Raw genomic sequence first — 461,373 nt, forward strand, 5'->3', positions numbered from 1 at the left:
GTGCGGCGGCAGCTACAACTGAAAAGTTGATGGCTGAAAAGGACAGTCCTATCCTCGGATTACATTTGGAAGGCCATTATTTCAATATGAAGATGGCTGGTGGTCAGATTCCTGAAAATATCAAGAATCCGGACCCTGAAGAATATATCCCGTTGCTGGAAGAGACGAATTGTATCAAGCGTTGGGACGCTGCGCCTGAATTGCCCGGAGCCATGCAGTTCGGCAAGTATATCACTTCGAAAGGCGTGTTGGCGGCTGTCGGCCATACACAGGCTGAGTATGAAGATATCCAGACGGCTTATGAAGCGGGTTATACACATGCCACCCATTTTTACAATGCTATGCCCGGTTTCCATAAACGTCGTGAGTATAAGTATGAAGGAACTGTCGAAAGTATCTATCTGATCGATGACATGACAGTGGAAGTGGTAGCTGACGGTATTCATGTCCCGCCGACAATCCTTCGTCTGGTATATAAAGTGAAAGGTGTTGAACGGACTTGTCTGATCACGGATGCTTTGGCTTGTGCGGCCAGCGATAGCCAGGTGGCTTTCGACCCGCGTGTGATCATTGAAGACGGGGTTTGTAAACTTGCCGACCGCTCAGCGTTGGCCGGTAGTGTTGCAACGATGGACCGCTTGATTCGTACGGTGGTACAGAAAGCTGAGATACCTTTGGAAGATGCGGTTCGTATGGCTTCTGAAACACCGGCCCGTATCATGGGTGTTTACGACCGCAAAGGTTCTTTGCAACGTGGTAAAGATGCCGACCTGATGGTCTTGGACAAAGATTTGAATGTACGTGCTGTCTGGGCTATGGGTAAATTGGTGGAAGGTACTAATAAGTTGTTTTAACGGGATCGAACAAGAATAAAATAGAGAAGAAGTTATGTTAACTCAAATAATAAACGGACAGATCCTGACGCCGCAAGGTTGGTTAAAAGACGGTTCTGTTCTGATCAGTGATGGTAAAATACTGGAAGTAACAAATAGTGACCTGGCTGTGATAGGGGCTACGGTGGTAGATGCCAAAGGAATGTATATTATTCCTGGTTTCGTTGCTATGAATATACACGGTGGCGGTGGATATGATTTTAAGGAATGTACAGAAGAAGCTTTCCACGGGGCAGTGAACGCACACATGAAATATGGGGCGACTTGTATTTTCCCGACATTGGGCCCGCTTCCCATGACTGAAATCAGGAAAGGGGTTGCCTTATGTGAAAGTGCGATGGCAGAGAAAAACAGTCCTGTGTTGGGATTACAGTTGGAAGGACCCTATCTGAATCCAAAGATGGCAGGCAGTTTACTGACGGACGCTTTGAAAGATCCTGATCCGGACGAATATAAATCGTTACTGGAAAGTACGAATTGTATTAAACGTTGGGATGCAAGTCCGGAATTACCGGGGGCATTGGATTTTGCCTGTTATGTCCGTTCGAAAGGTCTTTTGGCAGCCGTTTCTCATACGGAGGCAGAATTTGAAGATATTAAAGCTGCTTATGAAGCCGGTTTTACGCATGCGGCTCATTTCTATAATGCTATGCCCGGATTCCATAAGCGTCGTGAATATAAATATGAAGGAACGGTAGAGAGTGTGTTCCTGGAAGATGATATGACAGTGGAGGTGATTGCCGATGGTCGTCACTTGCCTTCAACAATCCTGCGTTTGGTTTACAAGCTGAAAGGCGTGGAACGTACTTGTCTGACAACGGATGCATTGGCCTATGCCGCCAATGAAGGAAAGCCCGTTGATGATCCCCGGATTATCATAGAAGATGGCGTTTGTAAACTGGCAGACCATTCTTCATTGGTAGGTAGTATCGCTACAATGGATGTATTGGTTCGTACGATGGCCCAAAATGCCGGAGTTCCTTTGGCAGACGCTGTTCGCATGGCTTCTGAAACGCCGGCCCGCCTGATGGGAGTAGACGATCGCAAGGGTTCTCTGCAACGTGGTAAAGATGCCGATATCGTTATTCTGGACCGTAAGTTGAATGTCCGTTCTGTCTGGTCGATGGGACATTTGGTGGAAGGAACGAATACATTGGCTTAGTACCAACTTATAGGTAAATAGATATTTTTGATAGCTTTCCTTAATCATTAATTGACGGAGAATTGTTATATTTGTAGTTCAAGTAAAAAAGTTCTACTAAATCGTAATTAAACATGAAGACGAACCTTAGTTCTCAGATTACCCTGACGCGTATACCGCTCAGGTATTACCGTCCGGAAAACGCTTACGAGCAATCAGTTTTAACTCGTATGGAGAAGATTCCGACAAACATCTACGAATCAGCTGAAGAAGGATCTTTCGTGATCGCGAAAGAATTGGCCTCACAAATACGTAAAAAACAGGCAGCCGGAGAACCTTTCGTTCTCGCTTTGTCAGGCGGACGTTCCCCTCAGAGTGTATTTAAGGAATTGGTCCGTATGCATAAGGAAGAACAACTGAGCTTCCGCAACGTAATTGTATTTAATGTATACGAGTTCTATCCGCTGAGCGCATCGACAAACAGTAATCTGGCTTATTTGAAGGAGTCATTCCTCGACCAGGTGGATATTGATCCGAAGAATATCTATTCACCCGACGGTTCTATGCCGAAAGACGATATCTTTGAATTTTGCAGACAGTATGAACAGCAAATCCAGAATTTCGGCGGAATCGACTATATCCTGTTGGGAGTAGGGCATGCTAGTAATATCGGCTTTAACGGTCCGGGATCATCTGCCAATGTCGGAACCCGTCTGGTTTTGTTGGATAACGATGCACGCAAAGAAGCTGCCCGTACATTCAAATCGATTGAAAATGTTCCGGCAAGTGTAATCACAATGGGTATTTCAACCATTCTGAGAGCCAAGAATGTGATTCTGATGGCCTGGGGTGAAGATAAATCACGTATCATCGCCAATACGGTTGAAGGCAAGGTCAGTGAAACAGTTCCTTCTACTTATTTGCAGACTCATATGAATGCAAAGGTGGTGATCGATCTGTCTGCCGCTTACGAACTGACAAGAATCAGCCATCCCTGGTTGGTTACCAACTGTGATTGGGATAATAAACTGATCCGTCGTGCTATCGTTTGGCTGTGCCAGTTGACCGGCAAACCGATCCTGAAACTGACAAACAAGGATTACAGCGAACACGGACTGGGCGAACTCTTAGCGTTGTATGGTTCCGCTTATAACGTAAATATCAAGATTTTCAATGATATTCAGCATACAATCACCGGATGGCCGGGTGGTAAGCCGAACGCAGACGATTCCAATCGTCCGGAACGCGCTACTCCGTATCCGAAGAAAGTGATCGTATTCAGTCCGCACCCGGATGACGACGTGATCTCTATGGGGGGTACTTTGCGCCGTTTGTGCGACCAGCACCATGATGTGCATGTGGCTTATGAAACTTCCGGCAATATTGCTGTGGGGGATGATGAAGTAATCCGTTACTGCGAGTATCTGCGTGATGTTTGCGACAAATATTCTCCGAATGACAGTACTGTTAAAGACAAAGCGGAAGAGATTATCAAATACCTGCGTTTCGAAAAGGTAGAAAACGGGGAACCGGAAAAGAAAGATGTCCTGTTCATGAAAGGTACTATCCGTCGTGAAGAAGCTCGTCACGGTTGCCGTTATTCAGGTGTGAAGGATGAAAACGTTCACTTCCTGGATCTTCCGTTCTATGAAACAGGTCTTGTCAAGAAGAATGATCTGGGTGAAGCCGATGTCGCTATCGTAAAGAAACTGTTGCAGGATATCAAACCGGACCAGATGTTCGTGGCCGGTGACCTGGCTGACCCGCACGGAACACATAAGGTTTGTCTGGATGCCGTACTGGCTGCCATTGATGAACTGAAAGACGAAGAATGGCTGAAACATTGCCGTGTTTGGATGTATCGCGGAGCATGGGCAGAATGGGAAATGGACCACATCGAAATGGCAGTTCCTATCAGTCCGGAAGAATTGCGCTTCAAACGTAATGCTATCCTGAAACATCAGTCGCAGGCAGAAAGCGCACCGTTCCTGGGTGACGACGAACGTCTGTTCTGGCAGCGTGCCGAAGACCGTAACCGTGCTACAGCCGAACTGTATAAGGAGCTGGGTCTGGCTTCCTATGAAGCAATCGAAGCATTCGTTCAGTATATGATCCCGTTTGATAAATAAGACTTAATTGTTTCTATAAAAAAAGAGCGCTTACCTGATGGCAAGCGCTCTTCATGTTTAATGTTGATGCTAAATTAATAGGTCGTTCCCTGGAAAATGTTTGACTGGGCATATGAAACTAATGTTCCTGTCATTGTCAGGTCTCTTCCTGAGAAGTTCGGGTCTACGGTAACTGTTGCTTTGTTGCTTCCGTTCATCAATACCAGGTTTACAGTGGCAGAGATGAAAACACCCTGGACACTCATTGACAGGTAAACGTTACCGTTTTTGTCCTGTTTGGTTTGGATGTTGGATGCGCTTCCTTGTACGGTAACACCACCTAATCCGTTAGGACCTGGGTACGGAGAGTTGGATGCGATCTGTACCATTGCCTGGCCATCATTCAAAGAGACGAAGTTTGTGTTTGAGTTTACATAGTAAACCTGTCCGTTCATTGGTTGTACGGAGTTGGCTTCCAATACAAAAGACTGGTTGGTGATAGCTTGCATGGCAGTGTTGAATTCCTGTTCGTCCATGATAGCATCCTTCGCTTCTCTTGCTTCTTTCTTAGCTTCTCTTTCTAACTTTTTCTCTGCTTTTTCTACGGCTTTACTCTGAGCCTGTACATGTGTCATTCCCCCCATTACAAGAGTGAAAACGACGATAAAAGATACAATTCTTTTCATACGATTTAGTTTAAAACGTTTTCAAAATGTAGTAAAAGAACAAGCATGAGTAAAAAAGGTTCCTAACAAATAGATGATTGTAGATACTATAACATTTTATCATGCTAATTTGGTTAATCCTCATTTTTATTATAGAATCTTTTATATAATAGATAGTTGCGAGGTAACCAGACTAGGTATTCAGCGAATTATCCTGTACATTTGCGGGTAATATCAGATGATTAAAACGAGAAGATATGAAGATTGATGTATGTTTTTCGCCGGCCCTGTATCCGGTATATCATAACCCGGAAGCGATTGTCGTAGTAGTGGATGTGTTCCGGGCAACGACAACGATGGCGGCTGCTTTCAAGCATGGCGTTCGCAGTATCCGTCCGGTAGCGACGGTGGAGGAAGCTCAGGAATATAAGGCAAAAGGCTGGCTGGTCGGTGCCGAACGTAATGTGAAACGATGTGATTTTGCCGACTTCGGAAATTCACCGTTCGACTATACGCCGGAGAAAGTAGCCGGCAAGGATGTGATCTTTACGACGACCAATGGCACCCGTGCTATCACCATAGCGAAGTCTGCTTATCGTGTTATTACAGGGGCCTTTGTTAATTTACAGGCGGTTGCGGACTATTGTCTGTTTCATGGACGCGATGTCGTTGTTTTATGTTCCGGCTGGCAGGATAAGGTGAATATAGAAGATACCTTGTTCGGCGGGGCTTTGGTAGAGGTACTTGCCAAAACCGGTAAATACCGACCGGCTACGGATGCCGCAGTCATTGCCCGCGACATGTGGACGAATAATAAAAGGAACCTGATCGCTTATCTCGCTCCGACCGACCATATGGCTCGCCTGAAAGCTAATCATCTGGAAGATGCCGTGCCTTTTTGCCTGACACCGGACAGTGTCGTCGTTGTACCGGAGTTGGCGATAGAAGGGGAGACTTTGGTATTGAAGAAAGTGATGACGATTTGATAATAAAGGAAAGATAACATAGAAATGGCTATAACAAATAAAATACGTTTCGGGGTAGTAGGAACGAACTTTATAACAGATTGGGTGATTGCCGGGGCACGGCAGGACGAACGTTTTGAACTGGTTGCCGTCTATTCGCGGACACAGGAGACGGCAGATGCATTTGCTGCCAGGCATCAGATTCCCTATACATTCACATCTTTGGAGGAGATGGCGCAAAGTTCGTTGATAGATGCGGTGTATATTGCTTCTCCTAATTTCTTGCATGCTCCGCAGAGTATTCTTTGCATGAAGCATGGCAAGCATGTGTTATGTGAGAAGCCGTTTGCTTCGAATGTACGGGAGGCGGGGGAGATGATCGAGGCTTCCCGGAAATACAATGTGACGCTGATGGAGGCGATGAAACCGACGCTGACTCCGAACTTCCGTGCCGTACGTGAGAATCTGCACCGGCTGGGGACGATACGGCGTTATTTCTCCTGCTATTGCCAGTATTCGTCGCGATATGACAAGTTTAAGGAAGGGATTGTGCTGAATGCTTTTAAGCCGGAACTCTCGAACGGGGCAATGATGGATATCGGTATCTATACGCTTTATCCGATGGTAGTCTTGTTCGGGCGGCCGGAGAAAGTGGAGGCGACAGGTGTCGTGCTTTCTTCGGGGGCGGACGGACAAGGGGCTGTGAACTTTCAGTATAAAGGAATGAATGCGACTATCCTTTATTCGAAGATAGCTAACTCGTCATTGCCGACAGAGATACAAGGGGAAGAAGGAAACATCATTCTGGACCGGGTGAATATTATCAGCAAGGTGACTTATCTGCCCCGGATTGCCGCAGCAGCGGGCAAGAGTGCCATTCCCGAGCCGCAGGATATCAGCGCAGTGACGGACAAGGACGAATACTACTATGAGGTGGCTGAATTTATAGACCTGGTTCTTGCCGGTAAACGCGAGTCGGCTATTAACAGCCATGATAATTCATTGATAACATTGGAGATTATTGACGAGATACGGAGGCAGTTGGGGGTTGTTTATCCGGCTGACAGGTGATTTGGTTTTTATCAGGTTTGAGCTATCTTTTATAGCAACTGGTTGTAACTGGCTCCCCTCTGGAGAGGGGGAAGGGGGTGTGTTAAAGCCAGTTACAACCAGTCACTAAACAGATAGTTCAATTATTCTATAATTGAACCTATCCTTTTAAACCTCTCTGATAAAATACTTCGCCAGGAATTCCCAATTCCCATGAATGATATCTTTTCCGCGTTCGGGGCTGAGTAGGCTCTTGGTTTGGGCATCGGCGAGCATGCCGCGTTCTTCGAGGGCTTTCAGCAGGTCTTTGCTGCAATGTTTGACGATGAAGAAAGATAATCCCTGGTCGGAAGCCTTTTTCTCGTCATAGAACGGGTTTTGTTCGTCTTTGATGAATTCGATGCCGTCTACCAGTAATTGAAGGCCTTCACGGGGAGAAGCATATACGGCAAACTTGTTGAATTCGATGCAGTCGGCCAGCGGAGTATATTCGCTTTCCTCCAGTTTCAGTTGCTGGGTGGCGAAGTCGATAAATTCCTGCTTGCTCTTCATATAGAATAATAACTTGCCGTCCGCGATTTCTGTGAATTTATCGTAGACAGCCTTGTTGCTTTCTTCCCGTTCCTTGATGGCGGGGTCGACAAAAGATTCTGCTTTTTCCGCTTTATCGGCGAAGGCGGCATAGTCCGGATGCGTTTCCGGCATGATAAGCGAGAGCCATTTCGGTGACGTGTAGGCCAGGAGAGGCGTCCGGCTGATATGAGCCAGCGAGTCGTAGATAACCATGACAGCCTGTGTGTTCTGCCGATCGTTCGGGTTCTGGCGCCAGTATTCTTTTACCGTTTCGCTCAGGTCGACGTTAGAGTCGGTCAGCAGGTAAGAGTTGTAGTGGAACCAGTGGAGCAGTTCGGCCTGTTTCTCTGGGTCCTCGTAAGAAGTTTCCGGGGCGAAAAGAGCCTGCATCTTTGTGTTTTCGGGAGCGGTAGTCCATTCCTTGCAAAACAGTTGGTAGATGAGGCGGGCCGTCTCTTCGTTGGCTGGGTTGTCGGGGTTGACGAAAGTGCCTTTCTTGGCGCCGTGGTACTGCTGGGTATAGTGCCAGAGCAGGAAACGGACGTCTTCGTAGTTTGCCTCGTCGTCGTAATAATGGTCGCTGACGGTATAGAAAGGGAGATAGTTGCCCGTCTGTTTCTTATATTCCGTGATGAATGCACGCCATATGTTCAGGCCGGATATCACGTCCTCGAAATAAGCCGCCATACGCATACTGATCTGGATGACATCTTCCTTTTCGAACGAGTTCGCCAGGTCGGTCTGTTCCATCATTTCATGTATCTGATTGGCAATACGGGTATAATAAAGGTCGGTCGGACCTGATTGTTTATAGGGATGCAGTTGCAGCCAGTCTTTGGGGAAAATCTTAGTGTTCTTCATCTTATAATCGTCATTTACGCTTTTGATTAATAAAGATGCAAATGTACGAAAAATAAGTATACATGGACATACCGGATTTATGGTGTATATTATGCGTAAGACAGTTAAAAGATATTTTAAGGGGGATAAGAGTTGAGGAAAGGAGTTTTCTTGTATCTTTGTTTTCATAATTAAAAGAAGAAAGGAGAGTACTATGTCCCGGACTGAAAAGAGTAAGTTGGATTTTACTGTTGCTTTGATAGCCGAGTTTGCATCTGCTTATAAGTTGAAGCAGAAACAGGCGTTCAACTATTTGAACCGTTTTAAAGGGATACAGTTCCTTCATAAGCATTACGAAGTATTGCATACGCAATCGTTTGAAGATGTAATCGAAAGTCTGGTGATGGTATGTCGTAATAACGGAGGGCAGTTGGCATGAAACTTTATCATGGTTCAAATATGGAGATTGATTGTCCTGACTTGTCCCGATCGAAACCCTTCAAAGACTTTGGACAAGGTTTTTATTTGTCTCCCGGGTACGAACAGGCACTAGCTTTGGCTAAGCAGAAAACAGAGCAATTACTAACAGGTGTTCCCTTCGTGACGACTTTTGAGTTTGATGAGGAGGCCTTGAATACTTTAGAGTTGACGGTGAAGTTTTTTGATGATTATTGTCAGGAATGGGCGGAGTTTGTTTTTGTAAATCGTGACCGTGACCGTGTGCATCCTGCTCATTCATATGATATCGTTATTGGGCCGATAGCAGATGACGGTGTTACTTACCAGTTACGTCGGTTTCGTATGGGGGTTATTCCTATGGATAAGTTGATTGAGGAACTGAAGTATGCTAAAGGTTTGACTATACAATATTATTTTGGCACCGAGCGTGCTCTTTCTTATCTGAAGAAATTATGAAACTGACAGTCGGACAAATAGAATTTATGATTGAGGAGTTGAGTAGCGAAATTATACAGATGCTCATGGAAGAGTGGGGTTGTGATATGACACAGGCTATGGATATATATTATAACTCTGATACTTTTGATCGATTGAGTAATCCTGCTACCGGCTTGTACTATCAGAGTGCAGGGTATGTATACGACTTCCTTAAAAAAGAGATAACTACAGGGCGGATAGCCTAAGCTACGTTTCCCCTATGTAAAAGCCCCCTCTTCGCTATCACAAGAAGAGGGGGCTTTTTGATAGATTATATTCAAGGTTGTACTGACAAGAGTAACTAATTCCCCTCTCGAGAGGGGAATTAGTTACTCTTGTCACTTCAAAGCGATCACTTTCATCACTTCCGTACAACCACCTTCTGCACCGTACCGTCGCTGAGGCGGACGATGTAGATGCCGTCGGTCAGCGGGTCGACGTGGGTTGTGCCGGCGGGGAGGGAGAGGCTACGGATCAGTTGGCCGGTGAGGGCAAAGACCTGCGCACGTGCCGGGCGGTCGGTGGTGATGAAGAGGCTGCCGTCGCGGGTAAAGATGCGGGTGCCGGACTGGATTTCGGCGTTGGCAACGGGAGGCGGGTTCTTCACGATGCCGCCGATCGAGATGACGAGGTCGCTACGGACGTACTTCACGATGTAGGCTCCGTCGCTGGTACGTGGGGTGATGGTCTCGCCACGGTCGGTCGTCACGACGGGGACAGACTGGTTGTAGTCCGCATCGAGTGTGAGGTAGAAGCGGAAGTTATCCCACGACTCGACATCGTAACTGCCGGCTACCGGGTCGGTTGTGGCTCCTTCCACCGACGGGAGGGTGACGGTGTAGTAGGTTGGCTCGGGCTCGGGATCGGGTGTCGAATTGACCGTAGCCGTGGCGGGTAGGGTAAGCAGGGTAGTGGAGACACTGCCCTTTTCGACCGTGATCCGGCAACGGTATGTACCCGATATGTTTGTCGTAAAGTCCGGACTGCCCGTAACGGTGGCACGGGTGTACGGGTTGCTGACGTCCGTCCAGCTTCCGTTCTCCTGCTTTTGCCATTGATAGGATACGTCTGCGTCTTCGGCAACGGCAGGTTTCGCGGTCAGTGTCACCTGGCCTGTGGCTGTATGGTCGGACGGCATGGCATCGTCGGCGGAGAGGTCGAGGGACGCGTCGCCGGTTACCACTGTCACGCTACCGGTGTTGTCGATGAAGGTGCCGCTGTTGTCTACGGAGGCGACTGTGATGGTCGTTCCTTCATCGGCATTCAGTGTAAGAGTGCCTGCGTTGGTGATGGCGCCCAGGTCATTGCCTGCGCCGGTCAGGGTGATAATGGAGGTTGTGCCGACGGCTATTTCCGTTTCCTTCGTTTTCACATTCTCAAGGGTGGCATCGCCTTGGGGGGTGACTTTGGTGGCTTCGGTCGTGCCGTCGCCTGTCAGAGTGCCGTCGGCGGGTACTGTATTGTTTCCGGTAGTTTGTGTTTGTCCTTGTGCTTGTCCTGAATTTATATACGTTGCCCATGCTTTCCAGTTATCGCTGGCACCATCTCCGGTATAGCCTGTTGCGTTTGCCGGTACAAGGATGCTGGTCAGGTTGTCGCAAAAGGCGAAGATGCCCTTTCCGATAGTCGGAGCCGACTCCCCTTCGAAGGTGACGGTTGTCAGAGCGCTGCTCTGACTGAAGGCCGCATCCCCGATGGTTTCTACTGATTTCGGGATCACAATGGAGGTGAGAGCACTCAGAGTGAAGGCCGCTTCCCCGATGGTTTTTACCGATTCCGGGATCACAATGGAAGTGAGAGCACTCGAAAAGAAGGCCATTGCCTCGATGGTTTCTACCGCTTCCCCGATCTCAATGGAGGTGAGAGCACTCAAATAGAAGGCGCTTTCCCCGATGGTTTTTACCGAGCTTGGGATTACAAGGGAGGTGAGAGCACTGGTTTCGAAGCTATAGGGGCTGATTGTTTCCACCCCGCCGGGGATCGTATAGCTGCCGGTCGCCTTTGGGCAAAGACAACCAATGTTTTGCCGTCGGAAGTCAGCAGGGCTTTGCAGTCGGCGTCCGCTTTAAAGGAGCTGCTGCCTTCGGCTACTGTAAATGTGCTGATGCCCGACCCTGCAAAGGCAGCATTTCCGATCGTAGTAACCGAAGCCGGTATTTCGATCGTGGTCAGACTCTTGGTGTTTTGAAAGGCACTCGCTCCGATACTGGTTATCCCGGTTGCTGTAATAGTTACCTGGGTTAAGTTGGAACAGAATGTAAAAGCACTCCCTACGATCTCCGTGACATCACCGGTGATCGTGACGCTCTTTACGTCTTTGCCGTTGCTGCTCTGTCCGTTTTGCTTCCAGTTCGCCATTCCGGTCTGGCTGCTGATGGTCAGTGCGCCGTTTTCCAACAATTCCCAGCCTTTGTTCAGAACCGGCTTGGCGAACTTGCTGGTGCTCTTGTCCCAGGTATAGGCTCCTTCGGTGAGGCTGGTGGTGGAGGGTTCGGCATTTTCTGCACCTACGGTAACTTCTCCGTTCTCGCTTAAATTTTCTCCCCGGTCAACGAGCTTGCCGCTCATGCCTTTGACTTTGGCGTTTTGCTGCAGGTAGATGTTACCTCCCTTATCGTTTCCGGTGCCTTCCAATGTGCCGCCATTGAGAACGATAGACGCGCCTTTCGAGATAGTAATCCCTCGGTTATCGCCTGTCCCATTTCCAACCTTGACTGTGCCGCCGTTGTTGATGGTCAGGGTAAAGTTTATATTGAGCCCGACTCTTTCGAATGTATTGATGTTGATAGTGCCGCCGTCGTTGACGGTCAGTTGGGAGCTTTGCAGTGGGGTGTCCTGGTTTGCTGCATCCACGTTGATGGTTGCGCCGGAGCCAACGTTCAGGTAAAATGGGTTGATGATCCCCGAGGTTATATCGACGGTGATGTTCTCCAATGTAAGGGTGCCGCCTGTGATGGCAGTCCCGCCGCCGGCTACATTAATTTCAAGCTTGCTGCCTGTACCTCCCTGGATGGTCAGGGTGAGGTTGGACCCCGCCTTGAACGCGATCCCCTGTTGGACGGTGCATGTGAGGGTTTTGCCTTCGGCGATGGAGAGGGTATGGTCGGCGCCTACGGTTATCTTTACCTCTTCCGCCAGGGTGATGCTCTCCTTCATGCTGATGGTGGAAGCGGTTGTACTTTCCAGTGCGTTTTTCAGGGCGGTGGTATCGGAAACGCTTACCTCTGTCGGTGGACCTCCTTCATCCTCTGCCCATGTCCCTACGGACGTTAGCATCATGATGCTAAGAAGCAGCAAGCCCCGGAGGAGACTTGCTGCTTTAGTCTTGTTGGTAAAAAATCTGTTCATGTTATATATGTATTAATGGGTTATTAGTCTGTTTTTGCAAGTTCTTTTTTCAAGGCACGCTTGAACGAGGCTTCAAGGGGTGCTTGAACGAGGCTTCAACGGTGCCTTGAAGCCTGCTTCAAGGATCGCTTGAAAGGGGCTTCAAGGCAGGCTTGAATTATTCGATCTCCGGACGGTCGCCGCCACCGCTTTCTTTCGGTCCGACACGCAGGGTGACGGGGAAAGTGCAGGAACGCGGTGTTTTCACCGTACGGTTGGTCGAACCCGCCTGGGTTGTGATACTCATCGTATACGTTCCGTTGCTGAGCGCGGGTACCACGCAGATGATCTTCGACGGGTCGTTTTGAACGAAGAGGGACACTTTCTTTGCTTCGCCGCCTGCGGTGGGGGTGAAGAAAAGTCCTACGGAAGCGTCTTCACCGATCACGCGCATGTTCTTGCCTTCGATGGTGATGGGGGCGCCGGGAGTGATCTCGTCGTTTTCGCTGAGTGTTGTCGAGTCGGTAACCTTATTAATTACCGGGCCGAGCGATGCCAGACCGCGATTTTCAACTTTGATTTTCTTCAATAAAGCAGCAAGTGTCTTACCTATCGTATAGGTTACACCTAGTGAGTGGATTTGGGGATTGAAAGCGGCCGAGGGGCCGTCGAACGAACCGCGCGTGTTGACCAGGTACTGGCCGACGCCGTCGTTTACACTTATCCCTTGGGCAATGGCTTCGGCTTTCGCCTGGTCGGCCATGTCGAGGATGTAGAGGATTGTTTCTTCGCGGACTTCCAGCCCGCCCTTCATGATCCGTTTGGCGATCTGGGGGTTGCCAACCGAACCGGTCACTATCGGTTTCGCGGTGTAGTCGCCCTCCTTCTCCGTCAGGATGTTGTCGTACGTTTCGATACGAAGGATGATTTGTTCTTCTTTGTTTTCAGCCATGTTGTTCTGTTTTAGAATTAGACAATGGGCAAATGAAGAAAAGAATGGAGGAAAGGACCGGACAAATACCGAAAAATTATGGACAAAAACCGAAATTATGCTTTGTTTGCATGTTCTTTCCTGTATTTGTGGGGTGTCATGCCGAACACTTCGGAGAAGTTGCGGTTGAAACTGCGTACAGACGAGAAACCGGAGGCGAGCGCAATCTCTTCGATCGAGCGCGCGTCGGGAATGAGCAGGCAGGTATGGGCATAGTCGATGCGGTAATGGACGATGTAGTCCTGGATACTCATACCGGTATAGTATTTCAAGGCGCGGGTCAGGTAATGCTCGTTGGTGTAGAGGGCCTGTACAAATTCTTTGCGGTTGAAATCGGGATTGGTGAAAAGCAGGTCTTCGCGCATCATCTTTTCCGCCCGGTTGTACAGGTCCTTATCCTGTGCCTGTGCGAGTTCGTTGACCAATGTGTCGAGACCCGCTTTTTCCTCTTTCTCTTCCGGCAAAACGGCGTTCGTCTTGAAAAGCTCCTCCCGCATGAAGTCGTAGGTGAAATGGTAATTCACGTAATAGGCACCGACCATCAGATAAAAGACGGTAAAGATACAGACGACTGTTAGTTCATACGTAACAGAAAAGCAGAAACAAAGCGTGAGAGCGAGTACCCCGATCCCCAGTGCATAGAGGAATACACGGGTTACCCAACGCAGTTCCAGTCGTTCGGGTATCTTCTGAAGGTGGCTGAGGCTCTTATCGTAGATGGCTCGTTCGCGGAAGAATATATGGGTGTAAATGCCCATTTGCACCAGATAGACCAGAGCGAAAACCGTACGGATCATCAGTACCGGATTACCTGTCTGTGCAGCCCATTCGCTGAACGTATAAACAGCCGGATCTTCGAAGAAACAGCGTGCTGCCAGATAGAAAACCGTCAGGAGGATGGCCGGTGAGGCATGCAGCAGAATATTCTTCCGTGTGACATATTCTTCCCGGAACAACAGGATCAACAGGAAGGTGAACAGCAGCGATTGTGAAGCCCCGATCACGATGACGGGAAAAGACAGCAGCCCGAGATCGGTCTGTGTGCTATCTCCCACCAGCAAGGTGAGCAGATGCCCGCTTCCGACGATGGCGGAAGCAAAAGCGAGGATACGGCAGGCATTACGGTATTTCCGGTTTCTGACGTTTCGGAGCGGCTTAAGGAACAGTAGTCCGGCTGTTACGAGGAGGCAGACCACTGTGTTCAGTGAATAGGTTATTATAAATAAGTTTTCTTCCGTCATTCGGTATCTAAGGTGTAAGGATTGTTTGTGATCGCAAAGTAAACTAAAAAAGTGGACATGGTTGTCCTGTTCGCTTAGAAAAACAAGCGTTGTGTACAATCTTTAGCTATCTTCCCCTCCGGTTAGGACAGGCGGAGCGCATGTATGTACTTTTTCTGTCAACGAATTGTAATAACTGTTATCGTATTGTCATCTCTTTTAAATTTAGCTGAAACATTGCGCCTCTACTTTTGCGGCAAATAAATGTAACAACAAGTAAAGGAATGAGAAATAAGCGTGAAAAGAGAGGACTGTTGATGTTGGTTCTCCTACTGTTTGGAAGTTTTCTTGCGCTGACGGCCCGGGCACAAACGGGTGTTATCTGCGGAACCGTGACAGATGCTAAATTCAAGGAACCACTGATCGGTGCCACTGTCTCTATCGAAGGAACGACAATCGGAGCTATAACGGATATAGACGGAAATTTCCGTATCGAAAAGGTACAACCGGGAAAATATACACTGGTCGCTTCTTATGTATCTTATAAAACGCAAACCATAAAAGATGTGGTTGTGATAGCTCATCAGGAAGCAGTCGTGCGTATCGAACTATCGGACGCCGACCTCCAACTGCAAAACGTTGTGGTTGTGGCCCAACGAAAACTGGGGACAGAAACAGCCGTATTGAATACCGTCCGCAAAAGCCTTCCCGTAGTGAGCGGAATATCCGCCCAGCAGATTAGCAAGACGCAGGACAGCGATGCTGCCGAGGTGCTTCGCCGTATACCCGGTATTACGATCGTAGACGACCGCTTCATTGTTGTTCGTGGCCTGGCACAACGTTATAATAACGTGTGGCTGAACAATGCCACGACACCGTCGAGTGAGACGGATAGCCGGGCTTTCTCTTTTGACGTGCTGCCTTCTTCGCTGATCGACAATATGATGGTTTATAAAAGTCCGTCGGCAGAGGTGCCTGCCGATTTTTCAGGAGGCTTCGTGCAGGTGATGACGAAGAATATTCCGGAGGGGAATACCTTTGCAGTCTCTTATCAAATGGGTTTCAATACGAATGCGACCTTCCGCGACTTCCGGCTGACAGAAGGTAGCTGGAAAGATTATCTCGGATTCGGAGCCGGTGCCCGAAGCCTGCCTGCTTTTTTTCCTGCCCATCTGGGAGATCATTCGACGGAAGAGGCGGCCGCTTTCACCCGGCAGATCAACCAGCGCTGGGGGATCAATACATTCAAGGCCATTCCCGACCAGAAGATTTCGCTTACCTCTCACCGCTCGTTCGACATCGGCGACTGGAAGATCGGAAATATCACCAATGTGAACTGGAGTACGGAATATGACTATTCGGAAACGGTGAACAACAACTATATCACCTATGATGTGGCGAACGACGTCTCCCGTCCCCGTTTCGAATACAATGATATTCGCTACCGGAATACGTCCAAGCTGGGTGCCCTCTTCAACTGGTCGTTCATGAAGGGCGGCAATAAGTACGAATTTCGTAACTTCTTCAGCCAGCGCGGTGTTTCCGCCCTGACGCAACGGGAGGGGACCAACTACTATTCCGATAAGGATATCCGCAAATGGGAATCGCTTTATACCGGACGTACGACCTATTCCGGCCAGTTGAGCGGTACGCATACCTTGCGGGAGAATATCGACAAGGTGGATTGGACGGCCGGCTATGCCTTCGCCTCTTACCGGGAGCCCGACCGCAAGATCGTGAACTCTATCCTGGATGAGAATAAGACGGAGCAGCCGAACTATTATGTGTCCGATCCGATGCGTTACTATCAGGACCTGAAAGATCACAGTGCCTCGCTGGCGGCAAACTACGAGCATAAGTTCGCCGTGTCTGATATGTTTGCCCCCGTGTTCAACGGTGGTATCTACGGAGAATATAAAGACCGTACGTTCGATGCCCGCCGCTTCGGTTACAACCTGTTGGGCACGGGCTATGACCGTTATGCCGATTGGGATTATACCGGGATATTCTCGGACGATAACATCTCTGCCGACCGTATCTGGATGCGTGAGGTAACGAAGAATAACGATTCTTACACTTCGAACAGTAAATTGGGTGCCGCCTACGTTTCGGCAAAGCTGAACTATGGCGAGAAGCTGAATGCCGTGGTCGGGGTTCGCATGGAATATTACAACCTGGTGATGGACGGCTATTCTTCCGACGGTACCGAGCCGGTACATCTGGATAACGATGCGACCGATTTCTTTCCTTCGGTCAATGTCTCTTATAATCTGACGGAGAAACATTTGATACGCGCCGCTTACGGGCGGTCCGTCAACCGGCCGGAGTTCCGGGAGGTAGTGCCTTACGTTTACTTCAATCTGGAGCGCGATGCCAATATCGTAGGTAACGTCGACCTGAAGAACGCCTATGCCGACAATCTGGATTTACGGTATGAGTTTTATCCGGCCACCGGCGAGATGATTACGCTGGGCGGTTTCTACAAACGTTTCAAAGACCCGATCGAAGAGACATACAACGAAGCCGGTTCGGGCCTGCAATATACCTATCATAATGCGAAGAACGCCGAAGCTTTCGGTGTGGAACTGGATATCCGGAAAAACCTCGACTTTATCGGGTTAAGAGGACTGAGCCTGGTTTGTAATGCCGCTTATATCTATAGCCGGGTACGTTTCGAGGATGGCGCTCCTGAGCGTGACCGTCCGCTGGCCGGACAATCTCCTTACCTGGTGAACGCCGGATTGTTCTATCAGCATGACGACAAGGGAATCTCTGCCTCACTGCTTTACAACCGGATCGGGAAACGTATCGAGTCGGTCGGTGTCCCGATGCAGAACGAAAGTGAAGATATCCCCGATATATACGAGATGCCCCGCAACTCGCTGGACCTGACATTCTCGAAGAAGATCGGCAAGTTCGTGGAGATCAAGGCGGGTGTACAGGACCTGCTTAATTCGAAAGTGGAATACAAACAATTCGTGAAGCTGACGGATGAAAACGGGGGGAAGCGCGAACGTGAACAGCTGATCCGCAGCTATCGTCCGGGAGTGGATATCAATGTGGGTGTCTCCTTAAAGTTCTAATGATTAATTGACTATAATTCTTATTACAAACAAAATGTTTTTATTATGAACAGATTTCTATTAAAAGGTTTGGCCTCTGTGTTTGCACTGGCCGTGATGTTTGGAACTGTATCTTGTAGTGATGATGACGAAAAAGAGGGTACTATAGCTGTTTCTGCTGTTGCTGTAAATCCTACGACAGCCGCAGTTAAACCGGGTGCGACAGTCACATTGTCTGCCACTGTCACTCCGGAGGATGCGACAGATAAAACAATTACATGGAGCTCTTCCGATGAAAAGGTGGCTACCGTGGATGGCGGTAAGGTAACCGGTGTAGCTGAAGGTACTGCGACTATTACTGCAACGACGAAGAGTGGAGATAAGACGGCAACTTGCACCGTAACCGTATCTGAAGATGCTCCGGCTGTGATAGAAGATACGCTGGAAGGTAATATTACTGCCGATCGTACCATTTCTGCTGCCAACAAAAACTTCCTGAAAGGTTTCGTTTATGTCAAGAGCGGCGCAACGTTGACTATCGAGGCAGGTTCCGTTATCAAAGGTATTTCCGTTGCTTCGGGTGAGAGAGCGGCTTCCCTGATTATCGAGCCGGGTGCCAAGATCATCGCTGAAGGTACGGTAGATAAACCGATCGTCTTTACTTCCGACAAGGAACCGGGCAAACGTGTAACCGGTGACTGGGGCGGTTTGATTATCTGTGGTAATGCCCGCGTAAACCGGACCAACCAGCCGACTATTGAAGGAGGCCCCGGCACACACTATGGCAATACGACTTCTGATGAATTTAACGGCGAAAGTTCCGGTAAGCTGAAATATGTACGTATCGAATTTGCCGGTTATCCATTGGAGCCGGATAAGGAAATCAACGGTTTGACATTCGGAGGCGTAGGCAGCGGTACGGAAGTGGAATTTGTTCAGGTATCTTATTCGAATGACGACTCTTACGAATGGTTCGGTGGTACGGTGAATGCGAAACACCTGATTGCTTATAAGGGTTGGGATGATGATTTCGATACTGACTACGGCTATACGGGTAAACTACAGTTCCTGTTGAGCGTACGTGACAAGGATATTGCCGATACGTCCGACTCCAACGGTTTTGAGTCTGATAATGACGGTGACGGTTCTACCAATACACCGTTTACCAAGCCGGTATTCTCCAACGTAACCCTGATCGGCCCGTTCTATGGTAAGGTTTCTGATAGGACACAGGCAGAAGTGGAAGCCAAGACTGCCGATGCAGCCAACGGAGCCAAGGGCGGAAAATACCAGGCTGCCATGCACCTGCGTCGTAATTCAAGCTTGAATATATATAACTCAGTCTTTACGGGATGGCCTTATGGTCTGCGTGCAACAGACAAGAAAGGGCAGGCTAACGATGGTATCGCTATCGAAAATGTGATCTTCGCCGGTATGTGGAAGAACTTCTACGAAGACGAAAAGGTGAGCGAGAACTTCTTCAACCGTGCCGGTAATAATACGGTTCTGGAAAATACCCGGCAAATCATTGCGAAAGATGGTGACTATTCTTCTGTCGTAGCGGATGCTGTGAAAGGTGCTGACTTTTCTAAATTGGCCGATAGCTTCTTCGAAAAGGTAACTTACAAAGGTGCTTTCGACGGAACAAACGACTGGACGGAAGGTTGGACAAACTGGGATCCGCAGAATACTGTGTATTGATTCTACAATAGCGACAATAAATGAATAGGAAATTATTATTGGCATCTGCATTAATCGCCGGAAGTTCTCTGGCTATACAGGCACAGGACCTGGTTCTCAGCGAGGGACAGTATTATACGGATGAAACACAGACAACCCCGTATACCGGCCGTTATACCGAATTCTACGATGACGGCATGTTGAAGATGGAGCTTTACCTCAAAGACGGACGCCCCGAAGGTACCTATGTGATCTATTATCCGGACGGGAAAATTGCCGAGGTCCGCTCTTATTATCATGGCATCTTTCATGGTGAGTGGCGTACTTACAACGAAGCCGGACAACTGATCGGCCTGGCCACTTATAAAGATGGCGAGAAAGACGGTCCCTGGCGCATCTGGAACGACAAAGGCATCATGCGCTTTGAAATGTTCTATACCCGTGGCAAGAAAAGCGGCATTTGGCGGACATGGAATGATGAAGGTGTTTTGTTGACGGAAGAGAAGCACAGTTAGGAATAATTGAGCTATCCCGTCCCCGTGCTTGACACGGGGACAAGATAGCTCAATTTTGATAATAACAGAACATCATTCATCATCACCTTCCGATCCGAAATCGAAATCGAAGTCAAACCCATCTCCGGCCATGCCCGGATCGGTGAACTGTTCCAGTTCGCGGCGATCTTTTTTGGTGGGACGGCCCAGACCGCGTGCACGGTCTACGAAACCGGAGATACGGTTCATTTCAAGGATTTCGTATTGATCCGGAGTCGTTACATTTTCCATATAATCGGGAACCAGTTTGGCTCCCATGCGGCGTTCCGTTAATGCCAGCACCTTAAAGGAAAAGGTGATAGGCGGTTTACGGACCTGTATAACATCACCGACCTTTATCATGCGCGATGCTTTTACATTTACGCCTCCGATCATCACCCGGTTCTTCTTGCAGGCTTCGACTGCGATGGTCCGGGATTTGAAGATGCGGACTGCCCACATCCATTTATCTATTCGTACTTCGTTCATACTTATTTGTTATTAAACTGGTTCATGGTGATCTGTACACCTGCCAGACAAAAACTCTTGATAATCTCTACCGCGCGTTTCAGCTTTTCGGGCATCAACTCCAACTCTTCGGAAGGAAATTTACCCAGCACATAGTCGATCTGTCCGCCACGGGGAAAGTCGCTTCCTATGCCGAACCGCAAACGGCAATATTCCTGTGTGCCCAGGAGTTGCTGTATATTCTTCAGGCCGTTATGCCCTGCATCGCTGCCTTTGGGTTTCAGACGCAAGGTGCCGAAGGGGAGAGCGAGGTCATCTACTACGACTAACAGATTTTCCACGGGAATGTTTTCTTTCTGTAGCCAATAACGGACAGCGTTTCCGCTCAGATTCATAAAAGTGTTCGGTTTGAGCAGGATCAATTCACAGTTCTTTACCCGCATCCGTGCAACCGCCCCGTAACGTTCTTCCGTGAACGGTGCTCCGGCATCTTCGGCCAATGCGTTTACGACGCGAAAACCGATATTGTGACGTGTTCCCCAATATTCAGGGCCTATATTACCAAGTCCGGTTATCAGATATTTCATTGTCATTCTATTTTTACAGGGATACGTTCGGACGTATCCGTAAATTGTATAATATAAGAAAGGGAAGAACATTCTCCTGAACATTCCTCCCTCACGTTATTTGGTATTCTCTTTATCAGATTACTTACCAGCAGTAGCCTGAGCACCACGAGCGGCACGAGTCAACTGAACGGCGCAAACAACAGCGTTCTTTGCATTCATCAGTTCCAGACCTTCGAAGTGTAAAGCACCCACCTGCATAGATTTACCTAAGCCCAGGTGATCAACGTTGATAGTCAGTTTTTCAGGGATCTGAGTGTAGATAGCTTTCACTTTCAGCTTTCTCATACGCAATGTCAGCTTACCACCGGCTTTAACACCTTCGGCGTGACCTGTCAGTACAACAGGAACTTCTATTGTTACCGGTTTGCTGTCTGATACTTCCATGAAGTCCATGTGCATGATAGCGTCGGTTACCGGCTGGAACTGGATATCTTTAACGATAGCCATTGTCTTTTTGCCGTCGATGTTCAGTTCTACAGCGAAAATTTCCGGAGTATAAACCAGCTTGCGTACACCTTCAACATTTACTGTGAAGTGAGTTACTTTTTCACCACCGTATAATACAGCAGGGATTTCCTGATTTTTACGCATAGCTTTCAAAGCTCTTTTCTGATCGGCTGAAGTAGCTGCTACTTCTCTGCCTTTTCCTTCTAATTGAAATGTCTTCATTTTCTTAATTTTTGTGTTACTCAAAATTAGTTTTTATGCTTCCTAATTTCCCATCACACGTACGGGGGTTAAAAGCGGTGCAAAGGTAATTTTTTTATCAATACGTTCCAACTGTCTCCGGGATATTTTTTCTGTTCAGCAGGTTACGGGAGAGAAGCAGGGCTTCCGTATCGTCCCAAAGCCGGCGTTGCAGAGGGTGGTGGAGTATACGTTCCGGGAGCTTTTTCTCTTTGCAGTTGGCGTAGCAGCCTCCGCTTTTACCGTCTATTTCTGGCGATTGCGCCAGGTAGATGGCAGTAGCTGCTCCCTGTGCCGCTGTTTTGATGAACGGGCGGAACAGGATGTCCGTCAGCGGGTCGAACCAGGCATGCATCGTGATCATATTGGTACTGACAATTCCCGGGTCAGCAGCATTGACGGTGATACCTTTTTCTTTTACTCTTTCTGCCAACTCACGTGTAAAGAGTAAAAGGGCCAGTTTTGTATTTCCATATACCGGTATCCGTGCGAAGCGTCCGTTTTTCCCTTTGCTGAAAAAGTCGGATTCTATCCGTCCGATGGCATATGTGCACGATACGGTATTAACGATACGGCTTCCCCGCTGCATCAGGGGGAGAAGCAGGCGGGTAAGGAGGTAAGGACCTACGTAATTAACACTTACGATCGTTTCCAGGCCGTCCGCTGTCTGGCGGATATTTGTCGTCAGGACTCCAGCGTTGTTCATGAGCCGGCTGACGGGGCGACCTTCCGCTAATAGTTTATCGGCAAATAAGCGTACCGAAGCCAGTGAGGATAAGTCTATCTGTCGTATTTCGATCCGCTCGTTCCCGCTTTCTTTTTTGATCTTATCGCAGACAGTACGGGCTTTATCCGGCTCTTTACAGGCCATGATGATCTGAAAGCCCTCTTTTGCGAGTGCCAGCGTTATTTCCCGCCCCATTCCGCCGTCTGCACCGGTGATAATGGCTATTCCTTTTTCCATTATTTATATTCCAGTTCTTCTATTTCTTTGATAATACTTTTCGGTAGATTCTGCATATGTTTGTGGCAAGCCATTTCAAGCGAATACATGCGGGCGATGCAGTAATTGCTGTGTCCGCAGTCGCAGCGTGTCTGTTCGTTCTCTTTCATATGGTTGACAAAAGCCGGATCGTTCAGCAGGGCGCGTGCCATACTGACAAATTCGAAACCGTGACCGAGTACTTCGTCGATCTTTTCGCGGGAGATGAGACCACCCACATAGACAAGGGGCATTTTCAGGGCGGCACGGAACTTCAGTGCGTCTTCGAGGAAATAGGCCTCTTTGAACGGTTCGGTCGGTATCATCATACGGCCGGCCATCCTGACTCCTATAGGCAACCATCCGAAAGGCATATAATGGGTCATCGTGCGGATAGGCATAGCTCCGCGCATCACGTACATGGGAGCACGGCTGACAAATCCGCCACTGAGGATGAGTGCATGTACTCCGCATTCGTCTTGCAGTGTGCGGGCGACTTCCAGTGTTTCATCCAGTTCCATACCGCCTTTAAAACCGTCGCGCATATTCATTTTAACCAGGACTGCCATATCCGAACCGGCTGCTTTCATAACTTCTTCCATGCACATTTTCATGAAACGCATACGGTTTTCGAGGCTTCCGCCATATTCGTCTTTCCGGTGGTTGGTGTAAGGGGAAAGGAACTGGCTGATCAGGTAACCGTGTCCGGCATGTACTTCTACGGCATCCATTCCGGCTTCGCGTGCCAGGTGGACAGCCTGTCCGAAGGCTTTCGACATGGCCACGATTTCGGATTGTTTCATCCCCCTGACAAAAGTGGGCGAGTAGAGGTTGAATCCGGTTGAAGCGGATATCGGTGTGCATCCGCAAATGTTTTTATGGGACATATTCCCGCAATGTCCGATCTGTATGGAGGCTGCTGCTCCTTCTTTATGGATGGCATCTGTTATCTTTTTGATGCCGGGAATGATCTCCGGACGAAGCCATAGCTGGCGCTCAAAGGAAAGTCCGCTTTGTGTAACGGCTGCATAAGCAAGGGTTGTCATACCTATACCTCCGGCAGCAACGGAGGTATGGTAGTTGTAAAGCATTTCCGACGGGGCGTTGCCAGGGCACATGCTTTCGAATGCTGCCGCCCGTATCGTACGGTTTCTGAGTGTTAGCGGGCCGATGGTGGCCGGAGTAAATAGTACAGATTCTTTGTTCATAATGTTTAGTCTGTTTTCAATGATCTGTTCGTTGTATAGTTATATAATCAGTATGCAAAGATAATCAGTAAATGAATGGGATGATCCGTTTCCGGCTGCCGACTTCTTTCCCGAACATGGCTTTATATTTATGCCAGATCGTATTGGCACGGGGTACGAGGTTGGCGAATGTCCACCAGGCAAACAGGGCGCCGCTGGCACTCCAGGTCAGGATGGCGAAACCACACCATTCCACCAGTTCGCCGAAATAGTTGGCGGAAGTAACGTAGTTGAACATACCTCCTTTGGGCAGGTAGTGGTTGGTATCACCCGGTTTACGGAGATGGCGGACGATGTAATCCGATTGCCAGTTGATCCACATGCCGGCAAAGAACAGGATTGTTCCGGTGATGAACTGCGGTGTAGTCAGCCATTGGATAGAATACATATTTTCGGGGGAGAGGTAGAATATCCACATACCTTGTATATAGCCATTCAGCAGGTTGAATACGATCCCCATCGTCATAATACCGGCGGGCATCTTGCTTTTCCCCTTGATAAGCAATGGAAAGATGAAGGCCCGTTGGAAATAATGCAGTTCAAAGAACAGGAAAAAGAGTAGGGGGACTGTTTCGAATTGTCGTTCCGATCCTGCCCACAGGACGAGCATTACGATGAAGACAGGGGCTTCCATACATACCCAGGCTATTTTGTTGGGGATGGGCACGCCCCATTTTTGGTTGAATAACATGCCGTAGCCGGCTTCTACGAAATAAAGGGTAACAAAAACAATGGCGGCGATGACCGCCATTATGATAAGTAATATTAAAAAATCTTCTTGTGTCATTTCTTCTTGATATACTATGCCTCTTTGTGTGAGGCTTTATAGAGGTCGTATCTGTCGAATACGGCCTGTTTTAATTCCTCAAAAGTGCAATCCAGCGCACGGCTGGAAATACAAATAGGTGATCCGTAGTATTGAAGCCGTAGTTCCAGCGAGCGCTTCTTACTACGTGTGGGCTCCCTGTCAATATATTCGTTCGGGTTCCTGACCTTCAGTACGATATATTTACGTTTCAGGTTGCTAATATCGTCCATTATTTTGATACTTTCAACATCTTTCCATAAAATTGTTCCGATCCGGTTACCGGTCGAAATGTCGTTAATCCCTTCTTCAGAGATATAGATGGCTTTGAAACTTTCCCGGGTCAGAAAGGAATAACTGATGAAACAGAAGAAAGTGGTGAGCAACGCGAATACTCCGATAGCGATGAAAACAAAACGGCCTTCACCGTATTGGAGTCCGTTGGCTGCGTACAAGGCTCCGGTACCGATCAGGGCAGAGAGGATTGTTGTCAGAAACAGTCCTCTCTTTTTATGCCTGCTCAATTTGAATGTGGTTACAGAAGGTGTTTCCATACCTTATCAAATTGATTTCTCGATATTCCATACGAATGCACGTAATCCCTGGGCTTCTGTCTGTAAATCCATCTTATGCAGCAGGTCAAGGAAAGGGTCTACCTTTTCGTCCGGGACCATTGCCAGTATGGCAGAATTGAGGGTAGGCCAGGCGTGGCTGCCGTAATGGGGCTCGCCGTTCTTGCTGCCACGTCCCTGCACTTCTTCCCAGTAGGTGAAACCGCGGATATTATTACGGTCCATGATACTGAGGATCATTTCGTAATAGGCCTGATTGAATGATATGAATATAGCTTTCATTGTTCTTTATATTTTAATGTTATATCCGGAAGCGGGTGGTTCCCGGTACTGGGAAGAGATCGTTCCCAATGCTGGAAATACCTTCTTCCTGGTACTGGGAAGTCCCACTTCCCGGTTTGTCTGTTTTATAATTGTTCCAGCTGGTTCAGTTTAGCGATTTTGCGGCGGCGGCGTTTCACCCCGTTCCCGGCAAATGTACAATAGACAACCGGCACGATAACCAGCGTGATCAGGGTCGAAACGGCAAGCCCCCAGGCAACCGTCATACCCATCGAACGCCACATTTCGGAACCTTCACCTGTACCGACCGCCATCGGGATCATACCCAGCACAGTGGTCAGTGTGGTCATCAATACCGGACGGAGACGGGATTTACCGGCTGTAACAGCAGCTGTCAGGATACTCATTCCACGTTCGCGACAAAGGATGGTGTAGTCGATCAGCACGATACCGTTCTTTACCACGATACCCATCAACATGATCACACCGATCAATGCCATTACACCCAGCGGCGTTTGTGTGATAGACAATCCCAGGACAACCCCGGTAAAGGCGAACGGGATAGAGAACATAATCACAAACGGGTCGGTCAGCGACTCGAACTGGGCGGCCATCACGATGAATACGAGGATGATAATCAATACCATCAATATACCCAGATCGGCGAATGTATCCTGCTGGTCTTCGAAAGTACCACCCAACTGCCAGCTAATTTCAGACGGAATATCCATCTTTTTCAGTTCGGCACGGGTTTGTTCTACCAGGTCACTCAATGCGGCACCCTGGGCTACAACGGCCGAAACGGTAATGATACGTTCGCGGTTCTTACGCTCGATAGTCGGCGGGGTCATACGTTCTACAACTTTACCCACGTCGCGGATACGAACGCCTTGTCCGGCACTGTTGTAGATGATGATATTTTCGATGTCTTCTACCGACTGGCGGAATTCCGGGGCATAACGTACCTTTATATCATATTCGTCGCCATCTTCACGATATTTTGAAGCGGTGGAGCCGTTGATACGGTTACGAAGATACGTGGAGGCCGTAGTTACATTCAGGCCGTTCATCGCCAGCTTTTCGCGGTCGAAGTCTACCTGATATTCCGGGATATAATCTTTACGACTGATGTTCACCTGCGAACAACCTTTCAGGGTTTCGAGGCGGCGGGCCAGTTCGGCAGCTACGATATCGGTCTTTTCGAAGTCGAAACCATAGATTTCCACATCGACGGTCGTTTCGCCACCTGCACCGCCGGAAGAACCACCGGCCAGTACTTTATATTCCTTGATTTCCGAATATTGAGCCAGGTCTTTACGCATCAGGTCGCAAATCTCGATCAATCCGCGTTCGCGGTCTCCCACGCTGCTTAACCCGACATTCATTTCGATGATGTGCGAACCGTTGTCGCTAAGTTGTGCGAAGGTATTGTCGGTGTCAGCCTGTCCTTCGCTGAAGTTCAATACATCTATTTCCGGATACTTTTCGCGGAACTGTTTGTCGATGCGCAAAGCCAGATCGCGGGTGATTTCCTGACGGGTACCGATCGGCAGTTCGATCGTGATACCGACGCGGCCGTTGTCCTGTGTCGGGAAAAACTCCGTTTTGACGGTCGGAACCAGCATCATGCTCCCTGCGAATATCAGCATGGCACCGAAGATGACTGTTTTACGATGGCGTACGGCCCAACTCAGAAAGCGTGCGTAAGCTACATCGAGCGCATTCAATGCTTTCTCGATCGGAGTGAAGAATAGCACGTACAAACGACCTTTCTTCGGATCGAGGCGCAGCAACTGTGAACAAAGCATCGGAGTCAGCGTCAAAGCGCCTACTGTCGATACGATCATAATGATACTAACGATCCAACCCAACTGTTTGAACAGGATACCCGCCATACCGGTTACCATCGTCAACGGCAGGAACACGGCCAGCATGGTCAGCGTAGAAGCGATAACGGAGATGGCTACCTCATTGGTCGCATGTACGGCGGCCTGCTTCGGCTTGCTACCCCGCTCGATATGGGTCGTTACGTTTTCTAATACAACGATCGCATCATCCACCACCATACCGATGGCGATAGAAAGCGAACTCAGTGAGATAATATTCAGCGTATTTCCTGAAGCCAGCAGATAAGCGAAGGCGGCTATCAGAGAAATCGGGATTGTCAGGATAATGATGAACGTCGCTCTCCAGCGTCCGAGGAAGATGAATACCACGAACATTACGACAATGAAGGTGATCATGATCGTTTCTTTCAAACTGTCGATCGTGTTCAAAATGTTGGTGGATGTATCCACGATCACACCTAATTTTACATCGGAAGGCAGGCTGGCCTGTATTTCGGGTAACTTATCGTGTACCTTTTTGGCGATGTTCACCGAATTGGCGCCCGACTGTTTCTGGATAACGATCATACCGCCGCGGCCGCCGTTGTTGAAGGTTTCCTGTGCACGTTCTTCCACGTAGTCTTTTACGTCCGCTACGTCGCGCAGATAAACATTCCTGCCGTTGCTGCTTCCTACTACGAGGTCGAGCATCTGGCGGGCATCGGTGAATTCACCTTGTACACGCAGTGTGTAGGTATTCGAACCGATATCGATGCTACCGCCCGGGGTATTCCGGTTTTCCTGTGCGATGATATTTGAAATCCCTTCGATTGTCAGGCCATAGGCTTCCAACTTGTAAGGATCGCAATACACTTGCACTTCACGGACAGGGGCTCCTGAGATGGATACGGCACCTACGCCGCTGATACGGGCCAACGGGTTGGATACTTTATCATCCAGAATCTTGTAAAGGGCGTTGGTACTTTCCTCTGCTGTCACGGATAGCAACAGGATAGGAATGTCGTCGGTACCGAACTTGAAGATGATAGGATTTTCCACATCATCGGGAAGGGACGACTCCACGACGTCCAACTTGTCGCGAACGTCGTTGGTTGCCACGTCTATATCGGTCCCGTATTCGAATTCGAGAGTTACGATAGAGATGTTTTCTCTGGATTGCGAAGTGATATGTTTCAGGTCACTCACACTATTCAGTACGTTCTCCAACGGTTTGGAGACGTTCATTTCAATATCACTGGCACTGGCACCGGGATAGGCCGTCATGACCATGATCATGTTGGTTTCAATCTCCGGGAACAGGTCGACTGATAATCGGGTTAAGGAAAAAAGACCCATGATCACCACAGCCACGAACACGAGGGCGGTGGTCACCGGTTTTTTTACCGCTGTTGCATATAAGCTCATATACTTTTATTTCTTACTTGTCAATTTCAACTTCCATTCCATTAGTCAAACGGTTCTGACCGGTAATTACCACGTGGTCTCCGTTTTCTACGCCTGATACGATTTCGTATTTGTTACCCATACGACGTCCCAATTCTACCTTTTGATAGGATACTTTTCCGTTTTTGTACACATAGATGTAGCGGTCGCCTGATCCGGATTGTTTAACAATCGCCTGATCCGGAGCAACAACGTGGTTGAGTGTACCGAAGTTCATGGTTGCACGGGCGAACATTCCCGGGCGGACGCGCTCATCAGTGTTGACAATCTTGATCTCAACAGGGAAGGTGCGGGTTGAAGCGTCGATGGTCGGATAGACCAGGCTTACTTTGCCTTTGAATACTTCGTCACCGTATACATCGAGTTTGATGTCCACTTCGTTTCCTTTTTTTACATCTGTAAAATAGCTTTCGGATACGTTTACAAATAGTTTGACCGGACGGATTTGTTCAACCGTATAGATCGGTTCTCCACCGCTGTACATATCGCCGCTGTCATAATTACGGGCAGTGATGATACCGCTTATCGGGCTTAACAGCTGTGTGTTCTCCTGCAAGTTCTTATAGCTGGCACGGCTTACGTCCAACTGAGTTTTCTGGGCATCCCAGGCCGATTTGGAGGCACCGCCTACTTTATAAAGTTCGTCGATACGGTTGAACTCGATTTCCTGGTTGTCCAGTTGGATCTTTGCCTGTTGCAGGTTTGTTTCGTCCATTTTGACAAGTACCTGACCCTCTTTTACATGATCGCCAACTTCGGCAAACAGCTTCGCAATACGAACCGGCGACTGAGGTGCGATATTATTCTTTATATTGGCCTCTACTGTTGCAGTAAAATCTGCTATCTGGTCTACATCCTGAGAGGATACCTGCTCTATCTTCACTTTTACTTTTTCATCATGGGTATCTGTCGCTGCGTCCTTCTTTTCACCCGAACATGACATCAGCAGGGCTAATGTAATAAGTGGGATAACTTTCAGCATTTCACGTGTTTTCATATTGTAAACTGTTTTTATTTTTGTACTCATACTTGTTTCTTAATACGTTTCTTGACCTAAGACTTTTTCCATATCCGATTTGGCAACCATATAATTGTAGATGGACTGGTTAAGATTCAATTTCGCTTGTGTCAGCGCCAGTTCTGCATCATTCATTTCAAGCAATGTACCGCCGCCGGTGTCGTAACGTTTCTGGGCAATCTTATAGCCTCTGTTGGCTTGTTCGACTCCCTTTTGGGCGGCATCGAATTGTTTTACACAGGTTTTCATGTTATCCAGATACTGTTTTACAGCCAATTGCAGATTGCGTTTCGTGTCTTCTCGTTGCAGATCCATTTGGTGGATAGATACTTGCGTCTGTTTGATAGTATGATATTTACTACCTCCGGAGAAGATCGGAATTGAAAGCGATACCCCTATGATCGAATAGGGAGTCCAGTTGTAATTCTTAAATTTGAAATCGTTGTTCATGGCATTCCACTGATACATGCCTGTCAGTGATAACGTCGGCAGATAATCGAATTTCTGCATGAGCAATGTTTTCTTCAATTGTTGTGCCTGCAGATCGATCTGTTTCAAATCAGAGTTGGCAGTCAGTGTCGTGTCTGTTGCTATATAATCGGCAAAAAGGACCGATTCGAAATCGGCTAATTGCCCTGTACAATCGATCTCCTGCTCCAGGTCCATTCCCATAAGAGCTTTCAACTGCCACTTGGCCAGTACCAGCGAGTTTTCAGCCTGAAGCATATTCGGTTCGCTGTTCTTGACTGTAACGTCTGCACGGATCAGGTCATATTCGGCCACTGTTCCCTGTTCATACTTCTTCTTAATATCCAGGTAGTTTTCCATGGCATTATCGTAGCTTTCCTTGAAAACCCGGTAAGAATCGTTTGCCAGTAACACGGCATAGAAGCTCTTCTTAACCTGATTTACCATAGATATTTTGGAAGATCGTGCCTGTTCGATAGATAATTCCACATCTAATGCTGAGATGCTGAGGCTTTTCCATAATGTTGCGTTCACAAGCGGCATGGATGCGTTGAAACCGGTAGTCCAGTTGTTATCACGGCCCACTTCGATACCTTTGCTCATATCGATACTTTCCATACCGGCTGATCCTCCGGCTCCTCCTGTTTCTCCTGAACCTTCACCACTGCCCATATCGAAACCGTCCATATACATTACCTGTTTTTTCAATGTCCTGGTGTAGTCAGCTGTAAAACTGACCTGAGGGAACAGAGCAGCATAGGAACCTTTCTGTGCATACTTTTTCTTTTCGATTTCCTTGTCTGCGACTTTCACGGTCGGGTTTTCACTCAGCGCAATCTCCAGTGCTTTTTCCAGGTCGAGCGTCAGGACTTCCTGTGCTTTGACGGTGGAAAAGAATAGAGAAGGTAGCAACATCACAACCATCCACATCCTCTTTTTGCTAATAAATACTCGTTCCATTTAAATAGATTTGATTTGAATATAATTCTGTATTATTCCTTTCTTGACAACATATCGTACGAATGTTTCAAGGCGTAACGCTCTAAAATCACCATACCTTTCTCTGTGCAGATACCCCGGAGAAAAGTAAACAGTACCGTCTGGAATACTTCTGTCACCGAATGGTTTACAAACGCTTTTGACGGTTGGATCATTTTCAGTTGTTCTTTTGCCAGCAAAGCCAATATCTCGATATTCAGGTCTTTCTGGAAAACACCCTCTTTTCCGCCGCGGTTCAGGAGCTTGATGCATCTTGTTGTAAAATCGGCTTTGTCTTTTTCTGCCTGTTCCACTGCTTTGGGATAGCGTTTCAGATCATCGTAATATCTTTTGATATACCAGCGGGGATGTTTCATGAATTCTTCGTAAAAAAGGACGAAAACGTCAAGAGCCGTAAACGGTCCTTTTTCCAGTTCACTAAGTATTTTCCGCATAGTGTTGTTGTGGTACTTTATCGCTTCCTGCAATAAAGTCTCCTTATCTTCGAAGAATTCATAAATCGTTCGCTTTGAAATACCTGTATTCCGGGCAATATCGTCCATGCTCACACTTTTTATTCCGTATTGTGAGAACATATCCAATGCCGTCGTCATTACTTGTTCCTTTGTCATATATATTTTTTTGAATCATCTGTACTATGCTCGGTGACAAAGGTCTGTCTATTTTAGAAAACTCAAAAGGTTTATTCTGTTACAGGATTGGTCTGAAACGAAAGATGCTTTTAAAAAACAAAGTCTTTTAGGTGGAGAAGATGTCTATATTGGTAAAAAATGAAACATATCTCTTGTGAAATTATAAACAATACTTATCTTTGTGGTGACTATAATGATGAGTAAAATATAAAATTATGGAGAATCTTCCTTTAATAAAGTTTGCGGAATTGAATAAAGGTATCATCATCCGCGACAGCTTCCAGGATATTTTTTTGATCGCAGATATTGACGGACACAGTGAATTGGACGATCAGGATGTACAAGATCATACGATGCCGATGCGGTTGGATGCATTGTTGATGGTATTGGTGTTGGAAGGCTCTTCGGAAATAGCCCTCGACTATGTTCCTTATACTATTGGAGCGAATAGTTTTACTATCATTATGCCGACGCATACGATACAGCTTAACAAGGTCAGCAAAGGATTTAAAGGAAAGTTACTGGTTATTTCACGTGAGTTTCTGGATGAATGCAACACGGCCAAGCGCAGTCCTTCGATGGCTAATTATATGCAGCTAAGGAAGAATCCATGTACGACTTTTGAAGCCCAGGAGACAGAGCTGGTAGATAATTACATAGAATTGTTGAGAAGTAAAATAAAGAACCGGACGCATTTTTTTCAGAAAGAGGTAATGCAGAATGCGTTTGTCGGGTTTCTGCTGGAAATAGCTAATATTTTCATGGGAAAGAAGGATGGTTTGCTGATGCCTGCCCTTTCCCGAAAGGAGGAACTGTTTGAGCAGTTCCTTCAATTGTTGTTCGAACATTGCAAAGAGCAGCATGTAGTTACATTCTATGCGGAAAAACTGTTTATAACTCCGCAATATTTGTCCTTGATATTAAAGGAACTGACCGGAAAATCTGCTAATAAGTGGATTGACGATGCGTTGATCGTCGAAGCAAAGATCCTGCTGAAAGCCCCGCAGGCGACCGTGCAACAGGTAGCCGATATGCTGCATTTTTCCGATCAGTCTACATTTGGAAAATTCTTTAAGAAGCATATGGGTATTTCCCCGATGGAATACCGCAAATCCTGATTCTTTTCATCTTTGGCGGAATTTATACCAGTTGATTAATTCTATTATACCATAGAAAATGCTGGCAACGCCAAAGATCACAAATGTATTAGCGGCGGCCCCGAACGGATAGGCAATGATCATGATGCCTGTCAGTAAGATCAGGGCCGGCATTACATAGAAGCCGAACGGCACCATACTCCATTTGCGGGCTGAAACAAGCATCGCGATTTGCTGGACTCCGGCAATTACTAATAAGGCTCCCAGGATATACATTAATATATTAACAAAAAATTCCGGCATGATAACAAGCCATGCCCCAAACAAAATGCTTCCGGCTCCGTCTATCGGAAACATGGGGGAGGGTTCCCCTTCTACCTTTTCCCGGGTGAAATAATTCAGTAGAGAAAATATACCAGGTATAATAAAGCAGATACCGATAGTAATAACCAGATAGGTGACAGCTGCTTCCGGCCATAAGACCAGTACGAATCCTAAAATCATGGCAAACGCACTGCGTAAGACTGAGTTGTTAATTCTTTTCATATGGATATTCTTTTGTCTTTCTTTATATATAACAACGAAGATACGTTATTTTCTTTATTATATGGAAAAATCCTGTATTTATAATGCTAAAAAACGGGAGTAAAGGGTTCCGTACAGTTTGTTCCTTATTTATAAAAGTATCATATATTATGATATTATAATCGCATATATTATGAGAATGTTATATCATAATATATGAGAAAGTTGTATTGTTATATATGATATTGTCATAATGTTGTAATGAAAATCTATAGGGATGTAAGTGTTTGAGTAATGTAATATGTAGTAAAATATAGTTAAATGATAATTTATGTTTGTTTGTTAAATAAATAATACATTAATTTGTCAGACAAATAGGATTAATAGTATTATAAACCTCAAATTAATATATATGGACAAACTAAAAATATACAATCAATCTGTAACTCTGGTGGATCAGGTAGAAGATAAGTTGCTTAATTACTTTAAGAACAATGATTTGCGTACAGGTGATCCGATCCCTAACGAATTAGAGTTGGCGGCTACTTTAGGTGTAGCCCGTAATGTGTTGAGAGAGGCACTCAGTCGTCTGAAAATGATGGGTATGATTGAATCACGCACACGGCGTGGGATGATTTTAACAGAACCTTCCATATTGGGAGGAATGAAACGGGTCGTCGATCCTCGTATTTTAAGTGAAGAATCTTTGTTTGATATATTGGGTTTTAGAATAGCTTTGGAAATAGGTATTTGTAGTGACCTTTTCAGAAATATAACTTCTGAAGATATAGCCGAGCTTGAAGAGATCGTGAAGATGGGAGTAATGTTTGAAAATAATGAATATGCACCGGTCAGCGAATTTACTTTTCATGCAAAACTTTATGAGATAACAGGAAATAGAACTATTTCTGAATTTCAGGGAATTATTCACCCTGTGATGGTCTTTGTAAAAGATAAATTCAAAGACCTGTTAGAGCCGATCAATATAGAGATGAAGGAAAAAGGAGAGATTGTGACTCATGAAGATCTGCTTGAGTTTATAAAGAAAAAAGATGAAGAAGGTTTCCGTAGGGCGTTGGAGAAACATTTTGCCGTGTATAAAATATTTATGAATAATAGAGTATAGCATTTGAAAAACAACCTTGGAATGATCTACGATACTATAAAAAAACTCATTTTCTTTTTATTTTGCTTGTCTGTTTCTCATCAGGTTTTGGCATTATCCCCTCTATCCCGTGATAAGATAGAATGGAGTAACTCTTTGTGCCTTCCTGCTGTCGATAATGAACCCAATATCGGAGTGGCAGGTGCTTTTTCCGGCTTTATTGGAAATACGTTAGTCATTGCAGGCGGTGCTAATTTTCCGGAAGCGATGCCCTGGGAGGGAGGAACGAAGGAATGGTGGAATACCATCTATTATATTGATGCAAAAGATTCATCTGCTACATGGGAAATAGCAGAAGAGGTCTTACCAGACTCCCGGGCTTATGGTGTGTCTGTCGAGTTACCGGGAGGTTTGCTGTGCATCGGTGGATGTGATTCCATTCAGTGTTATAAGGATGTTTTTCTTATCCGGAAAAAGAACCGGCAAATAGAATTGTCATTATCCTGGCCTGCGTTGCCTGTCCCTTTGGCAAATGCGACCGGTGCCCTTTTAAATAACTGTATCTATGTGGCAGGGGGACAAGTCAGTATGAAAGAACAGGCTGCAACCGGCCATTTTTATAAATTAGATCTTTCAGACCTGAAAAAAGGATGGCAGGAACTTGCTACATGGCCGGGAGAGCCTAGAGGTTACGCTGTATCTGCCGTACAGAGTGATGGGTTTGATAAATGTTTTTATCTGTTCAGCGGCAGAAACTACCAGGCAGACGGAACAGTGAAAGTGCTGACTGACGGATTCGTTTATAATCCGCGGATGAAAAGCTGGAAGAAATTAGACCGGCAGTTTCCTGTGATGGCTGGGACCGCTTTGCCAACCGGGATTAATCATATCCTATTGTTTGGCGGTGTTCCGCAATTGATTCCCGGTTCTGCCGATCATCCCGGTTTTGATAACACGGTAAGGCTGTATCATACGATCACAAATACATTGGTAGAAAGAGAAATATCTCCTTATATTCTTCCGGTAACGACCAGTATTGCAAAAAAAGATAACGCTTTTTATATTACAAGCGGTGAAGTGAAACCGGGAATTCGTACACCTGAAATAGTACAAGGGGAAATTATCCCGTTTGAGAAAAAGCTGGGATTTTTGAATATTGCAGTGATCGGTATCTATTTTGCATTGTTGGCATGGATCGGTTACTATTTTTCAAAGAGGCAGAAAAATACGGAAGATTATTTTAAAGGAGGGGGACGATTGCCTTGGTGGGCGGTGGGATTGAGTATTTTCGGTACTAGTCTGAGTGCGATAACATTTATGTCGATACCGGCAAAAGCCTATGCTTCCGATTGGAGTTATATGCTGGTTAATGTCGGTATATTAATGGTCGTACCGGTGATACTCTATTTGTTCATTCCCTTTTATCGTAAACTGAATGTTACGACAGCGTATGAATATTTGGAATTACGTTTTAATTCGTTGATCCGGGTAATTTGTAGCCTTGCTTTCATTTTGTTTCAGGTCGGTCGAATGGGGATTGTCATGTATCTTCCTGCAATAGCATTGAATGTGATAACCGGTTTCAATATATTTTTATGTATTGGTTTGATGGGTGTTTTAAGTCTGATTTATACGATGATAGGCGGCATCGAAGCGGTGGTCTGGACAGACGCTTTGCAGGTGGTGATCCTGTTGGGAGGGGCGATATTGGTTGTGATTGTGGCGGTATTTAATATCCCGGAAGGATTTTCCGGTATTGTCCGTGAAGCCGCTGTCGATAGCAAATTCTCTCTGGGTAGTTTTGATTTCAATTTGAAACAATCTACATTATGGACGGTTTTGATTGCTACATTTTTTACAAACCTGACGACTTATGGTACCGATCAAACGATGGTTCAGCGTTATATGACAACCGGAACGGAAAAGCAGGCCCGGAAAAGTGTATTGACAAATGCCGTATTGACTATTCCTGCCACATTGCTGTTTTTCTTTGTCGGGACGGTATTATATGTTTATTATAAACACAACCCGCTAGAACTCAGCATAACTGTTTCTGACGGAGATGCGATTCTCCCCTGGTATATTTATTCCGAGTTACCGCAGGGAGTGGTCGGTCTGTTGATTTCCGGGATTTTAGCTGCTGCCATGTCAACATTGAGCAGTAGCATGAATTCAGCAGCGACAGCCTATGTGACCGACATTCATTCAAAAATAAATCACCACAAGGTCGATTTGAAGGTGGCTAAGATTGCTACGATGTTATTGGGAGCGGCCGGAATTTTTTTCGCTTACCTGATGGCTACCTGGGATATTAACTCGTTATGGGATGAATTCAATAAAATACTGGGAATCATTTTGGGCAGTCTGGGAGGATTGTTCTTGCTCGGAATGATTACACGAAGAGCTAATGCGACAGGGGCTTTGTGTGGTATCATTGGAAGTATTATGGTGCAGTTGACAATGATACATTTTCAGACCGTTCATCTCTTATTATATACAACAACCGGTTTTGTCTCCTGTTTCGTTATAGGCTATCTGGTCAGTTGTTTGTTCCCGGGTGATAGGAAAAATATAGATCATCTGACAATCTATAAAGTATTATCCAAATAAAAAACAAAAGCAAATGAAAAATTATCAACGTCTGAAAGGACTGATTGCCGCATCTTTTACTCCGATGGATGCGGAAGGAAAGGTTAATCTGCCTGTGATCGGTAAGTATGCCGATCTGATGGCAAAGTCAGGAATGACTGGAGTGTTTGTTTGCGGTACGACCGGTGAATCGCTGTCGTTGACCGTGGAAGAGCGGAAAAATATCCTGGAACAATGGGTGAAATCTGCCGATGGCCGGTTTAAGGTTATAGCCCATGTCGGGAGCGATTCCCTCTTTGAATCGATGGATTTGGCGAAACATGCTTATGGATCGGGAGCAGATGCGATTGCGGCAATGGCACCTTGTTTCTTCAAACCGGCTACGGTTAAAGAGCTGATCGCCTTTTTTGCCCCGATAGCAAAAAGTGCCGGAGAGCTTCCTTTTTACTATTACAATATGCCTTCGATGACGGGAGTATCGTTGCCGGTGGCAGAGTTTTTGGTAGAAGGAAAAAAGAGTATACCCAATTTAGCCGGAACAAAATTTACCCATAACAACCTGATGGAAATGGGTGAATGCCTGGCATTAAATAATGGAGAGTTTGAAGTTCTGCACGGATATGACGAAATTCTGATTTCCGGACTGGTGTTCGGTGCTGAAGCAGGGGTAGGCAGTACCTACAACTATTTGTCGGATGTGTATCTTGGAATTATGAAAGCAATGGAGTCTGGCGATCTGGAGACTGCCAGAAAATTGCAGATGAGATCGATAGAAGTAGTAAAAATAATTATTAAATACGGAGGAGGTGTAAGAGGAGGAAAAGCTATTATGAATTTGATCGGCATTGACTGTGGAAGCTGCCGGTTACCCATCGCCCCATTCAGCGATGAGGAATATAAAACACTAAAAGAAGACTTGATGAAAATCAGCTTCTTTGACAAAAAATAAAAAAAAGAAAAGGGGCAGATAAACTTTGGCCGGCTTATAACCCCTGATCTTACTTTAAAATATTCTTTAAAAGCAATACAAAGATGAGAAAATTAGATGGATTTAAATGCCTTTTTATTGTTTTGTTGACAATTTTTGGGACGATTAGTTCTGTAGTTGCACAACAAAGCAGTTTACAGACAGAAATGGAAATCAGTGGCATAGTGAAAGATGCAACAGGTGAGCCTGTTTTAGGAGCGGCTATTATTGTCAAAAATACTACAATTGGTACGACAACAGACCTGAATGGTAAATTCACACTCAGAGTGCCGAAAAAATCACAACTGGACGTTTCTTTTATTGGTATGACAACCGCGGAGGTGAAAGTAACGGATAAAACTTTTTACGAAATTATATTGAAAGACGAGTCTTTTGCACTGGATGAAGTCGTCGCTATTGGTTATGGAACCCAATCCAGAGCCACAGTAACTTCCGGCGTCGTTTCCGTAAAGAAAGGAGAGTTGCTGAGTTCCGTCTCTGCATCTCCACTAAATAATTTGCAAGGGAAAGTGGCAGGTCTGGATATCCGTCAGACGACCGGTCAGCCGGGGGCGCAACCTGTTGTCCTGATCCGTGGCGGTTCGACAGATCCTTCCAAGGATACTCCGCTGTTCGTTATAGACGGTGTCTTACGCGACAATATGAACGGTATCAACCAGGAAGATATCGAGTCAATGGAGGTTCTTAAAGATGCGGCGTCAGCAGCAATCTACGGAGCAAAGGCGGCGAATGGTATTATTCTGATAACTACAAAACAAGGCTCTTCAAAAGATGGAAAAGCGACAATTAACGCCTCTTATCGGTTGGGAATAGAACGTATTCGTACACATTATCCGTTTTCAAACGCAGAGGATTATTTATATGCTTCCCGTCTGGCAGGAGCGAGGGGAATAAACGATGCAAACGTGACCGGCCGCCTGGAAGGTGGAGCCTATCCGTATTCAACAGGGAATATAAATTATAAAAATGGTTCGTTGACCGGTTACGGATATTCCCGCTTTACGACAGAATACATGGATGACCTGGTCAATAATATGGGACAATCTTATGTCGATGACCTGCTAGGTAATCAGGGATATCAGACAATGAAAGACCCTTATTCAGGTAAAACCCTTATTTTTAAAGATAATAACTATCAGAAAGATGTACTTTTCCAAACGGGACTGACGCATAATTATGATGTGAATGCTTCCGGAGGGAATGATCGTGCGAACTATTACGTCAGTTTAGGTTACATCGATGCCGAGGGTATGGTTCTGGGAACAGGATATGACCGGTTTAGCCTGACCGCTAACGGTAATTATAAGTTGCAGGATCATATAAGCCTGTCGGTCGGCCTCAAACATTCAACAATAGCCAATAAATCGACAGACCCTGAAAATTCAGGGACCAGCACTCTGGACCGTTCTTCCCGCTATCCGACAACTTTCCGTTTGTATTATGATGACGGGACACCGGGTATCGGCGAATCCGGCGGTTCTCCGCGAAACCGTTTGCATGAACTGTATTATCAGGATATTACAGATAAAGCCTATCGTAATACATTCCAGCTGGGATTGGATTGGGAAATCATTGAGGGACTGCATTTCAAACCGTCGGCATCTTATTATATGCAGGAAAACATTTATCGTTTTTTTGAAAAATACAATGATTTCAACAAAGGGCGCAAAACCTTGGAGAGACATGACCAACGCAAACAAATCATGGCAGATGCCGTATTCACTTATGACAAGAAATTTAAGAAGAATACGATTAACGCACTGTTGGGTATGAATTACACGAAGAATGATAATTATTTTCTGAAAGGAACAGGCTCGGAAGCTCCGACCGATTATATCCCGACACTTGCCCCGACGAAACCGACAGAACAACGGACAACATCTACGCTGGAAAAAGAAATACTTGTCGGTTTCTTTACCCGTGTGAATTATGATTACGACCGCCGTTATCTGCTGACTGCCTCTTTACGTTACGACGGAGCCTCTCAGTTTGCTGAAGATCATAAGTTTGCTTTGTTCCCCGCATTCTCCGGCGGCTGGAATATGCATTATGAAGAGTGGTTCCCGAAACAAATTGCCAGCCGTTTAAAACTGAGAGCCAGTTGGGGCCAGACCGGTAATAACAAACTGTCATATTCAAATACACAGGGTGAATATGCCTCTTATTTGTATGGCGGGAATCCGGGTGTCCTGAATAGTGTTCTGGCGAATAACAGCCTGGTTTGGGAAACTACCTCGAATGTGGATTATGGTTTCGATACCGGATTTCTGAACAATCGTATCGAGTTTTCTTTTACCGGCTATAACAAGCTGACTTCCGACCGGTTGTATGATAAATCGCTCCCTGCCCAGACCGGATTTAGTTCTATAAAGGCTAATTTGGGTGTTGTACAGAACAAGGGTATTGAACTGTCATTGACTGCCCGTCCATTGTCCGGAGGTCCTGTCAGTTGGGATATTACAGCTACTTTTGCCATGAACCGTACTTATATGAAAGAACTTCCTGATAACGGACGCGATAAGAATCGTGTACAGGGTGGTCTGATCTGGGATACGAAGAGCGGAACATATATTGAAGCCGGAGGCCTGGCTGAAGGAGAACGGATCGGCGGACGTTGGGGATATAAATACCTGGGTGTTTATGATACCGATGAGGCGGCTGCACTGGCTCCTGAAGATACAAAAGTCTCCGGTTCTAAAATAGGCAAAAACAAAGTAGCCGGTGATGCCATATGGGCCGATATGGATGGAAACGGAGTTATCGACGATAAGGATATCGTGTTTATCGGTTGGGCTAACCCGGACAAAAAGGGAGCATTGATAAACACATTGGGTTATAAAGGGTTTACGTTCCGTTTTGTGGTCGATTATGCCTTGGGCCATTCGATAGCAAATGTGTGGAGATGCCGTGCCAACGCCAATGCCCGTAATGCGATTGTTACGACAACCGACGTAACGAACGGTAATATCTGGTGGAGTCAGGGAGATGCCGCCACTGCTAAATATCCTCGTTACGATGTGGCTTCTGACTGGGATAACGGATATCGTAACCACATGCGTACCATCGCTTATGCCGGTATGAACAGTAATGGAAACGCAGATAATACGGCGTATTACTCTAAAGGTGATTACCTCTGTTTCCGTGAAATCTCATTAAGCTACGACCTGCCTCGTTCTATTTGCTCCAAATTGAAAATGCAGGGGATATCCCTGACTGCCGGTGCAAATAACCTGGGTTATATCACTGCTTTTGACGGTTTGAACCCGGAACAGTATGACGGACAGGAAACAGGTGAGTATTTTATTCCGATACAATTCAATTTCGGTGCAAGATTAACTTTTTAAATTGGTATGAAAATGAAAAAGATATGGATATTTTTATGGATTGTGTGTTGTGCTTTATATAGTAGTTGCAGTTTGCTGGAAGTGGAACCTGTCTCTACAATTACATCACAGTCATTCTGGAAAAACTCCGGAGATGCGAAAGCATATCTGACAGGTATATATAATAAAGTACGCGCGTTAAATAATACTTCTTTATATGGAGAAGACAGGGGAGATGCCTTTAAAGTGGGAGAGATCGGACCTTCCACAAATGCATGGGCTCAAAATCTGCTTGAAAACAATGCCCCTTCTTACCGGGATGCCTATAACATTATACATCATACCAATCTTCTGTTGTACAAGATTGACGGTTTGAGTTTTACAAATGAAGCGGATAAAAACAGAATCAAAGCGGAAACTTATTATTTGCGTGCCCAGACATATTTCTTTTTAGTACGTATATGGGGAGATGTGCCTATTCTGCTGGATCCTGTTCTTTCTGATAAGATCGAACTGAAACCCCGTTCCCCGAAGGAAGAGGTGATGAAACAAATCTTGTCGGATATCGAACAGTCATTATCTTTGTTTCCGGAGGAAGGTTTTGTAAACAAGAACTATTCATCCAAGCCCGCCGCTTATGCTTTGAAAGCGGATGCACTGCTATGGAAAGCTAAAGTGTTGAGTGGAGGGGACTCCGATCTGAATGAAGCGGTTAATGCAATTAACGAAGTGGAGAAGAGTGGTGTGGAACTTCTTCCTGAGTATGCCTCTGTCTTTAATAATGCAAATAAAAGAAATGCGGAGATTATTTTCTCCCTGTATTTTGAACGTTATGAAACGGGCAATCTTTCCATTGCGACGAATACGACATCGAGAACCGATAACTTGTCGATGGCTGTTAATCTGGATGAGGCGGCAACGTCTCCGAATCAGAGTCGCCATGTGTATGCTCCAAGTGAGAAGACCAGGGTGCTTTATCTGAAGTATCCGGGAGATAAACGTTACCAATCAGCCATGATCGATCTTGTTGATAAGGATGGCAACCTGATTTTGACACAGACCAATAAGTTCAGAGGAAAAGTTTATACGGATGACCGTTATTTTGATGATGATTTGATTGTGTATCGTTGGGGTGATTTACTTTTGTTACGTGCAGAAGCAAATGCCGCGTTGAATAAGATACAGGATGCTTTATCTGACCTGAATGCCGTCAGACAGCGTGCCGGCTTGGATAATTATGCTGGTCCGGCCGACAAGGCGAGTGTGGAGAAGGAACTTTGTGATGAACGTCTGAGAGAGCTCTTTATCGAGCAGAAAAGATGGTTCGATCTGGTTCGTTTCCATTCAGGAGGAGCGATTAATATTTATAATGAAGTACCAAATCTGAATGATAAGCCGGACTTTCCGTTATACTGGCCGATCAATTATAATGATATGGTATTGAATGATCAGTTGAAACAAACTGACGGATATGAATCGGATGTACAAAGATAATTCGCAGGAATAATATCTATTGAATTCTAAAATATATGAAGATGAAAAAGGGTTTATTATTGTTTCAGACGTTATTGCTTGGTTCTGTATTGCCTGTAATGGCACAGCAGGTAAAACCAAATTTACCCTGGGTGGATATCTCTTCTGACAGGGGACGCCAGATCGTCCTCTCAGAAGGAACACCTGAGTTGTATAACGGGCATCCTACCACTGTGATGCTCGATGACAATAAAACGATTTATTGTACATGGAGCTTCGATCACGGAGGTGATGCCGGATTACTGGCAGTCAGTAAAGATTCGGGCTTGACCTGGACCAAACAGGCGGTTCCCGAGGACTGGTCGACTATGCGGAACTGTCCGAGTATATACAACCTGAAGGATAAGAAAGGTAAAGAACGCTTATTTGTCTTTTGCGGCCAGCCGGATATGCCTATGACTTACAGTGAAGACGGCGGAAAAAGCTGGAGTCCGGTCAAGAGGTTGGGTAAACCCTGTGTGATGGCTTTTTCCAGTATTATCCAATTGAAAAATGGAGATTATCTGGGGTTATACCATCGTGGACTGAATGACCAGGACCGTCCCCCGTTGACTTTGTGGCAATCGATATCCCATGATGGCGGTCTGACCTGGGAGGAATCGACTTTAGTAGGAGAGATGGAAGGCCGTGCTCCCTGCGAACCTTGCGTGATCCGTTCGGAAGACGGTAAACGTCTGATTTGCATTGCTCGTGAAAATAAGCGTGTCGGAAACTCTTTAATGATGGTATCGACGGATGAAGGACAAACCTGGAGCGCCTTGCAGGAAACGCCCTGGGGACTGACGGGAGACCGGCATGTCATCAAATATGCTCCCGATGGGCGGTTGGTTGCCGTCTTCCGCGATATGGCGCCCGGCAGTCCGACCAAAGGTCATTTTGTAGCCTGGGTAGGACATGAAAAAGACTTGCGTGAAGGAACTTCCGGCCAATATAAGATCAAACTGCTGCATAGTTATGCCGGTTCGGACTGTGGTTATCCGGGGTTAGAAATATTACCGGACGGGACTATTATAGCAATTACTTATATTAAGATGAGTCCGGGAAAAGCGAAACATTCCATTGTGGAAGTCCGTTTCAAATTGGATGAAACAGACGTGAAACTGTAATAAAAGTGGATGTAAGAAAGAGGAGGTGTCAAAATTTTGAACCCTCCCCTTTCCTGACTCTATCACTCAAAAGGCATCAAAACAGCAGATGTAATCTGATAATCATGTTTTTTTATTCAGTGTTAGGGATGAATTTCAATTTACCATATAACGATCTTTAATGATTTTCAGATACTCTTTTGTTAGCTCAGGGCTTGTTGTATCAGTAATAAATAATAATTTAACACATAAGTCTTTATCAAGGATAAAAAAGTATGGCGTTGTTTCTATTTCATACAAAGGATAATCTTCTTTTTGATGAAAGCTTACTACTTTTTTGCCATAATAATCGTCTTTGAATCGTTGTTCAATATCGGCAATGCATATAATATCCGGATTTGATTCAAAATCAGGAAAAACTTCTTTAATGTGAGCAAATACTCCTTCAACACATGGTCGACACATATTCTGATTCAAGCCTATCACCAATTTGGGCCGATCGGTGATGGATAGGGCAGGGATGAGGGTTTTGTTATCAGAGCCTAAATAGATAGTTGAATTACCTATGTTGCATTGTTCGTATTTGAATCTTGTGACAGTTGTTTCTTTGGATACTTCAAACATGATTTCAATGTTTTCCAAGTGTTCTAATTTCTGTTTTGTGCTATTTAATTTATTTTTATACTGTTGATTCAAAAATAACAAACCGATATTGAATAGCAGAAAACCTGCTAGAGTACATTTTAAAACTATTTGTGTTGATTTATTTTTCATTTGAACCAGTATTTAATTAATATCGGATTTTGTTCCATGTCAGCCTGCAATAATTTTTCAAGAATTTCTTTTTGCTTGTCATCCAGCATTTCTTTTGTAATGCGTTTTTCTAAATCAACCCATTGGATAGGCATCAAGGCATATTCGTCTGTAACTATTATTTCTTCCCCACGATAGGAGTTAAACCATACTTTTTCTTTAAAATCAAGGATATATTTTGTTTTTCCGGTAGATTTGTCATGTATTATATTTGCCCTATGATTTTGATCTTTCCAGAAAAGTGATGCGAATATATATTTATTGTTATGTCTCACAGACTGTATCATATAAGAAAATTGATCAAACATTTCTTTTTTGTTTTTAGCGAAATCTCTTTCTGCTTCTTTTGAAAGAACAGCAGTTCTACCACCATTAGTATATTTCCCAAAATTGAATTGAAAAGCGACTTCAAGCCGTTTCTTTCCCAATTTATAAACAACAGGATGGACAGGTCGGAAAAAGAACCAGTTATCCTGATACTGATAAGGAATATTTGAGTAACTACCAAGAGACATATCCTCTTCAAATTCTTCATGTAACAACTTTTGCTTATCAAGATTAAAATAAATAATCTTTTTAGGTTCAAACATCGAATGAGATACATAGATGGTACTATCTAAAGCAGCCAGCGAGTGTGCGACCTTAAAACCTGGATAATCAATTCGTTTTGTTTCGATAAATTTGCCGGATAAATCGTAAACATGTATTCTTCCATAAGGTTCGAGTATTTCCAGATTACCTGAAAAGGAATTTAAAGTGAAATCCTGGATAAATGAATATTCTCCGGCACCTTGTCCCTTTGTGCCTATTTTAAAAAGAAATTTCCCAGTTTTGTCAAATACAAAAATAAGGCATAGAGGTTTGTCCAATGCATAATAACGATCTTGGTGGACAATTATTTTCGTAATGCCCTTAATAAGAACCTCCGAAGATGTTTCCAATGGAATTAATTCTATAGAACGAAAGTAATTGAATAAAGAGGCTTCCTCCGGTTGATCCAAATCAACGAAAATAGCATCACTAGTTTGTGGCTTAGGGGTACACATAGTAAAGCATATCAAAAAAGACAGTATAAATAGTTTCTTCATTTTTTCAATCTGATTAAAAAGTCCAAAAAGAGAAGTCCGGAAAAAATAGCCGGACTTCTTTTGTGTATTATATACAAAAAGAATATGGATTCCCATTTGCCGCACATCGACAAGACCAATTATCCGTGTTTTTATGACATACTTTTCCGTCACAACTACCATGGTCACATGTGATACCATAATCATCGCAATTACAAGTATTAACATCATTACCGCAAATCGAACAAATATCAGTCTCTCCCCTTGCCAGAGCCATTATACTTGTCAAAGACAAATCAATGACAGATTCTTCACTATTGAATGCAAGATTCACATTTATAGCAGCCAAGGCTGCTATTACTACCTCATAATATTCATCTTCGGCTAATGCTTCGATGTTTTTAATGACCAAATTATTGAGGTCGTTGTCTTTTTGTAAATAGAGGTAGCAACTTGCTGTAATTAGGCAAATCACCAGGGGTAGTTTTAGAATAGTTTTTTTCATGACTGATCGTTTTGTTGTTCAACGATGCAAATATAGTCAACCGTTTAAATAATGAATTGGAGGGTTCCGGACTGTACGTGGAAAAGTTGACTAAGAAAGGACTTAGAATTTGTGTCTGTAGTTATAATTGAACTTGATTATATTCGAAAACGGAGCGTACTGCTAAAAAACTTTTGGCAAATAGATGCTTAATCCTGTGTTTTTGTATTAAATGGATTTGAAATACTCAAAACAGCTTACGTATATATTGCTCTGGATAGGTGTTTTAGAGATATGTTTAATACATTATTTAACAATTTCCTTTTTTGTTCTCGAATTTCTTACCAAATTCAATTTGGTTTAAACAAAAATTCATCTCATTTAAAACGAATTTTTTTTCGTTTTAAATGAGATTTAAGTTTATTGCAGTAAAAAAATATGTTAAATATGCTTTCTCCTTGATAGGATTGCTCATCTTTTAGTTCCAAATCTTATGTTTTTAGGCATGTTTTTTCTACAGAAGGCCTCTGATGGTTGGATGAAATGGTTTTTAATAAGTCTTGTGAAATCGGAGATCTGGGAATAAATAGTTACAATATATAGGTGTATTATTTAAAATTGACCTTTTTTCTTCTTTTCTTGGGTCAATATGGTAAAATCGAATGTCCGGAGAATTGCATAAAAATCTCCTTGTAAGATCCTGGGGCGTTATATCCGGGTAATTAAGTACTTAAATTATCATTTTGATATTTTGATATGATAATCTTAACAACCGTGGCAGATAATTTGTTTTATATACAAATGACCGGAGGTCATGACTGTAAACAGGATGTTGAATGTTATATTATAAACAAATATGAGCTTGAAAGAGTCGTACTGGAAATATTCCCTGATCACTATCATTCTGGTAATGGGAATCATACTTTTTATCGAATTTACTCCGTTTCTGGGAGGAATACTCGGTGCATGTACCATTTATATATTATTGCGAAAGCAACTGCAGTACCTGACAGAGAAGAGACATTGGAACCGTAGCCTGGTTGCCATATTGCTATTACTTGAAACCATCTTGTGTTTTCTGATACCATTGTCTCTGGCTGTCTGGTTGTTCGTTAATAAACTTCAGAATATAAACCTGAACCCATCCGAACTGATCAGTTCTTTTGAGCATATCGCTGACCTGGTCAGGGAGAAGACCGGCTTTGATGTATTGGAAAAAGATAATATCTCATCTATTGTCTCTGTCCTGCCTAAGATCGGACAGGCCCTGATGGGAGGTATCAGCGGTTTTGCAGTGAATGTGGCAGTTCTGGTTCTTATCCTTTATTTTATGCTGATCGGAGGGAGTAAGATGGAAACATACATTTATGAAATCCTGCCCTTCAGCAAAGAAAATAAACGCGAAGTACTGAAAGAGATCAATATGATCGTTACCTCCAATGCGATCGGTATCCCTCTGCTGGCAATCATCCAGGGTGTTATCGCGATGATCGGATATTGGGTGTTTAATGCGCCTAGCCCGTTTTTATTCGGTTTTCTGACCTGTTTTGCGACTATTATTCCAGTTGTGGGAACTGCTTTGGTGTGGCTGCCTCTTGCCGTTTACATGGCTTTGACCGGCGATTGGGTAAATGCGCTGGCTTTGACAGCCTATGCACTGATCGTTATCACTAACGTGGATAACCTGATTCGTTTTATCTTACAGAAAAAAATGGCGGATACCCATCCGCTGATCACGATTTTCGGAGTAATAATCGGTTTGTCCCTGTTTGGTTTTATGGGAATTATATTCGGTCCGCTCCTGATCTCTGTCTTTATACTTTGCTTTTCGATGTTCAAAAAAGAGTATTTGGATAAATAAAGGGGAATGACCCCGTTCAATAACTGAACGGAGTCATTTTTGCATATGCTTTATAGTCTTTGATCATTCCGGGATAGCCCTCTTCGGCACGCGGCAGGTAACGGAAGCCGGAGACTGTTACATTTTCGCGCAAATCAATGACTACCTGATGCGGGTATTTGGCTCCTCTGGCCGTACTCCAGTAAGTGGATTCCTGCAAGTCGAATATTTTATCGGCGGTAAAATTACCTCCGTAAGTTTCTTCGCTGTCTGCATAAGCGATCTTCCAATGCTGGCGGCTGAGCGGTTTGCCGTTCTCATCCAGCAGATAAAACTCGGCGATGGCAGCGTTGTCTTTTCCATCCTGGGCGTTGAGAGCTTCCAGACAGAAATGACTGGCCTGTACAGGAGCATCGAATTTTACCTCCTGCCAACCGTTTCCTGCCTTTAAAGAACCTTGTCCCACAGGCTTTTCGTTTTTCAGGTTCAGGTTTTGCCCTTCTTTGCGGTTGGTAAGCGGTGCTTCCGGACGCAACATGTCGAGTATCGGTGTTTTCAGGCCTTTGACAGATGCTTTTTCCGGTCCTTTCAGGTCGAGAACGATAATTTCGTTTTCTCCCTTTTTAAGCCAGCAACCCGGCATAAATAATGTTTGCTGAGGGCCGATTTCCCAGAAACGTCCCATGGCTTTTCCGTTTACCCATATCATACCTTTTCCCCAGGTCTGCATATCCAGGAATACATCGCCGGGAGTTTCGAGATTGAAAGTAGCACGGTAATAAGCAGGCGCTTCAACCTTTTTACCCGGTGTATATTTCTTATCTTTTACAAATGAATAGTCTACAGGGAGATTATATACCTGCCAGTCCTTCAGTTCGTCGGATGAGGATTCGGTGATCAGTGCCACTTTGTTCGTGATACCTTTCCGGTCGTGTATCGCCTTGTCGAAATTGACACGTCCCATTGCTTCGATCAGGATATCCAGTCGGGCGCCGGCAGCTGTAGCCGGTAATTTAATCGTGAATTCTCCGCGGCGGCGGTCCAGGCGGCCAATCAGTTTACCGTCGATGAAAACTTGTGCCCAATCATGCACTTCGTCTATTAATAAGGTGGTACCTGCTTTGACTGCCGGCAAGGTGGTACGATACAAGATGCTGCCCCAGCCCTGGTCGAACTGCTCCATCGGTTTGATGTCGCGGCTGGTTTTAGGTTCCGGCAGGTTCTCGAATAACAGAGCCGTCTCTTTCAGTTCAAACTCGGGTATCTCGATCACCGGGAATGCGTCGGGAATTTCGGGTTGTACTTCACCCGGAGCCATATAGTTTGCCATGAATTCGCGTAGTTTGTGATATTTGGGTGTTGCCCAACCTGCTTCGCTGATCGGGGCATCGTAATCGTATGAACTGCACATGGCTGAATAGGCCGGACTGTTTGCGCCTCCCCAATGTCCGAAGGTCGTACCTCCGTGGGTCATATAGAGGGAGAAAGAAATATTGCGGTCCAGCATGTCCCTGAGTCCGGCAATCATTGTTTCCGCATCACGTGTTTCATGTTTCCGTCCCCAATGGTCGAACCAGCCGCTCCAGAACTCGCTACACATTAGCGGGGTGTTCGGACGTACTTCCTTCAGTTTCTTGAATTGTTCGTCGATATTGGCTCCGGTACCGAAATTAACGGTCCATACCAGATCGTCGAGTGCATTGTTCAGGAAGTTGGAACTCCAGTCACACTGGAACAGGGGAACGTCGGTAAACCCGGCATCGCGCAGGATATCCCGGTTTTTGGCAATATACGATTTATCGGTCGCATAAGAACCATATTCGTTTTCAACCTGTACCATAATAATATTACCGCCCCGTGTAATCTGCCTGTCGGCCAGTTGTTTGCCGATCTCATTCATATAGATACGTGTACGTTCTATGAAATACGGGTCGTTTGTACGCAGCTGTATATCTTCTTTTTTCAATAACCACCAAGGCAGGCCTCCCATTTCCCATTCGGAACAAACGTACGGGCCGGGACGGAGCATGATATACATACCGTTTTTCTGAGCCAGACGGCAGAATGCAGCAATGTCGTTTTGTCCGCTGAAATCGAACTCGCCCGGTTTCTGTTCATGGATATTCCAAAACGCATAGATGCAAATCGTATTCATGCCCAACGCTTTGCACATCTGGATACGATGTTCCCAATATTCTACGGGGATTCGGGTGTAATGGATTTCGGCGGCCTTTATAATGAAAGGCTTGCCGTTTAGCAGAAATGTTTTGTCACCGATTTCAAAAGTGCCGTTGCTGCCGGACTGATTTTTACATCCGCTCAGTACGCAAATCAACATGACCATCAGGAGTGATACGGTCTTCATAAAGTGATTCATGATAAAAATTAAGTTTATAAATATTTTCCGATGGTAAAAGTAGATAAAAGAAAAGAAAATACAGGTATAATAATCAGTCATATTGGATAAAAATCGGCTCTGTTTTACTGAAATTATGTACCTTTGCGGCATAATTCAAGTAAACGTTGAACAAAAATGAAAAAGTTAATGATGATTCCGTTGGTTGCTGTCGGTATGATAACAATGTCGGGATGCAGTCAGTCACCTGTGAAGGAAACTGCAAAAAATGATGCCATCAACCTGGCAAATCTGGACACTACAGTGGCTCCTGGTACAGATTTCTATCAGTACGCTTGCGGAGGCTGGATAAAGAACAATCCTCTGAAGCCGGAATATTCCCGCTTCGGCACATTCGATCAGTTGATTGAGAATAATCAGGAACAATTGCGTACGCTTATCACAGAGCTGGATTCCAAACCCCAGGAAGCCGGAAGCGTTGCTCAGAAGATCAGCATGCTCTATGAAATGGGATTGGATAGTGTAAAACTGAATACGGAAGGGTTGGCTCCCGTCAAGGAACAATTGGATGCAATTAACCGTCTGGGAACGAAAGCGGATGTTGCCAAAATGGTGGCAACCTTGCATAAAGAAGGAATGGCTCCTTTCTTCGCTTTGTTCGTCGATGCCGATGAGAAGAACAGTTCTATGAATATCGTACAGATGTATCAGGCAGGTCTCGGTATGGGTGATCGCGATTATTATCTGGTGGAAGACGATGCCTCCGTAAAAATGCGCGATGCGTATAAACAATTCATCAACCAGTTGTTCACATTGACCGGTGCTTCTCCTGAGCAGGCCGAAGCTGCTGTCAATGCCGTAATGAAAATAGAAACAGGCATCGCCAAAAGTTCTTTCAGTCGTGAAGACCTGCGCGACAGCCAGAAGAACTATAATAAGATCAAGTTGCAGGAGTTCAAGGCAAACAACAACCCGCTCGACTGGGACGTTTATTTTGAAAGCTTGGGCTTGATGGAAATTGAATATCTCGATGCCAAACAACTTCCGTTCTATGAAGCGTTGGGCGAATTCATGAAAAATGTTTCTATCGACGAACAGAAATACTACTTGGCTTTTAACCTCTTGAATGCGGCTGCTCCTTACCTGAGTGATGATTTTGTGGCAGCCGAATTTGACTTCTACGGAAAAGTGATGTCCGGAAAGCTGGAACAGAAACCGCGTTGGAAACGTTCGCTGTCTACAGTGAACAGTGCCTTGGGCGAAGCTGTCGGCCAGATGTATGTGGCTAAATACTTTCCGGCTTCTTCCAAGGAAAAGATGCTTGAGCTGGTAGGAAACCTGCAGAAAGCATTGTCGGAACGTATCGCAGGTCTGGAATGGATGAGCGATGAGACAAAAGCGAAAGCGCAGGAAAAACTGTCTGCTTTTATCGTAAAGATCGGTTACCCTGATAAATGGCGTGACTACAGCGCTTTGGAGATCAAGGATGATTCTTACTGGGCAAATGTGTGCCGTTCGAATATCTTCGATATGGAGTACCAGCTGGAACAAGCAGGTAAACCGGTCGACAAAGCCCGCTGGGGAATGACACCGCAGACTGTAAATGCCTACTACAACCCGACAACAAACGAAATCTGCTTCCCGGCAGCTATCCTTCAGCCTCCTTTCTTTAACCCGGAAGCTGACGATGCCGTTAACTATGGTGCTATCGGTGTGGTGATCGGTCATGAAATGACACACGGATTCGACGACCAGGGACGTAATTACGATAAAAACGGTAACCTGGCCGATTGGTGGACTCCCGAAGACGCAGCCCTCTTTACGGAACGTGCCGACCGTCTGGTTCAGCAGTACGACTATATTATCGTTGCAGACAGTGTTCATGCGAACGGACGTTATACATTGGGAGAAAACATCGCTGACCAGGGCGGTTTGCTGGTTTCTCACCTGGCTTACCTGAATTCCCTGAAAGGTAAAACTCCGGCTCCGATCGACGGATTCACAAACGAACAACGTTTCTACCTGGGATATGCAACCTTGTGGGGACAAAATATCCGTCCTGAAGAAATCCTGTTGCTGACAAAGATCGACCCGCACTCATTAGGTAAATGGCGTGTAAATGCCGCTTTGCGTAATATCGACACTTTCTATTCGGCATTCGATATTAAAGAAGGCGACCCGATGTACATGCTGCCTGCCGAACGGGTAGTTATCTGGTAATACATAGAATATATAATGTGAAGGAGGTGTAGCAAAACAGGCTTTTGCTACACCTCCTTTTTATATCTCTGAATATCGCTTTTACGTAAAGATGAACTTCAGTATAAACAAGGCTGCCAGTATATACATGGTAATGCTGATATCCTTATGCTTGCCGCAGAACAGTTTTACCAATACATAGCAGAGCAGTCCCAACACCATCCCGTCGGCAATGGAGTAGGTGAGGATCATCATAATGATGGTGATAAAAGCCGGTAGTGCTTCCGACATATCCTCCATGTCGATTTTGGAGATCGAATCCATCATAAACACGCCGACAAGCACCAGCGCCCCGCTTGTGGCTGCACTGGGAATCAGCAGGAACAACGGCGCAAAAAACAAAGCCAGGATAAACAGCAGTCCGGTTATCAGTGAAGTGAAACCCGAACGTCCTCCTTCCGCAATACCCGAGGCACTCTCCACATACGTCGTTATGGTGGAACTTCCCATCATCGCCCCGATCGTAGTACCTATCGCGTCGGACATCATCGCCTCTTTCACATGCGGGATATGCCCGTCTTCTCCCATGATCCCGGTCTTCGAAGCCAGGCCGACCAATGTCCCTACCGTATCGAATATATTCATAAACAATAAGGTAAAGATCACTACTGCCATATCCAGTGTAAAGAACTCGGAAAAATCGAACTTACAGAATGTCGGTTCCATCGAGTGGGGCATGGAGACAGGAAGAAATCCTTCCGGTATTTCCGTCACCCCCAGCGGGATGCCGATCAGGGTACAGATCAGGATACTGTAGAACAATGCGCCTTTCACCTTTTTGACAATCAGTATGCCGCTTAACAATATCCCGACCATCGCCAGGACCGAAGACGGCGTAAAGGCCCCGAACATCACATAGGTGACAGGGTTGGATTCAATGATCCCCGCATTCTTCAACCCTATGAATGCAATGAACATGCCGATCCCAGCCGATATGGCATACCGCAGGTTCATGGGAATGCTGTTAAGTATGATCTCCCGGATATTCAGAAAAGTAATAAGGATGAATATCACCCCTTCGACAAACATCGCCGTTATCGCCGTCTGCCAGGAATATCCCATGCCCTGTACCAGCGTGAAAGCAAAAAATGCGTTCAGCGCCATGCTAGGTGCCTGTGCGAACGGCAGTTTGGCCATAAAGGCGAGGAGCAGGGTGGCAATTGCGGAAGCCAGAGCCGTGGCCGTAAAAACTGCTCCTTTGTCCATACCGGTAGTTCCCAGGATGGATGGGTTCACAGCCAGGATATAACTCATTGTCAGGAATGTGGTTATACCTGCGATAACTTCCGTACGGATTCTCATGGTTTGTTTATCAAACCCTAAAAGTTTTTGTATCATGCCGGTTTATTTAATCGAATGTCCATTTTACAGCAAGTGTCGGAATAGTATAGAAGCCGTTCCGTCCTCCGAAGTTATGGCTTAACTCCACTTCACTGCCCACACTCAGTTTAAATTTCTCGTCTACGCCTTTTATCTTGTTCAGGTTTACCCATATCTGCGGTTCGGAGAAAAAAATAAAGTTCCCGTGGTCGTTCTTTTCCCGCCACCAGTCGGCAAAGCCACTGAAAGTACACAGGCCGTTCTTGGCAAAATGAAGATACCAGGTGGTTGTCAGCTGGAAATTATTGGGTGTTTTATGCTTCTGGATATATTTGTACATGGCGGTGAAAGTGATTCCCCTGCTGAAATCCTTGCTGTTATAAGTATAGGTGGCACCGCCCAGGTAAGCATTGTTGTAGGAGGCTCCCTTCATCAGCCCGCCGTTATACTCTACGTGGATGGAAAAAGGCGGTTGCCAGAAACTCAGTTCGCGGGCAATCTCCCAGTAAGCCGAAGCGACCCCGCTGCTCTTGTAGTCCATATCCACGAAAAAATAGGTGCTTCCCCATTTATCCGGTTTGAACATTTCCACGGTGGAGGTCAGTGCCGGACGCCCGTCCAGGTCCTTGTCGTACAAGGCGCCTCCAAAATCATAATGTAACTGAACATTTTGCGCTTTCCCACAGAAAACGGCAAGTAATAGGACTGCTAGGGTAAAAAACTTTCTCATTCTGATCGTTTAAAATATGTATGGAAGCCACAAAGGTATAAAAAAAGCAAGACCTTCAAAAAAGCCCTGCTTTTACACGATCAGATCAGATCCCTGAGCAGCCATGCCAGGTAGCATAAATACACAAGTATAAGCGCCCACCCTTCGGCACGTGAAATCTTTTGTCCGCTTTTCACCAGTGGAAGCAGGAGCAGGGTTAATCCCAGCATAACCAGCAGGTCGACGTAATTGACGTTTTTGGCAGCGATCGGACTTACTACAGAACTGGTTCCCGCTATAGCCAGGATATTGAACAGGTTGGAACCGACAATATTCCCGATCGCAATATCCGGATTCTTTTTGAGGGCCGACACGACCGAGGTGGCCAGTTCCGGCATGCTTGTTCCGGCGGCAACGATAGTCAGTCCGATGACCGCTTCGCTGACACCCAGTTCCTGGGCGATGGATACGGCATTGTTGACCAGCAGGTTGGAGGCGAAGATCAGGATCACCAGGCCGCCCACGATATACAGGACATCTTTATACCAGGGTTCAGGTTGTTTCTCCAACTCCCCGATCTGTTCTTCCACTTTCTTTTCATGTTTGCGTGAATAGTACAGGCTGAAAACCGTATAAATAATGATGCCCGCTAAAAAGAAACAACCTTCCAGCCTTCCGAGTACCCCGTTCCAGAACAGGAGCGTGAAGACGGCGGTGGCGACGATCAGTATGGGAATATCCAGGCGGGTAAGCTGGCGTTTGGCCTGTAGCGGTTGGATGGCGGCGGATATACCGAGAATGGCGGCGATATTGAAAATATTGGAACCGATAATGTTCCCCACGGCTATATCACCCTGCCCGGATAAGGACGCATTCAGGCTGACCACCAATTCCGGGGCACTGGTACCGAATGCAACGATCGTAAGACCGATCACCAGGTTTGATATCTTTGCTTTCAGGGCTATCTCCGTACTACCCTTTACCAGCCAGCCTGCTCCGATGTAGAGAGCAAACAGCGAAAGAACTAATAATGTTACGCTTGTTATCATGGTCGCAAATTTACTAATCTTTTTATTACAATGTCCGGCTTCCTGTTGTCCGGTGGATGTTGCCACCGTAACCAAGTAAACAGCAAGTTATTTTTTAGGCAGAAAAACGCACCTCGGATAACCCCGGATCGCTCCGGAATAACAGCAGGAAGCAACTAGACATTTCAGTTAGGGTTGTTAGGAATATTCGTATTAGTGATTTAATATTCGTATTCTTCCTTAGGCTCTTTGGCTGCCTGTCTCAGTTGTATGCCACGGAGTATGACCATGGCGACTGTTACCAGCCCTAATGCTCCCATTGTTACATCTTTTGTGATAGCGTTTTCAAAATCGGTTGTACCGATCAACACCAAAATGATAAACGACACCATCATGACGGCATCTACCAAATCTTTATTTATCTTCATTTTATTAAACTTTTTAATGGTTACTTTTGTTCAAACATGCTTATTCTTTTTCTTCGATAGCAGTTTCTTCAGCAGAGCCGGTATTGCTCAAACCTTTCATGATGCCATATAATCCATATCCCAGAGCACCCATTACCACCAATAACTTCAGGTAATCGTTAGGAATGATAGAACTACAAGCTAGTACGCAACCAACAACAGTTATAATAACAGAAACATAAATACGTGTTTTATTTGATTTTTTAGTAGACATAATATTTCATTTTTAGTAATTAATAATTAATGACCGGATTGTTTCGAAGCCTTACTTATCAATGTGACAGGCAGTGTCGGCAATCCGAAGAGAACGCATGGCGTTCTTGACAAGGCCTCAGCGAAGCCGGTGTAGCCTTGATCTTTTGATTACTTTTGGATCAAGCCAAAAGTAATTATCAATTACTAAATAATGAGTTTCCGCAGAGCAAACACATGTTCCCCCATGCGGCAAAGAAGGGTAGACAGATTTATGGTTTGACATTCTGATACATTTTCCAGCACTTTCCGTTGTGCATTCATCTCCTTCAGGCGGATATCCTGAAGTACTTTTTCCGCTATTTTCAGCGTGCGCAAATGAAATGTATTATTAGTCGATTGAACCGTTCTGCGTGCAGTCAGACCTTTGCTTTCTTTCAGGTCGGTACTTAATACGTTCAGGTAATATTGTACATCCGCAGAACCTTTTTCCTTCATGACTGCCTCTTTTTGAGCCACAGCGATGTTGTCGCTTTCAACCTCCTCCTGGGGAGAAAAAAGCAACATGCCGAAAAGCAGAGTCAATATGAACAGAAAATTTTTCATGCTGCAAAGATATACGAATTCCTATTAAAAAAACAAATCATTGTGGTTTTTGTTTATACTTTTGTCCGTTAAAAGTGAACGAGGAAAGATGGAAAGAGAGAAGAGCCTTTTTAAATCATGGGTGGAGGCCGCGCGCCCGAAAACGCTGCCGGCATCGTTAAGTCCTGTGCTGCTGGCATGTGTTTTAGCCTGGTGCGAGGGAGTATTCCGGTTGATACCGGCCCTTTTGTGTTTTGGAGTAGCTTTGCTGGCACAGATAGCCAGTAACTTTGCCAACGATTATTTTGATTTTAAAAAGGGAGCCGACCGGGAAGACCGCTTAGGGCCCGAGCGTGCCGTCGCTCAGGGATGGATCACTCCGAAAGCCATGCTGAAAGCCACTTTTCTCACCTTGGGCTTGTCGTGTTTCTGCGGATGTATGCTGCTGTTTTATGCCGGGTGGGAGTTGATACCCGTCGGTATTGCCATCGCCCTTTGTGTGTTGGCATACTCCGCTGGGCCTTTTCCGCTGGCCTATAACGGTCTGGGCGATGTCTGCGTGGTGCTGTTTTACGGGATCATCCCGGTATGCTTCACCTATTATATACAGGCGCTGTCCTTTTCCCTGTTATCATTTCTGCTGTCCGTATCGGTCGGATTGTTTTCCACAAATATCCTTGTCGTGAACAATTATCGTGATTATGTGCAGGACAAGGCATCGCATAAGCGGACCACCATCGTCCTTTTCGGGCGCGGTTTCGGCCGGATATTCTACCTGTTGAACGGGGTAGTGGCGCTTTTGCTGGCTATGCCCCTGATGCTGGACGCACCTTGGTGGATACAGTTCCTGTTCGCCGCCTTTTTTGCCCTCTTTTATGCGACCTGGCGGCAACTTTACCGTTTTGAAGGACGCGAACTCAATAAGACCCTGGGTCATACCGCCCGCAATGTCTTTCTCTTCACCCTGCTGTTATCGCTTCTGTTAATCTCGTTAACGACAGGATTATAGCGAAAACACTGCTAATCCCCATATCAGCGACTTGTCTAATTGCTCTCCGCATAAGCCTCAAATTCAAAGTCGGCAAAAACCTGGTGATTAATTCGTAGAATATGATGGATGTCATATCTTTTCATTATCTTTGGCAGCATACAAAAACAATATCATCATGAAAGAAACCAAACCATATGATCTTCCTAAAGAAGGACCGAAAAATATAGTATCGGAACCAATGGCAGAATATCAAAGTATGTCTTCTTTGCAACTGGAGGCAGATAAAGCTCGTTTAATACGGGCTATAGTAAATATTGATAGTAAATTGGTATTTGATAAAGTGAAACAACGGCTTAGAGATATATTGAATCTCAGAGAAGAAGTTGTAGTAGAACCGGAACCAGATAGTAAAGAGTACATTATGACTGGCTTAAAAGAGGCATTCCTGGAAATGAAAGAGGTAAAAGCCGGAAGAAGTCAATCAAGACCAGCCGAAGAACTATTGAAAGAACTTATGGAAGAAAGGGACGGAGAGGATGATTGAGATGAGAACTGATCTGGGAGATGGTATTCATAAAGTTCGCGTAGCTATTAGTAGTAAAAATAAAGGAAAAAGTGGAGGTGCCCGAATAATAACTGATATTACTGCTATTCTCAGTTTGGAAAAAGGAGTAATAACATTACTTTATATCTATGATAAAAGTGAACGAGGTAATATTTCAGATAAAGAGATAGATGAGTTAAAAAAAATTCTGAAAGAAATCCCATCGAATAATTCTTATAAATGAAACAAAGCCCTGCGGAGTCCCCGTAGGGCTTTTTGTATGCTTTTGGAGAGGATGATCATGGTGACGGCGATGATAATAAGGAGGATGCCGATGGCCAGATTGAATGTGAACGGTTCGCCGAAGACGAGTACACCTACGAAGACAGCGGTAACGGGCTCCATAGCTCCCAATACGGCAGTCAGCGTACCACCGATATTATGGACGGCCAGTACCAGGGTGATATTTGAAATGACTGTCGGGACAATAGCCAGAAGTATCAGGTTGATTAGCGACATCATGTCGGGGATCGGTTGTATCCCTTCGTTGGTGCTTGCTTTAATGGAAAACAGGATGGTGCTGACAATGAATACATAGAATGTCAGTTTTCTGCCTGTCATCGTATGCACTCTCGATTTGTTGACGGTAGTAATATAAAGCGCATATCCGACAGCAGACAGGAGTACGATAAATACGCCCAACACACTTAGCTTCATCTCTCCTTCAATGATCGACAGACGAGCAACCCCGCAGATTGCCAACCCAATAGCCAACAACGTTACCCACGATGTTTTTTCGCGGAAGAACAATAACATGATAAGTGTAACGAATATCGGATAAGTGAAATGTAACGTAGTGGCGATCCCAACGGACATAAAGTTGTATCCCCAGAAAAGAAACATGGCCGAAGCCGTGTAAAAGAACCCCAGCAGGACCAACACCGGTATATCTTTTTTGTCGATGCGCAGGGATTCCTTTTTACTAGCCATAATACACACCAGTACTATCGAGGCAAACAGAAAACGGTAGAAAAGGATCGAATCAAACTGCATCCCCTTTGCCATCAGCGGCAGGGTGAATAACGGGATCAAACCGAAAGTCGCGGAAGTGGCAATGCCGTATACAAATCCTTTTATGTTACTGTTCATCTTTTTACCTTTTGCTAAAACGGCTGCAAACATACAAAAAAGCCGTGATATTTTCAGGTTATATCACGGCTCTTAAATATTATTTCAGATGATTAAACAAGCAATCCAGCTGCCACTTCTTCTGCCACCGCTTCATTTTTGATGGCGGCTACCAGGGCAAGACCGAAGTTTATGACCAGTCCCGGACCTTTTCCGGTTATTACGTTGTCGGATACTTCTACTGCTTCGCCGGTAACGTTGGCACCGATCAGTTTCGGTTCGAAGCCAGGATAACAGGTCGCGTTGCGACCTTTCAGCAAGCCTAGTCCGCCTAAGACCATCGGAGCAGCACAGATAGCGGCAACGATTTTACTGTCGCGGTATTGTTGCAGCAAGGCTTCCTTTACCGCTTCTGAATCGTTCAGGTTGGCTGCACCGGGCATGCCACCGGGGAGGACCAAAGCATCGGCATCTGCCAGGTTTACCTTCTCCAGAGTAGTATCGGCAGTAACCGGAACATTATGTGCTCCCGTTACGACAGGGTTAGCTGTGATGGAAACAGTTGTCACTTCAATACCTCCGCGGCGCAGGATATCGACTGTACCCAAGGCTTCCATTTCTTCGAAGCCGTTGGCTAAAAATACAATTGCTTTCTTCATATTACTTCCTTTATTTTAGTTTATACACATAGGTGATCGTACCGCTCTGGTTGTTCGCCCCGCTGATGCTATTGAACTTAGCACGTTTGGCGGCATCCAGTGCGCTTTTACGCATGGAGGCGTTGTCGATGTTGGTACCTCTTCCTATTTCTGCAAATATCACATTCCCTTTCGGGTCTACCGTGATGTTGATCACGATCTTGCCTTCTTCCTGGATGGTGTAAGCGGGACGGGGCAGGCCTCCGGCTCCGATGGAACGACCGTTCAGGTTGAACGAACCGTAACCGCCTACGCCTTCGTTTGCTCCGTGGTCGGAGTTGCCGAACGGACTACCCTGGTTACCTGTTCCGGTTTCTGCATCGCCTTGGCTGTTACCTTCTGCACCACCGATACCGAATGCTCCGGCAACGCGGTTACTGATGGCCTGTTCCTTCTTGCGACGTTCTTCTTCCAGACGTTTCTTTTCAGCCTCTTCACGTTTGCGACGGTCTTCTTCCTCTTTCCGTTTACGCTCTTCTTCTTTCTTTTTTTGCTCTTCCTTCTTCTTGGCATCAGCCATGGCAACACTTTCTTCGATGTCCTGCGTAATGACTTCCTCCTTCGGTGTCTCTACCGGCGGAGTAGGTGGAGGGGGAGGCGTGGTCGTTTCCTGTGGCAATTCCTGTCCCGTATATTTGGGTTCGAAGGTACCGGCTGCGGAATTGACGTTTCCGAAATTGACAAGGACGCCCCCGTCTTCTTCCGGAATCTCCGTCCGTAGTACCGTGAACAACAGGATCAGAAAGATCGCCAGGTGGAAAGCGACTGAACCGGCTATACTGTATATGTCATCTTTGTTGAATTTCATATCTATTATTTCTGCGCACGGGTGGCGAGCACCATCTTGAATTTGTTTTCGTTCGCTATGTTCAGGATCTTTACGATTTCTTTATAAGGAACTGTTTCGTCAGCATAAAGGGCGACGAACATTTCGGGCTCTTTTGCATAACTGTCTTGCAGGAACGGGGTGATCTCGTCAAACGTGACCTGCGTTTCCCGCTGGTTACCGAAGGCTACGTAGTAGTTCAGGTTGGCATCGATGGTAACCCGTGTAAGCGGTTTGGCTGCCGTCTGCTTCTTGGCTTGCGGCAATGTTACCTTGATGGCATTCGGAATGACTACCGTAGAGGTGACCATAAAGAAGATCAACAGCAGGAATATGACGTCGGTCATAGAGGCCATGCTGAAGGCTTCGTTTACTTTTGTTCTTCGTTTTAGTGCCATTCGCTTTGTTAATTTGCCGGTTCGTTCAATAAGTCCATAAATTCCATGGTGCGGGCTTCCATTTTGTTCACCACGTTATCCACCTGCGATACGAGGTAGTTGTAAGCAAACAAAGTGATGATACCGACAACCAGACCGCCTACGGTTGTTACAAGAGCTTCGTAGATACCGCCTGAAAGCAGGGATACGTCTACGTTTGTTCCGGCATTAGCCATATCGAAGAAGGCACGTACCATACCGGTTACTGTTCCGAGGAAACCGAGCATGGGGGCTCCGGCGGCTGTCGTAGCGATCAGCGGGAATCCTTTTTCAAGTTTTGCAATTTCCAGGTTACCTACGTTCTCGATAGCCACAAGCACGTCGTTCATCGGACGGCCCAGGCGGGTGATACCCTTTTCGATCATACGGGCGGAAGGAGTGTTGGTGCTGCGGCACAGGTTGAGGGCCGAGTCTACTTTTCCTTCGTGGATATAGTCTTTGATACGGTTCATGAAATTCTGGTCTTCTTTACCGGCGCGACGGATAACCAGTAAACGCTGGATAAAGATATAACCTGCCATTAGTGATAACAGCAATAGTACAACCATGATCCACCCTCCTTTGAATGCAAGGTCTATCACATTGATCTCTGCTTCAGTGGGGACTGTTACTGCCGTCAGATCCGGCATCTGCTCTGCTGTCTGTGCCCCTACTGCCTGTAGGGAAAGTAAAATACTCATAGGTTTGTATACTTATTCGTTAATATTAATTCGTTATTTCTGTTGTAAACACGCTTTGTATAGGGAGATTGTTTCCTGTAATCCGTGATATAAAGCATCGCAGATCAGGGCATGGCCGATGGATACTTCTTCCAGCCAGGGGATATTCTGACTGAACCAGGCCAGGTTTTCCAGACTCAGGTCGTGACCCGCATTGACACCCATGCCCAGGTTCTTAGCCAGTTGGGCGGCGGCAACGAACGGTGCGACAGCCTCTTCCTTGTTAGCCGGATAATTGGTTGCATAGGGTTCTGTGTAAAGTTCGATACGGTCTGTTCCTGTTTTCGCAGCCAGTTCGATATTGGCAAGGTCTGTTCCTACAAAAATAGAGGTACGGATCCCCTGTGCAGTGAACGTATCCACTAATTCACTCAACTGGTCGAAATGTGTTTTCACATCCCATCCGGCATTCGAAGTGATGGCATCGGGAGCATCCGGTACGAGTGTGACCTGTGTCGGCTTAACCTTCAGAACCAGGTCTATAAAATTGTTACAGGGATATCCTTCAATGTTAAATTCTGTCCTGATCAGAGGTTTCAATCCATACACATCACTGTATTTGATATGTCTTTCATCCGGACGGGGATGAACTGTAATTCCTTGTGCGCCGAAATTTTCGCAATCCTGGGCGACTTTTAAAATGTCAGGCATATTACCACCGCGTGCGTTACGAATGGTTGCTACCTTGTTAATGTTTACACTTAAATTTGTCATCGTATATCGTTATATCTTTTTTCTTTCATTACATTTGCACAAAAGTATCGGCAAATTTAGCAGAATTAAGGGAATTAACAGAATAATGTTGGTGAAAGATTTCATAACGAAGGAACTTCCTGTGTTAAAAAGTTTTGACACAGGGGAATATGCTTTAGCGCTAATGGATGATTTTAAGTTAAAACATCTACCGTTATTGAGCGAAGGGATATATCGTTGCCTGATCTCGGAAAAGGATCTTCTGGCTATGCCTGATCCTGCGGCAACGATTGGCGAACCGATTCTGTTTGCTCCCAGTGTAATGGAAAATACACATATTCACGAGGCGCTGGCATTGATTGCCCGCTATCAGTTGAGCCTGCTTCCGGTTGTTACTCCGGAAGGGGAATACCAGGGGGCGATCACGCGGGATAAGCTGATCGATATCCTTTCGGAATTGTGTAATGCCGAGACTTCGGGCAGCGTGTTCGTCCTGGAGGTGATGCCGCAGGATTATTCGCTGACGGATATAGCCCGGTTGGTCGAGTCGAACAATGCGCATGTCCTGAACCTGCTTTCATACACGGATAAGGATACCGGACGCTTACATCTTATTATAAAGATAGACCTGGAGGATGCCTCACCGGTGATCCGCAGTTTCGAGCGCTTTAACTATACTGTCCTTTATTATTTCATGGAAAAAGGGATGGTAGATGATCTGTTGCAGCAGCGGATGAACGAATTGTTGCATTATATGAATATCTAATTGATTGAAAGTTATGAGAGTTGGCATATTTGGTAGTAAATATCAGGTAGAAAAACAGAGCCAGATAAAACGTTTGTTTGAAAAACTGATATCCCAGGAAGCGGAGATCTACGTAGATGTACGTTTCTATAATTTTCTTACTGATATACTCAATTATGAACCTCCGGTGGCAGGACTGCTGACCGATGATAATTTTGATCTCGATGTCGCCCTGAGTGTGGGTGGAGACGGAACGTTCCTGCGTACGGCTGCCCGTGTGAACCGGCAGGATATTCCTATTCTCGGAATTAATACCGGGCGTCTTGGCTTTCTGGCCGATGTCGGAGGTAATGATATAGAAGACACGTTGGAGGAGCTGTTTAAGAACTATTATAAGATAGAAGAGCGTACCCTGTTGCGGCTTCATACCGAAGAACGGGCCTTTCATGGGTATAACTATGCCTTGAATGAGATCGCTATCCTGAAACGCGATACTTCTTCCATGATCACGATTCACACTTCTTTGAATGATGAATACCTGGCTTCTTATCAGGCGGATGGTCTGCTGATCGCAACACCGACAGGTTCTACCGCTTATTCCATGAGCGTAAACGGACCGATCATCATCCCGCAAAGTAAGAATATCGTATTAAGTCCGGTTGCACCTCATTCCCTGAATGTGCGCCCGCTGATCATACCGGACACCTATACGATCACGTTGGGAGTGGAAAGCCGGAATAAATCCTTTCTGATCTCTCTCGACGGCCGTTCGGAAATCTTTCCGGCAGGTATCCAGCTGACAGTGACGAAAGCAGACTATACGACGAAAGTAATAAAAAGATATAATCATACCTTTTATCAGACTCTCCGTGAGAAGCTGATGTGGGGGCCGATGCAAGAATGAAGTAGGGATAAGGTAGTGTAAAACTGCTCTAAAAAGATGTTTTATAGCATGTATTTGTTAAATCATATTAAACAAATGAGATTTCCAAGCGAAATATTATGCTACATAACATAAAGTCTCTATATTTGCACTGTGTTTTTCATGGTATTAGATTTAAGGTTAACAATGAAGATTGGCTGTCCGTGATGGATGGCCTTTTTTGCGTTTATAAGGTTCCTGTTTAAAATGCTTCTATAAAGTAAACGACAAAGCCTCCTGTATTGCTGAGTATGGGTGAAAAGTAGCCCGACTCAAAAGTCATTATCCAAACTGATAGGAGTAAGCCCTTCCCGTCTCAGTGATCTGCCTACTCGATAAGTAAATTGACAGCTACTTATCGAGTAGGCGGTATGGTTACTTAGTAAGTAGGTAGCGGTCTGCTTATTAAGTAGATTTAGCCTTACTTAATAAGTAGGCTTAGCCCTTGTTTGGTAGCAGGTTTGTGTTTAGATGGAACGGCATTTTTTTATTGAAATATCATCGAAAATATTTTGTTATATCAGATAAAGAATACTATCTTTGCATTGTCAACAAAGATTGACTTCATCGATTTTTATAAATGCTAATAGTTGCATTTTTTTTGGCTTAAATCTAAATTAAGCCGGTCGGCTAGTAGTTCTGCCGATAACAATATGCCCATTCTTACAAAAGTAAGTCTGTTGCAAGAAGTGGGAGGGAAACTTTTCTTCTAGAAGGGGGAAGAAAAGGGGTAGAGTATCTCTTCGATCCTTATTATAATCACTTTTTTATACTTAAAGAATATGGCACTAAAATTTAGACGTGTCAAAAAGTCGTTCGGTTTCGATAAATCGAAAACCGAAAAGTATTTGGTAGTTCCTGAAAGGGCAACTCCAGTGGGATTTGGATATCTTTGCGAAGAAATCGCGATGGTATCGGGTGTTAACAAAGGAATGGTTAGAGCAACTCTGTATGGGTTGGTTTCTTCCATGAAAACCTTCATTCAACAGGGACATACTGTACAGGTGGAAGGGTTCGGGAGCTTTATCCCATCTTTTAATGCCAAGAGTAGCCTTGTGGAAAGTGAGGCCAATGCGGATTCCATCCGAAAGATGAAGTTGCGTTTTGTTCCGTGCGCGGAGCTGCGTGAAATGATGGAGCGGATGCGAATGGATTTTAATGATAAAGACAGTACCAACGACACCAAAGTTCCTTCCGGAGGAGGAAGTGAAGGTGGAGGGGACAGACCGGAGATAGAATAGTTTACGGTATGTTGTAAGATTGTTCCCCGGATCGAGATTTTCTTGGTCCGGGGAATTTTATTTTGAGAAGTATCTTTGGGGGATATGGAAAAAATCCATATATATTGCGAATAAACCAGTAAATTTATAATGGATGGAGGTCGTTCTCAACGAATATCACAAAAAAGCAAACGCCAGGAAACTTCGGACTGTAGCCTCTTGGAACAAGCTGAAGCTTTCGCACAAAGAGTGCTTGAATCAGTTCAAGCGCTTGCGGGAACAGCGAATTGCAAGGGAGTCCTGACTGTAGTTATACGCTTATAGGATTTTCATCCAATAAAAATGGTAAAGTGTGTGCTGTATTAACTCAGCAATATATTATTTCAGAACGTGAAGCAACAGAAGAAGAAATACATGACGAACTTTTGAAGAGTGGATTTCATTCATTCGGAAATGAATGGTGAGTATCATACAAATGGGTTGTATGATATTTTTGATGCGTCTCCTAATAATGTTCTCGTAGGTATTGATGGTTGTTTATATTTTATAGATACTATTATTTACCAGTCTGATGAAGATAATTTTTCTATTTATAAGAGTCAATCCCCTAAATATTTTAATCGATAGCATTTTACTTTATTTCTAAATAATCCTTTGGTATAAAGAAAAAGTCTATATCTTTGTCTTGTTCTCACGCCGATTTTACGGGTGGGAGCAGACATATATTTGAAAGGCGTTTATTGACGTCTTGTCTTCGGTTTCTCAAACTTCGCAACTTTGAACTACATTAGAAGACAGGGCAGCGGTAGATGTCTACGTGATTTGTTATATAGTATACTTCATGCGTCTTTTGGCGCATGAATGTATATTTTGTACATATCGGCGTGGGCTTCAACGTTGCTTATCCTAGTGTAGTGGGCATGCGAAGGCCTGAGAAACGGGATAAGTGACAGGCGAATCCCGCGCTTTTTTTGTATATGCTGATTTATAAGAACTAGACACTAGTTATTAATATTTTAAATGTAAATCAGATGAATACAAAAAGTATTTTTCTTTTATGTATGTGGCTCTTTGCCGCATGTTTCTTGCAGGCACAAGATAAGATGCCGCAAGCTATCAGTTACCAGGCTGTAGCCCGTGATGCGCAGGGTAGAGTAATTGCCGAAAAGACAATCGGTATCCAAGTAGAAATCTTGAAAGGTTCAACAACCGGCACTGTCGTTTTCTCTGAAACGCATTCTCCGACAAGTAGTCAAACCGGGACGGTCAATCTCCTGATCGGTCAGGGTACACGTAAAACCGGTACATTTTCTTCTGTTGATTGGGGAGTAGATACCTACTTTCTGCAATTAAGCATGGATTTGAACGGTGGAAGTAATTACGAAAAAGTTTCGGCGATACAGATGTTGCCGGTGCCGTATGCGTTGTATGCGGCAAAGGCAGGAGTCGCAGAGAATGGTGGGAGTGGAAATACAGATAACATGAATACAATCAAATTTACTTTTGTGGTAAATGATGATAATGTAGAAGAAGATCTTTATCCCTTATTTTCAGGTGAATTGATGAAAAATAGTAATGACATACTCCTTAGATTTACTTTATTATATTTGGACGGGGTCGATCAAGAACTTACAGTTTCAATAGATGGTTTATCCCCTCAAGAAAACGAAATAGGAAAATCGAGTTGTGTAGGACGCATGTTTTATCTGACTTATGAGAATGTTTCTGACGGAAATTACACATTGGCCGTCCGTGATAAAAAGAACAATGTGGTAAAAGAATATCCTTTTACTTTTAAGACATTAAATAAATAATATGAAAAGCATGAGAACATTATTTTTATTATCAGTTAATCTTTTATTTACTACTGTCATGATTTTGCATGCACAGGATAAGATGCCGCAAGCAGTTAGTTACCAAGCTGTAGCCCGTGATGCACAAGGTAAAGTTGTTGCTCAAAAGGCGATTGGCATCCAAGTAGAAATCTTGAAAGGTTCGACAACAGGTGCTGTCGTTTTCTCTGAAACTCATTTTCCGACGAGTAGTCAAACCGGAACGGTTAATCTCCTGATCGGTCAGGGTACACGTAAGATCGGTACATTCTCTTCCGTTGATTGGGGAGCAGATACCTATTATTTGCAATTAAGCATGGATTTGAGCGGTGGAAGTAATTACGAAAAAGTTTCGACGACACAGATGTTGCCGGTGCCCTATGCGTTGTATGCCCGTTATGCAGAGAGAGCAGGTGTAGCTGAGGATGCTGGAAGTAGTGGGAGTTCTTCTGAAAATGTAAAATTTGTTTTGATAAAGGATGATGATAATGACGATGATAATTGGTTGCATAATATTTTGCTGGGAAATGAAGTAGAAGGTGATACTTCTAATGATTATCCATTTGAGTTAGATTTTAGTATTGTTTATTTGAATGGAATAAATCAAGAACTGAATGCTGTTATTGAAGAATGGCCGGAAGGAACAGTTTTATCAGAAAGTTCTAAAGAGAAAACTACGCCTTCTTCTCCAATGGGGCGATTTTGTGCAATCAGAGCTAATATGCCTAAAGGTAGATATAATCTCAAATTATTGATAAAGAATAAAACTGGAATCACAGTAAAGGAGTATCCTTTTGTTTTGAATATGAAAGATAGAGAATATTAGATGTAAATTAAAATTTAATGATATGAAATACATATACTTATTTGTATGTTTTTTTTGTACAACCCTTCAAGCCCAGACTCTTGAAGGAGCCTTTTCTTTTCAAGGAGAAGAAATTGCAACATCAAACATCCTGTTGACTGCTATCGGAGGTCAACCCTTTGAAGGAACAACTGTTGAAATGCCATTATATTTTGGTTTTATCGAAGTGGTTTCCACTGCCAACGAATATACGAACGTCTCGGCTCTTACCTTGGAAAAAGATCATGTTTCGGCAGTAGTAGGAGAACAGTTACAGTTGACGGCTGCCTTTTCTCCGGTAGAGGTGGATAACCCGATGGTTAGTTGGTACTCGTCAGACCCTTCGGTGGTGGCAGTAAAGGATGGTGTTGTTTCCGCATTGCAAGAGGGAAAGGCAACGGTGACGGTGGTTTCTGCTAGTGGTCTTTTTGCGGATCAGTGCGAGGTGACAGTGAAATCTGATCCTACCTCAATAGAAGAGGTGAGTAGTGGTAACCGCATTTATCCTACTGTTACAGAGGATTATCTTTATGCCGATTTGCAACAAGCGCAAACGATTTATATCATAAATGTGTCAGGTAAAGTATGCGAAAAAGTCCAGTGTCAGGCTGGGCAGAATACTATATCGATGCAGGCATATCCTATCGGAGTCTATTTTATCCGTATGGATAGTAAAGTCGTTAAGGTGATAAAACGGTAGAATCGTATTATTCTACCAACCCAAACTTTTCTCTGGTAGTAATAGGATTTCTTTCCGATTACTACCGGAGTTTTTTATAATAGAAATATGCCGTAGAAACATGTTGTGTAGCATATGTTTGTTAAATCATATTAAACAAATGAGGAAAATAAGCAAAATATTATGCTGAATAACATAAAACCTCTATATTTGCACTGTGTTTTTCATGGTATTAGATTTAAGGTTAACAATGAAGATTGGCTGTCCGTGATGGATGGCTTTTCTGTTTTATAGACGTATCGGTCTTTATTTCCGTGGAAAAAGACTTATCTTTGTACTTCTTAAAACGTAAAAGCTTCAAATAAAGATATGAAAAGAATATTCTGCCCCAAATGTGATAATCAGTTATCATTCGATGAAACAAAGTATCCCGATGGGAAAATCCTGGCTTTTGTATGTCCTCAGTGTGGTTCCCAGTTTAAGATAAAACTGGGTAGAAAGACTGTGCGTACAGAGTCCGGACAGGAAAAAGAAGTGAAGGAACCTGATTTTTCCTGTGGTTATATCACTGTGATCGAGAATACTTTTGGCTTTAAACAGGAATTGCCGCTTGTGATGGGGGATAATATGATAGGACGAAGGAATAAGGACACGGAAGGTGTGGATGTTCCTATTATTACCAGTGACCCGAGTGTGGGGCGTAAACATTGTATTATTAATGTGAAACAGGACAGGGATGGAAAATTCGTTTATACCTTGCGCGATAACCAGAGTATGACCGGCACATTCCTCCGCAGTGTACTGCTGGGAAAAAAAGAACAGGTACGGATCGGTGAAGGAGCTATCGTGACTATGGGGGCTACTACTTTTATTTTACATGTTCCGGGAGGGGAAGAAGAGGAAGATTTTTAAATTAAACTTAGATACTGCTCCGGAGTGAACGATCTCTTACATCAGGGCGATAAGGGAGATAGGGGGAATTGGCGTAGGTTTCGGGAGAGATGGATACAAGATTACCTTTCATCTCCGGTGCAGCTCTAAAGTTTAAATCTCATTATTCATGCTTTTTGTTTAGTTGTTCAACGATAAAACAACTATAAGTCTATTTGGCTCACGGCAATTTACGTAAAGAATCAAAAAGAACTGAAAGAAAAGTTTTGTTAAAGCCCTGTGTTAATGCAGGTGTCGCTTTATGAATCAAAGCGAGTTGTCTGTATATTACAATAATTATAAATGTTAATTGAGGAATTTTTATAATTGAACTCTGTCTGTTTTTAACACTTTGGATCATCCGTTTTACCTGATTATAATGAAAGGATGGTTCCTTGTCCGTTATTTTATATGTACTTTTGCAGCTCAATAGGCAATAAGGTTCACAAATGGGACAAAATAAGGTTGAATCGGCAAGTGGGATTACCTTCCGTATTTTAGTGGCATTGAGCATATCTCATTGTATAAATGACTCACTGCAATCTGTAATTACAGCTGTTTATCCGTTATTTAAAGATGATCTGGCATTGAATTTTGCGCAGATCGGGTTGATTACACTGGTTTACCAATCGGCGGCATCGGTCTTTCAGCCGGTTGTTGGATTATACTTCGATAAACGCCCTTCTCCGTGGTCGTTACCGATCGGGATGAGTTTTACGTTGATCGGCTTGCTCAGTTTGGCGTTTGCAAACTCTTTGCATTGGGTTTTGTGTTCTGTGGCTTTGATTGGAGTGGGATCGTCGATATTCCATCCGGAGGCTTCGCGGCTGACGTCGTTGGCATCGGGAGGCAAAAGAGGACTGGCTCAGTCATTATTTCAGGTGGGGGGAAACCTGGGGGGATCGCTGGGGCCGCTATTGGTCGCTATCCTGGTGGCACCTTACGGACGGAGCCATATTGCCTTGTTCTCTATTCTGGCTTTCATCGCTATCCTGATCATGACTTCGGTAGGACGTTGGTACAAGGGGTTGCTTTTGCGGTTTAAACGTGAAGATGTCGGGACTTCGAAACGTCATATCGAAATGCCGTTGCCGTTGGGGAAAACGATATTCTCCATATCCATCCTGTTGATCCTTATCTTTTCCAAATATATTTATATGGCGAGCCTGAACAGTTACTATACTTTCTATCTGATAGAGAAGTTCGATGTGAGCGTTCAGTCATCGCAGTTGTTCCTGTTTCTTTTTCTGATAGCGACTGCCCTGGGAACTCTGATGGGCGGTCCGATCGGTGATAAGGTAGGACGTAAATATGTTATCTGGGCATCCATTCTCGGTGCGGCTCCTTTTTCTCTGTTAATGCCGCATGTACATAGTTTATATCTGACGGCAGTTCTGAGTTTTTGCGTCGGACTGACATTATCGTCTGCTTTCCCGGCAATTCTGGTATATGCACAGGAGTTATTGCCTTATAAATTAGGACTGATCTCCGGTTTGTTCTTTGGTTTTGCTTTTGGGGTGGCGGGGATCGCTTCGGCTGTGCTGGGGAATCTGGCCGACCAGTATGGTATCGAGACGGTTTATAATGTGTGTGGCTATATGCCGCTGATCGGACTGGTGACCTGGTTTTTACCGGACTTGAAGAAAGCCTCGGAAAAAGGAAGTTAGTTCCCGCTGAACAATCCCCGAGAGGGTGTTGTTATTAATCATAAATTTCGCTCAAACTAAATTTAAACGTATTTATGATTAATAACTTAACGCATTTCAGTATTGGCTTGCTGTTCCTTTTTCCTGCCATTACTTCTGCCCAGACAGAGACGATAGACCTGACGCTGGAACAGTCGCTGGAACTGCTTCAGAAAGGAAACCGTAGTATCCGGATAGCAGGGAAGGAGGTTGAACTGGCAAAGAATGAGCATCAGAAACTGAACTCATTCTGGTATCCTTCGGTTGGAGCGGCCGGCGCTTTTGTGCATATGTCGAATCCTATCGAGGTCAAACAGCCGCTTAACCAGTTCACCGACCCGGCAAAAGACTTTGTCCATTCCATCATCCCCGATGATCAGTTTATCTCTTCCATCCTGGATAAGATCGGTCAGAACTCGTTGACGCTGCCGCTTATTTCGCAGAATATCACTTCTATCGACGCTAATGTAACCTGGCCCCTGTTTACCGGCGGTAAACGTATTTTCGCCAGTAAGATCGGGAAAACAATGGTCGGTATCGCTGAGGTAAACCGTGAACAGATCAATGCCGACCAGCAATCGAAGTTGGTTGAATGTTATTTCGGTTTGCGTCTCGGGCAACGTGTTGTCGCCGTGAAAGAAGCTACGTATAATTCCCTGAAAACCCATTATGACCAGGCTCTCAAACTGGAACAGAACGGGATGATCAACCGTGCGGAACGTCTTTTTGCCCAGGTGAGCATGGATGAGGCTAAGCGTGAACTGGATTCCGCCCGCAAAGATTTGGAAGTGGCCGGGCAAGCGCTGAAAAGCCTGATCGATCTGGATGCCGATAAGGAGATCAGCACGACAACTTCCCTTTTCATCAATGAGAATATTCCTTCGGCCGATTATTTCAAAGAACTGGTACCGGTCAACAACTATATGGTGAACCAGTTGAAACTACAGCAAAATATAGCCGGCAACGAATTGAAGATAGGCCGTACCGGATACCTTCCCACTATTGCCTTATTCGGAAAACAGACGCTTTATTCAAATGGGGTGGATAAATACCTGATGCCCCGCACAATGATCGGTGTCGGTTTTACCTGGAATATCTTCGACGGTTTGAACCGGGAGAAAAAGATACGCCAGGCCCGTCTGACCAGCCAGACGCTGGCGATAGGAAAGGACAAAGCGGTCACCGAACTGAAGGTCGGCGTAGATAAATATTATACTCAGTTGCAGAATGCCCTCGACAATGTAAAGGCTCTGAATACAACTTTGGAAATGAGCGAGGAACTGGTCCGTATCCGTCAGAAATCCTTCCAGGAGGGAATGGCAACTTCAACCGAGGTGGTCGATGCCGAGGTAATGTTGTCAAAGGTAAAGACCGCTTTCCTGCTGGCTTATTACCAGTATGATGTGGCATTGATCAACTTACTTTCTATCTGTGGCATTCCGGAAGCATTCCAGCAATACAGGGTGGAAGGGGTAACGGAGATAATTTAATCTACTTTATATCAATAATTGAATTAACAAAAAACACAAATAATTATGGACAAGACTAAGAAATATCTGACGATCTCTTTTATAGTGGTACTGATCGCCGTTATAATCATATCCGCTGTAGGGACGCTGTTGCTGAAGAAAAAGCCGGTTATCCTTCAGGGGCAGATTGAATCTACCGAAATACGTATCTCCGGAAAACTCCCTGGGCGTATCGATACGTTCCTTGTGAAAGAGGGACAGCATGTAAAAGCCGGCGATACGCTTGTCGTCATCAACAGTCCGGAAGCAATGGCTAAATACCAACAAGTAAATGCCCTGGAAGATATTGCCAAGTACCAGCACCAGAAAATCGACGAAGGAACCCGTAAACAAATCGTTGCCTCCGTCCTTCAATTATGGAACAAGTCAAAATCGGATTTACAACTGGCAAAAACGACTTACGACCGTATTCAGGCCCTTTATAAAGATAGCGTGGTCACCTCCCAGCGAAAAGATGAAGTGGAAGCGCTTTATAACGCAGCCGTGGCTAACGAACGCGCTTGTTATGAACAATACCAGATGGCTCGCGACGGTGCCCGGATACAAGATAAGGAAAGCGCCCGTTCACTGGTGGCAGCCGCCCAGGGTACAGTCAACGAGGTAGAAGCCCTTTTACAGGATGCCCGCCTGGTTGCTCCCGAATCAGGTCAGATATCGACTATTTTCCCGAAACGTGGAGAGTTGGTCGGTGCCGGGATGCCGATCATGAACCTGGTGGTACTGGATGATGCACATGTCGTGCTGAATGTCCGTGAAGACCGTCTGCCATTATTTAAGATGGGCGGAACATTTCTTGCCGACGTGCCGGCTATTGCCGCAAAAGATATTGAGTTCAAGATCAACTATGTCAGTCCGCTGGGTAGTTTCGCTACCTGGAAATCCACAAAGCAGACCGGAAGTTATGATTTAAGGACGTTCGAGATACATGCCCTTCCGGTAAAGCCGGTCGACGGACTGCGTCCCGGCATGTCGGTCCTGGTTGATCTGGGAAAACAATAATGGGCATGATCTATGAGTAATAATAAACAACATAGTCCTTTTTACAATGTGCTCCGCCGCGAACTGCAACGGATGGTTTCACGCAGGCTCTATTTCGGGGTTTGCATCGTGTTGCCGCTGTTCTGTATCTTCTTTATGTCCACGATCTTCGGTAACGGGCAGATGGAGAATATCCCGGTAGGTATTGTCGATCAGGACCAGTCTGCTTTATCCCGCGAATTGACCCGCCAGGTCGAAGCTGTTCCGACTTTCCGTGTCACGCATCATTATGCGGATGCCGAAACCGCACGGAAAGCGACACAAGCCAAAGAAATATATGGCTATCTGGTTATCCCGAACCGTTTTGAGGAAGACGTGACGGGTGGGAGGCAGGCTACTTTATCCTATTATTATCATTATGCTTTGCTGAGTGTCGGCGGAGAGGTCAGAGGGGCTTTCGAAAGTCTGTTGCGCACCTTTTCGATGGCTCCGATCGTGGTACAGGCTACAGCGATGGGAATCAGCCAGAAAGAAGTGTCAACCTTCCTGGTTCCTATCCGGGCACAGAATCATCCGTTATTCAATCCGGACCTGGATTATTCCGTTTATCTGAGCAATCCGTTCTTCTTTATCTTCTTTCAGGTGCTGATTTTGCTTACGACGGTTTATGCGGTGGGAAGTGAGATAAAGTTCCGTACCGGTGACGATTGGCTGGCAACGGCGAAGATGAATATGGTAACCGCTCTTTTCGGAAAATTATTACCTTACACCATCATCTTTTCCCTGATGAGCATCCTGGCTAATTATGTTATGTTCGGTCTGATGAATATACCTTTTTCCTGTGGATTCTGGCCGTTGAACCTGACCTCTGTCCTGTTCGTGATCGCATCCCAGGCTCTGGCGGTGTTCCTTTTCTCCCTTTTTCCGGCAATCAGCATCATTATCAGTATCGTGTCGATGGTCGGTTCGCTGGGGGCGACCTTGTCGGGTGTTACGTTTCCGGCTCCGGCCATGTATGCGCCGGTCTATTATACTTCTTTCCTGTTTCCGGTACGTCATTTCGTGGAGATCAATCAGAACCTGTTGTACGGCGATTATGGGTTTGCCTATACCTGGTGGAACTTCAGCACGTTGTTCTGTTTTATATTGGTTGCGTTTCTGATGGTACCGCATTTAAAAAGTGCAATATTAAGTCATAAGTATGAAAATATCAAATAACATAAAAGCTGGTCTGAACAATATATCGTCCATTATCTTGAATGAGTTCAAAACCATCTCAGGCAGTTTCGCCATCGTGTTGGTGCTGATGGGGGGGATATTTATGTACGGTCTGCTATATAATTATATGTACGCCCCTGATGTGGTCCGTAATGTCCCGGTTGTTGTGGTGGATAATTCGAAAACGGAGTTGAGCCGCGAGTATATCCGTTTGCTGAATGCCACTCCGCAGGTCGACGTGATTGCTACCGGTGAGGATTATCCGCAGGCACAGGAGTTGATGAAAATGGATGAAGTCGCCGGCATTTTATACTTGCCGTACGACTTTACCGACCGGGTTTCCCGTGGTGACGAGTCGGTCTTTATCATGTATGAAACGACCAATGCATTCCTCAACTACCTGGCGATGCAGGAAGCGTCGGCCGGTTCGATGCTAGCGCTGAACGACCGCTACCGGCCTGAAATGGTGGTATTTCTCCCCAGCCAGGCTGCTGCACAGTTATCTGTGGCGAAACCGATCAATGTGGCTGGAACCGCCTTGTATAATTATACGGAAGGATATGGAACGTATCTGATCCCGGCTGTGCTGATCGTTATCATGTTTCAGACCTTATTGATGGTGATCGGGATGGTCAGCGGGGAGGAGCGGCAGTTCAAACTGTTGCAGGTGTATCGCCCGACCTTCGGACAAGCCGGACGCCTTGTGATCGGAAAGACATTTGTATATATGATGTTGTATGCCGTCTTTTCGCTTTTCCTGCTGGGATTGATCCCGCTGATATTCGACTTGCCGGATATCGGTAATGTATGGAATATAATCATGCTACTGATTCCTTTCCTGATGGCGACGAGTTTCTTTGGCCTGACTGCTTCCATTATCTTTACCGATTCGGATGCCCCTTTGCTGATGATCGCTTTCTTTTCGGTCGGGTTGATCTTCCTGTCCGGTGTCTCTTATCCGTTGGAACTGATGCCTTGGTACTGGAAGTTATCGCATTTCCTGATTCCGGCAGCACCGGCAACCCTGGCCTACGTTAAATTAAATTCGATGGGAGCCTCGATGGCAGAGATCCATACGGAATATGTCACCTTATGGGTTCAATGTGCGGTGTATTTCGTATTGGCTTGTTGGGCGTATCGGTATAATATACGGAAGACGAAGCTGTAGCCGGTATAGTCTTGATCTTTTGTTTATTCTATTCTTCCGTTATCCATTCGCCTATGTTACGTGTTTCGTTGTTGAATGAGACACCGACTTTGACCAGTTTTCGATGATCGGCGGTGTAAGGAATGAGGTAGCCTTTACTGTTTATCTGATGGAGTGCCTCTTCGGCTGAACCGTCCAGTTTAAATTCGAATACGTAAATATAGTCCGGTGTCTGTACAACGGCATCGGCACGTCCTTGGGCACTTTGTACTTCTGCTTGTGTGAACTGTCCCATTAACTTAAATACCAGATAGAATACCACTTGGTAATGGCGTTCTGTTTTTGTATTCAATTCGTAAGGGAAATCAGCAAAAAAAGCACGCAGGCGATTCAGGAAACTTTCGGTCTGCCCGGCCCATAATTCATTTGTGAACTGTCCGATATAAAACGGTGCATTTGCAGATGATACCGGCGTATATAAAGGTGTCACGAAATTAAGAAAGCCATACTTTACTTCTTCATTCGGAAAACCGAGGGTGTAAAGCATGAACCGTTCGTCGTACCCCTTTATTGTCAAGTAACCGCTTTGATAGATAACAGGAACGGGTTCCTGAAAGTCTACCCGGTAGTCGGTCAGCGAAGCGGCACTTACTTGTATTCCATCCAGATCACGCAGGTCGTAATTGGTTTTACGAAGCATGTAGATCAGGAAGGAGGGGGTACCGGTGGCAAACCAGTAGTTTTTGAAATCCAGATCCTTGAATGTCTTCAAAACGCTGAAAGGATTGAATACACCTTCTTTGGCTTTTTCCATAAAGCGATAACCGTCGTATTGCCGGGTGAGCTTTGCCATTGTTTCTGAATATGTCAGGCCGGAAGCCTCTCCCAAAGCATTCAGTTCGGGGCCGAAGGTCGACTCTATCTCTTCACGTGTCAGTCCGCAGAGATAGGTTGAACGCCAGCTGATACTGATATCGTCCAGGTGATTCAGCGTACTGAATACGCCCACTTGCGCAAACTTGGTAACACCGGTGATAAAGACGAATTTCAGATATGGATCAGCATCTTTCAGAACAGTATAAAAGGCCGTTAATGTGCTACGAAAACTATTTTGCAAAGCTTCATCGTGATAGGTTTGCAATAGAGGCTTATCGTATTCATCGATCAGAACGACGGCTCCGTGCCCTGTTTTTTTGCGGGCATTCTCCAGAACTGCCATAAAACGAGTGGCGAAGGTCGAGGTTCCGGGATTGGTCCCGTACATTTCTTCCCACTTTTGCAGGTGCGCTTCGAGAATGCCTTCCAGATGTTCGGCAGACTCATACTTCTCTGCATTCAGGCTGAGCTGTAATACCGGATGGACATTCCATTCGGTTTCAAGGCTATCAATTGCCAACCCTTTGAACAACTCTTTTTTTCCTTCGAAATACGCTTTGAATGTAGAAAGCAGCAAGCTTTTGCCGAAGCGTCGCGGACGGCTCAGAAAATAGGCAGCACCAGTGGAGACCAGTTCATATACGAAAGCTGTTTTATCGACATAGAGATAACCTTCTGTACGAAGCTTCTCAAATTCCTGTATCCCGATAGGGAGCTTTCTGAATGGATTTATCGGTGTCATAACGAATGTCTTTTAGTTGTTGCGAACACAAATATAGCTAATCTTTTGCATTCACAGATAAGGAATGTTTATTCATTTCCTCGTAAAAATCCCATCATGCCGAAGATCACAGGAATTTATTATTGCATCTCTCTGATGTGTACGTCTATATTGCTGTTTTTCAGTTTTTCTTTGATCTCTTCCACCTTTGTGTCGCCGTAATGGTATGGGTAAACGACACATAAGAAATAACATTTTAAGTTTCATAAGCGGATAATTTTATACTCAGACAATATGTACAAAGATAATAAAGTATTACATTTGTCGGCATATCTGATAACATGAGAAAAGAAATGAAACGAATACTACTACTAATTTTGATTTGTTGCCACTTATTGCCGGCAACTGCGCAGAAGAACGCCCCTAAATGGATGGACAAAAGTAAAAAAGCGGTTGTTTTAATCACTACATACGGGAAAGACGGAGCTAAGCTGACCTCGGGTATCGGTATTTTTGTCTCTGAAACGGGAGATGTCCTTTCTGCTTACGAGTTATTCAAAGGGGCGGAAAAAGCAACCGTGACGGATACGGAAGGAAAAACTTATCCGGTTACAAGAGTGATCGGTGCCGATGAATTGTATGATGTCATCAAGGTAAAAGCGGAAACACCGAAGAAAGTACAGTTTTTCCCGATTGCAGCCGATCCGTTGGCGGTAGGCACTGTCGCTTATTTGTTACCCTATTCGACTGAAAAGAAAGCAGATTTCGAACAGGGCACGATCACGGAAGTCAGCAAACTGAAAGATCCGTATAGTTACTATAAATTATCCGTTCCGCTGGAAGATGGCCGGGTGAATTCACCGATATTGAATGCCGAAGGTGAAGTGTTCGGACTGGCACAGGCCGATGCTTCCGGAAAGAAGGATGTATCATATGCTGTCTCAGCCTCTTATGTGAACAACCTCGCCGTTTCGTCGACCGATTTCCTGAATTCCGTTTATAATAATATCGGTATCAAGAAAGCCTGGCCGGCTGATGTGGAGCAGGCTCAGGTGGTTCTGTTCCTGAAAGGAAGTACGCAGGATGCAAAAACATATCTGGAAACACTGAATGATTTTATTGCAACTTTCCCGAATTCGGCCGACGGTTATCTGAACCGTGCCAACCATTATGCCGGACGTCGTGCCGAGCTGGCAGCTACTCCGGGCGAACAGGCTAATTATCTGAAACTGGCATTGGATGATATTGAAACAGCTTCCAAATACAGTGATAAGAAAGGGGATGTATATTATAATAAAGCGAAACTGATCTATGGAGTGTCTGCCGGTGATACCACGCTGACCGATCCGGCATGGAGTGTACAAGCTGCACAACAGACTATCCAAAAGGCTATTGAAGAGGATGACGCTCCTGTTTACCATCAGTTGGCGGGTGATATTCATTTCTACCTGAAAGAATTCGACCAGGCTTATAACGAATATATGGTCGTGAATAACAGTGACCTGGCATCGCCTAACTCTTTTTACTGGGCAGCCAAGGCGAAAGAAAATACTCCCGGATTCAATATCGGCGATGTGATTGCTTTGCTGGACGGTGCAGTAGACAAATGCGGCCTGCCTCTTACTTCCGAAGCCGGCCAGTATATTTTGGAACGAATAGACTGGAAACTTCGTTTGTCTCAATATGCGGAAGCGATAGCCGATTATGACCTGTATTATAAGGCAATGAAAGGCGATGTCGGCAGTAGTTTTTATTTCTACCGTGAACAGGCAAAATTCCGTGCCGGTGATATGGAAGGTGCTTTGGCTGATATCAAGGAAGCGGTTCGTCTGAGTCCTGATGTACCCGATTATCGGGCGGAAGAGGCATCTGTATATGTCCGCATGAAAAATTATACCGACGCATTGGCTAGCATCGAGGAAACATTGAAAGTGGCTCCCGATTTTGCGGCTTGCTACCGTTTGAAAGGTATCTGTTATGTGCGTATGGAAAAGAAAGCGGAAGCCTGTGAAGCGCTGAACAAAGCGAAAGAACTGGGTGACCCGTTGGCTGAAAGACTGATAAAGGAACATTGTAAATAAGATCTGGATATGAATAGTGTAAAAAGTATTTTCATTGTGGTTGCCTTGGGCTTGTGTCTGATCGGTACAAGTAGTTGTAAAGGTAAGTCAGGACAAAAAGACAGTAAGGAGTCGGAGACTCGTACAACGGTTCAAACAACCCTTTTCGATAAGTCATTGCCCGAAATCAAAGAGTTGGTCGAGGGAAAATGGGAGTTGGTAAGCGGACAGAATACCACTCAGCTTTGTGAGTTTGAAAATACTTTCATCCAGTTCAACGGCGATAAATACGTCTGGACAGAAGAAGGCAAAGACGAACCGGGCGACCTGAACTGGCGGAAAGCCGATACGGGAGCGGGTTACGAAGCCTATCTGATGGATGTGTTTTTAGAAACGAGTCCTTCTTATCCGTTAGCTATCAAAGGCGATACACTATTTATCCAGGATTGTACAGAGACAGCCTATAAATATACGTTGGTGAGACGTTGAATTAATTGACCTTACTTTTCTCTTGATAGAAAAGTAACATTCAAATCTGATAATAACTGAACTATAAAGCAATTACATCTATTGTTTTTGAAATCAACTATCATACTATCATAGTCTAATGTAATATGCATATAATTAGTGTATTAGTCTATGATAGTTGTTATTGTTAACTGTCATTTATCTATCATTCAACTATCATATTAACATTGTTTTAACCAAACTATCGTTCCTGTATCTATTAAAAATCCTCTATCCTAAAGTCTTTTTTACCGGAATATACAGACCTATTTCATTAAAACACCTATTTATTGTTGTCAGGATGCCCGTTTTATCCTGTTTTACACCCGGATGTTGACGATGCTCAGACCCGGGTGTCGGCAATCTTGAGACCCGGGTCTCAAACAACAAAAGTAATTACTTCCTTGAAAATAAGTCATATACTTCAGCAAAATAAGAAGCTTGCCTTGGGTTTCCGGATAGGACTATGATAGTTGCATGATAGATAAATGACAGTTAATAATAACAACTATCATAAGGTAATGCTTTTATAATTAGAGTGTTACTCTTTAAAATGATAGTATGACAGTAGATTCGATGAAGTTGTTTTTAAGACACATTCAAATCCAGTCAATAATTGAATTGCTAATCCCACAAACTTAACTGTATACCGCCTTTACCTTTATCCTTATCCTCTTTCTTTTGCGGCTTTTTAGCATTGCCGAAAACGGTTTTACCACCATATTTATAAGACGTGTCCCGTTCATGTTGAACCCAGTCGTCGAAATAGTTACTCGGAGTATAACTTTTCTCCATCTCCTGGGATATTTTGGACAGGTTCTTTAAGGCATTTGATTTGTCCTTTTCTCCAAGCCGTGCCTGACGGATTGCCTTGTCAAAGACTTCGATAGTCTCATCATAAACGCTTGTCGGAACCGGGAACGGATGTCCGTCTTTCCCTCCATGGGCAAAAGAGAAACGTGCCGGATCGGAGAAGCGGGAAGGGGTTCCGTGTATTACTTCGCTGACCAATGTAAGAGATTGCAACGTGCGCGGTCCGACTCCTTCCTGCAAGAGCAACGATTCCATATCGGATACATTGGTTTCATGTGCCAGGATGAGGGCGGCTCCGAGCCGTTTGAGGTTTACGTCTTCGGCTTTTACTTCGTGATGGTTGGGCAGGATGATGGATACTTCACGCATTAGTTTGTCCGGCGATTCCTTTGTCAATTTCACGATGCCTTCTTTGGTCGGGGCCGCAAGTTTATCGGTCAGGTTGAGGATCAATCCCTGATTTCTTCCGCAGACAGACGTATGCGGTTCCTCCATAAAAGAACGTAAAGAGGAAGAAAGCCAGTGGTAGCGCCGTGCCATACGTTCATTCGGGTTCATCCCTTGTTGGATGACAGACCAGTCACCTTCCTTTGTGACAATAAATGTATGCAGGTAAAGTTGAAAACCATCCTGTACAGCAGTATTATCGACTTTGGCAGCCAGTTTGCTGTGTCTTACCAATTCATTCCCGTTTAATCCGGTTTTGTTGGCCACCTCCAGCAATTGATTAGGTGTTTCTCTCGAAAATTTACCTCTCCCTCCGCAAATATACACGCCAAGTTCTTCCGAACGGCAATTGATCGCTTTTCTCAGGGCGTTCATAACAGACGTTGTAATACCAGACGAATGCCAGTCCATCCCCAGCACGCAGCCTAACGATTGGAACCAGAACGGATCACTCAGGCGTTGCAACAAAGCCGGACGTCCGTATTCGATGATGATGGCTTCTGCAATAGCTCCGCCAAGCCGGCTCATTCGTTCGGCCAACCAGGGTGGGACAGTCCCGTAATGTAATGGTAAATCAGCTGTACCTCTTTTCATAGATGCGAAGATAGCTAAAAAACAGGATCGGTTCAGTTAATGAAATGCTAATATAAACAACAAAAGAAAAGTCTGTGATGTTATTAATTAGAAATCAAATAGTAACAGCTATGTATTTGGAAGTAAATAAGAACGACCACGTTCAAGGTCCGGTCAATGCGCCGATAGAATTGATAGAGTATGCTGATTATCAGTGTCCTTATTGTAAAAAGGCTTATCATATAGTAAAGGATATACAGAAGAAACTCGGGGACAAGGTTAAATTTGTTTTTCGTAATTTCCCGTTGACAGAGTTGCATCCCCACGCTTTGCACGCAGCTATTGCTGCTGAGATCGCTGCTTCTCATGGGAAGTTCTGGGAAATGCACGACTTTCTTTTCGAGAATCAGAATGCTTTGGACGATTATTACCTGTTGGAATATGCCAGGAAGCTGGGAATAAATGCAGCGGAGTTTGAAACGGATTTCGGCAAAGACCGTTTCTATCAGAAAGTAAAAGATGACTACGATTCCGGATTGGAAAATGATGTACAGGGAACCCCGACTTTCTTCGTCAATGGCGAACAGTTTGACGGGAACTGGATGAATTCAGAGTTTCTGGAATATCTGGAGTCTTTAATCGTTAAGTAATTATGAAGAAAATAAGTTTGTTCATACTGGCCTCTTTCTTGTTGGTAGCTTGCGGAGCATATAAATACCTGGATTTGGGAATGTTGACTACAGGCATGACCGTTGCCGAGGTGGAGAACCTGATGGGGCCTCCCAACCGGGTATTGGCTGTAAACAAGAAAGATGGTTATGTGCAGGAGGTTCTGGAATACCGGACAGCCCGTGATGAAGTGTATGCGTTGGAGTTCTGGGATAACTATCTGACAGGATATGAATATTTGTATGACGATGTAACCTATATTCCACCGGTAGCTCCTCCGATGATATTCCCGGATTATGGTCGTCCTATTTATATTTACCCTCCGGACCATCATCACCCGAACCGTCCGAACAAGCCTAACCGTCCCGGTTCGAATCGCCCGGAGTCCAATCGACCAAGTCGTCCGGAGTCCAACAGACCCGGCTCGAATCGTCCCGAATCGAATAGGCCAAGCCGTCCGGAAACCAATCGTCCGCAGACAAAACCTTCGGAAGTTACCCGTCCGTCGAATAGCGGAACGAGTAACCGTACGGAACAGTATAGAAATCCAACGAATAGTCAGTCAAAAACGAATGACAGATCAAATACAAACGGAAGGAATGGGGGACGAAGATAGTTATTAATTGCGTATATTTGTTCATGAAAATATATCTCACTGAATATGAGATCAAATAAGGAGAACGGAAGTAATAGTGAATATATCAAATAAGTAAGTATATTACGAATTATATTTAGATTATGCTTTTAGAAAAACTACTTAAAGAATTTAATTTTAGCACTAATACATTTAATTTGGAGGAATCTAAGTTATTTGACCAATATTTTGAACGAATATTGGTTAGTAAAGGTACATTTTTGATTAAAGAAGGAGAAACAGAAAGGTATAGTTATTTCGTTTTTGATGGAATATTGCGTTGTTGGCTTTTAAATCATAAAGGGGAAGAACAAATTTTTTGGTTTTGTAAAGAGGGTACGTTTTCAATGTCGAATATATCTTTTACATTACAAACAAGGTCTGCATTTAATGTGCAAACAGTTGTAGATAGCGTTATTTACCGAATAGGCAAGAAACAAGTAAATGAACTATATACTGCTATCCCTAAGGTAAAAACTGTATTTGAAGATTTGAATGCTATATTGTTGAATAAACTTTTGGAAAGAAATATCGATTTGATTAAATATTCTCCTGAACAGTATTATCTACAGATGATTGAAGAATATGGCATTACATTAAACTATATACCACTAAAAGATATAGCTTCTTTTTTGGGTATCACACCGCAAGCACTAAGCAGAATCCGTAAACGTATTTTTTAACTTGGGTTCAGTGCTTTGAGTATATAGGTTCCGAACTTTGCGGCTTTAAATAGCAATTACAATTATGATTAGAAAAGTTAAAGCTACGGATTATCCACGTTTGATGGAAATTTGGGAAAGTGCAGTATCGAGTACACATGATTTTCTTAAAGAGGAAGATTTTCTATACTATAAGGAACAACTTCCGGTATATTTTCAGCATGTCACTCTATTCGGATTTGAACAAGAGGGAATCTTAATCGGATTTATGGGAATTGCAGAAGGAAATCTTGAAATGTTATTTGTTGACGATAATTATCGAGGCATAGGAATAGGAAAAAGGTTAATTACTTATGCTATAGGTAATTTGCAAGTAACTAAAGTCGATGTGAATGAGCAAAATATTCAAGCTGTCGGTTTTTATAAGTATATGGGTTTTAGCATATATAAAAGGTCGAATTTAGACGGAGAAGGTAAAGAATATCCTATTTTACATATGCAGTTGTAGTTTCATGTACATAAACAAAAAAACTCCTGCAACCATAACAATTACAGGAGTTTATATGTCAGTAATAATCTAATTACTTCTTCATAGCTTCCTCGATAGCAACAGCTACAGCAACAGTAGCACCTACCATCGGGTTGTTACCCATACCCAGGAATCCCATCATTTCTACGTGAGCAGGAACAGATGAAGAACCAGCGAACTGAGCGTCACCGTGCATACGGCCCATAGTGTCCGTCATACTATGGGTAGCTTGCTATAAACTCTTTTAAAAAACATCGTCTTGTTTATAAAGCGTTATTTTACAACAATATACAAATATATTAAAGAACTTCGTTTTATTATTGTTTTTGTTTTATTCTAAAATGGCTGTGAATAAGCCACAAATATGATCTTTTCAAATTAGAAAAGATTAAATGAAACAGGATTAAAGTTGTTTCATTTGATTGCTAAGTTAACACATTTTATTTCATTTGAATAGTGTTTAAAATTATTTTATGTGAAATCACCCAAGTAAGTAAGAATACTTTTCGTTTGCTTGGGAGATCTTGGCTTATATCCTCTTACTGGAAGGGTACTCTAAATAAGAAAATTTCATTTCCATCTTTCTTGTAAGATAACTCTTGGGCGTTTAGTATTCAATAGTTCCTCATAGCTACAACTATCTGTTAATAATAATTTCTGATATTCTGCACCTGTTACTCCATATTCTCCATATTCATTTTTTAATTCAACTAAATGTTGTTTCTGTAAATGATATGTAGCATTATTATATACATATTTTGCATTTCCTGTAAGATGCTTAGATATCTTATTTCTGATATTCATTAGGTTATTCCACATTTCCTGTTCTTGTAGTAAAATATATCTTTGTTCTTCTAGGCTATATTCATCATTGAAATAAAAATCTGTATCAAGCAAAGCCTTTAAAAAGAAGTTATATTCTTTCTCAAAGATTCTGTTTTCTAATGGTTTATATGTTTGTTTAGGAGTGTATTTTTCATTTATTAAGGCAAAATATAATTCAAGTATTATATTTAAACGTCTATTATACAGGACTTTTCTGAAAATTAATATAATAGAATTACATATAGAACCAGAACCTATACGAGAACAGATAAAAGCATCTAATGTTTTTATCTGTCTATTACAGTAATCATTCCAGATTTTATTTTCATGGTTAAGAAGTTGTTCTAAAGCTTTACTCTTTGGTAGGTGATTTAATAATACCCAATAATGATAACATAGATAATGTTCTAATATACAATCAATATCATTTAATTGAAAATCTTCGATATCTATCTTTTTTGGTTTAATAGAATCTATGATTTCTCTTAGCCTCTGATATTCAACTATTACATCGTTGAAATTTCCAAAACCTTTTAATTGAGCATATTCCTTTATTCTCCAAGTAATAGTTAAATCGCAGGTGTCTTCATTTTCAGTTAACATTCTTAACCCATAGATGCCATTTATTACTACAAATTCATCTGGATTGCTATTCTTGAATTTAGGGAAATAGATATAATCCTTTAAAGATAGCTCTTGAAACAGTTTTTTATAATCATCTGTTATCTTTATTTGCTCTATTGTATCTTGCTTCTGGATTACAGCCCTATTTCCTAAATCAAATGTAGTATCTTGCTTACTTGGTTGATTCTTACAACCAAGTAGAAACAATCCTAGTAAAAGAATATAGTATCTCATTTCTTATCAATTCAAATTATTGATAATCTCTTTAATCACATTCACAGCCATTATCCCACCAGACGGATAACCCTTTTTAGGATTGGATATAATAATCAAGCAAGTATATACAGAATCATTTACCTTAAAGTAACCACAGAAAGAAACTTCATGTGTTCCATCTTCTTTAATAACTGATCCTGTTTTCCCAGCAATCTTTATATCATCTGAAAACAATGGTTTTCCCGTACCCTCACATACAACCTTTTCTAATGTGTGTTGTATTTCACCCATTGTTTTTGTAGAACAGAGCGAAGTATCTGATATAGCAATAGCATGATAGAATTTTAATATATCCATAGGTGAATATGTAGTTTCAACAGTTGTATATGGGATAAGTGATTTAATCATACCAACTCTGGAATCAAACATTACTGCTTGCTGTAATGTGATCTCACCATATCCACCCATATCAGCATTATGATCTCTGATCTCTTTCCCGTTATACATATATATCCCATTGCCAACATCTACCGTATCAGACAATGAGACATTACCAATATCCATAGCAGGAATCAGAGATACGGGAACTGCGAGTGTACCCATATCTCTAACATTAGTATATTGTTGTGACTTTTCATTTTTATATGGTTTCCCATTTAAAAGAGAAATACAACTTTGTACTATCGCTTCTTCCTTTGCATCCATAATCATCACTAAACCTGAATCTGCATCAACATTTTGCAAGGTGGATTGAAGGGATGTTTCAACAGTTGGTTGTAATTGCCCCTTCACGGTTATGCATGAGAAACAAATTAATGATATAAAGAAATATATTTTATTATTTATCATAATATTGTGTGATTTAAAAATTTAGAATAATATTTTAGATCTCCAAAAATAACAACCATTAACTTTTATTTTCTCTATAATAGGTCTTTGACCATCTTCAAAGTAATATTCAGTTTCTAACATCATATTTTCTTCCAATGTTTTAGTACAGAATCTTTCCCATTCTTGTTTTAGTAATATATAGAACCAATCGAATATTTCATCGTCAAAATATCCATTTTTTGAAAACTCTTTTTGAACGAAAGGAGATGTCTTATACTTTTCATTAGAAAGAAGTTGAGTATTATTAGGGTTTAAACCTAGTTGCCTGAATTGAACAGCACCAAAAGTCGGATTATTGATCTTTGCAACCAAATAATCATTTTCTTTCATTTGAGAAAGTATATTACTTATTGTTACAAAAAGCAAGAAGGCTATCAAAAATATTTTATTCATATTGTCAATCTTCTCTTTTTTTGTTTGTGACTGTGATAAGTAAAGTATCAACTCTTAGATACATAGTGTTATTTTTGTTTATGACTGTAAAAGTTGCAGATTTCCCTTCAACTGTACCAGACATAACAGATTTTTCTTTTGAAGCTTCAATAGCATTATCTATCTTAAAAACTATTTCAGTTTCAATACTTGGCATTTGAATTGATATTTCCATTGTGGGTTTATCCATCTTTACATAAGCATTTTCTGCAATAAGTTCAGTCTTCCCACCTTTAGTCGCATAGACATAGGGGATTTTTGCAACTTGAGCATTCAATACAAAAGAAGAAAATAAAATTATTAAAATCAGAATCACTCTCATATTCTTATTATGGTTTAATTGAATAATTATCATATCTATCCCATTCTCCATGTTTGGTTGTCGTACAGGAATATACTCCCCCTATTAAACAACAAACCAACATTACTACCCATAAAAATAGTTTTGCTTCAAATTTCTTTATGTACTTTCCGAATCCAAATAAGGTAACTCCAGCAATAAAGCCAATTAAATATATTATTATCATATTAGTATTGTATTAGAAATAAATAAAATAGTGATCATATTCCAAAGGATCTTTCTCGATCTTTTTGTAAGACATACCATAAAATTGACCTAATTTTTCCATCATTTCAAACATTTTTGTTGTAGGTTTGACTATACGAACTGCAATAAGTTTGTAATCAGTTTCTTTATCCAAGTAGAAATGTAAGTCTTTATGTCCTAATTGTGTGTTTTGAAAATAAAAGATTTTCATATATGAACAGGTAAATGGCAATGTACTACAATCTGTTACATTACTTTCCATTGGCATATATGGAATTTTGAATCGGTTACAGATACTTACGATCTGACTAAGTAAAGCATTTGTTTGTGCATTCATAACAAATTAAATTTTCTCCTCCCTGTTCCCTCTGGAAAGATTATAAAATAAAAGGTGTGGGAACTGTATTTGCTTTATCCTATTGACTGGCTTCTCGCATTGCCTGTAGTATGGATAAAGCAACAGCAACCCACACCAGTTTCGTATATAGTTACCCTCACGGGTAAGTTTAATACAAATGATGCGGGTGCTATTGCTATCACCTTCATACTACTTTCAAATTTTGCGAGAATTTGTCAATAGAAGATAATTTCAATAACACCTTTCGTTAAACATATGTCCTCTCATACTATGTCCTATCGCTTTAGGTGCATGAGATTGCCACAAATGTACGAAAAGCGTTTTGCTTTTTTATAGTTGAGACAGAAATATTTTCCATTTAAAAGGATAGACTATCATAAGCCTGCAATATTTCTTCCTGTCTCAATCCTAAATACCGCTTTGTGATCGCTACACTGGAATGATTAAACAATTCCATCAACTTAACTAAAGCCAATTCAGCATTCTCTGAATTTTGATTGTACACCTGCCTACCAAATGTTTTCCGTAGGCTGTGACAACTGAAATTCTGAACTTTCAATTTGTATTTGGCTTTAATCTCCTTTAGAATTACATTTATTCTCTGTACTGTGTAGATAGTTCCTTTCTGTGATACAAATACAGGAGCATTAATATTAATTGGAACGATACCTTTAAAACAGTCTGTAATATGACGTTTCAATTGTGCGTTAATCCTTATCGTTCTCAACTTATCTGTTTTCTTCTCTTTTATGGTAAACTCGTCTACATTCAGAATTTGTGACCATCTAAGAGATAGAATATCAGAAATTCGTAATCCCCAGAAACAGCCAATTGCTATTAACAAAGACATTTTATAATCCTTATCATGAAGTAACCTTCTAACTAGATTTGTCATTTCATCCCATTGCATATAATCCGCTGTAGTAATACTATACTTTAAACTCATAATATTCAGTTTTAATTGATTATCAATAAAAGTGATTGTTTTTGCTTCTCTCTTTTTCTTATTAAATGGTAACTAATTGAAAATCAAAAGAACATTCACTTCTATAATAAGTGAACATTCTTTTTGATCTTAATCGTGTCTAAATCTTTTCATGGATTCATAAATTACCAATAGAATCAGGAACGCAGGAACTAAAGGAGTAAAAACAACGGCAGCTAAGTATATACTTAATGCCATTAGGATAAGATACACCATTGACATATACCCTCCCTTTTAAATAATGTGTCCTTCATCTGCATAACTGTAATATGATTCATCTGTTATGATAAGATGGTCATGTAGATGAATATCCAGAAGTTTTGTGACTTCTTTCACTCTTTGCGTCAATTGGTCATCCGCTAGACTTGGTTTTAAATGACCAGACGGATGATTATGAGCAAGTATAATACCAAAAGCGTTTCCTAATATCGCAGCTTGCATAATAAGATGTAAGTCAGCAGATGTTTCGTTTATTCCACCTTCTGAAATAGAACAAATACCTAAGACCTTCTTCGCTCTGTTCAATAAAAGCATTTTTAAACTCTCTCTATACTGTATCGTTTCTGTATCGAATACTGATAATAGTAGTTTGTATGCTTTTTCAGATGATTGTACTTGCTCTCTTTCAGAGGCTTTAATCTTTGATTTGTAAGTAAGTTTCACCTCACAGACTTTTAATTTTTCTTCCATTGTAGTATGATTTTTGAATTTGTATTTGCGTGATAGTGTTTTTCTTCAATTTTATATAGCCTGTATATCAAGTATCAAACCATGTAAATGAAGAAAGCCAGATAAATAGCTAACTGTATCAAAAAGGATTAGGCTAGAAATCTCTTTCTCCTAAAAGATAATTTCAATACCAATTAACACTGGTGATACCAGAGAGATAGAAATCGTTTTTGTGTACTGCATTGTGCGAAACAATTTAGTTTTCTTTTAGTGATGGGTAGGGGGAATAAGTTATACAGCACTCTAGCGCGTATAACATATATGAGTTAAGGGTTGAGGCTAATTTTAAAGCTGTAAGTATCTCTTACATTCATAATCCAGATTGAAGAGGATTCATTTTTTTACCATCTGCAAATTTTGTACTTTTGTATATCCTACAATAGAAACAGATACCGATTCTCTATAATTTCAAGAAATATCCCCAGATATAACATTTCTCACTAAACAGTTATCTCAAAAATGGTATTGTATATACGGACTAATCATCTATACCCTAATAGATTGGCTTGCAAAAAATCATTGAATTTAAGTAGCTCTCAATATGAAAAAATGATGGAGTTGGGTATTTTGATCCCAATAAATAAAGAAGATTTAAACTTGAAGTATGATAAAAAGGCGGTTTAATTTTTTCCATAGGGTAGTTTACTTTTTTCACTCCCTTACTAATTACTTACAAACTAAATACTTAATAAAAGATTTCCCGCTTTCTGACGAAAGTGGAAATATCTATCTCGCAGATACGATTTATTTTTATTTTATTCATGTTCCTGATGAATTATCGCATAATCTCAAAGGATTCACTTTTAAAATTGACTCATAAAGAGGCTTTTGTATTCTGTTGTATTGTCCTGAATACGGATTTGGAAAACGACGGAAAGATATACATCTCCCATATAAAAGAAGAAACATTGGCAAAGATGGCTGAATGCACTTCAAGAACAATTGTTACTTATATCAAGAAGTTTAAACAATTGGGATTGCTAGATATAAAAACAGAAAAGATAAAAGGGGAATTGGGTGTTTTTGATAGAAATACCTATTCAATCAAAATACCAGATTCAAATCTAGGTGAAAATTGGTTTCGTTTGAACTATGATTTTTTGAAAGAAGAAATTTCTAGTGACATGAAAGGATTCTTGCTTTTGCTAAAATGTTTGGGAATCAATGGTAGCAATACGGTTTTGTATAGTTTGGACAAAATAGGAAAGCAAAAATTGCTCCATGTGGGTTTGAATAAAATCAAGGAATTAACTCGCTTAGGTATCTCTTTACAGGTAATAAGCAAAGCTAAAACGGGATATGTCATAACGGATAAGTTTATTTATGAAGATCTCCCAGAGCAAAAAGCGGATTCTCCAACAGAACAACTTCTGGTTGATTATTACAACAGGATTGTATCTTACTGTAAGAGACAGGAAATGAAACCACCAAAGTATGATAAAGAGTTGATGAAAATTATTTTTAATAACTGTCCCAATTTTGAATTTTTCGTTGATAAAATGAATAATCGTAATTATCCAAAGGAAAAAATAAGCAATCTCATGTACTTCATAAAGACTTTAAATTTTGATATACCAGAATCAAATGAAAAAGCTAAAGACGATTGTATTATAATGACTTAAATCTCTTTGTATTAAATATTTCAACTTAATTGCAAATTGTGTGTGTAATGGATGTTTTGAGAGATCAAGGCATCCATTTTGTGTTTATAGAAGGTTATATCTTTTAAGATAAATCTACATATAATAATGTATAAAGTATTACAAATCGGATATCATTTTATCAATAACTTCTTTTACGGCTGGCAGGTTATTTTTCATTACATCAAAAACAACTTCCGCATCAATGTCAAAATAATGGTGAGCAATAATATCTCTCATCCCCATTACACCTTTCCAATCTATCTCTGAGTAGTTGGATAATAGCTGTTTATTGGTTTCTTTATCAATTCGCTTAACGCTTTCACCTATGGCTATCAGTAACATACAAATACTTTCCATTCTTTCAACACCGCTAGGGGTATTTAAAAAATCATCTGGAGAGAGTATCGTTTGTGATCTTTCCAATATTCTACCAACAGCTATTTCTATCTTTTGTAAAGACGAACGAAGCAATTCCTTATCACACATAAATACCCTCCTTCTCAATCCTGTTTCTCAAAAAGGAATCCATGTGATCACGTAATCGGACAATATCAACATTACAGCCAAATAAAGCTTGCAAATCTTCTTTTATATGCACTAAAGCGAACATATTGGGCTTTGAGGTTTCCAAATAAACATCCACATCGCTGTCTTCCGTTTGCTCGCCTCTGGCAACAGAACCGAATATTCCCATACGGATAATGCTGTATTTGGAAGCATTCTTCGTCATATAATCCCGTAATAGATTTATGTATTCAGTTGTTGATTTCATCTTTTTTTATTTGTTTGCAACAAAGATACACATTCATGTGGCAAAATCAAACGACAGAAGGTTAAACCATTTAAAGAGAATACACCAGATTAAAGTTGGCATTTCTTCTTTAAATGGTTAACATTAAGCACACATGAAAAAAGGAAACCAGCTATCACTTGATAACGAGTGTCCTTTTTCTCCTGAAAGAGCAATTTATTCTCATTTTCTGGTAGTGGTACTTTTTTGCATGATTCTAGTATTTATATAGGGAGCATCCAGTTTTGTACCAACTCTAAACGAAAATATTTCAGCGTGTATTTATACGGTTTTGTAGAGTTGGTAGACGTGGCATGATAGTATTTCTCAATTGTATTGAGGTTTACTGTTGTTCCAATATCTAGCCTGTTGTAGATAAGTTGAACTTTATCCCGTATTTCTTCTTTTGAAGTTGGAATATTAAGGATTGGATCAAACTCTATCCATATATCGTTTACAACAGGTTGAGAGAATTGATATTGTTCATCATAGTGTTTGATTGCAGATTCAATTTTGCTTTTCGTATAACCAATCTCATCAAGCCTCTGTTTACCTAGTTTGTGATAAGCACGTATCATTAACTCTGAATCTTTTTGTGCTTTTATCATTTCTATTGCTGGGGTACAATCAAAATTAGGATTTTCTTGTTTCTCTTTATTCAGGTTATCTAGTAGCTGAATGATTAAACGACGTTTGTTGATCTCGCTTTGAGGTTGTTTGAGTAATAACAAATCGTCTTTCTTAAAAGCCTCAATTCTGAGGGCATAGTTTACATTAAAATACCGTGTCTCTTCATAAGCCTGTTTCAGTGATTCAGCAGATTGATAATAGCCTTTTACTCTTTCCTCATTATAAAAGTTATCAACAGACATGTAATTGACATTTCCATCCTCATCCAGAAGTTCTGCATATTTGACAGCATTTTTATCTTTATTGATTGATTGCTTTACAAATTTATTTGTAGCTTGTTCCTCTTGGTGTTTTAATGAATTATAGGTTTTTTCATGTTGAACTAATACCTGTTTTGCTGTATCTTCATCCATCGCTTGAATCTCACTATTAATGGTAGTAATATGGGTGAAGGATTTATATCTGTGACCATCTTCAAACTCATTGCGGAAACGTCCTTGTATCTGGATTGCTTCTGTGAATGGATCAATCATTGTATAATAAGCCTCTTTCAGATTTGTTAATAACAGAATATCAGCTTTTATTGATAACATGATGTCTATTGCAGAATAAAAGCGGCAAGTAAAGAAGTTGTATTTTGCGAAAGGATAAATCATATTCTCACTCATGTTGGAAAAATTACACTCTTTTAATTTGTTGACACTTTGTTGAGAACAAAAGACTTTTGATTCATTTTCAATCCCCAATGTATTAATGATACGATTGATACCATTTGTAGAGTTAAGGAATATACAAACACATTCACTTGTCTGATATTGCTCAAATTGTTCATGAATAATTTTGTCGTAATTATTAGTTACAATCAAATTCAGATCGACTTTGTAGTCAAAATTTGGTGTGATTTTTATTATCTTGAAATTTTGACGCTCCAACTCTGGATGTCGCATTTTTAATGGGGTCGCTGATACCATTGCTTTGTTGTTGAATTGGAAAAAGTCATTGACTGGCTGTGAAATACGTTTTCTGTAATCAACATCTTGAATAAACTTCTCACATTCATCCATTAAGCAGAAGAAGTCTGTATACAGATTTACACCAACATGTTCTGCTGCCTTCTTGATCTTTTTGTAACTTTCTGGTGTACAAAGTAATTTTTTATATTGAACATTTGAACTCAGATATTTTTTGATTCTTGCTTCTGTGCATTTGGCATAAACAGCCAAAGGTTGTAAGTTCTTATGTTCATCCGTCTTTTGCTGGATAACAGGAACATTTGGTTCTATAATGATTGAATGTCTATGTGAGTGTAACTCTCCGTATGTTGCACCAATACCCGTCAATGTCTTATCTAATACCACATTTGAAGGGATATTATTGTATTGGATTCTTTTTAATGCAGAGAATAGTTTTTCTCCTTTCTTTATTATCGCTCTGATGATCTTCATAGAATGATTTTATTTTAAGTACCTTTTATGCTTTTATTAGATAGATGGTGCATTTTATGCTCTTTTGAGGTTATATATAGGGAGCACTAAAAAACGTACCAAAGTCGAAAAAACAGAGCTTATCTGTCACCTAAGCTCTATATTGAGGTATTTGGTTAAGCAACCTTTTTTAAGAGTTCAATAAACTGATTGCCTGTATTTACACTCTTGATTTTTTTCTGAAAATCATTCAATTTCCCAATTTCTTTCAGTGCGCCAAAAGCTCTATCTTCATTCGTTGAAATCGCGTATGAGTTGAAGCCTTCAATGTAGTAGCGTTTCGTGATTTGTGCAACTTCCATTCCTGCAGCCTTGCAGAGGGTAATAAATTTATCTCCACGATCTTTGTTAAATTCTGTTCCCTTAGGAAATTCGATATCTTCACCCCTCAACGCTTTGTTCAGTAGAGTTGTAGAAAGTTTCTTCCCTAAATAAATCAAAGCTGCTGTTGATGGGTTGAAGCCTTCCCCTACCTTTTCAGAAATGGTAATGAGTGCTTCTTCTTTCGAAGTCAATCCTACAACTGCTATTTTATCTTTGTAGTCCCAGCTTTTAGCAGCGTCATTTATCTCTATCAGATATTCTCCAATATTCTCTTTATCACGAATATGGACATTCGGTATTTCATATTCTTCACCAGCCTGAATCAATTTGGCGAATGCTGTACTTCTGTGCTGTCCATCCAGAATAACATAATAATTAGCTGCTTCCGTTTTGTTAATTACATTTCCATTCGCATCGACAACTGTGTATTCATTTTCAAGAATCTTTTCAGCTTCTGCTACAATGATTGGATAAGCATATTCATATTTGTTCTGTGCAATAATGTAGATAAACTTATCAACTCGCTTTGTATCTATTGGTCTGTTGTGTTTTACGAAAGCAATTTTCTTAGACTCTTTTTGGGTTTCTCCAGCTTTTACGACACAGAAAGTAACATAATCTTCTGTTGCTTTAGATTGGATCGCTTTTTCCGTTGGTGTATTTAATGCTGCCTCAAGTTCTGCTTTCATTTTATTAACGGATTGTTGTTGCGCTTCAATTACTGTTGCATCTGCATTTCTTTTTACCAACTGGTTCAATACGCTTTCTTCTTTCTTCACTAAGTTTCTAATTTCTGCTAAAGTTGCCATAATCTTTAATTTTTTATTTGTTAAACAATTACTGCAATCGTAAACTTGAGGCCTCTCATTCTTGATTACGCTGCAAAGAAACTGTTTTTACAGGTGAAAATTATATGGTTTTACCTATACAAATAGAGGTATTTGGGGATAGATTCTTTAGGTCGCTGAAATAGATTTGGTTAAATATTTTGATGATTATATGGTTACCAGTAATAATTTGTATTATTGTTTGACGATTTCTTGAAAGTTGTATTGAGAAGGGTACCCCATTTGGGGTAAATCCTTTTTTTCTCATAATAGATATAGATGTACGTAAGCTGTCTACATTGTTTCTTGTATCAAATTTACTAAACATCCCTAATATATCCAGATAGTTTTTGATGAACTCACACTGCTGATTTGTGATTGTTCCTGTTTTCGTTGAGGCGATACTGGAATGTTGCAGTATATTGAATGTGCCCATCGTCATAATGTTGAAAGCAGGATCATCAAACTTTCTACCAGACTTTTTACCATAGGTGAATTTAAGTTCATTTTGTGCTTCTTCCAGATCGTTTACTCCTAAGTATATATCCAGATAGTCCTCTAACAGAGTTGTCAACCATGCTTCCGAATTGGGTATTGTAACAGAACTGTTGGGGCTTTTGATCTGCAAATTGGTTAATTTGCTTGTTTTCAGAAATTCATACAGTTGTAACATTTCTGGACGCACGTATTTGGCATAAGCCAAAGAATCATAGCTATTTTCAATATCATCAGACTGCATAAAATGATTGTGAGTATATTTATCATAGATAGCAGCCATCTAAAGAAGTATATTCACCACGTCATTATCAATATCTTGTATTAAACCGAAATCATCAGCAAGTGTCAATATACTGTCTACTAGCTTGTCATTTGAAAGGGATATGTATAATGTGGAATCAGAATCAAATATAACATCTTGGTGGCTGATATATTCATCTTTCTTTTTAGGGGTATACCGTTCAATGTCGAATGCAGTTACTCCAATAGGCTCATACATGATAGAGCTTTCTCTTTTATATGGTGATAAGTCTTTACCTTCTGTGAAATCATCAAGTTTATATTTATGTACTTGATATAATGCTTCTACTTCATGACGCAACATATATCGGTTGAAACCATAGTATTTTATCATTAACGGTTCAACTCGTCTAAAGTCTGGTAGAATTATTGGAATGAGTGTTGTATTAGTAGCCATTGTTATTCAGTTTATGTATGTAAAAGTAAAAAATAATCTCACTTGCATTACTGCAAATGAGATTATTTTTATTTAAAGTAGGTTCTTCATCGCATCATCCATCTGATCATTGCCAAAGCTATCCAGATAAATTTGTATTACTCTCTCTGCGCTGTCTTATTCGTTGAAAATATTAGTAAGTTGATCCATTTGTTTAGCGATACTTTCATCCACAAGTTTTGCATAATGAGCAGTCATACGGGTATTTGTATGTCCTAACATTTTAGAAACAACTTCCAAAGAAATGTTATTTGCAAGAGTTACCGTACTTGCAAAGGTATGACGGCTTGTGTGATAGGTTATCCGCTTATTGATATTGCAAAGTATTGCAATGTCTTTCAGATACTTATTTATATCTGCTGGATCTTGGATAGGTAATAGTTTGTCACTGCCTTTATATTTCTCTAAAATCATTTTAGCCATTGGCAATAATGGGATTCTGGAAAGAACGCCTGTTTTGATCCTTCGTTTCTTAATCCAAATTCTTCCATTCTGATCTTTTTCAAAATGTGCGGTGGTGAGAGTTTTCACATCTATATAACTCAATCCAGTGAGACAGCCAAACAAAAACATATCTCTGGCTTTCTCCAATCGGGGTAAAGGGGTATCGAAATTGATAATTCTCCTGAGTTCTTCTTCGTCCAAAAAGTCAATTTCAACTGCTTCTCGTTCCACTTTGTATGTGGCAAAGGGATTGAAAGATATGTACGAATTTGCAACAGCCAGATTGATTATCTTCTTTAGTAGCTTCAAATGTTTTGTAGATGAGTTTTGGCACATGCCCTTATCTATCTTCAAAAATGAATGAAACGACTGTATGAAGTTTAAATTGAGTTCACGTAAATACATATCTTCTCTTTTGTATTTTTGTAGCATGAACTCTTTGAGCAATCTTACTGTATATTCAGAAATCCAATAAGTTGCTTTGGAAACTCCGTTATCGATTAATTTTTCTTGTTCCTTATTATGTTCTATAAAGACCTCAAATAAACTTTTCTCTTTCAGAGATTCGATCTTTTCTTGAAATGCCTCACATAGAAGTTTGGCGGTAATGATAAAACCTCTATCCAACAATTCCGCTTCTTTCTGATACAGTTTGGCTTTTACGGCTTTCAGATAGTTGTTGAGGCTTTTGGCTTCCTCATCTTTACCTTTTATTTGTTGTTTGGTCTTATCCCAAGATGTAGCTTTTACCTTTTTGCCAGTAGAAAAGCCACATCTTTCACCATTTACGGTAATCAATACTTCAATAATTGTAGTACCGTCTTTTCTAACTCTGTTTTCTCTTATAAAAAAGAGAACGGAAAATGAACTTCTAACCATTTGTTTAATCTTTAAAATTAGACATTTAGAAGTCTTTTGAATAATCTGTATAATGCTATGTGTTAGATTGTTATGTTAAAATTTGCAGCCATTTTTGGAAAAATGGAAAATGGCTGTGATTTGGCTGCAAAATATCTTCAATTTTACTCGTTTCAGAAAGGAAAAACGGTGAGTCTTTCTTATGGAAGAAAGAAGGTGATAGAAGAGATTTTGAGTATTTCCTATATACCAATCCCAATGCTTTGCAAAGAAGATTTGTTGTTTAAAGGAGTATTTGATTAGCAAGAAAGAAGAAGTGTATAAGATATTCCCATAAACAAAAAACTCCTGCAACCATAACGATTACAGGAGTTTATATATCAGTAATAATCTAATTACTTCTTCATAGCTTCCTCGATAGCAACAGCTACAGCAACAGTAGCACCTACCATCGGGTTGTTACCCATACCCAGGAATCCCATCATTTCTACGTGAGCAGGAACAGATGAAGAACCAGCGAACTGAGCGTCACCGTGCATACGGCCCATAGTGTCTGTCATGCCATAAGAAGCAGGACCGGCAGCCATATTATCCGGGTGCAGAGTACGGCCTGTACCACCACCTGAAGCAACAGAGAAATAGTTGTGACCGTTTTCCATACATTCTTTCTTGTATGTACCAGCTACCGGGTGCTGGAAACGAGTCGGGTTAGTTGAGTTACCTGTGATAGATACGTCAACACCTTCTGCACGCATTACAGCAACACCTTCACGAACGTCGTCGCAACCGTAGCATTTTACTTTTGAGCGGAGACCTGTAGAATACGGAGTTTCTTTGATCACGTTCAAAGCACCTGTAGCATAGTCGAACTGAGTCTGAACATAAGTAAAGCCGTTGATACGAGAAATGATCATAGCAGCATCTTTACCCAGACCGTTCAGGATAACGCGAAGCGGTTCTTTACGTACTTTGTTTGCCATTTCAGCGATCTTGATAGCACCTTCAGCAGCAGCAAAAGATTCGTGACCAGCTAAAAAAGCGAAACATTTTGTTTCTTCGCGAAGCAGACGTGCACCCAGATTACCGTGGCCGATACCTACTTTACGGTCGTCAGCAACAGAACCTTTGATACAGAATGCCTGCAGACCGATACCGATAGCTTCGGCAGCGTCAGCAGCGCTTGTGCAACCTTTCTTGATAGCGATGGCAGCACCTACAACGTAAGCCCAACATGCATTTTCGAAACAGATAGGTTGAGTTTCCTTACACATTGTATAAGGATCGATACCTTTAGCGTCGCAGATAGCTTTTGCATCTTCGATACCGTTGATACCATATTCTTTTAAAACCGCGTTGATAGTATCAATACGACGGTCATAACTTTCAAATAAAGCCATATTATTTTTACTTTTTTAAATTCTTATTTACCAGGAATAAAGATATTAGAAAGTTGAAAACAAGCACACCGCCGCAACAGGCCATATAGAATGCCATCCAAGGACGGTCCGGCTTCATGACGAAGTAGGTGATTACCGTCGCGATAACAGTCAGAATGATCAGCCCGGTCAGGGCGCGTGTCAGTGTTTTCTTATTCATTACGAGGATCGATATATTTTACAGCTTCTTTGAAACGACCGTAAGAACCTTTAGCTTTTTCCAGAGCTTCGTTAGCATCGATGCCTTTCTTTACCATTTCCATGAATTTACCCAGGTGGATGAATTCATATCCGATTACCTGATCGTCAGCATCCAATGCCATACGAGTACAGTAACCTTCAGCCATTTCCAGGTAACGGGTACCTTTGGCTAATGTACCGAACATGGTACCAACCTGGCTACGCAGACCTTTACCTAAGTCTTCCAGACCGGCTCCGACAGGCAGACCGCCTTCAGAGAAAGCAGACTGTGTACGTCCGTAAACAATCTGCAGGAATAATTCGCGCATAGCTGTGTTGATAGCGTCGCAAACAAGGTCAGTGTTCAATGCTTCCAGAAGTGTTTTGCCCGGAAGGATTTCTGATGCCATCGCAGCAGAGTGAGTCATACCAGAACAACCGATAGTTTCTACCAGCGCTTCCTGAATGATTCCTTCCTTTACGTTCAGTGTCAGTTTACATGCACCTTGCTGAGGAGCACACCAACCCACACCATGAGTCAAACCTGAGATGTCAGTGATCTGAGTAGATCTAACCCATTTTCCTTCTTCAGGAATCGGAGCACAAGGATGGTTGGCTCCCTTCTTTACAACACACATGTGTTGAACTTCATGTGAATAAATCATAATCGCTAATTTATTATATTAAAGTGATAATAAAACTTTATGCTAATTTCTATGTAATATCGCTTTCTTTAAAAACCGCACAAAGATAAAATTTTTAATCCAGCCATGCAAGACGCTAAGTTCGTTATTTATCGGTTGGCTGAATATTCAGTTCGGAGCCATTCAGCAAGATGCGGTGAGTGACAGGTCCTATCTTTTTCATCATTGCCGAAACACCGCAGTACTCTTGCGACAATCGGATTGCTTTTTCAATCCGGGCACTTTCCTCTGCCTTACCGGTTACGTGGAAAGTGATGAAGAATGCTGAATAAAGCATCGGCACGGTATCGGTTGTTTCTGCTTTGACGTCGATAGATAGTTTTTCAAAACCGATTCGCATCTTCTTGAATAGAGAGATCACATTGACCCCGCTGCATCCGGCCAGGGCGACCAGCATCAAGGCTTTCGGGCGGACACCGGAACCGGTGCCGCCGTCTTCTTTGCTGGTATCGATTGTCACCGTATGACCATCCATCTGGGTTTCAAAGGTCGAATCCTTTTTCCAGTCGAGAGTGATTTGGGCAGACATATCGTTCTCTTTTATTTTTTAAGTGCTTCCTGTAGTTTGGCATCTATCTCTTCACCATGGATATTCTTGGCGATGATCGTGCCGTCTTTATCGACCAGTACGGTATGAGGAATGCTGTTGACACCATATAAAGCAGCACCGGCATTCTGCCATCCTTTCAGGTCGGAAAGCTGTGTCCAGATAATATTCAGGTCTTTTACGCCTTTTGCCCAGGCTTCGGGTTTGCTGTCCAAAGAGATACCGACGATTTCGAATCCTTTATTCTTATATTGTTTATATAATTCGACCAGATGCGGCATTTCTTTGCGGCAAGGAGGACACCAGGAAGCCCAGAAGTCGATAAGGACAACTTTACCGTTACCGACGAACTCAGACAATTGATGTACTTCGCCTTTCGGATCAGCCATTTCGAAATCAGTAAACTTTTTGCCGACGGCTACGTTTTTCAGAACTTCCAGGTGGCTGATCATTTTGTCGATATTCGGCTGTGCCTTAAAGGTTGAGTCGGCTTTCGACAGTATTTCGTTCTGCTGCTCTTCACTCAGGTTGTAACGGTTTTCGTATAAATATTTGGCAGACATTTTCTGGTCCATATGAGCCAAAATATAATTGCATACGGCTTTGGTTATTTTGTCGCTGATTTCATCATATTTCTTTTCAGCCGCAGCCGCAATTGCTTTGTCTTCGGAACGGATCTCATCCCCGAGTTTTCCCATTTCGTCAATGAAAGGCTTGAGACTATCTTTCATTGCTTTTTCTGCATCGTTGGCCGGGGTACCGGTTACGATTGACAAGGTATCCAGGTTGATAGTGAGTTTGCCGTTTTCAAGTGTAAACGTTGTCTTGAACGGAGTTGCCATACCGCGTTCAGTCTTGACAACGTCGGGCGAAAACTGAATGATCGTAATTTGCGATTCATTCTGGGTACCTTTGAATTTGAATGCATTGTTTTCTACCAGCGCACTGTCGAAAGGTAAAACGTCCGGTTTTCCGTATTCATAAAGATATACGTAGTTTCCGTTCAGATCGGCGTTTGAAACTGTACCGGTTATTTCGTAACCCGGTTTTTCGCTGCAAGCTGCAAGAAGCAGGGCGGAGGCAGCCAATGGAAGATACTTTTTCATATATTATATGTGTTAAAACGATGTCATCACCTTGTGATTCGCGAAGTTATCGCTTTATTAATTATAGTTTATTTCTTTAGGCTTAAAAAGTTCTAATATTACCGAAAAGATGGATTATATTTGTTGCCTGATCGATATACCGGGGGTTACCGGCAGTTATCGGGAGATTATTCTACAAATATTAATACTATGATTCGGACCAATAATAACAAACGGACAATGCTACGGCTTTTATGTATGAAATTGATGATACTCTGCTTGTTTTTGCTTTGTGCTTTACCTGGCGGGGAGGCGTCGGTTTCGCTGCATAAAGCAAATATCGACCTGTCGAATAATGCAATTATCGATATATATCAGGATGATCGCGGTTATATGTGGATCGGAACTTACGATGGCCTGAACCTGTTCAACGGGAGAAATACCTATGTCTATCGTTTTGAACCGGATAATAAGAATACCCTTTGCAGTAACATTATCAATAAAATTTCAGACGGTGGTCCCGGGTATCTCTGGGTGTCTACTTCGATGGGACTGAACCGGTTTTCGCTGAAAGACCGTAAAGTGACCGAATCATATCCTGAATATCCTGAATGTCTTCTTATAGCAACGGATTCTTTAGAAAATACCCTGGTTGTCAGCCGGAAGAATTTTATATCCTGCCATACTTCCCGTACAGCTTCCTTTCAGGACATTTATACGCGGGACATAACACCGGAAACAGCAAGGCTGTTATTTGCAGGCGAGCAAGGATGTTTTTATCTTCTCTCGTCAGACGGGGTTTTGAAGCAACTCATTCCGGATTATTCGAAACTGCCTTTTACGATAAAGACAAAGGAAAACAAGATACATGATAAACCGATAGAACAGGCTTTTTATGAAGAGGGCGTTCTTTATTATGTCGATGCCGATAATAAACTGTACCGGTACCGGACGGAGGAGAACAAAGAAACATACTTGTCTGATCTTTCCGGATGGATGGAAAAATATGGTAAGGTAGCCCGTGTAGTCTCTTTTCAGTCGAAACTGTATCTGGTGTTCAGGAACGGCCTGTTGCTTGATCCTGATAAACCGGAAGAAGCTATCGATCTGAATATCGGTGTCTTTAGTATGTTTAAAGACAAGAAACAACAAATACTCTGGATTGGTACGGATGGACAGGGACTCAGAATGTTGTACGATAAATATGAACGTTTTGACGGATTGGCGTTGGAAGATTTACCTTTTGTAATGCTCAATCCGGTTCGTTCCGTTTATACGGATGAAGATAAGACACTATGGTTCGGAACGAAAGGGGATGGCTTTGTTCGTATAAAAGAGTATGATTCCTATGCAAAAGGGGAGATCCCGCTAGACCGGATCGCCCGTTATACAACGGCAGACGGCCTGTCTAACAACCGGGTCTATTGCTTTTTCAAAAGCCTGTATCATCCCCTGGTGTGGATTGGTACAGACGGCCCCGGCCTTTCTTATTATTCTTATGAGGATGAGAAAGTCCATACGCTTCCCAGCAAGATAGATACCCGGATAAGATATGTTCATTCTATCTGTGAGATAAACGATTCGACGCTTTGGATGGCAACGACGGGCGACGGGTTGATCGAGGTTGTTCTGGAACGGGATAAATCTGGTCTGACGGTTAAGTATCTTCAGTCTTACCTGCTGGAAAAGGACGGAAAGATATGTAACGAATTTTATTCTATGTATTATGACGGAAAATCCACCCTGTATCTGGGAAGCCGCGGAGGATATGGGATGGCACGTTTCGACCTGCTCACGAGGCAGTATGATTTTATGTCGATGAACAATTCGGCTAACCAGGCGATCGGTGATGTCCTTAGTCTGTGTTATAGCAGCGATTCGACCTTTTACCTGGGAGCCAGTTCCGGTATGACGCGGATGAAATGCGATCAGGCGGGGACGTGTGAATTTTGGCAGTACGACAGGAGTGACGGCATCAGCAACGATATGATTCATGGCATATTGGAGGATAAAGATAAATGTATCTGGTTGAGCTCCAATAAGGGACTAACCAAATATAACCCGCATAATAACTTTTTCCATAATTATGGGAGCCAGGAACTGATGGTTACGGAGTTTTCCGACGACGCTTACTGGAAATGCCCTTATACCGGACGTCTGTTTTTCGGGGGCGTCGATGGGCTGGTATGGATCGACCCGCAAAACGACCGGCAGGAAAGCTATAGTCCCGACCTGCATTTCTTTGAGTTGAAGATGGGAGACGAAACTATCAGTCTTTACGATTATGCGGATGCGAATCCCGGCCCTGTAACAATTCCTCCGGACGTTTCGACTTTTACCATTTCATTTGTTGCCACCGACTATATTCATGGTGACAATTATGAGTATTCTTATCTGTTGCAAGATTATAATACGGCCTGGACGGAATTACAAAAGAGCAATGAAATATCGTTTACTAAGCTGCCTTACGGAAACTATACCCTGAAAGTCCGTTATAAAAACGATGTTTACGATTCCAATGCGCGGGAATATCTTTTACCGTTGAAAATACTTCCTCCCTGGTATCTCAGTACCTGGGCGATAGCGGTCTATATTTTTCTGGCCATCCTCTTTGCAGGCGTGCTGGTTTATTGGATCAACCGGCGTATCGCTGAAAAACAACAACAGGTGGCCCGTAAAATCCATGAAGAACAGAAAGAAAAGCTGTACGAAGCCAAACTGAACTTCTTTGCCAATATCACCCACGAACTTTGTACCCCGCTGACTTTAATCAACGGAGTAGGGGACTATATTCAAACCTATGCCGAAAATACTTCCGACAACAAACTGAAAAGGTATATCCGCATATTGAGGGATAACGTAGCGAGCCTGAATGAACTGATTCAGGAAATCCTGGATTTCCGTAAGATAGAAGAGGCCGGGCTGAATTATTTCAGTATCAGGCGCATCTCTGTTCCGGATATTATCCGCAGGCAATACGAGTCATTTACCCCTATAGCCGAGCAGAATGGGATAAAATTCGTGTTGTCTCTTCCGGATCAGCTTTACTGGAATACAGACCCTACCGGATTAAAGAAGATATTGGTCAATCTGATTTCCAACGCTTTTAAATACTCGGATGAAGCCGGAGAAATACGTATTTCGGCTACTACGGAAAATGAGTCCTTGATAATCCGTGTCTATAATTCGGGCAAAGGAATATCCGAAACAGACCTGAAGACTATTTTTGACCGTTACCGTATATTGGGCGACCTGGAGGGAAACAATTATACGCAAACAACGTCGAGGAACGGACTGGGATTGTTTATCTGTCATAGTATCGTACAATCTCTGCATGGCACGATAGAGGTGAAAAGTGAAGAAGGCCGGTTTGCCGAATTTATTGTCCGCTTGCCACACCTGGAAGCCGAGGAGGAGGAAGCCGAACCGGAAAATGAGGAACCGGAAACGGTGCCTGTCCTTTCGTCTCCCATCGATGAAACCGGATTGCCGGGAATTGTCTCTCCGGAGAATAAACCCTGTGTCCTGGTGGTGGACGATCATAAGGATATTGTCTGGTTGATTAAGGAATCTTTATCTGAGGCTTATACGATAGTGGAGGCTTACGGTGTGGAAGAGGCGATCCGTTTGATGGAAAAACAAACGCCGGCCCTGATTATTACGGATATTATGATGCCGGAGATCGACGGGATGGAATTGATCAGCCGTGTGAAATCGGATAAGTTTACCCGCCATATTCCGTTGATAGTCGTTTCTGCCAGAATATCGGAACACGACCAGGCGGAAGGGCTCGACCTGGGGGCAGATGCCTACCTGACCAAGCCGTTTTCTGCGGTGGTGCTCCGCTCCGTAGTCAACCGGCTGATGACGAGTAAAAAAGAACTGAAAGATTATTACTATTCACCGGAGAGCGCCTACGAACAATCCGGCGGACAGCTGATTCATCAGGAAGATAAAGAATTTATGGATGCCGTAACTGCCATTATCCGGGAAAATCTCGATAAGGAAACCCTGCGTCTGGAGCTGATAGCCGAAAAGATGGGCATGAATACCCGGTCGCTTTACCGCCGTTTCAAGAAGATATCTCCGCTCACTCCTTCCGATTTTATCAAGGATTACCGGTTTAATTATGCTGCGCAGTTATTGGTGACGACTAATCTGAGCGTACAGGAAATTATCTATAAAGTCGGCATTTCGAACAGGTCTTATTTCTACCGGGAATTTGCTGCCAAATATAATCAGACGCCTACCGAGTACCGCAATAAGCAAAAAGTAAAACTTCCGGGGAGATAAAAGCGATTCCGCCAGGAATATGTAAAACTTCCGGTGGAAAGTACTGATTTCAACCATTATCCCGTGAGTGTTCTGATTTGCCAAAAGAGTGTCATAATGTGCCGGGTGCATATTGTGACACTCTTTTGGTATTCCAGTAGTAATGCGGGAAAAGAACAATCCGGTAATATTGCATTCAGATTTGTGAAACCCGATAATGCTTTTTAATATGAATACAGAATGATTTGAGCAATGAATAGAAACACTTCGCTTGATTGGCATTTGAGGCGGGAGTGTATCAGGGAGTTGTTTTATACTTTGGATAGTGAATACTTTATTGTTTTAATTTTATGAAGTTGTGTTGCATTAATATATTTGTAATTGTAGTTGGTAGTTTTTTGCTTTCAGCATGTCGGGAAAATATTTCGGTGAATGTACCTGAATTGTCGGATGGGGACCCGACAACTTGTTATACAGGAACCCGGAAACTGAATCGGATTGTTTTTGATCCTCAATACAGTATTCCTATCCAAAGTTATAAAATCTATTCATCAGGCGAATCACCTGTACATGACCCGGCAAGCTGGGTACTGAAAGGCTCCTACGACGGAAAGAACTGGGTGGTGGTAGACGAACGGAATGACCAGCGCTTCTGTTCACGTTACCAGGAAATCCTTTGTCCGATAACCAATCCTTCCAATTATAAACAATATATGCTGGAAGCCGAAACGGCAGGCAGTGATACGCTGGTGATCGGCGATGTCTTGTTTTCCGAAAAGAACCTGGTTACGGACTGGGAAGATTTCAGATATCCCGCAGTAGACTTTGAAGTACTGGCTCCGGAAACAAAAGGTGCAGCGATCTATGCAGATCTTGTACAAGATCCGGATACCTACCTGAAATATCATGCCCGCAAAGTGGCGGAAATCCTTTTCTATACGGCAAAAGATACTATGAATGATGTTCAGACCATTCATTATACATTGAAGGATTATGATGGCGTTTCTGCCAAATCCGGGAATCCTCCGGCTATTTATATCGAATACAGTACCCGCCATATCGAGAAGTCGGCGAACGAATCGCTTTACAAGCTCGACTTTGAAACACGCGGTGTCTTATATCATGAGCTGGTCCATGCGTACCAGTTCGAACCGAAAGGGATTGGTTCATACTCGACGAATAAAGAATTTTGGGCCTGTATAGAAGGAATGGCGGATGCCGTGCGGGCAGAGTCCGGGTTTTTCGATATGAGTACCCGTAAGCCGGGTGGTAACTGGATGGATGGTTACCGTACGACCGGTTTCTTTATCCAGTGGTTGAAAACAAAAGACCCGGATGCCATACGTAAATTCCATTTGACCGTCCGCGATCTGGATGTGTGGAGTTTCGACAAGGCGATCAAGTGTATTTTCGGCGAAGAATCCGGTATTGAAAGCATGTGGAATGAATACCAGGCGTTTCTGACAAAAGAATAAATAAATACTACATACCTATGAAATCTGTAAGATGTTTAGCCTTATTTCTGTCTGCTGCGCTGGCAGGTGGAACGCTGTGGGCACAGGAGAAAGTATCCTTTGTCAATCCGATCATCGGAACAAACGGGATGGGGCATACGTTTCCGGGTGCTTGCGTGCCGTTCGGACTGGTGCAGCTAAGTCCGGATACCGACACGATCCCGCATAATGTCGATGGCAAGTATCAACCCCGTTCCTATGAATATTGTGCCGGATACCAGCATAAGGACAGCAGTATCGTCGGTTTCAGTCATACGCATTTCAGCGGAACCGGTCATTCCGACCTGGGGGACATACTGATCATGCCGGCCACCGGCTGCCTGAAACTGAATCCCGGAACAGCGACCGATCCGGACGGCGGTTACCGTTCCCGTTTCTCGCACGACACGGAGATATCCCGTCCCGGCTATTACGAAGTCATGTTGTCCGATTATGGCGTAAAAGCGCAACTGACGACCACCAAACGGGTGGGAGTTCATAAATATACTTTTTCCGGCGATGGCGGAAACCAGCGTATTATTCTTGATATGATTCATGGTATTTACAATTACGACGGGAAAGTCCTGTGGACGAATATCCGCGTAGAGAATGATACGTTGGTTACCGGTTATCGCATAACAAACGGATGGGCACGGACCAATTACACCTATTTTGCGATGTCTTTCTCCAAACCTGTCATTCATTATGGTTGCGAGGAAAAGGCGAAAGTGAATTACCGTGGTGGTTACGGCAAATTCAATATGAAAGAGAATTTCCCGGATATCGGCGGACGGAAGATCGTAGCCTATTTCGATTTCGATCCGGCAACCTCCAAAGAATTGGAAGTCAAGGTAGCCCTTTCCGGTGTGAGTACCGACGGTGCCCTGAAGAATCTTCGTGCGGAAGCATCCGGTTACAGCTTTGACCAATTGGCGGCAAAGGCTTCGGATACCTGGAACAAGGAACTTTCCTGTATAGAGGCAAAAGGTAACAACGACCAACTGTCTATGCTTTATACCTCTTTGTATCATACCATGATTAATCCGTGTGTCTATACCGATGTCGACGGGCAGTACCGTGGTTTGGACGGAAATATTCACAAGGCCGACGATTTTACAAACTATACGGTCTTCTCTGTCTGGGATACTTACCGTGCCTTGCATCCGTTATTCAATATCATTAACCGCCAGGTAAATACCGATATTGCCCGCTCCATGCTGAAACACTGCGAACAAAGCGTACATAAAGCGTTACCGGTATGGAGCCATATGGCAAATGAAAACTGGTGTATGATCGGTTATCATTCCGTATCCGTACTGGCGGATGCCGTGGCAAAAGGATTACCACTGGATAAGGAGGAAGTCCTGCAAGCGATGGTCAGCAGTTCTACCATTCCTTATTATGACGGAACGAAGGAATATATGGAAAAAGGATATGTTGCACTCGATCATAACGGAAGTGCCGGTTCCTTAACGCTGGAATATGCTTACGATGACTGGACGATTTATAATACCGCCCGTCTGGCAGGAAACGACCGGGTGGCAAACCAATATAAAAAACGGGCGGCCAACTATATCAATGTGTTCGACACAAGTATCGGTTACGCCCGTCCCCGTTATTCGGACGGACGCTGGAAAGAAAACTTCAGTCTGTTGAGTACGCATGGTGAAGGGTTTATCGAAGGAAATGCCCTGAACTATTCTTTCTATGTCCCTCAGGACGTAAACAATATGATTCAATTGATGGGAGGCGACAAGTCTTTCGTGTCCAAACTCGACTCGCTGTTCACGATGCATCTGCCGGACGAGTTCTTTGCCGAAACGGAAGATGTTACCAAAGAAGGACTTTTAGGCGGCTATGTGCATGGCAACGAACCGAGCCACCATATCCCGTTCCTGTATGTCTGGACTACCCAACCCTGGAAAACCCAATACTGGCAACGTGAAATCATGAACAAGATGTACCGAAATAATATCGACGGCCTGTGCGGTAACGACGATTGCGGCCAGATGTCGGCCTGGTATATCCTGTCGGCTATGGGATTCTATCCCGTTTGTCCGGGAACCGACCAATATGTGTTGGGTGCTCCCTACCTGCCTTATATGAAGGTATCGCTTGAAAACGGGAAGACTTTTGAAGTCAGGGCGGATAAGGTCAGCGACAAGAACCGCTATGTCAAATCTGTCCGTCTGAACGGCAAACCGTATACAAAAGCCTATATCACGCAACAAGATATTATGAATGGGGGAGAGCTGACTTTTGAAATGACCTCTTCACCGAATAAGAAGCGTGTATTTACCGGGGACGACAAACCCTATTCGTTATCTGCTAACTAATCATTATTCTATATTCCATGAAGAAGTTATTTATTCTGGCTATTGCCTTTTGCAGCAGTCTTTTCACGATGAAGGCTGCGGATAAGACCGAACTGGTGGATTACGTGAATCCCCTGGTCGGCTCCCAGTCGAAAATATCCTTGTCCACAGGAAATACCTATCCGGCGATTGCAATGCCGTGGGGTATGAATTTCTGGATGCCTCAAACCGGAAAGATGGGAGACGGCTGGGCCTATACCTATGATGCCGACAAGATACGGGGTTTCAAGCAGACACACCAGCCCAGTCCCTGGATAAACGATTACGGTCAGTTTGCCATCATGCCGATAACCGGTAAGGTGGTGTTCGATCAGGATAAGCGTGCCAGCTGGTTTTCCCATAAGGCGGAAGTGGCCAAACCGAATTATTACCGTGTTTACCTGGCCGATCATGATGTGGTAACGGAAATCACGCCGACAGAACGTGCCGCCATGTTCCGTTTTACTTTTCCCGAAACGGATAAGTCGTATGTGATTGTCGATGCTTTCGACCGTGGCTCTTATATCAAGATTATTCCCGAAGAAAATAAGATCATCGGTTATACCACCCGTAACAGCGGAGGTGTTCCCGAGAATTTCAAGAACTACTTTGTTGTCGTGTTCGATAAGCCTTTTACTTATAAGGCAACGGTCGGTGACAGCGAAATCCGCAAGGGTGAAACGGAAGCACAGGAAAACCATACCGGTGCCATCATCGGTTTCTCAACTCGTCGCGGGGAAGTTGTGCATGCCCGTGTCGCTTCTTCTTTTATCAGTCCCGAACAGGCTGAGTTGAATCTGAAAGAGTTGGGCGGACGGTCTTTTGATGAAATAGCGGATGCCGGTCGTAAGACGTGGAACGAAGTGTTGGGACGTATCCGGGTGAATGACGATAATGTAGACAAACTGCGTACTTTCTATTCCTGCCTGTATCGTTCCGTCCTTTTCCCGCGTAGCTTCTACGAAGTGGATGCCAATGGGAATATCGTGCACTATAGTCCGTACAACGGGGAAGTATTGCCGGGTTATATGTTTACCGATACCGGTTTCTGGGATACTTTCCGTTGCCTGTTCCCGTTCCTGAACCTGGTGTATCCGTCGATGAATGTGAAGATGCAGGAAGGTTTGGTGAATACGTATAAGGAAAGCGGATTCCTGCCGGAATGGGCGAGCCCCGGCCATCGTGGCTGTATGGTAGGGAATAATTCGGCTTCGGTTGTTGCCGATGCTTATCTGAAAGGTTTGCGCGGTTACGATATAGAAACCCTTTGGGAGGCTGTCGTACACGGAGCGAACAATGTTCATCCGAAGGTGAAATCGACCGGCCGTCTGGGTTACGACTATTATAATAAGTTGGGGTACGTGCCTTATGATCTGAAGATCAACGAAAGTGCCGCCCGTACATTAGAATATGCTTACGATGACTGGGCCATCTATAAACTGGGAAAAGCATTGGGTAAATCGGAATCGGAAATAGCAGTCTTTGCCAAACATGCCATGAATTATAAGAACCTGTTCGATAAGGAAACCAAGCTGATGCGTGGTCGTAATGAAGACGGTACATTCCAGTCTCCGTTCAACCCGCTGAAATGGGGGGATGCCTTTACGGAAGGAAATAGCTGGCATTATACCTGGTCTGTCTTCCATGACCCGCAGGGATTGATCGACCTGATGGGAGGAAAGTCCGGTTTCAACGCAATGATGGATTCCGTATTCAATGTGCCGCCTTTGTTCGATGACAGTTATTATGGTGGTGTCATCCATGAGATACGTGAGATGCAGATCATGAATATGGGTAATTATGCTCACGGTAACCAACCGATTCAGCATATGATCTATCTCTATAACTACTCCGGTGAACCCTGGAAAGCGCAGTATTGGGTACGCGAAGTGATGGACAAGCTGTACTTCGCCACTCCCGACGGCTATTGCGGTGACGAGGATAACGGACAGACTTCTGCCTGGTATGTGTTCTCTGCACTCGGCTTCTATCCGGTCTGCCCGGGAACTGACCAGTATATCCTAGGCTCTCCATTATTCAAAAGCGTGACGCTGAATCTGGAAAACGGCAAGAAGGTAGTGATCAATGCCAATAACAATGATGCAGCGAACCGTTACATCTCGACCATGAAGGTAAACGGCAAGAATTACACCCGCAACTACCTGACACATGAAGACCTGTTGCGTGGCATGACGATCAACTGCACCATGTCCGCCACCCCCAACAAAACCCGTGGCACAGAGGAAAAGGATGCACCTTATTCATTCTCTAAAGAGATAAAAAACTAGAAATATTTGAACTATCCCGTTCCCGTGCTCGACACGGGATCGCAAAAGCACAAACCGTATCCTATATGTATCTTTTGATACTGCCTGTTCTTCTGCGGCCCCGTGTCAAGCACGGGGACAAGATAGCTCATATCTGATAAAATATGAAACTACGAGTTTATACATTATTAGCCATGTCTTGTTTTGCCCTGACAGGCATGGCCCAAAACGAGAAACTGACCGACTACGTCAGACCCCTGGTCGGAACAGACGGATACGGGAATGTCTATCCCGGTGCACAAATCCCGTTCGGTGGTATCCAGATCAGTCCGGATACAGACTCCAAATACTACGATGCGGCAGCCGGTTATAAATACAACCATACTTCCATCCTCGGATTCAGTCTGACGCACCTGAGCGGAACAGGCATCCCCGACCTGGGTGATTTCCTGTTTATCCCCGGTACCGGCGAAATGAAACTCGATCCGGGAACCCGCGAAAATCCCGATGAAGGTTACCGTTCACGCTATACCCATGACCAGGAGTGGACTTCTCCCAATTACTATGCCGTCCTGTTGCAGGATTATGGTGTCAAAGCCGAAATGACGGCCGGACTGCGTAGTGGAATGTTCCGCTTCACCTATCCCAAATCGGATAAGTCTTTCATTATGATCGACCTGAATCATACCTTATGGCAATCCTGTGAATGGTCGAATCTCCGTATGGAGAACGATTCGACCTTGACCGGCTATAAGTTGGTGAAAGGGTGGGGACCGGAACGCCATGTCTATTTCACCACCGTCTTCTCCAAAAAGCTGAAAGATTTCCGCATCATGCAGGATAAGAAGCCGGTCATTTACAACACTTCCCGTTTCAGAAGCACGAACGAAGCCTGGGGAAAGAACCTGATGGCTTGCCTTTTCTTTGCTACGGAAGAGGGGGAAGAAGTGATTGTAAAAACTTCCGTATCGGCAGTCAGTACAGCCGGGGCACAACTGAATATGCAGGAACTGGACGGCATGACCTTCGACGGCCTGAAAGAAAAAGGTATCGACTTATGGGAACAGGAACTGGAAAAGTACCGCGTGACAGCCGACCGGAAGACAAAAGAGACCTTTTATACGTCTGCTTATCATGCCGCTTTGCATCCGTTCATCTTCCAGGATGCCGACGGTCGTTTCAGAGGCTTGGACAAGAATATCGAACAGGCCAAAGGCTTTACGAATTATACTACTTTCTCTTTGTGGGACACCTATCGCGCCCTGCATCCCTGGTTTAACCTGGTGCATCAGGACGTGAACGCCGATATCGCCAATTCCATGCTTGCCCATTACGATAAGAGCACGGAGCGAATGCTTCCGATCTGGTCGTTCTATGGCAACGAAACCTGGTGTATGATCGGTTACCATGCCGTATCCGTCCTGGCCGATATGATCGTTAAAGGTGTCAAAGGATTTGATTACGAACGGGCATACGCAGCCATGAAGACAACCGCAATGAATAAGCATTACGATTGTCTGCCGGATTACGATCGTAACGGTTACGTTCCCTTCGACAAAGAAGCCGAGTCGGTTTCCAAAACTTTGGAGTATGCCTACGACGATTATTGCATTGCCCGTGCTGCCCAGACTTTGGGAAAGACGGACGATTATACCTATTTCCTGAACCGTTCCCTCTCTTACCAGACCTTGATTGATCCGGAAACCAAATACATGCGTGGTCGAGACAGCCAGGGAAACTGGCGCACCCCGTTTGCCCCGATCGCTTACCAGGGACCGGGTTCGGTAAATGGCTGGGGAGATATCACCGAGGGCTTTACGATGCAGTATACCTGGACCGTTCCGCACGACGTACAGGGATATATCAACCTGGCGGGAAAGAAACTGTTCGAGAAACGGCTGGACGAACTCTTTACTGTCGAGTTGCCGGACGATATTCCGGGCGCCCACGATATCCAGGGACGTATCGGGGGGTACTGGCACGGCAACGAGCCTTGCCATCATGTCGCTTATCTGTATAATTACCTGGGCAAGCCGTGGAAATGCCAGAAATGGATACGTGAGATTGTAGATCGTTTTTACGGCAACGAACCCGGTTCGTTGAGTGGTAATGACGACTGCGGACAGATGTCGGCCTGGTACATGTTCAACTGTGCCGGTTTCTATCCTGTCGCTCCTTCCAGTAATATATATAATGTAGGTTCCCCTTGTGTCGAGGCGTTATCTATCACGATGAGCAACGGTAAAGAGATAAAGATGACGACCGAGAACTGGTCGAAGGAGAATGTCTACATTAAAGAAATGTATGTAAACGGCAAGAAATACAACAAATCTTACCTGACATACGATGACGTGAAATCCGGTATATCCCTGCATTTTGTGATGAGTGACAAGCCAGCCTTCAAACGTGCAGTGTCGGCAGATGCCTGTCCGGCTTCCCTGTCATTGCCCGGTAAGACAATGCTTTACCAAAAGCCTGCCGACAACTAAGCAGATGGTTTTTCAATATACACATATTATTTCAATTAACGATGAGAGAGTTTTTTCCCCTTTAGGTGAGGGACTGGGGCGTGTGATATGGGAATACCACACGCCTCTTTATTATGACCTTCCTTCCTATACGGGAAAGAGATGGTAATCAGGCTACTTTTCCTGTAGCCAATTCTCTTTCAAGATACTCATATACATAAGCCGTACTTTGGCTGTAGAGTCCCGTGTTAAGGTTGATAAGCCGTGCGTATGTATCTGAAGTATAGAGTGCGCGGAGTGCCTCATCCATATCCATCTGGTGTTCTTGTATCAGCAGCCAGACGATTTCCTTAGAAATCTCCTCTATCATAAATGTCTCTTTGGTCATAATGTATTTGTTTTTGTCAGATACTTAATAGCTCTCTCCGTGCCGAAGAAATACTGTATGGTCACACCTTTCATATATTTCAGTTCGTCCAGGAATTTATTCATATCTATCAGTCCGGAAGTAAAGCGGCGTATCTGATAACCCACCGCATCATTGGCTATGGGACCGATTACAATATCATAACAGTGCGATGACACACGTGTACGGTTACGGCGGTTCATCAATACAAACTCAGCCCATTCCTTGCTATATTCCTGAAACTCCAGTACTGATAAGCTGGAGTTCTGAAGGCAACTCTCATCAAATCTATATGTATTTAGTGTTGGGGTACCTACTCCTAACTGCTCGGTCTTTCTTTCGGCCAATTCCAGAGCCTGCGCTTTGTCCGCCGAAAGGTAAAAACCGCAACCGAAGTCTTTTCCCACCTTAGATATCCCAAGGTCTATTTCTGTTATATTAATATTAGAACCGTGATATAGTATCATACCAACGCCCCTCCTTTCCTGTGGCAATAGGCCGTAAGGTCTTCTACTACGTCTTCAAACGAAAGCGTATGTTCCACATTGTAGAAACGGTTTACAAAGTCAATGCCTTTAAACCTTTCCAGATAGCGATAAGCCTGCGATGTATTGAGCGAATGGGCTGCGGCAAACTCGCTTATTACGGCGATAATGTATTCTATCTTGTTTTTAAGCTCCGAATCTGTATTTTTCATCTTCCTTGCTGTTTTTAAGTTACATCAAGTACAAAGATATATCTTTTTTTCGGAAGTTTCCCAATGCTCACACGTAGTCTGGATACTCTTATTATTCTTCCTCTTCTTTGGGTGGCAGCGAATAAACCCTGTGCGTCCTGTATCCCATCTTGATCACTATGCCGTCTTTTACAAACAGTTTCATGTCTTCAGTTGCCCGGTAGCGGCTGCAATGGTTTATTCCTGCATAATCCGTCAGATTGATATACGGATTGTTTTGCAGGAATTTAAGCATCTTATTTTTCCTGTCCGTCAGTTCATTAGAGGTGACATTCTCTCTTTTTATTTTCAGTGGGCGGTCCTTGTTGACCAGTTCCCTCAATCGTTTGGCGCAGCGGAAGTTTACTCCGTCCGCCCTGGCAAAGAAGACGGTTTTGCCCTTCTCATCCGTTTTCTGTAACGTCTTGAGGGCAGGGGAGAAGTGCCCTAATCCCTCCAGTTCCACACAATAGCCGTTCGATAAGTTCCGTCCGATATAGGTGGTCAGCGCCTCTATCGCCCCTTTCACATCGGCCGAAGTTAGCGAACACGAATCCGAGAGGTATTCGCAAATATCTTCCATCCGCATCGTGCCTTTGGATATAAGGCGGGCACAAGACTGTTGCTCCTTGCCGCTGGTGTTTGGTGCCTTGTATACTCCGAATTTAATTCTTCCCATGGTAGTTTAATTTTAATACTGGTATAATTATTATTACCTCGGATGTATCTTTGACAAGGTGCGTCCGAATCTTACTTTTCTGCTTATGTAAGTTGTTGTCGACGTTGTCGGCAATATTGTTGACACTGTCGAAAACTTTGCCGACACTGTCATTTATTTTGCCGACTGCGTCGGCAACAACTTACCTGCCTTCCAAAGATAATACATCTCCGAGGTAAAAGCAAGTAATATAAGGGATAAATGAAACTATTCCGGTGATAATTTTATCTTTTGCACGTGAACATTACCGTTTCTTCCTGGAATCATGTACTTTTGTATTCTTGCAAAACGAGCATCATGATAACACTATCGAATTTTGAAAATTATGCGCTTCCTCAGATATGGGAGCGCGGTATATCTTATTATAGGCAGGGAGCAATGAGAAATCTGGAAGAAGATTCTCCCGAGGAATGGGTTGCAACTGTTCTGGGTACTGAGGATTATACAGTGGAAGTAACCCTTGAAGATGATAAGGTCATGGATTATATCTGTGATTGTCCTTATGAAGGAGATATGTGTAAGCATGTGGTTGCCACATTGTTAACGATCAGAGAAAGGAAAAAGACGGAAAAATATTTTATCCAGGCAGAAGAGACGGAGAGTAAGAACAGTGGCTTTTCTTCTGAGACAGTCAAAGCTGAAATCGACGAGATACTTGCTATCGCAGACAAGAAGCAATTAATGTCGTTTTTATCGGAATACGCTGTTCATCATGTTGATTTCAGGAATGCTTTGAAACAACAATTTATTCCTGATCGGAATACAGAGAGCCTTGATACGGATTATTGTCAGGAAGTGGAAAGGTGTTTTCTATCCTCACCGTCCGGCAGTGGATATGGGAGAACCGGAAGATTTGTTGGAGCGTTTTAGTTCACATGTTCAGGTTTATGCCGAAAAGAATACAGACCGATCGCATTATGAATACGTGGCAAAAGCACTGAAAGAAATGCTGAAGCTGAAAGGAGGAGAGCTGGAAGTCCGCCTCCTTGTGGATGTTTTCCGTCAGGCGTATAAACGGAGAACAGCTATGATGGGGATATTGAAAGATTTCTAGGCGGTTTTTCAATAAATCTCAATATCTTTGCATGAGACATTTATCAAGTGGTCTTAAATAGCTAGAGCAGGCAATAATAAGGACTGACTTATATAATCCGACCAATTTATAATTGAAGAAAATAATGAAGAAAATGATTTTGGGAGCACTGGCTTTCCTGTCGATACAAATGACGTCTGCACAGACGTTGGAAAAGATGCAATGGTTCAATGAACCGGCAAAGTGGGAGATAAATGATAAGGCATTATCCATGTTTGTCACTCCGCAAAGCGATTACTGGCGTATCTCCCATTATGGGTTTACGGTCGATGACGCTCCTTTTTATTATGCCACTTATGGCGGCGAGTTTGAAGTAAAAGTGAAGGTGACAGGCGAGTATAAAGCACGTTTCGACCAGGCCGGACTGATGCTCCGTATCGACCATGAGAATTATATCAAGGCGGGTATCGAATTTGTAGACGGTAAATTCAATCTGAGCACTGTCGTTACCCATAAAACGAGCGACTGGAGTGTGATCTCGTTGGATAAGCCTGTCCCGTATATCTGGATCAAAGCAGTCAGACGCCTGGATGCGGTAGAAATATTCTATTCGTTCGACGATAAAACATACACGATGATGCGTAACGCCTGGTTGCAGGATAATATTCCGGTGAAGGTCGGTTTTATGGCTGCCAGCCCCGACGGGAACGGCTTCAATGCGAAGTTTGAACACTTTGAAGTAAAGCACCTGCCCGATATGCGCAGACTCGAGTGGCTGAAGAAAAATGCGGAATAAAGATCTAATCGGTTATTCTTATCTTTCATGATTGGAGAAATATTTCTATATTTGCACCGCTTTAGATAAGAATCAGATAATATCTATATAAATCAGATTAAGAAATGACAAAGAGCGCATTACAAATTGCAAGAGCAGCTTACCAACCTAAGGTACCCGCTGCATTGAAAGGTGCTGTAAAAGCCGTAGATGGTGAATACACAGAATCAGTAGCCGATCAGGAAGACATCAAAAAATTATTCCCTAACACGTACGGAATGCCGATCGTTACTTTTGAAAAGAGCAACGAAAAGAAAGAAATGCCTGCTATCAATGTAGGTGTAATCCTTTCCGGTGGTCAGGCTCCTGGTGGTCATAATGTGATTGCCGGTATCTTTGACGGTGTGAAGGCTACAAACAAGGATTCCCGCCTGTATGGCTTTATCCTGGGTCCCGGTGGTCTGATCGATCACAAATATATGGAACTGACTGCTGATATTATCGACGAATATCGTAATACAGGCGGTTTCGATATGATCGGTTCAGGTCGTACTAAACTGGAAACAAAAGAACAGTTCGACAAGGGTCTGGAAATCCTGAAAGAACTGGACATCAAGGCACTTGTTATTATCGGTGGTGACGACTCTAATACAAATGCTTGCGTACTGGCTGAATATTACAAAGCTATCAACGCTGGTGTACAGGTTATCGGTTGTCCGAAGACTATCGACGGTGACCTGAAGAACGAACAGATTGAAACATCTTTCGGTTTCGATACGGCTTGTAAAGTTTACTCGGAAGTTATCGGTAACATTCAACGTGACTGTAACTCAGCTCAGAAATACTGGCACTTCATCAAACTGATGGGCCGTTCAGCATCTCACATCGCACTGGAATGTGCTTTGCAGACTCAGCCGAACATCGCTATCGTTTCAGAAGAAGTGGAAGCTAAAAATATGTCTTTGGACGATATCGTGACTTATGTTGCTGAAATCGTTGCAAAACGTGCAGAAAACGGTCAAAACTTCGGTACCGTACTGATCCCTGAAGGTCTGATCGAATTCGTTCCGGCTATGAAACGTCTGATCGCCGAACTGAACGACTTCCTGGCTAAACACGATGCTGAATTCAAGATGATCAAGAAGAGCGAACAGCGTGCTTATATCATCAGCAAGCTGACTAAAGAAAACTCTGACCTGTATGCTTCTCTTCCGGAAGGCGTTGCCCGTCAGTTGTCTTTGGACCGCGACCCGCACGGAAACGTTCAGGTTTCTCTGATCGAAACAGAAAAATTGCTGTCTGAAATGGTTGGCAAGAAATTGGACGAATGGAAGAAAGCCGGTAAATACAACGGTAAATTCTCTGCATTGCACCACTTCTTCGGTTATGAAGGACGTTGCGCTGCTCCGTCTAACTACGATGCAGACTATTGCTATTCATTAGGTTACACTGCTTCTTGCCTGATCGCAGCAGGTAAGACCGGTTATATGTCATCTGTACGTAATACGACTGCTCCTGCTGAAAAGTGGATTGCCGGTGGTATTCCTGTAACAATGATGATGAACATGGAAAAACGTCATGGCGAAATGAAGCCGGTTATCCAGAAAGCGTTGGTTAAACTGGATGGTGCTCCTTTCAAGAAATTCGCTGCTAACCGCGACGAATGGGCATTGACTACCAGCTACGTTTATCCGGGTCCGATCCAGTACTTCGGTCCGACAGAAGTTTGCGACGAACCGACTAAGACATTGCAGTTGGAACAGGCAAAATAAGATAGAGAGATCATATCTTTATATAATAGAGGTAAGGCTTAGGCTTTACCTCTATTTTTTTACGGTAGTGTCTTATATGCTGACATCTATTGTATACTTGCTCAGTGGGGCTTCGCCTGCCTGTTTCAGTATCCTGTTTGCTTTCTTGAGGCAGATGTCGTTGAAGTCTTTTTCCATGCAGACGAAATTGTGACGTACATACATAGAGTCTACTTTGATAGTTTTTTGATTGAGAATATCGAAGTTGATAATCTGTTTTTTTAATTCCTTTTTATTGATATTTCCGGATACATATTTCAGAAATGCAGACAAAGCAATTTCTAAACTCAGGATTACTTCATGGGGCAATTTGCGATAATAAAACAAAAACTGGTAAAACGCTATAACCATGGAGCGCGTATTCTCGTCGTAGTTTGCCAGTAAAGACTGATATTCCTGATAATCGTCAAGCAATTCGTCGGCCAGCTGGTTTTTATCGTGCAGAAATTTTTCAGGAGCAATATCTATACCTGTTATTTCTCCGAACCGGTCAGAGATGAACTCTGCGTCTTTATACGTGATGTTGCATTTCGTATAATTCTTTTTAGTCTGGATAGAGTCGAAAAGCGAGTACCCGGTCAGTAGCGTATATATTAATATTGCTCTGCGGCATATCGAATGGTCCATCATTGATTGAGAAAGCCGATCTATCGGATCTTGTGTAGTTTTCATATATAATTGTTTTTATTAATATTAATACAGTGGCAATATACAAAATATTGGGTTGACTTATGATAGGATCGTTATCAACTTATTCATATTATATCGCTTGGTCGCCCCGGTGATCAGGAACCAATCGACAATATACCATATCCCGAGGCCGCCGCCGGTCAGAAGTTTGCCAAAGCCTTTGCCTATGTTCCCGATCAGGAAACGGTCCAAACCGGTCACACCGAGGAAAATGGAGAGAAGTAGTATTTTTCCCGGACTTCTGAAATGGGTGTCTTCTAAAAGAGTCTCTTTCTCCGGGGGGAGATTGAGCAGCTTATGGATGGGAATTTCGTAATCCGGAAATTTACTCTCATTAGCCAGAAGGAATTTATCGACTTTATCAGCTTCCATATTTTTAGTCAGTAGATTTATAATGTGTAAATATAAGTATTTTCTGGTTCTTTTACAATCTTTTGTGGGTATTCCATATCCAGTTCAGTATTGTTAATAGAATAATGAATGCAAGAATATACTTATTTGCCAGCTTGCGCTCCGCTTTTTTCAGCCAATCCCGGAACGTATGCCTTTTTTGTACGAAGTCAAAAACGATACCTGTAATAAAGAAGACAGCCAGCAAAACAAAGAGTAACCCATAAGGATTGATGAGGATTGAATCGCCTATATCTCCGTTCAGTAGGGCATGAATTGCACGACGCATTCCGCAGGCCGGACACGGATATCCTGTCATTGTGTGGAAAATGCAAGGAAATGATAATAATGCATATCCCGCTATAATGGCTACAGCAAGATATGCATATTTATTTCTCTTTCCCACAAGTAGCAGGGATTAGAACATTAAAATATTCTGCAACTGTTCCAGGTTCTTCTTTTTCGTCGCATCCATGATCAGAAACCAGTCGATAATCATCCAGATCCCGCAACCGCCTAAAGTGACCAGCTTGCCGACACCCAAGGCTACATCGCCGATCAGAAAACGGTCGATACCCAATGAGCCGAGGAAAACGGAAATAATAAGTATGATAGTCGGGTCTTTGAAATCGCAGGTTTGTAAATAAATCAGCTTGGATTCGTCCATCTCCAACAGACGATCCCTGATGATAGGTATATGACTGGCAGGTAGTTTGCTACTGTTTGTCATGAGGAACATATCCACTTTTTGTGCGTCCATAATTTTTATAGATTAAGTTACTAACGACAAATATAGTGTTTTTTCGTATCTTTGAACCTGATAATATTAATTTAAACAACACAATACTATGTTCTCAGGAATTGTAGAAGAAGCTGCTCAGGTAGTTGCGTTGAATGCAGATCAGGGAAACCTGCATATCACGATGAAGTGTTCATTTGTAAATGAGCTGAAAATCGATCAGAGTGTGGCACATAACGGCGTTTGTCTGACAGTGGTGAACCTGACCGACGAAACTTATACGGTGACGGCTATCCAGGAAACACTGGACCGTTCCAATCTGGGACTGCTGAAAGTCGGTGATCTGGTAAATCTTGAACGAAGCATGATGATGAACGGTCGTCTGGACGGACATATCGTTCAGGGACATGTGGATCAGACGGCTGTTTGTACGAATGTACGTGAAGCGGACGGAAGCTGGTATTATACATTTGAATATACTTTCGACAAGGCGATGGCGCAACAGGGATATATGACCGTGGAAAAGGGATCTGTTTGTGTAAATGGCGTCAGCCTGACTGTCTGCAACTCGCAGCAGAATAGTTTCGAGGTGGCTATCATCCCTTACACACACGATAATACAAACTTCTGCCGGATCGAAAAAGGAACTGTAGTAAATCTGGAGTTTGATATCGTCGGTAAATACATCAGTAAAATGATGCAGTTCAAATGAAAGATTCCTCTTTTAGTAAAGAAATAACGGCAGAGCGACCGGGTGTTTATCCCGAAGCGTTCTGCCGTTTATTTTACAACGCATCTTTTCTTCCAGATATCTGTCTTATAATATATGTACGTAATAACCAATCCTATGCCGATACTGATCCCGATAGCCCACCATATTCCCTGACGGCCGTACCAGGCACTTAGCTGGTAAGCCAGCGGAATGCGGATCAGCCACAGGCAAAGCAGGCTGGTCACCATTGTGAAAATCGTATCTCCGGCTCCCCGAAGTGCACCATTATAGATATTCAAAGCTCCGTGCACAATAAAGAATCCTCCGATGATCAGTAAATATTCTTTTCCGATCGCAATTACTGCCTGGTCGTTGGTGAAGGCGCGCATCATTTCTTCCCCGAAGAAGTAAATAGCTGTGAAGGTGACCACGCTGAATATGACATTGACCAGCATGGTGAACCGTAGTCCTTTGCGTACGCGGTCGAAGCGGCCGGCTCCGATGTTTTGTCCGCAGAATGCAGCCAGTGCGCCGGATAGTGTCAGGACAGCTTGTGTAATGATCGTGTCAATTTTCCCGGCGGCACCGTAAGCGGTCAGGGTATCGGTGCCGAAGCCGTTCACTATTCCGAGAAGAGCAATCAGTCCCAAAGCGATCGCGCACTGTTGTACGCTGGTGGGGAGTCCTATTTTCAATCCTTCTTTGAATAGCTTCATGTCGAACAGTAAATCTTGTTTTTTGATGGATAGGAGCGGGTGGGTGTTATTGACATAACCTAAAGCCACACACATTCCGATTCCCTGTGCTATGACGGTTGCGCGTGCCGCTCCTTCGATTCCCCAGCCGAAGCCAACGATAAATAGTAAATCGAGGACGATATTCAATACGGTGGTGATGAAAATAAAGATCATAGGTCGTACGGATTCCCCCACGCCTCTTAATATGGAAATAATACTATTGAATGTGACGAACAGGAATGTTCCTCCTATATAAATCCTGAAATAAGCGACGGCATCGGGTATGACTTCCTCCGGCGTGTTGGTCAGGCGGAAGATAGGTTCGGCGAATATGATCCCGGCAATTGAAAGAGCAATGCCTGCTACCAGCATAAAAATGAAAAAGGAGGAGAAAGCACGTTGCACTTTGTCATATTGTTTGGCTCCGAAGAATTGCGAAACGACTACGGAGGTTCCGCTTCCGACACCGATAACGAGTGATATAATAAAGTAATATATAAAGAATGAGGCGGAAACGGCAGCTAATGCTTCTTTCCCTAAAAATTGTCCGACGATAATACTGTCGGTAATATTATAGAGTTGCTGCAATAAGTTTCCGATAAGTAATGGTAAAGCAAAGCGTACGATCACTTTCCAAACCGGGCCGTGCGTCAGGTCTGAGGTGTTCATAAATCTTTGAGTAAGATATTATCGTTTGCTTTAATCATATCTTCCCGGGTTTTCAGCAAGGCATGCCATTCTTTGGTAAAAAGTTTGGAAGTGTCTATCTTGAAATTTTCAGAACCATATTCATCCATCTTGGCAAACAGATAGCCTACCGTTATTTGGTTTATGTCGATGGCCGGCTGATAATAGGCGACACGTTCATCATCTCCATAATTTACCTCTATAATGATTCCCAGCTCGGTAAGCAGATAAAGTATGTCTGTCGTGAGGCGGATGGGGATACGGTAGGCATCCGACAGTTCGTCTGCCGTATAGGGTTTCTCTCCTTTGACAAACCTTTTTATGATAAGGGAAGATATAAGCAGCGTAAGAAAATCCTTGTATCTGCGGCTGATGTTCTTGCTGTCACGTTCAAAACTGAACTTTTTTACGTTTTGTGAAGCATAAGATAATTCAGCCCCGAAAAGGCAGATCAGCCAGGATAATTGTAACCATAGTAATAATAAAGGTAAGGCGGCAAAACTACCATAGATAGCATTGTATTTACTAACCCAGATCTGTCCGCTGATATAAATAAATTGGAAGAACTGAAAGGCGCAACCGGCAATTATACCTGCCATCAGGCCGTTGATGAACCTGACTTTTGTGTTAGGTAATGATACATAAAGACCTGTAAAAGCCATTATGGTAATAATATAAGGTACGACATTCAGGGCAAGTTCGACCAGTGGCGTGAAAAAAAGGTAATTGCTCAGAAATGAATTTTGCAGGGTGGAGGCAAAGATAGAAAGCCCGCTGGAGGCAGTCATCAGTATCGGCAATATGAGGAACAGCGCCAGATAGTCTGATATTTTCCTGTACCATGGACGTGACTTTTTTATTTGCCATATATCGTTGAAGGTATCTTCGATGGAAGAGATCAGGTTGATGACCGTATAGAACAGCAGAACAAGACCGATCCCGATGATAACACCGCCTTGTGCCTGTGCCAGATAATTCTCTACGTACTGGAATGCTTTATTCAGTTCGTTCTCATGTCCGGGGAAATAATAGAGCAGTTCTTTCCGGACAGTAGCCTGAAAGCCGAAACCTTTGGCGATGCCGACCAATACTGCCAATAAAGGAACAATAGCCAGAAAGGTGCTGTAAGTAAGAGCGGATGCCTTTGTTTGCAGATTCTCGCTGTTGAAACCGCGTACGGCAAGTATGACTGTTTTGATCGTGTTGATATAAAGTTCTTTCAGGCCGCTTACTTCATTTTCTGTAATTCTCCAGATGTCGTAAGTTACAAAACGAATGGTTCTTGTCAGCAAGGCGTTGATCCGTTCTATCAGAGGCTTTTTATCAGCAGTCTTTTTATCCGTCTTCTTCTTCATGCTGTGATTTGTAGGGGCAAAAGGTGTTTGCCGGATGAATAAAAAAATGCAGCCTGCCTGTAAGCCGGGTCCTGTGCTTCAACCGAAGTTGGAGTGTCTGCCATTTATCTTGTCTTACCGTCACCGGCAAGCTTTAGCGGTCTACCCCCCGGCATCGGACGAGCAATCCTACATACGCCGGTATACATGACCTTACAACCCATAAGGCGTACGGCATCCCGTATTACTACGGGACCCGGTGAGCTCTTACCTCACCTTTTCACCCTTACCGGACGAGTCCGGCGGTTATTTTCTGTTACACTACTTTGCCCTTGCGGACAACTTCCCGTTAAGAAGTATGGTGCTCTGTGTTGCCCGGACTTTCCTCACATCCGAAGATGAGCGACAGACCGGCAGGCTGCAATGCGACAAAGATAACTATTTTAGTTGACAGTTAGCGGTTGACAGTTGACAATTTTGAGGAAAGACAGGAACGGGCTGTCTTTCGGGTTGCTTTTGAGTTACTTACTAAGTAGACGTTGGCTTACTTAGTAAGTAGCAGGGTAGGCTACTTATCGAGTAAGCGAAGAGTTACTTAATAAGTAGGTTTAGAACTACTTAATAAGCAAAGGATGTCCCTTTTTTACCTGCCAATTGTCACCTGTCATCTGTCAACAGGTATGAACATTCTGCCGTTTCTGCTGTTATATTACTGAAAGCATGACCATTTGACAGGCGGATGATTGTTAAAAAGGTACTTTGCAATACACAGTACTGTTAAGTGCCGTTAACCCCGTATAATTCGTCGTTAAAAGTGATAAAAAATCATAGGTAAATGGAATAATCGCACGTTTTTTGAACTTTCTTTGTCGAAAGAAAAGTGTTAAATTTAAATGTTTGATAAAATAGAAAAAGTATGAAAACAATGTGGAAAAATGTGCTGGGAGTTGTTCTTGTTGCTGCGATCAGTACGGGGGCAGCCGTTGGAACAAGTGCTTATTTAATGAATAAGAATCAACCGGTTTATGTCACCGATTTTACGAACACATTCAATCAGCCTGTTCGATATGCCGGATTGAATGCAGTGGCAGCGGAAAATACCGATTTTACCCAGGCGGCAGAAAGCACCGTGCATGGGGTTGTGCACATCAAAGCTACAACCAATGCCAAGCAGTATGCCGATGATGGCAGAGGACAGCAATATGTCGATCCTTTTGAGTACTTCTTCGGATTTGGAGGAAGAGGCGGAGGAGGTTTTCAGCGTCCGCAACCGCAGCCTCGTGTCGGATCTGGTTCAGGTGTTATTATTTCCACAGATGGATATATTATCACAAATAACCATGTGATTGACGGGGCGGATGAATTGGAAGTGACATTGAATGATAACCGTAAGTTTTCGGCTAAACTGATTGGAACGGATCCTACGACAGATATTGCATTGATAAAAGTAGATGCAAAAGATCTTCCGACTATTCCGTTCGGTGATTCTGAAAAATTGAAGGTAGGAGAGTGGGTGCTGGCTGTTGGTAACCCGTTCAACCTGACATCGACAGTTACTGCCGGTATTGTTAGTGCCAAAGGCCGTGGAATCTCTATGGGAGGTGACAGAAGTAAAATCGAATCATTTATCCAGACGGATGCTGCCGTAAACCCAGGTAATAGTGGGGGTGCTTTGGTGAATACAAAAGGTGAACTGATTGGTATCAACACGGCTATTTATTCTGAAACAGGAAACTTTGCCGGATATTCATTTGCTGTTCCTATCAGCATTGCCGGTAAGGTGGCAAGCGACTTGAAACAGTATGGTACTGTACAGCGTGCAATCCTTGGTGTTTTGATGATGAGTGTAGGTGATATTGCTGATCAGTTGAGTTATCCGAACCTGGATAGTAAGTTGAAAGAAGAGTTGACTGAACTGAAGTCGAAGATAAAAGTCTCTGAAGGTGCTTGCGTGTCGGATTTCGCAGAAAGAAGTTCAGCTAAAGAAGCCGGTATCGAAAAAGGTGATGTGATTATTGCTGTAAATGGTGCGAAAGTAAAGAATGCTAATGCTTTGCAGGAACAAATCAGCAAATATCGTCCCGGAGATAAAGTGGAAATTACTGTAGATCGTAATGGAAGCAATAAGAAATTTACTGTGGAACTTCGTAATGCACAAGGAAGCACATCTGTTGTGAAGAGCGCAGGTGACAGCAGTGCAGATGTTCTTGGAGCCGCTTTTAAAGCGTTGACGGATAAACAAAAACGTGAACTTGGTGTAAGCTATGGTATTGAAGTAACAGGATTGTTGAAAGGTAAGTTAAGAGATGCCGGAATCCAGAAAGGCTTCGTTATCATGATTGTCAATGACCAGAAGATCTCTACACCCGAACAACTCGAAAAGTTGGTAGACAAGGTCTTGAAAGGAAATGCAGACGATCGTTACATCGTTGTAAAAGGTTTTTATCCGAACGGACGTACAAAAGTATATGCTATTGATCTAGCCGAATAATAAAATAAAGTTATATTCGTCTTATTTGGCGGGAAGATTGTTAAAGGTTTATAATTGGTCGGGTGTAGGGTGCACTCGACCAATTTTGTCAATAAAAATAATATTATCTTTGCACCCTGATATTTCTCAATTAAAAACATTGGATGAGACAGTTAAAGATCACAAAGTCCATTACCAATCGCGAAAGTGCTTCGCTTGATAAGTATCTTCAGGAAATAGGCCGTGAAGATCTTATTACAGTGGAAGAGGAAGTAGAATTGGCACAGGCAATTAAAAGAGGCGACCGGAGAGCATTGGAGAAATTAACCAGAGCTAACCTGCGTTTCGTCGTTTCTGTAGCTAAGCAATATCAAAACCAGGGATTAAGTTTACCTGACCTTATTAACGAAGGTAACCTGGGATTGATTAAAGCGGCTGAGAAATTTGATGAAACCAGAGGGTTTAAGTTCATTTCTTATGCTGTATGGTGGATTCGTCAGTCTATTTTGCAGGCTTTGGCAGAGCAGTCTAGAATTGTTCGTCTTCCGTTGAATCAGGTTGGTTCGCTGAACAAGATCAGCAAAGCCTTCTCTAAATTCGAACAGGAAAATGAACGTAGACCTTCTCCCGAAGAACTGGCAGATGAACTGGATATTCCTGTAGATAAGATTTCAGATACTCTAAAGGTGTCCGGAAGACATATCTCTGTGGATGCACCGTTCGTGGAAGGCGAAGATAACAGTCTTTTGGATGTGCTTGTGAACGACGACGCTCCTATCGCTGACCGATCGTTGATGAACGAGTCATTGGCAAAAGAAATTGATCGAGCACTTGCTACACTAACCGAAAGAGAATGTGAGATAATCAAAATGTTTTTCGGTATAGGCTGTCAGGAAATGACATTGGAAGAGATTGGCGACAAATTTGGCCTCACTAGAGAGCGCGTCCGCCAGATCAAGGAAAAAGCAATCAGAAGATTAAGACAAGGAACACGTAGCAAGCTCCTCAAATCGTATTTAGGTTGACCTCGGGTAAAACCAAAGAGGTAAACAAAGCTCCATATCCAGAAGGATACGGGGCTTTTGTCTTTTTTATACCGACCTGGCTGTTAGGAATTGTATTTTTCGCGTACATTATATAAGTAATAATAATAGCTGCGAAACCGTGACGAGGATTGTTGTAATTTTTTTTTCTTTTGTAATTGTCAGTCGTTCAGAATTATAGTCTGTCAGTAACGATTTAGTTGAAAAAATAATCTCATAAAAGTTTGGAGCGTATGTTGTAAAGCACTACTTTTGCATCCGCATTCGAGAGAGAACGGCACTGCAAAACATGATGAAAAAAACTTTTAGAAAAAACTTCCTAAAACATTTGGAAGTATGAAATAAAAGTTCTTATCTTTGCATCCACGTTCGCTAAAATAAAGCGAGTGTAACAACAAGAGTTCTTTGAAAGATTTACATATCAACAAGTAGTACAAGTATTAGAAATTAATACCGTCAAAAACTTGAAAATAAATACGAATTCTGAGCATAGAGATAAAAAACAATTTAAACAACGAAGAGTTTGATCCTGGCTCAGGATGAACGCTAGCGACAGGCTTAACACATGCAAGTCGAGGGGCAGCACGATGTAGCAATACATTGGTGGCGACCGGCGCACGGGTGAGTAACGCGTATGCAACCTACCTATCAGAGGGGAATAACCCGGCGAAAGTCGGACTAATACCGCATAAAACAGGGGTTCCACATGGAAATATTTGTTAAAGAATTATCGCTGATAGATGGGCATGCGTTCCATTAGATAGTTGGTGAGGTAACGGCTCACCAAGTCCACGATGGATAGGGGTTCTGAGAGGAAGGTCCCCCACACTGGTACTGAGACACGGACCAGACTCCTACGGGAGGCAGCAGTGAGGAATATTGGTCAATGGGCGAGAGCCTGAACCAGCCAAGTCGCGTGAAGGATGAAGGATCTATGGTTTGTAAACTTCTTTTATATGGGAATAAAGTGAGGAACGTGTTCCTTTTTGTATGTACCATATGAATAAGCATCGGCTAACTCCGTGCCAGCAGCCGCGGTAATACGGAGGATGCGAGCGTTATCCGGATTTATTGGGTTTAAAGGGTGCGTAGGTGGTTAATTAAGTCAGCGGTGAAAGTTTGTGGCTCAACCATAAAATTGCCGTTGAAACTGGTTGACTTGAGTATATTTGAGGTAGGCGGAATGCGTGGTGTAGCGGTGAAATGCATAGATATCACGCAGAACTCCGATTGCGAAGGCAGCTTACTAAACTATAACTGACACTGAAGCACGAAAGCGTGGGGATCAAACAGGATTAGATACCCTGGTAGTCCACGCAGTAAACGATGATTACTAGCTGTTTGCGATACACAGTAAGCGGCACAGCGAAAGCGTTAAGTAATCCACCTGGGGAGTACGCCGGCAACGGTGAAACTCAAAGGAATTGACGGGGCCCGCACAAGCGGAGGAACATGTGGTTTAATTCGATGATACGCGAGGAACCTTACCCGGGTTTGAACGCATATTGACAGCTCTGGAAACAGAGTCTCTAGTAATAGCAATTTGCGAGGTGCTGCATGGTTGTCGTCAGCTCGTGCCGTGAGGTGTCGGCTTAAGTGCCATAACGAGCGCAACCCTTATCACTAGTTACTAACAGGTCATGCTGAGGACTCTAGTGAGACTGCCAGCGTAAGCTGTGAGGAAGGTGGGGATGACGTCAAATCAGCACGGCCCTTACATCCGGGCGACACACGTGTTACAATGGTGGGGACAAAGGGCAGCTACCGTGTGAGCGGATGCTAATCTCCAAACCCCATCTCAGTTCGGATCGAAGTCTGCAACCCGACTTCGTGAAGCTGGATTCGCTAGTAATCGCGCATCAGCCATGGCGCGGTGAATACGTTCCCGGGCCTTGTACACACCGCCCGTCAAGCCATGGGAGTTGGGGGTACCTAAAGTCCGTAACCGCAAGGATCGGCCTAGGGTAAAACCGATGACTGGGGCTAAGTCGTAACAAGGTAGCCGTACCGGAAGGTGCGGCTGGAACACCTCCTTTCTGGAGCGCAGAGTTCGTTATCAAGTTGACTCAGAGGTATTAGTTAACTTGTACTACGGTTGAATATGTATAAAATATAGATCTACCGGCAATAAAGTGTCGGCAAGAGAGAAAAATGATGCTGAGGGAAACCAAGGCAAAGTTGACAGTCCTATAGCTCAGTTGGTTAGAGCGCTACACTGATAATGTAGAGGTCGGCAGTTCAACTCTGCCTGGGACTACAGAATCTCTGAGAGAGAATTTTGGGGGATTAGCTCAGCTGGCTAGAGCATCTGCCTTGCACGCAGAGGGTCAACGGTTCGAATCCGTTATTCTCCACAAAAAGTTACCGAGACATCAGAAACGTAAAGTAACGACAAGATCTTTGACATGATGGACAACGTAAAATAAAGTAACAAGAGCAAGCTGAAGATATATCAATCCGATTTACCCCTGTGGTAACCGGAAATAAGAAAGTAAGCAAGGGCAGACGGTGGATGCCTTGGCTCTCGGAGGCGACGAAGGACGTGATAAGCTGCGATAAGCTGGGGGGAGATGCAAATAATCTTTGATCCTCAGATTTCCGAATGGGGCAACCCGGCAGGTTGAAGGCCTGTCATCCCGTAAGGGAGGCGAACGTGGGGAACTGAAACATCTAAGTACCCATAGGAGGAGAAAATAAGAATGATTCCGCAAGTAGTGGCGAGCGAACGCGGAAGAGCCCAAACCGGTATTGTTTAGGCAATACCGGGGTTGTAGGACCACGCTGTGGCAAGAACTTAGGAAAGTGGAACACTTTGGAAAAAGTGATCGTAGAGGGTGAAAATCCCGTACACGACTTTCTAACGAAGCCTAGTGGTATCCTGAGTAGCGCGGAGCACGAGAAATTCTGTGTGAATTAGCGGGGCCCATCCCGTAAGGCTAAATACTCCCGAGAGACCGATAGCGAACCAGTACCGTGAGGGAAAGGTGAAAAGAACCTCGAACAGAGGAGTGAAATAGACCCTGAACCCGTCTGCCTACAAGCGGTCGGAGCAACGTAAGTTGTGACGGCGTGCCTTTTGCATAATGAACCTACGAGTTACTTTCTCCGGCAAGGTTAAGTATTTCAGATACGGAGCCGAAGCGAAAGCGAGTCTGAACAGGGCGACATAGTCGGAGGGAGTAGACGCGAAACCAAGTGATCTACCCATGGTCAGGTTGAAGGTTAGGTAACACTAACTGGAGGACCGAACCGGTAAGCGTTGAAAAGCTTTCGGATGAACTGTGGGTAGGGGTGAAAGGCTAATCAAACTTGGAGATAGCTCGTACTCCCCGAAATGCATTTAGGTGCAGCCTTTATTTAGTATAGCATGAGGTAGAGCGACTGATTGGATGCGAGGGCTTCACCGCCTATCAAGTCCAGATAAACTCCGAATGCGTGCTATATATTGATAAGGAGTGAGGGCGCGGGTGCTAAGGTCCGCGTCCGAGAGGAGAAGAATCCAGACCATCAGCTAAGGTCCCCAAATAACAGTTAAGTTGAACTAACGAAGTCAGACTGCAGAGACAGCTAGGATGTTGGCTTGGAAGCAGCCATTCATTTAAAGAGTGCGTAACAGCTCACTAGTCGAGGAGTTTGGCGTGGATAATACTCGGGCATAAACTGTTTACCGAAGCTATGGATCCAGAGTAATGGATGGTAGGGGAGCATTCCAGTGGCGTTGAAGGTGAGGGATAACCCTTGCTGGAGTAGCTGGAAAAGCAAATGTAGGTATAAGTAACGATAAAGGAAGTGAGAAACTTCCTCGCCGAAAGACTAAGGTTTCCTGATCAACGTTAATCGGATCAGGGTAAGTCGGGACCTAAGGATAAGCCGAACGGCGATTCCGATGGAAGAATGGTTTAATATTCCCATACTACTTTATAGAGCGATGTGGAGACGGAGAAGTGACAGTCCTGCCAACTGACGGAATAGTTGGTTAAAGGGTGTAGACGTTGATCGCGGTAGGCAAATCCGCCGTGAGAGTCGAACCTGAGAGTATGCCGAGTACTTGTACAAGGCAATATGGATGTAAACAGGCTCCCTAGAAAATCCGCTAAGCATATCTATAGAGTACCCGTACCGTAAACGGACACACGTAGTTGGGTTGAGAATACTGAGGCGCTCGAGTGATTCACGGTTAAGGAACTAGGCAAATTGACCCTGTAACTTCGGGATAAAGGGTCCCTGTCAGCGATGGCGGGGCGCAGAGAATAGGTCCAGGCAACTGTTTAACAAAAACACATGGCTGTGCGAAATAGAAATATGAAGTATACAGCCTGACACCTGCCCGGTGCTGGAAGGTTAAGAGGAGAGCTCATCGCAAGAGAAGGTTTGAATTGAAGCCCCAGTAAACGGCGGCCGTAACTATAACGGTCCTAAGGTAGCGAAATTCCTTGTCGGGTAAGTTCCGACCTGCACGAATGGTGTAATGATCTGGACACTGTCTCAACCGTGAGCTCGGTGAAATTGTAGTATCGGTGAAGATGCCGATTACCCGCGATGGGACGAAAAGACCCCGTGAACCTTTACTATAGCTTTACATTGAATTTGGGCAACTAATGTGTAGGATAGGCCGGAGACTGCGAAGCAGGCACGCCAGTGTCGGTGGAGTCGCCGTTGAAATACGGCCCTTTGGTTGTTTGAGTTCTAACTCGTGGAAACGAGGACACTGTATGGTGGGTAGTTTGACTGGGGTGGTCGCCTCCAAAAGAGTAACGGAGGCTTCTAAAGGTACCCTCAGACCGATTGGTAACCGGTCGTAGAGTGTAATGGCATAAGGGTGCTTGACTGGGAGAGATACAACTCGATCAGGTAGGAAACTAGAGCATAGTGATCCGGTGGTTCCGCATGGAAGGGCCATCGCTCAAAGGATAAAAGGTACTCCGGGGATAACAGGCTGATCGCTCCCAAGAGCTCATATCGACGGAGCGGTTTGGCACCTCGATGTCGGCTCGTCACATCCTGGGGCTGGAGAAGGTCCCAAGGGTTGGGCTGTTCGCCCATTAAAGTGGCACGCGAGCTGGGTTCAGAACGTCGTGAGACAGTTCGGTCTCTATCTATCGTGGGCGTAGGAGATTTGAGTGGCTCTGACACTAGTACGAGAGGACCGTGTTGGACAGACCTCTGGTTTACCGGTTGTACCGCCAGGTGCACCGCCGGGTATCTAAGTCTGGATTGGATAAGTGCTGAAAGCATCTAAGTACGAAGCCAGCCTCAAGATAAGATCTCCCTGAGGGTCGTTGTAGACTACGACGTTGATAGGCTACAGGTGTAAGGGCAGTAATGTCGAAGCCGAGTAGTACTAATAGCCCGAGACTTTCTATTTCCGGAAGGAAGGATTGATATATCAGCAGGGTTAGTAGAGATACTAACAAAGCGAAGGTTACTGAAAGAGTAGCGTTGTCCAGGTCAAACATCTTAAAAGGTATTAAGGTGGTTATAGCGTTGGGGATCCACCTCTTCCCATTCCGAACAGAGAAGTTAAGCCCAACCACGTCGATGGTACTGCGTAAAAGTGGGAGAGTAGATAGCCGCCGTTTTAGAGTCAAGAACTCCAAACAAATGAAAGGAATCAATCGTAAGGTTGGTTCCTTTTTGTGTTTATGAAGAGCTCCTTTTTATATATGAATACCAATTCCTATATTTGTACCTCATTCAAATATACATATAAACGTGGCGAATACAACATTACAAGATCATACAAAACAAATCAACCGGGTTATTGATTATATTAATTCAAATCTGAACAGGCAGATATCGATAGATGAGTTATCGTCGTTAGTTGATATTTCTACTTATCATTTTCATCGGATATTTACTGCCTCCATGGCTGAACCTGTAGGAAAGTATATTCTTCGGAGAAGATTGGAGCGGGCGGCCAATGTTTTGCTGAGTGATCCTGCTGCGATCAAGGATGTGGCTTATGATTGGGGTTTTTCTTCCGCCTCTTCTTTTTGTCGTAGTTTCAAACGTCATTTTGGTATTTCTGCCGAAGAGTATCGTCGCAAGAACGGATATCCGGATAGCAAGAAATGTCAATTCAAGAGCATAAACGAGCAACATACCTCGCTTTATTCACGCTATTTTTGTCGTGATAAAACAATCAAAGTAAATGGTATGGATATGAATTGCACTTTTGAAATTAAGCAGATGCCTGAGAGGGCTATTATTTATTGTCGTCATCAGGGAGCATTGGACCAGATGCAGGAGGCTTTCGCCAATCTTATGAAGTGGGCACTGCCCAGAGGGTTTGTTTCACAACCGGATATGAGGTTATTGTCCGTCTATCATGATGATCCTCGTGTTACCCCGGTCGATAAATTAACAGCCGATGCGGCCATGTTTGTTCCGGAAGAAATGAAGCCGGAAGGAATTATTGGAAGCTATAAGCTCTCCGGTGGGTTGTATGCGGTTGGACGTTTTGAATTATCTATGTCTGAGTTTCCGGCTGCCTGGATGGCAATGTTCGATTTATTGGAAGAAAATGGCTGTAAGTGTGGTTATGGACATCATTATGAGATTTATCAGAATAACCATGACGAACATCCGGAAAAAAAGTTTATTGTGGATATTTGTATACCTGTTGAACCGGTATAACAGGGAAGGTGGTTGCATCATTTGCTTATGGCACATGAATAATACAGATCAGGCAGATTTACATGGTAAAGAATCCATGTAAATCTGCCTGATCTGTATTATCTGTATGTTGTTTATAGTCTATTTTATAAAGAATCATTTAGTACATACCTCAACTGATCCATCATCAGAGATATTTCTGAATCTTCTATACCGGCCACGATTAAATCCGGGATGTCCTGATTGAATTCTTCCTGGAACTTATAGAAATTCCCGTTTTCTTTTTCTATAGCCTGCCTGTAGAATTCTATAGCCCCTTTTATATTTTGCAGAGCCCATTCCGTATGGCCGGCATTTAGCAGGTCCTGCGTATTGGGTTGATCAGCCAATATCTTTTTGTAATAATTGCGTGCCTGGTCATATTTACCGGTCAGGAACGAACACCAGGCTATAGGACGCCATGCCTTGCTATTGCTATCCATATAATCAACCTTGAAGAAACATTTCAATGCTTCACTGTAGTTTTTGAGTTCCAGGTAACAATGTCCGATACTGATTGTAATAGATAAATTATCTGGGTTCAGCTTCTCGTACCGGCGATAGTACTTTAATGCTTCTTCCGGTTCTTTCAGCGAACGGTAGCAACCGGCAATTCGGCGGATCACCCATTTGCTTTGCGGATTTAAAAGGTCTGCCCTCAGATAAGCATCGAGAGCTCCTTGTAAATCATCATTCATTTGCTTACAGTAGCCTATTTTCTGGAAAAGTATATCACTCTCCTGATTCGTCTCAGCCAATTGGTTGAAGATGGTCAGAGCATCACTGAAATAGTTTTTGCGCAGGTAGTATTCTGCAATCGTACTCAGACTTTCTTCATCGGAGATATAAGGACGCAAAATATCCAGGTTATGAAAGTCAAGAGGCAATGTGAAAATGTCGTTGAAATCCAGGTGTCCCGGATATATTTTAAAGAAGCGGTACAGGTCTTGTATATATTGTCCTGTAATCGTCTCCAGTTTGCCCCGTTTACTGATCAGTTCTTCTTTATTCTGTTGGATCATTTCAGTAGCCTGGCTGTCAAACTGATTCATCATCATTTTTTTAGCTTCTTCAGGCAACTGCATCATACTGAAGTATAATGAATATTTATCGGAATTGCACATGAATGCTGCCAGCGTCATGGAGTCCAGCATCTGTTTTTCACCATTGTTCTGGTTAAAACGATCCCCGAACGATGAATGTTCTGTCGTAAATGGCAAAAGCCAGTTACTCAGTTCGCGGAAGAAGGGGAAACTCTTCAAATGAACGAAGGTAGAATGCATGACATCGGCACCTTCCTGTTGCAGTTCACTGAATTCTTCCATCTTTTTACCCAGCGAACTGTCGGCAAATATATTTTCCCATTCCGGATTCATTTCCTCTCCAAGCTGTTCCGGGGTAATGTCTTTCAGATTTATTTTATTGCTGATCTTAGGACTCAGTTTCATCATTTCGGGAATGATCTCATTCTGTAGTTTCCGAGTAATCTTTTCTGTTTCACGGGCCAGGATAAAACGCAGTGTGATGGTCCGTATAGCTTTCGTGAAGCCGGGAACCTCGGAAAGAGCATCCAGCCTGTTTATTATTTGCGGATAAAGAGCCGTTCTTTTTCTATAAGTATATAATGTAAGCAGGATGGAGATCAGCGCACGTACTTTGATCTCTTCGTTCCCATGATTTGCCGCATCAAACAATAACATCATTTTTTCCGGGTCGAAAGCTGCCTGTAATCCGAGCGTCAGCGATGAAACAATCTGACAGCCTGCCGTAAACGGAAGTTCGTTATCGAAAAGAATATTCTTTATAACAGCTGCATCTTCAACCGTGAAAGGATCGGAGACCCATATCTTATTGAACAGGACAATGAGCATGGCGTCATATTCGGCCCTGTTTCCTGTCGCATAATGCTTGCTTAGCTGGAGGTGGAGGTTCTCGAAAGTCACGTTAGGCTGGACTTGCAAACTCCTGCGCCGGCTATAGAAGGCCAAAGGCGATTCAACTGCCATTGCTTTATGCTTGATCCGGTCGGCCAACTCGTATGAGGAGGTCTGGATCTTGTTATATATCTGTTCCTGCATCGGATCTTTGGCCCCTTCGATGCGATAACGCAACATATATTTATATGTATCCTGCAACTCATTCAATTTGTCCTGGAATGATATTTCACGGCTTCCGGAAATGAGTGCCTGAATGGAATCAAAAGCATTCTTTAATTCCTTGCTATCTAATGAACCGATAATACGGTTGTAAGCTTTATTTATTTCTTGTAGTGTCATATAATATTAACAACAAATGGTATGCCAAAAGTATAGTTTTTGACCTAAAATTCCTATCTTTGCACACCTAAAATAAATTAGCACATGAAGAATATCCGCAATTTCTGTATTATTGCTCATATTGACCATGGTAAGAGTACTTTGGCTGACCGTTTGCTTGAATATACCAAGACAGTCGAAGGCAAAGACTTACAAGCGCAGGTCCTCGATGATATGGATCTGGAGCGCGAACGAGGCATTACGATCAAGAGTCATGCCATTCAGATGAAATATAATTATAAAGGTGAAGAATATATCCTGAATTTGATCGATACGCCGGGACACGTCGACTTTTCGTACGAAGTTTCCCGCTCTATTGCTGCATGTGAAGGGGCTTTGCTGATTATCGATGCCGCCCAGGGAATCCAGGCACAGACTATATCCAATCTGTATATGGCGATCGAAAATGATCTGGAGATCATCCCGGTCATGAATAAGATCGATCTTCCTAGTGCCATGCCGGATGAAGTGGAAGATCAGATCGTTGAACTGTTGGGCTGTCCACGTGAAGATATTATCCGGGCAAGCGGTAAGACCGGTGAAGGTGTTTTTCAGATCCTCGATGCGATCATTGAAAAGGTGCCGGCTCCCCAAGGAGATCCGGAAGCACCGCTTCAGTGTCTTATCTTTGATTCCGTATTTAATTCATTCCGTGGCATTATTGCCTATTTCAAGGTGGTGAACGGCGTGATCCGAAAAGGAGACCATGTCAAGTTTATCGCGACAGGAAAGGAATATGATGCAGACGAAGTCGGTGTATTAAAGCTGGAAATGTCACCACGCAGTGAAATCAGAACCGGTGATGTTGGTTATATCATTTCCGGTATTAAAACATCAAAAGAAGTAAAGGTCGGCGATACTATAACTCATGTAGCCCGTTCGGCAAAGGCTGGTATAGCCGGTTTCGAGGAAGTGAAGCCGATGGTGTTTGCCGGTGTGTATCCGATCGACAGCGAAGATTTTGAAAATCTGCGTGCGTCATTGGAGAAACTGCAATTGAATGATGCCTCCCTGACATTCCAGCCGGAAAGTTCTGCCGCTCTGGGTTTTGGTTTCCGTTGCGGATTCCTGGGATTGTTGCATATGGAGATTGTCCAGGAACGTCTGGACCGTGAATTCAATATGGATGTGATCACGACAGTACCTAACGTATCCTACAAAGTATATGATAAAAAAGGTAATTGTATAGAAGTTCATAACCCTAGCGGACTGCCGGAACCGACATTGATCGATCATATCGATGAGCCGTATATTCGTGCTTCTGTCATAACGAACACGACTTTTATCGGTCCGATCATGACACTTTGTCTGGGTAAGCGTGGTATTTTGCTGAAACAGGAATATATTTCAGGCGATCGTGTGGAGATTCATTATGATATGCCTTTAGGGGAAATTGTGATCGACTTCTATGATAAACTGAAGAGTATCTCTAAAGGATATGCCTCTTTTGATTACCATATCCATGATTTCCGCCCGAGTAAACTGGTGAAGCTGGATATCCTGTTGAACGGTGAGCCGGTGGATGCCCTGTCTACATTGACACATGTGGATAATAGTGTGGCATTCGGCCGTCGTATGTGTGAAAAACTGAAGGAGTTGATACCTCGCCAGCAGTTTGATATTGCCATCCAGGCAGCTATCGGAGCGAAGATCATTGCCCGTGAGACGATCAAGGCAGTACGTAAGGATGTAACAGCCAAATGTTATGGTGGTGATATTTCACGTAAACGTAAATTGCTGGAAAAACAGAAAGAAGGTAAGAAACGAATGAAGCAGATCGGATCGGTAGAAGTTCCGCAGAAGGCATTCCTTGCTGTATTAAAGTTAGACTAAAAATAGCTTCAAAAAAGAATTGTAAGTACGAAGCTATTAATTATCAATATGTAGAAGGTGACGCTGGCTATTTAGGACGGTGTCACTTTTTGTTTGGTATCATTGCCTCTATTTTTTAGCGATCATACTATTTACCTTAACCCCTTTACTAGTATATAATTAGATGTAAAGTTATAACTTCTTAATCATTCGACCCAGGTAAAATACGTAGTTGACCCAGGTCGAATTTATAGTTGACCTAGGTCAAATTTGAAGTTGCCCATGGTCGAAAGATTAAAAACATATAGGTTTGAATCTAAAAAACAAGTTAGTATTCAATAAGAAACATCTTGTAAAGTATTAGGCTCTTTCGGGAGGGTATCGGACTTTATCAGAAATGACTTGTGCCGGAAAAAGTTAATAATAAAACGAGTGACGCTGCATGTATAAGGCGGCGTCACTCGTAAATGTTTGATATTTAGTTAAATGTAGTGCTATTCGTCTGTTTGATCCTGCTTTTTTGCTAAACTTATGCCGCCGTTTTCTAACGTGATAAGATGCTGTTTGTAAAGGGCACCGATCGCTTGTTTGAAGCTTTTCTTGCTGCATTGGAAAAGTGATTGAATGACTTCCGGGTCACTTTTGTCGTGTACAGCGATAAATCCTCCCTGACTTTTTAACGATTCGAGAATGGTTCCGGCCAGTCCTTCTATTTTCTGATAGCCCAGCGGAACGAGGCTTACGTCTATTTTTTCATCTTCGCGGACTTCTTTGATGTAGCCTTTAATCTCTTCTCCTTTTTCCAGGCGACGAAAGACTTCATTATAGTATACCAATCCCCAATGCAGGTTATTAATGATAACTTTATAACCGATCTCCGTTTCATCCGCCACCAGTAAGTTTACTTCCTGATTGAAGGTATATTCGGGCATTACATTGTCCAGATACTTGTCGATACGTGCAGAAGCCACGATACGTCCGGTGATATGATCGAGATGGACATATACCAGATACCACCTGCCTTCGCGCATCGGCATCTTTTGTTCTTTGAAAGGGACGAGCAGATCCTTCATCAGCCCCCATTCCAGAAAAGCCCCCGTGTTATTAACCGATTTGACTTCCATGAATTTGAATTCGCCGACAGTAGCCAGCGGTCGTGCTGTCGTAGCGATCAGCCTTCCTTCATTATCGTGATAAATAAAGACTTCCACTTCATCCCCCGGCTTTACGTTCTTTGGAACATAACGGGCCGGCAGAAGTATCTCTTTCCCGTTACCCCCGTCCAGGTAGACCCCGAAATCCAGGTCTTTTACTATTTTTAGCGTGTTATATTTTCCTACTTCAAGCATAATCTGTTTCTTTTGGGACAAAAGTACATGATAATTCAAGAAAGAGAGATAAAATCTCCTATATTTTTACTTCATCATGCAGCAATATATTAACAAATGCATCGTTATAGATGTAACTCGGACTAGAAGAACACACTTATATGGTCCGGGGTTGAACTAAAAGTCGTATATTTGCAACTTATTTGAAGAAAAACAAAATTATGAGATTGAAATTAGCTTCGGCAGTGTTGTTTATTATCTTAATGGGATCTTGCGCTGTCCCTAAAGATATTACTTATTTTCAAAAGGGGAACGATATAACAGCAGAGCAAATAGCTCAAATGAAGAATTATATTGATCCGATGATTAAGGTGGGAGATGTGTTAACTATTTCAGTATCTTCGACAGACCCTTTAGCTGTTGCTCCTTTTAATTTACCATTGGTATCTTTTGTTAAGGAAGGAGGGGTCATTTCTAATTCGACTGTGGGAGGTTCTGCTTCTGGTTCCAAAGATATTGCATCATCTCAGGCAATGCAAACATATACGGTAAATGCTTCTGGAATGATCAATTTTCCAGTGCTCGGTGAGCTGAAGATTTCTGATATGCGGAAGCAAGATGTTATAAATTTAATTCAGGATAAAATTCGGCAATATGTAAAAGATCCTATTGTAAACCTGAATATTATTAACTATAAGGTAACTGTACTGGGTGAAGTGAATAGACCCGGTAGTTATTCGATTGGAACAGATCGTGTTTCAATTCTGGATGCTTTAGGGTATGCTGGTGATATGACTATATTTGGGGACCGTAAAAATGTAAAAGTTATTCGGGATATTAATGGGGTAAAGCAAATTATAGTTTATGATGTGACAAGCAGTGATTTTTTGATTGACCCTGATTTCTATTTACAGCAAAATGATGTAGTATATGTGGAACCAAATGATAAGAGAAAGAAGAACTCCCGCTATAGTCAAACAGATCAATTCTCTCTTTCTATTGTTACCGCAATAGTGAGTGTATGTTCTACCGTGACAAGTATCGTTTTAGCAATAAGTAGAAGATAAATAACGTAATATTTATGGAAAATACAGAAGTAAAAGATACTCCTTTAAATTTGTTTAAAGGAATAAAGGAAGCTTTTCATTATTGGAAATGGTTCTTGATATCAGTAGTTGTTTGTGTAACATTGTCTGTTTTATATGTTTGGATAACACAGCCTGTATATCAAGTAGATGCAAATGTATTAATAAAAACAGAGTCAGAGAAGGGGGGAGCCAGTGCTGCAATGTCTTCTATGCTACAAGGATTTTCTTTCGGAAGTTCTTTAGGTGTAGGTGGAGCATCTGTTGATGATGAATTATTGTTAATCAACTCATATACGCTACTTCGTCAATCAGTTGCAGAATTGGGACTTAATACCCGTTATACTTCAGGAGGTCTCTTTTCCAAGGTTGATTATTTTGGAGATTCTCCTTTTACTGTAACGTCTAAAGATAGCTTAGCTGAAACATTTACTAGCCAAATCACTTTTAAATTGAAGGTCGAATCTAATGGCTCTGTAAAAGTTAAAGCAAAGAAAGGGTGGTCAACGATAGGTGAAGTTACTTCAGCTACTTTTCCTACTGTTCTTAAAACGGATGGCTATGGTGATTTTCTAATAGAAAAAACATCTTACTTCGAGAAGAATCCAGTGAAGTCTATGAAAATTGTTTTCAGTGGGTATGATGTTGCTACGGAATCGTTAATGAAGGATTTGCTTGTCTCTATCAAAGAGAAAAAAGCAAATGGTATTAATTTGAGTATTGAAGAGACAAATGTTCGTAGAGGAAAAGCTCTTTTGAATACAATTATTCGTAAGTATAATGAAGAAGGCTTGAAAGATAAAAATATATCGGCAGAACGTTCGAGTGTTTTTTATGATCAACGCATTGCTATTAATGAAAGGGAACTGGATCAGATAGAAAGACGGTTGGAAGCGTATAAGATAGATAATAACTTAACGGATCTGGAAACAGAGGCTGAGATTTTATTGACAAAGAACGGTGATTTTAAGGAAAAGCTGATCGATTCAGAAATTCAGTTTGCTACAGTAAGTTTGATTGAAGATTTTCTTAAGGATCCTGCAAATAAATATGCTTTGGCTCCATTTAACTTGGGGGTAACGGAAAAAACAGCGTCTGAAGGTTTGCAGCAATATAATGATTATTTATTGGCACGTATCAGATTGTTGAATACGACAACTGAAGATAACCCGAATGTCCAACTTTTAAATGAACAGATAGAGATTATGCGTAATAACGTGTTGGAAACATTTAAGAGTATTAAGGCAGGTTTTAATTTTGCACGTCAAGATCTGGTAAAGCAGGAACGGGAGTTTCTCACTCGTATTAAAAAGATGCCAACTCAGGAAAGAGAGTTCTTGGATATTAAACGTCAGCAAATGATAAAATCAGAATTGTATTTATATTTGTTACAACAGAAAGAAGAGTCTGCTTTAAAATTAGCAACAACTATGGATAAAGCTAAGATCATTGATGAAGCTTATAGTTTAAGTGAGCCGGTAAAGCCTAATAAATTATTTATTTTTTCAATAGCATTGATATTGTCATTAGCTATTCCTATTATTATCTTGACAGGTAAGAGTCTAATGAAAGATCTGTAATATTTCCTCAGAAGTTTAATTAATGGAAAGTACTGGAGTTTTTTCAACAAGTAGAAATATAGATTATTGGATACTGATTCTATGTCTTTTTTTACTGGCGGCAGTAGGATATGGATTTCAGATAGCCCGTTTTGTTTTATTAGACTTAGTAGCTTGTTATTTTTTATGTAAAAATATAAGGGAAGTAAGAAATTTTAAAATTCTTATTCCCTTAGCCGTTTTGTTGATACTGGGGACAAGAGTAGCAACAGGATATCAAATAACGCATATCGTACGTGATGTTGCATATTTTTTGTGCCCTATTTCGGCTTTTATTGTTGGACATTTTACATATAAATATATATCATTAAAAAAGTTCTTACTTGTTACTGTTTTATTCGGGACTATTTATTCCTTGATTTATTTTATGCAAATAACATTGGAGTTTAATACGTTATTTGTTGCGGATGCAGAGGATACACGTTATTCAATTGGGACAGGAACTCCTTCGCCAGTATTAGCTATAGTCATTGTTATTTTGGGTAAGCAATATTTGAAAGATTTTAAAATAAGTAATTTATATTGGTTTTTGTTTATTGGAATAAACTGTTTAACAATTTATTATTTTGCGTCACGTGTATATTATTTTACATTGCTTTTATTCCTGGTGCCATTACTTTATTATAACTTTATACAAAAATACAGGCGAATTGGGAATTATTTGTTTGTGATTATTTTGGCAGGATTGGTGAGTATTATTGCCGTTTTGCTGAACGGCAATAATTTCCTAGCAGAGAAGATGCGTAATTCTATAACAGAAATGTTTGTTCAATCATTTGATGATTATGATTCGGTTTTATACAATTGGCGAGCCTATGAACTGTTTGAAGCAATTAAAGCTTTTATGAGTGCAGATACATTTCATAAGATTATAGGTTTTGGCTTTGGAAAAACTATCTATTTGGAATATGGATTAATTATGCCTGGATTGACAATTAATGATATTCCAATATTTCATAATGGTTTTGCCTATTTATTGATAAAGACTGGTTTGATAGGGCTTACCCTCGTTTTATTGTTTTCTTGTATGTTGCTTTATAAGGGATATGTTTATTCAAAAGGGAATCCGGACTTGAAATTCGTCTTCTTTCTATTGTTTTCTGCCTTATTATCTTTTAACTTCTCAATGTTAGTCGTAAATGGCTTTTTCTCAGGTGAATCTTGTTATCTAATAGTATTGGCAGGCTATACATATTCTATGCTGAAAAATGAATATAAAAAGACGCAAAATGAAACAGTTTAGTATTATAATAGCTACATATAATGCTGCTGAGACATTGAATGCATGTCTGAACAGTATACGATCGCAAAAGGCAGAGGAGGTCGAGTTGATAGTCGTTGATGGAAATTCAGCGGATGCAACTCGTGAGATAGTTCAGGAAAATATGGATATAATAGATATTTATATACATGAAAAAGACAAAGGAATTTATGATGCTTGGAATAAAGGTGTTAAGGCTTCCTGTGGAGAATGGATCTTGTTTATAGGAGCTGATGATATTTTGTGCCCGGATACTATTTCTTTTTACAAGGATGCATTAGCTAAAACGGATTGTACGAAAATTGATTATGTATCTGCCTGGGTAAATTATGTAGATTCTTCAGGACGTGTGTTCTGCCGATTGGGATCGGCATGGAATTGGAAAGATTTTTCAAAGGCAATGAATGTAGCTCATGTAGCTTCTTTGCATAATAGGCAATTGTTTGATGAAACAGGTCTTTTTAACCTTGAGTATAAAATATGTGCTGATTATGAATTTCTTGCGAGAAAGGAAAATCGTTTGAAAACTCTTTTTTTTGAGAAAGTAGTTGCACATATGAGAATGGGAGGTATAAGTTTAAGTGGAAAGGCTATTAAAGAAACTTGTAAAATTGCGAATGTTCATACAAAAAGAAGCTTATTCGGTCGAATAGCCTTAGCTTCAGAAAAGTATATGTACTATTATTTGTTTTTAATCAAAATAAGAATATGGAGGGTTTTTAAACATGCGTATATCTTTTTGGTTTGAAAAAATGATGAGGTTAAGAAATGCTCAGTTTTCATTATCAGAGAATATTACGGATTATACTTTGATATTGTTTATTATGCATTTATTTTTATGCAAAATAAGGGGGGTGTTTTATTCTTTATTTAGGGGAAGAGTATGTTTGAGCTTGTTTGTTGAAAGAGGTGTTTCCATGTCCTATTTTAGGAATATGGATTTAGGGAAAATGTTGTTAGTTGAAAAGGGAGCAGTTATATCTGCATTGGCTCCAAAATCACTTCGTATAGGAAATAATGTCAAAATTTCAGCCTATTCTAGTATTCATGTTTCTAAAAATTATCAGAATATTACAGGCTTTATCCATATCGGCAATAATGTTGGCATTGGAGAGTATGCTAATCTGGGAGGTGCTGGCGGTTTGGAGATAGGCGATAATTGTATTATAGGTGCTTATTTTTCTTGTCATCCAGAGAACCATAACTTTGAGGATAAATCAGTGTTGATTAAAAATCAGGGTGTTTCTCATAAAGGAATAGTAATAGGTAATAACTGTTGGATAGGGGCAAAAGTTACTATATTAGACGGAACAAAAGTCGGTAATTCGTGTGTTATAGCGGCAGGAGCTGTTGTAAAAGGCGAATTTCCAGATCATTGTGTAATAGGAGGAGTTCCTGCTAGAATACTTCGAAAATATTAAGTGGTCAATGAAGAAAGTTATATGTTTTCATTTGTATAATGATTATAGTGGAAGTCCACGAGTTTTATCTCTAGTTATTCGTGCCTTAGTAGAGAAAGGGTATCAGGTTGAGTTATATACTTCTAATACAGACGGATTTTTGACTGGACTAGAGGGGGTTGTCAATCATCTGTTTAGATATAAGTGGACAAAGAATAAAATAATAACTCTGTTATGGTTGTTATATGCTCAAACATATATGTTTTTCTCCTCATTGAAATATATCCATAAGAAGGATGTTTTGTTTTATGTAAATACAATTTGCCCTGTAGGGGCTGTATTTTCTGCTGCACTATGTAACATCCCAGTAATATATCATGTACATGAGAAATATGTTAATCCTAATATATTACATCATTTTTATGAATTAGTTTGGCGTCGATTTTCAACACAAACAATTTTTGTTTCTAAATATCTGCAAAAGCAATATTTAAAAAAAGAGATGAATTCTATAGTTGTCTATAATGCTCTTTCTGATGATTTTTTGAATAATTTAAAATCAAGAGAGCATAGAAGCAAACCTTATAATATTTTAATGATATGTTCTTTAAAGCGTTATAAGGGAATCGATGTTTTTGTAGAACTGGCTAAACGATTACCCCAATATCGTTTTACCTTAGTTGTAAATGGTTCAAAGGAAGAGACTGCTACTTTTTTTCAAAATATACCAGTAAATTTACATGTATATCCGGCACAAAAAAAGGTATTTGATTTTTTACATCAGGCCGATTTAGTTTTAAATTTATCTATTCCCTCACTTTGGATAGAAACATTTGGACTTACGCTACTGGAAGCAATGGCTTGCGGTGTGCCCGTTATCGCTCCACCGATAGGCGGTCCTGTTGAGTTAGTAGAAAATAATTATAATGGTTTTTTAGTTGACTCCCGAGATATTGAGGCTGTAATTGAAAAAATTATATATATATTTGAATCAGGAGAATACGAAAGATTGTCGAAAAATGCAAAGAACAAATCTTTATTATTCAATCGTGCCGATATGATACATAAGATAGAAGCACAAATAAAAGAAATTTGAGATGAAAATAGCAATTTTAGGAACGAGAGGTATACCTAATAATTATGGAGGGTTTGAGCAGTTTGCTGAATGTGTATCGGTTTCATTAGTAAAAAGAGGGCATCAGGTAACTGTTTATAACCCACATTTTCATTATTATCAATCGGATACTTACAATGGTGTGATGATTCGGAAGATTTATAGTCCGGAGAAATCAATCGGGGCTTCTGCTAATTTTATTTATGATTATTTGTGTTTAAAGGATGCGCTGAAATTAGATTTTGATATCATATTGGAATGTGGATATCATAGTAATGCTCCTTCTTACTTTTTGATGGGACAACGTAAGTCCCCTATTCTAATAACCAACATGGATGGTTTAGAGTGGAAGAGAAGTAAGTGGAATCGTACTACTCGGTGGCTAATAAAAAGATTAGAAAAATTAGCCGTAAAAAAATCTCATTATTTGGTTTCTGATAATATAGGTATTCAACAGTATTATAAACATGAATTTGGGGTAGATTCATGTTGTATAGCATATGGGGCAACACCAGTAGATGTATTTGATGAACAATGTATTAAGGCATATGGAATAACTCCAAATCATTATTTTATGCTGATAGCTCGTCTTGAGCCAGAGAATAATATAGAGCCTGTATTGGACGGTTATTTAATGTCTGGTTCAAAGTTGCCATTTCTTGTGATTGGCAATAACGACACACCATATGGAAGGTATCTGAAAAATAAATATGCTAATGAGAATATAAATTTTGTAGGAGGTTTATATCAAAAAGAAATATTGGATAGTCTGAGATATTATGCTAAAGCTTACTTTCATGGTCATTCTGTAGGTGGGACAAATCCGTCTCTTTTGGAAGCGATGGCAAGTAAAGCATTGATTGTTGCACATGATAATGTATTTAATAGGGCTGTCTTGAAAGGAAATGCTTTGTTTTTCTCAACAGATCGAGATGTTGTAAATGTTATAAATCAAATAGATGAATTCGAAGTCCGGAATTTTAAAGAAAATAATTATTTGTTAATTAAGAACGAATATTCATGGGAAAAAATAGCCTCAATGTATGAATCCTTATTTGAAGATGCATTAAAAAGGTTAGCGTTCGATAAAGTTTGAGTTTTGCATTAAATAGGAGTGCTCAGAAATAATATCAAACAAAAAACAGACACTAGGATTATTGCCTGTTTTTTGTTTGATATTATTTTTACAGATTGAGATCAAGTCTTTTTCCTATTGATTTTTTATCAAAAAAATGAGTGCAAAAAAGTTCTTCAAGGTATTCTTGGGAGAATCTTTCATTTTCAGGATATAAAATTCTTTCATGATCTAATATTTCTTCGATAGTGAATTTAGAAGCTATAATTCTAAACGGATTACCTACCACAACTGCATATGGAGGTACATTTTTTGATATGACACTACAGGCACCGACTACAGCACCTCTACCTACGGTAACTCCGGATAATAATGTTACATTTGCTCCAAGCCATACGTCTTCTTCTACTATAACATTTTTTTCTGATTCGTTGATCCGGAGAATGGGTAACATAAAATGCGGTATACCTACAGTAGGAATATGATTACCGGTTATGACTGTTAATCCGGGGGCTGCACCTGAATATTTTTTCATAATAAATTTCCCGGTATACGTGATAATTTTAGAAAATCCCTGAATTCGTGTTTGATCATGCATGAATACATTTTGAGGATTGGAAATGTGTGCCGGCATAGAGATAGGGGACTCTTCAGATCTAAGTCCGAAATCTTGTTTTTTTTGTCCATTTAAATACAGAAAGCGCATTGTGTTTACGGCATCTTTAATTCTCAATATAGATGCAAATCTTTTCTTTAGATGTTTTTTTATTTTCTGATTCATATAATTCTATTATTTTATCCAAATACCTGAGGCTTTTTTACTTATAATTTTGTTTATCTGTGTCGTAAAAATAAGAGAGTAAATAATATTTATACATATCATAGAAAGTATGACACCTTTAGCTCCTATTCTATTTCCGAAGTAAAAGGCTAATGGTATATGAAATAATAATCCTATTATAACAACACTTGATTGTAATTTTACAGCTCCTATTCCATTAATCATAAAAACTTGAAGTGAATCCCATGAATTAATAATAATAAATAGGGCAATTATGGCTGTCATACTTATTGATATATCAATATCGTTTCCTATCCATATATGATAAACATAAGGTGATATAAGGACTAATATGATAATTCCTATAACAACGCTAATATATACATAGCACATTTTTTTATAGATATTACGCATCCATTGAAAATCTTTTAATGTATATGCATCGGTAAAAGCAGGCCATAAAGGAGTTAAAATAATATTAAATACCATAGCGGCTACACTTAGATATTTATATGCTATATTATATTCAGTTACAGCTTCAGGTCCTGCAATATTAGATATAATGATGTTTGTAGATTGATACAAAATAATTACTTGAATTTGGATAATGAAGAATTTTACTCCCATTCCAAATAACTCTTTTATCTTTTTTTTATCAATATATTTATATGAAGGTGCTATCTTTTTAAAATCTCCTTTATATAAATATATTGAAAAAATAAGCAGAATAATTATTGGTGGAGCAGATATTGCTATAGCTAGCCCTATGAGAGAAGGTGATAAAGTTTTAGTTAGTATATAAATAAAGATCAAAGATAATATTTGTCCGAGCATAATAAAAAGAGATGACATGGCAACTCTTTGGTAAGCAGAGACAACAGCACCTAATACATTAAAAAACATTTGAAGAAAAACAGATGCTGTTAAAATGTACATGACTTTTATTATATCTTCATTGTAATTGTGAGAAACGTTTAAAATAGCAGTCCAATTGATATGTGGTATAATAATTGAAATTAACATACAGACAGGTAAAAATATGACAATCATCATATAATATGTGGTTGATACAAGATATTTACCATTTAAATAATCCTTGGTGGCTAGTGATTGTGCTAACTTGTTTTTTAAACCAAGAGTGAAGCCTATATCAAAAAAGTTTAACCATAAAACGATGGATGACAATGTTAGCCATATTCCATATAACTCTTTATTTATATAGTCTAATGTTAATGGGACTAATAATAAAGAAGTACAGATACTGATCCCCTTGATTACAATAGATCCGGCAATATTTTTTTTAACTAAAGAAGAACGATTGTTTCCGGAGAAAAAACTATTGATATTTAGCTTCATATTATTGATAATTATGAGTTCAAAGATGATGTTGCAGTTATCTTTTCTTTATAGTTACTTATAGCCTGATCATATATCTTATTCCAAAATTCTTCTCTTCTATCCCAATGAAAATAAGGTGCACATTCTAATACACCATCTGAAAGCTCCTTTAATAATTCTGGTGTTTGCATTATCTCATTCAATTTATTGGAGAAGTCTTTTATTACTTGTGCATAGGATTTTATAGGTATTTTGATACCGCATTTTTCACAAACTATGTCATGCATTCCACAATGGTCTAATGTTATAGTGGGTACTCCCATACTCATTGCTTCCCAAATAACAGTTGTGTTAGCTTCCCCAAGGCTTGTTATTATGTGTAGATGTGCTTGTGATAAAATTGTATAAACTTCTTTTCGAGCAACTTTTCCATGCCATTTGATTAGATGATTGACTCCTTTCTTTATCGCATATTGTTCCATTTCTTTTTTTATGAAGCCATCTCCTACCACGTGTAAAAGTAAATTATCCTGTTTTATGTTTTCTAAAGCTTTGATGATAATTATTATAGCTTTAAAATCATCAATTCTTCCAATCCATATCAGATTAATCACTTTTTCTTTAAACTTAGTATCTGATATTCTTTTGATTTCTTCGGTAATACCGTTTTCTGGTAACCATGTACTTTGAGCATGGTGGGATTTAAAAATGCATTGTTGATTTTCTGTAGTAGCTGTTAATAGCATATTACTGTTCTTTAACGCTTGTTTGACCCGGTATGAAGTTTTTAATTGAAATTTATTTAGAAATGTCCTAAGTAAGAAAAAAAACTTACCTCTCAGAGTATATGTTGCACGTAAAAGTTGAATAGGGTAGTTATTCATACCACCGATAGGTCCCCAGATATAAGGGAGTTTCAATTTCCATAAATAGCCGGGTTCTCTGTAGCCAATCGGGCCTAACAAGTGAACTAAATCGAAAATTTCGTTTTCTGTTAATTTTTTAGCGACTTTATAAGCCTCTTTATGCCAGTTTTGAAATGCAAAATAATAAGTGAAAGGTAGTATATGGCGCCTGTTGAGATAATTGAGGGCTATAGTTGTCTTACTATGGTGTACTGGTATAAAGTCTACGTTTTTTATTGACGTTTTTATTTTGAATTCTTCTAATTCTGTAATATCCCCCATCTGTTCTCCAGAGATGCCGTATAAAACTGTTAATTTATGATATTTACTCATTCTGGTTATATAATTCCATGCTACGGCATATTCTGATCCGCGAGTAGGAGAAACACAGTAGGCCAATACTAGTATTTTTTTCATTTTATCAATTGTTATTTTACTAGTTTCTATGTAATAAATGAAAATAGGATGTTTAAAAGCTATATCTTTTACAAAGAAACTTCATTAATCTCAACAAAACAAATATTGAGATATAAATTTGATTTTATCATATTTGTTTAGTCTCTTAGTTAGTTGATTTTAAAGACTCTAATACTTTTATTTTGTTGTATATTAATTGATTGATAAATGTATATCCTTTATTTGAGAGGTGTAATTCGTCATCTTTAAAATATGTTGTATTGTTTGACATTGTTGTCCAAATGTCAATATAATAGCATGATGGGTTAATTTCATGGAATTTATCCATGTATTTGTTTATCAAGGTGTATTGGTTGAATTTCTCTTTTCGAAGTGGACTAGGTTTGATAGATATAAGTAAGACAATAGTATTAGGTCTCCTTATTTTTAGTTCTTTCATAAGTCTTTTGAACTTTTTTATATAGGTATTCGCATCATATTTATACATATCATTATCTCCATAATAAAAAACAAAGTATGAAGGATTGTATTTGAATATACGATTTTCTTTTTCGTTTATAAGGTCATCGAGACAGGATCCGCTAATTCCTGTGTTAATTAATTGGTAAGAAGTGAAACTTTTTTCTAAGTCAGGCCAAAAAGCGACAGTAGAACTTCCTGTGAAGAGTATATCTACGGTTTGAATATATGATGGTTCTTCAAATGTGATGGGTTCTTCGAGTTCTTCATCTATATTTATTTCTTTTGCACAGGAAACAAATATTGTAATAGTGAATAGCAAAATGAAGAATTTGAGTATATTCATATTCTATATATCCTTTACGTATTATCCCAATATATTTGTTTACAAATATATTATAAAAGTAACCAATTAGCGTATTGGCGGCGTGTTAATAATGTTGAATGGTGCTGAATAGCCTTTTTAAGCCTTTAGATGTTGATTATTTATTCTTTTAGAATAGTGTATGTCTTTATTTTTCAATGAACAACCACTGCAATTTATACATTTATTACCTATATTTTTTTTATATAGCAATATTTGATATATTTTATATCCAACAATGATTATTGTGAATATTCCAATAAATATGATAGCTACTTCCTGCCACATAAGCCAATTAATTAATCAAATTAATAAACAAACTCCCCGTCTGATAAACCACAAACGAGACGATCCATGCTAAAACGCATGTGTACACAATTACAAATATTCCCCATTTCCATGATCCCGATTCATTGACGATGGCTGAGATCGTTGCGATACATGGGAAATAAATGAGAACAAACAGCATCAGGCTCAGAGCGATAAGTGGTGTAAAGACCGGATTGCCTTCTTCATCCAAATCTTGTTTTATACGTTCGGATAAAACCTGGCTATCTTCTTCATCTCCGGTGTACAGGACGCTTAACGTGCTGACTACGACTTCTTTTGCTGCCATACCAGTCAATAAGCTGACACTCATTTTCCAATCGAATCCTAATGGGTGAAGAACTGGCTGGATTGTTTGTCCTATCGTTCCGATATAAGAGTTCTTTTGGTGCTCCATATTCTTTAACCGTTCTAATTCCGCAATTGTTTCCGTTTTTTCCTTGGAATCCAGTTCGGCATTTTCTACTTCAGCAATTTGCTTGTCGAATGTATCTCCCATCTCACTGTGGCGGGGGAAGTATCCCAGAAACCAGATGATAATGGAAGCGACTAAAATGACACCCCCCATTTTGTGGAGATACTGCTTCGCTTTTTCCCACATGTGGATCATAATCGACTTTGCAGTAGGCATTCGATAGGGGGGAAGTTCCATCACAAAAGGTACGTCTTCTTCTTTAAAAAGAAAACGTTTGAACAACCGTGCCATAACAACAGCCAGAAGAATACCGCAAACATATAATGACAGGAGAATGAAACTTGCGTTATTAGGGAAAAATGCACCAGCAAGTAACACATATACCGGTAAACGGGCACTGCAACTCATCAGCGGATTAACCAGCATGGTGATCATACGGCTATTGCGGCTTTCAATCGTACGGGAGGCCATAATAGCCGGCACATTACAACCGAATCCCATTACCAAAGGAATGAAAGATTTACCATGGAGTCCCATTTTGTGCATGATCTTATCCATAATGAAAGCAGCACGTGCCATATAACCTGAATCTTCCATGAATGAAATGAACAGATACAGTATCAGAATGTTAGGTAGAAAAACGATAACACCGCCGACACCGCCGATGATACCATCGACCAGCAAGTCTTTTAACGGACCTTCACTCATGTTTCCCCGTACAAAATTACCGATCCAGCTAACCAGATTCTCGATCCACTCCATAGGATAGGCTCCCAAACGGAATGTAGCCTCGAACATGATCCACATAAAGAGAATAAATATGGGGAATCCCAATACTTTATGTGTAACGAATAAGTCTATGATCTGAGTGCTGGTCGCTTCTTTTATTTTATTTTGCTCATAGGTTTCCCGTAGCGCACCGGAGATAAAACCGTAACGGGCATTGGTAAATGCTGTTTCACTATCTTCCAATAATAACTCTTCTATCTGTACAACATTCCGGTCGCGTTCTTCTATGATTGTTTCGGAGCCGGATAATGTCTGGATAAAACGTTCTATTTCCGGGTCTCCTTCCAATAGCTTGATGGAGAGATAACGTTTGGAAAGGCTTTTTGCTACATTTCCGTTATGTTTTATGGCATGCCGTACATTTGTAATACCTTTTTCCAGTACTTCTCCATAATTTATATGGATATGACGGATAACAGGATCTTCTTCTTCATATACTTTTATAACCCGCTTGAAAAGGTCTTCAATACCAAAACCGGTTCTGCTGATTGTCGGAACAATCGGGGTACCTATCATCCGGGATAATGATTCGTAATCGAATTTATTTCCGGATCGCTCCAACTCGTCATACATATTCAAGGCGATGACAGACCGGACGTCCATATCGATGAGCTGACAGGTCAGATAAAGATTCCTTTCCAGGTTTGATGCATCCAGGACATTGATAACAACGTCCGGTTGTTCTTCGCTGAGATGCCTGCGGACATAAAGTTCTTCCGGAGTATAGGCCGATAAAGAATAAGTACCGGGTAAATCTACGATCCTGAATGTGTAGCCATCTTGTTGGAAGGTTCCTTCTTTGGCATCAACAGTAACTCCGCTGTAGTTGCCTACATGTTCGTGGGCTCCGGATGCAAAATTGAATAAAGATGTTTTTCCACAGTTGGGATTTCCGACCAGGGCTACGTTTATTGTTTTTCCTTTATGTATAGCAAGTGCCTGTAAATCTTCTGTTGAAGGTAGTATATAAGAGTCGGCGGAACGTTCTTCACTTTGTTGTGACATTTGTGCCTTTGCGTATTCGGCTGCGCTGATTACTTCAATCATTGCTGCATCATTCCGTCGCAAAGAAACGTCATAACCCATTACACGATAGTGGATAGGATCTTTCAGTGGAGCATTTTGTATAACGTCCACCTCTTTTCCCCTGATAAATCCCATTTCAATGATGCGTTTGCGGAAGGCACCGCGTCCCATCACCTTGACTATAACGCCTTTTTCACCTGTGTGAAGCTCTGATAATCTCATTTTCTTAAATTCTCGTACAAAGGTATGGCGAAATGCTTACATGATCAATACCAACTAATAGGTATTTTTTCCTAGTTTTGCATTGAATAAATAAGATAAGCGATATGCTGAATAAAATTATATTAAGCTTAGGTTCAAATCAAGATCAGGAAAAGAATATGGCGGAGGCGGTGCGTATATTGCGGAACCAGTTTGTTTCTATTGCCTTTTCAAATTCTGTATATACGGAGCCGATCGGATTAACGGGGTCTGCTCCTTTTTTGAATCGGGTGGCCGTTGCTTATACATCAGAACAGCCGGATGAAATAAAGCATTTGTTGAAACGTATAGAGTACAAACTGCAACGTATGCCTGACGATAAAAATTTCGGAATTGTTCCAATTGATATTGATCTGCTTCAATGGAATGAGTTGATTTTAAAACCGGACGATTTAAGAAGATATTATATAATAGAAGGAATCAGAGCTTTAGAAAATGAAGAATTTAAACAAATGAAATAGTGTAAATCCGATATAATAAATTATTATGATAAAATATGTAGTACTGATTTTGTTTCTGGTGTTGAAATTCTTTACGTTAGAGAACTGTTTTTTCTGGGATAACACTGCCGGGTATTCTATGCCGGCAAGTTATTTATTGGAAAATGGGTTTCTGTCTTTTGTCTATCCGGCCCAATATGTTGCAGACCCCCCTTTGGCTCATCTGTATCTGGCTCTTCTTTGGTCTTTATTCGGAAAAAGTTTGTTGGTAGCTCATTTATCTATAACTGTATTTTCATTGGGAGTGATCTGGCAAGTTTATCGCTTGTGTGAAAGGTTGGAGACGAAATATACACCTTATATATTTTTGTTGGTTTTATTGGAACCGGCACTTTCCACCCAAATGATTTTAATTTCTCCGGATGTCATCCTGTGTTTTTTTGCTTTGTTGAGTATCAATTTGATTTTGGATAACCGGCGGATTTGGTTGGCTGTATCTGCCATGTGCCTGGGATTGGTAAGTATTAGAGGGCTGGTTGTTTGTTCAGGATTGGGGCTGGGATATTTGCTGATAGAAAATGTTATTCATAAGAAATCTTTCAAAAATTCGTTCTTATATGTTTTCCCTGTATTTATACCGACTCTTTTGGCGATAGGCGGATGGTTTATATACCGGAAGGTGGAAACCGGATATTTTCTGTATCAACCCGGTTTTGGATATGAGGATCATCGGCAGTTAGCGACATTTGGGCAAACAGTTAAGAATATAGCAAGTTTGGCTGTAAGGATGTTGGATTCGGGGAGAATTGTTGTCTGGATTTTGCTATTTGTTTCAATCATTAAAATGGGGATAAAAAATTTCTTTCTTTATCTTTCCAAATCTCCGTTATCTCTCATTTATTTGAGTGTCTTATTTACTATGATGTTAGTTACAATTCCAGTAACAAACCCCTTTGGAGACCGGTATTTTCTGGTTTTGTACATATTACTGGCATTAATCACTGCTCAGCTTTTATTTAAAGTATATGAAACAAGGTCTGTGCGAATTTTATTGGTAGGGATGATTTGTATACTGGTCAGCGGAAATTTTTGGGTTTATTCGGAGAAGATGTCAAAGGCCTGGGATAGTGTATTATGCCATTTACCTTATTATTCATTGCGCCAAGAGATGATCGATTATTTGGAGAATGAACATATAGAGATTAATTCTGTAACAGCAGCATTTCCAATGGATGCATTGTTTGCAAATATGGATATAACTGATGATAACCGACGTTTTTCTTCTGCTGAGTTAGAAAATAGTCGTTATGTTTTATATTCGAATCTCTTTAATTGGGATGACGAACACATTGAAACAATTTACTCCCAATGGAAACTTCAGAAAGAATTGAAAAGTGGATTGATTTTTCTGCGTCTGTACATCCCTAGAGAGAAGGGAGAATAGCTTTTATTCTCCCTGGTTATAAATCAGTTTGTAAAGACGTTCTCCCTGTTGTCTGTTTGAGTAGGTAGGGAATAGTAACTCTTTTCTTTTTTCAATTAATTCGGGAGTCATTGGTTGCTTCATCAACCGTTTACACGTTTCTATCATTTCTTCAGGAGTGTTAGCGATATAACATAAAGCTTCCAAGCCACTGCCTGTGACCATTTCCTGGTTTACGATCGTGTGTCTTCCACCAAAAAGACTATTCAACAATTTGAGTTTTAACCCGGTATCCTGAAAAGTGATCAACATGTGTATCTGCGCCTCGTGAGTGAGATAGTCCATACGCTCGTTGGATGGATTGGCCTCGATTTTGATGTTGGGATAAGAAGCCGCTGCCTCTAACAACGTTGCCGGTGGATTCATACCTGCAATGATACAAGGATACTTTAACTTACAGAAGACATTTTTGATCAGATATAATGCGGCCAGTGTATTTTCTGTAACAGATAGTTTCCCATGATATAATACAAAATCAGACGATCCGCTCTTTACAGATATCTCATCATTGACATGGAAACTGGGCATATATTCAATTTTCTTTTTGGGAAAGACTTTCCTGAGATAGTTTGTATCAGTGATAGAAACGACCAACATCAGATCGGCATGTTTTAATATCTCCTGATACCGTTCAAACCTCCAAGCTTCAACCAGAAAGAAATATTTTTTGATCAGGTTTGTTTCTGCCTTAGCCAAGTGACGGTAATAATCGTGCTCGATATTACTTTCCCTGTATATTTTCATTCGTCCCTGTAGTTGGGGATGATTAATATAGTAGCAGGTATGCAATCCGTCGAATAAGATTGGATAATCGTTTTCGAGCAAATTCTTAAGTAATTCCGGGTCTTTACGGCTGAAAACATTGTATGGTAACAGAGTTATATTAGTCAATAGTCCGGTTTTCCGTTTGTAATAATATACTTTTTCACATAGAGACTCCAGTTCTTTGGAATGAGGGCGCTCATATTCAAAACAATGTAGAATAATTTTTACGCCGCACTTGTGTAAGGCCTGCATTTTGTAATACACATCAATAACTCCGCCATAATTAGCAGGCCAAGGGATATTGAAAGACACTATATTGATATATTTATCCATTGATTTCAACCTTTTCGAAGATTTGTATAAATTGTTTTGCTTGTTCTTTCCGTGAAAAACGGACTAACTTGCTTTTCTTTATGGAAGATGATGTATATCTTTTTTCTTTCCATTCCTGATAATACGATTTAAGAAAGTCACATACCTCATTCACATTCGTTGCGGCAAGGCCGGCATTCGCATCATTGATTGCTTCAGCCAGATAGCTTTCGTCACTCCGGACACAAAGTACTGGTTTTTCTACAGCCAGCGATTCAAAAAACTTTGTCGTCATAACACCTTTGGGACCGGAGTTTGCCGCACGGTTAGTCAATAACAGCAGTACGGAACTACTGTTCAGTATGGAAGGTATTTCTGACGCCGGAACATATCCTTTGAAATCCATAAAAGGGAGAATCTGGTATTTTTCAGCTTCTTCCGTAATGATTTTACGGGACGTTTCATCGACATACCAGTAGACACGGCATTTGTCGGGTGTCAATATATTACGGGCAGACAAAATACTTAATGCTTCAAAGAGCAGTCCCGGATCACGCATAGCTGTACTAAGTAGCCGTCCTGTATATGTTATAATGAACTTCTCCGTTTTCTTTTGTTCCGGATAAAATAGTTCCGGGTCGAACCCATTGTAAATCAATTCTACATTAGTGTTATACTGTTTCAATATATCTACATGCCAGGGAGAGATTGTTGTTACATAATCTGCTTTTTCTAATACCCGGTTTCTATCCCGTAGGCTTTTCCGTTTAAAGACAGATATGAATAATCTGTTTAATCCCAAGAGAGAGGGGAGAGAATGTGCAATAAACTCATCTCCTGTATATTGTTCAATGATGTCCCGTAAGTCAACGACCAGCGGTAGTTTATATTTAGTTGCAACTTTTAGTGCAGCCGGTAAGGGAAATGTCCGGAAACTACTACATAAAACTAAATCGATTTTATTGTTTTTGACCAGCTTCCGGGCTTCTTTGTACATTCGGATATCCTTATATCCGAAGCAAAGATCCAGTAAAAGTATACTGATCCATTGTAGTTTCCTGGTAAAAGGACTTTTGGCTGTATAATAATTAATGTATTCGGCCTCACATTGACTGGCAAGGAATGTAAATGTATTTTCCTCTACCATTTCAGTCAGAATGACAGGCTCCCATCCGTAATTTCTGAGATATTTACATAAATATCCCATACGCGGTCCGAAAGCCGGCGGAAAGAGATCGCAAATAATCAGTACTTTTTTCATAGCAAATCAATAATATTTTTTGATGCGTTTCCAATTCCGTATTCTTGTATCTCTTTTTGTTCCGGTTGGTTTTCCAAGCAATGCAGGATACTTTCTTTTTCAGAACCGGCTATTTGGTTCCAACCTGCTTCAACAGTTTCGACCCATTCCGTTTCATCCCGTAGTGTAATACAAGGGGTATGATGAAAATATGCTTCTTTCTGTACGCCACCTGAATCCGTCAAAATGGTTGCCGCATGTTTTTCCAGCATGACCATATCGAGGAAGCTTACCGGCGGAATGATATGTATTCCTTCCCGGTTTTCAAGAGATTGTATCATACCATATTTTTCCAGACAATATCGAGTGCGGGGATGAAGTGGCAAAACGGTCGGAAAAGAAGAAGTTGATATTTCTTTTATGGCACTGATGATTCCTATTATCCGTTCCCGGTTATCTGTATTCTCTGCCCTGTGAACTGTACAAAGCCTGAATTGCCTGCTGTTGAGATTCAATTGATGCATGATTTGGGAAGAACTGTCTGCCAGTTTACCAAAAATCAATGCGGCATCATACATTACATCCCCGACATGATGGACTCCCTGTTGTATCCCTTCATTTGCCAGATGTTTGATGGCGGCGAAAGTCGGACAACATAGTAAGGTCGCTATATGATCGGTCAGGATACGGTTGATCTCTTCCGGCATTTGTTTGTTAAAGCTGCGAAGGCCGGCTTCAACATGAACTACCGGTATATGTAGTTTGGATGCGGCTAGTGCTCCAGCCAGTGTCGAGTTGGTATCACCGTAGACCAATACGTAATCAGGCCGGGTGTCGAGTAATATTTTTTCGATTTCAATCAGCATACGGCCGGTCATCTCTCCATGTGTCCCGTTTCCACATTGCAGTTGCCAGACGGGTTGAGGGATACTCATACTGTTGAAAAAGATATCGCTCATATTTGCATCATAATGCTGTCCCGTATGAAGAAGTAGTTCTTCAATCAGTCTCTCATTATTTTTGTTGTATTCCAGAATCGCCCGGCTTACCATGGCCGCTTTTACAAATTGAGGCCTGGCTCCGACAATAGTAACAATTTTCATTTTTTTGCAAGTTCGTTTAATAAATGGCTGTACAGTTTACGTAAATAACTGTCTGTATTTTCCTGTGCACTGGTATTATGCCATAAGAGAGTCAATTCCCCACCTGTATTTTTTACCTGTTCGATAAGATTCAGGCTATATGCTAATGCCTCTTCATAATTTAATCCCATATATTTTTTTTCTTCCAAAGTGCAATCCATAATTGTCAGCGGATGCAATAAGATAGAGGATAAGCGACGGGTGACCGGATTGATCCAGCGTACCGGATAACTAGTCCCTAACCTGAATCCGGCAACATCCGCATAACCCATGGTGAAGTCATCTGTTATGCCGGCCGCCTCCAGGTGTGTCATATCTTCCGGTTCACGGCTGGCAAGGAAATGATGGCGGTTAAAGCGTATACTTCTCTCAACATTCTTTTCCAGCCATGTTTTTTCTTTTTTGATGAGGGTAGGAACTATACCTGCCTGGTAGCTGCTGTGCAGACCTATTGTTATATCATTGGATAATGCAGATTGTATCAGTTGAGATATATCTGTGTTGCGTAGGCTATAATGGGGCTTATCCTGTTTGCATTTGCCTCCACTGCGAACAAAAAGGATTGCCCGGCAGATATTTTTGCCCGTTTGTTCCCGTAACAAGTTATTTTGTTCGAATATCCAGGGAAATGTATAATACGGATCGTTTTCTACTGGCCCGCATTTTCCTTGGATAGACTGGATGATCCCCCTTTTATCCCGGATGGAACGGATAACCCCTTTCCATGTCCGGTAAAGAGTAGGAGAGTCCAAATCGTGTGTCAGATAGATATGTTGTATCTCTTTTGGAATTTCCGGTATGCGGAGTCCATATTGCCGTAACCATTTACGTAAAAGTATACGGTATTCATCAACGATCGGACGATGGAGAAATCCTGCCCGGTAAGGTAAAGAATTCTTTCCCGGAAAACGTCCGTGCTCATCCCTTACATTTCGTTGGATGATTTCCTCATAGCGAGTGATGAGAAAATAGGTACTGGCAATAATATCCGCATGAATAACTAACGTGTCGCCTATCTGTTCTACAAGGGGAGAACCGAATAGCAAGGGAGTTCCTTCTATTTCTTGAAGCGGTAATTCCGGAAGCGAAGATGCCGTTCCATATATATGATTGGTGAAAAAACCGGATGGAATGATCACAATACTGTAACGGTCATAATGTTTGCTATTGTTCGTATATCCGATAGCAGCCACAATCTCTTCGGAAATATCTTCCCCAAGAAGGAAACGTATTATATAATGTATAGCATGATTATTCATATCCGTTCTTTTATCTTTAACCAAGCTCTATATAATAAACTGAGATTTCCTCTGGTTATTGTGAAGAAGGGGGTTTGAATTGCTCCGAATTCACGGAAAAAACGTTCTACTCCCGGAATCATAGAACCTTCAAAGTCGAATATTGGCGTGTATTGGGAAACGTGGCGGATACATTCCCAAAGAAGCAAGCTATGCGCCCCCGATGCCCTTAATGCCGGGTCGCCGCCTCCGGCCAGATAATAAGCCGAACTTTCCTGCCAGGCAATAAATGCCACTGCATGTAATTTCCCTTTCTCGTCGTAGGCTCCCCATAAGTCGCCTTGGTTACGTTGACGGCAGGCGGTGATCAATTTTATTAATACGTCCTGTCTTTTAGGAGTGGAGAGATGTTGACGTTTAAACGTCATGGATTGTATTTTCAGAAAATCTTCAATAGAAATCCCTTTCCTGATTGTGATGAGAAATTTCTCTTTTGCTTTTGTAATGTTCCGGCGGATATTGGGACTCATGTTCTCCCAAAGTGTATGTTCGTCCCGTATATTGTTTAGCAGGTACGTATAACGGGTTGTCTGTTTGTAACCTTCCCAGTAAAAAGGCAACCAGTCCGTTATCCCATAATTGAAATTTTGGAGGAAATGCGGATAGGATTTTAACACATCCGTAAACTCTTTGCATATTGCTTGCCGTTTTCCTAAAGTCCTGGTGTATTTGGTATCTTTGGATTCTGGAGCAAACCAGGGGCCCATTGTCTGGGTGTAAGGAGGCATTGATATGACTCCTCGGTGAGGAATATATACCGGTAAAGCTGCTAGTATTTTTCCTTTTTCTTCTGTTAGCAAAACTTCCCATTTGGTTTCGCCACAGGCGGCATCCAGCCACCAATCGCGTGAAAAAAGAGGAAAACTGTTTTCTGTATTGCATAACAGGCGGTATTTGTCTTTGTTTAGTTTATAGTTTACAGTTGACAGTTGACAGTTTTCTGAATTAGAATGTGTTTGTAAATCTGATATGTTATTCTTTTCAGTATGTAGCATATTCTATAATTATATATTAAACTGTCAACCGTCACTTGTCAACTATTACCTGGGTTACCCTTTCAATGCTTCGAATATCAATCCGGATAGCTCTTCTGCCAGTTCGGGGTTATCGCTGATGCATTGTTTGGCTGCATCGCGTCCCTGTCCCAGTTTTGTATCGTTGTAGCTATACCAGGAACCGCTTTTCTTGATAATATTTAGCTCCGCACCCAAGTCTACGATCTCGCCAGCCTTGGAAATACCTTCGCCGAACATGATGTCGAACTCAGCTTTGCGGAAAGGAGGTGCAACCTTGTTCTTTACAACTTTCACACGTACCTGGTTACCTTTCATTTCATCACCATCTTTCAATGTTCCGATCTTGCGGATATCCAGACGAACTGATGCGTAGAACTTCAATGCGTTACCACCGGTTGTTGTTTCCGGGTTACCGAACATGACACCGATCTTGTCACGCAACTGGTTGATAAAGATACAAGTCGTATTGGTCTTGTTAATCGCTCCGGTCAGCTTACGCAATGCCTGAGACATCAGACGAGCTTGCAAACCCATCTTGCTGTCACCCATATCGCCTTCGATTTCAGCCTTCGGAGTCAATGCTGCCACAGAGTCGATAACGATGATATCTACTGCAGAAGAACGGATCAGCTGTTCGGCGATTTCCAAAGCCTGTTCACCGTTATCCGGTTGAGAGATCCATAAGTTTTCTACATCGACACCCAGTTTTTCCGCATAGAAACGGTCGAAGGCATGTTCTGCATCGATAAATGCAGCAATACCACCGGCTTTCTGTGCTTCGGCAATAGCATGGATTGCCAGCGTTGTCTTACCGGATGATTCCGGACCGTATATCTCGATTACACGTCCTTTCGGGTAACCGCCTACGCCTAAAGCTGCGTTCAGGGCGATGGAACCTGTCGGAATAACTTCGATACTTTCAATGCTTTCGTCGCCCAGTTTCATGATAGAACCCTTTCCGTAGTTCTTCTCAATCTTATCCATTGCGGCGCGCAACGCTTTTAACTTGTCGGCATTAACAGCCGGCTTTCCTTCCGGGGTTTTTCCCTCTTCGAATAAATTGTCTTCTTTTGCCATCCCTTTTTATGAATTAAGGATTTGATTAGCATGGTCTTTTGTCTTCACCTCTTTCGGACCGATTATCTTCTCGATGATACCATCTTCGTTGATAATAAAGGTGGTACGGAGAGTCCCCATGTATGAACGTCCGTACAGTTTCTTTTCAGCCCATACGCCAAAAGCTTGTTGCAGGGCTGTGTCCGTGTCAGCGATCAGGTTGAAAGGCAGTTCCTGCTTGGCGATGAATCCCTGATGGGATTTTGCGCTGTCTTTACTAACCCCGACCACTTCGTAACCGGCTGCCTGTAATTCCTTGTAGCCGTCACGCAGGCTACAGGCTTCTGCCGTGCAACCGCTGGTGTTGTCTTTCGGGTAGAAGTAAAGTGCTAACTTCTTACCTTTAAAATCGCTGAGTCTTATTTCATTTCCGTTCTGATCAAGCCCCAATACGTCGGGTGCTTTGTCTCCTACTTGTAATGCCATATTATAATTCCAAATCTACATTAAACATTTCATGCCAGGGCAGTCCTTGTTCGTTCAACTCTTTCATGAATGGATCGGGATTGAATTCTTCCACGTTCCATACACCCGGTTTCTTCCAAACTCCCTGCATAAATAATTTGGCACCGATCATCGCCGGAACGCCGGTGGTATAACTTACACCCTGAGCGCCTGTTTCTTTGTAAGCTGCTTCGTGGCTACAGTTATTATATACATAGTAAGTTTGTTCTTTGCCATCTTTGATACCGCGGATACGGCAACCGATCGATGTTTCTCCCGTGTAATTCTCGCCCAGATCGCCCGGATTAGGCAATACGGCTTTCAGGAACTGGATCGGGACGATTTCCTGTCCGTTGTACATGACCGGATCGATACGTGACATACCGATATTCTGTATCACCCGTAAATGAGTCAGGTATTCCTGTCCGAAAGTCATCCAGAAACGGGCACGCTTGATCGTCGGGAAGTTCTTTGTCAGACTTTCCAGCTCTTCATGGTACATCAGGTATGATTCACGAGGACCTACATTCGGGTAGTTCAACGGCTTATGTACCGATAACGGGTCAGTATCCTTCCATTCTCCGTCTTCATAGTATTTACCACGCTGAGTAATTTCACGGATATTGATTTCCGGGTTAAAGTTCGTAGCGAATGCCTTGTGATGGTCGCCGGCGTTGCAGTCGACGATATCCAGATACTGGATTTCATCGAAATGATGTTTCGCTGCATAAGCTGTATATACTCCCGTTACACCCGGATCGAATCCGCATCCCAGGATAGCCGTCAGACCCGCTTTTTCGAAACGGTCTTTATAGGCCCATTGCCAGCTATATTCATATTTTGCCTCGTCCAGCGGTTCGTAGTTGGCAGTGTCGAGATAGCTGACACCGTAAGCCAGGCAGGCATCCATGATGGAGAGGTCCTGATAAGGTAGAGCCAGGTTGACGACCAACTCGGGCTTAAAGTCATTAAACAATGCAACGAGCTCGTCCACGTTATCCGCATTGACCTGTGCTGTCTTCACCTTTACATTTTTAATGTCGGCAGCAATCTTGTCGCACTTGCTTTTCGTGCGGCTGGCCACCATGATATCGGTAAAAACATCAGCATTCATCGCGATCTTTTTAACAGCAACGGTGCTTACGCCCCCTGCACCAATAACTAATACTCTTCCCATTTACAAATAGAATTAATCTTGTTAATATACAGTTTACAAGGTTTTAAACCAAAGGACAAATATACGATTTATCTTTGAACATATAGCAAAAGAGGCGAATTCATTTTAATAGTTCCCCGAATGTATTTACGATACTGTTTCATCATAAAGAAACAAATGTTTCTACATAATGAAACAACTGTTCCATTACTATGAAACAGATTTTACCAAGGATGTGTTTTTATCATTGATTCGGAATCGGTTTTGCAGCGTTTGTGTCTTTTGTTGCATCTACTTAAGTATATAAACCATGTGCTTTTATACAGAATGGTTATTTCTTGTTGTCTGTGATTCCTATTTTGTAGCATTGTTTCAGAATAAGTTGTTTTTTATAGTTAAAGTATATATAAACGCTTGTAACTTATTGGGAACGCGTTATATTTGTAAATAGAATGCGTAGTTTTTATTCTTATTTAAGGATATGATCTTAAACCCGGCAACGGATATGTAGTCTAAACAGTAGAATAAATATATTAATGTAGAGGAGAAACGAATATGAAACCCATGAAATTAACATCTTTAGTGGTGATGCTTCTGGTCGGCTTCAGTGCCGCAGCCCAGGAGGAGTTCTTTGATGATGTGTATTTCTCTTCAAGTAAAGAAAAAAAGAAAGAAAAAACAGAAGAGAAGGTTATACAGCCCAAAAAAGAAAAAGCAACGGAGTCTTCATCTGCAATTGTATTGGCATCGGCTTCGGATTCACATCCGGCGTTTGATAAAGATAGAGATGTGGATGAATATAATCGTCGATATACATCTGTTGACGTTGAGGAACCTTATGATGAGGATCTGGACGAAGCGGACGGTACTTATATCGAAGAGTTACCTGATAACAATCAGAAAGTAACGAAGAAAGCGGAACGCCGTTCGGATAATGAATATACCGAACGTATCGTACGTTATCATTCACCGAGTAAGATCACGATTGCCGGTGCAGACCAAGTCGATCTGTATCTGAGTGACGGGTATTACAGTTATGGTTATGATACCGATTACTCGGACGGTAATACCAATGTGAATGTAAATATAAACATGGGTAATAGTTGGGGATACTCTCCGTGGTATTCCGGTTGGTATGATCCCTGGTATTATAGTTACAATCCCTGGTACTCTTCCTGGTATGGTCCCCGTTGGGGATTCGGTTGGGGCTGGGGTGGCTTCTACGCCGGTTGGAGCAGTCCTTGGTACGGTCCGTCATGGAGTTATTACGGCCCGGGTTACTGGGGTGGTTATTATGGCGGATTTTATGGAGGTTATTGGGGACACCATCACCACCATTATTACTCGCCAAGCTACTATCGCTCTTCAGGGCGTTCGATTACCGGTCGTTCTTCAAGATCATCATCCAGTAGATATAGTGCAAGTTCAAATCGCTCGTCTTCTTATCGGTCTTCCGATCGTGCTACTTCTTTAAGAAGTAATAATAGTCGTGTGGCGACGAGACAAGGTTCATCTGCCCGCAGTTCCTCGATGTCAAGCAGAAGCGAAGCATCAAGCAGTATTCGTAATAGCGGAAGTACTTCTTCCAGTCGGGGGCAGTCTGCTGTATCAAGCATCCGTACACGACCAACACGTCGTAGTGAATATAATAACAGTGGTACATCATCTTCACGTATTAATTCGGGAGTACAGTCTGCGCCTTCAAGAAGTAGCGGTAGCAGTTCACGTTCTAATTATAACAGTGGTACATCTAACAGTAGCCGTAGCACTTATTCTGCACCATCAAGAAGTAGCAGTAGTCGTAGTTCTGTAAGTACTTACAGTGGCGGCAGTAGTCGTTCAAGTGGTACTAGTAGCCGTTCAAGCGGTGGTGGTGGACGTTCAAGCGGAGGTCGCAGATAACAGTAAAATAAGTAATGAAATATATAAGGGCCGGTATATTCATACTTGTGCCCTTATATATTAATGTATAATAAAACACAGAAACGATGAAAAGAATAGTATGCTTATTTGTGTCGGTATTTTTTCTGGCCGGTGGTATTGCATATGCACAGGGTGAATTGGATGCATACAAATTGTCTCAGACGGATTTGAACGGAACAGCCCGTTATCTGGGCATGAGCGGAGCTTTTGGTGCATTAGGTGGAGATATATCGTCTATGTCAACAAATCCTGCGGGGTTGGGTGTCTATCGTAGTTCGGAAGTTGTAACTACGATTAGTTTGTCTTCTATTAAAACTAATACGAACTGGAATGGTTCGGTGGCTGATGTAAGCAAAACCCGCTTTAATTTTGATAATATTGCCTATGTCGGATATTTTCCGACAGGTAATGACGAAGGTCTTGTAGGCTGGAATATAGGTCTTTCTTATAATAGGGTGAAGAATTATAATCGTTCTTATCGGATGAGGGGAAAGCAGCAGTCTTCTTTATCGGATTATGTGGCCGATATGACGGCAGGGTACAAAGAGTCAGCTTTGATATATGATAAGGAGAGTGGATATGATCCCTATTTTGATGCAAATCCTTTTATTCCTTGGATGTCGGTGTTAGGATATGAAGCCGGTTATTTTTATAAAGATGTGGGAGGGGTTGACGAATATATGTCTTCATTTGCCGGAGAAGTGGATAATGCTGATTTGATTGTAAACGAAAAAGGTTCGGTAGGGCAATATAATATAGCTTTCGCAACGAATATTTCCGATCGTTTTTTCTTGGGGGCAACCTTGGCTATTACCGATATGGACTATAGTATGACATCTAATTATACGGAAGATTTCCCGGGTAATGCCTGGCTAAGTTTAGATAATGGCCTTTCCACAAGTGGTACCGGATATGCTTTTAATATAGGGGCAATTGCTCGTCCTTTGGATTTTCTGCGAATAGGGATTGGCTACAATTCACCCACTTGGTATAAAATGTCAGATTATTTTCATGCCACAGCCAGTACTGACGTCGGTGCGATGAGAACGGATGCTGAAACTCCGTCTAATCAAAAGGGAGAATATCACCTTCGTACTCCTGATCGTTGGATATTCAGTGTGGCAGGTATAGGTCCTAATTTCCTTGTCAGTGTGGATTATGAGTTGACGGCTTATAAGAGAATGAATGTAAACGACTTGGATGGATATGATTTGGAAGCGGTAGAGTTTATTAAGAAAGACTTTGGTAATGCCGGAACATTAAAAGTAGGCGCTGAATATAAGATAACACCGCAGTTTTCTGTTCGTGCCGGTACTTTGTGGAGAACTTCCCCGATGAAGGCTCATGTGAAGGGTGGTACTCCTGCTTTGGATTCGGATGGGGCTTATTATAGAAATGCGATAGGGGTTGCCGGTACAACGCCAAATTATACGGTAGATAAAGGTACTAACTCGTACTCTGTTGGTTTAGGCTATCGTTTTACACCTAATTTCTATGCTGACTTAGCATGTGTCTACCGTGAATATAAAGAAGATGCTTATGCATTTCCTAGTACATTCTATGATGATGGCAAACCTTTCTTTACTTCCACTCCTGCCTCATTAAAGACAAAAACAACGCAGGTCGCTTTAACTTTGGGCTATAAGTTTTAAAGAATATTTTTTTTATATAATAGGTGATGCTTTAATTATTAAGGTGTCACCTATTTTTTTATGTTTGTGTTATATTTGTATTTAAGAATAACAATATAGAGCTCTTTATATGCATAAGATTTTACTAGTTGTGAGGTGTCTATTCTGTTTCTTTTTTTTAACAGTTTGTTTTAGTTGTGATTTAAGAAATCCTCATCAAAAACAAATTGAAAAAATGGAGTTTTTGTTGTGGGAATATCCTGATAGTGTTTATCTTTTATTGGATAGTTTGATTAATGAAAATGATTTGGATGAAGCCTGTTTTGCTAAATCTTGTCTTATTATTTCTAAAGCGGCAGATAAAATAGATAAAAGATTATTAAGTGTAACGGATTATGAAAAGGCGTTATATTGGTACATTGATCACGGGGATATTGATGGACAAGGTCAAATTAATTATTATTTAGGACGTTCTTATTTGGAAGACATGCAATATGAAAAAGCAATGAATGCTTATTTGCATGCACTTAGTCTCTTCGAAAAAATACAAGATTATAATAGTGCTGCATATGTTACAAGTTATATTGCAGATTTGTTTGAGATACAAAATGATCCTGAAAGTGCCCAAAGAAACTATGAGTTAGCAGCCGAATATTTTTATAAATCAGGAAATACAAGAAGTTATGCGTTAGCTTTAAAAGATATAGCCAGGGAGTTAGCTTTTCAGGACTCGTGTGAATTGGCTTTGTCTTATTTAGAACGAGCGGATTCATTAGCTTTTGGCTTGCAAGATTCTATAGTAAAAATTGCTGTTTATAATAGTTTTGGAAACGTATACAGGATTATGAAACGGTATGCAGACTCTGAAAAGTATTTACTTCGTGCGGCTGCAATTGATACGGTTATGTGTGGAATTCCTAATTTATTAGCTTTGTCTGATTTGTATATTGAGGTTGGTGATTGGGGTAAAGCATCAGATTATCTGGCTCAAGTGGAGAATGATAAGAGTGGACCATATATAGATATGGTAATGTATAATCAATATAAATTGTATAAAGTTCAAGGTAAATATAAAGAAGCATTGTTTTATTTGGAGCAATATCAAGATATATTTGATTCTAATGCAATAGCCAGTGATAAGGCGGATTTATTGGAAATGGAGAAGAAGTACGATAAATTGAAAGTTCAACAAGAGAACCAAAGGTTGAAACTTTCACAGCAACTGTATGTGATTTTATTAATTTTGTCCATATCAATTTTATTGGTTGTATCTTTAGTGTATATATTATTTAAGAAAAGGGCAAAGGAAAAGATACATAGTCAAAATGAAGAAATTCAGCAATTTAATATTGATGTATTAAATCTATCTCTCGAATTAGAGCAAAAGAAGAGGTTGTTAGATTCGATGGAAAAGGAATGTTTGGCAAAAAATAAACTTGAAGATGAAATAAAATCTTTGAATGAAGAGTTGAATAGAATAAAGAAAAAACAATTGTTAAACTCAGTAATTGGTAAAAAGCTCTTATTGCTCTCTCAAAAACATATACCAGGAAATACAAAAGTCTTAATTTCAGAGAAAATGTTTAAAGCTATAGAGAAAGAGGTGAAGATTGTATATCCTAAGTTTAAATCTCAGATATTGGAGTTATGTCCTGACATATCGGATTCTGATTGGAGGTATTGTTGTTTTTTATTATTCAATTTAGATGTTAAGTCTGAAGCTATTTTGCTTTCTGTGAATCCAGCTTCTGTATGGACTCGTCATCTCAGAATGCGCCAACGATTGAAAATTCAGTTAGATAAAGGGAGCCTTTATGATTACTTTATCAATAATGTGTTAAGTATTTGATATTTAGTGTTGTATGCGCTGGTGTGGTGACCTTGGTTGTCTATTATATATTCTCTAATAGCTTGATTATTAGTGTGAAGTAGTGTATGGGTATTTGACGGATTTTATAGTATTGCTAGTAAGTGATTGGTAATTTTGCATCAAATTACTTAATACTATAATCTATGAGAAATTTAAAAATTTGGTTAATAACAGTATTGGCATTATTGGTGACGATGCCTGTATTTGCTTTAAGACAAATACGTTTTAAAAATTATTGGATTAGGAAACCAAAAAGTGTTACAACTCAAAATCCTATTATTGCTTATATAGAGGATAGTGATAAAACACTTCATTTGCAGTTTTTAGAAAATCTGGGAAATGTCACTGTTTGTGTGAAAGATTTATCAGGTAATATCATTTATGATCAATTGATCAATACATTAAATGATTCTTCTCTTGTTATCCCATTGTTTAATCAAAAGGGTAATTATGTAGTTTCCGTATCTAATAAATATAATAGTGTAGAAGGTGAGTTTGATCTTTGATCTATTTATCTGCATTATTTTAATTTAATTCATTATGAAAACATTTAAACAACTTCTTGCAGTAAGTATTATGATATGTGGTACTTTACTGATGTCTTCATGTACAGATGAAATTTCGTCTGATAAGCCAGAATTAACTACTGGTAGTGTTATTAGCATGACAAACACAGAAATAAAAAAGGAGTTTGGTAAAGCGTTGGCAAAAGTTTTGGTAGAAAGTGCTCCGGCTAGAGAATTGATCAAAAAGGAAGCATTAAAGAAAATTGATTATGACTATGACGTTCTTTATCTTATGGTTAAGGATGAAGTGTTGGGTGATAATACGACTTTAGAAGGATTGTTGTCGAAATATTTGGATAAAGATTTCTTTGATTTGATTGAAAATCAGATTTCTAACTTGACAATATTTGTTCCAGAGTTGCCTGAAGATTCGTTTTCTGCCGAATTGTGGGATGTGAAAACTGATATTCCTGATGTTGCAATAAGAACATTTGATCAGGAAGGCATCCCTGCTTATAATATTCAAAAAGGAGAATATGTAATTAATGCAGCAGAAGTTCCTACATATCCCATTGTTGTAATAAAAGAAAATGAGAGAATTGCTGGAGGAAATATTCATACTAAATCATTAGGAACTCAAGGTGAAACTATTAAAACACGATCAAATTCGAATGTAGTGTTTAGTTTTATAGATGACGCCTTTAATAATCTTAATAATAAAGTAAATACAGTTGTTTTAAAAAGTGATAGGGGAGGGAATCCTAGGGGAGAGCCTGTTTCTCATAATTTGAAAAAAGTAGAAGAGGCGTATAGTATTTATAAAAATGTAGATGGATGGCATAGAGATTATGTCTATTATAATTTGAAACCGGAAAAAGGTATTTCTAGAGATAGTGTTAGTGGACCATTTATTTATAAATTTAAGGAGTGTATAGTTGGATTTGAATTGCTGGGTGATCCGGAAGCAGCTCTTGCCAAGATATCAGATCAAGCTGGAGACCCAAAGAAAATAGGTTATAGAAATCCACAGGTTGTTTGGACAGAAGGTGAATTTGAGTTTTTAGTTAAAGTTTATTTAGGGTCTGTATCTCTTGTCGGTAGTGAACTTAAGACTTATTTTAGAGCTAATGGTAATGATTTATTTCGGGCAAGTAACGGTAGCGGTCGTGGTGGTGCTAAATATTCAATGTATTTAAAAAAGAAAGATATGAAGCTCCCTCTTTTTGAATGGAATTTAGAAGATTATGCTACTTCTGTAAAAATAGCAGTAGAGGAAGTCGATGATACAGAGTCTATTAAAAATACAGAGTCAACAACTGTTGAATTTGCTGGGAATATCGGTTTTGATATATCTTGGGGTACAACGGTTAAGAAGGGCTTAAAGTTGGGAGCTAGTGCTAAAAAAAATCATATTATAGGGTTTGAGTCTACTACAACGAAGGGTAATGATGAATTGGGCGAAGTTGTAGTAAATTTTGGAGATCCTATTATGGTGGAGGAATCTCGTATGGATCGGGATGGTAATACGGTTTTCTACTCTGTTTTTAATCCTAAATACTATACTGGTTGGTATCGATTGTATATAGCCCCTGAAGAAATGTGATTAATTGGTAATGTGAATGTGTAACTGGTACTTGAAATATAGTTTGTTACCAAATGTCCCCTGTTTGTACATAAAACGTACAGGCAGGGGACATTTTTGTATAAAAATAACAGAAATATTTGTCTGTTTAAAATACTTTTTGTTCTTTTGTTTTCGAAAACAAAATTGTCTAACATTTAAAACCTCATTGCCTATAGCATAAACATTACTCAAAGAAACTATAAAACATAGAAGTAATGAAGACTTTAAAATCGATGACCGACGAAGAACTGGTCGTCCTTTATGCGCAAGGTGATAATACTGCGTTTGATGTGTTGTTGAACCGTCATAAGAGCAGTATCCATTCCTACATTTACTTTATAGTCCGCAATAAAGAGTTAACAGAAGATATCTTTCAGGAGACTTTTGTTAAGGTGATCATGACTATTAAACAGGGCCGTTATACCGAAAACGGTAAGTTTAAAGCCTGGATTACACGTATTGCACATAATCTGATCATTGATAACTTCCGTCAGGAACGCAGTGAGAATACTGTGTCCAACGATGAGGTAGAAGTGGATCTGTTCAATAATATTAAACTTTGTGACGGAACGATTGAAGATAACATCGTGCGCCACCAGGTCCTGTCGGATGTGAAGAAGTTGGTGAAACATTTACCCGACAGCCAGCGTGAAGTACTGGAAATGCGTTATTACCAGGATCTGAGCTTTAAAGAAATTGCCGATATCACCGGTGTCAGCATTAATACGGCTTTGGGACGTATGCGTTATGCTATCCTGAACATGCGCCGTATGGCAGATGAGAACCGTATTGAGTTGTCTATGGCATAATCAGATAAAAATATTCTTCGGTTCATATAATAAGTAGAAAGTTCTCCCGTTTTATTATCAAACGATTAAAAAGGGGATGCCTATGAAGAGATTTTCTACTCAATGTATGGATGGATTGAAGGATAAAACTAAAAAGAACCGGAACGAGAAGAAGAGTACACCAAGCAGACAAACGCTTGATTTCCTGTCTCAGTTTGCACGGAGTTACCATGTGGAACCTGCGCTGCAACCGGAATTCGGTGGTTATGTGATGAACTAAGAAATTGAAGGAAAGAGGACACTTGCGCAGTGTTCTCTTTCTTTTTTTTGTACCTTTGCACAAAAGACTTGAAATTATGAAACATAAGATTGCTCCTTCTTTGCTGGCTGCCGATTTTCTGAACCTGCAAAAAGAGGTCGAAATGATAAATAACAGTGAGGCGGACTGGTTGCATATGGATATTATGGATGGTGTTTTTGTTCCGAATATCTCATTCGGCTTTCCCGTGCTGGATGCGGTAAAGCCTATCCTGAAAAAGCCGATGGATGTGCATCTGATGATTGTTGAACCCCAGAAGTTTGTCAAAGAGGTTGCTGAGGCTGGCGCTTATATGATGAATGTTCATTATGAGGCTTGTACCCATTTGCATCGTACTATCGGTGCTATAAAGGAAGCCGGTATGAAAGCGGGCGTTACCTTAAATCCGCATACGCCGATCAGCCTGCTGGAAGATATTATCCAGGATCTTGATATGGTATTGCTGATGTCGGTCAATCCCGGTTTCGGCGGACAACGTTTTATTGAACATTCAGTCAATAAAACGGCCCGTTTAAAAGAAATGATCCGGGCAAAAGGGCTGGATACCTTAATAGAAGTGGACGGCGGTGTGAATCTGGAAACCGGGAAGCGCTTGCTGGAAGCCGGTGCCGATGTGCTGGTTGCCGGTAGCTTTGTTTTCAGTTCTCCTGATCCGATACGAACGATAAAAGAGTTGAAAGAAATGTAGAGAAGATAGATAACCAACCAAAACCGACCTTTGTATGATAATAAAAGAAATACAAAAGCGGCCGTTTATCAGGCCGCTTTTCATATGGATAACCGGAATCTTGTTGCAGGCCTTCTTCGATTGCAGCGTTGTCTCGCTGTTGTTGATCATCATCCCATTATTGATTGTGGCGTTTTCTTATCTGATCCCGAAGGTAGAGTCCGGAGGCGGTAATTATGAATTGCGCTGGGTTTGGGGCGCGGTGTTTCTGTCCTTATTACTTAGTCTTTCCATACAGCGGACAGCTTATTGGCAGGAGAGGGGAGATAGCAGTGAAACATCGCTTTTAATGGAACTGGGCGGGAAAGGACAGGGACGTTTGCTGGAGCCTTTTGAGCGACTGAATTTGTCGAAAGAGGAAAAGTCGGTGTTGACCACTATTACCCTCGGCTATCGTAAAGAGATGGATCGCGAGGTGAGGAGGCGTTTTTCTGTTACGGGTGTAGCCCATTTGCTAGCTGTAAGCGGTTTTCATGTGGCTGTTGTTTGCGGATTCCTTTCTTTGCTGTTTTCTTTTTTACCAAAGAATAGTTTTTACAGTTGGCTGAGATACCTGTTGACGCTTTGTCTGCTTTGGAGTTTCGTGGTTATTACCGGGCTGGCTGCATCGGCTGTACGTGCCGGTTTGATGCTGACGCTTTATCTCACGGGGAGGGTACTCAGGCGAATGACTGACGGTTATAATACGTTGGCTGCTGCGGCTTTCTGTATGTTGGTGTTCAATCCGTTATATCTGTTTGATATTGGTTTTCAACTGAGTTATTTGGCTGTATTGTCTATTTTATATCTGCAACCTCGTCTGCAAAATCTTATCGTAGTGAGGAATCCGGTTATTGCGATACCCTGGGGATGGATCACGGTGACATTGGCTGCCCAGGCCGGGACAACCTTACTGTGTTTGTATTATTTCCGGCAGTTCTCGTTGGTTTTCCTGTGTACCAATTTACCTTTGACGTTCCTGGCTACCTTCCTTATTCCGGCCGGACTGATCTGGTTATTGCTTCCTGTAGGTATTCCTGGACACGGATTATTACAATTATTCGTAGAGAAGCTGACGCATACATTGTTTTGGATTGTCGATGCCTTTAGCCGTGTAGAGGAGGCTGTCTTTTATGGGCGTATCGATTTACTATTGACCATATTGGGGTATGGTTCCATTTTTTCCTTCTTGTTATTTACGAAGACCAAACGTCCGGGAGTCCTTTTTGCCGGCTTGCTTCTATTGTTATTTATATTGTTTGATTTGCTTATTGAACGTTTTTTACTGCGTAGAACGTAAAAAAGTAGTACCTTTGTCACTGTAAACAATGATAATATATGATTACAAAAATCATTCACGAAGAGAAAATTCAGAAAGCCAAGAAATACGTAGAGAAAGGCGAAAGTTTTGTTATTGTAACCCACGTTACTCCTGATGGTGACGCTCTCGGTTCTTCTTTGGGGTTGTACCATTTCCTTACGACTTACGGTAAAGACAATGTAACGGTTATTGTCCCGAATGAATTTCCGTCATTTTACAGATGGATGCCGGGGGCGAAAGATATTGTGATACATGAAAAGTATCCTGATTTTGCGGAACAGCTGATCCATGATGCAGATGTGATCTTCTGTCTGGATTTTAATGAACCCAAACGCATAGAGAAACTGGCGCCAGCGGTTATTGCATCGGAAGGGCGTAAGGTGATGATCGACCATCACTTGAATCCGGCTGACTTTTGCCGCGTAACAATGTCGTATCCGGAAATGTCATCAACGAGTGAGATGATTTTCCGTTTTATCTGTCGTATGGGGATGTTCGACCTAATGAGTAAAGAGGCGGCGGTATGTATTTATACCGGAATGATGACGGATACAGGTTCTTTTACCTATAACTCCAATAAACCGGAGATTTACACGATTGTCAGTGAGTTGATAAAGAAAGGTATAGACAAAGATCTGATATATCGTAAAGTATTCCAGGTGTATTCCGAATCTCGGTTACGGATGCAGGGATATGTTTTGTATGAAAAGATGAAGATTTATCCGGAACATCATGCGGCTTTGATAACTCTTTCAAAGGAGGAACTGGACCGGTTCCATTACAAAACAGGTGATACGGAAGGTTTTGTCAATATGCCGTTGAGCATCGAAGGAGTTACTTTTAGTGTCTTTATCCGTGAAGATAGGGATTACATTAAAGTATCTCTCCGGTCGGTAGGTGATTTCCCTTGCAATCAGTTTGCTTGTCAGTATTTTAATGGCGGTGGTCATAAAAATGCGTCGGGGGGAGAGTTTTTCGGCTCTTTAGAGGATGCTGTAGCTACGTTTGAGAAGGGATTAAAAGAATTTAATCCTAATAAAACAGAAGAAATAGAGAAACTTGCCTGAGATATGGCAGATATTATTTACATTTGTCACTCATTTATACATTAAAGAATAACAGATGAAGAAAGGTTTTTGTATCCTGATGATTTTGTGTGCAGCCCTGATGGTGGTGTCATGCGATAAGACGAAGTCGTACACTGAGCACTTGAAGGACGAGAGGAAAGCGATTGATCGGTTGATTGATCATGAAGGATTTAAAATTCTTAAGCACTATCCGTCAGATGGTGTTTTTAAGGAAAATGAATTTGTGAAGTTGGATAATGATGTGTATCTGAATGTGATTGACTCAGGTAATGGAAATCGGGCAGTATTGGGCACGACCCGTGTTTTATGTCGTTTCATAGCTAATAACATCATGGATACGGATACTGCACAAATGATGGTTGATAATTTATCTTCCAAGTATAATAATATTTGGGGATTCCCTACAGAATTTATATTCGGTTATAATGTCTATTCGGGGGATAGCAGAAGTTATGATCCGGATTTATTTGTCGGCGAAGGGTTGGCTACAGCTTTATATCATGTAGGAGAAGGCGCTACTGTCAAAATGATCGTTCCATTTAAGAGAATGGGCAGTTATTTCCAAAGCAGTTATGTTCCGGTCTATTTTAGCAAAGTAAGATATACATTCGAAAAATAATCTAACATACTTATGACTCTAATTAAATCTATTTCCGGTATTCGCGGTACAATAGGCGGAGCACCGGAAGACGGATTGAATCCGTTAGCCATTGTGAAGTTTGTAGCAGCTTATGCTACCTTCATCAGAAAAAACACGACAGTTACAACAAACAAAATCGTAGTAGGACGTGATGCCCGTATCTCCGGCCCGATGGTAAAACAGGTGGTTTTGGGTACGTTTACCGGTATGGGATTTGATGTGGTCGATATCGACCTGGCTACAACTCCGACTACTGAATTAGCCGTTGCTATGGAAGGCGCTTGCGGTGGCATTATCCTGACTGCAAGCCATAATCCGAAACAGTGGAATGCCTTGAAGTTATTGAACGAAAAAGGTGAATTCCTGAATGCGGCCGAAGGTGCTGAAGTTTTGGATATTGCAGCTTCTGAAAGTTTTGAATTTGCCGATGTGGATCATTTGGGAAAAGTGATCGTCAATAATACATATAATCAGAAACATATCGAGAGCGTGCTCAACCTTGACCTGGTGGATGTAGAAGCGATTAAAGCGGCTAACTTCCGGGTGGCTATTGATGCTGTAAACTCAGTGGGTGGTATTGTTTTGCCGGATTTACTTTATGCTTTGGGTGTGAAGGAAATCTTTAAACTGCATTGTGCGCCTCACGGAAACTTTTCTCATAATCCGGAACCTATTCCTGAAAACCTGACAGAGATTTCAGACCTGATGAAACATGCTAAAGCGGATGTCGGTTTTGTTGTCGATCCGGACGTAGACCGTTTGGCTATTATCTGTGAAGATGGTGAAATGTTTGGCGAAGAGTACACATTGGTGGCAGTAGCTGATTATATATTGAGTCATACGCCGGGTAATACGGTAAGTAACCTGAGTTCAAGCCGTGCGTTACGTGATGTAACCCGTGCTCATGGTTGCGAATATAATGCAGCTGCGGTAGGTGAAGTAAACGTTGTTACAAAGATGAAAGCGACAAATGCTGTGATTGGTGGTGAAGGTAACGGTGGTGTGATCTATCCGGCCAGCCATTACGGTCGTGATGCTTTGGTTGGTATTGCCTTGTTCCTGACTCATCTGGCAAAGAAGAAAATGAAAACAAGCGAATTACGTGCCAGCTATCCTCCGTATTTTATCTCCAAGCAGAAAGTACAGCTGACTCCGGAGATCGATGTGGATGCAATCCTGGCTAAGGTGAAAGAAAAATTTGCTCAGTATGATATCACTGATATCGATGGTGTAAAGATCGACTTCCCTGACAAATGGGTTCACCTCCGTAAAAGTAATACCGAACCGATCATCCGTATCTATTCCGAAGCTCACACCATGAAAGAAGCTGAAGAAATCGGCGGCGAGTTGATTGCGGTGATTAATGAGATGTGTAAGTAAAGATTGCAAATCATATAAATAAAAAGAGGGTGCTCACTAAAAGTGAAGCATCCTCTTTTGTGTTAAAAAACGATCTGAATAGAATGTAATTAGCGAATTTGTTACTTATCCTATTAAATATGCCATTTAATAGGAATAAATTAATTTTATACGTTAAAATAGAATCGGATGATTGTAAATGTCATAATATTTTAAGTCCTTTGTTAAAAAAGGAACTAGAAGTATGGAAATACAACGATCGACGCCATATGGGATATTGATAATCCTGATTACTGTTTTATTTAGTTGTTCATATTATCAGCATAAAGAAGATGCTGAGACGATTAGGACAGATTCTTTACTTTCTATTTATATAGACTCAATAGCCGTGAATCCATTAAAAGTGGTTTCGATATTGCGAGATAACCAGAGAAATGTATCGGACAGCTTAAACTATTATTATTTGCAGCAAACTATTTCCCGGTGTTATTACTTCGGCAACCGGATAGACTCTGCTTTCTTATTAACCGATGAAATACTGAGATATATTGAAAAGCAACCCGAAATGAATAATCGCTTGCGGAAGTTGTCAGGAGATACGTATAATAGTCGGGGAGTTTTCTTTCAGGAAATGAATCAATGGGATTCTGCTATTGTCTGTTTGCATAATGCTTCTGAAGCATTATTGCAGGCAAACGTTCAAAACCGTTTGCCTGCAATACATACCTATATTAATATGGCTGATAGTTATCAGCATAAGGGTGATTATGGATGGGCAGGTTTTTATTATCGCAAGGCATTGTTCCTCTCCGACTCTATTGGGATGGGCGATAAGATGAACTATTCGATTTATTCAGGACTAGCCAAATTATATTTGGAGTTGGAAAACTATCCTTTATCTGATTCTTATTTTAAAAAAGCAGAACAGTATTGGGATAAAGGGAATGAATATGAACAGTATTATTTTGCAAACTCCAGAGGTAACTATTATTATGTAACCAAAGAATACGATGATGCGTTAATTTGGTTTCAAAGGGCTAATACGATTGTTGCAGACTTTTCTCAACCTATTTACCGGAGTATAGTAGAAGGGAATATCGGTGAAATATATTTATTGAAGGAGCAGCCTGATTCTGCCCGTCTTTATCTGGAACGATCGGTAGCATCCTTCGGGCAAACGGTTTTGCAACAACCTGGTACAAAGTTTTATATAGATGGTTTGTTTGCTTCTCTGGCGCTACAGGAGAATAATTTGCAGGAAGCAGCCCGTTTACTGGAACAACCCTATGATACACTCCACACCGATCTTTTGTATCAATACTATCATCATAAACGCCTAGAAGAGTTATACCGGAAAAAGAAAGATTATGCAAAAGCTTATAATTACAGAAAAAAGGCCGATCTGTGTGGAGATTCTATACGAAATATGAAGACCGAAAATAGTATTCGCGAAACAGATTTCCGTTATCGGCAAGATACTATTCTTTTGAAGAAGAATATCAGTATCACCCGAGCAGAAGCCAAAGCGTATCAGTGGAAGTGGATTGCCTGGATAGTCGGACTTGGATTTATTGTGGTTGTTTTGTTGATGGTTTGTGTGGTATTTTATTTCCGCCGTAAAAAGGAGCTGCGATACAAACAGCAGAAGGAAACAATAATCCAACTGCGTATGGCAGTTGTCAGAAATCGTATTGCCCCACATTATATATTTAATGTACTGAATTCAGTGATGCCTATTTTTCGCCGTTATGAGGAGCTTTCCGAACCTGTAAATTTGCTGATTGATGTATTGAGAGGCGATTTGCTTTCGTCAGAACAACTGGCGGTTTCGTTGGAAAAAGAAATTAGCTTTGTAAGAAAGTATCTGAAATTGAAAATGTTGGGTGATTCGAATAGTATCCGTGTAGAATGGTGTATTTCAGCCGATGTATCTTTGGATACATTGATACCTTCAATGTTCATCCAGATACCTGTGGAGAATGCAGTCAAGTATGCTTTTAATGCCGATTGTCAGACCCCCATTATCTTTATAGGAATTGAGGTCAAAGATGAGGAACTTCATATTAAGATTAAAGATAACGGCATTGGCTATAATTTTGGAGCACATGTTGGAGATGAAAGAAGTACAGGGCAGGGTCTTAAAATATTATACCGCACAACAGAACTTTTGAATACTCATAATATACGAAAGATGAAATTTTCAATTCAAAACCAACAATCTTCCTTACGAGAAGATCATGGAACCTGCGTTTCATTAATTGTTCCACTTAATTACAACTTTGCTTTATGAATACAAATGAGATTATGACTATTATTGTTGATGATGAACCGACTTGCATAAAAAGTCTGGCAAACGACTTATCACGTTTTTCCGATATACATATTGTGGTTACCTGCACTTCTCCTGATAATGCTGCTCGTGAAATAGTCCGTCTTCAACCGGATTTACTTTTTCTTGATGTTGAGATGCCCGGTATGTCTGGCCTGGAACTTTTAAGCCGTATTCAATCAGATATTCATTCAGATATGCATGTCGTTTTTTATACAGCTTATGATAAATACCTTTTGGATGCCATCCGTGCTTCTGCTTTTGATTATTTGTTGAAACCATATAAATTGAAAGAGCTGGATGATTTGATAACCCGGTATCGTTCCCATATTGCCCAAAGTGATAAAGTGAATATTGAGCAGTCTTTGCGTAGAATGTTATTATATAATAATAAATTAGCTGTCCAGACTGTTTCTGGATTAGTTCTGGTAAAATGTGAAGATATTCTTCTTTTCCTATACCAGAAAGAGCAACGTTGTTGGCAAATGATGCTTGTACCTGACCGCAAACTTCATAAACTCCGCATGAGTACTACTGCAAAAGACTTGTTAGGTATTAATCCTTCATTCGTACAGATCAGTCAGGATTGCATCGTAAATCTTAACTATTTATGTACGATAGAAAATGTAACACTGAAGTGCGGATTGTATCCACCGTTTACAGATATTGATTTAACGGTGTCGCAGAGGTATTACAGAAGACTAAGAGATGTGTTGGATATACTGTGAATTTATTAAAATTAGTGTATTTATGAATGAATTGGTGTCGCTTATCACAGTGATCTGTTAGATAATCGTTGTTAGCATATTTCCGAAATTTGAGTGTCTTTTTATTAAATACATTTGTCTGTAAACAATGCATAAAATGCATTAGATTGTAAGGGGCAGATAATTTACTAAAATTACATAGAATATGAAAAAAAGGTACACTCGTAGATTTGCTGTTATGATGTGGTTAAGTTTAATCGGTCTTTTACCGATGATGGCCCAAGTAACAAAACCCATAGAGATTAAATCTATGGAACAATTGCAGGAAGTATTATCATCACCTCGATTAAGAAGTGATGCAGTAACAGATCTACCTATTACTGCAAATGGAATACTAGTTGATAAAAACGTATCGGTGAATGCCGGTTCATATAGAATGCATGGTGGCCCCTTAATTCGGGCCGAAGGCTATACCGGTATTCTTCTTACTGTAAAAGCCGGTGGAAATATTGCGATTGAAAACACGATTGATGGAGCAAATATTGATGCTCAAAATATGCCATTGATCCAAATCGAGAAAGAGGGGATATTGTCTCTAGAGAAAGATGGAGTTTTCAAGAATAATAAAGGAATAGAGCATGCATTATGTCTCCTGAATTATGGACTCTTTAATTTAAATGGAGGAACAATAACAGGAAATTTGGGTGGTGGAAATCATGTTATAGCTAATTTTGGTGTAGCGAATTTGAACAGCGGACAAATAGTAAAGAATGAAGCTTCCGGTTCCGTTTATGTAGGCAGCCCTGGTACTGTTTCTCTGAATTCATCAAATGTTACTCTTAATGGAACAGATGCAACTCTTTTTGTGGAGCGGGGTTCTCCTTTGAAATTAACATCTTCTCTAAAATATGAAATTACAATTGAAACTGTAATGGACGAAGGCGACATTGTAGCTGTCGGATCAGGTAATTATCGCTTGACAGAAAATGATCTTGCAAAGATGATTCATAAAAGTACCCAGCATCCGGACTTGGTTTTTAAATTGGAAAACAACCAGGTGATATTATCTAAACCTTCTTCTGGAACGGGGGAAATAACTACACCGGAAGAGCTGCAGGATGCGATTAATAAAGCGCCAGGCACAGTAAATAATCCCACAGTAATAGAAATTAAAGGTGATATAACATTGACCAAAACCATCGAAATAACCAATAAATATGTTATTCTGACAGGTGGAACTGTTTCAAATGGTATTACAACAGGTCAAGGTACAATGTTTAAAATCAATTCCGGCCAATTAATTTTCCAGAAGATTACTATTGACGGAGGGAACACAGGTCCTGCTATGCCATATCATATGTCTTGCCTCGTTAATTTACAAGGCGGAACAGTAATTATGAATGAAGGGGCTATATTGACCGGAGCTGGTCTAACTGGTGATGTTTCTGCCGTTTGGATATTCAAGGGGGAATTCATTATGAATGGTGGACAAATCACTAAGAACTATTTCTATGGTGGTTTATCTATGGCCAGTGTCGTTAGTATTTATGACGGAAGTTTCACAATGAATGGTGGTGAGATATTTAATAATGTAGGAAGCGATTATTATATTGTAGGATTGTTCGGCTATTCCAGCAAAGTGAAGTTTGTATTTAATGGAGGAATGATTTATCAAAATACAGGAGGATACCTTCGTTTAGCCACAGGTGACTTTATTATAGATAAAAACACTCCGGATCAGTTTATTAGAGATGCAATTCAAATTCAGAATGAGAGTGTAATTTACATAAAACAAAGATTACTTTTTACTCTTACCATACAATTTAATGTAAATTGGACTATCCCTGATAATTTTGTATTAGCCAGAGGATATTCCGGCTATCAGATTACCGAAGATGATTTAAAGAAAATCAAGCTACCAGACGGTTATACTTTGGTTTTATCGAATAATACTATAATTATTAAGAAATCTGGTAGTAGTGGTGAAATTACGGATGTAGACGGACTTCAGGCTGCTATTGATGCAGCTTCGGTTGGCTCTATTGATAATCCTACATTAATAACAATCAATAAGTCGTTTGCTATTACAAAAACTATTCTGATTAAAAAGAAGCATATAAAGTTAACCGGAGAAACTTTGACAGCCGGAGTTACTACAGCAAATTACTGCCGTATGTTTGATGTGATGGATGGTGGGGCACTGATTTTGGAAAAAATTACTTTGGATGGTAAGTTTGGCAGTTATTGTTCTTTTGCCCGGGTAGATGCTTCTTCTTCGTTTATCATGCATAGTCAGGCTATTTTACAGAGTGCACAAAGTGGTGAAAATTGGCTTTCATTAGAGATTGCAGGCAGTTTTGTTATGGACGGAGGAACTATTCGTAACAATGTAGGTAATAAATGTCCTGTTATTTATTTGGCTCCGACTAGCAAATGGACTTATACCGGTGGAAATATTATCGATAATAAGTCGACTGTAGATAACGCTGTATATTCAATAGTAACCTCTTTGGGACAAGCTACGCTGAAAACATGCGAGATTATAGGCAATTCAGGTATTGCTATTTTATGTGGTGGGTCAATAAATATTGATGGTGCAAGTTTCTCTCAGAATACTTGTGCTTTAGGATTATCCAGTAAAGGTACTGTCTATGTAAAGAATAATAGGGGATTAAATGATCAGGTTTATTATTTATCGGAATCAGGTACTAACTATTTGGCTATTCAATCATCTCTTGTTGCAGATATAAATATTAATGTGGTCTCAACGGTTGTGAAAGAAGGATTTGTTTTGGCTAAAGGTTCCGGTTATACCCTTACCGAATCAGATTTGAAAAGATTTGTTTTAACTTCTGCTTTAGCAAAGAATTGGATTGTGAAATTAGTTGATAATACGGTTGTTTTATCAAAAGGAGGCTCATCATCCGATATCGATACTCAAGAGAAGCTTCAGGCAGCCATCGATGCATCCAAAGGAACAGCAAGTGCGCCGGCAACAATCACTATCTCTAAAGAAATATTGATTTATCGTTCTATTCTGATCAGGAATAAATATGTGAAACTGACAGGTGGTATCTTAAAGAATGCAGCCAGTGCCGATTTGCGTATGTTTGATGTTGGTTCAGGCTATCTTGGATTGACTAATATTACTTTAGACGGTAATAAGAAAAATGCAACAGGTTATTGTACCTTGATCGAAATGAACGGTGGAAGTTGTGAGTTATTGGAAGGAACAACCTTGACAAATGCACTGGCTAGGGGAGGTAGTGATGCCGTTGTTTCTATAGCCCATGGTTCTTTGGCTTTTAAAGCTGGTTCTATATCAGGAAATACAAGTGAAGGCGGAGATGTTATCTGGGTGAGCGGATCAGGAAACTTTTCAATGACAGGAGGTTCAGTTACCGGAAATAATAATAGCGGACGATATATTATGGCCGCAATTGAAATGACTTATGGAGTAATGAACTTATCCGGCGGTTCTATTGGCAATAATAGTGGTAACCGGTATGGTTTGTATGTGACTAAACCTTTTACGTTAGGTGGAAATGCCAAGATTGAGGAGGTAATCATATTGAGTGGTGAAGGTAAAATTTTGGTTTCGTCTGCCTTGAAGAATAAGGTTACGATCGGTTATATGAAAACTAACATGCCTTCAGGAACGATTGTAGCAAGTGGAACTGGCAATTATAAATTAACTGAAGCCGATGTAAAGCAGTTCACATATCGATATGCTAACACCTACAGTTTCTCTTTAAGCGGAAATGATATAGTATTGACCAATCTGGATGCTGTCAATAAGCTGTTTAATGTTAAAGTTGAAACGTATAAGGACGGAATACTATCTGTTGATAGAGCGACGGCTAAAGAAAATGAGTTAGTGACGGTAACGGTGAAACCTGCGTCCGGTAAGAAACTTTATACAGAAATGTTACGTTATAATGACGTGAATAAACTGACTTCGACAAATAAAGAAAACGTTTATACATTTAAAATGCCACCGGCTAATGTTCTGGTTACTGCTTCATTTATTCCGGAACAGGTACATGTGGAACCTGTCGACACTGCGGGCGCAGGTTTTAAGCCGGATGATGATTTGATTCCTGATGGAGCTATCAGTGATTTAGAGACTCTTATTGATCGTTTAGGCGGAGGAAATCCTCCAATGGATATGAAGCCGGAAGCTAACCCCGTTCCTGAAAATAAATTATCGGATCCATTAAGTGATGCCGTTGATAAAGCCAAAGGAAATGGAGATGATGTTATCGGTTCGTTAGCAGAGTTAATAACTCTTGTCACTAAAAATACAAGTGGAGTAGTCCTGACAACGGAAGTCCTTTATGCATTGCCTAGTAAGGTCACTTTACGTGTCTATCTGCCTAACCGTTTGATTGTTAGTGAACAATTGAGAGCTTCCGGCACATCTAATTATTATATTCTGAATGAATGTGAAGGTAATGTGACCCGAATTGAGCCAACATACGATCCTAATGAAAATACATTGATGTTTAGCACAGATAAATTGGGTACGTTTGTCGTACTGAATGAAAACACCCCGACTGCTAACGGAGGTATTGTTAAAGATAATGTACAGATTTCTGTTGTAGAAGGACAGATTGTTGTAAAAGGCTTGCAACATGGTGCATATTACACTATCTATGATTTTTCAGGAAGATTATTGAAACGTGCTGTTTATAAAGGTGAAACAGTGCTTTATCGTCCGGAACTTAGTGGTAGCTACATCATCGATTACTCCAGTGGTAGCCGGAAAGTGTTTTTTAGCAAATAAGCGTAGGTAATTACGCATCAACAAACAAGTAAATAAAACCGTTCATTCTTAATCATTGCATATTAATCATATTGTTTTCTTTATGTTTAAGTGAGTGATTTATGAGTGAATGGTTTCATTGTCAAATCAAATTGATTATGTGAAGCAAATAAATTTAATTATTGAGTTATGAAAAAATGGTTTCTATTAATTATATCTTTTATATCCATAACCTGGGTATATGCAGAAAATGTATCTGTCGATCAAGCGATGCAGGTGGCCATGAATTTCTCACAGCAAATACCAGGTAATCAGTTACGAAGCGGGCAAACTTTACAATTGGCTTATACGGCACGTCCTAATCTGCGTTCAGGAGAAGTTGATGCTTATTATTATGTATTCAACAGTGGAAGCAAGGGTGGATATATAATAGTATCAGGCGATGACCGTGCTTATCCTATACTCGGTTATTCTACTTCCGGTAATTTTTCTTATGAGACTGTGCCGGATAACATGAAATGTTGGCTTGAGGGATATGAAGATGAAATTCAGTATGCTTGTGCAAATGGCATAGAGCAGGATACTGAAATCAAAGAACAATGGCAAATGCTAGTTCAGGGAACTAAACTTCCGGTTTTACGTAGTCAGACATTACTGACCACTGCCAAATGGAATCAAGATATGCCGTTTAATAATAAATGTCCTCAAATTCAGGGTAAGAATGCATTAACAGGATGTGTGGCAACCTCTATGGGGATAGTCATGAAGTATCATAAGTATCCGGATCAAGGAACAGGTAGTGCTACTACTTCTCAAGGTTCTTATAAGGCTAACTTTGGAATTGCCTATTTATGGGATAAGATGCTGGACGATTATCGTGCAGACTATACAGTGGATAATGTGGATGCCATGGCGACTCTTCTTTATCATTGTGGTGTAAGTTGCGATATGCAGTATGGTGTAAGTGCCAGTTCTGCCCAGACCGCACGAATCGTTGATGCTTTAACCCAATATTTTAGGTATGATAAAGCTATTTCTTGCATGGACAAAGATGATTATGATGCTTCTGAATGGCAAAAAATGTTGACGGATGAGTTGATTACTAATCAGCGACCGGTTATTTATAATGGTTCTGGTACAGATGGGCATGCATTTGTTATAGATGGTTTTGATGGCAGTATGTATCATATAAATTGGGGGTGGGGAGGTTATTTAGATGACTGGTTCTCATTAACGGCATTAAAACCGGATAATCATGATTATACTTATGAACAAGGCATGATTATAAACATTAAACCTGATGAGGGAGGACAAAGTCTGAATGAGATTCGAATTTCAAATGCAAGTGGATATACAGGCGGCTTGAAAGTAAATACAACACCAGCTCAGGGAGGAACGTTTACACTTACAGTCTCTGGGATAAGATGTCTCTCACCAAGTTTTACATCCTCTTTATCTATTGCACATTTTGATAAAGAAAAGAATCTGAAAGAAGTGGTTGCAACCCCGCGGAACTTTTCTTTTAATCCTTATAGATATTATTATAATGTATCATTTTCGTGTAAAATTACAGAGCCTATAGAGGAAGGAGATTGTTTATATCTGGTTTCAAAAGCAGGTAATGAGGATTATAAAATAGTAGAAGGCGGCCCGAATGTTGCGGATGTGATTAATCTGACGGCTGGAGCCAAGGTCAATACATACCAAGTGACTTGGAATAGTTTATCTGGTGTTACTCTCACTTCGGAAAAGGGATATAATGCTGATGCTGTTACTGAAGGAGATGATTTTAGATTTAAAATTACGAATACAACCACAAATACAGTTATTGTTAAAAATGGCAATACAGAACTCAAACCAAATGCTAAAGGCATATATACATTATCGAATATCCGGGAAGATATTCATTTGATCTTATCTTTCGGAGAACCGATAGTTCCTGTCTATACGGTTATTTTACCATCCGTTATTGGATTCGATATTCAATCGGTTTCCGGTTATGATCCGCTATCGATATCAGAGGGAGGAGATTTTGAATTTACCGTTATTCCTCGATCCGGTTATGAGGAATATAGTATAACGGTACGAGTGAATGGTACAATAATAGAACCGGACAGTAACGGACATTATATGATCCATAATATTCAAGCGAATCAGACGGTTGAAGTAATCGGAACGGCACCAGACCCGGAAGTTGTCTATCATATTGTAACATTGCCGGAAGTAGAAGGCGTAACAACCGATCCTGAACCGGGGGATCATAAGGTGGAAAATGAGAAAGATTTCACTTTTTCTCTTGTACTCGATAAAGAATACAACCAGTCTGTACCTCTTGTCACAACAGACCGGGGGGATATTATTAGTCCGGATCGGGATGGCAGATATACTATTGAAAATATCTGTGAACCGATAGTAATCAAGATTGATGGAATTAAAAAGAACACAGATGTTGCCAATGAAAAAATTGATGTCAGTAAAATAAAAGTAACAACCTCCGATGGTACTGTTTGTATTTTTGCACCGCAACCAATGAAAGCCTACATAATGACATCCAATGGTGGTGTCTATAAAAATCTGGGAACTGTAAGCGGAGACACACGTGTGCAGTTGCCAAGCGGTCAGTATATCGTGGTTGTCGGCGGAGATTCGTTCAAGGTTATTTTGTAAATGGCCTGAAATACATTATAGAGATTTAATATGTCATAGAAATAACCTTTTAAACTCCTGTTCAAAGTTAGGAGTAAACATGTTTTCTCCTAACTTTGACTTGATTTCTTCGAGCGACCAGAAACGTCCGCCGTCCAGTTCCTCGGTGTCCGGTTTGATTTCTCCGTTGTAAATTGTGCGGAATGTATTGACTAGCTCTTTTTCGATAGCTGATTCAAAGACGTAACGGGTGATGAATTGGGGGGTGAATGCTGTAATGCCTAACTCCTCACGGACTTCCCGGCGGAGAGCTTCTTCGACCGTTTCCCCATAATCGATATGTCCGCCGACAGCCGTATCCCATTTACCGGGTTGGATATCTTTGGTCATGGAACGTTTTTGCAGATATAGTTCTCCGGCATCGTTAAAGATATGCAGATGGATGACCGGATGCAGTTGTTTGCTTCCGCTATGACATTCTTTTCGGGTCGCTTTACCTATTGTTTCTCCCATTTCGTTGACTAAGGGGAACCATTCTTCTTTCATAAGTCGATAATTTGCGGACAAATATAGTAAATGTTTGAAGATAAACTTTATCTTTGTAAATCATTATAAACCTGAAGATATGAAAAAAGAAGAGTTACAATCTGAAGAGCATTCAAAGTCAGTATTAAATGAGCCTGTGGCTCAATATTATTCCCGTATCAATGTACCGAAACGTATTTATGAAGATATACGTGTCAGCATTGAACAAGCTGATAACGGTTTTCTTATTCCTATGGAAGAAGTATTGGCTCGCCATAAATAATCATGGATATTTATTTTACCCCTCTCGCTCGGGAGCGTTTGGATGATATTGTTGAATATCTTGATATAACATGGGGGAAAGTTATCAAAAAGAACTTTCTTTCAGAGATAACTCGTTGTCTGAAGTTAATAAGTATAACTCCTGATTTATTTCCTTTGTTCGAAGATAGCCAAGAGGTGTGTCAATGTCTGATAACATATTATAATACGATGTACTATCGGGTAAAAAATAATCAAATACAAATATTGACTATTTGGGATAACCGTATGGACCCTCAAACTCTTAAATTTATTCTTTCTGAATTTGATTGATTACAGAAATAAGTTCCTCATCCGATAACCCTTCCCCATAAGTCGCATAATCCAGCCGGAATGTACAACCATTCTTATATTCGGAACAACCGTAGGCTGTTTTGCCTCGCAGGATGTTTCCTTTCTTGCAGATGGGGCAAACCGGTTTTGCCGGTTGTTGGGGGACTGCTTTCTCTTTGGGAGCCTCTTCCTTTTTTGCACGCGGCTTGCGGGGTTTCTTTTCTTTTTTCTCCTCTTTCGGTGCTTCTTTGGCGGCCTCCTCGATGGTGATGGTGCGGGTGGACTGGTCGGAAAGGACGTTGATGACTACCTGGTGGACCATCTGTTTGAGTTCGTCCAGGAATGTTTTTGCCTCATAAGTTCCACGTTCTATCTGACGCAGTTTCTTTTCCCATAAACCGGTCAGTTCGGCACTTTTCAGTAACTCTTCGTGTATTGTACCTATCAATTCCTTTCCGGTGGCGGTAGGGAACAGGTTCTTTCGTTCTTTACGGATATAGTTACGTTTGAAAAGCGTTTCAATGATAGCTGCACGGGTGGAAGGGCGGCCGATACCGTTTTCCTTCAAGGCATCACGCAAATCGTCATTATCGACCAGCTTACCGGCCGTTTCCATTGCACGGAGCAATGTAGCCTCTGTATAAGGCTTGGGCGGAGTCGTCCAGGTCTCCTTTAATAATGGTTTGTGCGGTCCGGTTTCTCCTTTGGTGAAGTCCGGCAATACGCCTTCTTCCTCGGTCGGTTCGGCATCCGGGTCCTTTTGCTCCGCACCGAATACGACGCGCCATCCCGGTTTTAATATCTGTTTTCCGGTTACTTTGAAATCTACTTTACCCACTTTACCGAGTACGGTTGTAGTGGAGATTTCACAGTCCGGGTAAAAGGCGGCGATAAAACGACGGGCAACCAGGTCATATACCTTCCGTTCATTCTCCGTCAGATTACGGGCGGGTACACCGGTCGGGATGATGGCGTGGTGGTCGGTTACCTTTGAGTTGTCGAATACTTTTTTGCTTTTGGGAATCTTGGCATTCAACAGGGAAGCCGTCAGCTCGGTATAATCGACCAGCCCTTTCAGTGTATTCGGAACTTTCGGGTAAATATCATCACTCAGGAAAGTGGTATCTACACGGGGGTAGGTGGTCACTTTCTTTTCATATAATGACTGAATCAGTTTTAATGTATCGTCGGCGGTAAATGCAAACTTTTTGTTGCATTCCACCTGCAACGAGGTTAGGTCGAAAAGGCGGGGAGCGTATTCTTTCCCTTTCTTTTCGGAAATATCGGTGACGGTAAAGTCTTCCTGCTGTACGATTTCGAGGAAGGCTTCCCCTTCTTCCTTTTTGGTGAATTTACCCTTGGTTGCGGAGAAGGTCGTATTCCGGTAGACGGTTTTCAACTCCCAGTAAGGTTCGGGCTTGAAATTATCTATCTCTGCCTGGCGGTTTACAATCAGTGCCAGTGTCGGTGTCTGGACGCGGCCGATAGAAAGTACCTGCCGGTTCTGTCCGTAACGGATTGTATATAATCGGGTTGCATTCATTCCCAGCAACCAGTCGCCTATGGCACGGGATAATCCGGCCTCATATAGTTTGGCAAATTCAGTCTGTTCTTTCAGATGCTGGAAACCTTCGCGAATGGCTTCTTCGGTAAGGGATGATATCCATAAACGGTAAACCGGGCATTTACAGCCGGCTTTCTGCATCACCCAACGTTGAATCAGTTCCCCTTCCTGGCCGGCATCACCGCAGTTGATGACCATCTCTGCATTCTGCATCAGGCTTTCAATCACTTTGAACTGTTGTTCGTAGGTCGGGTTACTAATCAACTTGATACCGAAACGGGGAGGAATCATAGGAAGTGCTCCCAGGCTCCATCGTTTCCAGTCGTCGGTGTATTCGTGAGGTTCCTTGAGTGTACACAGATGTCCGAATGTCCAGGTAACCTGATATCCGTTTCCTTCAATATACCCGTTCATTCTTTTTGTAGCCCCCAGTACTTCGGCAATTTCTCGTGCCACACTCGGTTTTTCAGCAATACATACTTTCATCTGCAATCTAATCCTTTCGTAAAAATCACACAAATGTACGCTTTCTTACTGAGATTTCCATAAAGAAAGTTCAAGAGAGAATATTTGTTTCTTTGGAAAACTTTACGAACTTTGTCTATTCTTTGGGGTCGTAAAGTTTAACAAGAAACATAATATCATGAACAGTAAATTGTTTTTATTAGCTGCCGCGTCTTCTTTTTCTATGGTTGGTGTGGCCGCGAACTACACCAACTTCATTATCATCAACCTCGATGATGCCGGTTATGGGGATTTTTCTTATAATGGCGCATACGGATATAAAACGCCGAACATCGACCGTATGGCAGCTGAGGGAGTCCGCTTCACTCATTTTCTGGCCGGACAACCTATCAGTGGCGCTTCACGTGCCGGACTGCTGACCGGATGCTATCCGAACCGTATCGGATTTGCCGGTGCGCCGGGACCGGGTTCTGATTATGGTATCAGTCCGGACGAAATGACGATAGGAGAGTTGCTGAAGCAGAAAGGATACAGTACCGCTGTTTTCGGTAAATGGCATCTGGGAGATGCTAAACAGTTCCTGCCTTTGCAGAACGGCTTCGATGAATATTACGGATTGCCTTATTCAAACGATATGTGGCCTTTCCATCCGCAACAGGGAGAAGTGTTCAATTTCCCGGACCTGCCGACTTATGACGGAAATGAGATTATCGGTTATAACACCGACCAGTCACAGTTTACAACGGATTATACCAACCGTACGGTCAATTTCATCAAGAAGAACAAGAATAAACCGTTCTTTATCTATCTGGCACATTCCATGCCGCATGTTCCGCTGGCCGTTTCCGACAAGTTTAAAGGAAAGAGCGAACAGGGACTGTATGGCGATGTCATGATGGAACTGGACTGGAGTGTCGGTGAAGTATTGAAAGCACTCCGCGAACAGGGGCTGGAAGAAAATACACTGATTGTCCTTACGTCTGATAACGGCCCGTGGGCGAACTACGGTAACCATGCCGGTTCGGCCGGCGGATTGCGTGAGGCTAAAGCTACCACTTTCGACGGAGGTAACCGTATCCCTTGCGTGATGTACTGGAAAGGAGTAACCCAGCCGGGAACAACCTGTAACAAGTTGGCTTCCAACATCGACCTTCTTCCAACATTGGCCGATATCAGCGGCGCACCGCTGCCCCAGCGTAAGATTGACGGTGTCAGCATCCTGTCTTTGATAAAAGGGGAGCAAGATGCCAACCCGCGCGAATCGTTCGTTTATTATTATCACAAAAATGATTTGGAAGCAGTCACGGACGGTAAGTTCAAGCTGGTCTTCCCGCATAAATATGTCACTTACGGCGCTTATGTGCCGGGTAACGACGGACAGCCGGGAGATTTGACAAACCTGGAATTGAAGAAAGCCGAGATGTATGACCTGCGCCGTGACCCGGGAGAACGTTACGACGTTATTTCCCAATATCCGGAAGAAGCAGCCAAGCTGATGAAGATTGCCGACGATATGCGTAAAGACCTGGGAGATAACCTGACACGTGTGAAGGGAACAGGACGCCGCGAACCGGGAAAACTGAAATAATAATATAAAAATGAGAAACGCTAATCTAATTGTAAAAGCAGGTATGTTGGCAACATGCCTGCCTTTTATTGGCTGTAACTCGGCCAATAAATCAGAGAAAAGCCAGGAAGAACGTCCGAATATTCTTTTTATCCTGTCTGACGACCATACAGGCCAGGCATGGGGTATCTATGGAGGTATTCTGGCCGACTATGTGAAGAACGAGAATATCCGCCGCCTGGCCGCCGAAGGCTGCGTGCTGGATAACTGTTTCTGTACGAACTCAATCTCCGCACCGAGCCGTGCCGCTATTATGACCGGGGCATACAGCCACCGTAACGGTGTCTATACGTTGGAGGACGGGTTGGACCCGGCAGTCGACAATATCGCCAAGCAAATGCAGGCTGGCGGTTACCAGACCGCCCTGATCGGTAAATGGCATCTGAAAAGGCAACCGGCCGGCTTCGACCACTTCAATGTGTTCCATGACCAGGGGGAATATGTCAATCCGATCTTCAAGACTGCCGAGAACTGGGTGGACGACGATAAGGGCAAGCAAGGCACCGAGGTAAAAGGTTTCTCTACCGATATCGTTACCGACCAGACCATCGACTGGATACGCAACCGGGATAAGAACAAACCGTTCATGATGTGCTGTCATTTCAAGGCAACGCACGAACCCTGGGATTTTCCGGAACGGATGAAGCATCTGTACGATGATGTTGTCTTTCCGGAACCGGAAAGTATGATGGAGTTCGGACCGGAAACGTCCGGGAGGGCATTCCAGGGCCAGCAGCTGGAGAATATGGGATGGCGTTGGGAAACCGCATCGAAAGACCCTGCCGCCTGGTGGTGCCAATATCCGGAACTGCCTTTCTCTACGAAAGGTATGGATAAAGTGGCTGCCCGCAAGAAAATCTATCAGAAGATGATTAAAGATTACCTGCGTTGCGGCGCGACTATCGACGACAACATCGGACGCTTGCTCAAGATGCTGGATGAAGAAGGACTGGCCAAGAATACAATTATCGTCTATGTCTCCGACCAGGGATATTTCCTGGGTGAACATGGCATGTTCGATAAACGTATGATGTATGAAGAACCGTTGCACATGCCTTTCGTGATTCGTTATCTGAAAGAGATTCCGGCGGGAACACGCAACAAAGATATTATCCTAAATGTAGATTTCGCTGCCACACTTGCTGATTACGCGGGTATCAAGGCGCCGGAAAAATCACAGGGAGAAAGTTTCCGTCAGAACCTGAAAGGTGAAACACCGGCCGACTGGCGTAAGGAAATGTATTACCGTTACTGGACACACCATTCCATCCGCCCTGCCCACATGGGTATCCGCAACGAACGGTATAAACTGATGTTCCTTTACGGCGACCGGCTGAATGCAACCGGCTCGGAAGAAACTCCGACAACACCGGCCTGGGAATTTCATGACCTGCAAGTCGACCCGAAAGAAGATAAGAATATGTACAATGAACCGCAGTATCAGGATATCATCAAAGAGATGAAACAGGAATTGCTGACACTCCGTCAGGAAGTCGGCGACACCGATGCCGATACTCCCCGGATGAAAGAGATTATGGACCAGTATTATTGGTAATCAAATGAAAAAAATTTATCTAATGGCTGTCGCCAGCCTGTATCTGGGGGTATCCCCTTTGGCGGCGCAACAGACAAAAGGGAACATCGTCGAGTATTTTGGAAAAGAGCGTGTGGAACGTGTCGACGAGGGTATGATATTGCACACTTTCCGGCAGGGGTATTTCTTGCCGGTGACGGCTCCTTCCGGTTATTTGTTTACGACCTCTGATGGGTTGGGTTGGGAGATCGCGACCGGGAAGTTCAAGGCTCCTTCCGGAAATGACCTGACGGCAACAAATTACGGACGGACCCGCGAAGCCGTGCAATGGACTCCTATCGAGGCCGACTCTACCGGAAAGTTCGCCAACCGTGCTTTACGCCGTGCCTATGTTTTTACGGAATATAAGGCGGATAAACCTCAGATCGCCTTGCTCGAATCAAGCGGGAATACCCGTACCTTTATCAATGGTATGCCTCATGAGGGCGACCATTACGACTTTGCTTATACGCTGATTCCTTTCCGGATGCAGAAAGGGATGAATGAGTTTATATTCACTCCCGGCCGTTTCGGCAGGGTGGAAGCCAAGTTGATTATCCCCTCCAAGCCGGTGATGCTGACAAAGAGGGATATGACCCTTCCCGACATTATCAACGGGGAAGGAGAGAAATGGGCCGCCATCCGTATCGTCAATGCACAGGAGAAAGCTCTTACCGGACTGAAGATACAATGTACGCTGGAAAACGGAGAGTCTGCGACCCTTACGACGGACGATGTCATGCCTATGATGGTCCGCAAAGTGAAATTCCGTATCCCCGGCGCTACCTCTTCAAAGAAGGGGGAGACGAAGGCGACTGTTCTCTTGCAGGACAAATCCGGCAAAGAGATTGACCGCACGGAGATATCCCTGCAACAGAAAGATGCTTCTTCCATCCACGAACGTACCTTTATCAGCGATGTGGACGGAAGCGTGCAGTATTACAGCGTGAATCCTTCTACTACGCAGGGCGATAACCAGGCATTGTTCCTGTCCGTCCACGGCGCATCCGTGGAGGCCCGCAACCAGGCCCGTGCCTATGCGCCGAAGGACTGGGGACATATCATTGCCCCGACCAACCGCCGCCCATTCGGCTTCAACTGGGAAGAGTGGGGACGTATCGACGCGATGGAAGTGCTTGCTGAAGCAGAAAAGGTCTTTAAGACAGACCCCGCCCATACTTATCTTACCGGGCATTCGATGGGAGGCCACGGAACCTGGTTCCTGGGTGTAACCTATCCCGACCGTTTTGCCGCTATCGCTCCCTGCGCCAGCTATCCGGATATTGCCAAATATTCAAGGCCGAATGCGGATGCTGCGAATGTCGGTGAGAAACATTTCCCGATGATTTGCCAGGCGGCCAATGCCGGACGTGTCCTCGATTTGAGAAAGAACTTCCTGCAATCGGGCATTTACATTCTTCACGGCGATTCGGACAATGTCGTTCCTATCGAACAGGTTCGCCGCATGCGTGAAATACTGGGTACTTTCCATCCCGACTTCTGTTATTATGAATATCCGGGCGGCTCCCATTGGTATAGCAATGAAAGCGTTGACTGGAAACCAATCTTCGATTACTTCCGTTGGCACAGTGTACCGTCTGCCGACAAAGTGAAACAGTTGGAGTTCCATACCGCTTCCCCGGCTATCTCTGCCAAAGATTATTGGGTGACCATCAACCAGCAGGATACGGCTTACGATTTTTCTTCCGTCTCCTTCAAACAGACGGACAACGGTATTTCGGGTACGACGTCCAATGTGGCATCGCTTACATTCGATTTTCCGGCTCTGAAACTTCCGGCAGAAGCCAGCATCACTATCGATAACGAAACAATCCCGGTAGACGGAACCCGGCCGGCTGTGCTGAAGAAGGTTTCCGGCAAATGGTCATTGGTGGAAGAGATTCCGGTAACGGAGAAATATCCTTCCCGTTACGGCGGCTTCAAGCAGGCATTCGATAATCGTGTTGTATTTGTATATGCTACCGGAGGAAATAAGGAAGAAAATACCTGGTATCAGAACAAGGCCCGCTTTGATGCGGAGACTTTTCTGTACAGGGGCAATGGCTCTATCGACGTGATTGCCGACAAAGATTTCATCCCTTCCGCCTATGCAGACCGGAATGTGGTGCTTTATGGAAATGCCAGTAACAACAAAGCCTGGAACAAGCTCCTGAAGAACGCCCCCGTGCAAGTCTTGAAGGGAGAAATCCGCATGGGAGACAAAGTGCTTAAAGGCAACGACCTGGGAACTTATTTCGTCTACCCGCGTCCCGACAGTCCAACTGCCAGTGTCGGTGTAGTGGCCGGAACAGGCATCGAAGGCATGAAAGCAACTTATCCGAACGACTATATTTCCGGCATTACCGGCTTTCCCGATTTACTGATATTCAATGTCGATATGTTGAAAGAAGGTATTCATGGCATCCAGGTATCCGGTTTCTTCGGCAACGACTGGAGTGTGGAAGACGGTTGTTTTATAACGGAATGAAGAGGAGGGCGTTTTAGAATATGAGTTAAATAGACGCGGATAACGCGGATAAAAAAAATGGGTGCCCCAACTGTTTTCACTGGCTGCAGCAGCTGTTTCCGGTGGCTGCTGCAATCAAATAAAATAGCTGCCGCAGCCAATCTATTCGGGGGCAGATGGGGGCGGCAAAAAGAGGGTTTTGAAAACTTTATAATAAGATGTTCCTTGTTCCTTTTACGATCAGTTCGTAGAAGGAACAAGGAACACACTATACAGAAGTTTCCCAAAAAGCCTTTTTGTCGCCCCATCCGCCCCCGATTCTTAAAACGGGAGTGTAGAATTAAGAGGTAGACTTTGTTATTTTATTATCTGTTAGGTTGTTAACCTTTCTTTGATAGATTATATCCAAATCCCTTATGGCGGGTTTTACCTGGTCGTTCGTCAGTCCAATGACGGCAAAAAGAGGCTTTCCATGTCTCTTTTGTGACTCAAAAATGGTGACTTTTAACACTTTTTCCAGTTGATTTATGCTCGTTGTGGTCACGGAATAGCGTGTTTGTTCCGCTATTTGGACATGATTTTGCCGGAGATAAGCATTATCCTATCTTTAATTCCGTATATTTGGAAACAAATTAAAAAGAGCGGTATGGAGAATTACTATCTTTCACTAGTATGTCTCAGTTGCTTGTGGCTTGTTTCTTCCTGCAATGTCTCCACTTCCCGCAAGCAGACGGATTTAATGCCGACAGACAGTGTCGGTAAGATAACGGGCCGGGAGATGTCTGCACAGGAAGTACCGATACGATTGCTACATAAACTGGGAGAACTTTATGGAGATAATCCTCCCGGAGTTGTCGGTTTCTCGGTAGAAAGCAAGGATTGTCCCGATTTTATCGGTGGTGTCTATATCAACGACCGGGATACGCTGGTTATCCAGATTAGGGGTGATTCTGCCGCCGTACGTAAACAACTGGAAGAAGTTCTGGATTCGAAAGAGTTTATCGTAGAACCGGCCGGAGCTTACACGCAGAAGGAACTGGCTGTTATTCAGAACAAACTGAGCGAACGATGGGAAGCATTGAAGGAAACGCCTGTTATGCAGAATGTGGTAAGTACAGGTGTTGGAATCAATGACATAGAAATCCGTTTGATGCTTAACACGCCGGAGAAGCGGAAAGAGTTCCGTGAGAAAGTAATGGATTCCCCCGCTTTTCGTTTTACCGGGCCGGAGAAGGTTGCCGAAAATGCAATGGTGGGGGGTAATGATACACGGGGAATATCTCTTCGTCCGGAGTATACGGTTTATCCGACCGATGCGGAGAAGGCTTCTTTTATTTTGTATAACAATAGCGGTGATAAGGTTTATTATGGTAGAGATTATACTATCACTTATGAAGATACGGATGGCGTATGGCGCGGACTACCTACAGACCGAATCGTAGTCTTGATTGCTTATGGTGCGGAAAATGGGGAGCATAAGACTATTGACGCTTCTCTTTATCCTCAAGTGCATGCGAACCTTCCCGGACGCTATCGTTTTTTTCTTGATGTCACCCTTGGAGACCTTCGTATAGGGGATAACGTACGTCTGATGACAGAATTTGTCCTTTCTGATGATAAACAGGAACTGGCACATGCCACTAAAACTCCCATTCCCGAATATATCCTGCAAGGAATATCTGAACAGGAATATCTGATACAGAAAGAACGTGAACTGGAACAGGAATTAGAGACTAAGGTATTTGTGGTGGTGGAACAAATGCCGGAGTTTCCCGATGGTGGTCAGCCGGGTATGCTGGCGTTTTTAGAGAATGCTGTATCGGAAGAGGTTAGAGCAACTGGCAAGGAAGACCGGATAACTCTTAGCTTTGTTGTTGAGAGGGACGGCTCGTTGAGTAATATCGAGATTCTTCGTTCCAAAGGCGATAAGCAACTGGAAGACGAAGCAATCCGTATCATCCGGAAAATGCCGAAATGGAACCCCGGCAAACAACATGGGAAGATAGTCAGGACGAAATACACCATTCCGGTCACTTTCCGTAAGAAGCAGGCGAGTAATGGATAATCAATAAATCAGATGAGGTATGGAAAATCGACTTCTTTTATCAGTATGTATCGGTGGTCTGTTGTTTGCTTTCTCCTGCAACATCTCCACTTCTCGTAAATTGGCGGACACGATGTCGACAGACAGTATTTGTGAGACTCCAGCTCACAATATGTCAGACCGGGAAGTCTCTGCCCAGGAAGTTCCGATGCGGCTATTGGATAAGCTGAGTGAACTCTATGGCGATAACCCTCCCGGTGTTATTGGTTTTTCGGTCGAGAGCAAGAATTGCCCCGACTTTATCGGCGGCGTCTATATTAATGACCGGGATACGTTGGTTATCCAAATCAGAGGTGACTCTGCCATTGTCCGTAAACAACTGGAAGAGATATTGGGGTCGAAGGAGTTCATTGTCGAACCAGGTTTGACCTATACTCAAAAAGAACTTTTAGCAATTAACGAAAAACTGACTGAACGATGGCGGCAACTCGAAAGAACTTCTGTGATGCGTAATGTGAAAAGTACCGGGGTTGGAGCACATGCTATCGAGGTATGCCTGATTGTCAATACTCCTGAGAAGCAAAAAGAATTTCGTGAGAAAGTGATGGATTCCCCGGCTTTCCGTTTTACCGGTCCTGAGGTGCCCCCTGTAAATACAACAGTAGGAGTGAACGATATAAAAGGCGTTGCTCTTCGTCCTGAATACACTGTTTATTCAACGGAAACCAAGCAGGTAAAATTTATCTTATACAATCATAGCGGAGGTCCTGTTTGTTGCGGTGCACATTATTATATCACCTATGAAGACGATAAAGGTGTCTGGCGCAAACTGCCTATCAATGATTTTGCAGTCGATATCCTTTATGGGGTAGAGAATGGAGATAGTTGGGAGTTTTCTGCTTTTCTTTATCCCGATGTGTATCCGAACCATACCGGACGTTACCGCTTTTTCTATGAGGTTACCGTCGGTGATATGCACGTTGGTGACAAACTGTTGATGATGGCAGATTTTCGCCTGTCGGATAGCAAACAGGAACTGGCACAGGTTACCAAAACTCCTGTTCCCGAAACGGTTCGTTAAGTGACATTCAGGTCATTCATTCTTCTTCGTATAAAGAACTCGATGACGAAGCAATCCGTATCGTCCGGAAAATGCCGAAATGGATACCGGGCCAACAGCGTGGTAAACCGGTAAAAGTAAAATATACCGTTCCGGTAGATTTCTATAAAGAAGAAAATAACCGACAAGAATGAGATGGGAGGCATGGGATTTTCTGTATATTTGGAAACCGTATAATATCTAATTGGAGGGCCTGTTTATGCGAATTATAGGATTTCTATTCGTGTACCTGTTTTCGTTGGCCGATTTGGGTGCACAGGTAAAAGACCGGTATCTTGAACTCACTCACGATACTCTTTCTGCCGAAATGGTTGGTACTAACTTCCTGCGTACGACATTTTCTTCCGCTCCGCAGGCTTTCTTTATGAATAAGGATTGCATGGATGATTGTAAAGCCTGGGAAATAGAGCAGTTGGACGATATCTATCGGTTCAAAGCGATTGAGGGCCATCGTCTTTTTCATTATTCTACAGACAGATTATCTGCTAAAACGATGGAAGCACCGGCTGACCGGGAGTTGTACGACCTGCTTTCGAATCTGTTCCGCCGTGCCCTCCTGCTGGCAGAAGATGTAGACGGGTATAGTCTCGGACTGGATGGGTATACCTGTTATTTCGCTTCGACGGATACTTGTGGAAAAGTGAACGTCGCTTTGAAATGGGCACCTGAGGCCGGTTCTTTGTGCCGCGAATTGACCGACCTGGGAGATTCCGTTTACAGCCGGATTGTCAGGAATGAGACTGATTGGACTTTGACGAAGCAGGTTGCTGCCGCCCTTTTGGAGAAGTTGGAAAAAGAACCTGTCGATACAGTCCGTAATCCGGTTTATCGTGGCATCTGGCAGCTGGGATTACAACTGAAAAATCCGGTGGAGTTAAGTGAGGTGCCTCAATTTCCGGGTTTTGTAGATATTGAAAAGTATTTTTATGATAAGATGGAGTATCCTGTAGATATGTTAAAAGCAAACAGAGGAGGTTACGCCGTTTGCCAGTTTACGATAGACACAATGGGGATGGCAAAAGATGTTTTCACGCTGGAAAGTAGTGAGCCGGCCTGTGAAAAAGAGGTAAAGCGTCTGATAAATACAATGTCGCATTGGCTTCCGGCCTATGATAAAGCCGGCAAACGGGTGGAATGTATGTACGCTGTTTATGTCTCGTTTCGTCCGCAACATCATTATACCCGGCAGAAAATACGCGAAGCATGGGATAAACAGAAAGAACAGCTGTTTGTCGATTATGAATCGATGCCGGAGTTTCCCGGCGGTAGTGCTGCCTGTTTAGAGTTTATCAGGAAACATCTACAATATCCTTCTTCGTATATCGGTTCGAATAAGAATGTGAGGGTTACTTGTACATTTACTATAAATACGTATGGAGAGTTGGAGGATATTGAAGTTGTTCGTGGTAGCAATATTCCTGCATTTGATGAAGAGGCTTTGCGGGTACTTCGGCTTATGCCACGTTGGAAACCGGCTGTCGGTTACTATCAGCAACCTCGTTTTATGAAATGTCGATATACTGTTCCTGTTATATTTACAGACCCGGGAAAATAAGAAATTAGTCAAAACGCCTTCCGGTATTCTGACAGTGATTTTCTTTTCGTCTTCACGCTGCTTTTTTTCGTTTTCCTACCTGGGGATTGTGAAGTGCCGATTATTTTGTTTTTCTTTGTTACAGGAAATAAGATGCTATGGATTCGTTTGATACCTATATTGCCCGGAGACTTCCGCTGGTCAGCTTGATTAGTACGGTTTTTATCATATACCCAAACATCGCCTGTATCCCCTGGGAGTTGAAATATGTGGAGGGGACTGGCGTTACCGGTCTTCTTTCCTTTTTTGTGTATCGCTTCCTTTTCTTCTGGGGATTAATCAGTTTGCTGATACGCTATAATCTGAAGAAGATGCCGGCTACCCTGTTCAAGCAACGGCTGATGCGTAACTTCCTGTTTTCTTTTATCGCTTACCTGCTTTATGCCTCCATATCGTACGGGGTTTCTTCTTTGGGTATTCATACGGATGCTTTGGGCAGTATTCTGATATTCCAGTTCTTCGTGACATGTTTTCTCTGTACGTTTATCGGATATATTTCCATGTTGTATTCCCGGCAGCGGGAGAAGGAGTCGGAGATAGAGCGTTTGCGTTTTGAAAATCTGCAAAGCCGCTGCGATGCACTGGCCAACCAGATTAATCCGCATTTCTTTTTTAATTCGCTGAACGGCATCTCTTCATTGATTCGTAAAAAGGATGACGAAAAGACGCTGATGTATGTCCATCAGTTGTCCGATATCTTCCGCTATATCCTTCAGAGTGACCGGAAAGGGTTAGTCTCATTGCGGGAAGAGCTGGAGTTTATGCTGTCTTTCCAGTATGTTATGGAAGTACGTTTTGCGAATAAACTGACCTTTTCAGTCCGGGTGGAAGAAGAACGGAAAGATTTGTTGATGCTGCCTGTTCTGTCTTTGCTGCCTCTGGTGGATAACGTGGTTGTCCATAACAGGATAGACAGCGAACATAAAATGGAAATCTCAATCGTGCTGAACGAACAGGACGAACTGGTCGTATCGAACCCGGTCTATCCGAAGCTGTCCGCTCCCGATACCAACGGAACAGGACTTGCGAACCTGGAGAACCGTTTTACTTTGTTAATGAATAAGCAGATACGGATAGAATCGACAGAAGAAACTTTCCGCGTCTGTCTCCCTTTAAAATGATACTTGTATGAACGTGTTGATTGTAGAAGACGAAACAGCAGCTTACGAAAACCTGGTGGATATATTGATGGAGGTTGCCCCGGATATACAGATTGCCGGGAATACTGAAAGTGTCACCCAGACCGTCCACTGGCTTCAGTCGAACCCGGCTCCGGAGTTGATATTTATGGATATACACCTGTCCGACGGTTCGGCCTTCAATATCTTTGATAAAATAGAACTTGAAACGCCTATCGTTTTCACGACGGCCTACGACCGGTATGCGATAGAGGCCTTTAAAGTGAACAGCATCGACTATCTGCTGAAACCGATTAAGGTCGAAGATATCAGGCATGCTTTGGATAAATACGGCAAACTGAACCGGCAGGATATTCTCCAATACCTGTCACAGCTAACCCGGCTGGTCCCTGCCCCTAAATACAAGGATAAACTGCTGGTCCCTTATAAGGACAAGCTCTTGCCGGTCAACCTGAAGGATGTTTCCTGCTTTTACACATCCGGCAAAAATACCTCCATCTATCTGAAAGACGGAGCCAGTTACCCGTATTCCCGAACATTGGAACAGATAATGCCGTCCCTTAATCCGGCTGATTTTACCCGGGCGAACAAACAGTTCATCATAAACAGGGACAGTATATCCAACATCACTATCTGGTTCGACAGCCGTCTGCTGGTGACGCTCGATGTGGAGGTTCCCGAACGTATCTATGTCAGCAAGAATAAAGCATCCGAGTTTAAAGCGTGGCTGGTAAATGATTGACCGGCATTTCGCGATTATTCCCTTTTTTTTCGTTTTGACGAGACGTCTGTATCTTTTATATTAAAAATCCGGCATATTTGTACCGGATTATTAATCAATAATAGGATACATGATGTTACGAAAAATCAGACTGATAGCGGCTACCTTATGTTTCGTGCTTATCACTCTACTGTTCCTCGACTTTACAGGGACGTTGCACGGATGGTTCGGGTGGCTGGCTAAAATTCAGTTCTTACCCGCCGTGTTGGCATTGAATGTGGGTGTTGTGTTATTTTTAGTCCTTCTGACGCTGGCTTTCGGACGTGTTTACTGCTCGGTGATTTGTCCGTTGGGCGTTTTTCAGGATGTTATTGCGCGGATTGGCAGGAGAGGGAAGAAGTTGCCTTATTCTTATTCGCCGGCGTTGTCCTGGTTACGTTACGGAGTATTGTTCGTTTTTGTGCTGGCGTTGGTTGCGGGGGTAGGCTCTCTGGTTGCTTTGCTGGCTCCTTACAGTGCGTATGGGCGTATCGCTAATAATTTGTTTCAGCCGCTTTGGATGTGGGGGAATAATTTATTTGCTTATCTGGCGGCACGGGTGGAGAGTTATGCTTTTTATGAGGTGGATGTATGGATGAAGAGTCTGCCGACGTTTTTGGTGGCTTTGGCTACGCTGGTGGTTCTTGTCGTATTGGCCTGGCGTAACGGGCGTACTTATTGCAATACGATTTGTCCGGTTGGTACGGTGTTGGGATTTATCTCCCGTTATTCTTTGTATCGTGTCACGATAGATACGGATAAATGTAACAGTTGCGGCCTTTGTGCCCGCCAGTGTAAAGCAGCCTGCATCGACAGCAAGGAACATAAAATCGATGGCAGCCGTTGCGTAGCCTGTATGAATTGCCTGGATACCTGTCGTAAGAATGCGCTAACTTACGCACCGGTATGGAAAACGAAGAAACAGGCAACCGGCACGGAGAAACCTGAACCGGAAGATAAAACGAACCTTTCCCGTCGCCGGGCCTTGTCGGCAACAGCTCTGGTTATGATGGGGAGTGCCCTGAAAGCCCAGGAGAAAAAGGGGGAAGAGGTTATCATGAAAAGAGACGGGGGACTGGCACCTATCAAAGAACGGAAAGAACAGGAAAAACTGACGGCGATTGTCCCTCCCGGAGCATTGAGCATACGGAATATGAGGCAGCATTGCACGGCCTGCCAGCTTTGTATCTCTGTTTGCCCGAATCATGTCCTGCGTCCTTCCGGTGGCTTGATGACATTGATGCAGCCGGAGATGTCTTATGAGCGGGGCTATTGCCGTCCCGAATGTACAAAGTGTTCTGAAGTCTGTCCGGCAGGAGCCATCAAGCCGATAACGAAAGCTGATAAATCATCTGTCCAGATAGGACATGCCGTATGGGTGAAAGCGAACTGTATCCCGCTGACCGACGGTGTCGAATGCGGTAACTGTTCCCGGCATTGTCCGACGAACGCGATAGAAATGGTTGCATCTGATGCGGATAATCCGAAATCCCTGAAGATACCGGTCATTAATACCGAACGTTGCATCGGCTGCGGTGCTTGCGAACATCTCTGCCCGTCGCGTCCGTTTACGGCTATCTATGTGGAAGGGCATGAAAGACATCGAGTTATTTAATCCGTTTTTAAAGAATAGACCTATGAAGAATCAACATATCAATCGCCGCGATTTTCTGAATATCGTAGGCATCACGGCGGCAACTACTACGGCGGCACTCTATGGCTGTGCCCCGAAAGACCAGGGAGGTTCCGGAAGCAAAGCCTCTTCGCCTGTTCCGACCGACCAGATGACTTACCGCACATTCCCCGGACTGGGGGATAAAGTGTCCCTGCTGGGCTACGGTTGTATGCGCTGGCCGACTATCCCTTCACCCGACGGGAAAGGTGACTTGATTGATCAGGATGCTGTCAACGAACTGGTGGATTATGCCATCGCCCATGGGGTGAACTATTTCGATACGTCACCCGTTTACGTGCAGGGCTGGTCGGAAAAGGCTACGGGAATTGCCCTTAGCCGGCATCCTCGGGACTCGTATTATCTGGCTACCAAATTGTCGAATTTCTCGAACTATACGCGTGAAAACTCGATGGCGATGTACCGCCGTTCATTCAGCGAGTTGCAAACCGATTATCTGGATTATTATCTGCTCCACTCCATCGGTGGCGGACAGGGAATGAAGACATTCAACGACCGCTATGTCGATAACGGAATGTTGGATTTCCTTATGAAAGAGCGGGAAGCGGGGCGTATCCGCCATCTGGGTTGGTCGTTTCACGGAACGTCGGACGTTTTCGATGAGGTGCTGGCTATGCACGATACCGTTCATTGGGATTTCGTGCAGATACAGTTGAACTATGTCGACTGGCGGCATGCGACAGGAAGGAATGTGAATGCCGAATATCTTTATCAGGAGTTGGAAAAGCGGAATATCCCTGCGATTATCATGGAACCGTTACTGGGTGGCCGCCTGTCGAATGTGCCCCAGCATATCGTTACCCGGTTGAAACAACGCCGCCCCGAAGATAGTGTCGCCTCATGGGCTTTCCGTTTTGCCGGTTCGCCCGAACTGGTGCTGACGGCTTTGAGCGGCATGACGTATATGGAGCATTTGCAGGATAATATCCGCACGTATTCCCCGCTTATTCCGCTGACGGACGAGGACAAGGATTTTCTGGAAGAGACTGCGCAACTGATGATTAAATATCCGACAATTCCCTGCAACGACTGCAAATATTGTATGCCGTGCCCGTATGCGATAGATATTCCGGCCGTGCTTCTTCATTATAATAAATGTGTGAATGAAGGAAATGTTCCGAAAAGCCGGACGGATGAAAACTACCGCGAAGCCCGTCGTGCCTTCCTGGTCGGCTACGACCGCAGCGTCCCGAAACTGCGCCAGGCAGACCATTGTGTCGGTTGCGACCAGTGTAACGAGCATTGCCCGCAAGCCATCGATATACCAAAAGAGTTACGCCGCATCGACCAGTTTGTGGAACAGTTGAAACAGGAGACGTTGTAAGTGGTGAGTGTTACTTTTCTCTTGAAAGAAAAGTAACCAAAAGTTCAAGGCTACACCGGAGCAGTGAAGCCGGTGCAGCCTTGATCTTTTGTCTGCTTTTCCATCAAGGGAAAAGTAGGTTCATTATTCTATATTCTTACGAATCTTAGTCAGATACCCCTTCATCGCTTCGGAGTCTTTGTCTTTGATGATATCTTGCAGGATATTCAATTCCTCCTGTATCCGGGAAATCTGTTTCGGAGTGCGCGGATTGAAGAGAATTTCTGTCAATAGATAATCATCTTCAGACAGCAAGCCGCGTGCAATTTTCATATGACGTTTGAAGGTCGTACCCGGAGCATCCTGATGCTTCATGATGGCTGCAAAAACCATTGTTGAGGCGAACGGAATACCTAAAGAGTAGGCAACCACCTTGTCATGTTCTTCAAATGTATATTCGCGGATATTCAGGCGCAGGCTTGAATAGATATCCTTGAAGAAAATCTTACCCAGGTGGTCACCTTCGGAAATGATAATCGTGTTTTCTTTTTCCAGATTTCCCAGGTTGGCGAAAGTAGGACCGAACATCGGGTGGGTGGAGACATACGGGAAACCGCAGGTTTCGTAAAACTCTTTCAGGTGGGTTTTTACGGAAGCTATGTCTGAGATAATGCAATAGGGTTGCAGATAAGGCAGAACCGCTTTGAATGCTTCGATCGTGTAGTTCAGTGTTACACAGTTGATAACCAATTCAGGAGCAAACTCTGCTACCTCTTCGGGCTTTTGCAGGCGAAGGGCGTTGTAGATGAAACGCATCCGTTTCGGATCGTTTTCCAATACAGCCACTTCATGGTCGAAACTCAGCAGGTCGGTGAAGAAAGAACCCATCTTTCCGGCACCTAATATTAATATTTTCATTGTCTTATTTTGTTGATAAATTATTTCCGGCGGGTTGTTTTTGTTTTTCCGCTTTCACAACGACTTTGTGACGCCCGTCACAACACCCTTTTGGTGTCCGTCACAACGACCTTGTGATGCTCGTCACAAAACCCTTGTGATGCCCGTCACAAGGTCGTTGTGCAAAATCTGTGTGCAGTTTTGTTACTCATTCATGATAATCATCTGCTGGCGAACAGACTCTTCGTGGATCTCTTTCAGGATTTCTTTTACAAAGTCCGTGTTCAGGTCCATCGTCTGTCCCATATCCGAACGTTTTTCCAGGATTTCGCTGTAACGCGGTGACTGGAGGATGGGCATGTTATGTTCCTTTTTATACACACCGATTTCGCGGGAGATACGCATACGTTTAGCCAGCAGTTCGAGCAGTTGCTCGTCGATACCGTCGATCTGGCGGCGCAGTTCTGCCAGGTTTTCTGTTGTCTGTGTCTCGTTACGGATAACCAGCAGGTTGACAACATAATCCAGTACATCCGGAGTGATCTGCTGGGAAGCGTCGCTCCATGCACAATCCGGACAAGGATGCGATTCGATCATCAGGCCGTCGAAGCTCAGGTCCATTGCCTGCTGAGACAGCGGAGCGATCAGTTCGCGCTTACCACCGATATGGCTGGGATCACAGAAGATCGGCAGGTTCGGCATACGGCGGCGAAGTTCGATAGGTATATGCCACAACGGCAGGTTACGGTACATTTTTTTATCGTATGAACTAAATCCGCGGTGGATAGCACCCAGTCTGCGGATACCTGCACCATACAGACGTTCGAAAGCACCAATCCATAATTCCAGGTCCGGGTTGACCGGATTCTTGATCAGAACAGGTATATCTACACCTTTCAAAGCATCTGCGATTTCCTGTACGGCGAACGGGTTAACGGTGGTACGTGCACCGATCCACAGGATATCTATTCCGGCTTTCAACGCTTCGAATACATGGTCTTTTGTGGCTACTTCGGTAGCTACATACATACCTGTTTCTTTCTTTACACGTTTCAACCACTGCAAGCCTTCGGCTCCGATACCTTCGAATCCTCCCGGTTTAGTACGGGGTTTCCAGATTCCGGCACGGAATATTTTAACGCCTTTTGATGCCAGCTGATGGGCTGCGTCCATTACTTGTTCTTCTGTTTCGGCACTGCACGGGCCCGAGATGATGATAGGACGCTGTGGGTCTACACCGGGTAATAAGATTGATTCTAATTCCATTTCCATGATCGTATAATTTTCAATTTTTAATTTTCAATTCTTTAATTCTCATAAGTGCTTCCTGTAATGCTTCGTTCTTGCAGCAAAGTGAGATACGGACGTAACGTTCGCCACAGCTTCCGAAGATAAATCCGGGGGTAATGAAAACGTTGGCTTCATACAATACCTTGTTTGCCAGGGCTTCGCTGCCTTCTGCTTCTGCCGGGATCTTTCCCCAGAGGAACATGCCGACCTGATTTTCGTCGTAGGTACAACCGATGGCGTGCATGATTTGTCCGGCCAGGTCGCGGCGGCTACGATAGGTACGGTTCATATTGTCATACCATTCTTTCGGCGCTTTCAATGCTTCCACAGCTGCATGCTGCATCGGTTTGAACTGACCGGAGTCGATGTTGCTCTTCACTTTCAATATCCATTGAACGAACTGGGCGTTCGAGGCCAGCATCGCCATACGCCATCCCGGCATATTGTGAGCCTTGCTCATCGAATTCATTTCGATACAGATATCTTTAGCTCCCGGAACACTCAGGATACTTAACGGCTGGTCGTTCAGGATGAAACTGTAAGGATTGTCGTTACAGATAATGATACCGTGTTTACGTCCGAAAGTAACCAGCTTTTCAAAAAGTTCCCTGCTGGCGTTTGCTCCGGTAGGCATGTTCGGATAGTTGACCCACATCAGCTTTACGTTGGAAAGGTCCATCTTTTCCAATGCCTCGAAATCCGGCTGCCATCCTAATTCTTCTTTCAGTTCATAAGGAATTAGATTTGCCTGTACCAGCTTGCTGACAGAACTATAAGTCGGATAACCAGGATTGGGAACCAATACGCCATCGCCCGGATTCAGGAATGCCAGTGAGATATGCAGGATACCTTCTTTGGAACCGATCAACGGTTGTATCTCTGTTTTCGGGTCCAGTTCAACTCCATACCATGTCTGATACCAGTCGGCGAAACCTTTACGCAGTTCGGGGATACCCACATACGGTTGGTAACCATGCTCATTCGCATTATGTGCATGTTCGCACAATGTCTCGATGGTCTGTTCCGAAGGAGGCAGATCAGGGCTACCTACGCCCAGGCTGATCACATTCTTGCCTGCGGCATTCATTTCGGCTACTTCTTTCAGTTTCTTTGAGAAGTAGTATTCCTGTACGCTGCCTACACGGTCAGCGGGTGTGATGTTACACACTTTGTTTTCCTTCTGCATATTCGCCTAAAATTTTTAAGTCCTTTGTTAATGGAGTGATGGCATCCAATGCCTGTCTGTATCTTGTATAATCAGTAAATGTCAGGTCGATATAGAACAAATACTCCCATTCGCGGCCGATGATCGGTAACGATTGTATTTTAGAAAGATTCATGTCGTAAAAAGAAAGAATGGAGAGGACTTTGGAAAGACTGCCGGAGGTGTGGGGAAGAGCGAAAACTAACGAAGATTTGTTGATGTCTGATTTTTCAAGAAGATCTTCAGCCGTCCAGCGGTCTGCTATGGCAAGGAAGCGGGTGAAGTTTCGTTTGTTGGTCTCTATCCCTTCGGCCAGTATTTCCATCTTGTAGATTTGGGCGGCCAGTTTCCCGCAAATAGCAGCGTGTCCTTCCAGGTTATTCTCGGCAATCCATCGGGCACTCATCGCCGTATCTTCTTTCTCAACCACCTTGGCATTCGGCAAGGTATCGAGGAAGTCGGTACACTGCATAAGCGCAATAGGGTGGGAGTTGACTTCCGTGACATCGTGTATCGATGTTCCCGGCAGTGCAACAAGCGAGTGCGAGATGCGCAGTTTGTATTCACCGATCACTCTCAGTCCGCTTTCGCGAATCAGTTCATGATTTTGCAGCAAGCTCCCTGCAATAGTATTCTCGATGGCCATCAGTCCCAACAAAGACGGGTCTTTCTTGATGGCTGAAATAACATCTCTGAATGTATTGCATCCAACAATTTCAATATCTTCACCTTCATAGAAGCTACGGGCTGCGATGTCGTGATACGAACCGGCTATTCCCTGAATTGCTACTTTCTTTTTCATCTTTCTAATTTATTGTCACAAAAAAAGTCCCACCGAAACCGGCAGGACTTTATATTGTTTATTGATACATATTTTCTATCATCAACGCTTTACATACAAATTCCTGCCTTCACTCTGCTAAAGTAAAAGTAATAAAAGAAATATGTAAAGCTAAATCGATTCATTTGTCTCGTTTGTTTTTAAATACGCAGCAAAAGTAACGCTTTTTTGGAAACTACAAGCAAAAAGTAATAATTTTTTTTGTTAAGCGATAAAAATAATGTTCAGACGACTTTTAATCCGGCTTGCAGCGTCAACATCTCTTTGGGTACAGACTTCTTGATGCTCTCGATCAACATACCGGCAATGGTATGACGGATAAAGTCTTTCCGTGTGATCCAGACGATTTCGCGTGCCGGTTTAGGAATGGCAAAGGGGCGTACCAGTTTTTTCTGATCTTCGCTGAGTTGCAGGGTTGCCAGTTCCGGAATGAAAGTGACGCCATTGCCGCTTTCTACCATGCGCATAAATGTTTCCAGGCTTCCCAGACGGTAAGCGGCCTGGCGCAGTTTTACCTTTTCCATCTGGCAGAAACGCATTAACTGGTCGCGGAAACAGTGACCTTCATCCAGCAACCAGAGATGTTCGTCGCTGATATCTGCCGTACGGATCATATCTTTTTTGAATACCGGATCATTTTTAGCCACATATCCGAAGAACTGCTCATAATATAATGTATCGCCTTGTATCTGGTTTTCTGTGGGTTGGTTGGCGATGATGGCTGCATCTATCTCGCCATTCAGGATTGCGGCCATAGTGGGAGCCGTTTTCATTTCAAGGATGCGAATATCCAGCTCCGGATGTTTTTCAGACAACTGCTGGAAAAAACGGGGTAGCAGGTAAGGAGCGATCGTCGGAAGTACTGCCAGCCGGAACGTCCCTTTCAACGATTGTTCTTCTTCATTGACAATGTCTTTAATAAGGGAAGCCTGATAAAGAACGGTACGAGCCTGGTCGATCACCTTACGTCCGGCGGGGGTAGGGCAGACCGGCTGCATATTCCGGTCGAATAATTTAATGCCAAGTTCGTCTTCCAGTTTTTGTATCATCATACTGAGCGTAGGTTGTGTTACTCTGCAATGTTCTGCTGCTTTTGCGAAGTGGCGGTATGTATCTACTGCCAGGATGTACTCGAGTTGTTGTATATTCATAATGCTTTCAGTTTTTATCTATGGGCTTTCGTGAACATTGTTCGGTTTGTTATAGATAAATGCAAAGGTAGAAAATATATGGTAGCTTTTCTAATCTTCTTTTGTATAATAATGAGATAAACGAAAAGGCCGGAAATCATCTTCCGGCCTTCATCGCTTTTAATAGATTAAAGATCAATCGGTGATCTTTTAATTCAATTTAAACCTAACCCCTAATTTTACCCCGAAAGACATAACCTTCACTTTATCTGTTACGTTTGAATTCATCATGCCATTATAAGGAATACCCTTTCCTACCGTCATGTTCCCGTCCGGATGATAAGATACAGGAGTGGCTAATAGCCCCTGGTCTTTCTTTTTCTTCATGTTGGTGAAACCGTAGTCGATGTAGCCGCCCAGCAACAAGTCGGTGTCTTCGCCCAGGGTGAACAGGAAACCGAGTTCGGCAGTTCCGGCTACGCCCAGTTTCAGTTTGTTCTTTCCGCTCCAGTCCAGCTCGCGGCCGGGATCGTTGATCGTGCCGAAGCCGTGGTGAGGAACAGGCGCCTCCGACGGAGAACCCACGTCGGAAGGGATATGGGGGTAGTAACCCGAAACATTCAGTTCGCTGGCTGTATTGCCTTCGACCTTGTATTTGGCTTTGACAGGAATCTGCAACTTCACTCCCAGACCGGCGTACATGCCCCATTTTTCCTCTTCGCCGAAGTGGGTCTGGTACATTGCCAACAGCGGGATATCCAGCAGGAAGGCGGTCTGCTTCTCTTCCAGGTTCTTCAATCGGGCACGCAGTTCGAACTCACGCGGGTGGCCGGAGAAGTCATCGTCGTCGGTCATATTGCCCAGTTTCATGTATTTATCGTCGGACATATCACCTGTCAATTTGCCTGTCGTTGCATAACGGGAGATACCTACCCCCGTCGAGAAGCCCCAATGACGGTTGAAAAAGTAGCTGTAACGGAGATCTATTTCATACCCCTGTTTTGCGTTGCGCTTGCCTTTCTCTTCAAAACCTTCGATCTGGTAGTTCAGCTTGTAACGGAAGGAAGAGGAGCCGACGCCGCCCGATACCGTCAGGTAAGAGGTCTTCGTTGTATCTTTCTTTTCCTCCCGGTAGTCCTCGCGGTATTCCTGACGCTGGCGCTGTTGCTGCTGGCCGTTGTTATACTGGCTACGTTCTCTGCCACCCGTTTCCTGCTGGGCCGAAACGGTGGTGGCAAGGCAGCCTGCTGCGAATAAAAAGATTGTTTTCTTTATGTTTGAAATTATTGTTGACATATCTGTTAGCTTATTTTACGATGATTTTATGGGTTGTTGTTCTTCCTGAATCGGTGGTCACCTTCACGATGTAGCTGCCTGAAGCCATATTCGCGGGGATGGTGGTTTCGACTGTCGTGGTCGACTGCTTTTCGACCAGCTGACCGTTCAGGTTATAGATCTCGATGACTGCCGCCTCCGAGGCTTCGCCAGGCATGCCCAGCTTGACGGTTATCGGACTGTTCTTTTGAACCATCGTCGGGTAAACGGTGGTTACGGGGAACTGTGTCAGCGTATCGAACGTGATCGGGCAACTCACCACATAGCTGTCGTCTGCACGGTAGGCCTGGATGAAGTAACTGCCCAACAGGCCCTCGGGCACGGAGTAGTAGATCGAAGTGCCGTTCTTCTCGATTTTCTGCCCGTCATGATACCACTGGAAACGGACAAACTCGTTGTCCGGATTGGTGATGTACAGGAATTCGTTCCATTTCACCAGGACTCTCAGGCCGTTCTTGCGCACCGTCACCGTCACACTGCTCTCCATTCCACAGTCGCCGTATACATCTACGTAATAAGAGCCTTCCTTGTCGGACGTCAGGGCAGCCTGGTAGGTGGCCGAGGTCGCTCCTTCGATCGCCTCTTTGTTGAAGAACCACTGATAGGTCAGGTTCAGGCCACGGGCTTCTACGCTCAGGGTGAAGGCGTCGCCGTCACAAACGTATACGGACTGCGGTTGTTTGATGATCATCGTGGTTTCCAGCATCTCGATTTCGAACGGATGCAGTTCCACCAGGCCCGGGTCGCTTTTCTTGCGCACATACACGTTTCCGGAGTAAACGCCCTTGCCGATTATCCGGTAGACGGGCACTGTGAGATAGTCGGGAGTCACATCTTTATAGTCGGAATCCGTAAAGCCGGCTTTAAGCGCTTCGTCGGAGAAGCGGACGGAATATTCCAGGATATTGTCCGGATCGAGCAGGCGGAATGGTATTCTGAATTCGCTTTCCGAACCGCAGTGGGAGGCGATGTCGCCCAGTTCGACCATACCGCCGTCGCGGATGATGATGGTGTGGATGTAAGGCGGCTCGGTATAATAGGCTGTCAGAGCTACGCTTTCACCGTTGTAGAGTGTCAGCTTGGTCACCGTATACACGTAGGTACCGACCAGCGTGTGGGCTTCGCCCCGGTTGAAGGTATAACGCTCGGTTCTCGGAACGGCTTCCTCCAACGGATAGTGGTAACCGGCGGGGGTGGCGGTGTATTCGATCTCCCAGCGGTCATAAGTGATGTTGTTGAAACCGACCGGACGGATCTGGACGTAGACCGGTGTGCCTTTCACTACGCTTGTCGTAGTCAGATTGTCCACATCGCGGAAGTCCTGAAGCTGGTTCGACGCCGTGGAGACCGACCATTGCAGGGCGCCGTGCGGGCCGGGACCGGGACCTTCACCATCCTTAATAATAATTGTATGTTTGTATGGTGAATCATTATAATCGTATGTCTCGACGATTTTGTTTCCATACAGGTCATACAATGTCAGTTTGGTGACAGTGTAGACATATGTGCCGATTTCCGTATGTGCTTCGCGGTTATTGAAATTATGACGTTCGGTCTTGACGATCGGGGTCATACCATAATAATGTTCTACCGGAGTCACGGAATATTCAACATCCCAGCGTTCGAAAGTGATGTCTTCATGTCCGATCGGGCGGATTTGTACAAAGACAGGAGTTCCGTAATTCACGGACGTTGTTGTCTGGTCGTCCACGTCACGGAAGTTAGATTGCTCGTGAGTGGTGGTCGATACCGACCATTGCAAAGCCGGTATTTTAGCTATCGGCTTCGCCTGGATGATCACGGTGTGGGTACAGGTGGCATCGCGGTAGTTATAGGTAGCGACCTCTCTGTTCCCTTTGTAAAGAATCAGTTTACTTACATTATAATAATAAGTACCCGGTAATACGTGGGCTTCTCCCTTGTTGAAGTCATAACGGATGGTTTTTGCAATCACATCTTCCATCGGGTAGTGGTAATCAACCGGCGTTGCAGTATATTCAATAGCCCATCGGTCGTAGTCAATCCTGTCCAGATAAACCGGCCTGATCTGTACATAGACAGGCGTACCTTCCATCACAGAGGTGGTAGAGTTGTTTTCTACATCTTTGTATTCATATGTTTCATTAGTTGTCTTGGATACCGACCATTGAAGTTTATCCAGGTCTCCTTCAACAACCAACGGATCCCCTTCTTGGGGCGCCTTGAACTTACAGTTATAGAAACTACCGTAATTGGAGTTTGTCACATTGTTCCCATCATCTTTAACAGCGTCATAGATGGAATAATCTTCAGAGAAGTCGATGTTATGTAATCTGATATATTCCGGGTTGGTGGCAGGTAAGTTGATTTTTGATCCATTGAATTTTATCAGGTTTGTACTCGTGAGTTCATCTGATAAAGAACTGACGGCGATAATATTAGTTTGTCTTTTACTGAAATAATCTGTAATAGTAAACCCGCCGACTTGATTATCCTTACTTATTAATTTAATAAGCTTAGGTTCCGGCAGTGTACAACTGTCTTTTGCCGCACTAGAAAATAATGTATTGATATTTTTGAACGGATCGCTTGCAGAATTAAATATGAGATATGCCCCGGTCGAAGCATCCATAAATACTGCATCGGTAGTAGATGCTGTTGGAGGGGTAGCTAATTCTCTTGATACCAGAACATCATAGTATGAATTGACATTTGTATTAGGTTTACCTCTTAATTCTAAATATTTGTACTCATTAGGAAAAGAAATACCGGTACTGGAATATTTCCAGATACGTATTTTTTTCCCCGCAGGTAAATCCAATTTTCCTGCAAAAACAATATTTCTGCTTCCCGGATTTTTGTTTGCATGGGTACTTAAACCTGTTATTGAAATATAATAGGGATATGCACCTATGTTTTTTATTGTAATGTCTTTGAAATAGTGGCCGTCACCCGTATTTATATTTATAGGCGCATATGATCCGTGTAATTTCCCGCTTTCGAAAGTAAGATTGATGTAATATCTTTTATGATTAGGATCTCTGGTGTCACTGGCAATACTGGTAAATCCTTCGACGATATTAATAACTGAATAGGAATTTGTTATATTACCAATGTTTTTAAAAGTAAGATCTCTTAGAAGAATATTATCAGCAGCATTGATCGTTATAAAATATTGGTTATTCGCTTGATTACTTTTGGAGCCGTAGGGATTTCCATAAAATTGCATACTACCTCCGTCAAATACAATATTCTCGATAACGACATTATCTAATATTTTGTATTTTACATGACCTTTATTGCTTTTATATGTGTCCCAGTATCCATAATTCGGTCCTATAATTGCAGGAGCTGTTTCCCTGTCTCCAAGTCCGATAATTTTTAATCCGTTTTTATAAAAATGTGATTCTCCGCCATTTTCAAGAGGTGCATACATCCCCGAATCAAAAAACAATGTATTATTGGCTAATAAAATATTTGAAGGTATCCTCGCGGCCGATGTTATAGTACATCCTACATCCGAATGATCGTAACTGGTAGCGGTCAGAAGTTTTGTTGTACAAGCATATTCTTTGCCTTTATATGTAACAGTATGGGTTTCACCATCTTTGTAGGTCCCTGTATTTTGAGTGACAAAGTAGTTAGTACCCCCATGATTTGTTGCATCATAATCAACAACTGGATCAGTAAACGTCTGTCCGACCGTCACCGGGAATGCGGTATTATCCAGTTTTGCACCGGCAGGCAGTGCCGGGTTTTTATCCGTTATCATCGTTCCGTCGAATGTAACGCCGGCGGAGGCCTCGGTTGCATCCGTGAATTCTGTTGCTTTGATAGCTACTTTAATTGTCTTGCCATGATTCACTTTTGCAAATGTGTAGTTTAAAGTCGCTGTCGTCGCGTTGGTTATTGCCTGGTTTCCGATATACCACTGGTAGGTATGGCCCGTAGAACCATTTGCTTTGAAGGCGACAGTCAACGTTACTTGATCCCCTTCTTTAAGGAGTTCGGTCGGCATCCCGGTGAGACTGGTAACAGTCGGTTTTCCAATGACTTTGATCGGGACCAGGTTACTGGAACCTGATGCATCTTTGCATTGTAATAACTTTCCGTTGTCCTTATAAGACAAGGATACATTAGTAAATGTAATACTTTTTCCATCCAATGTCCATCCTGTGGGAGTTCCTCCGCTTACAGAGAAATAGTCACCAAGATTGATGTTGCTTCCCTCCGGTATTGAAGGTGAGGCGGTGGGTGAAATCGTTAGTTGTGCAAAAAGTACTCCTGCTAAATTCAGTAATAGCAATAAAATAAAGTTTTTCCGTATCATGTTTTAATTATTAGTGGCAAATATTCTATGTGTCAAATGTAAATTAAACTTTTTTTACTTACAATTGTTAATGAGTTGGATTAACGCTGATTATGAATTTTTATTGTTAAACAATTGATTTATGGCGTATATGTAAATGAAAATGACCGAAATGTAAAATGAAGAATGTTTAATTAAATCTTCAAAAAGAGTATTTGTTTGTTCCAATATGTATAAATGTGCTTTTTGAGTATATCATTTATATGAATGTTTTTGATCTGATATCAGTAATCTACTTGCTGAAACTGTGTTGATAGATTTTGTCTATGGTGATATAATAATTATCTGTTTGACAGGTGTTTATATCTGCTGTATCTTTGCAGTACAAGAAAAATAAAAACGTATAACAATTAAAAAACAGAAGAATATGAAAACATTAGATTATTTGCATTTAGACGCATCAGCAGCAAACAAAGTAGTAGAAGCATTACAACAGTTATTGGCTGACTACCAGGTATTTTATACAAACCTTCGCGGATTCCACTGGAATATTAAAGGACACGGCTTCTTTGTTCTTCACAGCAAATTCGAAGAAATGTATGACAATGCAGCCGAGAAGGTAGACGAACTGGCAGAACGTATCCTGATGTTGGGAGGTGTTCCTGTAAACAAGTTCAGCGAATACTTGAAAGTAGCCAGAGTAAAAGAAGTATCAGGCGTATCCTGTGGTGACGAAGCCCTGGAAAATATCCTGAATACTTACGGTCAGTTTATCGCTGAAGAACGTAAACTGCTTTCTCTTGCCTCAGAAGCCGGAGACGAAGCTACAGTAGCGCTGATGAGCGACTATCTGAAAGAACAGGAAAAATTAGTTTGGATGTTAGTAGCTTATTCAACTTGCGACTGCAAGAAGTAATGAGAAATAAGTATAAGTATTAATAATTCATTCGTTGCGTTAGGAGAGAGGATGCCGTGAGGTATCCTCTTTTTGTTTTTGAAAAAAAAACAAGAATTTTATGTAGCCTCTGATACGTAAATTATAAAGCCCGTTTCCCCCTGTAAAATACCTGAAAACCGACTTGAATTCACCTGCCTCCAAATAGCTTTCCTTACGATTTGAAACCTGTATTTGTTGTTGGTTATTTGGTTGTGTAATAATGAAATACAATGAAAAATAAGCTTTTTGGAGTTTGTCTTTGATTTTGTAAAATGACTAGATAAAACGATCGTTTTTTCTAGTCACGGCAAAAGTATACATAATTTTTTGAATAGACAAAATAAAAAAATCATTATCCCTTGTTTGACAAGGTTAGATGAATATTTCAATCTTTAAATTTAACAATTTAGTATTCCTAAAAAATGACGAGAAAAAACGATCCTTTTTTCTCGTCATTTTCGTCGTTACAATCTGTAACTGACGAACTTTTTTGTACCCGAAAAACAATAGTAAATGACTAGTATTATATTGATTATCATAGGAGTGATAATTTCAATCCTATTTTCTTCTTTTATTATACCTCGTATATTGGTAGTAGCTTTCCGAAAGCGTTTATTTGATGTTCCGGATGAACGAAAGGTGCATCAAGGCATCGTACCCCGTTTAGGTGGTCTTTCATTTGCTCCCTCTATCCTTTTTACATTATCGTTTACGACAGGACTTCGTTACCTGATAGGTGATGGAATTCCTGAAGAGATGCTTTGCTTTATCATTCCGGAGTTTTATTTCTTGGTCTGTGGGTTAACACTGTTGTTCTTAACCGGCATAAAAGACGATTTGGTCGGTCTGCGCTATCGATCGAAGTTTGTTATGCAGATTCTTGCTGCTATCATGGTTCCTTTATCCGGTTTATGGATTAATAATTTATATGGTATTTTCGGAATCCATGAGTTGACACCCTGGCTGGGAGTACCATTAACTGTTTTTCTGATTGTATTTATATGTAATGCGATTAACTTGATTGATGGCATTGATGGACTAGCTTCCGGTTTAAGCTGCGTATCTTTGGCTATTTTAGGATGTTTATATGTTCATAACCATTTATGGATGTATGCTATGCTTGCTTTTGCCTCATTCGGTGTGTTAGTTCCTTTTTTCTATTATAATGTATTCGGTAAAGTCGAGCGATGCCGGAAAATTTTTATGGGAGATACAGGTAGTCTGACATTAGGTTATATCCTGTCTTTCCTGATCATCCGTTATACAGTTTGTGCTCCTGATATTATACCTTATTCAGACGGAGCGATCATTGTTGCATTTTCAACAATAATTATCCCTATGCTTGATGTAATGAGGGTCATGTTTGTTCGTTGGCGTAGCCATAAGGGGATATTTGTTGCAGATAAAAATCACATTCACCATAAACTGTTGAGTATGGGATTAACACAGAGGCAGGCAATGTTATTGATATTGACTATAGCTTGCTTATTCAGTGGTGTGAATATCTGTTTGATATCATATATTGATAATAATATTCTGATATCTTTTGATATTCTTGTATGGGTAGGTCTTAACCTATGGTTTGACAGAATACGGAAAAACATTTAACATAAAATCTGCTTAGTGTAGAATTTTAGGAGTAGCGTTGAGTTTTGAAATATTGTTAGGTAAGAATAATTAAGTTTTTTATAAACAGAAAAATTATGAAAGCATGTTTTATGGGGTTGGGATACATTGGACTTCCCACAGCGATCATTGCAGCTAAGCATGGAGTAAACGTTTTAGGTGTCGATATCAATTCAGGTGTGGTAGAAATGACAAACCAGGGTAAACTTCATATTATTGAACCCGGTATGGAAGAGTATTTACAGGAAGTGGTAAATGCCGGATTGTTAAAAGCTTCTACTACCCCTGAAATCAGTGATGCTTATTTTATGGTTGTTCCCACTCCGTTTAAAGGCAATCACGAACCGGATATCTCTTATGTCGAAGCTGCAACCCGTTCCGTTCTTCCTTATTTGAAGGAAGGAGATTTATATGTAATAGAATCGACCTCTCCAGTGGGAACGACGGAAAAGATGCAAAGTCTGATTTTTTCAGAACGGCCGGAGTTGAAAGACAAAATATATATTGCTTATTGTCCGGAGCGGGTGTTGCCGGGGAATGTCATCTACGAACTGGTTCATAACGATCGTGTGATCGGAGGAATCAATCCGGAGTCGACTGATAAAGCAATCGAATTTTACAGCCAGTTTGTACAGGGAACATTGCATAAGACAAATTGTAAAACGGCAGAAATGTGTAAACTGACTGAGAATTCATCCCGCGATGTGCAGATCGCTTTTGCGAACGAACTTTCACTTATCTGCGATAAAGCCGGTATTAATGTATGGGAACTGATCGAATTAGCCAATAAGCATCCGCGGGTAAATATCTTGCAACCGGGAGCAGGTGTAGGAGGGCATTGCATTGCAGTAGATCCTTATTTTATTACAGCCGATTTTCCGTATGAGTCACAATTGATATCCAAAGCACGTGAGATCAATAATTACAAATCCTTCTGGTGTGCCGAAAAAGTGCATAATGCCATCTTAAGATTTGAATTGGAGCACCACCGCAAGCCGATTGTCGCTATGATGGGACTTGCTTTTAAGCCGAATATCGATGATTTGCGTGAATCTCCGGCTAAGTGTATTACGACAAAAGTGATGCAAGCTTGTAATAATGCGGATATTCTGGTAGTTGAGCCGAATGTGAAAGAGCACAAGGTGTTTAAACTGACCAATTATAAAGAAGCCTATGAGAAGGCGGATATTGTGGTATTTTTGACGGCCCATGATCCATTCAAAGAATTACCTTATATGGAAGATAAAGTTGTATTAGATTTTTGTGGGATTTATAGAAAATAATTACCTGGATATTTTATCCAGCCCAAATAAATTTCGTTAACGAACTTAGGTATAAAATAGACTTTTCAATAGGAGAATGGACCAACTTAAAGCCGGAGCTTTACTTTCTTATGTAGTTTTAGGGTTGAATACTTTGATAGGATTGCTCTATACTCCATTTATGTTGCGTATGCTGGGGCAATCGGAGTTTGGGTTGTATTCATTGGCTGCTTCCGTTATTGCTTATTTAACTGTTTTGGATTTGGGTTTTGGTAATGCAATAGTGCGTTATACCGCCAAGTTTCGAGCAGAAGGTAAACAAGAAGAGCAATACGAAATGTTCGGTATGTTTTTTTTGCTGTACCTGTTTATTAGTGCATTGGCCTTCATTTTAGGATTGTTTTTAGTGGGTAATGTAGATTGTTTGTTTGATACCCATATGACGACGGATGAGATAGGCAAAATACGGTTGATGTTGTTGTTGATGGCATTTAATCTGGCATTTACATTTCCGATGAGTATTTGGGGGGCTATTATCACAGCCTATGAAAATTTTGTATTTCAGAAAATAATAAACATAGCTCGCATTCTCCTGAATCCAATTGTGATGATTGTTTTGCTTTTGTTTGGTTACAAGGCTGTGGCAATGGTAGTTGTGACAACCTCTTTTAATGTTGCCACTTTAGTCATTAATTGGATTTATTGTAAAAGAAAATTACATATTCATTTACGCTTTACCCATTTTAAATGGGACTTCCTGAAAGAGGTTTCCATTTATTCGTTCTGGATATTTTTGAATGCTATAATAGACCGGATTTATTGGAGTACAGGACAATTTGTTTTAGGTATTTTCCGGGGGGCAGCAATGGTTGCCGTTTATGCAGTAGCCATACAATTGAGTAATCTATATATTATGTTTTCTACAGCTATCTCCGGCTTGTTTTTGCCTAAAGTAATGGCGATGGTGACACGAAATGAAGATCGTAAAGTAATTTCTGATTTATTCATCAGGACAGGACGTATTCAGTTTATTGTAATAGCTTTTGTATTAGCTGGTTTTATAATATTTGGTCGTCAGTTTATTCTACTTTGGGCAGGAGAAGGATATGAAAATGCTTATTGGATTTCCCTGTTATTTTTTATCCCCTTAACTGTCCCTTTAATTCAGAATCTTGGAATTACGATTTTACAGGCTCGTAATGAAATGAAGTTTAGATCTACTTTATATGTAATCATAGCTATTGCTAGTTTGGGACTATCCATTCCAATGGCAAAAAGTTATGGAGGTATAGGTTGTGCCTTTGCAACGGCTTTAGCTCTTACGGCAGGACAAATTGTGGTGATGAATATTTATTATCAAAGAAAACAAGATATAGATATTATAAAGTTTTGGAAAGAGATTGGAAAAATGTCAATCATTCCTTTTGTTGTAACATTATTTTCTCTCTTGCTTATATGGAAAATGGATATTGACATATCAAATATTACTCGTTTAGCCGGTGGTATTGTTTTATTTTCTTTATTCTATCTTCCTCTTTCCTGGTTTGGCTCTATGAATGCTTCAGAACGTTCGTTGTTTAGTGGTATGATCCTGAAATTGATAAAGAGATAGTCTATGATTAAAATAGATAGTAAGGAAAAGTGCTGTGGTTGCTGGGCTTGTGTACAACGCTGTCCAAAACATTGTATTACAATGGTAGAGGATGATGAAGGTTTCCTTTATCCCAAAGTGGACTCTTCACTTTGTATTGATTGCAGTTTATGTGAAAAGGTTTGTCCTGTAATTAATCAGGGGGAACCGAGAATACCGGATATGGTTTATGCCGCAAAGAATTTGAATGAAGAGATTCGTATGGCTAGTTCTTCCGGGGGAATTTTTACGTTGTTAGCAGAAGAAATAATAGCTAAGGGGGGTGTTGTTTTTGGTGCCAGATTCAATGAAGAGTGGGATGTTGTCCATGATTATACAGAAACGATAGAAGGTTTATCTGCTTTTCGGGGTTCTAAATATGTACAAAGTAGGGTGGGGAAATGTTATTCACAGGTAGAGGAGTTTTTGAAAAAAGGTCGTAAGGTTCTATTCTCTGGAACTCCTTGTCAGATAGCGGGTTTGAAACGTTTCCTCAGGAAAGAATATGATAATCTCTTGACGGTGGATTTCATTTGTCATGGCGTTCCGAGTCCGGGGGTATGGCGAGAATATCTGAAGGAGGAAATTGCACGTCAGTGCGATGGAAAAAATATAGTTTTGTCTCATCCTGTTTTTAATGGCAGAGAAGCTCGTATTGAGAGCATTTCGTTTAGAAACAAATGCCTAGGTTGGAAAAGATTTAGTTTTGTTCTCACTCTCTCTCTATCCGATGGGTACGGAGATAATAAATTAGTTTTGCTTTCGGAACCTTTAAACAAGAATATTTTCCTGCGAGGCTTTCTGGCGAATTTGTATTTACGTCCGAGTTGTCATATTTGTCCAGCGAAGAGTTTGAAGAGTGGAAGTGATATTACAATTGGGGATTTTTGGGGAATACAAAATGTGATGCCTGAGATAGATGACGATAAAGGCGTGAGCGCGGTGATGGTGAGTACGGAAAAAGGAAAAGAAATCTGGGGAGAAATTACAACTATTAACTATGAGGTTGCTTTTGATGATGTGGTAGCTGCAAATTCTGCCTTGATTCATTCCGTGAACCTTAATCGATATCGGAATATGTTTTACGGAAGCCGGATGAATACAATAGAAATGCGAGTGGCAAGTTTGACAAGTATTTCCTTTTACCAACGTTGCCATAGGTTATTGTCTGCGATTTTGCTAAGGTTGGGACTTCTTGATAGATTGAAGGGTAAATTGAAAAAAAGATCATGAAGATTGGTATTATTACACAACCATTAGGTTTCAATTATGGAGGATTACTGCAAAATTATGCGTTACAAACCGTATTACGCCGTATAGGGCATGAGGTTGTTACCTTGGACCAACCGAATTGCCAGATCGGATTGTTTCAGTTGTTAGCCTCTGCTGCAAAGACTTTTTTACTGAAATTTATTGGAAAAGGAAAGGGACGGCGTTATCCGTTTGTGGCAAAACCGAGTCAAATAAAACACATAGCAAGGTATACCGATTATTTTATAGACAAATATCTGGTACATTCTACGAAGATGATTGATGCTGATAAGACTGCCCGTTATGTGCGAGAAAATCATATAAAGGCATTTGTGGTGGGCAGTGATCAAGTGTGGCGGCCTAAGTATAACGTAGATATATACCATTCATTTCTTGATTTTACCCGAGGGATGGATGTGCGGAGAATAGCATATGCGGCTTCTTTTGGTGTGGATACGTGGGAGTATTCATCCCGTGAAACAGATTGTTGCAGGCAATTAGTCCAAGCTTTTCAAGCAGTGTCGGTACGCGAGGAGTCTGGTGTAACGCTATGTTCAAAATACTTAGGTGTGAAGGCTATCCCTGTACTTGATCCGACCATGCTTCTTGACAAAGAAGATTACGAGCTTTTAGTGGAACAGGAGGATGAATCTTCATGTGATGGAAATATGCTTTGTTACATATTGGATAAGAGTGAAACGAAGAATCGGATAGTAAATGAGGTGGCGGAATATTTACATTTATCACCTTTCACAGTAATGCCGATTCAACCTTTGAATGGAGAGACGATGAAAAATATCAACCAATGTGTGTTCCCTCCGGTGACCAAATGGCTGAGGGGATTTATGGATGCCAGTTTTGTTGTGTGTGATAGTTTTCATGGCGCAGTGTTCAGTATAATTTTTAATAAACCATTCTTGGTGATAGCAAATCAGGGGCGTGGAATGGCTCGTTTTTATTCCTTGTTACGTATGTATGGACTAGAAGATCGATTAGTTACTGATGATATGGATATTTCCTTGCTAGAGAAGCCTATCGATTGGATCGTTGTTAATAGAAAGAGAGAGGAGATGAAAGATATCTCTTTGGCTTTTTTACGGGAAAATTTGAAATAGATTAGTTATTATGCTTGAAAAACCTAAAGTGTCAGTCATAGTTCCTGTCTATAAGGCAGAAGCTTATTTATATCGTTGTGTGGATAGTCTGTTGATGCAGACCTTCACTAATTTTGAGATATTACTGATAGATGATGGTAGTCCAGATCGTAGTGGGGAAATCTGCGATGAATACGCAAGAAAGGATACTCGTGTACGGGTATTCCATAAGGAGAATGGTGGCGTATCGAGTGCCCGCAATCTCGGTTTGAAGTATGCACAGGGTGAATGGATAGCCTTTGTGGACAGCGATGATTGGGTGGAATCGGACTTCTTGGAGGTCTTCCGCATACTGTCTGTCGATGTGGATATGATTCACTGTGGGTTACAGTTGGAACAGAAGCCGAAAAAGTTTGTTCGTTACTCCATATTTCGTCATAGACAGCAAATCAAGCCCAGTGAACTGCTTAATCCGGTATATTTCTCTTCGTGTAGTGTCTCTTATTTTTATAAGCGAAGTTTGATAAACAATTTAGGATTAAAATTTTGTGATGTCATTAAATATTCTGAAGACAGGCAATTCATCATTAAGTATCTGTCCTCTTGTAGTAATAATGTATTACTGATAGATAATCAAGCTTATCGCTATTGTCTGAACTCTAGCTCTGCTGTGCATTCCGAAAGGAGTTATACACGATGTTTAGACGATTTAGTGGTATTACATTCATTGAAGGGGTTACCTTTAGCCACTGCAACTCCCTTTGTGTTTCGTCTATTTGTAAAGGGATTTATCCTAGCCTATTGTATTTATTGCGATAAGAGTAAACCTGATTTCCATGTAGCAATAAACGATTTAATACGCTATTCTGAAGGTTATTCGCATGAATACTTGTTGTTTCAATCTTTTGTAAAGTACCCTATGCTGACAGTTAGCGCCTTTAAATGCTATTGGTGGATTCGAACGATTTATCATAAAATGAAGTAGAAAATATGATTACAAGCTTTTTGGTATATCCTTTTATGATTTTTTCGATGTTTATGCTTTTCAGAGTTCCTGTAAACTGCTATAATGGTAGATTATTGAAAGCACGAACAAATATGATGTATTGGTTTCATGTTGCGATTGGCATTTTCATTTTTATCTTCTTTACCGGGGTAAGATGGGATGTTGGTATTGATCAATTATCCTATTGGCAAATTTATAATACTCTATCTTTGACTGATACCTTTATAAGGGATGATATGGAGATAGGTTTTGTTGGATTTATGAAGTTACTTTCAAAATTCGGATTATCTTCAACGGTGTTTTTTGCAATAGTGGGATTAATACAATTGTGCTGCACTCTGACGATTTTTAGAAGAGAAAAATTTGTGATTCCATTCTTTTGTATAGGGCTTATATGCGGTGGAATTTTCTTTTCTTGGTGCAATGGTCTAAGACAACAGCTTGTATTGTCTGTTTTTTTATGTATTTGTTCTTTCTTCTTATTGGAGAAAAAGGTCGTTCCTACTCTTATTTCTATATTTTTGTTGACGTTTTTTCATCGTAGTGCAGTTTTTTTATTTGTGCTTGTTCCCTTGATGTGGATTGATTTAGAAAAGTTTTTTATTAAAAGGAAATGGCAATATTTAATATTGTTTGTAGCTTTGATTTTATCACAATTTTCAGTATGGGAGAATCTGTCTGATTATTTGGATAAACTCTTGGTATTTGTAGAGTACGACGATAGATACAACTCTGAAGTATTGATGCGGGTAGGTTCCCGAACAGTGAATTTCGGAGCAAGAAGGATCATATTTTTGCTATTTGATATCCTAATTATTTTCTATTCAAATAGAATGCGCCAGTTTTATTCATCTAAGATCTATTATTTTGTTCATGCATTGTTCCTGGTTTTAATATTTATACAACCATTGTTTATGAATAGTTTGGCTTTTTCCAGATTTGTAGATTACTTCGTTATTTACCGGGTAATTATGTTGGCTTATCTGATGTATTATTTGTTTTATATCCATTCATACATGATGGGCTGGGTGATAATTCTATTATTGGCTTGTCATCTTTCCATACAAATAATAGTTGATAAAGGCCATCACAGTGATTGTGTAAGGTATGAGTTTGTTTGGAATAGATAAATTTTTAGCTCTCTATAAATATGATACAACAAAGTGACAGGATTTTAACCATTGGTCCCGACCCGAAAGCAAAGGGTGGTATGGCTTCGGTGATAGCTTTTTTGGCTCCGATGTATACACCGTTCCATTTAGTTGTTACTTATAAGGAAACATCGAAAATTGGTAAAGTACTTTTGTTTGTGAACGCTGTCCTGAAAACATTCTATTACTGTGTGTTTAAACAGATAAACGTTTTACATATCCACACTGCTAATTATACAGACTTTTATCGCAATTCTGTATTGATGTATATTGGTAAAATGTTTAATAAGAGAGTGCTATTGCATATTCATGGTGGTTTGTTCAATGAGTTTTATAGCGCTCATCCTGGCTATGTATCATCGATCTGTAGATCGGCTGATGCCTTGATAACGGTGTCATCTACTTTTGTAAAGATGTTGCGTCAATATGAGCTGAATAAACATATATATTGTTTGCCCAATTGTGTGGAAATACCCGCACTATATCGCATGGAACAGCATCACGATAAATTACGTTTGGTTTTTATGGGGCGGATCAGCGAAATAAAAGGTATATATGATGTATTGGAATGTTTGCATAAATATAAAGAACTATTACAAGACAAAATAGAACTGCATATTGGTGGTGTTGGTGATGAAAAACGATTTCAAAAGATGATAACCAACTATAACCTATCGTCCATGATAGTGCAGCATGGATGGGTGAATGGAGAACAAAAAGAAAAATTGTTCTGTTCGTCGGATGTTTTTATTCATCCTTCACACTTTGAGTCGTCCGGTATAGCTATTTTGGAAGCGCTGTCCTATGGGTTACCTGTCATTACGACATTAATCGGAGGTATTCCTGATTTCTTTGAAGATAAGAAAAGCGGAGTAGCAGTAACTCCTGGTAATGTAGACGAAATATACGAAGCAATTCTCTCGTTTGTGAATGATCGCCACTGCATTTTACAGATGGGAGAACATGGAAGAGCGATAGCCAGACAATTTACACCCTCACAAATAGAGCATCAATTGCAAAATATTTACGCAAAATATATCCAAAATGCTTGTGAGAGTGAAAATGCTATTAAAAAGTAGCCTACCTGAAGACTCTTTAATCAGAGATGTAGAGTGTTTCCTGTAGAAATTTCCTCGAATTACAAATTGGTTTAACATAATATTTTTGTGTGTTATTATTCTAATTGTTTCATTTTAAAAGTAATGGAGAATGTTGTTTGTAGATAGATTTAAATTATTTTGTATAATTCCTTTTAGCTTTTTAGGATATTTGTTTCCAAAGTTTGTTTTAACATTTCGATATTATCGTTGGACAAGAAAACTTATTCGTTGGAATAATCCTAGAAATACACAAGAATATTCATTAGGTTTATTGTTTAAAAAAAATACGGATATTACTTTGTTGGCTAATTTAGCAGATAAAGTAAAAGTTCGTGAGTTTGTAAGAGATAAAATAGGTAGTCAGTATTTGACTGAAATGTATGGGTGTTGGGCTTCTGCAGATGAAATAGATTTTGATCTTCTTCCTGATTCTTTCGTTCTAAAGACAAATAATGGATGTGCCAGTAATATAATTGTTAGAGGAAAAAATAGTATTGATATAGAAAAAGTCAAATCAAAATTGGATTATTGGCTTCGTTTTCCGTATGGGGCATTAACCGGACAAATTCATTATTCTAAAATTAAGCCTTTGATCCTTGCTGAGAATTATTTGGAGCAATCGAAAGATAAAGACATTCTCCCCTTTGATTATAAATTTTTTTGTTATAAAGGAAAACCTTTATACATCCTTTATTATGAAGGCCGAAAATTGAACGGACATATTACTCCTAACATGTTATATGATATGAATTGGAATCCTTTAAATAGTGAAGTTAATTTTCCAATAGATCATGTTGTTAATAAACCTATATCTTTTGAGATAATGAAGGCTTGTGTTACGTCTTTATGCGCAGATTTTGAATTTGTTAGAGTTGATTTTTATGAGATAGATAATCATCCTGTATTTGGTGAAATGACATTTACTCCTGATATATTGACTAATATACGTGAAGATTTTTATCCGTTAATGCGTTTAGGATGCATTTCTTAATTATAAAGCCATTATATTCTACAGAGCAACATCACAACACCCCCCCATCTTGTATTTGCGGAGCGAATAAACTGGGTGAAATGTATTTAAAATAATTGTAAATTCTTATGCAAAACACTATCGTTACCCTTAACGGAGTAAATATTCATCCATTTACTTCCGCTCAAAAGCTATTGGATTATGTCGACCAAACTAAAGGTCTCCTTGTTGCTATCAATGCAGAAAAGATCCTCCATGCGACTGATCAGATGCGTGCTATTATTAATCGAAATATCGGATACTGTGATGGGGCAGGGCCGATGTTGGCATTGAGACGCCATGGATATGATGATGTAATCAAAATACCCGGTTGCGAACTGTGGCTGAAAATTATTGAAGCTACCTATAAACAAAAAACATTTTATCTGGTAGGCGGAAAACAGGAAGTAATAGAAGAAACTGTCAGTAAATTGAATAATGATTATCCGGGCATTCGTATTATTAATTTTCGGAACGGATACATCAAAACTGATCAAGAACGGCAGTCTTTGATAGCGGATGTGGCAGAGAAGAAACCTGATGTCGTTTTTGTCGCAATGGGTTCACCAAAGCAGGAATTGCTGATGGAGGAAATGTTCAGTAAACATCCGGCTATCTATCAGGGATTGGGAGGTAGTTTCGATGTGTATACAGGAAGAGTGAAACGTGCTCCTAAATGGTGGGTAGAACATAATCTCGAATTTGCTTATAGATTGATAAACCAACCGTCCCGTATCAAGCGGCAGATACACTTAGTCCGCTTTCTGTTTCTTGTCTGGATTGGAAAGATATAATTAGTGAACATGAAAACAATAATGCTCGTCTTCGGGACCCGTCCCGAAGCAATAAAAATGGCTCCTTTGGTGAAGGAGTTTGAGAAGTATCCCGAACAGTTTAAAACAGTGGTTTGTGTGACTGGCCAACATCGCGAAATGTTGGATCAGGTGCTTCATCTTTTTGAAATTCATCCGGATTATGATTTGAATATCATGAAGCAAGGACAGGATTTATATGATGTGACTGCCCGTGTCCTTACTGGCATGCGGAATGTGCTCAAAGATGTACAACCGGATCTCGTACTGGTACATGGCGATACGACAACTTCGATGGTTTCTGCTTTGGCTGCTTTCTATCAGCAGATACCGGTGGGGCATGTTGAAGCGGGGCTTAGGACACATAACATATATAGTCCCTGGCCGGAGGAGATGAACCGTTTGATAACGGGGAGGATTGCTACGTATCATTTTTCTCCGACACAGTTGAGCTGTCAGAATTTGTTGGATGAAGGTGTGAAGCAGAAGTCTATCCTTGTAACCGGAAACACGGTGATCGATGCTTTATATCTGGTAGTCGATAAAATTAAAGGAAATGAAGCGTTACAAAAGGCATTGACGGAAGAATTAAAAACTGCCGGATATGAAATCAGGGATCGTCGCCTTGTTCTTATTACCGGACACCGCCGCGAGAATTTTGGGGAGGGTTTCATTCAAATGTGTAAGGCTATCAAGACACTGGCGGAGAAGTATCCGGAAACGGATTTTGTCTATCCGATGCATCTGAATCCGAACGTGCGCAAACCGATTCATGAAGTTTTCGGAAATTCGGATTTGCAGAATATGTTTTTCATTGAACCGTTGGAATATCTGCCGTTTGTTTACCTGATGGAGAAATCGGCCCTTGTGCTTACCGATAGCGGTGGAATACAAGAAGAGGCTCCGGGATTAGGTAAACCGGTATTGGTTATGCGTGATACAACCGAGCGTCCTGAAGCTCTGGAAGCGGGAACAGTTAAATTGGTGGGAACGGATTACGATAAGATTGTACAGGAAGTTTCCGCTTTGCTGGATGATAAAGGGTATTATGACAAAATGAGTAAAGCAGTAAACCCTTATGGAGATGGTAAGGCTTGCGAAAGAATTGTTCATTTTGTAATGAGGTAAAGAGGTTGTACGAATAACTTTATACACGAAAAGTCTGTTACCCCCTCCATATCAGAGAAGATAACAGACTTCAAACGATCAAACATCCGTCTCTTCATCTTCCCATTCCTCTTCCGGAAAATACTGGTCGATGATAACGAAAAACAGATGATATTTACATAAAATATGACGTATCCAGCGTTTGCTCACCAATAGCTTTTTACTGATCCGGGAGATATCCCGGTCGGTAATCCCGGAGATATCCATACTTTCAGCATGTTTTCGGTAAGCCTTCAACAGACAGTCATAGATGGCATATCCGGTCGCTTTGTTGCGGCGGATCATGTGTTGGTAATTTTCTTCGTAACTCATGCAGTAAATAATTTGTACAGCCCCCCAATCAATCCCGCCGCCATCAGGCTGTAACCGGCAATGTCTATGGGTTCGACACGTTGTTTGGTTCCCCAGTCGCTCTGGTGGAGAGCGAGAGTATCGCTCCGATAGCCGTCAGCGTCACTTCCGTCTGCTCCATCAGGAGAGACAGCAGGGTGATCGCCATCAGGAACAGGACGAGGATAGGGATGGGGACAAGGGCAGTCACCGGCTGCCGGCTTTTGCTTGCGGGAAAAGATGATCCGGACAAGGCTGGTGAGAAAGTTGAGAATGGTTTCAAGAGTTTTCATTTTGTAAATATTAATATATTAATATTTAGAAATAATTGAGCTATCCCGTTCCCGTGCTTGACACGGGATCGCAAAGGCACAGACCGTATCCTATAATATCTTTTGATACCGCCAGTTCTCTTGCGGCCCGTGTCAAGCACGGGGACAGGATAGTTCAAATCTGATAAAAGGTGAACTCAGCAAACAGTATATCTTTCGATCGTCCGGCAAATCGACACCAACATCCTTTGATAAGCAACACGGTTGTCACCATTCACTTCGCTGATGTATTTGCTGTAAGCGATCTCTTTGGCATAGGCCGAAGGATGGGCACTGAGCGAGGCGGCCACCGGATAAGCAGTGTGGATCAGACGGGCGAAATCCATAAAACTGTCTTTCGCTGATTCGTAAGTGCGGAACCATAAGGAAGTATGGCCGCCGTTTTCAGAAAGATCGGTCTTTGTCCCTTTCCAAAAGACGTTAGGACGTCCGTAAGCGGTGATACCGAAGAAATTGTTATGCTCCTTTGCCAGCGTACTTTCTCCCCAGCCGGTTTCGATGGCCGATTGGGCGAGGATGACAACCGGATTGATTCCGAAACATTCCCCCGCCTTTTGAGCGGGGAAAAGATATTGTTTGATAAATTCCTGTTTTAACATAACGGATAATTGATACGTTACTACTCGATTTCCGGACGGTCCGAACCACCTCCTGTAGGCGGAGTGACGGTTTCGGTATCCATCTTTTCATATTTGGCATTCTTGCGGATCTCATTGAGCATGGTGCCCGGTGAGAAGACGATACGAGCCTTGTTGAAGAGGGAGACATTGAAGTCCTTTTCGTTTTCAGTACCCTTGCTGCCGGCAACCATACGGAAGTTACCCAGGCGGCCCATCTGGATCACATCGCCTTCTTCCAGGCGTTCTTCCATGACGGAAAGGAGACCTTCGATGACAAGCATCACATCACCGATAAAAGCGGTGCTTCGAACAGCGATCAGATCACAGAGCTTGTTGAAATCGAGTTTCTTCAATGAACGGACCTGTGCATAAAATAATTTGGAACCTTCGGCAGCGTCTTTGCGCATGTCGGGACGTTTTACTAAATGAAAACTTAAAGCCATGGGGAATAATTTTTTAATTTGACAATGTGCCAATATGCCTATGGAAATGCTCCGAAAGCTATTGACAGTTAACTGGTTGGTTATCGATAACATGACAAAGATAAGGTGCTGGAAAAACGGCTGTGACATGAAATGTCATCATCGGCGGCGAAGGGTTTAATAAGTCCGTATAAATAATGCGCATAAACTTTGAATTTCATTTCTTTATGTGGATTTAATTTCTTATCTTAGTAAGACTAAATCATAAGAAAATGGACGAAGGAAAATTCAAAATCCGCAGTTACGGATGGACGGAATTGGCACTCTGTTACAACCCGGATTTGCATCCGAACTCAGCATCACGTTTGTTGCATCGCTGGGTGGTAAGAAACGAAAAATTGACCAGGGATTTGAGGGCAGCCGGGTTCTGTGAACGGCAACGAAAACTGACTCCGAAACAGGTCGGGGTGATTGTCGATTTCCTGGGAGAACCTTGAAAATTGAAAATTTGAAAGTCCCTTATTTCGGAGATGAAAGATATATGTTTTGAAGATAAAATAAGGGACTTTTGAATGCAAAAGATATATGTTTTTTTAGAGGGAAAGGAGATTCTTACTGTTGACAGGAAACATCTGTTGTACAGCATCAACTTAAAAGTTATGCTGACAGAAGAATTAAAACGCTATAAAAAAAAATTGGTGGAATTGTAGGAAAAAATTTGGCTTTGGATAAATTGGAAGCCTATATTGGAGAGTGCCCGGACCGACGGACCGAAATAATGAAACTGGCCTGGCTGTTGGGGAGTGATGAGTGTCACCAAAAAAAGGGTTGGACTGATTTGGCAAATAAGTTTTTTGACAAATTCCGACCGGAAATATTGACTTGGTGTGGTTTTGACCTGGTAGACCCGTGGAAGGAGAGAGTACCGGTGAACGACCGGAAATTTTTGAGTGACCTGCTGGGGCAAATGAAGGTATATTATTTCAATGATGTGTCTTTCGACTTCCTGGCTGAGCACTTTTATCTCTGTTTTCGTCTGGAGGGAACGGTCGGTTCTTTTTGTACCGAAATGAAAGTACATGACTCCGATTATTCGGATTGTATCAAACATTTTTTGAATGAAATAAATAAGATTAATAACAAAAATAAGAAATAATAATTGATTAATACGCTGTATAACAGGTTTTTCTGTGCTTGTTTTTGCTGCGATTTTAGTAATTGCCGTCCGGTGCATACCCTCTACCTTTGTAGGGTGAAAGTGAATGATACCGGATGTTGTTAATCTTTGAAATCTGAAAAAAATGGCCGTAGGCCCTTATTTAGTTATAAATATTTATATTCTATATTAAAAGAGGAATTTCAGGACATTCCCGGGCGACTTGAAAAGTCTTCTATTAATAGGCTCAATATCAGAGAGGTATAGACACGAAGCAAATTCATTTTCATCTTGATATTAATTTCAAACTTAATTTGTATAGGGTATGAAAGATTATTGTGCTGAAAATGAGAAGAATGCGTCCAGTATTTTTGGAAGTGCATTCCTGACTGTTCCCCGCTTTATCCTGGATCAGTTGTTTAGTGAAAATCTGCCGGTCCGGCAAGGGGGATGGTTACATCTGCTTTTATTTGCCGGCTGTTTTTATGCAGATGGGCATGTTCGGTTGAACGACCGAATGGTAAGTTGCCGCAAAGGCGAGTTTGTCGGTACCCAGGCCCAACTGGCTCGTTTGAGCGGGATCAATGTATCGACGGTCAATCGCTTGCTTCGCCAGATGGCGGATAAGAAATTGATTACTATGAACCGTATTCCCGGTGGAACCCGTATCCGGGTGAATGGTTATGTGAACTTTACGGCAGCTCCCGAAAAACCGAAAGTCGAGGAGAATACCCTTGCCGATCAATTGAAAGCTGCCAAAAAGCAATTCGGAGGGAGACAAATGGATGATGATGTTTCAACTTGTTAAAACGGACGGATATGAAAGCATTTGAAAAAGCAGAAGCGGCGGTTATCAGTTCCGTTTTATCGGTAGAGTCGGCCATCATAGAAGTTTATCCGGTATTGAAACCGGAGATGTTCAGTCATCCGGACCTGGCGTTTGTCTACAGTGCGGCTTGTTCGCTGTATGAAAAAGGGAAGAGGGCGGACCTTGTGACGGTGGATACGGAGATGCACCGGTTGGATGAAAAACATTGGAAAGATATTAACGGGGTAGCGGTCCTGAACGACTGGATGATACAACTTCGGCATACCGCTAACCTGAAACAATATGCAGAAGAGGTGAAACGCCGTTATATGCTCCGGATACTTTCGGGGTTGTTCGGCGGATTGAAGGGGAAGGCGGATGACTTCGGGACTTCCTATGCCGACCTGATCGGAGAGGCGGAACAGAAGTTGTTGTCGCTGCGTGAGACTTGTACGGTCGGTAAACCGCTTCGACAGATCGGAGCGGTGGCGCAGGAGGTGTTGCAGATGCACCGCGAACGTCTGGAAACCGGTACCGACAGCATGCGTATCCTGACGGGGATCGAGGCTTTCGATTATGTGACCGGCGGACTCTATAATGGCGAACTGACTGTGGAAGCCGGACGTCCCGGTGACGGTAAGACGGCTGTAGCCATGCATATTGCGATGAATGTGGCGATGGCGGGGAAACATGTCTGTTTCTTCAGTTTGGAGATGACGGCATTGCAAACCCTGAACCGCCTGTTTGCCGGTTATGCAGGGATAGATGCGAACCGTTTGCGTATCTCCGGAGCGAACCAGGCGGACCTGGGAAGGATGGAGCGGTTGGCGGAAGATTTTAAGAAGCTGCCGTTGTATTTTGACCATACGTCGGGAAACAGTGTCGCCAATATCCGTGCCCAGGTGAAACTGCAACGGCGTAAGAAGAAATGCGACCTGGTGGTTATCGATTATCTTCATCTGATACAAAAGGAACGTTCCAAAAACGAGACAGTGGACCAGGCGATCGGACGGATTGTAGAAGCATTGAAGCAATTGGCGCAGGAAGAGAATATCCCTGTGCTGCTTCTTTCGCAGATGAACCGTAACAGCGTGAATCGGGATGGCAAACTTCATTTGCCGGAGCTGCATGACTTACGTGACTCGGGGGTGATCGAACAGGTCGCCGATTGTGTCTATTTTGTTTATATTCCCCTGAAGAACGGGGTGGAAAATGATCCGGTGACGGGCGAAAGCCTGGTGGATGTCGGTGAACTCTGGATTAAAAAAGTACGTAACGGTTCTGTCGGGGTGGCTCGTTATCGTTTCAATGAGAGTTATACGCTTATTTCCAACTATTCAAACCGGAAGAAGCCATGACGAAAAGAGAGATCGAACAAATGAAGTCGTCTGTCTGCATCAAGGAGGTAGTCGAGGGGTATGTGTCGCTGGAACGGAAGGGGAGTAACTATATGGGGCTTTGTCCGTTTCACGAAGATCATCATCCATCACTTATAGTGAATCCAGAGAAGCAAACTTTTCATTGCTTTGCCTGCGGGGAACATGGGGATGCGATTGCTTTTGTGCAGAAGATGGAACATTGCAGTTTTATGGAGGCGGTGGGGAAATTGAAAATGGAAAATGGGAAATTGAAAATTAATAAGAAAAAGGCGGAGTCTGTTCCTGTGAATACCAATGAGAAGAAATTTTCAATTGAAAAAAACTGTAAATTTTTTTCCTCCCTTTTGCCTTATGCTTGCGGTAACTCTGAATTGACGCCTGCTTACCTGGATTTTGAAGTCGGGCAATCTCCTGTAAATGTACCGAAGGAGTGGTATGCGATGCGTAACCGTGTCATTTTTCCGATCCGTGACGAAGCCGGGCAGTTAATTGCTTTTGCTGCCCGCCGGTTGGCGGATGGTAATCCGGATGAACCGAAATATATCAATACTTCAACAGCCGGTGGGTATAAAAAAAGCGATCATTTGTATGCTTTGAACCGGGCGAAGGAGGCGATTGTGCGTGAAGGTTTTGTTTTTGTGGTCGAGGGATATAAGGATGCGATAGCCATGCATGCGGCGGGTTTGACGAATACGGTCGCTTTATGCGGGACGGCTCTGACTGGCGGGCAGGTGGAATTGCTGAAACGGTACACCGGCCATCTGTGTCTGTTATTGGACGGGGATAAGCCGGGGCGTGATGCGGCACGGAAAATCGCGCTGTCGCAGGAGGCGGTTTTTCCGGAGATACAGGTTCTTTATTTACCGGAAGGAGAAGACCCGGATTCGTTGTTCCGGCGGCATGGGAGAGAGGTGTTCGTCGCCTTGATCGACCGTTGCCGGACAAGGCCGCATTATTCGGAAGAGTTGTTGTTGTCGGCTTGCCTCTTGTATGCGGATACGTATTATTTTTTCAAAGGGGAGTTTTGCCTGTTTACGGAGGTGATCCATACGATTCTCCGTTCGGATAACCTGTTGTTTGAACATGGGGACTATCGGACGATTTTGTCCCATCTGGCGGAAGGGTATCCGGAAGCTGACCTGGAGATGGTGCTGAGAGGGGTGGCGGACGGGTTGCATGCGGAGTATGACGGGATGGTCCGGCAGGATGTGGAGGCGTTCCGGCTTCTTTATCCTGAAGCATCCAATTACCGGGAGATGTATCTGGTCCGCTTGTTGTTCTTTTATACTGAAAACCGGATATTGAAGGATATCCGGAAGACGGTGAGGGCTTTGTTGCAGTCTTCTCCGGATGAGACCGGGCAACGTCTGGAAATGCTCGTTCATATAGCCGAACGACGAGAGTTGTTACGGCACGTGGCGGAGAATCTGGATAGGCCGGGGACGGTTTGGGGATGATGGGGTTGATTCAATTCTTTCTAATCAAAAACAAATGAAATCAATATCAAGCTTACTTCTTTTGGGAGGCATTCTATTGCTTCCCCTAACCTCTTATGCTCAGTTTACCAAAGGACTGAGTTATCGGGCGGAAACCGGCGTCAGCTTTAGCGGAGGGGAACATACTCCTTTCTGGTTGACAGCGAATAAGCAGGGACTTTCGTCCATTGAAAAGAATAACGGGTATCTGCGTGCAGGTGTTTTCCGGGAGTTTGAAAACGATAAACGTTTCTCATATGCTTTCGGGGCGGACCTGGCTGTCGTTTATAATTTTACATCGACTTTTGTGGTGCAACAATTGTATGCGGATTTGAAATATCGTTGCCTGGGGGTGAGCATCGGAAGTAAGGAGCGACATAGCGAATTTAATAATCCGTTGCTGAGTAGCGGTGGACTGACATTTTCGGGAAATGCGCGTCCGGCTCCGCAGGTTCGTATCGGTATTCCTGAATATACGCTTGTTCCGGGGACAAAAGGTTGGTTAGCTTTCAAAGGACATATTGCTTATGGTATGTTTACAGACGATGGCTGGCAAAAAGACTTTGTGGCTCCGGGAGGTAAACATACGGAACATGTGCTGTATCATTCCAAGGATTTGTATGTGAAGATCGGTAACCGGGAGAAGTTTCCGTTGATTTTAGAAGGGGGATTGGAAATGGCTGCCCAGTTCGGAGGAAATGCTTTCATTGGAGATAAGAAGATCGATATGCCGAACGGGATAAAGGATTTCTTTAAGGTGTTTATCCCAAGCGGTGGAGATAGTAGCACACCAACAGGGGAACAGATAAATGTCTATGGAAACCATTTAGGTAGCTGGAACTTCTCTCTGACCTGGTATGCTCCAAAAGAATGGACAATCCGTCCTTATTACGAACATTATTTCGAAGACCATTCGCAGATGTTTGGTGAATATGGCTGGAAAGATTGTCTGGCAGGAATAGAAATAACGTTTCCCAAGAATCCGGTGATCGGTAGTTTCGTTTACGAATATATCTCAACGAAAGACCAAACGGGCCCTGTTTATTGGGACCATACCCCTGAAATACCTGAACAAGTGAGTGGTACAGATAATTATTATAACCACTACATCTATGCCGGTTGGCAGCATTGGGGAATGGGGATTGGAAATCCGCTAGTCATGTCTCCGATTTATAATGATGATGGAGAAATAGTCTTTAAAAGCAATCGTCTGCAAGGACATCATTTGGGGATCATGGGTACTCCTTGTGCCGACCTGCAATACCGAATCCTTTTATCGTTTACCCGCAACTGGGGAACTTATAGCTTACCTTTTTATGAGATCAAAAAGAATGGAAATGCTCTGATTGAATTAACCTATACACCCCATCAGTTAAAAGGCTGGGACTTTACAGCATCGCTGGGTGTTGACAGGGGCGGGATGTTGGGTAAAAGTGCCGGTGGAATGCTAACAATCAGAAAAACGGGATGGATACGATGAATACAATGAATACGATGAAAAGATATATAACGGCAGTGTTGCTGGTTCTGATGGTCAGTGCCTGCGGAAAAATGCCGATCAATGGAGACCTGGATGGTCGCTGGCAGATCATGAAAATAGCATATGTGTCGGGAGAGGAAGATACGCCGAAACGGGCATATTACAGTGTCGCTTTGCATACAATCAATCTGATGAAGGTTGATGTAACCAGTCAGACCGGTAATATGGAATATACCGGAGATTCCTTGTTTGTAGTCATGCCAGTCAGCAAAGTTAAAGACTTATTGCCATTTGGAATGAACGGGACGGAGCAACGTTTCGGCGTCAAAGAATTAACATCGAAACATCTGGTCCTGCAATCGGATTATGCCCGGTTGGAATTCAGGAAGTTTTGATTCAACAATTTTTTAATTGAAATATCAACAAAAACAAATAATATATGAAAATGAATTTGAACAAACAACTTTTAGGAGTTTTGCTTGTGGTGCTACTGGGCTCTTGTGCATCACCCAAAAACATTATTTACATGCAGGATGTAGAACCTTTTAGGCAGGGAAATATCGAACAGATATACGAGCCGATCATCCATGAAGACGATTTGCTGGCAATCATGGTGAACAGCCGTGATCCGGAACTGGCATTACCTTTTAATATGCCGATGGTTACTTATCAGTTAGGCACAAATAACGGAACGACTGGTCAGCAGCGTGTGTTGGGCTATTTGGTAGACCGCTATGGTGATGTCGATTTCCCGATTTTGGGTAAGATCCGTGCCTCGGGCCTTAGCCGTATGCAATTAACGGAACTGATTAAGAAACGGTTGGTGGACGAGGATTTGATCAAAGACCCAATCGTAACAGTACAGTTTCTGAATTTTAAGGTTTCTGTCATTGGTGAAGTTAGCCGGCCGGGTAGTTTTACCGTATCAGGTGACCGTATCACATTGTTGGAGGCTTTAAGTATGGCAGGTGACCTTACGATTTACGGTCGTCGCGATCGTGTGGCGGTGATCCGTGAGAATAATGGTAAACGTACGATCCTGTTCCATGATTTGCGTTCGGCGGATATCTTCGATTCGCCCTGCTATTATCTTCAACAGAACGATATCGTGTATGTGGAACCGAACAAGGCGAAAGCGGGCCAGAGTGGCATCAATCAGAACAACACGGTGGGTGTGTGGGTATCGGTCGTATCCCTGTTGACCACGGTTGCAGTATTAATATTCAAATAACAAAAGAGTATAAGAGTGATGAATCCCGAACAAGAAACAAATATGCTTCGTGAAGAGGAAAATGAGTTGAACCTGATCGATATGTATCGTGTCGTACGTGCCAACTGGTACTGGTTCCTGTTATCTGTGGCGGTCTGCTGTGCAGTAGCGGTGCTTTATCTGGGGTGGGCACCTAAAATTTACCAGCGTACAGCAACGGTATTGATCAAGGACGATACGAAAGGAGGCGGCGCAGCCAGTGAGGCTGCCGTTTTTGAGGATTTGAATATGTTCAATATGAAAAGGAGTGTGGATAACGAACTGCTGGTCTTCAAATCGAAACAGTTGATGAAATCAGTTGTCAAACGTCTGGACCTGGATATCAGTTACAGCATTCGTGAAGGGTTGCGTACGGTGGAGTTGTACAGTCATTCACCTGTTGTGGTCCGTTTCCCGGAGGCAAATGAAAACCTTGAATTTGGTTTGACGGTAGTGCCGGTATCAGATAAAGAAGTGAGCCTGTCGGGTTTCTTTTCCGAAGAACTGGAGGAAGAAGGACAGGTGCAGGAAGACCAAACGTTGACTGTGGCGTTGAACGACACGGTATCGACGCCTATCGGAAAAGTAGTGGTAACTCCCAGTTTGTATTATACGGATCTTTATTATGGGAGTGAGATAACAGTTTCTAAAAGCAACCAGGACCGGGTAGCTTTGGATTATAATGAATCTCTGCAGGTTGTGCTAGCGAGTAAAACAGCTACTATTTTGAATTTGTCATTGCAGGACGTTTCTGCATCCCGTGCGGAGGATGTGTTGAATACACTGATTGCTATTTACAACGAGGATGCGATAAGCGACAAGAATCAGGTGATGGTCAATACATCGAATTTTATCAATGACCGCCTGATTATTATTGAAAAAGAACTGGGAAATGTGGATGCGGAAATCGAGGTCTTCAAAAGAGAAAATCAGCTGACCGATATCCATTCGGAAGCTGGTATGTATTTGCAGGAAGGTAGCCAGTACAGCCAGGAAGGACTTGGATTGGAGAACCAGTTGACGCTGGCAAAATATATTCGGGAGTACTTGACTGACCCACATAAGGGAGCCGACTTGATACCTGCCAATACGGGCATCTCGGATGTAAGTTTGGAAAGTCAGATTTCGGAATATAATACCTTGCTATTAAAACGCGACAAGTTGATCGGTAACAGTAGTAACAGGAATCCGGTCGTGATGGACCTGAATAATTCGCTGGGTGCGATGAAGCAGACAATTATCCGAGCGGTAGACAATCTGATCGTAGGTTTGAATATAAAAATAAAGAACATACGTGAACGTGAAGTGCAGACGACCCGTCGTATAGCAGCTGTCCCGACTCAGCAAAAGTACGTGTTGTCGGTTGAACGCCAACAGAAGATCAAGGAGGAACTTTACCTTTACCTTCTGAACAAGCGGGAAGAGAATGCCTTGTCGCAGGCGATCACGGAGAGTAATGCCCGTATTATCGATCCGGCACAGGGTAGCGAGAAACCAGTGGCACCCAAATCGATGCTGGTTCTTTTAGCAGCCTGTGTGTTGGGGATGGTGGTTCCTTCGGGTATTCTTTGGGTACAGTTGACGATGAACACGACGGTACGTTCAAGGAAAGATATAGAGGATAACCTGTCTGTTCCGTTCCTGGGTGAGATTCCTTCGCGTAACCGGAAAGACAAGAGTGAAATCCTGGTGCATGAGAACGGTCGCGACGGTGTCTCGGAGGCATTCCGTATTGTCCGGACGAATATGGAATTCATGCGTGTAAAAGCAAAAGATCTGAAAGTGGTGATGTTTACCTCTTCAAATCCGGGTGCGGGGAAAACTTTCGTATCAATGAACCTGGCGATGAGTTTTGTTCTAACGAATAAAAAGGTGATCCTTGTCGATACTGATATTCGTAAGGGTACCCTTAGCGCCCGCATCAGCCACGCTGGTGCGGGATTGACGCACTATTTGTCGGGGAGGGTGGATGATGTGGATAAGATCATTGCACCATCGGGCATCAACGACCGTTTGGACGTAATCCATGCAGGTCCTGTGCCCCCTAATCCTTCAGAGTTACTTCTGAGTAATCGCTTGGAAGAATTGGTAAATACGTTGCGTGAGCGTTATGATTATGTGATTTTGGATAATGTGCCGGCCGGTATGGTAGCAGATGCCACGATCGTGAACCGCGTGGCTGACTTGACGGTTTATGTGATTCGTGCAGGGTTGATGGATCGCCGTCAGTTGCCGGAAGTGGAAAAGTTATATAAACAGGAGAAGTTTCGCAATATGGCGGTGATACTGAATGGTATCAATATGAAACGTGCCGGTTATGGTTATGGGTACGGTTATGGATATGGCTATGGTTATGGAAACGAAAAATCTCAAAAACATAAGAAATGAATAAAATTGTTCGACAAATGTTGATCTGCTTGTTATGGGTGGTTTGTGTATCAACGGCTTACGGTCAGCACACGGAGGATGCGTCCGTTGATACGCTAAAGCAGTCTTCCCGGGAGCAGCAAATGCAGGCCCGTTTGGAAAACTATGTACAGTTATTGTCAACGCGTAAAAAGCCTGAAAGGCCCCGGGTGATGGTGATGCCTGTGATGGGGTTCCGTACTTCCCAGATGTCGTACGGTTTGATGGTTGCTGCAATGAGACGCACGGGGGGATATATAAAAGCGAAATATAGTTTCAGTAATACTCCTTCGGATGATTTCGAATGCAACGATGTCGGGATGTCGGGTGAAGATGGTGAGGTACAGTGGTACACGGGTAAGACGGAAAAAAGCCGCTTGTCTGTCACAGGGGGGATCGTACAACGCCTGTGGAAACCGTTTTATCTGTATGCCGGAGTAGGGTACGGCACACGTACGCTGGTTTGGGAAACGGTGGGAGGCAAGTGGGGTAAAAACAAAGACCATTCCCTGGAGGGTGTGGAAGCTGAGATCGGAGGAATCCTGTCTGCCGGACCAATGGTATTTTCGCTGGGTTTGCAAACGAACAGCTTTAAATATCTGGAGGGAAATTTGGGAATTGGAGTTATTTTTTAATCGATGAACCGAAAAAACAGAAGAGTCCATGAATCTATTGAAGTATATATTGTTTTTTCTTCCTGCTGTGTTGATGTTGGGAAGTTGTGAAAAGGACGCCGAACCTGAAGCCATATCGATCGGCATGCAGTTGGAGGAACCGCAGCATATAGGGCGAACGTATGTCAGGTTGAAAGGGAGCGTGACGAGTCAGATACCGTTAAAAGAGACTGGTTTTCTTTGGTGGAAGGCGGGTGACCGTGATCATGCCTCGGAGGTCGCATGCCGGGATTCTTTATCATTTGGCATGCAGGTGCTGCTGGAAGGACTGGATGCGGATGCGTCGTACGAATATTGTTTGTATGCGGGTAACGGTACGGATCGTCTGACAGGGCAGTTGGGTAGTTTTAAGACGTTGTTGTATGGTGAGCCTTTGTTGTCGGACCTGTCGGCGGACGAGGAGGTCGCTAACCGTTTCACCTTCCGGGTGAAAGATGATGGAATAGATGGTACGGGGACTAACTTGTTATCGAAAGGTGTCTGCTGGAATACAGAGGGCAACCCGACGGTAGACGACCGGAAGCTGGAAGCGGAAGGTGAGGAGGCTGCGTTTTCCGTTTCCATTCCGGACCTGGAAGAGAACACGACCTATTATCTGCGTGCTTTTGCATTAAACGATAGTTCGTATCTTGCTTACAGTCCGGAAATAAAGATTCAGACGGGCAAAACATTTCCGAAGGTCGGCTGTATCCTGTTGTCTGATTCACTGAAGAAGGAATTTCGTGCTACACTGGAGGACAGCGGAGGTGCTGAAATCATATCGAAGGGTTTCTGCTGGAATACGACTGGTACGCCGACGGTGGCAGATGAGAGGGAGACAGCGGATAAAGAGTTTACTGCCGTGTTGTCGGGATTGAATCCCAATACGGTTTATTATGTACGTGCGTTTGCCGAGAATACATATGGTGTGGGTTATAGTGAGGAGTTGGTGGTCAATATTATATCGCTGCCGGTAGTGGGGGCGGTAGAACGTATTGATCCGGATAACAATGTGTTCCGTTCCGTATTAGTGACAGATGGTGGAAGTGAGATAACGGAAAAAGGTTTTTGCTGGAACATGACGGGAAAACCGTCGGTGGAGGATCATGTAGTTGTGGCTGATGATGATTTTATGGCTACGATATCAGAAATGGAATCGGGTACTTACTATATACGTGCCTATGCTGTCAATAAAGCAGGTGTCGGTTATGGTGAAGAGTTGAGTGTGTCGATTCATGTGCTGACGGTTCCGGTACTTGACAGGGTTCGTATTGTTGATTGGGAAACCAACCGGATACAGTGTTCAATACTGAATGCGGGAGGCAGTAAAATAACGGCTAATGGTTTTTGCTGGAGTACGCATGAATATCCGGATGTTTCGGATAATCTGTTGGAAGCGGATGATGATTTCATGGCAGTTATGGGTACTATGTATCCGGGTGTTTACTACATAAGGGCTTATGCGAGTAATAAGATAGGTACGGGGTATAGTCGTACGTTGGTGTTGGATACGCGTACAGTTCCGGTTGTGGATGAAATAGAAGTATTGGATGCTACAACGTATACATTCCGTTCGAGAGTGCTGGACAACGGTGGCGGGAATATAAGTGAATGCGGATTCTGTTGGAATACGGTCGGTGAACCGAACATCTGGGATTATAGTGTGCAGGCGGATAGTGATTTCACGGCAACGCTGGGTGATTTGTCTCCGGGTGTCTATTACATCCGTGCCTATGTGATTAATGAAAAAGGTGTTGGTTACGGTCCTGGATATTCGATTATAGTCTCTCCTGAGGGTGTGGATTAAGAAGTAAAACAGAAAGAGTCTTTTTGAAACTTGCATATTATTTGTGCTCTGCGATCTTTATCATTCTTACCATTATTTTATCACTGAAGAATCCGGCTGTCTGCTGGTAGGCTTCAGGGAGGACTCCGTTACTTTCATTGTAAAAGAGGTATGGAATAAGGAACCTGTCGGCTTGCCGGAAGTGGATGGGCTGTATTCTGAAATGCAGCGTATCGGGGAAATGTGCGGCTGTAGCCAGTTCCGTGTCCTGGCTCATGGCGGTTATCTGCCGGAGGCACTTTCCTTTGAACTGCATGGACTGACTGTTTCGGATGATAGCTATCTGAGAAGTCTGGAAACGGGAAAACATATTGAACTCTTTTCGCATAATGAAGCGGCTTACCGGGCCATCGAGGAAGGATTCAAAACAAACAGGATCGGAGCGGTTGTACAGGCGACCGGAACAGGAAAGTCCTACCTGATTGCCCGCTATATCGTCAATCATTCGGAAGATGATATAGTGGTTATTGCTCCCAACGTTACGATTATCGCCGAGATCAAAAAAGCAATTGGCAGGACAATGCCGCATGTTGCCTACCGGACTTTCCAGGCATTAGTCCTGAATCGCGGTACGGTCGGTGAGCTTAAAGCGGATCATATTATTATCGATGAGTTCCATCATTTCGGGGCGGAGGTATGGGGTAAAGCCGTACAGGAAGTCATTGATAACAATCCGGAGGCCCGTGTACTGGGAATGTCGGCAACCCCGATACGTCCCGAAGAGATGCTCGATACGGTAGAAGTCTATTTCAAGGGAAACCTGTTCCATGAACTGTCTTTGTCTATGGCCTGGTATTATAAGATACTGCCTGTCCCTGTCCTGGTGCAGAGCGTATTCGATCTGAATAACCAGCTGGATAAGGTACAGCGTATGCTGAACAGGAGCGACTGTACATCTGAAAGGCGCAAGCGTATTCAGGACAAGATAGACTTTGCCCGTCTCGACTTTCGCGGTTCGTTGAGTGCATCGGAACTGATTCGGCGTTATCTGCCGAAAGAGGTAAAGAAAATGCTTGTCTTCTGTAAAGACAAGGAAGATCTTCAGCATATGGTTCCCGAAGTATCGAACTGGCTCGGGCAGGCTGGTTTTGAGACGGAAACATTCGAGATCCATAACGGACTCAGCAATCGGGAGAATGAAAAGACGTTGCGTCGTTTCCGTAGGGAAACGGGAAAACTGCATGTCCTTTTCTCTATAAATATGTTGATCGAAGGATTGCATGTGGAGGGAGTGGATGCCGCCATGTTCCTGCGTCGGACGGAGTCGTATGTAGTAGCCTTGCAACAGTTGGGCCGCTGCCTGAAAGCCGGTTCGGACCGGCATCCGGTGGTGCTTGACTTTGTCAATAACCTTTCGGGCCGTTCTGTTTATGAGGCTATGTCAAGGGAGTTGGCTTATCATCCGGCAATCCGTGCCCCGAAGAGCTTTAAAGGCTTTATGGAGTTTGAGGTAACGGGATTCCTGTCTGATATCCGTGCCCGTGTGGATGATATGCTGGCGGAGTTGGATGCGTGGCCTGTGATGTATGAACGACTGATCGAATATAAGGAACGTGAAGGGCGCTGGCCGCAGGCAGCCGAAGGGAAGTTGGGAAACTGGTGTAACACCCAACGGATTGCCCGGAAGAAAGGGACGTTGTCGGAAGATTATATCTTGCAGCTGGACCGGATCGGTTTCGAATGGGAAGTACAGGACAGTCGTTGGATGCAGTATTATGAAGAACTGAAGATTTTTATAACTCAGATGCAACGTTATCCTAAGAAGGGAGAAAATAATCTGAGTATCTGGTGCAACACCCAACGGCAGGGACGTAAAAAAGGGGTGTTATCTGAAGAACGGATAGCTTTGTTGGATCGCATCGGTTTTGTGTGGGAGCAAGATTTGGATGCCCAGTGGATAAAAAATTGGGAACAGGTGGTGTTTTTTTATCACCAAAAGGGATATTGGCCTAAAAGTAATGATGGCAAATTAGGTTCCTGGTGTAGTACCCAACGTAAGTTCCGTAAACAGGGGGGACTAGCCTCCGAACGTATCAGGATGATGGATGAAGCCGGTTTTGTCTGGAATACCGACGACATCTGGATTGAAAACTATGAAAAATTAAAACTGTTTTACCAGGAGAAGCACCGTTGGCCTACTGTCCGTGAAAACAAGCTCGGCAGTTGGTGCTTCGTCCAACGTCGCTTATTTAAAAACGGTAAACTTCTCTCCTGGCGAAAACAGATGCTGGAGTCTATCTCTTTCCCTTTATAAGGTTTGTTGTTTACTTATCTGTTTCAGGTATTTGAGGATATTCATATTCTTGTTTATACCAACTTATTTTCCGGGAGAAGAACATAATCGTTCCCAGGATTACAAACAAGCCGATACTTCCTATTAATAAGGCAACATCTTCGAGTTGCAGAACAACATACAGGAAAATATATAATAAACATAACATGCCGGTGAGTGCTCCGGTCTGTATTTTATTTTTGAAGATGCTGTGAGTATAAGCTGTGATCAGGCCGATGGTGGCGATACTGGCAATCAGGTAGGCCGTGCCGAAGTTTATCTGTTCGGAGATAGACAGGAGCAGGCTGTAAAACAGGATCAATGCGAAGCCGACCAACAAATACTGTATAGGGTGGATCCGTTTTCTGGTCAGGATCTCGACGAAGAAGAAGACAACGAAGGTCAGGGCGATGAACATGATGGCATATTTGGCGGAACGCATGTTCTGCTGGTAATGGTTTACCGGGTCGATCAGGCTTACCCCGAAGGAGGAATCGTCGAATGAGTTTCCCGGGTAGTCGATCCACATTTCCGGGATACTGCGGTTGAAACTGAGGATACTCCAGTCGGCTTCGAATCCATTTTCGGTAATATGGTGCTCCGGGGAGAAGTTGCCGATGAAACCGGGGGACTTCCAGTTGCCTGTAACGTGCACTTTAGTCGTTTTGCCTATGGGGATGAAATTGATGTTACTGCTGCCGTTCAGTTTTAATTTGCAGTTGAATGTTTGGGGTTGGCTGAACAGGAGAGGGTCGGTATTCTTTAATGGCATGACCAGCATTTTTCCTATCTGCGTATCCAGGTTACCGGTGGCTTCGACCGACAATTGTTTGTTGTCCAGTTTGAAGTCGATGTTTTCTGTTATGCCCCTCAGGTCGGAAACACCGATGGATAGATAGGCCTGTTCCCAATGAATGATACTGTTTTCCGGTTTGGGGAAGTTTATTTTGTCGAAGTTTCCCGTTATGTCTATCTCGCTTTTGTAAAGGATCGTTTTGTAGATGCCGTAATATCTTTCCTCTGGAAATAACTGTGTTGTGATATTCAGGTTTTCCGGTGTGATATTCAGAAGGTGTTCCTGAATGGTTGTCTTGTTGTCCGGATTTACCTGCGTCGTGGTATAAGGGATGGAAATGACCGGACCGCAAAAGGTTTGGGCATTGCTCCATTTGTTGTTAATCTTTTCGATTGTTTCCAAACTTCGGTTTTGTCTTTCCCGGATCAGATCCTGGATCATTAATCCCGGAATCAGGAGGATGAGGGTCAGGAATCCGATAATCAGTGCTTTCAGTGTGATAGACTGATTGATTTTTGCTGCTTTTTTGATTGTTGTTTCCATAAGCTTAACCTGTTTTATGTAGTTTAAAAGTACTTTGCAATTCAAAGTGGATGGGTAAAAAAATTATTTGATAAGTTCTTCCAGTGCATTCAAATGCTCTTTGAAACTTTTTCGTCCTTCTTCGGTGATGGAATATTGGGTATTGGGTTTCCGTCCGATGAATTGTTTGACGGACTGGATATATCCGAGAGTCTCCAGGGCTTTCAGGTGGCTGGCCAAATTCCCGTCGGTCAACTCCATCAGTTGCTTCATGGTGTTGAAATCGGCTGATTCGTTTACCGAAAGGATAGACATGATACCTAATCGTATCCGGCTTTCGAAGGCTTTATTTAATTTGGACAGTATGTTTTTCATTCTTTTTTCAAATCATATTTGATGTACATAGCTGTGCCGTAAATGATATGGCAAACTCCGAATCCGATAGTCCAAAGCAAGAGGCTCCAGTCGGGGAACAGGGCGGCAACAATACCTAACACGACTTCTGTCAAGCCTAAATAATGTACTTCGTCGAGGGTGTATTTGGATACATTAATTAATGCCAGGCCATAGAAGGTCAGCGTCATGGTGATCGCCATAGCCAAATCGCCGCGTAGCAGGAAAATGAGGGCAAAGATACCTCCGGCAATCAATGGGATACCGAGGTTATAAAGTGTCCTTTTTATCAGGCTTTTGGAGGGCATCAGGTTCTTTTTCACCGATTTTCTCCAGGAAAAATAGATACCGAAACAAATAGAGAAGAGCAGCACGGCGGAAGCGTCGGTTATCAACAAAGTGATTTCGCGGAACATGGCTTCGTGTGTCGTGTCGAAGTTGGCACTGGCCGGTTCCCGTAAAATATGGAAATAGGCAAGTGCTGCTCCGATAATGGCTATGACTCCGGCTGATATGCCTGACAAACCGCTTAACGAAAGGAATTTAGATGATTTCTCCATCATCTCGCGGATAGCTTTTATGTCTTCTATTTGTTTATTCATATACTTAAAATAAAAAGTACTTTGTGCCGCAAAGTTAATGAGGTTTCTGAATAATCCAAATAGGTAGAGGAGTTTTTTGCAGAATTTTGTCATTGCTCTTATTATCTTTTATCTTTGTATCCTGAAAATTAAATTAGCAGACATGGATAATAAAACGATATTACCGGCAGAATGGTATCCTCAGAGTGCTGTTCAACTGACCTGGCCGCATGAAGGGACCGATTGGGCTCCGATACTGGACGAGGTGGTTCCTTGTTTTGTGGAGATTGCCAAAGAGGTGATCAAACGGGAGAAGTTACTGATTGTTTGTCCGGATGAAACGGTGGTACGCTCGCAGTTGGGAGAGGTGGATTATAGCCGTGTTATTTTCCGTGAGATGGAGACGAACGATACCTGGGCGCGTGACCATGGGGGCATTTCCGTGTTTGATGACGGGGTGCCGGTGGTGTACGATTTTGTGTTCAACGGTTGGGGGATGAAGTTTGCTGCCAACCATGATAATCTGATTACGCGGAAATTGTTTCATGGCAAGACTTTTGCCGATGAAGTGGTTCCTGTCAATATGCAGCCGTTTGTATTGGAAGGCGGCAGTATCGAGTCGGATGGAAAGGGAACTTTGCTGACTACGGTCGAATGTCTATCTTCCGTGAACAGAAACGAATATCTCCAGCAGGAAGAACTGGAAAATTATCTCCAGCAGGTGTTCGGACTGGACCGTATCCTGTGGTTGGAAAGCGGTTATCTGGCGGGAGACGATACCGACAGTCATGTCGATACGCTGGCGCGTTTTTGCAGTGAGGATACGATTGCCTATGTGCAGTGCACGGATGAGGAAGACGAGCATTTTGCCGAACTCCGGGAGATGGAAGAGGAATTGAAGGAGTTCACGCAGGCAAATGGCGAACCTTATCGGCTGGTCGCTTTGCCGATGGCGGATAAAGTGGAGTGGGAAGGCGAGCGTTTGCCGGCTACCTATGCCAATTTCCTGATTATAAACGGGGCGGTGCTTGTTCCGTTCTATAACTCACCGAAAGATGAAGTGGCGAAAGCGGCCTTGCAGACGGCGTTTCCGGACAGAGAGATTGTAGGTATTAATTGTTTACCGTTAATTAAACAACATGGCTCATTGCATTGTGTGACGATGCAGTACCCGAAAGAATTTATTGTATGAAAGTAGGATTGATTCAACAGGCAAATACCTGTGACCGGACAGATAATATAAAGAAACTGAAAAATAGCATCCGGCTTTGTGCCGACGAAGGTGCGGAACTGGTTGTCTTGCAGGAGTTGCATAACGGTCTGTATTTTTGCCAGACGGAAGATACACAGATGTTCGACCAGGCGGAAACGGTTCCGGGACCGTCTACGGAAGAGTTCGGGGCTTTAGCAAAAGAGCTGGGCGTGGTTTTAGTACTTTCCCTGTTTGAGCGGCGTGCTCCGGGATTGTATCATAATACAGCCGTGGTGATTGAGAAAGACGGTTCGATTGCCGGAAAATATCGTAAGATGCATATACCGGACGACCCGGCTTACTACGAAAAGTTTTATTTCACTCCCGGCGATTTGGGATTCGAACCGATAGAGACGTCTGTCGGGAAGTTGGGCGTATTGGTTTGCTGGGACCAGTGGTATCCGGAAGCAGCCCGCCTGATGGCGATGAAAGGTGCTGAGATGCTGATTTATCCGACGGCTATCGGTTGGGAGAGCAGTGATACGGAAGAAGAGAAAAAACGTCAGCTGGGTGCGTGGATAACAGTGCAGCGCGGACATGCCGTGGCTAACGGGCTTCCGGTGATTACGGTAAACCGTACCGGACATGAGACGGATCCTTCGGGACAGACAAACGGTATCCAGTTTTGGGGAAATAGCTTTGTGGCAGGTCCCCAGGGAGAGTTGCTGGCTGAGTTCCCGAACGACCATGAAGAGGTACGTGTGGTAGAGATTGATAAAGCACGGAGTGAGAATGTGCGTCGTTGGTGGCCGTTCTTCCGTGACCGTCGTATCGATGCTTTCGGCGGACTGACAGAGCGATTTTTGATATAATATGAAGTTTTGCAATAAAGAAGAAGCCGTCCGGTATATGAATCGATTGGGATTATCCGGGCGGCCTTTTATATTTGTCGTTGATTATAAGCAGGAGCAAGTTTGGGTGGCGGAGCCGGAGGAGGTAGAGCCGGGTGAGGTGTTGTATGATTTGAATGGCGTTACCAATGTGACGTCAAAAGCGGAAACCTTTCCGGAAAAATATGTTGAATGGGAGACTAATTCGGTTTCTTTTGAAACTTACTCCCGGTCTTTCCGGACAGTAATCGAGCATATTTATGCCGGTAATTCTTATCTGGTCAACCTGACTTGTGCGACTCCGGTACGGACGAACCTGACGTTGAAAGAGATTTTCTATCTTTCCCATGCTCCTTATAAATTATGGGTGAAGGAGCGTTTTGTTGTTTTCTCTCCTGAGATATTTGTGCGTATCGAGGATGGATTTATCTATTCTTATCCGATGAAAGGGACGATCGATGCCTCTTTGCCTGATGCGCGGGAACGGATTTTGGCAGATAAAAAAGAAGAGGCTGAACATGCCACGATTGTCGATTTGATCCGTAACGACCTGAGCCAGGTGGCATCGGAAGTGACGGTGTCGCGATACCGGTATATAGATGAGTTGCAGACAAACAGGGGAAGGCTGTTGCAAGTCAGTTCGGAAATTAGAGGTAAGCTACCGGAAGACTGGAAAGCCTCATTGGGAGACATACTGTTCCGGCTGTTGCCCGCAGGGTCTATCACCGGAGCTCCCAAGAAAAAGACGATGGAGATTATCGGGGAAGCTGAAACATACGAACGGGGATTTTATACCGGGGTTATGGGATATTTTGACGGCCATCGTTTGGACAGTGCCGTGATGATTCGTTTTATCGGGCAGGAGGGAGGAGATTTCCTGTTTAAGAGCGGCGGTGGGATTACTTCTCAAAGCGATTTAGAAAGTGAATATAATGAAATGAAACAAAAAGTATATGTGCCAATTTATTGAAACAATCCGTATCGAGGATGGAAAGGCGGTTAATCTGGCCTTTCATAATTACCGCTTCAACAAGACGCGGAGAGATGTGTTCGAATGTAACCTGCCTGTAAACCTGGCGGATTATATCCAGCCCGGAGATTATTCAGGACGTACCAAATGCCGGGTCGAATATCAGGAGGAAGTGGAGAAGGTGGAATATCTACCTTACACCGTTCGTTCGGTGAATCGTTTGAGACTGGTCACGTCAGACGGGTTGGATTATACATATAAAAGTGCTGACCGTCAGAAGTTGGATGAATTATTTCGTCAGAAGGGAGAAGCGGACGATATTTTAATCATACGTGATGGCGTCTTGACGGATACATCGATTGCCAATATTGCTTTATGGAATGGTAGCCAATGGGAGACACCCGAGGTCCCTTTGTTGGAAGGAACGATGCGGGCATCTCTATTAGGAAAGGGGAGGATTGTTCCGGCTGTTATTCGTCCGCAGGATTTGTCACGTTACTCGTTGGTTCGCTTGTTTAATGCGATGATCGGGTTTGGTGAGATCGAATTTCCGGTGGAGAACATTATTTAATAATGTAATAAACGGTATTGCTGATACGTGCCTGATATACTTTGTTGTCGTGCATGAGCGAGCATAGAGCCAGACAGAGCTCCGTGTCTTTAAAATTTGTTGCTCGTTGTAATTCAGCAAATGTACTCTTTCCAACCTGACACAAAGTCTCATATAATTGAGAAATGCTATGAGACAACTTTACATTTAGCGTATTCATAAGCTGTTATTTTATAAGTTAATACTATATAGGACCGGCGGTAGAGGGATACTGTCCGGTTCTTTTTTCGAAGACTAAAGTACCGGATATTTTTGTAAGAACCGTCTCTTTTTTTACTGTAACGGTAATTTTTGCTTCTTAAACGTATTATCGGGAAACTGAAATAAAAATGGGCGGTTATCTGTCTTTGGGCAACCGCAGTACGAACCGTATCAGTGCCACGAATACCTTTCCGTATTTTTCCAGTTTGATTTCTCCCACACCGCGTATTTCGCTGAACTCTTCCAGGGTAACAGGCCTTTTTTGTACCATATCTTCCAGTGAATCATCGGAAAAGATGATGTAGGCTGGTGTCTGTTCGCGTTCGGCAATCTGCTTGCGGAGTTGCTGGAGCGAATCGAGCAGCGTTTCTTCGACCGATGCCGATTGGATGGGTTTGATGGGGCGGTATTTGAATTTCGAGTCTTTTCTTCTGAAATAAGTTTTTTCTTCCGGCTCTTTATAGATAGCCATCATCGCTTTCTGTTCACCGAACAATACTTTTCTTCCCAGCGGAGTGACTTTCAGTATTCCGGCATTGACATAATCGATTTCGATATATCCCAATTGAAGCATCTGGTAAAGATATTCTTTCCATTCTTTATAGGAGAGGTCTTTTCCGGCACCGTATGTCTTTAATTTATCGTATCCTTTTTCCGTGATCTCTGTCTTCTCCGAGCCGCGGAGGATATTGATGAGCATATTCATGCCGACAAATTCGCCGGTACGGAAGATGGCGCTTAACGCTTTTTGGACGAGTATGCTGCCGTCGAAACGTTGCGGAGGGTTTTTGCATACATCGCAGTTGCCGCAGTCCTGGTCGCTTTCTTCTCCGAAGTAGCTGAGGAGGATACGCCGGCGGCAGATGTCCGCTTCGCAATAACGGCGCATACGGTTCAGCTTCTGGAGGTTGGTGTCTTTTTGTCCGCTTTCTTCGGCAAAACGGCGGAGGACAAGCAGGTCGCCTACCGAATAGAACAGCAAGGTGTCGCTTTTCATTCCGTCGCGTCCGGCACGGCCTATTTCCTGGTAGTAGTTCTCGATACTTCCGGGCATATTATAATGTACGACCCAACGCACATTGCTTTTATCTATTCCCATCCCGAAGGCAACGGTTGCACAGACCACGTTTACCCGGTCGTTGATAAAATCATCCTGTGCCTTTTCGCGTTGAACAGGCGGGAGTCCGGCATGATAGGCAACGGCCTTGATCCCGTAAGAAGAGAGTTCTTCTGCCAGGTTCTCTGTACTGTTCCGGCTCATGCAGTAAACGATCCCGCTCTGATGGCGGTGGGCATGGATGAAATGGACGATGGCGGAAGTTTTCTCCTTTTTGTTCAGTCCCCGGCGGATAGTCAGGGATAGGTTCGGACGGTCGAAGGACGAAACGAAAACTTCCGGATCACGCAGGTTCAATTGGGTGACAATGTCGGTACGTGTGACTTTGTCGGCTGTAGCTGTCAGGGCGACGATCGGGACTTTGGGGAACTGTTCTTTCAAAACAGACAGTTGGGTATATTCGGGACGGAAGTCGTGCCCCCAATGTGAGATACAATGGGCTTCGTCGATGGCGATCAGGGATATATCCATACGGGGAAGCAGCCAATGTAGTTCGCCAACCAGTGCTTCGGGCGACAGGTAAAGCAGTTTTATTTTACCCTGGATGCAGAGTTGTTTTATTCTGTGTCGTTCTTCTTCCGGCATCATGCTGTTGAGTGCGGCTGCCGGGATACCGTTGGCAACCAATCCGCCTACCTGGTCTTTCATCAGGGCGATCAACGGAGAGATCACGACAGCTGTTCCCGGCATATAAATGGCCGGTAACTGGAAACAAATTGATTTTCCTCCACCGGTAGGCATCAGCACCAGTGAATCCTCTTTCCTCAAAATACGTTGTATGATCTCCGCCTGTAACGGGCGGAAAGAAGTATATCCGAAAAACTTCTTTAGCAGCAACTGTAACTCTTTCATCATCTAAAAATCAATTTACAAAGATAATATATTATTTGATACAATATTCAAAGGTTATTTTTGCTCTTATATTATCGTTTTAGAGAAAGAGGTACGTCTGATTTTATTTAGAGGTAGGTGTAAATTGATTTAGACGTACCTCTAAATTGATTTACACCTACCTCTTTTTATAAAGTATACAGAATGTCTTTCGGAAGTATTCTTGTACATTTTAGTAGTTGATTAGGATGATTCCCGTTTTATTTATTACCTTTGCATTCAATTATTTATTTAACGAGCCGCGATGGCTCAACATTATTATTAGATGACATTTGAACAATTAGAACTGATAGAGCCGATACAAAAGGCTCTTACAAAAGAAGGTTATACAATTCCAACCCCTATACAAGCAGAAGCAATTCCCTACGTTTTAGACGGATATGACTTATTAGGTTGTGCACAGACCGGAACAGGTAAAACGGCTGCATTTTCCATTCCTATTATTCAGAATTTGTATAACGAACGCCAGCATGGTAAAGTGCGTGGTATCAAAGCATTGATACTGACACCAACCCGCGAACTGGCCATCCAGATCGGAGAAAGTTTTACGGCATACGGTAAATATACCGGTGTGAGGCATACCGTTATATTCGGTGGTGTAGGACAGAAGCCTCAGACCGATGCGCTCGAACGTGGCGTAGATGTATTGATCGCAACCCCCGGACGTCTGCTTGATTTGATCAACCAGGGATTTATCAGCCTGAAATATCTCGATTATTTTGTATTGGATGAGGCCGACCGTATGCTGGATATGGGATTTATTCATGATATCAAACGTATTTTGCCCTTGTTGCCCAAAAAGCGCCAGTCGCTATTTTTCTCGGCAACGATGCCGCCCGAGATAGAACGCCTGGCAGGAACGATCCTGCATGAGCCGCAGAAGGTGGAGGTTACTCCGGCTTCATCGACGGTGGATAAGATCGACCAGTCCGTTTATTTCGTGGAAAAGGCGGAGAAGGTAAGCCTGTTGACGCATTTGCTAAAAGATTCTTCTTTGGAATCGGTGCTGGTATTTACCCGTACGAAACATGGTGCGGACAAAGTGGCCCGTGTCCTGGCAAAAGCGAATATCGGAGCGGAAGCTATCCATGGAAACAAGAGCCAGACAGCCCGCCAGCGTGCACTGACTAATTTCAAGGACCATACCACCCGTGTACTGATCGCTACGGATATTGCCGCCCGCGGTATCGACGTGGACCATCTTTCGCATGTGATAAATTATGAACTGCCGAATGTGCCGGAAACATACGTACACCGTATCGGACGTACAGGTCGTGCCGGACGCAGCGGTGTCGCTTATTCATTCTGCGATGCAGAGGAAGTGCCGTACCTGAAAGATATCCAGAAGCTGATAGGCAAACAGATACCTGTTGCCGGCGGAAACGAATTTGAAACGGCAGATGTAAAAGCAGCCGTGGCAGAGAAGAAAGAAGCCATCAAGCAGGAATCGAAAAGACGTAATATGTTCGGCAGCAAGCGCGACGGTAGTTTCTGGCGGAATAAGAAGCGGGCTGAGGCGGGAAACCAGAAGACTGCCAAAAAGAAATCATAGATAGTAACTCGGAATACGAACGCAAAATCCGTAAGCAGCATGCTTTGAAATCCGAGCGATTGATTATATTTGCAGGCGTTGATTATTACAATCAATGCCTGTATTTTTATATATGAAAAACATGAATATGAAAAATCTACTATGCGTAGCAGCCGGGATAGGGGCTTTATCCGGAGTTAATGTCTACGCTCAGGACCAGCAACAGCCCAACGTCGTAATCATTGTAGCCGACGATTTAGGGTATGGCGATTTGAGTTGTTACGGAGCCACCCGTATCCAAACTCCGGGTATGGACCGGATTGCAAACGAAGGGCTGCGTTTTACGCAGGGATATTGTACGGCAGCGACTTCCACGCCCAGTCGTTATTCACTTTTGACCGGATTATATCCCTGGACGAATAAAGATGCAAAAATCCTTCCCGGTAATGCCGCTCTGATTATCAATACGCAGCAAGTCACTTTGCCGAAGGTTATGAAACAGGCCGGCTATGTGACCGGCTCGGTCGGTAAATGGCATCTGGGACTGGGTGACGGAGCGGTAGACTGGAATGAGACGGTTTATCCCGGAGCCAAGGAAGTGGGATATGATTATTCGTTCATCCAGGCGGCAACCAACGACCGCGTGCCTTGCATCTTTATCGAAAACGGGAAAGGAGTCGGACTGGAACCGAATGACCCGCTGTATGTCAGTTATAAGCATAATTTCCCCGGCGAACCTACCGGAAAAGACAACCCTGAACTACTCCGGATGCACCCGAGTGTGGGACATGCCGGTTCGATTGTAAACGGTGTGCCGCGTATCGGTTTCCAGAAAGGCGGTAAGGCTGCCCAGTGGAAAGATGAAGATATGGCTGAGTTATTCCTGGAGAAAGCCAAAGGCTTTTTGAAAGACAATAAAGATAAACCTTTCTTCCTGTATTACGGATTACACCAGCCGCATGTGCCCCGTGTACCGAATCAGAAGTTTGTCGGCAAATCTGGTATGGGACCTCGCGGAGATGTCATCCTGGAGGCTGACTGGTGTGTGACTGAATTCCTGAAAGAACTGGATAAACTGGGATTGACGGAGAATACCCTGGTTATCCTGACCAGCGATAACGGTCCCGTATTGGACGACGGTTATCAGGATCAGGCTGTCGAAATGGTAGGCAATCATAAGATGGCAGGCCCTCACCGCGGAGGAAAGACCAGCTTGTATGACGGCGGTACCTGCATCCCGTTCCTGTTGCGTTGGCCGGCGGTTGTAAAACCGGGAGTATCCGATGCATTGGTTTGCCAGATGGATTTGCTGGCTTCATTGGCAGCATTGACCGGGCAGACGTATTCGGATAAGACGGACAGCCAGAATACTTTACCCGTCTTTCTAGGGAAAAGCGACCAGGGACGTAAGGAACTGGTGACGGAAGGTTATTTCAATTATGCCCTCCATCAGGGCGACTGGGTGATGATTCCACCTTATCCCAGCTATTATGACGACCCTGACGGAACCGGTTTTTCGGGATTGGGAAATTGTTACCAGTTATATAATGTAAAGGAAGATGTCGGACAGAATCATAACTTGGCGGATAAAGAACCTAAACGATTGCGCCAAATGATGATGACCTTCGAGAAGCTGAAAAGGGAGACTGGAAAGATGACAAATTATTAATAGATTAAAATGATTGACTCTTTTTTTCTAAACATATTTGAGAAGTTGATTAAATATTATAAATTTGCCCACTTAACATAAAATACTAAATAAAGAACATGGAAAACACTCGTCGTTCCTTTCTTAAGAAAATGACTGCCGCCGGAGTTGGTGCAGCAGGTTTGGCTATGGCAGGTACTGCTTCGGCCACTACAGTAGCAGGTTCTCCAGAACCTCAGAAGAAAAAAACAGCCGGAAAAGATGACGGCAAACTGCGTTTCGGATTTATCGGAACAGGTTCACGCTGCCATGAGCACATCAATAATGTGTTGGCTATCCCGGGAAATAAGATTGTTGCTATTTGCGATATCCAGCAAGGCCCGATCGACCGTACATTGAAACACATCGCTAAATTCAACGTGGATGCCCCGAAAGTGTATAAAGGTGGTGAACGTGAATTTGAAAAGATGTTGAACAATGAAGAATTCGACTGCGTGATTATTGCCAGCCCGTGGGAATGGCACGTACCGATGTCGGTGGCAGCTATGAAAGCCGGTGTTCCTTATGTTGGCGTAGAAGTTTCTGCTGCCAATACGCTGGAAGAATGCTGGGATCTGGTTAACGTATCGGAAGCAACAGGCAGCCATCTGAACATCATGGAGAATGTTTGTTATCGTCGTGACTGCATGGCGGCTTTGAACATGGTTCGCGAAGGGTTGTTCGGTGAATTATTGCACGGTGGTTGCGGTTACGAACATGACTTGCGTGATGTGAAATTCAATGACGGTAAGAATTATACTTATCAGAAGGGTGGTGAGTTGCGTATGGGCCCGACAGCTTTTGCAGAAGCTCAGTGGCGTACGAATCACTCCGTACATCGTAATGGAGATGTGTATCCGACTCACGGTATCGGACCGGTTGCCAATTGTATGGATATCAACCGAGGTAACCGTTTCGTTGCTATGTCTGCTATGGCAACTCAGTCTCGCGGATTGCATAAGTTCATCGTAGATAATGGTGGCGAAAACCATCCGTTGGCTAAAGTTCGCTTTAACCTGGGTGACATCGTGACATCTATGATCAAATGTGCAAACGGCCAGACAATCATCGTTACTCACGATACAAATTCTCCTCGTCCTTATTCTTTGGGATTCCGTATTCAGGGAACGGATGGTTTGTGGATGAACGATGGCGATCATGTATATGTGGAAGGTCAGTCTAAACCTCACCGTTGGGATAATTCTGACGAATGGTTCAAGAAATACGACCACAAACTATGGGCTCAGTTGGATGCTCAGGCAAAAGAAGCCGGTCACGGTGGTATGGACTTCATTATGATGTATGATCTGATCGACCGCATCAAGAACAAACGTCCGGCTCCAATGGATTGCTATGATGCTGCTGCATGGAGTGCTATCTCCGCTTTGTCTGAAATGTCTATCGCTCGTGGTGGTGCGTTGGTTGACTTCCCTGACTTTACTCGCGGACAATGGATTAACCGTAAACCGGAATTCGGTTTGTAAGAATAAGCACAAGCGTAATATAAATGAAAAGGCTATCGGGATTCCGGTAGCCTTTTTTATATAATAGCACAGTAGTCCTACGAGTAAGAATTCGGAATGTGGAGTATTGAATACAAAATAAAAGTATCTATCTTTGTAAAAACAGAGATAAAATGCGTTTAAATAAGAAAGACATACAATCGATTGTCCGTGTAGCAAAAGAAATTTACGAGAAACGTGGTGGAGATATTGATCTGTTAGTACGTACTACATCCGAAAAGAAAGGTGTCTTGGCTCGTATACGCATGATCGCTCGGTTGAAACAACTTTTAGGCGATCAAAAAATCGATGTGATAGGCGACCATGAAGAATCGTTGGTTGCAAAGGAGGCATTAATAACAGGTATACGATTAATATGACAAATCGAAAACAGGATATGTGTTGGAGTATTTAGATGAAGATGTTTCTGCTTTGCCAATGCGGGATATTCTGAATCTTTTGGAGCGTTATCATTTTATAGACAGTGCAGATGAATGAGGATATATTCGAGAATTGCGTAATGAGATTGCCCATGATTATCCATTGATGGAAAATGATATTGTTTCTGTGTTGAATGAATTACTATCCAAGGTGTCGATATTAAAAAGTATTTATAAACGAATGAAAGCCACTGTCTGAAAGAAGATAGCTTGGATTCGCATCACTCTGTAGCGTATAGGAAGATAAATAAAATATCCTGCATTGGAAATGGAGATTTTCCAATGCAGGATATTTTATTTTGTCTATTTGTCTTTTAGTTTAATCCTTCTATCTCCTTCAACCAAAGTGTTGCCATTGCATCGCTTGGCATACGCCAGTCGCCACGGGGGGAAAGGCTGACGGAACCTACTTTTGGGCCGTCCGGCAGGCAACTACGTTTGAACTGCTGCTGGAAGAAACGGCGGAAGAAGGTGTGGAGCCATTTCCGGATGGTCTCTTTGTCGTAACTGCCACCGAAAGCCTGTTGTGCCAGGAAATAAATCTTGGCGGGGGAGGAACCGAAACGGAGGAAATGGTAGAGGAAGAAGTCGTGTAGTTCGTAAGGGCCTACGAGATCTTCCGTTTTCTGTTTGATGTTTCCGTTTTCGTCGGCGGGTATCAGTTCGGGACTGATTGGAGTGTCGACGATATCCAGCAATGTAGCGCGTGAGGCTTCGTCCACCCGGTTGTGGGCAACCCATTCTACCAGGTATCTGACAAGCGTCTTGGGGATACTGCCGTTTACACCGTACATCGACATGTGATCGCCGTTGTAGGTAGCCCAGCCAAGGGCCAGTTCGGAAAGGTCGCCGGTACCGATGACCATACCGTTTTCCTGGTTGGCTACGTCCATCAGGATTTGGGTGCGTTCGCGGGCCTGGCTGTTTTCGTAGGTCACGTCATGAACCGATGGGTTGTGACTGATATCTTTGAAATGCTGGAGGCAGGCATCCTTGATGGAGATTTCCTTTAGTGTGACACCCAGTGAACGGATAAGGTCGCAGGCGTTGGTGTAGGTGCGGTCTGTCGTTCCGAAGCCGGGCATGGTGATGCCGAGTATCTGGTTGCGGGGGATATTCAGGGCATCGAATGTCATGACGGTTACCAGCAATGCCAGTGTGGAATCGAGTCCGCCGGAGATACCGACTACCGCTGTCCGGGAGTGCGTGTGGACGATACGTTTTGCCAGTCCGGCTACCTGTATCTGGAAAATCTCTTCGCAACGTTCCTTCAGTGCGTCGCCGGAAGGAGTGAACGGATGCGGGTCAACGGAGCGGGTCAATACCGGCTGGCCGGAGTTTTCAGACAGGGCGAACGGGATTGTTATTGTTTCACTTGCCAGCAGGGTGGAGGCCCCGTGCATGAAGCTAGTATTTACCTGGCGGTCGTTTTGCAGGTTCTCGATGTCGATTTCACTGATGACGAGTTGTTCCTGCATGGTGAAGCGCGGGGATTCTTCCAATAGGGTGCCGTTTTCAGCGATGATTCCGTTGCCGGCAAAGACAAGGTCGGTGCTGGATTCTCCGAAACCGGCGGAGGCATAGACATACCCTGCCATACAGCGAGCGGACTGCTGGCATATCAGCGAACGGAGGTAATGGTGTTTTCCGATCAGTTCGTTGCTGGCGGATATATTGACAAGGATATTGGCTCCTTCCATCGCCAGTAAGGAACTGGGGGGGACGGGAACCCACAGGTCTTCGCATATTTCGATGCCGACTTTTACCTGTCCGGCAGTGAAGAGCAAGTGGCTGCCCAACGGATATGTTCTGTCTCCGATTGAGACGGTCTTGTCCCGTAATTCGGTGGCGGAAGTGAACCAGCGTTGTTCCTGGAACTCCTTGTAGTTCGGTATGTATGTTTTGGGGACTACGCCTAATATCTTTCCGGCCTGGAAAGCTATGGCTGCGTTTATCAGCCTGTTTTCCGTCACTAACGAGGCGCCTGCGATTGTGAGGATATTCAGGTCGGCGGTGTCGCTGACCAGTTTCAATAAGGCTTGTTCCGCATTTTTCAGCAAAGTCTGCTGGGCGAACAGGTCCAGGCAGGTATAAGCCGTTACCGACATTTCAGGGAAGGCAATGATTTGTACGCCTTTGTCAGAAGCCTGGCGCATCAGGCCTTCCATCTGTTGAATATTATAAAAACAGTCTGCCACTTGTACGTGTGGGACGGCTGCTGCTACTTTTACGAATCCGTAGTTCATATGAGTTTATTTTTATCGTATAGCGTGTTTGAGTTTATCGGGATCTTGCCGGCAATCCTTTCTCCAATTTGTTCATGAACCGGAGGGCAGTTCTTTTTCCAAATTGTTTCAGACAATAGGTGATGGCTAAATCTGCTTGTCTTTGTGCACGTGGTACCCAGATTACTTCAATTTCTTTCTCCATTCTTCAAAGAATTGATGCATTTCGGGCTCCTTGATACCTTTACCTTCGCTTAATTCTTGTTCTGCCAAGTCGATTTCTTTGTTGGCTTCCTCAATGCTAAACGCAATAGGAGACAAAACGGCTGCTTTTTTATTCAGTATTCGCTTTGTGCTTTTTTCCAGTTTATCCATCATTTCCAAACTGTCTATCTTATCCAAATAATTACGGATGAAGTTCTTTTTCCATTGCTGTAATTCCATTGCCGTCATAACGTAAACTCCTTTCTTATATAATGATGGTCCAAAGGTATATAATTCTCCGGGAATATAAAAGAAGGGAAGCCATACTTCACAGCATGCTCCCCTTGCAAACACAAAACAATCAACAAAAAACTACTGTCTGAGTGAGATGATAAGATAAGCCGGGATGCTTTTGAGGGACACCCCGGCTCAAGGAATGTGTGGTCTTATCGGATAAACAATAATTCGCGATACTTCGGCAACGTCCACATCTGGTCGTCTACTACCAGTTCCAGTTTGTCGATGTGGTAGCGGATTTCTTCCAGCATCGGGACAATGGTGTCGTGGTAGGCGATTGCCTTTTCGCGTTCGCTTTCGATTTTGTTGGCGACCTTGCGGGCTTCGACCATTTCGTCTACCTTTTCCTTGATGAAGTTGGTGCGGCAGGCGATGTCTTCGATAATCTCCAGGTTACGGGCGGAGAGGACGGAGGCTTTTTCTGCCGGGAAGAGGTCCTTCATCTTATATACGTTGTCAATCAGCGAAGACTGGTAGCGGGTGGCGATAGGGATGATATGGTTCATCGTCAGGTCACCCAACACGCGGGCTTCGATTTGGATTTTCTTGGTGTACGTCTCCCATTTTACTTCGTTGCGGGCTTCGAGTTCCTTGTGAGTCATGACGCCGGTCGATTCGAACATCCGGATGCTGCTTTCCTTCAGGTAGTTGTCGAAGATGAGCGGTACGCTGGTTTCGCAATCCAGACCGCGGCGACGGGCTTCTTCTTTCCATTCATCGCTGTAACCGTTGCCGTCGAAGTGGATGGCCTTGCAGGCTTTGATGTCTTTGCGGAGGACTTCCAGGATGGCGGCGAATTTCTCTTTGCCGGTGGCAATCTTTGCGTCTACTTCGGCTTTGAAGAGCTTCAACTGTTCGGCCACGGCAGCATTGAGGGCGAGCATGGCAGACGCGCAGTTGGCTTCGGAACCGACGGCACGAAACTCGAAACGGTTGCCGGTGAAGGCGAAAGGCGAAGTACGGTTGCGGTCGGTATTGTCAATCAGCAACTCGGGGATGCGGGCGATGTCGAGCTTCATGCCCTGTTTGCCGGCCAGCATCAGGTCTTCGGGCTCGCTTTTTTCAAGGTGCTCCAATACCTGCGACAGCTGCGTGCCGAGGAAACTGGAGATGATGGCGGGAGGTGCTTCGTTGGCTCCCAGGCGGTGGGCGTTGGTGGCACTCGAGATGCTGGCTTTCAGCAGTCCGTTATGACGGTAGACGGCCATGAGCACGTTTACTACGAAGGTGATGAAACGGAGGTTGTCTTCCGGTGTCTTGCCCGGGCCCATCAGACCGATACCGGTGTCGGTGCCCAGCGACCAGTTGTTGTGCTTGCCCGAGCCGTTGACGCCTTTGAAGGGCTTTTCGTGCAACAGGACACGGAAACCGTGCTTGCGGCTGATTTTACGCATCAGCGCCATGACCAACAGGTTGTGGTCGTTGGCGAGGTTGCATTCCTCGAAGATAGGGGCCAGTTCGAACTGGTTCGGAGCCACTTCGTTATGACGGGTTTTCAATGGGATACCCAGTTTGAGGGCCTCCATTTCCAACTCTTTCATAAATTCCATGACGCGGGTGGGGATGGCACCGAAGTAATGGTCTTCGAGCTGCTGGTTTTTGCTGCTCTCATGGCCCATCAGCGTACGTCCGCTGAGCAGCAGGTCGGGGCGGGCGGCGTAGAGTCCTTCGTCTACCAGGAAATATTCCTGCTCCCAACCGAGGTAGGAATATACTTTCTTTACCTCCGGGTTGAAGTAATGGCATACGTCGACGGCAGCCTTGTTTACGGCTTCGAGCGCTTTCAGCAATGGGGCTTTATAGTCGAGGGATTCGCCGGTGTAGGCGATGAAGATGGTCGGGATACACAGGGTGTCACCCACGATAAAAGCAGGAGAGGAAGGGTCCCAGGCGGAGTAACCGCGGGCTTCGAACGTATTACGGATACCGCCGTTCGGGAAGCTGGAGGCATCGGGTTCCTGTTGTATGAGCAGTTTGCCGGAGAACTCTTCGACCATGCCGCCTTTGCCGTCGTGTTCGACGAAAGCGTCATGTTTTTCGGCTGTCCCTTCGGTGAGGGGGTGGAACCAGTGGGTATAATGTGTTGCACCCATTTCGATGGCCCATTTCTTCATGCCGGCGGCTACGGCGTCGGCAGTCTCGCGGTCGAGGGGGGCACCGTTGTCGATGGAGTCGACCAGTCTGGCATAGGCTTTTTCCGGAAGATACTTGAACATCTTCTCGCGGTTGAATACGTTCTTTCCGAAATATTCCGACGGACGTTCTGCCGGGGCGGCTACTTCGGCGGCTCTTTTCTTGAAGGCCGATTCTACTACTCTGAATCTTAACTTTGACATAATACCTGATTTTTATAGTAAGTGTTTGTTTTTATTTATATCTGATGGTAACTTATCATAACAAGATGATATTGTTTTGCTTACAGATGTCAGTCTGTTCTTCCGGCCATATCGAAGCCTGTACCTCTCCGATATGTGCTTTGCGGAGGAAGAACATGCAGAGGCGGCTCTGGCCGATGCCGCCGCCGATGGATTGCGGGAGGCGGCCGTCGAGCAACATCTTATGGAACTCCAGGGCAGCACGTTCGGGGCATCCGCGTTCTTGCAGCTGCCGGCGCAGGGCTTCCTTGTCGACACGGATACCCATGGATGACAGTTCGAAGGCACATTGCAAGACGTCGTTCCAAAGGATGATGTCACCGTTCAGGCCGTTGAAGCCATCGGAGTTGACTGTGCTCCAGTCGTCATAGTCAGGGGCACGTCCGTCGTGTTTCTCCCCGTTTGTCAGTTCACCGCCGATGCCGATAACGAAGATGGCACCGAATTTAGCGGCTGCTTTGTTTTCGCGTTCACGGGGAGGAATGCCCGGGTACATCTTTTGTAATTCTTCCGCATGGATGAAGGTGATGTTGTCCGGCAGGGAAGGAGTGATGTGAGGATACTGGTTGTAGACCATCTCCTCGATTTCTTTCAGTAGCGTGTAAATGCAACGTACGGTACGTTTCAGGTAATCCAGGTTGCGGTCTTCCGGACGGATGGTTTTTTCCCAGTCCCACTGGTCGACATACAGCGAGTGAAGATTGTCGAGGTCTTCGTCGCCGCGGATGGCATTCATGTCGGTATAAAGTCCGTAGCCGGCAGGGATACGATAGGCCGCCAGTTTCATCCGTTTCCATTTGGCGAGTGAGTGGACGACTTCTGCCTGCCGTTCGCCCATACAGTGAATGGGGAAGCTGACGGCACGTTCCACCCCGTTCAGGTCATCGTTGATGCCGGTTCCCGAGAGAACGAATAAAGGGGCGGTTACGCGGCGCAGGTTCAACGCTTTCGACAGTTTTTCCTGGAAGCTGGTTTTTAACATCTGAATCGCTTGCTCGGTTGTTTCCGGTGTAAGCGTCTGTTTGTAATCTTTTGGAATAATCAGTGACATGTGTATATAGTTTAAAATGTTGATTGTCATTGTCGGTATGGGAGGAGAGGGATTGCCTCCCTTCCCGTATCCTATGGTACCGCACCCGGATGCGGTTGTCTGCCTCATCCCGATGATGTGAACCGCCTTATCCTGATGATGTGAACTGCCTCATCCCGGTGTGGTAGATAGCCTCATCCGGATGAGGTACTATCGTACCCGAGGGGAGGGACTTGCCCTGTCCGAGTAGTGCGATTCACACCATCCCTCTTCTTCCACATCTTCGAATTTGGTTTTGCGAATAATAGCTTCAATCTTTTTCATAACCTTACTTTTTTGATAGTTGATAAAAAGGAGGTATAGAGCTGCCTGCCATAGTCAGGTGTGGTCAAGCGGTATAACATTCTATAAAATCGAAAAGCAGCGGCCGACTTCTCTATACAGTCCTTTTTATGAGATAACCTAAATCAAATACTTAAATAATCTTTGTTCTTCATTGCGTAGCTGCTTCTGCCAGGTGCCCTCATAGCACGCAGATGACACAGACGGGCGCAGATGAACGCAGATTACTAATAGAGGCCTTTGCCGGTAACGTTGCAGAATGCGCCTTTCCTGCTTCGTTCTTATTTGCCCGGAGAAACGTTTGCTCCTTAATTGTCAGTTGCTAATTGCAAATCCTTAATTTTCAATTCTTCAGAGCCACTTCTTCAGCCTGGCCATAGCTTCCAAAGTGTCGTCCCTGTCGCCAAAGGCGGTGAGTCTTAGATAACCTTCGCCACTCGGACCGAAACCTACGCCCGGTGTCCCGACGATGTTGACTTCGTACAATAGTTTATCAAAGAATTTCCAGGAGGTGAGACCTTTCGGGGCTTTCACCCAGAGGTAAGGGGCGTTTTCGCCGCCATACACCTTCAACCCGCAACCCAGAAGGGCTTCTCTCATAATCCGTGCGTTGGTCATATAGTAATGAATCGTAGCCTTTACCTGTTCTTTGCCTTCCGGAGAGTAAACCGCTTCGGCACCCCGCTGGGTGATATAGCTGGTTCCGTTGAATTTGGTCGTCTGCCGGCGGTTCCACAGTTTGTTCAACTGTACCCGTTCGCCTCCCAGCGTGAAGCCGTTCAGTTCTTTCGGGACAACCGTGTATCCGCAGCGTACTCCGGTGAAACCCGCTGTCTTCGAGAAACTGCGGAATTCGATGGCTACTTTCTTCGCCCCTTTGATTTCGTAGATTGAATGGGGAATGTTCGGGTCCTGGATGTAGGCTTCGTAAGCCGAGTCGTACATAATCAGGACGTCGTTTGCCAATGCATAGTTTACCCATTTCTTCAACTCGTCTTTCGTCAGGGTTGTTCCCGTCGGGTTGTTCGGGTAACAGAGGTAGAGTATGTCCACCCTGCGGGCCGGCAGTTCGGGCGTGAAGTTGTTTGCTTCCGTGCAGGGGATGTAAACAACATCGCTCCATTTGCCGTCTTCCAATACTCCGGTGCGTCCGCTCATGACGTTGGAGTCTATGTAAACGGGGTAGACCGGATCGAGTACCCCGATACTGTTGTCGTGGCGGAGAATATCGCCGATATTTCCGCAATCGCTTTTGGCACCGTCGCTGACGAAGACCTCTCCCGGCTCCAGGAATACGCCGCGGCTGGCATAATCATTCTTGATGATTGCGTCGATCAGGAAGCTGTATCCCTGTTCGGGGCCGTAACCGTGGAAATTCTCTGTAGAAGCCAAATCATCCACTGCCTTATGCATGGCTTCGATGACGGCAGGTGCCAGGGGCTGTGTTACATCACCGATTCCCATGCGGATTATTTTGTCTTTAGGGTGTGTCACTTTGAAACTGTTTACCTTTTTCGCGATGTCGGAAAACAGGTAACTGCTTTGCAGTTTCAGGAAATGTTCATTAATCAGTGCCATATTCGTTCAATTGTTTTATGTTGTTGTCTTGTCGGGGTTGTCGGCCCTTTGTTTTGCTTTTTGTGTTACTTCTCTATTATTCCTTCAAATACGGTGACTGCTCCTCCGGTCATATAGACCTTTCCTGAGTTTTCGTCCCAGTGGATGGTGAGTGGGCCGCCGTCCATGAATACTTTTGTTTTTCGTTTCGTCTTACCGCATACGACACCGGCTACAACTGTAGCACAAGCTCCTGTTCCGCAAGCCTGGGTGATGCCCGAGCCCCGTTCCCATACCCGCATCCGGACTTCATCGTCTTTTAAAACCTCTACAAACTCAACATTGGTCCGGTCGGGGAAGAAGGCGTGTGTTTCCAGCTTAGGTCCGATAGCCGGTAAGTCGATATCGTTTATATCATTAACAAGAATAACCAGGTGAGGGTTGCCCATCGACACGACGGTTCCGATGTAAACCTGTCCGCCGACTTCCAGTTCGAGGGCCGATTCGCCGATTTCAGGTGTTCCCATATCGACTGTTACTTCACTGACGGTATCATCATCCGAAACGGTCAGCTGAAGTTCTTTAATGCCGGATAATGTTTCGAGGGTGACTGTCTTTTTATCGGTCAGTCCTGCATCATATACATATTTGCCGATGCAGCGGGAAGCGTTTCCGCACATCATGGCCTCGGAACCGTCTGCATTGAATATCCGCATGCTGAAATCGGCTTTTTCAGATGAACCTATCAGTACTAATCCATCCGACCCGATGCCTGTATGGAGAGCGCTCCACCTGACAGCTTGCTTTTCCGGGTTTTCCAGGGGATAAGCCATCGTGTTTACGTATATATAGTCGTTACCGGCTCCGTGCATCTTTGTGAATCTAACTGGATTTGTCATTTTATTTGTTTTACTCCTGTTATTGTTTCCTTTTGTTTTATTACGATACAAATATACGACGTTTTGATATATTATAATCATTAAAAGTATCCAAATGTCCTTTAAATCTCTATTGTGTGATAATTTGATTCAATAAAGCGGTTTTACGTAATAATTCGTAACTGTATAACAAATAATCCGTGTGTATTGTAAGTTGCTGTAAGTGAAAAGTTGTTGAAATATCGTTAAAGCTACTCTTGTTGGTAGGGTTTGGTTGTGTCTTTATGTTCATAGAAGGGCATAAAAAGGACGGCATTCCGTACGAATTGTAAGTAATTCGAGGGGAATGCCGTCTTTTTGTAAAATGCCACGCAGATGTGGTCTGTTATTTTCTATTACAGTCCTGCCTGCGGATCGAATGTACCATTTTCCCAACCTTTTGTTTGTTCCAGGTTAGGGTTGTTGCTTAATTCACTGCGTTTTATTGGCAGGAAGTACATATTTTGTTTTGCGATCATCGGCGTATTGTCACGGTCGAACAAATAAGTAGTATATGTCCCGTCAGTTTGTTTATTCATCACCAGTGCGTGACGTTTTTCCTGACCGATCATAAGTTTGTCGTAGATCATCCAACGGCGTAAGTCCCACATACGTTTCTGTTCGAACAATAACTCGATGAAGCGTTCTTCGCGGACAGCTTCGCGCATTTCACTTTGGTTCATGTTCGGATTCAGTCCGTACACTTTGCCTTTCAGTTCAGGATCGGAACTTGTTTCATTAATACCTGCACGTTCGCGGATTTGTTTCAGTATTTCGAATGCTTCGCCCTGCTTACCTACTTCAACAGCTGCTTCAGCATAATTCAGCATGACTTCTGCCAAACGGATGTCGATATAGTCTGTTCCGGATTTCTGGCAATCGGAAATAGAAATGCTTTCATCAATGCCTTTCTTTGAATAATATCCAGTTCTGGATCCCATGTTTTTACCATATGCATAATCGTTTTGTGCATTTTCATTCAGTTCCATAACTGTATTGAAATAGGTAACGCCTTGATATACGACTGTTGCATAGAAGCGTTTGTCGCGGTTCTGCCATAAGGTGAAGATGTCATTTTTGCCATCCTTTTTCCAGTCGGCATAAGTATATGTTTTTCCGTCGACAGTAGGGAAACGGTCGATCACTTCCTGTGTCGGATGATTTCCGCCTGTATTATTCATAGAGAATGTGATCGGACGACATTTTGCATCTCTGGTATGAGTGCGTGTCGGGTTTTCGTAACGGATGGCGAAGATCACTTCCTGATTCATTTCTTCCAGGAACAGTTTGCCATAATCACTGTAAAGAGCATGTCCCTGACCAATCAGATAGTCGAGTGTTTCTTTATTGTAATTATAAGCTGTCTGCCAATGTTCGGCATTGTTGCTTGGATTGAATTGAGGACTGGCACGGAATAACAAGACACGACCGAGGAATGCTTTGGCAGCACCTTTAGTCACACGTCCCAGATTGTCACCGGAGAAAGAGGCCGGCAGACCTTCTGCACATGCTTTTAATTCGTTGATAATAAAATCGAAACAATCTTTGGTAGATGTACGTTTTACAAACAGGTCGTCTGTCAGTTCCTGCGGAACTGTAATCAGTGGAACACCGCCGTAGCGTTTTACCATTTCAAAATACAGATAAGCACGGATGAAGCGGGCTTCGTAAGTTAAACGGTCAGCCAGATCGCGATCGATCGTACAAAGATCTGTATTCTGTGCATTTTGGATGAAAATGTTACAGTTACGAATATCCTTGTAAGGCCAGTACCAAGTAGGAGCTGAGTCTTTTGTATCGCTCATGTTATCAGGTGTAGTTGTTCCGTCTATCCAACCTCCGCCACCTGTTGCTTCATCACTTGCATCTGCCACTGTTGTATCCCAGCTCGGGATGGAAACATACAATGCGTTCAGGAAAGCGGTAGTCAGAGTTTCGTCAACCCAGACCTGTTCTTCTGAGATGGAGCTCAGATCTTCCTTATCCAATATGCTGGAACAAGAAGAGAAAAATGCCAGAATAGCTGCGCATGTAATAAATATCTTTTTCATATCGAATTACTCAAATTGTTAGAAACGTACATTAATTCCAAAGTTGAAACTCTTTGTCAGCGGATATTGGTAAGCACCACGGTCACCACTGTTTTCCGGGTCGTAGATACCAATGTGGTCAAAGACGAACAGGTTAGTTCCTGAGACATAAACGCGACAACGGTCTACGCCGATTGTACCCAACCACTGTTTTGGCAGTGTATAGCCGATTTCAATATTCTTACAACGGAAATAATTACCGTTCATCAACCAGAAGGAAGATTCCTGGCCGTTGGCTCCTTTTGATCCTGTACCTCCGACACGCGGATATTTACCATCGATATTATCGGGAGAGTAAGCATCAGACCAGATATTTAAAACAGTCTGTTCAGTCCATGTATCACCCCGGTTCGGGAACATGATTGCACGGTGGCCTACCCCCTGGAAAAAGGCTGTGAAGTCAATACCTTTCCATTCACCTCCAAGGCTCATACCATAAATGATTTCCGGATCTTTGCTGTATAAGGAGAGGACAGCTTTATCATTTCCGTCAACAACACCGTCGGGACCACCTACGCCACCTGCTCCGTGTATATCTTTTAGAATAATATCTCCTTTCGACCAGTCGAATCCACCGTTATATTGAGGTAAACCAATCAGGTCTGCATCCGTGCGGGCAATGCCGTCAGCCAGATAACCGGTAATAAATTTGATAGGACGGCCTGTCTTGATTTCCCATTCGTAAGCATTTGCAGATTCATCGATCTTTGTATAATGGTTACGTGCGAAAGAGAAGTTCCCCGATACATAGTATGTGAAATTACCGATTTTATTATCGTGGCGTACTAAGAATTCACAACCCTGGTTTACCATTTCTGCATAATTTTCTTTTGGAAGATCAGCCCCGAATGTTCCCGGAATTGTACGAACGCGGTCCATCAGGATATCTGAAGTTCTTTTATGGAAATAGTCAAATTCCAAACTTAACAGACCGTTCCACAAGCCTAAATCGAAACCGACATCGGCTGTTGTCGTTGTTTCCCATGTGATGCCTAAACTAGGGTAGACACCCGGAAGAATACCGGTGGCACCTGTACCGAACACGGCATTTGTCTTGATTTTATCTGTTTGTGTGATGAATTTATTCAGATACTGATAGTAAGCAACATCATCACCACCGTCATTACCCAATGTACCGTATGATGCACGAAGTTTCAGGTTATTGATAAAGTTCAGCTTTTCATTCGATTTGAAGAAGTTTTCTTCTGTGACACGCCATCCGGCAGATACTGAAGGGAAGAATCCCCAACGTTTTCCGGGAATCCATTTTACCGATGAATCATAACGGAAGTTTGCTTCCAGCAGGTAACGATTGTCGAAACCATAGTTTACACGACCTACATAACCGATACGTCCGATTTCGGATTCGTTACCGTCGGCATCTTTCCACTGGCTGTCTGCACTGCCTGCAAACAATTGTTCCAGCGATGAAGAGAGCAGTTCTTTGCGTTGTGCCCAGAATTTATCTCCAAATTCTTCATATTGTTCATACAGGAACATGGCTCCGATATCATGTTTGCCGAATGTACGGTTATAATTCAATTGCAGGTTCAGTGTATAAGCACTGGTTTCATTGAAATCTTTTCTGACGAAATTACCGTTTTCGGTTCGGGTACGTGTTCCGACAACCGGAGCATCGTCGCGGATGATATGATTGTGTCCGCCTGAAGTCTCATGTATATATAATGTATATTTCTTTCCTGCCTGTTTTTCGTTTTCATAATACTGGCGGTAGTTGAACATGGCATTGGCTGTCAAACCTTCTACCCATGGAATATCCCATTTGGCACTCAGTTTCGTGTTCAATGTATTATGTTTTTTTGATACATGGCCGTTTTTGATCGCTTCCAGAATGTTCCAGTTATAGATAGTCGCATTCGGTTGCCCATTTACATAAGCCGGTTCTGTCGACGGGAAATTCAATAAAGCACGATACATGTCGTTCATCAGATCTTTGTCCGAGTCGTGAGGCCAGTAAGGCGTGCGCTGGTCGCTCATATTACCGTCTACATCCAATCCGATTGTGAAGTTATCCGCCACTTTGGCGTCTACGTTTGAACGGAAACTATAGCGTTTGAAGTCCAGATTGTCGAAGGTACCGGTCTGGTTGTAGTAACCTACCGACATGTAGTAGTTGATACGTTCGCTACCACCGTTAACGCTCAGGTTATGTTGTGTTGTGAACGGATTTTTCCAGGCCAGGTCGAACCAATCGGTACTGTGTGTCTTAAAATATTCCTGTTCGTCAGCTGTATAATAACGTGAGTCTGTTTCCGGAACTCCGTTGTACATAAACTGATTGTTCAGATAAACAGTCCTGTCATAAGCGTTCATTACTTCAGGGGTACGGGTAGGACGATCAGTACCGAACAATCCGGAGTAACTGAACTGTGGTTTCTGATTCTTACCGCGTCTTGTTGAAACAACAATCACACCATTTGCTGCACGCGAACCATAAACGGCAGCCGAGGCAGCATCTTTCAGTACGGAGATGTTTTCGATTGTATTCGGATCTAACGCATCGAAGTCGGCTTTTTCACGAACAACACCGTCGATTACATAAGTCGGATTTGTATTATTTGGAGTATTGACACCACGGATGGTGATCGGGGAAGATACACCGGGCATACCGGATTTATTGTAAGAGAAGATACCCGGCATACGTCCGGCCATCGCATTGGAAATATTGGAAACCGGAATAGTTGCAATGTTTTCAGCAGAGATTGTAGCTACCGATCCTGTCAGGTTCATTTTCTTTTGTGTACCGTAGCCGATAACAACCACTTCGTCCAATTTTTGTGTATCCTCTTTCATGGAGATTGTAAAATCGGTTTGTCCCTCCACTTTTACATTTTGAGTCAGGTAACCGATAAAAGATACTTGTAATGTCGCATTTTCCGGAACCTCCAAAGTGAAACGACCATCCATGTCGGTGATTGTACCGATAGTAGTACCGTTTACAGAAACGTTTGCTCCGGTAATAGGACCTAACTGATCATTGACAATACCTTTGATGGTTTTTGTTTTTTGCTGAGTAGCATTTGCATCCATTCCTTTCGGGCGCAGGATGATTTGCTTGTCATTTACACTATACTCAATGTTTGCAGCTTTGCAAATTTCATTTAAGATAGTTTCAATAGACTTGTCTTTGACTTTGATGTTTACTTTGCGGTCAACATTAACGAGCTTGCTGTTGTACATGAAGTAAAATTCGGAACTTTCTTCAATTTCCTGTAAAACTTGTTCAACAGAAGCATTCCTCATGTCTAAAGAAATTCGGGCAGATTGTGAGTACAAGGTGCCTGCACTTGCCGTACTTAAAAAGCAGGTTAAACAGAATGCAGCGAGTTTCATACGCATTGGAATTTTTGGTAATAAGTCAAAATTAGACTTAAAACCTTCTAGGTTTGATAAATTCTTCATAATTTCACATTATCAAATTTAATTAGGTTTGAAAATAACTTAATTGGGGATTACCATTCGTCAGGTGAGATTTTCGGATTGGTAATTTGTTTGATTGAAGCAGGAAAATGTAACCAGCGTTTTCCTGCTTTTTCTTTAAGTGTCTGTTCTCATATAATACTTCTTTTAAGTTAACATTTATAACATTTGTTTTTATTTTTATATTAGACGTGACGTGTGGGCAAACACCCTATGTTAAAATCCACTTTTTTTCTTTTTTCTTTGATGGTGTGTGTTACTTTATCGTTTTTATGATAACAGTGCGTCGTGAATAAGTGAAATCATCTGTTTGTTTAGGTTCTATCACTGTACATTTTATAGGCGCTGTTTTTTCCAGTAGGAGTAAAACTTCACTTAGTGTCTCTGTGGTAAAAGTAGCAGAATAGTTATAGTCATACAATTCTTCACCTTCCAGTTTGATATCGACATTGAAATGGCGAGCGAGTCGTTGTACGATTTCATTCATGTTAGCTCGTCTGAATATCATTTTTCCGTCTTTCCATGAAGTTTCGACAGCCAGATTAACTTTGTCAACTTCCATTCTACTGGTATTTTTATAATATACGACCTGTTCTCCCGGACGTAAAGTCCTGGAAACCGGCTGGCCTATTTCTGTGACTTCAATATGCCCTTTTGCTAAAGTTGCCTCTATTTTATCTTCATCTTCATATGCCTTAACATTGAACTCCGTACCGTAGGCACTGACTTGCAATCCATTGGGCGTTAATACATCGAAGCGGTTCGATTTATCAGAAGTTACTTTAAAATATGCTTCTCCCGTCAGTTGTATGTTTCTTTTGTTGTCGGTAAAACGTTTGGGGTAGGAGATGGAGGAACCGGAGTTTAACCATACCTCGGATCCGTCGGGAAGGGTGATTTTGGAAATCAAACCATAGGCCGTTGTCAATTCCACTTGTTCTACCGGCAGGTTGTTCCAATCCTTCAGCGTATTGAACAGGGAATAGGTCGCGATCAGAACAGGGATCAGCAGTACAGCTGCTGAAGTCCGGATAAAACTCAGGATTTTCTTTTTGTACTTATCAATAGCGATTTGTCTTGAGACTTTTTCCCAGTTCTGCTGGGTGTTTATTTGCTTATGCAGTTTAAGTTCTGCCGTAGTTTCCCAGATAAAACGAATATCATCTACTTCCTTTTTGAAGTCGGGGGAGGATTGTAGCTGTTGCTCGAAAGCGTTCTTTTCTTCTTTAGATAAACGTCCTTCAAGATATGCTATTATATGTTCTGTATGAATATCCACTTTCGTTCTTTTATAAATTAGACGTATGGCATAAAAGATCCCCTATGTTAAAGAATGTTTTTTGTATTACCAGAGTAACAGGAGCATAAGTGGGAGGTAATCTTTCAATTCAACACGCAGATGTTTTAACGCTTTTGTCATATAGGCCTCTACTGTCTTGACTGAAATATTATGTTCGGCTGCGATCTCAGTGTATGTCATACCTTCGAATCTGTTTTTTTCAAAAACAATCCGTATGTTGTCAGGAAGTTTGGCAAGTGCTGCCGAAAGCATCTGTTCCAGTTCAATCGTTGAGTAGATATCTCCGGAGGTATACCATGAAGTATTGTTCTCGATCTCTTTTTGCTGCCAGTTTTGTTCTGTTTCCTGTTTACGTAGGAAATCTATGCAGGTGTTTTTTACACTTGTGATAAGAAAGTTACGGCTAGATGTATTGATTTCTATATTCTTTCTGTTTTTCCATATTTTGAAAAAAGTTTCCTGTACAATGTCTTCACAAGTCTCCCATCTGTCAATATATCTATGGGCAAAAACACATAAAGGAGAGAAAAATTGGAAAAAAAGAGTACGAAATGCTATCTCGTCATCTTTTATAGCAATTCTCCAAAATAAACTATCAATGGAACTTATCTCCTTCTCCTTTTCCTTCATTTTATCTATCGCAATGGGGGAATATGATTTTTAGCTAGTGCGTAGTTCTTGAAGAACTATTGCATCCACATGATGCAAATATAAGGTATTTTTATTACAAGTAGTTAAAAACCTGGCATTAATCAAAAGGATTCTTATATTATAAAAGTTATACATATAGTAATATCCAGGATAAACTTATTGAGTGGTTTTTGTTTTATGGGTTGAAAAACAAAATATTATGTGATGTGGTTTTAACCCGAGTTCTTCAAGAACTCAAATAAAACGACCGCTTTTAATTCTTCTATTAAAATGGTTTTTAACGATTATAAGTAATGTAAAGATGCAATTCTGTTATCGTCATTATCCGAATAACGGAATTGCATCTCTGTAAACCTGTCAGTTTCGGTGAGATCCGAAAAGTTCTCAGATTTATTTATTAGCCTGTTTCATAACAGGAAGCCATTTGGCATATAATTCTTTTACGATTTCAATCTCGTCTCCCTGCGGAGTATCCGGATAAACGTCTTTGTTAAACGCCCAATCATATTCCCAATTGGTTAAACGAGTATAGAAATCGCTGGCATCCAGTGCGGGGCGGCCCGCCAGCGATTTGCGGATGTATTGTTCGTCGTAGCGCCATTCTCCTTTGGGCTGGGCTTTCAGGTAGCTGATGAATTTCTCCCAACGTGGCTTATAATACCCTTTCATTAAGCTGGCCCATTGACGGTTGGAATATTCAAACAGGTGGGCGGAAGAATGATTTGGGCCCCATACTGTAACTAATGTACGGGCATTCCATTCATATAAATCTTTTTCTTCCTCAGTCGTTCCCCATTGGCGTGCTTCTTTAATCCATTTGCCAAGCAGGAAAGTAGAGCGGGTACCCAACAGGCGGTCGAAGTCATCGATCAATGCCAGGAACTGTTCTCCGGCTTGTTGTAACTTTTCGTTATCTTCGGCCAAATAGGCTTCTGTTATCTGTTTTTGTAGAGGCAAAGACAGGTCGGAAAGACACTGGCGCATCACATCCACCAGGTCATAACGGTAGGTGTCACTTTTTTTCAGATCGTTGGAAGCCTGAAGAAAATGATCGACCGCATCCCATAAACGAACGGTAGAATAAGGGCGACTCAAATCTCCATTAGCGGCGACTTTCTGGATGGTTAAAGCCGGACGGGCACACATGACACTTTCTGTGCTGGGTAATCTACCGGCTTTACTTCCATAGACTGTTTCCAGTAAGACTTTCCAACCTTGTTCTGCACCGGCCGGTAGTTTTCCGTAGCGGGCACGTGCATAATCGGTAATCCATTTTTGCAGGTCGGGTGCATCCTGCATCCAGGTTATTTCTGTAGACAGTTCGTAAACGACCGGATTATGTTCGATTGCTTCCGGGAAGAGGCCGATGCCTTGTATATTGCCTCCTTTGGGACTTTGCTTCAGTTCGTGTGCATTTTTGGCGTATAAGGCCAGATTGCCACCCATGTAAACACGTCCGCCATAGTTATGCAGTACGCCGGCCACATACGGATAGTTCCAGAAGCTATTGAATTTTTCTACATTCCAGCCTCCTAAATCCAGTAATAACAAACGGTCCTGAGGGAATGTGCGTGCAATAGCTTCACGTAACGACCAGGTTTGCATGGCAATAATTGCTTCAGGATCGAAACCGGATGCGACTTCCCATATCACTTTCCCAACAGCTTCGAGATATGACTTTTCGTTGCTGGGAGCTGCTCCTTCATGGAAGGGATCGGCTGCATATATATGATTGGTTCCGTATAATTTCTGTTGTTCTTCCAGAAAGGCTTGTCCCATTTCTTTGAATAAAGGGTCGAGGGGATCTAACTGAACGGTTGCTGTGAATGCGTTGCACCAACGGTTTTTGTCTTTGATGCGGGCGTCCGGATATTTTTCTTTCAATTTGATGGGAACAAAACCTGTAAAACTTTGCAGGATCGGTGTCATTCCCAGTTCACGCTGACGTTCCAATATCTGTTGTCCGAGTGCCTGATGAGAATCGATCCATGATTGAGGCAACGGGCCTCCGTATGTTTCGATGTTTGTCATCCATTGCCATGCCTGAAAAGCCGGACCGACTAAGAAGGTACGGATTTCATCGTCATTCATTTTAAAACGGCGTAAGGTGTTTTGCCAAACTGCTTCCTGTCCGATCACTGCCAAAGGCATATTGATACCGTGCATGGCCATCCAGTCTATTTCACGTTGCCAACGTTCCCAGTTCCACCAGGCCATTGTGTAACTGATTGTACAGTAATTCAGATAAACGCGGTGGTCGAAAGCTGTGGGGCGGGTTATTTTTTTCGGCACTTCAGGTAAGCGCGACGGAAGATTCAGGTTATCTCCGTTCCAGGATATATGCGCGTTACAGTAGTATTTCAGATAATGGTATAAAGCAGAGGCCACAGAAACTCCATTGTTACCGCGTAATATGATCTTATTGCCTTTCGATTCAATTTCAAAACAATCTTTTCCATCCTTCGGCTGAAACATTTCCACTTTGAACGAGGATGCTTTTTCAGGAATAACTCTTTTGATAAGTGCTTCTGAAGCCTTACGTGCATCGTCTTTGGCCCATATACTACCTATGGATAGTAACAGACAACATACAATCAATCTTAATTTCATTTGGTAAGAATATTAATTTAGAATTTATAATGTTTTTCATGTGTAATTACTAAGCAAAGTATCTGAATGTCGAATAATTGACGTATAAAAGCACCGGATACCCTATGAAAATTTGAAAAAACTACATTATCATTTATCTTTACAGCCTGAACAGGAATTAATAGATAAGAATTTATGAATCACGAAAGTGCTAATTTTCAGTTTGAAAAAGAAATAGGATGGCAGGATCTCGGTGGAGGTGTGCAGCGTCAGATCATGGGATATAATGGTGATCTGATGATGGTGAAAGTGAAATTTGAAGCGGGAGCGGTCGGTGCGCCTCATACGCATCCCCATACGCAGGTTACCTATGTGGCAAGTGGCGTTTTTAAGTTTACGACGGATGGGGAAACCAAGGTTATCCGGACTGGGGATGGCGTTTATATGAAATCGGGAGTTTTGCATGGTTGCGAGTGTGTGGAAGCCGGTGTTCTGATTGACACGTTCAATCCGGTTCGAGAAGATTTTTTGTAACTGTCAGAAGGAATTTTTTGATGGCAAACTATCTGTTTATAATTTCCTAAGCAGGAAACTCTAGTTTCTTGCTTAGGAAACGCGAGTTCCCCGCCTAGGAAATTGTAGTTTCCTGCGGAGGGAACTGGAGTTTTCTGAATACGAAACTACGAGGAGACTGTAATCGATTGAGAAATAATACCGTATCTATTTTTTGCCCAATACGGTTTTCTCCATTAATAAGCAGCTTCGTGTACCCCTTTGATGGAACGTCCGCTCGGTTCGTTCATATTTCTGAAGGCAGCATCCCAGGCCAGTGCTTCGGCTGTCGAGCAGGCAACGCTCGGGACGGATGGTACGCTGCGTGCGGCACTCTCACTCGGGAAGTGCTCTTCAAAGATCGTACGGTAATAATATTCTTCCTTGTTTTGCGGCGTATTGATCGGAAAACGGTCGGCGGCTTGTTTCATCTCTTCGTCGGTGATCAGTTCGGAAGTGATCTTTTTCAATGTATCGATCCAGCTGTAGCCAACGCCGTCGGAGAACTGTTCTTTCTGACGCCAGGCGATCTCTTCGGGCAGCATATCGGCAAAGGCTTCGCGGAGGATCTTCTTCTCGACAGTCTTGCCCGGACACATTTTGGCAGCCGGGTTCAGGCGCATGGCAACGTCGAGAAATTCTTTGTCGAGGAAGGGAACACGGCCTTCCACACCCCAGGCACAGAGGCTTTTGTTGGCACGCAAACAATCATATAGATAGAGTTTGCTTATCTTACGCAATGTCTCTTCGTGGAATGCCTTGGCATCCGGTGCTTTGTGGAAATACAGATAGCCACCGAACACTTCGTCGGCTCCTTCGCCACTCAAAACCATTTTGATACCCATGCTTTTGATGACGCGGGAAAGGAGATACATCGGGGTAGAAGCACGTACGGTCGTTACATCGTAGGTCTCGATATAATAGATAACGTCGCGGAGGGCGTCCAGACCTTCCTGGATCGTGTAGTTGATCTCGTGATGGACGGTTCCGATCGCATCGGCTACCTTGCGGGCAGCGATCAGGTCGGGGGCACCTTTCAAGCCGATGGCGAAAGAGTGAAGTTGCGGCCACCAGGCATCGGCTTTACCTCCGGTCTCGATACGCTTGGCAGCATATTTCTTGGCGATGGCGGAAGTAATGGACGAATCCAGGCCGCCGGAAAGGAGCACGCCATAAGGTACGTCGCTCATCAACTGGCGTTGCACGGCAGCTTCGAGAGCGTCATGGAGTTCTTCTATGCTGGCGGGGTTGTCTTTCACGTTTTCGTAATCCATCCAGTCGCGGATGTACCATTTCGTAAGGTCCGTATCTTTGCTGTAAAAGTAGTGGCCGGGCTTGAACTGGTCGTAGATGGTGGCGAAGCCTTCCAGACCTTTCAGTTCGGAGGAGACGAGAAGATGTCCGTGGTCGTCGTAACCCATATATAAAGGTATGACGCCGATCGGGTCGCGGGCAATGAGATAGGTGTCGTTTTCTTCGTCGTAGAGGGCGAAGGCAAAGATTCCGCTTAACCTTTCCACGCAACCGGTACCGTATTTGCGGTAGAGGGCGAGGATGACTTCGCAGTCAGAGCCGGTCATGAATTCATATTCTCCTTTCAATTCTTCACGAATCTTACGGTGGTTGTAGATTTCACCGTTGACGGTAAGGATCAGTTTACCGTCTCTGCTTTTCAGCGGTTGGCCACCGGAAGCCGGGTCGACGATGGAAAGACGTTCGTGGGCGAGGATGGCGGTTTTACCCTGATAAATCCCGCTCCAGTCCGGGCCGCGGTGACGGATACGTTTACTCATTTCAAGCGCCTGTTGTCGGAGGGCGGAGGCTCCTTCACGAATGTTGAAGATTGCTGTAATGCCACACATAATCCTGTTGTTTTATTTTGTTAGATATTTGTCAATTGCTTTTGCTGCCTTGCGTCCCGAGGCCATTGCCCGTACGACCAGGCTGGCTCCGCTGACGGCATCGCCACAGGCGAAGAGGTTACTGCCGGCGATTTGATTTTGACTGTCGACGGCGATATTCTTACGTCCGTCCACAGCTAGGGAGAGTTCTTTTACAAGACCTTCCTGTTCGGGATGGACGAAACCCATGGCGAGGAAAACCAGGTCGGCTTCGATGATCTCTTTCTTTCCGGTCATTTTCATTTCGGGACGGCCTCCGTTATCCGACGGTATCCATTCTACTTCTTCCACTTCCACCCCTTTCAGTATGTTTTTATCGCCGATAAAGCGGCAGGAGGCCAGGTTCCAACGACGGATGCAGCCTTCTTCGTGACTGCTGCTGGTTTTCAGTACCTGCGGATACATGGGCCAGGGAGTTGCGGGATTGTGTCCGACAGGCGGCTGGGGCATGATCTCGATCTGGGTGACGCTGGCGGCACCATGACGGTTGGCTGTTCCGACGCAGTCGCTGCCCGTATCACCGCCACCGATTATCAGGACTTTCTTGCCTTTGCAATTGATGATGTTTTTAGGGGGGATGGCGATGCCTTCGAGGAGGCGGTTCTGTTGACCCAGCAGTTCAAGGGCGAAATGAACGCCTTTCAGGTTACGGCCTTCGATCGGGAGGTCGCGCGGTATTTCCGAACCGATGGCGATGCAGACGGCATCGAAGTCTTTGACAATATCCCGGGCCGTCACTTCTTTGCCGACCATCGTGTTTACGCGGAATTTGATTCCTTCTTTCTCCATTAGGCGGATACGGCGATCGATGATGTTTTTCCCCAGTTTGAAATTGGGTATGCCGAAACGGAGCAGGCCACCCGGTAATTCATCTTTTTCAAAGACTGTCACTTCGTAACCTTTACGGTTCAGTTGATTGGCTGCGGTAAGCCCGGCGGGGCCGCTTCCGACTACGGCAACGCGTTTGCCATTGCGCCGGGGGTGTTGTGGTTGGATATAACCTTCGCGGAAGGCGGCTTCGACGATGGCGGCTTCGTTTTCGCGGATGGTGACAGGTTCGTCGCAGCTTAGTTTCAGTACACAGCTTTTTTCGCAAAGGGCGGGACAGACGCGGCCGGTGAATTCCGGAAAGTCGCAGGTCTGTTCCAGTACCTGGTAAGCCTCTTTCCATTGCCCTTTGTAGAGGAAGTCCTGCCATTCGGGTTGTTTGTTACCGATGGGGCACGCCCAGTGGCAGAAAGGTACGCCACAATCCATGCAACGGGATGCCTGGCGGCGGCGGTCGCTGCTGTTGAGTGTTTGTTCTACTTCGCTGAAATCGTCGATACGATCTTCGACAGGCCGATAACCTGCCTCTTGTCTATGTATGGTGAGGAATGCTCTTGGATTTGCCATTGTTGTTTCGATTTTAAGAGTGAAAAGTGATATTTAATAATCCCGCTGCATCTCTGCGATCTTTTGTTGTAACTTCTTCATCTGTTCTTCCTGCAATACTTTCTTGTATTCGATCGGGACGATCTGGATGAATTCGTCTACCTGTTTGTCCCAGTTATCCAGCATTTTGCCGGCCAGGTGGCTGCCTGTATAATGATAATGTTTGCGGATCAGTTCATGCAGCTCCTTGCGGGTGGCACTGTCTTCGATCAGGGAAAGTTCGACCATTTCCATATTGCAATAGTAATCGAAATCGCCGGCCTTGTTCCATACATAAGCCACACCGCCGCTCATGCCGGCGGCAAAGTTCCGTCCCGTCCGACCGAGCACAACGACGCGGCCTCCGGTCATATATTCGCAACAGTGGTCTCCGACACCTTCCACAACGGCGATAGCTCCGCTGTTCCGTACACAGAAGCGTTCGCCGACACGGCCATTGATGTAGACTTCCCCGCTGGTTGCCCCATATAATAATGTATTACCTGCGATGGTATTATCTTCGGCAACGAAGGTGGAACGTACCGGAGGCATCAAGCTGATGCGGCCACCGCTAAGGCCTTTTCCCAGATAGTCGTTCGCTTCTCCTTCCAGGCGGAAATGAACGCCGTGGGCAAGGAAGGCGCCGAAACTCTGTCCGGCTGAGCCTTTGAACTTGATGTTCAGGGTGTGATCCGGCAGGCCGGTATTCCCGTAACGTTTGGCAATCTCGCCGGAAAGCATGGCTCCGACGCTCCGGTCGGTATTGGCGATGGCATAATCCAACGATACTTCCTGCTGGAACTCGATGGCTCCTTTAGCATGAAGAATGATATCCGTATCTTTCACGTTCTCTATTTGATGCACCTGGTTTGTCGTATGATGGATAGGTGTATAAGCCGCCTGCTCCGGGAGGTGTAACAGATGGGAGAAGTCCAGTAAATCATATTTATGGCACGCAAATGACACAGATTTGGGGGATTTATGCAGATTTTTTAAATTTTGATCTGTGGCCATCTGTTCGATCTGCGTCATCTGTGTGCCATGAGTTCGTTTATCAACAATGAGGTCTGTCCGTCCGATAATATCATCCAGCTTGCTGTAACCCATCTCTGCTAAGTGTTCACGAACTTCTTCTGCCAGGAAGGTGAAGAAGTTCACCAGATATTCATGACGCCCGTGGAAACGTTTGCGCAACTCTTCATCCTGTGTCGCCACACCGACCGGGCAGGTATTCATATGGCATTTGCGCATCATCACACACCCCAGTACGATCAGTGCGGAGGTGGCAAAGCCAAACTCTTCGGCTCCCAACAGGGCCATCAGTATGATGTCGCGTCCGGTTTTCAATTGTCCGTCTGTTTGCAGGCGGACCTGTCCGCGGAGGCTGTTCATGACCAATGTCTGTTGTGTTTCCGACAATCCCAGTTCAGGCGGCAGTCCGGCATAACGGATCGAGCTGACCGGCGAAGCACCTGTTCCGCCTTCGGCTCCGGAGATGACGATGCGGTCTGCTTTCGCTTTGGCTACACCTGCCGCGATGGTTCCGACGCCGCTTTCCGAAACCAGCTTGACGCTGATCTCCGCTTTCGGATTGACATTTTTAAGGTCGAAGATCAGTTGTGCCAGATCTTCGATCGAATAAATATCATGGTGAGGAGGAGGAGAGATCAACGAGATGCCCGGAATGGAATGACGTGTCTTTGCAATGATGTCGTTCACCTTGTACCCCGGCAACTGCCCGCCTTCTCCCGGCTTGGCTCCCTGGGCCACTTTGATTTGTATCTCATCTGCATTTACCAGGTATTCCGTTGTTACGCCGAAACGTCCCGATGCCACCTGTTTGATGGAAGAGCGGAGAGATAAACCATCTTCGCGCGGAGTGAACCGGGCAGGATCTTCGCCACCTTCTCCGGTATTGCTCCGGCCGTGTATCTTGTTCATGGCCATCGCCATCGTTTCATGCGCTTCCTTGCTGATCGAACCGAAGCTCATGGCACCGGTAACGAACCGTTTCATGATTTCTTCCGCCGGTTCCACCTGTTCGATCGGGATGGATTTTTGTTTCCTGAAAGTCAGGAAGTCACGGAGGAAGATGGGAGATTCCTTTTCGTCCACCATTCGCGAATATTCCTTGAATTTCTTGTAACTTCCCAAACGGGTTGCCAGTTGCAGGGTAGAGATGGTTTCCGGGTTCCAGGCATGTTTCTCACCGTCTTTCCGGAAACTGTAAATACCTTTGTGTTCCAACATGCCGTCTACCGGTTGGTCGAATGCCTGGTGGTGCATAGCGATCGAATCGCGTGCAATCTCGTCCAGGCGGATGCCACCGACGTTGCTGGTCGTACCGCCGAAATAAGTGCGTGCCAGTTCCGCATCCAGGCCGACTGCTTCGAACAATTTGGCTCCCCGGTAACTGCGGATAGTACTGATCCCCATTTTGCTCATGACTTTAAACAGTCCTTTACAGATGGATTTTACATAATTCTTACGGGCCGTTTCATAGTTTAATTGTATTTCATGTTTGTCTTCCAGTTCTTTCAGGATGGCAAAGACCATATAAGGATTGATGGCGCTCGCCCCGTATCCCAACAACAATGCGGCATGCATTACTTCACGCATCTCACCCGTTTCAACAACCAGGGCTGTTTGTACCCGTTTCTGTACGGAGATCAGATGGTGATGAACTGCGCTGACGGCGAGGAGGGAAGGGATCGGTGCCAGCTTTTCATCGACATTTTTATCACTCAGGATGATGTAATTCACTCCATCGGTAACGGATTGTTCCGCTTTTTTGCATAGTTCGTCGAGGGCCGACTTCAGACCTTCACGTCCTTTGGCTGCTTCAAACAGCATCGGGAGTTTGACGGCGTTGAAACCTTTGTACCGGATATTGCACAGCAAGTCCAGTTGTGTGTTGGTCAGGATCGGATGATTCAACCGTACCATCTTGCAATGGCTTTCGCTAGGCACCAGAATATTGTTACCTACCGCGCCGATATATTCTTCCAGGCTCATCACCAGTTCTTCGCGGATCGGGTCGATCGGCGGATTAGTCACTTGTGCGAACTGCTGGCGGAAATAGTTGTATAATAACTGCGGACGGTCGGAGAGGACAGCCAACGGTGTGTCGTTACCCATGGAACCGACGGGTTCGGCGCCTCCGGTGCACATCGGGACGATGATCTTTTCTATGTCTTCACGGCTGTAACCGAAAGTACGCAGTAATTTGTCGTAGTTGTCTACCGTATGCGGAACTTTGCGTCCGGATTTCAGTTCGTCCAGTTCCACGCGGTTATTTGCCAGCCATGTCTTATACGGTTTGGCTTCAGCAAGTTGTTTTTTTAGTTCGCCGTCATAATAGATTTCCCCTTTTTCTGTATCGACCATTAATATTTTTCCCGGTTGCAGGCGTCCCTTTTCTTTGATCTCATTCGCTTCAAAATCCATAACGCCGACCTCGGAAGCTACCAGCATCATATCGTTTTTAGTGATCAGATAACGAGCCGGACGTAGACCGTTGCGGTCGAGCATTCCGCCGGCAAACCGTCCGTCGCTGAAGAGCAGGGCTGCCGGACCGTCCCAGGGCTCCATCAATATGGAATGATATTCATAGAACGCTTTCAGGTCTTCCGATATCGGATTCTTTTCATTCGAACTTTCGGGAACGAGCATCGCCATGGCATGCGGCAGGCTCAACCCTGATGCCACCAGAAACTCCAGCACATTATCCAGCGAAGCGCTATCGCTCATCCCCGGCTGAATGATCGGACGGATACTCTCAATGTTGCCGATGGTAGGAGAGGTGAGTACGCTTTCACGCGCTTCCATCCATCCCCGATTCCCGCGGATCGTATTGATCTCTCCGTTATGAGCCAGCAGGCGGAAAGGTTGTGCCAGGCTCCAGGTCGGAAATGTGTTCGTACTGAAGCGGGAGTGAACCAATGCCAACCCGCTTGTAAAGTAGTTATTTGTCAGGTCAGGGAAGTAATGACGGAGCTGCATGGATTCCAGCATTCCTTTATATACAATATTCCTGGTAGATAAAGACGCTACATAGAAGTCATTCTTTGCCGCCAGGTCAGAAGCTGCTACCTTGTTTTCTATGCGTTTACGTATCACGTACAACTTCAATTCCAGTTCCTGCTGATTATCGCAACCGGTGACAAAAATTTGTTTGATATCCGGTTCTGTTGCCAGTGCGTCTTTTCCCAGTATGTCACTGTTCACAGGAACTTTCCGCAGATGCATCAGGGTAAGACCTTCCTTTTCAATCTCCTCGATCATAATACTGAGGATGGCAGAGCGTTGTGCTTCGTCTTTGGGAAGAAAGACCAGACCTGTCCCGTATTTTCCCTTTTCAGGAACGGGAATCCCTTGCAACAAAATAAATTCGTGAGGGATCTGAAGTGAGATACCAGCACCGTCACCAGTCTTGTTGTCGGCACCTTCTGCACCCCGGTGACGCATATTTTCCAATACTTTAAGGGCTGACTCTACAATGTCGTGCGACTTTCCTCCGTGAATGTTAACTAACATTCCGACTCCACACGCGTCGTGTTCATTCGCAGGATCGTATAATCCTTGCTTTCTGTTCAAATAGATCTGTTCTTTCATTGTTTGTTGACCTTATGTTTGCTTAATACCTATTTTGTTGTCAAATTGTTCGACAAATATAGTTTGTTTCTTTCATAATGATATGTATGTCCGTGTTAAATACTGACGTTTTTTTTGTTTATTAGAGCAGTTGGTTTCTATTTGACATGATAGTCGCTGTTTTAATGTTAATATGAAATCAATGAACGGTTGTTTGGTTGTAAAATGAAAGATGCTGTTTCTTTTAATAGTTTGAAATAACTATCATTTTGATAATGTAAACCCTGTATTTTGTTTATCTTTGTTAGAAATAAAATGAAATCTTTGTATGATTGATATTATTTACAATGGGAGAGTTCCGGCTTGCGGTGTCTTTTGTGGAGGCTGCCCAAACTATACGCGGATAAAGAAACCTTGCAAGGGTGCCGAATATTCAGATAAATGTGAACGGTGCAAAACATTTCATTTGTGTTGTAAGGAAAAAGGTATTACCCATTGTTTCCAATGCCGGATTTTTCCATGTAGTAAATTTAAGTCATTTACTAAACGATGGCTCAAATATGGACAGGATTTTATTGAAAACCAACGTCTTCTTGCATTAGGTACTGATGTTTTTCTTGATAACTATAATCGTATGATCCATTTTGAAACGGAAAGACTGGTAATAAAGGAAATTACCATAGAAGAGGAACTGAAGGCTCTTTTAGCTATCTATACTCAGGAAGAAAATATGAAATACATCCAGTCCGGCAGGTATGACTGGACTTTGCAGGAATTAAAAGCTCGTTATAAGGCAGCGAATGAAACTGGATACCCGGAAGGATATGGTGTGTTTGTTGTTAAGATGAGGGGAGAAAACAATATTATAGGTGAAGCCGGACTGTTCAACTCATTTTCAGATCCTGGGAAAATGGAGGTTGGTTACATTATCGATCAAGCGTATTGGAATAAAGGATATGGAACGGAAGTATGTCAGGGTTTGATCGACTATGCTTTTAGCCGATTGGGTTGTACGGAACTTATTGCCCGTATGTACGATCAGAATATGGCATCCGTCAGGGTTTGTGAGAAGCTGGGTTTTGAATATCTTCTTACGGGGGAGGCGGCAAATAAAAAAGTCTTCCGGGAATATCGGAAGACTTTTATTAAATGAGTTTTTCGTAAATAGTGAACAGTTTCCTTTATATCTGTAATACCAGAATAAACCGGCATCCCTTTTTATAATCCATATCAATTGAAAGGCTGCCGTTCAGTTTGTTGGCGATCAGGGCACAGATAGGCAAACCTAGTCCGTCTCCTTCTGCCAAATCTTTGACTTCGCTGAATGGTTTGAAGAGGTTTTCTTTTAATTCGTCGGGAATACCTGTTCCGTTATCTGTAACGATGATGTGGCAAAGGTGTGCTCCCTTTCTCTTGAATTCCAGCCATATTTTACCGGAAGTCGTATGTGAAGCTGCATTATTCAACAGATGTAATAAAATACGTTCCAGTTGTTCTGCGTTTGTTTTTACTTCCAGTTGAGGGGCATCGACAATTACTTCTACATCCGGATGGATTTTATCTTTTACCTTATCCATCGTTTTTTTGCAGAAACTACCCATATTGAACGATTGTACTTCGTAGGGTTCCATTAAAGAACTTTCAAGAGAAGATAATTCCTGGATGTTTACACTGAATTGCTTCAAGGCATTTACACGTGTCAGGATTGCTTCGGCCCGCAATTCTTCTGCCGATACATTGAGCTTATCGAGAGTCGGCTTCATTTGCTCCGATATGCTTTGGATAAATTTGGTTTGCTGTTCGCTGTGCTCGTTGGTTGTCTGGATGATGTTTTTCAGCTTTTTGTTGAGCACAATGAAGCGTAATAACAGGAATGCTACGAAAAGCAATCCAGCGATAAGAATGACAACCAGTGTGCAAAGACCTACTATCATGTATTGTTTGCCTGATAGTTTGTCATCTTTTTCCTGTATGGTTTTCAGGCTGTCGTCATACTTTAACTGCAATGCTCCCAGTTCATCCTGTGCATTAAGCGCTTTAACGGAATCGGTCCAGACGATATATTTTTCGTAAGTACGTTCCATTAACGGGGCGTTATTGGCTGAGCGGGCTATTGTGATCAGGTGCTTGTAACATTCGCTTACCTTGTCGTACTCTTTTTTATCCTTATATTGGTTGATGAGTTTGCTGAAGCTGGCATCTCCCTGTTCGTTTTGTCCGAATGTATAATAATAACTTGCCTGGGTATATAAAAAGTCTTCGGCGAGTTTTTCGCTGCCTGCCTGGCTTACCAGATTATCCAACGTGTTGAGTTGAAGCTGTGCCTGTGCCGCGTTTTTGAGTTTTATGTACATCTGCAACCGTTCTTTTGTCAATTGGAAACGTTGGTCGTAGAAGGTCTTTTGCGCTTTCTGTTCTTCGGTTAAAAGAAACTGCGTCATTTGCCTGCAAAGCTCGAATGCTTCCTGATAATAGTTTTCGCGATAGTACAGGTACGTCGCTTTTGTTCCGCAATCGATGGCTTGTGTATAGTCTCCTTCGTTCGAGAAGGCTTTGTAAGCTTGCAGAAAAAGATAACGGGCTTTGGTAAAGTCCTTTTGTTCCAGGCTACTTTGAGCCTGTTTCATGTAATTATTTGCTTTGTTTTCCGCATGGAGAGACATGCAGAAGCAAATCGCGAGGGTGATGATAAAATACGTGCTTCTCATAAACATAATTTTTTATTAGAAGCAAATATATGTATTTATTCAAAATCAAAGCATGACTTATGCTGAAAAAGTTTCAGTATAATCATTGTTATTCGGTAGAATTATGTTTTTACCTCTATTTCATAGATGCGTGATTCGTCTTCCCAAGGATGGTAACCTTGACCTATATATTTGAATCCCAGCTTTTCATAGAATCCGATATGTTCCGTACTGAGGTATAATCTGCTAAAACCGGCTTTAATCGTATCTTCTTTGGCTTTCTCCAATAAAAGCGTACTGTAAAAATGTCCCCGGTGGTTTTCATCTATATATACGGCACAAACCCACGGATACAAATCCATCCGGCTGATAAAATCATTGGTGATCAGCCCGGCGCAACCAATTATTTCATTATCCTTTTCCAATAGATACCATTGAGGAAGTGGATTCGGAGAATCTATACTGTGATTAATAGAATCTTCATAGAGCACAGGGTATACGGAAGGCCATTTGCTTTGAAAATAGTTGATAGCGATATCTTTATAGGTCGGATTCTCTCGTATTGATATAATTTTCATGATGTTGAATTTAATTTGATGATTGAATATTTTTCCATTGGAGCATGTTATTCTCAAAACTGACGGATAATTTACCGAGATCTTTGAGCCAGGAAAGATAGGAACGGATAGTACTACCTACCAGTACGTATTGTTCAAAGTTCATAGATAATTCGTATTTGTCGAAAAGCATCTGAAGGATGTTTTCGCTATTTTGAGGGGTGGAGCAGATTTCGAGTAGGGTATCGGTAATCTCGTAGATCTTGTTTCGGTTGATGGCAACCAGCCCTTTGATGTCTGCCGTCATTTCCGCATGTGAAGGAACAAAACAGGCCGCCTCGATTTTTTCAACGAAATCAAGTGTTTCCAGATATTGGGCTACATTATAAATGAAAGAAACCTGATATTTGTTGAGGGTATTTTCACTACTGATACAGTCTGCCAGAAAAACAGTATCATCCGGAGTACGGAATCCCGCCATATCAAAAAAATGACCGGGCAGGGGAATGACTTCCAGCTCTTGGGGAAAATCCTTGTCCGAAAAAGGTAATGTCTGACTTTCTTTAGCCATCAGAAACTTGTTACGTAAGTCCTTACAAGGGTATCCTCCATATAAAAACGATGGCTCCAATATCGGATATTGTGTAAAAGCAGCCTCTATTCCATTTGCAAAGACAGGGCAGCCGACTTGTTGTTGCAAATAGGCATTCCCTCCGATATGGTCAGCATTGGAATGGGTATTGACAATTCCTTTTATCGTCCAGTTTTGTTGTGCGGCAATTTTAATGATTTTCTTGGCGGCTTCTTTGTCGTTGCCACTGTCGATCAGATAAATATCTGTCTCATTTTGCCGATAGATGCCGATTTTCGCCGGAGAATTTATGTAGTAGCTTTTTTCGCCAACTTGCTGAAGTTCGTACATGGCTGTAGTCTTTAGATTGATATTGAAAATAACAGTTCAAACTTACATAAAAATTGAGATTTATAAGCGCGTCTAATAAAAATAAAGACCACTCCCTGCTGTTATTCCACCGACTTTCGTTATTTTAAAGTTGTAATACAAAAAAACTATATCTTATGGACAGAGTTTGTGGTCTTGATGTGCATAAAGATAGTGTCTTTATGTGTATTCTCACAGCAAACGGTGAGAAAATTGAAGATGTGTTTGGAACTTTAACACCGGAACTGGATCGCCTTCGTGACACTTTAGTCTCTCATGGTGTTGGTAAAGTTGCAATGGAAAGCACCAGTATTTATTGGGTTCCTATTTGGCGCATTTTGGAATGCGATTTTGATGTTAAATTGGTTAACCCTTATTTCATCCGTCAACTCCCTGGTCGTAAAACTGATATTAAAGATGCCCAATGGATTGCGACTGTTCTTCAGAAAGAGCTAATTAAGGGAAGTTATATTCCTGATTCAAAAATACAGGAATTACGTCAGTACAGTCGTCGTATCTTCCATTTGACTCGTCGCAAACAGCAAGCTGAATCTGCTATCGATCTAACGTTGCAACGTTGCAATATTCGTTTGAGTAATTATGTTTCTGATATTGGTTGTAAATCCATGCGTAAGGTGGTCAATGCATTAATCTGTGGTGAAACTGATTCTGAAGTATTAGCTCTGTTGGTTCACAAGCGTATTCGTAATAAACATTGTCATGAGGTTATTAAGTCGTCTTTGACTGGTATTGTATCTTCATCAGACAGAGACATGCTTAAAATGAGTTTGGAAGAAGTGGAACTTTATGATCGTCAGCTTCTTGAGTGTAAAGAGAAAATGCGAATAATTTGCGAGGGACATTATGCCGAGGAACTGGAAATCCTTCAAACAGCTCCTGGGATAAAAGAGGAAAGCGCTATGAGAATCATAGCAGAAATCGGTGTTGACATGAAAGCCTTTCTAACAGCATCAGCTTTAGTTGGCTGGGCTGGATTAAGACCGCGAAATGATCAAAGTGCAGGAAAGATCAAAGGAAGAAAGACTTTACATGGAAACAAGTATTTACGTGTTATGCTTACACAATGTGCATGGGGAGCCTGCAGGACTCAAACATCTAAATTTTATAGCAGATATCATACCTTGAAAAAGAGAATGAATCACAACAAGGCTTTAATGGCAAATGCTCGAAAGCTACTCGTTGTTATTTGGAATTTATTAGCTAAAAAGCAACCTTATATGCCATTTGTGAATTAATGGTTGCTTCTTAATGAGCGTTCCAAGACCCTTATATTTGTGGTGGAGTAAACCCCGTTTTTGCAAACTGGTATACAGGCACGCTCTGGCAAGGAATTGCGTCTGAGACAAACAAGCTCGAAGAGGAAATTATTTATCACTCTCTGCATAGACAAAATGTAGGGACAGCTACAAAGTGATCTTATTTTAACGGGAGTTCGAAATAAGGTTAGTGTAACTTTTATTACACAGAAAATAATAAGAAAAAAGGGACCCTTATACAGACTCCCTCCCAAAGATCATACATTTCATAGTCAAGACTGTGGCAATGTTATCTCTTTGTGTTTTTCATAGTTAAAATCTTTTCGTCAAAGGACAGGTTTATTTTTCTTTAATACAAACTTTTTGTTATATTTTTACACATACATGTTATTAAACATGGCTTGACTGTTATTCTGAGGAAGGTTATGGTACTTATTTCGAACTCACGTTTGTTTATTTATAGAGGAAATATACTATTATTCTAATGAAAATTGAACTCTTCTGTTTAATTCCTGCTTTTTCATCCGGATGATAAGAACTGTATCTTTAATGGATGCCAGTAATGTGAATATAGCTATCGACCAGATTGTTTTGATATTTGCAGTCATAACATATAGAATCTTTTCGTATATTTGACAAAACCAATAAATCATCTGTATCATGGGCATACAAGTATTTCTCAATAACTATCGCGAAGCCTTCGGAGATAAAGTCGATCTTCCTATTGTCTTTTGGTATTCGGAGCAACCGGTAACCCCGGTCGATAAAATCGGAGGATGTTTATTCAAATGCATGAAAGAGGTCAGAGCCGGACAAACGGTTAGTTTGAGTGTGGAAACTATCGGTTGTGGTGGCGGAAAATTCTATACGGGTTTTACGGAGATGCCTGAACGGATTCCCGGATTTGTGTCTTTAAAAGAAAAATATAAACAAACACCCGAAGGTGTTTCTGAGTTTTTGGAAGAGTTGCAGGTTCCGAGAGCAAAGATGGATTATCTGAATTTTGCCCGAATGGATAAAGTCGAGAACTTTGACAATCTGGAAGGTATCCTGTTTTTGGCGACACCCGATATGCTTTCCGGTTTGGCAACCTGGGCCTTTTTCGATAATAATTCAGAGGATGCCGTTACCTCTCTATTCGGTTCTGGTTGTTGCTCTGTAGTCACACAAGCCGTTATTGAGAATGCGAGAGGAGGAAAACGTACCTTCATCGGGTTTTTCGATCCTTCTGTACGCCCTTATTTTGAACCGGATATTTTAAGTTTTATGATACCGATGTCCCGATTTAAAGAAATGTATGATACGATGCGGAGTAGCTGTCTGTTCGACACACATGCCTGGGGAAAAATCAAGGAGAGAATGAAGTCATAAATGATTTGATTATTACTGTCCACCTGTTGCTTTCCGGCAAATAAGGGATAATTGATAATCTTAAAGGCAATATTGCCAATAATATTGAAGTCTGATATATAGATCTTTGCAAAAAGGAATAAATCCAATAAGTAAGAATAAAAAAAGACTCTGTATGAAAAAGATTATTGTATGCGTAATGATGCTGGTAGCAACCGGAGCAATAACATTTGTTAATGCACAAAGTGACAAGAAAGACCGGAAATGTACAAAGACTGAACAGTGTGGAAAGAAGTGTGATAAGAAATGTAAGGAAAAATGTGACAAAAAGTGCGATAAGTCCATGATGTCAGCTTGTAAAGATGAATGTGGCAAGGCTGACAGTAAAGGGTGAAAAGCAGAAAAATGCAATTGTAAGAAAGATCAGAAAGAAACAACACCAAAGAAAATGTAAAAAGTCAAGTTTTGACTTTAAAAAGAGATCGCTTCAAAAGAAGAATGAGGCGATCTTTTTTATTTCATCCCTTTTTCTATTTGGGGAATATTAAAACTCCCTGTGCAAACTCTGCTTGCCATAGCGTTCAGCTCCCCAGAATTGGTTTCTGTCACGAAGGTAATCGGGTGAGTTGGCAACTTCTTGTCTTATGAATGAGATCTCATCGTCTGTGCTTGCTTGATCGTTATACAACATTGTTCGTGATACAAAAGTCTTAGCTTTTAAAGCGGTTCTGTCATCTGTATGTTCTCCGAAAATGATGCCTTGATTATAATATCCGATGAAATTGTTTTTGGCAGGTGAGAAATCGTAGGAAGGTATCGAATTATTTACAAAGAAATGTTCAATTCTTTTTCCGGTATCTGTAATATTATAATTTTGTGGAATAATGTATCTTTCATGATATCGCCTGAAAAAATGGGGAGTATAATTTATGACGAAGAATGACTTGTCTGTAATAGGTCGCATATAAACAACTCCCATACCATATGACTGATATTTAGCGAAAGGAACAACTGCTGGTTCATTGACATATTTCTTTTCCCTGACAAGTAAAATAACCGTCCATTCGTTATTAGTTACATAAGATTTCCAGTTAATTACTTTATAGACAGGAAAAGTTTTAGATTTCAAAAAGAAACGACGTGTTTCATCTTGAAAATGATATATACGGCGAAAAAGAGGATCGTAATCTTTTCCAACCTCTTTTTGCATTTCAGTCAAAGTCATTGTATCGGTAAACATAAAGCTATGATTTAGGTTCAACATTATATGCAAATGTAATAATAAACATTGCTTGAAAATCAAAAGAAGATTAGTATTTTGTTATTTGAATTGTATCTTCTTGATTTTCAGACAAGAAGTAAATAAAGAACGATAATCACTGTGTCTTATCTATTCCATGCCGGTCTCTCCTTCAATATTTTCTGATATATGGGACAATCAGGCGTATGCGCCCCTTCGAGATAGCCTGTGCTTAGCAGAAATTCATTGACGATCTCCCCACCAGTAAATTTGAATGTTTTCTTGAATAGTTTAGTCCATTCATCCTTGGTTTTAGGGTGATGGTGATCCAGCCAGTTTTTAAATGAACCGTATTCATTTTTCAGTTCCATAATGGCCTGTGCATTGTGGATGGCGGCTTTTACTTTTAGTCTGTTCCGAATGATACCGGGATCGGCTAAAAGCCTGGCTTCGTCTGTTTCCGTATAGTTTGCGATGGTTTCGATATTGAAATTATCATAGGCTGTACGAAAAGCGGTTTCTTTTTTGAGTATGGTCGACCAGCTTAAACCTGCCTGATTGATTTCCAGAAGGAGCCTGCCGAATAATTCATTATCATCTTCGATAGGGAAACCATATTTTTCATCGTGATATGTCTTGTTAAGATCAATAGCCCAACCAGTAGTGGTCTTTATGTATTCGCAGTATGACATAATAATTTTGTTTGTATTGATTATGGCTGATAAAGATAATCAAATATCTTTGGTTCGAACTATAGGTATGATTATTTGTTTTTCTTGTAACTTTGTAGTTTTAATAAAAAAGAACCGTTGATGTCCACGAACCATATATTAATCATTGCATTAAGTAACCATCCTGTTTTGGGACCTTTACTTATTCCTTATTTTGCTAAAACTGTGTCTCAGGGTGTGATCAGTGTGGAGGAACAGGCTACCCATGCGGGAAACGATACGGAGTTGTCTGAGATGGAGAAGCGCGTAATTGCTATTGCGCAAAGTTATTCCGAAAAGAACCTGATGCAGGTATATTCCAGGCAACAGACGGTGGCCGGCTTTTTGAGTTCGGTGACGGCGGAGATGTTGAAGAAGCAACTCCGTCCTTTCATTGATAAGAAAATAAGGGAGATGGTCCGGTTGATGCAGGCGAATCATTTGCCGGTATATATGAAAGAACCCGGTGTGAAACTGCTTTATGAACATGACCGGATGCGTTTTTCTGGGAATATTGCGGAGATCTCTTTCCGCTTTGAGATAACAGATCATTTTTTCCGTTATTCAGCTGTCTGTCGTATGGATGGAGAAGAGATCCCTTTACAGAAAAAGAGAAAGTTTATGGTTTTGTCTTCAAAACCGGCTATCCTTTTGTTGGATGATCGGCTCTTAGTTTTCAAGCGGATTGAGGCTTCGAAAGTTACACCGTTTCTGACTCGGAAATATGTGGAAGTGCCGCTGGCAGATGCTGAAAAGTATCTGGAGATGGTTGCGCTTCCCCTGATTTGCGATTATCCTGCCACCTCTTCCGGCTTCGATCTTATTCACGAAAGGAGAACTTGTATCCCTGAATTGTCTGTGGAGCGGTCTATTAATGACGAGCCGGCACTTCAGTTGCGTTTCCGGTATGGAGACCGTTATTTCTCGCCGGGAAAGAAAAGCCAGCTGACTTATCCCCGGTTGGAAAAGGTCGACGGAAAACCTGTCATCTATTATTATACACGTGATTTGGAGTTGGAACAAATCTATATCAACTTACTGGAGAAATGGGGCTTCAAACAGATAACGGATGTTCAGTTTGTCAGGGTTGTCGAAACAGGCGGTTATACGTTTATCGACTGGCTGCAACAACATAAAGCAGAGTTGGAGTCTTGCTTTTCTTTTGTGAAGACGGACACGTCTCTCCGGTATTATCTGGGAGAGATTTCGCTGACACAGGAGATTTCTCCTTCTCCCGACTGGTTCGATATCCGCATTACGGTGCGTATGGGGGATTTTCTGTTCCCTTTTATTCGTTTCAGGAAGCATATTCTGGAAGGAAAAAGGGAGTTTGTGCTGCCGGACGGACAGGTCGCCTTACTTCCTGAAGACTGGTTCGAGAAATATAGCGATCTGTTTACTTTCGGTGATGACAGACCGGAAGAGATCAGGGTTCGTAAAATGCATCTAGGAGTTGTTTCCGCGTTGGAACAGGAGGATACTGTTTCGAAGGTGTATGTACAGAAAGAATCGGTTGTTGTTCCTCCGAAGATAAAGACTGTTTTGCGTCCGTATCAGCAGGACGGTTTTTCCTGGCTGGTCCATCTGGCAGCCAACGGCTTTGGTGCTTGCCTGGCGGATGATATGGGGTTGGGAAAAACGTTGCAGACGATTACGCTGTTGCAACATATCTATGATCCGGAAGAACCGAAAGCAGTTGTGTTATCTTCTCCTGCTCCGCAAAATATAACAGTTGATAGCAGCGGACAGTTTTCCTTTTTCGGAATGGATATGCCCGGTGAGATACCGTATGAAGAGGTGAAAAAGGAGAAGGAGGAAACGACGGTTCCCGCTTCGTTAGTCGTTGTGCCGACCTCTTTGTTGCCGAACTGGAAACGGGAGATCCGGAAGTTCAGCACATTGAGCGTTTATACTTATATGGGAGATCAAAAGAGGAAAGAACCGTGGAAGAGTTTCGACCGGTATAATATTGTATTGGTTACTTACGGGCTTCTCCGGAGGGATATCGAACTGTTGGAGAAATATCGCTTTACGTATGTGATACTGGATGAAAGCCAGAATATAAAGAACCCGGCTTCCATGACATACCATTCGGTTGTCCACCTGCAATGTGAGCATCGCCTGGTGCTGACCGGGACGCCGATTGAAAACTCGCTGAAAGATCTGTGGGCGCAATTCAACTTCATTAATCCCGGTCTGTTGGGTTCTGCGGACGGATTCCGGAAACATTTTATCCATCCGATAACAAAGGAAGGAAACGATAATGCCCGCAAACGCTTGCAACAGATTATCCGTCCGTTCTTTCTGAGGCGCACCAAGCAACAGGTGGCTCCCGAACTTCCCCCGTTGACGGAAGAGGTGGTTTATTGTGAAATGACACCGGAACAACGGGAGGTTTACCAGAAAGAGAAGAATGCGCTGCGGAATACGATTTTGCAGGAGCGCCATAAGAACTCATTTGTCGCATTGAACGGTATAACCCGTTTACGCCAGTTGGCGAATCATCCGCACATGGTTTTAGCGGACTATGAAGGCGGTTCGGGGAAGATGGAGCAGGTGCTGGATGCTTTTGAAACATTGGTTAGTGAAGGGCATAAGGTGCTGATATTCTCGTCTTTCGTTACACATCTGAAACTGTTGGCGGATGCCTTCACCGAGCGTGAATGGCTATATGCGATGTTAACGGGAAGTACCCTCGACCGTGAGAGCGAAATTACCCGTTTCTCTACCCGCAATGATGTTTCCGCCTTTTTCATTTCCCTGAAAGCCGGTGGGGTAGGACTAAACCTGACGGATGCCGATTATGTTTTCATCCTCGATCCCTGGTGGAATCCGGCAGCCGAGTTGCAGGCGGAAAGCCGTGCCCATCGTATCGGACAGGAAAAGCAGGTCTTTGTCTACCGCTTTATTACTGCCGACACGATCGAGGAGAAGATACGCAACCTCCAGGAATCCAAGAGCGAACTGGCTGAAACATTCATCTCGGAAAACGATCCGCTGAAGTCACTGACGGATAAAGAGTGGGAAGATTTGTTGTAAAACAATAATTCCGTATATTTGCCATCAACAACATATATAAGCTTATGAAACGTCCTGAAATAGTCAACCGCATCCGCGAAGTTCTTCGACATTCGGCCCCAGGTGTCAAAGCCATACTTTATGGTAGCGAAGCGCGTGGAGATGCACGGCCCGACAGTGATATCGACCTGCTGATATTAGTGGATAAAGACAAGATAAAGCTGGAAGATGAGGAGAGAATAACTTATCCTCTTTACGATATTGAGATTGAAACAGGAGTGATTATTAACCCAATAGTATACTCTCAAAAGCTGTGGGGAAGGCTTGTCACTCCATTTTATGAGAATGTTATGAAGGAGGGAATATTACTATGACTGATGAAGAAAGACGAGCACTCGTTTCTTTACGTTTACAAAACGCGAAAGACACTTTAATTGAATTGCCGGTTCTTATAGAGCATGGCTTTTGGAATACAACTGTAAGCCGTATGTATTATGCCTGCTATTATGCCGTAGCCGCTTTGTTACTGAAACATGGTATTTGTGTTAAAACCCATTCCGGCATACGACAAGCCTTCAGTAAGGAATTTGTCTTGACTGGACAGATAGATAAAGAACAGTCGAAATTTTATTCCAATCTGTATGCAAACCGGCAGTCCGGCGATTACGATGATTTCATTATGATGAATGAAGATAAAGTGAGAGAGCTCTATCCGAAAGCCGTTGTCTTTATCGATATCATAGAACGATTAATTAATGAAGATTTATAAGTTGTTGAAGGTGTAACAAAACAACAAACGATTCTGGCTTGTTCTTTCTTAGCATAGTAAATATATCACTATAATTTACTTTTTTCTTATAAATTATAGTTCTATCTCTTTATATGGCTTTGTATTTGTAACTTTATCGAAACAATGCGGAAATATATAATATTTTAACCAAATGCCGGATAAAATGATTATTTCTATTAATATGTCAATTATTTTGCATTAATATGAACAATGTGTTTAATAAAGTGCGTATCTTTGCAGTTGAAATAAACAAGATATAACCAGATGGAACAACTTAAACATGAGTGTGGAGTCGCCATGGTCCGGTTACTAAAGCCTTTAGAGTATTATCATCAAAAGTATGGTACCTGGATGTACGGCCTGAATAAACTCTACTTACTGATGGAAAAGCAGCATAACCGCGGACAGGAAGGAGCCGGTTTAGCCTGCGTGAAGTTAGAAGCAAGCCCCGGTGAAGAATATATGTTTCGGGAAAGAGCGTTGGGAACAGGAGCTATAACCGAGATATTCGCCGCCGTTCACGATCATTACAAAGATTTACCACCCGGTAAATTAAACGATCCGCTTTTCGCTAAAGCAAACCTTCCTTTCGCCGGAGAACTTTATATGGGGCACCTCCGTTACAGCACGACCGGTAAGTCCGGTATTTCCTACGTCCATCCTTTTTTACGCCGCAACAACTGGAGAGCCAAGAACCTCGCTCTTTGCGGAAATTTCAACCTCACAAACGTAAACGACATTTTCAAAGAAATTACAGCTATCGGACAGCATCCGCGCAAATATGCCGATACCTATATCATGCTCGAACAGATGGGACACCGTCTGGACAGGGAAGTGGAGCGTTTGTACCGGAAATATGAAGAAGAAGGATTGCGGGGCATGGATATTACACATGCGATCGAAGGACATATGGACCTGTCGAATGTGTTGAAACGTTGCGTGCCGACCTGGGACGGCGGGTTTGTGATCTGTGGCTTGACCGGTAGCGGCGAGTCGTTCAGCGTGCGCGATCCCTGGGGTATCCGTCCGGCTTTTTATTATGCCGACGACGAGATCGTGGTGCTGGCCTCCGAACGTCCGGTGATCCAGACGGCAATGAACGTGCAAGCCGGGGATATAAAGGAGTTGCAGCGTGGAGAAGCGATGTTTATCAGCAAAGACGGCCGTTTCCGTACTTCGCAGATCGTGGAGCCGGAAGAGAATAAAGCCTGTTCGTTCGAACGTATCTACTTCTCCCGGGGCAGCGATGTGGATATTTACCGCGAACGGAAGAAGCTGGGGGAGAATCTGGTGCACCCGATATTGAAAGCTGTCGATTACGACATCAAACATACAGTCTTCTCCTTCATCCCCAATACGGCGGAGGTCGCTTATTTTGGAATGCAGGAGGGGTTGAACAACTACCTGAACAAGCTGAAGAAAGAGTGGATTGCCGACCGCAGCCACCTACTTCAGGAAGAAGAACTCGACCAGATACTTTCCATGCGTGTCCGTGCCGAAAAAGTAGCGATTAAAGACATAAAGTTGCGTACCTTTATCGCCGAAGGCAACAGCCGTAACGACCTGGCCGCCCATGTGTACGATATAACTTACGGAAGTATCGAACCATTCGTTGATAATCTGGTTGTAATAGATGATAGCATTGTTCGCGGAACAACCCTGAAACAAAGTATTATCGGTATCCTGGACCGCTTGCATCCGCGGAAGATCGTGATCGTGTCTTCCTCTCCGCAGGTACGTTATCCGGATTATTACGGTATCGACATGTCGCGGATGAACGAGTTTATCGCTTTCAAGGCCGCAGTCGCTTTGCTGAAGGAACGGGGCATGGAATCCGTTATCACCGAGGCATACTGGAAAGCCAAGAAGCAACAGGCGAAGGAGGAAGGTCCGATCGTCAACTATGTGAAGGAGATTTATGCGCCGTTCACCGACGAGGAAATATCCGCCAAGATGGTCGACCTGCTTACACCGACCGGTACACGCGCCAAAGTGGAGATTGTTTATCAGACGTTGGAATGCCTGCACGCTTCTTGTCCGAACCATCCGGGCGACTGGTACTTCTCCGGCGATTATCCGACTCAGGGCGGTGCACGCATGGTGAACAATGCCTTCATACATTATATGGAAGAAGAATATTTAGTCAAATGACACAAGATACAGATTATATGCAAACAGAAAAAACAGCAATTTTGATCTTAGACGACGGGACTGTTTTTCGCGGCTTTTCTTTTGGCTGCGAAAAAGAGGTAACCGGCGAAGTAGTGTTCAACACTGCCATGACAGGTTATCCGGAAAGCCTGACCGACCCTTCCTATGCCGGTCAGCTGATGGTGTTAACTTATCCGCTGGTAGGAAATTACGGTGTACCCGCCCGTACGTTTGGGGCGGATGGAATTGCCACTTTCATGGAGAGTGAAAAGATACATGCCGATGCCATCATCGTAAGCGATTACAGTCATGAGTATAGTCATTGGAATGCTGTAGAGAGTTTGGGAAGCTGGTTGAAAGAAGAAGGTATTCCCGGAATTTATGGGATCGATACACGTGCCCTGACCAAGAAATTGCGCGAACATGGCGTGATGATGGGAAAGATCGTGATTGGCGGGGAAAAAGTTGAAGCAACCGATTTCGGAGAATACGCGAATGTGAATTATGTAGATAAAGTGTCCTGTAAGAAAGTGATTACTTACGGCGAAGGCGAAGGTAAGAAACGCGTTGTCCTGGTAGATTGCGGCGTGAAACATAACATCATCCGCTGCCTGCTGAAACGTAATGTAACGGTTATCCGCGTGCCCTGGGATTACGATTTCAATACGCTGGAATACGACGGCCTGTTCATCAGCAACGGTCCCGGCGACCCGGATACCTGCGATGCGGCCGTTCAGAATATCCGCAAAGCGCTCTCCGGAGACAAACCGATCTGCGGTATCTGCATGGGTAACCAATTGCTGGCAAAAGCCGGAGGCGCCTCCATCTACAAACTGAAATACGGACACCGTAGCCATAACCAGCCGGTCCGCATGGTAGGGACGGAGAAATGCTTCATCACCTCGCAGAATCATGGATACGCGGTGGATAACACGACGCTGGGTACCGACTGGGAACCGCTCTTCATCAATATGAACGACGGCACGAACGAAGGTATCAAACATAAAACGAAACCTTTCTTCTCCTCGCAGTTCCATCCCGAGGCATGTAGTGGGCCGACGGATACGGAGTTTATGTTCGATAAATTTGTAGACCTGTTGTGAGTTTTTCCGGAGGCTTTTTTCAAGGCATGCTTGAACGGGGCTTCAAGGGGGCCTTGAATGAGGCTTCAAGCATCCCATGAAAAATGTTGTTACAATAAAACGAAAATTGAAAGATGAAAGAAGATATAAAGAAAGTCCTGATATTAGGTTCGGGCGCCCTCAAGATCGGTGAGGCGGGCGAGTTCGACTATTCAGGCAGCCAGGCATTGAAAGCCATCAAGGAAGAGGGCATCCAGACGGTGCTTATCAACCCGAACATTGCAACGGTACAGACTTCGGAAGGGGTTGCGGACACGGTTTATTTCCTGCCCGTCACTCCTTTCTTTGTGGAAAAGGTGATCGAAAAGGAACGTCCCGAAGGTATCCTGCTGGCATTCGGCGGACAGACGGCGCTCAACTGCGGTGTGGCGCTTTACCAGAGCGGCGTGCTGGAAAAATATAATGTCCGTGTATTGGGGACTCCGGTACAGGCCATCATGGATACGGAAGACCGTGAACTGTTTGTCCGCAAACTGGACGAGATCGATGTAAAGACGATCAAGAGTGAGGCGGTGGAGAACGCTGCCGATGCCCGTCGTGCCGCTGCCGAGCTGGGTTATCCGGTGATCGTGCGTGCCGCTTATGCGTTGGGAGGCCTGGGTTCAGGCTTCTGCGACAATGAAGAAGAACTGGACGTGCTGGTCGAAAAAGCCTTCTCTTTCTCTCCCCAGGTATTGGTGGAGAAGAGCCTGAAAGGCTGGAAGGAAGTGGAATACGAGGTGGTTCGCGACCGCTTCGACAACTGTATCACGGTATGTAACATGGAGAACTTCGACCCGCTGGGCATCCATACCGGCGAGTCTATCGTGATCGCCCCGTCACAGACATTGAGCAACACGGACTATCATAAACTGCGTGAACTGGCTATCCGCATCATTCGCCATATCGGAATCGTGGGCGAATGTAACGTGCAGTACGCCTACGACCCCGAATCGGAAGACTACCGGGTGATCGAGGTCAATGCCCGCCTGAGCCGTTCTTCCGCTCTGGCGTCGAAAGCAACCGGTTATCCGTTGGCTTTCGTGGCAGCCAAATTAGGTCTGGGTTACGGCCTGTTCGACCTGAAGAACTCGGTAACGAAAACGACCAGCGCTTTTTTTGAACCGGCACTCGACTATGTGGTCTGTAAGATACCGCGCTGGGACTTGGGTAAGTTCCACGGTGTAGCCCGCGAACTGGGTTCAAGCATGAAGTCGGTAGGAGAGGTGATGGCGATCGGACGTACTTTCGAAGAGGCGATCCAGAAAGGTCTCCGCATGATCGGCCAGGGTATGCACGGCTTCGTGGAAAACAAAGAACTGGTCATTCCCGATATCGACAAGGCGTTGAACGAGCCGACCGACCGCCGTATCTTCGTCATCAGCAAGGCTTTCCGCGCCGGTTACACGATCGACCAGATCCACGACCTGACAAAGATCGACAAATGGTTCCTTCAGAAACTATATAATATCATCCAGACCGCCGGAGCCCTGGAAAGCTTCAGCAAGATAACCGATATACCCGACGACCTGTTCCGTCTGGCTAAGGTGCAGGGTTTCTCTGACTTCCAGATTGCCCGCGCCATCTTCAAAGATAAAATGGAAGACGGTGAAAGAGCCATCCTGCAGGTGCGTCAGGATCGTAAATATCGTGGCATCCTTCCGGTAGTGAAACAGATCGATACTCTCGCCGCCGAATATCCGGCACTGACCAACTACCTGTATCTGACTTACAGCGGAACGGAAAACGATGTGCAGTATGTAGGAGACAAACATTCTATCGTGGTACTCGGTTCGGGTGCTTACCGTATCGGTAGCTCTGTAGAGTTCGACTGGTGCGGCGTGCAGGCGCTGAACACGATTCGCAAGGAGGGTTGGCGCTCGGTGATGATCAACTATAACCCTGAAACGGTTTCGACCGATTACGATATGTGCGACCGTCTTTACTTCGACGAACTGACTTTCGAACGCGTAATGGACATCCTCGAACTCGAAAATCCGCACGGCGTGATCGTCTCTACCGGAGGACAGATACCGAACAACCTGGCGATGCGCCTGGATGAACAGCATGTAAATATCCTCGGAACATCAGCGAAGAGTATCGACAATGCCGAAGACCGCGAGAAGTTCTCCGCCATGCTCGACCGCATCGGAGTAGACCAGCCGCGTTGGAAAGAGCTTTCTTCTATGGATGATATCAATACATTCGTAGAGGAGGTAGGTTTCCCGGTATTGGTTCGCCCGAGTTACGTGCTGAGTGGTGCGGCGATGAATGTTTGCTCCAACCAGGAAGAGCTGGAACGCTTCCTTCAACTGGCGGCCAACGTCAGCAAGAAGCATCCGGTCGTAGTGAGCCAGTTCATCGAACATGCGAAAGAAGTAGAGATGGATGCGGTGGCCGATCATGGCGAGATCGTGATGTATGCCATCAGCGAGCATATCGAGTTTGCCGGCGTGCATTCCGGTGATGCGACGATCCAGTTCCCGGCACAGAAACTGTATGTGGAAACGGTGCGCCGCATCAAACGCATCAGCAAGCAGATCGCGAAGGAGCTGAATATCTCCGGCCCGTTCAATATCCAGTATCTGGCGAAGGGTAACGAGATCAAGGTAATCGAATGTAACCTCCGTGCTTCTCGTAGTTTCCCCTTCGTGAGCAAGGTGTTAAAGATAAACTTTATCGAACTGGCTACCCGTATCATGCTGGGCTTGCCTGTCGAAAAGCCGCATAAGAATGCGTTCGACCTCGATTATGTAGGTATCAAAGCTTCGCAGTTCTCCTTCAACCGCTTGCAGAAAGCCGACCCGGTGCTGGGCGTGGATATGGCATCGACCGGTGAAGTAGGTTGCCTTGGCGATGATCTTTCAGAAGCAGTGCTGACCAGTATGTTGTCGGTCGGACAGCGTATCCCGGCAAAGAATATCCTGCTCTCGACCGGAACACCGAAACAGAAAGTGGCCATGCTGGATGCAGCGAAGATGCTTGCCCGCAAAGGATACAGCCTGTTCGCTACCGGCGGAACACACCGCTTCCTGGAAGAAAACAATATCCCGAGTACCTTGGTCTACTGGCCGAGTGAAGAAGGCAAACAGCCGCAGGCACTCACCATGCTCCACGAAAAGAAGATCGACATGGTGGTCAATATCCCGCGCGACCTTTCCGCCGGAGAGCTGGACAACGGTTATAAGATCCGCCGTGCCGCAACTGACCTGAATGTCCCTCTGATCACGAATGCTCGCTTGGCAAGTGCCTTTATCGAAGCATTCTGTACCTTGTCTATAGACGATATAGAGATCAAGAGCTGGCAGGAATATAAGTAAAGAACATAGATTTTACCGATGTAAAGTGTGTCCGGCTCATTTAGTCCGGGCACACTTTTTTGTTTAGTGGAATAGGGGTTTTTATTAGATGTGTTGTCTTATCAGTAAAAACTAAAAATGAATAGATCATGAAACATCCATGAAATAAATTTCGTCCAAGAGAATGTAAATAGGGGGGTATTGTTTACTTTAGTGTCATTCACTCGAAAAAACGAATGCAATGAAAACAGTACCTTTTGAACAAGTCATCCTCCGGGGTTGTGGAATAGATGTCCACAAGGACATGGTAGTTGCTACGATAAGTGGCGAAGGTCTCAAAACTGAAACCCGCAGTTACAAGACCTTCAGTAGTTCTTTGACAGAATTAAAAGAATGGTTATTATCCAGTGGCATTACGCATGTAGCCATGGAAAGTACCGGTGTTTACTGGAAGCCGGTTTATAAGATTCTTGAATGTCCAGATATGAAAGTCTGGATCGTGAACGCACGGCACATCAAGTATGTTCCCGGGCACAAAACGGATAAAAAGGATAGTGCCTGGATTTGCAAACTGCTTTTAGCAGGTTTGTTGAAACCGAGTTATATCCCGGAGCGTGAACAACGTGAGCTTCGTGATTTAACCCGTTACCGTAACAAGTTGATCCAGCATGTATCTTCTGAGAAAAACCGTATTGTTCGTATCCTGGAAGATTGTAACATCAAACTTTCCAGCGTGGTGTGCAGCCTGGACGGAGTCGTGGCGAACAAGCTGATAGATATGTTGATCGATAAGGGTCATGTAACAATGGATGACATAACTTGCATCTATCATAAAAAACTTGAAGCCAGTCCGGAACTTCTTTATCAGGCTTGTGAAGGCTTTATAGAACCGCATCACATCTATATGTTGCAGACCATCCGTAAAGATATGGAACAGACGAAAGCCATCATAGCTGACCTTACCTGCCGTATAAAAGAGGTTTTATCTCCTTATGAGAATGTGATGGAACTCTTGCAGAAGATCCCCGGACTTAGCCGGAAAACGGTTGAAGACCTGATAGCAGAGATAGGTGTGGATATGGAAGCCTTTCCAACCGAAAAGCACCTGGCTTCGTGGGCCGGTGTCTGTCCAGGCAATAACGAGAGCGCAGGTAAAAAAAAAGTGGTAGAACCACCCATGGCAACAAACAGTTGAAAGCCGTAATCACGGAGGCTGCGTGGGCAGCCACCCGTACCAAGAACACCTTTTACAGTGCACGTTATCACCGTTTAGCCGCCCGTCGAGGGAAAAAGAGGGCTTTAGTAGCAGTAGGACACTCGATCCTGAAATCGGTATGGCATGTACTGAAAGAGGCTTGTGAGTATAAGGAACTCGGTGCGGAATATCTCAACCAAAGGATGGAGCAGAAACGGAAAAATTACTTGAAGAAAGAGCTGGAAGCACTTGGCTATAAAGTTAAAATCAGCCGTGATGATGGTCCAATCCCAGAAGTAGGTTAAAAACATAGAGAAGGTCGATTTTTACTGGCTTGTTGTCGTAAGAAACAGCAAGAGGTCGCTCATGAAACTGATCTCAACTGCTAAGCGGTCAAGACTGCGAGTCCTTTAACGCGTGTATGAAATTTTTTTTCTTAGCTGTTGTAAAATTATAAAATGCCCAAAGATAATAGCCAACCGCATTTGTATCTATACAAGTGCTCTCTTTTGTTTTGTCTGAACTCTAAAAAAATCAATTTATTAATGGTTTAAACGGCTCTCTTGAGATAGGGAGCGCAATTTATTTACATATGAAAAGAAATGTGTGTTTACTATATTTCTGGAAGTAGATTCGGTTGTTGTCTAAAACCTAAATACCCCTTAGTTGTAATGGCTGAGGGGTATTTTTGTTTTCATTAAATAAAGTTACACAATCAGAGCGGAGAAGTTAAAAAGTAAATTTTACTTTTGTACACAGTTGTGAAACATATTCTAAATCGGAATAGTTATACTCATGTAATAATTCAACCAATATGAAGATAGGACTATTTATCCCGTGTTATATCAACGCGGTGTATCCCGAGGTTGGCGTAGCCTCTTACAAACTCTTAAAGCATTTGGGACTGGATGTCGACTATCCTTTAGACCAGACCTGCTGCGGCCAGCCGATGGCAAATGCGGGTTTCGAAAACGAATCGTTGAAACTGGCCCTGCGTATGGAAGAACTGTTCCGGCAATACGATTATGTGGTCGGCCCCTCGGCCAGTTGCGTAGCTTTCGTGAAAGAAAACCATCCGGGCATACTGAAGTCCGGAGGGCATGCTTGCCTGAACAGCGGCAAGATATACGATATCTGTGAGTTCCTTCACGATATCGTGAAACCGGAAAAGCTGCCGGCCGTTTTCCCCCATAAGGTGAGTATACATAACAGTTGCCACGGCGTGCGCGAACTGCATTTGTCTTCTCCGAGCGAAATGAATATCCCTTATTTCTCCAAGCTGCGCGACTTGTTGAAGCTGGTGGAGGGCATTGAGGTGCTGGAACCGAAGCGTATCGACGAATGCTGTGGTTTCGGTGGCATGTTCGCTGTCGAAGAACCGGAAGTCTCGGTTTGCATGGGACACGATAAAGTAAAGGATCATATGAGCACCGGAGCCGAGTTTATCACCGGAGCCGACAGTTCCTGCCTGATGCACATGCAAGGTGTGATCGAACGGGAACATCTGCCGATCCAAACGATTCATATCACTCAAATATTAGCCGCTGGATTATGAGCACGAAACATTCTATAGCTGCTGCCCGTTTCATTGCTAACAGGAAACAGGAAGCCTGGCACGACGAAACCCTTTGGATGGTCCGTGCCAAAAGAGACAAAATGAGTCATTCGCTGCCCGAATGGGAACGTTTACGCGAATTGGCCTGCGATATAAAACTCTACTCCAACAGCCATTTGGATACACTGCTGGAAGAGTTTGAGAAGAATGCCATAGCCAATGGGGCAATTGTCCATTGGGCGAAAGATGCGGCGGAGCATAATGAGATCGTCGAAAGGATTCTTCAGCAGCATAATGCCCATACATTGATCAAGAGTAAATCCATGTTGACGGAAGAGTGCGGTATGAATGAGTATCTGTTCGGGAAGGGGTATGATATCATCGAGAGTGATCTCGGCGAACGTATCCTTCAGTGGATGCACCTTCATCCGAGCCATATCGTGATGCCAGCCATCCATATCAAACGTCAGGAAGTGGGTGAGATGATGGAGCGTGTGCTGGGGACGGAAAAGGGTAATTCTGATCCTACCTATCTGACGCATGCAGTCCGTAAAAATATGCGCGAAAAGTTCCTGACGGCTGATGTAGCCATGACGGGAGCTAATTTTGCTGTCGCTTCGACCGGTGAGATTGTGGTTTGTACCAATGAAGGAAATGCGGATATGGGGACTTCGTTCCCTAAAGTCCATATTGCTACGTTCGGAATGGAGAAGATCGTTCCCGACCAGGAGGCGCTGGGCGTCTTTACCCGTCTGCTGGCCCGTTCCGGTACAGGGCAACCGATTACCTCTTATACTTCCCATTACCGTAAACCGCAGGATGGCGGTGAGTTCCATCTTATAATTGTAGATAATGGACGCAGCGATATCCTGGCAAAGCCCGACCATATCCGTACATTAAATTGTATCCGTTGCGGGGAATGTATGAATACCTGTCCGGTATATCGCCGGAGTGGCGGGTATTCCTATACCTATTTTATACCCGGCCCGATCGGTATCAACCTGGGCATGCTGAAGAATCCGGAAGAGTACTCCGATAATGTGTCTGCCTGTTCTTTATGCCTGTCCTGTTCGAATGTCTGTCCGGTGAAGATCGACCTGGGTGAACAGATTTATCGTTGGCGTCAGGATCTGGATAAAATCGGTAAGGCCAGTTCGGAAAAGAAAATAATGTCGGGTGGCATGAAGTTCCTGATGGAACGGCCGGGTTTATTTAATACGGCGCTGAAATTTGCTCCGCTGGTAAATAAAATGCCTCGTTTTATGATATACAATGGTTTGAATGCCTGGGGAAAAGGACGTGAGATGCCGGCATTTGCCAAAGAGTCGTTCAATGATATGTGGAAGAAAAATAAAGTAAAATAAGATGAGTACAAAAGATGATATATTATCCCGTATCCGCAGCCATACCGGGACGCGTTACGAAAAACCGGAAATCACGTTGGATGCAATCACTTATGCAGACAAACTCAAACAGTTCTCCGACTCGCTGGAAGCAGCCGGCGGTCAGGCTGTCGTATGGCAGCCGGGTGACGACATCAATGAATTGATCCGCCGGCATTTCCCGGAGGCAAAACGTATCGGTTCGAATCTGCCCGGAATAACCGTTGCCACCTTCAATCCGGATTCTCTTTCCGATCCCAGGAAATTGAACGATACCGACCTGGCCATTGTGGAAGGCTGTTTCGGGGTGGCGGAGAACGGAGCTGTCTGGATTACGCAGCAGGTGAAGTTCAAAGCACTCTACTTTATTCCGACAGCCCTGGTAATCATTATCAATAAAGATGCTTTAGTCAATAACATGCATGAAGCCTACCGGCAGCTGGAAGGAACCGATTATAAATATGGCTTCTTTGTCTCCGGCCCGTCCAAAACAGCCGACATCGAACAGGCCCTGGTGCTGGGAGCCCATGGACCGATGAAGGTACTGGTGGTTTTGAAAGAGGGGTAAGTTCGGAATTTATCAAATGTGAACTATCTTGTCCCTGTGTCAAACACGGGTACGAGATAGTCCTTCTTACATTCTTTACTTCGCTTGCTTTACAGCTGCAATTGCAGCTTTGTAATCCGGTTCCTGGCTGATATCTTTCACATACTGTACATACGTTATTTTGCCATCTTTGTCAATTACTACTACGCCGCGGGCAAGCAACTTATTCTCTTTTATCAGGAAGCCATAATTCATTCCAAACTCGCTTTCCCTGTAATCCGACAAGGTATAAATCCGGTCGATCCCTTCTGCCGCACAAAAACGTTCCAATGCAAAAGGAAGGTCTTTGGATAGCGTCAGGACAACCACATCTTTCCCTAAACCGGAGGCCTCTTCATTAAATCTTCTTGTCTGGGCGGCACAGACTTTGGTGTCGACGGAAGGAAAAACGGATAGAACAACGACTTTCCCTTTGAAATCGGACAACTTCACTTCTTTCATATTACTGTCTATCCCAGTGAAATCAGGAGCCATCTCTCCGATATAGGCTTTTGTACCCAGCAAGGTGACTGGCTTTCCCTTCATTGTAATTCCTTGATTATCGCCGGATGATTGACCGACTGCCATGCCGGTGGAAATCAATATACACAATATCATGTAAAATAATCTGTTCATAATCTTCTTTTTGTTATGTTTTTATAGAGAATCTATCTAAGCAAACTTACATAAAAATTGAGATTTATAAGCGCGTCTAATAAAAATAAAGACCACTCCCTGCTGTTATTCCACCGACTTTCGTTATTTTAAAGTTGTAATACAAAAAAACTATATCTTATGGACAGAGTTTGTGGTCTTGATGTGCATAAAGATAGTGTCTTTATGTGTATTCTCACAGCAAACGGTGAGAAAATTGAAGATGTGTTTGGAACTTTAACACCGGAACTGGATCGCCTTCGTGACACTTTAGTCTCTCATGGTGTTGGTAAAGTTGCAATGGAAAGCACCAGTATTTATTGGGTTCCTATTTGGCGCATTTTGGAATGCGATTTTGATGTTAAATTGGTTAACCCTTATTTCATCCGTCAACTCCCTGGTCGTAAAACTGATATTAAAGATGCCCAATGGATTGCGACTGTTCTTCAGAAAGAGCTAATTAAGGGAAGTTATATTCCTGATTCAAAAATACAGGAATTACGTCAGTACAGTCGTCGTATCTTCCATTTGACTCGTCGCAAACAGCAAGCTGAATCTGCTATCGATCTAACGTTGCAACGTTGCAATATTCGTTTGAGTAATTATGTTTCTGATATTGGTTGTAAATCCATGCGTAAGGTGGTCAATGCATTAATCTGTGGTGAAACTGATTCTGAAGTATTAGCTCTGTTGGTTCACAAGCGTATTCGTAATAAACATTGTCATGAGGTTATTAAGTCGTCTTTGACTGGTATTGTATCTTCATCAGACAGAGACATGCTTAAAATGAGTTTGGAAGAAGTGGAACTTTATGATCGTCAGCTTCTTGAGTGTAAAGAGAAAATGCGAATAATTTGCGAGGGACATTATGCCGAGGAACTGGAAATCCTTCAAACAGCTCCTGGGATAAAAGAGGAAAGCGCTATGAGAATCATAGCAGAAATCGGTGTTGACATGAAAGCCTTTCTAACAGCATCAGCTTTAGTTGGCTGGGCTGGATTAAGACCGCGAAATGATCAAAGTGCAGGAAAGATCAAAGGAAGAAAGACTTTACATGGAAACAAGTATTTACGTGTTATGCTTACACAATGTGCATGGGGAGCCTGCAGGACTCAAACATCTAAATTTTATAGCAGATATCATACCTTGAAAAAGAGAATGAATCACAACAAGGCTTTAATGGCAAATGCTCGAAAGCTACTCGTTGTTATTTGGAATTTATTAGCTAAAAAGCAACCTTATATGCCATTTGTGAATTAATGGTTGCTTCTTAATGAGCGTTCCAAGACCCTTATATTTGTGGTGGAGTAAACCCCGTTTTTGCAAACTGGTATACAGGCACGCTCTGGCAAGGAATTGCGTCTGAGACAAACAAGCTCGAAGAGGAAATTATTTATCACTCTCTGCATAGACAAAATGTAGGGACAGCTACAAAGTGATCTTATTTTAACGGGAGTTCGAAATAAGGTTAGTGTAACTTTTATTACACAGAAAATAATAAGAAAAAAGGGACCCTTATACAGACTCCCTCCCAAAGATCATACATTTCATAGTCAAGACTGTGGCAATGTTATCTCTTTGTGTTTTTCATAGTTAAAATCTTTTCGTCAAAGGACAGGTTTATTTTTCTTTAATACAAACTTTTTGTTATATTTTTACACATACATGTTATTAAACATGGCTTGACTGTTATTCTGAGGAAGGTTATGGTACTTATTTCGAACTCACGTTTGTTTATTTATAGAGGAAATATAAAGAAATCAGAGGGGATGGGATGATATTTTCCTATTCATTTTATCTATCGGCTGATAGATATAGATGATCGGATATATATTTAACGGATACCTTCGGATAAAAGGATAGAAAATATTGGCTTTTAAGTGAATAGTATTATTTTTGTGGAAGACTTAATCCGTATTCACGAACATAATACTCAATATTCTTTTACCATGAGCAACGTAGAAATGATGAACAGAAGAAAATTTATCCGGACAGGTGTTGCCGGAGTAGCCGGATTATCTCTGGCACAGGTGGGATGGGCTGATATACAGCGGGTGCTTCCTTCGGATGTGTCGGTCGATAAAGTAAAGCTGGGAAATACCGGGCTGGAAGTCTCACGGATCGCTTTGGGGACCGGAACGAAAGGCTGGAACTATGAATCCAACCAAACCCGTATCGGGTTGGATAATTTTGTGAAACTGGCTCATCATGGCTATGAACGCGGACTCCGCTTTTTCGATATGGCCGATATGTACGGTTCACAACCTTTTGTCGGTAAAGCCTTGAAGGAGTTACCCCGTGAAAAGGTCACCCTGATGACAAAAATGTGGACGTATGACGAGGGTTCGGAGAAAAGGGAACCGGTCCGGAAAACACTCGACCGCTTCCGGCAGGAAGCCGGTACCGAGTATTTCGATATCCTGCTGATGCATTGTATGACTGACGGCAATTGGCCGGAAACGCGTAAATTTTATATGGAAGGACTTGCCAAAGCAAAGGAGGAAGGCATCGTAAAAGCCGTCGGTATTTCTTGCCATAACTGGGATGCAATGGCTGAAGCCGCTCAAAATCCGTGGTGCGACATTATCCTGGCCCGCCTGAACCCATTCCAAAGCCATATGGACGGTACTCCGGAAGATGTAAACGCCCTCCTGGGCAAAGCCCGGGAAAACGGGAAAGGTATTATGGGTATGAAGATTTTCGGTGAAGGAAAACATGTTACTGATGAAGAACGCGAACATTCGATACATTTTGCCGTCACAGAAAGCAATCTGCATTGCATGACACTTGGCCTGGAATCGATCGCCCAAATGGACGATGCAATCGAAAGGGTGATGAGAAATGTAAAAAATAGCTGATAATTATTCTTTCTAGACGGATAACTACCCGTGACCGGATGGGTAGTTATCCGTTGCTTAGCCGATGCCTGTTCATTTTTTAGTCAAATATTTGTGTGTTTATTCCGGGAAATATCTATCTTTGCCCCATCATATAATAAATACCTCCGATGAAAATATCTAAGTAAGCCGGTTTCAGAACATATAATTTAAAAGGTTCAATCTCTGTTGAACCGATTTCTGTATAACCATCCCGGCTATTTCATGCGCTTATTCCTGGCGCTTTTTTATTTCCAAATTTTAGTTTCTAACATTTTTAAAGCAGATAGACTATGTGCATATCAGTACAACAGCTTTGCTATATCCATGCGGATAAAGAACCACTATTCAGAGATATCAGTTTGACGGTAAATAAAGGAGAACAAGTTTCATTGGTCGGAAATAACGGGTCCGGCAAATCTACCTTATTGCGGATTATGGAAGGTAGCCTGAAGCCCTCCTCGGGTGAAGTCGTTTGTTCCTCCAAACCCTATTATGTGCCCCAGCATTTCGGGCAATACGATGAATTGACCGTAGTGCAGGCCTTGCAGGTTGAGGCTAAAATCAAGGCATTGCATGCTATCATTGCCGGAGATGCCTCGGTAGAGAACTTTACGATTCTGGATGATGACTGGAATATCGAAGAACGAAGCCTGGCCGCTCTTTCTTTTTGGGGATTGGAGCATATCCGGCTGGACCAGACGATGAATACGCTGAGTGGTGGCGAAAAGACAAAAGTATATTTGTCGGGCATACAGATACATTCTCCCGAAATTATCCTGATGGACGAACCGACCAATCATCTGGATACCGGAAGCAGGGACAAACTCTATGACTTTATCAGGTCGAGCCGTGCCACTATCCTTATTGTGAGCCATGACAGAACATTGCTTAATTTGTTGCCTTACACTTGTGAACTCGACAGAAGTAAGATCACATTGTACGGTGGCAATTACGATTTTTATAAGGAGCAGAAAGAGATCGCACTGGCAGCCTTGCAGAATCAGTTGAGTGAAAAAGAAAAAGAGTTGCGCCAGGCAAAGAAAATAGCCAGGGAGGCGCTTGAAAGAAAAAATAAATCGAGTGTAAGAGGAGAGAAAGCAGCCATAAAGAAAGGTATTCCCCGTATAATGATGGGGGCTATGAAACAGCACGCAGAACAGAGTGCGGTTAAGTTGAAGGATGTGCATGATGAGAAAATGAGTTCGCTCAGTTCCTCCATTACGGATATCCAGACCGCTTTGCCGGATATGCGGCAGATGAAAACGGATTTTAATTCACCGAATCTTCATACCGGTAAAATACTGGTGACTGTTAAGGATATGAACTTTGGCTATGGCGTGAACCGTTTATGGTCCGAACCACTAAACTTGCAGATCAGAAGTGGCGACCGTATCCGGTTCGGCGGTAACAATGGTTCAGGAAAGACAACCTTGTTGAAGCTGATCCTGGGAGAACTGCAACCTGTAGAAGGCTCTGTTGATCGTGCCGATTTCAAGTATGTTTATATCGATCAGGAATATTCGATTGTGTTGCCTAACCTGACTGTGTTTGAGCAATTAGAGAAGTATAATCTGTTTGCCAAACCTGAACATGAGTTAAAAATGATTTTGAGCCGTTTCCTTTTCCCGGTCGGGACCTGGGATAAAAGTTGTTCAAAATTAAGCGGTGGAGAGAAAATGCGGTTGGCTATCTGCTGTCTGATGGTCAGTAATAGTACGCCGGATATCTTTGTTTTGGATGAACCGACGAACAATTTGGATATTCAGAGTGTTAATATAATAACAACAGCAATCAAGGACTATAAAGGTACTGTGTTGTTGGTCTCACACGATCTTTATTTTGTGAAAGAAATTAAAATAAACAGGTCAGTTGAACTTTTTTCATCAACTCCTGTTATTAAGATATAGTGTTTTTCATGGTATTAGAATTAAGTTAGATTAGATTATCCGTCTTGTCCGCGAGGATAGGGCGGTTTTTTTTTAGGCAGTCTTTATCAGCTTTTCGAGTGACTTCAGAAATTCACGGGTTGGTTCGATATATCGTTCTACATCGTCGGCAGTCAGATCATAAAGATCGTCATAATCGCCGGATTGTCTCATTTCAAACAGTCATAACACAATCCCTTCTTTTTCTACATTTTTATAAAACGGAGTGAAGCTGCGTTTCAGCCAGTCGTTAATCGTATAAAGTTTGGGACTTATCATTTCGTTAATTTTCCAACCTAGTTCGTACAAAGGATAAGAGATACGGTCGAAATCGTCTGGGTCCAATTTGTTTTTGTCGACTAATATAAGGATGTCCCAATCGGAGTCTGAACGGGCATCATTCCTGGCTCGTGAACCGAAAAGAATTACTTTGGCACCGGGAGCCACTTGAAGAAGTGTCTCTTTAATTTTAGCTAATACAAGTTCTTTCGTATTTTTCATCCGGATGTGTATTTAACAGTTCTGTGCAAATATAAGTAATTCGGTTGAATATAGTTGATTCGTCGGTTATATATTTATCCTCCCTTGTATTTCGATGCAGCCAGTATTTCCTGTGCATTATCGTTTTTCATCAATGCTTCGGGAGTTGTATTTGTTTCTTTTATGTACTGTTCAATGATTTGCAGTCCGACCCAGCTGCCGATATTTCCGGGAGCATCGCTTGTCAGGAATTGGGCAGGCATGTCTTCGAAATATTTCATGGTGTTCATCTGGTCCGGTGTATATAAATGTTTCCGTTCGACAATGGCTTTCCATATATTGGCTTCGTTATTTTTGCACCATTCCCAGGCCTCGTCTGTATAACCGAACAAAGCGGCCGGAGTCATCTCCGGTAATGCTGATAAAACCAGGTATTTTATTTTGCCTTCATAGATCATCCGGTCGAGCAATACATTTTCATTGCCGTTAAATGGGTATTCGGACATCAGCCAGCCGGCGATGTAATCGGGAACCACATGTGAAGGTTGCATCTTACGGCGTTGATAGTCATAGAAAAAGTCCTGATACAACGGATAATCTTCTCCCATATATTTGTCGATGGAGAGTGATAACAGACTGTCGCCGACCAATACGTTCTGGTTGAATCCGGAAACGTGCATGTACAAAGCCGGAATTTGCATAGTCGGGAATTTATCCTGTATCCAGGCGAATGCGTTGCCGAGCGATTGCTCTGTCTCTGTGACCGAATCATATTTTTTGATTGCATCCGCATAAAGATTTTTCAGGGTTGGTTCGGAATAAAAGTTTTCCAGTTTATTGAAAAAGCCGGGCATTTCCGGCGATTGCATATTCAGGATACCTTTACCCAGAATCTCTGTCATCAGCGGATATTGATTCAATAGCTGTTGGTTGAGCGTCGTATCGTCGGAGTTTATTAGCTGGAACAATGCTTTGTCGAACCGGTTGATCGGCATCGGAGTGGCTGTCGTGATATTGTTTGCATTTGTATTTTGTCCGTTACAGCTGCAAAAGCCGATGGTCATAAGGAATGTCAGAAGTATTTTGAAGTTCATCGTTTTTGTCTTTATGTTATGTATTGACTGATTTCTCTGTCTTTTTAATACGTTAAAAAATATTACCCGGTATACTATTTTCAAATATCCGGTATAGTAATCCGAATTAGATGGTATAGTAGTGACAAAATGATAAACGGATAATTAACGGTTATATTGTATGGAAAACTTCTTATTACTACCTTTGCATCCCTTTTTGAATATCCATTATGCAATTTACGAATAAACAAATTTGGCAGATTACCTATCCTGTACTCATCAGTTTGCTGATGGAGCATATGATCGGGTTGACCGATACGGCTTATCTGGGCCGGGTAGGAGAGGTTGAGCTGGGAGCTTCGGCACTGGCGGGAGTTTATTATCTGGTTATTTATATGCTGGGATTCGGTTTTAGTGTCGGAGCACAGGTCCTGATTGCCCGGCGCAACGGAGCACAGGATTATACCCGGATCGGACCGGTTTTCATGCAGGGAGCACTTTTCCTGTTATTACTTGCTGCCACCTTATTTACGGTTTCCCATTTCTATTCACCGGTGATTCTTCGGAAGCTGATCGGCTCGGATGAGGTTTACCAGGCGACCATGAGTTATATCGATTGGCGTGTCTACGGGTTCTTCTTCTCGTTCATAGCGGTGATGTTCAGGGCGTTTTATGTCGGTATCACCAAGACTAAGATATTGACGGCCAACTCTGTCGTGATGGTGCTGACGAATGTGGTGCTGAATTATATCCTGATATTCGGTAAGTTCGGTTTCCCGGCTTTAGGGATTGCCGGAGCGGCGATCGCTTCTTCTATTTCTGAGGCGGTGTCGGTGTTGTTCTTTATCATTTATACCTGGAAGAAGATCGATTATAAGAAGTATGGAATGTTTAGTTTTACCGGAATTGATTTCCGGATGTTGAAACAAATATTGAATGTATCGATCTGGATAATGGTGCAACATGGTATCGCGTTTATCGGTTGGTTTATCTTTTTTGTAGTGATGGAGCATCAGGGGGAACGTCCGCTGGCTATCACGAATGTAGTACGGAGTATCTCGTCTTTCCTGTTTATGTTTGTCAATGCGTTTGCTTCCACGTCGAGTTCACTGGTGAGTAACCTGATCGGTTCCGGCAAGTCGGACCAGGTGATGGGATTGTGCGGACGGATGATAAGGCTTTGTTACTTTTTTGTGTTGCCGTTAGGGATATTGATCGCTTTATTTCCGGATTTGGTACTGCGTATTTATACGGATAATCCGGACTTGATACAAAGTTCTGTTCCGTCCCTTTGGGTCATGCTTTCTTCCTATATATTGGCGGTTCCTGCTTTTATTTATTTCTTCAGCGTTTCGGGAACAGGGAACACACAGGTTGCATTATGGATCGATATGGCAAGTATTTTAGTCTATGTATCCTATACGTTCCTGGTCGGTGTCTGGTTACATGCCGATGTAGCGGTTTGCTGGACAACGGAACATGTTTATAATGGGATGCTGTTTATTGCCTTCTTCTATTTGTGGAAAGGTAATTGGAGGAATAAGAAGCTATAGTTCATCCTCTGTAAAAACATATATGTTTTGAAATCAAAAGTCCCTAGTTTTGTAATCAAAAGTAGGGACTTTACATTTTAAAAGATAGGTACTTTTTGGGGAAGTTTGCCGATAGTTTGTAACTTGCTTTAACACACCCCCTTCCCCCTCTCGAGAGGGGAAAAGTTACTCTCCCGTTATAAAAGAAAGGTTCATCTCTTTACAATGTAATCTATTTACAGATATGGCAGGTTTCTCTTTTGCCATATTTTTTCACAATTTCATATTTGTTGTTTAAAGGTATCCTCAGTCCTTGTGGAACTATGTTAATTTAATCCGGATTGTTAATTGTTACAAATATCCGTATTAAATAAAAATCACAAGTTACAAAAATGATATTTAATATAATAAAACTGGCACTATCCCTAAATAAGTTTCGAAAGTCATCTTGAAAACAGATATGTAATCCACGGAATCTTTTTGTGTTAACTATGTGTTAAATTATTAATGTATTGATATACAATGCATGTCTTCTTTTTTGTGTTTCTGATATTAACATAGTTCCACAAGAACTAATAGTCAGTAACATAAATGAAATAGCTTATGAAGACATAAAATGAACCTATTCAATAGTATCAGTAATTAACATATTTAATTGTTAAACTTAATATCAATATAATGAATAAATCTATATGCAGTAATATAAAAGGAAAAGCTGTATCCCTAACTATTCTATGTGTTTTTAGTTATACAATATCTTTTGCGTCGGTTAATGTAGGAGTAGATAGGGGCAAATCAGCTTCAAGTGGGATTATTCCGAATCAGAGTCAGGCAACCTTCAATTTAAAAGGAAAAGTAATTGATGATATGGGAGAGCCTCTTCCCGGTGCAAATATAGTTCTCGTTGGTGGCACAAGAGGTGTTGCCACAGATATCGACGGATCATTTGTGATCAGTGTTTCGGTTGGTGAGAAACTGACTGTCTCTTATCTGGGTATGGAAGATCAGATTGTAACGGTCAAGGATAAGAAGGATCTTGTAATTACGATGAAACCCAAAACGGATGAACTGGAGGAAGTGACTGTCGTTGCTTTTGCCAAACAAAAGAAGGAAAGTGTTATCGGATCTATTACAACCTTGAATCCATCGGAATTAAAAGTTCCTTCCAGCAACCTGACTACGGCAATGGCCGGACGTCTGTCCGGAGTGATTGCCTATCAACGAAGTGGCGAACCGGGAAAAGACAATGCTGAATTTTTTATTCGTGGTGTGACTACTTTCGGTTATAAAAAAGATCCTCTTATTCTTATTGATAACAATGAGGTTACTACCACGGAATTATCCCGCATTCAGCCGGATGATATCGCTTCTTTTTCTATTATGAAGGATGCCACAGCAACAGCCCTTTATGGGTCTCGTGGTGCTAACGGTGTTATTTTGGTAACGACGAAAGAAGGAGCGGAAGGGGCCGCCCAGGTAAGTATCCGGTTGGAAGGTTCTATGTCGCAACCGACAAAAATGGTGGAGCTGGCCGATCCGATAACCTATATGCGTCTTCATAATGAAGCCGTTTTGACACGTAACCCGATGGGGGCACTACCTTATTCGCAACAGAAGATAGATAATACGATTGCCGGTGTGAATCCGTACGTTTATCCGGCTACGGACTGGTATAACGAACTATTCAAGAATAATACATTCAACTACCGTGCCAACTTTAACGTAAGTGGTGGTGGTAAAGTCGCTCGTTATTACATTGCCGGCAGTTATATTTCGGATAAGGGCGTATTGAATGTCGATAAAAAGAGCAGTTTCAATAATAATATCAACTTGAAACGATATATGCTTCGTGCCAATGTAAATATCAATGTTACCAAAACGACAGAAGCTGTCGTTCGTTTGAGCGGTGCATTTGATGACTATACCGGACCGATAGATGGTGGCGATCAGCTGTTCGCAAAAGTAATGCGGACTAACCCTGTTTTGTTCGCCCCTTCTTATCCGGCTGATGAAGCAAATCAGTATACCAAACATATATTATTCGGTAATGCAGACAAGGGACAGTATAATAACCCGTATGCAGATATGTTGAAAGGGTATAAAGATACGCAAACATCTCAGATGGCGGCTCAGTTCGAATTGAAGCAGAATTTGGATTTTATCACAGAAGGATTGTCTCTTCGTGCTATGTTCAATACAAATCGATATGGTTATTTTGATGTATCTCGTCAATATGTACCATTCTTCTATAGAATAGGTTCCTATAATAAGTTGGAGGATACCTATATTTTGGCCCCTCTTAACGAACAGGATGGACGTGAAACATTAGACTTTGTTCCCGGTAATAAAGTAGTTAGTTCTACAACTTATTTTGAAACGGCAGCTAACTGGAATCAAACTTATAATGAAAAGCATGCTGTCGGTGCTATGTTGGTTTTCACACTTCGTCAATCCCTGACTTCCGACGCCAATACATTACAACTTTCATTACCTTCACGTAATGTGAACTTTGCCGGTCGTGCTACTTATGCTTATGATTCGCGTTACTTCCTTGAAGCAAACTTCGGTTATAACGGTTCCGAACGTTTTGCCAGAAAGGAACGTTTTGGTTTCTTCCCTTCAATGGGACTTGGTTGGCTTGTTTCTAGTGAAGCGTTCTGGAATGACGATTTGAAGAAAACGATTAACAAATTGAAACTGAAAGTTACTCACGGGTTATCCGGTAACGATGCGATCGGTAGACCTGAAGATCGTTTTTTCTATATTTCGGAAGTAAATATGAATAGCGATGGAAAGCAATCGTCGTTCGGTACTTATGGAAATTTTGGAGGACGTACGTTGAATGGTGTTTCGATCTCTCGTTACCCGAACGAGGATATAACCTGGGAGACTGCCCGGAAAACAAATCTGGGTGTAGAGTTAGGACTATTTGATAAATTGGAATTGCAGGCGGATTATTTTATGGAATCCCGTTGGAATATTTTAATGTCACGTGCTTCTATTCCTACAACTATGGGGCTTCAGGCCGATGTAATGGCTAATGTGGGAAAAGCTAAAAGTAGTGGTATCGACCTGTCGTTGAACTATAACCATATGATTAATAATGATGCCTGGTTGACGGGGATGGCTAATTTCACTTATGCAACCAGTGAGTTTACTGCTTACGAAGAGCCGGATTACAGTGCAACGCCTTGGAAGTCGAAACTGGGGACTTCCCTGAATCAGAATTTCGGTTATGTGGCTGAACGTTTGTTTGCAGATGAAGAAGATATCCGTAATTCGCCGAGTCAGTTTGGTAATTATATGGCCGGTGATATCAAATATAAAGATATCAATAACGATGGTAAGATTACCGAATTGGATATGGTACCGATGGGTTATCCAACCAGTCCGGAAATTGTTTATGGTTTCGGTCTGTCCGGAGGATACAAACAATGGGATTTATCTTTCTTCTTCCAGGGATTGGCTCGGGAATCATTCTGGATCGACACATCAACGGATAACGGAACTCTACCTTTCCTCAACGGACAGAATGCTTTGTTAAAAGCATATGCAGATGATCACTGGTCTGAAGATAATCGTAACCTGTATGCTTTGTGGCCACGTTTATCTTATGAAGCTGTAGAGAATAATCAGAAACCGTCTACCTGGTTTATGCGCAATGGTTCATTCTTGCGTTTGAAATCATTGGAGTTCGGATATACAGTTCCGACCAATGTACTTAAAAAAGTCTTTGTAAAGAACTTTCGTATCTATTTCAGCGGCACGAACCTGCTTACATTTAGTCCTTTCAAATTGTGGGATCCTGAAATGGGTGGAAATGGTTTAGGATATCCGGTTCAGCGTGTATTCAATTTGGGAGCTCAGATTTCCTTCTAATGAGAGTTGTAACGAGTTTTGTCTTATTTGATTCTATTAATCAATAAATTAGTTTACATGAAAGCATTCTATAAAATATTAATGTTTACAGCATTAATACAGGTATTTACCTCGTGTGACGGTTATCTGGATTTAGTACCGGATAACGTAGCAACGGTTGAGTCAGCTTTTACGAATCGAGCTGCAGCCGAAAAGTTTTTATATACTTGTTATAGTTATCGCCCGCAGTGGGGGGATTTATTTAATGACCCGGCGATTAACGGTGGTGACGAGACATGGCAGTTCTATCCGATAGCATCACATGTATTTCCAACGTTTACATCTTCTTATCTACAACGTGGTTTTCAAAAACTAGATGATCCTTATCTGAATTTTTGGGATGGTCTGCAAGGTGGTAAAGGCTTATTCATTGGTATCCGTGATTGTAATATCTTCTTGGAGAACATAGCTAGTACGGTTGATTTGGAAGAATCTGAACGTATTCGTTGGGTTGCTGAAGTGAAATTCTTAAAGGCATATTATCATTATTATCTGTTGAAATGCTATGGTCCTATACCTATTATAGATGAAAACCTACCAGTTTCTGCTTCACCTGAACAGGTTGCGGTTTATCGTGATAAAGTGGATGATGTGGTGACTTATGTAAATGATCTGATTTTGGAAGCTTTGCCTGATCTGCCGGATTATAAAGACATGGTTATGAGTATTGAAGGCGGTCGTGTTGATAAACAGATAGCTTTGGCTGTTCGTGCAGAGATGTTGGTAATGGCTGCCAGCCCTTTGTTCAATGGTAATACAGAAATGGCAGGACTGATAGATAATCGCGGGACAGTCTTGTTTAATCAAACGTATGATCCTGAAAAATGGAAAATTGCTGCAGATGCTTGTAAAGAAGCGATAGAAGCTTGTCATGGCGCCGGAAAGAAACTGTATACGGAAATTGAACCGATCACAGTGACTCAGCATCCTGTGTTCCAATTGCAGACTATGTTGCGTCAGGTTGTTTGCGAACGTTGGAACTGTGAGTTGATATGGGGAGGTACAAATAGTCAATGCAGGGATCGTTCCTATCATTCGACCCCTCGTGTTGTACGTATCGATGCAGGAATAATCAATACAATCAGTGCTCAATGGGCTCCGACAATTAAAACAGTGGAACGTTTTTATACATCCAATGGTGTCCCTATGAATGAAGATAAACAGTGGAGCAAAGAGGGATGGTATGATAAACGCTATGAATTACGTTCGGAACCTTCCTCCGGAGATGAGAAATATTTTGTAAAGGAAGGACAACGTACTTGTTATATGCACTATAACCGTGAACCTCGTTTTTATGCCAGCATAGGTTTCGACCAGGGAATCTACTACGGAAACGGGAAAAACGACTTCGAGTCATGTAACTATACCAACTTTTTAAATTTGGGGTGGTCCGGTTATCAAGGGGGTAGTTCTTATTCCATAACCGGTTATGCTCCGAAGAAAATGGCTAGTTATAAAAACGGTGTTACTAACAGTACTATTGCAGAACCGGAATATTATCCTTTTCCTGTTATCCGTTTGGCTGATCTTTATTTGCTTTATGCGGAAGCATTGAATGAATATTCCGGTCCTTCGGCAGAAGTGTATGAATATATAGACCGGATTCGTGAACGTGCCGGATTGGAGGGGGTAATAGATTCATGGAGTAAATATTCTACCGATCCGTCTAAACCGACGACAAAAGAAGGTTTGCGTAATATTATCCATGATGAAAGAACGGTTGAGTTTGCTTTTGAATCCAAACGTTATTGGGATATTCGTCGTTGGAAGCAGATCGATACTTATAATATACAGCCTCAGGGGTGGAATATCATGGGTGAGACACCTGAAGACTTTTATAAGTTGCAGAATGTGGCTGAAGTTCCTGTAAAAGTTACGGTGAAAGATTATTTTATGCCTATCCGGGAGACGAATATTATTACTAATAAAAATCTTGTACAAAATTACGGTTGGTAATAAATTCATTATCTAATACATTATAATAATGATGAATATGAAAAATAAGATTATACTGTCTGTCATGACGCTAGGTTTGATCACTTGGTCATGCAGCGAATCTCCAATAGGACAGCAACCTATAGATTCCATTGCTCCGGGGGCTGTCTCGAATGTGAATGTAAAAAATATTCCCGGAGGGGCTATTCTTAGTTATACTTTACCGGATGATGAAGATTTGCTTTATGTTAAAGCCGTTTATAACTTAAAGGAAGGGTTGGCTGAAGCTAAAAGTTCTCTTTATACGGATACGATCAAGGTGGTGGGTTTTGGCGATATGGAACCGCGTGAGGTTTCGCTTATAGCAGTGGATCGGAGTCGTAATGAATCTGCTCCTGTGAAAGTAACGGTGAATCCTGAAGAACCTCCCGTGTTGACGATCGGTAAGACACTTGATTTGGTACAAGATTTTGGGGGGGTACAAGGACTGTGGACAAATAACAACCGGGATGAGGTGACAGTTCATATTGTACGTAAAGATGAATATGGAGATTATCAACCCTTGGAAACATTTTATACGACTGTTATAGAGGGGAGTGGAGCTGCCCGTGGTTTGGATACTATTCCAATGGATTTCGGAATCTACGTGAAGGATCGTTGGGGAAATATCAGTCCGACTCTTTATAAAGAGTTGACACCTATGTTTGAAACCTCATTCGATAAGACTAAATGGTCCGATGCTAAATTACCGAACGATATTGGTGAAGGAGCTGGTTGGGGGATGTCTCGTATATGGGATGGCATTTATGGTCCAGGTGATAATGGGTTTAGTTCGCCGGGTGGAACCGGGGTTTGGCCTCAATCGATTACTATTGATTTAGGAGCGGTAGGTAAGATCAGTCGTTTATTACTCTATCAACGTGGAGATGCTTATATTTTTTCTGAAGGAAACCTGAAACAGTTTGAAGTTTATGGTGCTACAGATCTGGATCCTACAGGTAATTGGGATAGTTGGACATTGTTGGGTACTTTCGAATCTGTAAAACCTTCAGGGCTTCCTTTAGGTCAGCATTCTTCGGAAGATGATGACGTTGCTCTTGTGTCCGGCGAGAATTTTATTATGCCGTTGGATGTTCCACCTGTTCGATGGATTCGTATAAAAGTGCTTAGAACTTGGGCAGGCGGTGATAATTTCCAGATAGGAGAACTGTTTGTGTTTGGTGACAACAGATCTGAATTATATCAATAATTATAAAAAGAACAGTTTATGAAATTCAATAAAGTATGTTTTGCATTACTGATGCTATTGGCAATCGCCAGCCAGTCATGTACGGATATGAATGATCTTACTGACAAGTATCTTGACGAAGGAGAGATCGTTTATGCCGCAAAAGTGGATAGTGTAGGTGTTCGGGCAGGCGAGAACCGGATTCAATTAGACATTTATGTAAAAGCTCAACGTGTAGAGAATTTACGCGTTTATTGGAATAATTATGAAGACTCTGTCGATGTCGAGATCGGTGGAAAGACTGGTGTTTTTCCTGTTATACTCGATGATATGCCGGAAAGCGGATATCTGTTCCAATTAGTTAGCTTTGATAAATTCGGTAATCGTTCGTTAGAGTTTGAAGCTACCGGATCTTCTTATGGAGAGAACTATAAGAACGGACTTTCTAACAGAAGTTATACAACTGAATTTACCCGTTATGATATGGAAGGCGATTCGATGGTGATTTATTGGGGAGGAACAGTCAGAGGGGCTATCGGTATGGATTTGCAATATACCGATATTTCTGATAAAACGGTCCATATGGAAGTTCCGGCTGATGCTTCTACTACTACCTTATATAAATTAAAAGGAAATGTGAGTTATAATTTACGTTTCCTGCCGGAAGAGAATGCCATAGATACTTTCACGACTGTTTCTAAAAGTATACCGATTTATTATGAAAGCCCGATAGACAAATCCAGCTGGAAGATTGTCGCTTTTAGTTCGGCTTCGGCTTCTCCTGAATGGCCGGCAACGAATGCTATCGATGGAGATATTAATACTCCGTGGCATACGGAGCATAATCCAACGGCTCCTTTCCCTCATTATTTTATAGTGGATATGGGAGAAGTGATTGATATATCGAGTTTTGAAGTATATCGTCGTATGGACGACTCCGGTGGTGCCCAACCGACGCATCAGATATTCTATGCCGAATCGTTGGCTGATCCGACAGACAGTAATGATATGGGATGGAAGGACTATGGCGTTTACTCTTTAGATAATGTAGTCGATATCCCTCAGTTTTCAAGGGCGGCTAATGTTGTTAAAGCACGCTATTTCATGTATTATGTAGGATCAAACTCCCGCTCATCATATGCTTATATCGGTGAGATCGGTGCTTATTCTCCGGCTGGTGATGGCTTGATTCATTAGGCTTTATTTATTATTCGGCAGTCAACAGTAACTGATTCACGGTTAGTTACTGTTGACGCTGGATTTTTTAGAATAATTTTTGCTTACCGTTTTATCAGAACCGTCAGGCGTAACGAAAGATCGAAAAAGACCATTTTGGCATTTACATTCTGGGTAATATGCCGTTCTGCTTTTGCCAGCTCTTCCATGATATCGAATACATTCCGTTCGTTAACGAAAGGGGCGAATTTTACGGCAAAACCGGATTCGTCCATATTCATATAATTCAGGTCCGGTGACTGGAAACGGTACATAAAGTTTTCACGGATCAGATGCTGGCAGTATTGCAGGAAGTTCTTTTGGCGTTCGCGTCCGATGCCGGCAAGAACATCGGCCATCGCTTTCATCCCTTTGACGTTACGTGCCCAGGAGTTACGCATCATCGCCTTGAACTGCTCCAGATAGAAACTGTTTTCTTCACTCAGGCTGATCGCTTCTATGGCTTTCAGATAACTCCCGTTTGCCAGGTGAGCTACATGTTTTGCATCGTCCGGCGCCAGTCCGAATCGTGTTATCATAGCAGCTGTTATAGTCTCCGGGTGGATGGAACGGACATTGATTCGCTGTGCACGTGACAGGATCGTTCCTAAGATCTGGTCCGGTATTTCCGATACCATCAGGATGACGGTATTCAAAGGAGGTTCTTCTATCACTTTCAGAAGTTTATTCGCACAGGTCGGATGGAGCTTTTCGGGCAGCCAGACCAACAGGATACGATAAGACGCCTCGTATATTTTCAAATTCAGTTTACGGATGATTTCGTCACTTTCCTTCGAATAGATGATGGCCTGCGAATTGCCGGCATCGATGTAATCCAGCCATCCGTCGATATTGAAATAAGGACGTTCTTTCAGGAAACCGCGCCATTCGGTCAAATAATCGTCGCATACTTCTTTTTTCTTTTCCTTTTTGGCAACGATAGGGAATACAAAATGCAGGTCTGGGTGCGCCAGTTCGTTAAATTTCAGGCAGGACGGACATCTCCCGCAGGCATCAGTCTCGGTCCGGTGCGTACAGTTCAGATAACGGCCATAAGCCAGTGCCAGAGGAAATGCTCCCGCACCTCCCTGTTCCGTGAATAGCTGGGCATGAGGCACAACACCTGTTTGTGCTGAATGGATAAGTTGTTTTTTTATTTCTTCCTGACCGATTATATCTTTGAAGTACATGAATGTTCCTTTTGTATTATCAGAACAAAGGTACAAATAATCGGAAGAAATAAGAAATACTGGCTTCCGTATATATCCGGAGATGGCTTTTATTTGTCTTCTTTCTTTGGAATATAATCTCCCAGATTGATCTTTATGTTAGTACGCTGGCAGGCTCCTAAGATGCCGGTGCCGTTATTTACATTGGTATAAACACGAAGCGGTTCGGCCAATCCTATGTTAGACAGGCTGCCGGATAAAGTGCTGGCACTGATTTTTTCCAATGATAACAAATATTGATAATAAGATTCGGAGAGAGCATACAAGTTAATGCTTCTTTCTTTCAAATCCTGAACACTATAATGTGCCTGTATCAGCTCTTTTACCTGGATGGTATATTCTTTTCCATCAATAAGTTCGTCGGTAAATACACGACCGCCCCGTCCGTCTACGCCGTCATAGCCTAACGTCCCGTCGATAGTGGAATTTACACTGTTGAATATGGGGTCGATATATTGAATGTCTCCTTCCACCCATAACTGGTAGTAATTCGCTTTACCCGGTGTGTCCCTGAAGGTTATGTAATACTGAAAGGCATAATATTCATTATTATAAGTTATATTACCAGGGGTATTATTTTGTATGCTGTAAGGATCTCCGGTTTCTTTCCGGCAACTGACCTCTATCTTTTCGATCGGAACCCGTTGAGGAACGACGTCTTCTGCCCATGCAGATCCGTACTCGGGTGTGGTAGCCACTAGTTTGACTTTATCACCGGCCTGCGGAATGACCGTCGATATGAAAAAGGTATCCGGTGCTTGATGCTCTTCGACACTATCCAAAGCCTGCCATTTCATATCTTCTTTGTAAGTTCCGTTTATGTAAAGTTCAACCTTTGCATTTCTTAATTTTATACTTGAAATTTCTGTTTGCCCGTTCCAGCCATTGTATTCAGGTTCGAGATTGTCCAGATCTGAGAAAAAATAGGTGCGGGTAATGCTCGCCCGGATAACGGTTTCGGGGGATATAGGGCAGTTAATGACGATTTTAGGGGTAGTACGATATTTCTCCACGTCAATTTCGCGGTAACAGGAAGTCAGGATAGATATGAAACCTGACAGGACAGATAACAGAAGTATTTTTGTTTTCATCTTATTCAGAATTTATAGGTGTATGAAACCGATGGTATGATAGGCAGAATACTCATCGTTTCGAAATAACAATCATAATTATACCAGAAACGCTTTTTTAAGGTAATCGCATTCATATGGCAATATACATTATATATACTGACATTCCAGATACCCATGCATCCGTTCTTTTTAGGACGATAAATATTGATACCCAGATCAAGCCGGTGATAAGCCGGCAGGCGGAAATTATTGCGTTCGGTGAAATATTCAAGTCCTCCCGGTGTATTCATAAACGGAGGAATAGGAGCTACGTCGGATGGAAAATGTGCCTGTCCGAGGTCTTCGTAATTTTCGAAAGAAGCGGTAAGGCGGTTTCCTGTCATAAATGTCCAGCTGCCGGTTAATTCTACTTTGTCGCTTAGTTTCCAGTTTGCTACGACATTCAGTTTGTGACGGTTGTCGAATTTGGCAGGGTAACGTTTACCGTCATTTATTTCAGCAAACTGGCGGTCTGCCCACATCAGTCCGTATCCTAACCATCCTGTGACACGTCCGGTTTCTTTCCGGGCAATCAGCTCTACCCCGTACGACCATCCTTTGCCCTGGGCCAGTTTATCTTCCCAGCCGATGAATGACGGGAGGAAATTATATCCGTCTTTATAGTCGAGGATATGATTCATCCATTTATAATAACCTTCTACTGAGAAAGAATAGTCGTTGTGCAGATTGTAATAGGCGCCGGCCGATACTTGGTCGCTGACCAACGGGCGGAGTTTCTTACTAACCGGCATCCAGGTATCTGTCGGCAGACTCATATAACTTTCGTTTATCTGGTGAATGTACTGGCTCATCCGGGCATAGGATGCTTTCAGGCTTAGATGGGGATTGATCAGGAAGCGGGAAGATATGCGGGGTTCCAGCGAAGTATACGTTTTTTGACGGACATTGTAAAGACTGAAACGTATCCCGGCATTCAGGCGGATAAAATGATTGACTGTCCAGTCATCTTCTGCATAAACAGCCAGTTCATTTGCTGATAAAGTCTCTTTCACATCTTTGACTTCCAGTTTCTCATAATCGCCGGTCACTTCATTTTGGGTATATTCCGGGCGGAAATGATGATAGATGTAATTGCTACCGAAACGGACATGATGGGCAGGAGCGGGCAAATAGTCGAAATTCATTCGGAAACCCAGGTCGTTGATACCATTTTCAGTCGATGTATTTCTTTTACTTTTTTTATACTCCTCATCGTCTTTTTTACCTGTCTGGTTTTCCTCTATTCTTCTTATGGAGGAATTATAACGTGTGTAATAAGCCGAAATATTACTGAACATTTTATGATTCATCACATAAGACCATCCGGCGGAGGCAACGGTATTTCCCCAGCGTAATTTCCCGATATCTTTCGATTCGTAGTAGAGATTATCATCACTCGTTTTATAATCGGTACTTCCTCCTTTTAGAAAATCTTGTCCGAAATAAAGGTTGACATATCCTTGGCTGCGGTCATTGAAGTGATGGTTTACCTTCATGTTGATGTCGGTGAACGCATATCTTCCCGTTCGTTTTTTTCCATCCTTTTTCTCTATTCTGTTCCAGATGGCAAGTGCCGGAGCTGTCAGCACATCGAACCAGGAGCGGCGCAGGGATGCATTGAATGATGTTTTATCTTTGACGAGCGGACCTTCAAAATTAATGTTTCCGGAAGTGAGGCCCAGCATGGCGCTGCCATGATATTCTTTCATATTTCCATCTTTGGTATGTACGTCGACTACGCTTGAAAGTCTTCCTCCGTAACGGGCGGGAAAAGCCGATTTGTAAAAATCGACATCTTTCAGAGCCTCGGCATTAAAAGCGGAAAAGAGTCCTCCCAGGTGGTTTACCTGGTAAAGGGGAATGCCGTCTATCATATAGAGGTTCTCATCGCCATTGCCACCCCGGACGTACATACCAGCCAAACCTTCCGTTCCTGCCGAAACACCCGGCTGTGTCTGCAAAGTCTTGATCACGTCCGATTCTCCGAGAAGGGTTGGGATTGATTTTACTGTTTTCTGTGAAATCTTCAATGTCCCCATCTGGGGAGTGTATACCGGATTTTGTGAAGCATTTGTTCCGGTAACGACTATTTCCTGAAGTTCTTTACCGCTTTTGAGCAGTATTTCCATGACCGTATCTTTTTTCAGATCATTCAAATGATATGCGAAGCGCTGGTAACCAATATAAGATGTTTCCAGCTGGATATCACCTTGTTGTACGGTCAGACTGAAAAAACCATGGTTATTGGTTGCTGTCCCTTCCTGGGTTTTGGGATTGTAGACGGAAGCACCGATAAGGTATTCGGTTGTATATTGATCGCGGATAAAGCCGCTGATCGTAACGAGATTGCTTTTTCTTCGTAAGATAATAAATTTTCCTTTTATAATATAGGTGACGGAGAGATCCCTGAAAAGCATATCAAGACAGGTACGCAACGGAACTTGATTTACCTGCAATGTTACTTTCGGAATATCTTTGATAACCGAAGATTCGTAAGAAAAGGACATCTCCGATTGCTTTTCGATTATCACAAGAACATCAGGTAGAGGGAGATTGCTGATATTCAATGTGATAGTAGGTGCTTTATCGGCCTCGGCAGCATTTGCCGGATACAGTATACCGAGTGACAACAGCAAGATAAACAATTGGATAAATAATTTCATTCTATTTCATCATAAATGATTAATGTGTCAAGATAAAGAATAATATATATTTTTTCTGTTAAACCAGATGAATAAAATACAGGAGGGGCAGATAATCTTTTAATTCTTTGCGTAAAATCTTTAAAGCCTGCTGTATCCGATAATCTATGGTTTTGCTCGAGACTCCTGCCTGTTCAGCTATATCCTTGTAGCTCATGTGCTGGAACCTGTGCATGACAAATGCCTGGCGGTAGCTGTCCGGTAATTTATTTATAGCTTTTTTGAGCAGTTCCCTTAGTTCTGTAATCTGGTAATAATCGGTATCCTGTAACATTTCCTGCATCTGCTCGAAGAAGACGGTGTCGGCTTTACTTTTTGCTTGTAGACTGGCTATTTTGTTAATTGCTCTATTATATATTATTTTAAACAGATATTGGCTGAGTGATTTTTCGATAACCAGCTCTTTGCGGGATTCCCATAACCAGAACAGAACATCCTGGACAATCTCCTCAGAATCTTCTAATGAAATAAACTTGTGGCAATATGCGCACAACATCGGGTAATATTTCCGAAACAAGAAGGTATATGCTTTTCTGTCTGACTGACGTAATGCTGACAAAAGAAAATTCTCATTCTGGTATTGTTCGTTATGTATACTCCCTTTCATATGTTTTCTTATCTAAGAGCAAATATCATAATTTTTTTTGAAAAAAGTCGATTTCTGTTTAGGAACTCATCCGATCCCACCTGTCATAATAATAAAAGGTGATTTTAATGAGCGAAAAGAATATAGATATTGTAGAGGAACTTCTTCCCCGTTATTGTGAAGGCAATGTGTCTGCGGAGGAAAGGGAGAAAGTTGAAAAATGGATCCGTCAATCTGAAGAGCATTATAAAATAGCCCGGCAGATACAACTGATCTATTTGGCATCGGATACTATCTCTGTCATGGATCGGGTAAATACGGACAATGCTTTATCCAAAGTAGACAACCGTATTTTCAGAAGCCAACTAAAGGCGTTGTTTATATGGGGGCAGCGGGTGGCTGCCATATTATTCATCCCGTTGCTGGTTGCTTATCTGTTGCAAGTACTTATTCCTGAAAAACAGGATATCCGTATGTTGGAAGTCCGGACAAATCCGGGTATGACGACCAGCCTGACATTACCGGATGGTACAAAGGTTAATTTGAATTCCGAGTCTTCACTGGTATATCCGGAGAGTTTCGAAGGGGAATTCCGTTCGGTCCGCTTGGAAGGTGAAGCTTTCTTTGAGGTCGTAAAGAATCCGGAAAAGCGGTTTGTTGTAACCACTCCTTACAATGCCAGCGTGGAAGTGTTGGGTACTTCTTTTAATATGGAAGCATTTAAATGGGATTCTATTGTCTCGACTACATTGATAAGCGGGAAAGTCACATTCATTTCCAAGTCCGGACAGGTGGATATAAAGCCGGGTGAAAAATTGGTTTATAATATCCAGACGAATCGGTCGGATATATATCAGACAAGCGGGGAAGCTGAGATATCCTGGAAGGATGGAATGATTATTTTCAAGAAGACTCCTTTTGAAGAAGCATTGCGTATGTTGACAAAGAGGTTTAATGTGGATTTTGTAGTGTCAAATAATAAATATGTAAAAGAAACTTTTACCGGATCGTTTACTGATCATCGACTAGAACAGATATTGAAAATATTTAACGCTTCTTCCGGAATAAAATGGCGTCATATTCCGACAGAAGACGGGGATAGTAAAAATAGAGTAGAAATTTATTAAAACAAAAGCGTATGGCAAATGGACCTCCTGAAACGAAAACATTCGGATAAATATTGGCGCATTTATCCGAATGAAATGAGTTAACTGAAAGAAACCTGTTTGGCGACAGGTTCGTATCAAATCATTTTTTCCTTAAAAAAGTACACAAAGTTATGCAAAAATTATCTATTACCCAATTTCTATGGGTGACAAAGTCACTTGGGTTAACCTTAAAAAAGATTCCATTAGTTATGAAACTGTTTTTTGTCTTTATGTTAAGTTCAATTAGCTTTTTACATGCCTCTGATAGTTATGCACAAACTGCTCGGATTAGTTTGGATATTAAAAATCAAACAGTACAGGAAGTGTTGGAGCAGATAGAGGCCGAGAGTGATTTTTCTTTCTTTTATAATGATCGTCATGTTGATTTGAATCGTAAAGTGTCGGTGTCTGTTAATGATACTGATATATTCAAAATACTGGAAGCGGTTTTTTCGGGGACCAATGTCGGCTATTCAGTTGTTGAAAATCGAATTGTATTGTCTATAAAATCTTCAAATCCTGTTATTGCACAAAAGGAGAAAAAAATTACGGGGACGGTAGTCGATGTTACTGGTATACCTGTTGTTGGAGCCAATGTAATGGTAAAAGGTACAACAAATGGGACTGTTACCGATATAGATGGAAAATTTTCATTGAGTGCAGAAAAAGGAGATATATTGGAAGTTTCTTATATAGGTTATCTCCCCTGTGAACGGAAAATAGGTAATGAAAGTACATTGGCTATTATATTGAAAGAAGACATGAAAGTGTTGGATGAGATAGTGGTTACCGGTTATGGAGGTACTGTATCCAGATCGAAATTAACCAACTCTATCACGACAGTAAAGGAAGAGACTTTCGATATCGGTTTATATGCTAATCCGGCTCAGGCTTTATCCGGGGCGGTTGCTGGATTAAGAGTAATTCAAAATTCAGGTGATCCTGGTGCTGCACCGGTTGTTGTCCTTAGAGGAGGAACAAACCTGGATGGAACAGGCAATCCTATGATTTATGTTGACGGACAGTTAAGAAGTAATATGACAGATATCAATCCGGCAGATATCGAATCGATGGAAGTTTTAAAAGATGCTGGGGCTACAGCTCTTTATGGTGCACGTGCCAACAATGGTATTATTTTAATTACTACAAAGTCGGGTAAGAGTGGACGGACAGAGATAACGGTGAATGCTAAAGTAAGTTTGAGTTATTTGAATAATCCGTATGAGTTTATGAATGGCGGAGATTATCTACATTGGATGAGAACGGCTGTTAAGAATGCCTCTCAGGTTTGGCAAAATAAGGCGGGTGTTTGGCAAGGATATACAAATATGTCTTCTCTTACTGCTAATGGTGCTTACGGAACTGGAAATCTTTATTGGGATCCGGCTAATCCGGGTAAGCCTTTGGATGGAAATTTAGATATCAGGGCGATGTGGAGTCCGATGATATTGAGTGATGATAATCGCTTTTTATTAGAGCAAGGCTGGAAAACGATGACCGATCCGATTTATGGTGATCAAATCATTTATAAGGAATTTGATCATACAGCTGCAGCTTTTCAAAATCCAGCAGTTACTCAAGATTATAATATTTCTCTTTCCGGAGGAAATGATAAAGGACATTATTATGCTAGTTTAGGTTATTATGATGCAGAAAGTTTGCCAGTAGATAATTATTATAAACGTATGACGATTGTAATTAATGCAGATTATAAGATTAAACCTTGGTTGACTTCCTATTCTAATTTCAGCTTTTCTCATAGAAATAATCAGAATTTACCAAGCTGGTCAAATGTTTCGGCCTATTTTGGATCAGCATTGAGTGCACCTCCCACCTTAAGAGGTGTCAATGCCGATGGAGAGTGGGTCGGTGGTACTGCCAATGTTCAACAGAATCGTGGTAGATATAAGAGTGATCTAAATATGGATAAACTTATTTTTGGACAAACGTTTAAATTTGATATAATGAAGGGTTTGTCTTTAAAAATTAATGGTTATTGGCAATATGAAAAGCGAATGGATGAAACTTTCACAAAAGATTATCAAACAACGGCGAATACTTGGGTTAGAACTCGTGCTTCCAAGGCTGAATACGATGAGTTAAGGCGTCAGACGTATAATGCAGTAGCCAATTACGATATATCTTTCCGACAACATTCACTTAGTGTACTTGCAGGTGCGGAATTTTTTGAACAACGGGTTAAAGGTTTTTCAGCCAGTGGTTCTGGCGCTCCGACTGATGATTTTGCTGATTTGGCTTTAACATTGACTAGTGCGAACAAGAGAAGTATTGACTCTTGGCATTCTTGCCAAAGGATTTTATCATTCATGGGAAGGTTGAATTATGATTATCAAGATAAATATTTGTTTTCTGCAACTTTAAGGCGTGACGGGTATTCTACTCTGATCAACAATCGCTGGGGTGTCTTTCCAGGGGTTTCTGTCGGTTGGATTTTCGGAAGAGAACAGTTTATGGCCGACTTGTCAGATATTGTTTCTTTTGCAAAACTCAGAGCTAGTTATGGTGTAAATGGAAATGTGTCGGGGTCGGTGAATATGAATTGCAAGGGGCATATAGTAACATCAAATATAACGGTGAAATAGCTTACAGATTATCCACTTTATCAAACCCGTCTCTTCGTTGGGAACGCTCTAATACGTTTGAAGCTGGATTGGATTTTAGTTTGTTTCAAAACAGAGTTAATGTCAATACAACCTGGTATAACCGGAAAACAGTCGACAAATTTGCTTCTATACCACTTCCGGCTAGTTCAGGAGTAAGTAGCATACGATCAAACAATGGTTCAATGCAGAATAGAGGAGTAGAACTTGAATTGAATTTCAGGATACTTCAACAGTCGGATTGGAAATGGGATCTTAGTGCAAATATGGGATTCAACAAAAACAAAATTCTCAAATTACCGGATAACGGACTGGAATTGAACCGTCAAAATGCGATACAAGTATATTCGGGAAATGGTGATGAGCTTATTTGGGTTGGTGGATATCAGGAAGGACAACGTCCAGGGGATATTTATGCTTATAAGATGGAAGGCATTTTCAAAAGTGAAGAAGAGGTTAGACGTATTGCCGGATCACGTGTTGATAAATCTGTTAATACGTATGGTTCTGGTAAACCACTGTATGGACCGGAAATATGGGATACATTGACTGATGCTGAAAAAGCGAATGCTCATCCGATCCAGGCAGGGGATGTAATCTGGAAAGATGTGAATAATGACGGAGTTATTGATGTATATGATAAGGTTTATATAGGAAATAATACGCCTAAAGTAACCGGAGGAATAAGTAATAACCTGTCATGGAAAGGTATTACACTTTCTGTACGAATGGACTATGCTTTGGGGCACTATCAACATGATACGCAATTACCTTGGTTTATGGGTTGCCAACAAGGTTCTTTTAACCTGTTAACTACGTCGAAGGATACTTGGACGCCTGAAAATCCTAATGCAAAATATCCGAAATATTATTGGGCTGACCAAAATGGGAAGAGAAACTATGCTCGTACCAGTAATAGTATGTTTGTTTATAATGCAAGTTATCTTTGTTTCCGTGAATTATCATTAAGCTATGCTTGCGATAGTGAATGGATCCAGAAAATCGGTGCTTCCAAATTGAGTTTTTCAATAACTGGACAGAATCTGGGATACCTGACGAAGACAAAATCATATACACCTGAACAAAATCAAGCAGCTGATGTAGGTGCCGGATACTCATTACCCAGAACAGTTATATTTGGAGCATCAGTCACATTTTAATGTATAACCTCAATAAATAATTAGATATGAAACGTATATTAGTTATTATAAGTTTGTGTTCGCTGTTTTTTTCAGCATGCGATAGCTTGGATTTGTCACCAGAAGATTATTTTGCTACTGGTAATTATTGGAGTAGTACTTCTTTGGTTAATAGTAACATGTTGGCTCTTCATTATGACTTGCGCAGCACACACGAAGTCAGATACTTTTTTGGTGAAGCTAGAGGGGGAACCTCTTTATTAAATACGACAATTATTAATACTTCAATAGAAAACACTTCACCGATAAAAGATAATACCTTCACAAAAGATGCTACGGGTGTATCAGATTGGTATAATTTATATCCCCATATTATGCGAGTGAATCATTTTATTTCGGAAGTAGAAAAAGGATGTACATTCCTTTCTGCTAGTGATCGAGGATATTATTTGGGGCAAGCATATGGACTTCGTGCTTACCATTATTTTATGCTTTATCGTGCTTATGGTGGGGTACCTGTGATAGATCAGGCAAAAGTAGTTGAAGGTGTTACTTCTGCTGAGGATTTGTATGTTGCAAGATCAACACCGAAAGAAACCCTGGATTTTATTAAATCCGATATTGCTAAATCGGAAGAATATTTCGGATCTGATTTCACTTTTAAAGGAACTTCTATTTGGTCAAAGTCCGCAACATTGATGCTCAAAGCTGAAACTTATCTTTGGTCGGCAAAGGTTCCGGATAGGGATCAACAACCAGAAACAAACGACTTGCAGATAGCAAAGGATGCTTTGCTTCAGCTTGTTGACAAATTTACTTTATTACCTAATTTTAGTGATGTGTTTGAATATTCCAATAAAGAAAATAAGGAAATTATTATGGCTATGCGTTTTTTGGATGGCGAAGCAGCGAACTCTGCAGCTAAATTTGCCTATCCTCCTACCTTTATAAACCGGGTGTATGGTTCGAATGGAGTTTTGATGGGAGATACATTACAAATGTTAAACAAAGGTCTTTATTTTCATGCTTTTAAATATGAACTTTTTGAAAGTTATGATGCGGAGGATTTACGCCGAAATGCTACATTCATAGATTTTTATTTGAAAGATAAAGATGGAAATGTCACCAATAAAGGTGTGGCGCTTCGTAAGGGTGTAGGAATTGTCAATTCGTCGGGGAATCGTGTTTTTGTATCGGATGTTGTGATTTATCGTTATGCCGAAGTATTATTAATGTTAGCTGAAATAGAAAATAAACTGGGTAATGATCCTTCTCCTTATATTAATCAGATTCGTCAACGTGCTTATAGTGTAAATTATGATCCAGCTGTACATGCTCATGTAAACGGAAGTTTTGAAGAAAATGAACTGGCTATATTATTCGAACGGGATAAAGAGTTTGTTTATGAAGGAAAAAGATGGCATGATATTCGTCGTATGCAGGATGCATCAGGTAGAGCATTAGTCTTTTCGCCAATAGTTCATTATGGTTCGGAACAGCCTATCCTGGATTATAATAAAGAGAGTTATAAAGTATTGTGGCCGATCAATGTCGGATTAATAACAGGCGATCCACTGGTAGAACAAACCCCTGGTTATTAACTGAATAAAAAATTATAAAGAACTTAATGGTGGTACATCATAACTGGTTGATGTACCATTAATTTGATCTGTTTACTGAAATAGTTTAATAATTTATTAAATGTGTATCAATGAAAATAAGAAAACATCTTTGTTCTTCTATAGTTATTATATTGTCTTTGACTTCATGCTTGGAAGCAAAAAATAATGGCTCTTTTCGTATTATCCATAATAATGACGGTTCTGAAATATTGGGTAATTATTGGTTTAATCAGCGACCTTTGTCGGTGGATGATTTGAATCAATATGTGGATATGGTTTCCAATTCACAAGTTACGACCTATATGATTTGTTCCGGAAGTGATTTCTTGTATTACAGGTCCAAATACGGACGGGTTTTTGGGGACGATCGGGATGGAACATTGAACTGTGGCGACAATGTGAAGGAATATGAAAATTTCAAGAAATATTATCGGAATCATTTGAATCTGGAGAAAGAGGGAACCGATCTGATTCGGGCAACATTGACACGTGCTAAGAAAAATGGCTTAGAAGCTTTTATTACATACAGGATGAATGACCTACATTTTGCAGATACTTTGGGAAATTGTCCTGTATGGTATAGTGATTTTTGGATGAACCATCCGCAATATTGGACTAACGATCCTTCACAAGGATGGAATAGTGCCGGTGCACTCGACTTTTCGCATAAGGAAGTGCGGGAACATAAACTGGCTATCATCGCCGAGCAACTGGAAAAATATGAGATGATAGACGGTTTTGATCTGGATTTTATGCGTTTTATTGTAAATTTCAAAACGGAGGAATATGCACAAAATGTGGAAGTTATGACACAATTCGTAAGGGATATACGAAGCAAAGTAGATCAAATTTCAGTAAAGCGTGGAAGAAAAATATTATTATCGGCACGTGTCCCGCCTACTGTTCGGGATTGTTTGGATAAAGCTTTGGACGTAAAAACATGGATACGGGAAGGACTGGTTGATTTTTTAAGTATAGGAGTGCATTGGCGCGGAAATCCAGCTATGCCGGTGGCTCGTTTTAAAGAGGATTTAAATGGTTTGAAAATTCCCGTTTATGCCAGTATTGATGATGGTGGTTATAAGGCCCGTGAATTATGGTCACATGGTATGCATAGGGGGATGGCGTCACATGCTTTGGCTCAGGGAGCCGATGGGTTATATTTGTTTAATTTCTATTTTGGTCAATATGCTAATGCCGGAAAAAAATATACCTTGGAGCCTGGTAGTTTGGTATGCAGGGCGATGATTCCTGAATTGTTGCAGGAACTCGGCTCGTTGAATACATTAAAAAACAGGAATAAAATATATGCTTTATCAGATGGCATAAGGGAATACCGTGTTGATCCGGGTTCTCCTTTGCCATTGAATGTAGTAGGAAATGCTGTAGCTCCATTTTTTATAGGGGATGATGTAAAAAAACATCCGCCATTGGAGGCTATTCTTTTCATCCGTAATAATGAGAATACGGATTTTAAGGTATTTGTCAATGATATCCTTTTAGTAGAACAGCATTCGGAATATGTTGCTTTATACGATAAAGCACGCGGACTGAAAGGTAAAGAGTGTGAATATGCCTTTATTGTTCCAGTAAATGAAATGATTAAAGGATATAATAACATTCGTTTTGAAGGTGAGGGTTTTGTTGTAAAAAGGATTGAATTGGCACTAAAATATGGGGAGGTGGAAACGCATGGGTATTTTTGATAAGAAAAGGATAATAGTAGTTTGTTTCTTTGTTTTTTTCTGTCAGATGATTTTTTCCCAATCTCAGAAGTTTAGAGGATATCCGCAAAAGGATGCAGATATTCTTTCCGGATTTTCCTGCCCTCCGAAAGGTTATGGAAATGTTCCCTTTTATTGGTGGAATGGTGATAGTCTGAACAGAGAACGGATGAAAGAACAACTTGAGATTTTGTCAGAGTCGGCAACGGATGGTTTTGCTGTGAGTTATATTCATTTGGATCCTAAGGTAGATGTTGAAAATATGAAAGACGGGTATGGCTTGTTTGGAAAAACAGAATCAGGAAGGCCAAAAATCTTTTCAGAAGACTGGTGGAATACCTGGAGTTGGTTTGCAAAAGAATGTGCATCGAAAAATATCGGATTAGGATTGGATGATTATACGGTTGGTTGGATCGGTAATGGGTATTATTCTGATGAGTTACAGGAAATGGCAAAATTTCGTGGTTATCAGGGGGAACTGAATATTCAATCGGTAACTGTAAAGGGAGGAACAACTTTTACTTATGATATTCCTGATAAATTCTTGACAGCAGTAGTATGGCCGGGAAAGACAGATTTAACAAAATATATCTCCGGAGACAAACTTTTATGGGAAGTACCGTGTGATAACAGTTATAAAGTTTATATCATATCGACAAAAGAAAATCACCTTCTGCATCCAGATATAGGTAAAGAGTATGTTCGTGTATATTTCGATCGTTTCGAAAGACGTATGAGTGACGCTGTTCCTGACGGAATGAATTATTTTTTTCAGGACGAATTGTCATATCCTATTAAAATGGGATCATGGGCAGAAGATTTTCGGGATGAATTTGAAAAAAGGAAAGGGTATGATATAACTTTATATCTGCCGGCATTGAAAGAGTTTATAGGTGATATCACTCCTAAAATACGTTTGGATTATTGTGATGTCTTGATGGATTTGGCGGAAGAACGTTATTTTCGTCCTATTTATGATTGGCATGTTTCGCGTGGATTGATCTATGGTAGTGATAATCTGCGCCGTGGCAAGGATCCTTTAGCATATGTGGATTATTTTAGGGCAAATTCCTGGTATACAGCTCCCGGTAATGATGCTCCATCAACAGGCTCCAGTTTTCTGCAAACTAAGGTGTCGAGTTCTATTACTCATCTGTATGAACGTCAACGGACATGGTTGGAAGCTTTTCATAGCATGGGATGGGGAAGTTCTGCTTCATGGTTGACTAAGCAGATGGATCACCATTTTATGGCTGGTGGGAATTTGGTATGTATGCATGGATTATATTATTCTACCCATGGAGGTTGGTGGGAATGGGCACCTCCTTGTTTCCATTTTAGAATGCCCTATTGGCCGCATATGAAAAGATGGCTTGAATACACCGAAAGGCTGAGTTATTTGATGAGTCAGGGAACACATGTTTGTGACATAGCACTGATGTATCCGACAGAATCTTTGCAAGCATATCCTGAAGCTAATACTAAAATTACTTTCGATCAGGCTATGAAGTTGAGTAATGCCGGTTTGGATTATGACTTTATGGATTATCGGTCATTACAGAAGGCAAAAGTGGCAGATGGCTGTTTACATGTGGCAGGCGAGAAATATAAAATACTCATACTTGCTGATATGAAAGCATTACATTATGCATCTATGGAAAAAGTGTTGGAATTTTACCGGGCAGGTGGGATTGTCATAGCAACAGGGGAGTTGCCAAAGGCTAGTACGCGCATCGGGGAAAGCGATCCTGTTATGGATGCGATGGTTCGTGAAATATTTGGCTTGACTGCAGGTGAAGTTGTTCGGGGCAAAACAACGGACAAGCGGGTTAATACATCTGGTGGAACTGGAATATATATAGCTGGCGATGATCTGGTGGAACAGATCTGGTCACAGATTACCCCGGACTTCAAACCTGTTGGTGGAGCCGGAAAGGCTTTGCATCGGTGTATCGGGGAAAGGGATGTATATATGGTCATGGATGTTCCCAAAGGTACGGAATGTTTTTTCAGAGCTACTGGCAAAGTGGAATTGTGGAATGCATTTGATGGGACAATTATAGATTATCCTGTTGTCCGTCAGACAGAAGAGGGAACATGGCTTTTGCTTGAAAAAGAATCGGACAACTCGTATTTGTTCGTTTTTTCACCGGGAATACCGGTGTTTTTACCGGAATATCGGAAAGAATCGATACAGATTTACCATACTGCTATTACTGGGGTATGGGAAACAGAATTATTGCCAACAATGGATAATAAATGGGGGGATTATCGTTTTCCCGCATCGGATATGATAGGTGCTGAGGCTCGTTCGTTCAAGCATTGTGCGGCTGCATTATCACCTGATAATTGGATGAATCCTTATTTTGATGATTCTGGTTGGAAAGAAAGTATATATGGTTATGGGGAACAATTTGTAAGTTATTTCAAATCGGCAGGAGAGTCTATGAGCAATATATCTGATGTTTTGGCTGAAAGTAGGAAGCCGGGAAAAATATTGGAATTTTCATGGCAGTTCGGAGTCTTTGACAACCCCGGTTCACAGGGATGGCATGGACTAAAAGGAAAAGTAAGCGACGGTTTCTTTATCTTGGATCAGGGGGCCACCAAATATACCGTAGTATGGTTTATGCACCCGCAAAGGATAATTACCGAGTGGAAGTGTGTGGTATTAAACCGGATTTTCTATTGGTTGATGGGAAAGCTGTTAATGAAAATCTTTTACTAGATCAAGGTTGGCATCAGGTGGTTGTCGCCTATATCGGTACCCCCAAAATGGAATTTAAATTCCAGAAAGGTGCTTATAGGGATTTTCGAGAAAGAAGTGCTGTTGTGTTCTTCCCAGCATCTTCTCTTACACCAGAGAAACCGTCTACTTATGCCAAAGTCATTTCTACGCGTTGGGCTTTGGGAGATCATCTTTTGTATGATCCTTATGGAGGTGATAACCTTATGTGGAATTACCGTTTTCGTTCTGCGCCAGGTACGGAGGAATTAGAGATAACTGTAGTAGGGCAGGACCTGAAAATATGGCACAACGGGAAGGAAATAACAGGAAAAAATGTTCAGCTTCTTTCAACGGATCGCTCGGGTATATGCAAGTACCGGGTTATTATTCCCACTCCTCGGAAGGATGCAGGATTAATTGCTTTCTCGGTTAGGCGGAAACCTGGTTACCAAGGAACAGCTGTCATTTGCGAACCGATAAAGATAAAGACTGGCAAAGGTATACTGGAAGCTGGTAACTGGTCGGAAACAGGGGCTCTTAAGCATTATTCGGGGGGGATGTATTATAGGAAAGAGGTTGTTATACCCTCAATAAAATCGAATAATAAGGTAATTCTTGATTTGGGCGAAGTTAATGCGTCGTGTGAGGTAAAAGTCAATGGACAAGACGTAGGTATAGTTATGGGTTCTCTGTACACGGTTGATATCAGCAAACAGGTCAAATCAGGGAAGAACCATATAGAAGTTCTGGTATACAGCACATTGTCTAATCATTATCAAATTATCCCTACTCCCTATAGAGGTGACGGTGTGGCTGGTTTGTTAGGTCCGGTGTCGCTGACGGTTTGGGAAACTCCATCGCTTAAGACAAAAGTCCCTGTAAGATAATGTTTCCAGCGAAGACACATTATAAGAAGCAATTAAAAAGGCCTTTTTATAAATCCATGTAAATTATACCGAATGAATTTTGTCAGGATGTTCATTCGGTATAATTTGTTTTTAAGTTCTTTTGTATTGAAAATCAGTGAGCTGGTTGTATCTTATCAAAGATGCATTTTACTATATAAATTAGTAGCAGAAAAGGATATACTGCCAGATCCATAGTAATGAATAGTATGTATTTCATTTCTTTTTTCTTTTAAATTCCACCTGTAAGACAGAAATATTTCAAAAACCCCTATCGGCCTGACAGATTTTTTTGTATTTGTATGAAAAGAAGATGAGCAAAGGCTCTAAAAAGATGCATCTGGGTTTGAAATTGGGGTAATTTAACAAATAAGCTTTTTTCGGGAGATTGAAAATTTGTTCTCAACTCATCCTAAATCCGGGATGGTAGATATATTGACTTTTTATTATTAATATTGTAAGCCAATGCTGATAGCCTGCTACATCCGGCAGGTTACCGGCATGACTCTATAACCTATGAAATTTTTAATATGATGAACAGACGCTTATTTTTAAAAAAGGCATGCGGAGGGGTGTTGGTCCTGGCAGCTTCTCCTTCATTTGTATCCTGTGGTGGACAACGGCCTGTCCGGTTTGGGGTTGTTACCGATCTGCATTATTCGCGGCGGGAACCTTATGGGACCCGTTATTTCCCTCAGACAATGGATAAGTTGAAAGAGGCCATGGAGGTCTTCAACTCTTCCAATCTGGATTTTGTGATCGAAATGGGCGATCTGAAGGATCAGGATAACGTCTCTCAGCGGGAACAGACAATTACTTATCTGGATGAAATAGAAAACGTCTTTCAATCGTTCCGGGGACCGGTTTATCATGTCCTGGGAAATCATGATATGGATAGCATCTCCAAAGACGATTTCCTGCAACATACCTCCAATCAGGGGGATGCCGACAAGAAAGCTTATTATTCATTTGCCTTTGATAATATAAAATTCATAGTCCTGGATGCGAATTACAATTTGGACGGTACACCGTATGATAAAGGTAATTTTGACTGGACAAAGGCATATATTCCTAAAGACCAGATAGACTGGTTGAAAAAAGAATTGAAAGGAAATAACAAACCGGTCATCATTTTTATCCATCAGTTGTTAGACCGCTTCTCCGATATCAGTAAATCGCTTTGTGTAAGTAATGCGGACGAAATAGTTCCTCTGTTGGAAGAAAATGGGAATGTGCTAGCTGTATTCCAGGGACATCATCATGCGGGACATTACAGTTTCCGTAATAATATCCACTACTGGACAATGAAAGGGATGATAGAAGGAAACCTTCCCGATAACAACAGTTTTGCTGTTGTGGAGATCGATACGCAGAATAATATTCATATCGATGGTTTCTATAATTGTGAAGATAAGGATTTGAATCGCTTCACGGTGTAAAGTTATTCAGTTGATCTGCGTAAAGCAATCTAATGTTTTTTCAGACAGAGGTAGGTCTAAATAAATTTAGAGGTAGGTGTAAATTGAATTAGAGGTACGTCTAAATTCATTTACACCTACCTCTAATTTATAAGACATAGTAATGTTCTCCGGATTTAGTCAGTATTACGCTTTTTATCCAATCCGTTGTCTCCTGGCAATCGATTAGTTCCATCAACGATTTTAATATACTTCTTTTGCCACTTTATAAACACTATCCGTAGCCATCATTGTATAAAAATGCAGGCTGGGGACACCGTGGGCGATCAGGTCTTTGCATTGCTGGATGCACCATTCCACGCCAACCGCTTTTACTTCATCATCATTTTTGCATTTGCGCAATTCGGCTGCAAACGGTTCGGGAATGTCTGAGCGGAATATTTTAGGTAATACGGTCAGCTGGTTTTTAAAGACAACCGGCTTGATGCCTGGGATGATCGGGACATCGATACCTTCGGCACGGCAGCGTTCCACAAATGAATAATATTTTTCATTATCGAAAAACATCTGGGTAACCAGATAGTCGGCACCGTTTTTTACTTTCTCTTTCAGATAAAAAATATCCGATTCCATATTCGGTGCTTCCTCATGTTTTTCCGGATAGCAAGCCATACCGTATGAGAACGGTGTTTCGTTTGCTTCGAATGTGGAACCGTCTACGGCAATACCTTTATTGAAATTGTTTACCTGTTCCTGAAGGTCAGTCGCATGTTCGTGATATAAATCCGTATTTTGTCCGGCTTCCAGTGTTTTTACATCACCACGCAACAGCAGCAGGTCGTAAACTCCCAGGAAATTAAGATCGATCAACGCATATTCCGTTTCATCTTTTGTAAATCCCTTACATATAATATGTGGAACTGCCGGAATACCATATTTGTTCTGGATGGCAGAAGCAATGGCAACCGAACCCGGGCGCTTGCGGATGTTCACTTTCTGGAAGCTGCCGTCGGGCAAGGTCTTATAGATATATTCGCTATGGTGAGAAGTTATATTAATGTATTTAGGGTCGAATTCTTTCAGTTTATCAATCACATTATATACCTTCTGTATGCTGTTCCCTTTCAGAGGAGGTAGAATTTCAAATGAAAAAGCAGTCGTTTTACTGCCGTTGATCAGATCAATAACTTTCATATTTTAATTATTTTTGCTGCAAAAGTAACAATTATCATCCGAAATAGCTTACTTTTGCGCTCATAATCTAATTACGACAAGATATGGAAAATATGAATTGGTCTGATCTGGCATTCGGTTATATGAAGACAGACTACAATGTACGGTGTTACTATCGTGATGGTAAGTGGGGTGAATTGGAAGTTAGCTCTTCTGAAATTATCAATATTCACATGGCAGCTACTTGCCTCCATTACGGACAGGAGTCGTTTGAAGGTTTGAAAGCATTCAAGGGAAAAGACGGTAGAATCCGTGTGTTCCGTATGGATGAAAACGGCAAACGTATGCAAGCTTCCAGCCGGGGCATCAAGATGGCTGAACTTCCTGTGGAAATGTTTGAAGAAGCAGTCCGTAAAGTTGTGAAGTTGAACGAGCGTTTTGTTCCTCCCTATGAGAGTGGAGCAGCATTATATATCCGCCCGCTGATGATCGGTTTGGGTGCGCAGGTGGGCGTAAAACCGGCTCCCGAATATATGTTTATGGTATTCGTAACCCCGGTAGGACCTTATTTCAAAGGTGGTTTCAAACCGTCAAAGGTTTGTATCATGCGTGAATACGACCGTGCTGCGCCTTATGGGACTGGGACGATCAAAGTCGGTGGTAATTATGCAGCCAGCCTGGTAGCCGGAGAAATAGCGCATGAAAAGGGGTATGCCGCCGTATTGTATCTGGACCCGAAAGAAAAGAAATATCTGGACGAATGCGGTCCTGCCAACTTCTTCGGTATTCGTGGAAACAGTTACATCACTCCGCAGTCTCATTCTATTCTGCCGTCTATCACTAACAAGAGTTTGCAGCAGCTGGCTGAAGATATGGGACTGACGGTTGAACGTCGTCCTGTTCCTTTTGAAGAAATAGCTACATTCGATGAAGCAGCAGAATGCGGAACAGCTGCCGTTATCGCCCCGATTTCACAGATTGATGATTTGGATGAAAATAAATCATACGTGATAGCCAAGGACGGTAAACCCGGACCTGTTTGCGAAAAACTATATAACAAACTGCGTGGCATCCAATACGGTGACGAACCTGATACATACGGTTGGGTTACGGTAATTGAATAATCAGATAAAAGATGTTGACAGTTAATGTTTTTAGATAAACCGGAAGCATTAACTGCCAACTCTAAATTCTCAAACGTCAATACGCTTTGCCAACTTTGGATTGCCAACTGAAAATAAAATTGCTATCTCGGTATTGCAAAGTTGAGGATATTTTCTATCTTTGCGGTCTATATAGTAAGACAGTCAGGTGGAAGCATTCTTTAAAACACATAAATACCTTGTAGAACATTTGCATGCACCGGTACGCCGGGGGCTGATGGATGAGATTGATTGGAATGACCGGTTGATCGGGATCAAAGGCTCTCGTGGAGTAGGGAAAACTACTTTTTTGCTGGATTATGCCCGCGAACATTTTGGTGCTGATAATAAAGAGTGCCTGTATATAAATCTGAATCACTTTTATTTTACGGAACGTACGCTGGTCGACTTTGCTTCTGAGTTCAGGGCAAAAGGAGGGAAGGTGTTGTTGATTGACCAGGTTTTCAAATATTCCGGATGGTCGAAAGAGTTACGTTATTGTTATGATAATTTTGAAGATCTGAAGATTATCTTTTCCGGTTCGTCAGTGATGAGGTTGAAAGAGGAAAATCCGGATCTCTCAGGTAAAGTTGTTTCATATAATTTGCGTGGTTTTTCTTTCCGAGAGTTTTTGAATCTGATGTCGGGAAACAGTTTTCCGGCTTATACGTTTGAAGAAATAATCGGGAACCATCAGGAGATTGCGAAGAATATTTGTTCGGTAGCCAAACCGATGGCTTATTTTCAGGATTATTTGCATCATGGTTTTTATCCGTTCTTCCTGGAGAAACGCAATTTCTCAGAGAACCTGTTGAAGACAATGAATATGATGCTGGAGGTAGATGTCTTGTACATCAAGCAAATCGAGCAAAGTTATCTGCCCAAACTCCGCAAACTGTTGTATCTGCTGGCTATCAGCGCACCGTGTACGCCGAATGTCAGTCAGTTGAGCAAAGAAATAGAAACGTCACGGGCTACAGTGATGAATTATATAAAATATCTGACCGATGCCCGTTTAATGAATATGTTATATCCGGTAGGCGAATCGTTTCCGAAAAAACCATCTACCGTGTATATGTACAATTCGAATCTGATGTACCCCATCCGTCCGATGGAGGTAAATGTGCAGGCTGTGCGCGAATCTTTTTTCTATAACCAGCTTTTGAAAGACAATACGCTAAATGAGGGAATGAAGAACGCACACTTTTTGGTAAACGGAAAGTATAATTTCAGGATAGAGGAAAGTATGAAAGTAAAAAACAATCCCGATTTATACTATGCTGTAGACAAGGTCGAAGTAGGAGAAGAGAATATGATCCCGCTTTGGCTGTTTGGCTTTTTATACTAAGAAATTCTTTTAAATACTAATAGTAAAAGTCTATGACAAAACAGAAGAAATTTTTGACCTGTGATGGTAACCAGGCTGCTGCTCATATTTCATATATGTTCAGCGAAGTAGCCGCTATCTACCCCATCACTCCGTCGTCTACAATGGCAGAATATGTAGACGAATGGGCTGCCGCCGGACGTAAGAACATTTTCGGCGAAACTGTTATGGTACAGGAAATGCAATCAGAAGGTGGTGCTGCAGGTGCAGTTCACGGTTCTTTGCAGGCTGGTGCCCTGACTTCAACTTACACGGCTTCTCAGGGATTGTTGCTGATGATCCCTAACATGTACAAGATTGCCGGTGAGTTGCTTCCTTGCGTATTCCATGTATCTGCCCGTACACTGGCATCTCATGCCTTGTGTATCTTCGGCGATCATCAGGATGTTATGTCTGCTCGTCAGACTGGTTTCGCAATGTTGGCAGAAGGTTCTGTTCAGGAAGTTATGGACTTGGCGGGTGTAGCTCACCTGGCTACTATCAAGTCTCGCGTTCCTTTCGTGAACTTCTTCGACGGTTTCCGTACATCTCACGAAATCCAGAAGATCGAAGCTCTGGAAAATGATGACCTGGCTCCGCTGATCGACCAGAAGGCGTTGGCTGAATTCCGTGCACGTGCTTTGAATCCGGAAAAACCGGAAGCTCGCGGTATGGCTGAAAACCCGGATCACTTCTTCCAGCACAGAGAATCTTCAAACAAATACTATGAAGCAGTTCCTGCTATCGTAGAAGAATATATGAACGAAATCTCCAAACTCACAGGCCGTAAATATGGTTTGTTCGATTACTACGGAGCAGAAGATGCAGAACGCGTGATTATCGCAATGGGTTCTGTAACCGAAGCTGCCCGCGAAGCTATCGACCACCTGACTGCTCAGGGTGAAAAAGTAGGTTTGGTTTCTGTTCATTTGTATCGTCCGTTCTCTGCTAAGCACTTCCTGGCAGCTGTTCCTAAGACTGCAAAACGTATCGCAGTTCTTGACAGAACAAAAGAACCGGGTGCAACTGGCGAACCTTTGTATCTGGATGTAAAAGACTGTTTCTACGGACAGGCTGACGCTCCGGTTATCGTGGGTGGCCGTTATGGTCTGGGTTCTAAAGATACTACTCCGGCACAGATTCTTGCCGTTTACGAAAATCTGGCATTGCCGATGCCGAAGAATCAGTTCACACTGGGTATCGTAGACGATGTTACATTCACTTCTCTTCCTCAGAAAGAAGAAATCGCTTTGGGCGGTGAAGGTATGTTCGAAGCTAAGTTCTACGGATTAGGTGCTGACGGTACGGTGGGTGCTAACAAGAACTCTGTAAAGATTATTGGTGACAATACAGACAAATATTGCCAGGCATACTTCTCTTACGACTCTAAGAAGTCCGGTGGTTTCACTTGTTCTCACCTGCGTTTCGGAGATCATCCGATTCGTTCTACTTATTTGGTAAATACTCCGAACTTCGTTGCTTGTCACGTTCAGGCTTATCTGCGTATGTACGATGTTACTCGCGGTTTGCGTGAAAATGGTACATTCCTGCTGAACACTGTATGGAATGGTGAAGAGTTGGCTAAACACCTGCCGAACAAGGTAAAACGTTATTTCGCTCAGAAAAATATTACTGTTTACTATATCAATGCAACACAGATTGCTTTGGAAATTGGTTTGGGTAACCGTACCAATACAATCCTTCAGTCTGCATTCTTCCGCATCACAGGTGTAATTCCTGTTGATCTGGCTATCGAACAGATGAAGAAATTCATCGTGAAGTCTTACGGAAAGAAGGGTGAAGATGTAGTTAACAAGAACTATGCTGCTGTCGATCGTGGTGGCGAATATACTCAACTGACAGTTGATCCGGACTGGGCTAACCTGCCGGACGATGAAGTTGTAGCAAACAACGATCCTGCTTTCATCAACGAAGTAGTTCGTCCTATCAATGCTCAGGATGGTGACTTGCTGAAAGTTTCTGCATTCGAAGGTATCGAAGACGGTACATGGCATCAGGGAACAGCTAAATATGAAAAACGTGGTGTAGCCGCTTTCGTTCCTGTTTGGGAACCGGATAACTGTATCCAGTGTAACAAGTGTGCATATGTTTGTCCTCACGCTTCTATCCGTCCGTTCGTGTTGGATGCTGCTGAACAGGCTGCTGCTCCGTTCAATAACTCTTTGAAAGCAACAGGTAAACAATTCGAAGGAATGCAGTTCCGTATTCAGGTAGACGTTCTTGACTGTCTGGGTTGTGGTAACTGTGCCGATGTTTGTCCGGGTAATCCGAAGAAGGGTGGTAAAGCGCTTAAGATGGCTGCTTTGGAAACTCAATTGGATGAAGCTCCGAACTGGGATTTCTGTGCTGAAAAGGTGACAACAAAACAACATTTGGTTGACATCAAGGCTAACGTGAAGAACTCTCAGTTTGCAACTCCGTTGTTTGAGTTCTCCGGTGCTTGCTCCGGTTGTGGTGAAACTCCGTACGTGAAGTTGGTAACTCAGCTGTTCGGTGACCGTGAAATGGTAGCTAACGCAACAGGTTGTTCTTCTATCTATTCAGGTTCAGTACCTTCTACTCCTTATACAACAAATGATAAGGGTCAGGGTCCGGCTTGGGCTAACTCATTGTTCGAAGACTTCTGCGAATTCGGTCTGGGTATGGAATTGGCTAACGAAAAGATGCGTGCACGCCTGACAAATGCGATGAACGAAATTATCGCTGCCGACAATGCTCCTGCTGAAGCTAAGGAAGTTCTGAAGGCTTGGGTTGAAAATCAGAATGATGCCGATAAGACAAAAGAACTGGCTCCTCAGGTATTGGCTATTGCTGAAGAAGGTATCACTCACGGGTGTCCGCTTAGCGCACAGATCAAGGAGCTTTCTCACTTCCTGGTAAAACGTTCACAGTGGATTATCGGTGGTGACGGTGCTTCTTACGATATCGGTTACGGTGGTCTTGACCATGTAATTGCTTCAGGTAAGAACGTTAACATCCTGGTATTGGATACTGAAGTTTATTCAAATACGGGAGGCCAGTCTTCTAAAGCTACTCCGGTAGGTGCAATCGCTAAGTTTGCTGCTTCCGGTAAGAGAATCCGCAAGAAAGACCTGGGTCTGATGGCTACAACTTACGGTTATGTTTATGTTGCTCAGATCGCAATGGGTGCCGACCAGGCTCAGACATTGAAAGCGATCCGCGAAGCTGAAGCTTATGATGGTCCTTCATTGATCATTGCTTACGCTCCTTGTATCAACCACGGTTTGAAGAAGGGTATGGGTAAGAGCCAGCAGGAAGAAGCTGATGCAGTAGCATGTGGTTACTGGCATTTGTGGCGTTACAACCCGGCTTTGGAAGAAGAAGGCAAGAATCCGTTCACTTTGGATAGCAAAGAACCGGATTGGAGCAAATTCCAGGACTTCCTGAAGGGTGAAGTACGTTTCGCATCTCTGACAAAACAATTCCCGGCCGAAGCCGCTCAATTGTTCCAGGCTGCCGAAGACAACGCTAAGTGGAGACTTAACAACTACAAGCGTTTGGCTAAACAGCAGTGGGGTGTTGAAGAATAATTGATTATTTGATCATCTAAATAGTAAAACGGAATCTTCGAAAGAGGGTTCCGTTTTTTTGTATAAGCCAAATAAATCGTACCTTTAGCGAAACTAAACAAACAAGCAAATGGCGAAAAATAAAAGCAAGCAGAATCAGTTTCAGTTACTCTCTCCTGAAAAGTATATTCGTTTGAAAGCTAGAAATTTACCGATAGAGGTGTGTTATGTTTCCGATGACTGGAAAGATGAAAGAGGGGCTGTAGCGGAAGTGATCGTAGTTCGTCGTCATGCCGGTGGAAATTATACATTCGGAGTTTACGTCGTAGATACGTTGTGTCTGGGAGTGAAACATTCTGTATATAGGTTTAATGTGCCACCGGATGAGTATGACGATTTTGTTGAAAGAACGGCAACTGATTGCGGTATTAAAATCAGTTATAATGAAGCTCATAATTTTATTTATGGGGCTATAGCGTTTGCCGAAGAGTTCGGGATCAAACCGGATAAGAGTTTTGCCTTGACGCAATATATACTGGAAGAGGATACGGAAGAGATTCCTTTGATTGAATATAAATATGGGAGAGGTGGCCGCCCTCACCTGGTTGCCGAAACTTCTCTTGAGGCAAGTAAATATATCCCTATACTGGAAGAATCCACAGGCGGCGATTTCGGTCTTGAGATATTGGAAGATCGTGATGTGTTTGATGATGATGAATTCGACGACGAATTCGATGATGACGAATTTGATGATGAATATGACGAGGAGGATAATAAGACAATGTAAGAATATTACAATAATAATATAGAGGGAATTGGTTCAGTTTTTGTCAAAAGTGAACTATCCTGTCCCCGTGCTTGACACGGGCCGCAAGAGAACTGGCGGTATCAAAAGATATTATAGGAAACGGTCTGTGCCTTTGTGATCCCGTGTCAAGCACGGGAACGGGATAGCTCAATTCTTTCTAAAATTGAATCTGTGCATTCAAAAACGGGAATTGTGCCTGGTGCCAATATGGATAAATAGGGGTGACCTGGCTGGCATTATCCAGTCTTTTTACCTGTTCCGGTGTCAGGTTCCAGCCGACAGCCTCCAGATTCTGTTTTAATTGTTCTTCTGTGCTGGCCCCGATTATCAGGCTGGAAACAGTTGGGCGTTGCAGTAACCAGTTCAGCGCACATTGTGCTACCGAATGTCCTGTCTCTTCTGCTATTTCATCCAATACATCCATTATATTATATAAACGTTCATAGGAAGTAGCTTCATCGGGGATAGGACTTCCGCCGCGAGCCACACGTCCGTCGGCCGGTATCGGATTGTTGCGCCGGTATCTTCCGCCCAGACGTCCTGCTGAAAGAGGACTCCAGATGATGGAACCTACCTTCTGATCGATTCCGAGCGGCATTAATTCCCATTCAAACTCCCTGTTGAGCAAAGAATAATGAACCTGCTGTGCCACATAACGACTCCAGCCATAGCGTTCGGAGACAGACAAAGCCTTCATCAGATGCCATCCGGAGAAATTAGAACAAGCGATATACCGTATTTTTCCGGCAGTGATCAGATCATCCAGAGCGCGAAGCGTTTCTTCTACCGGCGTATTGGCGTCAAATCCATGCATATGATAAATATCAATATGATCGGTATTCAGCCGTTTCAGGCTGGCTTCGCAGGCCTCGATGAGGTGGAAGCGGGAAGAACCCATAGCGTTGCGTCCTTCCGGATTCAGGTTGAATGTGGCTTTGGTCGATATCAACAGTTTATTTCTCAGTCCTTCAACAGCTTTTCCCAATATCGTTTCAGAAAGTCCGTCTGAATATGCGTCAGCGGTGTCGAACAGGTTTACACCCGCATCGAGACAAAGGTTTATCATGCGTCTGGCTTCGTCCACTTGGGTATGTCCCCATCCTTCGAAACCGTTTGTACCTCCAAAAGTAGCAGTCCCTAAACAAAGCACGGGTACATAAAGTCCCGATCCTCCTAATTGTCTGTATTCCATAGCTTACCTATTAAATTGTTATTAAGATCTTACTTACAAAGGTATATAAAAATCCGCATGTGTTTATTTATTCTTATCTTTGTATCAAATTTAGGTTATTAGAAAAAGTATGGTTAAGGCAATTTTCTTCGATATAGACGGGACGTTGGTCAGTTTTAAGACACATGAAGTACCCCGCTCTACCATTGACGCATTGGATATCTTACGGAAGAAAGGTATTAAAGTTTTTATAGCAACAGGTCGTCATTACAGTTCCATCAACAATCTGGGAGATTTAAAATTTGACGGATATGTTACACTGAACGGTGGATATTGTTTTGCCGGAGAAGACAAAGTGATCTATAAACACAGCATTCCCGACAGGGATATCGATGCATTGATCCGCTATTTGGAAACTGAAGAGTCTTTCCCCTGTGCTTTTGTCCAGGAAAAAGAAATCTTTATGAATTATAAGGATGAAACAGTGGAAGAAATTTTTAATATGCTGAATTTTCCGGAGCCGCCTATCCGTCCTCTGAGTGAAATGAAGGGAAAGACGGTCTACCAGTTAGTCTCATTTTTTACTGCCGAACAGGAGAAAAAGATCATGTCTATCTTATCCCATTGCGAATCCACTCGCTGGAATCCGTTGTTTACCGATGTGGTACCTGCCGGGAGCAGCAAGCGGATCGGTATTGATAAAATGCTGGAATACTTTAAGATACCATTAAAAGAATGTATGGCTTTCGGTGATGGCGGTAATGATATAGCCATGCTTCAGCATGCCGGGATCGGGGTTGCTATGGGGAATGCTGACGACGACGTAAAACAATATGCGGATTATGTAACCGATTCTGTTGATGAGGACGGGATATTCAAAGCCTTGAAATTCCACAACATTATTTAAACCAGTGTTGTTATTTATATAGCTAGTGTTATTATTAAAAGAAAGACAGACTCATGATAGACGAATTACTTGAATACAACCGGGGATTTGTAGATAAGAAAGGATATGAAAAGTTTATAACGAATAAGTATCCCGATAAAAAGATTGCCATCGTATCCTGTATGGATACTCGTCTGATAGAATTGCTTCCTGCCGCATTGGGCATAAAGAATGGCGACGTGAAAATCATAAAGAATGCCGGTGCAATCATTTCACATCCGTTCGGCAGTGTGATACGCAGTCTGATGGTCGCTATTTATGAACTGGGAGTGGTCGAGATCATGATCATTGGTCATTCTGATTGTGGTGCCCAGCATATGGACAGCGACGAGATGATCGAAGCAATGAAGAAACGGGGTATTCCCGCTGAGCGAATCGATATGATCCGTTACTGCGGAATCGATTTTAAATACTGGCTTCGTGGGTTTGACTCGACAGAATGCTCAGTAAAAGATACAGTCGAACAAGTTCGCAACCACCCGTTGATTCCTACCGATATTACGGTTAGAGGCTTTGTAATTAATTCAGTTACAGGTGAATTGACCGAAGTGGAGTAGGGAGGTTATCTTCTGAAAATCTATTTCTATAGATTAAATAAATGTAAAGATAGAAATAATTTATATGTTTTATAGCATAGTTTTGGAAAAAGTGCTTATCTTTGCACTGTAAACAAAAAGAAAAGATTAAGGTTTAGGTTAATTATTAACGAGTCTTCCAAGCGTGGGAGACATAAAAAAGTAAAGATTATGATGACAAGTAGAAATGAAGAAAATCTTCGTACTTTAGCGATGTTGCGTTATCAGGCTGATCGTTATCAGTCAATGAGAAATGGTACAATGAGTCAGCGAGTAAATGCTGAAATCCGTCGCCTGTTGGAAGAAATGGGCGCTAACGCAAAGAATTAAATAAAAAGATTAGTATATTAGATGTTTTCTCTTCACCAATGTCTTTTTTAAGACTGGTGAGAGACAAAAAGATGGGCATTCGACACTGGAGGATCAGTGAAGATTAGCCTTTTTTTATTTTATTGTCCTTACAATTCTTCAATTTATCTTCTATCTTTGTGATCGGAAGCTGAAACTAAGTATTTCCGATAATTTGTAAAACACAATCATACAATGAAAAGAACAGGTTTATTTGTAGCATCCGTCATGCTATCTACCACCCTTTGGGCACAGTCGCCTGTAGAAAAAGGACTGAACACTATCAATAAGGAAAATGCGGAAGCCTATATCGGTTTCTTGGCCAGTGACGAACTGGAAGGGCGTGAAGCCGGTTTCCAGGGAGGACGGATTGCTGCCGAGTATATCGTCTCCAACCTGAAGACAATGGGCATCGCTCCCTTGAATGAGTCTTATTACCAACCTTTCGAGGCTTATAATAAGGAACGCCAGAAGAGGGGACGTTTTCAGGTGCATCCTGATTCGATCGCCCAACTGAAGCAAGGCGTACATCAGAAGTTATCCATGCGTAATATCCTGGGAAAGATAGAAGGGAAGAATCCGAATGAATATGTTATCATCGGAGCACACTACGATCACCTGGGTTTCGATCCGATGCTGGACGGTGATCAGATCTATAACGGGGCAGATGATAATGCTTCGGGCGTATCGGCTGTCCTTCAGGTTGCAAAAGCATTCCTGGCTTCCGGTGAGCAACCGCAACGTACGGTAATCTTTGCTTTCTGGGACGGTGAAGAAAAAGGATTGCTAGGCTCTGAATATTTTGTGCAGAACTGTCCGTTCCTGAAAGATATAAAGGGATATTTGAATTATGATATGATCGGCCGCAATTCGAACGAAGTGGTTCCCGAGCAGGTCGATTATTTCTATACGGAAGCAAACAAGGCTTTTGGTGACTGGCTGAAGAATGATATCAAGAAATACAATCTGAACCTGAAACCGATTTATCACCCCTGGGACAAGCCGGTAGGAGGGAGTGACAACGGCTCTTTTGCCAAACGTGGTATTCCCATTATCTGGTATCACACCAACGGTCATCCGGACTACCATATGCCGGGCGACCATGTCGAAAAGATCAACTGGGATAAGATCGTAGATATTACAAAAGCCTCTTTCCTGAATATGTGGAACTTGGCGAATGAGAAGAAATATTAGTGTTGAATATAAAAAGGAGAGGATCTTTCAATTTTTGAAGTGAAACAACCTCTCCTTTTTAAAAGCTTAATCAAAACTTTTTACAGTAAAAGTAAACTGCAACGTTGAGCATAATGGAATATACGGATTGGAGTAATTACGATCCCCATATCCCAACTGATAAGGAATTATAGCATCCACCCTTTCTCCTTTACGGATTTTCGGCAAAAGAGCAGCCAGGCCCTTAATCAGATTCGGACTGTCCAATTTTAAAGTCTGATCTATCGGATTACCATCTTTATTACCTACGATAACCGTTTGGGAAACCGGAATTACTCCTAACATAGAAACTTTTACATCAGCATCTATCTTAGGGAAAGAATCTATTTGACTCGTTTCCAGTACACGATACAAAAGCGTATCTTCATCCACGACTAATCGCTGATACAGCAATTGTCCGTCATCCTCTACATCTTCCTTTTTTTCCTGAAAATATTTCTGGTTATCGGCAATCCATATTTTCTCCTCTTCTGTATGAGCCGGTATCGTCTTTTCATCGTCATCACCACAAGCCGATAGGCCGATCACCATCACTATTACCCAATACAGGATCACATTAATCGATTTCATTTTTACTCATTTTGTTAAATTATGCAGTACATTTTATAGTGAATAAAGGCTGTCGAAAAAGTTTCTCGACAGCCTTTGTGTTTATGTAGCATTAAGCTAATGTTTATTACAATGCATTACCATTATGGTTTTCTGCAGGAGTTGTACGTCCTGTCCACCAAACTGGTGTGTCGTATGTATTTTTATGAGCAACTTTTGCAAAGTTATCACCGTTGTTAGTCAACTCGCTGGACGGATAGAACATACGTTCCTGGAATACCACATTAGGAGTGGAGACAAACGGCAGTTCTCCGTCGAAGTCTTTTACCAAACGACGAGCTTCGTTGTAAATTTCATACGGATTCATGATATTCATGTGGCAGAACTTCTGGTCGAAAATGAATTTCAGTTTATCTTTTGTTGAGGTCAAACTAGCAAACTTGTTAGCAGCTAGTTCTTCATAATCAGCCAGATGATCTTCGTCCAATTCCGGAGCTTTAGCCTTTGCCTGAACATACAGAATACTCGGCAGAGAAGATTCATTATAACTCATTGTTTTATTCACATTATAGTAGAAACGAGTAGAAGCATCAATGGCCTTCTTAATACAGCTTTTAACATCGATATTACCTAACTCGCCCGGCCAACGTACAGCGGCTTCAGCCAATAACAAGTTTGTTTCTGTTGAACCCATTACCGGAAATTTCATATCGAAATTGAAGTAAGTACGACGGTTATACATTGTAGGAATACGTTCCGGATTCCATGGATTAGTAACCACATCATTAAAATTATACATATCAGTCAATTCCTTTTCTGTATAATAGTTAGGAAGTTCCGCTTCAGCTTCTTCTATTGTTAATGGCAAACCAATATAGCGTCCGTGGATATCCGGTTGGAACATGGCATACAAACGTGGGTCAAAATCGTGACGAGTGATACCATTTTCATCACCTGGCTGATATTCATAATTCATGATATCTTCAATGATCGTTGCCGGTGCACCTGATTCATATCCACGTTCATCCAAACCACGGAAGAATGTCAGTTCGAAGGCATGTGTTTTATCCTGTTCTTCAAAACCAAGATCATGTGAATATTCTGTCAACATGCGGTTTTCGGCAATCAACTCTTTAATAGTCGAAAGAGCTGCATCCGGTTTCACATGGCAGAGACGCATTGCCATACGCAAACGTAAAGAATTAGCCATACGAATCCATTTGTCCAAATCACCGTTACACAAAATATCTACAGAAGAGAATTTTGACTCTTGTGCATCTGTTTGAAATTGATATTCACTTAATTCAGCAGCCGCATTTTTCAGAGTTTCCATGATATTCATGTAAATCTCTTCTTGTGTATCATATTTAGGATAAAACAGTTCTTGGAAAGCACCTCCGGCTTCTGAATAAGGCATATCATCGTATAAGTCTGTTGCACGTTGGAATGCATAAGAACGGATAATATCACTACAAAGCATATACACTTTGTTTTGTTCTTGCTCTTCTTCTGTCATGTCGGCATACAACAATTTCATGCCACTGAGTTCTTTGCTGTAATTGGTACAAGTCTGTGTGAATATAAACTCATTAAACGGAGTACCTGACCAGCCATCCCATGGACGGACAATCGTATTGTTTTGAGTTCTATCCAGATACAATGGACTGACACCTAATCCTAACATCTTACCGAAACCTCTCATGTAATGGTAAGTCGCACCGTAATCATACCGGAACAAATGTCCTTTTGTCTGAGCAGAAGCAAACAGCAGACTGAAGTCAGCTTCCGTCAATTTATCCGGATTATAAAATTTCTCATCCAGTGTGTCACATGACACCATTGCTCCGGTTACGGCAACGCCTAAAGCTAAACTGGTTATATATTTTCTGATTGTATTCATACTTTGTTATACTGATTAGAATGAAACATTAAGACCCAAACCAAAACTGCGGATACCCGGGATGCTACTAACCTCTGTAAATGAGTTAGTACCTTGTGTAGATTCCGGTGTTACATTCGGAATTGCTTTATAAATATAGCACAAGTTGTTTGCAAAGGCATTGATACGTGCGCTTTGAATCTTGAACTTTGAGACGAAACTTTTTGGTAAATTGTAGTTGAACGACAAAGAACGCAAAGCTATGTAATCACTTTTATAGATCTGGTCTTCAGACAAATCCATGCCTCCCTGCCAATATAACTGACTGTAGTATTGTTCAGCAGAGATCACTTTTTCATTCTGTTTTCCATCACTTGTAACACCAGGAGTAATTACACCATCATGCAAAATAAATGGATAGAAAGAATCAGCAGGTACAGCAGCTGAATGGCTATCCAACTTGATACGTTCGCCAGCCGTATTCACATAATAAGGTAGACCACCCCGGGCTTCATCACGATATTTCAATGATTCAACGCCGGAACCATTACCTAACAAAAACATATTTGTCTGAGAAATCATGGTAGCACCGAACTGGAAGTCGAAGACTGCACTCAAAGAAAAGTCTTTATATGACAGACTTGTAGTCAAACCACCGACAACATCCGGCGTAATCTTACCAACTTTTATCATTTTCGTTTTATCAAAGTCCCAAACACCGGTTCCCTGGTTTACGATACGGTTACCCTGTTCGTCACGCTGATATGGATAAATATAGATTTCACCATATTCACCATTAGGAATACTCCGAACAGAAGCACCGGTAGCGCCCCACATATCCAACTGATTAATACCTTTACCCAATTTCTTTACTTTGGTTGAATAGTTCGCCAGATTGAATCCGACTTCCCATGTCCAATCTTTCGTCATGATCGGCTTTGTATTCACAGAAAATTCAATACCACTTTGGGCGATATCACCTGCATTCATACGAACTTCGGTTAAACCAGAAGAAGAAGGCACTGTTAACTTCGTGATCTGGTCGTATGTATTATTATGGAAGAAAGAGAAATCTACACCGATACGGTTACCCGGTAAGAATGCTCCTTCTAAGCCGATTTCATATTCACGTTTACGTTCAGGCTTCAAGTTCGGAACCGGGAATCCTCCAGTGGCTGAAGCAAAGTCTGCCGGTGGCAAATAATCAGGTAACGACATGGTAGGTTGTCCACCATAAGCGCCTAACGAGAAGTCTACGTTACCATAATAACGAGGACCCGGACGACCTACGTCGGCCCAAGAAGCACGTACTTTACCAAAGTTCAAACTTGGAATATCGAATGCTTCCGTGAAGATCCATGACAAGCTGGCACCTGGGTAGAAGTAATGGTTATTTTCCGGAGGAAGGATGGAAGACCAGTCATTACGAGCCTGGATTTCCAAATACACCTGGTTGGCATAAGCTAACTGAGCAGAAGCGAACACACTCAACAATAAGTCATTTCCACGAGAACGGCTGGAACGAGGTCCGAAGTCTTCACGCGTATTACTCAAAGAAAACCAGTTTTCAATAGCGAATGTTTCCGCTACGTATTGTTCCTGATATTCCTCTTTATTATACTTAACAGCACCACCGACCATGGCTGACAAATCCCAAACGTCGTTGAATGTCTGATTGTAGTTGAAAGAAGACTGACCGTACATAATCATGTTACGTTTGTTTGCGATCTGATACCAACCTTGCTTATTTTCGTAAGACAGCGGTTTGCTGACATGTTGCTTAATTTCCTGATCGGATACTGTCCAGTCAATACCACCCAGCGTAGTCCAGGAGAACTTATCATTGAATGTTACATCAACGTTCAATGATTGAATCAAGTGGTTACGGTCAAAGTCATTCGAGTTACGCAACTGTGACCAATAATAACCAGAGAAATAACTGGTATAAGGAGCCATCTGCGTAACAGAATTGTTCATGCTGAAATAATTGTAACCTTCGTCTGTCAGATACATATCTTTGATCAAGTTGACATCCTGTTCACGAGGGAAACCGTAAGTTGCAAAACTTTGCATGGCATACGGAGCATTGTGATCTTTCGTGTTCGAGAAGTTGGTATTCATTTTCACCTTAATCCAGTCATTTGCTTTCAGATCCGCAGCAAAACTAAATGAGTGAGCTTTGTTATCGGCACCATAAGAGATAGCATTGTAATCACGATAGTTGTATGACAAACGGAAAGACCCCAACTCTCCGCCATTACTCAATGCAAAATTTACATTGGTTTGACCACCTGTGCGATATAAATCTCTTTGATTATTCTTTTGAGCAGAATAAGAATGATATTGACCGTCCCACCATAACAACTGACGGCCATCCAAACGTGGACCGAAGTTATAACTGGAACCTCTCCATAAAGACTCGACAGTTTGTCCGGTATGCGGGTCAGTCATTGTATAGAAACCATCTTTAGAGATTTCTTTTAAAGCGGCAGTACCGGCACTCGAACCTGTACCGAATTCATTCTGCAATTCAGGTAAGTACGCAGCCATATTCCAGGAATGGTTGATACCGAAATCAATACCTAATCCTTTTTTACCACCGGTTTTAGTAGTAATCAACATGACACCGTTAGCACCTTCCGATCCATACAATACGGCCGCTTTCGCTCCTTTCAGGATTTCAATGGAAGCAATGTCCTCCGGATTAATGTCGTTCAAACCAGTACCATGGTCACCACCGGTACGGCTGTTGGTAGACTGTCCGGTATTTTCATCATGAATAGGAATACCATCTACTACAATCAATGGACGCGTAGAAGAATCTTCTGTCAACGAAATGGCATTACGAACCTTAATGTTCATACCGCCGGAAGGACCGGAAGCTGTAGATTGTAATTGTAAGCCTGAAGTTTTACCATACAGAGCTTGCATAGCATTCATCGGTGTACCGGCTTCAGTCAGTTCTTCTCCTTTTACACTACTTACCGAATAACCCAACGCTTTCTTTTCGCGTTTGATACCCAAAGCTGTTACAACGACTTCATCCAGTTTCTGAGCGTCTTCCGCCAGTTTTACTTGTAAAGCCGGTTGACCAGTGTACTTGATTTCCTGGGTTGAGTACCCTATAAAAGAAATCTGAATAATGTCACCGCTCTTCACACCTTCCAATGTAAAGTTACCGTCCATATCGGTAATCGATCCATTTGTGGTTCCTTTTACAACTACAGATGCTCCGGCTACAGGACCGAATTCATCTTCAACTACTCCCGTTACTTTCCCAGTCTGTTGGGAAATACTTGTTTTTGGCATTGCTGCAACCGTATCCGCAAATACATATCCGGGAATACCCAGTGTACCGGCCAACAGCAATAAGCCTACAGGCTTAAAGTTTTTCAACATAATTGATGGTTTTTATTTGAACATACAATAGCCATTGCTTTGGCGAAACAATGGTCTGTTCTAATTCTCATTGGATATAATTTTCAATGATTCTTTAGCACCAAGTGTTTTTTTAGTTGGCGTTGATAACTTAGTACTAAAAGAACTCTGTACATTTTATATCCGCGACAAATATATGAAATAATTATTACCCCGTGTTATTTTTCGTCAAAAAAATATCGTGGGATTTTGTTTTTAACACATTGGCTAACAATAATCAATCGTAATTAAGTTAATTCAATACTCAAATTCTGTCTTATTTGTTAAATAGCTTTATGATTTTTCTTCAACCAAACTTTCCTTCATTTTCTCATTAACATTTATAAATGTGCTATATTTTACCTAAAAATCTAACAACAAATAATTCCATTCAAAAGACAGACCATATTATAAATCTCTTACCTGACTACTAAACAACACATTAGCCAACATGCACATTTCTATATAATTAGCTATATTGGATTAAGTTCTTTTAGTACTTATATCCATCTTTTGTTGATTTACCAAAAACACTATAGTCCTTTTAGTACTATGAACGACTTATAACGCCAAATCATACAAGCGTTCCTACTCAAAGTCTCTATATTTTATACCAAAATGAATTAAAAGGTGCTTTTTACGCCAAAATAGCATCTGAGTATAATAAAAACCATCAATTATGTTGAAAAACTTTAAACCGGTTAGCTTAATTTTAGTTGCTGGAGCGTTATGTTTTCCTAAAGTATACGCAAACACAGCACCTGTTAAGTCGGAAGTGAACATTTCTCAGCAAAGCGGGAAGGTCACAGGTACAGTAGAAGATGATTTCGGCCCTGTTGCCGGAGCGTCTGTCGTAGTGAAAGGGACAACCAATGGGTCAATTACCGATATGGACGGTAACTTTACATTGGAAGGAGTAAAGAGTGGTGACGTTATTCTGATTTCTTTTATAGGTTACGCAACCCAGGAAATCAAATATACGGGACAACCTTCTTTACCAATTAAACTAATTGAAGATGCACAAAAATTAGATGAAGTAGTTGTTACCGCTTTAGGTATGAAACGCGAAACTAAAGCGTTAGGTTACGCCGTGACTGAATTAAAGGGAGAAGAGTTACTTAATAATTCTATTAATCCGGTTTCAGCTTTGCAAGGTAAAGTAGCAGGTGTTGAAATTGCAGGGTCAGATGGAGGTATGTTCGGTTCAACAAAAATCCAGATTCGTGGTGCTTCTACTTTAGGTAAAAACAATCAACCTATTTATGTTGTTGACGGTATTATTTTAGACAATTCCATCAGGAATGGAGATGCCGACTGGGATTCCAATAACTATGACTACGGTAATGAGTTAAAGAACTTGAACCCGGACGACTTTGAAACAGTTTCCGTTTTGAAAGGTGCAGCTGCAACTGCATTATATGGTTCACGTGGTTTGAATGGTGCTGTTGTCATTACAACAAAATCAGGTAAAGGACAAAAGGGTATCGGAGTTAACGTAACACAGACTTTAGGCATCGACCACATGTTTAAACAGCCTGGATTGCAGAACAAATACGGACGTGGTAATTATACAGGAAATGTCGGTTATGGAGAAACCGATGCTGAAGGTAATTATTATTTGTATGACAACCTCGGTCAGTTCTATCTGAACTCTGCCGGAAACCCGACTTTGGTCGGAGGAACAGGCCGTCATTGGGGACCTGCTTTTGACGGAAGAGATATTGAAAATTTCGATTATAGCACAATCGCATACAGTCCTGTAGAAAATAACTTTAAAGATGCTTATAATCTAGGATTCAATAGCAATACAAACATTTCCGTTAGCGGTAGTTCTGAAAAGACTTCATTCTACACCTCTTTATCTTATAAATACGCAAACGGAACATTACCAAACAATAGTTTCGACCGCGTATCTTTTCTAGCTAAAGCATCGCACAAGTTAACCAATAAAGTAGAAATTGAAGCATCTATTTCTTTTGCAAATTCAAATCCGAAGAATGCTCAACCGAATATCGGAGAGCTATTTGTAGACGGCACATGGGGACGTACTTACGACACACAGTACTTCCGTAAACGCTACAAAGGATCTCACGGTGGATTGGCTAGTGCCGATTATGGAGATGAATATGGCAACAACCCTGGACGAAGCACTTGGTGGAACATTTATGAGAATGATTACTCACAAAAGGAAACTTCTGTTCGTCCAACCTTGGTTTTAACGGCCGATTTAACAGACTGGATGAAATTCCGTGCTGAAGGAAACTACAATTATTATTATACCCGCTATGAAAGCAAAAAGCCAGGAGACGGATATGCCAATACTAATAGCGGATATTACGGAATGGGATTGTACACAAAAGAACAGACCAATTTTAATGCATCATTTACATTTAATAAAAGTGTAAGCGATTTCACATTCGGTGGTTTTATCCGTGGAGAATATTATAACAACATGCAACAAACAATGGCAGAAAATACAAACGGAGGTCTGGTTGTACCTAACCAATATTTTATTGCCAACTCCATCAACACACCATCATATAGCGGTAAGATTGAAGGGGAAAAACGGATGTTATCCCTATCATTTCAGGCTAGTGCCAGTTGGAAAGACCAACTTTTCCTGGATGTAACCGGACGTAACGACTGGTCCTCTTCATTGGTTTATTCAGACGGTCATGGAAATTATTCATACTTTTACCCATCTGTCTCCGGATCATGGTTGATACATGAAACACTTCGCGACCAGTTACCGGAATGGATATCCTTTGCTAAAATACGTGCTTCATGGGCACAGGTTGGTAATGACACAGAGGCTTATACTATCAACTCTGCCTATTCACTGATGACGGGTCAACTACAAAACGGAGATAATATTTATGCATTAAGTATTCCGTCTACAGCCTACTCAAATGATTTGAAGCCCGAACGTAAAAATGCATGGGAAATAGGTTTGGACTGGCGCTTCTTGTCTAACAGAATCGGTCTTGATTTCACTTATTATAAAGAAAACACCAAAAATCAGATCATGTCGATCAGCGTTCCTGGTATTTCCGGCATCAACAGTCAGTATATCAACGCAGGAAACATCCAGAACAGAGGTCTTGAAATTGCACTGAACACAACACCAATCAAAACAAAAGACTGGCAATGGGATTTGGATTTCACCTATACTAAAAATGAAAATAAGATAATAGAATTGCATCCGAATGTAGCAAATTATATTACATTGTCTGGTGAAGTTAGTTACGGAAACTATCGTGTAGGTTCAGTTGCAAAAGTCGGCGAATCGTACGGAGTATTGATGAGTGACTCTAAAGCCAAAATAGATAAAGCAACTGGTCTGCCTATCCTAAATGCTGTTGATTATTATGGGGGTAATAAAGGAATGCACGCTATGTACTACCAACGCAGTGGCGAAGCAGAAATCATTGGTTCGTTGGTTCCGGACTTCTTAGGCTCTGTTAGCACTTCGTTAACCTATAAGAACTGGAGTTTACGTGCATTATTTGATATGCGCTTCGGAGGATATGTAGCCTCTTATGCAAATCGTTATGGTACAGCTTATGGGTTTACAGAAACGTCTTTGAAATGGCGTGATTCGGAAAATGGAGGTATGACTTATACTTCTATCTGGGATGGTCAAACATATCATGACGGTATTATTCCAGTCGGTTTGATCGAAGGTGGTATTTCCATACCCCTGCCTGACGGAACTTCTTATACTGTAGCCGAAGGTGGCGAAACTTATGAATCTTTGCATAGCAAAGGGCTGTTGGATCCACAGCACGCTTCAGCATGGCATTATTGGAATAATGCATGGGGGACAGGTACTGTAAACGATGCATGGTTGAAAAAGTTGAATTATATTGCTGTACGTGAAATTACATTATCATACAGAATGCCTCAAAAGTTTGCTAATAAAATTGGTGCACAACATTTGAATTTATCTGTATCTGGACGAAATCTGGGTTATCTGTTGAATACAATGCCCGACGGGGTAAATCCTGAATCTGTTCGCGGTACAGTTGCTTCCGAATTTCGTGTTCGTTCTTTCAGCGGTTTGACAGCGAATTACACATTTACTGTTAATGTCGGATTCTAAACTAAAATCAGAAACATTAAATTGATTAATCATGAACAATTATCGTAATATATTATTGGGATTGGGATTAAGTGCAACGATAGTATGCACAACCGGATGTCGCGATGAATTTTCAGACATCAACTCCAGTCCTACTCAAGTAACAAAGGCTGAGCCATCTTATCTTTTCGCACAGGCCGTTATGGATTTTGAACCTTTTAGTTACACTTATTGGTTCTACGACTCACCGATGTTGACAGCCTGGAGTCAGATGGCTGTACCTACAGGCAGTTTTAAAGAAAGTTCTTTCTTGACAACTGCGGTTGGCGGTGTAGGTTATGTGAATGTATTAAAACTGGCACACGAGATTACATTTTTACGCTCTAACATGAGTGAAGAAGAATCTGCCAAACATGCAGCAACAGCTGCATGCGTGGATATGCTAACTACATATCTCGCTATTGCCAGCAGTGATATCAATGGCGATATTCAATTTACGGAAGCCGGAAATGCATTGCATGGCGGCACATTGACACCGGCCTACGATAGAATTGCTGATCTATATAATTTATGGTTAGAACAACTGGATGCTGCCATCACCACATTCACAACAGCAACAGAACAGATATTCCCGACAAAACAGGATCCTATTTACCATGGAGATCTTACCAAATGGGCTAAAGCTGCAAACTCCCTGAAATTGAAAATAGCAGTCCGTCTGCTCTCACAGGATAAAGCAAAAGCCTTGAAAATCGCGTCGGAAGTGGCTAATGCATCTTGCGGCTACATCGATTCCATAGACGATGCCATACTGTTTAATAAATCTGTCATAAATTCAAGTAGCGATGATTACATCTATCACTGGAGTAACGGATTTATGGAATCGACTGCAGCTAATCAGCGCGTTATAAATTTCATGCTTGAAAATAAAGACCCGCGTGTTCGCTTCTGCTACGATAAGAACGACTGGAACTCAAAGATCGTACAAGAGTTTTACGATCAGGGTAAAAGTATACCTTCATATATTGAAGAAAATATCGAGTTTACAACAAATGCCGACGGCAAAAAGACATTTGTGAAATGGAAGGGAATGGGTGAACCTTGGGTTCGATATTACGGATTACCTGTTGAATATAATGCAAATAATAACAGTGCAGTTTATGGAGAATGGTTTGACTACGGAAATCGTTATAAGATTACCGATGATAAAGGTCAAAGTGCCAAAACTTACCGTCCTTACTCTATGTATCAACGGCAGATGGTTATCGGACGCACTTATAACTTTACCATGCCGACAATTCCCGGCGGTCCGGTTATCACGAAAAACGAAAGTCGTCCTTGGTACGGTATGTATTTAGGGGGCGGAGAAGTCAATCTCTATCTGGCGGAATTCAAACTGTTAGGTGCCGATTTGCCCAATACAGCCGAGTCTTATTACACACAAGGATTAAAACTATCTGTTATGGAATATGATAAAGCAGCCGGACTCAACCAAATTGCTTATTACGGTACTACATATGATTATGATCCGAACGAGGTTTCTATCGAACTGAAGGATGGAGAAATCGATGCAATGCTTGCATCCAAGGATTATAAACTCACAGGTTCTGTCGATGAACAATTGGAAAAAGTCTACTTACAGCAGTTATTGCACTTCACGATGTATCCTTACGACCAGTTTGTAACAGCTCGTCGTTCAGGTATACCTAAATTCAATTCCGAATTTATCAGCCGCGAAAACTATAGTTCAATACCTGTTACCAATATACCACGCCGTTTCCATACCGGTGTTCCTAACGAAACCAGCCAGTTATATCAGATAGAATTGGATGCCTACGCAGCACAAGGCTATACAGTCACAGCAGCAGGGGATAATAACAAGACCATCTTAAACTCTGAGCGTACATGGCAGGATAAGAATGCTCCGCAATGGGGTGAAGGGCCAAAGAAGTAATTTATATAATTAATAACCGCTAAAGAGTAGTTGCCATGAGCAACTACTCTTTTTTATAATCTACTGCAATGAGAACATACTCGTTAATTATCTTTATTTGTTGTTTAGTCACTATAATAAGTGCCAACGCACAGAAAAAACGTCAGATGTTATTTGAAAACTATAACAGGGGTATCGTATTGATGAAAAATAAATCAAAAACCCCTGCCGAACTCAATTATGATTGCGGTAATCAAGTCATGATGTTTAAAAGCGGAGCAGAAGAAATGATTCTGACTAATTTATCGCAGGTTGATACTGTTTATATCGGTGACTCCAAATTTATCCCTGCCGGAAAGAGAGAAAGTTTTTATGAAATAATACCAGTCCCCAACGGACTTATCGGCATAAATTGGCTATTAAAAAATAAATCACAAGGCTATAAAGGTGCTTATGGTGTACAACAGGCTAAAGTAGAAACAATAAATACCGCAGAATGGCAATACGGTGTTTATGAAGACCAATATACGGAGGTATTTAAATTAGCAAACCAGAATGAATACTGTATTTTTCGCGATGGTCAGCCTTTCAAATTCAAAAACAAGAAAACCCTCCTGAAACTTTTCCCCAATAAAGAAACACAAATAGAAGATTTCATAAAGAAACAAAAGACAGATATGAATACCCCTAAAGATGTAATAACTTTAGTTAATTTCTGCCTGGGATTATAAATTATATCTGACTCGCGGTATCACATTCATTTATGACATTATTATCTCTTGATTTGCATATCACTAAATGGTGACGCTATTATTAACAAATGACGTCACCAATCATTTTACCTCCCCATATTCGAATCCACCACCAGGCTATCCGGCAATTCCGCCGGTTCCGGACGCTTCACATAAATGCACATTCTTCGTGTCCCGTCTTCCACCAGGATACCGTCGGCCACAAATTGTTTGAGCTCTTTGCGTGCCAGATATTGGGTACAACCGTTCAAACCCTGATAAGCCAAGGTTGTAATATATGCATGTCGCTCCAGATACCGCAGTAGCCGACTTTCCTTTTCTTCCTGTGAAAAATCAGTTACCTTTGGCTCCTTATAACGTTCCACCGGCATTGTTTTCAGTTCATGCTTCAGTCCGGCACAACAACGAAAATTCACATTCTTGAAATGAACGGATTCACTACGCAACTCTTTCTTGTCTCCTACCGGACGCGATTTCAACGATACACTGAAATAGCCGATTCCGTCGAGATAAACATTATATCCATCGCGTAGTTTCTCTTTCAGCATGTCGGAGAGCAGACGGACCGCCCCTTTCAGGTCGCCACTAGTATAAGTGGATCGCGAAGACGCTTCCTCTATTAAACGATCGGTACTCACTGTATCCCAAGGGATTATACGGGGATGCAATACGACTTTCTTACCTGAACCCTTTTTAGGCGGATTCTGCTCCATCTTGTAAATTGCTGTCATACCAGTGTGTTTTTATCATCCGGCCTATAGACTTTTATGGCTAAAGACTGGACTTAGTAAGTATTTGACCTGGGTCAACCATATATTCGCCCCAGGTCGAACTTCAATTTGCCCTAGGTCAACTATAAGGTTCACCCAGGTCGAAAGGTTAAGAATATACGACCAAAGATATAAAATATAAGTGGATAAACAATAGTTATCTCCTTTATTTTCAATAGATGAAATAGTTGTATCCTTCCTGATAATGATTGGTCTTTACATGCTGTAAACCGGCATTCAGGTACTTACCTTTGGAAAAAATCAATAAAAAAAGAAGACAAATGAAAGCAACTTTATTCAATGCAAATCAGAAAGCACAAAAGACAATCGAGATGGAAAAACTGGTCGGACTGATCCGTGACGGTTACAAGGAAAAGCAAGTGGCAGCCCTGCGCGAAGAATTGCGCTACACCATTCCCGGAGTTTCGGTAAAAGAGGCGAACCGCTTACCGGTCGTCTACTTCTGTTCTACCGTAAAAAAGCAGGATGGGACGTTTGTCAGAGACCAATATAACGGATTGGTCCTGCTCAAAATAAACAATCTCGCTAACTGCAACGAGGCAAAAAATATCCGCCGGCAAGCAGCCGGATCATTACAGACAATGGCAGCATTTATCGGATCAAGCGGAAAGAGCGTGAAAATTATCATTCCTTTTATGCTATCGGATCATACTGTCCCACAGAACGATACGCTTATTCGTTTTTTCCATGCCCGGGCCTATGACAGAGCGGCAGCCTATTACCGGGAAGAGTTGCAACAACAGATCACTGTTGAAGAAAACGAATTGGATGCGGTCTGCCGGCTTTCATTCGATCCGGATATTTACTACAATCCGGACGCCCTGCCTATCCGGATCGAACAACCTTGGGAGACGCCGGAAAAGCTACCGGTTTCTGCACCGTCACCAGCCGTGACAGACCCGCTACAACGCCTCGTTCCCGGTTATGAACGAAGCCGGATCGTTTCGTTACTTTTCGAAAATTCATTACGGCAAGCCATAGATGCGACCGGTTATCGAAAAGAGGATGAAGATATCAAGCCTTTCCTTACTTGCCTTGTCGAGAATTGCTTCCGCAGTGGTATCCCGGAAGAAGAGGTGGTCAAGTGGTTGCCGGTACATACCCATTTCCGGATTTTTGAAGCGGAGATACGGACAACCGTACACAATGTCTACTGCCTGTCCTCCGGTTTCGGCCGGAAACCGTGTATCCGTCCGGAGCAGGTACTCGCCTTTCAAGCCGACGAATTTATGAAACGCCGGTATGAATTCAGATATAATAATATGAAGGGAGATGCGGAATACCGTGAACGCAAATCGTACTATTTCAATTTCTTTCCTGTTAACGAACAGGTCCTCAACAGTATCAGCCTGAATGCGCAGGAAGAAGGTATCCCGCTATGGGACAGGGACGTAAAACGTTATATCTATTAGATTCCGGTTGAAGAGCAACTCTTCTTCCAATATTTCCGCTTGCCTGAAACCGGAGAACAGGGCGAACTGCTCCCTGCCGCCGAAATATTGAGACGGATCGAACAACGAAACAAGATAAAATCCGGTATCCGCAACATGGCTCTGTTCGGCCGGCTGTTGCTAAAGAATAATGTAACCAAAAAACATACGAAAACAGGCAATTACTACCATGTAATTGAAATCTGATAAAACAAGCGGGGTGATGCCGTCCTCCTGCCATGGCGTCACCCCCATATTCCTATGGTACAACTTGTTAAAATATCTCTACCGAAATATGACGCCGGATTTACTAAAATTTATATAAATAAGGAGAAATCTCCCACAAATCAGAACTCTGTCCTCCTATTAATCAATATTAACCCATCAGAAAAGCTTCCAAAGCTTTTAAATAATATAGTTTTTACCCTGACACAAGTAGTTAAATATTGTAGTTTTAAATTATAACTTATTGATTATCAATACAATTTGATTCCGAAAACACTATAGTCCTTTTAGAACTAAGGTAATAACGCCAACTAAATATACGCCAGGCTCTAAATCGCTTTGTAAAGTTATATCCAAAATAAAGAACAGACTTTTGTTTCGCCAAAACATTGTCTATTAATGTTCAAATAAAACCATCAATTATGTTGAAAAACTTTAAGCCTGTAGGCTTATTGCTGTTAGCCGGTACACTAGGTATCCCTGGATATGCGTCTGCGGATACGGTTACAGCAGGGCCGAGAACTAGTATTTCCCAGCAAGACGGAAAAGTTACGGGAACAGTTGAGGATGAATTCGGTCCCGTTGCCGGAGCATCTGTAGTAGTGAAAGGAACAACAAATGGTAACATTACCGACATGGACGGTAATTTTACTTTGGAAGGTGTGAAAAGTGGAGATATCATCCAGATATCTTTTATTGGGTATGCAACTCAGGAAATCAAGTACACTGGACAAGGAACTATCTCTGTTAAATTAGCAGAAGATACCCAGAAACTGGATGAAGTAGTTGTAACTGCCCTGGGTATGAAACGCTCAGAAAAAGCCTTGGGTTACGCTGTAACTGAATTGAAAGGTGATGAATTGAAAACAAATGCTATTAACCCGGTAGCTTCTTTGCAAGGAAAAGTGGCTGGTGTTGAAATTGCATCTTCTGATGGCGGTATGTTTGGTGCTACTAAAATTCAAATTCGTGGAGCTTCCACTTTGAACGGCAACAACCAGCCTATTTATGTTGTGGATGGCGTTATTCTGTCGAATGATTTGTCTGGTACCGGTTCTTCCGACTGGGATTCGAATGCTAATGACTACGGTAATATGCTGAAGAACCTGAACCCGGATGACTTTGAAACTGTATCTGTATTGAAAGGTGCTGCCGCTACTGCTTTGTACGGTTCACGTGGTTTGAACGGTGCAGTTGTGATCACGACTAAGAGTGGAAAAGGTGCTACCGGTTTCGGTGTTTCTGTTTCTCAGACATTCGGTCTGGATCGTGCACACGGAGGTATGGAGCGTCAAATGCTTTATGGCCCCGGAACGATCGGTGGAGATATCAGCTACGGAGAAGTGAATGCGGACGGCAGCTATAAGAAATGGGATCAGAATCAGTTCCGTTTGAACTCAAGAGGAGAGGGAACGGTTATCGGTGCTTCAACCATGTTGTGGGGACCGCGTTATGACGGTCGTCAGATCGAGAACTACGATGGAACAATGACTTCGTATTCACCGATCGAGAGCAACATGTCGGATGCTTACCAGACCGGGTTGAACTCAAATACCAATGTGTCTGTTCGCGGTGGAAACGAAACAACCAATTATTTTTCTTCCATCTCTTACAAGAAGGCTAAAGGTATTGTTGAAAACAATGATTTTGAACGTTACTCTTTGTTGCTGAAAGGTTCTCATAAGATCAGTAACCGTGTAGATGTAAATGCTTCTATCAGCTTTGCAAACTCTACGCCGAAGAACGCACAGATCAATATTGGTGAAAGTTTCGCAACCGGAACTTATTCAACAATGTACGATACTAATTATTTCCGCGATAAATATCTGGGTGACCATCATACTGGTCTGGCCAGCAATGACTATGGCGATAAGTATGGTAGTGTGCCGGGTAAGAGTTTGTGGTTTAAGATAGACAATAACGATAAAACCCGTAAGGAAACTGTTGTTCGTCCGACTGTTGAGATCAATGTTAAGATGTTAGATTGGTTGTCTTTCCGTGCTGAAGGTAATATGAACTATTATTATACCAGCTGGGAAGATAAACAATTAGGCGAAGGCTACAATAACAAAGGCGGTTTTTACGAAATGGGTCAGGAGTATAATAAGCAGACTACTTTCGGCGGAACTTTTACCTTTAATAAAGATGTAAAGGATTTCCATATCGGTGGTTTCCTTCGTGGTGAATACTATACGACAAGTGCAGCTACTCAGACATCTAAAACAGATGGTGGTCTGGCTGTTCCCGGTCAGTATTTTGTCGGTAACTCTTTGAATACCTCTAAAACGACGGCAGAAATTAAAAATACAAAACGTATTCTTTCCGCAGTTGCTGCTGTGAACCTGAGTTGGAGAAACCAGTTGTTCCTGGATATTACAGGACGTAATGACTGGTCTTCCGGTTTGATCTATACCAACGGAACGGGTAACTACTCCTATTTCTATCCGTCTATCGGTGGATCATGGTTGATCAATGAAACATTCCGTGATCAAATGCCTGAATGGATTAACCTGGCTAAGATCCGTGGTTCATGGGCACAGGTAGGTAACGATGCCAGCCCGTATTCTATTTATTCTTATTATACATTAGGTTCTTTATTGCAGCCGGATGGTTCCAATATCTTTACGAACTATTGGAATGATGATAATAAGAAACTGTTCAGCCCGAACCTGAAACCTGAACGTAAAAATTCATGGGAAATCGGTTTGGACTGGCGTATATTCGACAGCCGTATCGCCTTGGATGCAACTTACTACAAGGAAAATACGACTGATCAGATTATGACAATTGCTATCCCGTCCGAATCAGGTATCAGCAAACAGTTGATCAATGCAGGTAATATTCAGAACTCCGGTGTTGAAATTGCCTTGAATACGATTCCTTTCAAAAACAAAGACTGGGAATGGACATTGGACTTCACATTTACAAAGAACTCGAACAAGATTGTTGAACTTCACCCGAACGTAGCAAACTATATTGCCTTGGAAGGTGATGTAGCTTACGGTAACTATCGTGTAGGTTCTGTTGCGATTGTTGGTGGTTCTTATGGTATGTTGATGTCTGATGCAATGCCTAAAAAGAATGAAAATGGTGAAACTGTATTGACATGGCGTGATTCTTATCGTTCTGCATTTGCTCAACGTAGCGGCACTGCTGAAGAAGTAGGTAGCCTGGTTCCGAAGTTTATGGGTTCTATTGCTACAGGCGTAACCTGGAAAGACCTGAGTTTGCGTGTTGCCCTGGATGCCCGTATCGGTGGAAAGGTAGCTTCTTATTCTAATAAATACGGACAGGCTTATGGATTTACCCAATCTTCTTTAGACTTCCGTGATGAAGAACATGGTGGTATTACCTGGACTTCAAACTACGGAGATTCTAAGGGTATGACATTCCATGACGGTGTGATTCCTGAAGGTGTATTCGAAGCTGGTACAATGGCTACTTGTGTAGACGGTGTTAAACGCGACCTGGGCGGCATGAGTTTTGCTGATGCTGTGAATAAGGGATATTTGGAACCGGTACATGCTTCTGATTATCACTATTGGAGTAACCAGTGGGGTACTGGTACTGTAAACGATTACTGGGTACATGACCTGAGTTATATCGCATTACGCGAAATCACATTAGGATACCGCGTACCGAAGACCATCGCCTCTAAAATAGGTGCAAAGGGACTGAACCTGTCATTCAGTGCAAGAAATCTGGGTTACCTGTATAACTCATTACCAAACAATATTAATCCGGAAAGTGTGCGTAGTAACAAATCGGCTGAGTTCCGTGAACGTTCAAACAGCCCGATCACATCCAGCTATATGTTCACTATCAATTTGGATTTCTAATTAATAAATGAAGCAAATTATGAGATATAAATCTTTTTTAGCAGCAACCCTGTTAGGAACTTCTCTGATGGTAGCTCCGGGGTGCCAGGACGATTTCGCTAAGACAAATACCAACCAGTCTGCTATCACGAAAGCAGATGTGCGCTATTTGTTTACACAGATGTTAAGTGAATTCGAACCGTCGAAATACCAGCAATGGTTTTATAATAATCTGGCTTATACATTGCGTTGGACGCAAGCTAATGTGCCTGATGGCGGTAATACTTCTTCTTTGAACCTGATGGGTGCTTTTGAAGGATCGCAGAGCCAGGTTATTAATGTGAAGTTATATGCTGAAGAAATCAAGCATGTATTATCGTTAATGGATGAAAACGAAAAGGCTACCTATGAAAATATCAATGTCCTCGCAAATCCGTTATTGGTATATCTGGGTATCTTCGGTACGGATATGTATGGTTCAATCGCCTATACGGAAGCAGGCAGAGGATTGCATGAAGAGATCCTGACTCCGGCTTATCAAAGTCAGGAAGAATTGTTCCCTATCTGGTTGGATCAGCTGAATGAAACGATCGATGTGCTGTTGGCTGACAAACCAAATCAGGTGAAGCTGGATGCACAGGATTTCGTTTACAAAGGAGACACCAAGTTATGGGCTAAATTCGCCAACTCCCTGAAGTTGAAGATTGCCGTTCGTATGTTGCATGTTGATAAGGCAAAGGCACTGGCTATTGCTGAAGAAGCTGTGAATAATAAGGCTGGCATCATGTCTGGTTTGGATGATGATTTCATCTATTGCAAAGGTTCTCAGGAATATCACTTTGGAGATGATGTACTGGATGGGCAGAGTAAAGGTATCGGTTCTAAACAACTGATCAACTTCCTGGTTGACAATAAAGACCCGCGTGTTCGTTTTATTTTCCAGAAGAATGACTTTAACTCTAAAGTGGTACAGGCTTTCTTGGATAATAAGAAAGAACTGCCTCCTTATATTAAAGAAGTGGCTGAGATCAAAGACGGTAAATTTGAAGGTTGGAAAGCTCCGGGTGAACCTTGGGTTCGTTACTTCGGTAGTCCGGTGCAGACTTCTGCCAGAGAAAATGCTGAAATAAACAACGCTTATTTCAATTACGACAAATTTAAACTGCCTACAGAAGACGGTGGTGAAAAGCAGTATTATCCGTTGGCTCGTATGAACCGTGAAATGTTGCAGGGTCAGAAAGACTATACTTTCCCTGATGCTCCGGGTGTTTCTGCTACGATCGACGATCAGGACCGTGCATGGTATGGTTTACATTACTCTTCTGCAGAAGTAGCTTTGTATCTGGCCGAATTGAAATTGCTGGGTGCTAACTTGCCTGGTTCGGCTGAAAGCTATTATCAGGAAGGTATCCGTCTGTCTGTTCAGGAATATGACAAACTGGCTTCTTTGAATCAGATTCCGTATTATTCTAGTGTATATGACAAAGAGTTTGAAAAGACTATCAAACTGGAAGATGGTGAAACCGATGCTTTGCTTGCAAACGAGAAATACAAACTGTCCGGTTCTACAAAGGAACAGTTGGAAAAAGTATATATCCAGCAGTATGTTCACTTCCTGTTGTTCCCGAATGAACAGTTCGTACAGGTTCGTCGTTCAGGTGTTCCTATGAAAGATAGTAAAGTATTGGCATGGGAAAACTTTACAGATGACGATGCAAACTTCCAGATCCCGCGTCGTTGGACTATCAATACTCCGCTTCAGAGTGATTTGATGTATACTATCAAGAAGACTGCTTATGAAGCACAAGGATTTACGACAGGTACACAAGATCCGGCTACATTGAACCGTGAACGTATATGGTATGATAAGGGAGCACCTAACTTTGGTGAAGGTCCTAATTTTTAAAGGTATATCTTTGTAAATAGATTAAATAATAAAGAAGAGGGAAGGATTGTCAATATTCTTCCCTCTTTGTCTTTAAATCATACAAATAAATATGAAATATCAGATCACATTCATCATTTTATTGATCTCGCTTATCACTGAGGCCGGTTATGCACAAAAAAAGTCTATTTATCTGCTGGATGATTTCACCCAGGGAGTCGTATTAATGAAAAACGGAGCAAAGACAAATGCCCTGTTGAATTATGACGGAAGTAACAGGAAAATGAAATTTAAACAACAGGATGAGATCATGATCCTGACAAATACACAGGCGATCGATACCGTCTTTATTGCTTCTCATAAGTTTATCCCATACAGCCGGAATTTTCTGGAAGTGGTAGAAATGCCTAATGGCAATTTGTATATCAATTGGTCACTGAGAGAACTTTATAAAGGCAGGCAAGGAGCTTACGGCTATGCAAACCAGAGCACGACGACAACTTCTATTAATACCAGTTTTTATAACAAGGGCTATTATAAGGTAGAAAATCCGGATATAATGGAAGAAATCAATGACAATGATTACTGGTTTTTCCGTACTGATAAACCTGTTAAGTTCCGCAATGAGAAGTCGCTGTTAAAGCTTTTTCCCGGTAAAGAGGAACTAATCAGGATTTATATAAAAGAACATAATATAAATATGAAAAATCCGGAGCAAGTGATAGAATTATCTAATTATTGCATGGGCTTATAGAGTGTATGTTTTTCTACATTAATATGTAAGTATATCTAAAAAAATATTATTTCATGATTCAGGGGATGTAGAGAAGGACAGTTCTACATCCCCTGAATTGTTTCCTATTTATTGATTTAGTAAAAGAATGAGGAAGAGATATCAACCTTCTTCCCCAATGTTAATCTTGCAACAACTCTTGTTTCTTTCTGTTTATATTACCAAATGACATTGGTTGACGCCAAATGCATAGATCTAATAAATTAAACAAAAAACATCAGTATGTTGAAAAGATTCAAATCTGTCAGCATGATTCTCCTGGCGGGCGCGTTGGGCTTTACCGGAAACGCCGTTGCCAATCCGAATACCGGGAATCCTGCTATTGACATTTCCCAACAGGATACGAAGATTACGGGAACAGTGGAAGACGAGTTCGGACCCGTCGCAGGGGCTTCTGTTGTAATTAAAGGTACCACAAACGGGACAATGACCGATATGAACGGCCATTTCACGCTGGAAGGTGTAAAGAAGGGAGACATTATCCAAATATCCTTCATTGGCTTTGCCACACAAGATATTCCTTACACCGGACAAACCGCTCTCAATGTTAAACTCGAAGAAGATGCCCAGAAACTGGATGAAGTTGTTGTTACCGCCTTAGGTATGAAACGTGACAAGAAAGCACTGGGTTACGCCATGCAGGAACTGAAAGGTGACGAACTGCTCTCTTCACGCGAACCTAACCTGGCCAACTCTTTGTCGGGTAAAGTCTCCGGCTTACAGATCGTACGCTCCAGCAATGGGGTGGGAGGGTCTTCGAAGATTGTGCTCCGTGGTAATAACTCGCTGACCGGTAGTAACCAGCCACTGATCGTTGTCGACGGTACGCCGATGGATAACTTCACAGGCGGGGTCGATGATGTATGGGGTAACTCCGGTGCCGATATGGGTAACGGTCTTTCCGACATCAATCCCGAAGATATCGAGTCGATGACTGTGCTGAAAGGTGCTTCGGCTGCGGCTTTATACGGTTCAAGGGCCGGTAACGGGGTGATACTTATTACGACCAAGTCGGGAAAGAAGAATGAAGGGCTGGGTATTACGGTCAATGCCGGTATCACAACCGAGTCGATTTTCCTGAAACCGGATATGCAGAACAGTTTTGGACAAGGATCGGTCGGCGCTTACGATAACCAGTCGCGATTGAGCTGGGGACCGAAGGCGGAAGGACAGACGGTTACCGACTGGATGGGACGCCAGGTTCCTTTGAGGACGTACGATAATATCGATGCTTTCTTCAACACCGGTACTTCTTTTAATGAAGGTATCAGCTTCCAGCAGAATATAAAAGGGACGTCGGTCTTTTCTTCCATCAACCGTTCGGATGATGCAGGTATTACTCCGGAGTCGAAGCTGAACAAAACGAATATCACCTTGCGTGCTACCACTTTCCTCGACGAAGCCGAAAAGTGGAAGGTAGATGCCAAAGTGAACTATATCAATCTGAATGCCCACAACCGCCCGATCCAGGGTGTCAACCCTTCCAATGCTTTCAACACGATCTACAACCTGCCCCGTTCGCTGAATGTGGCTGACTTTAAGAATAGTGTGGACGAAGATGGAAACATGATCTGGTGGGATGCTTCGAAGAACCCGCAGGAAAACCCGTACTGGGTGACCAAATACCGCCAGAACAATGATACCCGTAACCGTTTACTGGGTAACATCGCGTTGAAATACGCTCCCACCAACTGGTTCAATATCGAATTGAGAGGCGGTACAGACTATTATACAACGACTAAGAACGAAAAAGTATATGCCGGAGGTAATACAACCCCCAGCGGTTTATACAGCGAAGGTTCCGAGACATTTTACGAAAACAATTACAGCTTCCTGGCTACCGCCAATAAAGATAACCTGATCGACCGCCTGGGTGGTTTCGTTACTTTCGGTGGTAACCTGATGATACAGAGGCGAACGAAGATGAATGCCTCGGCCGGCGAATTGCTTGTGCCAAACCTCTTCTCACTGAACAATGGTATTAATAAACCGACGGTAACCTCTGAACTGATCCGCCGGAAGATGAATTCGCTTTACGGATCGTTGCAATTGAACTGGGACGGCTATCTGTTCCTGGATATTACGGCACGTAACGACTGGTCGTCTACCATGTCGAAAGCCAACCGTTCTTATTTCTATCCCTCGGTCAGCCTGTCCGGAGTGATCTCCGACATGGTGCCTAAACTAGGCGGACAGATGCCTGAATGGTTTACCTTTGCCAAGGTAAGAGCTTCGTATGCCGAAGTAGGTAACGACCTCGATCCGTATCAGTTATACAATAACTTCACCGTCGGTAAGGATGAGAACGGGAATACGACAGCCGCTCCCGGAAACGTACTTTACGATTCCAGCGTACGCAGCGAGTTGATCAAATCATGGGAAGCCGGTTTCGATATCCGCTTTTTCAACAACCGCCTCGGACTGGATGCCGCCTGGTATAAAACAAACGCCACCCGCCAGCTGCTAAACTTGCCGATGGACCCCTTCTCCGGTTATAGTTCCCGCAAGGTAAATGCCGGTAATATTCAGAATGAAGGCGTTGAAATCTCTCTGAACGGCTTAATTCTCGACAATCCCAAAGGACTAAGCTGGAACTCGACAGCACAGTTCTCCCTGAACCGAAACAAGATCATCGACCTCTATCCGGGTGTTACCCTCTATGATATAAAAACGCTGGATGCCATCCAGATCGTAGCCGTGCAAGGCAGTTATTATGGTGATATCTACGGGCAAACCTTCCAACGTGTGGAAGACAAGAATGATCCTAACTACGGCAAGATCATTGTCGGTGAAGACGGACTTCCATTGATCACGACCGGCAAATCGAAAGTCGGCAACCAGAGTCCCGACTGGATGCTGGGATGGACGAACAGCTTTTCATACAAAGGCTTCAACCTGAGTTTCCTGGTGGACTTCCGTATTGGTGGCGATCTTTATTCGGCAACCGCTTCCAACCTGTACACCCGTGGTAATGCGGCCGGGACAGTAGTAAACGGCGAACGACAGGACTTCATTGTCCCTAATTCGGTTGTCCAGACTCCCAACGACTATACGGAAAATAAAGTACCCGTCACCCATCAGAATTATTGGGAACGTATCGGATCGACCGGTAATTACGGCTTGCCGGAAATGTACACATACGATGCAACAAATATCCGTTTACGTAATATTACGTTAGGATATGATTTCAATAAAGCAATGCTAAAGAATACTCCGTTCCAGCGCCTGCGTTTGTCTGCGACATGCAATAACGTCTGGATGATCCATTATAACCTGCCGGGCATCGACCCTGAATCTGTTTCAGCAACCAATACAAATGCTACCGGATTCGAGAATGGGGCAGCTCCGACAAGCCGTTCATTTACGTTTAATGTAACAGTTGGTTTCTAGTATTAGATAGCAGATATATTTTGTTCCATCTAATGGAATAAGTAATGTAGCAGACATGGAACAAGTAATGTAGCAGACACGGAAGTGGTAATGTAGCAGACACGGAAGTGGTAATGTAGCAGACATGGAAGTGGTAATGTAGCATACATGGAACAAGCAATATTGAAAATTACGAATAAATATCATCTGCTAAAATCTAATTATAATCATTCATAAATATCAATTATCAACTACTAAGAACAAAATAAGATGAATACAAAGAATATATTGCTTACCGGCATGTTCACATTAGCGGCTTTGTTCTCTTCCTGTAACGATTTTCAGGAGATAAATGAAGACCCTAACCAAGTGGGCGAAGACAAAGTGAAGCCGGAATGGTTTCTCAATGCCTCCATCATCGGGGCGCAGATGAATCCAGAGATTGCCGAACGTATCTTCATTGCCGAATGGAATCGTGCCGCTCGCTTCAACCGAGGTAGCGGATTCACGATCGGTACGGACAATAACGATTATATCACCCTCTACCTCAGCAACTCCTATGCCGTAGGCTGGCTCAATAAGGCTACCCAGGCTATCGAACTGGGAGAAAAGAAGATCGAGGCAGGCGAAGCCGAACAATATCCTTATTATAAAAATGTGGTTCAGATGGCCCGTATCTGGCGTGCTTATCTGAATGCTGAAGTATCCGACGGCTTCGGACCTATCCCAGCTTTGTCGGCTTTCACCGGCGTACCCGGCGAATACGACAGTGTAGAAGCTATCTATGGTTTCATCCTCAAAGAGTTGAATGAAGCTGAAGCCTCTCTCGATCCTTCTATCAATATGGAGCCGATGGCAGGCGAAGATGCTTTCTATGCCGGAAATGTCAATGAGTGGAAGAAATATGCCAACTCCCTGCGTATGCGTTATGCCATGCGTATCTCAGCCGTATCGCCCGAACTGGCAAAGACCGAATTTGAAGATGCGGCAAGCAAAACCTTTATCTCGTCACTGGATGATCTGGCAGGCGTACAGGAGAAAGATGGTTGGAACGACCTGACAGGCGTCATGTCGCGTACCTGGAATGCACAGCCTATGTCTGTGACTTTCAAGAACCTGGCCGAAGGACTTGGAGGCATTGAATTTCCTCTTCCCGATTCCCTGAAGAGCCATCTGAAAGATCCCCACACCTATATGGGACTCTATCTGAACAAGCATTTCCCGTTGAATACCAACGATCCGTGTGCCGGATTCTATTTTGATGCCATTCCGCAGTATGTAGATCCCCGCGCACCGAAACTATTCAGCGTAGTAGGCTGGAACGACGGTGTGGTTTATTCCGACTATATCGGTGCAGCTAGCGAAGTGCACCCCGTTGAATTGATGGATCCGAACGATAACTCCAAACCGATGCTCACGATCGACCCGCGTTATACCTGGGGTACCTGGGTAGCCGGTGAATGGAACAACCTGTCCGGTTTAGTCAGTGCCTTAACCGGTAAGAACTACAACTATCCTTCCATGGCAAAACAATACCGTATGAATACGCAGAAGCGCGTCTTCTTCGGCCCGTGGGAAAGCTATTTCCTGATAGCTGAAGCTGCTCTGAAAGGATGGACGGTACCGGGCACTGCCCAGTCGAATTATGAAAGCGGCATCACAGCCAGCTTCGAATATCATGGCCTGCAAAGCCAGGTTTCTCAATACCTGTCCTCTACGGATTATAACCGGGTAGGTACCTCCGTCAGCTTCACCCATACAACGGAAGCGAAGCCTTATACCGTCAATTATGTCGATCCTTATACAAAGGAAAATAAGACAATGACCTATAACTTCCCGAAGAATTCAATTTACCGCGGCGGTGCTTACAACAACGACGCATTGACAAAGATTCTTACCCAGAAATATATCGCACAGGTACCCTGGTTACCCGAAGAAGCATGGAGCGATCATCGTCGCCTCGGTCTCCCGTTCTTTGAAAACCAGGCTGTAGAAAAAGACTACAACCCATTGAACCAGGTTCCTCTGACAATGGCAACAGCCAAGGAATGTCGCCTCGATTTCTACCCGAAACGCTACCGTTATCCGGCCAATATCCAGACCAATAACCTGGAAGGATACCAAAAAGCCTTAGAGCTGTTGGGCGGCCCCGATGTAGTGACAACGCCGCTTTGGTGGAATCAGAAATGAGACCTGCATTTCTCTTGATAGAAAAGTAGGCAAAAGATCAAGACTGCATCTGTTTCACTACTTTGATCTTTTGTTACTTTTCTATCAAGGGAAAAGTAAAGAAAACAAACTAAACAAAAACACAATTATGGTACGTAAACTATTAATCCGCGACCTCACCCTCCGTGACGGTCAGCAGTCAGCTTGTGCAACGCGCATGTCGCAGAAACAAATCGACCGTGTACTACCTTTCTATAAAGAAGTTGGTTTCTATGCGATGGAAGTATGGGGTGGGGCAGTGCCCGATGCCGCTATGCGCTACCTGAACGAAGATCCCTGGGAAAGAGTGGAAAAGATCAAAGCCGCAGTAGGTACGACCACCAAACTGGCTGCCTTATGCCGCGGACGCGACCTGTTCGGCTACAATCCTTACCCGGACAACGTTGTCAAAGGCGTATGCCGCAACACCGTCGAGTCAGGAATTGATATCATGCGTATCTTCGATGCCATGAACGATATAGACAATATGAAGCCGGCCATCAAGTACACCGACCGTTACGGTGGAATGGCCGATTGTGCCGTCTGCTACGCTATCGACCCTCACCATTCTGCCCTTGAACGGATCGAAGCCGCTTTCCACGGACGTCCCCTTCATAAGCCGGTCTTCAAGAACGACTATTTCCTGGACAAAGCCCAGCAGTTGGAGAACTTCCGGGCCGATATCATCACCCTCGAAGATGCCAACGGACTCATCACTCCTGCAAGGACTGCCGAACTGATACGCCTTTTCAAGAAGAACCTGAAATCTCCCGTCGACTTCCACACCCGCTGTACTGCCGGATACGGTCTGGCTTCTATGCTTGCCGCCATTGTCAACGGTGTCGACATTGTCGATACGAATATCTGGTATTTTGCCGGAGGCTGTTGTGCTCCCGCCATCGAGCTGGTCTACGTCTTCTGCAAAAAGATGGGTATCGAACTGGAAATTGATATGGAAGCCGTCGCCCGCATCAACGCCGAACTCCTGAAAATACGAAAAGAACTGAAAGCCTACGATACCTCCCGCGAGTTGCCCAATCCTTTCAATCCCCTGACCGATAAGTTACCTACCGAGATCGACCGCTTCTTCAACGATGCCATCGAAGCCGCCCGCAAAGACAAGGAAGACGACCTGATCATCTTCTGCCGTGCCATCGAAGAATACTTCAACTTCCCCGAACCCAACGAAATGGTCCAGAAATCGCAGATTCCGGCTAACATGTACAATCAGATAGTCGCCTTACTGAAGCAGCAGGACCATCCCGAGCTATTGGAGAAAGCGATGTCATTAATTCCCCGGGTACGGATGGATGCCGGCCTGCCCCCTTGGTGACGCCGGTAAGTCAGGTGATAGCCTCGCAGGCAGTTTCCTGTGCCCTCGACGAACTGAACGGTCGCCCGTTATATAGCAAACCCGTTTACCCCTTTATCTCCCTGATCCGCGGAGATTATGGGAAAACCCCGTTGCCTGTCGACCCTGACTTCCGCCAGCAAATAACCGGCAAGCGGGAAGAGCAACTTTATGATGCCTCAGATTATGAGATGCAGGAGAACCCTGTCATCGATGAAGTCGGTATTCTGGTAGCCGAAAATGAAAAGGAGATGCTTCTCCTCGAACTCTTCCCGATGTCTGCCCGCCACTTCCTGACAAAACAGAAGAAAGAGAAGTTCAGAAACGATCTGATGGTTTGATGTTTACCCTCTTATATTTATAAGACTGTTTTAAATAAAAAATCCCGTTGTTTTTACAACGGGATTTTGTTTATTCTTCGTATATGTCGACCGCCTTCGAACGGAGTGTTTAAAAAGGCTTCGACGGTGCGAGTAGCTTCCTCCTGACTGATAAACCGACCGGGCATGACAAGTATGTTGGCATCATTGTGTTCACGAGCCAGTCGTGCAATTTCTTCCTGCCAGCATAAAGCGGCCCGTATTCCCTGGTGTTTATTTAAAGTCATTGCAATACCATTTCCTGATCCGCAGATCGCTATTCCGGGATATACTTCCCCGGCTTCTACAGCGTAAGCCAACGGATGAGCGAAATCGGGATAATCGCAACTTTCTGTTGAACAGGTTCCGAAATCCTTATAGGATAATCCTTTGGAGTCCAGTATTTGTTTCACATACTCTTTTAGTTCGTAACCTGCGTGGTCACAACATAAACCTAGTGTTTTCATCTTTATCTGTTAGAGGTAGTAAAAAAGAGTGTTTTCAAGGCATGCTTGAAGCTCCTTTCAAGGACCGCTTGAAACCTCCTTCAAGAGTCCCTTGAAACCTCCTTCAAGACATGCTTGAAGCCTGCTTCAACAGACCCTTGAAAGTAATAGGAACAAACAGCCCTCTTTTACCAGTAGTTTCTTATGCTAATAATTCTTTAACTTGATTGTATACATTCTGTCCTGTGAAGCCCAGCTTTTCGTCGAGCACCTTGTAAGGAGCGGAGAAGCCGAACGATTCGAGCCCCCAAACCTTACCGTTTGCTCCGACTAATCCTTCCAGATTAACGGGCAGACCGGCGGTCAGGCCGAATATTTTGCTTCCGGTAGGAATAACAGATTCCTGGTATTCTTTGCTCTGGCTACGGAATAACCCTTCGGAAGGAACAGATACGACACGAACCTTTACACCGTCGGCACGAAGCAAGGCTGCTCCTTCTTCCAATGTAGCAACTTCCGAGCCGGAAGCGACCATGATAACGTCCGGATTTTCATCGCTTTCTACAATATAGGCACCCTTTTCGGCCTGCAAGGCTTCGTTGTAACGATTACCTTTGGAGGGCAGGTCAGTGATGTTCTGACGGGAAAGAATCAAAGCGGTAGGAGTGGCTGTATTTTCCATTGCCATCTTCCATGCAACGGTTGTTTCAATGACATCGGCCGGACGGAGAACCAGCATAGAGTTGTGGCCCTTATGGTTCTTCAGTTTTTCCATCAAGCGGATCTGTGCTTCCTGTTCAACCGGTTCGTGAGTCGGTCCGTCTTCACCAACGCGGAAGGCATCGTGCGACCAGATGAACTTCACCGGTTGTTCCATCAATGCAGCCATACGGATTGCAGGCTTCATATAATCGGAGAATACGAAGAAGGTACCGCAAGCCACGATCACGCCGCCGTGCAGTGACATACCGATACATACACAGGCCATTGTCAGTTCGGAAACACCGGCCTGGAAGAAGGCACCGCTGAAGTCGCCTTTCACGAATGAATGCGTTTTCTTCAGGAAACCGTCTGTCTTGTCCGAGTTGGACAGGTCGGCGGATGAGCAGATCATATTTTCAACCTTTGTAGCCAGTACGCCTAATACGGTAGCGGATGCGGCACGGGTTGCCTGGTTTGCTTTCTGTTCGATAGCTTCCCAATCCAGTTTCGGGGCTTTGCCGGAGAACCAGAATTTCATCTTTTCTGCCAGTTCCGGGTTAGCTTTCGCCCATGCTTCTTTAGCGGCGTAACGTTCGGCTACGATAGCTTCCAGTTCTTTGGCACGCTTTGCATAGAGTTCGGCAACTTCCGGGAATACGGAGAAGGGGTTCTGAGGATCACCTCCCAGGTTCTTGATTGTTTCTTCGATGGATGCACCGGCGGCAGACAGGGGTTGGCCGTGAGTAGATACTTTGTTTTCGTAGTTACTCTTGTCGGCACCCATGGCACCTTTACCCATGATGGTATCGCCGATGATCAGGGTAGGACGCTGGGTTTCGGCTTTCGCTTCGTCCAGAGCCTTGCGTATTTCATTTACATCGTTTCCGTTGATGCTGATCACTTTCCAACCCCATGCTTCATATTTCATAGCGACATTTTCAGTCGTTACTTCTTCTACGGTTGTAGAAAGCTGGATGTTGTTGGAGTCGTAGAACATGATCAGGTTGTCCAGTCCCAGTGTTCCGGCAACACGGCCGGCGCCTTGTGAGATTTCTTCCTGGATACCGCCATCGGAAATATATGCGTAAATAGTCTGGTTCATTACATCACCCAGGCGGGCTTTCAGGAACTTGGCGGCGATAGCAGCACCTACGGCGTAGGTATGGCCTTGTCCCAGCGGACCTGAGGTATTTTCGATTCCTCGCTTGATGTCAACTTCCGGATGGCCGGGAGTCGGGCTTCCCCACTGGCGGAACATAGACAGTTCTTCCATGGTGAATTTGCCTGTCAGGGCGAGGGCTGAATAAAGCATCGGCGACATATGTCCCGGGTCCTGGAAGTAGCGATCCCTGCCTTCCCATTCCGGGTTCTTAGGATCATAGACCAAATACTCTGAGAATAGTACATTGATAAAATCTGCACCACCCATTGCACCACCCGGATGACCGGACTTAGCCTTTTCTACCATTGAGGCAGCCAGGACGCGGATATTGTCCGCTGCTCTGTTCATTACTTTAATATCGTTCATTTTGATGAATTAGTTTAATTTTTGCACAAAGATAGGGAATCTCTTCTTATAGACCGCCATATCATACAAACAATTCATTTTCTGTAAAGTTTCCTAACGTGCGATATTTCTCGCAGAGAGCCGGATATGCAAGGAAGTTACAAGGAGAAATAGAATCCCTGATTCAGCAGACGGTCATATTTCTCTTTATTGAACATATAATAGAAAGCGCCTCTTTTAGAGCCCTTTTTATCTTTCTCGTCCAGTTTTTCCAGGATATCCATGGAGTTTAGTTTCTTGCGAAAATTACGTTTATCCAATGGAGTTTGATAAATTGCTTCATATAGACTTTGAAGCTGGGGGAGAGTGAATTTCTCCGGAAGAAGGTTGAAACCGATAGGACAGGTGGCTGCTTTTCTTTTCAGACGCGCCAATGTGTCGGCAACCATTTGGTTATGGTCGAAGATCAATTCGGGTATTTCACTGATTTTTACCCATTCGGCATTATGTTCTTTCAGCAGTTCCCGATTGAAGTCATTCATGTTAACTAAGGAATAGTATGCTACGGAGATAACCCGTTCCCCGAGGTCACGGGTAACATCTCCGTAGGCACCTACCTGTTCCATAAAAAGATTATCGATACCGGAGCATTCGGTAAGCACGCGGGATGCCGCTTCGTTTACGCTTTCGCCGGATTTGATAAAGCCGCCCATCAGAGACCATTGTCCTTTCAGAGGTTCAAAATTCCGCTTGTAAAGTAAAACATTGAGTTCACCACTGTTGAACCCGAGGATGATACAATCTACTGCAATGAAAAATTTGACTTCGTTCTGATAAAATGCGGCTGTCATGATTTTATGGATATTGAATTAATTTATTAAGCGAGTTTGCGTGCGCCGTCGCTGATTACTACTTCATATACTTTTGGTTCGTGTCCGAATTTCTTTGTATAAGATTCGAATGCTTCCTTAATGAAGGCATCGTGCAGTTCGTCTTTTACGAGGTTGATCGTGCAACCGCCGAAACCGCCACCCATGACACGTGAACCGGTTACGCCACATTTCTTGGCTACATCGTTCAGGAAGTCCAGTTCTTCGCAACTTACTTCATACAATTTGCTCATGCCGTGATGCGTTTCGTACATTTTCTGTCCTACGGTTTCGTAATCGCCTTTTTCCAGGGCTTCGCAAACGTCGAGTACGCGCTGTACTTCTTCGATCACATATTCGGCACGCATATAGTCTTCTGCGCTGATGTCACCTTTTACTTCGTTCAACATGCCCATTGTTGCGTCACGCAGGAATTCTACTTCCGGATGATTGCGGCGGATAGCAGCAGCAGCATTTTCGCAAGACTGGCGGCGTTTGTTGTAAGCCGAAGAAGCCAGCTCGTGTTTAACTACAGAGTCCAGCAATACCAGTTTATAGCCAACCGGGTTGAACGGGAAGTATTTATATTCCAAAGAACGGCAATCCAGACGGATCAGGCTTCCTTCTTTACCGAATACAGAAGCGAACTGGTCCATGATACCACAGTTAACACCACAATAGTTGTGTTCGGTAGACTGGCCGATCTTTGCTAATTCGAATTTGTCGATACCCAAAGAGAAGAGTTCATTCAAAGCGAAAGCATAGGTACTTTCCAAAGCAGCGGATGAAGACATACCGGCACCCAGAGGAACATCACCAGCAAATACGGTATCAAATCCCTGGATCTGGCCGCCACGTTTGATGATCTCACGGCATACACCGAATATGTATCTTGCCCAGCTTGCTTTTGGAGCATCTTCTTCATTTAGGCCAAATTCCGCATAATCGTTCAGGTCGATAGAGAATGCACGAACTTTACCGGTTCCGTTCGGTTTGATCTCTGCGATCATCCCTTTGTCGATAGCACCGGGGAATACGAAACCGCCATTGTAGTCTGTGTGTTCGCCGATCAGGTTGATACGGCCCGGAGAAGCAAATACAGCACCTTCAGTGTTGAATAACTCTTGAAATTTATCTCTGATTTTTTTCTGCATGATATTTTTCTTTTAAAGGTTATAAATGAAAGCGGTGTGTCAAAACAGACACACCGCCGTGAATTGGCATATTGAGTATTTATTCTGATTTCTTCGATGGTTTAGAACCGATAGCAGCATAGAATAAAATGTAAGCAGCACTAAAGAGTACAACCCAGTAGCTGGTCATATAATCAGTCATATCGGCAACCCAACCCTGGATGGCAACCATTACGGCGCAACCGAATACCATCGTCATAAAGATACCGCTGGCAATAGCTGTATATTTTCCTAATCCTTCGACAGCCATGTTGAATATACCGCCCCACATTACGCTGGTGCAAAGACCTACGAGAAGGAATGCCAGAATACCAACGGGAACTTCCTGCCAGATCACACTTAATGAAGCCCAGTCTACACCAGGAACTTCAACTGTATTTGTTTCGGGTGAGAACATACCGAAGCTAACCAATAGAAGAGTTGCGATCGATACGATAGTGATCATTGTGCGGCTGGAAACCTTACCACCGATACTTGCTCCCACGAAGCGTCCGATAAGCATCATCAGCCAGTAAACAGCTACAATAAGACCAACGGTGCTGGCAGGTATGCCTTTCGCTGTAAGGTATTGAAGAATATAGGTCGGAGTTCCGACTTCAACGCTCATGTAAAGGAAGATAGCGAGTGCTCCCAATGCAAAATGGCGATGGCTTAAAGCGCCTTTGATCAAGCTTGTGTCGACAGGAGCCTGTTCCGGTTCTTCGATTTTAGTAAACATGATAACTACGAATGCGATAACGAAAATAGCAAGGGCGATCATTAATGCCGGTGTTGCGTCGGCAATATGTGCTTTGGCTGCATCACCGATAAGAGCTCCCATCAGGATGTAGCAGGCAACGGCCGCTGTACTATTGAACACGCCTCCGAGCTGGATAAGCTGGTTACCCTTGTTACCACCGCCACCGAGCAGGTTAAGCATCGGATTAACCACACAATTAAGAATACACATAGTGAAACCGCTGATAAATGCTCCGATCAGATAAACCAGGAAAGCACTCTCTTTGCCCACATGGCCACTCATCCATTGAACTAAAATACCTATGATACCTACAACCAGACCGATAAGAGCTGTTTTCTTGTAGCCGTATTTGGCGATAAGCATACCGGCAGGGATACCCATTACCAGATAGGCAATGAAGTTACCATAGTTTCCAATTTGAGCAAGAACATTGCTTGCTCCGAAGTCGTTCTTTACGATAATAGCCATTGGTGAACAAAGGTTAGTCACGAATGCAATCATTGCAAAAAGTGCAATCATAATGATGATGGCACCCCATTGTTTTTTTTCTTGAGTCATTGATTGATCTTTTTTATTGTTATTGATATATTAATTTTGTTATTTGTTATTCGGCTGAGAATTTATAGATAGTCTTGCTTTCGAAAACTTCTCCCGGACGAAGTACGGTCGACGGATATTCCGGTTTGTTCGGACTGTCGGGGAAATGTTGTGTTTCCAGGCATAAGGCTGCTCTTGCCGGATAGCGTTGTCCGTTCTTTCCTTCGAAATTGCCGGTCATCCAGTTACCTGTATATAATTGTACGCCCGGTTGAGTAGTATATGTTTCCATGATGATACCGGTCTTGGGGGATTGCAGGCGGGCACAGAAACCTAGTTCGCCTTCTTCCTTATTTAATATATAGGTATGGTCATAGCCTCTTGCCCAGGTCAACTGGTCGGTCGGTTCGTCGATGCGGGCACCTACCAGATAAGGAGTGCGGAAGTCCATCGGCGTACCTTCTACTTTTTCGGGGGCACCGTAAGGAATGGCAGTTTCGTCCGTAGGCAGATAATAGTCTGCATTGATGGTTAACGTATGGTCTGCAACTGACGGGTCACCGGCTCCTGACAGGTTGAAGTAGGAGTGGTTGGTCAGATTTAATACGGTAGGTTTGTCTGTTACGGCCTGATACATGATCACGACTTCGTTGTCGTCGGTCAGGTGATAAGTGACAGTAGTCTGTAGTGTGCCGGGGAAACCTTCTTCACCGTCGGCTGAGGTATATTTCAGTTCTACGGTCTGGTCGTTGGTTTGATTAGCGTCCCACACAACGGAATTGAAACCTTTCAGTCCTCCGTGGAGGCTGTTGGGGCCGTTGTTGATAGCTAGTTTATCGTATACAATACCATCCAGTGTAAATGTTCCTTTGGCAATGCGGTTACCGTAGCGGCCGCAGATTGCTCCGAAGTAAGGTTCTTCAGAGACCAGATAATCATCGAGGGAATTATGTCCGGTAACTACATCGGTTAACTTGCCGGACCGATCCGGTACCATAAGCGATACAATTTTTGCACCGTAGTTGGTAATGGTAAGTTCTGCACCTTTTTTATTGGTCAGGATACATAGCATCGTCTCCTTCCCGTCTATTTGCTTGCTGAAATTTGCAACAGCCAAGCCAGACAGTGTATTCTTGTTCTTCATGTATGTAATGTTATCAAAATTGCGTGTAAAATTAGCCTACTTCTTTGTAAGTAGGATGCGCGAAAAGATGTTATAAAGCATAAATTGGCTTTTTGTCTGTCAAAAGAGTGTATTATCCACCTTTCTGGAAGCGAAGAATACGTTTTGCAATCCCAGTCAGGTTGTCCTTGTTGTATCATTTCCTGCTGAGAGGTCCTTACTCATTCGAACTGCTCCTGGTTGAGGGAGTAATATTTCCCTTTCAGTGCCAGTAATTCCTGATGGCTGCCTTGTTCGATAATCTTTCCATGTTCGAGGACGAGGATAAGGTCGGCGTTTCTCACTGTCGAGAGACGGTGGGCGATGATGAGGCTTGTACGTCCTTGCATCAGTTGGTCGAGACCTTTCTGGATAAGGATTTCGCTGCGGGTGTCGATATTGCTGGTCGCTTCATCCAGTAGCAGGATGGGAGGGTCGGCAATGGCGGCACGGGCGATGTTGAGTAACTGGCGCTGTCCCTGGCTCAGGTTGGCACCGTCGTTTTCAAGGAGCGTGTCATAACCTTGGGGGAGGCGCTTGATAAAGGAATGGGCAGCCGTTAGTTTGGCGGCGGCAATGACTTCCTCGTCGGTCGCATCGAGACGGCCGAAACGGATATTTTCGCGTACGGTTCCGGTGAAGAGATGCGTATCCTGGAGGACGATTGCCATGGATTGACGCAGGTTGTTTCGTTTGATCCGGCGGATGGGATGACCGTCTATCGTGATTTCTCCCGACTGGATATCGAAGAAGCGGGGGAACATGTTCAGGATAGTTGTTTTTCCGGCTCCGGTGGCACCGACCAGGGCTATTTTGCAGCCGGCCCTTGCATGCAGGGAGATTCCTTTCAGAATCGTTTTCTCCGGTTTGTATCCGAAATAAACGTCTTTCATGGCTACGTCGCCTTGTACATGCTGTAATGCGATTGCGTCGGAAGTATCCGGCGCTTCGGGTGTTTCGTCTATGACTTCAAAGATACGTTCGGCACCGGCTATAGCAGCCTGGATACTGTTGTAGAGGCTGGCGAGTTCGTTGATCGGGCGCCCGAACTGGCGGGAGTATTGCAGGAAGGCGGCCAGTCCGCCGACATCGAATCCGCGGAAGATGGCGAGCAGGGCGCCGACGATGGTGATAAATACATAATTCAGCGTATTCAGGTTCTGCATGACGGGCATCATCAGTCCGGAGTAGAACTGGGCCTTTTGCGACTTCTCTTTCAGATCGCTGTTCTGCACTTCAAAGTCGGCATTTACTTTCTTTTCATGGCCGAATACTTTGACGACCTTTTGTCCGCTTATCATTTCTTCGATATAACCGTTCAGTGTACCGATAGATTCCTGTTGTGCTTTGAAATATTTGCGGCTTCGCTTTACAATTTCTTTTGCGCTGAGGAACATCAGCGGGACAGTAATCAGGGTTACAAGCGTCAGGACCGGACTGATATAAAGCATCAGGCAGAAGATACCAATCAGCGTCAGAGCGCTGGAGAGCATATCGGAGAGGCTGTCGGTCAAGGCGTCGCTGATCTTGTCGATATCATTCGTATAACGGCTCATCAGGTCGCCATGCTGATGGGTATCGAAATACTTGACCGGCAGGTGTTCCATCTTCTCAAAAAGGTCGGAACGCATCCGGGTGACTGTTCGCTGGCCGATCTTGTTCAATAATATATATTGGATATACACGGCTGCGACCCCTGTCAGATACACGACAGCCAGCATAATCAATATCCGTATCAATCCGTGGAAATCTCCCGGAATGATATAGTCGTTGATGATGGGCCGTAACATATAAGAGCCCAGCAGGTTGGCTATGATGCTGACAATAATCAGGAAGCCAATCACGAACAACAAGCGCCGGTCGCATGACAGGTACGATATCAGCCGACAGAAGGTTTTTCGTCCTTCTTTGGGTTTTGCATTATCTTTCAAGTGATCTCCGTGTGCCATAACTTAAAACAATACTTGTTGTGAATGATAGATTTCCTGATAGACGGTCGAACGCTTGATTAGTTCGTCCGGTGTTCCGATAGCGTTGATCTCGCCGTCTTCCAACACGATGACACGGTCGGCAGACTGCATGGTGTTGATTCGCTGGGTGATGATGAATACGGTTGTATCGTGCAGCATGGCATTCAGGTTGTTCCGTATTTTCAGTTCCGTTTCGGTATCGACGGCACTGGTGCTATCGTCCAAGATAAGGATTTTCGGTTTACGGAGCAAGGCACGGGCAATGCAGATACGTTGTTTCTGGCCGCCGGAGACATTGATACCTCCGCGTCCCAGCAACGTATTGTAACCCTCGGTGAAGGAGCAGATGAAATCGTGTGCTTCGGCGGCACGGGCGGCTTCTTCGATTTCCTCCATCGAAGCGTCCGGCTTTCCCCATCTCAGGTTGTCGATAATGGTACCGGTAAACAGTTCGTTCTTTTGCAGAACCATGCCGATGCGGGCATGCAGTTCATCCAGGTTATAGTTTTTTACCGGGATGCCGTCGATCCGTATTTCTCCCGAAGTGGCGTCGTATAAACGCGGTATCAGTTGCACCAGGGAGCTTTTGGCAGAACCGGTGGCACCGACCAGCGCAATTGTTTCGCCCGGGTTGGCCCGGAAACTGATATGTTGCAAGACATCGTTTTCCCCGCCGGTATAGCGGAAACCGACATTGTCGAAAGTCACTTCTCCTTTCTCTATCCGGTATTTATCCTGCAAACCTTCTTGTGTGTTGGTCAAAGAAGGTTTCGTATCCAGTACTTCCAGGATACGTTTGGAAGAGGCGGAGGCCCGGGCATACGACATAATAATCATGGAAAGCATCATCAGTGACATCAAAACCTGCGCCAGATAATTGACGAACGAAATCAGTTCGCCGACCTTCAACTCGCCGTACATCACTTTTTGTCCGCCCAGCCACAGGATAGCCAGGATGGATAAGTTCATAACCAGCTGCATGACCGGAAATATGGAAACGACAATATTGGATGCCCGGATAACCATATCGCGTAACTCTTCGCTGCTCCTGGTAAATTTCTTTGTCTCGAAATCTTCCCGGACGAACGATTTGACTACACGGATATTAATGAGATTCTCCCTGACCACTCCGTTCAGTTGGTCCACTTTCTGCTGTACTTTCAGGAAATAAGGAAACCCTTTGCTAAGTATCAGGTAAACGCTTCCGCCCAGAATGGGGATGGCGGCTATCAGTACAACAGCCAGCTCCCGGTTAATCCTGACAACGAAAAAGACAGCCATCGCCAACATAAGGGGAGAACGGAGCAGAAGCCGCATAGACATCAGCACAATTTGCTGTATACGGGAAATATCGCTTGTCAACCGTGTCACCAGCGAAGCCGAACTGAATTTATCTATATCGAAAAAGGACAGTTGTTGTATCTTGTCGAAAAGCCTGGTCCGCAAGTCGGTTCCGAAGCCGATACCGATGCGGGAAGACACATACACATTAATGATATTAACGAATAATCCCGCCAACGAAATCAAAATCATAAAGGTACCGACCCGTGTAATAACCGAAAGGTCACGAGGCATAACCCCGTTGTCGATAATCTCAGCCATAAACATCGGCTGAACAGTTTCACACAGTACAGTTATCAGTACAAGCAGCGGACTGACTGCCAGTCCTCCTTTATATTGTTTGAGTATTTGCCAATATTTCTCCATGTTGTTCTGCAAAGATAGAACATAATTGGGAAAAGAGTTGTTCGATGTGTTAAATACACTTCTGCTTACCCGGTGAGGCTTTTTGGTTATCCGATATAGTTTTCTTTTAATATTTCGGCGAAAGGTCTGTTTGTCAGTTTACTTTCTATCCATGAAAGTATATCGAATGTTTTAAGCAGTTGCTTTTCATATTTGTCTTCCCTGATTTTTACTATTTCTTTTTGAAATTGCATCCACAGTTTGTTTTGCGCTTTCTGATAAGACGGCAATGGATAGGACATGACAAAACGGAACAGTAGCTTTTCTGTACGGTATATATGTTTTTCATAATGAATATTACGCTTGATGGAGTTGATTTCATTTTCGAAAAAGCTGTAATCCCCCAGTTCAGCCAGTATCAGCAGATTTATCAACCGGGCCGTTTTATATGAAGGCAATGTATGAAATAGTTTGCCGGAGCTGAATATTTTCTTCATGCTTTTGTGTGCTCTCTCCGGTTCTTCCAGGCACAGATAAAGAATGGCAGTATTCAAATACAGTTTTAGTTGTGTTTCCAACCTGAGCAGGCCGATCTTTTTAAACAAATGATCTTCATAGTTGCCGGATAGTTCCAAGGCAATTTCGAACTTGCCTGTATTTATATAACTAACTTGCTCATATTGATAGATGGAAGCATTTATTTCCAAAAGAAATTCTGTTGCGTAGTCGCCCTGCTGCATTTTTCTCAGGCGGTCTATGAAAAAAGGCATTTCCTGGTACAATCCTGCCAGATGAAGACTGTCGAGAATGCCTTTTAGGGCACTCAAATAGTAAATCGGAGGATTCAGGATCAGGTGCTGATTCGATTCGAAAAGAGTAATAAGTTCCTGATAAAAACGGATGGCTGATTTATAGTTACCTGTATTCAGATAATAAGTGGCCTGAAACAGGAGATGTAGTTTTCTGGCTTCAAATCCTTTGTAGGAATTATTGGCTATCAGATTCAGTTCGCTTAAAACCAGGTCATTCAGGTTGTCTTTTTGTTTCTCGGAGCGTATATATCCTTTATTGGCAATCCGATGTTTTAAAATATCATATAGTTGCAGGTGAAGATTGATATTTCTTGAATATTTCATGATGTCATTGATCTTCATCTGTTTATTGACCAGTTCCCGTTCAGATATTTCATTGAAACCGAGTGAACTAAGATATTTAAGTTCAGTCCGGCGTATCAGAAGGAGGAGCGGATCGTTTTCATAGGTCGCTGCAAGTTTTTGGGCTTTATTCAGTTGATTGAAGGCTTCTTCAAACAGTTCTCTTTCGAACAGAATGTCTGCTTTTGTTATATAGTTGAAAATAGTTGCCTGTACATCTTCTTTCTTCCGTAAATGTACCAGGCAATCCATAATCACCCGGTAAAGATGCTTGGCTGCCATATCGAAATTGTTCTTGTTTTCCTCCTGGCAATAGAGCCTGTAAACTTCGTCGGAAGGAATCCCTTTATTGATCAGGTCGAACAGGAAAAGATAGTTCTTTTCACCACTTTGCAAATTGGCATATAAACGGAAGTATCTTTTTTCTGCCTTTGTCAGAGACTGTATAAGCTGTATGAGATGATCAGGATTCGTGTATTTCATGTCAGTACCGGATTTATTTATAAAGTGTTTTTGAGGTAACATCAGTGCACGAATTTAGAATTTTTTTTTTTATTTGGGATTATCTGTATGGATAAATTATTTATGGAATAGTAGAGAATATAGAGCTATATTTGTATCGCTTCATTGCAGACTTTCAATTCGTATAGATATGGATACAGAACAATTAAGGCGGCATAATATCCTGGTGGTGGGCAGTAGCAACACCGACATGGTAATCAAGGCCGGACATCTTCCCCGTCCGGGGGAAACCATTCTGGGAGGAACTTTCTTTATGAATCCCGGAGGAAAAGGTGCAAATCAGGCGGTCGCTATTGCCCGTTTGGGAGCATCTGTAACTTTTATATGTAAGACAGGCAGTGATATTTTCGGACATCAGTCTCAGCAACTTTTCGAAGAGGAGGGGATTAATACTTCCTATATCTTTTCAGACTCGGAGTATCCTTCCGGCGTAGCTCTGATAACAGTAGATGAGCAGGCCGAAAATTGTATAGTGGTGGCTTCCGGTGCAAATGCCAATTTATTACCTTCGGATCTGGCAAAAGCGGAAGAGGCTGTCGATCTGGCAGATATTGTTTTGATGCAGTTAGAGATACCGATGGAGACTGTAGAATATGTTGCAGAGATCGCATATTATAAGAATAAAAAGGTGATATTGAATCCGGCTCTGGCACAACCGTTATCTCCGTCGTTATTAAAACATCTTTATATGATTACGCCTAACGAAACAGAGGCGGAAATGATTTCCGGAGTTAAAATAACCGGGCAGGAGTCGGCGGTTAAGGCAGCACGTGTTCTTTCTGAAATGGGCGTGCAGAATGTCATCATTACGCTGGGTTCAAAAGGGGCGCTGGTCTATTGCGACGAAGGAGTGGAGTTTATCCCTGCTTTCAAAGTAGAGGCTGTGGATACGACGGCAGCAGGTGATCTCTTTAATGGCGCCTTGGCTGTTGCTTTATCGGAAGGGCGGAACCAGATCGAGGCTGTCCGGTTTGCCTGTAAAGCTTCCGCTATTTCCGTCACACGGGTCGGGGCACAATCGTCCGTCCCTTACAGGAGTGAAGTCGATATATTTGAATAACAACTATAATCTGTATATTATGAAAAATCTAATTATTCCTGTTTTATCAAGTTGTTTTCTCCTGTTGGCTTCTACGGCTTGTTCCGAACGAGCGTCGACAACAGGAAAGCAAGTTGTTTTACCATCGGAAATATCGATTAGCAAAGACAAACTGATGGATAAGATCAAAGGAGGCTGGGCCGGACAAGCGATTGGTTGTACATACGGAGGGCCGACGGAGTTTCGTTATAACGGGACGATGATTCAGGATTATGTTCCTATTGTCTGGCCGGACGGGTATATAAAATGGTGGTATGAGAATGTTCCGGGATTATATGACGATGTTTATATGGACCTTACTTTTGTTGATGTCTTCGACCGTCTGGGCTTGGATGCACCTGTCGATTCTTTTGCGATGGCATTTGCGAATGCCGGATATACGCTATGGCATGCCAATCAGGCTGCACGCTATAATATCCTGCAAGGTATCATGCCTCCCGCTTCCGGCCATTGGCTGAACAATCCGCATGCAGATGACCTGGATTATCAGATCGAAGCAGATTATGCCGGTTTGATGTCGCCGGGGATGCCGAATACAGCTTCGGAGATATCGGATAAGATCGGGCATATCATGAATTATGGCGACGGTTGGTATGGTGGCGTTTATGTGGGAGCCATGTATTCACTCGCATTTGTTTCGGATGATATAGCGTTTATAGTTTCCGAAGCCCTTAAAACGATTCCGGAAGAAAGCCGTTATTATCAATGTATGAACGATGTGATCCGCTGGCATAAAGAGTTTCCGGATGATTGGAAACGTACCTGGTTTGAATGCGAAAAGAAATGGAGCGAAGATATCGGTTGCCCGGATGGCGTTTTTGTCCCGTTCAATATCGATGCTGTAATTAACAGTGCTTATATCCTGATCGGTTTGTTGTATGGTGAAGGTGATTTTTATAAAACGATGGATATTGCCACCCGTTGCGGGCAGGATTCCGATTGTAATCCGGCTTCGGCCGCTGGAATTTTAGGGACAGTTTTAGGGTACAGCAAGATTCCTGAATATTGGTTGAAAAACCTGAGAGAAGTGGAGGATATGGACTTTGCCTATACTACGATCTCTCTGAATAAGACCTACCGGATGAGTTTTAACCAGGCTTTGCAGGTCGTAGAACGGAACGGAGGGAAGATAGAAGGAGATAATGTCTTTATTTCCTGCCAGCAACCTGTTCCGGTAAGATTGGAGAAGGCTTTCGAAGGATTATATCCGGTAGACCGTATAGGTGTTAATAAACAAGTGGCAAAAGTGGGTGACGTTACATTTGAAGGGACAGGCATTGTCTTTAAAGGGAATGTGCAGGCCAGGGATAACGAGTATGTTGCCCGTGTGGAAATGTACATAGATGGGGAATTAGTGGAAACAGCCAATTTACCCGCTTCATATATTACCCGCCGCCATGAATTGTTTTGGAAATATCAGTTGCCTGAAAAACAGCACACCGTCACTTTTAAATGGCTGAATCCCCATCCGGATGCATCAGTCAATTTCGGTGAAGCGATTGTTTATTCGGATGCACCATTGAAAATAAACCATCAATAATATCATATCATGAAACATCTATTTTTGTTAATCTGTGTATTATCCCTGCTGGTCTCCTGTAACAGTACACCGAAGAAAACCGTACAGGAAACCGCCATGCAGCCTGTCAGTCTGATCCTGGATACTGATTTGGGGCCTGATTATGATGATGTCGGTGCAATGGCTGTCATGCATGCCCTGGCTGATAGCGGATATGTCGATATTCTTGCAACTTTGTCATCCAACCATGATGAATCAGTCGTCCCTTGTATCGAAGTATTGAATACCTATTTTAATCGTCCTTCCATTCCTGTCGGGGCGCCCAAAAGCGAAGGCGGTGTAACGATGACTTCCGGTCATAAGATCAAATGGACGGAGGCTTTGCCTGATAAATATCCTCATAAAACAAAGAAGACGTCGGATGCTCCTGATGCCGTTCAGGTATATCGCAAAGTGCTGAGTGCGCAGCCAGATAAAAGTGTGGTGATCTGTACAATCGGCTTTTTTACCAATCTGAAAGACCTGTTACATTCCGAAGGTGACGAATATAGCCCTTTGTCAGGAAAAGAACTGGTCGCTAAAAAGGTAAAACAAGTTGTCGCTATGGCTGGCTTTTTCCCAAAAGGACGGGAGTTCAATGTCTTTTGTGACACGCCGGCTTCGAAGACTGTGGCAGAACAATGGCCTACTGAAATTGTCTTTAGTGGTTTTGAGATCGGAAATGTCGTTTTGACGGGTAAGAAGCTGGTCGCTTCCGATATAACGGATAGTCCCGTAAAGGATGCTTATGCCTTGTGCTTTGCGGAAGGAGATCCGGACGGACGGATGAGTTGGGATCTTACGGCTGTCTGGGTCGCCATTAAAGGATATGACCCTTATTATAATGTGGAACGTGGAATATTCAAAGTGATCGATGAGGAAGGTACTAACACTTGGATTCCGGACGAGAACGGAAAGGACCTTCGTCTGATAGAAAAGATGCCGGCCGGTCAGATGGCTGCCTTGCTGGAAAATTATATGATGCATCAACCTGGTTCTAAATAGTAAAGATATGTTTATTGTACAAAGTTATACATTGGCAATTGTTTTTTGTGTTGTGACCATGTTGTGTTGGGGCTCATGGGGAAATACACAGAAACTGGCCTCCAGGACATGGAGGTATGAGTTCTTTTATTGGGATTATGTGATCGGAGTTCTTTTGTTCTCCGTTATCTCTGCTTTTACCTTGGGTAGTATCGGTTCCGAAGGCCGCAGTTTTATTCCCGATCTGATGCAGGCCGAACCGGTCAGCATCGGCAGTGCGTTTTTGGGAGGAATCATTTTTAATGCCTCGAACATATTGCTTTCGGCAGCAATAGCCATATGCGGTATGTCCGTCGCTTTTCCGGTAGGAGTTGGTTTGGCTTTGGTTTTGGGCGTCCTGATCAATTATTTTGGTGCCGCTAAAGGAGAGCCATTGTTTATTTTTGTCGGTGTGGCATTGATTGCTGTTGCGATCCTTCTGAACGGGCTGGCTTATAAAAAAGCATTGGTCGGCTCAAAAAAAGTTTCCGGAAAAGGAATATTTATTTCTGTTGCAGCCGGCGTGATCATGGCTTTCTTTTACCGTTTTGTTGCTGCTTCCATGGATCTGGAAAACTTTGCCTCTCCCGCAGCAGACAAGTTGACGCCCTATACGGCTGTTTTCATTTTTGCCCTCGGCGTATTTGCCAGCAATTTTCTCTTTAACACGATTGCAATGAAAAAACCGGTAGAAGGCGCCCCTGTCTCTATTGCCGGTTATTTTAAAGGGAATATCCGTACCCATTTTGTCGGGATATTAGGCGGAGTGATCTGGTGTATAGGGCAGTCATTCAGTATGATTGCTTCTGAAAAAGCCGGAGCCGCCATTTCTTACGGCCTGGGGCAAGGTGCAACATTGGTTTCGGCCCTGTGGGGAATCCTGATCTGGCATGAATTTAAAGGAGCGCCCAGATCTTCCGGTTATCTGAATTTGGGAATGTTCCTGTTTTTTGTTGTCGGTTTGGGTTTCCTGATCTATGCAGGCGTTTGATTCGCATAATTTGAACTGATCTGGGGGATAAAAGGTAAATAAAAATGCCATTTATCCCCGTTTTTATGCTCTAATGCCAAAAATATCGGGAAAAAGCCTTACTTTTGTCTTAGTTTCTTGTTTATTGGGTATAGTATATAACTAAAAAAACAGGTCTATGAAAGAAGAAGGTGATGTATTCAAGAAGTTCCGTGACTCTTTTAGCAAGATGGACGGACATTTCCATATATTAGAACAGCGTGTTCCGGTTGAACTTCAGATGGAATATTTCAAGTATTCCGAACAGGTTCGTAAAGAAAGGGCAAAACCGGATTTAAACGATATGGATTATACAGCCTTCCGCGAAAGTCTGTCTAATCCGGAGTCGACAACCGATTATAAGAAATATATTTTATCCATGCTGGCAACTTCCCGCGAGGTGAAAGCCTACCGGATGCTGGAAGATTATGTGCAGCACCCGGACGAAGATGTGAGCAACTGGGCTTATATGGCTTTGATGGAAAGTCGCATCTCTTTGGAGTCGGAGTTGTCGGATGAGAAACAAATATATATTTCGACAGGGCTGGGAGGCAAAGGTGAGAAATTGCGCTTTTACGTATTGATGTTATCCAGGGATCGTAAACCTTTCCTGGAGTATCAGCGTAAAGTCATAGAACGTGAGTTCGCTTATTTCCTGCCGAAGGCCGACTGCGAGATAGAGCGCCTGACGATCGGGGAGCAATATGTGGAACTGGTGTTTTTGATACCGGTACGTGCAGACATCAAGTTAACCCTTGACAAGGTTATCAATGAATGTAACCAATACGGCGATTTCCTTTCAGACATCTTTACAATAACAAATGTAAAGGAACTGACCGAGCAGGAAGTCACTGATATTATAAATAAGAATGGAAACAGTAAAACAAGCCATTAAGTATGGTATAGTGGGAGTGGGGAACACCGTTATAACAGCTGTCGTTATCTGGATAATGATGAAGCTGCTCGGTTGTTCGGATATTGTATCGAATATAGTCGGTTATGCGGCGGGGGTACTGAACAGTTTTATCTGGAACAAGCAATGGACGTTCCATAGCGATGCGGGCTGGATGAGCAGTGCCGTTCGTTTCGGTGTTGTGTTCGGTATCTGTTATCTGATGCAACTGGGGTTGCTGATGTATCTGAATGCCAACCTGTCGATCGATCCTTATTATAACCAGTTGCTGGCTATGGCTTTTTATACGGTTATTAATTTCGTAATGAATAAGTTTTATACATTCAAGTCATAAAAAGCAGATGAAGAAGCTTGCAGTTATAGTGCCGTGTTACAACGAGGAGTTGGTTATATCCGAATCATACCGTCGTACAAAGGAAGCATTGCAGTCGGTGCCTATTGCTACTGAAATTATTTATATAAACGATGGAAGCCGGGATAAAACCCGGGAATTGCTGGATGGTATAGCTGCCTCCGATCCACAGGTAAAGGTAATCCATTTTTCAAGAAACTTCGGACATCAGCCGGCCGTAACGGCAGGTATCAATAACTGTGACGCTGATCTGGCCGTCATACTCGATGCCGATATGCAGGACCCTCCCGAACTGATTCCCGGTATATTGGAATTGCAGGAAAAAGAGCATGCAAACGTAGTCTATTGCGTACGAAAATCGAGGGAAGGGGAAAGCTTTTTCAAAAAAATTACCTCAAAAGCATTTTACCGTTTGCTTAATTATATGAGTGATGTCAGCTTTCCGCTGGATACCGGTGACTTCCGTATGATCGACCGGAAAATTATGGATCAATTCGACCGGTTTCAGGAACGGGGTAAATATATCAGGGGATTGATAAGCTGGCTCGGTTATAAGCAGGTGCCGTTTTATTATGAGCGGGAAGCCCGGATTGCCGGTGAAACGAAATATCCTTTCAGCAAAATGTGGAAGTTTGCCTCGACGGCCATGTTGTATTTCTCTAAAAAGCCGCTTCGGTTGGCAACAAGTTTGGGATTTATAGCTGTGGTGGTCGGTATTGTTTTGGCCGCTTGGTTTACACTGGGAAAAATCTACGGGTTCAGTAATGCCGAAAGCGGTTGGACTTCCATTATGACATCTGTTATTTTCTTCGGCGGTGTCCAGCTGTTGACGGTGGGTGTTTTAGGACAATATGTAGGGATTCTGTTCGATGAAATCAAAGCGCGTCCCGAATATATTATTGACGATAAGAAAAACTTCTGATAGTATATTTTTAGTTTCTTCCGGATGAAACAGTTGTTTCTCCCGGAAGAAATTTTAGTTTCCTTAGGATGAAACAAAATCAATCATTGAATATCTTCCGATAAATATGACAATAAGGAGTTTCTCCTTTCTTGTCGTAATAATGTTGGTGATAGTCTTCTCCTATCCAGAATTTCTCGGCAGGTTCCAATGCCGTAGCTACTTTAAATCCCATTCCGAATAATTTACCGATATATCTTTCCGCGATCTCCTTCTGCTCTTCATTGCAATAGAAGATAACGGAGCGATATTGGCTGCCTATGTCCGGACCTTGTCCGCCCACCTGTGTGAAATCATGTGTTTCGAAGTAAAGACGCAGCAATTGTTCGAAGCTGGTTTGTGAAGGATCAAAGATGACTTCAACGGTTTCCACATGGCCGGTTGTCCCTGTTTTAACTTCCGGATAGGACGGATTATTTACTGTTCCGCCCATGTAGCCGACATGCGTATATTCTACGCCTTTTACTTTTTCCAGGTGATATTGGGTTCCCCAAAAACAGCCGGATGCAAAATAGGCTGTTTCTTTATGAAAGCTATTCTGTGTCATATTCTTATTCAGCGTTTGAATTATTCTATTTATATTTGTGCAAATATAATCTTTTATTTCGCAATGGACAGCAAAAAATCACTGAGCCCCGCTCAAAAAACAATAGTGGGCGTTCAATTTCTCTTTGTAGCCTTTGGTGCAACAGTATTGGTGCCTTTATTGGTCGGTCTTGATCCTTCGACAGCCCTTTTTACTGCCGGGCTGGGTACATTGATCTTTCATCTGGTTACGAAAGGAAAAGTTCCTATTTTCCTGGGAAGTAGTTTTGCTTTCGTTGCTCCCATCATTAAAGCGACGGAATTATATGGTTTGCCGGGTACGATGTCAGGATTGGTTGCCGTAGGTGCTGTCTACGGACTGATGAGCGCATTGGTTAAATGGCGTGGTATCGGTTTTATTAAAACGCTTTTCCCTCCGGTCGTGATCGGGCCGGTTATTATACTGATTGGTTTGTCGCTTGCCGGTTCCGGTGTGAATATGGCGAAAGAGAACTGGCCGCTGGCCCTGATCGCTTTGCTGACGGCTATTCTGGCATCCTTGCTCGGGAAGGGGATGATCAAGCTGATCCCTATCTTTTGCGGGATCATTGTAGGGTATATTGCCGGGGCAGTCTTTGGTGTGATTGATTTTGAACCGATTGTTGCCGCTCCCTGGTTTGCGTTTCCCCAGTTCGTTAAACCGGAATTATCCTGGGGAGCTGTGATTTTTATGATTCCGGTTACCATCGCCCCGATCATTGAACATATCGGCGATGTATATGCCATCAATGAGGTGACCGGCAAAGATTTTGTGAAAGATCCGGGTTTGCACCGTACTATGTTGGGTGATGGTCTGGCATGTATTGCTGCCGGCCTGATCGGAGGACCTCCTGTAACGACCTATTCGGAAGTGACTGGCGCTATCTCGCTGACAAAGATCACAGACCCTACCGTTATCCGTATTGCTGCGGTGACAGGTATTGTCTTTTCTGTCTTTGGGAAGATCAGTGCTTTTCTGAAATCGATTCCGCCGGCCGTGTTGGGCGGAATAATGTTGTTGCTGTTCGGTACGATTGCGGCTGTCGGTATAAACAGCCTGATACAAAACCGGACGAATCTGGGCGATACACGCAACCTGATTATTGTTTCGCTGATCCTTACCTTCGGTATAGGTGGCGCAGCAATTGAATTTGGCGGTTTTACAATGGCCGGTATCGGGTTGTCCGCATTGTTGGGAGTTTTACTGAACCTGTTGTTACCCAAGGGAAATAAATAAAGTTCGGCAACGTTCTTTTATATATCCATCTCTTAACGGTTCAGACATTTTGAAAGTCCCTTAAAATGTATACCTTTGTGCCGCTTTTATAAAAGCGAGCGATTCTATGTTTAACTAGTAAGGAAAAGGGATAAATCTATGCAAAAGTCCGACTGCATTATCAGTGTAGAACATGTATCCAAGTTCTTTGGGGACAAGGCTGTGCTGAATGATGTAAATTTGTTTGTCCGTAAGGGCGAGTTTGTTACTATTTTGGGACCTTCCGGTTGTGGTAAGACCACATTGTTACGTCTGATAGCCGGATTTCAGACCGCTTCGGAAGGGGAGATCTCCATTGCAGGAAAGGAGATTACGCAAACGCCGCCACACAAAAGGCCGGTCAATACGGTGTTTCAGAAATATGCATTGTTCCCGCACCTGAATGTTTTCAATAATATCGCTTTCGGCCTGAAATTAAAGAAATTGCCTTCCGCCGTGATCGAAAAGAAGGTAAAGCAGGCCTTGAAGATGGTCGGTATGACCGATTACGAATACCGTGATGTCGATTCCCTTTCCGGCGGACAACAGCAACGTGTTGCTATTGCCCGGGCCATTGTGAATGAACCGGAAGTGTTGCTGCTCGACGAACCGTTGGCTGCCCTCGATCTGAAGATGCGTAAAGATATGCAGATGGAATTGAAGGAAATGCATAAGTCACTCGGCATTACCTTCGTTTATGTAACGCATGACCAGGAAGAAGCATTGACATTGAGCGATACGATTGTCGTGATGAGCGAAGGCCGTATCCAGCAGATAGGAACCCCGATCGATATCTATAACGAACCGATCAACTCGTTTGTAGCCGACTTCATCGGTGAAAGTAATATCCTGAACGGATTGATGATAAAAGATAAGCAAGTCTCTTTTGCCGGACACGATTTTGAATGTGTCGATGAAGGGTTTGGAGAACAGGCACCGGTCGATGTCGTAATCCGTCCGGAAGATATTTATATATTCGACCCGTCGGAAGCTGCCATGCTGACCGGAACGGTTACTTCTTCCATCTTTAAAGGAGTCCATTACGAAATGATGGTGCAGACTCCCGAAGGATACGAGTTCATGGTACAGGATTATCATTGTTTTGAAGCCGGACAGGAAGTCGGATTGCTGGTAAAACCATTCGATATTCATGTTATGAAGAAAGAACGTGTTTGCAACACGTTTGAAGGTAAAATGATTGATTCTACCCATGTGGAATTTCTTGGAACCACTTTTGAGTGTAACGAAGTTTCCGATATGGAACCGGACGCTCCTGTAAAAGTGGAAGTCGATTTCCGTCATGTTATTCTGGAGGATAATGAAGAAGACGGCAAGCTGACAGGTGAAGTGAAATTTATCCTGTACAAAGGGAACCATTATCATCTGACAGTGTTTACTGACTGGGACGAAGATATTTTCGTCGATACGACAGATGTCTGGGACGATGGTGACCGGGTCGGTATACGGATTGCCCCTGAGAATATACGTATTATTCATAACTAAAAGGAAAGGAAGTGATAAATAAAGTCTCAGCATTTTTCATGCGGCGCAGGAACTGGACGATTCCTTACGCATTATTTCTGGCGGTATTCGTAGTGATGCCATTGCTCCTGATCGTTTTATATGCCTTTACGGATGCCGAGGGAGCATTTACTTTCGCCAACTTCCGTAAATTTATGATGCATCCCGAGGCATTGAATACCTTTGTCTATTCTATTGGGATTGCGATCATTACCACTTTGGCCTGCCTGCTCTTAGGATATCCGGCAGCCTATATATTGAGTCAGGCCCGTTTTAATACTTCCCGTACGATGGTCGTGTTGTTTATCCTGCCGATGTGGGTGAACATTCTGATCCGTACGTTGGCAACAGTCGCCCTGTTCGATTTCCTTGATTTGCCTTTGGGTGAAGGAGCCTTGATCTTCGGTATGGTATACAACTTTCTGCCCTTTATGATCTATCCGATCTATAACACCTTGCAGAAGATGGACCGCAGCCTGATTGAAGCCGCACAGGATTTGGGAGCCAATCCTTTCCAGGTATTTATGAAGACAATTTTTCCTTTGTCGATGCCCGGTGTGATGAGCGGTATCGTGATGGTCTTTATGCCGACCGTTTCGACGTTTGCTATTGCCGAGTTGCTGACAATGAACAATATCAAACTGTTCGGTACGACCGTACAGGAAAATATCAATAACGGGATGTGGAACTATGGCGCCGCCCTGTCTCTTATCATGTTGCTGCTGATCGGTGTCACGATCCTGTTTACCAACGAGGAAGACAATGCCTCAAATGAAGGAGGAGGTGTGATATGATGACGAAAATAATGGCGAAGGCCTATCTGTGGTTGCTTCTTATCCTGCTTTATTCTCCGATCCTGATCATTATGATCTTTTCATTTACCGAAGCGAAGGTGCTGGGTAACTGGACGGGATTTTCAACAAAATTGTATACTTCCTTGTTTACCGGAGGCGTGCAGCGTTCGCTGGTAGGTGCTTTGTGGAATACATTTGCCATTGCCATGCTGGCTGCATCTATCTCGACAATCCTAGGAAGTATTGCTGCTATCGGTATATTCAACCTGAGAAGCCGTTCGCGTAGAATCATGAACTTCGGAAATGCCATACCGATGATGAATGCAGATATCATAACCGGTGTTTCCCTGTTTCTGTTGTTTGTCAGTTTCGGTATTTCGCAGGGATTTACTACAGTCGTACTGGCGCATATTTCATTCTGTACTCCTTATGTTGTATTGAGTGTGATGCCCCGTCTGAAAAAGATGAACCAGAATGTGTATGAAGCCGCGCTTGATCTGGGTGCAACCCCGTTTCAGGCACTGCGCAAAGTGATTATGCCGGAGATATGGCCTGGAATGATCAGTGGTTTTATCCTGGCTTTCACGCTTTCGATCGACGACTTCGCCGTTACGATCTTTACTATCGGTAACGAAGGACTGGAAACACTTTCAACCTTTATCTATGCGGATGCCCGAAAGGGAGGACTTACTCCTGAACTGCGTCCGTTGTCCACAATCATCTTTGTCACTGTACTGGTGTTGCTGATTGTGATAAATAAGAGAGCTGATAAAGCCGCTAAATAATGTCAAACAGGAGTAGGGTATGAACAGACTAATTAAAATAATATGCGTACTTGTCGCTTGCCTGGGCGTTTTTTCGTCCTGTGCACGTACGGAAAAAGAGCGCAGTAAGATATTGAAAATTTATAACTGGGCGGATTATATCGATGAAGATATTCTGGATGAATTTCCGGTCTGGTATAAGGAGCAGACGGGAGAGGATATTCGTATCATTTACCAGGTATTCGACATTAACGAGATCATGTTGACCAAGGTGGAGCGCGGTCACGAAGATTTCGACCTGATATGTCCTTCGGAATATATCATCGAACGTATGCTGAAGAAAAAGCTATTGCTTCCCATCGACCGTAACTTTGGAAAAACGCCCGATTACCTGAATAACATTTCTCCGTATATCCAGGAACAACTCAATAAACTGAGCCAGCCGGGAATGAAAACGACCGACTACGTTGTCCCTTATATGTGGGGCACGGCAGGCTTGCTCTATAATAAGAAATTTGTTTCGAAGGATGAAGTGATGACCTGGGATTGCCTGTGGAATCCCAAGTATAAAAACAAGATCCTGATGAAAGACAGTTATCGCGATGCCTATGGTACTGCCATCATTTATGCTCATGCCAGGGAACTTGCTGACGGAACCGTTACGGTAGAACAATTGATGAACGACAACTCCCCTGAAGCAATCGCTATTGCCGAGGATTACCTGAAACGCATGAAACCCAATATTGCCGGATGGGAAGCCGACTTCGGTAAGGAAATGATGACCAAAAACAAGGCCTGGCTGAACCTTACCTGGAGCGGAGATGCCGTCTGGGCAATGGAAGAAGCCGATGCAGTGGGAGTGGAGCTTGATTATGAAGTGCCGCTCGAAGGTAGTAATATCTGGTATGATGGCTGGGCAATCCCCAAATATGCCCGCAATGTGAAGGCTGCCAGTTATTTTTTGGATTATCTTTGCCGTCCGGACATTGCCTTGCGCAATATGGATGCCAATGGTTATGTAAGTGCCGTTGCCACACCGGAGATACTGGAGGCAAAAATAGATACGACAATCGAGGAGTTTTCTGATCTCAGCTATTTCTTTGGTCCCGGAAACGACAGTATCCGGATCAATCCGGTACAATATCCCGATCATAAAGTGGTGGAACGTTGTGCTATGATCCGTGACTTTGGCGATGAGACGGAGCTTGTGCTGGAAATGTGGAGCCGTGTGAAAGGCGATAACCTGAATACCGGTATTGTCCTGTTGATCTTTGCTGTGTTCGGTTTGTTATTTGTCTGGGTAGTCTACCGCAGAATACGTGATTATAAACAAAAACAGCGTCACCGCAGACGTCGCAGACGCTGGTAATTATTATTGATGAGTATGGAAGGAATAAAGAATCTGATTATAGACTTTGGCGGAGTGATCATTAATCTGACCCGCAACCGCTGTGTGGAGGCCTTTGAAAGTTTTGGTGTGCCCGATGTCCGCGACTGCATCCTGAACAGTAAAGACCTGTTTATGCAGATAGAGATGGGAACTATCACCTCTGCCGAGTTCAGGGACGGTATCCGTCACCTTACCCAGCAGCGCCTGACCGATGAACAGATTGATGCTGCCTGGATTGCCATGCTCGATGATATACCCGCCTACAAACTCGATTTATTGATGGACCTTCGTTCCAGGTACAATACGATGCTTCTCAGTAATACGAATGAGATCCACTGGCAATGGGCCGAGAAGAATAGCTTTGCCTATAAAGGACATCATGCCGAAGACTTTTTCGGAAAGATATACCTTTCCTATGAGTTGAACATGGTCAAGCCCAATGCCGATATATTTGAATATGTCTTGAAAGATGCCGGTATCAATCCGGAAGAAACCTTATTCCTGGATGATGCCGTACCTAACTGTCGTACGGCGGAGGCGCTTGGTATTCGTACCTATACTCCCCAGCCACGGGAAGACTGGTCGCATCTGTTCAAATAAATTGTAGCCGTTACTTTAAAAGTTAATAAGACCGATTCCGAGAACCAAATTGTTTGTGTGCTGTTTCTATAAGCATAAATCTAAACAAATATTTGGTGATTATGAATAAGTTAGTTTTCTCTACGCTATTGATAGGCGTATTTTTCGGCAGCTGTTCGAAGGATGACGATTGCCATTGCGTAAACACAAATGATCTGATAAGTCCCGAACTGGCCGAAATGAGAGTTTCGACAGGTACTTCAACAACATCATTTACCGGTGTCCTGATGGTTTATCCTTGTACCGGAGATTCCAGCCTTTATTATGGGAATTATACAAGTAACGGTACTCTGATGCCAATTAATGCAACCTACACTATAAAAGACGGTTCCATTTATAAAGCTACTGCTCCTGTCAGGTTGCCTTTGGGAGATTATAATTTCCTGTACTGGGGATTATCCAAAAACAGCCAGACCGATTCGGTATATGATGCCGCAGCTATCAGAGAGCCTGGTTTACGTATAGGGGCAGATTTGTCAGATTTGTATATGACTATGTATCAGGATAATTATAAAGATACAACTTATATGCCTGTCTATGACTATCTGCATGCCGTCAATCCCATCAAAGTCGGTACGGATAAAATGCAGGCAACGATGAAGCATGCCACAGCCGGTTTAAAAATAACACTGACGAATAAGGACGGCAATAAGATGGATGCGAGTATCGCTTCTGCCCGTATCCTGGTTGGAAATATTGCTTCCCGGCTGGACTATTATACTGCTGAAGCAAGCGACTTCACAAAGACTGTCGCATTTCCGTTGACCATGTCGACCGATAGCATGTCCATGTCCGCCAATTCAACAGTTATGGTTTTCCCTTCTTCCGACAATCCTCCCCTCACTATTATGCTGACGTTGAAGAATGGATTGGTAAAACATTTCCGGAAACCTTTGGACAATGCATTAATAGCCGGAAACCGTCTGACTCTCAATATTACATTAGGAGAATTATACTCCGAAGAAACCTCATCTGACGGCTTCGAAGTAGAGAACTGGACAGAAAGCACAGAAACGATAGACTTTCCGGCAGGCTAAATGTAGTAAGTTGACAGTTGACAAGTGACAGTTGTCAACTGTTATATGTCTTTTACCTTCAAAACATTATAAGAAGTTCCGATATCATAGACATCGCTACCGTCCACCTTCTTTATGTATTTTACTACGCGGATCGTTACTGGAAGAATGATCACTTCATAGAGGGATTTCAGAACCGCTTGTGTCCCGATCATGATTAATAATTCTTTGCAGGGAATCAATCCGGCAAAAGCGATCGGAAAGAAAATCATCGAATCGGCACTCTCACCCACTAATGTCGAAGCGATCGCACGTAAAGAAAAGTTTTTCCCTTTGGAAGCAATCTTCATCTTACTCATCACATACGCATTCAGGAACGAGCCGACCAGAAAAGCGATCAGACTTGCAATCGCAATGCGCGGAGCCATTCCAAAGACGAAGTTAAAACCTTCTTCCCCTTCCCAAAACGGGGCGGCAGGCAACATGACTGCCAGTTGTGCAAATCCGATAACGAGGAAGTTAGAAGCAAATCCGCTCCAGATAATCAAACGCGCTTTCTTAAATCCCCATACTTCGGCAATACAATCATTGATAATATAGGAAATAGGGAATACGATCAGTCCGGCTGTAGCAGTAATACCAAATACCTGTACGACTTTCGTCTCTAAAAGATTGGACGCTACCAGGCATATATTGAACAGGATGCCAAGCAGCATAAATGGGATTGTTACAGTTGTCTTCTGCATAATTCTTGTTTTTTACGAGGTTTATCAAGCACTCGGGAAAGCAAAAACTTTCCGTATCATGTCTATAAATTAAATTCCGGCTGCAAAGATAGTTATTTTTTTAGAACCTGTGTGAATAGGTCAGCCCTATTGCATGTTTATAATTGACCGGATCATATACGTTGAATATATGGTAACGGTAATATAACTGCAATGCGTTTTGCTTGTTTATCTTATAATCGCTTCCGGCTGAGAGGCGAATCCTGTCTGTGTGCATATTACCTTGATAGCCTGTGTCATTAAATATTTCGGCATAAGCAAAAGGGGAGAAATCCGTTTTACTGATCTTGTAGGAGAGGGTGAGCATTGTCCGGAGATAATTCTTGGGATGTTCGGCGCCTGTTTTATAAGTACTCTGGAATCGTTCGCGAAGAGACAGGACAAAGTTGCCGACAGGATATTTTCCCGAAGCATACACATAATATCTGTTCCGTAACTCTTCGGAAGCCTTGTACTGGTTAAGTAACATATAGGCTACTCCGGCTTTCAGATACCGATTGAATGTATAGTTGATTTCTCCTGTTGTCAGAAACCACTCTGCCTGTTTGAAGTTTGATTTCGGACGGATATCCTCTTCCAGTAAAAAAGAAAACTTATGATAAATCTTTCCCGACAGACTAACCTTAAATGCCATTCCGGCACCATCCATTGCCCACAGAGTAGAATGACTCTGAAACATCAAAAAGACGAATAGAATAAAGAAACAATTTCTCTTGAAATAGTTTTTCATAGGAATATGATGTGTTTTTAATTTAGATTTAGAGCAAAGATAAGGATAAAAGAATTATTTTTGTATCTCATGTAACTTAATAAAATCATGTTATGAAGAACTTCTTCCGGCACTGAGTGGTTACTAACCGGATTATTTTGCTATATTTGCTCCCGAATTATAAAAACAGTTTTTTGAAAACACTACTTTCTACATCTATAAGTGCTTAATAACAGCCTATAACTCTTTATAGGCTGGTCACTTCAATACTCCGGATATACATCTTTATCCGAGCCTTATTATTATATCCTTTTTCATATAAAAACTGTTCCCATAAGGGAGCATAGTAACCATTTAATATATCATAGTCATGAATTTAAACGACGTGCAAGTCAGGAGGGCTACTTCTGACGATTTTAACGATGTAATGAACGTTGAACGACTCGCTTTCGGTGAAGATGGCGAGGCCGTACTGGTGGAAGACCTTTTGGCAGATCAGACAGCAGAACCTTACGTCTCGTTGCTTGCCTGTTATCAGGGGGAGGCTATAGGCCATATCCTTTTTACAAAGGCCTCACTGGAGGGGAGCAATCCTTCACCTTCTGTTTATATCCTGGCTCCTTTGGCCGTAAAGCCGGAGTATCAGAAACAAGGTTTCGGAGGTTTGCTGATCCGGGAAGGCCATCGGATATTGAAGGAGATGGGAGTGGAGATGGTTTTTGTGCTGGGGCATAAAGAGTATTATCCCCGTCATGGTTTTAAGGGGAATGCAGAAGCAGCCGGTTATCCGCCTCCTTATCCGATTGAAGATATCTATGCTGATTGTTGGATGTATCAATCCCTTACTTCGGAAGCAGGAAGTATTCCTAAAGGAAAGGTAAGATGCGCTGATGCACTGGACAAGCCGGAGTATTGGCGTGAATAAAGAGAAGAGGGGAGATATATTCTCCCCTTTCATATATACTTTCTGTCTTTTATTCAATCTCCAATACCGCCGGGCAATGATCTGAATGCACGGCATCATTCAGAATATAAGCCGATTTCAGCAGCGGTTTTACCGGTTCGCTGACCATGCAGTAATCGATACGCCAGCCTTTATTGTTTTTACGGGCGTTGAAACGATAGCTCCACCATGTATATTGTTGCTTTTCCGGATTGAGATGGCGGAATGTGTCGATAAATCCCGCATCCAGAAACCGTGTCATCCATTCGCGCTCTTCGGGAAGGAAACCGCTGTTAGTCGCATTGCGTACCGGATCATGAATGTCTATCGGTTCATGACAGATATTATAGTCGCCGCAAAGAATCAGATTCTTACGTGTTTTCTGTAATTCCACTACATACTTCTGGAAATCTTCCAGCCACTCCATTTTAAAGGCCTGGCGTTCATCACCACTGGTTCCGGAAGGATGGTAGACACTGACAATTGACAGGTCACCATAATCCGCACGGATAAAACGGCCTTCGTTATCATATTTTTCTATACCCATTCCTATTTCCACATGATCGGGTTCCTGACGGGTGAGGATAGCTACCCCGCTATAACCTTTCTTCTGGGCACTGAACAGGTAAGGTTTATAACCTGAATCCGCAAAGGCCTCTGCCGGGAATTGATCCGGCTGAAGTTTAGTTTCCTGCAGGCAGAGTACATCGGGCTGCTCTTGTTTTAACCATTCCGGAAAGCCTTTTCCCACAGCGGCGCGGAGGCCGTTTACATTGTATGTTATTATCTTCATATAACAGCTCTTTTAGATCGTTTAATAGGAATCCAAAGATACAATTTAACAGTTGGATGTACTAATTTTTACCGGATAATTCTATTTTACATCTAAATGAATCCTAAATTTGTAGCGGCAAAAAGAAAATTATACGAGGAAAATACAGAATGGAAGAAAATAGTTTTGAAGCCCGTTTGCTTCATACGCCTTACGAGAAGCCGGACGCCTATGGCTCATTGGCAATGCCGGTCTATAACACTGCTGCTTACGAGTTCGAATCGGCGGAAGCGATGGAAGCCGCTTTCTGTGGCCGTACGTCCGACCATGCTTATTCGAGGATTACAAATCCGACCGTACAATATTTTGAAGATCGTGTGCTGTCCGTTACCGGAGTCATGAGTGTCACCGCCCTCAATTCCGGTATGGCTGCCATTTGCAATACGTTGATGACGATCGGGCGTGCAAAAGCCAATATCGTCACTTCCCCGCATCTGTTCGGCAATACCTGGTCATTGATGAAGACGACGCTGGCCACCTTTGATATCGAGGCACGTTTCTGTAACCTGACCGATCCCGACGAGGTCCGCGCCCATATCGACTGCAACACCTGTGCGATCTTTCTCGAAGTGATTACCAATCCGCAGCTGGAAGTGGCCGACCTGAAGATGTTATCTTCTATCGCAAAGGAGGCGGGAGTACCTTTGATCGCCGACACGACGATCGTTCCTTTCTCTGTCTTCCACGGAAAAGATTTTGGTATAGATATCGAGATCGTATCCAGCACCAAATATATCTCCGGCGGGGCAACAAGCATAGGAGGCCTGATACTTGATAACGGGACCTTCGACTGGAGCCATTTTATCACACTGAAACATTGGTATGAACAGTTTGGCGAACGCGCTTTCACCGCCCGCCTCCGGAAGGAGATACACCGGAACCTGGGCGCTTATATGACGCCGCAGGTTGCCTACATGCAGACGCTGGGACTGGAAACCATGCCTCTCCGTTTCGAACGGCAGGGAGCAACTTGCCTGGAACTAGCCGGCCGGCTGCAAACGCTGGAAGGTATTGTGTCGGTCAATTACACCGGCCTGAAAGATAATCCTTATTATAAACTGAGCACTGTCCAGTTCGGAAAATATCCGGGAGCCATGCTGACATTCGACCTGCCTTCCCGTGAGGCCTGCTTTGCCTTTATGAACCGCCTGCAACTGATCCGCCGTGCCACGAACCTGTTCGACAACAAGACATTGGCTATCCATCCGGCAAGCACCATCTATGGCAGTTTCACCGAAATGCAACGGCAGGAAATGGATATCAGCCAGCAAACAATCCGCCTGTCGGTCGGACTCGAACCGGTCGACGATTTGTATAACGACATTAAACAGGCTTTAGCCATACGCTGATGCGGACGCTTATCATAGCTGATAACCAGGATATCACCAAAGCCGGCATCCTTTACCTGAGCGACAGGATGCCGGATCTTAGCCTTGTGACCGAGGCTGCCGACAAACACGAGCTGCTTCAACTCCTTCAACAGCATCCGCAGGCTGTCGTGATCCTCGACTACACGCTTTTCGATTTGACGAGTGCCGACGAACTTCTGATCTTGCAGGAGCGTTTCAAACAGGTCTCCTGGATACTTTTCAGCGATGAACTGAGCGAAAATTTTATCCGCCGCATCCTCTTCAGCAGCGAGGCTTTCAGCATCGTCTTGAAGGATGCCCCGTCAGCAGAAATACGTGCGGCCCTGCAATCGGCTTTACATTCCGAACGTTTTATCTGTCAACGGATTCATAACCTGCTTTCAGAAAAGAAAATAGTCCGTGAACCCAAAGAGCACCCCGTACTGACCTCGACAGAAAAAGAAATACTGAAATCCATCGCTTTAGGCAAGACGACCAAAGAAATTGCCTCCGAGCGTTTCTCCAGCATCCACACCATCACCACCCATCGCAAAAATATTTTCCGCAAACTGGAAGTAAATAATGTGCACGAGGCAACCAAATATGCTCTGCGCGCAGGGATAGTCGATGCAGCGGAATACTATATTTAATCAGACCATATCTTCCCCAGTCTTCACAATCTCGACTTTCAAAGTCTTGTGGAAAGGCGTAAAGCGGGAGATAACCATCACCACAATCGCAAAGATGAGCACGTAGCCGATAATCGTTTTCAAGGCAAGCAACAAGCTTTGCGATTGCAGTGTGGTGTAAAGGCTGTTTGTAGCCAGTTGCACGGCATCCGTCATGCTATGTCCCTGTGCCAGTGCATTATTGAGTGACTGGTTGTATTGCTGTGCCGCCAGCGGGTTATCGAGGCGCATATTCTCCGAGAGGATCGCCATATCCCGCAATTGCAGACGGTAAAGCATATTATTGAAGAAGGCCGACGACAGGGCAGGAGCTATCACCGAACGGCAGGTGATCAGGAAAAAGGCATTATATATCATCAGCTTCGGATTCATATCTTCCACCGCATACACACCGAAAGCGATAAACAAGATCATCATTCCCATTCCCCGGAGAAACATCGGAAGATACAACATTTCGTACCTCCCGTCCGGTGTGATCCCGAAATAGAGGATAGCCAGATAGATCACATAACACAGCATCCCTCCGGATATCAATATCCTGAAACGCCACCGTTGCCAGCGGAACCACCAGAAACAGATCACCGCCCCGCAGATAAACCCCGGCAGCATCCAGAGATTCAGAAAGTTGGCATGTACGCTGTCTACCCGTATGATATTATTCATATAACTGGTCACCAGCGAACTGGTGGAAGAAAAGAACATCACCAACATCATGAAGAAATAGCCGATCAACGCCTTGCTGCTGTTCAGCACTTCCAGTTTCAGATACGGATTTTTCCGCGTCTTCTGCCGGAACTGGAATAACCAGACCAATACCGGCAGCGACAGCACATACACCGTGATTTTAGCGGACGAAAACCAGTCGAGTGTCTTCCCGTAGGTGGCCGACCAGATGGTGAAAAGCAGGATGGAGGCCATGAGCAGGATACTTTTCCAATCTATCTCTTTAAAAGGAAAATAGACAGGACGCCTGGCATACCGGAAGAACATCAGGATAAAAGAGATGGCAACCAGCAAGAGCAGGATAACGAAGTAATACATATACTGCCATTGGTAGTAATAGGCCAACTGTGCCGTGACCGCCATCGAGACCTGGCCTGCCGAGAACACGATCGGGTAGAAGTAAGCATAAAATTCGCTGCGCACATTCTGCGGACTGAAAAGCGGACGTATCATCAGGATGATCTCCAGCATGGCGAAACCTTTCAGAAAACCGATAAAGAAGCTGCATACGATAATGATATCCATCTGGTTCACCTGCGCACAGATAAAGCTGAGGATCACCTGCAACAAGAGGTCGATCAGCAGGATCGTTTTAGTGGTCACTACCGGACGCACTTTCGGGATCAGCGGATAAGCAACCGCCATTCCCGCCGATGTCGCATAGTAAGCCATGCTGATGTCTTCGCTCAACACACCCAGCGTTCCTGAAACTTCGGTGATAGTCCCGGTATAGGCTCCGTTGATCAGGATGATCGGCAGCATGACGGTAAAAGCCGTAACGATCCCCAGCCAGCGGGGGACCCAGGGGCGGATAGGGACATTCAGGGGTGTTTGTGTAGCCATTATGCTGTATTATTCAATGTCTTTTCAATGCTTCCGTTTCCACCATCATGCCGGCACGGAGCAGATTCATGTCTTCGGGCGAAACGTCAATCAGGTCGATGCGCACAGGGATGCGCTGTTGTATCTTGACGAAGTTGCCGGCTGAGTTATCGGTCGGGACGAGGGAGTATTTGGAGCCGGTCGCTTCGGAGATCGCCGTCACGGTGCCGTGGAAAATGTGGTCGTCTACAGCATCTACTTTGATGCGTACTTTTTGGCCGATGTAGATATGGCTGATTTGTGTTTCCTTGTAATTGGCGGTTATCCATTTGTCATTGTTGCGGACGAGGTAGCTGAGGGTTTGTCCGGCTTGAACCAGTTGTCCGGTTTCCAGCGTGCGGCGTCCCATGTATCCGTCGAAGGGAGCGGTGACGACTGTATACGACAGGTTGAGTTGCGCCATCTCCAGGTCGGCTTCTTTGCGCAGGATGGCCGCCTTCACACTGCCGCTTTTCTTGCTCGTCTCCGAATATTGCGATTGGGCGGCACTCTTTTGGCGGAGCAGGGATTCGTAACGGGCTTTCATGGCTTCGTATTCAGCCTTGACCTGTTCGTATTGCTGTTGCGAGACGGACTCTTCGGCCAGGAGGTTGGCATAACGTCGATGGTCCTGTTCGAGTTGCCGGAGGCGGGCTTCCGTCTCGGCGATATTGGCCTCCTGTACGCTGATATTCACCTGGGAGGTTTCGATGCCGGAACTTAGTATGTCTTTGGAGGCCTGGGCATCGAGGAGGGCGGCTTCGGCATCTTTCAGCTTGATACGGTATTCCCGGTCGTCGAGGATCAGAAGGGTGTCGCCTTCCTTTACCTACTGGTGCTCGGTGAAACGGACTTCCCTGATGTAACCCGGTACGCGGATATTGACGGGGGTGATATATTGATCCACTACGGCGTCATTGGTGATTTCGTAGTTGACATATTTCCAGAAGTAGTTGACCGTCCATGATATGCCGCCGAAAGCGAGCAGGATACATACGGTGTTGAGGGTGATATTCCTTATTTTCAGTCGCCTCAGTTGTTTTCTTTTTCTATGTAGTCCGGACATATTTGTCTGTTTTTAATTAAGTTATAAATTGCCGCACGCATGCATCAGTTGATAATAACTGTAGATAGCCTCGGTGCGTGCATTGGTCAGTTGCAGTTCGGCTTCAAGCCTGACGCTGCTGGCATCGAGCAGGTCGGTCAGGATGGATAGCTGGTTGAGATAACGGTTGTTTACGATACGGTAGTTCTCCTCCGCTTGCCTGACCGACAGGATCAGTGCCTGTACGCGGTCGAGCGCTTCGTGATGCCTGATCCAGGCGCTTTTGACATTAATACGGATATCCTGGCGGATTTGTTCTTCCTTATTTTTCTGGATATTGACAATTTGTTTTACCTCATGTATCTTATGTTTATTCTGATAAAGGGATGACAGGTTGTAGGAGAGGCTTAAAGCGATATTCCAGTTGTTGGAGAAGACGTCTTCCATCGTAGTGCTCAGCGGGCGTGCCAGGGTATTGGCGGCACGTACCGAGAGTGAGGGCAGATAGTCGGCTTTTGACAGGAATATATCGTTTTCAGCCAGCTTCGTGTTGTAGCGGGCGATCTGTAATTCGGGATAGTTGAGGTAAGCCTGTTGGACGTAGGCATCATAGCTTTCCAGTGAAACGGCCGTGTAAAGCAATGCCGTGTCGGGTTTCAGGAGGAATGTTTCATCCAGTCCGAGCAAGACGTCAAGTTGCTGGGAGACGATTGCGATATTATCGTCTGCTTCGCGGCAGGCCAGCTGGTCGTTGGTGAGTTGCAGTTCACTACGCAACTCGTCGTTTCGGGTGACGATACCTTCTTTCTTCAGGCGGCGGATATCCTCAAGTCTGCGGGTGGACTCTTCCACGTTACGGGCAAATACGTCTTTTTGTTTGTAGAGGCTGAAAAGGTCCATATACTGACGGAGCAGGAGCAGTTTGACTTCGGCTTTGCTACTGGCCGAATTGAGTGCTGCAATCTGTTTCTCCAACGAGGCACGTTTGATATTATAATGTATTTTACCTCCGCGATAGACGGGTTGGGTTACTTCTACATTATAATTATGTGACCAGTCGGGCAGGTCGGGATGAACCGGTTGCGTCAGTCCCTGCCGGAAGACGGTAGACTGTCCGATATATCCGGTCGTCGCACCGATACTGATACCGGGCAGACGGGCCGTTTGCGCTGTTTTTTTCTTGTCGGCTGCGACGACTTCCTGCATGTGGGAGGCTTGCAGACGCAGACTGTTTTCCGTACCCAGGCGGAAGAGTTCGTCGAGGGTAAGAGAATAAGCCTGTTGGGAACAAGTCGCAACAGGCTTTCCTATAAACAGTAACAATAAAAAACTATATTTGATCAAATATCTCATTCAGTTTGCTTAGATGTTTCATACAGGCTTCCATATGTTTGGTGTTCATTTGTTGCCCGACCTGGGTGTACATGTCTTTCAAGAGGGATTTGATCTTGGCGGCTACCTTTTCTCCTTCGGGGGTGAGGTATATCAGTTTATTACGGCGGTCGTTGCAATCTTCCTGCCGTATAACCCATCCTTTCTTCTCGAGATTATTGATCAGGTTGGTGAGGCATGCTTTGTCTTTCGCTGTTTTTTCGGCCAGCGATTGTTGGCTGACTCCCTGTTCTTTCCACAAACAATGCATTACCTGAAGCATTTCAAAGGTCATATCGACGTTGTTGCTTTTCAGTATTCGCTGAATGGTCTGGCGGAATGTCATGCGTGTCCTTAATACTAGTAGATTAAGTTCGTGAGCTAATTCACTATCTGTCATACTTGCTGTTTTTATCGGCGCAAAGATAGATATTTATCGGATATTAGTCAAATATTTGACTAATTATGTGTGAAAAACTAAGGGAAAGAAGTTCGATATTTATCAGATTTGAACTATCCGATTATTGACCGGTTGTACCTGTCTCCCCTCTTGAGAGGGGGAAGGGGGGTGTTATTGTTCGCCCTATAACTAGCTTTAACACACCCCTGTCTCCCCTCTCAAGAGGGGAATTGGTTACTCCCATCACTATAAACTGATAGCTCAATTATTCCTAAATTGGCATATTGCCACATTGGCTCATTATTTTCTAAATATGCTTCAGTTTATAGAATATAGATAAGGTCTCGTTTATAACGGATATTCTTCGAATGCATATAATACGGTAGAAAGATACCGCTCTCCGGTATCGGGTAATAGGGCAACGATTGTTTTGCCTGCATTCTCTGGCAGTTCCGCCAGTTTTAGAGCAGCGTATACGGCAGCACCGGAAGAGATACCTACCAGCAATCCTTCTTTTTGTGCCAGTTCACGGCTGGTACGGATGGCATCGTCATTTTCTACCTGAATGATTTCATCGACGTATTTGCCGTTATATGTTTTAGGAATGAATCCGGCCCCGATACCCTGTATCTTATGCGGTCCCGGTTTACCACCGGAGAGGACGGGGGAGTCGCTCGGTTCTACCGCTACGATTTTCACATTCGGATTATGTGTTTTCAATCCTTCACCGACACCGCTGACTGTTCCGCCCGTACCGACACCGGCTACGAAAATATCGACTTTACCATCCGTATCGCGCCAGATTTCCTGTGCAGTAGTCTGTACGTGTTTAGCCGGATTGGCCGGATTCTCGAATTGTTGCAGGATGACGGAACCGGGTGTTTCATCACGTAATGATTCGGCTTTGGCGATAGCTCCCTTCATGCCATCGGCTCCGGGAGTTAATACTAGGTGGGCTCCAAGAGCTTTCAATAAGTTGCGGCGTTCTACACTCATCGTTTCCGGCATTGTCAGAACCAGTTTATATCCTTTGGCAGCAGAAACGAAGGCAAGTCCTACACCAGTATTTCCACTTGTCGGTTCGATAATGGTCGCTCCCGGTTTCAGAAGTCCTTTCTGTTCTGCGTCTTCGATCATTGCCAGGGCGATGCGGTCTTTCACACTGCCTGCCGGGTTGAAGTATTCCAGTTTACCGATCAGTTTTGCTTTTAATCCTTTGCTTGCATTGAAGTTGGAAAACTCTAATAACGGAGTGTTACCAATCAGGTCTGTCAGTTTTTTTGCTACGTTTGCCATATCATTCTATATTTTAGTTGTTCTTATTTATGCAACAAAGATAAGAGGAGTATTGATTATGGGAAATACCATAAAGAGGGTATATTTTATTTTTTACTTTCTGCCGGGTAAAATAAAATCTCTTATATTTGCATACATTCTGAATGTGGAAAATGGAGGATAACGAACTGATATTATTATTGAAGCAAAACAGTAAAGAGGCTTTTACTGCTTTATATAAAAAGTACTGGAGGCAGGTATACAACTTCAGCCGTCTTTACCTGACCAATCAGGATACAGCAGAGGAAGTCGTGCAGGAAGTTTTTATAAAAGTGTGGGAAGGGCGTGACTTTATGCGTGAAGACGATAATTTCAAAGGATTGATGTTTATCATCACCCGCAACCTGATATTTAACCAACACCGAAAAAATTTGAACGAAGATTTTTATAAAATGACCGTCCTCGCCGCTATGGAAGATTCATACGATATTGAAGAGGAGATAGAGGCGAAGAACCTGAGCGAATATATTGACATGCTTATAAACGAGTTGCCGCCACGCCGCCGGGAAATATTTAATCTGAGCCGGAAAGGAAACAAGAGCTATAAAGAAATAGCCGAATTGTTGAATATATCGGAGAAAACTGTTGAAAATCAAATTAGTGAAGCGCTTAAATATCTGCGGAAGAATATCACTCTACTTTCTCTTTTCCTGTAAAAACCGATTCCCTTTTTTCATTTATTCTTAGAAAATTAGAAAAAACGATGGGCGGATAGGGGGAACCTATATGTTCGGGGGTATTTATTATAAAGCAGATAAAAAGAAATGGATCAGGATAATAAAAGATATATATTAAAAAAGCTGATGCAGGATGCATTGGGAGAGGAGGAGCGTACTGCACTGAATGAGCGGGATGCGGTAAAAACACAAATGTTAAGTCAGTGGAACAATGCTCCGGATGCTGCGTATATTGACCGGGCTGACAGTATGCGGATATGGCATCGTATACGCCAAAGTATTTGGGACAATGTATCTGTAAAAAGATATTTATTCTATAAAGTTTATAGTGTGGCAGCATCTGTTTTATTGTTGTTGGCTGTCGGAGGGATGGCTTATTATCTAGGAGAGAAAGATAATATTCCTGTTTATGTTGTTACGTCAGGTATTCAGAATATGCAATCGGTATCATTGCCGGACGGGACGGTCGTACAGTTGGGACCCGGTAGTAAATTGACCTATCCTGCTGCATTTACAGGAAAAACACGTGAAATACATTTAGACGGTCAGGCTTTTTTTGATATCCATAAAAATCCTCACAAACCCTTTATCGTACATACTTCGGAAATGGAAGTACAGGCTTTGGGAACGGCTTTCGAGGTGTTTGATTATGATATAGAAAGTAAATCGGAGACTGTCCTGTTAAATGGGAAAGTCAAGATAGGAATAAATAATTCAAAAGGTGATAGAGCTGAGTTTATTTTGTCGCCGAATGAAAAGATGGTATATGATCAGCAAGCAGATTCGGCCTATGTTTTAACTGTCAATGCAGATAAATATACTTCATGGCGAAAACAGAAGATAGTCAGTTTCGAAAATGAAAAACTATCCATGATTATTCCACGTCTGGAGCAATGGTACGGACGTAAGATTATGTGCCAGCAAGACCTGGCGGATAAATACCGCTTTACATTTAAGGTAAGGGATGAATCATTGGAACGGATATTGTTTATGATGGGAGAATCATCTCCTTTAAAATATCAAAAGACAAGTAATGGAAATTATGTGTTAGTTCTCAAATAATTAATAATCTAAATCTATAGCCTATGGACATATCGAGCAGTTAACCTAAAAAAATTGGAAGATACCTGCAAGTACCTTCCAATCCGTGAGTTTTCAAGAAAATGCACGTCATAAGGAGTCCAAGCCAACGACTTGCATTTATTATTCATTAAAAACAATACAAAGTTATGAAAAAAAACAATGACAGGGATTGTTGTGTCCCGTTATTAAGAAAAACAATTCGCATTATGAAGATCACAACCTTATTTTCATTGGCTGTTGCCTGTTGTATTTCTGCCTCCACCTATGCGCAGGATTACAAAGTTTCAATCAAAAAGAATAATGCCAGTATCATTGAAATACTGAAAGAGATTGAGAAGAACAGCGAGTTTACTTTCTTTTTTAATGACAATCATGTAAATGTAAATAAGAAAGTAAGTGTAAATGCTAAGAATGTAACATTGGATGAAGTTCTTACGCAGATATTTAATAATACGGGATATAATTATCAGATTATTGATCGTCAGGTATTAATTAAGGCTTTTACAGAACCCAATCAGGCTACGAATGCGGCACAGCAGAAGACGAAAATTGTATCGGGAGTTATTAATGATGAAACAGGTTTGCCTGTTATTGGTGCAAACGTGGTAGAAAAAGGGACGACAAACGGTACAATAACGGATGCCGAAGGGAGGTTCTCCCTTAACGTAGCGTCAGACGCTACGTTAGTTATCACTTATATAGGATATGTAACGAGTGAGGTACCTGTCATTGGCAAGAACTCCTTGACAATCACCTTGAGAGAAGATACTGAAGTTTTGGATGAAGTTATCGTTGTTGGTTATGGTACCATGAAAAAGAAAGACCTGACAGGTTCTGTCGCTGCTATAAAAGGGGATGATTTGGCAGCCCGTAAGACAACACAATTATCTACTGCGTTGCAAGGTGCTATAGCTGGTGTGACGGTAACCCGTGATAACAATGCTCCAGGGGCAGCTGCTGGTAGTATCCGGGTTCGTGGTATTACCACGATTGGCGATACCAGTCCGTTGGTGATTATCGATGGTGTTCCCGGTAGTATTAATGATGTGAATCCGAATGATGTGGAAAGCATGTCTGTTTTGAAAGATGCGGCGTCATCTTCCATATATGGTTCACGTGCAGCGGCAGGCGTCATTTTGATTACGACTAAGCGGGCCCAGGAGAAAAGTCTGTCGATCGATTATAATTTTGAATACGGATTGGAGATACCAACCAAGCAACCGAAATACGTAGGGGTTAAACGTTTTTTGGAAACGACCAATGAGTTGCGTTATAATGACAATAAATCCGGAGGTTGGAACCAGGCTTATTCGGATGATGATATAAATAATTGGGAAAAATATCACCAGACAAACCCTGATAAATATCCTATGACAGATTGGGTTGGAATGATTTTGAAAGGTTCGGCTCCGCGTCAGACTCATACGATTAGTGTAGCCGGGGGGGCTAAGACTGTAAAATCGAATGCTTCATTCGTCTATGATAAAGTGGACGGTTTATACGCAGACCGTGATTATGAGCGTTTCATGATTCGTGCCAATAATGATTTTACGGTAAATAAGTATTTGGGGGCGACATTGGATTTTAATTTTAAACGGACAAAAAATCATCAGCCTTATTACTCTCCCTTCTCTGATATGCGCTTAGCTCCTATGATTTATCCGGCTGTATGGGCTAACGGAGAATATGCGAGCGGAAAGAATGGGAATAATTCCTATGCTGTAGTAAATTCCGGAGGTTTTAAAGATGAGTGGTATAATCAGATGGGAGGACGTGCTGCAATTAATATAACCCCGCTTGAAGGTTTGAAAATTTCAGGAGTGATCGCACCTAATTATACATTTGAGAAAAAGAAACATTTCCGTAAGGCGGTACCTTATTCTTTGGAAAATGATCCGAATATGGTTGGCGGTTACATGGAAGGCTATAATACAACAAAATTATCAGAAGAGAGGAATGACAGTTATAATATAACAATTCAAGGAATTGCCAATTATATGAAGACTTTTGGTAAGCATGATTTGAACTTGATGGCTGGTTATGAAACTTATTATTCATCCGGTGAGAATCTGGGTGCTTCCCGTGATCAATATGAATTGAGTAATTTCCCTTATTTGAATGTAGGTCCGTTGGATTTGCGTGATAATAGCGGAAGTGCTACGGAGTTGTCTTATAGATCCTGGTTTGGCCGTGTAGCTTATAGTTTTGATAACAGATATTTGTTTCAGGCGAATATTCGTTATGACGGATCTTCCCGTTTTCATTCTGATTATCGTTGGGGAGTATTTCCGTCTTTCTCTGCCGGTTGGGTGTTAAGTGAAGAAGCATTTATGGAGAATGCGGATATTAATTGGTTGTCTTTCCTGAAATTGAGGGCTTCTTATGGTACGTTGGGTAATGAACGGATTACGGACAAAGATGGAAATGCCCTTTACTATCCGTATCAGGCTTTTATCAACTTCAGTGATGTCCTGTTCTATCAAAATGGAACGGTTGTTCCTGAGTTATCAGCGGCGCAGTGGGCTTATGCCGTTGAAAATATCTCCTGGGAAACAACAAGTTCGGTAGATATCGGTTTGGATGCTAATTTCTTTAATAATCGTTTGCGCTTTACGGCTGATTATTATAACAAGCAGACGAAAGATATGCTATTGGCTTTGGAAATCCCTGATTATGTCGGGTTTGATAATCCGCAGAGAAATACAGGTAAGATGTATACCAATGGATATGACATCGAATTAGCCTGGAATGACCGTATAGGGGATTTGACTTACGGAATTTCTGCGAATTTCTCCGACTTTGTTTCTAAGATGGGAGATTTGGGCGGAACGGAATTCCTGGGAGATCAGGTGAAATTGAAAGACAGTGAATTTAACGAATGGTATGGTTATTTGAGTGATGGTCTGATGCTGACGGAAGAGGATTTAAAAGGACCGAAATTAAATGATAACGTACAATTGGGCGATGTTAAATATAAAGATATTTCCGGACCTGACGGTGTACCTGATGGAAAGATTTCTCCTGAGTATGACCGTGTTTTATTAGGCGGATCTTTGCCGCGTTTTCAATATGGAGGAACGCTGAATCTGGGGTATAAAGGTTTTGATTTCTCTGTTGCAATTCAGGGAGTAGGCAGGCGAAATACCCGTCTATCCTCTGCAATGGTACAACCGCTACAAGCAAACTGGGGGAATACTCCGGCGATTATCGATGGTAAATATTGGAGTGAAAAAAATACGGAAGCACAGAATGCCGAGGCTATTTATCCTCGTCTGACATATTCTAATAGTAGTATAAACTATACCATGTCAGATTTCTGGTTATTTAATGGCCGTTATTTCCGTTTGAAAAATTTGACATTAGGTTACACATTACCAGCGGAGTGGACAGAGAAAGTAATGATCAAGCAAACTCGTATTTATGTGGCAGCCAATGATTTGTTCTGTATCAGTAAATATCCGAAAGGTTGGGACCCGGAGATGGGAAGTTCTGCTTATCCGATTACTACGTCTGTGTTATTTGGTTTGTCTGTAAAATTTTAAAAGAATAAAAAGATGAAACGTACATTTATCATATTATTAGGATGTTGTTTGGGCTTAAACTCTTGTTATGAGTTAGATTTAAATCCTCTATCGCAGGCATCCAGCGAAAATTGGTACTCCAATGAGACTGAAATAGAAATGTCGATCAAAGACTTTTATAGAGATGCATTCTGGCCATTGGACAATGAAGATAAGACCGATAATTTTATTTATAGGGAAACTCCCTCTGAAATTATAAAAGGGACCTTCAATGGTCAAAGCGGAGATGTAACAACGTTATGGGCCAATCAATACAAATCTATCGCACGAACGAATACAATTTTGTCCAATATGGATAAGGCGGCAGAGATGGGTATTTCCGAAGAAAAGATAAAACGGTATGAGGCTGAGGCTTTGTTTCAAAGAGCATCTTGTTATGCCAGACTGGTCACTTATTTCGGAGATGTTGTTTACGTGACAAGTGTGGTCGATATTGAAGAGGCTTTTACACTTGGTCGTACTCCTAAATCGGAAATAGTACCGAAGATTTATGAAGATTACGATAAAGCGGCAGAAGGTTTGCCGGAGAAATATACCGGTGTATCTTCTTTGCGTGCAACAAAAGGGGCAGCCCTGGCATTGAAGGCTCGTTTTGCTCTTTATATGGGGGATTGGGAAATCGCGGCTGATGCTGCTAAAAAGTGTATGGATTTAGGACTTTATAAATTGCATGCGGACTATGCCGAACTTTTTTTGACGACTACTAAAAATTCGGAAGAGTCGATTTTCTTGTTACCCCGTTCTATCGAATATAAAGTGACGTTAGGAAACTGGACGGTTATGAATGAGGTATCAAGAAATCCGGGTGGTTGGGGCGCTTTTGCTCCGTCCTGGGATTTACTTGCTGCTTATGAATGTATAGATGGTCTTCCGATAGATGAATCACCTTTGTTTGATCCTCAAAACCCATTTAAAAATCGTGATCCGCGTTGTACGGCGACGATTGTTGAATTTGGAACCCGGCATTTGGGATTTGATTATAATCCGCATCCGGATGCAGTGGAGGTAATGAATTACAATACGGGCAAGATGCAGAAAAACAACGATGCCCGTGTGAATGCTCAGTTTGCATCTTATAATGGATTATTATGGAAAAAAGGAATTGATGAAACATGGCTGGAGAATGGGAAGGATGTTGATCCCGATAAAATAATTATCCGTTATGCAGATGTTTTACTCATGTATGCTGAAGCAAAGATCGAGTTGAATCAGATAGATCAATCCGTATTAGATGCAATTAACAGGGTTCGTGCCAGAGCATATGGGGTAGATTATACAAATATAAGTGCCTATCCGGCAATTACTACAACTTCTCAACAAAAGTTACGTACGATTATCCGTAACGAACGACGTGTGGAATTTGCAAAGGAAGGTTTGCGTTATATGGATTTGGTCAGATGGAAAATTGCAGGAAAAGCATTGACGCGTCCTAATTATGGAATGTTGTATCCGGTAAGCTTATTGCGTGAAAAGATCATAGATAAAGGCCTATGGTTTTGGCCGGATGTTCCGCAGATTGACGAAGACGGTATTCCTGATTTCTCTGCGATGGAAAAAGCCGGACTGATAGCTCCAATGTCTCAACGTATGTGGAACGATCGTCAATATTTATGGCCGATTCCTACGAAGGAAGTTCTTATCAATGAGAATTTAAAACAGAATCCCGGATATTAAATTCGTATAAATAATTCTTATATTGGCTCCTCTCTTGTCTTAATGCGTATAAGCGTTGAGAGGAGCCTTTATTGCTAATTTTATAACAGAAATAAAATGAAGATGAAATTAAACAGTACGATAGGCATATTGACAGTACTATCGGTAATGAGTTGTTCGGCACAAAAAGAGTCTAAGAGAGTTCCGGATTCGGTATCCGGTATTTATCCTCGTTTGGCTTATTATAATAATGAAGGAGAATGTGGAACGGGAGCCGTGGTTCCCTGGGCAGACCGGTTATGGGTTATTACCTATGGGCCGCATTTACCTAATGGCTCTTCGGATAAATTGTATGAGGTAACATCCGATTATCGCCAGATTATACATGATGAGAGTATAGGAGGAACTCCGGCGAACCGCATGGTCCATAAAGAAAGCAACCAGCTTTTTATTGGTCCGTATGCCATTGATAAAACAGGAAAAGTTCGGGTGATACCTTATTCGGTAATGCCAGGACGTCATACCGGCAATGCCCGCCATTTGACGGATCCTGCCCATAAAATCTATTACGGTACGATGGAAGAGGGTTTTTATGAGGTGGATGTCAATACGTTGGAAGTAAAAGAATTATATCAGGATGGAAATAGAAAGAAAGGTATAAAGGATGATACGAATGATGTATTACCGGGTGTACATGGAAAAGGTTTCTATTCGGGACAAGGCGTTGCTGTTTTTTCCAACAATGGAGAAGGTACGGCTGAAGCATTGAAAAAGTTTGATGTAAAAGCCGGTGTTTTGGCTGAATGGAATGGTAAAGATTGGAAAACGGTTCGGAGGAATCAATTTACGGAAGTAACAGGTCCGGGGGGCATTTATGGAAATACGAATCCGGAGACAGACCCGTTGTGGGCTACGGGTTGGGATCATAAGTCTGTTTTACTGGGAGTACGTGATGCGAAGAAAGGTTGGTCTTTCTATCGCCTTCCCAAAGCCAGCCATAGCTATGACGGAGCGCACGGATGGAATACGGAATGGCCCCGTATCCGGAATGTCGGAACAGAATCCAATCCTGATTATCTGATGACGATGCATGGCATGTTCTGGCGTTTTCCCGGTCAGTTTACAGCAGATAATAGTGCCGGTATCCGTCCGCGTTCTGCTTATCTGAAGGTTATCGGTGATTTCACTCGTTGGAACGATCAGCTCGTTTTCGGATGTGATGACTCGGCTCAGAAAGAATTCCTGAATAAACGTAAGGCAAAAGGAAATATAGAAGGTCCCGGCCAATCCAATTCCAATCTGTGGTTTACCTCTTTTTCGAAACCGGATGAATTAGGTCCGGCAACAGCCGAAGGGGCTGTTTGGGCAAAAGAGAGTATAAAGGCAAATGAAGCCTCCGAGCCTTTCCTGTTTGCCGGCTGGGCAAATCGTATCGGTTGGATTAAGAATGAGGGAAAACAACCGGTAACTTTTGCCTATGAAGTGGACGAAACTGGTACGAACGATTGGAAAACAATAAAATCCGTAACTGTAAGTCCGGGAAAGGCCGCCAGTGTTATATTTCCGGCAGAAGATAAAGGAGAATGGATTCGTGTGAAAGCAGACAAGAATACATTGGCAACAGCTAGTTTTTCTTATACGACACCTGATACCCGTTCTGTACAACCTGCAATGATTTATAAAGGTATGGCTTCTGCTACGGATAAAAATTTAACCGGTGGTTTGTTGTACGGACTTGGAGATAACCGTCGTGCTTTGGGGGTGTTGGCTAATACCGTTGTAAATGGCAATACCGTTGAAACCGGTTATTATGAAATGGGCGATAAGTTGGAGCTGGTTCGCAAGGATGATGCTGAAACGGCCGGTTTGATCCGCTCAAAATTTGCTATTCCGCAACGAGTTGTTTCAATAGAAAATAGCTCGGTATTAATTGTTGACGACCTGGGACGCAGATGGCGATTGCCATTAGGGGACAAGGCGTATACATCTTTGACGAATGAGGGGCAACTTCGTATTTGTCGCGAAGTGGCAACAGAGCGTGATCTATTTTCCTGTATGGGTACATTTTATGAACTTCCTGCCGAAAATGCAGATGGTTATGCAAAGATTCGTCCTGTTTCTACTCATAATTACCGGATAAACGATTATGCTTCCTATCGTGGAATGCTTGTCCTGACAGGGGTGAATCCGGAAGAAGGAAAGGATAATGAACATGTCATTGTTTCCAACGACGGTAAAGCGGCAGTATGGGTAGGTGTTATTGATGATTTGTGGCAGTTGGGTAAACCGATCGGAAAAGGTGGTCCGTGGAAAGATACGTCAGTAAAAGCCGGTATCCCGTCTGACCCTTATCTGATAGGATTTTATGACAGGAAAAAGTTAACCTTATCGCATCAGTCTACTGACGATATTACTTTTACCATTGAAGCAGACCCGACAGGGAACGGGGATTGGATGGAATATATGGTACGGAAAGTGAAAGCGGGAGAAAAATGGACATATGAGTTTCCGGCAGAGTTCCAGGCTCGTTGGATTCGTTTCTCCACAGATGAAGATACAAAAGCTACGGCGTGGTTGGAATATAAATAGACTTGGTAATTGATCAAAGTAAAAGAGTTGTTATGAATAAATATAGTGTATTGATTATCTGTTTGCTTTTGTGCCTGAATCTGAGAGGGCAGGAACAGACGTGGAGAGAAGTCCCGTATTATCTGAAAGGATACGAAGCCGAATACGCAAAATCACCTAAAGAGGCTGCTTTGGCATGGTTTAAGGATGCTCGTTTTGGCTTGTTTATCCATTGGGGACCAGCCTCTTTGTATGGAAAAGGAGAATGGGTGATGTATAATGAAGCTATCCCTTATAAAGAATATGAGCAGAAAGCCAGAGAATTCAAAGGAGAGAAATTTAATGCCCAGGATTATGTGGATTTGGCGGTCAGAGCTAAAATGAAATACATAACTTTTGTAGCAAAGCATCACGATGGTTATGCCTTATGGGATACGAAAGCTACCGACTATAATAGTGTGGATTATCCTGCACAACGTGATTTTGTAAAGGAACTGGCTGTCGCTTGCCGGAAAGCCGGATTAGGCTTGTTCATTTATTATTCGATCGGTTTGGATTGGCACCATCCTTATTTTTTACCGAGTTCTATGTATAATCCGGCTCGTCCCCATTATAAGGAAATGCCCGACGAGTATGCTTTTAAAAAGGTGGAAGATTTTAAACATTATCTGAACTTTGCGAAAACGCAGATTATGGAACTGTGCACGCAATACGGACCGATTGCCGGGCTTTGGTTTGATACAGTCGGTGGTATATATCAGCATTCCGATCTTTTTAATATACAGGAAGTTTATGATATGATTCATTCAATCCAGCCGCATGCACTGGTTGTGTTTAAAACAGGAGCAAATGGAAATGAGGATTTCATTACAGGTGAAAGAGAAATGGGCTCTTTGGCTTCGGTGTTTAAGAGTGCCGGCTTGCCTCAGCAAGTGCAGGATGCTGCTGATCATTCGTGGGAAAGCAATAAAGGAAAACCGGCTGAATTGAATATTCCTATTCAAACATTGGGATGGGCTTATCATAGCTCTCCGCGACAGAGACAAAAGTCGAAAGATGAGGTTATGGACTTATTGAATTATTGTGCAAAGATAAATGCAAACCTGCTTTTGAATATAGGACCACTCCCTGACGGTACAATTTTGGAAGAAAATGTGAAGACATTGGGTGAAGTTGGTGATTATCTTGAAAAGAATGGTTTCCCGGCATTGAATACAAAAGATTATATGGATTATAGAACAAAGGCTGTCCAACAGATTGATAAAGAGAAAGAGAATCAAACTGCCAGGTAAATGAGATAGGTTGCTTATGGTGAAGTAAAAAAGGAAGGAGAAAGGATCTTCTTCCTTTTTTATATAATTTACAGAATCCTGTTTTGCTCGCTATTTGTCAAAAATGGAGGTGAATAGCATAAATAAAGGTAAGTAATCTTTTAATTCTTTTTTCAGTATTTCAATCGCTTTGCTCTTATATCTTTTTACTGTTCTGCAGGATACCCCCATTATTTCAGCTATTTCTTCAATACTCTTGTTCTCAAGGCGGTTCAGTTCAAAAGCAAGCCTGTATTCAGGCGGAAGTTTCTCTAATGTTTGATATAGTAGATGCTGCAGTTCCTGTAGTGTATAGAGATCATCTAGGTTATTAAAATATATGGGAATATTTTTTTTGATCGTTGTTTCATATTCTTGTTTATATCCCTGACTACGCAAATAGTTTAAACTAAGATTTTTGACACATGTTATGAGGAAGTTTTTACCTGAAGTGTAAGGAATGATAGTTTTCCTTTTTTCCCAAATAGTAAAAAATACATCCTGAACAATATCTTCGCGTGTTTCCTGGTCGTCGATGTATCGCCTGGCAAACTGGCATAATGAAACATAATACTGTTCGAATAACGAACGGTAAGCTACTTGGTCATCGTTATTGGATATACTCCATAAAAGATATTCTATACTCTCTGTGTCAAGTCTTTCCACTAATAAATATACATTGAATCAGTTTGTTTAGTAAAGCAAAGATAAGAATGAGAAAATATAAACCTTGCTTTTTTGAAAAAAAAATGAAAATAGAGTGTCCCCTTTTTTATTTCTGTGTGTCTATTCATAAACAAAGAAGATATGGAACTGGATAGAAAAGATATAAAAAGATACATCCTCATAGCAAAGGCTATAGATGCAGATATTTGTGATTACGATAATTATGATATTGAGCAGGCTTTTGCAAGAAATCAGAAAAGGATAACGGCTTATTCCTGGAAACAAAAATATCTTAACAACGCTTTGCGTATAGCTGCCATATTGTTGCTTCCCTTTATTTTATCGACAGGTTTCTTATCTTATCTGTATATAAACCGACTGCAAGAGGATAAGCATATATCTTATTTGGAAGTTGTTTCTGCTCCCGGCATAGTTACGCAAATGGAATTACCGGATAAGTCGAAAGTCTGGCTTAATGCAGGAAGTTCTCTACGATATCCTTCTCGCTTTACGGGGGATGAAAGGACTGTTTATCTGTCTGGAGAGGGGTATTTTGAAGTGCAATCAGACAGACTGCATCCGTTTTATGTATCAGTCAACGAAAAGATGAAAGTGAAGGCACATGGAACGAAGTTCAATGTAAATGCTTATAGTGATGAGATGTGGGTTGAAACAACATTGGAAACAGGCAAGGTGGATGTTCTCATTCATAAGCAATCTGTACTGCTGAAGCCAAATGAGCAGGCTTATTATAGTAAATCCGATCAGAAGTTATTGATACGTACAGTCAATGTAGAGGAAAAAACGGCCTGGAAGGATGGACGCCTGGTGTTCAGGAATACTTCGCTTGATGAGGTGATAAAACGGTTATCACGACGATATAATGTCGATATTGTTATGCACCGGAAGACCGATATTGATTATAAATGCAGGGCTTCGTTCTCCACAGAAAGTGTAACTCAGATATTAGACTATTTGAAATTAGTTGCTCCGATAGATTGGAAAATCGCGGAGACTGAACAACTAAAAGATTCATCCTATCCGCGTCAGCGTATAGATATTTGGTTAAAATAAAAAGAAACAAATACCAATAAAGAAAGGAGGTTATATAAGAAACAGGTAATACAAAAAAGACAAGGACAAGTATAAGCGTCAACTTATCCTTGTCCCTTAAATCAAAAAATTAAGTCCGACGCCAATCGGTCCTAATTCGTTTAATTAAAAAATCCAAGTACAAAGTTATGAAAATTCTAAAACAATCCAATGGGGATATCCCCCTATGTATACCTAAATTAGTGCGTGTTGTGAGAATCAGTTTATTCTTGTTATTTATTGTGATGACTCAGTTACATGCAGAAAATTTGTATTCACAGAATACGGTTATTAATTTGAAACTGGAAAATGCTACTGTTGAACAAGTTCTCGATAAAATTGAAAAGGAAACGGAATACTCTTTCCTTTTCACTGATAAATCAGTGGATATTGACTGGACAGTGAATATAGATATTCATGGTAAGAGTATCAATGAAATATTAGAAATTTTATTTGGAAAGACCAATGTAGAGTATCGTATTGTAGATAAACAGATTGCATTGTCTAATAGGAGATTAGTGACAGACAGTGTTAATCAGCAGAAGAAAATCAATGGAAGTGTTATTGAACAGAACGGAAATCCGGTTATTGGTGCTAATGTTGTGGAAAAAGGGACAACAAATGGAACGATCACGGATATGAACGGGCATTTTGTTCTATCTGTTAATCAGGGTGCTGTACTAACAATTTCTTATATAGGATATATAACGAAGGAATTTCAAATTAATGATAAATCAAATATTATTATCTCTTTAGAGGAAGATTCTGAATTATTGGACGAAGTTGTAGTTGTAGGTTATGGTACCATGAAAAGAAAAGATTTGACCGGTGCGGTAGCTGCCGTGAAAGGAGATGATCTGGCAGCACGTAAAACAACGCAATTGTCTACGGCATTGCAGGGAGCTGCTTCCGGTGTATTGGTTACGCGCGATAATAGTGCTCCGGGTTCTACCGCTTCCATCAAAATACGTGGTGTAACGACGATCGGTGAATCAAGTCCGTTGGTTATTGTCGATGGGGTTCCGGGTGATATCAACCAGGTAAATCCGGAAGATGTGGAGAGCATGTCTGTTTTGAAAGATGCTGCTTCTGCCTCTATTTACGGTTCCCGTGCCGCTGCCGGAGTAATTGTGATCACAACGAAACGTGCTAAAGAGAACGATTTATCATTGAATTATAATTTTGAGTATGGTTGGGAGATGCCTACTAAACTTCCTGAATATGTGGGTACCCAACGATTTATGGAAATGGTAAATGAACTGCGTTATAATGATAATAATGCAGGAGGTTGGTATCAGACGTATTCGGAAGATCAGGTCAACAACTGGATAAAGAATAATGCAACTGATCCTGATGCTTACCCTGTAACAGACTGGCAGGATGAAATTCTGAAAAACTCTGCCCCCCGCCAGACTCACTCGATAAATATAGCAGGTGGTAGTAAAGTCGTTCGTACAAAGGCTTCATTCCGTTATGATAAAACAGACGGTATTTATGTGAACAGAAATTATGAACGTTATATGATCCGGGTAAATAACGACTTTAAGATCAATAAATATATTGAAGCTCATCTGGACGTAAATTATAAACGTTCCAAGTCTGAAGAACCACATAGAAATCCGATGGATTTACAATATCGCGCAACTCCGCCTATTTATGCAGCGCGATGGAGTAACGGTATGTGGGGAGACGTCAAGGACGGTGAGAATACGTTGGCTATGATTACGGACGGCGGTTTGAAAACCTCCTGGTATAACCGGCTGGGTGGTAAGGCTGCTATTGATATATCTCCTATTGAAGGCTTGAAGATATCGGGCGTAATTGCACCTACCTATAATTTTGATAAGGTAAAAAGTTTTCGTAAACAGGTTCCTTTTACTTATGCCAATGATCCTAATACGATAAAAGGATATATGAATGGGTTTACAACGACTAAATTGACTGAAAACAGAAACGATAGTTATGATGTGACCACTCAGTTTTTTGCGAATTATAATAAAACCTTTGGGAAACATGAACTTTCAGCAATGGTCGGTTATGAGGACTATTATGCATTTTGGGAAAAACTGAGCGCTTCTCGTGACCAGTATGAATTAACAAATTTCCCTTACCTGGATATTGGTCCTGAAAATCTGAGGGATAATGGCGGTAATGCTGAAGAATATGCTTATCGTTCATTCTTTGGCCGTATAGCATATAGTTATGATAACCGGTATCTGTTGCAGGTGAACTTCCGTCGGGACGGTTCTTCCCGTTTTGCTCCGGATAGCAGATGGGCGAACTTCCCTTCATTGTCAGCAGGCTGGGTTGCCAGTGAAGAACAGTTTATCAAAAATTTAGACTGGAACTGGCTTTCCTTCCTGAAATTGAGAGGTTCGTGGGGTACGCTGGGCAATGAACGTATCACAATGTCGAAGGATAACACAACAGTACAGAACTATTATCCTTACCAATCGGCTTTGAATTTTGGTTCTGCTTTATTTTATAGTGGGAATACTGTAAATTCTTTCCTGACAGCCGCTCAACAGTATTATGCTGTTCGTAATATATCGTGGGAGACGACAGAAACCTGGGACATTGGTCTGGATGCAAACTTCCTGGATGGACGCCTGCATTTTACCGGAGACTTCTATAAGAAGAAAACGAAGGATATGTTGCTAGCTCTCGAAATTCCGAAATTTATCGGATATGATAATCCGAGTGTAAATACCGGAAATATGCATACGACCGGTTATGATCTGGAAATCGGCTGGCGTGACCAGGTGGGTGATTTCAGATATTCCGTATCTGCCAATTTATCTGATTTCATTTCTAAAATGGGAAATTTAGGTGGAACAGAGTTTTTAGGTGAAAAGGTAAAGATGGAAGGCAGCCAGTTTGACGAATGGTACGGTTATCTTAGTGACGGACTATTCCAAACGCAGGAAGAGGTGGATAACTCACCGAAGCTGAATAATAATGTAACGATCGGCGATATCAAATATAAAGATATTTCAGGTCCGGATGGCGTGCCTGATGGCAAAATTTCTTCAGAGTACGACCGCGTATTGCTGGGCGGATCACTTCCCCGTTACATGTTTGGTGTGAACTTATCTGCTTCTTATAAAGGATTTGATATATCAATGATGTTCCAGGGAGTTGGCAGTCAGAATTCCCGTATCAGCAGAAATATGGTTGAAGGATTGAATACGAACTGGGGAGGATTCCCGTTAATCCTGGAAGGTGATTATTGGAGTACCAATAATACGGCGGAACAGAATGCTGGTGTTAAGTATCCCCGCCTGACCCGTAATAGTGTGGATGCCAACATGAGCATGTCTGATTACTGGATGTTCAACGGACGCTATCTGAGAATGAAGAACCTGACAGTAGGTTATACGCTTCCTTCCGTATGGACGAAGAAAATTAGTATGGAATCAGTTCGGTTTTATGCTTCCGGAAGCGATTTATTCTGTCTGAGTAAATACCCGCATGGTTGGGACCCGGAAGTTAGTGCAACAGGCTATCCTATTACTATGTCTGTGTTATTAGGTGTATCGGTTAACTTTTAAATAAGAATGATCATGAAACGAAATAATATAATAATTTGTTTATTCAGTGGCATAACATTGCTTACTGCCTGCCATGACCTGGATTTGAATCCTTTGTCTTATGGTTCGACGGAAAATTGGTATTCGAATGAGACAGAGATTGAAATGGCTGTCAATGAATTATACAGAGATACGTTCTGGCCGTTGGATGAGGAGGGGAATACCGATTGGTCCGATGATAATATTTATCGTGAATCTTTGACTCCTTTCCAAAATGCAACCTTAAACGGTCAGACGGATAAGGTTACAGACCTGTGGTCAAAACAATATAAGGTTATTTCCCGTGCCAATGGGGTCATATTAAAAGCACACCGTGCAGTTGAAGCAGGTGCTTCCGAAGCAAAAATCAACGGTTTTATTGCCGAGGCTCATTTTCACAGGGCATGTGCTTATGCGAAATTATCTTCAAAGTTTGGTGGCATACCTTTGGTAGAAGATGATATAGATATAGAGGCAGGTATGGCAATGGGCCGTACCGATATTGCGGTTGTGAAACAATTTGTTTATGATGAGTTTGATGTGGCGGCAGAAACTTTACCGGTTTCATACTCGGGTGCTCAGAGGGCAACGAAAGGGGCTGCTCTGGCACTGAAAGCGCGTTATGCACTCTATATGGGCGATTATGACATTGTTGTTGCTGCAACAAAGGCTGTCATGGATTTGGGTATTTATTCTTTACATAAAGACTATGGGGATCTGTTTCTGACAAATACAAAGAATGCGGAGGAATCTATCTTTCTGATACCCCGTTCCATTGAATATAATGTGGTCATGAATGTAAGAGGATGGCTACCGAGGAATTCCGGAGGATATGCTGTACCGAACCCGACCTGGGAACTATTGGCCTCGTATACTTGTATTGACGGGTTACCCATTGATGAATCTCCATTGTTCGATTCTCATGACCCGTTTAAGAATCGCGATCCCCGGTTGTCAATGACTATCGTTCCGTTTGGAGAGAACTTCCTGGGTATAGAATTCAATCCTCATCCTGAGGCATTGGAAGTTATGAACTATAAGTCAGGCAAGATGATTAGTAACAATGATTCCCGTGCAGTTGCGCAATATGCTTCTTATAATGGCCTCGTTTGGAAAAAGGGAATGGATGAAAGCTGTCTGGAGAATGCCCACAATATTGATCCTGATAAAATAATAATCCGTTATGCGGATATATTATTAATGTATGCAGAAGCAAAGATAGAATTGAACCAGATCGATCAGTCCGTATTGGATGCTATGAACGAAGTTCGTGCCAGAGCTTATGGTGTCGATAAATCGGCGGTAAGTCAGTATCCGGCATTTACAATGACAAATCAGAACAAGCTGAGATCCGAATTGCGTATGGAAAGACGTGTGGAGTTTGCCAAGGAAGGACTTCGTTATATGGATCTGATGCGCTGGAAGTTGATGGACAAAGTAATGAACAAGAAAGTGTATATGATGCTTTACCCGGCTTCTTTACTTATAGAGAAAGTTGTTAGCCAGGGAGACTGGTTCTGGCCTTATGCTCCGGATATCGATGAAAACGGCCTGGCTGATTTCACTAAGATGGAAAGTGCCGGTAAGATCGCTGTTGTTGCCCAAAAGAAATGGGATGAACGCCAGTATTTATGGCCGATACCGACGACTGAGATTCTGATTAATCCGAATATGAAGCAAAATCCTAATTATTAATCTGCAAGATAAAGGCATTTTATTATTCGTGAAAGGAAGATAAAGTGCCTTTTCTTTCCAGCTATAAATAGTATAAATCAGATAAGCAGAATTGAAGATGGGCAATAGAAGAGATTTTGTAAAGAAAGTAGGAGCGATGGCAGTGACGGCAACGATACCCGGTCTTATAAATTCGGCTCCATTGGTTTCTCAGGAAAAGGTTCTGACATTAAAACGTTCGAAAATAAAGGTCAATGACCAATGGGATGTGATCGTTGTAGGAGGAGGACCGGCAGGTTGCACGGCAGCAATTTCTGCTGCACGGGAAGGTGCCAGAACTTTACTAATAGAAGCTATGGGACAATTGGGAGGGATGGGAACAGCTGGTATGGTACCAGCTTGGTGCCCGTTTTCAGACGGTGAGAAAATTATATACCGGGGATTGGCCGAGAAAATATTCAGAGCTTCCCGAAAAGGAGTTTCCCATGAACCGGAAAATAAACTGGATTGGGTCAGTATCAATCCAGAGTATTTAATGACTGTCTACGACCGGATGGTAACGGAAGCAGGGGCTGATGTTTTATTCTTCTCTCGTTTGGCAGCCGTCGAAATGTCGTCAAATGATACGATTGATGCGATCATCGTATCAAATAAAGCAGGACTTGTGGCTTTTAAAAGTAAGGTCTATATAGATGCGACGGGAGATGGGGATCTGGCAGCCTGGGCAGGTGCTCCGTTTAAGCGTGGATATGGAGACGATGGGGCTGTCCAGAAATCCAGTTTATGTTTTTCCTTTGCGAATGTGGACTCTTATGACTATATGAACGGTCCGGTATTATACCAATGGAAGAATGAAAAGACGCCACTTTATGTAGCGGTTCGTTCAGGTAAATATCCTTTAGTTGATACTCATTTTTGCAATAACCTGTCGGGACCGGATGTTATCCAATGTAATGCCGGTCATATGGATGTTGATACGACAGACCCATGGGCCATATCACAAGCTATGATACTGGGGCGTCGAAAGGCAGGCCAGTATTTAGAAGCCATGAAGGATGTACGGCCTACGACCTTTGCCAATGCTTTTGTCGTAAAAACAGCTTCTTTGCTTGGAGTGAGGGATAGCCGCCGGATTGAAGGCGATTATATTTTTACGGTTGATGACTGGAGGCAACGGAAATCTTTTGAAGATGAAATCGGGAGGAATTGCTATTATATAGATATCCATAGTGGTAAGCATATCCCTGAACACTATAAGAAAGGAGAGTCACATGGAATTCCGTATCGTTGCCTGACACCTAAAGGAATTAAGAATTTGTTAACGACAGGGCGTTGTATCTCAACAGATGAACAGGCCTTTGGCAGTACTCGTGTAATGCCTTGTTGTCTGGTAACCGGGGAAGCAGCCGGTATGGCAGCCATGCATGCTGTTAAGCAGACTAAAAATGATGTACATAAGATAGATACCCTTTATTTGAGAAAAAGATTGAAAGAAGAAGGACAATTGATCCTGTGATCTTTTATACAGATTCCGAATCATAATAACAGTAAATGAAGATTTTTATGAAACAATGGTGGATTATAATATTATTAATAACGGTCTGTCCTTTGAAAGCGGATAATATTTTTATAGAAGCAGAAAGCTTTGATAAAAAAGGAGGATGGGTACTGGATAATCAATCCATGGGGCAAATGGGATCTCCTTATCTGCTGGCACATGGACTAGGTGTTCCGGTAGAAAATGCTTCAACGGTAATCCAGGTTCGGAAGGCAGGGAAATATCGTGTATGGGTTAGGACCAGGGATTGGGTGAAACAATGGAATAAAACTGGTTCTCCCGGACGTTTTGAAGTCTTATTAAACGGAAAAGCACTGGACGCTACCTTTGGGACGGAAAAAGCCTCTTGGCATTGGCAGGATGGCGGGACAATTATGTTGAAAGTTGGTGATAATCGTTTGGAACTTCAGGATTTGACTGGTTTTGATGGCCGGTGCGATGCTATTTTTCTCAGCTCTGAATTGGATTTATTTCCTCCGGATGAGGGGAAGCTGTTAGCAGTTTTCCGTCGGGAAATGTTGGGTTTACCTGTTGAGCCGGAAGACGGGGGAGAGTATGACCTGGTTGTTATTGGTGGTGGTATTGCCGGATGTTGTGCTGCTCTCAGTGCTGCCCGTCTCGGTTGTAAGGTTGCCCTGATACAAAACCGTCCGGTTTTAGGAGGCAACAATAGTTCGGAAGTCAGAGTCGGACTTTCCGGTTTGATTGCCCAGCAACCTTATACGAACCTGGGATACCTGGTAGATGAACTTGGAGGTGTCGGACATTGGAATGCCTGGGAAGCAAAGAGGGATTCGCTGTCTGTCAGGAGCAGACAGATTTTTGGAATATTACAGCGGCATCCGGAAAAGAAAATCCATAATGCAGGTCCGGCAACTAATTATGAAGATGAAAAGAAGTTGTCTTTGTTGCTAAGTCAGGAAAACCTGAGCCTATTTTTAAATATGCAGGTTTTTGATGTCAAAAAAGAAGGAAATAAAATCATTTCTGTTGTAGGACAGGATATTATGTCAGGAAAAGAGTATATCTTTAAGGGCAAATTATTTTCAGATTGCACTGGTGACGGTGAAGTCGGTTTTTTGGCAGGTGCGGACTTTCGTATGGGGCGGGAAAGTAAAGAGGAGACAGGTGAACCCAGGGCTCCTTTAAAAGCCGATCAGTTGGTAATGGGGACGTCTGTACAATGGTATACGGAAGATACTCCTGAGGTTTCAGTCTTTCCTGATTGTCCGTGGGCTATCCGGTTCAATGAGGAGACATGTATTCCGGGATTTCGAGGTGACTGGGATTGGGAGGCAGGTCTTGATAGAGATCAGATTACGGAAATAGAATATATTCGTGATCATGCCCTCCGGGCAGTCTACGGAAACTGGGCATTTCTGAAAAATGAAAGTAAGAGGAAAGAAGAGTTTGCCGGAAAGAAATTGGCATGGGTGGCTTATATCGGCGGAAAACGCGAATCCCGCCGTCTGTTGGGTGATATAATCTTACGTGAGCAGGATTTACTGGAGAAGGTCCCTTACGAAGATGCAACCTTTACTACCACCTGGGGTGTCGACCTGCATTATCCTAAACTGATTGCAGGAATGGAAGAAGAGCCTTTTCTTTCCTATTGTGATGTGCAGGAAATAGAACCTTATCCCGTTCCGTATCGTTGTCTGTATTCAAGGAATATCGACAATCTGTTTATGGCCGGCCGGAATATCAGTGTGACTCATGTCGCATTGGGTACTGTACGGGTGATGAGAACCGGAGGGATGATGGGAGAAGTTGTCGGGATGGCCGCCTCTCTGTGCAGGAAGCATCAGACCTTGCCGAGGGGAGTGTATGAAAAATATTTACCGGATTTACAAGTGTTGATGAGCCGGGGTGTTGGTAAATCAGGCTTTCCGGAAGCAGGAAAATTAGACTAATGTAAATATATTTATCATGAAAGCATTAATAACATTATTACTATTATTGAGTTTAGGTACGGTAAGAGCCGCCGACCTTTTCGTTGAAGCTGAAAGTTTCAGTCACAAAGGAGGCTGGGTAGTCGACCAGCAGTTTATGGATCTGATGGGATCGCCGTATTTGCTAGCCCATGGTATGGGTGAACCGGTAGACGATGCTTATACTGAAGTTACTTTTCCTGAAAAGGGGGAGTATTATGTATATGTCCGTACATATAACTGGACTTCTCCTTGGAAAAAAGGAGAAGGGCCCGGTAAATTCAGCTTGTCGGTAGGAGGTAAAAAGCTGGCGTCACCGTTAGGAACCGAAGGTACAGCCTGGATGTGGCAGGCTGCCGGTAAGGTGTCGGTGAAAAATCTCAGGACAGTGGTCAAGCTGCATGACCTGACAGGTTTTGACGGTCGTTGCGATGCTATTTATTTTACTACGGAAGAGGGGCGGATACCTCCGTCCGATATGAAACAATTGGAAGCCTTCCGCCGGAAAGCGCAGGGTTTTCCGGATGAAGCGCCGTTGGCGGGACAGTATGACCTGGTTGTTGTCGGAGCCGGTATTGCCGGGATGAGTGCCGCTGTATCGGCTGCCCGTTTAGGATGCAAAGTTGCTTTGATTAACGACCGTCCGGTGATTGGAGGTAATAATAGTTCGGAGATCCGTGTCCATTTGGGAGGACGTATAGAAGAAGGCGTCTATAAAGAATTGGGAGGTTTGCAAAAAGAATTCGGTCCGGAAAAGGGAGGAAATGCCCAACCTGCGGAAAACTACGAAGATCAGAAAAAACTGGATTGGTTGGCAAATGAAAAGAATGTGACTCTTTTCCTGAACTATCGTGCAATCGGCGTGACAAAAGATGGTAATAAAATAACATCCGTTACAGCCCGGCATATCGAAAGTGGTAAAGAACAGAAGTTTGAAGCCCCTCTCTTTTCAGATTGTACGGGAGACGGAACAATAGGCTATCTGGCCGGAGCCGATTTCCGTATGGGACGTGAAGCCAAGAGTGAATTCGGAGAAAGTATCGCTCCCGAAAAGGCCGATAAGATGACAATGGGTGCTTCCGTTCAATGGTATTCCGTAGACAATGGAAAAAACTCGTCTTTTCCGGATTTCAGTTACGGCGTGGAGTTCAATGATAAGAATTGCGAGAAAGTCCTGATGGGTGAATGGACCTGGGAGACCGGAATGAACCTGGACCAGATTAAAGATTTTGAACGTATTCGTGACTATGGCATGCTGGTCGTTTATTCCAATTGGAGTTACCTGAAGAATCAGATGAAAGAGAATACTCAGTATCGCAACCGTAAACTGGGCTGGGTGGCCTATGTGGCAGGCAAACGGGAATCCCGTCGTTTGATGGGGGACTATATTCTGAAAGAAGATGACATTACAAAAAATGTCACCCATGAAGATGCTTCTTTTGCTACGACCTGGAGTATTGATCTGCATTGGCAGGATCCAGCAAACAGCGCCCATTTTCCGGGAAATGAATTTAAGGCGGTAACGAAACATATCCTGATCCATCCGTATCCGGTTCCTTATCGTTGTCTTTACTCCCGCAATATAGATAACCTGTTTATGGCCGGGCGCAATATCAGTGTTACGCATGTTGCACTGGGTACGGTCCGTGTGATGCGTACGACAGGGATGATGGGCGAGGTTGTCGGTATGGCTGCCTCTTTATGTAAGAAATACGGAGTGGAACCCCGCAAGGTGTACCAGTCTTATCTGGAAGAACTCAAAGTGCTGATGAAAGAGGGGGTAAATAAAAAAGGATTACCCAATAACCAGCGCTATAATGAAGGAGGAATATTAAAAGAAAAGCCTGTCGTTAAATAATATCCGGTTGAAAACTACGCAAACCTTTGCGTAGTTTTTTTCGTATAAGCCGCAGCACTCAATATATAAAAGTTATACATTTGAAGCATTAAAAGCTTAATTCTTAATACAATGAAACTCTATTCTTTATTATTGTGTGCGTCAGCTGCCTGTTGGTTCGGTATGCAGGATATAAATGCCCAGATCACCGAAAGACCTCGTCCCGTCGAATGGGATCACCTGGTTGAAGGCGCCCGGTTTATAGACCGTTTTCTTCCGATGCCGGCGGGAAAACTGAGCAGTGATGTCTGGGGAGCCAAAGATGTCGTTCCACGTTATGTCGATAACGGTATCGAAGACGATATTTGTTCCTATTGGGGAGGGAATATCCTGCTGGGAGAAGATAACCAATATCATTTATACGTTTGCGGCTGGCCGGAGAACTCTCCGAAAGGACATATGTTCTGGCCCAATTCGACAGTTTACCATGCCGTATGTAAAAATTCGGTAGGTCCTTTCATAATAAAAGATACGATAGGTCCGGGACATAATCCGGAAGCCTTCCGGTTAAAAGACGGACGTGTTGTTGTTTATGTAATCGACGGATATTATATTTCCGATGGCCTGAACGGTCCGTGGACTCGTAAGAAGTTTGATTTTGATAAACGCGACCGCCGTATCATAGAAGGTCTTTCCAACCTGACTTTCGCTCAACGGGAAGACGGTTCCTATCTGATGGTTTGCCGTGGAGGTGGTGTATGGATCAGCCAGACCGGACTTTCGCCTTACAACCAGATTTCCGATAAGCGGGCTTATCCTCCGGTAAAAGGGGAGTTTGAAGACCCTGTTGTCTGGCGTGACCACGTTCAATACCATCTGATTGTGAATGATTGGTTGGGACGTATCGCTTTTTATCAACGCTCGAAAGATGGTATCAATTGGATAACCGATCCGGGAGAGGCTTACCAGCCGGGAGTCTCTTTCCATGAAGATGGAAAAGTGGAGAACTGGTTTAAATATGAACGAATCAAAATCTTTCAGGATAAATATGGCCGTGCTATCCAGGCAAATTTCGCTGTTATCGACACATTGAAGAACGAAGATTTGCCAAACGATAACCACAGTTCCAAAAACATCAGCATCCCCCTGAATCCGGGTGTATTGCTGACAGTTCTCGATACGAAACCGATTACGGAGAAGACAAAGACTATTCGTGTTAAGATTGCAGCCGAAGAAGGATTTAATCCGCAAACGGATATCGACCTGAACTCTCTTCGTTTCGGTGCATCTACGGAGGTGAATTATGGTAAAGGTTGTAAAGTGCTCAGTACGAAGAATGAAGGAAAAGACCTGGTCGTTACTTTCGATGCGAAAGGAAATGGTATAACCGCAGAAGAATTTGCGCCCAAATTATTAGGGAAAACAACTTCCGGCAAATTACTTTTCGGATATGCCCGTTTGCCCTGGGTGAGTTATAATGATCCGATCCTTTCTGCCCGGATGCCGGTATTTGCGTCGGATAGCCGGAACATCAATGTCGTGGTTGAGAACTTCGGTCAGGTGGTTTCCCAAAAGGCTGTCTTGTTATTGGAACAACTTCAGGATGGGAAAAGGAAGGTTGTCGGACAAGCCAAGTTATCACCGCTTGTCCCTTACGGCAAAACGGATATGGCACTGACCAATCAAATGACGTTTGAAAAAGGGAAAGCATACGATTTCATCCTGACCATCCGTACGTCTGACAATGTCGTATCCACCTATAATTTCCGTACGACTCCAATAGAGTAAGTATCAATATAATAAATATACGTATGAAAAAGTTATTTTTATGTTCACTGGCTTTTATGGCTTTGGCTGCATGTAACCAGCCGGCTACGAAAGTACAGGATGCAAACCCGGTATCAAAAGAAGTAACAGAATCAATCTCGTTGAGTTTCAATAATGATGATTTCTACACTGCCGATGGCCGGTTTAATGAAGAAGCAGCCAAAGACGCTGTTATTACTCTGATGAAATATTACAATTACCCCGTTACCGATAAGACGCGTGGATCGATTTGGGTAAGCGATTACGGGACAGGCCGTTATACAGAGCTAGGATTAGCATGTATCGGTTATGCGAATGAATTGGATGACGGTTATATGTTGCAAGATCTTTTTCTCCTGCCGGGACAGATGCTTCCCGAGCATTGGCATGAAAAGGTGAATAAGTATCCGGCGAAACTGGAAGGCTGGTTGGTTCGTAATGGTAAAAGCTATATCGTCGGAATTGGAGAGGATAATTTATCGAAATATCCGGATATTAAAATACCTTCATGCCATGAAAACGGGTCGGTGACAGTCAAAAATGTGACTCCAGCCGGTGTCGGTGAGTTCGTCCCCTTGAAAGAGGTCTTGACGCATCACTGGCAATACGCCGGAAAGGAGGGAGCCATTATCACGGAAGTGGCCAATGGTCATGTCAACGAGGCTGTCCGCCATCTGGATAAAAAGATCAATGATCATTTTCTTGGTATATAATGAGACAAATCAATAATAAGAATGAAATTAAAATCATTATTCTTACTACTCTGTGCTTCTACCAATGTTATGGCACAGTACTATGCTCCGAGTTATTCTTCTTTGCAGCAATATAAATGTCCGGATTGGATCAAGGAAGCAAAGTTTGGTATCTACTGTCATTGGAATGCGCAAAGTGCGTCCAAGAGTGAGAACAACGGTTGGTATGCCCGTGAAATGTATATAGAAGGTTCTGCCGCATACAATGACCATTTACGTAATTGGGGGCACCCTTCGGAAGTCGGTTACAAAGACGTTGTAGAAGCGTGGAATGCAGATAAGTTCGATGCAAAAGAATGGGTATCATTGTTCAAAGAAGCAGGTGCCAAGTTCGTATTGACCATGGCGGTTCACCATGATAATTTCGATATGTGGGACTCTAAGTACCAACCCAAATGGAATTCAACCCACTACGGACCGAAGGTTGATGTCTGTAAAATGATTCGGGATGAAACTTTGAAAGCAGGTATGCGTTGGGGGGTTACTACCCATTTGGAGAGAAGTTATAGCTGGTTTCAAACCAACAAAGGGGCAGATAAGACAGGTGTTAAAGCTGGTATCCCATATGATGGTAATATGTTGGAATACCAAGATTTATATCATGAATATCCTAATTTCGCGGATTTAGGTCCTGATTTTTGCCAGTTACGTTCTCCTATGGTTTCTCCACAAAGTTGGAAAGAGATGTGGAAGAACCGTTCAATAGATTTAATTAGCAGATATCATCCTGACTTTTTCTATATTGATGGTGCTTTGCCATACACAGACGACGGAGGAAAGGTTGGAATGGAAGTAGAGTCATTCTTTTTGAATCACAATGCAGAACAGCATGGTGGAGTTTGTGAAGGTTTTTTCGGTATCAAAGACATCAAACACCACGGAGTGTTCTATCCAGGGGCAGCCTCGATACTTTTGGAACGGGCATATTCTGACAGGATACAAGAGGAACCACAATTATCCGATGAGTCTATCGGTGCATGGTTTCATACGGGTAAATCAGATTATTATACGGTCAATCGCATTCTTTCATCGATGGTTGATGTTGTGGCAAAGAATTGCATATTCCTGTTAAATATTCCCCCTAAGGCGGATGGTAGTTTTGATCCTGAAGCTGTATCTATGTTGAAAGAGATAGGTGCTTGGTTGGATGTAAACGGAGATGCCATTTATGGTACTTCCCCTTGGAAAACATTCGGAGAGGGTAGTGTACGTTATACCACTAAAGGAAACAATTTGAACGTGATTGTCTGTTCCAAATTGGAAAATGACTTGCTCTTGGCTTCTTTGAAGGGATGGAAAAACTCTGATATAAAATCTATTAGATTGTTAGGTCGTGAAGGAAATGTCAGTTTCAAGATAACCGACTTTGGTGTTTTGGTACATATCCCCAATGACATTAAGGATTCAGACAAATTTCCTACATTCCAAATAGAATGTAAAGATTTGGTCAATCAACCATTTACCGTTGTTAATCTGCAATCTGTCAAAGCTTTGAATGAAGAAGCTGCTAAGAAGTTTGGTGCAACAGGTAATAATGGTTTGATACCATTGCCGTAAACAAGATTTTGAAAGATGTTTAGAAGAGGCAATCTGAACAAGGGGGTGTTTTGATTGCCTCTTCTTTTTTATGTGATTGTTGACAAGTAAACCTTGCACAGGTAACCGATGATAGCCGTGGCAATCAGGGTATATCCTGCCAGCCTGTCGTCGATCTCTCCGTCCGGAGGGATTTCGATGACGTCGGTACTGTCTTTTGCTTCTCCGGCCTTACCATTGACAGGATTGCTCCCACCGCTGCCAGAGCTACTTCCGTCTCCTTCAGGAGTAGGGTGGTTAGGGCGATGAGGGTGAGGAACGGTGTGATTCGGGCGGCAGTGCCTCCCGTTGCGTTTTCCGGGAAAGATAACCTTCACGACGGAAAGGAGAAAATCGAAAATGACTTTGAGTGTTGACATACGTTTTAGGGGATTTGAGGGGTGTTGAATAAGTTCCTGACAGTCGGTTTTCCGGTTGCCGGGTTGTTGAATTTCTGGTCGAATTGTTTAGTCCTGTACAGGTCGATCAACCGTTGGAGATTGGTGGAGATGCTACACAGCATTTTGCGGTAGGCCGCCCGGTTGTCGCCGTTTACTTCGCTGATATAACGGCTGTAAGCGATCTCGGAAGCATACGATGCCGGTTTATGGCTCACGTTGGCAGCTGTGGGATAGGCGGTACGGATCAGGCGGGCGAAGTCGAAAATACTTTCACGCGTCGAACGGTATTTGCGGAAACAAAGTCCGCCCTCTTTCAGTTCCACCTTACCGCCGTGCCAATATTCGTTTTTCTTGCCATAGCCGGTGATGCCGAACAGGTTGTTGTGTTCTTTGGCAAGCACGCTCTCGCCCCAGCCCGATTCGATGGCGGCTTGTGCCAGGATAATGACCGGGTTGATGCGGTATTTGCTACCGGCTACATCGGCGTCGGCAAGATAAAGGCTGATAAAATTTTGTTTTGTCATGATCTTTTTGGGGATGTAATTAAGTTTATTATTCCTTGATTATTAACTTGTAAATGCATATCTTTATACATTGTTAAACAAGTAAGATGAAGAGTTATGACTGACGAAAAAGAGAAATTCGAACGTGTGTGGGGGTATCAGGAGCTAGCCCTGTTGTACTTCCCTGGCAGCAAGCCCGAATGTGCTTCCGTGCAGCTGCGCCGCTGGATCAAATTGAGTAGTGAATTGACTTCCCGGTTGAGAGACTGTGGATGGAAACCTGGAAGGAAGGTGTTGACCCCCAAGCAAGTGGCTTGCATAGTCGATCACTTGGGGGTCCCTTGACTACTCGATCTCCGGTCTGTCGCTTCCGCTTCCGCTTTCGCCGGACGTTGTGCCGGAGGCATAACGTTCCGTCTTGAAGTTTTCGGAAAGCTGTACCAGCATTTTGCCGGGGCGGAACAGGATGCGGCGGCGTTTGATCAGGTTAGCAGAAAATTCTTTTTCCGTTGTTGCCCCTTGGCTGCCCAGCGAGGCTTGGAAATAGCCCAGGTCGCCAACCTGTACGGTCTGCCCTTCCGGCAATTTCTGTTTCAGTACATGGATTACCCCGTCAAGCACCAGTTTCACATCACCCGGAGTAGCCGCCGAACGGTCGGCGATGATTTCACACAACTGGTTGGTGTCGCACATGCCCGTCGAGCTACTTACTGCATAAAATAGTTTGCTACCTTCTGCCGCATCTTTACTCATGTCCTTTTTCAGGACCAAACGATACTTTACTGCCATAATCAGATAAGTTTTAATGGTGAATAACTTTGTTGTTTGTTGTATGATTACGATACAAAGCTACGACACGGCAAAGATGGGCCGTTTGCGATTGTCGGCGGAGGTTTGCGAAGGTATGTGGTTGTTTGGATTCTGTCCCTCAAAACCATCTTTCGTCCACTGCCACTGTCCGTTTTGCTTCGCAGGTGACTTGTGAGAGGCGGTAGAGTTGTTTGTGGAGGTTGTGTAAGAGGGTAGGGCGGTGTTCCGTCGAATGTGATTGTACCTGCCGACACAATTGGCGGGCTTCACAGATGATTTTTTCTTCGTAATACTCTGTAACGAGTGTCCGGAGCATGACTTCGGGTACAACCCGTGTGCCTTCTTCCGTCATCTCTTCCGGCACACCCGGCAGGTCGGGTAGGGGTGGGAATAAATCCGGCAGTAACGATTCCAGATAACTGGCAAACACTTCCAACTCTTCCGGAACTTCCTCTTGTAA

Annotated in this window: 360 protein-coding genes, 2 tRNA genes, 3 rRNA genes, 1 other RNA gene and 6 pseudogenes (2 of these 372 running past the window's edge); 216 read left to right on the forward strand and 156 right to left on the reverse strand. The window is 43.0% G+C overall.

The window, feature by feature from the left end:
* The 3 genes from nagA (C825_RS10785) to C825_RS10795 form a co-directional block, all read left to right on the forward strand.
* Positions 1–854: the 3' portion of an N-acetylglucosamine-6-phosphate deacetylase gene (gene nagA / locus C825_RS10785; protein WP_007658849.1), read on the forward strand. Its footprint begins 313 nt before the window's first position; 854 of the gene's 1,167 nt are visible here — the last part of the coding sequence; its start codon lies off the left edge, out of view; it ends in the stop codon at positions 852–854.
* Positions 855–888: 34 nt separating this feature from the next.
* Positions 889–2,055, forward strand: coding sequence for an N-acetylglucosamine-6-phosphate deacetylase (gene nagA, locus C825_RS10790; RefSeq protein ID WP_010802462.1), 1,167 nt, complete (start codon positions 889–891; stop codon positions 2,053–2,055).
* Between the two features lie 113 nt (positions 2,056–2,168).
* Positions 2,169–4,163 carry a glucosamine-6-phosphate deaminase gene (locus tag C825_RS10795; RefSeq protein WP_007658847.1) on the forward strand — a complete coding sequence of 665 codons (1,995 nt, stop codon included), beginning with the start codon at positions 2,169–2,171 and terminating at the stop codon, positions 4,161–4,163.
* A 74-nt stretch (positions 4,164–4,237) separates the two neighbouring features.
* Here the strand turns inward: C825_RS10795 and C825_RS10800 are convergent, their stop codons facing one another.
* A complete protein-coding gene (locus C825_RS10800) occupies positions 4,238–4,828 on the reverse strand; it encodes a DUF4251 domain-containing protein (RefSeq protein ID WP_007658846.1) in 591 nt (196 codons plus the stop codon).
* A gap of 236 nt (positions 4,829–5,064) precedes the next feature.
* Between C825_RS10800 and C825_RS10805 the strand changes: the two genes are divergently transcribed.
* Positions 5,065–5,793, forward strand: coding sequence for a 2-phosphosulfolactate phosphatase (locus tag C825_RS10805; RefSeq protein WP_010802463.1), 729 nt, complete (start codon positions 5,065–5,067; stop codon positions 5,791–5,793).
* Positions 5,794–5,817: 24 nt separating this feature from the next.
* Positions 5,818–6,843, forward strand: a complete 1,026-nt coding sequence (locus C825_RS10810; RefSeq protein WP_010802464.1) for a Gfo/Idh/MocA family protein — start codon at positions 5,818–5,820, stop codon at positions 6,841–6,843.
* 147 nt (positions 6,844–6,990) lie between these two features.
* Here the strand turns inward: C825_RS10810 and C825_RS10815 are convergent, their stop codons facing one another.
* Entirely contained in the window at positions 6,991–8,256 is a 1,266-nt protein-coding gene (locus C825_RS10815) for a DUF3843 family protein (RefSeq protein WP_010802465.1), read from the reverse strand.
* Positions 8,257–8,449: 193 nt separating this feature from the next.
* Here C825_RS10815 and C825_RS10820 point away from each other — a divergent pair, with 193 nt between their 5' ends.
* From C825_RS10820 to C825_RS10830, 3 genes are read left to right on the forward strand one after another with little or no spacing between them, the layout of a single operon-like run.
* Positions 8,450–8,674: a DUF3791 domain-containing protein gene (locus tag C825_RS10820; protein ID WP_007658838.1), complete on the forward strand. Its 225-nt coding sequence runs from the start codon at positions 8,450–8,452 to the stop codon at positions 8,672–8,674.
* Positions 8,671–9,150 (forward strand): DUF3990 domain-containing protein, encoded by a 480-nt coding sequence (locus C825_RS10825; protein WP_007658836.1) that lies wholly within the window; start codon positions 8,671–8,673, stop codon positions 9,148–9,150. The genes C825_RS10820 and C825_RS10825 overlap by 4 nt, the downstream gene beginning before the upstream one ends.
* Complete coding sequence (locus tag C825_RS10830) at positions 9,147–9,377, forward strand: hypothetical protein (protein ID WP_010802466.1); 231 nt, start codon at positions 9,147–9,149, stop codon at positions 9,375–9,377. Before C825_RS10825 ends, C825_RS10830 begins: the two co-directional genes overlap by 4 nt.
* A gap of 155 nt (positions 9,378–9,532) precedes the next feature.
* Here the strand turns inward: C825_RS10830 and C825_RS10835 are convergent, their stop codons facing one another.
* On the reverse strand, positions 9,533–11,140 hold the full coding sequence (locus C825_RS10835; protein ID WP_250690578.1) for a leucine-rich repeat domain-containing protein: 1,608 nt from the start codon (positions 11,138–11,140) through the stop codon (positions 9,533–9,535).
* A complete protein-coding gene (locus C825_RS10840; RefSeq protein WP_250690579.1) occupies positions 11,086–12,024 on the reverse strand; it encodes a leucine-rich repeat domain-containing protein in 939 nt (312 codons plus the stop codon). The genes C825_RS10835 and C825_RS10840 overlap by 55 nt, the downstream gene beginning before the upstream one ends.
* 100 nt (positions 12,025–12,124) lie before the next feature.
* Between C825_RS10840 and C825_RS27860 the strand changes: the two genes are divergently transcribed.
* On the forward strand, positions 12,125–12,535 hold the full coding sequence (locus C825_RS27860; protein WP_250690580.1) for a hypothetical protein: 411 nt from the start codon (positions 12,125–12,127) through the stop codon (positions 12,533–12,535).
* A 141-nt stretch (positions 12,536–12,676) separates the two neighbouring features.
* Here C825_RS27860 and C825_RS10850 read toward each other — a convergent pair whose 3' ends face one another.
* Positions 12,677–13,450, reverse strand: a complete 774-nt coding sequence (locus C825_RS10850; RefSeq protein WP_010802468.1) for a DUF4469 domain-containing protein — start codon at positions 13,448–13,450, stop codon at positions 12,677–12,679.
* Between the two features lie 95 nt (positions 13,451–13,545).
* Positions 13,546–14,730, reverse strand: coding sequence for a helix-turn-helix domain-containing protein (locus C825_RS10855; protein ID WP_010802469.1), 1,185 nt, complete (start codon positions 14,728–14,730; stop codon positions 13,546–13,548).
* A gap of 263 nt (positions 14,731–14,993) precedes the next feature.
* On the opposite strand from C825_RS10855, the gene C825_RS10860 reads away from it, so the two are divergent.
* Genes C825_RS10860 through C825_RS10870 form a run of 3 tightly spaced genes read left to right on the forward strand, consistent with a single transcriptional unit; the run spans position 14,994 to position 19,966 of the window.
* Positions 14,994–17,792, forward strand: a complete 2,799-nt coding sequence (locus tag C825_RS10860; protein ID WP_010802470.1) for a TonB-dependent receptor — start codon at positions 14,994–14,996, stop codon at positions 17,790–17,792.
* Positions 17,793–17,837: 45 nt separating this feature from the next.
* A complete protein-coding gene (locus C825_RS10865; RefSeq protein WP_010802471.1) occupies positions 17,838–19,472 on the forward strand; it encodes a beta-helix domain-containing protein in 1,635 nt (544 codons plus the stop codon).
* Positions 19,473–19,492: 20 nt separating this feature from the next.
* Positions 19,493–19,966, forward strand: a complete 474-nt coding sequence (locus C825_RS10870) for a toxin-antitoxin system YwqK family antitoxin (protein ID WP_007658826.1) — start codon at positions 19,493–19,495, stop codon at positions 19,964–19,966.
* 72 nt (positions 19,967–20,038) lie between these two features.
* On the opposite strand, the gene C825_RS10875 is transcribed toward C825_RS10870, so the two are convergent.
* The 12 genes from C825_RS10875 to C825_RS10930 form a co-directional block, all read right to left on the reverse strand.
* On the reverse strand, positions 20,039–20,473 hold the full coding sequence (locus C825_RS10875; protein ID WP_010802472.1) for an RNA-binding S4 domain-containing protein: 435 nt from the start codon (positions 20,471–20,473) through the stop codon (positions 20,039–20,041).
* A 2-nt stretch (positions 20,474–20,475) separates the two neighbouring features.
* On the reverse strand, positions 20,476–21,039 hold the full coding sequence (gene pth / locus C825_RS10880; protein ID WP_044214750.1) for an aminoacyl-tRNA hydrolase: 564 nt from the start codon (positions 21,037–21,039) through the stop codon (positions 20,476–20,478).
* Between the two features lie 120 nt (positions 21,040–21,159).
* A complete protein-coding gene (locus C825_RS10885) occupies positions 21,160–21,750 on the reverse strand; it encodes a 50S ribosomal protein L25/general stress protein Ctc (protein WP_007658823.1) in 591 nt (196 codons plus the stop codon).
* Positions 21,751–21,847: 97 nt separating this feature from the next.
* Complete coding sequence (locus C825_RS10890) at positions 21,848–22,732, reverse strand: SDR family oxidoreductase (protein WP_010802473.1); 885 nt, start codon at positions 22,730–22,732, stop codon at positions 21,848–21,850.
* Positions 22,732–23,958: an NADH:flavin oxidoreductase gene (locus C825_RS10895; RefSeq protein WP_010802474.1), complete on the reverse strand. Its 1,227-nt coding sequence runs from the start codon at positions 23,956–23,958 to the stop codon at positions 22,732–22,734. The genes C825_RS10890 and C825_RS10895 overlap by 1 nt, the downstream gene beginning before the upstream one ends.
* A 64-nt stretch (positions 23,959–24,022) precedes the next feature.
* Complete coding sequence (locus C825_RS10900; protein ID WP_010802475.1) at positions 24,023–24,748, reverse strand: DUF1295 domain-containing protein; 726 nt, start codon at positions 24,746–24,748, stop codon at positions 24,023–24,025.
* 50 nt (positions 24,749–24,798) lie between these two features.
* On the reverse strand, positions 24,799–25,356 hold the full coding sequence (locus C825_RS10905) for an STM3941 family protein (protein ID WP_010802476.1): 558 nt from the start codon (positions 25,354–25,356) through the stop codon (positions 24,799–24,801).
* Positions 25,357–25,362: 6 nt separating this feature from the next.
* Entirely contained in the window at positions 25,363–25,656 is a 294-nt protein-coding gene (locus tag C825_RS10910; RefSeq protein ID WP_007658818.1) for a PG0541 family transporter-associated protein, read from the reverse strand.
* A gap of 125 nt (positions 25,657–25,781) precedes the next feature.
* Positions 25,782–28,907: an efflux RND transporter permease subunit gene (locus tag C825_RS10915; RefSeq protein WP_010802477.1), complete on the reverse strand. Its 3,126-nt coding sequence runs from the start codon at positions 28,905–28,907 to the stop codon at positions 25,782–25,784.
* A gap of 13 nt (positions 28,908–28,920) precedes the next feature.
* A complete protein-coding gene (locus C825_RS10920) occupies positions 28,921–29,943 on the reverse strand; it encodes an efflux RND transporter periplasmic adaptor subunit (protein ID WP_010802478.1) in 1,023 nt (340 codons plus the stop codon).
* Positions 29,944–29,982: 39 nt separating this feature from the next.
* Positions 29,983–31,392, reverse strand: coding sequence for a TolC family protein (locus tag C825_RS10925; protein ID WP_044214748.1), 1,410 nt, complete (start codon positions 31,390–31,392; stop codon positions 29,983–29,985).
* A 32-nt stretch (positions 31,393–31,424) separates the two neighbouring features.
* Positions 31,425–32,042 (reverse strand): TetR/AcrR family transcriptional regulator, encoded by a 618-nt coding sequence (locus C825_RS10930; RefSeq protein ID WP_007658811.1) that lies wholly within the window; start codon positions 32,040–32,042, stop codon positions 31,425–31,427.
* Positions 32,043–32,278: 236 nt separating this feature from the next.
* On the opposite strand from C825_RS10930, the gene C825_RS10935 reads away from it, so the two are divergent.
* Positions 32,279–33,181, forward strand: a complete 903-nt coding sequence (locus C825_RS10935) for a helix-turn-helix domain-containing protein (RefSeq protein ID WP_010802479.1) — start codon at positions 32,279–32,281, stop codon at positions 33,179–33,181.
* Positions 33,182–33,187: 6 nt separating this feature from the next.
* Here the strand turns inward: C825_RS10935 and C825_RS10940 are convergent, their stop codons facing one another.
* On the reverse strand, positions 33,188–33,706 hold the full coding sequence (locus C825_RS10940) for an HdeD family acid-resistance protein (RefSeq protein WP_010802480.1): 519 nt from the start codon (positions 33,704–33,706) through the stop codon (positions 33,188–33,190).
* Between the two features lie 391 nt (positions 33,707–34,097).
* Between C825_RS10940 and C825_RS10945 the strand changes: the two genes are divergently transcribed.
* From C825_RS10945 to C825_RS10970, 6 genes are all read left to right on the forward strand, one after another.
* Entirely contained in the window at positions 34,098–34,811 is a 714-nt protein-coding gene (locus tag C825_RS10945) for a FadR/GntR family transcriptional regulator (protein WP_010802481.1), read from the forward strand.
* A gap of 21 nt (positions 34,812–34,832) precedes the next feature.
* Complete coding sequence (locus C825_RS10950; RefSeq protein WP_010802482.1) at positions 34,833–37,400, forward strand: sodium:solute symporter family protein; 2,568 nt, start codon at positions 34,833–34,835, stop codon at positions 37,398–37,400.
* A gap of 13 nt (positions 37,401–37,413) precedes the next feature.
* Positions 37,414–38,328 (forward strand): dihydrodipicolinate synthase family protein, encoded by a 915-nt coding sequence (locus tag C825_RS10955; protein WP_010802483.1) that lies wholly within the window; start codon positions 37,414–37,416, stop codon positions 38,326–38,328.
* Positions 38,329–38,411: 83 nt separating this feature from the next.
* The gene (locus C825_RS10960) at positions 38,412–41,711 is read left to right on the forward strand and encodes a SusC/RagA family TonB-linked outer membrane protein (RefSeq protein ID WP_010802484.1); all 3,300 of its coding nucleotides are present in this window, start codon (positions 38,412–38,414) and stop codon (positions 41,709–41,711) included.
* 12 nt (positions 41,712–41,723) lie between these two features.
* Positions 41,724–43,184: a RagB/SusD family nutrient uptake outer membrane protein gene (locus C825_RS10965; RefSeq protein ID WP_010802485.1), complete on the forward strand. Its 1,461-nt coding sequence runs from the start codon at positions 41,724–41,726 to the stop codon at positions 43,182–43,184.
* A 41-nt stretch (positions 43,185–43,225) separates the two neighbouring features.
* On the forward strand, positions 43,226–44,329 hold the full coding sequence (locus C825_RS10970; RefSeq protein ID WP_007658805.1) for a sialidase family protein: 1,104 nt from the start codon (positions 43,226–43,228) through the stop codon (positions 44,327–44,329).
* A gap of 135 nt (positions 44,330–44,464) precedes the next feature.
* On the opposite strand, the gene C825_RS10975 is transcribed toward C825_RS10970, so the two are convergent.
* The 3 genes from C825_RS10975 to C825_RS10985 form a co-directional block, all read right to left on the reverse strand.
* Positions 44,465–45,082: a hypothetical protein gene (locus C825_RS10975; RefSeq protein WP_010802486.1), complete on the reverse strand. Its 618-nt coding sequence runs from the start codon at positions 45,080–45,082 to the stop codon at positions 44,465–44,467.
* Positions 45,079–46,209 carry a DUF4934 domain-containing protein gene (locus tag C825_RS10980; protein ID WP_010802487.1) on the reverse strand — a complete coding sequence of 377 codons (1,131 nt, stop codon included), beginning with the start codon at positions 46,207–46,209 and terminating at the stop codon, positions 45,079–45,081. The genes C825_RS10975 and C825_RS10980 overlap by 4 nt, the downstream gene beginning before the upstream one ends.
* Positions 46,210–46,276: 67 nt before the next feature.
* Entirely contained in the window at positions 46,277–46,693 is a 417-nt protein-coding gene (locus tag C825_RS10985) for an NVEALA domain-containing protein (protein ID WP_010802488.1), read from the reverse strand.
* 835 nt (positions 46,694–47,528) lie between these two features.
* Here C825_RS10985 and C825_RS10990 point away from each other — a divergent pair.
* Positions 47,529–48,533 carry an AI-2E family transporter gene (locus C825_RS10990; protein WP_007658800.1) on the forward strand — a complete coding sequence of 335 codons (1,005 nt, stop codon included), beginning with the start codon at positions 47,529–47,531 and terminating at the stop codon, positions 48,531–48,533.
* Between the two features lie 16 nt (positions 48,534–48,549).
* On the opposite strand, the gene C825_RS10995 is transcribed toward C825_RS10990, so the two are convergent.
* Entirely contained in the window at positions 48,550–50,889 is a 2,340-nt protein-coding gene (locus C825_RS10995) for a beta-galactosidase (protein ID WP_010802489.1), read from the reverse strand.
* A 156-nt stretch (positions 50,890–51,045) separates the two neighbouring features.
* Between C825_RS10995 and C825_RS11000 the strand changes: the two genes are divergently transcribed.
* Complete coding sequence (locus tag C825_RS11000) at positions 51,046–53,088, forward strand: M13 family metallopeptidase (protein WP_010802490.1); 2,043 nt, start codon at positions 51,046–51,048, stop codon at positions 53,086–53,088.
* Between the two features lie 81 nt (positions 53,089–53,169).
* On the opposite strand, the gene C825_RS11005 is transcribed toward C825_RS11000, so the two are convergent.
* The 6 genes from C825_RS11005 to C825_RS11030 form a co-directional block, all read right to left on the reverse strand.
* Positions 53,170–54,465: an NCS2 family permease gene (locus C825_RS11005; RefSeq protein WP_010802491.1), complete on the reverse strand. Its 1,296-nt coding sequence runs from the start codon at positions 54,463–54,465 to the stop codon at positions 53,170–53,172.
* A gap of 10 nt (positions 54,466–54,475) precedes the next feature.
* Positions 54,476–55,177: a nucleoside-specific channel-forming Tsx family protein gene (locus C825_RS11010; RefSeq protein ID WP_010802492.1), complete on the reverse strand. Its 702-nt coding sequence runs from the start codon at positions 55,175–55,177 to the stop codon at positions 54,476–54,478.
* An 80-nt stretch (positions 55,178–55,257) separates the two neighbouring features.
* On the reverse strand, positions 55,258–56,205 hold the full coding sequence (locus tag C825_RS11015) for a calcium/sodium antiporter (protein ID WP_007658792.1): 948 nt from the start codon (positions 56,203–56,205) through the stop codon (positions 55,258–55,260).
* A gap of 200 nt (positions 56,206–56,405) precedes the next feature.
* On the reverse strand, positions 56,406–56,612 hold the full coding sequence (locus tag C825_RS11020) for a hypothetical protein (protein ID WP_010802493.1): 207 nt from the start codon (positions 56,610–56,612) through the stop codon (positions 56,406–56,408).
* 40 nt (positions 56,613–56,652) lie between these two features.
* Positions 56,653–56,865 carry a hypothetical protein gene (locus C825_RS11025; RefSeq protein ID WP_007658790.1) on the reverse strand — a complete coding sequence of 71 codons (213 nt, stop codon included), beginning with the start codon at positions 56,863–56,865 and terminating at the stop codon, positions 56,653–56,655.
* Positions 56,866–57,050: 185 nt separating this feature from the next.
* On the reverse strand, positions 57,051–57,449 hold the full coding sequence (locus tag C825_RS11030) for a hypothetical protein (protein ID WP_007658789.1): 399 nt from the start codon (positions 57,447–57,449) through the stop codon (positions 57,051–57,053).
* A gap of 88 nt (positions 57,450–57,537) precedes the next feature.
* Between C825_RS11030 and C825_RS11035 the strand changes: the two genes are divergently transcribed.
* From C825_RS11035 to C825_RS11045, 3 genes are all read left to right on the forward strand, one after another.
* Positions 57,538–58,437, forward strand: a complete 900-nt coding sequence (locus C825_RS11035; RefSeq protein WP_010802494.1) for a 1,4-dihydroxy-2-naphthoate polyprenyltransferase — start codon at positions 57,538–57,540, stop codon at positions 58,435–58,437.
* A 157-nt stretch (positions 58,438–58,594) separates the two neighbouring features.
* Positions 58,595–58,963, forward strand: coding sequence for a hypothetical protein (locus C825_RS11040; RefSeq protein ID WP_010802495.1), 369 nt, complete (start codon positions 58,595–58,597; stop codon positions 58,961–58,963).
* Complete coding sequence (locus C825_RS11045) at positions 58,956–59,207, forward strand: type II toxin-antitoxin system RelE/ParE family toxin (protein WP_010802496.1); 252 nt, start codon at positions 58,956–58,958, stop codon at positions 59,205–59,207. Before C825_RS11040 ends, C825_RS11045 begins: the two co-directional genes overlap by 8 nt.
* On the opposite strand, the gene C825_RS11050 is transcribed toward C825_RS11045, so the two are convergent.
* The 6 genes from C825_RS11050 to C825_RS11075 all read right to left on the reverse strand — a co-directional run bounded on the left by C825_RS11050 (position 59,198) and on the right by C825_RS11075 (position 63,485).
* Positions 59,198–60,112, reverse strand: a complete 915-nt coding sequence (locus tag C825_RS11050; RefSeq protein WP_044214837.1) for a DMT family transporter — start codon at positions 60,110–60,112, stop codon at positions 59,198–59,200. The genes C825_RS11045 and C825_RS11050 overlap by 10 nt on opposite strands.
* Before the next feature lie 92 nt (positions 60,113–60,204).
* The gene (locus C825_RS11055) at positions 60,205–60,750 is read right to left on the reverse strand and encodes a DJ-1 family glyoxalase III (protein ID WP_007658776.1); all 546 of its coding nucleotides are present in this window, start codon (positions 60,748–60,750) and stop codon (positions 60,205–60,207) included.
* 10 nt (positions 60,751–60,760) lie between these two features.
* Positions 60,761–61,597, reverse strand: coding sequence for an energy transducer TonB family protein (locus tag C825_RS11060; RefSeq protein WP_007658775.1), 837 nt, complete (start codon positions 61,595–61,597; stop codon positions 60,761–60,763).
* A gap of 5 nt (positions 61,598–61,602) precedes the next feature.
* Positions 61,603–62,013, reverse strand: a complete 411-nt coding sequence (locus tag C825_RS11065; protein WP_007658774.1) for an ExbD/TolR family protein — start codon at positions 62,011–62,013, stop codon at positions 61,603–61,605.
* Positions 62,014–62,021: 8 nt separating this feature from the next.
* Positions 62,022–62,732, reverse strand: coding sequence for a MotA/TolQ/ExbB proton channel family protein (locus C825_RS11070; protein WP_007658773.1), 711 nt, complete (start codon positions 62,730–62,732; stop codon positions 62,022–62,024).
* Positions 62,733–62,765: 33 nt separating this feature from the next.
* Entirely contained in the window at positions 62,766–63,485 is a 720-nt protein-coding gene (locus tag C825_RS11075; RefSeq protein WP_007658772.1) for a pyridoxine 5'-phosphate synthase, read from the reverse strand.
* A gap of 85 nt (positions 63,486–63,570) precedes the next feature.
* Here C825_RS11075 and C825_RS11080 point away from each other — a divergent pair, with 85 nt between their 5' ends.
* The 13 genes and pseudogenes from C825_RS11080 to C825_RS11140 all read left to right on the forward strand — a co-directional run bounded on the left by C825_RS11080 (position 63,571) and on the right by C825_RS11140 (position 77,214).
* Entirely contained in the window at positions 63,571–64,230 is a 660-nt protein-coding gene (locus tag C825_RS11080) for a CBS domain-containing protein (RefSeq protein ID WP_010802499.1), read from the forward strand.
* 13 nt (positions 64,231–64,243) lie between these two features.
* A pseudogene (locus C825_RS11085) lies at positions 64,244–65,118 on the forward strand (NAD kinase).
* Between the two features lie 795 nt (positions 65,119–65,913).
* The gene (locus C825_RS11090; RefSeq protein WP_007658749.1) at positions 65,914–66,372 is read left to right on the forward strand and encodes an HU family DNA-binding protein; all 459 of its coding nucleotides are present in this window, start codon (positions 65,914–65,916) and stop codon (positions 66,370–66,372) included.
* Positions 66,373–66,701: 329 nt separating this feature from the next.
* Complete coding sequence (locus tag C825_RS11095) at positions 66,702–66,815, forward strand: hypothetical protein (protein ID WP_224265646.1); 114 nt, start codon at positions 66,702–66,704, stop codon at positions 66,813–66,815.
* Between the two features lie 567 nt (positions 66,816–67,382).
* On the forward strand, positions 67,383–68,165 hold the full coding sequence (locus C825_RS11100) for a DUF8740 domain-containing protein (RefSeq protein WP_010802502.1): 783 nt from the start codon (positions 67,383–67,385) through the stop codon (positions 68,163–68,165).
* Between the two features lie 10 nt (positions 68,166–68,175).
* Positions 68,176–69,009 (forward strand): DUF8740 domain-containing protein, encoded by an 834-nt coding sequence (locus C825_RS11105; RefSeq protein ID WP_228099998.1) that lies wholly within the window; start codon positions 68,176–68,178, stop codon positions 69,007–69,009.
* Between the two features lie 22 nt (positions 69,010–69,031).
* Complete coding sequence (locus tag C825_RS11110) at positions 69,032–69,727, forward strand: Ig-like domain-containing protein (RefSeq protein WP_010802504.1); 696 nt, start codon at positions 69,032–69,034, stop codon at positions 69,725–69,727.
* 348 nt (positions 69,728–70,075) lie between these two features.
* A complete protein-coding gene (locus C825_RS11115) occupies positions 70,076–70,618 on the forward strand; it encodes an FHA domain-containing protein (protein ID WP_007658742.1) in 543 nt (180 codons plus the stop codon).
* Positions 70,619–71,085: 467 nt separating this feature from the next.
* On the forward strand, positions 71,086–72,303 hold the full coding sequence (locus C825_RS11120) for an MFS transporter (RefSeq protein ID WP_010802505.1): 1,218 nt from the start codon (positions 71,086–71,088) through the stop codon (positions 72,301–72,303).
* A 74-nt stretch (positions 72,304–72,377) separates the two neighbouring features.
* Complete coding sequence (locus tag C825_RS11125; protein ID WP_010802506.1) at positions 72,378–73,811, forward strand: TolC family protein; 1,434 nt, start codon at positions 72,378–72,380, stop codon at positions 73,809–73,811.
* A 45-nt stretch (positions 73,812–73,856) separates the two neighbouring features.
* Complete coding sequence (locus C825_RS11130) at positions 73,857–74,849, forward strand: HlyD family secretion protein (protein WP_010802507.1); 993 nt, start codon at positions 73,857–73,859, stop codon at positions 74,847–74,849.
* 12 nt (positions 74,850–74,861) lie between these two features.
* Complete coding sequence (locus C825_RS11135) at positions 74,862–76,046, forward strand: ABC transporter permease (protein ID WP_007658738.1); 1,185 nt, start codon at positions 74,862–74,864, stop codon at positions 76,044–76,046.
* The gene (locus C825_RS11140; protein ID WP_010802508.1) at positions 76,030–77,214 is read left to right on the forward strand and encodes an ABC transporter permease; all 1,185 of its coding nucleotides are present in this window, start codon (positions 76,030–76,032) and stop codon (positions 77,212–77,214) included. Before C825_RS11135 ends, C825_RS11140 begins: the two co-directional genes overlap by 17 nt.
* A 28-nt stretch (positions 77,215–77,242) precedes the next feature.
* Here C825_RS11140 and C825_RS11145 read toward each other — a convergent pair whose 3' ends face one another.
* Complete coding sequence (locus C825_RS11145) at positions 77,243–78,811, reverse strand: PD-(D/E)XK nuclease domain-containing ATP-binding protein (protein ID WP_010802509.1); 1,569 nt, start codon at positions 78,809–78,811, stop codon at positions 77,243–77,245.
* A 332-nt stretch (positions 78,812–79,143) separates the two neighbouring features.
* On the opposite strand from C825_RS11145, the gene C825_RS11150 reads away from it, so the two are divergent.
* Together C825_RS11150 and C825_RS11155 are read left to right on the forward strand one after the other, a co-directional pair.
* Entirely contained in the window at positions 79,144–80,871 is a 1,728-nt protein-coding gene (locus tag C825_RS11150; protein WP_010802510.1) for a serine protease, read from the forward strand.
* 9 nt (positions 80,872–80,880) lie between these two features.
* Positions 80,881–81,339, forward strand: a complete 459-nt coding sequence (locus C825_RS11155; protein ID WP_007658727.1) for a hypothetical protein — start codon at positions 80,881–80,883, stop codon at positions 81,337–81,339.
* A gap of 642 nt (positions 81,340–81,981) precedes the next feature.
* Here C825_RS11155 and C825_RS11160 read toward each other — a convergent pair.
* Positions 81,982–83,211 (reverse strand): DUF763 domain-containing protein, encoded by a 1,230-nt coding sequence (locus C825_RS11160; RefSeq protein ID WP_010802511.1) that lies wholly within the window; start codon positions 83,209–83,211, stop codon positions 81,982–81,984.
* 110 nt (positions 83,212–83,321) lie between these two features.
* Here C825_RS11160 and C825_RS11165 point away from each other — a divergent pair, with 110 nt between their 5' ends.
* The 4 genes from C825_RS11165 (at position 83,322) to C825_RS11180 (ending at position 85,663) form a co-directional block, all read left to right on the forward strand.
* Positions 83,322–83,840, forward strand: coding sequence for a DsbA family protein (locus tag C825_RS11165; RefSeq protein ID WP_228099997.1), 519 nt, complete (start codon positions 83,322–83,324; stop codon positions 83,838–83,840).
* A 2-nt stretch (positions 83,841–83,842) separates the two neighbouring features.
* Positions 83,843–84,475, forward strand: coding sequence for a hypothetical protein (locus C825_RS11170; protein WP_007658724.1), 633 nt, complete (start codon positions 83,843–83,845; stop codon positions 84,473–84,475).
* A gap of 122 nt (positions 84,476–84,597) precedes the next feature.
* Positions 84,598–85,176 (forward strand): Crp/Fnr family transcriptional regulator, encoded by a 579-nt coding sequence (locus C825_RS11175; protein WP_007658723.1) that lies wholly within the window; start codon positions 84,598–84,600, stop codon positions 85,174–85,176.
* A 64-nt stretch (positions 85,177–85,240) separates the two neighbouring features.
* The gene (locus C825_RS11180; RefSeq protein ID WP_007658722.1) at positions 85,241–85,663 is read left to right on the forward strand and encodes a GNAT family N-acetyltransferase; all 423 of its coding nucleotides are present in this window, start codon (positions 85,241–85,243) and stop codon (positions 85,661–85,663) included.
* 73 nt (positions 85,664–85,736) lie between these two features.
* Here the strand turns inward: C825_RS11180 and C825_RS11185 are convergent.
* The 8 genes and pseudogenes from C825_RS11185 to C825_RS11220 form a co-directional block, all read right to left on the reverse strand.
* Positions 85,737–85,913, reverse strand: a pseudogene (locus C825_RS11185) (GGGtGRT protein); the annotation flags it as partial.
* A 341-nt stretch (positions 85,914–86,254) separates the two neighbouring features.
* Positions 86,255–87,367 (reverse strand): hypothetical protein, encoded by a 1,113-nt coding sequence (locus C825_RS11190; protein WP_010802513.1) that lies wholly within the window; start codon positions 87,365–87,367, stop codon positions 86,255–86,257.
* 6 nt (positions 87,368–87,373) lie between these two features.
* Positions 87,374–88,198 (reverse strand): penicillin-binding transpeptidase domain-containing protein, encoded by an 825-nt coding sequence (locus C825_RS11195; RefSeq protein ID WP_010802514.1) that lies wholly within the window; start codon positions 88,196–88,198, stop codon positions 87,374–87,376.
* 21 nt (positions 88,199–88,219) lie between these two features.
* Positions 88,220–88,633, reverse strand: a complete 414-nt coding sequence (locus C825_RS11200) for a hypothetical protein (protein WP_010802515.1) — start codon at positions 88,631–88,633, stop codon at positions 88,220–88,222.
* Between the two features lie 4 nt (positions 88,634–88,637).
* The gene (locus C825_RS11205) at positions 88,638–88,994 is read right to left on the reverse strand and encodes a hypothetical protein (protein ID WP_010802516.1); all 357 of its coding nucleotides are present in this window, start codon (positions 88,992–88,994) and stop codon (positions 88,638–88,640) included.
* Positions 88,995–89,211: 217 nt separating this feature from the next.
* Entirely contained in the window at positions 89,212–89,556 is a 345-nt protein-coding gene (locus C825_RS11210) for a hypothetical protein (protein WP_010802518.1), read from the reverse strand.
* Between the two features lie 379 nt (positions 89,557–89,935).
* Positions 89,936–90,523, reverse strand: a complete 588-nt coding sequence (locus C825_RS11215; protein WP_010802519.1) for a tyrosine-type recombinase/integrase — start codon at positions 90,521–90,523, stop codon at positions 89,936–89,938.
* A 273-nt stretch (positions 90,524–90,796) separates the two neighbouring features.
* Entirely contained in the window at positions 90,797–91,252 is a 456-nt protein-coding gene (locus tag C825_RS11220; protein ID WP_010802521.1) for a JAB domain-containing protein, read from the reverse strand.
* Between the two features lie 947 nt (positions 91,253–92,199).
* On the opposite strand from C825_RS11220, the gene C825_RS11225 reads away from it, so the two are divergent.
* Complete coding sequence (locus C825_RS11225; RefSeq protein ID WP_147452896.1) at positions 92,200–92,913, forward strand: hypothetical protein; 714 nt, start codon at positions 92,200–92,202, stop codon at positions 92,911–92,913.
* A 138-nt stretch (positions 92,914–93,051) separates the two neighbouring features.
* Here C825_RS11225 and C825_RS11230 read toward each other — a convergent pair whose 3' ends face one another.
* The 7 genes from C825_RS11230 to C825_RS11260 all read right to left on the reverse strand — a co-directional run bounded on the left by C825_RS11230 (position 93,052) and on the right by C825_RS11260 (position 99,546).
* Positions 93,052–93,420 carry a HepT-like ribonuclease domain-containing protein gene (locus tag C825_RS11230; protein ID WP_010802525.1) on the reverse strand — a complete coding sequence of 123 codons (369 nt, stop codon included), beginning with the start codon at positions 93,418–93,420 and terminating at the stop codon, positions 93,052–93,054.
* Positions 93,413–93,706 (reverse strand): nucleotidyltransferase family protein, encoded by a 294-nt coding sequence (locus C825_RS11235; RefSeq protein WP_010802526.1) that lies wholly within the window; start codon positions 93,704–93,706, stop codon positions 93,413–93,415. The genes C825_RS11230 and C825_RS11235 overlap by 8 nt, the downstream gene beginning before the upstream one ends.
* Positions 93,707–93,948: 242 nt before the next feature.
* Complete coding sequence (locus C825_RS11240; RefSeq protein WP_010802527.1) at positions 93,949–95,799, reverse strand: hypothetical protein; 1,851 nt, start codon at positions 95,797–95,799, stop codon at positions 93,949–93,951.
* Positions 95,800–95,954: 155 nt separating this feature from the next.
* Complete coding sequence (locus C825_RS11245; protein WP_010802528.1) at positions 95,955–96,971, reverse strand: ParB N-terminal domain-containing protein; 1,017 nt, start codon at positions 96,969–96,971, stop codon at positions 95,955–95,957.
* A gap of 100 nt (positions 96,972–97,071) precedes the next feature.
* Positions 97,072–97,767, reverse strand: coding sequence for a hypothetical protein (locus tag C825_RS11250; RefSeq protein ID WP_250690582.1), 696 nt, complete (start codon positions 97,765–97,767; stop codon positions 97,072–97,074).
* Positions 97,768–98,184 carry a hypothetical protein gene (locus tag C825_RS11255; protein ID WP_010802530.1) on the reverse strand — a complete coding sequence of 139 codons (417 nt, stop codon included), beginning with the start codon at positions 98,182–98,184 and terminating at the stop codon, positions 97,768–97,770.
* A gap of 156 nt (positions 98,185–98,340) precedes the next feature.
* On the reverse strand, positions 98,341–99,546 hold the full coding sequence (locus C825_RS11260) for a site-specific integrase (RefSeq protein ID WP_010802531.1): 1,206 nt from the start codon (positions 99,544–99,546) through the stop codon (positions 98,341–98,343).
* Positions 99,547–99,618: 72 nt separating this feature from the next.
* On the opposite strand from C825_RS11260, the gene C825_RS11265 reads away from it, so the two are divergent.
* Positions 99,619–99,828: a hypothetical protein gene (locus tag C825_RS11265; RefSeq protein WP_044214746.1), complete on the forward strand. Its 210-nt coding sequence runs from the start codon at positions 99,619–99,621 to the stop codon at positions 99,826–99,828.
* Positions 99,829–99,920: 92 nt separating this feature from the next.
* Here the strand turns inward: C825_RS11265 and C825_RS11270 are convergent, their stop codons facing one another.
* From C825_RS11270 to C825_RS11290, 5 genes are all read right to left on the reverse strand, one after another.
* The gene (locus tag C825_RS11270) at positions 99,921–100,922 is read right to left on the reverse strand and encodes a GGGtGRT protein (protein ID WP_010802532.1); all 1,002 of its coding nucleotides are present in this window, start codon (positions 100,920–100,922) and stop codon (positions 99,921–99,923) included.
* A 7-nt stretch (positions 100,923–100,929) separates the two neighbouring features.
* Positions 100,930–101,121: a hypothetical protein gene (locus C825_RS11275; protein WP_010802533.1), complete on the reverse strand. Its 192-nt coding sequence runs from the start codon at positions 101,119–101,121 to the stop codon at positions 100,930–100,932.
* Positions 101,114–101,806 (reverse strand): iron-sulfur cluster assembly scaffold protein, encoded by a 693-nt coding sequence (locus tag C825_RS11280; protein ID WP_007658684.1) that lies wholly within the window; start codon positions 101,804–101,806, stop codon positions 101,114–101,116. The genes C825_RS11275 and C825_RS11280 overlap by 8 nt, the downstream gene beginning before the upstream one ends.
* A gap of 124 nt (positions 101,807–101,930) precedes the next feature.
* A complete protein-coding gene (locus C825_RS11285; protein ID WP_007658683.1) occupies positions 101,931–102,374 on the reverse strand; it encodes an OsmC family protein in 444 nt (147 codons plus the stop codon).
* A gap of 11 nt (positions 102,375–102,385) precedes the next feature.
* Positions 102,386–103,498, reverse strand: a complete 1,113-nt coding sequence (locus tag C825_RS11290) for a TlpA disulfide reductase family protein (RefSeq protein ID WP_010802534.1) — start codon at positions 103,496–103,498, stop codon at positions 102,386–102,388.
* A 219-nt stretch (positions 103,499–103,717) separates the two neighbouring features.
* Between C825_RS11290 and C825_RS11295 the strand changes: the two genes are divergently transcribed.
* The 5 genes from C825_RS11295 (at position 103,718) to C825_RS11315 (ending at position 116,352) form a co-directional block, all read left to right on the forward strand.
* Positions 103,718–107,770, forward strand: a complete 4,053-nt coding sequence (locus C825_RS11295; protein WP_010802535.1) for a hybrid sensor histidine kinase/response regulator transcription factor — start codon at positions 103,718–103,720, stop codon at positions 107,768–107,770.
* 329 nt (positions 107,771–108,099) lie between these two features.
* Positions 108,100–109,224, forward strand: coding sequence for a basic secretory protein-like protein (locus C825_RS11300; RefSeq protein WP_010802536.1), 1,125 nt, complete (start codon positions 108,100–108,102; stop codon positions 109,222–109,224).
* A 17-nt stretch (positions 109,225–109,241) separates the two neighbouring features.
* The gene (locus tag C825_RS11305) at positions 109,242–111,578 is read left to right on the forward strand and encodes a GH92 family glycosyl hydrolase (RefSeq protein ID WP_010802537.1); all 2,337 of its coding nucleotides are present in this window, start codon (positions 109,242–109,244) and stop codon (positions 111,576–111,578) included.
* A gap of 17 nt (positions 111,579–111,595) precedes the next feature.
* Complete coding sequence (locus tag C825_RS11310) at positions 111,596–113,884, forward strand: GH92 family glycosyl hydrolase (protein WP_010802538.1); 2,289 nt, start codon at positions 111,596–111,598, stop codon at positions 113,882–113,884.
* A 143-nt stretch (positions 113,885–114,027) separates the two neighbouring features.
* Complete coding sequence (locus C825_RS11315) at positions 114,028–116,352, forward strand: GH92 family glycosyl hydrolase (protein ID WP_010802539.1); 2,325 nt, start codon at positions 114,028–114,030, stop codon at positions 116,350–116,352.
* Positions 116,353–116,500: 148 nt separating this feature from the next.
* On the opposite strand, the gene C825_RS11320 is transcribed toward C825_RS11315, so the two are convergent.
* The 4 genes from C825_RS11320 to C825_RS11335 all read right to left on the reverse strand — a co-directional run bounded on the left by C825_RS11320 (position 116,501) and on the right by C825_RS11335 (position 118,131).
* Positions 116,501–116,719, reverse strand: a complete 219-nt coding sequence (locus tag C825_RS11320; RefSeq protein ID WP_007658669.1) for a hypothetical protein — start codon at positions 116,717–116,719, stop codon at positions 116,501–116,503.
* Positions 116,716–117,204: a DUF3990 domain-containing protein gene (locus C825_RS11325; RefSeq protein WP_007658667.1), complete on the reverse strand. Its 489-nt coding sequence runs from the start codon at positions 117,202–117,204 to the stop codon at positions 116,716–116,718. Before C825_RS11325 ends, C825_RS11320 begins: the two co-directional genes overlap by 4 nt.
* Positions 117,201–117,434 (reverse strand): DUF3791 domain-containing protein, encoded by a 234-nt coding sequence (locus tag C825_RS11330; protein ID WP_007658665.1) that lies wholly within the window; start codon positions 117,432–117,434, stop codon positions 117,201–117,203. Before C825_RS11330 ends, C825_RS11325 begins: the two co-directional genes overlap by 4 nt.
* A gap of 91 nt (positions 117,435–117,525) precedes the next feature.
* Positions 117,526–118,131, reverse strand: coding sequence for an HU family DNA-binding protein (locus C825_RS11335; protein ID WP_010802540.1), 606 nt, complete (start codon positions 118,129–118,131; stop codon positions 117,526–117,528).
* A gap of 336 nt (positions 118,132–118,467) precedes the next feature.
* On the opposite strand from C825_RS11335, the gene C825_RS11340 reads away from it, so the two are divergent.
* From C825_RS11340 to C825_RS11355, 4 genes are all read left to right on the forward strand, one after another.
* Entirely contained in the window at positions 118,468–119,040 is a 573-nt protein-coding gene (locus tag C825_RS11340) for an SWIM zinc finger family protein (RefSeq protein WP_044214745.1), read from the forward strand.
* Complete coding sequence (locus C825_RS11345; protein ID WP_010802542.1) at positions 119,006–119,224, forward strand: hypothetical protein; 219 nt, start codon at positions 119,006–119,008, stop codon at positions 119,222–119,224. Before C825_RS11340 ends, C825_RS11345 begins: the two co-directional genes overlap by 35 nt.
* A 124-nt stretch (positions 119,225–119,348) precedes the next feature.
* A complete protein-coding gene (locus C825_RS11350; RefSeq protein WP_010802543.1) occupies positions 119,349–119,999 on the forward strand; it encodes a DUF1349 domain-containing protein in 651 nt (216 codons plus the stop codon).
* Between the two features lie 104 nt (positions 120,000–120,103).
* Positions 120,104–121,750 (forward strand): diphosphate--fructose-6-phosphate 1-phosphotransferase, encoded by a 1,647-nt coding sequence (locus C825_RS11355; protein ID WP_007658653.1) that lies wholly within the window; start codon positions 120,104–120,106, stop codon positions 121,748–121,750.
* A 72-nt stretch (positions 121,751–121,822) separates the two neighbouring features.
* Here the strand turns inward: C825_RS11355 and C825_RS11360 are convergent, their stop codons facing one another.
* From C825_RS11360 to C825_RS11375, 4 genes are read right to left on the reverse strand one after another with little or no spacing between them, the layout of a single operon-like run.
* On the reverse strand, positions 121,823–122,461 hold the full coding sequence (locus C825_RS11360) for a hypothetical protein (protein ID WP_007658652.1): 639 nt from the start codon (positions 122,459–122,461) through the stop codon (positions 121,823–121,825).
* 57 nt (positions 122,462–122,518) lie between these two features.
* Positions 122,519–122,851: an NINE protein gene (locus C825_RS11365; RefSeq protein WP_010802544.1), complete on the reverse strand. Its 333-nt coding sequence runs from the start codon at positions 122,849–122,851 to the stop codon at positions 122,519–122,521.
* Between the two features lie 52 nt (positions 122,852–122,903).
* Positions 122,904–123,275: a DUF2752 domain-containing protein gene (locus C825_RS11370; protein WP_010802545.1), complete on the reverse strand. Its 372-nt coding sequence runs from the start codon at positions 123,273–123,275 to the stop codon at positions 122,904–122,906.
* 12 nt (positions 123,276–123,287) lie between these two features.
* A complete protein-coding gene (locus C825_RS11375; RefSeq protein WP_007658649.1) occupies positions 123,288–123,629 on the reverse strand; it encodes a TM2 domain-containing protein in 342 nt (113 codons plus the stop codon).
* Between the two features lie 88 nt (positions 123,630–123,717).
* Here C825_RS11375 and C825_RS11380 point away from each other — a divergent pair, with 88 nt between their 5' ends.
* Positions 123,718–124,320, forward strand: coding sequence for a riboflavin synthase (locus C825_RS11380; protein WP_007658648.1), 603 nt, complete (start codon positions 123,718–123,720; stop codon positions 124,318–124,320).
* Positions 124,321–124,388: 68 nt separating this feature from the next.
* On the opposite strand, the gene C825_RS11385 is transcribed toward C825_RS11380, so the two are convergent.
* From C825_RS11385 to rnpB, 3 genes are all read right to left on the reverse strand, one after another.
* Positions 124,389–125,726, reverse strand: coding sequence for an MATE family efflux transporter (locus C825_RS11385; protein WP_010802546.1), 1,338 nt, complete (start codon positions 125,724–125,726; stop codon positions 124,389–124,391).
* A complete protein-coding gene (locus C825_RS11390; protein WP_007658646.1) occupies positions 125,723–127,099 on the reverse strand; it encodes a YihY/virulence factor BrkB family protein in 1,377 nt (458 codons plus the stop codon). The genes C825_RS11385 and C825_RS11390 overlap by 4 nt, the downstream gene beginning before the upstream one ends.
* Positions 127,100–127,143: 44 nt before the next feature.
* An RNA gene (rnpB, locus tag C825_RS11395) (RNase P RNA component class A) lies at positions 127,144–127,500 on the reverse strand.
* A gap of 494 nt (positions 127,501–127,994) precedes the next feature.
* Between rnpB and C825_RS11400 the strand changes: the two genes are divergently transcribed.
* The 8 genes from C825_RS11400 (at position 127,995) to C825_RS11435 (ending at position 137,227) form a co-directional block, all read left to right on the forward strand.
* Positions 127,995–129,569, forward strand: a complete 1,575-nt coding sequence (locus C825_RS11400) for a Do family serine endopeptidase (RefSeq protein ID WP_007658645.1) — start codon at positions 127,995–127,997, stop codon at positions 129,567–129,569.
* A 143-nt stretch (positions 129,570–129,712) separates the two neighbouring features.
* Complete coding sequence (locus C825_RS11405) at positions 129,713–130,573, forward strand: sigma-70 family RNA polymerase sigma factor (RefSeq protein ID WP_005641668.1); 861 nt, start codon at positions 129,713–129,715, stop codon at positions 130,571–130,573.
* 529 nt (positions 130,574–131,102) lie between these two features.
* Positions 131,103–132,627: ribosomal RNA gene (locus tag C825_RS11410) — 16S ribosomal RNA — on the forward strand.
* 147 nt (positions 132,628–132,774) lie between these two features.
* Positions 132,775–132,848, forward strand: a tRNA-Ile gene (locus C825_RS11415).
* Between the two features lie 23 nt (positions 132,849–132,871).
* Positions 132,872–132,945 (forward strand) — tRNA-Ala (locus C825_RS11420).
* A gap of 131 nt (positions 132,946–133,076) precedes the next feature.
* Positions 133,077–135,955, forward strand: a 23S ribosomal RNA gene (locus C825_RS11425).
* A 104-nt stretch (positions 135,956–136,059) separates the two neighbouring features.
* Positions 136,060–136,170, forward strand: a 5S ribosomal RNA gene (gene rrf / locus C825_RS11430).
* The 16S, 23S and 5S rRNA genes sit together here with 2 tRNA genes alongside, the layout of an rRNA operon.
* A gap of 133 nt (positions 136,171–136,303) precedes the next feature.
* Entirely contained in the window at positions 136,304–137,227 is a 924-nt protein-coding gene (locus tag C825_RS11435; protein WP_010802547.1) for an AraC family transcriptional regulator, read from the forward strand.
* A 125-nt stretch (positions 137,228–137,352) separates the two neighbouring features.
* Here the strand turns inward: C825_RS11435 and C825_RS11440 are convergent, their stop codons facing one another.
* On the reverse strand, positions 137,353–139,521 hold the full coding sequence (locus C825_RS11440) for a tetratricopeptide repeat protein (RefSeq protein ID WP_010802548.1): 2,169 nt from the start codon (positions 139,519–139,521) through the stop codon (positions 137,353–137,355).
* 84 nt (positions 139,522–139,605) lie between these two features.
* Here C825_RS11440 and lepA point away from each other — a divergent pair, with 84 nt between their 5' ends.
* Positions 139,606–141,393 (forward strand): translation elongation factor 4, encoded by a 1,788-nt coding sequence (gene lepA, locus C825_RS11445; RefSeq protein WP_007658632.1) that lies wholly within the window; start codon positions 139,606–139,608, stop codon positions 141,391–141,393.
* Positions 141,394–141,866: 473 nt separating this feature from the next.
* Here the strand turns inward: lepA and C825_RS11450 are convergent, their stop codons facing one another.
* The gene (locus tag C825_RS11450; RefSeq protein ID WP_010802549.1) at positions 141,867–142,721 is read right to left on the reverse strand and encodes a CvfB family protein; all 855 of its coding nucleotides are present in this window, start codon (positions 142,719–142,721) and stop codon (positions 141,867–141,869) included.
* A gap of 200 nt (positions 142,722–142,921) precedes the next feature.
* Between C825_RS11450 and C825_RS11455 the strand changes: the two genes are divergently transcribed.
* From C825_RS11455 to C825_RS11485, 7 genes are read left to right on the forward strand one after another with little or no spacing between them, the layout of a single operon-like run.
* Positions 142,922–143,767: a polysaccharide biosynthesis/export family protein gene (locus C825_RS11455; RefSeq protein ID WP_007658606.1), complete on the forward strand. Its 846-nt coding sequence runs from the start codon at positions 142,922–142,924 to the stop codon at positions 143,765–143,767.
* A gap of 14 nt (positions 143,768–143,781) precedes the next feature.
* The gene (locus tag C825_RS11460) at positions 143,782–145,365 is read left to right on the forward strand and encodes a GumC family protein (RefSeq protein ID WP_010802550.1); all 1,584 of its coding nucleotides are present in this window, start codon (positions 143,782–143,784) and stop codon (positions 145,363–145,365) included.
* A 22-nt stretch (positions 145,366–145,387) separates the two neighbouring features.
* Positions 145,388–146,647 carry an O-antigen ligase family protein gene (locus C825_RS11465; RefSeq protein WP_010802551.1) on the forward strand — a complete coding sequence of 420 codons (1,260 nt, stop codon included), beginning with the start codon at positions 145,388–145,390 and terminating at the stop codon, positions 146,645–146,647.
* Positions 146,634–147,413 (forward strand): glycosyltransferase family 2 protein, encoded by a 780-nt coding sequence (locus tag C825_RS11470; RefSeq protein WP_010802552.1) that lies wholly within the window; start codon positions 146,634–146,636, stop codon positions 147,411–147,413. The genes C825_RS11465 and C825_RS11470 overlap by 14 nt, the downstream gene beginning before the upstream one ends.
* Positions 147,414–147,417: 4 nt before the next feature.
* A complete protein-coding gene (locus tag C825_RS11475; RefSeq protein WP_198287261.1) occupies positions 147,418–148,086 on the forward strand; it encodes an acyltransferase in 669 nt (222 codons plus the stop codon).
* A 7-nt stretch (positions 148,087–148,093) separates the two neighbouring features.
* A complete protein-coding gene (locus tag C825_RS11480) occupies positions 148,094–149,161 on the forward strand; it encodes a glycosyltransferase family 4 protein (RefSeq protein WP_010802554.1) in 1,068 nt (355 codons plus the stop codon).
* Between the two features lies 1 nt (position 149,162).
* The gene (locus C825_RS11485) at positions 149,163–150,275 is read left to right on the forward strand and encodes a DUF1972 domain-containing protein (protein WP_010802555.1); all 1,113 of its coding nucleotides are present in this window, start codon (positions 149,163–149,165) and stop codon (positions 150,273–150,275) included.
* Positions 150,276–150,363: 88 nt separating this feature from the next.
* Here the strand turns inward: C825_RS11485 and C825_RS11490 are convergent, their stop codons facing one another.
* The 5 genes from C825_RS11490 to feoB all read right to left on the reverse strand — a co-directional run bounded on the left by C825_RS11490 (position 150,364) and on the right by feoB (position 157,297).
* A complete protein-coding gene (locus C825_RS11490; protein WP_010802556.1) occupies positions 150,364–151,035 on the reverse strand; it encodes a DapH/DapD/GlmU-related protein in 672 nt (223 codons plus the stop codon).
* A gap of 9 nt (positions 151,036–151,044) precedes the next feature.
* Entirely contained in the window at positions 151,045–152,391 is a 1,347-nt protein-coding gene (locus C825_RS11495) for a lipopolysaccharide biosynthesis protein (protein WP_007658597.1), read from the reverse strand.
* A gap of 11 nt (positions 152,392–152,402) precedes the next feature.
* The gene (locus C825_RS11500; protein ID WP_010802557.1) at positions 152,403–153,695 is read right to left on the reverse strand and encodes a glycosyltransferase; all 1,293 of its coding nucleotides are present in this window, start codon (positions 153,693–153,695) and stop codon (positions 152,403–152,405) included.
* A 145-nt stretch (positions 153,696–153,840) separates the two neighbouring features.
* A complete protein-coding gene (locus C825_RS11505; RefSeq protein WP_010802558.1) occupies positions 153,841–154,500 on the reverse strand; it encodes an SGNH/GDSL hydrolase family protein in 660 nt (219 codons plus the stop codon).
* Positions 154,501–154,813: 313 nt separating this feature from the next.
* Complete coding sequence (feoB, locus tag C825_RS11510; RefSeq protein WP_010802560.1) at positions 154,814–157,297, reverse strand: ferrous iron transport protein B; 2,484 nt, start codon at positions 157,295–157,297, stop codon at positions 154,814–154,816.
* A 104-nt stretch (positions 157,298–157,401) separates the two neighbouring features.
* On the opposite strand from feoB, the gene C825_RS11515 reads away from it, so the two are divergent.
* The gene (locus C825_RS11515; protein WP_010802561.1) at positions 157,402–157,797 is read left to right on the forward strand and encodes a 2-amino-4-hydroxy-6-hydroxymethyldihydropteridine diphosphokinase; all 396 of its coding nucleotides are present in this window, start codon (positions 157,402–157,404) and stop codon (positions 157,795–157,797) included.
* Positions 157,798–157,915: 118 nt separating this feature from the next.
* Positions 157,916–159,220, forward strand: coding sequence for a glycosyltransferase family protein (locus tag C825_RS11520; RefSeq protein ID WP_228100158.1), 1,305 nt, complete (start codon positions 157,916–157,918; stop codon positions 159,218–159,220).
* A 3-nt stretch (positions 159,221–159,223) separates the two neighbouring features.
* On the opposite strand, the gene C825_RS11525 is transcribed toward C825_RS11520, so the two are convergent.
* The 8 genes from C825_RS11525 to C825_RS11560 are packed head-to-tail and all read right to left on the reverse strand — an operon-like array spanning position 159,224 to position 167,769.
* A complete protein-coding gene (locus C825_RS11525; RefSeq protein ID WP_010802563.1) occupies positions 159,224–160,357 on the reverse strand; it encodes a glycosyltransferase in 1,134 nt (377 codons plus the stop codon).
* The gene (locus C825_RS11530; RefSeq protein ID WP_010802564.1) at positions 160,350–161,597 is read right to left on the reverse strand and encodes a glycosyltransferase; all 1,248 of its coding nucleotides are present in this window, start codon (positions 161,595–161,597) and stop codon (positions 160,350–160,352) included. Before C825_RS11530 ends, C825_RS11525 begins: the two co-directional genes overlap by 8 nt.
* Complete coding sequence (gene wecB / locus C825_RS11535) at positions 161,594–162,679, reverse strand: non-hydrolyzing UDP-N-acetylglucosamine 2-epimerase (protein WP_010802565.1); 1,086 nt, start codon at positions 162,677–162,679, stop codon at positions 161,594–161,596. Before wecB (C825_RS11535) ends, C825_RS11530 begins: the two co-directional genes overlap by 4 nt.
* The gene (gene vimE / locus C825_RS11540) at positions 162,676–163,977 is read right to left on the reverse strand and encodes a UDP-2,3-diacetamido-2,3-dideoxy-alpha-D-glucuronate deacetylase VimE (protein ID WP_007658583.1); all 1,302 of its coding nucleotides are present in this window, start codon (positions 163,975–163,977) and stop codon (positions 162,676–162,678) included. The genes wecB (C825_RS11535) and vimE overlap by 4 nt, the downstream gene beginning before the upstream one ends.
* Positions 163,974–165,011 (reverse strand): GNAT family N-acetyltransferase, encoded by a 1,038-nt coding sequence (locus tag C825_RS11545; RefSeq protein ID WP_010802566.1) that lies wholly within the window; start codon positions 165,009–165,011, stop codon positions 163,974–163,976. Before C825_RS11545 ends, vimE begins: the two co-directional genes overlap by 4 nt.
* Before the next feature lie 54 nt (positions 165,012–165,065).
* Positions 165,066–166,109: a recombinase RecA gene (gene recA / locus C825_RS11550; protein ID WP_007658580.1), complete on the reverse strand. Its 1,044-nt coding sequence runs from the start codon at positions 166,107–166,109 to the stop codon at positions 165,066–165,068.
* 6 nt (positions 166,110–166,115) lie between these two features.
* Positions 166,116–166,574: a thioredoxin-dependent thiol peroxidase gene (gene bcp / locus C825_RS11555; RefSeq protein WP_010802567.1), complete on the reverse strand. Its 459-nt coding sequence runs from the start codon at positions 166,572–166,574 to the stop codon at positions 166,116–166,118.
* A 1-nt stretch (position 166,575) separates the two neighbouring features.
* Positions 166,576–167,769 (reverse strand): saccharopine dehydrogenase family protein, encoded by a 1,194-nt coding sequence (locus C825_RS11560; protein ID WP_007658575.1) that lies wholly within the window; start codon positions 167,767–167,769, stop codon positions 166,576–166,578.
* Positions 167,770–168,312: 543 nt separating this feature from the next.
* Between C825_RS11560 and C825_RS11565 the strand changes: the two genes are divergently transcribed.
* The 16 genes from C825_RS11565 (at position 168,313) to C825_RS11640 (ending at position 191,991) form a co-directional block, all read left to right on the forward strand.
* Positions 168,313–169,650 carry a hypothetical protein gene (locus tag C825_RS11565; RefSeq protein WP_010802568.1) on the forward strand — a complete coding sequence of 446 codons (1,338 nt, stop codon included), beginning with the start codon at positions 168,313–168,315 and terminating at the stop codon, positions 169,648–169,650.
* Between the two features lie 86 nt (positions 169,651–169,736).
* Positions 169,737–171,323 (forward strand): OmpP1/FadL family transporter, encoded by a 1,587-nt coding sequence (locus C825_RS11570; RefSeq protein WP_010802569.1) that lies wholly within the window; start codon positions 169,737–169,739, stop codon positions 171,321–171,323.
* Between the two features lie 109 nt (positions 171,324–171,432).
* Complete coding sequence (locus C825_RS11575) at positions 171,433–173,151, forward strand: tetratricopeptide repeat protein (protein ID WP_135033567.1); 1,719 nt, start codon at positions 171,433–171,435, stop codon at positions 173,149–173,151.
* 164 nt (positions 173,152–173,315) lie between these two features.
* Positions 173,316–173,678, forward strand: a complete 363-nt coding sequence (locus tag C825_RS11580; RefSeq protein ID WP_010802571.1) for a DUF3244 domain-containing protein — start codon at positions 173,316–173,318, stop codon at positions 173,676–173,678.
* Between the two features lie 34 nt (positions 173,679–173,712).
* Entirely contained in the window at positions 173,713–175,281 is a 1,569-nt protein-coding gene (locus C825_RS11585; protein WP_010802572.1) for a hypothetical protein, read from the forward strand.
* A gap of 236 nt (positions 175,282–175,517) precedes the next feature.
* The gene (locus C825_RS11590; RefSeq protein WP_007658568.1) at positions 175,518–176,111 is read left to right on the forward strand and encodes an RNA polymerase sigma factor; all 594 of its coding nucleotides are present in this window, start codon (positions 175,518–175,520) and stop codon (positions 176,109–176,111) included.
* 82 nt (positions 176,112–176,193) lie between these two features.
* Positions 176,194–176,370: a hypothetical protein gene (locus C825_RS11595; RefSeq protein WP_007658566.1), complete on the forward strand. Its 177-nt coding sequence runs from the start codon at positions 176,194–176,196 to the stop codon at positions 176,368–176,370.
* A gap of 76 nt (positions 176,371–176,446) precedes the next feature.
* Positions 176,447–177,097: a ribulose-phosphate 3-epimerase gene (gene rpe, locus C825_RS11600; RefSeq protein WP_010802573.1), complete on the forward strand. Its 651-nt coding sequence runs from the start codon at positions 176,447–176,449 to the stop codon at positions 177,095–177,097.
* 34 nt (positions 177,098–177,131) lie between these two features.
* The gene (locus C825_RS11605; protein WP_010802574.1) at positions 177,132–178,415 is read left to right on the forward strand and encodes a ComEC/Rec2 family competence protein; all 1,284 of its coding nucleotides are present in this window, start codon (positions 177,132–177,134) and stop codon (positions 178,413–178,415) included.
* 38 nt (positions 178,416–178,453) lie between these two features.
* Entirely contained in the window at positions 178,454–179,503 is a 1,050-nt protein-coding gene (locus C825_RS11610; RefSeq protein ID WP_007658559.1) for a DHH family phosphoesterase, read from the forward strand.
* A gap of 55 nt (positions 179,504–179,558) precedes the next feature.
* Positions 179,559–180,143 (forward strand): BamK family beta-barrel-assembly machinery protein, encoded by a 585-nt coding sequence (bamK, locus tag C825_RS11615; RefSeq protein ID WP_010802575.1) that lies wholly within the window; start codon positions 179,559–179,561, stop codon positions 180,141–180,143.
* Between the two features lie 12 nt (positions 180,144–180,155).
* The gene (gene glmM / locus C825_RS11620; protein WP_010802576.1) at positions 180,156–181,544 is read left to right on the forward strand and encodes a phosphoglucosamine mutase; all 1,389 of its coding nucleotides are present in this window, start codon (positions 180,156–180,158) and stop codon (positions 181,542–181,544) included.
* Between the two features lie 223 nt (positions 181,545–181,767).
* Positions 181,768–183,813: a histidine kinase gene (locus tag C825_RS11625; RefSeq protein ID WP_010802577.1), complete on the forward strand. Its 2,046-nt coding sequence runs from the start codon at positions 181,768–181,770 to the stop codon at positions 183,811–183,813.
* Entirely contained in the window at positions 183,810–184,580 is a 771-nt protein-coding gene (locus C825_RS11630; protein ID WP_010802578.1) for a LytR/AlgR family response regulator transcription factor, read from the forward strand. The genes C825_RS11625 and C825_RS11630 overlap by 4 nt, the downstream gene beginning before the upstream one ends.
* A 184-nt stretch (positions 184,581–184,764) precedes the next feature.
* Positions 184,765–189,345 carry a hypothetical protein gene (locus C825_RS11635; protein ID WP_010802579.1) on the forward strand — a complete coding sequence of 1,527 codons (4,581 nt, stop codon included), beginning with the start codon at positions 184,765–184,767 and terminating at the stop codon, positions 189,343–189,345.
* Between the two features lie 168 nt (positions 189,346–189,513).
* Positions 189,514–191,991 carry a C10 family peptidase gene (locus C825_RS11640; protein ID WP_010802580.1) on the forward strand — a complete coding sequence of 826 codons (2,478 nt, stop codon included), beginning with the start codon at positions 189,514–189,516 and terminating at the stop codon, positions 191,989–191,991.
* A gap of 33 nt (positions 191,992–192,024) precedes the next feature.
* Here the strand turns inward: C825_RS11640 and C825_RS11645 are convergent, their stop codons facing one another.
* Entirely contained in the window at positions 192,025–192,516 is a 492-nt protein-coding gene (locus C825_RS11645; RefSeq protein ID WP_010802581.1) for an NUDIX hydrolase, read from the reverse strand.
* Between the two features lie 79 nt (positions 192,517–192,595).
* On the opposite strand from C825_RS11645, the gene C825_RS11650 reads away from it, so the two are divergent.
* Together C825_RS11650 and C825_RS11655 are read left to right on the forward strand one after the other, a co-directional pair.
* Positions 192,596–192,778, forward strand: a complete 183-nt coding sequence (locus C825_RS11650; RefSeq protein WP_010802582.1) for a hypothetical protein — start codon at positions 192,596–192,598, stop codon at positions 192,776–192,778.
* 2 nt (positions 192,779–192,780) lie between these two features.
* Positions 192,781–193,089: a type II toxin-antitoxin system RelE/ParE family toxin gene (locus tag C825_RS11655; protein ID WP_010802583.1), complete on the forward strand. Its 309-nt coding sequence runs from the start codon at positions 192,781–192,783 to the stop codon at positions 193,087–193,089.
* Here C825_RS11655 and C825_RS11660 read toward each other — a convergent pair.
* Positions 193,067–195,139, reverse strand: coding sequence for a DNA topoisomerase 3 (locus tag C825_RS11660; RefSeq protein ID WP_010802584.1), 2,073 nt, complete (start codon positions 195,137–195,139; stop codon positions 193,067–193,069). The two genes, C825_RS11655 and C825_RS11660, sit on opposite strands and share 23 nt — an antisense overlap.
* A 157-nt stretch (positions 195,140–195,296) precedes the next feature.
* Between C825_RS11660 and C825_RS11665 the strand changes: the two genes are divergently transcribed.
* From C825_RS11665 to C825_RS11715, 11 genes are all read left to right on the forward strand, one after another.
* Positions 195,297–196,706 (forward strand): sulfatase family protein, encoded by a 1,410-nt coding sequence (locus C825_RS11665; RefSeq protein WP_010802585.1) that lies wholly within the window; start codon positions 195,297–195,299, stop codon positions 196,704–196,706.
* A gap of 10 nt (positions 196,707–196,716) precedes the next feature.
* Positions 196,717–198,300 (forward strand): sulfatase family protein, encoded by a 1,584-nt coding sequence (locus C825_RS11670; protein ID WP_010802586.1) that lies wholly within the window; start codon positions 196,717–196,719, stop codon positions 198,298–198,300.
* A gap of 4 nt (positions 198,301–198,304) precedes the next feature.
* Positions 198,305–200,806 (forward strand): carboxylesterase family protein, encoded by a 2,502-nt coding sequence (locus tag C825_RS11675; protein ID WP_228100159.1) that lies wholly within the window; start codon positions 198,305–198,307, stop codon positions 200,804–200,806.
* Positions 200,807–201,431: 625 nt separating this feature from the next.
* Positions 201,432–202,850: an energy transducer TonB gene (locus C825_RS11680; RefSeq protein ID WP_010802588.1), complete on the forward strand. Its 1,419-nt coding sequence runs from the start codon at positions 201,432–201,434 to the stop codon at positions 202,848–202,850.
* 19 nt (positions 202,851–202,869) lie between these two features.
* Positions 202,870–203,910 carry an immunoglobulin-like domain-containing protein gene (locus C825_RS11685; RefSeq protein WP_007658535.1) on the forward strand — a complete coding sequence of 347 codons (1,041 nt, stop codon included), beginning with the start codon at positions 202,870–202,872 and terminating at the stop codon, positions 203,908–203,910.
* Positions 203,911–203,924: 14 nt separating this feature from the next.
* Positions 203,925–204,083 carry an energy transducer TonB gene (locus C825_RS11690; RefSeq protein WP_232434124.1) on the forward strand — a complete coding sequence of 53 codons (159 nt, stop codon included), beginning with the start codon at positions 203,925–203,927 and terminating at the stop codon, positions 204,081–204,083.
* 65 nt (positions 204,084–204,148) lie between these two features.
* Positions 204,149–205,504: a TonB family protein gene (locus tag C825_RS11695; protein WP_010802589.1), complete on the forward strand. Its 1,356-nt coding sequence runs from the start codon at positions 204,149–204,151 to the stop codon at positions 205,502–205,504.
* Between the two features lie 137 nt (positions 205,505–205,641).
* Complete coding sequence (locus C825_RS11700) at positions 205,642–206,664, forward strand: sensor histidine kinase (protein WP_010802590.1); 1,023 nt, start codon at positions 205,642–205,644, stop codon at positions 206,662–206,664.
* A gap of 7 nt (positions 206,665–206,671) precedes the next feature.
* Entirely contained in the window at positions 206,672–207,424 is a 753-nt protein-coding gene (locus C825_RS11705) for a LytR/AlgR family response regulator transcription factor (RefSeq protein ID WP_007658531.1), read from the forward strand.
* A 112-nt stretch (positions 207,425–207,536) separates the two neighbouring features.
* Positions 207,537–209,057 (forward strand): 4Fe-4S binding protein, encoded by a 1,521-nt coding sequence (locus C825_RS11710; protein WP_010802591.1) that lies wholly within the window; start codon positions 207,537–207,539, stop codon positions 209,055–209,057.
* A gap of 22 nt (positions 209,058–209,079) precedes the next feature.
* Positions 209,080–210,459: an aldo/keto reductase gene (locus C825_RS11715; RefSeq protein ID WP_010802592.1), complete on the forward strand. Its 1,380-nt coding sequence runs from the start codon at positions 209,080–209,082 to the stop codon at positions 210,457–210,459.
* Positions 210,460–210,582: 123 nt separating this feature from the next.
* Here the strand turns inward: C825_RS11715 and C825_RS11720 are convergent, their stop codons facing one another.
* From C825_RS11720 to C825_RS11750, 7 genes are all read right to left on the reverse strand, one after another.
* A complete protein-coding gene (locus tag C825_RS11720; RefSeq protein ID WP_007658525.1) occupies positions 210,583–211,356 on the reverse strand; it encodes a prephenate dehydrogenase in 774 nt (257 codons plus the stop codon).
* Positions 211,357–211,539: 183 nt separating this feature from the next.
* Positions 211,540–212,607: a bifunctional 3-deoxy-7-phosphoheptulonate synthase/chorismate mutase type II gene (locus tag C825_RS11725; protein ID WP_007658523.1), complete on the reverse strand. Its 1,068-nt coding sequence runs from the start codon at positions 212,605–212,607 to the stop codon at positions 211,540–211,542.
* A 13-nt stretch (positions 212,608–212,620) separates the two neighbouring features.
* Positions 212,621–213,811: a pyridoxal phosphate-dependent aminotransferase gene (locus C825_RS11730; protein ID WP_010802593.1), complete on the reverse strand. Its 1,191-nt coding sequence runs from the start codon at positions 213,809–213,811 to the stop codon at positions 212,621–212,623.
* A complete protein-coding gene (locus C825_RS11735; RefSeq protein WP_007658519.1) occupies positions 213,786–214,631 on the reverse strand; it encodes a prephenate dehydratase in 846 nt (281 codons plus the stop codon). The genes C825_RS11730 and C825_RS11735 overlap by 26 nt, the downstream gene beginning before the upstream one ends.
* Positions 214,632–214,894: 263 nt before the next feature.
* Positions 214,895–215,821, reverse strand: coding sequence for a hydrogen peroxide-inducible genes activator (locus C825_RS11740; protein ID WP_007658518.1), 927 nt, complete (start codon positions 215,819–215,821; stop codon positions 214,895–214,897).
* A gap of 189 nt (positions 215,822–216,010) precedes the next feature.
* A complete protein-coding gene (locus C825_RS11745) occupies positions 216,011–217,096 on the reverse strand; it encodes an outer membrane beta-barrel protein (protein ID WP_010802594.1) in 1,086 nt (361 codons plus the stop codon).
* A gap of 10 nt (positions 217,097–217,106) precedes the next feature.
* Positions 217,107–221,444 (reverse strand): T9SS type A sorting domain-containing protein, encoded by a 4,338-nt coding sequence (locus tag C825_RS11750; RefSeq protein ID WP_010802595.1) that lies wholly within the window; start codon positions 221,442–221,444, stop codon positions 217,107–217,109.
* A gap of 406 nt (positions 221,445–221,850) precedes the next feature.
* Between C825_RS11750 and C825_RS11755 the strand changes: the two genes are divergently transcribed.
* The 12 genes from C825_RS11755 (at position 221,851) to wecB (C825_RS11810) (ending at position 235,429) form a co-directional block, all read left to right on the forward strand.
* Complete coding sequence (locus C825_RS11755; protein WP_007658513.1) at positions 221,851–222,339, forward strand: Dps family protein; 489 nt, start codon at positions 221,851–221,853, stop codon at positions 222,337–222,339.
* Between the two features lie 534 nt (positions 222,340–222,873).
* Positions 222,874–223,968 (forward strand): MraY family glycosyltransferase, encoded by a 1,095-nt coding sequence (locus C825_RS11760; protein ID WP_010802596.1) that lies wholly within the window; start codon positions 222,874–222,876, stop codon positions 223,966–223,968.
* Positions 223,969–224,063: 95 nt separating this feature from the next.
* On the forward strand, positions 224,064–225,269 hold the full coding sequence (wecC, locus tag C825_RS11765; protein WP_010802597.1) for a UDP-N-acetyl-D-mannosamine dehydrogenase: 1,206 nt from the start codon (positions 224,064–224,066) through the stop codon (positions 225,267–225,269).
* 76 nt (positions 225,270–225,345) lie between these two features.
* Positions 225,346–226,860, forward strand: coding sequence for an oligosaccharide flippase family protein (locus C825_RS11770; protein WP_010802598.1), 1,515 nt, complete (start codon positions 225,346–225,348; stop codon positions 226,858–226,860).
* Between the two features lie 3 nt (positions 226,861–226,863).
* Positions 226,864–228,111, forward strand: a complete 1,248-nt coding sequence (locus C825_RS11775) for a Coenzyme F420 hydrogenase/dehydrogenase, beta subunit C-terminal domain (RefSeq protein ID WP_010802599.1) — start codon at positions 226,864–226,866, stop codon at positions 228,109–228,111.
* Complete coding sequence (locus C825_RS11780) at positions 228,108–229,244, forward strand: polysaccharide pyruvyl transferase family protein (protein WP_010802600.1); 1,137 nt, start codon at positions 228,108–228,110, stop codon at positions 229,242–229,244. The genes C825_RS11775 and C825_RS11780 overlap by 4 nt, the downstream gene beginning before the upstream one ends.
* A gap of 10 nt (positions 229,245–229,254) precedes the next feature.
* The gene (locus C825_RS11785; protein ID WP_010802601.1) at positions 229,255–230,208 is read left to right on the forward strand and encodes a glycosyltransferase family 2 protein; all 954 of its coding nucleotides are present in this window, start codon (positions 229,255–229,257) and stop codon (positions 230,206–230,208) included.
* Between the two features lie 5 nt (positions 230,209–230,213).
* Positions 230,214–231,359 (forward strand): EpsG family protein, encoded by a 1,146-nt coding sequence (locus tag C825_RS11790; RefSeq protein WP_010802602.1) that lies wholly within the window; start codon positions 230,214–230,216, stop codon positions 231,357–231,359.
* Between the two features lie 20 nt (positions 231,360–231,379).
* Entirely contained in the window at positions 231,380–232,459 is a 1,080-nt protein-coding gene (locus C825_RS11795; RefSeq protein ID WP_010802603.1) for a glycosyltransferase family 4 protein, read from the forward strand.
* A 130-nt stretch (positions 232,460–232,589) separates the two neighbouring features.
* Positions 232,590–233,471, forward strand: a complete 882-nt coding sequence (locus C825_RS11800; RefSeq protein ID WP_010802604.1) for an ATP-grasp fold amidoligase family protein — start codon at positions 232,590–232,592, stop codon at positions 233,469–233,471.
* Between the two features lie 107 nt (positions 233,472–233,578).
* Positions 233,579–234,283: a WecB/TagA/CpsF family glycosyltransferase gene (locus C825_RS11805; protein ID WP_010802605.1), complete on the forward strand. Its 705-nt coding sequence runs from the start codon at positions 233,579–233,581 to the stop codon at positions 234,281–234,283.
* A gap of 9 nt (positions 234,284–234,292) precedes the next feature.
* Positions 234,293–235,429: a non-hydrolyzing UDP-N-acetylglucosamine 2-epimerase gene (gene wecB / locus C825_RS11810; RefSeq protein ID WP_044214322.1), complete on the forward strand. Its 1,137-nt coding sequence runs from the start codon at positions 234,293–234,295 to the stop codon at positions 235,427–235,429.
* Positions 235,430–235,507: 78 nt separating this feature from the next.
* On the opposite strand, the gene C825_RS11815 is transcribed toward wecB (C825_RS11810), so the two are convergent.
* The 4 genes from C825_RS11815 to C825_RS11830 form a co-directional block, all read right to left on the reverse strand.
* Entirely contained in the window at positions 235,508–235,780 is a 273-nt protein-coding gene (locus C825_RS11815) for a hypothetical protein (RefSeq protein WP_010802607.1), read from the reverse strand.
* Entirely contained in the window at positions 235,777–236,091 is a 315-nt protein-coding gene (locus C825_RS11820) for a hypothetical protein (protein ID WP_010802608.1), read from the reverse strand. Before C825_RS11820 ends, C825_RS11815 begins: the two co-directional genes overlap by 4 nt.
* A 176-nt stretch (positions 236,092–236,267) precedes the next feature.
* Entirely contained in the window at positions 236,268–236,729 is a 462-nt protein-coding gene (locus tag C825_RS11825) for a glucosaminidase domain-containing protein (protein ID WP_010802609.1), read from the reverse strand.
* 20 nt (positions 236,730–236,749) lie between these two features.
* Positions 236,750–237,193: an HU family DNA-binding protein gene (locus C825_RS11830; protein ID WP_010802610.1), complete on the reverse strand. Its 444-nt coding sequence runs from the start codon at positions 237,191–237,193 to the stop codon at positions 236,750–236,752.
* A 251-nt stretch (positions 237,194–237,444) separates the two neighbouring features.
* On the opposite strand from C825_RS11830, the gene C825_RS11835 reads away from it, so the two are divergent.
* From C825_RS11835 to C825_RS11890, 12 genes are all read left to right on the forward strand, one after another.
* The gene (locus C825_RS11835; RefSeq protein ID WP_010802611.1) at positions 237,445–237,669 is read left to right on the forward strand and encodes a DUF4248 domain-containing protein; all 225 of its coding nucleotides are present in this window, start codon (positions 237,445–237,447) and stop codon (positions 237,667–237,669) included.
* A 227-nt stretch (positions 237,670–237,896) separates the two neighbouring features.
* Positions 237,897–238,328 (forward strand): hypothetical protein, encoded by a 432-nt coding sequence (locus tag C825_RS11840; protein WP_007658474.1) that lies wholly within the window; start codon positions 237,897–237,899, stop codon positions 238,326–238,328.
* Positions 238,329–238,653: 325 nt separating this feature from the next.
* On the forward strand, positions 238,654–239,136 hold the full coding sequence (locus tag C825_RS11845; RefSeq protein ID WP_010802613.1) for a helix-turn-helix domain-containing protein: 483 nt from the start codon (positions 238,654–238,656) through the stop codon (positions 239,134–239,136).
* 11 nt (positions 239,137–239,147) lie between these two features.
* Positions 239,148–240,494 (forward strand): replicative DNA helicase, encoded by a 1,347-nt coding sequence (locus C825_RS11850; RefSeq protein WP_007658471.1) that lies wholly within the window; start codon positions 239,148–239,150, stop codon positions 240,492–240,494.
* On the forward strand, positions 240,491–241,972 hold the full coding sequence (locus C825_RS11855) for a DNA primase (protein ID WP_007658470.1): 1,482 nt from the start codon (positions 240,491–240,493) through the stop codon (positions 241,970–241,972). The genes C825_RS11850 and C825_RS11855 overlap by 4 nt, the downstream gene beginning before the upstream one ends.
* Positions 241,973–242,006: 34 nt before the next feature.
* Positions 242,007–243,470, forward strand: coding sequence for a capsule assembly Wzi family protein (locus C825_RS11860; protein WP_010802614.1), 1,464 nt, complete (start codon positions 242,007–242,009; stop codon positions 243,468–243,470).
* On the forward strand, positions 243,458–243,865 hold the full coding sequence (locus tag C825_RS11865) for a lipocalin-like domain-containing protein (protein ID WP_010802615.1): 408 nt from the start codon (positions 243,458–243,460) through the stop codon (positions 243,863–243,865). The genes C825_RS11860 and C825_RS11865 overlap by 13 nt, the downstream gene beginning before the upstream one ends.
* 50 nt (positions 243,866–243,915) lie before the next feature.
* Positions 243,916–244,701: a polysaccharide biosynthesis/export family protein gene (locus tag C825_RS11870; protein ID WP_007658467.1), complete on the forward strand. Its 786-nt coding sequence runs from the start codon at positions 243,916–243,918 to the stop codon at positions 244,699–244,701.
* A gap of 18 nt (positions 244,702–244,719) precedes the next feature.
* Positions 244,720–247,107 (forward strand): GumC family protein, encoded by a 2,388-nt coding sequence (locus tag C825_RS11875; RefSeq protein WP_010802616.1) that lies wholly within the window; start codon positions 244,720–244,722, stop codon positions 247,105–247,107.
* Positions 247,104–247,760, forward strand: a complete 657-nt coding sequence (locus C825_RS11880; protein ID WP_228100174.1) for a hypothetical protein — start codon at positions 247,104–247,106, stop codon at positions 247,758–247,760. Before C825_RS11875 ends, C825_RS11880 begins: the two co-directional genes overlap by 4 nt.
* A gap of 28 nt (positions 247,761–247,788) precedes the next feature.
* Positions 247,789–249,585, forward strand: a complete 1,797-nt coding sequence (locus C825_RS11885; protein ID WP_010802618.1) for a hypothetical protein — start codon at positions 247,789–247,791, stop codon at positions 249,583–249,585.
* A gap of 34 nt (positions 249,586–249,619) precedes the next feature.
* Positions 249,620–251,878 (forward strand): Helicase associated domain protein, encoded by a 2,259-nt coding sequence (locus C825_RS11890; RefSeq protein ID WP_044214324.1) that lies wholly within the window; start codon positions 249,620–249,622, stop codon positions 251,876–251,878.
* A 10-nt stretch (positions 251,879–251,888) separates the two neighbouring features.
* Here the strand turns inward: C825_RS11890 and creD are convergent, their stop codons facing one another.
* The 3 genes from creD to C825_RS11905 all read right to left on the reverse strand — a co-directional run bounded on the left by creD (position 251,889) and on the right by C825_RS11905 (position 254,209).
* Positions 251,889–253,235, reverse strand: coding sequence for a cell envelope integrity protein CreD (creD, locus tag C825_RS11895; protein ID WP_010802620.1), 1,347 nt, complete (start codon positions 253,233–253,235; stop codon positions 251,889–251,891).
* A gap of 63 nt (positions 253,236–253,298) precedes the next feature.
* Positions 253,299–253,589, reverse strand: a complete 291-nt coding sequence (locus C825_RS11900) for a winged helix-turn-helix domain-containing protein (protein ID WP_007658450.1) — start codon at positions 253,587–253,589, stop codon at positions 253,299–253,301.
* Positions 253,586–254,209 (reverse strand): hypothetical protein, encoded by a 624-nt coding sequence (locus C825_RS11905; RefSeq protein WP_228100176.1) that lies wholly within the window; start codon positions 254,207–254,209, stop codon positions 253,586–253,588. The genes C825_RS11900 and C825_RS11905 overlap by 4 nt, the downstream gene beginning before the upstream one ends.
* Before the next feature lie 142 nt (positions 254,210–254,351).
* On the opposite strand from C825_RS11905, the gene C825_RS11910 reads away from it, so the two are divergent.
* Genes C825_RS11910 through C825_RS11925 form a run of 4 tightly spaced genes read left to right on the forward strand, consistent with a single transcriptional unit; the run spans position 254,352 to position 257,811 of the window.
* Positions 254,352–255,380, forward strand: coding sequence for an agmatine deiminase family protein (locus C825_RS11910; protein ID WP_010802622.1), 1,029 nt, complete (start codon positions 254,352–254,354; stop codon positions 255,378–255,380).
* Positions 255,377–256,252, forward strand: coding sequence for a carbon-nitrogen hydrolase (locus C825_RS11915; protein ID WP_044214326.1), 876 nt, complete (start codon positions 255,377–255,379; stop codon positions 256,250–256,252). Before C825_RS11910 ends, C825_RS11915 begins: the two co-directional genes overlap by 4 nt.
* Position 256,253: 1 nt before the next feature.
* Positions 256,254–257,240, forward strand: coding sequence for an aminodeoxychorismate synthase component I (locus C825_RS11920; protein WP_044214328.1), 987 nt, complete (start codon positions 256,254–256,256; stop codon positions 257,238–257,240).
* Positions 257,224–257,811, forward strand: coding sequence for an aminotransferase class IV family protein (locus tag C825_RS11925; RefSeq protein WP_007658440.1), 588 nt, complete (start codon positions 257,224–257,226; stop codon positions 257,809–257,811). The genes C825_RS11920 and C825_RS11925 overlap by 17 nt, the downstream gene beginning before the upstream one ends.
* Here the strand turns inward: C825_RS11925 and C825_RS11930 are convergent.
* Entirely contained in the window at positions 257,804–258,010 is a 207-nt protein-coding gene (locus C825_RS11930) for a winged helix-turn-helix domain-containing protein (protein WP_007658438.1), read from the reverse strand. The two genes, C825_RS11925 and C825_RS11930, sit on opposite strands and share 8 nt — an antisense overlap.
* 177 nt (positions 258,011–258,187) lie before the next feature.
* A complete protein-coding gene (gene recQ / locus C825_RS11935) occupies positions 258,188–260,020 on the reverse strand; it encodes a DNA helicase RecQ (RefSeq protein WP_044214560.1) in 1,833 nt (610 codons plus the stop codon).
* Between the two features lie 304 nt (positions 260,021–260,324).
* On the opposite strand from recQ, the gene C825_RS11940 reads away from it, so the two are divergent.
* The 4 genes from C825_RS11940 to C825_RS11955 all read left to right on the forward strand — a co-directional run bounded on the left by C825_RS11940 (position 260,325) and on the right by C825_RS11955 (position 265,159).
* Complete coding sequence (locus C825_RS11940) at positions 260,325–261,611, forward strand: DEAD/DEAH box helicase (RefSeq protein WP_007658434.1); 1,287 nt, start codon at positions 260,325–260,327, stop codon at positions 261,609–261,611.
* Positions 261,612–261,723: 112 nt separating this feature from the next.
* Positions 261,724–263,259 (forward strand): sulfatase-like hydrolase/transferase, encoded by a 1,536-nt coding sequence (locus C825_RS11945; RefSeq protein WP_370449611.1) that lies wholly within the window; start codon positions 261,724–261,726, stop codon positions 263,257–263,259.
* A 98-nt stretch (positions 263,260–263,357) separates the two neighbouring features.
* Complete coding sequence (locus C825_RS11950; protein WP_007658430.1) at positions 263,358–264,761, forward strand: Gfo/Idh/MocA family protein; 1,404 nt, start codon at positions 263,358–263,360, stop codon at positions 264,759–264,761.
* 152 nt (positions 264,762–264,913) lie between these two features.
* Positions 264,914–265,159 (forward strand): hypothetical protein, encoded by a 246-nt coding sequence (locus tag C825_RS11955; RefSeq protein WP_010802627.1) that lies wholly within the window; start codon positions 264,914–264,916, stop codon positions 265,157–265,159.
* 374 nt (positions 265,160–265,533) lie between these two features.
* Here C825_RS11955 and C825_RS11960 read toward each other — a convergent pair whose 3' ends face one another.
* The 11 genes from C825_RS11960 to C825_RS12010 form a co-directional block, all read right to left on the reverse strand.
* The gene (locus C825_RS11960) at positions 265,534–267,465 is read right to left on the reverse strand and encodes an NAD(+) synthase (protein WP_010802628.1); all 1,932 of its coding nucleotides are present in this window, start codon (positions 267,463–267,465) and stop codon (positions 265,534–265,536) included.
* 162 nt (positions 267,466–267,627) lie between these two features.
* Entirely contained in the window at positions 267,628–267,897 is a 270-nt protein-coding gene (locus C825_RS11965) for a hypothetical protein (RefSeq protein ID WP_007658423.1), read from the reverse strand.
* Between the two features lie 197 nt (positions 267,898–268,094).
* The gene (locus C825_RS11970) at positions 268,095–270,281 is read right to left on the reverse strand and encodes a glutamine synthetase III family protein (RefSeq protein ID WP_007658422.1); all 2,187 of its coding nucleotides are present in this window, start codon (positions 270,279–270,281) and stop codon (positions 268,095–268,097) included.
* Between the two features lie 55 nt (positions 270,282–270,336).
* Entirely contained in the window at positions 270,337–271,371 is a 1,035-nt protein-coding gene (gene asnA, locus C825_RS11975; RefSeq protein ID WP_007658421.1) for an aspartate--ammonia ligase, read from the reverse strand.
* A 672-nt stretch (positions 271,372–272,043) separates the two neighbouring features.
* Entirely contained in the window at positions 272,044–273,270 is a 1,227-nt protein-coding gene (locus tag C825_RS11980; protein ID WP_010802630.1) for an LL-diaminopimelate aminotransferase, read from the reverse strand.
* Positions 273,271–273,335: 65 nt separating this feature from the next.
* On the reverse strand, positions 273,336–274,148 hold the full coding sequence (gene dapF / locus C825_RS11985; protein ID WP_010802631.1) for a diaminopimelate epimerase: 813 nt from the start codon (positions 274,146–274,148) through the stop codon (positions 273,336–273,338).
* A 374-nt stretch (positions 274,149–274,522) separates the two neighbouring features.
* Positions 274,523–276,217, reverse strand: coding sequence for a RagB/SusD family nutrient uptake outer membrane protein (locus C825_RS11990; RefSeq protein ID WP_010802632.1), 1,695 nt, complete (start codon positions 276,215–276,217; stop codon positions 274,523–274,525).
* 18 nt (positions 276,218–276,235) lie between these two features.
* Positions 276,236–279,610, reverse strand: coding sequence for a TonB-dependent receptor (locus C825_RS11995; protein ID WP_010802633.1), 3,375 nt, complete (start codon positions 279,608–279,610; stop codon positions 276,236–276,238).
* A gap of 343 nt (positions 279,611–279,953) precedes the next feature.
* Complete coding sequence (locus C825_RS12000) at positions 279,954–280,976, reverse strand: FecR domain-containing protein (protein ID WP_010802634.1); 1,023 nt, start codon at positions 280,974–280,976, stop codon at positions 279,954–279,956.
* A 66-nt stretch (positions 280,977–281,042) separates the two neighbouring features.
* Positions 281,043–281,627 (reverse strand): RNA polymerase sigma-70 factor, encoded by a 585-nt coding sequence (locus C825_RS12005; RefSeq protein WP_010802635.1) that lies wholly within the window; start codon positions 281,625–281,627, stop codon positions 281,043–281,045.
* Between the two features lie 411 nt (positions 281,628–282,038).
* Positions 282,039–284,258, reverse strand: a complete 2,220-nt coding sequence (locus C825_RS12010) for an alpha-N-acetylglucosaminidase (protein ID WP_010802636.1) — start codon at positions 284,256–284,258, stop codon at positions 282,039–282,041.
* Positions 284,259–284,432: 174 nt separating this feature from the next.
* On the opposite strand from C825_RS12010, the gene C825_RS12015 reads away from it, so the two are divergent.
* Complete coding sequence (locus C825_RS12015) at positions 284,433–284,771, forward strand: cupin domain-containing protein (RefSeq protein ID WP_010802637.1); 339 nt, start codon at positions 284,433–284,435, stop codon at positions 284,769–284,771.
* A gap of 215 nt (positions 284,772–284,986) precedes the next feature.
* On the opposite strand, the gene asnB is transcribed toward C825_RS12015, so the two are convergent.
* The 3 genes from asnB to gltB are packed head-to-tail and all read right to left on the reverse strand — an operon-like array spanning position 284,987 to position 292,717.
* Positions 284,987–286,651 (reverse strand): asparagine synthase B, encoded by a 1,665-nt coding sequence (asnB, locus tag C825_RS12020; protein WP_007658404.1) that lies wholly within the window; start codon positions 286,649–286,651, stop codon positions 284,987–284,989.
* A gap of 12 nt (positions 286,652–286,663) precedes the next feature.
* A complete protein-coding gene (locus C825_RS12025) occupies positions 286,664–288,085 on the reverse strand; it encodes a glutamate synthase subunit beta (protein ID WP_007658401.1) in 1,422 nt (473 codons plus the stop codon).
* A 33-nt stretch (positions 288,086–288,118) separates the two neighbouring features.
* Positions 288,119–292,717: a glutamate synthase large subunit gene (gene gltB / locus C825_RS12030; protein ID WP_010802638.1), complete on the reverse strand. Its 4,599-nt coding sequence runs from the start codon at positions 292,715–292,717 to the stop codon at positions 288,119–288,121.
* A gap of 613 nt (positions 292,718–293,330) precedes the next feature.
* Here gltB and C825_RS12035 point away from each other — a divergent pair.
* Positions 293,331–293,849, forward strand: a complete 519-nt coding sequence (locus tag C825_RS12035; RefSeq protein ID WP_228100177.1) for a GNAT family N-acetyltransferase — start codon at positions 293,331–293,333, stop codon at positions 293,847–293,849.
* Positions 293,850–293,877: 28 nt separating this feature from the next.
* Here C825_RS12035 and C825_RS12040 read toward each other — a convergent pair whose 3' ends face one another.
* The 3 genes from C825_RS12040 to C825_RS12050 form a co-directional block, all read right to left on the reverse strand.
* On the reverse strand, positions 293,878–295,404 hold the full coding sequence (locus C825_RS12040) for a sensor histidine kinase (RefSeq protein WP_007658395.1): 1,527 nt from the start codon (positions 295,402–295,404) through the stop codon (positions 293,878–293,880).
* Between the two features lie 101 nt (positions 295,405–295,505).
* A complete protein-coding gene (locus C825_RS12045) occupies positions 295,506–295,961 on the reverse strand; it encodes a GNAT family N-acetyltransferase (protein WP_010802640.1) in 456 nt (151 codons plus the stop codon).
* Between the two features lie 10 nt (positions 295,962–295,971).
* Entirely contained in the window at positions 295,972–296,862 is an 891-nt protein-coding gene (locus tag C825_RS12050) for an MBL fold metallo-hydrolase (RefSeq protein ID WP_010802641.1), read from the reverse strand.
* 155 nt (positions 296,863–297,017) lie between these two features.
* Here C825_RS12050 and C825_RS12055 point away from each other — a divergent pair, with 155 nt between their 5' ends.
* From C825_RS12055 to C825_RS12065, 3 genes are all read left to right on the forward strand, one after another.
* Positions 297,018–298,136 carry an IS110 family RNA-guided transposase gene (locus C825_RS12055; RefSeq protein ID WP_010800321.1) on the forward strand — a complete coding sequence of 373 codons (1,119 nt, stop codon included), beginning with the start codon at positions 297,018–297,020 and terminating at the stop codon, positions 298,134–298,136.
* 681 nt (positions 298,137–298,817) lie between these two features.
* Positions 298,818–299,528, forward strand: a complete 711-nt coding sequence (locus tag C825_RS12060; RefSeq protein WP_010802642.1) for a DUF169 domain-containing protein — start codon at positions 298,818–298,820, stop codon at positions 299,526–299,528.
* Positions 299,529–299,682: 154 nt separating this feature from the next.
* Positions 299,683–299,901 carry a hypothetical protein gene (locus C825_RS12065; RefSeq protein WP_007658388.1) on the forward strand — a complete coding sequence of 73 codons (219 nt, stop codon included), beginning with the start codon at positions 299,683–299,685 and terminating at the stop codon, positions 299,899–299,901.
* A gap of 150 nt (positions 299,902–300,051) precedes the next feature.
* Here C825_RS12065 and C825_RS12070 read toward each other — a convergent pair whose 3' ends face one another.
* Complete coding sequence (locus C825_RS12070; protein ID WP_007658387.1) at positions 300,052–300,747, reverse strand: hypothetical protein; 696 nt, start codon at positions 300,745–300,747, stop codon at positions 300,052–300,054.
* A gap of 146 nt (positions 300,748–300,893) precedes the next feature.
* Positions 300,894–301,439 (reverse strand): DNA-3-methyladenine glycosylase I, encoded by a 546-nt coding sequence (locus C825_RS12075; RefSeq protein WP_010802643.1) that lies wholly within the window; start codon positions 301,437–301,439, stop codon positions 300,894–300,896.
* 120 nt (positions 301,440–301,559) lie between these two features.
* On the opposite strand from C825_RS12075, the gene C825_RS12080 reads away from it, so the two are divergent.
* The 11 genes from C825_RS12080 (at position 301,560) to C825_RS12130 (ending at position 316,536) form a co-directional block, all read left to right on the forward strand.
* A complete protein-coding gene (locus C825_RS12080) occupies positions 301,560–304,496 on the forward strand; it encodes a DEAD/DEAH box helicase (protein ID WP_010802644.1) in 2,937 nt (978 codons plus the stop codon).
* A gap of 44 nt (positions 304,497–304,540) precedes the next feature.
* The gene (locus C825_RS12085) at positions 304,541–304,849 is read left to right on the forward strand and encodes a nucleotidyltransferase domain-containing protein (protein WP_007658378.1); all 309 of its coding nucleotides are present in this window, start codon (positions 304,541–304,543) and stop codon (positions 304,847–304,849) included.
* The gene (locus C825_RS12090) at positions 304,846–305,244 is read left to right on the forward strand and encodes a HEPN domain-containing protein (RefSeq protein ID WP_007658377.1); all 399 of its coding nucleotides are present in this window, start codon (positions 304,846–304,848) and stop codon (positions 305,242–305,244) included. Before C825_RS12085 ends, C825_RS12090 begins: the two co-directional genes overlap by 4 nt.
* A 285-nt stretch (positions 305,245–305,529) precedes the next feature.
* The gene (locus tag C825_RS12095) at positions 305,530–307,416 is read left to right on the forward strand and encodes an amidophosphoribosyltransferase (protein WP_010802645.1); all 1,887 of its coding nucleotides are present in this window, start codon (positions 305,530–305,532) and stop codon (positions 307,414–307,416) included.
* Entirely contained in the window at positions 307,413–308,519 is a 1,107-nt protein-coding gene (carA, locus tag C825_RS12100) for a glutamine-hydrolyzing carbamoyl-phosphate synthase small subunit (protein WP_010802646.1), read from the forward strand. The genes C825_RS12095 and carA overlap by 4 nt, the downstream gene beginning before the upstream one ends.
* Positions 308,520–308,632: 113 nt before the next feature.
* Positions 308,633–311,857: a carbamoyl-phosphate synthase (glutamine-hydrolyzing) large subunit gene (carB, locus tag C825_RS12105; RefSeq protein WP_010802647.1), complete on the forward strand. Its 3,225-nt coding sequence runs from the start codon at positions 308,633–308,635 to the stop codon at positions 311,855–311,857.
* A 220-nt stretch (positions 311,858–312,077) separates the two neighbouring features.
* Positions 312,078–313,031: an IS110 family RNA-guided transposase gene (locus tag C825_RS12110; protein ID WP_010800681.1), complete on the forward strand. Its 954-nt coding sequence runs from the start codon at positions 312,078–312,080 to the stop codon at positions 313,029–313,031.
* Complete coding sequence (locus tag C825_RS12115; RefSeq protein WP_007657317.1) at positions 313,028–313,336, forward strand: hypothetical protein; 309 nt, start codon at positions 313,028–313,030, stop codon at positions 313,334–313,336. Before C825_RS12110 ends, C825_RS12115 begins: the two co-directional genes overlap by 4 nt.
* 509 nt (positions 313,337–313,845) lie before the next feature.
* Entirely contained in the window at positions 313,846–314,586 is a 741-nt protein-coding gene (locus C825_RS12120; protein ID WP_010802648.1) for a (Fe-S)-binding protein, read from the forward strand.
* A complete protein-coding gene (locus tag C825_RS12125; RefSeq protein ID WP_007658369.1) occupies positions 314,583–315,950 on the forward strand; it encodes a lactate utilization protein B in 1,368 nt (455 codons plus the stop codon). Before C825_RS12120 ends, C825_RS12125 begins: the two co-directional genes overlap by 4 nt.
* Position 315,951: 1 nt before the next feature.
* Positions 315,952–316,536, forward strand: a complete 585-nt coding sequence (locus C825_RS12130) for a LutC/YkgG family protein (RefSeq protein WP_007658367.1) — start codon at positions 315,952–315,954, stop codon at positions 316,534–316,536.
* A 75-nt stretch (positions 316,537–316,611) separates the two neighbouring features.
* On the opposite strand, the gene tpx is transcribed toward C825_RS12130, so the two are convergent.
* Positions 316,612–317,190, reverse strand: a complete 579-nt coding sequence (tpx, locus tag C825_RS12135; RefSeq protein WP_010802649.1) for a thiol peroxidase — start codon at positions 317,188–317,190, stop codon at positions 316,612–316,614.
* A gap of 159 nt (positions 317,191–317,349) precedes the next feature.
* On the opposite strand from tpx, the gene C825_RS12140 reads away from it, so the two are divergent.
* The 3 genes from C825_RS12140 to C825_RS12150 all read left to right on the forward strand — a co-directional run bounded on the left by C825_RS12140 (position 317,350) and on the right by C825_RS12150 (position 321,994).
* Entirely contained in the window at positions 317,350–318,468 is a 1,119-nt protein-coding gene (locus tag C825_RS12140) for an IS110 family RNA-guided transposase (protein WP_010800321.1), read from the forward strand.
* Between the two features lie 707 nt (positions 318,469–319,175).
* Complete coding sequence (locus tag C825_RS12145; protein ID WP_016212877.1) at positions 319,176–320,066, forward strand: aldo/keto reductase; 891 nt, start codon at positions 319,176–319,178, stop codon at positions 320,064–320,066.
* Positions 320,067–320,377: 311 nt separating this feature from the next.
* Positions 320,378–321,994: an ABC-F family ATP-binding cassette domain-containing protein gene (locus C825_RS12150; RefSeq protein WP_010802650.1), complete on the forward strand. Its 1,617-nt coding sequence runs from the start codon at positions 320,378–320,380 to the stop codon at positions 321,992–321,994.
* Positions 321,995–322,195: 201 nt separating this feature from the next.
* Here the strand turns inward: C825_RS12150 and C825_RS12155 are convergent, their stop codons facing one another.
* On the reverse strand, positions 322,196–322,513 hold the full coding sequence (locus C825_RS12155) for a nucleotidyltransferase domain-containing protein (RefSeq protein WP_007658361.1): 318 nt from the start codon (positions 322,511–322,513) through the stop codon (positions 322,196–322,198).
* A gap of 74 nt (positions 322,514–322,587) precedes the next feature.
* Positions 322,588–323,586 (reverse strand): gliding motility lipoprotein GldB, encoded by a 999-nt coding sequence (gene gldB / locus C825_RS12160; protein ID WP_010802651.1) that lies wholly within the window; start codon positions 323,584–323,586, stop codon positions 322,588–322,590.
* Between the two features lie 209 nt (positions 323,587–323,795).
* Between gldB and C825_RS12165 the strand changes: the two genes are divergently transcribed.
* The 5 genes from C825_RS12165 (at position 323,796) to C825_RS12185 (ending at position 333,375) form a co-directional block, all read left to right on the forward strand.
* Positions 323,796–325,118 carry an MATE family efflux transporter gene (locus C825_RS12165; RefSeq protein ID WP_007658359.1) on the forward strand — a complete coding sequence of 441 codons (1,323 nt, stop codon included), beginning with the start codon at positions 323,796–323,798 and terminating at the stop codon, positions 325,116–325,118.
* 657 nt (positions 325,119–325,775) lie between these two features.
* Positions 325,776–328,976: a SusC/RagA family TonB-linked outer membrane protein gene (locus C825_RS12170; RefSeq protein WP_010802652.1), complete on the forward strand. Its 3,201-nt coding sequence runs from the start codon at positions 325,776–325,778 to the stop codon at positions 328,974–328,976.
* A gap of 57 nt (positions 328,977–329,033) precedes the next feature.
* Positions 329,034–330,971 carry a RagB/SusD family nutrient uptake outer membrane protein gene (locus C825_RS12175; RefSeq protein ID WP_010802653.1) on the forward strand — a complete coding sequence of 646 codons (1,938 nt, stop codon included), beginning with the start codon at positions 329,034–329,036 and terminating at the stop codon, positions 330,969–330,971.
* 37 nt (positions 330,972–331,008) lie between these two features.
* A complete protein-coding gene (locus C825_RS12180) occupies positions 331,009–332,199 on the forward strand; it encodes a DUF5000 domain-containing lipoprotein (protein WP_007658356.1) in 1,191 nt (396 codons plus the stop codon).
* 18 nt (positions 332,200–332,217) lie between these two features.
* Entirely contained in the window at positions 332,218–333,375 is a 1,158-nt protein-coding gene (locus C825_RS12185; protein ID WP_010802654.1) for a DUF4998 domain-containing protein, read from the forward strand.
* Positions 333,376–333,458: 83 nt separating this feature from the next.
* Here the strand turns inward: C825_RS12185 and C825_RS12190 are convergent, their stop codons facing one another.
* The 4 genes from C825_RS12190 to C825_RS12205 form a co-directional block, all read right to left on the reverse strand.
* Positions 333,459–334,583 carry a DNA polymerase III subunit gene (locus C825_RS12190; RefSeq protein ID WP_010802655.1) on the reverse strand — a complete coding sequence of 375 codons (1,125 nt, stop codon included), beginning with the start codon at positions 334,581–334,583 and terminating at the stop codon, positions 333,459–333,461.
* 89 nt (positions 334,584–334,672) lie between these two features.
* Positions 334,673–335,713: a DUF4249 domain-containing protein gene (locus C825_RS12195; protein WP_010802656.1), complete on the reverse strand. Its 1,041-nt coding sequence runs from the start codon at positions 335,711–335,713 to the stop codon at positions 334,673–334,675.
* A gap of 5 nt (positions 335,714–335,718) precedes the next feature.
* Positions 335,719–338,397 carry a TonB-dependent receptor domain-containing protein gene (locus C825_RS12200; protein ID WP_010802657.1) on the reverse strand — a complete coding sequence of 893 codons (2,679 nt, stop codon included), beginning with the start codon at positions 338,395–338,397 and terminating at the stop codon, positions 335,719–335,721.
* A gap of 58 nt (positions 338,398–338,455) precedes the next feature.
* Positions 338,456–339,043, reverse strand: a complete 588-nt coding sequence (locus tag C825_RS12205) for an RNA polymerase sigma-70 factor (protein ID WP_010802658.1) — start codon at positions 339,041–339,043, stop codon at positions 338,456–338,458.
* Positions 339,044–339,150: 107 nt separating this feature from the next.
* Between C825_RS12205 and C825_RS12210 the strand changes: the two genes are divergently transcribed.
* The 6 genes and pseudogenes from C825_RS12210 to C825_RS12240 all read left to right on the forward strand — a co-directional run bounded on the left by C825_RS12210 (position 339,151) and on the right by C825_RS12240 (position 352,348).
* The gene (locus tag C825_RS12210) at positions 339,151–340,149 is read left to right on the forward strand and encodes a FecR family protein (protein WP_010802659.1); all 999 of its coding nucleotides are present in this window, start codon (positions 339,151–339,153) and stop codon (positions 340,147–340,149) included.
* 152 nt (positions 340,150–340,301) lie between these two features.
* Positions 340,302–343,951: pseudogene (locus tag C825_RS12215) on the forward strand (TonB-dependent receptor).
* A 26-nt stretch (positions 343,952–343,977) separates the two neighbouring features.
* On the forward strand, positions 343,978–345,531 hold the full coding sequence (locus tag C825_RS12220; protein ID WP_010802661.1) for a RagB/SusD family nutrient uptake outer membrane protein: 1,554 nt from the start codon (positions 343,978–343,980) through the stop codon (positions 345,529–345,531).
* A 110-nt stretch (positions 345,532–345,641) separates the two neighbouring features.
* A complete protein-coding gene (locus C825_RS12225) occupies positions 345,642–347,258 on the forward strand; it encodes a glycoside hydrolase family protein (RefSeq protein ID WP_007658333.1) in 1,617 nt (538 codons plus the stop codon).
* Positions 347,227–350,891: pseudogene (locus C825_RS12230) on the forward strand (glycosyl hydrolase). Before C825_RS12225 ends, C825_RS12230 begins: the two are co-directional and overlap by 32 nt.
* Positions 350,892–351,439: 548 nt before the next feature.
* Positions 351,440–352,348 carry a metallophosphoesterase gene (locus tag C825_RS12240; protein ID WP_228100106.1) on the forward strand — a complete coding sequence of 303 codons (909 nt, stop codon included), beginning with the start codon at positions 351,440–351,442 and terminating at the stop codon, positions 352,346–352,348.
* Positions 352,349–352,570: 222 nt separating this feature from the next.
* Here the strand turns inward: C825_RS12240 and metF are convergent, their stop codons facing one another.
* Complete coding sequence (metF, locus tag C825_RS12245) at positions 352,571–353,521, reverse strand: methylenetetrahydrofolate reductase [NAD(P)H] (protein WP_010802664.1); 951 nt, start codon at positions 353,519–353,521, stop codon at positions 352,571–352,573.
* Between the two features lie 83 nt (positions 353,522–353,604).
* Here metF and C825_RS12250 point away from each other — a divergent pair, with 83 nt between their 5' ends.
* From C825_RS12250 to C825_RS12265, 4 genes are all read left to right on the forward strand, one after another.
* Positions 353,605–354,624: a branched-chain amino acid aminotransferase gene (locus C825_RS12250; protein WP_010802665.1), complete on the forward strand. Its 1,020-nt coding sequence runs from the start codon at positions 353,605–353,607 to the stop codon at positions 354,622–354,624.
* A 187-nt stretch (positions 354,625–354,811) separates the two neighbouring features.
* Positions 354,812–355,990, forward strand: a complete 1,179-nt coding sequence (locus C825_RS12255) for an ATP-binding protein (protein ID WP_010802666.1) — start codon at positions 354,812–354,814, stop codon at positions 355,988–355,990.
* Between the two features lie 32 nt (positions 355,991–356,022).
* Positions 356,023–359,580 (forward strand): pyruvate:ferredoxin (flavodoxin) oxidoreductase, encoded by a 3,558-nt coding sequence (gene nifJ / locus C825_RS12260; RefSeq protein WP_010802667.1) that lies wholly within the window; start codon positions 356,023–356,025, stop codon positions 359,578–359,580.
* 109 nt (positions 359,581–359,689) lie between these two features.
* Positions 359,690–360,346 (forward strand): hypothetical protein, encoded by a 657-nt coding sequence (locus C825_RS12265; RefSeq protein WP_010802668.1) that lies wholly within the window; start codon positions 359,690–359,692, stop codon positions 360,344–360,346.
* 178 nt (positions 360,347–360,524) lie between these two features.
* Here C825_RS12265 and C825_RS12270 read toward each other — a convergent pair whose 3' ends face one another.
* Positions 360,525–361,559: an aldo/keto reductase gene (locus C825_RS12270; protein ID WP_010802669.1), complete on the reverse strand. Its 1,035-nt coding sequence runs from the start codon at positions 361,557–361,559 to the stop codon at positions 360,525–360,527.
* A gap of 109 nt (positions 361,560–361,668) precedes the next feature.
* Between C825_RS12270 and C825_RS12275 the strand changes: the two genes are divergently transcribed.
* From C825_RS12275 to C825_RS12290, 4 genes are all read left to right on the forward strand, one after another.
* A complete protein-coding gene (locus C825_RS12275; protein ID WP_007658306.1) occupies positions 361,669–362,445 on the forward strand; it encodes a Cof-type HAD-IIB family hydrolase in 777 nt (258 codons plus the stop codon).
* A gap of 53 nt (positions 362,446–362,498) precedes the next feature.
* The gene (locus C825_RS12280; protein ID WP_007658305.1) at positions 362,499–363,041 is read left to right on the forward strand and encodes a beta-class carbonic anhydrase; all 543 of its coding nucleotides are present in this window, start codon (positions 362,499–362,501) and stop codon (positions 363,039–363,041) included.
* Between the two features lie 189 nt (positions 363,042–363,230).
* Complete coding sequence (locus tag C825_RS12285; RefSeq protein ID WP_007658304.1) at positions 363,231–363,389, forward strand: hypothetical protein; 159 nt, start codon at positions 363,231–363,233, stop codon at positions 363,387–363,389.
* A gap of 213 nt (positions 363,390–363,602) precedes the next feature.
* Positions 363,603–364,601: a M28 family metallopeptidase gene (locus tag C825_RS12290; protein WP_010802670.1), complete on the forward strand. Its 999-nt coding sequence runs from the start codon at positions 363,603–363,605 to the stop codon at positions 364,599–364,601.
* A 66-nt stretch (positions 364,602–364,667) separates the two neighbouring features.
* Here the strand turns inward: C825_RS12290 and C825_RS12295 are convergent, their stop codons facing one another.
* The 3 genes from C825_RS12295 to C825_RS12305 all read right to left on the reverse strand — a co-directional run bounded on the left by C825_RS12295 (position 364,668) and on the right by C825_RS12305 (position 370,467).
* The gene (locus C825_RS12295) at positions 364,668–365,210 is read right to left on the reverse strand and encodes an FKBP-type peptidyl-prolyl cis-trans isomerase (protein WP_007658299.1); all 543 of its coding nucleotides are present in this window, start codon (positions 365,208–365,210) and stop codon (positions 364,668–364,670) included.
* 106 nt (positions 365,211–365,316) lie between these two features.
* Complete coding sequence (locus C825_RS12300; protein ID WP_007658298.1) at positions 365,317–367,089, reverse strand: SusD/RagB family nutrient-binding outer membrane lipoprotein; 1,773 nt, start codon at positions 367,087–367,089, stop codon at positions 365,317–365,319.
* A gap of 15 nt (positions 367,090–367,104) precedes the next feature.
* Positions 367,105–370,467, reverse strand: a complete 3,363-nt coding sequence (locus C825_RS12305; RefSeq protein WP_007658297.1) for a SusC/RagA family TonB-linked outer membrane protein — start codon at positions 370,465–370,467, stop codon at positions 367,105–367,107.
* Positions 370,468–371,164: 697 nt separating this feature from the next.
* Between C825_RS12305 and C825_RS12310 the strand changes: the two genes are divergently transcribed.
* The 3 genes from C825_RS12310 to C825_RS12320 all read left to right on the forward strand — a co-directional run bounded on the left by C825_RS12310 (position 371,165) and on the right by C825_RS12320 (position 377,230).
* Positions 371,165–374,587 (forward strand): SusC/RagA family TonB-linked outer membrane protein, encoded by a 3,423-nt coding sequence (locus tag C825_RS12310; protein ID WP_010802675.1) that lies wholly within the window; start codon positions 371,165–371,167, stop codon positions 374,585–374,587.
* A 31-nt stretch (positions 374,588–374,618) separates the two neighbouring features.
* Positions 374,619–376,520: a SusD/RagB family nutrient-binding outer membrane lipoprotein gene (locus C825_RS12315; protein ID WP_010802674.1), complete on the forward strand. Its 1,902-nt coding sequence runs from the start codon at positions 374,619–374,621 to the stop codon at positions 376,518–376,520.
* Between the two features lie 68 nt (positions 376,521–376,588).
* The gene (locus tag C825_RS12320) at positions 376,589–377,230 is read left to right on the forward strand and encodes a hypothetical protein (protein WP_044214343.1); all 642 of its coding nucleotides are present in this window, start codon (positions 376,589–376,591) and stop codon (positions 377,228–377,230) included.
* Positions 377,231–377,337: 107 nt separating this feature from the next.
* Here the strand turns inward: C825_RS12320 and C825_RS12325 are convergent, their stop codons facing one another.
* Positions 377,338–377,982, reverse strand: a complete 645-nt coding sequence (locus C825_RS12325; RefSeq protein WP_010802672.1) for an HU family DNA-binding protein — start codon at positions 377,980–377,982, stop codon at positions 377,338–377,340.
* Positions 377,983–378,302: 320 nt separating this feature from the next.
* Between C825_RS12325 and C825_RS12330 the strand changes: the two genes are divergently transcribed.
* The 8 genes and pseudogenes from C825_RS12330 to C825_RS12365 all read left to right on the forward strand — a co-directional run bounded on the left by C825_RS12330 (position 378,303) and on the right by C825_RS12365 (position 393,462).
* Positions 378,303–379,454 (forward strand): BT4734/BF3469 family protein, encoded by a 1,152-nt coding sequence (locus C825_RS12330; protein ID WP_010802671.1) that lies wholly within the window; start codon positions 378,303–378,305, stop codon positions 379,452–379,454.
* Positions 379,455–379,679 (forward strand): DUF3874 domain-containing protein, encoded by a 225-nt coding sequence (locus C825_RS12335; protein ID WP_081615942.1) that lies wholly within the window; start codon positions 379,455–379,457, stop codon positions 379,677–379,679. It begins immediately after the preceding gene.
* Between the two features lie 440 nt (positions 379,680–380,119).
* Entirely contained in the window at positions 380,120–383,536 is a 3,417-nt protein-coding gene (locus C825_RS12340) for a SusC/RagA family TonB-linked outer membrane protein (RefSeq protein ID WP_007658296.1), read from the forward strand.
* A gap of 19 nt (positions 383,537–383,555) precedes the next feature.
* Entirely contained in the window at positions 383,556–385,421 is a 1,866-nt protein-coding gene (locus C825_RS12345; RefSeq protein ID WP_010802676.1) for a SusD/RagB family nutrient-binding outer membrane lipoprotein, read from the forward strand.
* 91 nt (positions 385,422–385,512) lie between these two features.
* Positions 385,513–386,154 (forward strand): hypothetical protein, encoded by a 642-nt coding sequence (locus C825_RS12350; protein WP_007658294.1) that lies wholly within the window; start codon positions 385,513–385,515, stop codon positions 386,152–386,154.
* 261 nt (positions 386,155–386,415) lie between these two features.
* A complete protein-coding gene (locus C825_RS12355; RefSeq protein WP_010802677.1) occupies positions 386,416–389,583 on the forward strand; it encodes a SusC/RagA family TonB-linked outer membrane protein in 3,168 nt (1,055 codons plus the stop codon).
* Between the two features lie 249 nt (positions 389,584–389,832).
* On the forward strand, positions 389,833–391,752 hold the full coding sequence (locus C825_RS12360) for a SusD/RagB family nutrient-binding outer membrane lipoprotein (protein ID WP_010802678.1): 1,920 nt from the start codon (positions 389,833–389,835) through the stop codon (positions 391,750–391,752).
* A 127-nt stretch (positions 391,753–391,879) separates the two neighbouring features.
* Positions 391,880–393,462 (forward strand): annotated as a pseudogene (locus C825_RS12365) (hydroxymethylglutaryl-CoA lyase-like TIM-barrel protein).
* A gap of 53 nt (positions 393,463–393,515) precedes the next feature.
* Here the strand turns inward: C825_RS12365 and rpiB are convergent.
* The 9 genes from rpiB to C825_RS12410 form a co-directional block, all read right to left on the reverse strand.
* Entirely contained in the window at positions 393,516–393,947 is a 432-nt protein-coding gene (rpiB, locus tag C825_RS12370) for a ribose 5-phosphate isomerase B (protein WP_010802680.1), read from the reverse strand.
* 181 nt (positions 393,948–394,128) lie between these two features.
* The gene (locus C825_RS12375; protein ID WP_010802681.1) at positions 394,129–396,156 is read right to left on the reverse strand and encodes a transketolase family protein; all 2,028 of its coding nucleotides are present in this window, start codon (positions 396,154–396,156) and stop codon (positions 394,129–394,131) included.
* A gap of 137 nt (positions 396,157–396,293) precedes the next feature.
* Positions 396,294–396,986: an NUDIX hydrolase gene (locus C825_RS12380; protein ID WP_010802682.1), complete on the reverse strand. Its 693-nt coding sequence runs from the start codon at positions 396,984–396,986 to the stop codon at positions 396,294–396,296.
* A 26-nt stretch (positions 396,987–397,012) separates the two neighbouring features.
* Positions 397,013–398,158, reverse strand: a complete 1,146-nt coding sequence (gene galK, locus C825_RS12385; protein WP_010802683.1) for a galactokinase — start codon at positions 398,156–398,158, stop codon at positions 397,013–397,015.
* Between the two features lie 79 nt (positions 398,159–398,237).
* Positions 398,238–399,494 carry an MFS transporter gene (locus C825_RS12390; RefSeq protein ID WP_010802684.1) on the reverse strand — a complete coding sequence of 419 codons (1,257 nt, stop codon included), beginning with the start codon at positions 399,492–399,494 and terminating at the stop codon, positions 398,238–398,240.
* A 46-nt stretch (positions 399,495–399,540) separates the two neighbouring features.
* The gene (locus tag C825_RS12395; RefSeq protein WP_010802685.1) at positions 399,541–400,617 is read right to left on the reverse strand and encodes an aldose epimerase family protein; all 1,077 of its coding nucleotides are present in this window, start codon (positions 400,615–400,617) and stop codon (positions 399,541–399,543) included.
* A gap of 200 nt (positions 400,618–400,817) precedes the next feature.
* Positions 400,818–402,584: an ABC transporter ATP-binding protein gene (locus tag C825_RS12400; RefSeq protein ID WP_010802686.1), complete on the reverse strand. Its 1,767-nt coding sequence runs from the start codon at positions 402,582–402,584 to the stop codon at positions 400,818–400,820.
* A gap of 3 nt (positions 402,585–402,587) precedes the next feature.
* Positions 402,588–404,312 (reverse strand): ABC transporter ATP-binding protein, encoded by a 1,725-nt coding sequence (locus C825_RS12405; RefSeq protein WP_007658266.1) that lies wholly within the window; start codon positions 404,310–404,312, stop codon positions 402,588–402,590.
* An 86-nt stretch (positions 404,313–404,398) separates the two neighbouring features.
* A complete protein-coding gene (locus C825_RS12410) occupies positions 404,399–405,928 on the reverse strand; it encodes a BT2802 family ribose utilization protein (RefSeq protein ID WP_044214345.1) in 1,530 nt (509 codons plus the stop codon).
* 169 nt (positions 405,929–406,097) lie between these two features.
* Here C825_RS12410 and rbsK point away from each other — a divergent pair, with 169 nt between their 5' ends.
* The 7 genes from rbsK (at position 406,098) to C825_RS12445 (ending at position 412,843) form a co-directional block, all read left to right on the forward strand.
* Positions 406,098–407,027 (forward strand): ribokinase, encoded by a 930-nt coding sequence (rbsK, locus tag C825_RS12415; protein ID WP_010802688.1) that lies wholly within the window; start codon positions 406,098–406,100, stop codon positions 407,025–407,027.
* Positions 407,028–407,046: 19 nt separating this feature from the next.
* The gene (locus C825_RS12420; protein WP_010802689.1) at positions 407,047–408,606 is read left to right on the forward strand and encodes an ADP-ribosylglycohydrolase family protein; all 1,560 of its coding nucleotides are present in this window, start codon (positions 407,047–407,049) and stop codon (positions 408,604–408,606) included.
* Positions 408,607–408,615: 9 nt separating this feature from the next.
* On the forward strand, positions 408,616–409,629 hold the full coding sequence (locus tag C825_RS12425; RefSeq protein ID WP_007658250.1) for a nucleoside hydrolase: 1,014 nt from the start codon (positions 408,616–408,618) through the stop codon (positions 409,627–409,629).
* 7 nt (positions 409,630–409,636) lie between these two features.
* Complete coding sequence (locus C825_RS12430; RefSeq protein WP_010802690.1) at positions 409,637–410,638, forward strand: GRP family sugar transporter; 1,002 nt, start codon at positions 409,637–409,639, stop codon at positions 410,636–410,638.
* A 157-nt stretch (positions 410,639–410,795) separates the two neighbouring features.
* Positions 410,796–411,551, forward strand: coding sequence for a hypothetical protein (locus C825_RS12435; protein WP_007658243.1), 756 nt, complete (start codon positions 410,796–410,798; stop codon positions 411,549–411,551).
* Positions 411,526–411,903, forward strand: coding sequence for a GtrA family protein (locus tag C825_RS12440; protein ID WP_007658237.1), 378 nt, complete (start codon positions 411,526–411,528; stop codon positions 411,901–411,903). Before C825_RS12435 ends, C825_RS12440 begins: the two co-directional genes overlap by 26 nt.
* Before the next feature lie 7 nt (positions 411,904–411,910).
* Complete coding sequence (locus tag C825_RS12445) at positions 411,911–412,843, forward strand: glycosyltransferase family 2 protein (protein ID WP_007658236.1); 933 nt, start codon at positions 411,911–411,913, stop codon at positions 412,841–412,843.
* A gap of 79 nt (positions 412,844–412,922) precedes the next feature.
* On the opposite strand, the gene msrA is transcribed toward C825_RS12445, so the two are convergent.
* The gene (gene msrA / locus C825_RS12450) at positions 412,923–413,429 is read right to left on the reverse strand and encodes a peptide-methionine (S)-S-oxide reductase MsrA (protein WP_010802691.1); all 507 of its coding nucleotides are present in this window, start codon (positions 413,427–413,429) and stop codon (positions 412,923–412,925) included.
* A 63-nt stretch (positions 413,430–413,492) separates the two neighbouring features.
* Between msrA and C825_RS12455 the strand changes: the two genes are divergently transcribed.
* The 7 genes from C825_RS12455 to C825_RS12485 all read left to right on the forward strand — a co-directional run bounded on the left by C825_RS12455 (position 413,493) and on the right by C825_RS12485 (position 420,846).
* Positions 413,493–414,683: a uracil-xanthine permease family protein gene (locus C825_RS12455; RefSeq protein ID WP_010802692.1), complete on the forward strand. Its 1,191-nt coding sequence runs from the start codon at positions 413,493–413,495 to the stop codon at positions 414,681–414,683.
* Positions 414,684–414,821: 138 nt separating this feature from the next.
* A complete protein-coding gene (locus tag C825_RS12460; RefSeq protein WP_007658233.1) occupies positions 414,822–416,204 on the forward strand; it encodes a polyamine ABC transporter ATP-binding protein in 1,383 nt (460 codons plus the stop codon).
* A gap of 38 nt (positions 416,205–416,242) precedes the next feature.
* Positions 416,243–417,016: an ABC transporter permease gene (locus tag C825_RS12465; RefSeq protein ID WP_007658232.1), complete on the forward strand. Its 774-nt coding sequence runs from the start codon at positions 416,243–416,245 to the stop codon at positions 417,014–417,016.
* A complete protein-coding gene (locus C825_RS12470; protein WP_007658229.1) occupies positions 417,013–417,801 on the forward strand; it encodes an ABC transporter permease in 789 nt (262 codons plus the stop codon). Before C825_RS12465 ends, C825_RS12470 begins: the two co-directional genes overlap by 4 nt.
* Before the next feature lie 19 nt (positions 417,802–417,820).
* Complete coding sequence (locus C825_RS12475; protein ID WP_007658227.1) at positions 417,821–419,149, forward strand: ABC transporter substrate-binding protein; 1,329 nt, start codon at positions 417,821–417,823, stop codon at positions 419,147–419,149.
* A gap of 15 nt (positions 419,150–419,164) precedes the next feature.
* The gene (locus C825_RS12480) at positions 419,165–419,770 is read left to right on the forward strand and encodes an HAD family hydrolase (protein ID WP_007658225.1); all 606 of its coding nucleotides are present in this window, start codon (positions 419,165–419,167) and stop codon (positions 419,768–419,770) included.
* A 101-nt stretch (positions 419,771–419,871) separates the two neighbouring features.
* Entirely contained in the window at positions 419,872–420,846 is a 975-nt protein-coding gene (locus C825_RS12485; RefSeq protein WP_007658224.1) for a FimB/Mfa2 family fimbrial subunit, read from the forward strand.
* Positions 420,847–420,887: 41 nt separating this feature from the next.
* Here C825_RS12485 and C825_RS12490 read toward each other — a convergent pair whose 3' ends face one another.
* Both C825_RS12490 and C825_RS12495 read right to left on the reverse strand, forming a co-directional pair.
* Complete coding sequence (locus C825_RS12490) at positions 420,888–421,571, reverse strand: queuosine precursor transporter (protein WP_007658223.1); 684 nt, start codon at positions 421,569–421,571, stop codon at positions 420,888–420,890.
* Positions 421,572–421,671: 100 nt separating this feature from the next.
* Complete coding sequence (locus tag C825_RS12495; protein WP_007658222.1) at positions 421,672–422,340, reverse strand: DUF2490 domain-containing protein; 669 nt, start codon at positions 422,338–422,340, stop codon at positions 421,672–421,674.
* Between the two features lie 349 nt (positions 422,341–422,689).
* Here C825_RS12495 and C825_RS12500 point away from each other — a divergent pair, with 349 nt between their 5' ends.
* Entirely contained in the window at positions 422,690–423,244 is a 555-nt protein-coding gene (locus C825_RS12500) for a GNAT family N-acetyltransferase (RefSeq protein WP_007658221.1), read from the forward strand.
* 49 nt (positions 423,245–423,293) lie between these two features.
* Here the strand turns inward: C825_RS12500 and C825_RS12505 are convergent, their stop codons facing one another.
* Entirely contained in the window at positions 423,294–424,055 is a 762-nt protein-coding gene (locus C825_RS12505) for an exodeoxyribonuclease III (RefSeq protein WP_007658220.1), read from the reverse strand.
* 149 nt (positions 424,056–424,204) lie between these two features.
* Between C825_RS12505 and C825_RS12510 the strand changes: the two genes are divergently transcribed.
* The gene (locus C825_RS12510; RefSeq protein ID WP_010802693.1) at positions 424,205–425,443 is read left to right on the forward strand and encodes a PLP-dependent transferase; all 1,239 of its coding nucleotides are present in this window, start codon (positions 424,205–424,207) and stop codon (positions 425,441–425,443) included.
* Complete coding sequence (locus C825_RS12515) at positions 425,443–426,093, forward strand: LuxR C-terminal-related transcriptional regulator (protein WP_007658218.1); 651 nt, start codon at positions 425,443–425,445, stop codon at positions 426,091–426,093. Before C825_RS12510 ends, C825_RS12515 begins: the two co-directional genes overlap by 1 nt.
* On the opposite strand, the gene C825_RS12520 is transcribed toward C825_RS12515, so the two are convergent.
* From C825_RS12520 to cysK, 5 genes and pseudogenes are all read right to left on the reverse strand, one after another.
* A complete protein-coding gene (locus tag C825_RS12520; protein WP_010802694.1) occupies positions 426,094–427,698 on the reverse strand; it encodes an MFS transporter in 1,605 nt (534 codons plus the stop codon).
* A gap of 13 nt (positions 427,699–427,711) precedes the next feature.
* A pseudogene (locus tag C825_RS12525) lies at positions 427,712–428,782 on the reverse strand (HlyD family secretion protein).
* Between the two features lie 21 nt (positions 428,783–428,803).
* Positions 428,804–430,114: a TolC family protein gene (locus C825_RS12530; protein ID WP_010802697.1), complete on the reverse strand. Its 1,311-nt coding sequence runs from the start codon at positions 430,112–430,114 to the stop codon at positions 428,804–428,806.
* A complete protein-coding gene (locus tag C825_RS12535) occupies positions 430,092–430,532 on the reverse strand; it encodes a MarR family winged helix-turn-helix transcriptional regulator (RefSeq protein ID WP_010802698.1) in 441 nt (146 codons plus the stop codon). The genes C825_RS12530 and C825_RS12535 overlap by 23 nt, the downstream gene beginning before the upstream one ends.
* A 348-nt stretch (positions 430,533–430,880) precedes the next feature.
* Positions 430,881–431,828, reverse strand: a complete 948-nt coding sequence (gene cysK, locus C825_RS12540; RefSeq protein WP_010802699.1) for a cysteine synthase A — start codon at positions 431,826–431,828, stop codon at positions 430,881–430,883.
* A 152-nt stretch (positions 431,829–431,980) separates the two neighbouring features.
* Here cysK and C825_RS12545 point away from each other — a divergent pair, with 152 nt between their 5' ends.
* The 6 genes from C825_RS12545 (at position 431,981) to C825_RS12570 (ending at position 442,721) form a co-directional block, all read left to right on the forward strand.
* Positions 431,981–432,523 (forward strand): RNA polymerase sigma-70 factor, encoded by a 543-nt coding sequence (locus tag C825_RS12545; protein WP_007658203.1) that lies wholly within the window; start codon positions 431,981–431,983, stop codon positions 432,521–432,523.
* 108 nt (positions 432,524–432,631) lie between these two features.
* On the forward strand, positions 432,632–433,606 hold the full coding sequence (locus C825_RS12550; protein ID WP_010802700.1) for a FecR family protein: 975 nt from the start codon (positions 432,632–432,634) through the stop codon (positions 433,604–433,606).
* Between the two features lie 167 nt (positions 433,607–433,773).
* Complete coding sequence (locus tag C825_RS12555) at positions 433,774–437,169, forward strand: TonB-dependent receptor (RefSeq protein WP_010802701.1); 3,396 nt, start codon at positions 433,774–433,776, stop codon at positions 437,167–437,169.
* Between the two features lie 12 nt (positions 437,170–437,181).
* The gene (locus C825_RS12560) at positions 437,182–438,882 is read left to right on the forward strand and encodes a RagB/SusD family nutrient uptake outer membrane protein (protein ID WP_010802702.1); all 1,701 of its coding nucleotides are present in this window, start codon (positions 437,182–437,184) and stop codon (positions 438,880–438,882) included.
* Between the two features lie 102 nt (positions 438,883–438,984).
* Positions 438,985–441,450 (forward strand): hypothetical protein, encoded by a 2,466-nt coding sequence (locus C825_RS12565; RefSeq protein WP_010802703.1) that lies wholly within the window; start codon positions 438,985–438,987, stop codon positions 441,448–441,450.
* A 32-nt stretch (positions 441,451–441,482) separates the two neighbouring features.
* Complete coding sequence (locus C825_RS12570; RefSeq protein WP_010802704.1) at positions 441,483–442,721, forward strand: alpha-L-fucosidase; 1,239 nt, start codon at positions 441,483–441,485, stop codon at positions 442,719–442,721.
* A gap of 90 nt (positions 442,722–442,811) precedes the next feature.
* Here C825_RS12570 and C825_RS12575 read toward each other — a convergent pair whose 3' ends face one another.
* On the reverse strand, positions 442,812–443,405 hold the full coding sequence (locus C825_RS12575) for an RNA polymerase sigma-70 factor (protein WP_007658191.1): 594 nt from the start codon (positions 443,403–443,405) through the stop codon (positions 442,812–442,814).
* 141 nt (positions 443,406–443,546) lie between these two features.
* On the opposite strand from C825_RS12575, the gene C825_RS12580 reads away from it, so the two are divergent.
* The 9 genes from C825_RS12580 (at position 443,547) to C825_RS12620 (ending at position 459,181) form a co-directional block, all read left to right on the forward strand.
* On the forward strand, positions 443,547–444,479 hold the full coding sequence (locus C825_RS12580) for a FecR family protein (RefSeq protein ID WP_007658189.1): 933 nt from the start codon (positions 443,547–443,549) through the stop codon (positions 444,477–444,479).
* A gap of 167 nt (positions 444,480–444,646) precedes the next feature.
* Entirely contained in the window at positions 444,647–448,048 is a 3,402-nt protein-coding gene (locus C825_RS12585) for a TonB-dependent receptor (protein WP_010802705.1), read from the forward strand.
* A gap of 12 nt (positions 448,049–448,060) precedes the next feature.
* Complete coding sequence (locus tag C825_RS12590; RefSeq protein WP_010802706.1) at positions 448,061–449,761, forward strand: RagB/SusD family nutrient uptake outer membrane protein; 1,701 nt, start codon at positions 448,061–448,063, stop codon at positions 449,759–449,761.
* A 97-nt stretch (positions 449,762–449,858) separates the two neighbouring features.
* The gene (locus tag C825_RS12595; protein WP_010802707.1) at positions 449,859–451,256 is read left to right on the forward strand and encodes an FAD-dependent oxidoreductase; all 1,398 of its coding nucleotides are present in this window, start codon (positions 449,859–449,861) and stop codon (positions 451,254–451,256) included.
* Between the two features lie 47 nt (positions 451,257–451,303).
* Positions 451,304–453,211 (forward strand): FAD-dependent oxidoreductase, encoded by a 1,908-nt coding sequence (locus C825_RS12600; protein ID WP_010802708.1) that lies wholly within the window; start codon positions 451,304–451,306, stop codon positions 453,209–453,211.
* Positions 453,212–453,227: 16 nt separating this feature from the next.
* The gene (locus C825_RS12605) at positions 453,228–455,087 is read left to right on the forward strand and encodes an FAD-dependent oxidoreductase (protein ID WP_010802709.1); all 1,860 of its coding nucleotides are present in this window, start codon (positions 453,228–453,230) and stop codon (positions 455,085–455,087) included.
* Positions 455,088–455,198: 111 nt separating this feature from the next.
* Positions 455,199–456,854, forward strand: coding sequence for a glycoside hydrolase family protein (locus C825_RS12610; protein ID WP_010802710.1), 1,656 nt, complete (start codon positions 455,199–455,201; stop codon positions 456,852–456,854).
* Between the two features lie 23 nt (positions 456,855–456,877).
* Complete coding sequence (locus C825_RS12615) at positions 456,878–457,585, forward strand: cupin domain-containing protein (RefSeq protein WP_010802711.1); 708 nt, start codon at positions 456,878–456,880, stop codon at positions 457,583–457,585.
* A gap of 21 nt (positions 457,586–457,606) precedes the next feature.
* Entirely contained in the window at positions 457,607–459,181 is a 1,575-nt protein-coding gene (locus C825_RS12620) for an alpha-L-fucosidase (protein ID WP_010802712.1), read from the forward strand.
* 68 nt (positions 459,182–459,249) lie between these two features.
* Here the strand turns inward: C825_RS12620 and C825_RS12625 are convergent, their stop codons facing one another.
* Together C825_RS12625 and C825_RS12630 are read right to left on the reverse strand one after the other, a co-directional pair.
* Positions 459,250–459,579: a hypothetical protein gene (locus tag C825_RS12625; RefSeq protein WP_010802713.1), complete on the reverse strand. Its 330-nt coding sequence runs from the start codon at positions 459,577–459,579 to the stop codon at positions 459,250–459,252.
* Between the two features lie 5 nt (positions 459,580–459,584).
* Positions 459,585–460,124, reverse strand: coding sequence for a glucosaminidase domain-containing protein (locus C825_RS12630; RefSeq protein WP_010802714.1), 540 nt, complete (start codon positions 460,122–460,124; stop codon positions 459,585–459,587).
* 96 nt (positions 460,125–460,220) lie between these two features.
* On the opposite strand from C825_RS12630, the gene C825_RS12635 reads away from it, so the two are divergent.
* A complete protein-coding gene (locus tag C825_RS12635; RefSeq protein ID WP_010802715.1) occupies positions 460,221–460,448 on the forward strand; it encodes a DUF4248 domain-containing protein in 228 nt (75 codons plus the stop codon).
* Here the strand turns inward: C825_RS12635 and C825_RS12640 are convergent, their stop codons facing one another.
* The gene (locus tag C825_RS12640) at positions 460,449–460,892 is read right to left on the reverse strand and encodes an HU family DNA-binding protein (RefSeq protein WP_010802716.1); all 444 of its coding nucleotides are present in this window, start codon (positions 460,890–460,892) and stop codon (positions 460,449–460,451) included.
* A gap of 139 nt (positions 460,893–461,031) precedes the next feature.
* Positions 461,032–461,373, reverse strand: the final stretch of a protein-coding gene (locus C825_RS12645; protein WP_010802717.1) for a CHC2 zinc finger domain-containing protein. The gene runs 1,116 nt beyond the window's last position; the window shows 342 of its 1,458 coding nt (coding positions 1,117–1,458); the start codon falls outside the window, past its right edge; its stop codon occupies positions 461,032–461,034.

It is taken from the genome of Parabacteroides sp. ASF519 (genome assembly GCF_000364265.2).
Lineage (GTDB): Bacteria > Bacteroidota > Bacteroidia > Bacteroidales > Tannerellaceae > Parabacteroides > Parabacteroides goldsteinii.

Coding starts and splice junctions, on each gene's coding strand:
- C825_RS10915 (WP_010802477.1), bottom strand. CDS start 28,907: ATGAGCTTATATGCAACAGCGGTAAAAAAACCGGTGACCACCGCCCTC.
- C825_RS11585 (WP_010802572.1), top strand. CDS start 173,713: ATGAAAACATTTAAACAACTTCTTGCAGTAAGTATTATGATATGTGGT.
- C825_RS11505 (WP_010802558.1), bottom strand. CDS start 154,500: ATGAATATACTCAAATTCTTCATTTTGCTATTCACTATTACAATATTT.
- C825_RS11605 (WP_010802574.1), top strand. CDS start 177,132: ATGATAATAAAAGAAATACAAAAGCGGCCGTTTATCAGGCCGCTTTTC.
- C825_RS10850 (WP_010802468.1), bottom strand. CDS start 13,450: ATGGCTGAAAACAAAGAAGAACAAATCATCCTTCGTATCGAAACGTAC.
- C825_RS10970 (WP_007658805.1), top strand. CDS start 43,226: ATGAAAAAGGGTTTATTATTGTTTCAGACGTTATTGCTTGGTTCTGTA.
- C825_RS10940 (WP_010802480.1), bottom strand. CDS start 33,706: ATGAAAAGAATTAACAACTCAGTCTTACGCAGTGCGTTTGCCATGATT.
- C825_RS11060 (WP_007658775.1), bottom strand. CDS start 61,597: ATGAAATTCAACAAAGATGACATATACAGTATAGCCGGTTCAGTCGCT.
- C825_RS12605 (WP_010802709.1), top strand. CDS start 453,228: ATGAAAGCATTAATAACATTATTACTATTATTGAGTTTAGGTACGGTA.
- C825_RS12130 (WP_007658367.1), top strand. CDS start 315,952: ATGAGTACAAAAGATGATATATTATCCCGTATCCGCAGCCATACCGGG.
- C825_RS10985 (WP_010802488.1), bottom strand. CDS start 46,693: ATGAAAAAAACTATTCTAAAACTACCCCTGGTGATTTGCCTAATTACA.
- C825_RS12455 (WP_010802692.1), top strand. CDS start 413,493: ATGGACAGCAAAAAATCACTGAGCCCCGCTCAAAAAACAATAGTGGGC.
- C825_RS12295 (WP_007658299.1), bottom strand. CDS start 365,210: ATGAAATCGATTAATGTGATCCTGTATTGGGTAATAGTGATGGTGATC.
- galK (WP_010802683.1), bottom strand. CDS start 398,158: ATGCAGAAAAAAATCAGAGATAAATTTCAAGAGTTATTCAACACTGAA.
- C825_RS11170 (WP_007658724.1), top strand. CDS start 83,843: ATGAAGAAAATAAGTTTGTTCATACTGGCCTCTTTCTTGTTGGTAGCT.
- vimE (WP_007658583.1), bottom strand. CDS start 163,977: ATGAATAATCATGCTATACATTATATAATACGTTTCCTTCTTGGGGAA.
- C825_RS11400 (WP_007658645.1), top strand. CDS start 127,995: ATGAAAACAATGTGGAAAAATGTGCTGGGAGTTGTTCTTGTTGCTGCG.
- C825_RS12445 (WP_007658236.1), top strand. CDS start 411,911: ATGAAGAAGCTTGCAGTTATAGTGCCGTGTTACAACGAGGAGTTGGTT.
- gltB (WP_010802638.1), bottom strand. CDS start 292,717: ATGAAAGAACAGATCTATTTGAACAGAAAGCAAGGATTATACGATCCT.
- C825_RS11740 (WP_007658518.1), bottom strand. CDS start 215,821: ATGAATATACAACAACTCGAGTACATCCTGGCAGTAGATACATACCGC.
- C825_RS12640 (WP_010802716.1), bottom strand. CDS start 460,892: ATGGCAGTAAAGTATCGTTTGGTCCTGAAAAAGGACATGAGTAAAGAT.
- C825_RS11945 (WP_370449611.1), top strand. CDS start 261,724: ATGAAAAACATGAATATGAAAAATCTACTATGCGTAGCAGCCGGGATA.
- C825_RS11235 (WP_010802526.1), bottom strand. CDS start 93,706: ATGAAATCAACAACTGAATACATAAATCTATTACGGGATTATATGACG.
- C825_RS12220 (WP_010802661.1), top strand. CDS start 343,978: ATGAAACGTATATTAGTTATTATAAGTTTGTGTTCGCTGTTTTTTTCA.
- C825_RS11940 (WP_007658434.1), top strand. CDS start 260,325: ATGACATTTGAACAATTAGAACTGATAGAGCCGATACAAAAGGCTCTT.
- C825_RS11440 (WP_010802548.1), bottom strand. CDS start 139,521: ATGACACTACAAGAAATAAATAAAGCTTACAACCGTATTATCGGTTCA.
- C825_RS11080 (WP_010802499.1), top strand. CDS start 63,571: ATGTTGGTGAAAGATTTCATAACGAAGGAACTTCCTGTGTTAAAAAGT.
- C825_RS11045 (WP_010802496.1), top strand. CDS start 58,956: ATGATTGAGATGAGAACTGATCTGGGAGATGGTATTCATAAAGTTCGC.
- C825_RS12330 (WP_010802671.1), top strand. CDS start 378,303: ATGAAAGCAACTTTATTCAATGCAAATCAGAAAGCACAAAAGACAATC.
- C825_RS11790 (WP_010802602.1), top strand. CDS start 230,214: ATGATTACAAGCTTTTTGGTATATCCTTTTATGATTTTTTCGATGTTT.
- C825_RS11570 (WP_010802569.1), top strand. CDS start 169,737: ATGAAAAGAATAGTATGCTTATTTGTGTCGGTATTTTTTCTGGCCGGT.
- C825_RS11710 (WP_010802591.1), top strand. CDS start 207,537: ATGTTACGAAAAATCAGACTGATAGCGGCTACCTTATGTTTCGTGCTT.
- C825_RS12470 (WP_007658229.1), top strand. CDS start 417,013: ATGATGACGAAAATAATGGCGAAGGCCTATCTGTGGTTGCTTCTTATC.
- C825_RS10875 (WP_010802472.1), bottom strand. CDS start 20,473: ATGAACGAAGTACGAATAGATAAATGGATGTGGGCAGTCCGCATCTTC.
- C825_RS11215 (WP_010802519.1), bottom strand. CDS start 90,523: ATGAGTTTAAAGTATAGTATTACTACAGCGGATTATATGCAATGGGAT.
- C825_RS10820 (WP_007658838.1), top strand. CDS start 8,450: ATGTCCCGGACTGAAAAGAGTAAGTTGGATTTTACTGTTGCTTTGATA.
- C825_RS12440 (WP_007658237.1), top strand. CDS start 411,526: ATGGAAACAGTAAAACAAGCCATTAAGTATGGTATAGTGGGAGTGGGG.
- C825_RS11345 (WP_010802542.1), top strand. CDS start 119,006: ATGGGAGAACCGGAAGATTTGTTGGAGCGTTTTAGTTCACATGTTCAG.
- C825_RS11845 (WP_010802613.1), top strand. CDS start 238,654: ATGAAAGATTATTGTGCTGAAAATGAGAAGAATGCGTCCAGTATTTTT.
- C825_RS12225 (WP_007658333.1), top strand. CDS start 345,642: ATGAAAATAAGAAAACATCTTTGTTCTTCTATAGTTATTATATTGTCT.
- C825_RS11135 (WP_007658738.1), top strand. CDS start 74,862: ATGAGTAATAATAAACAACATAGTCCTTTTTACAATGTGCTCCGCCGC.
- C825_RS11040 (WP_010802495.1), top strand. CDS start 58,595: ATGAAAGAAACCAAACCATATGATCTTCCTAAAGAAGGACCGAAAAAT.
- glmM (WP_010802576.1), top strand. CDS start 180,156: ATGACTCTAATTAAATCTATTTCCGGTATTCGCGGTACAATAGGCGGA.
- C825_RS11250 (WP_250690582.1), bottom strand. CDS start 97,767: ATGGCTGCTATCTATGATAAATATACTCACAATCATTTTATGCAGTCT.
- C825_RS11560 (WP_007658575.1), bottom strand. CDS start 167,769: ATGGGAAGAGTATTAGTTATTGGTGCAGGGGGCGTAAGCACCGTTGCT.
- C825_RS10955 (WP_010802483.1), top strand. CDS start 37,414: ATGAAAAATTATCAACGTCTGAAAGGACTGATTGCCGCATCTTTTACT.
- C825_RS10930 (WP_007658811.1), bottom strand. CDS start 32,042: ATGACAAAGGAACAAGTAATGACGACGGCATTGGATATGTTCTCACAA.
- C825_RS11205 (WP_010802516.1), bottom strand. CDS start 88,994: ATGAGAGTGATTCTGATTTTAATAATTTTATTTTCTTCTTTTGTATTG.
- C825_RS11645 (WP_010802581.1), bottom strand. CDS start 192,516: ATGAAAGAAGAATGGTTCCCCTTAGTCAACGAAATGGGAGAAACAATA.
- C825_RS11200 (WP_010802515.1), bottom strand. CDS start 88,633: ATGAATAAAATATTTTTGATAGCCTTCTTGCTTTTTGTAACAATAAGT.
- C825_RS11715 (WP_010802592.1), top strand. CDS start 209,080: ATGAAGAATCAACATATCAATCGCCGCGATTTTCTGAATATCGTAGGC.
- C825_RS12515 (WP_007658218.1), top strand. CDS start 425,443: ATGCGGACGCTTATCATAGCTGATAACCAGGATATCACCAAAGCCGGC.
- C825_RS12530 (WP_010802697.1), bottom strand. CDS start 430,114: ATGAGATATTTGATCAAATATAGTTTTTTATTGTTACTGTTTATAGGA.
- C825_RS12615 (WP_010802711.1), top strand. CDS start 456,878: ATGAAAAAGTTATTTTTATGTTCACTGGCTTTTATGGCTTTGGCTGCA.
- C825_RS11640 (WP_010802580.1), top strand. CDS start 189,514: ATGAAAAAATGGTTTCTATTAATTATATCTTTTATATCCATAACCTGG.
- carB (WP_010802647.1), top strand. CDS start 308,633: ATGAAAGAAGATATAAAGAAAGTCCTGATATTAGGTTCGGGCGCCCTC.
- C825_RS11190 (WP_010802513.1), bottom strand. CDS start 87,367: ATGAGATACTATATTCTTTTACTAGGATTGTTTCTACTTGGTTGTAAG.
- C825_RS10925 (WP_044214748.1), bottom strand. CDS start 31,392: ATGGAACGAGTATTTATTAGCAAAAAGAGGATGTGGATGGTTGTGATG.
- asnA (WP_007658421.1), bottom strand. CDS start 271,371: ATGTCACTGATTATTCCAAAAGATTACAAACAGACGCTTACACCGGAA.
- C825_RS12190 (WP_010802655.1), bottom strand. CDS start 334,583: ATGTACTTCAAAGATATAATCGGTCAGGAAGAAATAAAAAAACAACTT.
- C825_RS12205 (WP_010802658.1), bottom strand. CDS start 339,043: ATGAAAGGGAGTATACATAACGAACAATACCAGAATGAGAATTTTCTT.
- wecB (WP_010802565.1), bottom strand. CDS start 162,679: ATGAAAATTGTTACTATTGTCGGAGCCAGGCCTCAATTTGTAAAAGCG.
- C825_RS12075 (WP_010802643.1), bottom strand. CDS start 301,439: ATGTCATACTGCGAATACATAAAGACCACTACTGGTTGGGCTATTGAT.
- C825_RS11730 (WP_010802593.1), bottom strand. CDS start 213,811: ATGCAGAAGGAAAACAAAGTGTGTAACATCACACCCGCTGACCGTGTA.
- C825_RS10800 (WP_007658846.1), bottom strand. CDS start 4,828: ATGAAAAGAATTGTATCTTTTATCGTCGTTTTCACTCTTGTAATGGGG.
- C825_RS11545 (WP_010802566.1), bottom strand. CDS start 165,011: ATGCTACATACTGAAAAGAATAACATATCAGATTTACAAACACATTCT.
- C825_RS11380 (WP_007658648.1), top strand. CDS start 123,718: ATGTTCTCAGGAATTGTAGAAGAAGCTGCTCAGGTAGTTGCGTTGAAT.
- C825_RS11280 (WP_007658684.1), bottom strand. CDS start 101,806: ATGATTTATTCACATGAAGTTCAACACATGTGTGTTGTAAAGAAGGGA.
- C825_RS11375 (WP_007658649.1), bottom strand. CDS start 123,629: ATGGACGCACAAAAAGTGGATATGTTCCTCATGACAAACAGTAGCAAA.
- C825_RS12410 (WP_044214345.1), bottom strand. CDS start 405,928: ATGAAATACACGAATCCTGATCATCTCATACAGCTTATACAGTCTCTG.
- C825_RS12090 (WP_007658377.1), top strand. CDS start 304,846: ATGACTGATGAAGAAAGACGAGCACTCGTTTCTTTACGTTTACAAAAC.
- metF (WP_010802664.1), bottom strand. CDS start 353,521: ATGAAAGTTATTGATCTGATCAACGGCAGTAAAACGACTGCTTTTTCA.
- C825_RS11030 (WP_007658789.1), bottom strand. CDS start 57,449: ATGAAAAATTTTCTGTTCATATTGACTCTGCTTTTCGGCATGTTGCTT.
- C825_RS12300 (WP_007658298.1), bottom strand. CDS start 367,089: ATGAATACAATCAGAAAATATATAACCAGTTTAGCTTTAGGCGTTGCC.
- C825_RS11245 (WP_010802528.1), bottom strand. CDS start 96,971: ATGGCAACTTTAGCAGAAATTAGAAACTTAGTGAAGAAAGAAGAAAGC.
- C825_RS11020 (WP_010802493.1), bottom strand. CDS start 56,612: ATGAAGATAAATAAAGATTTGGTAGATGCCGTCATGATGGTGTCGTTT.
- C825_RS11210 (WP_010802518.1), bottom strand. CDS start 89,556: ATGAATGCACAAACAAATGCTTTACTTAGTCAGATCGTAAGTATCTGT.
- C825_RS10815 (WP_010802465.1), bottom strand. CDS start 8,256: ATGAAGAACACTAAGATTTTCCCCAAAGACTGGCTGCAACTGCATCCC.
- C825_RS12270 (WP_010802669.1), bottom strand. CDS start 361,559: ATGGAATACAGACAATTAGGAGGATCGGGACTTTATGTACCCGTGCTT.
- C825_RS11090 (WP_007658749.1), top strand. CDS start 65,914: ATGGCACTAAAATTTAGACGTGTCAAAAAGTCGTTCGGTTTCGATAAA.
- C825_RS12550 (WP_010802700.1), top strand. CDS start 432,632: ATGGATCAGGATAATAAAAGATATATATTAAAAAAGCTGATGCAGGAT.
- C825_RS12555 (WP_010802701.1), top strand. CDS start 433,774: ATGAAAAAAAACAATGACAGGGATTGTTGTGTCCCGTTATTAAGAAAA.
- C825_RS11455 (WP_007658606.1), top strand. CDS start 142,922: ATGAGATTGAAATTAGCTTCGGCAGTGTTGTTTATTATCTTAATGGGA.
- C825_RS12240 (WP_228100106.1), top strand. CDS start 351,440: ATGATGAACAGACGCTTATTTTTAAAAAAGGCATGCGGAGGGGTGTTG.
- C825_RS11950 (WP_007658430.1), top strand. CDS start 263,358: ATGGAAAACACTCGTCGTTCCTTTCTTAAGAAAATGACTGCCGCCGGA.
- C825_RS11515 (WP_010802561.1), top strand. CDS start 157,402: ATGCTGAATAAAATTATATTAAGCTTAGGTTCAAATCAAGATCAGGAA.
- C825_RS10935 (WP_010802479.1), top strand. CDS start 32,279: ATGGAGAATCTTCCTTTAATAAAGTTTGCGGAATTGAATAAAGGTATC.
- C825_RS11320 (WP_007658669.1), bottom strand. CDS start 116,719: ATGACCAAAGAGACATTTATGATAGAGGAGATTTCTAAGGAAATCGTC.
- C825_RS12340 (WP_007658296.1), top strand. CDS start 380,120: ATGTTGAAAAACTTTAAGCCTGTAGGCTTATTGCTGTTAGCCGGTACA.
- C825_RS12495 (WP_007658222.1), bottom strand. CDS start 422,340: ATGAAAAACTATTTCAAGAGAAATTGTTTCTTTATTCTATTCGTCTTT.
- C825_RS11825 (WP_010802609.1), bottom strand. CDS start 236,729: ATGTTAAAACAGGAATTTATCAAACAATATCTTTTCCCCGCTCAAAAG.
- C825_RS11820 (WP_010802608.1), bottom strand. CDS start 236,091: ATGAAAACTCTTGAAACCATTCTCAACTTTCTCACCAGCCTTGTCCGG.
- C825_RS12080 (WP_010802644.1), top strand. CDS start 301,560: ATGTCCACGAACCATATATTAATCATTGCATTAAGTAACCATCCTGTT.
- C825_RS11000 (WP_010802490.1), top strand. CDS start 51,046: ATGAAAAAGTTAATGATGATTCCGTTGGTTGCTGTCGGTATGATAACA.
- C825_RS11290 (WP_010802534.1), bottom strand. CDS start 103,498: ATGAAAAAGTATCTTCCATTGGCTGCCTCCGCCCTGCTTCTTGCAGCT.
- C825_RS12025 (WP_007658401.1), bottom strand. CDS start 288,085: ATGGCAAATCCAAGAGCATTCCTCACCATACATAGACAAGAGGCAGGT.
- C825_RS11230 (WP_010802525.1), bottom strand. CDS start 93,420: ATGTGTGATAAGGAATTGCTTCGTTCGTCTTTACAAAAGATAGAAATA.
- C825_RS12350 (WP_007658294.1), top strand. CDS start 385,513: ATGAAATATCAGATCACATTCATCATTTTATTGATCTCGCTTATCACT.
- C825_RS12150 (WP_010802650.1), top strand. CDS start 320,378: ATGTGCATATCAGTACAACAGCTTTGCTATATCCATGCGGATAAAGAA.
- C825_RS12380 (WP_010802682.1), bottom strand. CDS start 396,986: ATGACAGCCGCATTTTATCAGAACGAAGTCAAATTTTTCATTGCAGTA.
- C825_RS11680 (WP_010802588.1), top strand. CDS start 201,432: ATGGAGAATTACTATCTTTCACTAGTATGTCTCAGTTGCTTGTGGCTT.
- C825_RS12305 (WP_007658297.1), bottom strand. CDS start 370,467: ATGTTGAAAAACTTTAAGCCTGTAGGCTTATTGCTGTTGGCCGGTACA.
- C825_RS12485 (WP_007658224.1), top strand. CDS start 419,872: ATGAATAAGTTAGTTTTCTCTACGCTATTGATAGGCGTATTTTTCGGC.
- C825_RS11160 (WP_010802511.1), bottom strand. CDS start 83,211: ATGAAAAGAGGTACAGCTGATTTACCATTACATTACGGGACTGTCCCA.
- C825_RS12035 (WP_228100177.1), top strand. CDS start 293,331: ATGATCCATTTTGAAACGGAAAGACTGGTAATAAAGGAAATTACCATA.
- C825_RS11830 (WP_010802610.1), bottom strand. CDS start 237,193: ATGGCTTTAAGTTTTCATTTAGTAAAACGTCCCGACATGCGCAAAGAC.
- C825_RS11990 (WP_010802632.1), bottom strand. CDS start 276,217: ATGAAAAAGATATTTATTACATGCGCAGCTATTCTGGCATTTTTCTCT.
- C825_RS11240 (WP_010802527.1), bottom strand. CDS start 95,799: ATGAAGATCATCAGAGCGATAATAAAGAAAGGAGAAAAACTATTCTCT.
- C825_RS11180 (WP_007658722.1), top strand. CDS start 85,241: ATGATTAGAAAAGTTAAAGCTACGGATTATCCACGTTTGATGGAAATT.
- C825_RS12585 (WP_010802705.1), top strand. CDS start 444,647: ATGAAAATTCTAAAACAATCCAATGGGGATATCCCCCTATGTATACCT.
- C825_RS12250 (WP_010802665.1), top strand. CDS start 353,605: ATGGAAAATATGAATTGGTCTGATCTGGCATTCGGTTATATGAAGACA.
- gldB (WP_010802651.1), bottom strand. CDS start 323,586: ATGAACTTCAAAATACTTCTGACATTCCTTATGACCATCGGCTTTTGC.
- recA (WP_007658580.1), bottom strand. CDS start 166,109: ATGGCAAAAGAAGACAATTTATTCGAAGAGGGAAAAACCCCGGAAGGA.
- C825_RS11460 (WP_010802550.1), top strand. CDS start 143,782: ATGGAAAATACAGAAGTAAAAGATACTCCTTTAAATTTGTTTAAAGGA.
- rpiB (WP_010802680.1), bottom strand. CDS start 393,947: ATGAAAACACTAGGTTTATGTTGTGACCACGCAGGTTACGAACTAAAA.
- C825_RS11805 (WP_010802605.1), top strand. CDS start 233,579: ATGCAAAACACTATCGTTACCCTTAACGGAGTAAATATTCATCCATTT.
- C825_RS12290 (WP_010802670.1), top strand. CDS start 363,603: ATGAAAAGAACAGGTTTATTTGTAGCATCCGTCATGCTATCTACCACC.
- C825_RS11405 (WP_005641668.1), top strand. CDS start 129,713: ATGAGACAGTTAAAGATCACAAAGTCCATTACCAATCGCGAAAGTGCT.
- wecB (WP_044214322.1), top strand. CDS start 234,293: ATGAAAACAATAATGCTCGTCTTCGGGACCCGTCCCGAAGCAATAAAA.
- C825_RS12565 (WP_010802703.1), top strand. CDS start 438,985: ATGAAATTAAACAGTACGATAGGCATATTGACAGTACTATCGGTAATG.
- C825_RS12285 (WP_007658304.1), top strand. CDS start 363,231: ATGATGACAAGTAGAAATGAAGAAAATCTTCGTACTTTAGCGATGTTG.
- C825_RS11165 (WP_228099997.1), top strand. CDS start 83,322: ATGTATTTGGAAGTAAATAAGAACGACCACGTTCAAGGTCCGGTCAAT.
- C825_RS12430 (WP_010802690.1), top strand. CDS start 409,637: ATGTTTATTGTACAAAGTTATACATTGGCAATTGTTTTTTGTGTTGTG.
- C825_RS10805 (WP_010802463.1), top strand. CDS start 5,065: ATGAAGATTGATGTATGTTTTTCGCCGGCCCTGTATCCGGTATATCAT.
- C825_RS11255 (WP_010802530.1), bottom strand. CDS start 98,184: ATGGCTACTAATACAACACTCATTCCAATAATTCTACCAGACTTTAGA.
- C825_RS11310 (WP_010802538.1), top strand. CDS start 111,596: ATGAAGAAGTTATTTATTCTGGCTATTGCCTTTTGCAGCAGTCTTTTC.
- C825_RS11145 (WP_010802509.1), bottom strand. CDS start 78,811: ATGACACCGATAAATCCATTCAGAAAGCTCCCTATCGGGATACAGGAA.
- C825_RS12140 (WP_010800321.1), top strand. CDS start 317,350: ATGGACAGAGTTTGTGGTCTTGATGTGCATAAAGATAGTGTCTTTATG.
- C825_RS10980 (WP_010802487.1), bottom strand. CDS start 46,209: ATGAAGAAACTATTTATACTGTCTTTTTTGATATGCTTTACTATGTGT.
- C825_RS11495 (WP_007658597.1), bottom strand. CDS start 152,391: ATGAAGCTAAATATCAATAGTTTTTTCTCCGGAAACAATCGTTCTTCT.
- C825_RS11360 (WP_007658652.1), bottom strand. CDS start 122,461: ATGAAAACTACACAAGATCCGATAGATCGGCTTTCTCAATCAATGATG.
- C825_RS12085 (WP_007658378.1), top strand. CDS start 304,541: ATGAAACGTCCTGAAATAGTCAACCGCATCCGCGAAGTTCTTCGACAT.
- C825_RS12155 (WP_007658361.1), bottom strand. CDS start 322,513: ATGAAAAATACGAAAGAACTTGTATTAGCTAAAATTAAAGAGACACTT.
- C825_RS10975 (WP_010802486.1), bottom strand. CDS start 45,082: ATGAAAAATAAATCAACACAAATAGTTTTAAAATGTACTCTAGCAGGT.
- C825_RS11285 (WP_007658683.1), bottom strand. CDS start 102,374: ATGTCTGCCCAAATCACTCTCGACTGGAAAAAGGATTCGACCTTTGAA.
- C825_RS11870 (WP_007658467.1), top strand. CDS start 243,916: ATGAATTTGAACAAACAACTTTTAGGAGTTTTGCTTGTGGTGCTACTG.
- cysK (WP_010802699.1), bottom strand. CDS start 431,828: ATGGCAAACGTAGCAAAAAAACTGACAGACCTGATTGGTAACACTCCG.
- C825_RS12060 (WP_010802642.1), top strand. CDS start 298,818: ATGGGCATACAAGTATTTCTCAATAACTATCGCGAAGCCTTCGGAGAT.
- C825_RS11350 (WP_010802543.1), top strand. CDS start 119,349: ATGAAGAAAATGATTTTGGGAGCACTGGCTTTCCTGTCGATACAAATG.
- C825_RS11125 (WP_010802506.1), top strand. CDS start 72,378: ATGATTAATAACTTAACGCATTTCAGTATTGGCTTGCTGTTCCTTTTT.
- lepA (WP_007658632.1), top strand. CDS start 139,606: ATGAAGAATATCCGCAATTTCTGTATTATTGCTCATATTGACCATGGT.
- C825_RS11745 (WP_010802594.1), bottom strand. CDS start 217,096: ATGTCAACAATAATTTCAAACATAAAGAAAACAATCTTTTTATTCGCA.
- C825_RS12200 (WP_010802657.1), bottom strand. CDS start 338,397: ATGAAATTATTTATCCAATTGTTTATCTTGCTGTTGTCACTCGGTATA.
- C825_RS11265 (WP_044214746.1), top strand. CDS start 99,619: ATGTTAAAATTTGCAGCCATTTTTGGAAAAATGGAAAATGGCTGTGAT.
- C825_RS12545 (WP_007658203.1), top strand. CDS start 431,981: ATGGAGGATAACGAACTGATATTATTATTGAAGCAAAACAGTAAAGAG.
- C825_RS12465 (WP_007658232.1), top strand. CDS start 416,243: ATGCGGCGCAGGAACTGGACGATTCCTTACGCATTATTTCTGGCGGTA.
- C825_RS11590 (WP_007658568.1), top strand. CDS start 175,518: ATGAAGACTTTAAAATCGATGACCGACGAAGAACTGGTCGTCCTTTAT.
- C825_RS12065 (WP_007658388.1), top strand. CDS start 299,683: ATGAAAAAGATTATTGTATGCGTAATGATGCTGGTAGCAACCGGAGCA.
- C825_RS12310 (WP_010802675.1), top strand. CDS start 371,165: ATGTTGAAAAACTTTAAACCGGTTAGCTTAATTTTAGTTGCTGGAGCG.
- C825_RS11625 (WP_010802577.1), top strand. CDS start 181,768: ATGGAAATACAACGATCGACGCCATATGGGATATTGATAATCCTGATT.
- C825_RS11330 (WP_007658665.1), bottom strand. CDS start 117,434: ATGAAAAATACAGATTCGGAGCTTAAAAACAAGATAGAATACATTATC.
- C825_RS11365 (WP_010802544.1), bottom strand. CDS start 122,851: ATGGAAGCTGATAAAGTCGATAAATTCCTTCTGGCTAATGAGAGTAAA.
- C825_RS10905 (WP_010802476.1), bottom strand. CDS start 25,356: ATGGAAACACCTTCTGTAACCACATTCAAATTGAGCAGGCATAAAAAG.
- C825_RS11910 (WP_010802622.1), top strand. CDS start 254,352: ATGGATAATAAAACGATATTACCGGCAGAATGGTATCCTCAGAGTGCT.
- C825_RS11175 (WP_007658723.1), top strand. CDS start 84,598: ATGCTTTTAGAAAAACTACTTAAAGAATTTAATTTTAGCACTAATACA.
- C825_RS12460 (WP_007658233.1), top strand. CDS start 414,822: ATGCAAAAGTCCGACTGCATTATCAGTGTAGAACATGTATCCAAGTTC.
- C825_RS11980 (WP_010802630.1), bottom strand. CDS start 273,270: ATGGCACTGATTAATGAACATTTCCTGAAACTGCAAAGCAGTTACCTG.
- C825_RS10900 (WP_010802475.1), bottom strand. CDS start 24,748: ATGGCGGTCATCGCCGCCATTGTTTTTGTTACCCTTTATTTCGTAGAA.
- C825_RS11385 (WP_010802546.1), bottom strand. CDS start 125,726: ATGAACACCTCAGACCTGACGCACGGCCCGGTTTGGAAAGTGATCGTA.
- C825_RS12145 (WP_016212877.1), top strand. CDS start 319,176: ATGAACAGAAGAAAATTTATCCGGACAGGTGTTGCCGGAGTAGCCGGA.
- feoB (WP_010802560.1), bottom strand. CDS start 157,297: ATGAGATTATCAGAGCTTCACACAGGTGAAAAAGGCGTTATAGTCAAG.
- C825_RS11580 (WP_010802571.1), top strand. CDS start 173,316: ATGAGAAATTTAAAAATTTGGTTAATAACAGTATTGGCATTATTGGTG.
- C825_RS12125 (WP_007658369.1), top strand. CDS start 314,583: ATGAGCACGAAACATTCTATAGCTGCTGCCCGTTTCATTGCTAACAGG.
- C825_RS11475 (WP_198287261.1), top strand. CDS start 147,418: ATGATGAGGTTAAGAAATGCTCAGTTTTCATTATCAGAGAATATTACG.
- C825_RS12180 (WP_007658356.1), top strand. CDS start 331,009: ATGAAAAATAAGATTATACTGTCTGTCATGACGCTAGGTTTGATCACT.
- C825_RS11900 (WP_007658450.1), bottom strand. CDS start 253,589: ATGAAAAACATACTGTCCAAATTAAATAAAGCCTTCGAAAGCCGGATA.
- C825_RS11355 (WP_007658653.1), top strand. CDS start 120,104: ATGACAAAGAGCGCATTACAAATTGCAAGAGCAGCTTACCAACCTAAG.
- bcp (WP_010802567.1), bottom strand. CDS start 166,574: ATGGCATTACAAGTAGGAGACAAAGCACCCGACGTATTGGGGCTTGAT.
- C825_RS12635 (WP_010802715.1), top strand. CDS start 460,221: ATGACTGACGAAAAAGAGAAATTCGAACGTGTGTGGGGGTATCAGGAG.
- C825_RS12015 (WP_010802637.1), top strand. CDS start 284,433: ATGAATCACGAAAGTGCTAATTTTCAGTTTGAAAAAGAAATAGGATGG.
- C825_RS11275 (WP_010802533.1), bottom strand. CDS start 101,121: ATGAATAAGAAAACACTGACACGCGCCCTGACCGGGCTGATCATTCTG.
- C825_RS11960 (WP_010802628.1), bottom strand. CDS start 267,465: ATGAACTACGGATTCGTAAAAGTAGCAGCAGCCGTCCCACACGTACAA.
- C825_RS11035 (WP_010802494.1), top strand. CDS start 57,538: ATGGAAAGAGAGAAGAGCCTTTTTAAATCATGGGTGGAGGCCGCGCGC.
- C825_RS12315 (WP_010802674.1), top strand. CDS start 374,619: ATGAACAATTATCGTAATATATTATTGGGATTGGGATTAAGTGCAACG.
- recQ (WP_044214560.1), bottom strand. CDS start 260,020: ATGAAAGAGTTACAGTTGCTGCTAAAGAAGTTTTTCGGATATACTTCT.
- C825_RS11915 (WP_044214326.1), top strand. CDS start 255,377: ATGAAAGTAGGATTGATTCAACAGGCAAATACCTGTGACCGGACAGAT.
- C825_RS12405 (WP_007658266.1), bottom strand. CDS start 404,312: ATGGAGAAATATTGGCAAATACTCAAACAATATAAAGGAGGACTGGCA.
- C825_RS12055 (WP_010800321.1), top strand. CDS start 297,018: ATGGACAGAGTTTGTGGTCTTGATGTGCATAAAGATAGTGTCTTTATG.
- C825_RS11295 (WP_010802535.1), top strand. CDS start 103,718: ATGCTACGGCTTTTATGTATGAAATTGATGATACTCTGCTTGTTTTTG.
- C825_RS12320 (WP_044214343.1), top strand. CDS start 376,589: ATGAGAACATACTCGTTAATTATCTTTATTTGTTGTTTAGTCACTATA.
- C825_RS11800 (WP_010802604.1), top strand. CDS start 232,590: ATGTTGTTTGTAGATAGATTTAAATTATTTTGTATAATTCCTTTTAGC.
- C825_RS12580 (WP_007658189.1), top strand. CDS start 443,547: ATGGAACTGGATAGAAAAGATATAAAAAGATACATCCTCATAGCAAAG.
- C825_RS12400 (WP_010802686.1), bottom strand. CDS start 402,584: ATGGCACACGGAGATCACTTGAAAGATAATGCAAAACCCAAAGAAGGA.
- C825_RS11140 (WP_010802508.1), top strand. CDS start 76,030: ATGAAAATATCAAATAACATAAAAGCTGGTCTGAACAATATATCGTCC.
- C825_RS12590 (WP_010802706.1), top strand. CDS start 448,061: ATGAAACGAAATAATATAATAATTTGTTTATTCAGTGGCATAACATTG.
- C825_RS11755 (WP_007658513.1), top strand. CDS start 221,851: ATGAAAACATTAGATTATTTGCATTTAGACGCATCAGCAGCAAACAAA.
- C825_RS11860 (WP_010802614.1), top strand. CDS start 242,007: ATGAAATCAATATCAAGCTTACTTCTTTTGGGAGGCATTCTATTGCTT.
- C825_RS10885 (WP_007658823.1), bottom strand. CDS start 21,750: ATGAAGACATTTCAATTAGAAGGAAAAGGCAGAGAAGTAGCAGCTACT.
- C825_RS10795 (WP_007658847.1), top strand. CDS start 2,169: ATGAAGACGAACCTTAGTTCTCAGATTACCCTGACGCGTATACCGCTC.
- C825_RS11260 (WP_010802531.1), bottom strand. CDS start 99,546: ATGGTTAGAAGTTCATTTTCCGTTCTCTTTTTTATAAGAGAAAACAGA.
- C825_RS11650 (WP_010802582.1), top strand. CDS start 192,596: ATGAAAAAAGAAGAGTTACAATCTGAAGAGCATTCAAAGTCAGTATTA.
- C825_RS12535 (WP_010802698.1), bottom strand. CDS start 430,532: ATGACAGATAGTGAATTAGCTCACGAACTTAATCTACTAGTATTAAGG.
- C825_RS11340 (WP_044214745.1), top strand. CDS start 118,468: ATGATAACACTATCGAATTTTGAAAATTATGCGCTTCCTCAGATATGG.
- C825_RS10965 (WP_010802485.1), top strand. CDS start 41,724: ATGAAAAAGATATGGATATTTTTATGGATTGTGTGTTGTGCTTTATAT.
- C825_RS11880 (WP_228100174.1), top strand. CDS start 247,104: ATGAATAAAATTGTTCGACAAATGTTGATCTGCTTGTTATGGGTGGTT.
- C825_RS11750 (WP_010802595.1), bottom strand. CDS start 221,444: ATGATACGGAAAAACTTTATTTTATTGCTATTACTGAATTTAGCAGGA.
- rbsK (WP_010802688.1), top strand. CDS start 406,098: ATGGATACAGAACAATTAAGGCGGCATAATATCCTGGTGGTGGGCAGT.
- C825_RS12355 (WP_010802677.1), top strand. CDS start 386,416: ATGTTGAAAAGATTCAAATCTGTCAGCATGATTCTCCTGGCGGGCGCG.
- C825_RS11770 (WP_010802598.1), top strand. CDS start 225,346: ATGGACCAACTTAAAGCCGGAGCTTTACTTTCTTATGTAGTTTTAGGG.
- C825_RS11465 (WP_010802551.1), top strand. CDS start 145,388: ATGGAAAGTACTGGAGTTTTTTCAACAAGTAGAAATATAGATTATTGG.
- C825_RS10945 (WP_010802481.1), top strand. CDS start 34,098: ATGGACAAACTAAAAATATACAATCAATCTGTAACTCTGGTGGATCAG.
- C825_RS11595 (WP_007658566.1), top strand. CDS start 176,194: ATGAAGAGATTTTCTACTCAATGTATGGATGGATTGAAGGATAAAACT.
- C825_RS12490 (WP_007658223.1), bottom strand. CDS start 421,571: ATGCAGAAGACAACTGTAACAATCCCATTTATGCTGCTTGGCATCCTG.
- C825_RS11850 (WP_007658471.1), top strand. CDS start 239,148: ATGAAAGCATTTGAAAAAGCAGAAGCGGCGGTTATCAGTTCCGTTTTA.
- C825_RS11885 (WP_010802618.1), top strand. CDS start 247,789: ATGAATCTATTGAAGTATATATTGTTTTTTCTTCCTGCTGTGTTGATG.
- C825_RS11075 (WP_007658772.1), bottom strand. CDS start 63,485: ATGACAAATTTAAGTGTAAACATTAACAAGGTAGCAACCATTCGTAAC.
- nifJ (WP_010802667.1), top strand. CDS start 356,023: ATGACAAAACAGAAGAAATTTTTGACCTGTGATGGTAACCAGGCTGCT.
- C825_RS11575 (WP_135033567.1), top strand. CDS start 171,433: ATGCATAAGATTTTACTAGTTGTGAGGTGTCTATTCTGTTTCTTTTTT.
- C825_RS12425 (WP_007658250.1), top strand. CDS start 408,616: ATGAAACATCTATTTTTGTTAATCTGTGTATTATCCCTGCTGGTCTCC.
- C825_RS11965 (WP_007658423.1), bottom strand. CDS start 267,897: ATGACGGCAATGGAATTACAGCAATGGAAAAAGAACTTCATCCGTAAT.
- C825_RS11195 (WP_010802514.1), bottom strand. CDS start 88,198: ATGATAAATAATAAAATATATTTCTTTATATCATTAATTTGTTTCTCA.
- C825_RS10810 (WP_010802464.1), top strand. CDS start 5,818: ATGGCTATAACAAATAAAATACGTTTCGGGGTAGTAGGAACGAACTTT.
- C825_RS11220 (WP_010802521.1), bottom strand. CDS start 91,252: ATGGAAGAAAAATTAAAAGTCTGTGAGGTGAAACTTACTTACAAATCA.
- C825_RS12165 (WP_007658359.1), top strand. CDS start 323,796: ATGCAATTTACGAATAAACAAATTTGGCAGATTACCTATCCTGTACTC.
- C825_RS11530 (WP_010802564.1), bottom strand. CDS start 161,597: ATGAAAAAAGTACTGATTATTTGCGATCTCTTTCCGCCGGCTTTCGGA.
- C825_RS12005 (WP_010802635.1), bottom strand. CDS start 281,627: ATGAAGGAAAAGGAGAAGGAGATAAGTTCCATTGATAGTTTATTTTGG.
- C825_RS11315 (WP_010802539.1), top strand. CDS start 114,028: ATGAAACTACGAGTTTATACATTATTAGCCATGTCTTGTTTTGCCCTG.
- C825_RS11635 (WP_010802579.1), top strand. CDS start 184,765: ATGAAAAAAAGGTACACTCGTAGATTTGCTGTTATGATGTGGTTAAGT.
- C825_RS12360 (WP_010802678.1), top strand. CDS start 389,833: ATGAATACAAAGAATATATTGCTTACCGGCATGTTCACATTAGCGGCT.
- C825_RS12045 (WP_010802640.1), bottom strand. CDS start 295,961: ATGAAAATTATATCAATACGAGAGAATCCGACCTATAAAGATATCGCT.
- C825_RS11565 (WP_010802568.1), top strand. CDS start 168,313: ATGAAATTAACATCTTTAGTGGTGATGCTTCTGGTCGGCTTCAGTGCC.
- C825_RS27860 (WP_250690580.1), top strand. CDS start 12,125: ATGGCAGTCCCGCCGCCGGCTACATTAATTTCAAGCTTGCTGCCTGTA.
- C825_RS11490 (WP_010802556.1), bottom strand. CDS start 151,035: ATGAATCAGAAAATAAAAAAACATCTAAAGAAAAGATTTGCATCTATA.
- C825_RS12520 (WP_010802694.1), bottom strand. CDS start 427,698: ATGGCTACACAAACACCCCTGAATGTCCCTATCCGCCCCTGGGTCCCC.
- C825_RS10895 (WP_010802474.1), bottom strand. CDS start 23,958: ATGAACAAAGAATCTGTACTATTTACTCCGGCCACCATCGGCCCGCTA.
- C825_RS11705 (WP_007658531.1), top strand. CDS start 206,672: ATGAACGTGTTGATTGTAGAAGACGAAACAGCAGCTTACGAAAACCTG.
- C825_RS12325 (WP_010802672.1), bottom strand. CDS start 377,982: ATGACAGCAATTTACAAGATGGAGCAGAATCCGCCTAAAAAGGGTTCA.
- C825_RS11005 (WP_010802491.1), bottom strand. CDS start 54,465: ATGATACAAAAACTTTTAGGGTTTGATAAACAAACCATGAGAATCCGT.
- C825_RS12610 (WP_010802710.1), top strand. CDS start 455,199: ATGAAACTCTATTCTTTATTATTGTGTGCGTCAGCTGCCTGTTGGTTC.
- C825_RS12170 (WP_010802652.1), top strand. CDS start 325,776: ATGAATAAATCTATATGCAGTAATATAAAAGGAAAAGCTGTATCCCTA.
- C825_RS11120 (WP_010802505.1), top strand. CDS start 71,086: ATGGGACAAAATAAGGTTGAATCGGCAAGTGGGATTACCTTCCGTATT.
- C825_RS11070 (WP_007658773.1), bottom strand. CDS start 62,732: ATGAGTATTTTACTTTCCCTACAGGCAGTAGGGGCACAGACAGCAGAG.
- C825_RS12120 (WP_010802648.1), top strand. CDS start 313,846: ATGAAGATAGGACTATTTATCCCGTGTTATATCAACGCGGTGTATCCC.
- C825_RS11390 (WP_007658646.1), bottom strand. CDS start 127,099: ATGAAGAAGAAGACGGATAAAAAGACTGCTGATAAAAAGCCTCTGATA.
- C825_RS12505 (WP_007658220.1), bottom strand. CDS start 424,055: ATGAAGATAATAACATACAATGTAAACGGCCTCCGCGCCGCTGTGGGA.
- rpe (WP_010802573.1), top strand. CDS start 176,447: ATGAAACATAAGATTGCTCCTTCTTTGCTGGCTGCCGATTTTCTGAAC.
- C825_RS12010 (WP_010802636.1), bottom strand. CDS start 284,258: ATGAAATTAAGATTGATTGTATGTTGTCTGTTACTATCCATAGGTAGT.
- C825_RS11270 (WP_010802532.1), bottom strand. CDS start 100,922: ATGGCTTTATTTGAAAGTTATGACCGTCGTATTGATACTATCAACGCG.
- C825_RS11010 (WP_010802492.1), bottom strand. CDS start 55,177: ATGAGAAAGTTTTTTACCCTAGCAGTCCTATTACTTGCCGTTTTCTGT.
- creD (WP_010802620.1), bottom strand. CDS start 253,235: ATGGAAACAACAATCAAAAAAGCAGCAAAAATCAATCAGTCTATCACA.
- C825_RS11775 (WP_010802599.1), top strand. CDS start 226,864: ATGATTAAAATAGATAGTAAGGAAAAGTGCTGTGGTTGCTGGGCTTGT.
- C825_RS12050 (WP_010802641.1), bottom strand. CDS start 296,862: ATGTACGAACTTCAGCAAGTTGGCGAAAAAAGCTACTACATAAATTCT.
- C825_RS12420 (WP_010802689.1), top strand. CDS start 407,047: ATGAAAAATCTAATTATTCCTGTTTTATCAAGTTGTTTTCTCCTGTTG.
- C825_RS12345 (WP_010802676.1), top strand. CDS start 383,556: ATGAGATATAAATCTTTTTTAGCAGCAACCCTGTTAGGAACTTCTCTG.
- C825_RS11450 (WP_010802549.1), bottom strand. CDS start 142,721: ATGCTTGAAGTAGGAAAATATAACACGCTAAAAATAGTAAAAGACCTG.
- C825_RS12435 (WP_007658243.1), top strand. CDS start 410,796: ATGAAAGAAGAAGGTGATGTATTCAAGAAGTTCCGTGACTCTTTTAGC.
- C825_RS12570 (WP_010802704.1), top strand. CDS start 441,483: ATGAATAAATATAGTGTATTGATTATCTGTTTGCTTTTGTGCCTGAAT.
- C825_RS12275 (WP_007658306.1), top strand. CDS start 361,669: ATGGTTAAGGCAATTTTCTTCGATATAGACGGGACGTTGGTCAGTTTT.
- asnB (WP_007658404.1), bottom strand. CDS start 286,651: ATGTGTGGCATTACAGCAATCTTCAACATTCGTGAAGGAGCCTCCGCC.
- C825_RS11055 (WP_007658776.1), bottom strand. CDS start 60,750: ATGAAGAAAGCAATTGTATTTTTAGCCAACGGCTTCGAAGAAATGGAA.
- C825_RS11150 (WP_010802510.1), top strand. CDS start 79,144: ATGAAACGAATACTACTACTAATTTTGATTTGTTGCCACTTATTGCCG.
- C825_RS10825 (WP_007658836.1), top strand. CDS start 8,671: ATGAAACTTTATCATGGTTCAAATATGGAGATTGATTGTCCTGACTTG.
- C825_RS12620 (WP_010802712.1), top strand. CDS start 457,607: ATGAAATTAAAATCATTATTCTTACTACTCTGTGCTTCTACCAATGTT.
- C825_RS11925 (WP_007658440.1), top strand. CDS start 257,224: ATGTGCCAATTTATTGAAACAATCCGTATCGAGGATGGAAAGGCGGTT.
- wecC (WP_010802597.1), top strand. CDS start 224,064: ATGAAAGCATGTTTTATGGGGTTGGGATACATTGGACTTCCCACAGCG.
- C825_RS11325 (WP_007658667.1), bottom strand. CDS start 117,204: ATGATACTATATCACGGTTCTAATATTAATATAACAGAAATAGACCTT.
- C825_RS12625 (WP_010802713.1), bottom strand. CDS start 459,579: ATGTCAACACTCAAAGTCATTTTCGATTTTCTCCTTTCCGTCGTGAAG.
- C825_RS10855 (WP_010802469.1), bottom strand. CDS start 14,730: ATGACGGAAGAAAACTTATTTATAATAACCTATTCACTGAACACAGTG.
- C825_RS11795 (WP_010802603.1), top strand. CDS start 231,380: ATGATACAACAAAGTGACAGGATTTTAACCATTGGTCCCGACCCGAAA.
- C825_RS11110 (WP_010802504.1), top strand. CDS start 69,032: ATGAAATACATATACTTATTTGTATGTTTTTTTTGTACAACCCTTCAA.
- C825_RS11905 (WP_228100176.1), bottom strand. CDS start 254,209: ATGAATAAACAAATAGAAGACATAAAAGCTATCCGCGAGATGATGGAG.
- C825_RS11685 (WP_007658535.1), top strand. CDS start 202,870: ATGGAAAATCGACTTCTTTTATCAGTATGTATCGGTGGTCTGTTGTTT.
- C825_RS12395 (WP_010802685.1), bottom strand. CDS start 400,617: ATGAAGAACAAGAATACACTGTCTGGCTTGGCTGTTGCAAATTTCAGC.
- C825_RS10960 (WP_010802484.1), top strand. CDS start 38,412: ATGAGAAAATTAGATGGATTTAAATGCCTTTTTATTGTTTTGTTGACA.
- C825_RS11050 (WP_044214837.1), bottom strand. CDS start 60,112: ATGAACAGTAACATAAAAGGATTTGTATACGGCATTGCCACTTCCGCG.
- C825_RS12560 (WP_010802702.1), top strand. CDS start 437,182: ATGAAACGTACATTTATCATATTATTAGGATGTTGTTTGGGCTTAAAC.
- C825_RS10870 (WP_007658826.1), top strand. CDS start 19,493: ATGAATAGGAAATTATTATTGGCATCTGCATTAATCGCCGGAAGTTCT.
- C825_RS11855 (WP_007658470.1), top strand. CDS start 240,491: ATGACGAAAAGAGAGATCGAACAAATGAAGTCGTCTGTCTGCATCAAG.
- C825_RS11930 (WP_007658438.1), bottom strand. CDS start 258,010: ATGAATACGCTAAATGTAAAGTTGTCTCATAGCATTTCTCAATTATAT.
- carA (WP_010802646.1), top strand. CDS start 307,413: ATGACACAAGATACAGATTATATGCAAACAGAAAAAACAGCAATTTTG.
- C825_RS11725 (WP_007658523.1), bottom strand. CDS start 212,607: ATGGAAATGGAATTAGAATCAATCTTATTACCCGGTGTAGACCCACAG.
- C825_RS11955 (WP_010802627.1), top strand. CDS start 264,914: ATGCGTTTAAATAAGAAAGACATACAATCGATTGTCCGTGTAGCAAAA.
- C825_RS12070 (WP_007658387.1), bottom strand. CDS start 300,747: ATGTTTACCGATACAATGACTTTGACTGAAATGCAAAAAGAGGTTGGA.
- C825_RS11155 (WP_007658727.1), top strand. CDS start 80,881: ATGAATAGTGTAAAAAGTATTTTCATTGTGGTTGCCTTGGGCTTGTGT.
- bamK (WP_010802575.1), top strand. CDS start 179,559: ATGAAGAAAGGTTTTTGTATCCTGATGATTTTGTGTGCAGCCCTGATG.
- C825_RS11675 (WP_228100159.1), top strand. CDS start 198,305: ATGAAAAAAATTTATCTAATGGCTGTCGCCAGCCTGTATCTGGGGGTA.
- C825_RS11670 (WP_010802586.1), top strand. CDS start 196,717: ATGAGAAACGCTAATCTAATTGTAAAAGCAGGTATGTTGGCAACATGC.
- pth (WP_044214750.1), bottom strand. CDS start 21,039: ATGAAATATCTGATAACCGGACTTGGTAATATAGGCCCTGAATATTGG.
- C825_RS11305 (WP_010802537.1), top strand. CDS start 109,242: ATGAAATCTGTAAGATGTTTAGCCTTATTTCTGTCTGCTGCGCTGGCA.
- dapF (WP_010802631.1), bottom strand. CDS start 274,148: ATGACAAATCCAGTTAGATTCACAAAGATGCACGGAGCCGGTAACGAC.
- C825_RS11105 (WP_228099998.1), top strand. CDS start 68,176: ATGAGAACATTATTTTTATTATCAGTTAATCTTTTATTTACTACTGTC.
- C825_RS11695 (WP_010802589.1), top strand. CDS start 204,149: ATGCGAATTATAGGATTTCTATTCGTGTACCTGTTTTCGTTGGCCGAT.
- C825_RS11700 (WP_010802590.1), top strand. CDS start 205,642: ATGGATTCGTTTGATACCTATATTGCCCGGAGACTTCCGCTGGTCAGC.
- C825_RS11100 (WP_010802502.1), top strand. CDS start 67,383: ATGAATACAAAAAGTATTTTTCTTTTATGTATGTGGCTCTTTGCCGCA.
- C825_RS12375 (WP_010802681.1), bottom strand. CDS start 396,156: ATGAACGATATTAAAGTAATGAACAGAGCAGCGGACAATATCCGCGTC.
- C825_RS12040 (WP_007658395.1), bottom strand. CDS start 295,404: ATGAGAAGCACGTATTTTATCATCACCCTCGCGATTTGCTTCTGCATG.
- C825_RS12480 (WP_007658225.1), top strand. CDS start 419,165: ATGGAAGGAATAAAGAATCTGATTATAGACTTTGGCGGAGTGATCATT.
- C825_RS12175 (WP_010802653.1), top strand. CDS start 329,034: ATGAAAGCATTCTATAAAATATTAATGTTTACAGCATTAATACAGGTA.
- C825_RS11520 (WP_228100158.1), top strand. CDS start 157,916: ATGCCGGCAAGTTATTTATTGGAAAATGGGTTTCTGTCTTTTGTCTAT.
- C825_RS10920 (WP_010802478.1), bottom strand. CDS start 29,943: ATGAAAACACGTGAAATGCTGAAAGTTATCCCACTTATTACATTAGCC.
- nagA (WP_010802462.1), top strand. CDS start 889: ATGTTAACTCAAATAATAAACGGACAGATCCTGACGCCGCAAGGTTGG.
- msrA (WP_010802691.1), bottom strand. CDS start 413,429: ATGACACAGAATAGCTTTCATAAAGAAACAGCCTATTTTGCATCCGGC.
- C825_RS11115 (WP_007658742.1), top strand. CDS start 70,076: ATGAAAAGAATATTCTGCCCCAAATGTGATAATCAGTTATCATTCGAT.
- C825_RS10830 (WP_010802466.1), top strand. CDS start 9,147: ATGAAACTGACAGTCGGACAAATAGAATTTATGATTGAGGAGTTGAGT.
- C825_RS12510 (WP_010802693.1), top strand. CDS start 424,205: ATGGAAGAAAATAGTTTTGAAGCCCGTTTGCTTCATACGCCTTACGAG.
- C825_RS12475 (WP_007658227.1), top strand. CDS start 417,821: ATGAACAGACTAATTAAAATAATATGCGTACTTGTCGCTTGCCTGGGC.
- C825_RS10995 (WP_010802489.1), bottom strand. CDS start 50,889: ATGAATCACTTTATGAAGACCGTATCACTCCTGATGGTCATGTTGATT.
- tpx (WP_010802649.1), bottom strand. CDS start 317,190: ATGAACAGATTATTTTACATGATATTGTGTATATTGATTTCCACCGGC.
- C825_RS11970 (WP_007658422.1), bottom strand. CDS start 270,281: ATGTCAAAGTTAAGATTCAGAGTAGTAGAATCGGCCTTCAAGAAAAGA.
- C825_RS11720 (WP_007658525.1), bottom strand. CDS start 211,356: ATGAAAATATTAATATTAGGTGCCGGAAAGATGGGTTCTTTCTTCACC.
- C825_RS10890 (WP_010802473.1), bottom strand. CDS start 22,732: ATGGAAAAAGGAATAGCCATTATCACCGGTGCAGACGGCGGAATGGGG.
- C825_RS11335 (WP_010802540.1), bottom strand. CDS start 118,131: ATGGGAAGAATTAAATTCGGAGTATACAAGGCACCAAACACCAGCGGC.
- C825_RS11780 (WP_010802600.1), top strand. CDS start 228,108: ATGAAGATTGGTATTATTACACAACCATTAGGTTTCAATTATGGAGGA.
- C825_RS11065 (WP_007658774.1), bottom strand. CDS start 62,013: ATGGCACTAAAACGAAGAACAAAAGTAAACGAAGCCTTCAGCATGGCC.
- C825_RS11920 (WP_044214328.1), top strand. CDS start 256,254: ATGAAGTTTTGCAATAAAGAAGAAGCCGTCCGGTATATGAATCGATTG.
- C825_RS11655 (WP_010802583.1), top strand. CDS start 192,781: ATGGATATTTATTTTACCCCTCTCGCTCGGGAGCGTTTGGATGATATT.
- C825_RS11665 (WP_010802585.1), top strand. CDS start 195,297: ATGAACAGTAAATTGTTTTTATTAGCTGCCGCGTCTTCTTTTTCTATG.
- C825_RS11525 (WP_010802563.1), bottom strand. CDS start 160,357: ATGGATAAATATATCAATATAGTGTCTTTCAATATCCCTTGGCCTGCT.
- C825_RS11785 (WP_010802601.1), top strand. CDS start 229,255: ATGCTTGAAAAACCTAAAGTGTCAGTCATAGTTCCTGTCTATAAGGCA.
- C825_RS11485 (WP_010802555.1), top strand. CDS start 149,163: ATGAAAATAGCAATTTTAGGAACGAGAGGTATACCTAATAATTATGGA.
- C825_RS11130 (WP_010802507.1), top strand. CDS start 73,857: ATGGACAAGACTAAGAAATATCTGACGATCTCTTTTATAGTGGTACTG.
- C825_RS11480 (WP_010802554.1), top strand. CDS start 148,094: ATGAAGAAAGTTATATGTTTTCATTTGTATAATGATTATAGTGGAAGT.
- C825_RS12265 (WP_010802668.1), top strand. CDS start 359,690: ATGGCGAAAAATAAAAGCAAGCAGAATCAGTTTCAGTTACTCTCTCCT.
- C825_RS12280 (WP_007658305.1), top strand. CDS start 362,499: ATGATAGACGAATTACTTGAATACAACCGGGGATTTGTAGATAAGAAA.
- C825_RS11660 (WP_010802584.1), bottom strand. CDS start 195,139: ATGAAAGTATGTATTGCTGAAAAACCGAGTGTGGCACGAGAAATTGCC.
- C825_RS11995 (WP_010802633.1), bottom strand. CDS start 279,610: ATGAAACTCGCTGCATTCTGTTTAACCTGCTTTTTAAGTACGGCAAGT.
- C825_RS11630 (WP_010802578.1), top strand. CDS start 183,810: ATGAATACAAATGAGATTATGACTATTATTGTTGATGATGAACCGACT.
- C825_RS12195 (WP_010802656.1), bottom strand. CDS start 335,713: ATGAAAACAAAAATACTTCTGTTATCTGTCCTGTCAGGTTTCATATCT.
- C825_RS12595 (WP_010802707.1), top strand. CDS start 449,859: ATGGGCAATAGAAGAGATTTTGTAAAGAAAGTAGGAGCGATGGCAGTG.
- C825_RS11835 (WP_010802611.1), top strand. CDS start 237,445: ATGGACGAAGGAAAATTCAAAATCCGCAGTTACGGATGGACGGAATTG.
- C825_RS10865 (WP_010802471.1), top strand. CDS start 17,838: ATGAACAGATTTCTATTAAAAGGTTTGGCCTCTGTGTTTGCACTGGCC.
- C825_RS11025 (WP_007658790.1), bottom strand. CDS start 56,865: ATGTCTACTAAAAAATCAAATAAAACACGTATTTATGTTTCTGTTATT.
- C825_RS11735 (WP_007658519.1), bottom strand. CDS start 214,631: ATGAAAAAGAAAGTAGCAATTCAGGGAATAGCCGGTTCGTATCACGAC.
- C825_RS10910 (WP_007658818.1), bottom strand. CDS start 25,656: ATGAAAGCTATATTCATATCATTCAATCAGGCCTATTACGAAATGATC.
- C825_RS11610 (WP_007658559.1), top strand. CDS start 178,454: ATGATTACAAAAATCATTCACGAAGAGAAAATTCAGAAAGCCAAGAAA.
- C825_RS12390 (WP_010802684.1), bottom strand. CDS start 399,494: ATGACTCAAGAAAAAAAACAATGGGGTGCCATCATCATTATGATTGCA.
- C825_RS10950 (WP_010802482.1), top strand. CDS start 34,833: ATGATCTACGATACTATAAAAAAACTCATTTTCTTTTTATTTTGCTTG.
- C825_RS11500 (WP_010802557.1), bottom strand. CDS start 153,695: ATGAAAAAAATACTAGTATTGGCCTACTGTGTTTCTCCTACTCGCGGA.
- C825_RS11015 (WP_007658792.1), bottom strand. CDS start 56,205: ATGATAACAAGCGTAACATTATTAGTTCTTTCGCTGTTTGCTCTCTAC.
- C825_RS12185 (WP_010802654.1), top strand. CDS start 332,218: ATGAAATTCAATAAAGTATGTTTTGCATTACTGATGCTATTGGCAATC.
- C825_RS12210 (WP_010802659.1), top strand. CDS start 339,151: ATGAGCGAAAAGAATATAGATATTGTAGAGGAACTTCTTCCCCGTTAT.
- C825_RS11760 (WP_010802596.1), top strand. CDS start 222,874: ATGACTAGTATTATATTGATTATCATAGGAGTGATAATTTCAATCCTA.
- C825_RS11470 (WP_010802552.1), top strand. CDS start 146,634: ATGAAACAGTTTAGTATTATAATAGCTACATATAATGCTGCTGAGACA.
- C825_RS10990 (WP_007658800.1), top strand. CDS start 47,529: ATGAGCTTGAAAGAGTCGTACTGGAAATATTCCCTGATCACTATCATT.
- C825_RS11815 (WP_010802607.1), bottom strand. CDS start 235,780: ATGAGTTACGAAGAAAATTACCAACACATGATCCGCCGCAACAAAGCG.
- C825_RS11300 (WP_010802536.1), top strand. CDS start 108,100: ATGAAGTTGTGTTGCATTAATATATTTGTAATTGTAGTTGGTAGTTTT.
- C825_RS12600 (WP_010802708.1), top strand. CDS start 451,304: ATGAAACAATGGTGGATTATAATATTATTAATAACGGTCTGTCCTTTG.
- C825_RS12630 (WP_010802714.1), bottom strand. CDS start 460,124: ATGACAAAACAAAATTTTATCAGCCTTTATCTTGCCGACGCCGATGTA.
- C825_RS12110 (WP_010800681.1), top strand. CDS start 312,078: ATGAAAACAGTACCTTTTGAACAAGTCATCCTCCGGGGTTGTGGAATA.
- C825_RS12500 (WP_007658221.1), top strand. CDS start 422,690: ATGAATTTAAACGACGTGCAAGTCAGGAGGGCTACTTCTGACGATTTT.
- C825_RS10860 (WP_010802470.1), top strand. CDS start 14,994: ATGAGAAATAAGCGTGAAAAGAGAGGACTGTTGATGTTGGTTCTCCTA.
- C825_RS11875 (WP_010802616.1), top strand. CDS start 244,720: ATGAATCCCGAACAAGAAACAAATATGCTTCGTGAAGAGGAAAATGAG.
- C825_RS12095 (WP_010802645.1), top strand. CDS start 305,530: ATGGAACAACTTAAACATGAGTGTGGAGTCGCCATGGTCCGGTTACTA.
- C825_RS11865 (WP_010802615.1), top strand. CDS start 243,458: ATGGATACGATGAATACAATGAATACGATGAAAAGATATATAACGGCA.